Below are 341,088 nucleotides of genomic sequence, written 5' to 3' on the forward strand. Positions count from 1 at the left end.
GCTGAGCGAAACCACCGCACAAGGCACCCTTAGCCATCAGTACGACCAACTGGGCAACCGCATCGCCACCACCTTGCCCGATGGTCGTACCCTCAACAACCTCTATTACGGTTCCGGCCATCTGCACCAAATCAACCTAGACGGCACCACCATCACCGACATCGAACGCGACCGCCTACATCGCGAAGTCCTGCGTAGCCAGGGACAACTGAACACCGAATTCAGATACGACCGCAACAGCCGCCTGCAACACAAACAGACCCGACGTGGCCACAACACCATCCTGCCCGACATCCTCACCGACCGCCGCTACCAGTACGACAACCTCGACCGGCTGGTGAGTAAAAAACATACTCAGCAAGGACAGACCGATTACCACTATGACCGCACCGGCCGCATCGAAAGCTGCCGCAACCAGGCCTACTGGGAAACCCTGCAATACGATGCCGCTGCCAACCTACTGGATAAAAGACGCAACCAAGACAGCAGTACCGACAACCAAAACCTGGTCCGCTTTAACCAACTACTCCACTTCCGCGGCCTGCAATACACCTACGACGCACATGGGCGTACCCACAGCAAACAGACCGCCAGCGGTACCCAGTATTACCACTACGATGCCGAACACCGCCTGACCGAAGTTCGTATCGAAAAATTAAACTGTACCGAACGCTACGGCTATGTCTACGATGCCTTAGGCCGACGTATCGAAAAGCACCAGATAGACCGGGCGGGCAAAGCCTGCAACCGTACCCACTTTCTGTGGGACGGACTAAGAATGATTCAGGAAACCCGTACTGACAGAAGCAAAAGCGTCTATATCTACACTGATGAAAGCGGCTATGAACCCTTAGCCAGAGTAGAGACCACCACCGGTACAGAACAAAAGGTGCTGTACTACCACACCGATGTTAACGGTGCCCCGGAAGAACTTACTGATGAAGACGGTCACATTGTATGGGCGTGCAGCTATCAGCTGTGGGGCAAACCGATACAGGAAATCGAACACAGCCAGATACAACAGAACCTGAGGTATCAGGGACAGTATTTAGACAGAGAAACGGGCTTACATTACAATACTTTCAGGTACTATGATCCGGATATAGGCAGATTCACGCAGCCGGACCCGATTGGGCTGTTGGGTGGGTTTAATTTGTATCAGTATGCGCCTAATGGGTTGATGTGGATCGATCCGTGGGGGTTATGGACATATAATTCGATGCCGACAATTGATGGGTTCCAAAAGCATCATATTATTCCACAGAAATTAAAAAATCATGATGTACTTAAAAAGGCTGGCATGAATATTCATTCGGTTAAAAATATAATGTATCTGCCCACTTCAGCTGATGCGCATGCTACTAGAACGATTCACAACGGTTCACATAGAGCATACACACGGGATATAGAAGAGCAACTGAATGAAATTGATAAAAGGGGTCAAAAGGAAAATTGGACACAAAAGCAATACAAAACAGCTTTAAATGAACTAATAAAAACAGAAAGAACTGATTTACGTAGTGGGAAAACTATTTTAAATAAAAATTCAATTAGGCCTTCCAAAGGATGTTGATATGATTTATAGATTTATGATAGGTAATTATCCTGATAGTTATTGGTTTCAATATGACTCAACTGTAGTTGCCAATTACGAATTTTTACAATGCAAGGAGATTCAAACAAATAAACCCTTAGTTTTTAAATTAGAAAATAAAGTAAGTGAAAAACGTTTATTATCTTATGATTTTTTTTTCAGTGATGGTCCTGAATTTATCTCGCCTAGACTTGCCAATTTACTTTCAAACAATCAAGATTTTTTACATGATGTCCAGCTAATAGAGGCAACTATAATTGTTAATGGTCACAGCTATTCTGGTTATAAGGCATTAAATTTTCTTCGTTTAATATCATGTATTGATATGAATAAATCTGAATATATACCATTATTAGAAAGTTTGCCTGATGGACCCAAAAAATTTTATAAAATGGTCTTTAAAGAAAATATAAATGAGCAATTTTGTATGGCACGGTGTGAAGAATCTGAAGGGCGAATTGTGATTTCAGAGTCGTTACGACAGTTTTTTATTAAAAATAAAGTAAAAGGAATAGATTTATACACATAATCCAATTTAGTAAACCTGGCTATTAACAATAGTCAGGCAAGACATCTGATAAACGAAATGCCATCTGTGGGACGGACTAAGAATGATTCAGGAAACCCGTACCGACAGAAGCAAAAGCGTCTATATCTACACTGATGAAAGCGGCTATGAACCCTTAGCCAGAGTGGAGACCACCACCGGTACAGAACAAAAGGTGCTGTACTACCACACCGATGTTAACGGTGCCCCGGAAGAACTTACTGATGAAGCCGGTCACATTGTATGGGCGTGCAGCTATCAGCTGTGGGGCAAACCAATACAGGAAATCGAACACAGCCAGATACAACAGAACCTGAGGTATCAGGGGCAGTATTTAGACAGAGAAACGGGCTTACATTACAATACTTTCAGATACTACGACCCGGATATAGGCAGATTCACGCAGCCGGACCCGATTGGGTTGCTGGGTGGATTTAATTTGTATCAGTATGCGCCTAATGGGTTGACTTGGATTGATCCTTGGGGTTGGGCTCCTTGGAAGAGAGGAGGCTTTGATGACTGGTTTAATAATGCCTCACTCGATGAAATCAGGGCTAATAAAAAAGCAGTTGAAACAGCTTTACGCAATGGTGGAGGCAAACATGAAATGTTCCCTGTTAGCCTAGCAGCAAAAGCTAAATCATTGGGGTTTACTGCTCAAGAATTAAAGGCAATGACGGTTCCCACTAAAGATATTTATTTTGTTGATGTTAAAAATAAAAAAACAGGAGCACTAATTCAAGGAGATCATCATGGTACTAAGGCTGGTTCATATTTTCATAAAGAGTTAATAAGAAGATTAAATAGAGCTAAATCGAAAAAACAAGCAATGGATATAATTGAACAAACCCATAAGAAGCATATGAGATATAAATCAGGATGTTAACTAAGGAATAGTTAAATATGAATAAAATTGATATAAATAAAGTTACCATTCAATTATGGATAGGTAATAATTTTTTAGAAGAAGAAGAATATCAACAATATTTTCATAAATTTGAAGGAATGCAAAAGGATGTATTAAACCCAAAACCAAGATGTTTATTTTGTGCAGATATTGGAGAGATAACTTATATTACAGAAAAATTAGTTGTATTAGAAAGGTTTCCGTCACCTGAAGATATTAATATAGTTATTAATAAAATACAAGTAAATAGAAATGAGAAAAAAAGAATTTATGAAAAATGCATTGAATTAGGCATATCAAAAGCCAATGCCGTTTTTTGGCATATAAATAATGACTTTTCGCTCAATATTGAAGTACAAAAACCTTATAAAGACAATTACAATGGGCTGAAATATATAGGTGAATTTAATGCTGATGAAGTATATCCTTCCGAAATCGAAGATCTTTCATCAGATCAATATTTATGGATCGGCACCAATTTCATGCCAATAGAAAAATACAATAAATATTTTGAGCTGGATTATAGTACTGAAGATTTGGATGACCCTGACTATAAAGTTTGTGATTTTTGTAAGGATATAGGTGATAATTGGTATGATGAAGATTTTATTGGATACCCTGAACCCTTGAAAAAAGAGGTTGATATAGGAAAACTGATTGATAAGTTAATATCGCCTGGATTAGATTGCAGACAAGCAATTATAGATAAATGTCACAGCTTAGGTATCACAAAAGCTAATGCTTTATTTTGGTATGAAGCAAGTGAATTAACACTAAAAAAACCATACAAAGAAAACTATAACGGACTTAAATATATTGGGATATTTAATATTTAATATTGATATACAAATTATTGGTAATAATTAAGACTATATATAGAAGCCTAAGCTATTTTGCTTAGGCTTTCGATTAAAAAATATTTATTATCTGTTTGAATTTATATATAACTATAGTTATTAACCTTCCTCTACTTCAGGCGAAGGACGCTACCAGTACGACAACCTCGACCGGCTGGTAAGTAAAAAACATACTCAGCAAGGACAGACCGATTACCACTATGACCGTACCGGCCGCATCGAAAGCTGCCGCAACCAGGCCTACTGGGAAACCCTGCAATACGATGCCGCCGCCAACCTGCTGGATAAAAGACGCAACCAAGACAGCAGTACCGACAACCAGAACCTAGTCCGCTTTAACCAGCTACTCCACTTCCGTGGCCTGCAATACACCTACGACGCACATGGGCGTACCCACAGCAAACAGACCGCCAGCGGTACCCAGTATTACCACTACGATGCCGAACACCGCCTGACCGAAGTTCGTATCGAAAAATTAAACTGTACCGAACGCTACGGCTATGTCTACGATGCCTTAGGCCGACGTATCGAAAAGCACCAGATAGACCGGGCGGGCAAAGCCTGCAACCGTACCCACTTTCTGTGGGACGGACTAAGAATGATTCAGGAAACCCGTACTGACAGAAGCAAAAGCGTCTATATCTACACTGATGAAAGCGGCTATGAACCCTTAGCCAGAGTAGAGACCACCACCGGTACAGAACAAAAGGTGCTGTACTACCACACCGATGTCAACGGTGCCCCGGAAGAACTTACTGATGAAGACGGTCACATTGTATGGGCATGCAGCTATCAGCTGTGGGGCAAACCGATACAGGAAATCGAACACAGCCAGATACAACAGAACCTAAGGTATCAGGGACAGTATTTAGACAGAGAAACGGGCTTACATTACAATACTTTCAGATATTATGACCCAGATATAGGCAGATTCACGCAGCCGGACCGGATTGGGCTCTTGGGTGGGTTTAATTTGTATCTGTATAAACCAAAAAGAGCTTCTTTTATTTCTGGAACGTCTATAAATGATGTTTTGAGAAACCTTAATAATCAAAAAATAAATCATAGAAATTTATAATATTGAATTGAAAAGTATATGCTAAGATTTACAAACTTTATATAAAACAATTTTTACCTAATCCAAAAAGGGAATTAATAGTGATTGAAATAAATACTTTTATAAAAATAGGTCATGATCAATTTATGAATTTTTTAGCATATAATTATGATATTAAAGATGTAAACAATATTGAGGGCAGCATACATCTGAATATAAACCGTGTTATTTTATTAAAATATAATATGTGTGATTATATTGATAAACTATGGGCTAATTTAGTTCAAGGATTGGAGCAGATAAAAAACAATAACGAATTTAAAACAAATTTCGAGAGCAAACCAATTGAAATAAAACTAAAACCGATGGGAAATGATGTACTAGTTAGTGTTAATAGTAATATGAAAGTTGAAGCTTTAATAAATAAAAAATATTTTATAAAAGCCATGTCTGAACATGCATTATATTTTTTTAATAAACTTTCTGGTTTCAATAAAATTCAAGAAAATCGGTATCAATCGGAAATTGAACAATTAGAACGAATTTGCCTGTAAATTAATTAATCGAAATAATTTATATAAAGATTAGAAAAAATAAACTTATTGTTGATATTAACACTTCACAAAAATAGATATGAAATTCAAATTCATAACTATTCTATTAACTGAAAATTCGACAATAAATTAATCTAACGAATCTCAGTTTCTTTTTATATTTTATTATTTTTGATGAAAGATTTTTATCGAAATTCATTTACCAGCTTCCAAGCTAGCAGCAATATTATTCTTCGTATTTAAATAGTCATCAAATTTTCGGTTGTCACTGATACAAATTTTTCATTAACATCATTTCATCAGATTTAATAATCAACACATTATCGATTGCTCAGCAAAGCCACAAAAACTAAGTCAGAAAAATCTAGGTAGCTAAAACATGCCCATCACAGATAAAAACATTATTCAGAAATACTATCAGGCTTTACTTGCAAAAGATCCTGCATATGTTGGTATTTTCTTTGTAGGAGTGAAAACAACTTCAATATTTTGTATTTCTACTTGCAGAGCGAGAAAACCGAAATTTGAAAATACTGTATTTTATCAAAGCGTAAAAGAAGCCCTGAATGCGGGTTATAGGCCATGTAAAATCTGCCGGCCTACCGAAAATGCAGATGAAGCGCCTGAGCAAATAATCAAAGCAATCAAAATGATTAGCCAAAATCCCAAGATAAAGATATCCGACTCGGTACTAAGAGAGCATCATATCAGTCCGGAAATCGTTCGGCGTTGGTTCAAAAAAAATTACGGCATTACTTATCAGACCTATCAACGTATGTACCGAATCAATCTAGCTTATCAAGAATTGAAAAGCGGCAAAAAAATAACGGATACAGCATTCGACCATGGTTATGAATCACTTAGTGGTTTTGGCTATACATATAAAAAATTTGTCAAAAATGCCCCCTCCAACCAAGCTGAAAACAATATTATCCTGATTAACCGTTTATCCACACCCATAGGCCCAATGTTTATATGCGCCACGCAGCAAGGTATTTGTCTGCTGGAATTTGTAGACCGGCGAATGTTAGAGACGGAGTTTCAGCAATTACAAAAATTACTAAATGGAACAATCATATTTGGCGTAAATAATCATATCCAACAAGCCAGAGCAGAAATTGAGCAATACTTTCAAGGAAAAAGAAAAAATTTTACCGTCGCCCTGCATACCCCGGGGACACCATTTCAGCAATCCGTTTGGGCATGTTTACAAACCATCCCCTTTGGCGAACTATATACGTACAAACAGCAAGCCGAAAAACTAAACCATCCTAATGCAGTCAGAGCAGTAGCCAATGCAAATGGCTTGAATCGGATTGCCATCATCATTCCTTGCCACAGAGTAATTGGTTCCAACGGCCAGTTAACCGGATATAGCGGTGGATTAGAACGCAAACAATGGCTGATTAATCACGAAAAAAGCCATCAGCATTTATAACAACTAAAAACCTTATTTTATAAAACACCCTTCAATCGGACTAATCCTTTTAAGTTCTGGTAAAGACTAATTGAAGATTGTTACCAAAATTATAAGTATTATCAAAATTTTATTATCAAATATGTATCTAATCCGGTAATAAAAAATACTGAATCAAAACAAGTACCACAATATTTCAAGTTTATTGCTTAGGAAAATGGATAGAAGGCATGCTTATAAATGTATCAACCATTAATGTATTGATTCATTCAATCAATCAGAAAACGAAATTTTAATTTATTATTCGAATAATTTTATATTTAAATATCATATTATTTGGATTTCGTAATAAATTTTAATTACTTTAGGTACACTATCCATATACTTGTGAAAATTCACACAGCTCAACCAGCCTAAAATCAGCACGATCGTGATTTGTATTACAGCTAACCAATTGGCTTTATCCACTATACAGTTTCACACTTAATCACTCAAATTTGCGCATCAACCTGTTTAAACCATAGTCAATACATGACTTCAATATTACAATCACACCATTCAGACATGCTTGATCATAACAAGCATAATCATTTTTTCTTTATAAAGTATTGCATGAATTCTTATTCTTTATTTGTAAGCTGCCCGCGCGGACTGGAAACCATATTAAATCAGGAACTGGTAAAGCTGGGCTGCGAACAGATTCACCCTCGCGATGGCGGTGTAGCCGTTAACGGCGATTTAGCTACAGTCTACCGGATTAATCTGCATAGTCGCGTAGCCAGCCGTGTACTCATTCGCCTTAGTAGCGGCCATTTTCGCAATGAAAACGATATTTACCTACAAGCAAAAAAAGTAAACTGGGCCAAATGGTTTGACGTTAAAAAAACTTTCAAAATTCATATCGAAGGCAAACAGGCGCAAATCAACAGCCTGAACTTTGCTGCCCTCAAAGTAAAAGACGCCCTTTGCGACGTTTTTCGCGAACAAAACGGCAGTCGACCCAGCGTGGAAAAATTTCAGCCCGATATTCGCATTCATGTTTTTATCGAAAAAAACGAACTTTCCATTTATCTGGATACTAGTGGTGAAGCCTTATTCAAACGCGGCTACCGCAGCGACACTGGCGAAGCACCATTACGCGAAAATCTGGCTGCTGGACTGCTGTTATTGGCAGGCTACAACGGCAGTCAGCCTTTTATGGATCCATTCTGTGGCAGCGGCACCCTCGCCATAGAAGCAGCATTGATAGCCAGCAACAGCGCCCCCGGCCTAGAGCGTACTTTCGGATTTGAACACCTACTCAATTACGATGCCACCTTATGGCAGCAGCTACGCCGTAACGCATTGTCCGCAAAAAGCCAGCCCCAAGCACCAATTTTTGGTGCAGATATTGAGGGGAAACTAATTGTACTAGCTCAAAATAATGCTCGCTATGCCGATGTAGACCAGTATATCCAGTGGCAGACTGCCGACGCACTGGATACCCGCCCCAATGGCACCAACGGCATTATGCTCAGCAATCCCCCTTATGGTGTGCGCTTGTCTGAAATCCAGTTACTACACGCTTTATACCCTCAAATGGGAAGCTGGTTGAAACAATATTTTGCCGGCTGGCTAATTGGCATGTTCAGTGCCGATCGAGATATGCCCAAACTAATGCGCCTGTCTCCCAAACGCAAGATTCCGCTTTTCAATGGCAATCTGGATTGCCGCCTATTCCTGCTGGACATGGTAGCCGGTTCTAATCGTAATAAAGAGCACAAAGCATGACAACCGAACAGAACGAAGTACAACGTCTGTCCAAACGCATGGCACAATTGGGCTTATGCTCACGCCGTGAAGCTGACAGCTATATCGAACAAGGCTGGGTAAAAGTCAATGGCGTTACAGCCGTACTCGGACAAAAAGTACTAGACTCAGACCGCATCGACCTCGACCGGCAGGCACACCGCCAACAAGCCGAACGTGTCACCATCCTCTTAAATAAGCCTGTTGGCTATGTTAGTGCGCAACCGGAAAAAGGCTATCGAGCAGCCGTCGAACTGATTACCGAAACCAATCATTGGCTGGAAGACAAAAGCCCCATTCACTTTCAGGCTACCCATACACGCCATTTGGCACCGGCCGGCCGGCTGGACATTGACTCTGTTGGATTACTCGTTCTCACTCAGGATGGGCGAATTGCCAAACAGCTAATAGGTGAAAACAGTGGCATAGAAAAAGAATATTTAGTACGCGTCAGCGGACGTTTAGATGATAAAGGCTTGGCACTACTTAACCACGGTCTTAGTTTGGATGGTGAAAAATTGCGGCCGGCCAAAGTAAACTGGCAGAATCAGGATCAATTGAAATTTATCTTGAAACAAGGTAAAAAACGCCAGATACGGCGCATGTGTGAACTTGTCGGCCTGAAGGTAATTGGACTAAAACGAGTCCGCATGGGCAGAATCAAACTTGGTGCCCTTCCCCCCGGCCAATGGCGCTACCTGAGCCCACAGGAAAAATTCTGATACTAAAATTAATAGAGAAATCTAGAAATACAAATTACTTCAGATTTCAACTAATATAATTTTGACATAAAAAAACAGTCTCTATATACTTTGCCCAAATTAATTTAACATAAATAACCATGAATAAATTTTATTTAACCGTATTAAGCGCATTTTTATTATCAGCCTGTGCCACCGAAAGCTCACAGGTTTTAAATGTACCTAAAGTAGAAACCTATCAGCAGACATACAATGGTATAAAAGCTCCATTGGCAGTGGGTAAATTTGATAGCCGTGGCAATATGGGCGGGGGCATTTTCAGTAACAGTACAGACCAATTGACCAGCCAGGCTAAAACCATCTTAATGGCAGATTTGCAGCAAACCGGACGTTTTTCAGTTCTTGACCGTGGCAACATGGATGAAATCAAAAACGAAGCAAATTTCAAAGGAATGAATCAGAAAATTAAGGGTGCGCGCTACGTAGTAACTGGAGCCATAACTGAATTCGGTCGCAGAAATATTGGTGATCAACAACTATTTGGCATACTAGGACAGGGTAAAACACAAGTCGCCTATGCCAAAGTTACACTGAGCATCGTAGACGTACAATCCTCCGAAATTGTCTTTTCAAGCCAAGGGGCTGGTGAATTCAAACTTTCTTCACGAGAAATACTTGGTACCGGTGGCCATGCAGGCTACGACGCCACATTAAATGGAAAAGTTTTGGATCTGGCTATACGCGAAGCAGTTAATAATCTAGTACGCGGTATAGATAAAGGACAATGGAATCCTCAACCTTAAAAATAAATAATTAGGTAAAACCAAAATGAAACATATCTTAACAACGGCCATAGCTGCCTTGTTATTGGCTGCGTGTGCTCAGAACAATCAGCCAGCTCGCACACTTTATTACTGGGGAGATTTTAACAAACAGCAATATCAGACCCTTAATAATGCCCTGACCCCTCAGGAACAAATAGCCAACATGGAAAAATACTTCCTTGATGCACAAAGCAATCAGGCTAAAGCTGCCCCCGGTACCCATGCACATTTGGGCATGCTTTATGCCAAAGTAGGTAATTTAGCCGGAGCCAAGACTCAGTTTGAAATGGAAAAACAAGCGTTTCCTGAATCAACCGCCTACATGAACTTTCTGCTCAAAAATGTAGCCGGAGTAAAATCATAATGCGACTAATCAAACTATTATTACCCTTATCTGTGGCTGCCATACTTTCAGCATGTGGCACCACTGTACAGAAACAGCCCTACGATTACAGCAAATTTCAGCGCACTGACCCCCGTTCAATATTGGTAGTACAGCCAACTAGCTCATCAGTAGAAGTAAAAGCACCCAATGCTGTCTTAGCTCAATCAACCAGACCACTGGCAGAATCTGGCTACTATGTATTTCCAGTCGTTTTGGTCAATGAGACATTTAAAGAAAACGGATTAAATGACGGTGCAGAAATACAGGCTGTTGATTTGAAGAAAATTCGTCAAGTCTATAATCCAGATGCTATCCTGTATATGGATATAGATGATTACGGTACCAAATATCAAGTGATCAACAGCACTACTACAGTAAGCGTTTCAGCTAAATTAGTAGATGCCAAAACTGGTGATATCATTTGGACAGGTGCAAAAAAAATTACCGTTAACTCCAATGATAACGGTAATCAGGGTTTTCTAAGCGCAGTCACATCTGCTTTAATATCTCAGATTAAAGACAAAGTAAAAGACACGGCTTTTGACCTAGCCGGAAATGTTGAAGCAAACCTGCTTTCTGCAGGCAGGACAGATGGTATTCTTTATGGCCCCTATCACCCAGCCTATCAAAAACCGGCCACACAGCTACCGCCTGTGCAAAACCAATAAATGCCAAAGCCCTTTAATTCAAATTAAAGGGCTTTTTTAATGAAATGACAAAATATCAGAAATTTCAAAAAAATAATAAAATCAAAATACAACAAATAAACAACAATAATATTGTTTATAAGCTGAAAATATCTAAAAACAATACCATAGCAAACCAGACTGACAACTTATACATGAAACAAAATCCCATTACATCGTCAGATTTTTCCATTGCCACACATTTCGTTTTCACCTAAATTGTTAGCAGACAAAAATGCGAAATACAGCGTAAATCAGTTAAAATAACCCGTTTACAGATTCATTAATTTAACGCCAGCAGAGCGGAACGGAACACGTTTAATGAGCACACAGACCAATCAGCGCATACGCGAAATTCCCTATAACTACACCTCCTTTTCAGACCGTGAAATAGTTATCCGGCTTTTAGGTAGCCAATCGTGGGAATTATTGCAACAACTGCGCGAACATCGACGTACAGGCCGCTCCGCACGCATGCTGTTTGAAATATTGGGTGACATCTGGGCAGTGATTCGCAACCCCTACCTTATCGACGACCTGCTCGAACATCAGCACCGTCAACAGGCACTGGTCAAAGAAATGCATCACCGCCTAAACGAAATTCAAAAACGGCGCGATAACAACCAGCAGGTTGCCCAGCTCATAGAAAGCACCGAACAGGCCATCAACGATTTTGACAGCAGCTTCGGCAAAACCCGCAGCAAACGCGAGCAAGTATTCAACCGTCTGCGCAAAATCACTCATAAAGACAACATCATGTTTGATGGTCTGGCACGCGTGACACACGTCACCGATGCCACCGACTGGCGCATCGAATACCCTTTTGTTGTCATCAACCCAGACCACGAAAAAGAAGTTGCCCCGCTGGTTCGCGCCCTGATAGAACTTGAACTGACCATCATCCCGCGCGGCGGCGGTACCGGCTACACTGGCGGTGCCATCCCCATGGACGCCATGAGCGCCGTTATCAACACCGAAAAACTCGACCAGTACAGCCCAGTAGCCTTACAAGCATTACCCGGACTTGAAGGCACCCACCCCGTTATCACCTGTGGTGCTGGCGTCGTTACCCGCCGCGTAGAAGAAGCAGCCACAGCAGCCGGTTGGGTATTTGCCGTCGACCCCACCTCAGCCGATGCCTGCTGTATCGGCGGCAACGTAGCCATGAACGCCGGCGGAAAAAAAGCCGTATTATGGGGTACCACCCTCGACAACCTCGCTTGGTGGAAAATGGTTAACCCTCAAGGCCAGTGGCTGAAAATCGAACGTGTGCGCCACAACTTCGGCAAAATCCACGACGAAACCACCGCCATCTTCGATATCCACACCCTAGATAACGATGGCTATTCCATCATCAAAACCGAGCGCCTCGAAGTGCCCGGCCAGCGATTCCGCAAAGTCGGACTTGGTAAAGATGTTACCGACAAATTTCTTGCAGGCGTACCCGGCGTACAAAAAGAAGGCACCGACGGCATCATCACCTCAGCCGCCTTCGTTCTGCATCGCATGCCCAAATACACCCGCACCGTGTGCATGGAATTCTTTGGCACCGTAGCCAACGCCACCCCCTCCATCGTCGAGGTGCGCAACTACATGCTCAACCACAAAACCGTCAAACTGGCGGGGCTGGAGCATCTCGACTGGCGCTACGTCCGCGCCGTCGGCTACGCCACCAAGGCAGCCGGCAAAGGCCGCCCGAAAATGGTATTACTGGCCGACATCGTTTCTGACGATGAAAACGAAGTACAAGCCGCCGCCGCCCACATCGTGCGGCTGGCCAATGCCCGCTGTGGCGAAGGCTTTATCGCCGTCACCCCCGAAGCACGTAAAACTTTCTGGCTCGACCGCTCCCGTACTGCCGCCATTGCCCGCCATACCAACGCCTTCAAAATCAACGAAGACGTCGTTATTCCATTAGAACAGCTCGGTAGCTACTCCGATGGCATCGAACGCATCAACATCGAACTGTCCATCCAGAACAAACTGGCCTTGTGCGCCGCCATCATCGACTACCTGCAAACCAAACTGCCCGTAGACAAACTCGACACCGATTTGTCTAGCGCCGAACTGCTCGGCTCACGCAAACAACATGCACTAGACTACGTCACCAGCATCCAGAGTCGCTGGACATGGCTGCTAAACCATCTCGATGCCCCACTGACAGACTACCTGCAACAATTTCCGCAGAAACTCGAAGACGACGAACCTGTCTCAGACCAAAGCTGCTTTATCGCCATGCGCGACTTTCACCTGCGTGTTTCCGTTAAACGCGATATTATGCAGCCACTGGCAGAAATCTTCAGCGGCAAAACCGACACCCTCATACTGGAAAAACTTGACGAAATCCACCGCCACATCATTCGCGGCCGCGTATTCGTTGCCCTGCACATGCATGCCGGAGACGGCAACGTTCACACCAACATACCAGTAAACTCCGACGACTACGACATGCTGCAAACCGCGCATCAGGCCGTAGACCGTATCATGGCACTGGCACGCAGCCTCAACGGCGTAATTTCCGGAGAACACGGCATCGGCATCACCAAAATCGACTACCTCACCACAGCCGAAATGCAGCCTTACTGGGACTATAAAAAACAAGTAGACCCACATGGCCACTTTAACCGTGGCAAACTGATGCCCGGTGCCAACCTCGACAAAGCCTATACTCCATCATTCGAACTGCTCGGCGTAGAATCCCTAATCATGGAGCAGTCCGAACTCGGCCAAATTGCCCATTCCATCAAAGACTGCCTGCGCTGCGGCAAATGCAAACCCGTGTGCAGCACCCACGTACCGCGCGCCAACCTGCTTTACTCCCCGCGCAACAAAATCCTTGGCGTCGGACTCCTTACCGAGGCATTCCTGTACGAAGAACAGACCCGCCGCGGCGTTTCTCTAAAACACTTTGATGAACTCAACAGCGTAGCCGACCATTGCACCGTCTGCCACCGCTGCATCAAACCCTGCCCCGTAAAAATCGACTTTGGCGACGTAACCGTTGCCATGCGCAACTACCTGCGCAAAGCTGGCAAAAAGAAATTCAACCCCACTGTCTACATGGGCATGGCCTTTCTCAACGCCACAGACCCCAGAACCATCAAAGCCCTGCGCGCAGGCGTAATCAAAACCGGTTTTAGACTGCAAAACTGGGGCTACGAAATGGGCAAACACTTCAGCCTAGGCTGGCTCAAACGCCAGAAAACCGCCCCGCGTGCCACCACCGCCAAACCTGAAATCCGCGAACAGGTTGTCCATTTTATAAATCGGCCACTACCCCGCCACGTACCGATTAAAACCGCGCGTGCCCTGCTTAATATCGAAGACAGCACCACCGTACCGATTATCCGCAATCCGCAGGTAAGCGAAGAAACCGAAGCCGTTTTCTACTTCCCCGGCTGCGGCTCCGAACGCCTGTTCAGCCAGATAGGATTAGCCACACAAGCCATGTTATGGCATGTAGGCGTACAAACCGTACTGCCACCTGGTTACCTTTGTTGCGGCTATCCCCAAACCGCCGGCGGCAACAAAGACAAAGGTGACAAAATCACCATGGACAACCGCGTCCTCTTCCACCGCGTGGCCAACACCCTCAACTATCTCGATATCAAAACCGTAGTTGTAAGCTGCGGTACCTGCTACGACCAGCTCAGCGATTACCATTTCGACAAAATTTTCCCCGGCTGCCGCGTACTAGATATCCACGAATACTTGTTGGAAAAAGGGCTGAAACTTGATGGCATCAAAGGTCAGCAATACCTGTATCACGACCCTTGCCATACTCCCATCAAAACCACCCAGCCAATCAAAGTAGTTAACGAACTGATGGGACAAAACATACCCCTGTCCGACCGCTGCTGCGGTGAATCCGGCATGTTTGCTGTCAACCGCCCCGATATCGCCACACAAGTACGTTTTCGCAAACTGGAAGAAATCGAAAAAGGCAAAGCCAAATTGCCGCAAGGCGAACCAGTAAAAATACTCACCAGTTGCCCCGCCTGCCTGCAAGGGCTTAGCAGATATACCGACGATGCCAATATCAAAGCCGATTATGTCGTGATAGAAATGGCCAAGCATATACTAGGCGAAAACTGGCAGGATGAATTTGTGCAAAAAGCCAGCAATGGGGGGATTGAACGAGTGTTGTTGTAACTAAACGCAAAAAACCTCAGGTCGCGCCAAATAAATGAACGCAACCTGAGAAATTAACACAGCCCATATTTTCAACGCTTATCCTTCTTTTCAATCAATACCCACTACAGATAATCATCAAAAATAAAAGCAAAACAGCTTAAAAAGCACACAAAATAAACAAAACGAATAATATCATTTACTTATTAGAATGCCCACTATTTCAATATTCAAACTATTTATGCATATATAATAGCATTAGAACTAAAACAATTTTTACTGAGTAAAGACAAACATACTCAATTAAAAATAAATTAGGTCAACTAAATAACAACAAAATATTATTAACGATTGAAAACATAAACAAAATACATAAGCTATAATTTAAAAGAAAGGCCAATTACTGTGAAAAACTTCATGAGAAAAAAATTAATTATTTCTCTAGCCGCCATATTAATCATTTTAGGATGCTATCGAATGTATAAAATAAGATTATTACATCAAAATTTGATACATGAAATGCAAACTAGAACCAATAAATACGGATTTATCAACGTTACATTCAACATTACAGGGCAAAATGGAGTTGTCGTCATTGCTCCAGTAAACTGTCTCCCAGAACGTGCCAAAAAAGCCGAAAATCTGGCTGAACAACTCCGAAGTAAAAACATACTAGTAAACCTAGCAAATGAGTTTAATTTCAGAGCGGAATTGCTACCGGACACAAAACCAAAAAAGATAGAGAAAATATTTCAAATGATTAAATATGTAATCAAAAAACCTGCACCAATAGTATCTGTAAACGGCAAATTGAAATCCAATCCTACAATAGAAGACATCCTGAACGAATTGGAAGGATAAAGAATAACCAATTGAAATATAAAATATTTAATCCTTTAAATCTAATTTCGTATCCTCGTCTGAAAAGCAGATAATCATATAATTTATCTGAATTAATTCACCACTCAATATACTATCAATCATTACTTAAAATTAAGTTCCTACCTGACTGAATTAAACATTTCGATTTACAGCTAATACTATACGTTCCATTAAAACATCTTTTATAAATTCATAAAGGAAAGTTGTATATAAAAAAATATTTACAAATAAATAAGAAGATTCATCAGACCAATAGGTAAAATATCTTTTGATTTGTAACCTAGTAGGACTAAATGAATCTACCTATAATCCCAAAAGCAAAGCAGAATACGAAATTATTGAAATAATTTATCATATACAGAAAATAACCATGTAAATCAAATTGTTGCAGCAAATCAGAAATTAAATTTTTTAGATATTTATCAAAATAATTATTTAAGATTTAAGATTTTACGCTAAAAACATATTCAATCATTTATTTATATTAAAATTTATATAAAAATATTTATTAATACATAAAAACCTTGTAATAAATTAACTTTTAAATATTAAAATATTTCAGCAAAAAAATATAAATAATAGTTTTCAAAAAAATTTTTTTAAATTAAGTATTGTTTATATCACAATCTCACTATATAATTTTAAAAATTATCATTATTTTGATACTATGGAACCTAACTATCATTCTATCTCATACCTTGCTAATGCTATTAATACAGCTTTAAAAGTTAAAAAATTAACTATTCGTAAATGTGTTAATTTATATAACAATCGATATTTAAAAGAAATTAAAAAAGGAGAAAAACAATTATTAAACAAAGATTTCATTCAAAGAGTTAGATACAAAAAGTATAAAGTTGTAAGTCAAAGAATTATAGATTTATGTATTTTTTTAGACATTGATCCCTATGAACATTCTAAACAATCAGCAATTTATCCTGAGCTAGAAAATATCAAAAATTTGATACATAAACATCCTGAATTTCGCGATCATTTAAGTAACCTGATTCAAAACATATACGATTTTGCTAATGATACTTTAAAAACAAAAAAGATTTAAAAGGAAAAAATATATGAGATTTATTGATTTGTTTGCAGGACTGGGCGGATTCCATGTTGGATTAGCAAATAATGGTCATAAATGTGTATTTGCTTGTGAAATAGATTCAGAGTTACGAGAACTATATAAATTTAATTATGGTATAGACCCATTTGATGATGTCACTAAAATAGATGTCACTAAAATACCAAACCACGAAATAATTTGTGCAGGTTTTCCTTGTCAGCCTTTTTCTTTAGCCGGTCGAAAAAAAGGAGCTGAATGTCCAAAATCTGGAAAATTGATTGAACATGTCATCAGAATAGCCGATTACCATTCTCCAAAATTTATTTTGTTAGAAAATGTACCGAATATTGTTACCATAGCAAATGGAACCTTTTGGAAATATTTAACAAATTCTTTTGAGAATATCGGGTATAAAATCTATCACAAAATTATTTCGCCAGTTGATATTGGTATTCCTCAGAATCGAAAAAGAATTTTTGTAATCGGTGTTAGAAAAGATATAGATAAAGGAATATTTAATTGGCCTAAAACAACCGGATTAAAAACAGTAAATTTATCAAAAATACTCAATAAAAATAACATTCATAAAAACCTGGAGAGCCCAAAAACAAACCTTTTGAAGCACTGGCAAAAACTATTGGATCAATTATCAATTTCTGAGCTACGTTCAACTTCTATAGTAGCTCCAGAGTTTGGTGCCACATACCCACATAATTTTTCCAAATTACCTTTTGCAGAAATGAAAAAATATAAAGGCGCTTATGGACAAAGCTTAACAAAATGCAAGTCTTGGAAAGAAATAATGCAAAGAATGCCAAATTATACAAAGAAAAAAAATAAAATTCCAGATTGGTTATTAAAATCTGCTTTATATACAAGAGAACTTTATACACAAAATTCTGACTTATGTATGGAATGGTCTAAAACCCTAGAGAAAAAAAATAATAGCTGGCAAATACTTGAATGGAGAGGGAAATTCAATGATTTAAATATCTATAATCATTTAGTGCAATTCCGTGCATCAGGGATCAGAATATTACAGGCTAATGTTGCTCCATCATTAATTTCAATGACTCCCACGCAAATTCCAATAATACCTACAGAAACTCGATATCTTTCCCCTTACGAGGCAGCAAAATTACAGAATCTACATAAGTTAAAGTTACTCCCTCATGGAACTGTAAAATCATTTAAAGCATTAGGTAATGCTGTCAATGCAAAGATTATTGAAGTTATTACCAGGAATCTAAATATAGATTATGGTATATTAAGATAAATTAAATTAAAGGAGTAAAATAAATGGGTTTAGAGCAAAAAAAAATTGATGTATCACCCGATATGCAATTTTATACTTTATTAGATAGCTATCCTTACACGGTTAAAAATGCTTTATCAGAATATATTGATAACGCATTAGAAGCATATCGAACAGCAAAAAAAAACTTAATTCAGAATCTTCCTAAAATTCTTACTATAACGATAAGTATTAAGAAAAATCGAATAATTATAAATGACAATGGTACTGGTATAGCTGAATCAGATATACAGAGGGCAATGAAACCTGCGCTTAAACCAAAAGAACAATCTTTAAGTGAGTTTGGGATAGGAATGAAAGCAGCTTCATTCTGGTTTGGCCAAAAATGGACACTAAACAGCTATCCTGTAGATGGCACTCAACCTTTTTCATTAAAATTTGATTTAAATGAACTTCTTAAAAAAGGGTTACATGAAATACCTCTTAATCCAATAACAAATAGAAGTTATAGTGGGGTTGAAATCATTCTAGAAAATTATAAACGCGAGATTGATGAAAATCATGCCAAAAGGATATGGAAAGAATTACAAGAAACATATCAGCTATTTTGCTCAAGAAAAGATCCTCAACCTATTCTTAATCTGATACTTCAATACAATGATAAAACCTTAGAAAAAGAAGATTTTTCCAAAATTACTGTAACAAATGAGTCTTTAATTTTTCCAGTTTGTAAATATCATAAAAAATGTTTATATGTTATCGGAGAAAATATTGAGTGGAAAAAAAATATAGAGTTTGAATTTAATAACAAAAAAGTTTACGGATTTATTTCATTGGGTAAAAAGTCAAGCCAAACGGAAAATCCTGGGTTGCGGCTATTCAGATTTGGTAGATTGATTAAAGGTACAAGCGAAGCTCATTACCGCCCTACAAATTTAGTTGGAACTTCAAATAAACATGCTCCCTCAAGATTTTACGCAGAACTACATTTAGATGGTCAAGAAATCAGCAATTCAAAGGGAGAATTCATTTTTGATGAATACCTCTTTTTAGATAAATTAAAAAACATACCTGAAGTAATGAAATTTATCGAACAAGCTGAAAATTATAGAAGTAAATTGGTATTAAACAACGATTATAAGAAATTTGAAACATATGAAAAATACGAAGAATTTTTAAAAAGGACAAATACAATTACAAAAAAAAATAATTCTCAATACAAAGACAAACTGCAATATAAACAAGATATTACATTTAGTACACGACAGGATGACACTAATATTCAATTAGATTTTACTCAGGAAACTAAAGATTCAAACAATAAATCTAACATTAATAATATAAATTCAGATAACTTATCCAATTCAGAGCCAAATAATGATTCTTTGAAGGAAATTCAGATTGCAGATCATATTGAATATTCTGAGGCGTTATATCAAAATTTAGAAAAGTTAGGAGTTAGCAAGCTCCCAAAATTTTATTTTTCTCTTTGTAAAATATCACTATCAAAAGATCCTTTAGTTGCTTATGTGTGCGCATGGTCAATACTAGAATCCTTAAAAAATTTATTAAGTGATAATACACAGCAATCTGATTTATCTGCTTTTTATAAAAATAAATTATCTAAAATGATTCCAAACAAAAGTGATAAGAATGATAAGAAAAAATATGAGGTTCCAATTACAGAGATTCATCACAAAGGAAATTTATGTAAACATGATGGTGAATATGAAATTATAAATGCATTACAATTAAATAATGACTTTAGAATACTTGAAAGATTACTTATATTTTGTATAAATGAGAAATTAAATCAAAGTAAGTAATAACTAAAAATTTAATTATAAAACTCAAATTTATATTTGAATAAATTTATTTCATATTATTATATTAAAACTAAAAAATAAAATTTTTTCTGTTAAAAAGCATAATACGTTTGCTGATTATGCTTTTTTATAAAATTTCAAAGAAAGCTCTTTATGATTAAATCTAATTGCTTTTAATATTGTTCATTCAATTTCAGCAAGTGAAGTGTAATGTTAATTAAATGAATAAATTTATGTATTTTTTCGTTATTCTACTATAAGGTTTTTACAGGTAATTTAATGAGGTTGAGATAAAATGACAAATATATAGTTGAACCCTATGCATTGCTTGAATATTGTGTTTTTAATTAAAGGGATTAAATTTTTGCCGGCATTATAAATATATTCTTTGTTTACAGCATTTTGATTGCATTAAGCATCGATATGGTGCATCTCATTTTAATAAAATAATTATCAAATAATTGAAACTTATATCTAATAAAATGTCAAATAAATGATATATACAATCAAGAATAACCACTTGCCTCAGCGTCTAATAATAATTGGAACGTTCCATCCGGTTTTTTTTATAATGCGCATAAATCTCCTCCATGTTTTTTGGGTTGATTTCTGATTTTCGTTATTTCCTTTTTCAGTTGAAATGAAACTAATAGTATAAAAAATATTATTTTGGAAATGATAATTAAAATATAGACATTATTGATTTTTTACATAATAAGGCTCTGAAGAATAGAAATAATTTTTTTTCCACAATTGACCAATCCCTGACTGGAAAACCTCTGTAGTCAAAATACTATATTTTTTGCTGTAGAAAAATTTTTATTTTCAGGGATACTAATACATAGTTGTCCATCTTTTTTTAGTGTAATATCAGGGGTATAAAATACATTGTTGTGCAATATGCAACCTGCTATCAAAGCTATTGTAAGGACTAATGGCAAAATACGAAAAAGATTTTTATTCATTCTCCTTGTGTCCTAATAAATATCATCCAGATAATGTGCTATATTGCTTCAATCAAAATTAAGAATAATCACGTGCTTCTTCGTCTAATAATAATTGCAAGGTTCCATCAGTTTTTTTTATGATTCTCATATCCCTAGTCCAATCTTTATTTGTCGACTTCTGAGATTCATCATTCCCTTTTTCAGTTGAAAAGAAGCTAATAGAATAAAGAATATTAGTTTTAAAACGATAATTAAAATATAAGCATTGTTGATTTTTGACATAATACGGCTTTTTATAATCTTGAAAATTCTTTTTCCAGAGGTATCCAACCCTTCTCTGGAATACATATAAGCTTAAAATATTAAATTCTTTTTTTCGTCGGAAAAAATCTTCATTTGCGGGTATACTGATGCAGGGCTGGCCATCTTTTGTTAATACTATATCTGGCGTATGAAATACATTACGATGCAATATGCAACCTGTTATCAAGACTGCTGGAAGAAATACTGGCAAAATTCGCAAAAGTTTTTTATTCATTCTCCTTGTGTCCCTATGAATTTCATACAGGTAATGTGCTATATTGCTTCAACCAAAATCAAGAATAATCACGTGCCTCAGCGTCTAATAATAATTGCAACGTTCCATCTGGTTTTTTTATGATTTGCATATATCTCATCCATTCTTTATCAGTAGATTTATTATTTTCTTCATTGCCTTTCTCATTTGAAAAAAAACCTATATGGTAGGGAATATTATTCTGAAAATGATAATTAAAAATCAGGCATTGATCATTTTGAACATAATAGGGTTTTGCAGAATGAAAATAATTTTTACTCCAAAGTTCTCCTACTCCTACTTGATAAACATATAAATATGAAATATCAAAGTCTTTTTTTCGTCGGAAAAAATCTTCATTTGCGGGTATACTGATACATGGTTGTCCATCCTTTTTTAATTCAATTTCGGGCGTATAAAATACATTGTTGTGCAATATGCAACCTGTTATCAAAGTTATTGTAAGGACTATTGGCAAAATGCGAAAAAGATTTTTATTCATTCTCCTTGTGTTCTAATAAATATCATCCAGATAATGTGCTGTATAGCTTCAATCAAAATCAAGAATAATCACGAGCCTCTTCGTCTAATAATAATTGCAACGTTCCATCTGATTTTTTTATTATTCGCATATACCTCATCCACACTTTCTTTGTAGATTTTCTATTTTCTTCATCCCCTTTTTCTGTAGAAAAAAAACCAATATCATATAAAATATTAGTCTGGAATTTATAATTGAAATATAAACATTGTTGGTTCTTTACATAATAATAATTTTTAGAATCTAAAAAATTTTTGCTCCAGAGTTCCCCTACTCCAGTTTGATAGACATCTAAGCCTAAAATATTAAATTCTTTTTGGCGACGGAAAAAATCTTCATTCGAGGGGATACTTATGCAAGGTTGGCCATCTTTTTTTAATACAATATCCGGGGTATAAGGCCTTATACAACCTGTAATCAGGATTACTAGAAACAAAATTAATCCCCTGCATGGATATTTTGTTATCAACCTCTTCATACTTTATTCCTTATTGATTTTCGAATAAAAATAGACTTGAAAGCCTTCTAGTTAACAGTTAATGATTGAAATATAGGTTAAAAATATCAAACTGCAAAGATAAACCTTATTCTGGTAGACAAATTCATTATTAATTGTATTTTATGATCATTTTCATTTTCTATTTGGTAAAAATTCTGATTCATCCAAATATTGCTTTTTTATCTTTAGGATTTTTTAGAAATAAGCATAAATTATCTTCATACATTTTAAGCCAGTATTTTTGTACAAGTTGTATACTTTTCGGATAACTATCTTTAAACTCTTCATTTGTAATTTCTTTCCATACATTAAAACCATAATTTTTCAAAGCATAATAATCTGCAATAATGGAAGCCTGCTGCTCCATACCGTAATTAGATAATAGTGTGCCTTCTTTCAACACATATTCGTAATTTGCGATTAAACTGAATGCGCCACGCAAGGCTACCTGCATGCCCATCTGATATTGCCAAACATGGGTCATTTCATGCATAAAAAAATGTTTTCTTCTAATCGGTTCTATGGAATAATCTCTTGAATAATATTCATGCGGCCAGTATATTCCACCAAATGGTGTGATCGCATATTTACCTTGATGCGGCAGCAAGATGCCATCCCGAACTCGTACTTGTGATAATACTATGGCGCTTTTAAAAACAGAGGTTACCATACTCATTTCGCCTGGAGTTAACAGACGAGATTGGGACTTGATATGATTACTTGCAGTTTCGTAAAGAAGATCTAATATTAACCCAGAAGCACCGCAACAACTTTGTGTCAGTAAGTTTGCCATCAGATTACCCCTCTATGGTTATGTAACATTCTAAATTCGAAAATCAGTATTTTTCTGATTTATTTTTCATCCTATTCTAATTCAATCCAAGATGTATTTGGCTTGAATTTATCTAGATGAAATTAAATTTAGTGATAAATATCAAAATGAAATTAATTCTAAAATGATATGCTTATTTGGTATAAAAAAAGCTATATTATTGTGTGATTAGCAGAATATTGAGTACTTTTGTTGATTCACTGTTCAATCATCTCAGTATTAATTTGGTAGAAACAAGGGATTATTTCTGCTAAAAAATATTTCGACAAAATGTTATTTTATGAATAGCAGCGCTACTGGAAAATTGTGCTAATTAGTTATATTTTAAAAAATTTTCACAAAAATCTTAGAAAAATAAGAAAGATTAAGCTGGAAACAGAATTGCGAATGTAAATTATATAGATAGAGTTAAGCGAGAAAATAACTTTACTCAATGAATAAAATATTTATTCCAGCCCGCTTTTTTTCAAGCGTAAAGCATTCAGCAATACCGAAATGGAACTCATGGCCATGGCCGCACCTGCAATCACGGGGCTAAGCAAGCCGATGGCGGCTAGCGGAATGCCAAGTATATTGTAGAAAAAGGCAAAAAACAGATTCTGTTTGACGACGCGCACGGTAGCATGAGCTAAAGCCAGCGCATCGGCTACCTGTGTAACAGAGTGGCGCATTAGCGTAGCTGAAGCAGTATTGGTGGCGACATCAGCACCGCCATACATGGCAAAGCTTACATCGGCGGCGGCTAATGCAGGCGCATCGTTTATACCATCGCCTATCATGGCTACTACTTTACCCTGTTGCATAAGTTGGCGAACTGCTTCGGCTTTCGCGCGGAGATTCATTTCTGCATGATAATGATTAATTCCCAGCTGCTTAGCAATGTATTCTACGACGCTGTGCTGGTCGCCGCTCATAATATAAATGTCAATATGTTGTTGTTTTAGGCGCTGAATAGCTTGAACGGTATCTTGTTTAAGTGCATCGGCTATAGCAAAAACACCCTCTACTTTATCATTGATAGCTACGACTACAATGCTGGCTATCCGCCAGATTTCTTGTTGTTTTAATTCTTCTGGGATGTTAAAGCTGCAATAAGCGGGATTGCCCACTTTGATTGTGCCATATCCCTCTATCTGTGCTTGTGTACCCTGCCCGATATCGCTATGGCTGTTGAAAGCCTTTAAAATGGGCAATTGCTGCTTTTGTGCTGCTTGAATAATAGCCAGTGCCAGCGGATGGGTGGTGAGCTCTTCTACGGATGCAGCCAGTTGTAGTATTTTTTGTTGGCTGTAGTTACTTTCTGGCGCCTGCCATTGCGCAACTATTTGCGGTTGGCCGCTGGTTAAGGTACCGGTTTTATCCAGTACAACAGTGCCTACCTGACTGGTACGTTCGAGTGCGGCGGCATCTTTAAACCAGACACCATAGCGGGCAGAACGCCCCATGCCCACCATCATAGCAGCAGGTGTAGCCAGCCCCAGCGCACATGGGCAAGCAATAACCAATACTGCCACGCCGCGGGTAACAGCTTCGTTAATACCATTTCCCAACCACCAATTTAATAGAAAGGTTAATACAGCTATGGCAACTACAGTAGGAACAAATACCATGGATACTTTGTCTGCCAGCCGTGCAATTGGTGCTTTGCTTCCTTGAGCTTGTGCCAGCGCCTGCATCATGTCGCCCAGCAGGGTCTGGCTGCCTAGGGTCTGTGCCTGATAGGTGATGCTGCCATTGCTGATAAGAGCACCAGCAAGGACTTTGTCTCCGGTTTGTTTTAATAAGGGTTTGGATTCGCCGGTAAGATAGCTTTCGTCACACCACGCTTCACCACTGTGCACGAGGCCATCGGCGGCAATGCGATTACCGGCATTGGTTTGTAGAATGTCACCCGTTTGTATCTGGCTTAAGGGAACTTCTTGCCAGCCGTTTTCTGTCTGCTTGCGTACCATTTTCGGCGTAAGCTGCAATAACAAGCTCATGCTGTTGAGACTCTGTTTTTTGGTACGTTGTTCGAGATATTTTCCCAGTGAGACAAAAGCTATCACCATCACGCTGGCTTCAAAATAGATATATTGATGGGCATGGCTTTGATGGTTAAAGAGCATAATAGTGGAATAAATCCAAATGGCGAGTGTGCCCAGAGACACGAGTACATCCATATTGGCCACGCCGCCTTGCAAGGATTTGATGGCACTGGTGTAAAAAGGCCAAGCAAAGCCAAGCTGGATAATGGTGGCAAGGATAAACTGCCACAGCGGCGGCAGCATCCAATGCTGACCTATTAACATGCCAAGCATGCCAATAATAAAGGGGATGGCAATGAGCCAGATTATGGCCAACCGCCACGATATACCGGTATGTTTACTGGAATTAGCCTCGGCCAGTGCATTGAGACTGCTTTCACTGGCAGGGGTTGCTTTGAAACCAGTTTTAGCTACCATTTGAACAATATCTTCTGTACTTAGCAGCTTGCTGTCAAAGCGGGTTTGTAATTCATCACTGGCAAAATTAACATCAGCAGTCAGTATACCCTGCTGCCGACGCAGTACTTTTTCTATGCGGTTGGCACAAGCTTGGCAATCCATACCCTCAATGGCAAAACGCGCTGAGGTTGTTTGAGAACTTTTTGTAAGCAAGTTTTCTTCCATGGTATTAACCTTTATTTGCCCAACCGCTGAATTGAAAAATTAAACAACATCAAAACCGGCCGCTTCTACCGCAGCTTTTAGGGTATCAATATTGGTAAGGCTTTCATTAAAGCCTACATCGGCAAGACCTGTAGCAAAGTTAACGGCTACAGTTTCTACGCCAGGGCTGCCTTGTAGTGCTGAAGTAACACTTCTGGCACAGCCTTCACACGTCATTCCGTCAATTTTAAACTGAACCATTTGCATGATTGTCTCCAATATAAAGTGGGTCCATAAAAAGTATTTTAGTAAAGCTTAAACCTTAACCCTGTGATAAAGTCAAGTTTTATTCCGGTTTCTCCATTTTATTAATTTGCAATGAATATCAGTACAGCAGAAAAATTATCCGGCTTGTCTAGCAAAACAATACGTGATTACGAAGCCGCTGGCTTAATTCGGCCACAGCGACAAAGTAATGGCTATCGCGATTACACTGATGCAGATATTGCTACATTGAGTTTTATCCGCCATGCACGTGAAGTGGATTTTTCACTGGCACAGATTGCTGAGCTGCTTGCCTTACGCAATGATCCACTGCGTGCCAGTGCGGATGTAAAATCTTTGGTAGGTGAACATATCCAGCGCTTGAATAAAAAAATATCAGATTTGAATAATATGAAAGATACATTGGAAAGCTGGTATAACCGTTGTAAAGGCAATGATTCACCTAATTGTGCCATTATTGATGGTTTGGATAAGCGTGGTTGTATGAAGTCGTAAAACTAATACGGTATCGCATTTTTGATTAAAATATTATAAACAGGTATTTGAAGTAACTAAAACTGTCTTTTTGTTTAAAACCAGCTAAAATAGCCAATTTTGTGGCTATTTGCCTGCTTTATTGTTGCTATGCGTCTAACCCATATCAAACTTTCCGGCTTTAAATCTTTTGTTGATCCCACTACGATTGCCGTACCAGGAAAGCTGGTGGCTGTAATCGGGCCAAATGGTTGTGGAAAAAGCAATGTGATTGATGCCGTGCGCTGGGTGCTGGGCGAAGCTTCGGCCAGACAGCTGCGCGGTGAAAGCATGCAAGACGTGATTTTTAATGGTGCCAACACCCGTCGCCCTGCCCCGCGCGCCAGCGTGGAACTGGTATTTAACAATAGTGACGGTCAGCTTCAGGGAGCATGGGGACAATATGGTGAAGTGGCAATAAAACGCCAGCTCACAAGGCAAGGTGAGTCTACTTATTATATTAATAATCAAGTAGTACGCCGGCGTGATATTACAGATTTATTTTTAGGTACAGGGGTTGGAGCTCGTGGCTATGCAGTGATAGAACAAGGGATGATTTCACGCATAATTGAAGCAAGGCCGGAAGAACTTAGAGCGCATATTGAAGAAGCGGCAGGTGTCTCCAAGTACAAGGAACGCCGCCGTGAAACGGAAAACAGACTGGCAGACACACGCGAACACCTGCAACGACTGGCCGATTTACAAAGTGAGCTAGACAGGCAGGTAGAAAAATTACAACGACAAGCAAATACAGCACAACGCTATCAGGAACTAAAAGAACAAATAGCGGGTAAACAGGATTTATTTGATTATAGCCAATGGCAACAGGCACTGGCTCAGGCTGATGATGCTACTGCAATGTATCAACAGCATGACAATGCTCAGGCAACACTTCAACAGCATCTAGAAACACTTGAAGAAAACCTTCAGCAATTGCGCGAACAGGAACAGCAGCAACAGCAACAGGTACGTGAAGCAGAAATGCAACGCGCCGGTCTGCGCGAACAGTGGGCGCGTCTGGAAGAGCAGATCCGTCACCGGCGTGACTGGCAACAGCGCATGGCGCGAGAACAAGCACAGGCTCATTCAGAACTGCAACGATTGCATGAAGAAGACCGGCAACAGCAAGAGATGCTCGAATCAGCCAATAGTGAATTGGAAGAACAGCAAATAGTGCGCGAAGAATGGGCTATGCAAGCTGCCGAGCATGAAGCACGTATGCCAGAGCTCGAAGAGCTGGCACATCTGGGTGAACGCACACGCCAGAATCAACAGAATGAGCTGGCGCGGCTGGAGCGTGAACAGGCAATTAAACAACAGCAACACCAGCATGCAAGCAGCAGTATTACGCAGTTACAACAACGTCAGCAGCGGCTGGAAACAGAGCTGGCGCAGTTAGCCTTACCCTCTGAAGAAGAGATGGAAAAAACGCGGGACAGTGCAGCTGAACTGGAACAGGTAGTAGCAACACTGGAGGAAAACCTGCTGCAGTTTGAGCAGCAGCGAGACAATGCCCAACAAGCACTGGCACTGGCTCAACAACAGTATCGCCAGTTGGACAAACAGCAACTTACACTGAATGCTCAGGTGGAAGCGCTTACCTTAATGTTGCCAAAAGCAGAGCACAGCAACACAACAGCGTCAGAACATACTGATATTCCCTTGCTGTGGCAGCATATGCAGGTCGAACCACACTGGCAGCATGCAACCAGTGTAGCGCTGGGGCATAAAATTCAGGCTCATTACTGTGAACAGCTACAGCTAGACAATATCCAGACTGAGCACACTTCGGTATGGGTCAATCTAAACACTCCATCCGAAACATTACCCGTTGCCAGCGATGCCTTGTTGCAGCATATTAAAGTAGAATCACCCTTTGAAGAAGTATTGAATTTCTGGCTTCGGCAGGTGATATGCGCTGAATCTTTGCAAGCAGCCTTACTACGGCAAAAGGAGTTAGAGGCACATCAACTGATTGTTACTCCAGAAGGCCATTGCATAGATGCTATAAGCATTACCTTATATGCTGAAGATAATGGCTCTAGTTTATTGCAACAGCAGCAGCAATTACGTGAACTGCAACAAGCCCTTGTGGATATCGAACAACCCTGCCAACAGTCACAAGAAGCCATGCAGCTGGCACAGCGAAATCTGGATAATACAGAAGCTCAACTATTACAGTGCCAGCATCAATTGAAACAACAACAACAAAGCTGGCAGGCTGCCTCAGCACAGGCCACAGAATTGATTGCACGTACCAGCCAAGGGCAGCTTCGCCGGCAACATATTCAGCAGGAATGTGCCCAAATAATCAATGAATTAACTCAATACGAACATATACAGCAACAGGCACAAACAGATGCCGATAATCTGACGCTAGCTATAGACCAATTGCGTCCCCTGCTAGAAAGCCATACGACCAACCAGCAGAACCAACAGCAAACCCTCAAACAAAGCCAGCTGGCACTACTAGAGGCACGAAGGCAACAAGGGCTGGTTGAAATGGTCATTGTGCGCCTACAGCAGCGAATTCAGAGTGCGTCGCAGGAACGCCAACGAATTGCACGTGAGACCGAACGTTGGCAAGAGCGCCAGAGCGAGCTGGCTCTTGGTATTGTTGACGAAGAAGTAGAAGACGAACAAACTTTGCAAACTGAAGAATTGAATGCACAGATTAATGTAGCCAATGAACGTTGTGCCGATGCACAGCAACAGTTGCAAGAGCTTCAGCAACTGTTACAACAGACACAGCAACAACAACACACACTAAACAGCCGCTTACCACAACTACAGGCGGACACACAAAAAGCCCTACTCCAGCAGCAGGAAGCCTTACTAAATGCCAAACATTTTTACGAAACACTTCAACAGAATAAAGCCGATATAGATACATTGACAGAACAATTTGCCCATACCCAAGCAGAATCTAAGGAACTAAGCGAGCAAATCGCTATTCTTGCACAGAAAATCAATGCTTTGGGCGCTGTAAATCTGGCTGCTTTACAGGAATTGGAAGAAGCCCATGAACGCGCTCAATACTATCAGCAGCAAACTGCTGATGTTCAGGCCGCCATAGCATTACTGGAAGAAGCCATCAGTACCATTGATGAAGAAACAAAATCCCGTTTTAAAACCACATTTGATGCAGTCAATCAAAAAGTACAAAGCTACTTCCCAACCTTGTTTGGTGGGGGCGAAGCACACTTGGATATGGTTGGCGATGACTTACTCAGCGCGGGCGTATCCATTATGGCGCGACCGCCTGGCAAGAAAAACAGCACTATTCATCTGCTTTCTGGTGGCGAAAAAGCTTTAACTGCTATGAGCCTTGTATTTGCTTTGTTCAGCCTGAATCCGGCACCATTCTGTTTGCTGGATGAAGTAGATGCGCCATTAGACGATGCCAATACCAGCCGTTTCTGTCAGCTGGTACAACAAATGTCCGCCCAAACCCAGTTTGTTTATATTTCCCATAATCGACTAACCATGGAAATGGCTGAGCAATTGGTAGGTGTTACCATGCAAGAAAAAGGAGTTTCACGGATCGTGGAAGTTAATATCCGGCAGGCTTTGGATATGGCTGAAGCCTAGGCCGAAGAACAAATATCGATATCAAGTACCTCATTCCTGTAAACAACTGCTTATAAACGGGGTTAAACCCGTGTGTTTTTTTATTATATTATGAAGACCTTGAAACAGGCCTTTCACATTGAGTGCATATGCTATTGAATCTTTTATATCAATTTTTATGGTTGCTCGCCCCACCTTTTTTACGCCGTTATTTGCGTCGACGTGCCAGACTGGCACCGGCCTATGCCCTAAATTGGTCCGAACGTTTTGGAAAACCTTATCCGAATGCGGTAAAAAACGCTATCTGGATTCATGTAGTATCAGTAGGAGAAACGCGTGCCTCAATACAGTTTATTCACGCGTTGCAAAAGTGGTTTCCAAATACTCCTCTTTTAATCACTCAGACTACGCCTACCGGCCGTGCAACTGTGCAACATTTTTTTCCTCAGGCACAGTGCCGTTACCTTCCCTATGATAAAAAATCGTGGGTAAAGCAGTTTATCCAAGACCACCAACCTTTATTTGGTGTACTGATGGAAACAGAAATATGGCCGAATTTAATTAATATCTGTGCTAAAAATCGCATTCCTCTGTTTATGGCTAATGCACGCTTATCAGAAAAATCATTGCAAGGCTATCTGAAAGTGCGATCGCTGGTTGCTCCTGCTCTCAGCACCTTGACAGGCTGTTTTGCTCAGACAAATGCAGATGCCGAACGCTTAAAACAAATTGGTGCAGCACATCTGAAAATATGTGGTAACACCAAATATGATATTTCTCCAACCGAAGACATGTATGCTCTAGCACAGACATTCAAACAACGTATCGGCAACCGGCCTGTGGTGATTTGTGCCAGTACCCGCTTTTACCATGGCAGCGACGAAGTACAATTATTGCTAGACGCATGGGCAAAACAAAAAACCAGCCATACATTACTGATCATCGTCCCGCGCCATACAGAACGTTTTCAACCAGCTTTTGATTACGCAGAAAAACTTAATTTCATTACACAGAAACGTAGCGATAATCTAAATATTGCTCCAGAAACTCAGGTTTGGATTGGCGACAGTATAGGTGAGTTGTTTGCTTATTATTTATGCGCCGATATCGCTTTTGTAGGCGGTAGTCTCGTTGACAGCGGCTGCCACAACATTATCGAACCCATCGCCTGCAACCTACCCACTTTATTTGGCCCATCTACGTATAATTTCGCTGATGCTGCACCAAAAGCGGTTGCTATCGGAGCCGCGCAACAAATCAGATCTGCTGAAGACTGGGCAACTACCTCATTAGCCTTACTTGCCAATCCACAGCAACGCCGATACATGTCGGAAAATGCAGAAGCTTTTATTACTCAACATCGCGGTGCCAGCGAAAGAATGGCACAGGCCATTTTGGACAATCTTGCGCTTACAGCCAAGAACTCTCAGCACGAAGACAAATATTGTATTTAAAGAGCTGCAAATTATAAAAAATATATTAAATAAACCCTATGGCATATTTTTATTTAATAAATCAAGTACATTAATACTGATTTTATATTTGGAATCAATAACAAGACTGATTCAGATTAAATACACTTTTATTTTAATTAATAAAATGAGCCAAACATATTTTCGTTTGCTTAGTAGGAACTTATGTATTTCAATTTCATATACCTAAATAAATGATACAGAGTCAAGCTCAAAACTTTCTTTGTATTCATCAAATATAATTAAATAAATATGATATAAGCATTCATAAATATACTTATTCTGACCTTATCAGCGAAGATTTGAAAAACTATTTTGAAATCCACTTCTGGCATACTTTTGTCTGCCGTCAAATAATGGCTAAAAGCCATTGTAAGTATTTTTACCAGCATATCGTGTTAAGAATACGGATAATAAGTATTCAATTTCAGCTACTAGATATTTAATTTACTCTGTCCTGCCTTATTCTTAGCATGATATATCACACAAGAGTATAACTTATGATTAAATCAATAGACTAATAGCATTGACAACCAGAAAAAACTTCTATTAAATATATAAAATTGTTATAAATACAGATAAAAAAATTTATAACAATTTAAAAGATAAGGTAGTTTCATTAAAAATTTAATATTATTTGCATTATTCGCTTTTTGTTCATATAAAAAAGCCACTCAAAGTGGCTTTGTATTAAATTCAATAAGGATTACAGGTAAGCTTTAGGAATGTATTTATCATTCATATTAGTTCCGGTAGCATTCTTTTTCAAAGAGCCATTTTTCAAAACTGACAATACCAAAACTTTACCAGAAATAGCTGAAGATACGCCGGTTTGATTGACAGTATACTTAATTGTACAACCTGTATCACCCATGGCTGAAGTAGCTGAAGTCATGGTAACGGAACCACCGATTTCTGCTGTGCCATATTTACCTTTTTGCTGATCTACAGCAGCATTAGCACCAGTTGTACATACACTGTTTTGCATGTTATCTACTACCTGTGATTTCAAACCAGCAGCAAGGCTAGAAGCTTCAGATGCCTGAGAACGAGCAATATAGTCAGAGTACGCAGGTACAGCAATAGCAGCCAGAATACCGATAATTGCAATTACAATCATCAATTCTATTAATGTAAAACCTTTTTGAAATGCTTTCATTTTAGTCTCCACGTCAATATGGTTAATAAACTAGTTGAACATAAAATCATGAGCAATTTATATGCCTAATTTTAGAATTATACTATTTTTATATATTAATTTCATTATTTAACATTTATATCATAGAATTCAAACCAGTAACATAACGAATATTTAGACTTAAGATTAAGCTTAAGAAATTTATTTATAATTTTCGATTATCAAACTGTTTTGTAAAACAATCTATTTTGTAATAGACAAGCACTACCATTTGATGCGTTTAATTATTGCGTGAGTATTGCTTATATAACTAACACAAAGGTATACAGCTACTGCCACAATATTACTAAAACAATCGTCCGCAACTTTCTCACCTTGTTTGGTTAGACTAATCGAGATGTCGATATTGCAAGCCCAAAGAATACCCTATTGGAGTGTAACAACAAATTCGCCGCTCGGAAAACAACACCTTTACCTCATATGCCTTATTTACCCATCCTCAGCAAGAGACCAATACATTTCAAAAATGCAAAAGCGTTTATTGCACATTATCGGAGCGCTAAGCCAAGCTTGGCACAGGTCATTTTTGTAATTTTGGTCTTACGACAAATCATTCACTGTATTGGGATAAATATGTAGTTTAAGAAGCTGCAAAATTACAACCAAGTAATTAAATGTGCTCTAAAGCATTCTTTATCAAGTTATTTAGATACATTCATACTGATTTTATTTTTAAAAAATCAAAAACCATATTGACACACATAAAAATTTCTCTTCAATTTAATCATATAATACTATTTTATAGTATAAAAATACCAAATCTATTTAGTAAGTTAGGCATGACATTAAGCCTATTAATTAACTCGTATGTGAATAAATGGCACTGAATCAGGCTTAAAACTGTCTTTAAATTCATCGAACACAATGGGCGGGCTATGGTCACCAACAACTACAATATCAGTATGCTTAAAACCACCTCTTTTTATTTCATCAGCAAGTACCTGAAAAAACTGATGTTGAAGATTCAAATTCCGGCATGCTTCTTGTCTTCCATTAAATAATGGCTGATGGCAATCGTAAGTATTTGCTCCCAACATATCCAGCTCAGAATAAGGATGATGGGTGTTCAGTGTTAGCCAATATATAAATGATTTATCCTGTGAAGCTTTATTTGCGGCTGATACATCATGCACAATAATATAATCACAAGCTCCAGGGAATGAATAACAAAGTTTTATATTACTAAAATGTGGATAAAAATGTGCATTTTGCAAACCCATATACGGATACCATTCTTTACGGTTATACATCTTAGAAGAAGATCCATGAAAAGCTTGTATATCATAACCTTGTTTTTGTAATCTTACCGGAACACATTTTTTGAACTTATCAAACGGGCCTAGTTTAAAATTGGAACTTTTAGCTTTCAAATCACATAACTCTCGCAGCTCCCCCATTATGGTACTGTGGAGTGCCGGATTTTCACCCTGAGCAATTAGTTTTACATTGGGCAAATTCAGCAAAGGTGCTTTTACCGATGAATTAATAGCGCCATGTTCAGGTACAAAAGTACCCCATGATTCATTTAAAATGAATAGTATTTTTTTTGGGGGATGCTGCAAATTAATTTGCTTTTGTAACACACCTCCATGTGGCCAATCATAAAACTCAGGGTTGACTTTTCTGAGCCAAAAAATTTGCATATTATATTTATAATTTTGAATAGTTTCGTAATAACTTCCCCACCAACCAGTAGTCTTATAGCGATCAGAAAGATTAGTACCACGATAATCGTAAAAGCAAAATACAAACAATAAATATAATATAGATAATGGTAGAATCATTTGCGTAGAAGCAAAACGAACCAAATATTTGAAAATTAGAAATAAACTTAATATCAGATAACCAAAAATTAATCCTAAAATTATCCAATATAATTTTGGCGCTTGGGGAAGAAAATGAAGCAACCCAATGAATTCTGATAAATTTTCATAACGATAAAATTGCTTAATCCAATACAAAATGTCAAAAATATAAATGCAAACGTAGGAGATGGTAAATAATAATATTGACCAATTTTTTCGCAGACACAATAATGGAATAATCCAAACATATTCCAATACAACCACATACCGCTGGGAGTGAATCAATGCTTGTGATAACCAGAAAAAAACATTATTTATAATTAGATAAAAAGCTATAAAAAGCCATAACCGAAAAGAAAAATACTTATTAAATATATGTATTACTTTTGAAAATAAAGGGAAATTTACTTCAATATTCATCAATATTTCTTATATAAAGTATAAGTATGATCACATATAAATGAAATTTTCATAAATGATATCATATGAAAATTAAGACTGAAAATATATTTTAAATATTTATATTAATTCGAATATTTACTGACATTATGTAAATATATTTCCCCCCAATAAAACAATAAAGTAAAATCTAAAATAATATTAGTAAATATTATTTTAGAAAAAGATTGTCTATCAAATTTTATAAGACTATAAATTTCAATTCATTAATTTAGAAAAGATCTGTAATTTCATTATCGTTTAAAGTAAATTGTAATGTACAAACCCACTAGCTCCCTGTACCCATTTCTATAGTCAAACTCTTTTAAAACATATAAATTTTTTATAACATTAAGGCATCAATAAAAATATTGGGCGAAGTTTTTTTTACCCATTCTTCCGCTTCAAATAATTTTTGCAACTATTATGGATTTGGAAATCTAAAAATTAAAGGCGATAAAAACTGTAAGGTACCCTTTATTACTAATTTAGAAGTAATTACACAGGCTACCTTACAAAATTTAGTTAAATATAAACTATTTCAATTTACTCGTACGTGAATATATGGCACAGAATCAGGCTTAAAACTGTCTTTATATTTATCTAACATAATAGGAGGGCTATGATCACCTACAACTACGATGTCAGTGTCCTTAAATCCTCCGGCTTTGATTTCATCAGCAAGTACTTGAAAAAACTGATGTTGAAGATTCAAATTCCGACATGCTTCTTGTCTTCCATTAAATAAAGGCTGATGGCAATCATAAGTATTCGCTCCCAACATATCCAGCTCAGAATAAGGATGATGGGTGTTCAGTGTTAGCCAGTATATAAATGATTTACCCTGTGCAGATTTATTGGCAGCTGATACATCATGCACAATATTGTAGTCACAAGCTCCAGGAAATGAATGACATTGCTTAATATTACTGAATTGAGGAAAAAAATGCGCATTTTGCAAATCCATATGCGGATACCAATCTTTTCGGTCATACATCTTGGCATAAGAACCATGGAAAGCTTGGACTGTGTACCCTTGTTTTTGTAATCTTACCGGAACACATTTTTTGAACTTATCAAATGGACCTAGCTTAAAATTTGAACTTTTGGCTTTCAAATCACATAACTCTCGCAGCTCCCCCATTATGGTACTGTGGAGTGCCGGATTTTCACCCTGAGCAATTAGTTTTACATTGGGCAAATTCAGCAAAGGTGCTTTTACTGATAAATTAATAGCGCCATGTTCAGGTACAAAAGTCCCCCATGACTCATTTAAAATAAATAGTATTTTTTTGGGAGGATGCTGTATATTGATCTGCTTTTGTAACACCCCACCATACGGCCAATCATAAAATTCAGGTTTAAGCGTTCCACGCCAGAAAAACTGTGTATTAAATTTAAGATTTTGAATCGTTTCGTAATAACTTCCCCACCAACCTACAGTCTGATAACGATCTGATAAATTAGCACCGCGATAATCGTAAAAAAATATGGCAAAAAGCAAATACAATACAGATAAAGGTACAATTATTTGCGTAGAAGCCAAACGAACCAAATATTTTAGGATTAAAAATAAGCTTAAAATGAGATTGCCTAAAATAATTCCTAAAAATAGCCAATATAATTTTGGTGCCTGTGGAATGAAGTAAAGTAAATCAACGAATTCAGACAAATTATCATAGTGATAAAATTGTTTAATCCAGTACAGAATATCAAAAATATAAATACAAATATATATTATAGTAAATAAGACCAACGACCACTTTTTACGCAAGCATAACAACGGTATTATCCATACGTATTCGAGTACAATATCATAACGTTGTGAATAAGTAATTAAGTGTGCAAGCCAGAAAAAAACATTATTTATGATCAAGTAAAATATAAGAAAACACCACAACCGTAGCGAAAAATAACGCTTAACCAAGAAAAAAATTTTGGAAAAAACGGGAAAATGTACAGCCAATTTCATATTTAGATCACATTGTATTAATTTATATAATATTTATAAGGAATTACTAATACATATTAATAATCTTTATAAAAAAATTTGCCCATAAATGAAGGCAAATTTAATATTTAGCAGAAAGAGTAATCATTTATTATTTAGAAATATAGAAAAGCCACCATCGGTGGCTTTATGTTGTATCTTAACAAAAATTATAAATAAGCTTTAGGTATATATTTTTCATCCATATCTGTACCGGCTGCTGATTTCTTTAATGAACCATTTTTCAACACAGACAATTCTAATTTTTTACCTTTAATAGCAGCAGAAACACCGGTACTATTTACAGTATACAGAATTGTACAACCTGTATCACCCATGGCTGAAGTAGCAGAGGTCATTGTTACGGATCCTGCAATTTTTGCAGTACCGTATTTACCTTTTTGCTCATCTATAGCTTGATTATTTGAATCACAAGTATTGTTTTGCATGTTATCTACTATCTGTGTTTTCAAACCGGCAGCCAGACTAGAAGCTTCAGATGCTTGAGAGCGAGCGATGTAGTCAGAATAAGCAGGTACAGCGATGGCTGCCAAAATACCAATAATCGCAATAACAATCATCAATTCGATTAATGTAAAACCTTTTTGGAATGCTTTCATTTGAGTCTCCAGTTAAAACAGTGAATAACCTAATTACACATTAAAAGGATATAGCAAATATCATGCCATAAACTATTATTTAACATTTTTTATCTTATATTAAGTAAAGATAATTATATGTAGATTAACTAAATATCCAAAATGTTTCACATTATTTGTCTCAAAACACAAACTACTGAATATAAAAATTTTTAGATATCAAAACATTTTAATTCACTAAAAGAATATATTTTCAAATACTACGAAATGGATAAAGCAATTCCAATTAAAAATTGTTAAATTGTAATTGCATTGACAATATAAACAGAGTTTATTTTTCCGTCTTTCAATAAGTATTTTATTGGCTAAAATATTAATTTCTTACAAGCTATCAATAATTTGATGCTATCCTAACAATTTATATTTTCAATTAATAATTAACTCAAAGATTTGGGCAGATACTTTTTATCAATTGTACCGTTATTAAATTTCAGAGTACCGTTGGCAAGTACATCGACTACCATATAACGGTTAATTAATACTGAGGAAGCTTTTTGTGAATATACAGTGTATTTAATTTGGCATCCTGTTTGAGCGCTTACTGAATTTTGAACATTACTCAATGGAAATTCAGTACTAATTTCTGCAATACCATATCTACCTGTATAACGATATTCAGATTGATTCTGAGCTCTACAGCGTTGGTGCTGCATATTATCTAAAACCTGAGCTTTTAAATTTCCAGCTAAATTAACACCTTCGGCTAATTGAGCACGAGCGCTATAGTCTGCATATAAAGGCACCGCAATAGCTGCCAAAATACCAATTACAGCGATCGCAATCATTATTTCAATTAGTGTAAAGCCTTTAGCTTGTAATTTATTCATAATATATTTGATTAGATGAATGAATTTTTCTAAATATTCATAATATTGAAAATATTTATTAAATGATATTATATTTTATAATAACTTTCATAAACTATTTATATTTAAACTTGTCTGTAATTTAGCTATTGATATTTTTAGTCATTGATTACCTTATAATTGATTTAATTTTATATCTTGGTAAATCATAAACTTATACGGCAGAAAATATAAGTTATGTTTTATTTTAAGCTAATCACACTGAAATTTTTACAGATAAAATTTTTTCATATACGCCCATACGGCTTCCAGCATGGCCAGCTGATCTGTTGTGTGCCCCATTTCTGCTTCAGCATTGATGTAATCAATCTGTCTCTGCGCGGCCCAGACTGATAATGAACCATCATCGCGCACTGTCTGATTATTCTGTAAAACCACATTGAAATTATGGCTGGCAAAAAAATTAAAGGCTTGTGCACTTGTTACATAAAAAAAATCGTGCGGATTTTTGTTCGGGCTAATGGCTATCTGACTCACGTCTTGAGCCATGGAGTTACCCGGCATATAGTTTCTTACGGACAGTCCGGCTGTGTGTGTGTTATGCACTGCAATAATCAGTTTTTTCTGGCTTAAATACTGTTGCAGGAAATTTTCAGCCGCCGCACTCAGCTGCTGCAAGATTAGTGCGCAGTTGCCTTTACTACATTTTAATGCTGTTTTTCGTCCGTTTGCAGTAAAAATTCTATTTGGGTCAAAGTGAAAGCTGAACTGCTGATTATGGATGATGATTTCGCGGCTGCCGCCATGGCGCAAATCCAATAAACATCCTTGCTGCATTTGATTTAAGATATTCAATGCAGTGCGTCGAGCAGTTTCTTCATTATCATGAACGTGTATCCATGCGATATCCGGCCAAGGCGTACCTGTACAAGTTTCGTAGGCAGGTATAGCAATAACTGTATTAGCAGGAGGAGAATTGTCTATAGCTGCAGTTTCCGCGTGTAGGGGTAGCGCTATGGATAATGTGATCCATAGCGCAGCGTATTGATAAAAATGGATAATTTTTTTCTTCATTTTGTTTACCATATGATTTTATTACATTTTATTTTTCGTATTAGCTGTTTATAGACTTCTATTTTTATTCTTTAAAAAGATGTGTACTAGCCTTATTAAAATTAAGTAGTGCATAGTTTGCTTTTAGAAATTTACTAAGTAATTTGATGTTAACTTCGAATCAGCTTACATTTTGAGTTTAAGGTGTCAATTTTTGTCACTTTCAACTGATTTATGTAACTAAAAGCAATTATTATTATGTATAGGTATGAATTTGTAGTTTTTAGTTAGTTAAAGATAGTTTTAATTGAAAGTAATAACAAGATTAATTATCATTCACACCTTTAACAAATTATAAACTCTTTCTGTATTGTATGTCTCAGTCTCCTTTCCCTTCTTTCAAACTGGCTTTATTACCTTTACTCTTTTCCGGCGGTATGGTGTATGCACAGGATGGCGCCAAACTTGATGATATTTATGTCACAGCCGAACAGCAAGTTAAACAATCACTTGGTGTATCAAAAATTGATAGTCTAGATATTGAACGCAGACCACCAGTGAATGACATTTCTGAGCTAGTACGGACAATGCCGGGAGTTAATCTTACTGGCAATACTGCATCTGGCCAGCATGGTAATAAACGGCAAATTGATATTCGTGGAATGGGGCCGGAAAACACCCTGATTATGATTGATGGCCGCCCAGTAACCTCACGCAACAGTGCACGCATGAGCTGGCGCGGTGAGCGCGACACCATCGGCGACAGTGACTGGGTGCCGACAGCTGAAATACAGTCTATAGAGGTAATCCGTGGTCCGGCTGCGGCTCGTTATGGTTCGGGTGCTGCCGGTGGGGTGGTGAATATTGTGACAAAAAAAGTCAGTAATAAATACCACGGTGCTATTAACGCATTTATGAATCTGCCAGCCGATAAAGAAGAAGGCGATACCCATCGGATAGGTTTTGATTTAACTGGACCTATAATTAAGGATGTGCTGGGGTTTCGCCTTTATGGCAATTTAAACAGTACTGATGCTGATTCTCCTTATATCAATCAACGTTCGGGAGACAAAGGCAGCAAATCTTTGGTAGCCGGTCAAGAGGGTCTACTGAATAAGGATGTGGGCGGCCGGCTGGCATGGCGTCTTTCTCCGGCACAAACTCTAACGCTCGATGCCACGTATAGTAGACAGGGTAACCGCTACAATGGCGATGGGCCAAATAATGTACAAACCGATTATACGCAAAGTTTATATGGTAAGGAAACGCGCCGTGTATATCGGCAAAGTTTTGCTCTCACCCATGAAGGCGCATGGGATTGGGGTGATAGCAAGCTGGTGGCGCAATATGATAAAACTACTAATAGCCATTGTTCTGAGGCGCTTGCGGGTGGACCGGAAGGTTTGTGTCAAGATTTAGGAACGAAAGATATTACCTATGCTGACAGTGTCCTGACTACCAAGCGGCTGGCTGGTGAAGTTCACATTCCTTTTACTCTGTGGGTACCGCATGTTTTAACTATGGGTGCAGAATATCAGCACGATAAGCTGAATGATCCTGACGGTCTGCGCCGCATTCCTATGCCCAATGCTGTGTACCCAGCTGCGGCTAATCACACGCCATCGCTTAGTAGCTGGGCCGGCTACGTGGAAGACAATATCAGTCTGACCGAACAGTTGAAAGTGGTACCTATGCTGCGCTATGACCATAATAATAAAACCGGCGGTAATGTTAGCCCTGGAATCAATATGTCGTGGCAGTTGCATCCAAACTGGCTGCTCAAAGGTGGTATCGCACGAGCGTACAAAGTACCTAATCTGTATCAAAGTACAGACAGCTATATGCTGTACAGTAAAGGTAACGGATGTGCTGTTTCTTCAGGCAGTGGCCGCGGTTGCTACTTGATTGGTAATAGTAGGCTAAAACCGGAAACCAGTGTAAATAAGGAAATTGGCTTTGAATTTAGCAAAAATGGCTATCTGGCTTCGCTGGCTTATTTCCGTAATGATTATAAAAATAAGATTGAAGCCGGACGGCAAATCATTTTCACCGGAAGTTCCGGAATCAGTGCCCGCCCCGGTGGCTATGATTACTTTGAATGGACCAATACACGTAAAGCGCTGGTAGAGGGACTGGAAGGCAACTTTACTTTGCCTTTTTTCAAACAGTGGAAATGGGTGAATAATTTTACTTATATGTTTAATTCCAAAAACAAGGAAACCGGTAATCCGTTGTCTATTATTCCCAAATATACAATTAACTCTTCTCTGGCTTGGGCACCTACTGAAAAATGGGATACATTGCTGACTTATACCTATTACGGCCGACAGAAACCACGTACCGTGCCGGTCAATCCGGTAGAGGCAGGGATTGGCAATGGTGGACAAGGTACAGTTGGCCTGAGTGGCGAAGAAATGGGCAGCTATGGTATCTGGGGAATTTCAGCCGGATATGCGGTGAATAAAAACATCAATGTTCGCGCAGGGATGTCAAATATATTCAATAAGCGCATCTATGCTTCTACTTTACGCGGTACGGCCTACACTTATAACGAACGGGGACGTGCAGTGTGGGGCAATATGAAAGTTTCTTTCTGATTATGCTGAAGCATCAGGTTGTCAATGTGGCAGCCTGATAAAAAATATTTGGTTTTCACGTGACTTCGATGTTCAAATAAGTTATATTTATAAATAGTAATGATTATTATTTAGAAATAATCAAGAATAGTCCCATCAGCAAAGGTAAACATAATTTATTGATTATCTGAAAGATTTAACCAAAATCCTGATCTGGTGTGTTAATTAAGTACTCTTTCATCTTTTTTTGCAATGCAGCAACCTAATCTTACTTCGCTACCGTCTTGTTGTCTCCATATGTTGAGTAAAACCAATCAACTGACGGAAAGATTAAATATGCGCCAGATTATCATTTTTTTATTAATGTTTTTTACGGCCTTAATCTTGCACAATACAGCTAAAGCCCAGCCTAATCTGAATGAAAGTGCTGATTTTGCTGTGCTGCAACAGCAAAATAGTGGTTATCATTTTACAACCCTGCCGCTTACATCTACAGACGGACAGCGCCAGTACCGCATTTACATCGGGATTCCTGCACAACAGCCTCCTGCTGGGGGTTACCCTGTTTTCTACGCGCTAGACGGAAATGCCGTACTGACTTTTCTAACACCTGAAAACATGCAGATACTGGCACGGCAGCCTCAGCCTCCAGTATTGGTACTGCTAGGTTATGCAACTGATAAACGTTTTGATGTGCGGGCACGCGCCTTTGACTACACCATTGCGCCGGAAGATAACAATACCGATCCACTAGATGCCAGCAGAATCAACGGCGGTGCCGATATATTTCTGGATATGATACAGAATGAAATTATGCCGGCTGTGCAGATGAGAGTAGCAGTCAACCTAGATAACCAGACACTGTGGGGTCATTCGTATGGCGGGCTGCTGGTACTGCATACTCTATTTACTCAGCCTAATCTGTTTCAACACTATATTGCAGCAGACCCGTCTGTGTGGCTGCATGGCGATTTACTTCAGCAGGAAGCAGCGGAAATGCTGAAGCGTAAGGTTGATTTTTCTGGCAGCAGCCTTTTGATACTCAACAGTAAGCTCAGGCCAAAAAAAATTCCTAAAAATCCGCATGTAGCCGCCCGAATTCGGATGCGTAACGAACAAACCGCCAGACAAGGTAATTTGGGCAGAAAGCTGGCGGATGAATTGAAGCAACATACTGATTTAAGCGTTAAATACAAAGTTTATCCGCAAGAAAACCATGGCAGCATGTTTGGCAAAAGCCTGCAACTAACTCTTTTTCACCCCTCAATCAGGCCACAATAATGAATAAACGGTCACCTCATCAAGCTTATCTGGTTCGGGTACAAGATATTATCGATCTAAGTCCCAATCTGCGCCGGCTGGTTTTGCACAGTGACGAATTGATTGATTATCCGCATCAGTTTAACGGTGCCCATATCAAGATTTTTCTGGCGTCCGCAGAGCAGACTACGCCGCAACTACCGCAATTTTCCGGCCATGGTTTTAAATGGGGCGATCCAGACAATAAGCCGATTGTACGCACTTATACCATCCGAGATTATGATGCTCAGGCATGCACGGTGAGTATTGATTTTGTGAAACATGGAGACAATGGTCCGGCTTCGGCATTTGCAGAACACGCTCGTGCGGGAGACATCATCGGGATTTCATCACCGGGAGGCCCGAATCCGATGCTGAAAGCGGCTACCCGTTATCTATTTGTTGGCGATATTACTGCTTTACCAGCGATTGCATCGTTGCTATCTGATATTGAGCAGGAGGCCTGTGGTGATGTAGTTTTACTGTTGCCAGATGCCAGTGATTTACCAACCACTCTAAACCTGCCCACCAATATGCAGTTGCATACGTTTTATGGCAGTTTAAGTCAGATTCCGGCACTGATAGAAAAAGTGTCCGGTTTTCCACCCCTGTGTACAGATGATTTTGCCTGGGTTGCTGGTGAAGCTGAGATGGTCAGACCACTGCGTGATTTATTGCGCAACCAATGGCAATTACCACCACAACGCCATTATGCAGTCCCTTACTGGCGCCATGGTGAAACAGAAGAAAGTTATCATGAGGCGCGGCACCGATTTATTGAAAAATAGCCATTTACACCGAAAATGACCTGCCTCTGATTCAGGCAGTATAATTAATGCAAACAATAATGATAGGAAATTCAGACAATGTTTAAATCCTGCTGGAAACCACTTGCTCTATCTATGCTGGCATTATCGCTTCTTTCCGCATGCGGCGATAAAAACACTCAGAACAGTTCTGCCAGTAATACAACTTCTTCAGGAGCTGCTGTAAGTGGCCCCACTGTCACTGTAAACACTGCACGCGGTGAAATGAACGTACCAGAAAATCCCTCCAAAGTTGTGGTATTTGACATGGCCACCCTGGATGATTTGCAGGCTTTGAAAGTGCCGGTAACCGGTGCGCCGAAGAAAGTATTGGTACCTTACTTGCAGCAAACATTGGAAACCGTAAACAACACCGGTACCTTGTTTGAGCCCGATATGGAAGCACTCAATGCGCTGAAACCTCAGCTGATTATCATTGCCGGACGTACAGCACCTAAATATGATGAATTAGCGGCTCTAGCGCCAACCATGGATATGACAGACAGCGGACAGGATCTGATTGGTGATGGCATGAAAATGCTTGATACCTACGGTAAACTGTTTAAAAAAGAAGCTGAAGCCAAGAAACTGCATGATGACATTCAGAATCTGCTGGCTGAAACGCAGCAGGCGGCCAAAGGAAAGGGTACTGGCCTGATTCTGATGGTGAATGCCGGTAAACTTTCTGCTTTCGGTCCTTCTTCACGCTTTGGCTGGATACACACACAAGTCGGAGTACCGGCTGCCGATACCAATATTCCGGCCTCCCCGCACGGCCAGTCTGTTTCGTTTGAATATGTACAGAAAACCAATCCGGACTGGATATTTGTGATTGACCGCACCGCAGCCATAGGTGAGGAAGGCAAAACCGCACAGGCTGTACTCAACAATGATCTGGTGCGACAGTCCAAAGCGTGGAAAGAAAATCATATTGTATACTTAAGCAGTGCCTCTTATCTTGCCGCCGGTGGTGTGCAGCAGATGAAAACCGACTTAACCAATATCAAGGCTGCTTTCACTCACTAAAACTAAGTATTATTCGTTCACAGTCTTCAGGTTTCGCTTTGCCGCATTTAATAGCGGCAATAGCGAATACTTGTTGTCTGTATCTTTGTTTGCCCTATGTTTCGTTCTTCCCAGATAAACGCCATCAATATACTGTTGCTGCCACTATTACTGATTATCAGCATCAGTATCGGTGCAGCCGCTTTTCACTGGAGTGATGTATTTAGTAGCAGCGATACCCGCTCTCTGCTGCTATACAGCCGCCTGCCTCGCTCGCTGGCGATTATCCTTACCGGTGCTACACTGGCTGTAGCCGGCATGGTGCTACAAATCGTTTTACGCAACCGTTTTCTTGAACCAAATATGGTTGGTGCCACCCAGAGTGCAGCACTGGGAATTTTATTGGTATCCATTTGGTTTCCTCAGGCCACTCAGCTGGCGAAAATGAGCTGTGCGAGCATCGTTGCCCTATTGGGCATGACTTTGTTTTTATTTTTGTTTCGCAGATTACCGCCACATCGGCAGATGATGATACCGTTAATCGGCATCATCTACGGCAGTATTATCGAAGCGCTGGTTAACTTTATCGGTGTGGAAACCAATACTTTGCAATTATTGGCCGTGTGGTTTGCCGGTGATTTTTCGGCGGTATTAGCTGGACGCTATGAGCTGCTGTGGCTTACTGGATTGATGGCATTGGTTATCTATTTTCTAGCTGACCGGCTCACCATCGCCGGATTGGGGCAGAATATCAGCACCAGTCTGGGCATAAACTATGCACAGATGATGTGGATTTCTCTAATCACAGTGGCCATGATTACAGCCATCGTTGTTGTTACAGTTGGCCAGATTCCGTTTATCGGGCTAGTAGTACCGAATATTGTTTCCCGTCTGGCGGGAGACCGCTTACGGCAGAATCTGCCGTCAGTAGCACTAATGGGCGCCAATGCGCTGCTGGTATGCGACATTATCGGCCGCATCATTGATCCGCCATATGAAATACCGGTATCACTGATTTTTGGTATCGTAGGTACCGTGATTTTTCTGTATCTGCTGTTTAGAAAGCCTACCGTACATGCAACCTGACCATACCATGCCGTCGCCCCGTTCTGGTGCACGTTTTCTCGGCGTGCTCGGGATATTGTTGATAATTGCCAGCATTTTGTTTATGACCTATGGTGTAAAAGGGAGCTGGGATTTTGTTTTACAACTGCGTGGCAAGAAATTGCTGATGCTGCTGACTGTATCTTATGCAGTCGGCGTTTCTACATTACTTTTCCAGACACTTACCCATAACCCCATTCTGACGCCGGGTCTGCTGGGGTATGATTCACTTTACCTGCTCCTACAGACACTGACACTCTTTATCTTTGGTGCAGTGGGATACGCCAGCATTGGTGCTTTCACTAAATTTACCATTGAAGCACCATTGATGATGGCTGCTTCCTTACTACTGTTTCGTACGCTAACTCGAAACAGCAATGGTGATCTGGCTCGGCTGATACTTACCGGCACAATATTCGGCGTGATGTTTCGCAGTTTCAACAGTCTGCTGCAACGATTGATAGACCCTACCCTATTTACCGTCGCTCAGACCAGCTATTTTGCCCAGTTTACTTCAGTAAATGTCAGTATGCTGATGATTGGCATCACAGTGATGCTAATCAGTACCATCTGGATCTGGCGCATGCGCTATCAGTTGGATGTCATGATGCTAGGACGCAACGCCTCTATTGCCCTTGGGATCAATTATCCGCGCCTAAGCCGCAACATTCTGTTGTGGATTGCGCTGCTGGTTTCCGTTTCCACAGCACTCGTGGGACCTGTGAGCTTTTTTGGGCTACTGATTTGTGCACTGGTCAATGCCTGTACTCCCAGCATGACACACAGGCTGCGGATTCCGGCTGCGTTTCTGATGGCGGCGCTGATACTGGTCTGCGGGCAGCTGATATTCGAACACGTACTAGGCATGCAGGGCGTATTGAGTGTGGTTATAGAATTCTGCGGCGGTCTGGTGTTTCTATGGTTGGCATTAAAACGCCAATCCTGAACTTGCCACCTCAACAGCGTATTGCTTTACTGACTTAACCGGACAGCAAGATGATTTCCATAAAAAATGTTAACTATTGTATCAACGGCGCTACCATCCTGCGTGATATTAATCTTGATATACCGGATAAAAGCATCACCGCATTAATTGGACCCAACGGTGCCGGTAAGTCTACTTTGTTTTCCCTGATAGCACGCTTGCAACCTTTACAGCAAGGCAGCATCCACATCGATGAGCTAGATGTAAGCAGTAGCAAATCCAATGCTATTGCGCAAAAGCTGGCAATATTGTCGCAAGAGAACAACATTCAAAGCCGAATTACCGTACGCGATTTACTGCTATTTGGCCGCTATCCGCACAATCAGGGGCGTATAACCAACACAGACCAGCAGATTGTCGATCAGGCATTACAACGCTTTGAGCTGCAAGAATTGCAACAGCGTTATCTCAGTGCATTGTCCGGCGGCCAGCGTCAGCGGGCATTGGTGGCAATGACCTTCTGCCAGCAAACCAAACATGTTATTCTAGATGAACCGCTCAACAATTTGGATATGTATCATGCTCGCGAACTGATGCGGCTGCTACGTGAGCTCACCAGCGAACAGGGATTATCTACTGTCATGGTGGTGCATGATATTAATATGGCCGCCGCCTATGCTGACCATATTGTCGCTTTGAAAGAAGGACAGATTGTTATGCAGGGTTCACCGGATAAAATAATTACCGCCGATAATATTCAAACCATATTTAATCTGGATACCGAAGTTTTAAGCCACAAAGGCAAACCTCTCGTCATCCATCATCTGTAGCAGGTCTAATTATGCAAAACACCAAAACACCTCAGTCTCGCAAACAAACTTCTCTAATTATTGGCATGGTAGTCTTGTTTGTCATACTGGCTTCATGGTTTATCTGGCTGTTTATGGGAGACGATGCAGCGGTACGCATGTCCATGGCGCGTATTATGCTGATTTTTCTGGGTTTGGTGTGCACATTCCTATTTGGCGTATCTATCATGATTGGCGTAAAAATCCTACGACAACAACACAGCAGGCACTGAAAATTGCCTGCAATACCTTAGCAGCTGCCCTCTTTTACAAAAGATGCGCAGCCTCAGCTCTGATTTTGTCTTTGCTTCTGGCCGTTCACACTGTATATTGCCGTCTAACTCAGCCTGTTTAATTTTTATAAAATCAAATTTTACAACTGTTAAACAGCAGCTATTTTTCTTTATCCTCCGCCCAGACCGCAATACAGCCATAAAATCCCTGCAAACAAGCTTAATAGACAGATTTGCTATAATACGCATATCTAATTATATTCCGGCAGTATCTGTGCCATGTCTGTATACGAACTAAACCAAATCCTGAGCAAAGACCGCCACTTCCTACAACGTGCTAGTAAAAACCCTGCCCGATTCGGCGGAGAAGAAAAAGTTAACCACCGTTATCAGCGTTCACACCAGATGTACCTACAACGACAGGCACATCTGCCTGTTCCGGAATACGATAACACCCTGCCGGTACATGAAAGACGAGTAGAAATCAAACAAGCCATCAGCCAACATCAGGTGGTCATCGTCTGCGGCGAAACCGGCTCTGGTAAAACCACCCAGCTGCCGAAAATCTGCCTCGAGCTTGGCCGTGGCGTAGCCGGTCTCATCGGCCATACTCAGCCACGGCGGCTTGCTGCACGCTCCGTTGCCGAAAGAATCGCTGAGGAACTGCACAGCCAGATTGGCCACAGTGTCGGCTATAAAGTGCGCTTTAACGACAAAACCGCTCCCGAAAGCTACATTAAACTGATGACAGACGGTATTCTGCTCGCTGAAAGCCAGACCGACCGTTTCCTCAGTGCTTACGATACAATTATCATCGACGAAGCACATGAACGTAGTCTCAATATTGATTTTCTGCTGGGCTACTTAAAACAGCTATTGCCTCGTCGTCCCGACCTAAAAGTAATCATCACATCCGCCACCATCGATGCCGAGCGCTTCAGCCAGCACTTTACCATTCACGGCAAGCCAGCACCGGTGATCGAAGTATCCGGCCGCACCTATCCGGTTGAAATCCGTTATCGCCCATTGCACAGCACTGATGCCGATGAAGCCGAAATGGAAATCAACGACGCCATCGTCGATGCAGCAGACGAACTGGCACGCGAAGGTCAGGGTGATATCTTGATATTTCTGCCCGGCGAACGCGAAATCCGCGAAGCTGCGCATGCATTACAACAATCACCACTGCGCCGCAATGATGAAATACTTCCCTTGTTTGCCCGCCTGTCTGCGGCCGAGCAACACAAAATTTTCCATCCCAGCAGCCGTCAGCGCCGCATCGTATTGGCTACCAACGTAGCCGAAACTTCTCTTACTGTGCCCGGCATCCGCTATGTTATTGATACCGGTCTGGCACGAATAAAACGCTACTCTGCCCGTGCCAAAGTAGAACAACTACATATCGAACCCATCAGCCAAGCTGCTGCACGCCAGCGTGCCGGCCGCTGCGGCCGCGTTGCGGCCGGTATCTGTATCAGACTGTACAGCGAAGAGGACTACAACCAGCGCCCCGCCTTTACCGATCCGGAAATTATCCGCAGCAATCTCGCCGCAGTTATTCTCCGTATGATTAGCCTTAAACTGGGTAATGTAAATGATTTTCCCTTTTTACAGGCACCGGACCAACGATATATCAATGATGGCTATCAGGTACTGCTCGAACTGGGCGCAGTAGATGAACACTATCGCTTAAGCAAATTAGGCGAACAGATGGCGCGTCTACCCATAGATCCGCGCATCAGCCGTATGCTGCTGGCCGCAAAACGTCTGCAATGTGTTGCCGAAATGCTGATTATAGTGGCCGCACTATCTATTCAGGATCCGCGCGAACGGCCGCTGGAAGCGCGTGATGCCGCCGCTAAAGCGCATGAACGCTTCACAGACAAACAATCCGACTTCCTTGCCTATCTAAATATCTGGGATTCCTATCAGCGCGAGCGTGACAAAGGTTTGTCCAACCGGCAGATGGTGCAATGGTGTCACCAATATTTCCTTTCGCATCTACGTATGCGCGAATGGCGCGAACTGCACCATCAGCTGGCTCAAATTGCCATCGATATGGGACTAACAGATAAAGCCACTGCCTACCGTCAGATACCTGAGCAAAATTCTACTCAGCCTGCCCACAACCAAACCAGTGACCAGGATTTAGCTGCCAAACTCAGGCAGCAGCAAATTGTCCGTCGCCAGCAGTGCCAGATTCGACAAAAAGCAAAAGAAGCCAGTTATGAGCAAATTCACCGGGCCTTGCTCACCGGCTTAATAGCTAATGTCGGCCTGAAAAGTCCCGAAGGACACAATTATACCGGTGCACGCGGCATTCATTTCCATCTGTTTCCGGCTTCTGCTTTATTTAAAAGCAAGCCCAAATGGGTTATTGCTGCCGAATTAACCGAAACCACTCGTCTTTATGCACGCGATGTCGCCAAAATTGAACCGGAATGGATTGAAACCGAAGTCCCGCATCTGCTGCGCCATCATTATTTCGAACCACACTGGGAACAGAAACGAGGCGAAGTCGTCGCCAGCGAACGCATTACTCTTTACGGTCTAACCGTCCTGCCGCGCCGACCGATATCCTATGGACGCATTAACCCTGCAGAAGCACGCGAAATCTTTATCCGCGGCGCGCTGGTGGCGCAAGAATGCGACCTCAAAGCCGACTTCTTCCTCCACAACAGGCAACTGATTGAAGAAGTCACCGAGTTGGAACACAAATCAAGGCGACAGGATGTACTGGTAGACGCAGAAGCGCTGTTTAGTTTTTACGACCAGCGCCTGCCTGCTACTGTCGAACAACAAGGGCGGCAATTGCCTTTGGCTGACATCCGTACATTTGAACACTGGCGCAAACAAGCAGAAGTCGAAAACTCACACCTGCTGTATCTAGGCCGTGACGACCTCATGCAGCATGCTGCCAGTAATATTACCGAAAGCCAGTTTCCAGAATATCTCAATACCAAAGACGGCCGCTGTGCTCTAAGCTACCGCTTCGAACCACATCATCCATTCGACGGCGTCACCGTATCCGTACCGCTGCCCCTTCTCAACCGCATCAGTGCGGCACGGTTGGAATGGTTAGTACCAGGCATGATTCGGGAAAAATTGCAATTACTCATTAAAGCCCTGCCCAAACAAATTCGCCGCATTTGCGTACCGGTGCCGGACTTCATTACCGCTTTTCTCTACAGCGAACCCGATACCAATGCCCCACTGTTGCCACAGCTGGCACATGCCATCGCTCGTCACGCCGGCGATATGCGCCTGCTCAACCAAATCGATATCGAACACTGGCGTAGCCAACAGCTACCCGCCCATTGCTATTTCAACATTCAGGTAATAGACGACAGCGGCACAGAACTGGCCAGCGGCCGTGACCTGAATGCATTACAGCAACAGCTTGGGCAGGCTGCTGCGGTCACTTTCCGCGATAACAGCAACGAATTCGAACGCGACAACATTACCAGCTGGGACATCGGCAAACTACCGGAAAGCATCAGATTTGCACGCGCTCAGCAGCAACTCACCGGCTATCTCGGTTTACAGCAGCAAAAAGACGGCAGCATCTCCCTGCGTCTGTTTGATACCGCTGCTGCCGCCCAACAGGCTCATCACAACGGCATACTTGCACTGATGAGCCTGCAATTAAAAGAACAAGTAAAGGACCTCAACAAAGGCTTGCCCGACTTTACTCAGATGGCTATGCTGCTCAAACACCTTGGTGCTGATACCCTGCGTGCAGACCTGACCCATGCCGTACTGGATCGCGCTTTGATTGGCGAAAATGAGCTGCCACGAGATGAAAAAGCCTTTAAAGAACAGTTGATACGAGCGCGCAGCCGCCTACCGGCCGTAAAAGAGGCACTTAATCAGTATGCGCTGCAAACAGCATTAGCCTATGGCGAAGTCAGTAGCCATCTGGGTAGACATCCTCTATCCTCACTGCTGCGTCAGCATCTGGACAGCCTGATTTATCCTGGTTTTGCCAGTGCCACACCATGGAAACAATGGCCACGATTGCCCATCTATCTGCAAGCCATGCTTAGACGTATGGATAAATATGGTAGTAACCCTGCCCGCGACAGCGCACGTGAGGCTGATATTCAGGCACTCACAGATATATGGCAGGAAAAGATTCGCCAGTATCAGCAACAAAATCAGCCAATCCCTTTAGCCATTGCTGATTTTCGTTGGATGCTGGAAGAACTGCGTGTTTCTCTCTTTGCACAGGAACTCAAAACCCCCTATCCAGTTTCAGCCAAACGGCTAAGCAAAGAATGGGAAAAACTTACAGCACTATAGCAGTACTCAGACACGGCAGCCCTGCTCTGGGCAAAGGCTGCCGCAAAACCAGAATCATGTAGCTATGGTCTCATTTCTCTGTTAGCTCCTGAAAATCCTTATCCACATGGTCAGACAATCGGAAGCGTACCTCTGCTGGCGGCAACGTTATACCGAGCTTTTGTGCCAGTACCAAACCATCAACATATTTATTCTCCTTCGCCGGAATGTCCAGCACCTTCAGGAAAGCCATTAACTGCTCCCGCGACTGAAAACAAACTGCACACCAATATTCACTATCCGTCACTCGCTGACGCAACTGCTGCGGCATCTTGCCAACACGTTCAAATTCCTGCCGTAAATTTTCAAGCTGCCTCAGTGCCTCTTTGTCAGCACGCTGGCCGGCTTGAAAGTTACGTGGTGGAAAAGTCGCCGTTTTATTTATATTTTCTCTGCCATCATCACCAGACAGCACAGATTGTTCTGCCTTGCCTGCATTCTTAATTTTTTCCAAAAGTACACTCCCATCGAAAAATCTCCAGCTCACATAATGGAAAAAATTCTAGAATTTTCTGATAATCTCGCGGATAGAATTTTTTTATTGGTAGCAGAAAGCGCAAATCTAAACTATCAAAAGAACAGCCGAAAATCTGATAATCGCTGCCTAGTCTTACATGATTGCGCTTGAAGCAGTGCAGCAAATCCTGCTTTTTCCAATCCCAAACTGGATAATACTGACATTGACTTTTTACTATCGACCCATGCCGCTGCATACTGAGCCGCTGCTTAGCTCTTTTTTCAACCCTGGTACCATTGGCAACTGGTGTATCCGGCGGTAAATCAAACATACCACACATCATCAGCCGAATATCGGCATAACCAAAATCTGCCAAGCCGGCTGCATCGATTACAGCAGTATGCTTTGGCGGCTGAAATACATGTGCCCGCAACATCTGATACAGCGCAGGATGTGGCAAACGGGTAATCTTAAATCCAAATTGCTGTTCATATAATTCCAGCTGTTCTTCTACAAATTCCAGCTCCGGCACCAGATAAAGATAATACGGATAAACAGCTGCGAAACGCTTCCTGATAGCCAGATACGCCGCTATTGAATCTTTCCCTGCACTGAAAGCCAGAATACTTTGCCTGTGTTCACTGGCAACTTTTTCAAGCGTCATTTTTCCGGACAAAATAGGCATATATTGACACTTTCAGCCTAGAAATCATTAATAATTTCAATCAGTATACCCACAATGAAAATAAATTGCCTAATTTGTCATATCCGCAGCCACTGCTTGACAAATTAACAAAATAGTTATCGATACTAAAAATTAACAACAAAATATCAATATAAATGCATATCCAAATAGTTTATTCTTAATAAATATAATTTTCAGGCAGAAAAAAGCAATTCACAGCCTAGGCTGAAAACTCTCATATACTTGGCTAGCCAACTGCATAAAAGCAACACTCTTACCTTAAATCAAAACAGATTAAGAATCTTCCAATAGCATCCCATTTGCACCAAACATTTATCTTACGGGCTCACAGCGAAATTAAGCTTATTCCATGCACCAGCCAACAAAACAAATTTATACTTTATTCCTAAAACATCAACTCTCACGTACCACTTATCATCACTACCCTAAGCTAAATTCATGTCTATATAAATTTATATAGATATCGGATATATAATTTATTTTGTTAAGATTAGAAAATTTTTGTAGACGAAAGATAGATATTTTGATAATATCAAATCCAATATCTAAGCTATTTATTTCCCTGTCCCAGCGATTTTATTTATAAGCTTTTCTCCTACATTCAGGCTTATACATTTAAATGCTGGGTTCTTTTTTTATTTATAATTACAATAAACAGATAAAATTATTTGTCATCTCAAGATTTAGTATTGACAGGAAATAGACCCCTTATTACGCCAAGGAAAGCGGCAAAAATATTTAAAGTTGTTGCAGAAGTAATAGCAATCAGAACATTATCTGAAAACAAATCTTTATTAAAGAAAAACCGACACAATGCATAAAGAGTCAATAAAATAGCCCAACCCCATAATGACTTTTTTACAACCTTATATGCCTTAAAACCGTACCGTTCTCTAAGATCTCTATCAGCTTTACTATTAGCTATTTCTTCATCATGTTTTTCTTGAACCAAACTTTTGGCATCGTTAGTGGGGTTTTTTTTAATTTCACTCTTAACACTATCCAATTTTTTTTCAGTTACATCTTCTAATTTTTCTTTTATTTTAGTAATTTCACTATCAAAGTTATCAAAAGACTTTAATGAACTATTATTATCATTCATGCAAAACCCACTAAACTAAAATTTATATTTTTTTATTTATATAATTTTTCATTTTCCATATCTTTTCTAGTAATAATACTTTCATTATCACCACCCCCTTCTGTCCACGCAGTACCTTCCTGATGAGTTAAATTAGATAACTGACTTGCAGTTTTGTTACCATAAACATTTAAGATTTCATTTAATAATGCATGTATTTTTTGGTCTTTAGGCAGATCAGAAATATAATCTTCTATAATATTTCCTTGTAAATCCATTCTTATCAATTTATTAGTTACCGGGTAAGAACCATAGCCTTTTAAATTATGATATAGTGAGGGCAATACCGGTCCATAAGTCCATCTATAAAAAGACTCATCAATTAACTCTTCTTTTGTTATTTTTATATACCAAACTTGTGCTAAATAGATTAGCTTTTGTATCTTCATAGGTGTCATGTCTGATATATGTTTATCTTTTGCCATATCTAATAAAGTATTTACTATAGCATTCACTGGATAAGCCATGGTTTGTTCCTTTTATTCAGTTAATTTTATCTAAAACTTGATGCCTTTTAGATAAAAAATACCGTAATAAACCCAAATTTATTACTGATATGGATAACAAGCTTCCACCAACATATATCCCATACAACCAAGCTTCAGAACAACTTATATGGGAAAAAGTTTTAAGGGATCCCATAATATATATCAAACCGATAGAGAGTATTAATACAACAACTGCTGAAAACAATAACAGAAATCCTCGTAAACAACAATTTTCACATAAAAAATTTTTTTTATTTTCTGTTTCTGACATGATTAAAGTTATCTTCATTCAAAGCCGAATGTAAATTATTAATATTTATAAAAAATATCGATTATGTTTTTCTAGTGGAAAAACATTTACCTTATAAAGATTCAATAATTTCTTATCCTTCTCATTATAGTATAGTTTTCACAAAATTTTAAATATTTTAAATTCATTTTAAATTAATATATGATTTATATAAATTTATTAAATAATTTATTTTTTTAATCATAAAATTATAAGATTTCTAATTTTAACTTAAGTTTTGTTTTTTAATTAAAAATATGTTATAAATAAAATAGGATTTCATAACGAATGAAACCCTATTCTCATTTGATAATCACTGTTTGACTTGTATCTAGAACCGTATTCTTAGATTTGCCCGCCCTGAATTACTATGCCAGTGACTGCCATTCTCGTACTGATACTGAATACCTGCACTCATATTACGGCTCACCTGTACATTGCTACCAATTGCTGCATTCCAGCGTGTTCTGGCTGATGACCATTTACCCGCTCTTGCATCACTATGAATTCCACTAAATCCTCCTCGTGTGGCATATTCTCGGTCTCTGAAATCATGCTCCACACCCACTGCTCCAAAGATATTCGCCACTATATCCCTTATATCAAACAGATATTCAGCTACTACGCCGGCACTGCCAGTTACTATGCCTTTGTTTAGCTTTCTGCCATATAAGCCATATCCTTCTGCTCCGGCTTCACTGAAACTGTTCTGTTGCAGATAGTCGTAGCGTAAACCTAGCTGCGGTGTCAGTGTCAGACCTTTCATAGCGAATGCTTTACCGCCGTTCAATGCCAGCTGCCACACATTACCTTTCGTTTTCGCTCCGCTATCCTCTCTGGTTGTACCCAGCCATATGCCGCGCGTAACATCATTGGAATAGCGGTTATAACCTAAGCTACCGGATAGGTACGCACCCCGCCAGTTGGCCGGCGCATAGAAGGTGCCTAGTGTTAAGCCGTTGCTCTTGATATCGGCACTACCATCTCTTTCACTCCAGTCTGTATTCTGGAAACTGTATGCCGCTGCTCCTGACCATCCATTACCAAAATTTCTGCTTACACCAATCAGACCGCTGTTGCTATTCTGCTTGCCGCGCACTTCGCTTGGATTCCACCGATTCTGTGAATGGTTAAATTCCATAATCAGTGCCGGTTCGGCGCTATCATTGCGGATAGACGACATAAAGTCTGTATTCAGCTTGCCCAGTGTCAGGGTATTCACTACATTGGCATTGCTGTATACCGCACCTGATAATGAATACAGTGAACGCCGCAATGTTTCTGCTGTCTTGACATTCTGAATCCGGTTGGCACCAGCAAACAATTCTGCTGTTGGACCATCTGTGCCTGTTACTGACGACAGTTTGTCTAGCTGGCTAAAGCTGGTATCAATCGCTGCAGCCGCAGCTTCAATTGCCGGATCCGCTATGCTGCGCGTTAACAGACCGTTATTTTGTACTGCCTGCCGTGCTGATATCCGCGTAACATCAAAATTCACATTGTCACCATCATAACTGGCTTTCCCGTCCAGTAATATTCCTGAGGCTAATGCAGTTTGGCTGAATTCTCCTATGCGCTTCTGCGCATTGATAACGGCTACTTGAAGACCAGTCTGTGGCACAAAGCCAGATTTCAGGCCGTCGAAATACAACCGACCAGCCAGATTGGCTGTACCATTTATAGCTGTTTTACTGCCCAGACTGGTTTGAAAGGTTGCCTCTCCACTCTGGCTGTAGTCTCCATTAATTGTGGCATCGCGGCTGACAAACGTACCCTGATTATTCACCGCTCCAGTACTACCGTGCACCTGATAGGTACCGTCTTTGGAAATTTTCGCCGCAGACTGACTGCTGCCATCCAGCGACAGCATTCCAGAATTAATAATGGTATTACCTTGATAGCTGTGACTGCCCGTCAAAATCAGTGTACCGCTACCATTCTTGATTAATCCGCCAGTTCCACTGATATCATTGCTGAAAATATACTGGCCACTGCTGACATTGGCATTAAAATCGCCAAAGGCAAACTGTGCCGGCCCGTTTACAGCTTTACCGATATTCAGCAATCCCCAGCCATAAACTGAATCCACACCTTTAGCGCCTAAATCTGTAGCTGTGGTCAGTAAAGTGGTGCGCAGATTATCATTGCTCATCCACGGGTATTTCTGTTTCACCAGTACGGCTGCTGCTGTAACCTGTGGTGCCGAGAAAGAAGTACCTGAAGTAGTAGTAAGCGGTAATCCATTGATATCTTCACCAGGTTTAGCATTTAAATTGGCAGTTTGTGGCTGATAGTAAGCCACCATACACCAATTTTTAGCGTCTCCGCACCGATTAGAGTAATCTTCAATTTTGTTATCAGCAGATACTCCGGCCACTGCAATCCAGCCCTTTTGTAGCTCTGGTTCTACTAAAGGCAATAACGATTGAACACTAGGCTGATTTAAGCCGCCATTACCCGCTGCCCAGATAAACAGCATGTCATCTTCTACCAACGTAAACAATTGGCCGATATAACTATTTTGTTTAATTTTTGGGTTATCAGCGTTCAGATAGTTTTTTGCATCATAGATATACCACGCTTTATTGGTCACATAATTAGTGCCATAACTATTATTGACGATTTTTACACCAGCTTTATCCAGTGCATAAAATCCCTTGATGGTAGCTTGTATATTGATTTGGCCTGCTCCGCGACTGTCTGAAGCACTGGCTGAATATATCTGCGCAGCGGGGGCAATGCCCAGTTTTTTTCCACGTACATCCTTGCCAGCTATATTTAGGGCAACTGCATCGCCATGAGGATAGGCCTCACCATTGTATACCGTACCAAATTGGCCTAAATCAACAATATTGTCTGGCAAAGCAGGATGATTCAGACTGACTGGCAAATCCACAATTCCTACTTTAACACCTCTTCCGTCTAACTCCTGATCACGAGCATCCTTAAGATTCAGACGATTGGCCTGTGTATTGTCTTCACCATTGTTGCTTCTGGTATATTGATTCTTACTTAAAGGAATGGCAATAGCCTGTTCACTGCTGTCTAGCCGGGACGGATTCACAGAAGGCATAGGAATATTATCAGGAACATCCGGCTGATCTGTTGGCGGAATTACCGGTGGTTTTTCTGGTGGTTTTACCGGTGATATTGGCTTTTCAGATGGCGGATCATTCACTGGTGGTTTATCTGATGGTGGTTTCGGCGTGATTTCATCGCCGCCGGAATGGCCGTTACCAGTATCCTCACCGCCAGAGCCACCACCTGTTTCTGTTGAATTAGAATGCACTCCACCACTGCCACCACCGCAAGCCGTTAAGGCAAGAGAAACAGCTATGACTAGGGATTTAAGCATTAGTTTAGAATGTTTCATAACCGTCTCACTTCCTGTATTAAATGCATTAATAATCAAAACGCTCATGCAATTTTTTATTCTTATTTTTTAAAAATTTAATAAAATAAATGCAGTTAACCGTTATGAGATTTTTTCATTTTTGCATCATACATTGCCTAAAATATCGATTTACCTTATTAAGTATTAATTAACCAAATAAGATATAATTTTATTTATTTAATATTCTGCATATTTTTGTTGTTATTTTATTTCATAAAAATGAGCAACTTATCTATCATAAAAGTACAATAATTTATATTCTGTACTGATCAAGCTATTCTGCTGTAATTAAATTACAGTAAGCTTTTGCTATTTTTTTCTACATAAAAAATGCATAACAATATGTTAATACAATAAATTCATTTTTTTATTAGATATTGATTAAGAATATTATTATGCAGAATGATTTATACAATTTTCACTTTATTTATTAGTTATTTAAAATAAATCCAAATAAATATACGTTATGCAATCAGATTCATCTAACTATTACGTATATTAAAAATAGTTGCATAGACAACCACTTATGTAATCAGCTACCTTACAAAAGGAACACTAAGTACCAGAAACAAATTAATTAATATCAGCAAGGAGATAAAAATGAATAAACGCAAACCACTCAAACGCGATGTAAAATTCAGTACTACTGAAGAATTACGAACCAATGCTCGTAAAAATTATCAGGATGGAGCCGTAACCTCCACCTATGAGCTGGATGTAGATAGAGTAATTGAACTACTAAATATAGCGCTGGCTTCTGAATGGGTGTGTGTACTGCGCTATTTACGCCATTACTATATGGCCAGCGGCCTGTTTATGGATGCAGTAAAAGAAGAATTCATGGAACACGCTGAACAAGAACAAAAACATGCTGCCATGCTGGCTGAACGCATTACCCAGCTGGGTGGAGAGCCAGATTTGAATCCAGATGTTTTTATCCAGCGCTCACCCACCGAATATGTTGAAGGCGAAACCCTGCGCGAAATGGTCGAATCAGACTTGATTGCAGAACGTATTGTAATCGATTTATACCGCCAAACCATCATGTATGTTGGCGACTATGACACCACCACCAAACGTCTGCTCGAACACATTCTGGCTGAAGAAGAAGACCATGCCGATGAATTGTCCGACATGATGGAAGGTCTGGATGGTAAACCACTTTCAGCCAAAATTATTTAAATGTTTGCATAAAACATCCGTGCTCGGGCACGGATGTTTTGTGTCTATATGGCAACTACTTCACTTGTATGCTGCCCTACAAATATTCAAAGCAGAAACTATATATCTTTTCATAAAATATAAATCACCCAAACCTCTATAGCCGTTATTTGAGGCAGATTAATAATATGCCATACATAAACTTTTAGATGGCTAATAAATTGTGGTATAGAAATCATAGGAATACAATTTGCTATTACATGATTCATCCATACTAAAGGATGATTTTTTCAATGGTTTTATGGAGGATGCAGCATGAAAGCAATGGTCTACTACGGTGCCGGCGATATCCGCTTTGAAGAACGAGATAAACCGAAAATTATCGACCCCACCGATGCCGTTATCCGCTTAGCCAAAACCACTATTTGCGGTACGGATTTGGGTATCTGGAAAGGTAAAAATCCTGAAATCGAACAAAATGCAACTCAAAAAGAAGGTGCATTTAATGGCCGGATTTTGGGACATGAGGGTATTGGCATTGTTGAAGAAATCGGTAGCGCCGTGAAGCATTTCAAAAAAGGGGATAAAGTAATTATTTCCTGTGTTAGCCGCTGTGGAATGTGTGAAAACTGTCAGAAACAATTGTATGCACATTGTCAGAGCGGTGGCGGCTGGATTATGGGTTATATGATTGACGGTACACAGGCTGAATATGTACGCACTCCTTTTGCTGATAATTCACTATATCGATTACCACCGGATTTGAACGAAGATGTCGCCGTACTGCTGTCAGACGCTCTCCCCACTGCCCATGAAATCGGGGTACAGTACGGCGATGTCAAACCCGGCGATACAGTGGCCATTGTTGGTGCCGGTCCAGTCGGTATGAGCTGTCTGTTAACGGCACAGCTATATTCGCCGAGTCAGATTATCATGATTGATATGGACGATAACCGTTTACACATGGCTAAAGAATTGGGTGCTACACAGATTATCAATTCTGCCCATGAAGATGCCGTTGCACGTGTACTCGAATATACTGGCGACCGTGGCGTAGATTGTGCCATGGAAGCAGTAGGACTAGGAGCCACATGGGATATTTGCCAGCGCATCGTAAAAGAAGGCGGCCATCTAGCCAATGTTGGAGTTCACGGACAGTCCGTTAATTTTGAGCTGGAAAAACTATGGATTAAAAACCTCACCATCACCACCGGTCTGGTTAACGCCAATACCACCGGCATGCTGCTGAAAACCTGCTGTTCAGGCAAACTACCGATGCAAAAACTGGCCACCCATCATTTCCAATTCAATGAACTGGAAAAAGCTTATGAAGTATTCAAGCATGCCGCAGATGAGAAAGCCATGAAAGTCATCATTAACTACTGATCAGCCAGCTAAACAACCACTCTAGTGAAATTTTATCGAAAAAGCAGCCATATGGCTGCTTTTCACTCACATACATCACAGACAAATAACATAAATATTATTTTACGTATCGTGTCACTTAATAGCAGCTATCACCACATTTTGCTGAGTGCTACCGGCAAATACTTAAACGAGTTTAAATAGCAACACAAATACATACTGAGGAAAAGTACGCTAATGCTGAGCTATTCTTCGTCATCCTCATCTTCCTGTACACTAACACTGTGTTCAATCACACCAGGCACCACAAAAGAAGTGGCCAGAGTATTTTTACGCGTAGATAGCTGCTGCAGATAAGATTCATCCACATCTCCAGTAATATATCGGCCATCAAAACACGAGCTGTCAAAACCCTCAATGTGCGGATTCAATTTCAAAACCACCGCTTGCAAATCAGCCAGATCCTGAAATACCACGCCATCGGCGCCAATCTCAGCCGCCACCTGCTCAGCATTGCGCCGGTAAGAAATTAGCTCTTCTCTCGTCGGCATATCGATACCATAGACATTGGGATACAGCACCGCTGGTGCAGCAGAAGCAAAGTACACACGAGTAGCGCCAGCTTCCCGCACCATATCTACAATTTCGCGGCTTGTGGTACCGCGTACAATCGAATCATCAACCAGCAAAACTCGTTTACCACTGAATTCATAATTCATCGGATTGAGTTTCTGCCGTACCGATTTTTTACGTACCGACTGTCCGGGCATAATAAATGTCCGCCCAATATAACGGTTTTTAAATAAGCCTTCGCGATAAGGTTTATTTAGATGTTGAGCCAGCTCCATCGCACTAGGGCGGCTAGTGTCCGGTACCGGCATCACCACATCGATATCTTGTAAGTTCAGCGTACGTTTTACTTTTTCTGCTAGGGTGACACCCATATTTAATCGGGCCTGATATACCGATACTCCGTCAATCACCGAATCAGGACGGGCAAAATACACATATTCAAACAGGCACGGCATCAGATGAGGTGTCAGCGCACACTGCTGCGAAAACAGTTGCCCTTCATTACTGATAAAAATCGCTTCCCCGGGTGCCACATCCCGCAGCAGCTCAAAATCCAGACTAGGAAACACCACCGATTCCGAAGCCACCACATAATCAGTTTTTCCATCCTGCTCCCGCTGCCCCAAACACAACGGACGGATGCCGAAAGGATCACGAAAAGCCAGCAAACCATAGCCTGCAATCAAAGCTACCACCCCATAGGCACCATGCACACGTTTGTGCAGTGCAGCCACTGCAGCAAATATGTCTGAAAGAGCCAAAGTAGTGCGATTACCCACCTGATTTTCCAGCTCCCGCGCCAATACATTCAGCAATACTTCCGAATCTGAGCGCGTATTTACATGGCGCAGATCAGTAAAGCAGACATTCTTAAACAGCTCTTCTGTGTTGGTCAGATTACCATTGTGTGCTAGCACAATACCAAACGGCGAATTGACATAAAACGGCTGCGCTTCGGCACTACAATTGGCATTACCGGCCGTCGGATAGCGTACATGAGCAATGCCAACATTACCTACCAATTCACGCATGTTGCGGGTGCGGAATACATCACGCACCATACCGCGGCCTTTGTGCATATGAAACATCGTACCTTCCGCTGTCACAATCCCAGCCGCATCCTGACCACGATGCTGCAACATCTGCAAACCATCGTATAAAAGCTGATTCACCGGCTCATGCGCAACAATACCCAAAACACCACACATTATTCTCTCCATTTAAGACAAATAAATACGCGCGTTTTTGTATTTAAAAACGCGCGTTGTATTTGGTCAGATAACTCATACGTTTATACCGATGGCGAATTCAGCTTCTCAGCCACAAAAGACGGCAGGTACGGCACCGCAAGCATAGCCAACTGCTCAAACATACTTGCTGTTGCCGAATCACGCCATGCCGGTGTTTTGGGTAAATCAGTAAAAGCACACAGCAGCACCACCACCGTAACAATAATCACACCTTTCACAGCCCCAAAACAGGCACCAAAAATCCGGTTCACACCACCAAGTCCAATTGATTGCAAAGCGGAAGTAATCAACGCACGAAACATCCGCTGCACTATCCACATCACCCCAAACACCAGTACAAAAGACAAAGCAACCGCCAGCGCTCGAGGCTGCATCGTAGGAAAAGCCATATCCGCTACCGGCGCGGCCAACATCTTGGCACCGAGAAAGGCTACCAGCCAGCATAATAAAGCGGCTATCTCCCCCACCAGACCGCGCATCATCGCTACCAGTGTAGTCAGCAAAATCACGCCCAGAGCCAGAAAATCAAACAGCGTCATGCCCGTATAAATATCCTATAAACCGATTACCAAACCATCCAGCCCAACAGCATGTACTTTATCCAGATTCTGCATTGCCTGACTGCGGCTATTGTAAACACGGCTGCGTACCCGATACAGCGTACCCTTACTGGTCTGGCTAGTCGTAATACTTACTGGCACGCCGGCCACTGCCAAACGCTGCTGAACCAGATTGGCCTGCGCTTCCGTGGTATAAGCACCAATTTGAATCACTGTACGCTCCACCGCATCCTTGCTGCTGTTCGTGGCGGCGACAGGCGCTTTATTATTACGGCTCTGCTCTGTTGTACTCTTTCTGCTCACAGCTGCAGCAGCTTTATTTTCCAATATCTGTTGCGGCGTCAGTCTGCCCGTAGTGTTGCTGTTCTTGCCACTAGCTGCATTACTATTTTGTTTAGGCGTAGCAGCCGGTTTGACCGGAGCAGGATTTTTCACTGGTGTTTTGGCCACTGTCGAGGTTTTCTTTTCGCTTTCAACAACCGTTTTTGTTGAAGACACAGTGGTATTAACTACAGTTTGTTGTTTTCTGTTTTCCGCAGCAGCTGGCGCTTTACTGGCTGGTTTCACAACAGTTTCCGTTGGAGTACGAGGTTTGGTTACAGTTGTCACCCTCACTGGCGGATTTTTCTCGGCAGCTTCTACAGGTCTAGTAGCTGCCGGTTTTGTTTTAGGCGTAACAACAGCTTCTTCATGATGCAACCGTTTTTGTTCCACAGGCTGTGATTTATGTTCAGTAGTGTTTTTGGCTGGTTGCACAACCGGCTTAACTGTAGCTTTCTCTGCCTCTACTTTCTGAGGCGCCGGACGTACGGGTTTCACTTGCGGCACAACTGGCACTATCGTTGCAGCCGTTTTAGATACATGGTTTTCAGCTGGCGCTACAGACGCTGCCGATGGAGCTGGTATGCTTGCTACCTCAGTGGCAGGCACCGTTACCACAGAAGCAGGTGCACTGGCTACTGGTTCCAGCACCACTGCTGAAGCTGATTGTGTATCCATAGCCGCACTAGCCGGTTTGGCTGCAGAAGCTGCTTTGATATCCAGCTGTGGAGCTGGTACTGGCTGAGGAGTACGACGGCTCAGCATAACAAGCAGCAGAATAGCAGCAATCACCACCATAATCAGTGCACCGACCAAACGGCGCCGATTTCGCCGTTTCAGCTGTTCGTAATTTTCCTGCGCATTCATGCGTTACCCACTCCTCTGTCGTGCTCGTTTCGATTTTAAAATTTACAACGATGGCAAATCCATTATTTCTGCTACGGTATGAAACGAACCAAATACCACAATTCTATCATTCTCACCCGCTTGTGATAAAGCTGCACGATAAGCCTCTGCTACTGAAGCATAAGTTGTTATCGCCGAAATATGCTGGCGAGCAAATTTCTCTTCCAGCGCTGCTATTGTCAGACCTCGCGGTAAATGCAGCGGCGCAATATACCAGCTATCAAACTGGTCTTTCACAATTTCCAGTACCCCTTCAATATCCTTATCAGCGAGCATACTAAAAACAGCCAGACGTTTCTCTGCATACGGTAAAGTAATCAGGCTGTTGCGCAACGCCCGTGCCGCATGAGGATTATGCCCCACATCCAATATCGTCAGTGGCCGACCGGGTAATACCTGAAACCTGCCCTGATGATGTACTCGCAGCAAACCACGTTTAATCGCACCGATATCCAGCGGCAGACGATCTGACAAGCATTCCAATACTGTCAACGCACAGGCCGCATTACTCAGCTGAAAGTTCCCTCGCAAAGCCGGTATTGGCAGAGCATGGCGGGCATGTTCTCCAACAAACAATTGACTGTTTTGGGGATGAAAACGGTATGACCATTGCTGCATTTCCAACTTATGATAATCAAAATCCCGTCCAAGCAGCAGTAAATCTGCACCCACTGCCTCAGCATGTGCCGCTAAACTTTCCGGTACCGGCAGCTGAGCACAAATCACTGGCCGGCCACCACGCATAATACCGGCTTTTTCAAACGCCACTTTTTCTATCGTATTGCCAAGATAGGCTTCATGATCCAGATCGACACTGGTAATCACCGCCACATCCGCATCAAATACATTTACCGCATCCAGCCGGCCACCCAGTCCCACTTCCAGCACCATAATATCTACCTTCTGCTGGTCAAAGACTTCCACTGCAGCCAGTGTATTGAATTCAAAGTAAGTTAGTACAGTATTACCACGTTCAGCCTCTATACGTTCAAATGCCTGAACTATCAGCTCATCCGCAACCGGCTGCCCATTGATAGCGATTCGCTCATTAAAACGCAGCAAGTGTGGGCTGGTAAGTGTACCCACACGATAGCCAGCTTCGCGATAAATCTGCGTTAGATAGGCACAGACAGAACCTTTGCCATTTGTCCCACCTACAATAACCACTGGACAATGCGGCTGTAGTCCCATGCGTTCCCGCACCGTACCTACACGAGTCAGTCCCATATCAATCTGCCCGCCCGTCACACCCTGTTCCAGGTGCTGTAGCCAGCGTTTTAATTCAGTTGCATGAAATTTTTCTGTCATTATTCTAATTATTCATCCTTAGCCGCAGCCAATGGATGACCTTATACAAAATTGATTGCGGCTCAGCAACCTGAGCCGTATGCGGCTGACACCAACGAGCCCATACCTGCAACCGCCGCCATGACGGCGCATCTGTCATATCTGGCAACAATAATTGATACACGCTCCCTTTGGCGGTCTGCCATCGCAAAGCCATCAGTCTGGCTCTGATAACACTGTCAGCAGACAAGACAGCAGGAACTGCCCCTTTTCTGGATGTCAGTATCAGACTGGCCTGCTCCTGACCATTGATTTCAATTCGTTTTATTCTGTTATGAAGCAAACCATAAACCGCCCACAAAACGGATACTACCCAGACCAGCAAAAACAACGCCCGCTGCCAGCCTGTGCTATACAGCACAACAGCAGCCAGTGCTAGCCCATGCATAATCAGAGCCAAGAACTGAGCTATCAAAGACGGGCGCACACGCACAACACAGGCTTGCATCAGTCAGCGCCCCTATTCGTCACCATATACGGGCGATATCTCCAACTGTGCATCTACCAGATCCAGAACCATATCATGCACTTCAACAGTAAAAAAATTCCAGAACTGGTCAATATCCAGCGCCGGCCACAATTTGCGGTCTACTTCCCAAGCAGAAAGCTCAGCCTCAAAAATTAACTTAAATCGTTCACCTAAATAACCGATTATTTGCTCAGGCGTTTCAAATTCCGGTACCAGCAGCGTCGTACAATTACTTTGCAATTGCGCCAACGTCAATTCCGGCAAATCCTCACTGGTCTGGTGCAGCCAATCAAGAAACGCCTGAGCTGGTTTCAGCACCACCGCACTGCGATCAACAAAATACATACCTTTTCCTCACTCATATTACCAATTCACAATATTGTAACATTGTCTAACAGCGTAGATTTCACCAAACAACCTCAGTATTTGCCGTACAATCTTCTTATTCTTCTCTTAAGGTGAACTGCCATGCCAACCACCAGCCATCTAGCGCATCTGTCTCAGCTACTCAGTGCCAGAGAAATCATTACCGATTCCAGCCTTATTGAGCCTTACTGTACAGACCAGCGCGGGCGTTATCATGGACAGGCATTTGCCGTATTACAACCGCATTCAGTATCCGCTGTACAGAGCATTCTGCGTTACTGCCAGCAGCAACAAATACCGATTACGCCTCAAGGAGGCAATACCGGATTGTGCGGAGCAGCCACCCCTCATAGCTGCACTGCCGGTAAAGGTATCATTCTTTCACTCAGCAAACTCAACCGCGTCCGCAAGCTGAGTCTGGCCGATAACACCATTACCGTAGAAGCCGGCATGATACTGGCAGATGTACAGGCCGCAGCCAAACAGGCCAACCGTTATTTTCCCCTCAGCCTTGCCAGCGAAGGCTCCTGCCAGATAGGTGGTAATATCGCCTGCAATGCTGGTGGACTAAATGTTGTGCGTTACGGCACCATGCGCGATCTGGTACTTGGATTAGAATACGTACTGTCCGATGGACAACTAGTGAGCCACCTCAATCCACTGCATAAAAATACCAGCGGCTACGAAATGAGCCAGCAAATCATCGGCAGTGAGGGCACACTGGCCATCATTACCGCCGCCACACTTAAACTCTTTGCACCACCGCAAAGCATACTCACCGCATGGGTCGGATTAGAAAACATACAGGCAGCCACCGACCTACTCTCGGCCCTTAAAAACCATTTCGCCGAACGCTTGTCCAGCTTTGAATTAATCAGTCAGGCTGCCCTGAGTCTGTCAGCCAGATACAGTCAGCTGCAAGAACCAGCCAATGCTAAATGGCATATTCTGTTTGAGCTTACCGATAGCTTGCCCACACAGGATCTAACCGAGCCATTAATCAACGTACTCGAACAAGGCAACTGGCTCAATACCATCATTGCCGATTCAGAAACCAAACGTCAGCACCTTTGGACATTGCGCGAAAACATATCTGCAGCTCAGCGCAGTCTGGGCGCCAGTATCAAACACGATATCGTCGTACCGATAGAAAAAGTAGCCGATTTTATCGAAAGCTGTCAGCAGCGTCTTCTCACAGCCTTTCCACAAACCAAAACCATTCTCTTCGGCCATCTGGGCGACGGCAGCCTGCATTACAACGTTTTCATTGCCGACATCCGCAGCAACGACGTATACCACTATGAAAAAGAAATTAACCAAGTGGTCTACGAACAAGTTTTACAACATCAAGGTAGCATCGCCGCCGAGCACGGCATCGGCCAACTGAAAAACCAATGGCTATCACAGGTACGAACACCAGCAGAAATCAACTGGATGTGGGCGCAGAAACACTATTTTGACCCAAAAAACATTCTCAATCCCGGCAAGGTTCTGCCACCTCAGCCATGATATAGTAAGCCTTTTACCAGACAGTCTATGAACATGAGCGAAGTAACCCTGTATACAGATGGCGCCTGCAAAGGCAATCCCGGCAAAGGTGGCTGGGGTGCATACCTGCAATCCGGTAGCCATAGCAAAGAACTTTTTGGCGGCGAAGCCAACACCACCAACAACCGCATGGAACTAACCGCTGTCATACAAGGACTGGCCGCTCTAAAGCGTCCCTGCATTGTTCATATCTATACTGATTCCCAGTACGTTAAAAAAGGCATGCAGGAATGGATACACAATTGGAAAGCACGCGGCTGGAAAACCGCCTCAAAACAGCCAGTAAAAAACGCCGAGTTATGGCAGCTACTTGATACCGAAGTAAACAAACATCAGGTGCACTGGCACTGGGTCAAAGGCCATAATGGACATCCAGGAAACGAAAAAGCCGATGAATTAGCTAATCGCGGCGTGGAGCTGGCAAAATAATCGTTATCTTCCCATCAAATTTTTCGAAACACCGTTTTAAATTTCATTTTTAAAATGAAAATAATCATAAAATCTAACTAATCTACTCAGAAAACAATTTTTTTAATAGGCAACCAATGATTTAGGCAATTACTTTCTTCATCAGCTAAATGTCACAGCGAAATAAAAATAGCCCATATCATAATTTTTTCTGAAGCTAATCATTAAGATTTCTTCTTATACCGCAATTTTTAATTTATCGTTAAATCCACATAACTTATCAATTAGAATCTATAATTCCACATATTCTCTTGAATAAAAATAAAACCAGATATCCAAGATATCTGGTTTAAATTTCACTCAATGAGTTTTAAAAAAAGTAATTTTATATCAGTTTTTCATGACTATATGCTCAAATACGTAAATACAGATTTTAATGTATATAGCATTTTTCAGCATGTCAAATTACTATTTAGCCTTACATTCATCGCACTGTTCTCTATTGGATGGCTTTTCTTTTACCTTTTCCCAATTATCTTGATCTTCAAAATAATGGTTCTTAGAACAGCTTGATTCCCAATGATACGTATCGCTAGTTTTTTTAAAATAGTATGGTGATTTAGGGTCAGACATAAAATCAACTCTCTTTCTATAAAATAACAATTTTTGTAAACCATATCAACCGAATTCAAATTTTTATTTTCAGTTAATATGAATACACCTCTAATATATAGACATTACAATTATTTTCAATGTTTATATTGATATATTTTTAGTTTAAATTAAATAATAATAATTAATAGAATATAAAATATTAATTATAATAATTTTGGTTGTATAGTTATATATTTCAGATTTATATTTTGAATTACTATTAATGGCATACAAATTATCAATTTACCTAGCCCTCTTTAATGGTTTTCCTATGTAGACGACAATCAAAGATATTAATTCCAATTTTTTAAAAATCTTAAAATATAGATCTCTTTTCAATTTGAATCGACATAAAAAAATGAGCACTAAAGTAATTAGTGCTCATTTTTAATAGTTAAAATAACAAGCTTAGCGTGTTTACTTACGCGCGGCCTAGGCTACATTACATCATGCCGCCCATGCCACCCATACCGCCCATGCCACCCATATCTGGAGCAGCAGGTTTGTCTTCCGGCAATTCGGTAATCATGCAATCAGTAGTCAGCATCAGGCCAGCAATAGAAGCAGCATGCTGCAAGGCAGTGCGGGTTACTTTAGCAGGATCCAACACACCCATTTCCAGCATATCGCCGTATTCACCGGTACCAGCGTTGTAACCATAGTTACCAGAACCATTCAATACATTGTTCACCACAACGCTTGGTTCATCACCAGCATTGGCCACAATCTGACGCAACGGCGCTTCAACTGCTTTCAGCACGATTTTCACACCAGCTTCCTGATCAGCATTGGCACCTTTCAGATCTTTAATGGCTGCACGGGCGCGTAGTAGAGCTACACCACCACCGGCTACCACACCTTCTTCCACAGCAGCACGAGTAGCATGCAGTGCATCATCTACACGGTCTTTTTTCTCTTTCATTTCTACTTCTGTGGCAGCACCTACTTTAATCACAGCTACACCGCCGGCTAGTTTAGCCACACGCTCTTGCAATTTTTCTTTGTCGTAGTCGCTGGTAGCGGTTTCAATCTGTTTGCGGATTTCAGCAACACGGGCTTCAACAGCAGCCTTGTCACCCAATCCATCAATCACAGTGGTGTTTTCTTTACCCACTTCTACACGTTTAGCCTGACCCAAATCTTCCAGAGTGGCTTTTTCCAAAGACAGACCCACTTCTTCAGCAATCACGGTACCACCGGTCAGGATAGCAATATCCTGCAACATGGCTTTACGACGGTCACCGAAGCCCGGCGCTTTAACAGCAACGGTTTTCAGAATACCACGAATGTTGTTCACCACCAGTGTAGCCAGAGCTTCACCTTCAACATCTTCAGCAATAATCAGCAACGGACGGCTGGTTTTAGCAACCTGTTCCAGCACTGGCAACAAATCACGGATATTGGAGATTTTTTTATCAAACAACAAAATGTATGGGCTATCCAGACCGGCAATCTGTTTTTCTACATCAGTTACGAAGTAAGGAGACAAGTAGCCACGGTCAAACTGCATACCTTTAACCACTTCAACTTCATTTTCCAGAGATTTACCGTCTTCAACAGTAATCACGCCTTCTTTGCCTACTTCATTCATGGCTTTAGCAATGATTTCACCAATGGATTCATCAGCATTAGCAGAAATAGAAGCTACCTGAGAAATCTCTTTAGATTTTTCCGGTACAGGTTTGGAAATAGTTTTCAGCTCAGCAATTACTGCTTCAACCGCTTTATCAATACCGCGTTTCAGATCCATCGGATTCATGCCGGCAGTCACGTATTTCATACCTTCAGTGACGATTGCCTGAGCCAGCACAGTAGCAGTAGTGGTACCATCACCGGCTACATCGTTGGTTTTGGAAGCTACTTCCTTAACCAGCTGTGCACCCATGTTTTCGAATTTGTCTTTCAGTTCCACTTCTTTTGCAACAGACACACCATCTTTGGTGATGTGCGGGCCGCCAAAAGCACGATCCAGCAATACATTGCGGCCTTTAGGGCCAAGAGTTACTTTTACTGCTTCAGCCAGAACATTGACACCAGCAACCATTTTCTGACGAGCTTCGTCAGAGAATTTCACATCTTTTGCTGCCATTTGAAACTCCTAATCTTTAATAATCAATTACGCAAATACAAATAAAATAGAATTTCTGGATAAACAATTATTCAACAATACCGAAAATATCTTCTTCGCGCATTACCAGCAATTCTTCACCGTCAACTTTAACAGTTTGACCGCTGTATTTACCGAAAATCACTTTATCGCCAACTTTCACATCCACTTTCAGACGGTCGCCGTTTTTCAGCAGTTTACCGTTACCAACTGCAATTACTTCACCCATATCAGGTTTTTCAGCAGCAGAACCTGGTAATACAATACCAGAAGCTGTTTTTTCTTCAGCTTCCAAACGTTTTACCACAACACGGTCATTCAAAGGACGAATAGTCATATTATCTTCTCCACATCTTTGGTGCGCAAAGCACCTCAAAGTTGGTTAATACAAACCCGCATATATAGCGGGACGTAAAATTCATTTCGATAAATAAAGTAAGGCTAGGAGGCCACAATTCAAGAGTGAATGGAGTAATTATTTTCCTAATTCTTACAAATACTTAGTAAAATTGACAGAATATTCCTGCACTTACCAGAGTCAGGCACCCCACTGCAGACAAAATATTACCGGTCGGAATATCATAAGATATTCAGAAAATAATTCTGACGTCACAAGATTAAAATTGATTTAGCAGACCCATACCATACGCGCATGCAAGAATTAAGAATGCATTTCTCCATCCAACAACAACCGTATTTTCTGGTAAATAATCTGCTTGTTGTTTCTATACATTATTAACTCGAGTATCCCCAGCAGAATTTTACCAACCAGTTGATGGATACAGGATACTGCAAACAGATTACCTTACACATTGCCACAAATATTCTGTGTCCCTGTCAATCATGTTCAAATCTGCTTTCAACTTCAGCAGATAATAGTTCCCGAGCCCTTGCAATTCGTGAGCGCACAGTACCAATCGGACAGCCCATTATCTGAGCAATTTCTTCATATGACAAATCATTGATTTCGAAAAGAATAATCGGTTGACGCAAATTAGGTGGCAACTGATCAATTGCTTCGCCCAGCACATCAATCAACTCACGGTTTAATAATTGTTTTTCAGGTGTCTGATAGTCGGACAAATGTTCGAGAACATCAACTTCTTCCCCATTCTCATCCACTATTTCAGTAATCATTTGCGGTTCGCGTCCATATACAGCAATCATAGACTTAGCCGTATTCATCCCAATACAGCATAACCAAGTATAAAACTGACTACTAGCCCGAAACTGAGGTAACGCTTTGTAGGCTTTGAGAAAGGTTTCCTGTACCACATCCAACGTAATCTGATCGTCATGAGTAAAACGACGCAGAAAATGCTTTAATCGACGCTGATATTTGCTCACCAGCAAACTGAAAATCTGCGCATCACCCTGCTGAGCCTTACGCACCAACACCTGTTCTTCCACCTGTGGGGTACGGTTTTCATGCATATAGTTATCCTCTAATTTTATTGTTATTGCATCAATCGACAGCTGAGTCTGCGTAGCTGAATTATTATTTTTCCAACTTAAAGCCTAATAGGCAAATCCTGCATCAAAGGCATCCAGCCATTAGCAACACCTACGTTAGCGGCAACAGCCACATTAATCACAGCAATACAATGATTATCGGCATCACACAATACTGGCCAGACAGCACGCATAAAAGGAGGAATTTTCCGTTCCTGTAATAATTTTTTAACCTTTTTTCTACCTCCTTTTAAAACAATTGTATCCTGAACATCGACCTGACGAACTGTCCATTCGTCAGCAATTTCCACCAAACCAAAATTATGACATCTCCATTCTAAATAACCAGCCTTCATCAGTTGCATGCTGCTTACCGGCAGCAAATCAAACCAAGGCCATTGAGCTGATGCATGCTTTTTATCTATCCACAACTTGAAATCATAATAGATTACACAAGCGTATGGTAAAGACCATTGTGCACCATTTTTGCTTTCCATCAACTGTCTTGCAAATTCTGTCAGTGAAGCTGAAGTAGACATGCCCAGACCATTTTTCTGAGCAAAAAGACGCAATTGCTGCCGGCGCCGTGCTGCGCTGAGTGTTTGCCACAACGAAATATCAAAACCCTGTTGCTGTGCATGCAACAGTACCCAATCAGCTTCAGCCACCTCATCCAGCAACGCCAGCTCATCCTGCAAACGACTAACAGCAGCTTCAACTTGATTATCCATATATGGCAAATGGGCACGCCAGTATGGCAAACCATCCAGACGTAGCCAGTTGCGCAGATAGATGCAGTTGCGGTTACTGTCGTCTTCTATATGCTCAAGCTGCATCGCTTCAGCATAATTCTTCAGCTGCTCGCGCGAAAAAGGCAACAGTGGCCGCCATAGAATAGTGTGCTCTGTTAATGCCCGCACGTCCGGCATCGCAGCCAGAGAGCGCAGACCGCCGCCACGCAGTGCACCTAGAAAAAAAGTTTCAATCTGGTCATCACGATGATGTGCCAGCACCACCACTTCCGCTCCACTTTCTGCATAAGCCTGATAACGCGCCTTACGAGCCGCAGCTTCCACACCCTCTCCGCTGGCACTGACCGTTACCTTAACCAGCGTTAGTGGAACAGACCAAGTTGCGCAGACCTTCTGACAAAAAGCAGCCCACTCATCAGCATGGCTACTCAAGCCATGATGCACATGAATGGCAGACAACTGCAATGGCAGCACATTACGCAACTGAGTCAGCGCATGCAGCAATACCACAGAATCCAGACCGCCACTAAGGCCAACAGTCAAAATACAACGGTCAGCCACAGAGGCTGACCATTGTTGTGCAATATTGTCACATAAGCGGACACATAAATTATTTAGCGTTGAACTGACCATAATGCATCAGGCGGTCAAAGCGACGGGTAAGTAAACTCGACAACTGCTTGCCTTTGGTCTCTTCTAACTGGCTAGTCAGTACCGCTTTCACCCGTTGCATAATTTCCGGATAATTGCGATGCGCCCCACCCAAAGGCTCTTCAATCACCTTATCAATCAATTTCAGCTCAAGCAGGCGTTTGGCAGTAATGCCAAGTGCCTGTGCTGCTTCCGGTGCTTTTTCCGCAGTTTTCCACAGAATTGAAGCACAGCCCTCCGGTGAGATCACAGAATAGGTAGAAAATTGAAGCATATTTACATAATCGCCTACAGCTATAGCCAGCGCACCACCAGAGCCACCCTCGCCAATAATCGTACAAATTACCGGCACCTTTAGTCGTGCCAGCTCATATAGATTGCGTCCGATTGCTTCAGATTGGCCACGTTCTTCCGCACCTATACCCGGATAAGCACCAGGGGTATCGATAAATGTCAGCAAGGGGATCTTGAATTTTTCCGCCAGCTTCATTAACCGCAATGCCTTACGATAACCTTCCGGTTTAGGCATGCCGAAATTGCGGCGAATTTTTTCCTTAGTATCACGGCCTTTCTGATGGCCGATTACCATAACACTTTCTCCATTGAAGCGCGCCAGACCGCCCACTATTGCAGCATCATCAGCAAAAGCACGGTCACCGTGCAGCTCTTCAAAGTCAGTACACAGCGCCTCAATATAATCTAAAGTATAAGGACGCTGCGCATGGCGTGATACCTGCGAAATCTGTACCGGCGACAGCTTGGCAAAAAGATTCTTGGTTAAATCATCGCTTTTCTTTTTTAGGCGCGCGATTTCTTCGGAAATATCCACAGCCGATTCATCCTGCACAAAGCGAAGCTCATCAATTTTCTGTACCAATTCGGCTATAGGTTGTTCAAAATCCAAAAAAATCTGTTTCATTGTTAAGATATCCGCAAAAACACGTGGCAGCTATGATACGCGAAGAAATGAAGCAATGCAGCCCTAAAAATTAAAAAGCTGTAAACACAGCCACAAAAATCACACATAAATATATGATTTTATAAATTATTATCAAAAATACAAAACCATATCTCAAGCTTTACCATAGACCACAAACATCGCATTTAGAAAAAATTTAACCATAAACAGCAATAGCTTAATCAAATAATACCAATCAGAATGCCAAAAAAATAAATCTCCTGCAATACACAAATCCACAACGGTATATCTACAACAAATATACATTAACAGCTTGCCAAGACTGGGTTTTACCTACTAAAATTAGCGATTTTCTGTTGTATTGGCAGAATAAAATTACTTCGATTTTTTCACTAAGGAATACACTATGGTAGTTATCCGTTTGGCCCGCGGTGGTTCTAAACACCGTCCTTTCTATAACATCGTCGTAGCTGACTCTCACAACCGTCGTGATGGCCGCTTTATCGAGCGCGTTGGTTTTTACAACCCTGTTGCCAATGAAAAACAGGAACGTGTACGTCTAAGTACAGACCGTCTGAACCACTGGATTGGTCAAGGCGCGCAGCTGAGCGAAGCTGTAGCCAAACTGGTTAAAGAACAGAAGGCTGCGGCCTAATTCAGCAGTAAAGCAAATGAACAGTACACAGCCACAATGGGTAGCAATGGGCTATATTAAAGGTGTATTTGGCGTAAAGGGCTGGGTAAAAGTCCATTCCGATACCGAATATACCGACAGCCTGCTTGACTATCCGCAATGGCAGCTGAGCAAAGATGGCCAAACCAAAACCGTAAGCATTGCCGAAAGCAAAATCAGCAGTGATGAATTACAAGTACGGTTTGACGGTATCAACGATCGTGACAGCGCAGCCTTACTGCGCGGCTTCACCATTGAAATAGACCGTGCCAGCTTTGCAGAAACCGAAGAAGATGAGTATTACTGGACAGACCTAATAGGCCTAACCGTATTTAACCGTACACAGGAAAACCTTGGTACTGTCAGTTCATTAATGCAAACCGGTGCACATGACGTACTGGTAGTAGACGGCGATTTCGGCCGCAAACTGATTCCTTTTGTCGCACAATACATCGATGAAGTAAACCTGCCACAACAGCAGATTTGCGTAGACTGGGGCAGCGACTACTGATGTACATTCAGGCCATTACCCTGTTTCCGGAAATGTTTACTGCTCTTACAGACAGCGGCGTTACCGGACGTGCATTACAGCAAGGTATCTGGCAGTTTGCTACAATCAATCCGCGGCAGTTTGCAGATAATCCACTGGGCTATATTGATGACCGCCCTTACGGCGGTGGCCCGGGCATGATTATGATGGCGCCGCCTTTACAGGCCGCCATTGATATGGCTCGAAAGACCAGCCCTGAAGGACGGCTGATTTATATGAGCCCACAGGGCAAACCTCTGAGTCACACACAAGCAGCCAGTCTGGCCGATGAATCGGCACTGATTGTGCTGTGTGGCCGATACGAAGGCATTGATGAACGTATTCTCACCAGCAACGATGTGACCGAAATCAGCATTGGCGACTTTGTGGTATCCGGTGGAGAATTACCAGCCATGATGTTAATGGACGCTGTTATCCGACTACTACCGGGCACATTAGGTGATGCACGCTCAGCAGCAGAAGATTCATTTGCCACTGGTTTACTTGATTGTCCGCACTACACGCGTCCGGTTGAATTTCGTCAACAGACCGTTCCCGACGTATTACGCAGTGGCAATCATGCATTAATCGCCCAATGGCGATTAACACAGGCGCTTAGGCGCACTTGGACACGTCGACCAGATTTACTGGCCGGCCGTGTATTAACCCCAGAGGAATCCAGACTCTTGCAAAATATCAGACAAGAGGAACGGGACATCCCATTATAATTAGGAAGCTTAATATGAACTTGATTCAACAATTAGAGCAGGAAGAAATCGCTCGTTTGAATAAAGAAATCCCGGCCTTCGCGCCAGGTGATACCGTGGTTGTTTCTGTACGCGTTACCGAAGGTAGCCGTACCCGTCTGCAAGCCTATGAAGGCATTGTGATTGCTCGTCGCAACCGTGGCCTGAACAGCAACTTCATCGTACGTAAAATCTCCAGCGGTGAAGGTGTGGAACGTACATTCCAGTTATACTCTCCAGCCGTTGAAAAAATCGAAGTTAAACGCCGTGGTGATGTACGCCGTGCCAAACTGTATTACCTGCGTGGCTTAACCGGTAAAGCTGCCCGCATTCGTGAAAAACTGCCGGCTCGCAAAGCCTAAGCAGTATACACAACACATTAACTGCTTGAAGCAGTTTAATACTAAGGCCGAATCTGTTGATTCGGCCTTTTTCTTAGCTCATTCAGTACTTCTTCACATTTATCATTCCGACCATGGCAAATACATTAAAATCATATACATTTGCCATCAAAAAAACATACTCAGATTTAGCCTATTGCCATCCACCCTACGTCGAATTAACACTCAGTAAAAATAAAAAATACCAAACCTTATTGCAGATTCAGTCCATTATTCAGTCGGCTAATTTAAACAGCGGCAAAAGTTGAAAAATGTTAAAATTACACGATTTTTGTCTGTTTTCTCTTAATCAGCTTTGTACTTTGCCCTAAGGAAGCGCACTAATGAGCCAGTCCCTGAGTTATCGCGATGCCGGTGTTGATATTGATGCTGGCGATTCGCTGGTCGAAAAAATTAAACCTTTTGCCAAACGCACCATGCGTCCTGAAGTATTGGGTGATTTGGGCGGCTTTGGCGCTTTGGTGGAAATCAGCAAGAAATACCGTCAGCCAGTACTGGTTTCTGGAACTGATGGCGTCGGTACCAAGCTAAAACTGGCTTTCGAATGGGATCAGCACGACACTGTTGGCATCGATCTGGTTGCAATGAGCGTGAACGATATTTTGGTACAGGGTGCAGAACCTCTGTTTTTTCTGGATTATTTCGCCTGCGGCAAACTGGATGTAGAACGAGCAGCCGCAGTAATTAAAGGTATTGCTTCTGGTTGTGAACAATCTGGCTGTGCCTTGATTGGTGGAGAAACTGCCGAAATGCCGGGTATGTATCCCGATGGTGAGTATGATCTAGCAGGATTTGCTGTAGGAGTGGTGGAAAAAGAACAGGTTATCAATGGACGCAGTATTGCTGCTGGTGATATTGTGCTGGGGCTGGCCTCCAATGGCATCCATTCTAATGGTTACTCGCTGGTACGCAAAATCATTGAACGCGCTCGTCCAGAGCTGGACGCCCCGTTTGCAGACGGCCAAACCCTGAGGCAAGCGATCATTGCACCTACCCGCTTATACGTCAAACCTATTCTTGCAGCGTTGAAACAGTTTACCATCAAAGGTATGGCACACATCACCGGCGGTGGCATCAGTGAAAATGTACCGCGCATACTGCCAGATAATACCGTTGCCGCCATCGATGCCCAGTCGTGGCCACTGCCTAAACTATTTCTATGGTTGCAACAGGCCGGACAAGTAAACAGCCAGGAAATGTACCGTACATTCAACTGCGGCATCGGCATGGTATTGGTAGTGAATGCTGCTGATGCTGCTGCGGTACAACAATTTTTACAGCAGCAAGGCGAAACGGTTTACGAGATAGGTGTGATACGTAGTCGTCAGAATGATGAACATCAGACACAGATAAGCTAAAAGTTTATATCAAACATATCCTTAAAAAATTAAATTATTTTTAATTGAGCTAAAGCTATTTACTACATAAATGTAGTTGATGGCTTTTATTTTAAGTCTATTAAACAGATTCACTATTATGTTTAGAGTAATAGCATTAATCATATTATTGTTACTATCATCTCTGAGCAATGCCAATAATCTAGGATTTAAAACTTTAACTTTATCAGATATCGATAAAAGAAGAGAAATAAACATCTTTGTAATCTATCCTACTAATTCTGATTCAAAGCCAATTTTATTTGCTGATAGTTCGGTATTTTCAGGTTTTTATGCAATAGAAAATGCCAAACCTATAAACAATACATATCCTTTATTAGTGATATCCCATGGATATGGTGGTAATTGGCGCAACTTAAGCTGGATAGCTTCAAATCTTGCCAAACTAGGATATATTGTTGCTTTGATTGATCATCCAGACATGTCTAAATATAGTAAAACCCCGAAACAAGCTGCACAATTATGGCAAAGACCAATCGATTTACAACGTACTATTACCTTTTTGCAAGAAAATCCTGATTTTGCCGGAAAAGTAGACAACAATAATATCTCATTACTGGGACACTCTTTAGGTGGTTGGACAGTGATGGTCGCTGGCGGTGCTAATTTTAACGTTGCACAGTTTCTTGAGGACTGTCGTATAACTAAGGCTCAGCACGAATGTGAACTAAGTGAAGCGTTAGGGATAAGATCAGATAAGCAATCAGCGTTCAACCATCTGTATGACCTAAGAGTGAAAAAGATTATTACACTAGATACGGGATTTGCTCGAGGGCTGACTAAATCAAGTCTGAAGAGTTTAACCATCCCTACATTAATTATCGGTGCTGAAATCAATATTGGTGACCTACCCGTTGAAATGGAATCAGGTTATCTGGCTGAAAATTTGCCTGTAACCAGATATATTCTGCTTAAAGATGCCATGCATTTCAGTTTCATACAAGAATGTAAAAAAGATGCTTTCAGTATTTTGCCTGAAAAGAATAAAATTATTTGCAAAGATGGATATGGCGTTAGCAGAAAAAATATTCACACCATTATTCTAAAATATATAAAAGAATTTTTAGATGTTAACTAAAATGGTTTCTTATTTAATAACATATTTTCATCAATCTGATTCAGAAATTTGCTGATTGGTTTAATCTTTTTTGTACATTTCTCAATACTCTAAATAATTAAAGCCAGATATATCCAACATTGAGGCATAAAATACTTTCTATACTATACTATGTGACATTGATTTTATCGTTCTATCCGATAACCAAACCACATCATACTAAGCAAAATTAATATTAAAAAGTTTAGATAAATGTTTTATATTATTCTTCAAGTTTGAATATCTCAAATTTCTCAAACTGAACCCTCTCAATTCTATTTGGCAAATTAACAATTGGCCGTGCAAATTTGCTGAATCTTTTTAATGGTATGTTTAAACAATCATTTATTTATTTTAGATAATTATCATTGATGACAAACACTGCTTTATTTATTCTCTTCTACTTTAAGCATGGTTACTTGTACTTCTCTGCTTGAAAGCGGTCAACATATAAAATCTGTGTCGTATATACTACTAAAAATTAAATATTTATATCGTTTACTATAAAAATATTGTGTATAGATATTATTTATACATATAATAAATTTACATTTTTACTAATAATGTAAGGAGAAATAATGAAAAAATGGCTAGCTATACTTTCGATTTCTGCATTTATGATAGGTACGTTCAGTAGTGCAGAAGCGGCACGAGGTCGCCAACCCTGCTCTGGGAAAAAGGGCGGCATCTCGCATTGTTCAAAAGGCAAATTTGTTTGCAAAGATGGCAGTTTAAGTGCTTCTAAAAAGATTTGCAGATAAAAGTATAAAAGGCATAAATTTGATTATGCCTTTTTTATGCGTACTATCAAAACTGATTAGTTTATATTTTAATTTATTTTAAAAGAAAGCATTATCCGCCTGAGCTGAATTTATAATTATAAAAAAATTTTATTTCCTATTAACATTGCATAAATTAGGATGTAATAGTATACATTACACTTTTAATAGCAATTAGAAATAATTATTCAGCTAAAACGGCTGGAAACAACCGCTCAATCCATTGGCGCAATACAATCAGTTTACCGTGGAAAAAGTGGCCGGAACCGGGTATGACCACTACCGGTAAATTCTGTGCTTCAGCCCAGTTCATACTATTCTGCAACGGCACCACTTCGTCTTTCTCACCATGAATCAGCAAGGTTGTGGCCGAATTATAGGCATCTGGTACATCAACTGTATACATCCCGATTGCAGGACCCATCAGCAGTAAGGCATCTGGGCGGGCAGTCAGGGCACTGAATAAGGCCACATAGCCGCCAAAAGAGAAACCTGATAATACCAGTTTAGTCGCCTCGGGATGCTGTGTACGTGCAAAATCCACTACAGCTAAACAGTCTGCTACTTCGCCACGACCATAATCGTGCTCGCCATCGCTATTGCCTACGCCGCGCAGATTGGGCAGATAACAATGAAAACCCAGTGTGGTTAGTGCTTTGGCAGCAGTTTGCACAACTTTGTTGGTATTTAATCCGCCCTGCAACGGATTGGGATGATTAATTACCGCTACACCCCGTGCTGTACCTTGTGCCGGCAAATAAATGGTTTCCAGTCTGCCAACCGGCCCATTAATCCAGATATTGGGTTGTTGCTTCAGCATCTGCTTTACTCACTACTTTCGGGTTTATCTAATAATAAACGGGTAACAACACGGTCGTTGGCCAGTTCTTCATCCAGAATTTCCTGCAAATCAGTTTCATCCACATAGGTATACCACCGCCCTTGTGGATACAATACCATGACTGGCCCTTCATCACAGCGGCCAAGACATCCAGCACTACTGATGCGCAGTTTGCCCACACCCATCAGTCCCATGGCTTTGGCGTGGCCTTTCAGGTAATCTACTGCATCGGCACCAACGTTATCATCGCCACAGCTTTGGCGACAAGGATTGTCGCGCCGGTTGGTGCAGACAAACAAATGTTTGGCATAAAAACTCACATCTTTTCCTTTAATCTGCCTGTTCACGCTGGCTATTTGTATAAGTGTGCCAGTGTGGGTTATTCATCATTAAATGTTAGTGGCTGGCTGGGGTTTTCCTGTTGTGCTTTAATCGCTGCCAGCATGGCGGGTAAGGCAAGATTAAAACGGTCTGCCCGCTGTTGAGCACGTTTTTTTAATTTGCTCCACTCACGCATGGAAGGTGGCTGCTGAAAAGCAAGTACAGCAATATTGCCATGGGTTTCTGCCGGTACCATTAGCACTCGGTTTTCGAACACTTCACGTAAGCGACGCACGAAAGTATGAAAACGCTTGTCCCCCTGCCACCAGTTGGTGACAAATATACCGTTTTCACTCAGTGCCTGCCGACAATCTGCGAAAAATGGTTCGGCAACCAAACTATCGATAATCTGCTCACCATCGAAGCCATCTACTAGGATAATATCAGTATTGCCGCGCAATACTTTGACGTATTCCGCACCATCATCCTCAATAATCTCAAAATGATTGCCTTCATACGGCAGCTCAAACATACTGCGTGCAATGCTGATCACTTGTGGATTAATGTCTACTGCTGTCTGTCGAGTTTCAGGCAGATACGCATCTATCCAACGTGCAAACGAACCCCCACCAAGACCAATCTGAGTAATATGCTGTGGCAATTCATCTACAAACAATAGCCACGCCATCATGGCACGGCTATAAGACAATACGAGCTCAGCAGGATAATCCACATTCATTGAACTTTGTATGGTGGGTGTACCTAAATGCAGAGAGCGTATATTACCTGATTCGGATATACCCACTTCCGGTAATTCATGGCGTGCGGGACGTAAACGGCGATAAGGATGTTGTGGCATAGCGTTTTCCATCATCAGATAACAAATAGGAGGCTTGTTGATACAAGATCAGTAATGGTTTGCTGAAACATAAAAAGATTAAATAGAATAGAACATTATGCTACCCGCTTCATTCTGTGGACGCTGAACTAGCATCAAGCTGACAGCAAAGCTGAATAAATCCATAATCACAGCCTCATTAACCAGACTGGAATGCGCAGTGTTATGGTGAGTCCGTTCTAGCAGGTATTATATAGGGATGGCGGATTTTGTGTTTTATAATATGGTATTTATTTCATGTCGTTGCTTGAGCATTGAATAAGATTTGTTAAAACCCTAATTTATCAATCCTATGCTAGCATATTCAGCGTATCACCCTGGGTTCAAGGTTAAAGTTTTTTCCGTTGCTACTGTAGTGACTCAAGCAAGAAACGCGTGCATTAGCTTATCAGGGTTTTATCACTTTATTATTTTAAACAGAAATGCTAATGAATTTTCTGTTGATTTCACCTGCATTTGCTAAATATCAGAGATAATAAACTTCTTCAAACGCTTTCAGCTATTCTCAATCCAAATTAAAACTATAGAAAAAACCTGCTACATCTAAATTGCAACAGGTTTTTTAATGTTGTTATCGGTTTTAGTACTGGCAAAAACCCTGTTCATGTATCACAGCCAGAATATCATCACGTTTAAAGCGTTTACGTGATATTTTATCGGCTATCTGCTTAGTAAATGAATCAATGCGCTGGTTACTATCGCGTTGGCCATAATAGGTTTCGACAATGGCATCATATTCTGCAAAATTCTGAAGATTGAATTCATCCTGATATTGATTTTCAAAAGAACGCAGTGGCAGTGGCATCCGCGGTTTGACCTGTGTCCGTTTCTCAGGCACACCAACTTGCAGCCCAACTAGAGGAAAAGTCAGCTTCGGCAGCTTCAACATCTGAATAATGGGACGGATATCGTTTTGAATGCTACCCAAATAGACGCTGCCCAGCCCCATACTTTCAGCAGCAATAACCACGTTCTGAGCCGCAATCAGCGTATCTTCCATGCCCTGAATAAATAGATCAGTACTACTTAAGCCATCGTCAGCTAGGCCAAGCTGAGCTCGAATGCGATGATTACGATACATATCCACTACGAAAACCAGTAAGTCCCCGTTTGCACCCACATAATCCAGATGGCAAATAGTACGAATCTGTTCACGCAAATGGCTATCGGTAACCCGGATAATGGAGCATTGCTGTAAAAATTCCGATGTAGGCGCAAAGCGTGCTGCCTCCATCAGACGGGTATATTGTTCATCAGTCAGTGTTTGATTTTTGAAACTGCGTACAGTATGCCGTTGTAACAATAATTCTTCTGTGGCAGAAATATTCATTAGTTCCCCTTAGCATGATTGGTAGTTAAGTACAGAATGAAGGACAATCTGTCTGGACTCTGAAAAGAGAAAACCGATACTAAAGTATTACTGGCACACTGTTAATATCAATCCTGTTAAAATATTATTTCCTATTAAGAAACTCAGAACGGTTTTTTACACTTAAAAAGAGAATTTAGTTAACAAAGAGAAGCACTTTCTGCTTTCTACCAACTTTGTAGTCATATAAGCTGCAATGAAAAATAGGTTTCAGCCAATGTGACAAAAACTAACCTTTACATCCAAACTGGATATTATTGCAAAAGGGCAGCTTTTAGCTGCCCTTTAATTTGTTTATTGTCCGGCAAGTAAATGCAGTGCTTCCTGATATTTAGCCAATGTTTTAGCGATAATCTCTGGCGGTATGTGCGGAGCAGGAGGCTGCTTGTTCCACCCAGATGCGACCAGCCAATCACGAATAAACTGTTTATCAAAAGAAGGCGGATTGGTGCCTACCTGATAATTTTCCACCGACCAGAAACGGCTTGAATCTGGTGTGAGCACTTCATCCATCAAAGTTAAAGTACCATTTTCATCTACACCAAACTCAAATTTAGTATCTGCAATGATAATGCCTTTGCTTCTGGCATAAGCTGCAGCTTCAGTATACAGCTCAATCGCTTTAGTGCTGACCTGCTTAGTGAGCTCTTCGCCCAGTAGTGAAATACATTCTGCCAGAGTGATGTTCTCATCATGGTCTCCAACAGCCGCCTTGCTGGACGGAGTAAAAATCACTTGCGGCAACGCTTCAGCCTCAAGCAGACCAGCAGGTAGTTTAATACCACATACGGCACCCGTTCGCTGGTAATCACGCCAACCGCTACCAGAGAGATAGCCTCTGACAATCGCTTCAATTTTCAATGGTGTTAGTTTTTTTACCACCACTGCCCTTTTGGCCAATTTTTCTGCTTCTTGGTGTGGCAATACATCATAAACCGTCTCACCGGTGAAGTGATTGGGCATGATATGCTTCAGTTTATTAAACCAAAAATTTGAAATCTGAGTAAGAATTTCACCCTTTCCTGTTATAGGTTCAGGTAAAATTACATCAAAAGCAGATAAGCGATCTGTCGCCACCATCAGCATACGCTGCGCGTCAATCTCATATAAATCGCGTACTTTACCCGAATATATTTTTTTCAGTCCCAGCTCAGTCATCTTTCATTCCCATGCAGCAGTTTATTGCTAATATATTAATATCTGTGCAAATGCATATCCTTGTGCTAAGGTAGACATTGTGAAACAGATGTTAGCAGCCAAATTTATTTTAACCGATATTGCCCCCAAGCAGGCACTCTGTATGCAGTAATCGGTCTTTAAAAATTGGCTGCAAATTTTAAACTACCTGATATTTTTTCATGCCCACTGGAAGGAGAATGACCATGGCTGATTTTGATGCACAGAAAAAAGATTTAATGAGAGAAGTACGTTCAGTACTGGATGAAGTAGAAGATTTATATGAAAAAGCTGGCGACAACGGTTCAGATCAGGCCAAAGCACTGAAAGACCAGTTGCGCAAAAAACTGGGTAATACAAAATCCAAACTAAGTGAGCTGGAAAGCACCATTGCCGACAAAGCCCGTGCCACAGCTGAACGCACAGATGAGCTGGTACGTGAACAGCCGTATTATGCAATGGGTATCGCTGCTGCTGCAGGCTTTATTGCCGGCATTTTGCTCGGACGCTGTCGCGGCTAATCATTACCAGCATAGTCTCCATTCAGGCAATCCGGTAATTTCACCGCTTGCCTGAATATTATTCACTTTTTAACGGATACCATTGCATGAGTATTGGCAATATTGGCCGCGATTTGAGTCAGCTAAAAATCTGGCTTGCTTATGGCAGTGAACTGCTGTGGATTCGTCTGCGCATGCTGCGTCTGGATGCCATTGCCCAACTACAAAGCATCATTGTACTGCTGATACTGGCAGTATTGGTTGGGGCAATGTTTTTTCTCGGCTTTATCAGCCTGTTATTTGGTCTGAATGCAGTATTGGAGCCGGAAACTAAGGTTTGGGTGTTTTTTGGTCTGGCCATATTGTTTTTATTGTTAATCTTATTGCTGACTATCGTTATAGTAAAACTTATACGCAAACAAAGTCAGTTTATGACGCAGACCCTGTCAGCTATTACAGAAGACATCAGTTACCTGAGAGGTGGCAGCCATAGCAGAATTGACGGAGAACAATAAATGAGTAAATCCGACAAACTGAATCTTGCCCAGCAGCGTGAACTGCTGAATCTTCAGGCACAGAGTGCACGGTTGAAATTAATGGCAGAACAATTGAAAAACGGCCACTCCACTAGCAAATCAAACTTGTGGCAGCGCTCACTGAATATAGTAGACAAAATTCCAGCTGGCAGTCTGGCATTGAAATTGGCCAATAAACCCAGACGCTGGCGAAACAAAATTCTGGTCGGTGCCTTATTAACTACTGCTACCCTTATCGCTAGTAAAATCAGTCAGTCTCTTCGTCAGCAATAAATACACAGATTCTCTACGACTGAATTTTGATGGTATGCTCGCTGCCACCATCCAAAACAAATCCTCTTACGGTGCGTAAGAGGATTTGTTATTGCAAAAGAAAAAATTAAATTCCGCGTAAAAGTTCATTCACACTGGTTTTAGCACGAGTTTTTGCATCTACTTTTTTCACAATCACAGCACAATACAGACTATGGCTGCCATCTTTTGCCGGCAGACTGCCGGACACCACCACCGAACCAGCAGGTACACGGCCATAGGTAATTTCACCGCTTTCACGGTCGTAGATTTTAGTAGATTGTCCAATGAATACACCCATGGAAATTACACTGCCTTCTTCGACAATCACGCCTTCAACAATCTCACTACGCGCACCGATAAAGCAATTATCTTCAATAATAGTAGGTGCCGCTTGCAATGGTTCAAGCACCCCACCGATACCAACACCACCACTTAAATGAACATGCTTACCAATCTGAGCACAAGAGCCTACCGTAGCCCAAGTGTCTACCATCGTACCTTCATCAACAAACGCACCGATGTTCACAAATGAAGGCATCAGTACCACATTTTTACCGATATGGCTGCCGGCACGCACTACCGCACCCGGTACCGCACGAAAACCTGCCTGCTGAAAGTCAGCCTTACCCCACAGAGCAAATTTGGTTGGCACTTTATCAAAATAGCGACCCACCCCATCATCGGTAACCACATTGTCACTGATACGGAAAGACAGCAACACAGCCTTTTTAGCCCATTCATTTACCTGCCACTGATTCCCCTGCTTCTCAGCCACACGCAGGCGGCCACTATCCAATTGCTGCAAGGTTTCATTTACTGCTTCTTTCACTTCGGCTGATACCGATGCCGGCGTGATTTCAGCACGATTATCAAACGCTGTTTCTATCACTTGTTGTAAAGACATAAAACAATTCCTATCATCAATGATTCAGTTCAGGTAATGGGCAACGGAACAACACCATTGCCGGCCAGCAAACGCGGTTCAGGCGGCTGTGGCAAAGATTGGGGATTATATTGAAGCAGACAAGCCGAAAAATCGGCAAACGGAATTTCGCGTCCGCCAAAGCTGGCCAGATAGCTGGTATACACCTGACAATCAATCATGGGTACACCTTGCTGCTGAAGATAGCGCACTGCATGCACAAAGGCAATTTTGGAAGCATCAGCTGCATGGGCAAACATGGATTCGCCATAAAAAACACGCCCAATCAAAACACCGTACAATCCACCGGCTAGATAAGGCTGCTCGTCGGCATGCTGATACCAGCATTCAAATGAACATGCATGTTGCATCTGATACAACGCACGATAAGCATATTGCATTTCGGGTACCAGCCATGTACCGTTCTGTCCGGGACGCGGTGTCTGTGCACAGTTGCTCAGCACCTGCCGGAAAGCATAATTCATGGTTACAGCATAAGACTTATTGCGCAGATTTTTAGCCAGTGAGCGGCTAATTTTCAGCTCATCCGGAAACAGTACCATTCGCTGCGCGAAGGACCACCACATGATAGGCTCATCCGAGCCATACCACGGAAAAATACCTTGCCGGTATGCAGCCAGTATTCTTGCCGGCTGTAAATCGCCGCCAATCGCTACCAGACCATCACGCTCGCGCTGAGCGGTTTCTAAATCGGGAAAATCCAGATTGGTGCTACTCAGTTGCGGAATAATCGGCCGATAAGCAGTCTGACTCATACTAGACAGTCCTGCCAGAATTATTTACAGATATTTAGTGTCAAATTGCTGACACTCACTGCATACCCCATACATATATAGGGCATGGTCAACAATACGATAGCCATTATCGTCGGCAATTTTCTTTTGTAGCTTTTCAATTTCTTCACTACAAAATTCAGTAACTTTGCCACATTTAATACACACCAGATGATCATGGTGGCCGCCACGATTTAGTTCATAAACTGCCTTGCCGGTTTCAAAATGATGGCGCAGCAGGATATTGGCCTGTTCAAACTGTGTCAGAACACGATAGATAGTAGCCACACCAATTTCCACACCCTCATCCAGCAGACGACGATAGACATCTTCCGCACTTAGGTGTTGTTCGGGCTGCGATTCAAATAGCTCCAGAATCTTCAGTCTGGGGCCTGTCACCTTTAAACCGTTATCTTTCAGTTGAGCTACATTGTTATTCATGATGCTTATTTCACCACTAGCTGATAATACTCGCTATAATACGCACTTTTAAGGCAATTGCCCACTCGGTGTCATACAATGTTGCCACCGCCATTGCTAACTGTTTCGACCCAGCTCCGAGGTATCAGCATGAAAAAAATCTACTGCCTGCTGGCCGTGGCCATACTGGGCCTAAGTGCCTGCACCACAGCCAAACTGGCACAAATTCCTTCCTACAAACTGAAAATTGTACAAGGAAATGAGCTTGACCAAAACGTAGTGAATTCATTACAACCCGGCATGAGCCGCGAACAGGTACAGATGCTGCTGGGCACACCGTTGCTGCGTGACCCCTTTCATGCCAATCGCTGGGATTACGTGTTTGTAGTTACCCGTGCCAGCCACGTGGAAGAAGAAAAGAAACTCACCCTTTATTTTGATGCCAATGGCAACTTGATTCATGCTGAAGGAGACGCGCTGACCGCACAACCACAGCCAGTGCCCACAACACTCTTCACCCCATCGGAGTAAATGTATGTCTACATCCCGCCTGAGAATTGCCGTAGCCGGCGCCAACGGCCGTATGGGTCGAGCCCTTATTCAGAGTATCAGCCAGCGTCACGATTGCGTATTGAGTGGAGCACTTGAACACAATGGCTCACCAGCCATCGGGCTGGATGCCGGATTTGCCATTGGGCTGGAACTGGGTGTCAGCATTTGTCACGACCCTGAAAAAGTGCTGGACAATACCGATGTACTGATAGATTTCAGCAAACCCGAATCCACGCTTAGTAATCTCGCCATCTGCGAACGGCTTGGCGTAAAAGATGTTATCGGCACAACCGGATTCGACGAAGCCGGCAAACAGCGCATCAGTGACGCAGCGCAAACAATTGGCATTGTCTTTGCACCCAATTTCAGCGTTGGCGTCAACCTTACCTTTGCTTTATTAAATACAGCCGCTCGAGTTTTAAACGAAGGCTATGATATTGAAATCATTGAAGCGCATCATCGTCATAAAGTAGATGCACCGTCTGGCACAGCATTGCGTATGGGCGAGGTCATAGCCGATGCACTGGGTCGAGACCTAAAAACTTGTGCTATCTATGGCCGCGAAGGCCATACCGGCCCACGTGACCCGCAGACCATTGGTTTTTCCACCATCCGTGCCGGCGACATTGTTGGCGACCACACTGCCTTATTTGCTACAGATGGTGAACGCGTAGAAATTAGCCACAAAGCTTCCAGCCGTGCTACTTTTGCCAACGGAGCCGTACGCGCTGCCGTCTGGCTGCGCCAGCATGAGCAAGGACTTTTTGATATGCAAGATGTGCTTAATTTAAAATAATCTTTAAATCATAAAGGTTAGTAAGCTTTTGTTACTAACCTTTTTATCTTGAATTTAAATGTAAATCAGTTGTATATTTATACACTACTTACTTAATTAGTTTTAGATGATACATAGAATGTGGCTTATTGGAGACCAAGCCAAATGTAAGATCTGCAATATCCTTAAAATCTATATTCAACTCATTTGCTATATCATCGATAGAAATCTTATCTTCTTCCAAATAATTAAATAATTGTTGCCATACATTGGATTCATCTCTACGCATAGGCTGAGGCTCTGTTTTTCTAAATCCAGATATAGCTATTTTTGGACATAATACTCTTGTATATATCCAATCAGAAATTATTTCTAATTTATATAATCTATAAGCAATCGCCGCAACTGAAACTCCAAAGACTTTTTTTAATTCAATTAGTTGCTCTATATTAGTAATTGATTGTTTTCGGATAGGTAATAATGCATCTTTGGGCATAAGAAATGCTGAAGCAAAATCATTTGCTTCTTTTTCAATAGGTCTTTTGTCACTCAACCCTTCCTCTGAAAGAAAATCAGAAACTGTTTCATCGGTTAAATTTGAATTATGTTTCATATTGTACACATCTCGAACTAAATGCCCTAGTTCATGTGCGCAATCAAACCTACTACGTTCAGCAGATTTCATCGTATTTAAAAAAACAAAAGGAGTATGTTCGTTCCAAGTACAGAAAGCATCTACTTCTAATGCATCAATAGCTAATGAAAAAACTCTGACCCCTTTTGATTCAAGCAATTCGACCATATTAGCTATAGGATGAATACCTAATCCCCATTTTGATCTTAATATTTGAGCTGCATCTTCAGGATTAAATTGAGATAAATCTGGTAAATCAGCTTTATTAAGCTCAAATCGCTTTTCAACCCAATCATTGAGCATGAAGGCAATAACGCCAAACGATTTTGCTTGATTTTTCAATCTATTAGATATTCTAGATTGAGCACGAAAGCTTACTTGGAAATCATTTAATAAAGGTAATTCACCCATGTCTTCAAAAAAAGCTGGAGAGAATTTGAGAATTCTACCTAACTTTTGTAGTACATCCGGGCTAATTGGCTTTTTTATATAATTATTAATTGTTCTTGGAGTAACCTCTAAAGCTTTTGCTAGCTCGGTACGAGTGAACCCGCGCCGGTCTAAAGCGAATTTAAGCCGACGGCGATTAATCATAATTGCACCTATTTAAAATATTATAATTATAAAGATTTTCGCTTTATTAGACCATTGTCTATTTGAGCAGGTTTTGGCAACTGAGCAATGGTGTTACTACTAAACGTATTATAATTAAATGTAGGTAAAATAATTCGTTTTTCCCATTCTTCTACATGGCCTTTTGAAAAATTTCGGGGTATAGAAAGCTCTATATTTAATTTATCCGAATCGAAATGAAGCAATAGAATATAAATCTTGGTATGTTGATCAAAATAAAACTGGGGGTCAGAATGTGCTTTACTTAATTCAGAACCTTTTTTTGCAGAATTTGTAGGATGGCCCTTTTTTTTACCTACATCTTCGTTTCCTAAAGTTACATATATTGCATTAGTTTTATTCGGAGTGATGGTAAATGATATATCACCACGACCTTCATACGATGTCCAGCCATATGGAACTAATTTATTTCTTAAAAAAGTAACGACAGAAGAAGAAATAATATTTTTAAAAGCAGATTTTGGTGCAGTAGGAGCTCTAAGATTTTGCGTATCTATTAATGCTTCTTGTAAAACATTTTTAAATAAATCAGGTGTTAACACTGTATTGATAGCTTTTAATTCTTCGCGAACCAGTTGTTCATCATTGATAAAAGTACAATTGGATAACGGATTAAAATTTTCAAGTTTAAAGAGATTATCAGTAGCCATACTATTTCTCATTTATTGACATCAATTTGATGCATGATAATAGGAAAAATTAACTAAGTCAATATTAATTAAACAAAAAATATAAAAAATTGGTGTTCTTTTAAGCTATTTACCAAACAAAAACCATTGTCGGCGACAATGGTAGAATGAATTTTTATATATTCAGGCAGCCATAGCCATACATTTGTCGGCACAATTTTTGCAGGCTTCAGCGCAGCGCTGGCAGTGATCCATTTTAAAACGACCACATTCCTGCGCACAGGCGCGGCAAACCTCAGCACATAACTGGCATACCTGCACTACGAACGGGCTATTCATACACATGAAATTTACTGCCAATGAACACATGGCCGCACACTGCATATCCAGATGAATACATTTAGCCATCATTTTTACATCATCTTCTTGCAGACAAGCAGTGGAACAATACTGACACAGAGCAATACAACGGTTGCATGCTTCTACGCATTCTTTAAACTGGCGGGCATCCATAATTATTATCCTTTTTAACAATTGATTGATTTAACAAGGGAAATCAAAACCAGTCTATAAAATCATCACGCATATTGCAATGCGGTTCGATGTAAATAAAATCATGAATTAGCTAGAATAAATTAAGTTTTAACAGCAATTAATCAATCTCTGCCAAATTTTCTTCTCCGCTTCCGTCTCGCTTAAATAAATATTAAATAAAATTATCGTCTATCTATAAGCCAAGCAAACAATGTTGATTAGCAATTTTTACTGGTTACCATTTCCCTGGCTTTTCATGGCAGACCCAAACGCCATGAGCATCGAATCCAGAGCGTACTTACCAGAAAAAATTATTATCATGCTGAAAATTTAACGCATTAGAATGTATATTTTTTACACTGCTCATCTGGTTTCGCAATTACGTTGCATTTTTAGGTTTGGTGCAGATCATGTATCTAGTTTAAATGAACATTTAATTTAAATACGTTTTCTTATAACAAAACCATTTGCAATTAATATTTACTATTGCTTAAAAAATCTGATGGAAACAAGCATTCACATAATTGAGAATGACTGCCAATTTCAACTATGCAACCTGAAAATGATATTTATCATTATCTTTAAAAAATATCTATATTAATCAGCATTATATTGAAAAACAGATGCATAACCCTATATTTATATCCTGTAATTTATAGGAGTTTATTATGGCAAGTGGCTGGGCTTCAGATGATGCAGTCAATCAGCAAATTGAAAATACGATTGCAGACGCTATCAATCATGTTCGGCAGCAAATGGATCAGGCCGCAGAAAGTGCAGAATTTTGTGAAGAATGCGGTGAAGCTATTCCGCTAGCTCGCCGTCAGGTTTTAAAAGGTGTGCGTTTTTGTGTGGAATGTCAGACAGAACGAGATAAGGAAAAGCAGAAAACGTTTAGTTTGTATAACCGACGTGGTAGTAAAGATAGTCAGTTGCGCTGAGGTGCGACGAAGTTAAATACAGCAAATAGATTGTCTTCAATTTGCTTAATTACTCTGAAAGTTAGCAGCGTTTGTTTTGGTAAGCTGAAGCGCTAATAAAAATGTGGAGTAAAAGCTGTTTTTGTCTCATTTTACAAATGCATTTAGCGTGTTGTAAGTGGTTCAGTAGGTTCCAAGATGGGATTATGGATAACATTTTGCTTCACACAATCAGCAATGTGAATGTGCTCATAGCACTTATGCTGACTGTGTGGCTAATTGTCTATGCTTCGAAATATTTGTTTACACGAACAGGATGAATAATGATTTATTTTTCATTTTACCTGTCTGAAGAGGTCCATAAACAAAGATGACCGATATTGTTTACCGTCTCTACTACGCTAATTTTTTTATCTATAGCTATCTGTTTCTCTGGCAGTACAGTATGCAGTAACGACAGCCAGATAATTTCTTGTAGAAAAGAAATACAAAACAAACCTAGCACATTCGCAACGGTTTTCTATCGTATCACCATATTTACTGTCGGTACCTGATTGCAGGCAGATATCAGATTGAAGTTACGGCATGGTTTAAATTTTGCGGCCAAACCATTCTACTTTACCAATAATTTCAAAATCCTGTTCACTATCTGTTAAATCAATATTGAAAGGCTCATAAGCACTGTTTGCTGAGGTAACCAATAATTGGTTGTTTGGTTTGAGCTGGGTACGTTTCACCAAAATATTTTTGCCTATGCGCAAGACATACAAACCATCGCCACCGGCTTTTTTACTGTGATTAATTAATACATGATCGCCATCATTAAGCACACCAGCCATGCTGTCATCTTTAACAATCATCGTGCTAAGCTTTTGAGGATCGATATTCAGGGTGTTTTCCAACCAGCTACGGTTAAAAGCAATAGTACATGCTATTCTGCTCTCTTTGCTTTCAGCATCATCTGCAGTTTGAATGGAGCAGACAGGTATAAAAGCAAAATCACGAGCATGTACTTCATTAACCGGTAAAACATACTCACATCCAGCTTCGCTGATGGTGGCATTCATAGCCAGCGGATTGGACAGTTTGGCGCAAAAATCAGCTTGTTCACTATAACCATCCAGTTCGATTTTGCTGCCCTTGCCGGTTGCCAGCCACTCCAGCTTTACTTGTGCAACGCGTGCTATTTTTATCAGATTGGTTGTACTAGGCTCAGCACCTTCTTTCACCCATTTAGAGGCAGTGGGATAGGCTACCTCTACCCGTCTGGATAACTCTGAAACGCTCCCAAGAATATCCACTACTTCTTGCATTCTTGAGGCAAAGCCGACGTTAAAATTTTCCATATTGGAATTACCTTCAAATAAAAATCGTGCAAAGTTAAATTTAAAATATATTGTTAAACAATCGTTTACAATTCAAAGCTTAATCAAATACAACAATTATCTACACTAATTTAAATTAAACCTTGCTAAAAATAACTTTTGCTATATAATTTAGCATGCCAGTATATTAGGAGTTGCACCTCAACACATTAAATATATTTCAAGCTAACATTAAAAATAAGCTAAAGTTGCTATTTAAGCTTACAGATATAGCATTTAATACTATAAATAGTACGAGTACTGCACAATATTAGTGTCTTTATCGGGTATGGGCTGATGATACCATGTTGTCATGTGTAAGGAAATGCTCTGACATAAGTAAATTTGCGCCTAACCACAGGTTAAACTGGTAACGTATTTATTGCCTAAGTGGTGTTTTCACTATTACAGGGCAATATTCCTAAATTCAAGTGTCTTTTGGCATGTCTCTGCATGTGAATCTATGTTAAATTTAAAACTAATTTTCTAATTTAATAATATAGCTGCTTTTAATACTCTTTTGGTAATAAACATTGTTTTTTTCCATTTTAATTGAAATTTATATATCTAAAACTGCTCTTTAGAATATTTTTCTGCCAATCATTTCTGACAAAGTTTACGGTAATTAAAATATAACTTCAATTCTTTAATTAAAAACTTGAAATTATTTTTTATTTTTAATTTGTAAATAAAACTATTTTTATCATTAATAATATTATCAATTTTTCATGTTAAATGAATTTATATAGCATATTTCCATCTTCCTCATTAATTTTAATATTATAAATTTAAGCTTCATTATTTTATGTAAAAATATAAAATATTAAGTTTTATTTAAATATCCAAAAGAATCATGATAGACATATTTTTGCGATTGAATTCTAAATTGAATCGGCTATCAGGTGATTAAACTCGTAACTGCACTCAAAATACGGGCTTAGTCCACCTTAGTGTGAATGATAAAGGTAATTAATTTAAAGTTAAAAACAACTAAAGCTTTAGCAAATGAAAATTGTTAACTTTTCTTACTAGTGAATTCTGCACCTATTTCTTTATATCAGGAGCTCTATACAAAGTTGTTTTGTGCTAGGCAAATGGTTAACGCAGGGTTTTCTCTGTGACAAAATGAAACAGATTAAGTCGTATTTTTGAGAATACAGCACTGGCTCTGGCATATCGAGCCTAAAAATTTAGAGAATAAATAGATACACGCTTTAAGATTGGCGCTGCCAAAGTCCGGACTGCCCGCCTTCTTTGTGTTGTAGGCAAATCTGACTAAGTACCATACTACGGTCGACAGCCTTAAGCATGTCGTAAATAGTTAACAAACCAACGCTGGCAGCGGTTAAAGCTTCCATTTCCACGCCTGTTTGCCCTGTATTTTCGGTTTGCACACAGATGGTGATGCTTCGCTCGATGTTATTGAGGGAAAAATCCACGTTAACTTTAGTTAGTGCAATAGGATGGCATAGCGGAATCAGGCTACTGGTCTGCTTGGCACCCTGTATGGCGGCAATTCGGGCAATACCCAATACATCGCCTTTTTTGCTGTCACCAGCCAATATTTTATTATATGCAGTTTCATTCACCGTGATTTTACCGCTGGCAATGGCCATGCGTTTGGTATGAGGTTTGCCACCAACATCGACCATATGCGCTTCACCACGATTATTGAAATGAGTTAATTCGTCCGAAATCATCTTGCTTCACTGACATGCTAAAAGGTCTATATTACAATATTTGCCTTTTGGATGCTGTGGATCTAACTATGGATGCGTTGCCTTTATTGAAAATTGGATTGGTCTCGATTAGTGACCGTGCTTCCCGTGGTGTGTATGTGGATCAAGGTTTGCCGGAGCTAAAAAAATGGTTGCAACGAGCTGTACTGAATCCATTGGAGCTAGTAGAGCATCTGATACCAGATGAGCAGCCTTTGATTGAAGCAAAATTAATTGAGCTAGCCGATAAGGAAGTCTGCCCACTAATACTTACTACCGGCGGTACCGGCCCGTATTTGCGTGATGTTACGCCGGAAGCTACTCTGGCTGTAGCTGATCGTGTGATCCCGGGTTTTGGAGAGCTGATGCGGCAGATTAGCCTGCACTTCACACCCACTGCTATTTTATCGCGTCAGGTAGGGGTATTACGTGGTAGCAGTCTTATACTGAATCTTCCGGGTAAACCTTCTGCCATTGCGGAAACGCTGGGCGGTGTTAAGGATGAAAGTGGTAAAACGCTGATTCCGGGTATTTTTGCTTCAGTACCGATTGCAGTGGATGCCGTTGGTGGTCCACTGATTCACACCGATGCAGATTTTTGTCCCGTAGTGATGCCTAAGCGCTGATGAGCATACGACGTTCCGTCTGTTTGCATTCAAGAGAACTAGCTTTATTTAATCCTAAATAAAAAAACAGATATGCACAATAATTTTGGATAGCAATTAATCCGCTACTCCAATTAGTTTAGGCCGTTTTTACCTTGTAAAAAAAGTCCGGAAACATCCGGACTTTTTTCTGCTACTCAAATGTTTTTATCAACTTCATCCAGTGTCGCCTTGGCGTCACCAAAGCACATGCGAACATTTTCTTCATAAAACAGTGGATTATCTACGCCCGCATAGCCTGACTGCATCGAACGCTTAAACACAATTACGTTTTTCGCTTCCCATACGTGCAACACCGGCATACCAGCAATCGGGCTGTTAGGGTCGGTGACCGCGGCCGGATTAACAGTATCATTGGCACCAATAACCAATACCACATCGGTATCGCTGAAATCATCATTGATTTCATCCATTTCCAGTACGATATCATACGGTACTTTGGCTTCAGCCAGCAGCACATTCATGTGTCCTGGCAGACGACCAGCTACGGGATGGATGCCAAAACGAACATTTACCCCCTGCTGGCGCAGTTTAGCTGTAATACTTGCCACAGCATTTTGAGCATGAGCCACCGCCATGCCATAGCCCGGTGTGATGATAACACTATGAGCGTTTTTAAGAGTTTCAGCTACTTGTTCCGGCCTGACTTCCTGAACTTCACCAGCAGGTGTGTTGTCGGTACCAGCAGCCACTGGAGCCGAGCCAAAACCTCCGCCTATTACTGCCAGAAACTTACGGTTCATCGCCTGACACATAATATACGACAGGATGGCACCGGAAGAACCTACCAGAGCACCGGTTACAATCAGTAAATCATTGTTGAGCATAAAACCAGCTGCAGCTGCAGCCCAACCGGAGTAAGAATTGAGCATGGAAATCACTACCGGCATATCGGCACCGCCGATTGAAGCCACGAGATGATAACCAAAAGCAAGCGCAATCAGGGTCATGACAATCAATGCAAACCCAGAACCTCCGGCACCGACAAACCACAGCAACAACAGAAACGACAACACCAGTGCCCCCAGATTGAGCAAATGGCGGTGTGGCAGTTGCAAAGGTTTACTTGCCATTTTGCCATTAAGCTTAGCCCATGCCACTAATGAACCGCTGAAAGTGACAGCACCGATGAATACACCAAGAAACACTTCTACCAAATGGATGGTGAACATATCCGTATCAACATCGTGCGGGTCGATATAGCTGTTAAAACCAACCAGTACAGCAGCCAAACCCACAAAGCTGTGCAGCATGGCTATCAGCTCCGGCATTTGGGTCATTTCTACTTTTCTGGCCTGTTGCAGGCCAACTGCTGCGCCAATTACCATGGCAATGATAACCCAAGCCAGTCCGTGCGCATCCTGACTGAATGCAGTAGCCAGCAGGGCAATAGCCATGCCCGCAATACCCATATAGCAGCCACGTTTAGCACTTTCCTGCTGCGATAATCCAGCCAGACTTAAAATAAACAATACGGCGGCAACGATGTAGGCAGCAGTTACAATACCTTGAGACATCCTGTTTCTCCCTTACTTACGAAACATATTAAGCATACGACGGGTAACAGCAAAGCCGCCGAAAATATTTACGCTGACTATTGCCACAGCAATAAAGGCAAGCAGAGATACAAAACCGTGCCCCTGACCGATTTGCAGCAATGCCCCGACCACAATAATGCCGGAGATCGCATTGGTTACCGACATTAATGGCGTGTGCAAGGCATGATTCACATTCCACACCACGAAGTAGCCCACTACACAGGAAAGGACAAACACCATAAAGTGGTTAAGAAACGCTACCGGTGCAACTGCACCAATCCATAACATCAATATCACGGCAATAGCCGCCCAGATAATTTTTTTCTTGCTCTTATCAGGGGCAACACTTGGTGCAGCCGCAGAAACCGGTGCAGCGTTTTTAGCCGCCGCTTTGGGCGCAGCAGATACCTGTATCGGTGGTGGCGGATACATGCTGTTGCCAGCGTGGGTAACCGTCATGTTGCGAATAATGACATCTTCAAAGTTAAGTGCCAGCTCACCGTCTTTATTAGGGGTGAGCAAACGCGCCAGATTCACTAGATTAGTGCCATACAGCTGAGAAGACTGGCCGGCCAATCGGTTGGCCATATCGGTATATCCGATTATTTTTACGCCGTTGGCAGTGGTAACAATTTTACCGGGCTCAGTATATTCACAGTTGCCACCTGTAGCAGCTGCCAAATCCACGATTACCGAGCCTTCACGCATACTGTCCACCATTTCACGGGTAATCAGCTTAGGCGCTGGCTTGCCCGGAATGGCTGCTGTAGTAATAATAATATCAACTTGTTTTGCCTGAGCGGCAAACAATTCCATTTCAGCTGCAATGTAGGCAGCACTCATGGTTTTTGCGTAGCCGTCTCCACTGCTGCTTTCTTCTTCCTGATAATCTAGGCGCAAGAAATTTCCGCCCATAGATTCAATTTGGTCGGCCACTTCGGGGCGGGTATCAAATGCATTAACTACAGCTCCAAGCTGGCGAGCAGTACCAATCGCCGCTAGACCAGCCACTCCAGCACCAATCACCAGCACTTCGGCAGGGGGTACTTTACCGGCTGCTGTAATCTGACCAGTAAAAAAGCGGCCGAAGTTTTCTGCAGCTTCAATAACAGCACGGTAGCCGCTAATATTAGCCATTGAAGACAAAGCATCCATAGCCTGTGCACGTGAAATACGCGGCACCATATCCATCGCCAGCACGGTAATTTTTTTCGCCTGTAGCTTTTCTAGCAGCTCAGGCTGCTGAGCCGGCATAATAAAGCTAACCAAAATCGTGCCTTCATTCATGGCTGTAATTTCGTCAGCATTAGGCGCATTTACTTTAAATATAAGCGGACACTGCCATACCGTAGCCGTATCAGTAATGATGGCACCGGCTTCGCTATACAATCCGTCTGACAGACTGGCGGCTTTGCCGGCATCATGCTCAACTACAACTTCATGCCCCAGTTTAATCAGTTGGGTAACGGTTTTCGGCGTGGCCGCCACTCTGGTTTCACCGGCAAGTGATTCGCGTGGAATACCTATCTTCATTATTATTCCTTTCCGAGGAAGGTGCCGTTAAATAAACTATTTGTTAACACAGCGTAACAGGCTCATGAATGTTTCAAAGTGGTCTCCAGCTGCTATCTGAAACCCCCACTGGCTATCGACCAGCTTTGCCTGGTTCGCTACAACAATACAGTCGCTATATTATCGAAAAATACACTGCCACAACTGTAACCTTGTCGTTATTTCCGCTGATTTAAAAAACTTAACAAAACATTTACTTAGCATATATGTTTAACATAAATCTTCCAGCAGACATGAATACATAAAAAAACCAGCCGCGTGTGTAAAGGCTGATTTTTATGTACCACAGACTGAATTCTAGTTAATATCATTCAAAGGTTTAACCACTTCGTCAATCTGTTGATTCAAACTTTCCAGCCCATTACCTGACAGATACCATAAATCTGCACTCAGATAGACCACTCTGGTACCGGCACGTTGCAACACGCTGCTGTCAAAATAATCATTACGCATAGGTGTATTTCCAATGGCTTTGCTGCGGTCAACAACGTACACAATATCTGGATGATATTGGGTAATAAAGCTGTTATCGACCATTAAACGTATTGGTTTGCCATCTTTACTGCTTTGCTGTACCGGCAATTCATCTACCTTCAGTGCACGTTTAATCTTCAGCTCATCAAAAATTAATGCTGGATAACTACCCTGATTCATCAGCATTACCTTGCCATCATTATGCAGCACTATAATGGCTTTCTGCGTGCTGTGCTCAGCCAACTCACGTGCTGCATTCATTTTTAGGGCTAACGCTTGTAATTGCTGCTGCGCCAAAGCTTCCTTACCTGCCAACTTACCTAGCAGAAGAATTTGTTTTTGTACATTAGCAAAATAATTGCTATCAGTCTTTACCGAGTAATTCAACGTTGGTGCAATGGATTCTAACTCTTTTGCAAAAGCATTTTGCCGCCCACTCATAATAATCAAGTCTGGTTTGGCTGCCCGAATAGCAGCAATGTCCGGTTCTTTCATTTTGCCAGAATCATGTAACTGTCGATTCTGATACTGGTGCAAATAGGTAGGCAAATTACTAATTGGTGCAGCGATTATTCGCCTACCAGCACCCAGTGCATCCAGCGTATCCATTGCGCCAAAATCCATTACCACAATTTTTTGTGGCGAAGCCGGCAGTTTTGCCTCATTCATAGCCTGAGTAACAGATACTGAAGCACTAGTCTGACAGGCACTCAGCCCCAAAGCCAACGCCGACAATACCACCACAGCCAAGAATTTTTTCATCATTACATCCCCTTAAATACAAAATAATGATAATTATTATCATTTATATACAAACAAAAGTCTAGTCTGCAATGGTTACAAATACGAAATCTTAACTATAGGAGTCCGACAAAGATGGCGAAGCTTGTTCAAGTATCCAAATGTACGCAGTTTAAAGCCAATAAAGCCGCAATAATCAGACCAAGGAAAACACTCACAATCTGCCAGTCTGTTCTTTCATTCAAAGATGCAAACAATATTGGCACTACACCCTCCGCAACCGGCACAAACAACGTAAACTAATCAGCAAAATACACATCAACTCTTACCAGCAGCAGAAAACTACCTGCTAAGACCAGCAGTATCAAAATACACGAACTATTTTATTGAAATTAAGCGAATATTTCAGAACAATGGCTCACATTCCTTCTAGTAGTGCCAGCCAATATCAGAGACAGCCACACCTTCACTATTCCTATAAAAACTTTGCAGGCTGCGGTGTTTAAGAATGTATTTCAGTGTAGATGCCTAAGCAGATGAATTAAAAACTAAAGTAAACCGGCAAACACAGCATTCAACACCCGTTTAATCTATAAGAATGTACGCTATCCATTTGCCAGAGAAAAAGTATCAGTATAAAAAAGCTTAAAACCAGCTTTTACCAGAAAGAAAGTTAGTTCTTTTTCTGAATAAATTCTATTTTATATCCATCCGGATCTTCTACAAACGCGATCACTGTGGTGCCGTGCTGCATCGGGCCGGCCTCACGAGTCACCTTACAGCCTTTAGCACGTACGGCATCACAGGCAGCATAGGCATCGTCTACTTCAATAGCAATATGGCCGTAACCAGTTCCTAAATCATATGCGTGCGTATCCCAGTTATAGGTCAGTTCCAACACCGTGGTGTCAGATTCCTCGCCATAACCTACAAATGCCAGCGTAAAACGGCCACCAGGAAAATCTTCACGGCGCAACAGCTTCATACCCAGCACATCCTGATAAAACGCTAATGATTTATCTAAATCACCCACACGCAGCATAGTATGTAACATTCTCATAATTGTTCCTTTTCTATTTTAATTATTCTGTCCGATTCGGCTTAGATTACCGAGCAGCATAGCATCGCCATAACTGAAAAAACGATATTGTTCAGCAATCGCATGCTGGTATACAGCACGGATTTCATCATAACCGCTAAACGCGCTAACTAACATTAACAGCGTGGATTTAGGCAGGTGAAAATTAGTAATCATACGGTCAATCACCTTAAACTGGTATCCGGGCGTAATAAAAATATTGGTATCACCCTGACCAGCCTGCAACTTGCCACTGCGTGCGGCAGATTCCAATGCCCGCACCGCTGTGGTACCCACTGCCCAAACTTTATTGCCCCGTGCATGGGCTGCCTCAATTTCAGCTACCACAGTTTCACTTACGTCATACCATTCACTGTGCATGTGATGCTCTGCAATATTTTCCACCCGTACTGGCTGGAAAGTACCGGCACCAACATGCAAGGTGACTTCCGTCAGATGCACCCCTTTATCCCGCAGCTGTTGCAAAATAGTATCGGTGAAATGTAGACCAGCAGTGGGCGCAGCCACTGCCCCCTCATATTTGGCATACACAGTCTGATAACGCTCATCATCGTCATCATCCGCTGAGCGGGTAATGTAAGGTGGCAATGGCAAATGGCCGTGAGCAGCCAGCAATTCCCATACTGTCTGCGTACCGGCAAAATGCAGTACAAACAGTTCACCTTGCCGTGCCTGCATCTGTGCATGCAAGCCACCTTCGAAAATCAGCTCTGTACCGGGCTTTGGCGATTTAGAGGAACGCACATGCGCCAGCGCCGTATGTGCGTCCAGCACTCGTTCAATCAGCGCCTCAATCTGGCCGCCGCTGGCCTTATGGCCAAACAGACGCGCCTTCATCACCCGCGTATTATTAAACACCAGCACATCACCGGCAGCCACATAATCAGCCAAACAGGTAAACTTACTGTCAACAGGTGACTGCCCCGGCAAAGCCACCAATAAACGGCTACTGCCACGTACAGCCGGCGGATGCTGTGCAATCAGGTGAGGCGGTAAATCAAAATCAAAATCATTTATATGCATGTATACGTGCTAGAACAAGGCAAAAGTCGTATTATATGCCTACCGGCTCATACTGAAAAACAGCCAACCGTATAACAAGACCGCTACAGAGTCCGCACCAGCGGGTGCCGGCAGGAGCAAGCAAAATAAGGCTGCCAGCACACCACGGTAGACAAAACCATGGTTTAAATAATCAAAAAAATACAAAAATACTGGACATTTGCGCTCATTTTCGGCAAAAATGGCGCAATTTTGCAAAAACCAAACATTTTATGAGTGCCTCAATTCTGGTTTTAAACGGCCCCAATCTCAATCTATTGGGAGTGCGCGAACCGCATATATATGGTCAGACCACACTGGCAGACATTAATCAGAAGCTGCAACAACAGGCACAGGCAGCCGGTATGACATTGGAAACATTACAAAGCAATGCCGAACACATCCTGATTGAGCGGATTCAGGCGGCTTTATCCGACGATACCCGCTTCATAATCATCAATCCGGGCGCGTTCACACATACCAGTGTAGCCATCCGCGACGCTTTTGCCGCTGCCGGCAAACCATTTATCGAAGTACATATATCCAATGTACATGCACGCGAAGCATTTCGACGCCATTCTTATCTCTCTGATATTGCCCTAGGGGTAATTTGCGGTCTGGGCGTGTACGGCTATGAAGCAGCATTACATCGGGCAATTGAATACATTCAAGAGACCGGCCGCCAACACTAATACCTATTGCGGCCAGCTCCAATCACACAAGGGTTCATCATTATGGATTTACGTAAACTTAAAAAACTCATTGATTTGGTAGAAGAGTCCGGCATTGCCGAAATCGAAGTAACCGAAGGTGAGGAAAAAGTACGCATTACCCGTACCACTGCCGCCAACCAGCAGCAGATGTATGCTGCACCAATGCAGCAGCCTGCCATCATGGCCGCACCAGCAGCTGCACCCACAGACAATGCAGCCGCTGCTGCGCCTGAAACAACCGGCCCCGACTTAAGCAAGGCCGTTAAATCTCCTATGGTCGGCACTTTTTACCGTGCCGCCAGTCCCACCTCTGCCCCGTTTGTAGAGGTAGGTCAGACCGTTAATGCTGGCGATACCCTATGTATCATCGAAGCAATGAAACTAATGAATGAAATCGAAGCTGACCACAGCGGCGTAGTAAAAGAAATTCTTGTATCTAATGCGCAGCCTGTAGAGTTCGGTGAACCACTGTTTATTATTGAGTAATCCTCAATTCAGTAATCTTTCCCGTTTCTTACAAGGTACTGCCTTATGTTAAAAAAAGTTCTTATTGCCAATCGTGGCGAAATTGCGCTGCGCATTCTGCGCGCCTGCCATGAAATGGGCATTGCAACAGTGGCTGTACATTCAGAAGCCGACCGTGATGCCCTGCATGTAAAATTGGCCGATGAATCCGTATGTATCGGCCCTGCCAGCTCTGCCCAAAGTTATCTAAACATTCCTGCCCTGATTTCTGCAGCTGAGGTAACCGATGCCGATGCCATCCATCCGGGCTATGGATTTCTGGCGGAAAACGACGGTTTTGCCGAACAGGTAGAACAATCCGGGTTTGTATTTATTGGCCCGCGGCCGGAAACCATTCGCCAGATGGGTGACAAAGTTTCCGCAAAAAAAGCCATGCAGGCTGCTGGCGTGCCATGCGTACCCGGTTCCGATGGTGCCCTACCGGAAGACCCGCATGAAATTGAAAAAATTGGTGCCGAAGTCGGCTATCCGGTAATAATCAAAGCTTCTGGCGGCGGCGGTGGCCGTGGCATGCGCGTAGTAGAAAAAGCCGAAGACCTTCTTTCTTCGGTAGAAATGACACGTACCGAAGCCGGTGCTGCCTTCGGCAATCCGGCCGTGTATATGGAGCGCTATTTACAAAAACCGCGCCATATTGAAATTCAGGTATTATGCGACGAACATGGCCATGCCATTTATCTAGGCGAGCGAGACTGCTCCATGCAACGGCGCCACCAAAAAGTTATTGAAGAAGCGCCAGCACCATTTATTACCCCTGAAGAACGGGAGCGTATCGGCAATGCCTGTGTAGCAGCCTGCCAGCGCATCGGTTATCGTGGTGCCGGTACATTTGAATTTCTGTATGAAGATGGCGAATTTTTCTTCATTGAAATGAATACACGTGTACAAGTTGAGCATGCTATTACTGAGCTGATTACTGGCGTGGATATTGTACAGGAGCAAATCCGCGTAGCTTCCGGCCTGCCGTTATCCTATACACAGGATGATATTTGTTTGCGGGGACATGCGTTCGAATGCCGCATCAACGCCGAAGATCCCTACACCTTTGTACCCAGTCCCGGCCTAATTACCAGTTGTCACCAACCTGGTGGCAATGGTGTACGCATCGATAGCCACATTTATCAGGGCTATACTGTACCACCCTACTATGACAGTATGATCGGGAAGGTATGTACCCATGGTCGTGACCGCGACGAAGCTATTGCCAAAATGAGCGTTGCATTACAGGAACTAGCAATTACCGGTATCAAAACCAATACCAACCTGCACCGCGACATTTTTGCCGATCCCGGCTTCATTCAAGGTGGTGAAAGTATCCACTATCTTGAACAATGGTTACAAAAACACAAAGAAGCACAAAAATAATTTACAATACGCATACATTGCGCTTTTGTTTGCAGGCAGCCGCAGTGGCTGCCTGAAGTTTTATAAAACATCCAATTACGGTAATAAAAAGCCATGCACTACCAACAAGTTGTCATCACAGTTTCTCAGGAGCAGGTAGACAGACTCTCCGACGCGCTGATAGAAAACGGTGCCCTAAGTACAGCCATTGAAGACGCCAATGCCGGCAACGAGAATGAGCAGCCAATTTTTGGCGAGCCGAATATGCCTGCCGAACAAGTGTGGCAACAAAGCAATATCGTGGCACTGTTTGATGAAAATGCCGATATCGAAGCGATTGTTTCTGCTGCTGCACGCGATTGTGCCTTTCCAATGCCCCAGTATTATCTAGAAACTATTCCGGAGCAGGACTGGGTAAGGCTGACACAGTCGCAGTTTGACCCTATTCAGATTTCATCTCGCCTGTGGATTACGCCATCGTGGCACCAGCAGCCGGCCGATACAGACATAATTAATCTGCAACTCGACCCCGGTTTGGCCTTTGGTACCGGTAGCCACCCGACAACTCATTTGTGTCTGCAATGGCTGGATAAAAATATACGTGGGGGCGAAACCCTGCTTGATTATGGCTGCGGCTCCGGCATTCTCACCATAGCGGCTCTAAAACTGGGTTGTGGCCGTGCTTGTGGCGTTGACATTGACTCGCAGGCGCTTCGTGCCAGCGAAGACAATGCTCTCCAGAACCATGTCCATGCCGAGTTTTACCTGCCGGACGACCTTCCGCCCGAACAGCAGTTTGATATTGTCGTTGCCAATATTCTGGCCAATCCGTTGCGGTTATTGGCGCAGATGCTGGCTGAACGCACCCGTACGGGCGGCCAGATCGTACTTTCGGGTATTCTGGCTGAACAGACAGAAGAGCTCAGTGAAATCTATCAGCAATGGTTTGATCTGAATTCGCCCAGAACACTAGAAGGTTGGGTATGCATTACTGGCCGCAAAAGAGCATAATAAAACTGCTTAGTCATTTGCCTTATGGCACTGGTATGGCATACTGACACAGAATAATGGCTCCATACGTTTGACAGAACAGAATTACTCCTTTTAATTATATTGGTTTGCTGAAATAATCATGTCTAAAACAATTACTGTTATTTGTCCCAAATGCCATACAGAAAATACCGTTGCAACACCACCGCGCGACGGGGGACGTGTTGTGTGTCAGCAGTGTCAGCATCAATTTACGGTGGTCTCAAAAATCCGCGCCAATAAAAACGTCACCCCGTCAGCGGCTGCAGGTAAAAAACAGAACCCAGCTGCCGAGAAACAAGTACCGAATGCTGATGAGGTCATGGATATGCTTTCCAGCGCACTGAATCTCAATCAGCCCAGTAGCAGACGGGCACAGATATTTACCAGTGCACCTACCCCTAAAAACACGGCTGTCATCGACAAACGGCCGAATCTGAATACCCTGCTGAATCAGGTATCCAACAAAATAGAAATCCGTTTGCCTACTGTAACCGAACCGGAACCAGAGCAGCTGCATAAGCCTCAGCCACAGCTAGCCAGCAGCGAACTGCTGCTCAATCCGGCACCGCAGCCACAACCGGAAAAAGAAACACCGGCTACCAGCAACACTCCGATACCGGTTGCCGAAGAAAACACTACTAACATTTCCATGAACAGCAATGTGAATAACCTGAATAATCTTGTTTTTACCTTATTGCCTAATGACAATCCAAATCAGGCGGATGTACCATTGTTGCTCAATGATGCCATCGAAAAAACCGATGCCATCCACGCCAAAACCGAATTCTTGCATCACCAGCAGGACAAATTATCCAAAGAATTTAACTGGACACTGGCCACCATTGTTGCACTTACTGTGCTAATGATGCAGTTATTTTATTTAATGGCAGTAAAATGAGCACCTCAACAGGTAATCAGGACAATTTTCACAATCACCGTTTTGTTCACGATTTTCGTCAAGCCTCACCGTATATTCATCATTTAAACGGTAAAACAGTGGTACTGGCCATCAGCAGCCACGTACTGGTCAGCAACAAACTACCTGCACTAGCCGCCGATATCCTGCTACTGACCAGTTTGGGTATGCGCTTGGTTATCATTCACGGGTGCAGCCAGTTTATACAGGCTATAGCCGGTCAGAACACAGCCAACAGCATCGACGAAAATCCCATTACCGATGAACGCGCTCTGGAATTAGTCAAACAAGCCAGCGGCATTGCCCGTTTTAATCTGGAAGCTGCCTTGTCGATGATACCGACACAAGTTATGGAGCACAGTGCACCCAATGTACGTCTTGCTGGCGGAAATTTTCTGCGCGCCAAACCATTAGGTGTGATTAACGGTGTCGATATGAGTTACAGCGGCTGTGTGCGTAAAGTTGATGCAGCCGCCATTGAAGAACGGCTGGCTCATAATCAGCTAGTATTAATCAGCCCGATAGGCCACTCACTTAGTGGCCAGTGCTACCGTTTGCAGGTCAATGAAGTTGCTCAGGCAGTGGCAGAAGCCATTCATGCAGAAAAACTAATTTTTTTGGGTACACAGCCGGGTTTGATCGATGAACATCAGCAAACCATTAGTGAACTCAATTGCATTGAAATCAGCCAATTGCTGGCCAAGAGCGTAATGAATAAACGCCAGACTGAGCTCTTGCAGACAGCAGCACACGTACTGGAGCATGGCGTACAACGAGTCCATGTAGTATCCGGTCTACAGGACGGCAGCTTGCTACAGGAGCTTTTCACGCGTGAAGGTAGCGGTACAGCAATGGCTAAAGCGCCGTTTATGCGTGTGCGGCCGGCTGAAAACAAAGACATCGGTGATATCCTGCAACTCATTGCCCCGCTGGAGGCCAGCGGTATACTGTTGCCGCGCGACAGTGAATATATGGAAAACCACATTCAAGAGTTTTTCGTGCTCGAGCAAGATTGCTACGTATACGGTTGTGTGGCACTGCATGTTTACCCTGAGGCACAAGCCGGCGAGCTGGCATGCCTGATTGTTTCTCCGTCTGCTCGTGCACGCGGATACGGTGAACTGTTACTGGCACATGTTATTAAACAGGCACGGCAATTGCAGCTTCAGACATTGTTTGCGTTAAGTACCCACACCGGTGACTGGTTCGTTGAGCGAGGCTTTACCTCAGCCACATTGACGCAATTACCTCTGGAGCGGCAGCAGCAATACACCAGCAATAAACGCCAGTCTAAAATATTTAGCCGTCAGCTTTAAACGCAACCAGCCCAAAATCTTTTACAATCTACCTTTTTCCCCGATTGCCATAAAGGAAGACACATGAGTCATATGGTGCATTGCGTCAAACTGGGCAAAGAAGCACCCGGATTGAAATTTCCGCCCTTCCCCAATGAACTAGGTAAACGCATTTACGATAATGTATCGCAGGAAGCCTGGGACGGCTGGTTACGTTATCAAACCATGATTATTAACGAAAACCGGCTTAGTCTGGCGGATCCACGTGCGCGTCAATACATCACCCAGCAAATGGAAAATTACTTCTTCGGAGACGGCGCCGACCACATCAGTGGTTACACTCCACCAGAAGAATAATCGGAAAAGGCTGTAACCCTGCTTAGCAGGAACACAGCCTTTTCCTTTGCCAGAATAAGGTAAGACAGTTTTTATGGTGATACAGCTCATTAAAAGTGATTTATATCGTTACAGTGGCCGAACAGATTGGCGTGCTTTCCTACGTCATTATCTATGTAATCGTGGCTTTCGATTTACCTTCTGGCTGCGTCTGGCTTCAGCCACAAGCACATGGCGCAAATTGGCTTACCCGATGTATGTCTGGCAGAAGCACCGCAGCGGTATCATCATTAGCCCGCGTACGCCCATCGGCTATGGACTTTATATCGGCCATGGTGGCCCATTAATCATAAATAGCAGCGCACAGCTGGGTGAGAATGTCAACTTGTCCCCCTATACTGTTATCGGTGCCAACAACGGACCGGCAGCCAGAATCGGCAACAATGTCTATATTGGTCCCAACTGTAACCTAATTGAAAATGTTCACATCGGCGACAACGCCACTATTGGCGCTGGCAGTGTCGTTACCAAAAACATACCAGCCAACGCCACCGCTGCCGGAAATTATGCCAAAGTTCTGAATTATCATCAGCCTGCACAGTTTATCCACAACCGCTGGCCACCAATGGCAGCAGACAAAACTTGACCTGCAGCCAAAACAGTGCGAATGTTAACTAATTAACACCAAACTGACACTCTCTTACTCTAAATGACAGTAACAGGTATGCTCCATGTCCGAAACTAAGCCGCATCTACTCTGTCGTGAACTCAGCCTGCTCGCATTCAACCGTCGCGTTCTGGCACAGGCACAGGATACACAGGTTCCATTGCTCGAACGTTTACGTTTTTTGTGCATCGTTTCCTCCAATCTGGATGAATTTTTCGAAGTACGCATGGCTTGGCTGCGCCGTACCCGTGCTCTGTCACCACATACCCCTCTGGCCAACGGCGAACTGCCGGACACCGTTATTGCCCATGTCACCAAAGAAGCACATGCCATCATTGCTGAGCAATATCGCCTATTCAACGACGAGTTGATTCCAGCTTTACGTAATGAAGGCATATCTTTTTATCCACGCAGTGCATGGAGCGAAGCTCAGCGGCAGTGGGTAGCCGATTACTTCCGCCATGAGCTGTTGCCCATTCTGACACCTATTGGACTGGATCCGTCGCATCCATTTCCGCGCTTACTCAATAAATCACTGAATTTCGCCGTCGAGCTGGAAGGAAAAGATGCTTTCGGACGCACAGGCGGAATGGCCATCGTACAGGCACCGCGCATTCTGCCTCGGGTACTGAAAATGCCTAGAGAATTATGCAACGGCCACGATGGTTTCGTATTCCTGTCTTCTATTTTGCATGCTCATGTACATACACTCTTTACCGGCATGACCGTAAAAGGCTGCTACCAATTTCGCATCACCCGCGATAGCGACTTAAGCGTGGACGAAGAAGATTTGGAAAATTTGCGTACTGCGATAGCCGGTGAACTACAGGGACGCCAGTACGGTGAGGGCGTGCGGCTTGAAGTAGCCGACAACTGTCCGGCACATGTATACGATTTTTTACTCAGCCACTTTCATCTCGGACGAGATGAACTGTATCGAGTGAATGGACCGGTGAATCTGGTACGTCTGATGGCGGTACCCGATATGGTAGAACGTAACGATTTAAAATTTACTCCCTTTATCCCTGGCACACCAACCTTACTGAGTAAAAACCGCGATCTATTCAGCATCATTAGCCAGCGGGATGTTCTGCTGTATCACCCTTATCAGTCTTTTGAGCCAACGGTGCGTCTGATTCAAGAAGCAGCGGATGACCCACAGGTTGTCGCCATTAAAATGACCATCTACCGTACCGGCAGTAACTCCGATTTAGTCAAAGCACTGATGAAAGCAGCAGTAAGTGGCAAACAAGTTACTGTCGTTGTCGAACTGATGGCACGATTTGATGAAGAAACCAACCTAAACTGGGCTGGTCAGCTGGAAGCAGCCGGCGCCCACGTTGTCTATGGCGTCTTCGGCTACAAAGTGCATGCCAAAATGGCACTGATTGTACGCCGTGAAGAAGGTATCCTGAAACGTTATGCTCATGTCAGCACTGGCAATTACCATCAAGGAACCAGCCGCATTTATACAGATCTAGGACTGATGACCTGCAACCGCGATATCAGTGTCGATGTCAACACCGTATTCATGGAAATCACCGGACTGGGGCAGCCGAATCATCTGAATAAAATCGCCCAGAGCCCGTTTACGCTGCACAAAATGCTGCTTGACAGCATCAACGGCGAAATTGAACAAGCAAAAGCCGGCAAAACCGCACGCATCATAGCCAAAATGAATGCACTGGTCGAACCAACCATAGTCGAAGCATTATATGCAGCCAGTCAGGCTGGGGTGCAGATTGAATTGATTGTGCGTGGGATGTGTGTGCTGCGCCCCGGCGTAAAAGGGCTGTCGGAAAATATTCGCGTGCGGTCCATTGTCGGCCGGCTGCTCGAACATGCACGGGTATTCTATTTTGAAAATGGTGGTGATACCAAAGTCTGGATATCCAGCGCCGACTGGATGGGAAGAAATCTCTTTCGCCGCGTGGAAATCTGCACACCAATCGAAACACCAGAGCTGAAACAACGTATAATTAAGGAAACACTGATGCTCGCTCTGGCCGATAATCAGTGTGCGTGGCAAATGCAGCCGGATGGTCAGTATCAGCGTATTAAACCAGCCACCAACGAACAGCCAACCAATATGCAGAATTTGCTGATTGAACGCTATCGGCAGCAATAAAGCTGTTAAACAATCTAAGAGCCATAGAGCTGAAATAATATTGCAGCAAGCAGTTTAGCCAGTGCCATGGCAAAAAAGCAAGGTTATCCGTTTGGATACCTTGCTTTTCTTTTACTTAATCTTAATTATTGATGACCGGTACTGCCAAAACCGCCTTCGCCTCGATTGCTGCGAGCAAATTCATCAACCACAGTGAACGCGGCCTGCATCACCGGCACAATCATCATCTGTGCAATTCGTGCCAAAGGCTCAATTACGTAAGCCTCCTGACTGCGATTCCACAACGATACTTTCAGTTCACCCTGATAATCTGAATCTATCAGCCCCACCAAATTACCAAGCACAATACCATGCTTATGTCCCAAACCAGAGCGCGGTAGTATTAGGGCTGCGTAGCACGGATCAGCCAGATAAATTGCCAGACCAGTAGGCAACAGACAACTTTCTCCCGGTTGTAAAGTAAGCGGAGCATCAATACAGGCACGTAAATCCAGACCTGCTGAACCAATAGTAGCATATTGGGGTAACTGCTCCGCCATTAGCGGATTCAATATCTTAACTTGTACAGATAACTCAGAAGCACTCATAATTCGTCTTTAATTTAATCAAAATAAGCTTATGTAACTACTACCAAAATTCAATTAGCGCTGAACCAAAAGCTGAGCAAGCCGCTCAATAATAGCAATTGCCGTATCGTCTTTACTCATTTGCGGCAAAACGGTTTCCTGTTCATCATCCAATAATATCACCTGATTTGTGGCTTTACCCATGGCCTGACTAACCTCATTCGCAACCAACAGAGGCACACCTTTCTTCAATCGCTTAGCACGTGCATGTTCCAGCACATGCTCACTTTCAGCAGCAAATCCAACACAGAAAGGTGCATCCGGCCGGCCAGCTACCGTAGCGAGAATGTCAGGATTTTCCGTAAGTTCAATTACCGGCACCTTTTGTCCAGCCTGTTTTTTTAGTTTATGTTCACTACGGTTCCTAACCTTGTAATCGGCTACCGCTGCCACCGCAATAAATACATCCTGATGTGGCAATAATCGTTGTACTGCCGCCAGCATCTCGTCAGCACTGCTTACCTGTTCAGCAAAAGCCATCCCAGCTGCCAGCGGCGTCTGAATCTGTCCGTACACCAGAGAAACACTTGCACCAGCAGCGCGGCAAGCCCGCGCTAGAGCCATACCCATCTGTCCGCTAGATATATTGGTAATCCCGCGCACTGGATCAATAGCCTCAAATGTTGCTCCGACTGTAATCAAGACACGCTTTCCAGACAGCAGCGGCACTGTCCATACATCAGCAAGCAATTCAGCCAATTCGACTGCTTCCAGCATACGCCCGCTTCCCACCTCACCACAGGCCTGCTCTCCATCAGCCGGTCCTAGTATCTGTACCCTATCCTGTCGCAACAAAGCTAAATTGCGTTGATTGGCCGGATTATTCCACATTTGTACATTCATAGCTGGTGCCACAGCCAGCGGGCAACTACGTGCCGAAGCCAAGGTGGTAAGCAAATTATCCGCCATCCCATGGGCAATTTTAGCCAGAGTATTTGCAGAAGCCGGCGCAATCAGCATCACATCAGCCTGACGGCTCAGATTAATATGTGCCATACCATTACCGGATAAACCATCATGCGTATCCAGCAACACTGGTTCTCCGCTCAGAGCCTGAAAAGTAGTCGGGCTGACAAAATCAGTGGCTGCCTGTGTCATCACAACATTCACCTGATGCCCTGCCTTTTTCAGCAGCCGAACCAGCTCACAGCATTTGTATGCAGCAATCCCACCACAAATACCCAACAATACCTTCTTCTTCATTACCCATACCCTGAACCAGCCTGCAGCAAAAGCAACAGACAATTTAGCTGAATAGACAGAAAAATAAAACAAACTATTTGATTAATAGAAAAAATTTTTGCATAATCAATCGACACCGCCCACAAGCTTGACAGCAAACAACGACGTACGTTGACTATAGCCCCGCAACAAACTGACCACCCCAGCCTAAACGAAAATATAACAGACAATTATTACATGGTACACTAAGCAGCACAGCGGCTGCCAGCCACACCGCAGCCAATCATCACAGCTATACCAAATCCTAACAAAAATTAATTCAGGTTAGTAAATTACCACTAAATACCTGATTTCATGCTAAGTTATACCCTAAGTGGAGAATTTAATTGTATTAACACTTAAATTTCATTGCCCCACACAAAATGCTTGCATACAATGCCTCCCCTAAAGCAGGAGCAGAATCGTTTTTGCACCGTTCTTTACACTTTACTGTAAACATCCCTATGCCGAGCATTGGCTGGAACGATTTTTCTGGAGTAACACATATCATGAGCGAAAACGCAACCACCAAGCCAGGTGCCGATCCCGCACATTACTTACAGATTAAAGACATTGTCAAAACCTATGGCGACAACTACGCTGTAGACCATGTCAACCTTACCATCAAAAAAAATGAAATCTTCGCCTTGCTTGGCAGCTCCGGCAGTGGGAAATCAACGTTATTACGCATGCTGGCTGGCATGGAAACGCCCACACAGGGACAGATTATCCTAGATGGTGAAGACATCACCAAATTGCAGCCCTACGACCGCCCCATCAACATGATGTTTCAGAGCTATGCACTGTTTCCACACATGAGCGTTGAACAAAACATCGCATTCGGTTTGAAACAGGATAAGCTACCGAAAGATGAAATCAGTGCACGAGTAGAAGAAATGCTGCGCCTAGTGCAAATGACAAAATACGCCAAACGCAAACCGCATCAGCTTTCCGGCGGCCAGCAGCAGCGTGTTGCACTGGCGCGCAGTCTGGCCAAACGCCCTAAACTACTGCTTCTGGACGAACCGCTGGGTGCTCTCGATAAAAAACTACGTCAGCAAACCCAGCTCGAACTAGTAAACACTTTGGAAAAAGTGGGCGCCACCTGCATTATGGTTACCCATGATCAGGAAGAAGCCATGACTATGGCCTCACGCATTGCCATCATGTCCGACGGACAATTGCAGCAAGTCGGCACGCCTTCCGATATTTACGACTACCCCAACAGCCGTTTTACTGCTGAATTCATGGGTGAAACCAACATCCTCGCCGGCAAAGTGACTGAAGACGGTGCCGACCACACCATTATTCATTGCCCCGACCTGCAACAACTGGTTTACCTCGGACACGGCATTAGTGGTCCAGAAGATCAAAACATCTGGTTATCCATTCGCCCCGAAGATATCAACATTTATCGCGAACAACCGCAGCAGGAATACAACTGGACAGCCGGCATTGTGAAAGAAATTGCCTATCTCGGCAGCTTCGGTATTTTCCATATCCAACTACCATCCGGCAAAATTATCAAAAGCCAGGTTTTATCCTCCTACTGGGAACAATACAGCATTCCCATGCCCACATGGGAAGAAAAAGTTTACATTAGCTGGCCGGACAATCAGGCAAGCCCGCTGACCCACTAACAGCCGCAGGAGCTTAAACATGAACTGGTTTAACCGTCTCAAAGGCCTGCGTCCTTCACAGGGTCTCGTTATAGGCATTCCTTACATCTGGCTGCTGGTACTATTTCTGGTACCATTTTTCATCGTACTCAAAATCAGCTTTGCCGAACAGGATATTGCCATTCCACCGTATACCCCGCTGTATCACATCGACGGCGAACTGGGTCGGGTAAACATATTGGTCAGCTATCAGAATTACGCCGATATCTTCAACGATTTTTGGCATTCACTCGGACAAATGCTGCTCGGTAATCGCGGCGACAACATCTATCTGCTGACATACTGGTTATCCATTAAAACCGCCCTTACTACCACTGTAATCTGCCTGCTTGCCGGCTATCCGATTGCTTACGCCATCGCGCGCGCACCTGAAAAAATCCGCAACGGTCTGTTACTGACTATCATGCTGCCATTCTGGACTTCATTTCTGCTGCGAGTGTATGCGTGGATGAGTCTGCTCGGCCATAACGGCATCATCAATACCTATTTAATAAAATGGGGACTGATCAGCCATCCGATAGACATGTTTTACAACTCATTTTCCCTGAATCTCGTCATGGTATACGCTTACCTGCCATTTATGATTCTGCCTTTGTACACCCAGTTGGTAAAACTGGATAACCGCCTGCTCGAAGCAGCCGCAGACTTGGGTGCCGGCCCGATTAAAGCATTTGTATCCATCACCTTGCCCTTATCCAAAGCCGGCATCATTTCCGGTTCCATGCTGGTATTTATACCTGCCGTAGGCGAATTTGTGATTCCTGAGTTGGTAGGCGGTCCTGAAAACCTGATGATTGGTAAAGTTTTATGGCAGGCATTCTTCGACCAGAACAACTGGCCGCTGGCTTCTGCCGTAGCCGTCATCATGGTAATGCTGCTGGTTATCCCAATTGCTTTATTCCACCGTTACGAAAATCGTGAAATCGAAGAAGGAGCCAACCATGCATAAGCACACATCGTCTTGGTTTCTAAGAGGCATGCTGTTTTTGGGATTGGCTTTTCTGTATATGCCACTGGTTATTCTAATTATCTACTCCTTCAATAACTCAAGGCTAGTCACCGTATGGGGTGGCTTTTCTACCCAGTGGTACGGCAAACTATTACAAAATGAGCAGATACTGGATGCCGCATGGTTGTCAGTACGTATAGCCCTGTGTTCGGCCGCAGCAGCCGTTATTCTGGGCACACTCGCTGGCTACGCCCTCTCACGCATCAAGCGTTTCCGAGGCAATACCCTGTTTGCAGGCATGGTATCCGCGCCAATGGTGATGCCAGACATCATTACTGGCCTATCGATGCTATTGCTGATTATTCAGGTACAGATGATGTTACAAAACAGCGCTTTCAGCTTTCTGTATTTCGAACGCGGCTTTTTTACTATTTGGCTAGGTCACACCACCCTGTGCATGGCTTATGTAACAGTGATTATCCGCTCACGTCTGTCGGAACTGAACCAGTCACTGGAAGAAGCAGCTAAAGATCTCGGCGCAAGACCATTAAAAGTATTCTTCTTGATTACCTTGCCATCCATCGCACCAGCCATCGCTTCAGGTTTTCTGTTATCTATCACCCTGTCACTGGACGATTTGGTTATTACTTCCTTCCTTTCCGGCCCCGGCTCCTCCACCTTGCCCATGATAATTTTCTCCAAAATCAAACTGGGTCTGGATCCACAAATGAACGTACTGGCCACCATCATCATTGCATTGGTCGGCACACTGGTTATCGGCATCAACTACTTCATGATGAGGCAAAATACACGTCGCGAACGCGAAATGGCTGAGGCCTATCGCCAGAGTCAACTACTGGAAGCCAGTAAATCATAATATCCCAGCACAGCAGTTATCCAGACAAACGATAACTGCTTTTTTTATTTCTGCACTCAGAGTCCCACCATACTCATGTCTGACACATTCCTCTCAGCCGAACCAGTACACAGCTATTATCAGGCCAGCCAGCACCAACACACACAATATCCGAGCTTACAAGGTCTCTTAGAAGTAGAAACATGCATCATCGGTGGAGGCCTCAGCGGTATCGGCACTGCCTTACCACTGGCTCAGCAGCATCGCAGCGTTGCCCTTTTAGAAGCAGCACAGATAGGCTACGGAGCTTCCGGTCGCAATGGGGGTCAGGTAATTTATGGCTATGCAGCTGAAATGAGCAAGATAGCCAGTATGATTGGCCAGCAAAATGCACAGACCTTATGGAAGTGGAGCTGCGAAGCCGTCAATCTAGTAGAACAGCAAGTACAGGAATACAACATAGATTGCAACTGGCAGCGCGGCTATGCTCATGTTGCCATTCGCCCGCACCATATGCATGCTTTAACAGCATGGGTAAAGGAAGCAGCCACAAATTACCAGTTTCACGATTATCAAATCTGGAATCAAACTCAGTTGCAACAGCAATTGGCCAGTGAGCGCTACTGTGGGGCTATTTTTGACCAGCTGGCTGGGCATCTGCATCCGCTTAATTACACTCTTGGGCTGGCAAATGCTGCCGCCAGTGCAGGCGCATTATTATTCGAACATTCACCTATGCTCAATCTTGAGCCATGGCATCACGGCTACCGCATCACCACACCAAACGGCTATGTACTAGCCAAAAATGTAGTGTTGGCGGTTAATACCTTTACCCATAGCCTGCACCACCCTCTTACTCAAACACTGGAAAGCAAAATTCTACCGGTAGGCACCTACATGATTGCCACCGAACCACTAGGTGAACAAGCGCATCAGCTTATCCGCAACAACATGGCCGTATGCGATACCCGCTTTGTACTGGATTATTTCCGCCTCAGTGCAGACAACCGATTACTTTTCGGTGGCAAGGTCAATTATTCTGGCCGAGAACCTGCTCAAAAACAACTTACTCGTAGCATGCGCAGCGATATGCTGAAAGTGTTTCCACAGCTGAATGATGTACGAATAGAATATGCTTGGGGCGGACAGGTAGACATTAGCATGAATCGAGCTCCTCATTTCGGCCGTCTCAATCCACAACTTTATTTTTTACAAGGATTTTCCGGTCACGGCGTGGCTGCTGCCGGGCTAGGTGGGCAGATAATTGCCGAAGCCATCAGCGGAGATGACAGCCGCCTGCGCCTGTTTGAAACCATCCCGCATCGAAACTTTCCGGGTGGTACGCTGCTGCGCCTACCTTCACAATGGCTGGGCGTTGCTTATTACCGTCTAAAAGATTTATTACCTTAAATTAAAGAGTAACCAATCCAACTATAGTACAATCAATTCCCAGTTTTAAAATTCAGCAGTAAATTACATGTCCGTTTCCGATACTCATGCCTTTTATCAACACGCTCTAGAACAATGCCTGCGCATACAAACCGGTCTGATGCAAAGCCATACACTGGCAAACGGAGAAAAGGTTTGGGTTCGGCAGGCAGGAGCACGCAACAGCATATGGCGCTATCGCTTATTAAAAATTGTCCAGAAAATCAGTGGAATAGACATTCTACTACCCGTACCCAATCTGGGGGGTACAACCTCATTGCAAACCGAAGCAACCCGCCTGCAAACACTTAGCGCAGCTGGTGTACAGGTACCGGCTATTCTGGCTCAGCAGCCTGATGCTTTAATGATTAGCCACATGGGCGAACACAATCTGGAAAAAGAGTGGAAAAAGCAAAAATCCGAGCCTGAAATCCTGCTGCAACGCTGGCAACTTGGCCTTAACGCGATAGAAGATGTTCACAGGCGCAAACAATATCTAAGTGAAACCTTTGCCCGCAACATGATTTATATCAACCATAACAGCATTGGCTTTATAGATTTTGAAGATGATCCATTGTCTGTAATGACTTTGCCACACTGCCATGCACGCGATTGGTTATGCTATCTGCATTCCGGAGCTCGTTTAATGCAGGATTTTGGCGTTGCCGAACAGGCCAAAGCGTTGTGGGACAGCATTTTGCAACAACAACCGCAAGAGGTGTTTCAGATAGTAGCCAAAAGCCTGCGCAAGATTCGTTGGATGCGCCATTTCAACGCCAACATTTATGGTAAGGACACAATCAAACTGGCCGCCATGGCTACTTTTGCCTGAGCCTAGATTTTCACTTTCATCCTGCACAGATCAAGCATACAAAGCAAAAGGCTGTAGCCATCTACAAAGCTACAGCCTTGTTTTTTACTCAGCTTGAAATTTATCCAACTGCCTTCTGACAATGCATAACCATCTCCTGTAACATCCACGGCTGCAACAGCTGAATATGTTTATGCTCCACCTTGATCCAGCCTTCTTGCTGGAATTTCGACAAAGTACGACTTACCGTTTCCAGCTTTAGTCCCAGATAGCTGCCAATTTCTTCACGTGACATCCGCAAAATAAAATCATTGGCCGCAAATCCACGGAAACTCAAGCGATGCGACAAATTAACCAAAAAGCCGGCCAAACGTTCTTCTGCACGCATATTGCCCAGCATTAGCATCAGTTCCTGTGTGCGGAGAATTTCCTGACTCATCAAACGATAGAAATGTATCTGCAATGAAGGCAACAAACTACCGGCATCCTCCATATTATTAAACGGCAGCTCACACACCTCACTATCTTCCAGCGCCACCGCATCACAGCCATGATTGTTGTTACAAATACCATCCAGACCCAGCAGTTCACCAGACATAAAAAAACCAGTTACCTGATCCCGCCCATCCTGACTATTGACTATCGTTTTAAAAAAGCCGGTACGCACAGCAAAAATCGCTGTGAATGGTTCACCGGCACGAAACAGATATTCACCTTTTTTCAGGCGACGGCTCTGGCGGATAATTGCACCCAGATCAGTGAGTTCACGTTCCTTCAGCATCACCGGCATACAAAGAATATGCAAAGAACATTTCTCACACAGTTTTTGAACTATTTCGCCCTGTTTATGCAATCTGATCATAATTAATTTATTAAATACCGGTTATTTTCTGAGAAAGAACATCTATAACAAACACATTGACACAAATCAAAATTATTTAAAACAATCATTCACTATACTGACATAATCAATTGAAATTTGCATCAGACCCTGTTCTAATGCAGAATAGACCTGATATGTAGCCAATGCTTTACTTTACTCGCGCATGTGCTTATTCTACCACAAATAATTATCACTCTTATCTATTTCCACCGAGCTTGCACGCTAGAATAATCACTACCAACATATGAACACACGACGCTTCAACATCGAATTTGACCGCAACCTCATCGCATCCCTACCATCATCCGGCCCACGCTACACATCCTACCCCACAGCAGACCGCTTCAACACCAGCTTTACCGCAGACCAATTAAAGTCTACCTTACAACAAAACATCGGCATACAGCCTGTATCGCTGTACGTACACGTTCCGTTCTGCAATACCATATGCTATTACTGCGGCTGCAATAAAATCATTACCAAAGACACCAGCCGTGCTGATCTCTATATTCAGTATCTAGACAAAGAGCTGGCTTTACTGGCTCAGAATTGGCGGGGTAAGCCTTTACTGGCACAACTGCATTTCGGCGGAGGTACGCCCACCTTCCTCAATAACGAGCAGCTAAGCCACATCTTTGCCAGCATCAGCCGCTACTTCACACTCACAACAGACGGCGAATATTCAATCGAAATAGACCCACGTAAAGTTACCGCAGATACCGTTGCCCATCTGGGCAAACTTGGTTTTAACCGAATGAGCGTCGGTATTCAGGATTTCAATCCAGCCGTACAGCAAGCGGTTAACCGCATTCAGAGCGAAGCCGAAACTCGGGACGTCATCGAAGCCGCGCGCTGTAATGGCTTTCACTCAGTCAGTGTAGACTTAATCTACGGCCTACCGCATCAGACAGAAGCATCTATGCACTGCACACTCAAACACGTGCTGGAACTAAAGCCGGATCGTATCGCCATGTATCACTATGCCCACCTGCCACATCTGTTTAAACCACAACGGCGCATAGATACCAACGCAGTACCAGACAGCAGAGTCAAACTGGATATTCTGCAAAACACCGTTCAGTACCTGCTGGAACAAGGCTACATTTTTATCGGTATGGATCATTTTGCCAGACCAACCGACGAACTGGCCATCGCTCTGTCAGAGGGACGTCTGCAACGCAATTTTCAAGGGTATTCTACGCATGCTGATTGCGATTTAATTGCTATAGGGGTGTCCAGCATTAGCAAAATTGCCAACATTTATAGCCAGAATGAAAAAGAACTCACAGCCTACTATCAAGCACTAGATGAAGACCGCCTACCGGTAATGCGTGGATACCAGCTCAACGCTGATGATATTCTGCGCCGGCAAGTCATACAGGATTTAATGTGTCGCTTCCAGCTCAGTTTTCAAGATTACCGCGAAGCCATGCAGCAGCCTTTTCAAACCTATTTCGCAGCTGAACAGACTGATTTACAGCAACTTTCGCAATTAGGACTGCTCAACCTCTCGGATGAGCTACTTCAAGTTACCCCCAAAGGACGTCTGCTGATACGCAACATCGCCATGATATTTGACTACTACCTGCGACAAAAACGCACCGAAGCCCAATATTCGCGTACATTATAGCGAGTTGAAGACATCAGCAAGCACTCGTTTACCCGTTGCAAAGCTAATGTTGCCAGAATTAATAAAAGCAACTGCAGCTAGGGTTTGCTTTTACTGAATAATAAATAATTTTAACTGTTAAATTCATTCAGTTCCTAGGGCAAATCACGACGTTTGTAAACAGGTTTTAACTTTTTTTCATTGCGCAGTTCCTGAGCTGCCCAACGTACATCGTACTGCCACGTGTAAAGCAAACTTCCTGATGCTTTTAATTCATGCTCATATTTATCCCATATATATTTACTCACATCTTTAGGCCAACCGGTTCCACCAAAACTATTCAGAGCTTCGATCACCCATAATTTCATTTTTTCTCTTTTAACCATCTCGTACATTCATCGCTTCTGGCTATTTACACACAAAACATATATATATTATATAAATGCACATATTAGCCAATATCATGTTTCCCACAACAGACAGCCTCAAACGATTCTTGCATTACGCCAGTAATCATACAACTGCGCATACGCTACTAAACCAATCCCAGCAATCCTTGCGTCAGTTATCAATTACCTATCGACAAGCTGCAGTCCTAATGCCCTTCGACTGGAATCAAGGCACGCCACAAATCTGGCTCAGTCAGCGCAGTCAGCAGTTGCGGCTGCATAGCGGACAAATTGCTTTTCCTGGTGGACAACTGGAAGCTAATGAAACCCCAATCTGCGCCGCACTGCGCGAAAGTAAAGAAGAAATCGGATTGATTTCCAGCCAGTGGCATCTGGCGGGCACACTACCACCTTGTTATCTACCCAGCGGATTCAAAGTCGTGCCAGTACTGGCCTGGAGTAAAGCTCAATTACAGTGGCAAGCCAATCAGGCTGAAGTTAGTGACATATTTGCTGTGCCCCTTTCCATTGTTCTGGATAGTAGTCTGTATCAGCAAAGCACTTTTCAATACCACCAACTTTGGCTTCCAGTTTATCATTTACACCATCAGCAACGGCATATATGGGGAGCCACCGCAGCTATGTTACTGCACATGGCGCAATGTTATCAGGCATGGTGCAGCAGCAGGCCAGTGGCATCAGTCAGATAAGTCAATGCACTGTATCTCACCACATAAAGGCACTGCCTGTGCCAAACAGTGTGCCGGTTTTAATGCCTGAAAAGCATAAGTCAGCTGTGCCTGAAAACTGCCAGCAGCTACTTTATCCCCATCTCCGGCCACACCACTGGGTATATCCAGTGTCACTCTGAATACACTGGCTTGCGCTACTGTAGCAAAACACTGCCTTACCACCTCAGGCAGCTCACCTCTGAATCCAGTTCCATACACCGCATCCACTATCAGCTGCATTTCTGGCAACACTTTGTTTAACTGCATAGTCTCGGCATAAACCACCGCTGCAGGCAATCGAGCCCTATTTACCTCTGCCAGAGGTGACAATTGCTGCCCTTGCAACCACATAATTGTTACCGGCCAGTGGTGTTCGGACAATATACGAGCCAGCACCAGACCATCACCGGCATTATTACCTCTACCACAAAGTACCAGCGTATGCTGAGGATAAGAAAAACGGTTTATCAAATCAGCAGCGGCGCGACTGCCAGCATGTTCCATCATTCGGGCATAGCTCAGACCAGTTCGGTTTTGCTCATCTTCCCATGCCTTCATCTTTGCTACAGTCCATATCAGAGCAGACATATCTTTTCCTCTACAACATCTACCACTGGGTTCTGCCGGTTCAGACCGCCAGACGCGAGCGCTCAATCAATACACCAACCTCTTTAACACCAGCCAAAATACCCGGTTTTATCACTTTAACTCGTACCCACAAGGCACCAAAACGCGTCAGTATAAATTGCGCTACATATTCAGCCAGCGCTTCCAGCAATAGAAACTCCTCTTCAGCCAGTGCTTCGCGTAAATTTTCTACCACTTTGGCGTAATGAATTGTATCGTCAATATTATCGCTTTGTGCAGCCTGACGGAAATCAGTACCGATATCCAGATCCAGTAGCAACGTCTGTCGCTGCTGGCGCTCCCACTGATAAACCCCAATCAGCGTCTGCGCAGTCATGCCATGTAAAAAGATAGTATCCATGTACAACCCTCTGAGCTAAAATGCAAACCCTCAGATTGTAGACTAAAGAAACCATTTTATGGCCAATTACTTTGCGATTATCGGAGCTTATTTGCTCGGTTCCCTGTCTTTTGCCGTGATTGTGTCGCGTTGCATGGGCATGCCAGACCCGCACAGCTACGGTTCCGGTAACCCTGGAGCCACCAATGTCTTGCGTAGTGGCAGAAAAAGTGCCGCCGCCCTGACCTTGCTGGGAGATGCACTGAAAGGCTGGCTGGCTGTGTGGCTGGCTATCCATTTTCAGACAGCATGGCAAATAAGTAACGATACCATCGCTATCACAGCTATTGCAGTTCTACTCGGCCATATGTGGCCAGTATTTTTCAAATTCAAAGGTGGCAAAGGCGTGGCCACAGCATTGGGTATACTACTTGCTCTATCTTGGCCTACTGCCTTACTCTGTGCCGGTGTATGGCTAATTATGGCCTTTGGTTTCAAAGTTTCCTCATTAGCTGCGCTAATCGCTACCCTGATTAGCCCTTTTATCGCTTGGTGGCTGATGCCGCACACCAGCTGGGTATATGCAGTAGTAGTAATTGATTTACTTGTTCTTTATCGCCACAAAAGCAACATTAAAAACCTGTTTAGCGGCCGTGAAAGCAAAATCGGTCAAAACAAATAAATCATTCAGCCGCAACCAATAAAAAAGACAGTTCGCAAACTGTCTTTTTTATACTACCAAACTTATTTCAAGTCTTGACGCTGCTGTTTACGCGTACGCCTACGTTCACGAATTTCAGCAATCTTACGTTTAAAAAATTGTATACGCTGTCGTTTTTTCCACCAGTAATACACCAAAGCCAGCACACCTACAGCAATAAGCAAATATACCACAGCCTGAAACTGATGCACTTTATGCATCAACCAATCAATATTCTCCGCACCATATTCACCCAGGTAAACCCACACCGGTACTGAAATCATTGCAGCCAGACCATCCATCAGCAAGAATTTCAGAATCGACACCTTACCACTGACACCTGCCGTAATATAAATCGGCGTACGCAATCCGGGCAGAAAACGGGCAATGAACAACACTCGACTACCATATTTATCAAACTTATCCTGTACCTGAGCATAACGTTTAGGCGTCATCACCCGCTGTACGAAACGGAACTTCAGAATACGATGGCCAAACACCCGTCCGGCAGTAAACATCAAGCCGTCGCCCACCAGCACTCCAGCCATACCCACCAAAAACATTGTGTGGACATGTGCATGACCCAGTCCGGCGATTACCCCTCCGGCAACCAGAGTTAGATCTTCCGGTACCGGCACGCCGAAGCCACAAGCTACCAGCACCAGAAAGACCGCAGCATAGCCATACTCAGTAAAAAAAGCTTCCAGCAAAGCAAACATAAAATGTCCGTTCTTCCTTCTATCCGGCCGGACAGATTCTGTCAGCCGCACCTGCTTCAATCGCAGCAGCAATTTTTTCTGCAGCCTGCCGCGCAACTTCATTCTGGCGTGCTTCAACCATTACCCGCACCACCGGTTCTGTACCTGAAGGACGCAGAACTACCCGGCCATCTTCACCCAATTCTACTGATACCTCATCTGCCACGGGATTAGCCACACTTTGCCAGTCCTGCCCAGGCTCAATATGCACATTAATCATCGTTTGGGGAAAAGGCTGCCAATCCGTCAGTATACTGGCCAAATCCAGCTCCAATTCCTGCATGGCTGCAAAGACCTGTAAAGCTGCAATAATGCCATCACCAGTATTATGCTTATCCAGACAAACGATATGGCCTGAAGCTTCTCCACCTAGCGACCATTGATGCTGATGCAACTGTTCCAGAACATATCGGTCACCCACTTTAGCACGGACAAAATCTATTCCTTGCTTACTAAATGCCTGCTCCATCGCCAGATTCGTCATTGCGGTACCCACCACACCACCATGAAGACAGCCGGATGCTGCACGTGCCTTGGCAATAACATAGATTAGCGCATCACCATCGTAGACTTTGCCGGTTTTATCCACCATCATCAGACGGTCACCATCTCCATCCAGCGCAACACCATAATCTGCTTCGTTTTGCAATACAGCTGCCTGAAGTGATTTTGTATAAGTAGCGCCTATTTTCTGATTAATATTATAACCATCCGGTTTATCACCGATGCATACCACATCGGCACCCAATTCATGGAAAACCTTCGGCGCCACATCATAAGCAGCACCATTGGCAGTATCAATCACCAACTTCAGGCCGCGCAGATTAAGATGGCTCGGAAAAGTGGACTTACAAAATTCAATATACCGATCAACAGCGCCATTAATACGCCGCGCACGGCCAAGCTGGCTGGAGGGCACTGTCTGCATTGGTTTTTCCAACTCAGCTTCAATCTCCAGCTCCAGATGATCGCTCAGCTTTATTCCGCCCTCTGCAAAAAATTTAATTCCATTATCATGGTAAGGATTGTGCGAAGCCGAAATCATCACACCACAATCCAGACGTAAAGCACGAGTCAGATATGCGACACCTGGGGTAGGCAAAGGTCCGGTAAGCAGTACATTAACACCAGCTGCAGTAAAACCAGCCTCCATCGCAGCCTCGAGCATATAGCCAGAGATACGGGTATCCTTACCAATCAGTACAGTGGGTTGATGATCCGTTCCATGCTGCACCAGCACATGACCTGCCGCATAAGCCAATTTCAGTACAAATTCAGGCGTAATCGGAAACTTACCAACCTCACCTCGCACCCCGTCCGTACCGAAATATTTCTTTGCCATTACCTGCTCCGACCAAATAAAACAAAATTGTTATTGTAGAACAGGCACGCCTGTTCAGTCAGTAAATAAAATGGTATTTGAGACCTCAAAAACAAGCCATTTTATCTACAGCATACTATTTACCCAATCAATATTAGCCTAACAAATGTGCAGAATACTTATTCTGTAGATTGGCTCAGGAAATCTTGCGTACTAAATGCCAGCATTAAACCGTTTTCTGCCAAACCTACACTTATTCATTACTCAAATGTTTTATCAAAACATAAAAAGCGAAACCATATTGATTAAAGTAGCTAAACTAGAAACCAAAGCCCAAGGCAGACCATATCTGTAAACCCTGCCTTGTTTCGCGCACATCATGGACTCGCACAATAGCTGCTCCGCGTGCCACTGCGGCTACCGCAGCCACCACACTGCCTGCTACTCGCTGTTGCGGCTCACTTTCAGCCGTCAGCAGACCAATCATCGTTTTACGCGATACACCAATCAAAGCCGGACAGCCACTCATTTCCTGCCATGTAGCAAAATTCTGCATCAAAGCAATATTATGCTCCAGCGTTTTACCAAAACCAAAGCCAGGGTCTATTGTCAAACGCTCACGGCTAATTCCGGCCTGTTCACATACCTGTACTCGTCGGTGTAGATAACTTCCTACTTCAGCCACCACATCTTCATATACTGGATTATGCTGCATATTTTCCGGTTTTCCCTGCATATGCATCAAACACACACCCACATCCGGCTGCTGAGACAGCATAGTCACCGCATCAGCATCTTCCAGAGCCTGTATATCATTGATACCATCAGCCAGTTGTGCTTCGAGCAATCGGCGCATCACCCATGCCCGCCGTGTATCCACCGTTACCGGCACATTCCATTTTCTTAATTCACGCAATAGTGGTTCAATCCGAGCCCATTCTTCCTCCGGAGAAACATAATCAGAACCCGGACGCGAGCTTTCGCCGCCAATATCTAAAATATCTGCCCCGTCTTTCAGTAATTGTTCCGCATGATTCAGAGCCACGGTCAGTGAAGTATTGTAACGACCACCATCAGAAAAAGAGTCCGGCGTTAAATTAACAATCCCCATGATTTTTGGCTGCTTCAAATCTATTTGAAATCGGCCACACTGCCAGTGAGCATGCTTTAAATTATTCATAACTAATTACTATCTTTCTGCACTAATTAATAACACTACACCTTAATTACTTTCTTACTAATACAGCTAAGCATCATTGCCGGCACATCAAAACTTTTTGTACTTAGTGTCCATCTCAAACTGAAAAAAAGGCAACTCATTCATACCCATAGACCAGTAGCCTATCAACAGCCTGTGAATATAAAATAAATTAAATTACATATACTTATCATCTAGACGAATTTTTTCATTTCGCTCAATCAGCTTTTATTACCAGCTTATAACATCATCATTCACAAGACTAAATATCGTAACAATAACCAAATATCATAATATGAAAAGTAGTAAACAATACTACTTGCAGATGTAAAAAACGGCAGCTTTGGCTGCCGTTGAAAAACAAATATATTATTGCTCTGACTTCTGCTCTGGTTCAGGCGCTTTCGAGCCAGCATCAGCTGTGTCCGCCGGTACCTGCGCATTTTCACTAGCTGAAGCTTCTGCTACAGGTTGCTCGGTTTCAGCTTCTTTTACAACATTATCACTGTAGTCCTTTGGTGGACTGGGCTGCTTACCGGCCATAATTTCCAGTACCTGATCACGATCAATGGTTTCCCACTCAATCAGTGCTTTAGCCATGGTATGCATCTTGTCACGGTTTTCATCCAGAATCTTATAAGCAACTTCATATTGCTCATCAAGAATACGCCGCACTTCAGCATCCACTTCCTGCATGGTTTTTTCAGAAATATTTTTCGACTGCGTTACGGAACGTCCAAGGAATACTTCATTCTCATTTTCACCATAAACCACCGGACCCATCTTCTTCGACATCCCATAACGCGTCACCATTTCACGCGCAATCTGAGTCGCCCGTTCGAAGTCGTTAGAAGCACCGGTAGACACACGACCAATAAACAGCTGCTCCGCAATACGACCACCAAACAGAATGGAAATCTGATTCAACATCTGATCTTCATACATACTGATACGGTCACGTTCCGGCAACTGCCAAGTCAGACCTAATGCACGACCGCGCGGCATAATCGTTACTTTATGCACAGGGTCAGTATAGTCCAGCGTTTCCGCAACCACTGCATGGCCGGATTCATGGTAAGCAGTAGCTTTTTTCTCGTCCTCATGCATCACCATAGAGCGACGTTCCGGTCCCATATAAATTTTATCTTTAGCATCCTCAAAGTCGCTCATGTCTACTTTAGTTTTGTTGCGACGACCAGCAAACAGCGCAGCCTCATTCACCAAATTGGCCAGATCAGCACCGGAAAATCCAGGCGTACCACGTGCCAGCACCGGTAGATCCACTGATTGATCCAGCGGTACTTTATTAGCATGCACTTTTAGAATCTGTTCACGGCCACGAATATCAGGCAAAGGAACCACAACCTGACGGTCAAAGCGACCAGGACGCATCAGTGCCGGATCCAGCACATCCGGACGGTTAGTAGCAGCAATCACAATAACTGTTGTATTGCTTTCAAAACCATCCATTTCCACTAGCAGCTGATTTAATGTCTGCTCACGTTCATCATTACCACCACCTAAACCAGCACCGCGCTGGCGGCCTACTGCATCAATTTCATCGATGAAAATAATACACGGAGCATTTTTCTTTGCCTGCTCGAACATATCGCGCACACGTGAAGCACCCACACCGACAAACATTTCTACAAAATCAGAACCGGAAATACTGAAAAAAGGTACCTGAGCCTCTCCGGCAATTGCCTTAGCCAGCAAAGTTTTACCAGTACCAGGACTACCACACATCAGAATACCACGGGGCACACGGCCACCCAGCGTCTGATAGCGTTGCGGTGCACGCAGATAATCTACAATTTCCTGAACTTCTTCTTTTGCCTCATCACACCCAGCCACATCGGCAAAGGTAATTTTATTGGCCTCTTTATCCAGTAAACGGGCACGGCTTTTACCGAAAGAAAAGGCACCGCCTTTTCCGCCGCCGCCACCCTGCATAGAGCGCATAAAATAGAACCATACCCCGATCAGCAGCAATACTGGCAAAAGACTGAAAAATAGATTAGTCAGAAATCCCGGTTTTTCTTCCGGAATCACATTGACACGAATATTCTTCGCCATCAGATTACTAACAAAATTAGTTTCCAGCGGAGTCGGCGCATTAGTCGTAAAGGCTGATTTATCGTTGCGCAAGCCTTTAACTTGGAAGCCATTAATCACCGAACCTTCAATATTTACGCTAGCAATCTCACCCTTGTTAACCTGCTGAATAAACTGAGAGTATTCAATCTGCTGTTTACTCTCTTTTTTCTCAGTGATGGCATTGAATGCGGCCATAAGCACAAGCGCCAGCACCAGCCAGACCAAAAGATTCTTTACGGTATTCCGCACTGTCACAAACTCCTAAGGAGGTTAAATAATTGTTGTTTAGAATAGTGATCTGACCCAAACCTACACAGGCACAGGCCGTCACAACTGTTTTTTACCGCGACCAAGCAGATAAACCTCACTAGAGCGATCACGTGAAGCCTTAGGCTTACGAATCATAACCTGAGCAAAGCTATTTTTCATTAGCTGCTGAAACTCTTGCAAACCACTGCCCTGAAACACCTTCACCAGAAAATCTCCATTTTGTTTCAGATGTGCCTGCGCAAACTCCAGACCCAGCTCAGCAAGATACAAACTGCGTGCCTGATCAGTAATGTTATTGCCTGACATATTGGGTGCCATATCACAAATTACAAGATCTAACGCACAGCCGGCTAGCAAACTTTCAAACTGCTGCAGAACATCATTATTCCGGAAATCACCTTGAATAAAATCTACCCCAGCCACCGGTTCCATGGGCAGAATATCCAATGCAAAAACCTTGCCCTGCTTCCCAGCCAGCTTCACAGCAACCTGCGACCAGCTACCTGGCGCACTGCCAAGGTCAGCCACTACCGCACCGGGCTTTATCAGATGATCTTTTTCATTGATTTCCAGCAACTTATAGGCTGCACGAGCTCGATAGCCCTCTTTTTGTGCCAGATGAACATAATGATCATTTACATGCTCATTGAGCCATGCACTGGAAGATTTAGAACGAACACCCATGATACAAATTCTTGAAAAAACTTTATCATTGTATCGTGAAATCGCAACAGAATACAGAGCTTAGCCCGTGTAAAACCGCGAAATTAAGCACAATTAAAAACATGTAGGCCACATCAGCCAGCCTTAAATTATATAAATAACAAATTCTTTAATCTGCTAAAAAACCGATGTTTTACCAATTACCCATTGCAAATCAGGACAGACCTACATTATCCTTTTTTCATAGAAAGAGATAGATATTAACTATAAAAATTTGACCGCCTCAATTAAAATAGCTCAATCTGAACTTAACCTGTGTATCTGCTCAACCAATTAGTCGATACAGCTTTATGGAAACTTAAATGGCAACTGACAAACTAAACAGCAAAGATAAAATGGCATTGAAAGCGCGTGCACATCAGCTGCATGCAGTGGTACTGATTGGCCAGAACAGATTAACACAAGAAATCATCACAGAAACCAGCCGCAATCTGGATGCACACGAACTGATTAAAGTACAAGTGGCAGGGGACGACCGCACTGCACGCGTATCCATTGCCGAAGCTTTGTGCTCTGCAACAGGTGCTGAACTGATACAACATATAGGGAAACAGCTGGTGTTATATCGCCGCAAAACCGAATAAACAAAAAGCGATTCATTCTATGAATCGCTTAGTTATTTGAGCGGTGGCATTTAACCAGAAGAAAAATCAGCACTCAGCAGGCTGATTAAATATAGAAAACCTCTAGAATTTCGTATTCACGCACCCCACCCGGTGCCTGAACTTCAGCCACATCGCCTTCTTCCTTACCAATGAGTGCACGTGCTATCGGCGAACCAACAAAAATCTTAGCTTTTTTGATATCGGCTTCATCTTCTCCAACAATCTGGTAACTCACCACTTCCTCAGTTTCCAGATCCTGCATTTTCACAGTAGCGCCAAATACCACCTTACCATCGGCATTGGTTTCTTTCGGGTCGATAATGTGTGCTAGAGACAATTTGTGCTCAATTTCTGCAATGCGACCTTCAATAAAACCCTGTTTTTCCTTGGCCGCTTCATATTCTGCATTTTCGGACAAATCCCCATGCGAACGAGCTTCAGCAATCGCTTCAATTACCGCCGGACGAGCTACGCTCTTCAGTTCTTGTAGTTCCTGTTTCAGCAAATCAGCGCCCAATATGGTCAACGGAATTTTTTGCATCATATTTCTCCAAGATACCACAGCTAAATACACTTGCGGTATTTCGTATTAATAACAAAAAGCAAGCCGCCCGATTCCGGCGGCTTGCGCTGTTCCATGTATGCTATTTTAGCAGACCAGTATAAAAAATAGCAATGGTTATAACCAAGGCAGCCTGCACATCATAGTCAGTAAACTCACATTAGTATTTAAACTTAATTTAGTTATTCCTGACACATATTTAAGCAAAAATTCAACCCAGATAGGCAAAATTCAACTTAATTATCTTTGACTACTACTCTCTAATACTTTTACTCATTTTCTTGCTCTTTGAATTTGTTGGCTGAAGCGAATCAGTACAATATACAGCTAGTTAAACGAATTGACACATAGGGCAAAATTTACATTTACAGATATGTCCAAAAAGGTTGAGAAAATAAAAATTTTTATATAGAAATTTGCATTATTCAGTACAAAATCCCAAAAACTCACTACCAGTAATACTCGCTATATTTATTGAATAATTTATCGTCAATTTGGTTTGAGAGTAAAAAAATATTCATTTATTATAATATTTTATAATTGTTAGGATAATTTCTCTACTATTAACTAATATCGAATAGTACAAAATTTTTATTTACGATAAAAATATCAATAATTTATAGCTTAAATATACTATTTATCAACCATATTTAATTTATAAATATCATTTTCAGCTGTGGTTAAACGAAATGCCTTTTGGATAATTCATCCAAAAGGCAAAATCTTCATAGAATTTAAATTTCAAATTGCTGATTCAGATAAGAGACAACAAAAAAACCAATATTAAAATGGGATGTCATCATCAATATCATCTATTGGTGCCGGTGCAGGTGCTGGACGTGGAGCCTGACGACGTGGAGCAGCCGGTGGTGGGCTTGAGGCGGCAGGTGCAGCATCATAGCCACCCTGACTAAAATTACCACCCTGAGCATAATCAGCTCCGCCGCCCATCTGATCATAGCTGCCACCTGCTGCGCCTGTATCATTGCGGCTACCCAGCATTTTCATTTCACTTCCGATGATGTCATAAGCCGTTCGTTCGATTCCATCCTTACCACTATATTTACGGCTCTGGATACGGCCTTCGATAAATACCTGACTTCCCTTGCGCAGATACTGGCTGGCAATTTCGCCCAGTTTGCCAAACAGCGTGATATTGTGCCATTCAGTTCGGGTCTGGCGCTCGCCATTACGGTCACGCCACTGTTCATCAGTAGCAATGGAAAAGTTGGTTACGGCATCGCCACTAGGCATATAACGCGTTTCAGGGTCTCGACCCAAACGGCCAACCAGGATGACTTTATTAACAGACATGGTGGTTTCCTAAAATAAGTGCAGGCTGTCTTGCTAGACAACCCATGTTAAAAGTAAATCTTTGCTATTGCAGAATGGGTTCACGCCCATTGCCAGTGCCGCTGCCAAGCGCTGATAACCGCATTTGAATAAGTAGTCCGGCCTAAACTACCATTATACCGCGCAAGTGCGCGAGCCATATTACCATTCTCACGATTGCGATAATATCGCAGAATGGTACAACCATAGCGTAAGTTAGTGCGAATATCGAATAAGTTATGTTCCGGCCGCCCAATCTGTCTGACCCAGAATGGCATAACCTGCATTAAACCACGTGCGCCAACACCTGAAATTGCATATTGACGAAAACGGCTTTCTACTTCTATCAGACCGAGTATTACCTGCGTATCCAGACCGGCGCGCATGGCTTCGTATTGAATATTAGTCAGTAAACGTTTGCGCGCATAATCATCTGGAACATATGGCGTCAGTCGTGTTGACATCGCGTTTAACCAACGACTGGCCTCTGCCGCAGAAGCAAATATAAGCCGTGGCGGATTAGCATTGCTGACTGCATTCCGCATTACAGAAGCCACATCATCAGAAAGCGTTTCCTCGCGTTGTGCACCAGCCATAGCAAGGCGAGGCAGAGTTGCTCCAAATACCACTGCACTGCCTGCTAGAAGCAAATGTCGACGCGATATCGACTTACTACTGTGCTGCATATGGATAAATTCCGAATCTATACGGTGGACAAACCGTTTTGAAATTTTTGGTATACATTAGGTGTGATATTTTAAATCATGTTATTAGGATTAAAGTATTGGTAAGAGAATATAGTTTAACAGATAAGCAAAAGGATTTTTCAATACAACAGAATAAGGGCTGAGAACAGTCAGACAATGCAAAAAAGCCGATGCATAACATTGGCTTTTTTAATAAATGATTTCTCTAGTTTAATTCAAGGTAATTGGTACAAAAGCTTCTCGTGCCAGTTCTTCCTGTGCTAAATCAGTGACTACGGTGGAAATTTTTATTCCAAACCAGCTTTTGAATATCTCCAGATTTATGGCTGGCCAGAGATTTTCATCCTCACACCAGTCCGCTAGCTCTGCAGCAAAGATATCCTGATAACGCTCTTCTATTTCCACCCATAAGTCATCTATATTTTCACAGGCAGAAGTCAGATAAGCATTTGCGTCCTGCTGTAATACTTCAAGTGACAATTCATCCAGATCTATATTCGGCAGATTTTGAAGCCATATCCAAAAAGGATCAAGCGGTACAAGCAAAAATACACTGCGGTTAACTTCATACATATTTGTATTCCTGTTGTGCTACGAGCTGAATTTCAATTAATAACTGGCGTTTTAACAAGATAGTATACAGCTTTAGTGCATATCCCAGTAAGATGAAACAGATGGCACTGCACTTTCTGGTTGAGCTTTATCGGCTGATTCATCTGAAATAGTTTCAGCCTTATCAGCAGCAGTGTTGTCAGTAGAAACAGCTGCTTTATCGGCTTTCACAACCGGAGCTTTGTCAACCTGTTTTGCAGCTTGCGGCTGAGTATTAGCTGTATCACTGCCAGGAGCAACCAGAGTATCGATATCATCATCGTCGTCATCGTCATCATCTGGAAACAGTGTTCCGCCTACCTGCTTATTGCGTAGTTTCATATACACATCACGCATATAGGTGTAACGATCCAACGCAGCATCATTCAAACTGTCCGTTACATCCAGTAAGCTTTCACGAGTGGCAACACCATTCAATCCGGCCAGACTCCAACGTATTGCATCATCCTTAAAAATGGCATTTTCAACAGGAAAGGCGTCTGTAATAGTGCTGCCTATACTATCGCGCACAGTAGAAGGTCCAAATATCGGATAAACAAAATAATTACTGTTTTTCCAGCCCCAAGAAGCAAATGTGTCACCAAGAGTATTTTTGTTATTTGGAATTTGGCCTGCGTCAGCAATATCCAGTAATCCACCCAAACCAAAAGTAGTATTGATCCCTACTCGAACAAAATCTGTACTGGCTTTCTCAATATCCAGCCGCAGCAAATTACTACCGAAACTAACTACATCTCGCAGATTATTGAAAAAGTTGTTCACTCCGGTTCGTACCGGAGAAGGTGTAACTTTACGATATCCACGTGCAACAGGTGTCATGATGTATTGATCCAAGTGATCATTGATATTAAACATCACCCGGTTATAACCTTCATATGGATCTTTATAGGGCTGATCTTCAGCCCAGCCCGCCTGACACAGAAACAACAACAGTGTGGTAGCCAGTAATTTTTTTTTAATCATTGTAACGATTCCTCTACACCGTACAGTGCCATTAGGGTAATCAGCCCTGCCGGCACACCGGCGATGTGCAACATAAATTTCTGTCTGTGTGCCAATCTTTTAGCAGCCACAAGTAAAGCTACACAGGCTGAATCGGCTTCGGTCACCCCACTGACATCCACTTTTTCAATCTCACCATTGCGGATACAGTCACTGAACTGCTTATAATCGTTCTCTCCTACTGTACTCATGGTAACTTTGTCATGAATCATCAGGGTTTTTCCCTGCACAGTGGTTTGCATAATTATCTACCGTTTTTAGCACGTAACTCAGCTACCAGGCCATCGATACCTTTCTGGCTAATGGTCTGATTAAATTGGTTACGGTAAACAGTAACCAAACTGGCACCTTCTACAGCAACATTATAAATTCGGTACATATTGCCAGACTGATACATTGTGTAATCCATACGTACTGGCTTACTGTTAGGAGTGGTGACATCCACACGTACAATAATTTCACGCCCGTTTTTATTAACAACAGGATTGTTGTATACATTCGCTTTTGCGTTTCTGAATTTGAGCATGGTACCGGAATAGGTACGAATCAGTAGTGTTTTAAATTCTTTTGTCAGATCCTGTTGCTGGGCAGGTGTAGCAGTACGCCAAGGTGCTCCAACGGCCAGAGCAGTCATGCGTTCAAAATCAAAATAAGGAATGGCATAATTTTCCGCCTGACGCCGTACCTGCTCGTCATTTTTACCATTAGCGGCCCCCAGTATATCTAATACTTGAGTAGCATTCTCCTTTAGCTGGCTTACAGCCTGTTGTGGCGAAGCAATAGCCATGCTGATACTCATGATACAAATGCTTAATGCACCCAAAAATTTAGATTTGTTTAGTTTCATTATAAATAAGCCTTAAAATTAAATTTTATTAGATTTACAACTTCAATTGCTTTTATTCACTGGCAGCAGTGCTGTCAGCCGTTTTTTTGTGATCATCTTTAGCGTTGCCTTCAGCAAAATTGGTCATAAATTTTCCAATAAGCTGTTCCAGAACCAAAGCAGAGCTAGTAATGGTAATGGTATCTCCGTCGGCCAGATTATCTGGATCTCCACCCTGCTCCAGCCCCACATACTGATCACCGAGTAATCCGGAAGTCAGGATTTGCGCAGAAGTATCTGTACTAAATTGGTACTGTTTATCAATTTTTAAAGTTACTTTTGCCCAATAGGTTTTTGGATCAAGTACTATTTTGTCTACCCGTCCTACCACTACACCAGCAGCTTTAACTGGAGCCTGTGCTTTGAGCCCTCCAATATCACTGAATGATGCAGATAAAGTATAAGTAGGCTGTGAAGAACCGACACCATTTCCACCTGCTACACGAAAAGATAAAAACAATATTGCCACGATGCCTATTAAGACAAATAGACCAACCAGCATTTCTAGACTGTTTTTTTTCATATCATTATCCTGTTAATCCATATCTTATTTGGTAAACATCAGTGCGGTCAGCATAAAATCCACTGCCAGAATGGTCAGGGAGCTGGATACCACGGTTCGTGTATTGGCACGCAGAATACCCTCTGAAGTCGGTTGTGCATAAAAACCCTGATAAACTGCAATCAGTGTGACGATCACACCAAATACCAGAGATTTAATCAGGCCGTTTACCACATCATAATAGAAATCCAGATTATTCTGCATCTGCCCCCAAAATACACCGTCATCCATACCAAAATATTTTACGCCGATCAGATAAGCACCATAGACACCGGCCACATTAAAGATGGAAGCCAACAAAGGCATGGAGAGCACACCTGCCCAAAACCGTGGTGCCACAACTCTAGCCACTGGATCAATGGCCATAACATTCATGGCTTCCAGCTGCTCTGTTGTTTTCATTAGCCCGATTTCACTGGTCATGGCACCTCCTGCGCTGCTGGCAAATAGAATGGCTGCCAGTACAGGTCCCAGTTCGCGCAGCATAGCAGCAGCCACCATATATCCCAATATATCAGCCGATTTAAATTTCGCCAGCTGTGTATAAGCTTGCAATCCCAGCACCATACCGACAAATAGGCCAGATACGGCAATGATGATAATGGAAAGTACCCCAGAAAAATACATTTGCCTTATCATCAGTCCCGGCCGGCGTAACACTGTTCCGCTGCGCAACAACGCAGCAAACAGAAATAAAGTGGCGCGCCCAAGGTGCTGGACAAAACTGAGGGTTTTTGCACCCAGTTCTTCTATAGCTTTCATCACGCGATGTCTAAATCCTGTTGTAAGGTAGTGGTTGCCGGATAGCGAAATGCCACCGGCCCGTCAGCCTGACCATGTATAAACTGATTTACCCATGGTGAATCCAGTTCACGCATTTGGTGTGGTGAACCGGAAAAAATAATTTCCCCATGTGCCAGAAAAACCACATGGCTGGCTATATCCAGTGATTGCTGTATATCGTGTGTCACCATTACACTCGTGGTTTGCAAAGCTTTGTTTACTTTACTTACCAAGCCTGCTATCACACCCAGCGAAATTGGATCCAGACCGGTAAATGGTTCATCATATAGCAATAAGGCCGGATCAAGTGCAATAGTGCGTGCTAGTGCCACTCGGCGGGACATACCGCCGGAAAGTTCGGACGGCATTAATTTTTCTACGCCACGCAAACCTACCGCATTCAGCTTCATGATTACCAGATCATGAATCATGCTTTCTGGTAAATCAGTGTGTTCGCGCATCGGAAAAGCCACATTATCGAAAACCGACAAATCTGTAAACAGCGCACCAAACTGAAACAGAACACCCATATTGCGGCGATGATGATACAACTCTTCGCGGCTGAATTTAGCAATATCGCGGCCATTAATCAGCACCTGTCCCTGCTGCGCGGTAATCTGACCAGTAATCAAGCGTAGCAAGGTGGTCTTACCGCTACCAGAACTGCCCATGATTGCGGTAAAACTTCCTTGCTCCAGCTTAAAATTTATGTTTTTAAGAATGGGTCGATCGCCATAGGCAAAAACCACATCCTTCATTTCAATAAACGGCGTAGCCATATCAGTATTTTCCATGCCGTACGTTAATCTGATTTTATGATGTCTGCCCGTATTTATCAATTACGGGTAAGTGCATTATTTGAACTTACTTCTGTGACACATTTCAATCGCACTGCTGACCGCGGCAAATAAACTGCTGCTGCTGGCTTTCCCCGTCCCGGCAAGGTCCAGAGCAGTACCATGATCTACTGAAGTACGTATAAATGGTAATCCCAGAGTGATATTCACTCCTTCGCCAAAACTGGCATATTTTAATACAGGCAGTCCCTGATCATGATACATAGCCAAAACCGCGTCTGCTTCTTTAAGCATAAATGGCTGAAATAGTGTATCTGCTGGAAAAGGGCCGCTGACTTGCATATTTTGCTGTTGCAACTTCTTAATCACAGGAGTGATAATAGTATTTTCTTCATGTCCCAAATGTCCGTTTTCTCCGGCATGCGGATTGAGTCCGGCAACAAGAATGCGTGGTTGTGACAGACCAAATTTATGCTGTAAGTCACGATGCAGGATAATAAGAACTTCTGTCAATAATTCAGCCGTCAGCGCATCAGCTACTTTTCGCAATGGTAAATGAGTTGTAGCCAGAGCTACTTTCAAACCGCCTCCAGCCAGCATCATAACCACTAAGGGCGTATCACTTTTTGCTGCCAAATATTCGGTATGTCCACTGAAAGGTATACCGCTATCATTGATGATTCCTTTGTGTACTGGTGCAGTGACCATGGCCGCAAATTCACCCTGTTCAATACCTGTATATGCTCTATTTAGCAACTGCAATACATAATCTGCATTGTGAACATCCAACAAACCGGCCCGAACTGGTACTTGCACGGGAATATGACAAATTTCCAGCATCCCTTTTTTCGGTTGAGTATCTCGCTGATAAGACTGAATGAAAATATGTTTACCCAATAATGCAGCCCGCTGCTCCAACAGCTGTTTGTCACCCAGAACCACAATGCGTACCGGCAAATCAGCGCCAGCCAGATCCAAACAGATATCAGGACCAATTCCTGAAGGCTCGCCACTGGTAATGGCAATCACAGGCTGCTGATGAGAAAAATTCACCCCACTCACCATTTTCAGTCCTGAGGTCGAACATTGATATATGCCTGATCCTCCAATTGCTTCAGGAAATTCTGTAATAATAGTTCTCGTTTTTCCTGCACCAGCACTGCACGCATGCCATTACGCTGACGTTCTGCTGGAGTGTCATTGCTTCTGACATCAATCAATCGAATTACATGCCATCCGAATTGAGTACGAACTGGCATCGATATCTGTCCCGGCTGTAAAGATTTAACAGCCGCCTCAAACGGCGGGACAGTTTCACCATCTATAATCCAGCCCAAATCACCACCATTTTGAGCACTGCCATCTTGAGAATACTGGCGAGCTAACTGTTCAAACGATGCACCAGAACGTGCCTGCTGGGCAATCTGCTCAATCAGTTTGCGAGTAATATCATTATCATTTTTCAAGAGAATATGTTGCACATGATAGGAATATGCTGTGATAGGTGGAGGTAAAGGACGACCCTCCTGCTGAGCACGGGCAATGGCATCATCAATTTCAGCATCACTTACCTGACTTTTACCCATCACTTCACTCTGCTCTATTTTTTGAGCTAAAAGATTTTCAGTCATGGTGCGTCGCAGTTGATTTTCACTGATACCTTCTTTGGCAATACGCTGAATTAGCTCTTTAGCCGTCATATGGCGCTGAGCGGCAAATTGTTCAATTGCTTCATTTACATCGGCATTACTCAAACGAATATTGGCACGTTTGGCCGCTTGTACCAATAAATCTTTGCGTATCAATTGTGCCAGTGCCTGCTGCTCTAAATCAGCTGCACTAACTGATTTGCCTTTAGGCAGTTGTGAACGCATCTGATTAGTCACCAAATCCAGCTCTTGCTTAGTTATTACATCATCATTGACGACAGCAACAATGTTATCAACCGGTTTGATATCTAGTGCCAGTGCAGAAGGAATGGCCACGGCCATTATGCTTGTTGCCAACCATTTATGTATGCGCTTCATTAATGTTTTACCTCGTAAGTATTGCTGTAACCGGGAATTTGTGAACCAAGCTGGCTAAGAGGACCATTACCCACTCCGGTCAGGTCTCGCAACTGTAATTGAAATAATACGGCGGTTTTACGTTTTTTATAGTCATCTGTATAGCGTGCACCGACTAGGCCCGCACTCCAGCAGTGGCAAGGACTCTGATATTCCAGACCAATGGTCTGATTAAGGGTGACACTGTGAGCAAAATCATAATTTTGACGCGCAACAAGATAATAATTGCGGCTTACCGGCCACTGGACTCCTACATCAATAGAACGCATTTTGCCATAAACATCATCATAGAGATTTTCATCACGACCATATTTGTAACGAACACTAATGGTTTTACCAGGTTTTGGCGTGTAGCGGATGCCAAAATTATAACTTTCAGATGTTTTCAGATCCTGATTGTAATGCCATTTGGATTCAGCAGTAATGTGATTACTCAGAGCCGCACGACCAAAAGCCACCATGTCTGAGCGTTTGCGTTCTTTGTTTTTCGGAGTGTTTTCATTCAGTTTAACATTATCATCCTGAAAATAAAAACGCTGGCCAATACCGGCCGCAAATCGTTCAATGCCAGTAGTACTATCATATACACGTGATTGCAATGCAGTAGTCAGAAAATTAGCCGCATTGATTCTATCCTGACCGGAATACCGGTTTTCACGGAACAATTGATCATAAGTAAAACTGTTTTCAGCTGTATCAAATAAGGGCATATCTTCTTGATTGCGTCGTGGTATATATGTATAGAACAAGCGTGGTTCCAGTGTCTGAATAAACCCTTTATGCATGTTTCTAGTTTTCCACAACCGCTCAAACGTCATACCTGAATCTACGCTGAGCAAAGGAACTGCACGATCCATGCTGCGTTTATCCTGATTATTCTGTTTGCTCATATCGTAATGTGTGGCATGGAAACTCAGCTTAGGCCGTACATATCCCCATGTGGTAGAGTAATCAGCGGTCAAAGATGGAAATAATACCAGCCGCGTACCATTCGGATATTTATTCAGCCAATCTTTATGACCCGTTTCTTTACCTTCAAATCGGGTAGCTTCTGCATATACATTTACGGCGTAATGGTTGCCAAAGTAACGGTTCCATGTGGCAGATAGGCGTGGCAGGCGTGAATAAGGTTGATCTTTATAGCCACTGGTAGAAGCCAATGTCTGATATTTTTGCACCATCAGGTTACCGTCAAATGTACCACCCCATATATCTTGATGATAATTTAGCCAAGCCTGTTGGTTCAGATTTACACTACCACTATCACCGCTCCAGAAATCTCGGCGATAATCATCATCTGAAACCTGATGATAATCAATGCCGCCGCTTAAGCCTTTTGCTAGCTGTTGAGTATGGGTGAAATCTACTTCAGCACGATTTTTGTGGCTACTCTTCTGGTCACTGGGTACCCAGTCAGCACTAAGCTGTCCCTGATATTTCGGTTGTAGATAGCGAAAATCACCTCCGAGTTGGATACCACGGCTACTGATTAAATGGGGTCGGATGGTAGCATCATAATTTGGAGCCAGATTCAGATAATAGGGGGTCATCAGCTCAAAACCATCAGAACCGCCCTTAATGGTTGGAGCAAGAAAACCGCTCTTACGGCTGCCATTTAGTGGAAAATCAATCCATGGTGTATAGAATAGAGGAACCCCGCCAAACACCAGTGTTGCATTACGAGCCACACCAACGTTTTTATCGTAATCCAAATCAATACTACCGGAACGAATATACCAGCTGTCATCACCTGGATTACAGGTATTGAACTTGGCACTTTGCAAACGATAGCGATTTTTACCGCCCATCTGTATTTCGTCACCAACGCCTTGTAGACGACGGTTGTCCTTTTCCATTTCAAAGCGGCCGGCATCACCCACTCCGGTACTTTTAGCCATGTCATAAGTTACATGCTCGCCGCTGACGCGGCTTTCACCATTATCCAGTGTAAAGTGGTCTCCAGCTTTGATAATCTGGCTTTGCTGATCATAATCAGCCCAGTCTGAGTTCAGGGTGACATCATTACGTTCTATAATCACATTGCCTTTGGCATGCACTTGCACTTGTGATTGTCCATTGACGTCATCAGCTACAACCCGCGTTACGTCTGTACCCGGATTGGATTCACCACTGCTTTGCACAGGTTTGACAAAGTGTTTCGGACGCTGAGGTGCGGTACAGACATTACCCTCACCCATAGAAAGAGGAGAAGCAGCCAAAGCTAGTGCTGGAAAAGCACAAAACACAGTTGTTAAGGCCAAGGCCAATGGTTTGGGGGAAAATATGTAGGACAAAGTATCACCTAAACGGCTTTGCCAGTTAAAATAGCGTTTATTTTAACCTGAAAAATGCCATGCAACGAGAATCCGAACTAAAAAAATGGTTACATACATGTTATCCGCAACAGGATTTTGTTCTTAGCTTTGCTGCTGCTGATGCTGATTTCCGCCGTTATTTCCGAGCTGTTTTCAAGGATAACCACAGTGTAATCTGTATGGATGCGCCACCTGATAAAATGAGCATTCAGCCTTATATCAAGGTACAGCACCTTTTTCAGGCCATAAATGTACCCAAAATTTATCATGCAGACGTGCAAAAAGGATTCATGGCACTGGAGGACTTCGGCCATACCCCCTATCTGGCAGCACTATTGCAAGATAAACGTCCTGAAGTGCATAAGATATTATTACTTGAAGCAGTTGATGAGTTAATTACCCTGCAAAAGGCTAGTCTACCTGATCAACTACCAATATATGATGAAACAGTCATGACACGCGAAATGCAACTGTTTCCAGAATGGTATGTACAAAAAGAACTTGGCTTATCTCTGACTGAAAAACAGCAACATTTGTGGCAACAGGCTGTATCTGCCGTCTTACCGGCCATTCTGGCTCAACCAAAGGTTTATGTACATCGTGACTACATTGTACGTAATATTATGCTTACTCGCGGCCGCCCCGGTATTCTGGATTTTCAAGATGCATTATACGGTCCAATTACTTATGACTTAGTCTCGTTGCTTCGCGATGCTTTTATTGAATGGGATGAAGAATTTATACTGGACATAGTTATTCGATACTGGGAGAAAGCCCGCGCTGCCGGACTACCGGTTCATAATGATTTTGACCATTTCTACCGTGACTTTGAATTGATGGGCGTGCAGCGTCATCTGAAAGTAGCCGGTATTTTTGCCCGATTGTATTATCGTGATGGTAAAGACAAATACCGTAGTGAAATTCATCGCTTCCTAAAATATTTACGCAAGACTAGCCGACGTTATCATGAGTTGCGCCCATTGTTGCAATTAATCACTGAGTTGATCGGAGCTGAAGAAATTCAGACCGGCTATACTTTCTGAAAATATTTTTCAATAGTCAAGCAAGCTGCTAAATGATTAGCAGCTTGCTTGATTATTCAATGGGTATCTGCAACAAAAACTTTAGTCTCTGCCAAAAACCCATATTCAAATAATGATTTAAACGGGTATTCAAAATCCATTCTCTTTGCTGCATATCACTCATCATTTGATTCAGATTAGACATATTGGCTTGCAATTTTTTATATTCCTGATTCAGCTTTGCATACTGTTCATATAGTTGACTATTGCTGTGTTGTTTTAACTGTTGATTTTCAAGTTCAAGTAAAGTCTGCTGATATAAAATTTCAAGATTATTTATTTTATTTTGATGATATTTTTTTGATACAGGATCCGAACGGATTTTGCCATACACTTTTTTTGCAAATATTTTTTTCAGTGCATGGTAATATTTTTTAACTTCATCAACTGTAAAATTTATTTCTCCACAAAATTCTGTATCAAGCTTTAGTTTTTTTGAGATGCTCACTTCGATAATGGGAATATGATTTTTCTCAAATGAATTTATTTTTTTCTGATAACAGGGATTAGTAAAAACTACTTCTATCGCCAGACATCCATTCCATTTATCGTATAATTCACAGTCTTCACCAAAATAACCGATTAAATCCGGATAATATTTTTCTTCATTTTTATCAAAATGTTGAAATTTCAGGCATGGTTCAACCAAGAATTTTGAAAATCTGAAATTATATTTATCATTATCAATTGTGAAATTTATTTCAGACATTTCCTGCAAAACCAACATTGCTGTTGAATGATATATTGATTCTTGCCTGTTCTTATCAACTTCATCCGATTGATATCTGAAAAATCCATATTCAGTTGGTATTAATTCCTGCCGGTTGATTTCATCAAATTCGGTTGAATAAAACTTGAGTCCTGAATAAGCTTCAGGGTGTTGCTGTTTTAATTTCAGCACATCCCAGATATAGAAGATTTCAAGCTTTTCCAATTGCTTGTTGTAGATAAATTGCTCATGTACATCTTTGGCGTAGGCCCATATTTTTCTGGCCATTCAATATTCTCCCCTATGCTACACAGATTACTATATTATTGATTCTCTTCTAAAAAAATGCTGCCTAAATAAATTATAATGGAATATACCCATCAAAACGCGTGGTTTTGCCTAAATACTGAAAAGCCGGCTGCTTTTCTGCCAAAAATCTACCATTAGCTGGCCGTTTTACAACCACTCGTTTACAAGCAAGCTGTTGTGCTGCCAGTAATAAATCCGTGTCGTTATTCTCATCGGCGGTTCCAAGCAGCTCATGGAAATAAGCCATTTCCTTTTTTACCGCCGCTGATTTCTGCTTTTGGGGGTACATTGGATCCAGATATATCACATCTGGCAAGCAATCAGATTTTTGCATTGCCGCTTTACAAGTTATACTGCCATATTTCAGATTAATCCTCTGTGCTATCTGAGCTGTATTATGATCTGCGAGTGCTCTTTGCAAACCATCTGCCAACAAAGCATGGACATAAGGATTGCGTTCAAATACCAGCACCTCTAATCCCAGAGAAGCCATCACAAACGCATCTCGACCCAGCCCACCAGTAGCATCCCAGACCAGCGGCTGAGTTTTAGCCTGTACGGCACGAGCCAGCAGTTCACCACCGCCAAACAGGCGCCGGTGCCTAGCTGTTCCCTGCACGAAATCCACACGTACAACACCCTTATTTCCGGCTTTAGCCAGAGCAAGGCCGTAATCATCATAATACAAGTACAAACCATGCGCAGGTGGCTGCGGCTGAAAGTGCAGTTTTTCTGTCTCTAATAGATTTTGCAGAGGCATGCACAATTTACTGAGGTCTACAATCTGCCCAGTTAGAACCATTGCTTGTATCATTAGGCAATACCCAATCGTTCCATTCGATAACGCATTGATCTAAAGCTGATGCCCAGCAGTTTTGCCGCTTGTGTACGGTTATAACGGGTCTGTGCTAATGCCTGCTGCAGAATATGACGTTCTACATCGTCGAGATAGTCCTGAATCTGGGTATGACCAAACTGAAAATCTGTCCTTGCAGGATTTTCCTCGGCAGGATTATGGACACTATCTGTCGATAAATTACGCTGATTATCAAATGAGAAACTTTGAATCTGTAAATCATCAACTTCGATAATATGATTTTTTGATAACGCGATTGCTCGTTCTAATATATTTTCCAGCTCGCGAAAATTGCCGGGATAGCTATATTGCAATAAAGCTTGCTCAGCTGCTGGGCTCAGGGTCATGGTTTCATCACGTAGAATACGTCGCAACAAAACCTGAATCAGTTCTGGTAAATCATCACGTAATTCACGTAAAGGGGGCATGGTTATGGACACCACATTTAGACGGTAAAACAAATCCTGCCGAAATTGTCCCGTTTCTACCAAAGCATTCAGGTCTTTATGAGTAGCACAGATAATACGGACATCAACTTGCTTTTCTTCCATTTCACCAATCCGGCGAACAGCTCGTTCCTGAATGGCACGCAAAAGCTTTACTTGCATGGATAATGGCAAATCAGCCACTTCATCCAAAAATAATGTACCACCATCTGCATGCTGAAAAAATCCTGCTCTGTCATTGTCTGCGCCGGTAAAACTCCCTTTTTTATAACCAAAAAACTCACTTTCCATCAATGCTTCTGGAATCGCCCCGCAATTGACTGCAACAAATGCTTTATCTTTACGTGCTGATTGTTCATGAATACTGCGGGCTGCTTGCTCTTTTCCACTACCGGATTCCCCGGCAATATAGACGGGTACATTGGATTTAGCCAGTTTGCTTATTAATTGTCGCACTTCAGCAATTAAAGGGGAGTGACCAAGCAATCGCTCTTGAGCAGCACTTTGGTTTCCTCTACCTGGCTCAGAAACATTCTGGGATTTCACTTCAGATTGTTTAGTGCTTGTGGCTGCTTTAGTAATTGAGTCGGTATCAGAGCTATGGTTGATTGTCAGCACAGATTTAACTAATGTGCGTAGTTGTGCCAGAGTAATGGGTTTTTGCAGATAATCAAAAGCACCATTTTTTAATGCCTGCACTGCTTGCACTGCATTACCGTAAGCAGTAATCACAGCAATCGGAATATCCAGATTATGCTCGGTTATATAATCTACAATTTCCAGACCAGATCCGTCTGGCATACGCATATCAGTAAGTACCAGAGAGAAAGCATGATTACGTAATGCTTTTTTGGCTTCAGCCACGCCGGCAGCGGTCTGGACAGATAAACCCATTTTTATCAGGGTTAATTCCATTAAATCACGAATATCAGCTTCATCATCTATTACCAGCACTGGCTTTTTTAATTCTACCTGACTATTCATCAACCATCCTTGGCAAAGTCAATTCAAATCCATTTAATTGCGGACTGTAATTTAACTGTCCGTGATTGGCTAAAGCCAGTTCACGCGCCACATACAGCCCCAGCCCCGTACCACTGGGCTCAGTAGTAAAAAATGGCTCAAATAGATGTAACTGATTCTCTGCACTCACACCCGCACCATTATCTATCACTATAATTGAAATTTTCTGCTGCCATTCTTTGCGCATGACAACCCGAATAGCCTCTTTATTCTGCTGGCTGTGTCGCCAAGCATTATTCATTAGATTCCACATTATCTGTTGCAAATGTATTGAGTCACAACTGACTACCAATGGTTCGCTGTCGGCTTCAAGCTTAATACAATGCAAAGCCTGAGGTTTAATCAGTATGAATTCCTGTACAAACGCAGACCAGAAAACGCGCAAATCAATAACCTGCCTGTTTTTCTTATCACGTTTATTTAAGACGCCGATGTCTTCAAGCATTTTATCAATCCGACTGATATTATTGTCCACAATATGAAACAGTTTCAGCCGTGCCGGATCGTTTTCTTCCTCCTGCAATAGTTCATTGGCTTGACGTACAGCGGACATCGGATTGCGTATTTCATGTGCCAGATTAGCGGTTAATTGCCCTAAAGATGCCAGTTTGAGAGCCATAGCCTCCTGATCTATTTCAGTACGGGCACGCATAGACAACATCAATAAGGGCGTATTGGCCTCCTGTAGCAGTCGCGCATGTACTCGCATCGGCAAACCATTGAGGGTACAGTTGATTTCAAATATATTTTTCTGCTCTGTGTGCCAGTAATGCATAATCTGACGAAAAATAACTGTGCGAGTATCCACCACCAGCATAGGAAAATATTTCTGTGCTTTACGGTTAATTAACCATATCATGCCACTCTCATCTAATACCACTACCCCTTCCTGCACATAATTAAAAGCACGATCCAGCAGGTGGCGATAACTGTCGAGCATCTTTGATTGCTGATATTGCAGATTTTGCGAGCGAGCTAGTGAAGTGGCCACATAAGCGGTCAGCCCAGCCACAAGGTAAACAGCTGCAATCAGCATAAACGCGATGGTACAAATCCGCATACTGATATTTTCAAAACCATTACGGCTAATTTGCAACCAAGTAATGATTACAATCAGTAAGGTGACATATCCTGCATATATTAGCGGATAACGACCACGACTAAACAAGCAAGCGGCAGCCACAAATGGCAACAACAAAATACCAAAGCCGCTGTCCACACCACCAGCCATACTCATCAGCCATGCAATCATGGTGATGTCTACAGCCGCATTAACATTAGGTAGGGCATCTGGCTGATTTTGCCAACGCGGTACCAGCATCGAAAACAAAATCAGAAAACCGTAAAGTGCCGCCCAGCTGTAGAGCTCAGGTTTATTGAATATTGGTACGCTTAGTCCCGGTTCATCCATGTTTCGGGTCAGGACGTAAAAAGTCATGATGGAAAACAACAGGCTCATGCGGGCAATATTAAGTAAGGCAGAAAGCCTGTCCAGATATTGCGGCCAGCCATGAATACGGGTTTTCATACCGGCTTAATTTCCATCATTCAAAGTACCATAAATAGCCAGAATTGCGCCCGAAACGCTTAATTCTTTACCTTTGTGTCCTCTCCTGTTACTGATATCCTGTACACGCAGTGTTTCCTGATGACGGCCACCTCGTTTACCTTGAGTTTCCAACGTAAATTCTGGTGAGTCTGACAGCACAATGTAATTTAATGTCTCATCAGACGGCAAACTCATGATTTGCAGACCGCGCCCTTTAGCCATCACTTTGAGTTCAAGTAAAGGAAAAGCAAGCAGACGGTTAGCACTGGAAACAGCAATCAGCTCGGTTTGGCTACCGGCGGACAAGGATTTGGCCGGCACCGGCAGGGGTGGCAATAATGTTTCATTATCATTAACCGTCATCACCACTTTGCCGTTTTTAGTACGGCTAACCAAATCTTTGAAAGCAATCACAAAACCATAGCCACCACTGTTGGCCAAAAGGTAATGCTGCTGAGGTAAGGCAGTGAGCATTGCAACGATTGTCGCCCCTTGATCAAGCTCAACTAGAGAACCGGCCGGCACGCCATCACCGCGACCACCAGGAATGCTGGCTGCGTCAACGCTGTAGGCACGTCCGTGCGAGTCCAGCAGTATAACCGGCCATACCGTACGACCTTCCACGGCCTGCATTAGGCCATCGCCCTCTTTAAAGGTGGTCTGGCTCAAATCCAAATTATGCCCAACCCGCGTTTTCAGCCAGCCTTTCTTCGATAATACCAGCGTAACCGGCTCATCGGCTGTCATCTGAGTAAGTGTAGCGCGCTCTGCCGGCTGAATCAGAGTGCGGCGGTTATCGCCATAAAGTTTGGTATCTACATCAATTTCCTTAATTACCAAATTTTTCTTGGCAATTTCATTTTCCAGTAACGAAACTAATTGCTCACGCTCCTGCTGCAGTTTATTCAATTCTGTTTCTAGTTTAATCCATTCCAATCTGGCCAACTGACGCAAACGAATTTCCAGAATATCATCCGCCTGTATCTCACTTAAGCCGAATGCCGATATCAATTCTTGTTTAGGTTCATCTGATTCACGGATAACGCGAATAACTTCATCTATATGCAGGAATACAGTCTGCCTGCCTTGCAAAATATGAATACGTTTTTCTACCTGCTCTAACCGATACTGCAAACGTCGTGTAACAGTCAGAATACGAAAATCAAGCCACTCACGCAGAATCTGAACAAGGTTTTTTTGCGCAGGTTTATTATCCTGCCCCATCATTACCAGATTAATCGCTACATTTCCCTCAAGACTGGTTTGAGCCAGTAATGTATTCATGAATTCATCCGGCTGAATGCGACTGGATTTCGGTTCGAACACCAGCCGCACCGGAGCCTGTCCATCTGATTCATCTCGCACTCTCTCCAGCAGCGAAAGCATCAGTGTGCGCGTATTCATTTGCTCCTGAGTCAGATTTTTTTTACCGGTTTTAGGTTTAGGATTAGTCTGTTCTTCTATCTCTGCCAATATTTTTTGCGCAGAAGTACCCGGAGGTAGCTCGGTTACTATTGCCCGCCAGTGTCCACGTGCCAGTTTTTCTATTTCGTACCGTGCCCGTACTCGAATACTGCCTTTACCCTGAGCATAAATAACCTGAATATCCTCCGGTGAAGTAATAATCTGCCCGCCGCCAGCGAAATCAGGGCCAGGTAGATGCTGCATTAAAGCTGTAGTATCTAAAGTAGGTTGTTTCAATAATGCTATAGCCGCCGCGCTAACTTCACGTAGATTATGTGAAGGAATTTCTGTAGCCAGACCAACTGCAATACCAGAAGCGCCATTCAACAAAATCATCGGCAGTCGAGCTGGCAAAACCGTAGGTTCAACAAAGGCACCATCATAATTGGGAATGAAATCCACCGTACCCATGTCGATTTCGGACAGCAGCAATTCAGCAATCGGAGTTAAACGTGCTTCTGTATAACGCATGGCTGCAGCACTATCGCCATCGCGTGATCCGAAATTACCGATACCGTCAATCAATGGATAGCGTAAAGTAAAATCCTGAGCCATGCGTACCATCGCATCATAGGCAGATGCATCACCATGCGGATGATATTTACCCAGAATTTCACCCACCACGCGCGCCGATTTCACTGGCTTGGAGCCATGTACCAAGCCCATATCTTTCATGGCATACAGAATGCGCCGCTGTACCGGTTTTTGACCGTCTGCCACATCCGGCAATGCCCGACCTTTCACCACACTCATAGCATAGGCTAGATAAGCACGTTCAGCATACTGCCCTAAAAGGAGATAATCTTCACCGTGGTCTGATTGTTGGATTACGTCACTCATATTATTCTGACTTCACTAATTTTTATCTGAAACAGATTAATTTAGCTATCTATTGTAAGGGATTTCAGGTTTCCAGCCCAACCTACATATTTCTGACTGTATAATTTAAAACTCTTGAACTTCCCTACAAATAAATTATTGCTTAGTTTGGTAGTTTTAGATCAGACTCTACAAATTGTGTCTGCAATCTGAAACGCTTTTGCAATAAATTTTTTTGGTATATTTAGCTAGAATCAAAAATAGCGTTTCTTTGAATTTAAGAAAATAAAAAGCCGTCCAGAATTTCATTCTGGACAGCTTTAATATTTCTAAAAATATCAATCTGCCTGTCGACGAATCACAGCCGGAATTTCAAAATCATCCAGAACGGACTGATTAGAAAAATCAGCAGCAGCCAGATTCATACTACGTGCACTGCGGCCAGAGCGTACAACGCTGCCAATATCCGGATAGGCATCTTCGGTACCAGTAGCCTGTACCGTTTGCAAAACACGCAGATTGCTTTGCTGCTGATGATGCAAAGCTTTCTGTTCTTGTAACCCGGTAGCAATAATGGTAACGCGTATTTCGCCTTCTTCCATGCTGGCATCTTCAGAAGTGCCATATTTCAACGCAGCTTCGTCATGAGCATATTCATCAATCATGCTCATGATTTCTTTGTATTCTGACATTTTAAGACAACCTGGAGCAGTAGTAATGTTTACCAGAACACCCTGCGCACCATCCAGTGTCACGTCATCAAGCAGCGGGCTGGCAATAGCCTGCTCAGTAGCAATACGGGCACGATCAACGCCATGAGCACTGCCTGAACCCATCATTGCCATACCCATGATGCTCATCACGTTTTTCACATCAGCAAAGTCAAGATTGATGATACCCGGATTGGTAATAACCTCAGCAATACCAGCCACCGCATTGCGTAATACATTATCTGCAGCACGGAATGCTTCACGCATGCTGACATCTTCGCCCAATGCTGACATCAGTTTGTCATTTGGAATCACAATCAGAGAATCAACGGTATTTTTCAGAATTTCTATGCCGTTGTTCGCCACCTGAATACGCTTACCTTCATATTCAAACGGGCGTGTCACCACTGCAACGGTCAGAATACCCATTTCCTTGGCCAGCTCAGCCACAACAGGTGCTGCGCCTGTACCAGTACCGCCACCCATGCCAGTAGTGATAAACAGCATGTTGGCACCGCGGATAGCATCTGACAATGCTTCACGGTCTTCCATGGCTGCATTCCGACCAATTTCTGGATCAGCGCCAGCTCCGAGACCCCGGGTTAGATTGTTACCCAGTTGAATGCGTTTTGAGGCTTTACTGTTTTGTAAAGACTGTGCGTCAGTATTAGCACTGATAAACTCAATACCGGCAACCGCATTTTCAACCATATTGTTAATAGCATTACAGCCACCACCGCCAATACCAATGACTTTGATAACGGCAGCACCGACTACTGTCTCCACAACATCATATACCAGTTGCATTTATGTCTCCTGACAAAACATGCGCATAATCATTTTAAACCCTTGTATAACTATCATTATATCGACAGTTATACACAATGCGCAAAAGTTCTGTCATTTATTGTGTTAGATAAGTTAAAAATTGTTTTTAAACCAAGCTTGTAATTTGGAAAGCCATGACTCTTTCGGTTCGGCAGCAGTGGCAACAGGCAGGTCATTTTTACTGTCATCTTCACATGCTGCCTGCAATAGGCCAATTGCGGTGGCATAACGCGGGTTGCGAATCCTCTCCGATACACCGCCCATTTCCTGTGGAACGCCAATACGCGCCGGCAGATTGAATACATCTTCAGCTAGCTCTACCATGCCGGGTAATAATGACGCTCCACCAGTTAAAACCACACCGGACGTGAGCACATCCTCGGGAAAGCCGGAACGACGTAATTCGTTTAATGTCAGCTCCAGAATTTCTTCCACACGCGGACCAATAACACTGGCCAGTGTCCGGCGTGAAATCTGACGTGGATTGCGATCTCCAACACTAGGCACTTCAATCATGTCATCCAGTCCATCCATTGTAGCCAGCGCTACGCCATGGTTGATTTTGATGTATTCAGCAGCACTGTGCGGTGTGCGTAGTGCCTGAGCCAAATCCTTGGTAATCAAGTCTCCCGCAACTGGAATGACAGCTGTATGCCGGATAGCTCCGTTGGTGTAGACAGCAATATCAGTGGTACCTCCGCCGATATCAATTACACAGACGCCAAGATCCTTTTCATCTTCAGTCAACACCGCCTGTCCGCTCGCCAACGGCTGAAGAATCATTTTGCTGATTTGCAAACCGCAACGATTGACGCATTTCTGAATATTCTGCATGGCAGTAACTGCACCGGTGATAATGTGAATACGTGTATCCAGACGCACGCCGCTCATTCCGATTGGTTCGCGTACACCGGGCTGATTATCAATAATAAATTCCTGTACAACTGTATGCAGAATATCGTGGTCAGGCGGAATATTTACTGCTTTAGCGGTTTCAATCGCACGGTCGATATCGGCCTGACTAACTTCACCATCCTTGATTTTTACCACACCCTGCGAATTGAAACTACGGATATGATTGCCCGCAATACCAGTGGTAACGCTTTCTACCGGTACATCAGCCATCATCTGTGCTTCTTCCATGGCCTGCTTGATAGCCTGTGCTGTGGTTTCGATATTGGTTACCATCCCTGCCTTCAAACCGCGAGATGGCGCTTGTCCCAGACCAACAATGTGGATTTCGTTGTCTTCCTGTACTTCACCAATCAGGGCGATTACTTTTGACGTGCCGATATCCAACGCACTGATGTATTTTTTACCTTTAACCATGGTCATCACTTTAAATTCAAATTATCAATCGGTCTGTCCGGATCAATCCAACTGTGCATCCTGCTGATCCATTGTTGCAGCATCTTCTGAGAAATTATCGTCAGCAGAAGCTGATACAGCTTTGTTTTTATAACGTATTGCAAAACCATCTGGATAGCGCAAATCCACATAGTCAATAGCAGCGGCCTGATTGTGCAATACCTGAGGCCATGCCCAGACAAAATGCGACAGACGCTGCTCTACTTTTTCCCGACCCAGTCGCAGTGTCATACCATTAGTCAGTTTCAACTGCCAGGCAGAACGGTCACTCAGCTGTAATTGCTGAATATGCAAGCCGGTTGGTTGTAACAAACTTTCGAATGTTAGCAAATGTACAGTCATGTAGCGAGCGGAACTGTTGGTTCCAGTAAATAATGGCAACTGTTGCTGACTGGTTGCAGTAAAAATTTGTCCATCGTTGTCCACCAGTTGCTGAGCATTCCAGCGTGCCACAGGTACCCGCTCTTTAATCTCCAGCTGTACAGTATCAGGCCATATCCGCTTTACCTGAACTTTGGCGACCCATGGCAGTTTAGCTAAAGCCGCCTGTGCAGCACTAACATTCACGGTAAAAATATTACCACGCAAATACTGCTTACTGATTTCTTCAATTTCGGAAGACTGCAAATTTTTCAACGGCTGTAACACTTTTATTTGCCGTACCGGAAAGTAAGGTGAGTGAACCAGCCACGTTCCGCCTGCACCCAGCAGACAGAACAATACACAAACATATAACCAGCGATAAAGCCGTTTTAAGGCCTGCGCATTATCCCAAAGTCGCATGACTTAAAATTTCAACACACAAATCTTCAAAACTCAAGCCAATTTCACGTGCCGCTTTAGGCACCAGACTGTGACCTGTCATGCCTGGCACAGTATTGACTTCCAGAATATAAATCGTTCCGTCTGCATCACGGAGAAAATCTACTCTTCCCCAGCCGCGACCCCCCAGAGCTTTAAATGCCCGGGCTGTCAGATCCCGCATGTGCTGCTCATCTGGGGGTGTCAGATCTGCGGGACATAAATAAACGGTATCATCACGGTGGTATTTGGCCTCATAATCATAAAAGTCAGTTGCCGGAAGAATACGTATACTGGGCAACACCTCCTCACCCAAAATAGCACAGGTATATTCTCCACCCTCAATAGCACGTTCTGCCAGAATTTCACCGTGATATTGTTTCAGCTGCTGATAAGCCTTAGCCAGCTCACCCGTCTGTCTGATTTTCATCACACCTACACTACTGCCTTCTGCTGCCGGTTTAACAAACAGAGGCAAACCCAGTTTTGCTTCTACATCAGCAAAATCACTATCGTCATGTAATACAATAAAAGGGACACAGGGTAAACCAACGCCCTGCCAGATAAGACGGCTGCGAAATTTGTCCATACCTATAGCACTAGCAGCTACGCCGCAACCCGTATACGGTATACCCAAGGCTTCTAATGCGCCTTGCACCACACCATCTTCCCCAAAGGAACCATGCAAAATATTGAAAGCATGTTTAAACTTTTCACTGACCAAGTCAGACAAAGGTCGCTCAGCTGGGTCAAAAGCATGTGCATCCACACCTCGGCTTTTGAGCGCTGTTAAAATTGCCGCGCCACTGGCCAGTGACACCTCACGTTCACTGGAGAAGCCACCCATCAGTACGGCGACTTTACCAAAATTATTCATTACTTTATTTTTTCCTGTATTTCTTTCAATTACTACTATTCTTGCACACGATATAGATTGCCATACCTAAATAGCTGCGGCCATTTCGGTAATCATGGCTGGTACTTTATTGATACTACCAGCACCCATATTGAGCAAAACATCACCATCTTGCAACACATTTAATAAAGTGGGTGCCATTTCATCCACGTTTGCTACATAAATCGGTTCAACTTTGCCTAAAACCCGAATAGCTCGCATTAAAGCTTTACTGTCTGCGGCCACAATTGGATCCTCACCTGCTGCGTATACTTCCGTTAACACTACACCATCAGCTTTAGTCAGTACCTGTACAAAATCTTCAAAAAGGTCACGGGTTCGGGTATAGCGATGCGGCTGAAAAGCCACTACCAGTCGGCGGTCTGGATAGGCACCACGTGCTGCAGCAATAGTAGCAGACATTTCTACCGGATGATGCCCATAATCATCAATAAGTAATGCTTTACCGCCATCCGGCAAAGAAATATCACCGTATTGCTGAAAACGGCGACCAACACCGGCAAAGCTTTCTAGCCCAATCTGTATTGCAGAAACAGAAACACCGATTTCCAGTGCCACACCGATTACAGCAAGTGCATTTAAAACATTATGCTGTCCCGGCATATTGACCGTTACACTAAATGGATTAATACCTTTTTTGCGTGTATGAACATCAAAACGCATCTGCGCACCGCAGGCTACTATATTGCTAGCATATAAATCGGCACTGTCATCCAGTCCGTAAGTAACAAAGGGTTTCTGAATCAGCGGCAATATCTGACGCACATGTTCGCTGTCGATACATAAGAAGGCTTTGCCGTAAAATGGCATTCGATGCACAAAGTCAACAAAAGCCTGATGCAGTTTTTCAACATCATGGTCATAAGTATCCATGTGATCAGTATCAATATTGGTCACAACAGTGAATAGAGGAGTCAAATATAAAAAAGATGCATCGGATTCATCAGCTTCGGCAACAATATATTCCCCTTTACCCAGCTTGGCATTGCTGCCGGCAGCAGTTAAGCGTCCGCCGATAACAAAAGTCGGATCCAATCCGGCAGCGGCGAGCACAGAAGCAGTTAGACTGGTAGTTGTTGTTTTTCCATGTGTACCGGCAATCGCAATACCCCGTCCAAAACGCATGATTTCAGCTAGCATCATGGCGCGAGGAATAACTGGAATTTTTTGTTCCAGTGCAGCTACCACTTCAGGATTATCTTTCTTTACCGCGGTTGAGGTCACAACCACATCAGCACCACAAATATTATCTGCACTGTGGCCACAGCTAATCTGCACACCGATAGCCCGCAAATGTTGAGTGGCGGCATTATCAGCTAAATCAGAACCACTAATCTGATAGCCTTCATTATGTAATACTTCAGCAATACCGCACATACCCGTACCACCAATACCCACAAAATGTATGTGACGGATACGGTCTTTCATATTTTCTTTCATACTATATTTACTTTTCCGGCCGGCTCAGGCTATACAACATCTTCCGGCCATTCTTTAATCATTGTTCAAAGCACACTAGCCACTGCCGCTGCTGCAACTTTAGCCGCACTATCCGGCTGAGCCAATGCCCGAGCTTTCTCTGCCATCTGCAAACATTGTTCGCGTGACAAATCAGCCAGTACCGTTTGCAGGGACTGGGCATTTAGGCTAGTTTGAGGCATTAGCACGGCCGCGCCATCCTTAACCATATACTGTGCATTAGCAGTCTGATGGTCGTCAACGGCATGCGGATAAGGCACCAAAATCGCGCCCAAGCCAGCAGCGGTTAGTTCAGCTATAGTCAGTGCACCAGCACGGCATATCACTAGATCAGCTTCACGGTATGCAGAAACCATATCGGTGATAAATTCCACACATTCTGCTTTAACACCATATTCATCATATTGATGCTGTAACTGTGTTAATTTATTGCGTCCAGACTGATGCAGCAGATTCGGACGCTGCGATTCCGGCAATAAAGCCATAGCCTGTGGCACAACTTTATTTAATATATCGGCTCCCAGACTACCGCCCACCACCAAAATATTCAGCACGCCCTGCCTACCAGCAAAGCGTTGTGCTGGAGGGGTTAATGCTGCAATATCTGCTCGAACAGGATTACCTACCAGCCCGTTTTGGTTGGTAAAAACCTGCGGGAATGCATACATCACCTGACTGGCAAAATGAGACAGTACTTTATTAGATAAACCGGCAATAGCATTTTGCTCATGTACAATCAACGGCAAGCCGCATAATCTGGCTGCGATGCCGCCGGGAAAAGTGACAAATCCCCCAAAACCGATAACCGCATCAACATTGTACCGACGGATAATTCTCCGTGCGGCAGCAATGGTTTTTACTAAAGTAAACGGCAACAGTAATTTTCGTTTTATTCCGTTACCACGAATGCCTTTAATAGAGAGAGTTTCCAACGGAATGTTGTATTGTGGTACCAGACGCGTTTCCATTGCACCTTCACTACCTAGCCAGACAATACGATGTCCCTGAGCCTGCAACTCCTGAGCAACAGCAAGTGCAGGAAATATATGCCCGCCTGTACCGCCCGCCATGACCATAAAGGTTTTTGCATTCATTGAATATCCGCTTTACTCATTATGTTTGAGGATAAATTAAACTTTAAAACCACGCATGACCCGTCGGTTTTCATAATCAACTCGTAATAGCAAGCCCACGCAAATAAGAATAATCATCACCGCAGAACCGCCATAGGAAAGCAAAGGCAAAGTTAACCCTTTAGTTGGTAGAAGTCCAATATTGACACCAATATTAAAAAAGCTCTGGATACCCAACCAAATACCAATACCTTTGGCAACAAATGAACCATAAAACAGCTCTAGATCACGTGCCTGCTTGCCAATTGAAAAAGCTCTGATCACTAACCAAATATAACAAAACATTAGTACCAAAATACCGACAAAACCGAATTCTTCTCCAATTACCGCGAGAATAAAATCGGTATGAGCTTCAGGTAAATAAAAACGTTTTTCCAAACTGGCGCCAAGCCCGACACCAAACCAGCCACCACGACCGATGGCCATTAATGAATGGGTCAACTGATAGCCTTTACCAAGCGGATCAGCCCACGGGTCAAGAAAACCGGCCACGCGCGCCATACGGTAAGGTTCAAACAGCACCAGCAAAATCATGGCCAGCAAACCGAAACCAACAACCGCCATAAACCAACGAAAAGGTAAACCAGCCAGAAACAGCAGGCCGACAGCAATAACGGATACCACAACAAATGATCCAAAATCGGGCTCCAGCATAATCAGCCCAAGACCAAGACCGACCGGAATACCAGCAAACCAAACCTTTTTAAATTCTTTTAATATTTCTGCTCGGCGGGTAAAGAAACTAGACAGATACAGAATAATAGCCAGCTTGAACACTTCTGTAGGCTGAATATTGACCATACCTACATTAATCCAGCGGCGGGCACCGTTAATTTCACGCCCCATCACCAGTACCAATATCAACAACAGAATACTGAGCAGTAATACTAGTGGTGTAAGTTTTTTCCATGTACGTAGAGGAATACGCGCGGCAATACAACCAAGCAGCCCGCCGCACAGCAGAAAAACTGCCTGGCGAACTAAATAAAAATAAGTACTGCCGCCATCATGTCTTGCATAAGCAATAGAAGCCGAATACACCATAATCAGGCTAAAACTGGCCATCAGCACCACCATCCACAGCAGTGACTGGTCGAATGTATCGCCGCGGCGTAATAATTTACGGTCGAGCAAACGTGATTCGGTAATCATGCTTGGCTATCCTGCAACTGTCGCACACTGGCAATAAATACTTCACTACGGTGCGCATATCCTTTAAACATATCATAACTGGCACATGCTGGACTCAGTAGCACGATATCACCCGCTTTAGCCAGTGCAAAGGCACGCTGAGTAGCCTGAGGTAAATCATCACAATATTCTACCGGATAATTTTCTCCATCCAGAACAGATCCTAGCTGCTGTGCATCTACACCAATAAGCAGCACTGCCCGAGCCTTATCACGTAAAGCTGTTTGCAACGGCGAAAAATCCTGTCCCTTCCCTTGTCCGCCCGCTATCAACACGATTGGTTTATCCAGCCCAAACAGTGCTGCACAAGTTGCACCGACATTGGTTCCTTTTGAATCATCAATAAATGTGACACCATTGACTTCAGCCACTTTTTCAACCCGATGCGGCAACCCCTTGAAAGCACCAACATGGTTCAGCAGTTGCGCTCGCGATAAACCTATGGCTTCACATAAAGCAAACGCAGCCAGCACATTGGCAGCGTTATGTTTGCCTTGCAGAGGTAGTGCATCAAAGGATAGTAAAGCTTCATTACCAGCAGAGAGCACACCTTGATTCAGCCAGTAGTCGGTATTTTTTTGTAAAGAAAACCATTTCACATTATGTTCGTGGCGCAGCATGGCACAACAGAATGTGTCATCAGCATTCAATACCTGCATGGCGTGACCACGAAAAATCCGGTCTTTACTGTGTGCATAATCAAGTAAATCATCATAGCGATTCAAATGATCTTCAGACACATTCAGCACTGTAGCCACAGTGGCATTGAGACATGGAGTGGTTTCTAGCTGAAAACTGGAAAGTTCCAGCACCCACACATCGGCGGTTTTACCGTCGCGTGCTAGATAAGCTTCAAGAACCGGTGTGCCTATATTGCCTGCAACGACGGTATCCAGACCACACTTTTCACATAAAAATCCTACCAGACTGGTGGTGGTGGTTTTGCCATTTGATCCGGTAATTGCAATTACTTTGCTACCGCTACCAGCCAGTAGTTCAGCTAAAATAGCTACATCACCAACTACTTGCCCACCGGCACGTTTAAAAGCAACAATTGCTGTATCACGTTGGCTTATACCTGGGCTTAACGCCAGCACATCAAAATGATGCTGATTCAAAACTGCCGCCAATTCACCCGTATGAATGTCAACCTGATAATGATTGAGAACTGACTGACGCGTTGCTTCATCCGGCTGCATATCATATGCGGCCACTTTAGCGCCAGCTTGAGTCAAAAATGCCAGCATTGAAACACCGGTACGTCCCAACCCTGCAACCAAAACTTTTTTATTACGCCAGTCAGTCATGGCTTAGTCCTACATTTATTTTTCAGTTACACATTCAAGGCCTGAAACTAATATTTTAAGGCCATTATCGTATTTTCAGAGAAGAAAGTCCCACCAGCACCAAAATCATGGTGATAATCCAGAAACGTACTACTACCTGCGTCTCTTTCCAGCCTTTCTGCTCAAAATGATGGTGGATCGGTGCCATCAGAAAAATACGTTTACGCCGTAATTTATATGAACCTACCTGTAGCATCACTGACAAAGCTTCTACAACAAATAAGCCGCCCATAATCACCAGCACAATTTCCTGACGCACTATCACCGCTATCGTACCCAAGGCGGCACCCAGAGCCAATGCCCCGACATCACCCATAAATACCTGTGCTGGATAAGCATTAAACCATAGGAAACCCAGACACGAGCCACAAATGGCTGCACCAAATATCATGACTTCATTGGCGCCGGGCACATGGGGCAACTGCAAATAATGTGCAAATTCTGCATGTCCACTCACATAGGCAAAAATAGACAAGCCCGCAGCCACCAGCACTACTGGAAAAGCCGCCAACCCATCCAAACCATCCGTCAAATTAACTGCATTGGATGTGCCAACAATTACAAAGTAAGTCAGCACCACAAAGCCTATACCACCTAAAGGATAAGCAATTTCCTTGAAAAACGGCACAATAAAAGTAGTTGTTGAACTTAAATGCGCAGCATAAAACAACACCACTCCAGCAATTAGTGCTACGGTAGATTGCCATATCATCTTGAATTTGGCCGATACACCATGTGGGTCTTTGTAAACGACCTTTTTCCAGTCATCATAAAAGCCCAGCGCTCCGGTACTGAGCATCACTAGCAACAGCACCCAAATATAAGGATTAGCCAGATTGGCCCATAATAATGTTGTAACCGTAATTGCCAATAAAATCAGCGTTCCGCCCATTGTGGGAGTACCGCTTTTAATTAGATGGGTTTTAGGTCCATCATCGCGAACGGCCTGTCCGACCTTGAGTTGAGTTAATTTGCGGATCATCCATGGCCCAAACGCAAGGCTTAGTCCCATAGACGTAAGCGCGGCCATTACAGCACGAAAAGTAGTATATTGAAATAAATGAAAACCACTTATCCAATAATGAAAAAGTTCAGCTAACCACAAAAGCATGGTTGTTTTTCCTTGCCACAGCTCAGGCCATGACGGTTAATCAAATAATCACTGCTGACGGAAATAATTATTCCGACAACCTAAACCGGTAACGAAAGCACCAAACAATCAAACCGGCAATCAATGGTTACCGCATTTTATTCTTGCGTTAAAGCAGCAACCACATCTTCCATGTGCATAAAACGTGAACCTTTCACCAGAATAGTCGCCGTTTGCTGATCCCAGGCGCGTAAATCTTCAATCAGCCGGTTTCTGTCCTGATAAAACGCTTCTTTAGCCCCATAAGCTTCAGCAGCATATCGGCTGTTTTCACCGATAAAAAACGCAGCCTCAATACCTCGTTCACGCATATAGGCACCGACTTCAGCATGCAAAGCAGGAGCATTATTGCCAAGCTCACCGATAGCACCCATAACAATGACCCGTGGTGCCGGAAAAGCTGCCAGCACATCAATTGCAGCCTTGAATGCATCAGGATTGGCATTATAAGTGTCATCAATGACCAGCGCACCATTCATACTGTGCTTCTGCTGCAAGCGGCCTTTAGCGTTTTGAAATGCATTCAGTCCATGCAAAGCTGACAAAGGTAAACCTGCTGCCAGCGCCATCGCGCAGGCTGCTACCGCATTGTGTACCATATGCAATCCGGGCACCGGTATATTTATATGTGTCTCACCTTGCGGGCTATGCAGGTCAAAAGCAATGCCTAATGGCTGCAAAACAATATTTTCAGCATGCACATCACCCAGCTTTGTACCAAAGCGAACACATCTTTTACCATGCAAAGCTTTGATATAAAGCTCAGACTGTCCGTCATCAGTCGGAACAAAGCCAATCCCATTAGCATTTAAACCTTGGTAGATTTCACTTTTAGCACATGCAATATCGGCCACATCTGCAAAACCGCAGCCAATGTGAGCACGCAAAGCATTATTAACCAGAGCAAAATCTGGACGCGCCAAACCAGTTAAATAACTCAGTTCGCCGGCATGATTCATGCCCATCTCAATTACGGCGTAGCGATGCTGCGGTTTTAATTGCAGCAATGTTAATGGCAACCCTATGTGGTTATTAAAATTACCAGCAGTTGCCAAAATCGCATCTTTACCCGCGTGGCAACGCAGAATAGTAGCCAGCATTTCCTTTACAGTAGTTTTGCCAGCCGAACCAGTCACACCGAAAACCTGTAATTGCGGATTAACCACCATACGCCAAGCATGAGCCAGCTGGCCTAAAGCCTGTTGTGTATCAGCCACCACTAAACAACGTGCATTAGTTTTCCAGTCAGAGCAGCTGACAATGCACAACGCTGCTCCTTTTGCCAGCACTTCATCAATAAAATCATGGCCATCAAAGTGTTCTCCCTGAATGGCCACAAACACATCACCCTGCTGAATCAGGCGGCTATCGATAATTACCCTATTTACCGGCTGGTTATGGCTCGGTAATACCTGTCCAAAAGTTTGATAAATAAAATTTAGATCTAAATTCGACATGTTATTTCAATATATGCATTTCAGCAGCCACGCTGCTGTAAGGCTGCCTGCGCTACTTCAAAATCAGAAAAATGATGCTTGTGGCCACCGATATCCTGATAGGTTTCATGCCCCTTACCAGCAATTAGTACAATATCGCCTATGGCAGCATGCTTCACCGCATAATCAATTGCCTTGCTGCGGTCGGCTTCCACCAATGCCGGTTCAGCCACTGCCGGTAAAATATCATTGATAATCGCCTCTGGATTTTCTGTACGCGGATTATCACTGGTTACCACGACATAATCTGCTCCTGCTGCTGCAGCCGCGCCCATTAGTGGTCTTTTACCTGCGTCACGATCACCGCCACAGCCGAATACACACCATAAATGTGAACCTGCCGGTTTAATTTCTTGTAAGGTAGCCAATGCCTTTTCCAACGCATCTGGCGTATGTGCATAATCCACCACTACTAATGGCTGTTTATCGCCCATCAAGCAATCCATTCGTCCGGTAGCTGGCCGAATATGCGGCCAGACCGCCAGTACATCTGCGAAAGCAAAACCGTTGGCACACAATACCCCGACACAGGCTGCCAGATTCTGTGCATTGAAACGCCCGAGTAAATGGGTATGCACAAGACCTTCTCCCCAGGGGGTGCTTAATTGTATTTGCATACCATTAGCTGAGGCCTGAAAGTGAGCAATGTGAATATCTGCTTGTGCATGAAAACCATAAGCCAGTACAGTTAACTGCGAACAATCACGATGCAATTGCTGCCATAACTGAAAGCCGAATTCATCATCAATATTAATAATGGCGTGTTGTAGACCCTGCCAGTAGAAAAGTGAAGTTTTACAAGCACCGTAATTCTGCATGCTATGATGATAATCAAGATGATCACGGGTTAGATTAGTAAAGACAGCGCTGGTAAAAGGCACACCCACTACACGATCTTGATCCAAGCCATGACTGGATACTTCCATGGCCACTGCAGAGACATTTTCTTGTACAAAGCGGCGCAACCAAGTCTGATTGGTTACCGCATCCATGGTAGTATTGACAGTATCATGTAGCTGCTGCCAATACCCATTGCCTACCGTACCCATAATGGCACATTTCTTACCCAGAATATCTGATGCCTGCGCCAGCCATTGGGATACCGAGGTTTTACCATTGGTACCGGTCACACCCCAGATAGCTAGTTTGCTGCCCGGATTATCATAGCAGGCAGCTGCTACCAGACCGGCACGCTGGTGTAAATTTGCTACCGGCTCGTTTTTTACTTTCCAGCTTTCCTGCCACTGAAAATGGCCATCATCATCCCAGAAAACAAATTCGGCCCCATTATCGATAGCAGACTGAATAAAATCACGACCATCGGAATACTCTCCCTGACAGGCCACAAACACATCGCCTGGCTGAACCTGTCGACTGTCCGCACGCAAGTTTCTTCCTGCAACTATCGCGTGTGTTTCAGCCGATAAATGATACTCAGGCAAAGGCTTTTTCAGGGAAAACATAATACTGCCGTTTCAAATATTTTTATTTATAAATAGAAAACAATCTGTGATGACACAGATTGTCTGAAGATTAATGTTTTTCAGTGTGCACACTTGTCTTAACTGGTCTTGTGGGTGAAACACCAAGCACATTCAATGTGCCTACCATCACATCATGGAATACCGGACCGGAAACCGGGCCACCATAATAGCCATTGGCAGTAGGATTCTGGATATTCACCGCTACGATTACTCGTGGATTGTCTGCCGGAGCAAAACCAATGAATGTAGCCATGTGCTTGGAATCTGAGTAATGACCATCAACAAGCATACGTGCAGTACCAGTTTTAGCGGCAACATCATAGCCATCAATTGCACCTTGCAGGCCGGTACCACCTGGTTGGGTAACGGCAATCATCATATGCCGTACTTCCTGTGCTGTTTTCGGCTGGATGATGCGCTCACCCTGCGGTGCTTTGTCCAGTTTCAGAAAACTTACTGGCAATAGCACACCATCATTAGTAAATATAGTGTATGCACGTGCCAACTGGAGCAAACTCATCTGAATGCCGTATCCAAAAGACATGGTTGCCTGCTCAATCGGGCGCCAGCTATGCCAGTCGCGCACGACCCCTGGGGTTTCACCGGGAAAACCAGAATGCATGCGATGACCAAAACCGATAGAAGTATACATGTTGTACATTTCTTCCGGCGTAAACATAGCAGAAATTTTACTTGTACCTACATTAGACGACTTCTGAATAATGCCGCGGACATCTAGGTAAGGGTAATTATGTGTATCCCGCACTGTGGCCGGACCAATTTTATACGGTAGGGTATTGAAACCGCTACTAGGTCTGATTTTACCGCTGTCTAGCCCTTTAGCAATGGTAAACGGTTTCATCGCACTACCCGGCTCAATCATATCGGTTACTGCACGGTTACGGCGGGCATCACTCTCTGTGGCTCCAGGATTGTTAGGGTCATATCCCGGTGAATTGACCAGTGCAAGAATTTCCCCTGTTTTACCATCCAATACCACTACTGAACCAGCTGAAGCTTGATGGAATTGCATTGCTTTATTTAAAGACTCATAGGCAATAGACTGAATACGCTGATCAACGGACAGTACCATATTGGTACCGTTTCTGGGCGGCTGGTTACGTGGTGAATCCAGACTGTCAACTATGTTGCCTTTGTTATCACGTAATACCACTTTAGCACCGTCTACACCGTGCAGAACACTTTCGCGGGACAGCTCCAAGCCTTCCTGTCCTTTGCCGTCAATATTAGTGAAACCAATAATATGGGAAAAAATCGGCCCCATAGGATAATGACGCTTACTTTCATGTTGAAATGCTAGGCCTTTTATATTAAGTGCAGCAACTTTTTCGGCAACTTCTGGTGGCAGCTGACGTTTCAGATAGATAAAGTCTTTATTACGGCTGAGACGGCTTTTAATCGTTGCCAATGGCACATCTATCAAAGCTGACAATTGCTGTAGTTGCGCATCGGTCGGCATCTGCTCCATGGCTGAGGGCACTGCATATAAAGAATCAGCCGGCGCACTGATAGCTAGTGCCGCGCCATTACGATCAGTAATTGTACCGCGTGTGGCCACCAATGGCAGAGTACGCACAAATCTCTGGTCGCCTTGTTCTTTTAAAAATTCGTGTTTTTCAGTCTGTAAATACACACCGCGTCCGATCAGCATGGCGAAGGCCACAGCCAGAGCACCCAGCACCAATACTATCCTTCCGTTCGTAGTCACAGGTTTTACCTGCTTCACTTCGCGGGGCAGCATGCGTGGCTTATAATCGTTTTTAATTAACATAGTAGTTTGTTCCACTGCTGGATCATGCTGCCAGTTAGCAGCTTTTCCATTAATCTGTGACCTTTTATTTCATCATTTAACAGGCCGCGGAGCAGCCAGCATACGCGTTTCAGCCAGTGACGGCGAATGCAGGTTCTGTCGTGCTGAAGCGTCCTGTATCAGCTGATGATTGGATAACCGCGCCTGTGCCAATTTCAGCCGGCTGAAATCTTCATTTAAAAGACTCTCTCCTTTTTGAGCCTTATCCAACGCTATAAAAAACTGGCGCGAGCGGTCTTGTACTGTTACAACAGCAAAAGCTGAAGCCAGTACTAATACCAGCAAAATAATGTTGATTTTATTCATAGCCAATCAACCATAAATCTTTTCCATCAACTACGTTCTGCTACACGCAATACTGCCGAGCGGGCGCGGGGATTAGCAGCAATTTCAGCAGCAGCAGGCTTCTGCGCTTTACCAATCAATCGTAGCGGAGGCTGTTCACGCTCCGCTTCTTTAAGTACAGCCCAGCGTGGCAGAGGCGCCGGCCGACTATTTTGCTGCATAAAGTGTTTTACAATTCTATCTTCAAGTGAATGGAATGAAATCACTGCCAGCCGGCCGCCAGTATTCAGGCTTTCCATTGCCTGTGGCAGCACCCCGCTTATTTCTTCCAGTTCACGGTTAATAAAGATGCGAATGGCCTGGAAGGTACGTGTGGCCGGATCCTGTCCGCGCTCACGAGTACGGACGACTTGTGCAACGAGACGCGCCAGCTGGCCGGTTGTGGTAATTGGCTTCTCTTCTCTCTGTACCACAATTGCCCGTGCAATCTGGCGACTAAACCGTTCTTCACCATAATTTTTAATTACCTCGTGTATCGCCTGCTCCCCAGCCACCTCCAGCCATTCTGCAGCTGATTGCCCGCGTGTGGTATCCATGCGCATATCCAACGGTGCATCGAAGCGAAAACTAAAGCCTCTCTCTGCTTCATCAATTTGCGGGGATGAAATTCCCAAATCAAACAGCGCTCCGTTAATCTTGTCGATACCCAACTGCTTCAGTGAGCTGTTTAACGCTGAAAAGCCTTCATGTACTACCTGTACGCGATTATCCTGCTGTGCCAGCTGCCTCGCGACAGCTATTGCCTGTGGATCCTTATCAAACACCACCAGCCTGCCATCATTTCCCAGCTGTGACAGTATTTGACGCGAATGGCCGCCACGGCCAAAAGTTCCGTCAACATAGACACCGTTGGGTTTCACTTGTAAAGCAGCAACTGCTTCATTCAGCAGCACTGTTATGTGGCCACCATTACTCATTGATTTATTCATAATTGCAGCTGGGTCTTGCCCAGCTCTGCTGCCAGCATGTCTTCATCCATATCCAATGCGGCATTATTTTGTTCTTCCCAGAGTGCCCTACCCCATACTTCGATGCGATTAGCACGACCTACAACATATACTTCACGCTCAAAATTCACCAACCGACGCAGATGCGCCGGCAACAATACTCTGCCTGCACTATCCAGCTCCATAGTATCTGCATTATGCAAGAGCAAATTCTGATAAGCCTGCAATACTTTGTTACCCGCCACTGGTAGCTGCAACAGCTGCGCCTCTACACTTCGCCATGATGATTCAGGATAAAGTAATAAATGTGTGCGCTTTTCAAGCGTAGCCACCAGTACTGGAGTGAAATGACGCGCCAGCAAGTCGCGAAACTTAGCTGGTATTGCCAGTCGCCCTTTGCTGTCTATACTTAATTCATACGCGCCGCCAAACATTATTAGCTCCAGTTGACTGAATCGGGATTATCCCCCACTTTGCCACACCTTTACACACTTATTCACACTATAAGTCAATTTTGCTTGCAGGGTCAATGCAATCAAATCAAATTTTAGCCACTCAGAAAAACCACTGTTCATTGAAAAAATCATCTAATTCAATACATTAATTAACTATTCTTCTAAGCCATAACCATTGTGCCGTTTAGGCATATTGATGCAAGACAGCACAGGCTGAAGGGAGCGTTTATAATGCTCTTCTGTTTACATATTCACCATATAACCTATGGATAATTTACCTATCCCGGATAAACTTGCTGCGGCTAACTCAGCAACACTCACTTCGTTAATTCAGCAAAAAATCAACCAGCATGGTGGTTGGCTTTCTTTTGCTGATTACATGCAGATGGCACTGTACACACCGGCTTATGGTTATTACACCGGTGGTGCGCAGAAATTCGGACAAAATGGCGATTTTATTACTGCTCCTATACTGACTCCGCTTTTTGGTCATACACTAGCACAGCAATTAAATGCACTATTGCCACAAACGGCTGGCAATATTTACGAATTTGGAGCTGGTACTGGCCAGCTAGCTACAGCTGTACTGACTGCATTAGATAGTGGACAACTTAAGCATTACTACATCATAGAACTATCAGCCGAGCTGGCCGAGCGTCAGCGCACATATATCCAGACCCATATCCCTGATTTGGTCGATAAAGTTGTTCATTTAAGCTGTTTACCAGAACAGTTTGACGGCATTTTGCTTGGCAATGAGGTATTGGATGCCATGCCGGTACCGATATATCAGTGTGTGGGAAATCAAATAGAAGAAATGGGCGTGAGCTGGCAGGATAACCATTTGTGCTGGTCTCCTCAGCCCGTCAAAAATCAGCAGATAAAGCAACAGGTAATGGAAACTTTTCCTGTCACTAGTGAAATGTATCAGTCTGAACTGCATCCGCAACAACATGCTTTTGTGTCCACACTGGCACAGAAACTGCACCGCGGTGCCATGATTTGGATAGATTATGGTTTCGATGCGGCGCAGTATTACCATCCGCAGCGACGGCAAGGCACTTTAATCGGCCATTATCGCCATCACACCATCCATGATCCTTTTTATTACCCCGGTCTAACCGATCTAACCGCACATGTTAATTTCACCCGCATAGCCGATGCCGGGGTAGAAAATAAGCTCGATTTAATTGGCTATACCACTCAGGCAACTTTTCTGCTGAATCTAGGTATTACCGAACTTTTAGCACAAACAGGCCTGCCGGATGAAACAGCGTATATAAAGGCAGCAGCGGCCTGTCATACCCTACTTGATACACAGGAAATGGGCGAATTATTTAAAGTGATTGCTTTTGGAAAAAATATTGATGTTGACTGGCTGGGTTTTAGATATGGCGATCTGTGCCATAAATTATAATCTTATTAATTATATATTTACATGTAATTTTATAAACTACATTACAAAATTATTAAAGGAGTTTAGCGAAAGAATGCCGTATGATTTAACCAAAAGATTAGTAATAGGATTAGCTTCAAGTGCATTATTTGATTTAAAAAAATCAGATAAAATATTCAAATCTAAGGGTGAGCAACATTATAGAAAATACCAAAGAAAAAATGAAAATATACCTTTAGAAAAAGGTGTTGCATTCCCTTTCATCAAAAGGCTTTTATCTTTAAATTCATTAACATTAAAACCCGAAGATGAGCCACTTGTGGAGGTAATATTATTATCTAGAAACGATCCGGATACCGGCTTAAGAGTTATGAACTCAATAGAACATTACGGATTAAACATTACCAGAGCTGTATTTTTACAAGGAAAATCACCTCTATCCTATATTCCTGCTTTCGATATTGAGTTATTTTTAACAGCAAACAGTGATGATGTGAAACTAGCAGTAAGTGAGGGTTATCCAGCAGGAATAGTAATGAAAGGAAGCATCAAGGATGATAATCAGGACAGTGAGTTAAGAATAGCCTTTGATTTCGATGGCGTAATAATTGATGACGAAGCAGAATTAATTTATCAAAGAGAAGGAAATTTAAAAAGTTTCCATGAAAATGAAAAATCTAAACAAGATATTATCCATAATCCTGGCCCGCTAAATAAATTTATACAACGATTAGCTCAAATACAACAAATAGAACACAAGAAAATTTCTCAAGACCCTAAATTTCAACCTATTCTTAAAATAGCATTGGTCTCAGCAAGAAATGCACCATCACATAAAAGGGCTATTAAAACTTTAAGAAATTTAGGAATAGAAATTAACGAAGCTTTTTTCTTAGGTGGAATAGCAAAGAATAAAGTTTTAGAAATTATGAACCCACATATTTTTTTCGATGATCAACTTACTCATTTACAAAATGTGGCAAAATTCCTACCTTCAGTACATATCCCATTTGGTGTGACTAATCGTTAAAATATAGTAATAATTTAAGATATATTATTAATATAAAAGGAAGCATTCATGTCATTACTATTTTCCCCTATTACCATTGGACAATTGTCACTGAAAAACCGCGTTGTTATGGCACCAATGTGCATGTATGAAGTTAAAAAAGAAGATGGCATTGTCACGCCGTTTCATTTTGCTCATTATGGGGCACGAGCCATTTCTAATGTAGGCCTGATTATGATTGAAGCCACTGCTGTACAGCCTGAAGGACGTATCACCAAACGTGATTTAGGTTTGTGGGATGATAAGCAGACTGAAAAATTCACTCATTTGGTGGATTCGTTACATTATCTTGGCAGTAAAGTTGGTGTACAGCTGGCCCATGCCGGACGCAAAGCCGAAGACGCACTCCAGCCACTTGCACCCAGTGCCATTGCCTTTAATTCTAACTCCAAAATCCCAAAAGCGATTACTCAGGACGAAATCAAACAAATCCGTTCTGACTTTATTGCATCAGCTCGGCGAGCACAGCAAGCCGGCGTAGATGTGATTGAAATCCATGCCGCACATGGCTATCTAATCAGTGAATTTCTATCGCCATTGAGTAATCATCGCAGCGATGACTATGGTGGTTCTTTAGCCAATCGATATCGTTTATTGCATGAAATTGTTACCGATATCCGTGAGCATTTTTCTGGTTCACTATGGGTACGTCTGTCTTTATCAGACTACGACCAAAGTGGTCAGCAAAACACAATTGCCGACTGGCAGCAAATAGGCCAGTGGTTAGAACGTGACGGCATAGATGTAATTGATGTATCTACCGGTGGTGTAATGGATTACGCTCCTGATTTACCTTTACACGGCGGCTATCAAACACCGTTTGCTACCGCTATGAAACAAGTAGTTGGAATCCCAGTGGCAACAGTGGGCTTACTGGATAGTCCGGATTTAGCAGAATATATATTGCAAACCAAACAGGCCGACCTGATTATGGAGGGACGGGTATTGCTCCGCAACACAAACTGGTTAGCTGATGCTGCTCAGAAACTTCACGACCACAACTTCAAGCCTTTTAATGATTCTTATCAGCGTGGACAGCTGAAATAAATGTTCACTTGTAGTGGAACGCACAGGCCAGACCATTATTCGGTTTGGCCCGTATACTAATTAATATTTATTCTGTTTCTGTAGCCACGTGCACCGATTGTGGTTGCAGACAAGCCAAATACTGTGGCTGTATTTTTACAAGAAATCCGCGTTTGCCGCCATTTATATAAATCAGTGGCAAAGCATAGATACTCTCTTCAACATATATCGGTAAACCCGCCTTATTACCAAACGGACTGGTACCACCTACCAGATATCCAGTCCATTTACCGGCCTGCTGGGGACTGGCCGGTTCGATATGTTTCATGCCGAGCTCTCGTGCCAGCTGACGTGTAGAAATATGCCGGTCACCATGCATCAGTACAATCAGTCCCTGTTTCTGCTCATTTTGCAAAACAATGGTTTTAATTACTGCATGCTCGTCCACATTAAGCGCCAAAGCAGATTGTGCTGTCCCTCCATGCTCAACGTAAGCATACTCCATTGGTTCATATAGTATCTGATGGTCGCGCAGAAAACGAATTGCAGGCGTGACTGGAAATTTACTTTTACTCATCCGTACACCGCATCCTTTCAGACCAAAATAACTGTGCTAACATCATTTATTTACCTTCATCAGGAACCTGTATATGAGTATCAAATTTTACCAGAGCGGTGACCGCCTTGCTGAAGCCACCATTGCCAATGGTCTGATATTTCTGGCCGGACAAGTACCCACGAATGAAGAAGCAGAAATCACCGCCCAGACTGCCAACGTACTGGCACAGATTGACAGTATCCTTGCCGCCTGTGGCAGCGACAAACAACATATATGTGAAGCCGTAATCTACTTGAGTGATTTACAGGATTATGCAGGTATGAATCAAGCGTGGGATAAATGGGTGACTCCTGGCCACACGCCGGCAAGAGCCTGTGTGCAGGCTGCACTGGCCAATCCGCAATGGAAAGTAGAAATCAAAATCACTGCTGTACAAAAATAAATAAACAGCCATCAAGCTGATGTTATATCGGCTTGATGGCTAGAATATTACATACACTATATTTAACTGCGGTAATCCGCATTAATGGCCACATACTCTTTAGATAAATCACAAGTATAAATCTTAGCTTGAGCTTCACCACGAGCCAAATCAATTGTTACCGTTATTTCGTCCTGTGCCATAACTTGTTGTCCGGCTTCTTCAGTGTAGCTTGAGGCGCGCCCGCCTTTTTCGGCTACCAATACATCACCTAAGTACACTTTAATAGCGCTAACATCAAGGTCAGTAATACCGGCATAACCAATGGCACACAGGATTCGACCAAGATTAGGATCACTGGCGTAAAAGGCTGTTTTTACCAGCGGTGAACGGGCTACTGCATAACCCACCTGACGCGCTTCTGCCTCCGTCAACGCATGACGCACATCAATAGTGATAAATTTGGATGCACCCTCACCATCACGTACGATAGCTTGCGCCAGCTCCAGTGCCACATCAGCCAGTACCGTTTTTATTGCAGCATAATCCTTGCTGGCTTCAGAGTCGATCCGACCAAGTTCAGTTTTTCCGGTAGCTACCACCACAAAACTATCATTGGTAGAAGTATCTCCATCTACCGTTATGGCATTAAAAGAAGTATTTGCCACTTCAGCCACCATCTGCTGCAACAATGGCTGAGCGATATCGGCATCGGTAAACACAAATCCCAGCATTGTAGCCATGTTTGGATGAATCATGCCCGAACCTTTGGCAATGCCGGTGAAATGTACTTTATGCCCATCTATAGACACTGTACGGCTGGCCATTTTGGGAACGGTATCGGTGGTCATAATCGCCGCTGCTGCCTGCGGCCAGTGTACTACTTTCACTTTAGGTAGTGCCGCCACGATCCTGTCTACCGGCAATGGTTCTAAAATCACGCCAGTTGAAAACGGCAGCACTTGTGCTGCTGCACAGCCAATTTGTTGAGCCACTTTTTCACAGATAAATTCAGCATCGGCCAAACCCTGCCGGCCAGTGCCTGCATTGGCATTACCTGTATTAATCACCAGCGCACGCACACCTGTATCCGTAGCCAGATGCTGCTTAGCAATTTGTACCGGTGCGGCACAGAAACGGTTTTGAGTGAAAACAGCGCCGATGCTGTTGACGCCATTCAGTACTATCAGGGTTAAATCATCATGCTCGGGCTTTTTAACACCCGCTTGTCCCACAAAGACCTGTACACCATCAATGGCTAGAACCTGCCTATCATTTGGCACGGTCAGATTAACAGCCATAGCTATCCTCCTTTATTTCGAATGCACCAGCTTATTGTTGTTCCCTTAGTATATTATTTTTTATCACGATTCAGGCTGAATCTTGCGTTTCGTCAGTAAGCGCCAGATAAACATCACATAACCAGACAAACTATAAAGCAAGAAAAAGGCAAACAGCACCACTGATGGTTCCCACGTCACTACCAGCAATGCAATCACCGCCAGAATCATTACAAAAAAGGGTACCTTACGATAAGCATTAATTTCTTTAAATGACCAGAAAGGTATCTGCACCACCATGGATAAACCGCCAAACAAAGTAATAATCAGACATAACCAGTCCAAATGAGGCAGTCCTTGAAAAGTATGACTTACCCAAATCAGGCCAATTACTAGTGCAGCAGCCGTCGGACTGGGGATTCCGATAAACCACTTTTTGCTGACTTTACCTATCAATGTATTAAATAAAGCCAACCGCAAAGCAGCGCAGGCACAATAGATAAATGCTACCGAATAGCCAATTTTACCAAAATGGAATAATTGCCATTTATAAGCAATCAGTGCTGGAGCCACACCAAAACTCACCATATCGGCCAGACTGTCTAGTTGTTCTCCAAATGCACTCTGGCTATTGGTGAGACGCGCTACCCGTCCATCCATACCGTCCAGCAGCATGGAAATAAAAACAGCAATCGCCGCAATTTCATAATGCCCATGCATGGACTGAGTAATCGCGTAAAAAGCGGCAAACAGTGCGGCCAAAGTAAACGCATTAGGCAATAGATAAATACTATTATCACGCAGGCGGCGTCGGTACGGCCGATTTGGACGGTTAGATTTCATTACATCAACTTGTTGTGTCATATTTAGTTTTATCCTCGACAGGCTTCACCAACCCGTCCTGTTCATGATGTGGTGTATGCTTCAGACTGGCCAGTTCTATCATAGCCATACGTAAATCAGTTAGTCCGCTACCATCCTGTACCGAAATATATACAGCCTGAGGGCGCCCGCGAATGTCACGTACTATTCCCTTCGGCCGCTGTTCTGCAGCCAGTCTGTCAATTTTATTATAAATAATCAATTGTGGTATGTTTGCTGCATCAATTTCCGTCAATACAGTATTTACATCATCGATTTGGCGTTCGAACTCAGGATGCGTCACATCCACCACATGCAGCAGCACATCAGCCAGAGCTGTTTCCTCAAGCGTTGCCGCAAATGCAGCCACCAGACCATGCGGCAAATCGCGAACAAAACCAACAGTATCAGATAAAAGCACACTGATCTGCTCATTCAGATACAAGCGACGCACCGTATTATCCAGCGTCGCAAACAACTGATCCTCAGCCACCACTTGCGCTTTAGTTAAACGGTTAAATAAGCTGGACTTGCCCACATTTGTATAACCGACCAACGCAAAAAGCGGTAATTTTCCTTGATTCCGACTTTTACGCTGCGTAGCCCGCTGCTGTCGAACTCGCTGCAACTCATGGCGCAAGCGCGTGATTTTCTGTCTAATCAGGCGTCGGTCTGTTTCCAGACGAGTTTCCCCCGGCCCGCGCAGTCCTATACCACCACGCTGACTCTGCAAATGTCCGTAACCGCGTACCAGCCTGCTGGATAAATGCACCAGCTGCGCCAGCTCAACCTGCAGACGCCCTTCTTGACTTTGTGCCCGTCGAGCAAAAATAGCCAGAATCAGACCAACGCGATCTAACACCCGACATTGCAGCAATCTTTCCAGATTACGTTCCTGTGTCGGTGTCAGAGCGTGATTAAAGACAACCAGATTAGCTTCCGTCTCAACTACCTGCTGAGCCAGTTCTTCTGCCTTGCCTTTACCTACAAACAATGCAGCATTTGCCTGCTGGCGTTTGCATGGCACCAAACCCACCACTTCTGCTCCGGTAGCCCGTACCAACTCCTGCGCCTCATCTAGCGCTGCTTCAAAGAGACTGGTTCGGCGCTCAGCCGTAACCAGAAAATCTTTGTCCAGCAACACACCCACCAGCAGCACTCGTTCGGGTTCTAGTCGAGCAGATAAACTGGCTTTAGATAATTCTTTCATAGACTAGCGTTTGTACAACAACAGGCTGCCTGAACTCATAAAGAACAGACAGCCTGTATAACCATTAATAACATCATTCCTGAGACAAAACATGCTGTGCTGCCGCAGCAGCCTTAGTGGTCGCATCTTTCACCATATCAGCCTGCTCTCCCGTATTTTGTTCAGCACCCTGTCTTTCTGCTACATCCGAACCTTCCTCAGGTGCCGCTAACGGCAACTTAGCCAATACTGTACTGCTGGCACGAACCTTATCCCCGATGGCCACCAGAGGTGTAGCATCTTCGGGCAGATACACATCCACACGCGAACCAAAGCGGATAAAACCATAACGGTCGCCACGGTGCAATAAATCATGGGAATGCACATAACACAGAATACGCCGTGCTACCAGCCCAGCCACCTGCACAAAAGTTACCGGCCGGCCTGTTTTTGTGACCGCCAGTACCGCATTACGCTCATTCTGCACACTGGCTTTATCCACTGCCGCATTCAGAAAACTACCTTTGAAATAATCAACCCGTTCTACCTTGCCATCAATCGGACTGCGATTGGAGTGAACATTAAATACATTCATAAACACACTGATTTTCAGCGCATTCACCCCTCGATAAGGATCAGAGGTTTTTTCTACCACAACAATACGTCCATCCGCCGGACTCAGCACATCCTCAGGGTCTGCAGGAATATCACGTGCAGGATCTCGAAAAAACTGCACCACAAATACTGTGATTACCCATAATGGCAGCGACCACCAGCCGCACCAGACAACAGTTAATATGCTCAGCACGAGACTGCCGATAATAAACGGCCAGCCTTCCTTTGCAATCAAAGGATAAGGATACATACGCGACACAAGGCTACTCCTTTACAGATAATCTACTGCGGACAGGTCGCAGCGAAAAACAAACAGAATAATTTGCTGAAATCCACACCATCAAGTCCTATAACTATAAGCAGATTTCACAATCTCAACAATATAAAAACTGAACCCACAATTAATTGAGGCGCACACAAATCACTTAAACACAAACACAGCCAACAGAACCAACGCAATCACTGCAAGCCAGAAGTTCTGCTGCCGCTGCGTGCGCAGCAGATGAACATAAGCATCACGCCATTCCAACTGGCGCTTCTCATCCACCAACGCATTCAGCTTGCGCGGTAGCGCCGGCAGCATCTGTGCCCAATCCGGGGCTTCCTGTCGCAGCGTTTTCCACAAAGCCTTTATACCAATCTGATTATGCATCCAACGTGTCAGAAAAGGTTTAGCAGTTGCCCATAAATCTAACTCTGGATCAAGCTGCCGTCCCAAGCCCTCAATATTCAGTAATGTCTTTTGTAGCAACACCAGTTGCGGCTGAATCTCCACATTAAAACGGCGGCTGGTCTCAAATAAGCGCATCAGCACCATGCCAAAAGAAATCTCCGCAAGCGGCTTATTAAAAATCGGTTCACATACCGCACGTACCGCTGCTTCCAGCTCTTCCACTCTGGTGTCAGGCGGTACCCAACCGGATTCCACATGCGCTGTTGCCACACGATGATAATCCCGATTAAAAAAAGCAAGAAAATTAATCGCCAGATAGCGTTTATCGTAATCAGTCAGCGTGCCGACAATACCAAAGTCCAAAGCGATGTAACGACCATCATCCGCCACCATAATATTACCCGGATGCATATCTGCATGAAAAAAGCCGTTATCAAAAACTTGAGTAAAGAAAATTTCCACACCATAACGGGCAAGCTGATGTAAATCAATATTTTTTTCACGCAACCTGTCTAAACAAGCTACCGGAATACCATCCATCCACTCAATAGTTAGCACACGACGGGCACAATAATCATAATAAACTGCAGGGATAATCAGCATCGAACTGTCAGTAAACTGGCGCCCGAGCAGACTGGCATTAGCAGCCTCGCGCATCAGATCCAACTCATCATGCAGATAATTTTGAAATTCTGCCACCACCTCTCGAGGTTTCAATCGCTTGCCATCAGCAAACAGCCACTCTACCCAGCGTGCGCCCACTGCCATTAGCGCCAAATCCTGATCAATTACTGGCGCTATGTTCGGACGTAATACTTTAACTGCCACTTTCTGGCCTACCCCGCCATCAGCAGCAAACAAATTAGCCTCATGCACCTGCGCAATAGAAGCACTGGCAACTGGCTGCGGATTGAAGCGGGCATAAATGGCATCCAGTGGCTTACCCAGTTCTGCCTCAATCACCTTAATGGCTACATCACTATCAAAAGGCGGCACTCGATCCTGCAATAATGACAGCTCACGCGCGTAATCAGCAGGTAGCAAATCCGGACGAGTTGATAAAACTTGCCCAAACTTTACAAATATTGGCCCCAGACTCTCCAGTGCCAAACGCAATCGTACCGCAGGCAACTCTTGCCGGTACTGGCGGCCGCGCGGAAACAAGCGTGCCAGTTTTTGCAACCATAACGGTCGAATATGTGGCTGCACCAAATCCAGCAAACCAAATACGTATACCGTATGAATAATCACCCATATTCGTTTAGGCCAACACCACATGCACGCAGCTCCGGTATATCCGCAGAAAACGGCTATTGTACGGGATTTTATCTTTCTTTACCGGCCAATAGCCACGTACAAAAGTATCACACTGTTTTCGCATTCTTTTCCGTTAACTGCACGGCACCAGCCACATCACCTGGCGTAAACACAAAAGCACGTCCAAAACCAGTTACCAGCCGTGCCTTTTCCAGCTGCAACCGGAACAGCATAAAATCTGGCAGTCCACTGAGCACATCAACAGTATTGCCCAGCTTGGTCTTCATTGCCTCCAAAGCGGCAATACCCTCAGTAGTATCTTTTTCAACAGTCGTCACAGCGGCAGCATAATTCAAACGTGCACGTGCAAAAATATTGCGCGCAGAAGCTTCATCTTCTATTAGCAGAACATTTGCCTGCTGTTGCTGTTGCAAATTCTGTGTATGCAAAGCCAGACCGGACAACAAAACATACAGATAACCATCATGTTCAGCAAAAGGTGCATAACTTGCATGCGGTTCACCATCCTGCCCTACCGTAGCCAGCACCAGAGAATCCAGTTGCTGTAACCGCGTGACTGCTGCCTGAAGTTCAGCTACATCGTATTGTTCACTCATATATTGCCCTAAAAAAATTATCTAAAATTAATGATAATAATTTTCATGTTAAAACTCAAATACCATTTATACTCATTACTACAAAAGCAGCAAGCTACCATTACCCCAAAAAGTACCGTACCATAAAAAAAATAAATTCAATTCGAGCATAAAAAACACAAAAACCTACAGTCAATACTGTCCGCTCCAGACTATAGGTTTTCCCCAAACCACAAATAAAATTGAGCTTCAGCACAGTCAGAAATTAGGTAAAATCACCACCCGGATCACAGTCAAGCTTACGGCCAGCTCCAAATAAACCACAGTGGTACAGCACATCATGAATAATCAGCCTCATTCCGCAACCCATTCTTCCACAACCCAGAAACGTCCGCGCCAGTTGAAACAGCGCATACTTAAATTAATATTATTCTGTGGTTTCTGTATTCTGTATATCTTTATCCTAGCCACAATAGATAGTCGCACTGCCAGCAACCACAAACCGTGGCATTCTGATTTAACCATTGCTGCATTTAATCCAGATGGTTCATTTCTAGCCTTACCCTATTCCTATATTCAGCAGCACCCATTGGCCGACACATCTTTTTTGGCCAAAAACACAGAAGGTAGCAAACAAAAAAATGACAACGATACCTTCAAATACACAATCATCGAGCAAACGGCACAACATCAGCAGATACGTACTAGCCTGCGTACTAACCGCAGCATAACCATTGCAATTTATCAAGCAACGGCACATACCGTTACACCCATCAAATCCACCAGCTACAACATAGAACAGATATCCATGGCAGCCGTAATGGCTCTCATCAGCGTTTTAATTCTTCAATTTGCATACCGCTTGCTAGGCCGCCGTACTACTAAAAAGCAAACAAGATAAACATACATTTTCTTCATACAAAACAATTCCATAAAAAAGCCACCTGCAACAGGTGGCTTTTTGCAATTATGGCGGAATCATTCCGGTTGGATTAAACTATTAGATGGCATAATCTCAGTAACAGCCTCATCTGAATCCTGCAGCTCTGCTTGTAATTTATGCCGCGTATCCAGATACCGCTGAATAGTCTGCACTAACTCCTGAGTTCCCTGATGTGCCAAAGCACTGATTTCGAATACCCGCGGCACAGACAGGTCAAATTCATACTCATCATCCGGCTGCGGATAATCCCAGCCAATATCAGCAAGAAATTGCGCCACCCGTGCTGCCCGTTCATCTTCAGCCAGCATATCGATTTTATTCAACACTAGCCAGCGCGGCTTATCATGCAATGCTTCATCAAAACGGCGCAGCTCTTCTACAATCGCCAGCGCCTCGGCTGCTGGATTCACTCCATCATCAAATGGAGCCAAATCCACCACGTGCAGCAACAAACCAGTTCGCGACAGATGTTTCAAAAAACGGTGTCCCAGACCAGCCCCGTCAGCCGCACCTTCAATCAAACCTGGAATATCGGCCATCACAAAACTATGATTATCATCACTACGCACCACGCCCAGATTCGGATGTAATGTAGTAAATGGATAATCCGCCACCTTTGGTCGCGCTGCTGAAACCGCACTGATTAAAGTGGATTTACCCGCATTGGGCATACCCAGCAAGCCCACATCAGCCAGCACTTTCAATTCCAGCAGCAAACTGCGTGCCTCACCCTCTTCCCCCGGCGTCGCCTGCTTTGGCGCACGGTTAACTGAAGATTTGAAATGAATATTTCCTAAGCCACCCTTACCACCTTTAGCCAGGCATACCCTTTGGCCATGATGAGTTAAATCAGCCACCACCTGCTCCGTATCCGCATCACGAATCAGCGTTCCCACCGGCATTTTTAGCTCAATATCATCGGCACCACGCCCATAACGGTCAGAACCATGGCCTTTTTCACCATTTTTAGCCTGATAGCGTTTAACAAAACGATATTCAACCAGCGTATTGATATTCTCATCTGCCACTGCCCAGACGCTACCGCCTTTGCCACCGTCACCACCATCCGGTCCACCCTTAGGCACAAATTTTTCGCGCCGGAAGCTGGCTGCACCATTGCCGCCACGGCCGGCAACTACCTCAATTTTTGCTTCATCAATAAACTTCATAACGTTCTCAGTCTGCAATATTTATGCTCAGGCCAAAACCACATGTCTCAGGGCTAGCGTCGTCATACGATTATAACCAAACTCCAGCAGAATAGCGCTAGCTGTAAATTCCCCGCTGCGTCCCAACAAAAAAGCCCTGCCAGACAGGCAGGGCTTGATAGCTGTAAAAACTTACTCGTCTGCGCCAGTATACGGACGCACACTTACGGTTTTACGGTTCAACGCGCCTTTCACAGCAAATTCCACATAACCATCCACTTTCGCAAATAGAGTGTGATCTTTGCCCATACCTACGTTTTCACCGGCGTGGAAACGAGTACCACGCTGACGAACAATAATAGAACCAGCCGGAATCAGCTCATTACCAAAGGCTTTAACGCCCAAGCGTTTGGCTTCTGAATCACGACCGTTGCGGGAGCTACCGCCTGCTTTTTTGTGTGCCATTCTGTTATTCCTTCACTCAATTAGGCAATCGCCACGATTTCAATCTGGGTAAAATTCTGGCGGTGGCCCTGACGTTTCTGATAGTGTTTACGACGACGCATCTTGAAAATGCGTACTTTATCGTGACGGCCATGTGCAACCACTTTAGCGGTTACTTTAGCGCCTTCAATAAAAGGCGTACCCACCTTCACCGCTTCACCGTCAGCAATCATCAAAACTTCATTCAGTTCGATCTGGCTGTCGAGTTCTGCTGGTATCTGTTCTACTTTTAATTTTTCGCCAACGGCAACTTTATACTGTTTACCGCCGGTTTTTACGACCGCGTACATACTCAACTCCAATAGGAATTCAATTAAAAAACAAAAACTAAATTTCCGCACAAAACGGAATTGGCGATTATAACAACCACGGAATTAACTGTCAAAACAATAGCAACGTTGTATAAGCGCAGAAGATGGCTACCGCAGCAGGTTTCAGTAAACCATAATACATAGTATTACCAATCATAAAGCAGTGACAAAAACCAGCAACCGTTATTAACTAAAATTTTAAAAGAAATAAACACAAACTGAATAAACAAGCACCTAAAGCAACCGCAAAAAGATTGCTTTTAAAATGAATTATAAGCAATTGAGTAAAACTAAATTCTTTTATTCTTAAAGCCTTGATTAATCACCGCACAGCAAACTATGTTAGCTCAGAATTTCATAGCAAAATGGTCAAAAGAAACGTCAGTTGGCCCTCGTTAAACCTATCGATACCTACAGAAAAACTGCTGTAAGCACAGAAGAAACAAAAAATACATCTTTCCAATCAAAAAGAAAGATGTATTTAAGATTTCAATTTCTAAAAATTTATGCCACCGACAAAATTAATAGGCCACAGGCGGCTGAGGTTCCAGAGGGTCGATAACTTTTGTCGGACCATTTTTGAAAGCACACCAATTAACTCTCAATAAATCACATGGCAGCCACTTTGAAGGCGGTAATTTAACAATCGGATTAGCGATAGAAGGTGATTTAAACAAACTGATATGCACGCCACCCTTGTCAGGTGGATTACCTGCATAACAAGAAAAAGAAGCAACACTCAAACTTAAAATACCCAAAACAGTTAACACAGATTTTTTCACAATGATACTCCTTTGGCTAAAATAAAGAGTTTAAATAAACTCTTTGATTACAATACATTTTTTAATATATGTTGTAAACTTTTTATTTAAAGAAACAAAAAAATTGTCTGATTAACACAACCATAAAAAATTCAACCAGCCAACCCGTAATTTAAAAAAAATTATATATTCCACGTAGCCAACCAATACCAAAAACATAAAATCAATAAAAAGCTTCCTTTATTTCACACCAGCATAAAATCAAAAACCTAATACAAATACGTTCAAACTACATATACAAACAATGTTCAATCCTATAGCAAAATTGATTTATGTAATCTCACTCACACCCACAGCCAACAAAAAATATTCAGCGTTGAAAGCAGTTATTTTGAAATCACAACTCACAAATCCAATTACTATCCTTATAAAAAACAAATATATAAATAAAAACTTTTCTCAGAAAATAATGAATATACAAACCCTAATTGATCTAGACAACATTAGCTGGCTTCAGTTTAAACCCAATTTATCCGAATTTCCCCAAAGCAAGAAATCATCAGAATTTACCCAATCTAACTTTTCTATCCCCTAAATTAATTTCAAGTATAATATTAAGCAATAGTGCTCAGTAGCAAACAGCACATTTTGATTAAAACACACCACCAAAATCCGTTGCAGAAACACATACACATGCTTGAAAACCTGCCCTATTTCCAAAAACACCTGCCCGAAGACCTAAGCCGCGTTAATGCTGTCATCAACCGTGCTGTCGAATCCGAAGTCGTTCTTATCTCCCAAATTGGCCAGTATATAATTAGCGCCGGCGGCAAACGCTTGCGGCCGATTATCACCATTCTGGCCGGCAAGGCACTGGGCTATGATAAAGACCCACTATTTTCCCTTGCTGCCATGGTGGAATTTATTCACACTTCTACCCTGCTGCACGACGATGTAGTAGATGAAAGCGATCTGCGCCGCGGCCGTGAAACTGCCAACAATCTTTTTGGCAATGCCGCCGCCGTACTGGTAGGCGACTTTCTCTATACCCGCGCCTTTCAGCTGATGGTAGGTTCCGGTAGCCTGCGTATACTGGAAGTCATGGCTGAAGCCACCAACATCATCGCCGAAGGTGAAGTGATGCAGCTGATGAATATCGGCAATATTGACGTCACCGAAGAGCAGTATATTCAAGTAATTGAATACAAAACCGCCAAATTGTTTCAGGCGGCAGCACAAGTGGGCGCCATATTAGCCGGCGCCAGCGACAAACAGGAATTGGCACTAAAAAATTACGGTACCTATCTGGGTACTGCCTTCCAGATTATTGATGATGTACTGGATTACACCGGTGATGTAGACACAATCGGCAAAAATGTCGGCGATGATCTGGCCGAAGGTAAACCTACCCTACCCCTGATTTACCTGCTCAACCAAGGCAGCCCTGTTGCCGCGGCCGATGTGCGCCACGCACTGGAACATGCCGACCGCAGCTACTTCGACAAAATCCACGACCACGTGATGAACTCTGATGCGCTGGTTTATTGCACCGCGCAGGCTAAAAAAGCAATTGATGCCGCAGTCAACTGCCTGAATGATTTACCAGCTAACGAAACCACGCAAGCCATGCGCGATTTAGCATTGGCATCTTTAGCCCGAATCTCATAAAATAGCGGGCTATAGCCGCTTTTGACTATAGCCCTTTATTGTACAAGTCTCGCCGTAGTTCAACGGATAGAACACATGCCTCCTAAGCGTGCGATACAGGTTCGATTCCTGTCGGCGGGACCATTATGTTAATTTTATATAAATAAAACAATAATATTTATCAATAATTTTAATAAATTATTTAAAATAATGTTTACTATAGCTTATATTTTGACTACTTCTTATTTATTTTAAAAAACTTTCTATAAGTGAAGGAAATCCGTATTCTTTCGGATTTTTTTCTAGATAATCTATTATATCTTGATATTCAGACTTTTCACTTTTCATCTTTTCTGGATCAATCATGCTTTCAAGATCAATAAAAACTTTTCTTCTTAATCCAGCAAGACTTGTGTCATTTAAATTTAAAAGAGCAATAGTTTTTTCTGCTTTAATTTTTTGTTTTTCTGTTAAATCTGACTTACATTCAATGTAACCATTGTTTATATAAGTAAAATATTTATTAGGATTGTCTTCCTCTAAATCCGGCTTTAAGATAAGGTTAATATCATACTCTTTATTTTTTTTAGCGCTATCTTTATATATTCCACAATGTTGTTTATTTTGACAAGAAAGAAAAAGATTATTCCAGTCTAAGTCAATTTGTGGAAATTTAGCACGACATCTAAAATGCTCTACATGATATTCTTGTCCGAGTTTACTTTCGCAGTATACACATAATCCATCCTGTATTTTAGTTAATTCATCTACAATTAATTTATATCCTTCTGGATTACGTTTTTTGAAATTCGTCCAAGTATAATATTTTTTTTTAGCGTTATTTAAACAAGATAAAGTTTCAGTACGGTGAATGTATCGCATAATAAATATATGTTTTAATGATTATTCTTTTTGACAATAAATTTTTTAAATTCAATTAAATTTTTACACTTTAAGATTTCAGGGTGGTCTGAACCAAAATGTTTTGTTAGTTCACTGAATAAATTTTCTGCCTCAGACGTATTAAATTTGTTTTCTTGTATATATTGATAAAATTCATGTAATTTTTTCACCTCTGCTATATCTGGAACCGATTTAGTATTCATAATTTGCTCCAATACATCAGAACTCATTACCCCTCTTGTCTGAAACTCTGGCCTTCGGGTAATGAAAACATTCTCATCAGTTTCCAAGATTTGCCTGATTTGTCTCTTATAAACAGTACTCAGTACTTGTGGACTATGTGTTGTCACAACAAACTGAATATTTGGAAAAGTTTTAGTTAAATTTATGAGAATGTCTTGTTGCCATTTCGGATGTAAATGTAGTTCTATTTCATCTATCAGTACAATTCCTTGTCCATTTAATGGATTTTCCAGCTTAGGATTCAGAATTAATAGGCGATAAGTTAAATCTGCTACTATACCCAAAAATATTTTTTGGCCATCAGATAATTGATTAATATTTAGCTTTTCATTTCCTAATTGAATAAATATTTCATCTCTGCCCGATGATATATCAACATAGATATCATTTATTTCTGGCATGCACTGTTTGATAGCTTGTTTTAATATTTCAATTTTTTTGTAATTTTCATCATCATCAGACTTTAAATTATTGATTTGACTACTCTGTTCCAATATCAGATTTAATAATATAGATTCATCTATTTCAATATTTTCTTGTGGCAATAATTGCTTAATTCTTTGTTTTAATTCTTTTTGATAATATGAGTTTAAATTAATTTTTTTCCCTTTTTTATTTAAGCGTATAAACCATTCTCCAAAATGTCCCAGCGCTTTTTCATCTTTTAAACAATCATCATATACATCAAATCGATTTTCTAAATCTAATAAAGTGGAAGAAGCAGGTTTTAATTTCTGACAAAAACGGTTCACTGAATAATTAATAAACAATGGTAAATTAATTTGATTTTGACTGTTAACTACTCGCCAGATACTGGCTATAGATTTTAAATTCATTACTGAGCTGTCTTTTTTCTTAGCAACACCCTTAACCGACCGTGCTAATGAAGCATTAACATATTGATTGCCATATTTAAACTTTGTAAGTATTTCTCCATTGTCTTTGGCATCGTTTTTAATATCGTTATAGTTTAATAAACTACCATTGCCATTTTCTTTAATTAAATTACTGGTAATCCAGCTCAAGGTTTTGGCAATACATTGCAAAATAGTTGTTTTACCTAAACCATTTTCTCCTATGATTACAGTTAAATCATCTTCAAATTCAATATTAAGAGAATGAAATTTTTTTATATCGATTAACTTTAATGTGTCGAGTACAAACCGATTTTTTGGACTTAATCCTGCAATCAAAGGCTTCTCAATTAAAGCTTCAATAAACGCCTTACATTTCTGAAAGTATTTTTCTTTTTTTTCTGAAGAAGATAATATATTTTTGTCATTGCTATAAAACTCAAATAACTGATATGTAGAAAATAAATTTCCATTTTTGGAATTTTGTTTTAAATGTCGCATGAAGCTTTTATCTTTGTTATTACTCACATCTATTCCTTCATAATATTTTCAATTATTTCTTCACCATATTTCCGCATCAACGATTTTATAAAAGCAATTTCAACGCTTTTACAAAAGTTTAATAATCCTTTCAAATATTGTATATCGTTTTTATCCAATTGAGCACATTGATATTGATGTACCAAAGCACGTATATATCTTTTACGGTTTCTGCCTAAAGATAGTTTGTTATTATTGGTAATAGTGATACCAGTGATATGTCTATTATGTGCTTTGGAAGAAAAAACTGTTTTTCCATTATTGACTCTTAAATTGTGACCAAACAGTAGTTTTAGGGTTTTATCAACCTCGGCAGGGATTGGATACAGAATATTTTTTGAATTCGTTGAAAAGGTTAAATCATCTGCATATCGGGTATACTTTATTTCTCTAGCATTACAGTATTGTGTTATTAAATCATCGAAGCCGTACATTACAAAATTGGAAACTGATGGTGAGCTGGGCGCGCCAATACTCAAAATCAATTTTTCCTGCTTCTTCCTTTTAATATTTGGATTCCAGAATAAAAGCCTACTAAAAAAATCTTTTTCGATTATGTTCAATACACCCGGATTGATCTTCTCCCATTCGTTCCACAATATAGCTGGTGTGATGGAATTAAAAAAATTTTCAAAATCCATTTTCAGTAAATATGAATTATCCTTATGAAAAATAGCATTTTGTTGGATATTCTTATTTTTCTGATAGGCCATTGCATATTCATGTACTGGCATCTGAGTGGAAAAAATTTCAATAAATTTTCTCTGATATTCTTTTAGTTGCTTAGTCGGTTGAGCAATTACTCTATAACCATGTGTTCGTTTAGGTATTTTATATACTTTATACATTTTAGGCGCATTATGCAGAAATATAGCTAACTCTCTTGCAGATATTTTCAGGCTTTCGGCAAATTTCAAAAATGCTTGCATCTAGCGCACCCAAAATTTATATTAAATATAATACAAAAGCCCACAGCTCTAATGACTCTGGGCTTTTCAATCTTTACTAAAGAACGCGAAAGAAGCAGTTTCTGAGACCGAGAATCGGGATTAGAAACTGATTCTTTCGCAACCAATTCCACTCAATAAATTAGAGTCCGGCTAAGCACCAGACTAGACAATTACGTCCGTATCGCTAAAGATTGAATTGATAATATCTAGTGTTTGATAATTAATCAACTATTTTCATTTATTAGTTGCTTATTACATGACGTTTAAATAAATTTTTATTATATTCAATGATTAAATTGATAAGCCGTTATATGTAGTTTTATAAATATTTAGACAACTTCTATCTATCTAACATTAAAGTTAAATTTATACTGTTTCATAAGAATAATTCAATTTACAATTATCCTGTTTTAACGACAACATTTCAGATTCCATTATAAGGAAATACTCTATGACATCCGGCCCTACACTTCTCCCTATCACCGAAGTTGCCCGCAACTGCGGCATCCCCGAACAATACCTGATTCCTTACGGCCGTGAAGTGGCCAAGGTAGATTTGAGGGTAATCCAGTCGGAAGCCAAGCAGGGCAAGCTGGTACTGGTGTCGGCAATTACACCAACGCCTTTGGGAGAAGGTAAAACGGTGACCACCATTGGGCTTAGTCAGGGGCTGAATTTTATTGGGCAGAAAGCTATAGCCTGTATCCGTCAACCTAGTTTGGGACCGGTATTCGGGGTAAAAGGCGGTGCGGCTGGCGGTGGCAAGGCACAGGTGTTGCCGATGGAAAAGCTGAATCTGCATTTAACCGGTGATATTCACGCGATTACAGCTGCACATGATCTGGCTTCAGCAGCTTTGGACGCGCGCTTATATCATGAAGAACATCTGGGCGAAGATTTTACGGCACAAACTAAGCTGCCACGGTTGAATATTGATAAAAACCGTATTGTCTGGAAACGGGTGATTGACCATAACGACCGTGCTTTGAGGCGGATTAAGGTTGGTGTGGGTGGCGGTGCCAATGGGGTAGAACGCGAAGATGGGTTTGAGATTTCAGCCGCTTCAGAGCTGATGGCGATTCTGGCACTGGCGACAGATTTACAGGATATGCGCCAGCGTATTGGACGCATTATTCTGGCTTATGATACGCAGGGCAAACCAATTACGGCGGAGCAATTAGAAGTAGCCGGTGCAATGACGGTGCTACTGAAAGATGCTATTAATCCGAATCTGATGCAGACGGCAGAGCAGACACCAGTGCTGATTCATGCTGGCCCTTTTGCCAATATTGCCCATGGTAATTCTTCGGTACTGGCAGATAAGGTGGGATTGCAACTTGCTGATTATGTGGTTACTGAGGCAGGGTTTGGTTCGGATATGGGTATGGAGAAATTCTTTAATATTAAATATCGTCAGACCGGCGTAGCCCCATCCTGTGTGGTGCTGGTAGCCACAGTGCGCAGCCTGAAATCCAATAGTGGGCGCTTTAATATCAAACCGGGTCAGCCTTTGCCAAATGAAGTTACCCAATGCAATGTGTCGCTTTTGGCAGAAGGCAGTGCCAATCTGGGCTGGCATATTCGCAATGCGAAAAGCTATGGTCTGCCGGTGATTGTGGCGATTAATCGTTTCCCTTATGACCATGAAGAAGAGCTGGAATATGTGCGCCAGTATGCACTGGAACAAGGTGCCAGTGCCTGTGAAATCAGTGAAGCGTTTACTCAGGGTGGAGCGGGTACGCAAGCTTTAGCCCGCCACGTGGTGGCGGCATGCGCAAAGAATAATACAGTTACCCTGCCCTACGCGGACAGTATGCCGCTAGAAGAAAAAATTCAAACTATGGCGAAGAAATATGGAGCACGGCAAGCAAATCTGTCGGAGTGGGCCCAACAGAATATGGCGGAAATCCGCCAACTAGGACTGGATCATTTGCCTTTGTGCATGGTGAAAACGCCGTTGTCTATCAGTGCTGACCCAAATCTAAAAAATGTGCCTACTGATTTTGATATCGATATTGCGCGCTTGCAGGTATCAGCCGGTGCAGGTTTTATTCGGGTGTATGCGGGTAATGTGATGACGATGCCGGGTCTGGGTACTTTACCGGCTTACCGTCAGATTGATATTGATGCTGAGGGTAATATAGTTGGTTTGCATTAATGTTGTCTTAGTCGAATAATATTCAGTTGTTTGATTAGTGTTATCAAAGCCACAATGGTTACTATGCTGTTGTGGCTTTTTTAATTTGCGAATAATGAACAACAGGATGGTATTGTTCAGATAAATCTGAGTGAGGATTTCATCTTTTGTATCAAATAAGTATAAATTTTCAGATGTATTTATTTCTATTGATGGAATAAACATAACAGGTACAGTTTGACCAATGATAAAACTGTCCTGTTATGTTTTCAATTTACTGCTTAAGCCAGTGGTTGTAATAAAGCGTCAAAGGCATCGACAAATTGCTGCAAGCCTTCCTGTTGCAGTCTGCTGGCAAGTGATTCGAGGTTGATACCTAGTTGTTCGATTTCAATCAGTACGCTTTTGGCCTGTTGTACTTCCTGAGTAAGGGTAGCTGCTGCGCGGCCGTGGTCAATAAATGCTTTCAGGGTATTGGCTGGTACTGTATTGATGGTATCTGATCCGATAATGTTCTCTATATAGCAGACATCTGAATAAGCCGGATTTTTGGTGCCAGTAGAGGCCCAGAGCAATCTCAATGGCGCAGCCTGCTGTGCCGCCAGATCGGTAAATTCACGGCTTTGAATAAATTCCTGCCATTCGGCATAAGCGGTTTTAGCCAGTGCAATAGCGGTTTTTCCCTGTAAGGAAGCTGGCAAAGTGATATCCAGTGCACTATCAATGCGTGATAAGAAGAAACTGGCCACTACTTGAATACGGTTAACAGGCAGATTCTGTGCCAGTCGCTGGCGCAGGCCAGCTGCATGCGCCTGCCATGCTTTCTGTAGCTGGGCTTTAGAGAAAAGCAGGGTCAGGTTGACATTGATACCTTGTGCCACAAGTGTGGGTAAGGCTTGTATGCCGCTATCAGTAGCAGGTACTTTTATCATGACATTGGGACGATCAAGCTGCTGCCAGAGACGTACGGCTTCAGTAATGGTGGCCTGTGCATCATCGGCCAAATCAGGCGCCACTTCCAGACTGACCAATCCAGCTTTGCTATCACTACGCTCATACAGTGGCAGGCAAACATCACAGGCAGCCTGCACATCTGCCACGGCCAGTTGCTCGTAGCGCTGTTTTGGGGTGAGCGCTTGTTGTTTGAGGTGGTCGATGTCGTTTTGATACAAGCGGTCACCCGCGAAAGCTTTCTGAAAAATGGCCGGATTGGAAGTCACGCCACTGATACCGCTTTCCAGCATTTGTGCTAGCTCTCCCGACTGAATCAGACTCCTGGAAAGATTGTCCAGCCAAATCTGCTGTCCCAGTGTGTTGACTTGTGCTAATACGGCCATATTTATTCCTTGTGGTAAATATCTGTTAGATATGTTTTGTTAAGGTTAATCAATTGATTGAACCAGTTACGTTTACGTTGAGGTTTACTCTAACGAGGCTTGGCTATTTTGACAAGTTCCTGATGCAAACAAAATGACCGTTATCAGGTTATAATCAGGTTAAATTTGTTGTGTCTTTGTTTGCGTTTTTCTGCTGCAGATGGTGTTATGAACATTCAGGATAAATATTTGGACTGGGGCAAAGAAGTATTTGCTATTGAAGAACAGGCTGTACGCGAAGTTGCAGCCAGTCTGGATGAGCATTTTACTGCGGCTGTGGCCACGATTCTTGATTGTCGTGGCCGTGTGATTGTCACCGGTATGGGTAAAAGTGGCCATATTGGGCGCAAAATTGCTGCTTCGATGGCATCTACGGGTACGCCTGCTTATTTTGTTCATCCGGCCGAGGCGGGACATGGCGATCTGGGTATGATTGTAGATGGAGATGTGTTGATTGCACTGTCCAACTCTGGTGAAAGTGAAGAAATCCTTGCTTTGATACCGGCAATCAAACGCAAACATGTACAGCTCATTTGCATCACCGGCAGAAATGATTCGAGTATGGCCAGACATGCTGATATACATGTGTGCGCTCATGTCTCACAGGAGGCTTGTCCATTGGGGCTGGCTCCAACGTCTAGCACAACAGCGGTAATGGTATTAGGAGACGCGTTGACGGTAGCACTGCTACGGGCGCGCCAGTTTACTCCGGAAGATTTTGCACTGAGTCATCCGGCCGGTAGTCTGGGTAAACGGCTTTTGTTGACAGTGGCAGACGTGATGCATGCTGGTTCGGAAATGCCGCTCGTTCAGGAAAATACTCTGTTGCGACAGGCAATCGTAACCATGAGCGAAAAAGGCTTGGGTATGCTGATTGTGGTAGATGGTAACGGGCAACTTAATGGTTTGTTTACAGATGGCGATTTACGCCGTCTGTTTCAAAGCAATCAGCAATTGCAAGACTGGGTGATGGCCGATGTGATGGGCCACGCACCAAAAACCATTACGGCGGATCGGCTAGCGACGGAAGCTTTAAAAACAATGCAGACAAATAAAGTTAATGGTCTGGTGGTGATAGATGAATTGAATCATCCTGTTGGCGCGCTGAATATGCATGATTTATTGCAGGCACGTATTGTTTAGGCGCGTTGAGGAGTGATATTAAGGGTATGTTGATGAATGCAATGATGTCGGCTACTGCACGATTACAGGCTGCAAAGCAGATCAGGCTGTTTATTATGGATGTAGACGGTGTATTGACTGATGGCCGTATCTTTATCAGAGATAACGGAGAAGAAATCAAAGCATTCCATACTCTAGACGGGCATGGGCTGAAAATGCTGCACCGACACGGAATTCAGACTGCCATTATAACCGGACGCGATGCCCCCTCGGTGGGCATTCGTGTTCAGCAACTGGGTATTAAGCATTACTTTAAAGGAATTTCTGATAAACGCAGTTGTTATCAGCAACTGCTTGAACAGCTGCAACTTTCAGAACAGCAATGCGCCTACATTGGAGATGATGTGGTGGATTTACCGGTGATGAAGCACTGTGGTTTGGCCGTGGCTGTGCCAAATGCACATGCACTGGTATTACAGCATGCTGACTATGTCACTGAGGCTGCCGGCGGTGCTGGGGCAGTGCGTGAAGTATGTGATTTACTGCTGGATGCACAAGGATTTATGGCAGCGGAAATGGCGGAGTATCTGGCATGAGTGTGCTTCGTAGCCGCGGTAACTGGGCGTTTCCACTGATTCTGGCAGTGGCGCTTGGCGGTGTAAGTTTCTGGCTTGACCGCATTACTGAAGTTAAGACAGTGGAAATCCCGCTCAATCCGAAAGAACCGAAATACGTTATCAATACTATTCACGGTGAAAGATTTGATGATAACGGCCAGCTGAGTGAATCCATCCAAGCCTCTGCTGCACGGCAGTTTCCTCAGCAGACGGTGATTTATATCGATAATCCCGATATGAGTCTGTACAAAAATGGTACTGAGTTGTACCGGATTCAAGCCAAGAGCGGCCAATATTACACCGACAGCCGTAAAGTAGATTTGCTTGGTCAAGTAAACTGGCTCAAACACCAAGTGGGTGATGAACCGGAAGGACAACTGCAAACGAGTATTTTACATGTAGATACTCAGACTCAGGTAATTAAAACTGATGCGCCGGTTGCGTACAGATATGGTATGTCGAGTGGGACATCACAAGGTTTTGAATATGACAAACAGCGTGGTTTTTTAAATCTTCCCGCGCGTGTAAGGGCTATTATTTATGATCCGCATTCACATTAGTGGTAAAGTTCTAGCAGCCATGCTGCTGCTGACTGGCAGTATGCCCCTCTGGGCTCTGGACAGTGACCGGCAACAACCAATACAGATTGAGGCTGATCAGGGCTCTCTGGACAAACAGAATCAGACAACGGTATTCACTGGTAATGTTAAGATGCGTCAGGGCACGATGTATATGAATGCTGCCCGTGTTACCGCCCACAAAGATAATGCCGGCAACCAAACCATCATTGCAGACGGCAAACCGGCAACTTTTGGTCAGCAGCTGGAAAAGGATGGCATGGTATTTGGTCACGGTGATAATGTCCATTATGAAAGCCAGAGCGGCATAGTTACTATTACAGGCAACGCTCAGGTAAACCGCGGGGGAGATATGGCTCGTGGTGCTGTGATTGTTTATAACACCAATACCGAGGTTTATACGGTGAAAAGCGCGCCTAAAGGGCGTGTACACGTGATTATCCAACCGCAACAGAAAAAGAAATAAGCCAATCCCATGAATGAAACTCCTACTGCGCCGCAAAGCCAGCTCTATGTCAGCGGCCTGAAAAAAAGTTTTAAACAGCGACAAGTAGTCAACGATGTTGCTTTGGAAGTAAATAGTGGTGAGGTAATCGGCTTACTGGGACCAAATGGTGCCGGTAAAACCACTAGCTTCTATATGATTGTGGGACTGATTGCAGCTGATGGTGGCTGCATCACGCTGGATGGTCAGGATATAACACATCGGCCGATTTACGAACGCGCCCGTTTGGGTCTGGGTTATCTGCCGCAGGAAGCTTCGATTTTCCGTAAAATGACGGTAGCACAGAATATCAATGCAATTCTGGAAATCAGCTATCCGCCGGAAAAACGTGCAGAACAGCTGGAATTACTGCTGGCAGACCTGCACATAGAACATTTACGTAATAATACTGCTCTTTCGCTATCTGGCGGTGAACGCCGCCGTGCAGAGATTGCACGGGTACTGGCGATGAATCCGCGTTTTATTCTGCTGGATGAACCATTCGCCGGAGTGGACCCAATTGCACTGATAGATATTCAGAATCTGATTTCTTTCCTGAAACAACGCGGTATCGGCACCCTGATTACCGACCACAATGTACGTGAAACACTACGTATCTGTGACCGAGCTTATATTATCAATCAGGGTAGCGTTCTGGCTTCCGGCGTACCGGAGGAACTGGTTAATAATGAACAGGTACGCGCTGTTTATTTAGGTGAGCACTTCGAGTATTAGGTGCGTATGCAAAAGCCTGCCGCTCAACTCAAACTCAATCTTACCAATCGTCTTAGCCCCAGACTGCAACAGTCGTTACAGGTGTTGCAATTATCTGCACTGGAATTACAGGAACTGGTATCAGGCTGGTTGGCTGATAACCCTTTTCTGGAAGAAATTGAAAATCCAGCTGAAGATATTAGCCCTCAGACTCAATATGTACAGCCACCTCAACATGGCTTTATACAAAATGAAAGCGATATCTGGGAAACACTGGCGGATGAACCCGATATGTATACGCTGCTGCGCCGGCAGGTATGCGAGTTTGATTTAGATGTAGACACAGCAGCACAAGTTTATTTTTTGATTGATAATTTAAATGAACAGGGATATCTGGATTGCAGTCTAACTGACCTTGTAGAAAATTCACCACTGGAATGGCGGCTGGATGAAACCGAGCTTGCTCATGCTCTTTCTATTCTGCAACAGTTTGAACCAGCCGGTGTGGGCGCACGTAATTTGCAGGAATCACTACTATTGCAGGTGGATAACCTGCCAGACTCCCACGATGCAAATAAAAAAAACATTCAAAACTGTGCACGGTTACTAATCAGCGACTATTTCGGACAATGGCTAAGTACCCATCAATTCAAACAGCTATGCCGTCAACTACCACAGTTTTCCACCGCCACACTCGAAGCAGCCTGCAAACTGATTGGCTGCCTCAACCCTTTCCCCTGTTATGGTTTACCAGACGGCCACGGTATTCTGGCAATACGCCCAGATATGGAAGTATTTGCTGATAACAATGGCTGCTGGCAGATTCGTACTCTGAGTAATGCGTTTCCTCAATTGCGGATAGAGCCAGCTGCGGAAGATTTGTTACAACAGCCGCATCCGGAAATAGATACCATGTGTAAAAACAAGTGGCAGGAAGCTCAAACTTGTCTACATAGTCTGCAGATGCGCAAAAACACCCTGCAACGTCTGGGTGAATGGATTGTGCAGCAACAGCAGGATTTTTTCAGTTTCGGTTCGCTGGCTTTGGTTCCGTTAACCATTAAGGAAACGGCACAGACACTTGAGCTTGCAGAAAGTACCATTTCCCGCGCCATTAATCAGAAATACCTTACTTGCTCTCAAGGTGTTTTTCCTCTGCGGTATTTTTTCAGCCAATCTGTAGCCGCAACGGATGATGGTGCAGGCAACAGCCAAACAGCAATTAAATCTTTGCTGCAAAGCATGATAAACGAAGAAGATGCAAAGCATCCCTATTCTGACGCCTATCTGGTCAGCCAGCTAGCCAAGCAAGGAATTAAACTGGCGCGGCGTACAGTGGCAAAATATCGTGAGGCCTTGAAAATTCCTCCGGCGCACCAACGTAAAGTAAAGTTTAAGAATTACTAATTAACTGTTTACATTCTTTAAAATTTGTTTGGTCTTCACTAAAACCCTTTTATTAAAAGGAGTCAGGCTATGAATCTTAAATTTGTTGGACAGAATCTGGATGTCACCCCTGCTTTAAAGGATTACACACTAAACAAGCTAGAACGCATTAGCCGCCATGCGGATCAGGTAATCAGTGCCACCGTTACATTTTCAGTACTAAAAGTTCAGAAAAAAGCAGAAATCAATTTACATCTTTCGGGCAAGGACATTCATATTGATTGTGTAGACAATGATATGTATGCAGCTATTGACTGTCTTATGGATAAACTAGATCGCGCCGTGATTAAATATAAGGAGAAAAAGCAGCCTTCCCGTGAGACACCAGAAATCGTGGCTGACACTATTAAAGAAACAGACTAGCTGGCCGCCCCTCTTTCTATATCAGAAAACTGCATTATTGTTAATAATGCAGTTTTTCCACCAGTCTGTCTTCTCACTGATATAATTAATACAGTAATAATATATTGTTGACTTTCTATACATTCGCCAGCAATATAGCAATATAATGAAGAGTTAATACACACGATAAATCTATTTTCTTACAAAGAGGCATATATATGAAATCCAAAATGAAGACATTAGCTGTAATAGCCGCAGTAGCAGCATCTCTTTCTGCATGTGCAGATATGACTCCGGCTCAGCGCCACACTGCCGAAGGTGCAGTAGTGGGTGGTATAGCTGGTAACCTGATGGGTAAAGACACAGGTGCCACCTTAGGTGGTGCTGCATTGGGCGGCGTAATTGGCAGCCAGATTAAATAAGCAAGTACGAAATGAATAAAGCCTGCTGTTCTAGCAGGCTTTTTTATATTCTGACAAATTAAGATTATTCCGGTTCAGGAAGCTCAATTTTGCTGATGCGCACTCTTTCCAGCCGATGTCCGTCCTTGCTTAAAACTTCAAAACGATAACCAGCATAATCAATGGTATCCCCTACATCCGGAATATCCTGCATCTCTTCCATTATCAGTCCGGCTACTGTGTGATATTCGGCATCTTCAGGCAAAGTTGGCAAATGTAGATGCTGAGCCAATATTGCATATTCAAGGCTGCCATCTACCGTAACACTTTGGTCAGCATTTTGCTGAATACTTGGCGCATCAGCACGTTCATACTCTTCTGGAAAATCACCGGCAATGGTTTCCATCAAATCCTTCATGCTCACAAGTCCGAGTACAGCACCAAACTCATCCACTACCAGTGCAATATCGGCACTGCGTGAGCGGAACAATTCCATGGCATCCAGCACAGTACTGCTGTCTGGTAAAACCAGTGGTTGACGCAGTGCGGCCTGTATATTCAGTGCTTCACCTTTGAGGAGCTGATTCAGAAGATCTTTTTTATTAACAAAGCCCAACGGTTCATCAATACCAGCTTTGCCAACCACCACCAATCTTGAAAAAGGTGTGTCTTGTAACTGCTGATGCTGCTGCTCACGCGTTTGCGATAAATCCAGCCGCTCGATATCACTGCGCGGCGTCATTACACCCATGATGGGGCGCTCGGCCAGCGTCAGCACACTCCGAATCATGGATTTCTCATTTTCTTCGAAGTGCTCGTCATCTTCGGTTGGGGTACCATTCTTGGCCAGTTCCTTCTCACGCAGCCCCATCATACCCAGCACACTGTCTGCGGTACGGTAGCGCCACGAACGGCCAATCATATCGTTACGACGGGTATTTCGCGTAGAAATCTGATTGAAAATCTCAATTAGTATGGAGAAAGCAATGGCCGCATACAAATAGCCTTTGGGAATTTCAAAATGTAGACCTTCAGCAATTAGACTGAAACCAATCATCAGCAAAAAACCAAGACATAACATCACCACAGTAGGATGGCGGTTTACAAACTCGGTAAGTGGACCACTCGCCCATATCATCATCCCCATCGCGATTATCACAGCCATCATGGCAACAGTGATATGTTGCACCATCGCGACAGCTGTAATCACAGAATCAAGTGAAAAGACCGCGTCCAGTACCACTATTTGTAAAACCACACTCCAGAAACTGGCATAGACAGCCACATTGGTAATCGAAGCCATAGCGGTATGGCCTTCGAGGCGTTCATGTAATTCAGTGGTGGCCTTATACAGCAAAAACAATCCACCGCCGAACATAATCAAGTCTTTAACCGATATGGCAAAACCTCCAATATGCACAAACGGCTTCGTCAGGGTGATAATAAATGACATCAGTGCCAGCATCACAATCCGTATCAGTACGGCTAGAGTTAAGCCGGCGATACGAGCATGGTCGCGCTGTTTCGGACTGGCTTTATTCGCCAAAATAGCCACAAATACCAGATTGTCGACACCTAGAACAATTTCTAGAATTACCAGGGTAATCAGTCCCACCCACGTGGCCGGTTCTCCCAACCAGCTAAAATCCATTTTCTTTTCCTATACGTTAAACGGAAACAGGCAGCCTGCTGCATGAGCAAAGCTGCCTGAAAATCAGAGAAAAACAGTCTACACGCACATTCCTGCGGCCCGAGACGCCGTCTTTCATCTGAACATTTCCTAAAAATAAACTTCTTATCAGTTTAGCAGTATGCAACAAAAAATCAAGTACCACACCATTAATCCGGCGTTAACATCTGTTTTCGAAGCCGAATCAGACTTAAAAACATGGTATGCTACAGCCTTATTTTCATATTTTGTTACTCATGAATCTGTTTCGTCACGCCCGTTTCTATACTACCGTTAATCATTTAAAAGACCTGCCAGATACACCTGCAGAAATCGCTTTTGTTGGCCGAAGCAATGCAGGCAAATCCAGCGCCATTAATACTCTCACTAACCACACGCGTCTGGCCTACGTTTCCAAAACGCCAGGACGTACCCAACATATAAACTTTTTCGAACTGACAAACGGCGGGTATATGGTGGATTTACCCGGCTACGGATATGCTCAGGTACCAGAAGCAGTACGCAGACACTGGGTCAGTTTACTGGGAGATTATCTACAGACACGGACTCAGCTTATTGGGCTAATTCTAATTATGGATGCACGCCATCCGCTGAAAGAGCTAGACAAACAGATGCTGGATTTTTTCGCAGTAACCAATCGTCCCGTGCATATTCTTTTATCCAAGGCTGATAAATTATCCAAAAATGAGCAAATTAAAACTTTAGCCAGTGTCAGAAAAGCGTTACAACCATACATTGCTCGCCAGCAAGTTTCGGTACAACTTTTTTCCAGCCTAAAAAAGCAAGGTATGGAGGAAGTTAATCAGATTGCTGCAAGCTGGTTTGCTCAGAATGCTACCCTGCCAGCGATTGAAACCGAAACACCTGCCTCTAAGGCAGGCGAGTAATTGATGTGCTTCAAGACAAACTTACACTAAAGCTAGAGAATTCTTCAGCTCAACCAGAAATACTAAGCAATTAAACACAAAGCCGGATAAAGACTATTACTTTATCCGGCTTAATTCTTCAGTAATATATTAATCAACTCTTATTCTTCTGCCGATTCCGGTTTCTACTTGGTGTAAATTTAGGCAGCAAAAAATGCATACTCAGGCCTTTCGGCTGTTGATTATCTGCGTATATCTTGCCATGATGGCGATCAATAATATGTTTGGTTAGAGCCAGACCAAGCCCCGTTCCTGGCTTATTGGCACTGCTGTCCGCACGATAAAAAGCAGTAAAAATATGCGGCAGCTGGTTTTCAGCAACCCCCGGACCATTATCACTGATATCCACCTGCCATTGCTGCTTACCGCCCTCATGCAGATGAATTTTGATTTCACTACCATCTGGGCTGTAATTAATTGCATTACGAACCACATTATCAAAGGCGCGGTACAAATAGCTTTCATTCGCCTTCACCATTGCCGTATCCGGAATATCACACTGCCAAGATAAAGTCTGCTGATGCTGCATGGCTACCGCCTGATTGTCTTCAACAATCTGCTTGATAACTGGCACCAAGGCTAGCGGTTCCAGCGTTATAGGTAAATCAGACGTTTCCAGTCGAGACAGTGTGAGTAGTTCACCAACCAGCAAATCCATACGTCCAAGTTCACTTTCCAGCCGCTGTAAATGCTGTTCCTGCTTCTGTGGTTGTACCTGTATCAAGCCAATAATTGCCTGCATGCGAGCCAGTGGCGAACGCATTTCATGCGAAACGTGATGCAGCAAATGACGTTCTTTTTCCACCAGTTTTTGCAATTTATCCGCCATATTGTCAAATTGCACTGCCAATGAATAAAGTTCATCACGTCGTTCTGATAGCTGATGAGACACACGTGTCTGTAGGTTGCCATGAGCCAGCCGATCCATACCCCGCCACAACACACGAATTGGCTGGGTAATATTATTGGCCAAAATATATGCTGTAAGCAGACCAACAATAATAATAAAGCTGAGAATTATAAATTCGTGCCAGACCGGTGCAATCGGCAAACCGGGAATAAAAAACGGGCTAGGAGGACGTGGTGTACGCTCATGATTCCAGCCGCGAATCATAAACAGATATTCCTCGCCAAGAGAATTATAGGATATCTGCACCAGTTTTGAATTAGGATGCGACAAGGCAAACTCATGAGCCTTATCAATGTCCTCAGGGTCTATAGGACGGCCAAGAATATCATTTTTGTTATCACCGGTAATAACATAAAGATTTTCACCGCCCGGACTGTTTCCCCATTCCAACAATTGCTCACGAATACCGGCATCACCACGTGCTTGAAAGGCATTCATGGTACTGCTGAGCAAATTTTCTTCAAAATTTCGCTGTTGCTTGAAGCGGGTCTCAGCAAGCGTATTCTGCACCAGCCAAAAAGAAGAGCTGGCCACAAAAATCGCACAAACAATCACTGCGCAGAATGTAGCAAATATACGGGGAAACAGTTTCATAATTTAAAACAGGCTGTTTAACAACAGCCTGTATTCTGGTTCAGTTTTTAACAAACAGATAACCCAGACCACGTACAGTCTGAATCAGACTAGCATTGCCCAGCTTATGCCGGATACTAGAAATATGTACATCAATGCTGCGGTCAAATTTAGCCAGTTTGCGATCCAGAGCTTCCAAAGACAAAGTTTCCTTACTTACCACTTGTCCTGCATGGCGCATTAGTACTTCAAGCAGATTGAATTCTGTGCTGGTCAGCTCTAATGGTTCTTCATCAATGGTAACCTGACGTTTGGCTGGATAGAGCACTACCCCACTGGCTGAAATACTGTTAGGAATACCATTTTGGTCGTTGTCTTGACTCTGGTGTGTACGACGTAAAATGGCATTGATTCGAGCCAACAATTCGCGAGGCTGGCACAGTTTTGGTACATAATCGTCTGCACCCATTTCCAGACCTATAATTCGATCAATATCGTCGCCTTTGGCAGTCAACATAATAATTGGAATCTTACTTTGTACACGTACCGTTTTCAGCACATCCAAACCGTTCATTTTCGGCATCATGGAATCCAATACCACCACATCGTACTGACCGGTTAAAATTTCTTTCACACCTGCTTCGCCATCGGCAACACGACTCACTTCCAGCCCTTCAGCTGTCAAATATTCAGTGAGTAACTCTGTCAACAAATTATCGTCATCTATTAATAACACACGATTCATATCATCCTCCTAAATGGAAGTGCACATTCTGTATTGACTACAGACGTATTTACTATATTTACACTTGATATCTTAACATGTAGGTTGGAATTATCTTTACAATAGCAAGGCTTTTGCTCACTTTTTCATTAAAAACCACAATGTTAAATATCTGTCTGAACACTACATACAATTCATTTTCAGCGCACTTTGCTGCTGATATTTCAGGCAATCCTGCTGCATTTGTTGTATTGCTGCGACGGAATATGGTTGATTTCTAATTCTGCTTATAAAACTAGGAATCATTCCGGGATAGTAATGACTTACCTCTGTAAACCAGTCATGAGCAGCAGTTTTTTGCTGTGCCTGCTCAAGGTAAAGTCCACGTATAAATGTGTTGCTGTAAGGTCGATATCTTCCCGCCAACAATGCCGCTTGTTTACCCCATAATGGTAAAAAAGAATCAGTAACATTCAGTTTTTCGATAATAGCCATGTCAACATAATAACGCATAAAGTACATATGCTTACGCAAATTATGCAATTTGTTCATTTGTTCAACCTGCGCTATCTGACCATTAGCACGAACTTTTAAAAATTGTTGATACAGCAGCATCTGCCAGATCATCATCAGCATCGCGATTAAAGCCAGAATTGCTCCAGCCTGATTGGAGCTCTTTGAAACAGGCCGACAGGATTTGGCCAATTGAGCCCGCGTAATCGGTGTCAATGCCATAAATAGTACAAATATAGCAAGAAAATAGCTGTACCAAAGTGGATATTCCAACATACTGTGGCACAAAGAAACCAATATCATACTTATTAAAACAATTGACGCCGGATTAAATCCCTTGCTTAGATGTGGCCAGATCACCCAAACAAAACAAGCAAATATAATTAACAGACCAGTAATACCTGTTTCTGCCAATAGCTGTAATACCAGATTGTGGCAGTGTGTAAATAGCACCGTGTTTTCATATTGGCGGAAACCATTCGGATACACATCTGCAATTGCAAATCCCTGATAGGCATAGCTACCCCAGCCATAACCAAACCATGGCGCACTTTTAAAAATTAACCATGCCTTATGCCACTCCATATGGCGCCCTGACTGAGCAAACCCACCCTGCTCCAGCCGAGCAGTACCAGACTGAAAACTAATATGCAGAAAAAAATCAAACAGTGGACTCAATACCAGTTGAAACAGCAATACCAAACCAATGGCAATAGCCAGTTTCATTAAAAAACGATTAGCAGCAGAACCCGCACGCCAACGCCAGAAAAACAGTGATAACCCGATAACCAGCACATACAGAATAATCGTACGCGAACCAATCAGCCCCATTACACCAGTAAACCAAAATAGCAATGGCCAAACTACCCAGTTCGGCAGGCGCCGCTGCTGCCACAAAAAACACAAAGCCAGCACACCCCACATCAGGTAATGTCCTAGATGATTGCGCTGAGCTAGCTGACCATAAATATAATGATTTCCTGGTCCACGCAATATTCCCGGAATCCAGCTATTTACACCCACAAACTGCATTAAACATACTAGAGACTGTAATAGCACCCCCAGTACCAACGCCATAGCCAAAATCGTAACAGCCTGAGTCTGGCCAATGCGAATAACCCATCCACGCGCCGCCCAAGCAAGTATAGCCATTACCACAAAAACTAATGCGGTCAGGTCGGACTGACTAGTATATGTAAGATTCATTACTCGTGCTTGTATCACAAGCAATAGTGCCAACACCAATAGTACAATACTACTGTTGGGCAATGAAAATTTGGTTTTGCGAGTCAATACCGTCAGCCCAGCAAGACAAAGCACAAAAAATAATGTTCCTGTTTCCAGATAAAAACTAGACAGGGTACCTACGCGCCAGCTAGACATAAACGGCACAATGCACAGCGACAACATTCCCAACCACCAGACCCATGTAGCTGAGCGGTAAATATTCGAACACGAATCAATTGGCGACTGATCCATACAATTCTCCATCGAACAACGTCGTTAACTGTCTTGAATTTATTTATAAACAGGCTGCCTGAAAATGTTCAGGCAGCCTGTTTATTTCAGTATAAAAAATTAATTTATCGTTTCTGTACCGGATATGATAAAGAGCTCTTTTTCCTATCACCGCCAACACAACGACACACCAAAACCCCGATCTCATAAAGAAGAATCAATGGGATCGCAAGTAGCGTTTGTGACAGAATATCTGGCGGTGTAACTACTGCCGCCACGACAAATGCGCCAACCACAACATAAGGGCGAGCTTTTTTTAACTGAAGTACAGATACTACCCCTATTCTGTTTAACAGAATTACCAGTACCGGAACTTCAAATGTTACTCCAAATGCCACAAACATACCTAATATAAAAGACAGATATTTGTCGATATCGGTAGCCATGCTTACCCCGACAGGTGTAATACCAGTCAGAAAACGGAAAATAACAGGAAAAACCAGATAATAGGCAAATGCCATTCCAAGAGCAAACAAAAAGACACTGGCAATTAATAGAGGCAGTATCAAACGTTTTTCATGACGATAAAGGCCAGGAGCTATAAAGGCCCAGACTTGATATAACGTATGTGGCAATGTTAATAAAAAAGCGGCCGTCATTGTCACCTTCAAAGGTACAAAAAACGGCGCAATTACCTCGGTTGCTATCATATGCTGTCCAGCTGGCAGATTCACCATCAAGGGCTCAGCAACAAAAGTATATATTTTCTGTGCAAAAGGCACCATAATTGCAAAGCATAACAATAGAATAGCCAGAATCCACATCACACGGCGACGTAATTCCAACAGGTGATCTATCAGTGTCAATTCAGTATTTTCATCTACCGGCATTACTATTACTCTGCTCATTTATCCGTGCCGGCGTATACGCAATTTAGGCGTAATACGATGTCGGGGACGCATATCGCGCCTGCGTTGTATCGCCTGCCGATGCAGCGAAACCCGATGCACCAGCGGAGCATCAGACAAATTGGTACCACTGTAGTGCAGTGGCTCGGAAAGGTTTATCTTGGTTTCGGTCTCTGCTGCTTCATCAGTAGCAATCTGACGTTTTAATGCATCTACCTCGCCACGTATACTACGTACATTATTATTAACATCAAGCTCAAATGACCGCGCAGCGGCCTCAATACTATCACGTGCTTGTCTAAATTCTGCTACCCCAGTCTGCTCGCTTAGTTCGGTTTTAACATTATTGATGAAATTCTGAATACGTCCCACCCAGAGACCAGCACTGCGTGCCACCTTAGGTAGACGTTCCGGTCCCAGAACCACCAGAGCAACTACTGCAATCAGCAGAATCTCTCCAAAACCCAAACCAAACATAAATACCTTCTAAACTTTACTATCGTCTTTATTATGTTCGATTACATCATCTTTTTTCTGTCCTTCACGATCACTTTCATTCAGACCCTGTTTAAAATCATGTACAGCACCGCCCAGATCTTTACCAATATTACGTAACTTTTTGGTACCGAAAATCAGTACTACAATCAGCAATACCACTGCCCAGTGCCAAATTGAAAAACTACCCATGATGCTTTTCCTTTACCTCAACTACTTAAAAAAACATGCGCCCGCAGTATGAAGACAGCAGCGCATATTCAGAAATTTGGTTGTAATTACTGCGGCTGACGACTGGCTTTTTCAGCCAATCCAGACACATGCTGTCGCTGTTGTAGCTCCTGTAAAACTTCTTCTACGCGAATCTGATGATATGTCAGCAATACCATCGTATGAAACCAGACATCAGCCACTTCTTTAATCAAATGATGCTTGTTACCGTCCTTGGAAGCCATCAACACCTCGCCTGCTTCCTCGATAACTTTCTTCAAAATTTTATCTTCACCACTTTGTAATAACTGAGCTACATAAGAAGTCTGTGGCGAAGACTCGCGTCTGGAATCCAGCACATCAGCTAATTCAGTTAAAATCATGGCTACATCTGCTGCATCCGGCTTAGTTATCATCATGTTCTCTTTATTTTATTTATGCTTCTGCACACACTCAGACTGGGTATATATTTCATTTTCTGATTTAATAACAGGATCGGTACTTATCCAGTCATTATTCCGATAAATGCGGTAAAAACAGCTAGCATGTCCGGTGTGGCAGGCAATACCACCCTGCTGTTCAACCAGCAAAACTAGCGCGTCACCGTCACAATCCAAACGCAGCTCATATACCTTTTGCGTATGCCCAGACTCTTCACCTTTCATCCACTGCCTCTGTCTTGAGCGGCTGTAATAATGTGCAAAACCAGTAGCTACAGTCTGTCTCAACGCTTCGGCATTCATCCATGCCACCATCAGCACGCGCAAAGTGCGTCTGTCCTGAACCACAGCGCAGACCAATCCTTTATCATTCCACTTTACCGCATCCAAAAGCGTATTGATCACAACTATTGTCCTTATTTTCTAACAGACATTCAACCTATATATAGGCAAAATTAAATACGCATTTCAATACCAGCCTGCTGCATGGCTAATTTAGCGTCATGAATCCGTACTTCACCAAAATGAAAAATGCTTGCTGCAAGTACCGCATCAGCATACCCCATCTGCACACCTTCAATCAGATGCTCAATATTGCCAACACCGCCCGAAGCGATTACTGGCACACTGACAGCATTACTTACCGCTCGGGTAAGTGGTATATTGAAACCAGCCTTAGTCCCATCTCTATCCATGCTGGTTAGCAAAATTTCCCCTGCTCCACGCAAGGCCATATTTTTCGCCCATTCCACAGCATCAAGTCCCGTTTGACGCCTGCCACCATGGGTAAAAACTTCCCAGCGTGAATTTTCAGCATCCACTGCTTTAGCATCCACGGCCACAACAATTGCCTGATTGCCAAAAAAAGCACTGGCCTCATTAACAAGGTCTGGATTGCTGACAGCGGCTGTGTTAATCGAAACCTTATCTGCACCGGCATTCAGAAGGCGGCGGATGTCTTCAACACTGCGCACACCACCTCCTACAGTCAGCGGAATAAATACCTTACTAGCTACCGCTTCGATAACATGCAAAATCGTATCGCGATTATCTGAGCTAGCAGTGATATCAAGAAAAGTAAGTTCATCCGCACCCTCATCATTATAGCGCTGGGCAATTTCCACTGGATTACCGGCATCGCGCAGAGAGATAAAATTAATCCCTTTCACTACACGCCCATTGTCTACATCCAGACACGGAATAATGCGTTTGGCTAAAGCCATAATGCCATCTTTCTCAGCTAAACTATATGGTAATTATTTTATCCAGTGCTCAACCAAAGCAGGAATATTTAATTGTAAATAGTAATAGATAACGCCGACTACAATCGAATAAATAAGCGCACTGATGGTACCCAGTGCAACAATATCAAACAGCCAAATTGCGATAAAGACAAAAAACCATTGCACAATCCAGCCTAGAAGCCATGCACTATTCACATCCGGCCATGCATGCTGCATAATACAATTAATCCCTATCATCGCAATGATATAAATGCTGGTTTCAAAAAAAATCTGCCTTGACCGATTCATGCTAAGAACCAACCACAATGCCAAAATCAGGGAACTTAATATATTAATCATTACTCGGTCTCCATAAGTACTGTAAGGTTATTGTTAAATAAAATATTCAGCTTATCTATCACCTAGCAACTCTGATCAAAATATACAGATACTTTACAGCTACAGCATAAAACTGAATGCAGATATTTTGATGCACATAAAATGAGAACTAGTGTTCGTACTGATCCGCTATTTTCTGTGCTGTTGCCAAATCGAGCGTACCTTCATAAATAGCACGCCCAACAATGGCTCCGGCAATGCCATCCTTTGCGACAGCACACAGGGCTTCCACATCCGCCAAATCAGTTACCCCACCAGAAGCAATAATGGGTATAGATGTCTGTTGAGCCAATTTGACTGTGGCATCAATGTTGACCCCGCTCATCATGCCATCACGGCCGATATCCGTATAAATAATACTATTTACGCCATCATCAGCAAAACGTTTGGCCAGCTCTGTTACCTGAAAATCTGTTATCTTCGCCCAGCCGTCTGTTGCCACCATCCCATTTTTTGCATCAATTCCAACAATAATTTGCCCAGGAAAGGCAGCACAAGCCTGACGCACAAATTGCGGGTTGTTTACCGCAGCAGTACCAATAATGACGTAGCTCAAACCCAGCTGCAAATAGCGTTCTATTGTATGCAAATCACGAATTCCACCGCCAAGCTGCACCGGCACATTATCTGCCACCTGTTTCAGTATATCTTTGATTGCGGTCATGTTTTCAGGTTTTCCGGCAAACGCCCCATCCAAATCCACCAGATGCAAGCGGCGAGCGCCCTGTGCACACCAGTGCAAAGCCATCTGTGCAGGATCATCAGAAAATACGGTGGCCCGCTCCATCAGGCCTTGTTGTAAGCGCACACACTGTCCGCCCTTTAAATCAATTGCAGGAATCAATAACATATTAAATTCACATAATCTAGACGAGTTGAAAACAGATACTTTAAGGACACTACTGCGTACCATCCCACTTTAAAAAATTACCTAGCAACTGCAAACCCGCCACATGGCTTTTCTCTGTATGAAACTGTGTGGCAAATACATTATCTCTGCCCACAATACAGGCAAAATCTTCACCATAATCTGATATACCCAATACCAGAGATGATTCCTGCGGCGCTAAATAATAACTATGTACAAAATAAAACCATTCATTCTGCAATATACTGGCAAATAGAGGGTGCTGCTGAGTCTGATGAACACGGTTCCAGCCCATATGTGGTATTTTCAGCGGACGATTATTCACAGCTACAGTGGATTGAAACCGCTTAACACAACCAGGAAACCAGCCCAAGCCGGATGTATTACCTTCTTCGCTGTGTTCAAACAGTAGCTGCGCACCCACACAGATGCCGAAAAACGGTTTACGCTGCAATCCATCCATTAATGCTTCTGCCAAACCGCTTTTCAGCAAAGCCGCCATACAATCTGGCATGGCACCCTGTCCGGGAAAAATTATTTTGTCTGCTGCATAAACCTCATCCGGTTCAGACGTCAGCATAATTTCAGCCTTAATCTGCTGTAACTGACCAGCCGCCTGAACTGATTTCAGCACCGAATGCAGATTACCCATACCATAATTGACAATAGCTACTTTCATTTTCACATCTTTATCAAAATTTACTTTATTAACTTTAAGCAAGGTAATCCGGAATTTGGTTAAAAATAACGGGCTGTATGCAAATAAACAGCCCGTTATCATACCTTAAACCAAGTTAACTGAAAATCTGAAACCAAACCATTCTCATTATACGTAGCTAAAATTCCAAAGTGGAAAGAAACCACTTTCTTCCTTTAGCATCTCCATAGGTTCGGCTTCCACATTAATTTCTACATTATTATCTTGTCGACAAGCCAATTCTTTCACATCCAGCTCACTGGCTAAAACCAGTCCATCCATCAGCAATGCTTTCATTACTGTCTGCAAATCAACATCCCTGTCTGCTTCAGCATGCTGCTGCATCGCTTTATTCAACAAAATGACTTGTGGCCGCACACATAAACTGCGCGCCACCGCTACTAGAAACTGTTCACCAGCGGATAAATCTGCCGGAAATTTCAATGCCTGACGATATAAACTCACCTGAGACAGATAATTTAATGCTTTACTATGCGCTTCTAAACGATCCAGATGCAATACCTTCATTTGCATCAATGTCAGATTATCGACCACATTCAAATGCGGAAACAGATCAGCATGTTGCCACACTCTCACTATCTTAGTTGTAGCATCTTGAGACTGTTCAGTTTGCAAATCGAACTGCATTAATTTGTCTAAATAATATTCAGATTCAAAATCAGGCAGAAAACTAGCCTGAGTTTCATACTTCATATTCTCAGCATCGTTGTGCTGCCAATATTGGATAGGCCTTACATCAATTACCATTACATCATCATTCATTTGTCTACCTTGCTCTAAATCAAGGTCGTTACATATTCCAATCAGCTTATCCATATCCGAACCTGTCAGACTGGCAATAAAAAATTACTCAAACGGCCATCAAACCCGACAGATACACACTATCACAAAAAAACAAAAAAATACACAAATAAAAGAATATTCATAAATGTTAATTATAAAAAATTTTATTTGCACAACAAATTGAATAAACACATTATTATACTTATAACGATGTTTACATTAACACCTTATCTGTTCTTTCAAAGCAGTAAATCACATAAGCAAGATTAAAAAATAATCCGCTAATGTACACTCATTAACGGATTATTGAAATCAACCTAATATTTATGCAGTCAAAGTACCCTTAGTAGAAGGCATTACTCCAGCCATACGCTCATCCGCAGCTACAGCCATACGCAGAGCACGACCAAATGCCTTGAAAATTGTTTCAGCCTGATGATGCGCATTCACACCACGCAAATTATCAATATGCAGCGTCATCATTGCATGATTGACCAGCCCGTGAAAAAACTCACTAAACAAATCAACATCAAAGCGTCCGATTAACGCACGGGTAAATTCAACGTTATACACCAGTCCCGGTCGTCCCGATAAATCAATCACGACACGGCTTAGCGATTCATCCAGCGGCACATAACTGTATCCATAGCGGGCAATCCCACATTTATCGCCTAACGCCTGCTTCAGCGCCTGCCCCAGAGCAATCCCAATATCTTCAACAGTATGATGGTCATCAATATGTACATCGCCACGACAGCGGATATCCAAATCAATTAAACCATGACGGGCAATCTGATCAAGCATATGCTCCAGAAAGGGCACTCCCGTATCAAACCTGCCTACACCAGTACCATCAAGATTTAAACTTATCTGAATTTTCGTTTCACTGGTATTTCGTGTAATCTTCGCAGTTCGCATGCAATTTTCCATCCGCAGAATCATTGATAAGCTTGCGGGCGTATATTGCCAGCAGCATCCCTCTATTTACCGCCACAATCTATACCAAGTACTGTCCGCAGGCAAGGCCAATCAGCCATTTTTAAATAGCCAATTAACAATTCAGCCCCTGTAACAGCAATTATTATAATCATCAAGCCACCCTTGCTTTCGACCTGCTTGACTACATATTAAAAATTGTTCAATTGTATTAAGTCTAACCATGAGTCAAACCAGCCATTACCAGCTCGAATCCATAGATAACACCGCCTTGCAACGCCTGTGTGGCGTTCTGGATCAACATATTGCCAGTCTGGGCAAAGCACTGAATCTGGAAATTACCCGCCGCTTTGACCATTTCACTTTAACCGGCACTCAAATCACACAAGGAATCAACGCATTGGAGAGTCTAGCCACGATTGCACGCCAACGCGACCTAAATGACAGCGATATCCAGCTGGCTGCTGTAGAGGCCAAAACCACCACCCAGCCTGAAACCAATCACCAAGAACCCAAAACTTGGACCCTGCGTACTCGCCGCGGTAACATTGGCGGCCGTACCCCGCGGCAGAACGGCTACATACAGGCCTTATTAAAACACGATGTAGTATTCGGATTAGGTCCTGCAGGTACCGGTAAAACCTATCTGGCAGTAGCAGCAGCTGTCGATGCCATCGAAAAACATCAAGTAGAACGAATTGTACTGGTACGGCCTGCCGTAGAAGCAGGTGAAAAGCTCGGTTTTCTGCCCGGTGATCTGACACAGAAAGTCGATCCCTATCTGCGCCCCTTATATGATGCTCTTTACGACCTAATGGGCTTTGACCGCGTCACTAAACTACTTGAAAAAGGCTTGATTGAAATTGCTCCTCTCGCTTATATGCGCGGGCGTACACTAAACGGAGCTTACATCATTCTGGACGAAGCACAAAACACCACACCGGAACAGATGAAAATGTTTCTTACCCGTATTGGATTTGGTGCCAAGGCTGCTATAACCGGTGATACCAGCCAAATTGATTTACCTAAAAATATCAAAAGCGGCCTGAAAGATGCCCGTGAAAAGCTCAGCAACATTGACGGTATTTATTTTCATGTATTCACCAGTGAAGATGTCGTACGCCATCCATTGGTACAGAAAATTGTCGATGCCTACGAAGCCGCTGCGGAAAACGAACTCCGATAAGGTCATCACATGCAAAAAAACATTTTGATTACCGGCTGCTCCAGTGGCATTGGCTACGCCACCGCCAAATTATTACGCCAAGACAACTGGCGAGTTTATACCAGTTGCCGTAGCGCTGAAGATGTTGCACGTTTACGTGCAGAAGGTTTTCACTGCCTCCAGCTGGATATTACCAGCGATGAACAAATACAAACCGCTTTTGATACAGTACTGAGTGAATTCGGCCATCTGGATGCGCTATTTTGCAATGCTGGCTACGGACAAACTGGTGCCGCTGAGGACATCAGCCGCACAGCTTTGCATGAACAGTTTAATACCAATGTATTCGGTACATGGCAATGCATCAATGCTGCCATGAAAATATTTCGGCGTCAGCAATACGGCCGTATACTGGTTAATTCCAGCATACTTGGATATGCCGCTATGCCGTGGCGTAGTGCCTACAACAGCTCTAAATTTGCCTTGGAAGGACTATGCGATACTCTACGCTTGGAAACCCATGCGAGCGGTATTTATATCAGCCTTCTCGAACCCGGACCTATAGCCACACGTTTTCGACCCAATGCGCTGGTTAAATTCAAACAGTACATTGATGTAGAGAATAGCGTTCATCGTTCTGCCTATCAGGCTCAACTTAACCGCTTGCAAGCTACAAGCAGCGTCGCTCCCTTTACATTAACGGCTGAGCAATGTGCCAGCGTTTGTGCGCGCGCCCTGAATGCCCACAAACCTAAAGCTCGCTATCCGGTTACCGTACCGTCACATCTTTTCTGGTATTTAAAAAAATTTTTTCCTATCACGTGGCTGGACTGGCTTTGTCGTAAAGCCGTCAGTAAACAGGGAAAGTAACAGCTCTTCAATCTGCCTGAAACAGGCCATACCAAAAATTCAGAACAACACAATAGTACGATGACAGAACCAGCTACAACGCCAACGTTATCCCGTAAAGGCCGTAATACCAAAATTGCGCTTATCCGCAGCGGCGTGGAAGCCATGACCACATACGGCTACAACAGTGCAAATATTGAAAGCATACTTAAAAAAGTAGGCGTCCCCAAAGGCTCTTTTTATTATTATTTTAAAAGCAAAGAAGAATTTGGCTATGCCATACTTGATTACTACAACAGTTTTTTTACCAAAAAACTACAACAGCATTTACTCAACGAAAACATTTCTTCTGCATTAGTCAGAATCAAAGCATTCTGTACAGATGCCAGAAACAGCATGTCTGAATACCATTTCAACCGCGGCTGCCTAGTTGGCGAACTAATGCAGGACGAATGCTTGCTTCCGCCGGATTACCCCGCTTTACTCAGCAATATTTTACACAACTGGCAGCACCTCATCGCCAGCTGCTTACGGTTGGCCCAGCAGCAACATGAAATAAACCAGCAAACAGATTGCAACCAACTGGCGTGTTTCTTTTGGCTAGGTTGGGAAGGAGCAGTCAGCCGAGCCAAACTGCTGAAAAGTGCCACACCACTAGACACATTTACCCAACAGTTTTTCAATTTAATCAAATCCGCCTAACTCACCCCAGCTGCCAGCCACATTAGCTACTTCAACACGTCTTTTTCGCTTTAACCAAACCAACCGCATTGACCAATTGCTCATTACTGACAACCAGCCTATAATCAAAATTAGACCATCCGTCTAGTTACCCCCTAAAAGGCATAATGTCATGTTATCCAAGGCCATATTCTTAGAAAAAACTGAAAACGATTTTTCCTGTAGCATCCAACAAATCAGAGAAGAAAATCTGCTACAACAAACAGGCGATACCCTGATACAAATTCAGTTTTCTAGTCTGAACTATAAAGATGCTCTGGCCATCACTAATAGCGGCCCCATAGTAAGGCAATGGCCGATGGTACCCGGCATAGACGGTGCCGGTACCATTATTCGCAGCAGCAGCGAGCACTTTAAAGCTGGAGATCGCGTCATCTTAAACGGCTGGGGCTGTGGCGAAACCCATTGGGGCTGTCTGAGTCAGTATGCCTATCTTAAATCAGACTGGCTTATCCCCTTACCAGCCGGCTTAAGCACCCAGCAAGCCATGATGATCGGTACGGCCGGATATACAGCCGCCCTTTGTGTTCAACGCATCATCAAACATGGCATTACTCCAGAACATGGCAACATTCTTATTACTGGTGCCACAGGAGGTGTCGGTTCCGTTGCCATTATGTTACTGGCTCAATTAGGCTATACCCTCACCGCTGCTACCAGCAAAATCAGTAACACCGATTATTTGCAACAACTAGGCGTACACCACTTCATTGACAGTAAAACACTAGCCAATGCAGAAAAACCATTACAAAAACAACAATGGGCAGCTGCTATAGATGTACTCGGTTCACACAGCTTGGCTAACATCTGTTCCCAGACCCAATATGGCGGTATCGTCACCGCATGCGGTCTGGCTCAGGGCATGGATTTACCGGCCACAGTAGCCCCTTTCATACTTAGAGGCATTACTCTAGCCGGTATCGACAGCGTTATGGCACCTTACTCTCAACGCATAGCAGCATGGGATTTTCTGGCCAAACATCTGAATACACAGCAACTACAGCACATTGCCCACACTATCAGCCTGAATGAGTGCCCTGAAACCGCTCAAGACATCATTAAAGGCAAAATCAGAGGTCGGTTTATCGTTGATGTAAACCTCTAACCAGACAAAACCAGCCCGCTGCTCGTAACTGGATCTAGACCAAAATCCAGCCGCACCGATATCCAGAGAAAAAACCATTTTGCGTAAGGCAATGCTAAAATAACCACAATCAACCGATAACATACACACCCAACACACCATTCCTTATCAATGAACCCGCCTACCGTCTACCTTGCTTCCGGCAGCCCCCGTCGGTATGAAATCCTCACCAATCTTGGCTACCATGTATTGCGGTTGCCCGCAGAGATTGATGAAACGCCCTACCCAGACGAAAACGCCACTAAATATGTGCAGCGCATGGCACGTATGAAAAACAGCGCAGCACTCAGTACATGGCACCAGACACAGCAACAGCCACCGGAATTTCCGCTGATCAGCGCCGACACCACCGTTAGCCTGAATAACCTCATTCTGGGCAAACCAGTCAACACCGACGATGCGGCACGCATGCTCAAACTACTTTCAGGCTGCCAGCATCAGGTACATACCGCCGTTTCCATCTACTGGCACAACCAAACCCTACACAGCCTGCAAACCAGCACTGTACACTTTGCACCCTTACAGGATGAACAGATTACTGCTTACATTGCCAGCGGTGAACCACTGGACAAAGCCGGAGCCTATGGCATCCAAGGGCTGGGCGGAATGCTGGTTCAGCACATTAGCGGCAGCTTTACCGGCATCATGGGCTTACCCGTTTATGAAACCACCCAGCTACTCAACCAATGCGGCTGCACTCCACTTACCAATCCAGATTAATCCACACAATATCTATATCCATCATGAAAATACTGCCTTTACTACCTATTTTCGCCATTACCAGCCTAGCTGCCTGCTCACACCATGAAAATTATCGCAGCGCCAGTGAAGCTGCAGCCATCACTGCCTCCGATGTCCAAAACGCTCATCTTGAAGCTACCACTACCCTCGACCGGATTGCTGATGAAACTGCCTCAGATAGCATTATCCCATCAACCTCTGTCAATTCTTCCCGACCAGCCTCTATACCTCAGCAACCAAACTAGACAACTCCCAGCTATACTTACCCACCTAAAATTATCCAAACGCATATTGACTGCGCAACGATCTCACCCATTCACCTGCAATTAATAACAATGATTCAGAATAATCAAAAAATCACAAAACCGGTTAGCTTACATCAACAGAAGTAATATCCAACCGCATAACCCACATAAAAACAAATCATTATCAGCAAGCTACAGCTAGATACAATTGACGCAGAAAAATCACAATCCTACCATTCTTGATTAAATAACTTAATCAAGATGAGCATATTAGTGGTTGATACAACAGCAAAATCCAACACACACGGTGGTAGCAGAACCGGCGCTGGGCGCAAAGCCAGAATTGCCGGACCAAAAATAGTTAAACGCATCCCCGTCAGCCTAATACCAACAGTAGAGCACCTGATTGATCAGCTGGCTGACAGTCCATTACAACCAGCACAACATCTACCACTCGACTGCTGGAAAATAGCCAGCGACCTCAGCCAGCTCAACATCCCGCTGGCCACAGAAACCATTCCTGCCGGCTTCCCCAGCCCGGCAGAACCATACATCAGCGACTATCTGGATTTCAACCAGTACCTAATCAAAAATCAGGCCGCTACCATTGCCGTACGCTGCGGCGGAGACTCCATGCACGATGCCGGCATCAGTCGTGACGACCTACTAATCATCGACCGCTCCCTCACCCCTAAACACCGCGACATTGTCATGGCCGATTTAGGTAACGAATTCACCATCAAACGCCTATACAGACTCGACAACGGCAACGTCGAACTGCATTCCGAAAACAGCAGTCAATCCTATCCTAACTTCAGCTTTAGCGAAGGAGACACCCTCGCCATCGTCGGCGTCGTCACCTATGTCATCAAACACGTCCGCTAACCCATAAACCATGTACTCAGACCAGCAACTAGCCTTTGTCGACATCGAAACCACCGGTGGTCGCACCACCAGCGACCGCATAACCGAAATCGCTGTCGTCTATACTGAAGCCGGCCAACAGCAGCTCTTCCATACCCTGCTTAATCCCGGCACCAGCATTCCGCCTTTTATTCAAGCACTCACCGGCATCAGCAACCAAATGGTAGAACAGGCACCATACTTCAATAACGAAATTGCCAGCCAGCTTGCCGCCATCTTCAAAGATCGCATCTTCGTTGCCCACAACGTACGCTTTGATTACGGCTTCATCAAAGCCGCTTTCAAGCGACTCGGCCAGACCTTTAATCCGCAGCAACTGTGTACCGTCAAACTGTCACGCCTGCTCTATCCCGAACACAAACATCACGGCCTAGACAAAATCATTGCCCGCCACAAAATCGACATGCACAACCGTCACCGTGCCTTTGCCGATGCCCGAGCCATCTACGACTTCTGGCAGCAACTCAAACACAACTTTTCCGCCGACACCCTGCAACAGGCCTGCAAAACCATCATGCAGCGTCCCAGTCTGCCCGCCCACCTCAACAGCGACGTCCTGAAAAACATCAGCGACGACTACGGCGTCTATCTCATATACGGCGACAACGACCTGCCCCTGTATATAGGCAAGAGCAAACAAGTTAAAACTCGTCTGCTGAGCCACTTCAACCAGGATGTGCACAACAGCAAAGAAATGAGCCTGTCACAACAGGCCAGAAAAATAGACATCATCCCCTGTAGCGGCGAACTGGATGCCTTGCTAACCGAATCAGCACAAATCAAACAGCGCCAACCCATCCTTAACCGCCGCCTGCGCCGCCAAAAAGACCTGTTTAGCTTCAGGGTCGACACCAATGCGCACGGCTACAATACCCTGAGTATCGTCCCCATGCGCCATGTTCTACTTAACCAGCAACAGCGCTACTACGGCCTGTTTCACAGTAAAAGCGATGCCCAGAAAACCATCAACAGCACCATCAGCAGCACCGACCTGTGCCTACAAACCCTCGGTATCGAAAAAGGCAGCAGCAACCGCCCCTGTTTCCGCCACCAGCTACACCAGTGCAGCGGCGCCTGTGTCCACAAAATCAGCGCCGACATGCACAACCTCAAACTGGCATTGGCCTTACAAAAAATCAAACTGGCCGCTTGGCCATTTAATCACTACGCCTACGTCAAAGAAAAACAGAAATACCACATCTTTCACCACTGGATTTATCTGGGTAGCGCCAGCAATAGCGACGAACTGCATACCATCCTCAATCAACCACAAGGCCAGCTGGATCGCGACGTCTACCAGATCATCCAGCAACACAAACACCGCCTGCAAACCCTGAATCCCGCCCATGTTTGCCCTGATTGACGGCAATAACTTCTATTGCTCCTGCGAAAGAGCTTACCGCCCTGAGCTCAGACAACAGCCCATCATCGTACTCAGTAACAACGACGGCTGCGTCATCTCACGTTCCAACGAAGCCAAAGACATGGGCATCAAAATGGGCGTACCCTACTTCCAGATTCAGCACCTCGTACAGCAAGGCAAACTAACTGTTTTTTCCTCCAACTACGAACTGTATGCCGACCTGTCACGGCGCATGATGAGCACCATCGCTTCCCTTGTGCCCGCCATCGAAATCTACTCCATCGACGAATGCTTTGCCGACCTGCAAGGACTAAGCAACCTGCACCAGATTGGACACAACATCCGCAACCGCATCCAGCAATGGGTTGGCATACCCACCTGCGTCGGCATTGCCCCCACCCGAACACTGGCCAAATTCTGCAATCATCTGGCCAAACGCCACCGCAACCATTTCAACGGCGTTGTCGTCTGGACAGACTGGCACCACACCATCCAGCAACGCGCCCTCGCCAGCGAGCCCGTTACCGAAATCTGGGGTATCGGCCGCCGAATCGGCCAGAAACTGGCAGCACAAGGCATCCACACCGCCCTCGACTTCATCAACGCCCACACCCCCACCCTGCGCAAACAATTTGGCGTCGTACTCGAACGCACCCAGCGCGAAATGCAGGGTATCCCCTGTAGCGAACTCATTATTGAAGAAGCCAACCGCCAGAATATCGTACGCAGCCGCAGCTTCGGCAGAATGGTCACCAGCCTCGAAGGCCTGCAAGCAGCCATCAGCCACCACATCACCGCTGGCGCCGCCAAACTGCGCGAACAGCATAGTCAGGCACATATCATCGGCGTATTTATCTACACCAACCGCTTTCGCCACGACCTGCCACAATACAACGGCTACCAGTTCATCAAACTGCCACAGGCCAGCGCCGACACCATCACCCTGAATCGCATCGCCCAGAATTTACTGCGCCGCATCTACCGCCCCGGCTATGAATACAAAAAATGCGGCATCGAACTAGGCGGCATCGAACCAACACATAACTTCCAACAACTGGATTTACTCTGCCCCAGCCAACACAACCACCGCCCCGAACTGATGGCCGCATGGGACAACATCACCAACCACTACGGCCGCAGCAGCATCCAACTGGGCAGCGAACTGCAATCCAACCACTGGCTCATGACCCGTGCCCAGCTCAGCCCTTGCTACACCACTCAGATAACTGACTTAGCTGTAATCACCAGTTAAAAATACACATGAATTAAACCATAGTAAGTTTTTTATATAAAAATAATTAAATATCAGCTTATCTAGCAATACAGCAATAATTTATCTAAACAAATTCTATAACTGGGAAATCTGTGCAATAAATGCCTTTTAAATTTAGCTAATCTGGAACCTTCTATTTTTTGTTTCACACTCCCTGAGCATCAGAATCCACCATCCCGCATTCTAAAAAATTTCCAGATTTTTTTATTCCGTTAAATATTCATCTCAATTTTCTAGTCCAGAAATCTTGATTCATTAAGAAAAAGAAGAATAAGTACAACATACTAATACCAAAAACATTCAGGTACGAAAAATCACAGTTTTTCCGGATCAGAAAACAATATCCGGTTTACTTGACAAGACAAACGCATAACACATGAGTCAAGAAGCATTTTCTACAACTATTTATTTACACACCAAAATTTCCAGTTCGGTATTATGCCCTGATGTGTGACAAATAAAAGGAGTGCTTAACGAGAGAGTGAACAGCCATAGCTAAACAGTATTAATAAAATTTAAATACCCCCACTTAATAACAGAAGCCAACAAACCGTCTTAATTCCTACATTAAAAGATATTGAAACAGTCACAACAGCTTATAAAATGAGTCTATTTTCTACAGACTTCTTCTAAGCAGAAAAGTATTTAATATTATTGCTTGTAAAAAATCAGAAGAGTTATTATTTGATCTTATGAGACATCATCAACAACCACAATCTAAACATCATATATGAAAGCCCTGATTTCAATCGATTACACCAATGACTTTATCGCAACAGACGGCGCGCTTACAACTGGAAAAGCCGGACAATCAATTGAAAACGCGATGGTAAATTTAACCAAAACCTTTATTGAACAGGGGGAATTCGTAGTATTTGCCATAGATGCGCATCAGGCAGATGATAATTATCACCCTGAAAACAGACTTTTTCCGCCACATAATATCATCGGTACTCAGGGGCAAGAATTGTATGGCTTACTTAAACAACTATACATACAAAATCAAACTAACCCACAAGTATACTGGCTAAATAAACGTCATTATTCTGCATTCAGCGGCACTGATCTGGATATACGCTTGCGTGAAAGAAATATTACCGAAATACATTTAACCGGTGTATGCACCGATATATGTGTCCTACATACCGCCGTCGATGCCTATAATCTGAACTATAAAATAGTCATACATCAGAGTGCCGTTGCCAGCTTCGATTCTATCGGTCATGAGTGGGCAATAAAACATTTTCAAAACACTTTAGGTGCAACTATTGTATGATGATTTAATTTTGATAACTGAAATTAAAAGGAATAAACTAATATATTTCTAAAATAAGAGAAAATTATAACAATACTATTAAGTATAAGTGATGAAACTAATAAATCTGTATAATTATATAATGTATTGTTTTATACATATGGACATATATTAATTTTTAACTTAATCTATTATTTATTGGCAATTAGTATTTAATTATTTTAGTAACACTAAGATAATAAGGAAAACAGGATTTGAACAAATATAATTTACATCTATTAATTATATCCATATTTTTAATACCATTATCTATCTATTTAGTTTATCCAGGCATAATATATGGCGACACATATAATCAATATTATCAAGCGTTGACCAATAACTATGAAGATTGGCACCCTCCAATATTAAGCCATATATGGCGCATTCTGTTAATTACAACAGGTACTAAGTATTCTTTATATGCTATATTAATTATTATCAATAGTCTTTCACTGGTATTATTATTATCAAACTTAAAAAAAAGGTACGTTGTACTACTTTATTTAATTTTATATTTTTCACCTTTATTTTTTAGTTATTTTGGCTGGGTTTATAAAGACTTTTTTCTTGCAACATTAATATTATTGATTAGTGGACTATTACCAATATATCTAAAGCATAAAAATATAATATTTAGAATTATATTAATCCTTTTGTTAATCTTCACCTCTCTTTTTAGAGCAAATGCAGCTTTCATAACTGCTCCAATAATAATGTATTTAGCTTTTTCCAATTGGAATAAAAAAATCATATGTTATTCTGTTTTATTATCTATTTTATTAGTTTTAGTTCAAAGTCCAATAAACCATACAATACTTAAAGCACATAAAAATTATCCAATAATATCCCTAAAAGTATTTGATATTTCAGGAATATCTCATTTTAGCAAAATAAATTACTTTCCTATTGGTCTTTCAGATCATGAGAAAGATATGGTACTGGGAAAATGTTATTCGTCAGAATTATGGGATAACTATGCAGGATGGGGAAAATGTAGTTTTCTTCTCAACAAATTAAATAGTGGTAATAATATAAAATCTGTCAATGAGTTACTGACAAAACAATGGATAGCTTCTATTAAGAAACATCCATATTATTATATTAAGCATCGTATCAGTCATTTTATAATATTTCTCACAAACCATAATTCATATGGATATGGTTTAGATTTGGGCTTTTACGATGCTAGCAAAGATAACGAAAAAACTTATGAACCTAAATCCCAAAAATTTGAATCCATTTATAAAAAAATATTTTTGAATAAAAATAGCTTATTCTCCTATACGCTTAGTGGTCTTCCATGGCTATTAGTCTTAATCATATTATTTATAAAAACATTTAAGAAAAATTTTGATTTTAATTCACAACACTATAAATTGATTAATTGTCTTTGCTTTTCCGGTATTTTTTATATAGGAATGTATTTGTTTATTGGTGTTGCCAGTGATTTAAGATATTTATTACCATCTCAGTATTTAGGCATAGCAGCAATAATATATTTTTATACTTATAAAATAAAGGATACTAAGAAATGAATGTGGCAGTCTTAATACCATGTTATAACGAAGCCATTACTATTGAAAAAGTTATAAATGATTTTCGTAAGGCCGTCCCCAACTCAACTATTTATGTTTATGATAACAATTCATCTGATGGGACAAAAGAAATTGCAAAAAATACTGGAGCCTTGGTTAAAGAAGAATATATTCAAGGAAAAGGAGCTGTAATCAGAAAAATGTTCGTAGATATTGATGCGGACTACTATATCATGGTTGACGGTGATGATACATATGATGCCCAAATAGCGCCAAAAATGTTGGAATTAGCTATACAAAACAACTATGATTTAGTTAATGCTATTAGAATAGAAACTGAAAATAATGCTTATAGGTCAGGTCATAAACTTGGTAATAAAGTAATCACGGGAGCAGTAAAAATATTATTTGGCAATCGAGTTCATGATATGCTATCAGGATATAAAATTTTTTCTAAGCGATTTGTAAAGTCATTTCCTGCAAATGAAAAAGGCTTTGCAATTGAAACTGAAATAGCCATACATGCTCTCCAATTGAATGTAGCTATTGGACATATTGAAGCTCCTTATAAAGGAAGACCAGAAGGCTCTACGAGTAAATTAAATACCTACAAAGACGGTATGCGCATCTTAATGTTGATCATCAAATTATGTAAACATGAAAGGCCATTATTATTATTCGGTTTTATTTCAATTATATTCATAATAATATCGCTTATATTATTCACTCCAATTTTAATTAATTACTATAATACTGGTTTAGTTCCAAGATTTCCTACATTAATAACATCTATAGGAATTGGAATTGTAGGTATTATTACTTTCTTTTCTGGACTTATTTTAAATACAGTCACCAAAGGTATAAAAGAACTTAAATACTTGTGTTTTTTAAATGTTAAATAAATTATAAAATTTATAAATGCAATTAAAATTTAGGTAGCTTCTTAGCTACCTGAATAATAAGAATACACTTAATATAATTAAAAATTAAATATTATTCTTTAAATAAACTTAAACATTTATTAGAACAAACCTATCTATTTGCTTATTTTGTAAACATAGATCTAAATAATTATGATGAATGATAAAGTTAATACATAAAAAAAATTTATTTCTCTCAGTAGTAATACGATAAATTTCAATTAAATGCTTTTATCAAAAAATCAAACCAATATTTTTATTATTCCGATGTATATAGTACATTCAAACATTACTTATTCCAATATATTTTAAGAATAGCCTAACAATCAAATAATAGTATTTAATGTGAAATTTATATTATAAAACAATAATTTTTACGTGTTAGGTCAACTAAACACCCATATTTAAAATCAATCTAAATTAAATATATAATTATTTAAATCAATCAATGCAATCTAAAATATCTTCCGAAGACAATGACAAGAAATCAAAGTAAATTTTTTGTCCTAACAAAATTAGATAACTTTATACAATATTCATAAGTAATCTTCTTTAAAAAATATGAATATTTGCCGAATTACTGGCAACTGATCACAGTATAATTATTGATATACATAAGACATAATAAATAGAATTTTAAGAAGTAGAATTTGAAAACAAAAAAGCCAACATTAAATATGTTGGCAGTAATTTGGTGGGTCGTGAGCGATTCGAACGCTCGACCAACGGATTAAAAGTCCGCTGCTCTACCGACTGAGCTAACGACCCTTTGGCTCCCCGACCAGGGCTCGAACCTGGGACCTGCGGATTAACAGTCCGTCGCTCTACCGACTGAGCTATCAGGGAAAGGAAGAGCGAATTATAGGTGGCGTTGTGCACTTCGTCAACCCTTTCGTTCTAAATAGACATTATCTTTAATGCAAACCACTGGAAATAATATACATTTAATTTTTGAATTTCATAAAACGTGGGAAGTATTCATGTGTAAAAGCTGATGGATTAACTGAATGATTATTAAGTATGGTTTTAAAAATGTTCAGAAAGAAATTCAGCCAGTTTATGATGGCAGATTCCATATTTATACAGTACTGTTGTTTTAATATATTGAATTGATTTTGTTCAGAATAAAAGATTTTTGCCAAGCTGAAATTTTGGACAAATATAAAACCGGCTGTAACAATACGTTCTCAAAATCAGCAAAAATTAACTGTGGAATTCTGATACTCTATTGTGTGATAATTTTGCTATTTTTTTTGAAATTAATATGAATAGTCAGCAAAGCCGGTTCAGTAAAGGCAGAATACAATTTCTATATATGAGTTAATGTTCCAATTATTGGGACGTTAGATAACGATGCACTGAGACTAAACCAATTTTTCCTTTTTCAAGCCACACACATTTTACTCTCATAAATAACTAAACTTCTCGTATTCTATTATGCTAATACTATGGATAGGCGTAATCCACAATCAAAGGAGCATGGTCGGAATACTTAACATCTTTGTAGATGCTTGCTTGCTGCGCACAGGCTGCCAGATTTGGCGTGGCCAAATGATAGTCTATACGCCAGCCTACATCTTTTGCATAAGCCTGCCCTCTATTGCTCCACCATGTGTAGCCGGGTATTTCCGGATACAAGGTGCGCCAGATGTCGACCCAGCCCAGTTCATTAATTACTTGACTTAGCCACTGGCGCTCTTCCGGCAAGAAACCAGAATTCTTCAGATTACCCCGCCAGTTTTTTATATCAATATTTTGATGAGCTATATTCCAGTCACCGCAAATCAGAATATCTCGTTGTGATGTCTGCAAGTCTCGCATTATTGGCAGAAATTTATCCATAAAACAAAACTTAGCCTGCTGCCGCTCTTCTGAACTACTGCCAGAAGGCATATATAATGAAATAACTGTCAATTGACCAAAATCTGCACGCACGTATCGGCCTTCTTGGTCAAAATCCTCCCAACCTAATCCAATTTGAATAGCATCCGGCTGCTGTTTACTATATATAGCCACACCACTGTAACCTCGTTTAAGGGCGGTATGCCACGCCCCATGCATGCCCAGTGGATGCTTCATCTCTTCTGTCATATCAGCTTCCTGCGCCTTTAGTTCCTGTACACACACGATATCTGCCTGAGCCAGAACAAGATAGTCAATAAAACCTTTACTGGTGGCAGAACGTATTCCATTAACGTTGGCAGAAATGATGCGCATCCGCATGTCCTTTCGTTTGATGATAAAATTTAAGGCTTAAGTTTTTGTATTCCATTTTATCATTAAGGATAGTCATGTCTGATTTTCGTCAGGATTTTCTGCATTTTGCCTTGCAACAGAAGGTTTTAAAATTTGGCCAGTTTACTACTAAAGCGGGCAGACAAACGCCCTATTTTTTCAATGCCGGTCTCTTTAATGATGGCTATAGTATTTTGCATCTGGCACGGTTTTATGCTCGTTCTATTCTGGAAAGCAAAATTGAATTTGATATGCTGTTCGGACCAGCTTATAAAGGCATTATTCTGGCTGCGGCAACGGCGATGATGCTGGCTGAACAAGGACGTAATGTACCTTACGCATATAACCGTAAAGAAGCCAAAGATCATGGTGAAGGTGGTGTATTAGTCGGTGCACCTTTGCAGGGGCGCGTACTGATTATTGATGATGTCATTTCAGCTGGTACTTCGGTTCGTGAGTCGGTAACAATTATTCAGCGTGAAGGGGCAACTGCTGCCGGAGTAGCCATTGCACTGGACCGAATGGAAAAAGGCCAAGGTATGCAATCTGCTGTTCAGGAAGTACAGCAGCAATATCAGATTCCAGTGTTGGCTATCGCTACTCTGGATGATTTGCTGCGTCTACTGGAAAATGATTCAGCTTTGGCTAGTTTTCATCAACCGGTGACTGAATACAGACAGCAATATGGTGTGTAAAATTTGTCTGGTTCTAGCAAAAAGGATTGCATGAATGACTTATACAATCTTATGTTTACAATTTGATTATCTTTAGCTGGTATTGACCAGATGAATGTTGAACAATTACTTAGTCATTATGGCTATATGGCCATTTTTATTGGCAGTATTCTTGAAGGTGAAACCATTTTGACCTTGGCTGGCTTTTTTGTGCATAAGGGTTATCTGCTATTTTTACCTTCTATATTATGTGCTGCCGGTGGTGGTATGCTGGGAGACCAGTTATGTTTTTTTCTTGGTCGCTATTATGGTACGCGTCTAATACAACATTTTCCTAAATTGGATCCAATGGTACGGAAAACTGACCGACTTCTTTGTAAACATAGTTCATTGATTATTGTTGGGGTACGTTTTATGTATGGACTGCGGATCGCGGGTCCTATAGCCATTGGTATGAGCAAAGTACCTTTCCGCCGCTTTATTCTGCTTAATTTAATGGGCGCATTGATCTGGGCAACTATAATTGTGAGTTTCGGCTACGTATTCGGACAATCTGCACAGTGGTTGTTTACACAGTTTGAGCAATATACTGAAATTGCTTTAGTTGTTGCTCTGTTGATAGCTGCAGTCGTTTTGGCTGTTTATCTTTATATTAAACATCGGCACAGTAAACAAGACTGATTTATTTTTCGTTAAGCAGGTGTATGCAACCTATATAAAATGTTTAACTTAAATAATTGATTGATTCAAATTTTGTTTTTTTCAATATAAGTAAGTAAGAAAAAACCCGCTGATGCGGGTTTTTTCTTCTAAATTCAGATTCTAAACCTGGATTAGAATGTGTGTTTTAAGCCAACACCAAAGGCGGTAGTTTTGTCTTTACCATTGCTTTCGCCGTTACCTTCGCGCAACCAGCCTGCTTGTACGTTAGCGGTTGTACTTTTAGAGAATGCATAGTCAGCACCAAGTACAACCTGATCGTATTTAGTATTTTTCTCTTTGGTACCGTTAATTTTTACATCCCAGCCATGAACATAGGACAATTTCGGGAAAATATTACCAAAGTAGTAACCTACTGTCAGAGCAGCTTCCTGACCCTGATTGTCCATAGTCAAGTGATGGTCACCAACATCAACTTTTTCTTTTGTAGCCGGATCTACGATACTCAGATTGTTCAGGCCACGGAAGTAAGAGCTGGTATTTTTGGTGTATTGATAGCCCACACCAACAAACAAGTTGTTAGCATCGTAACCGCCTTCAATACGGTGTACCTGTCCATCTTTCATATCTTTTTTTAGACCATCTACTTTAACAGCAGAGTTTTTCAGGTAATCAAAACCATATTTGGCAAAATAACCAGCATTCTGATAATTCACTCCAACGCTATATTTATCGCCGGAGCCAATACCATGATCGTATTCAGCATTGCGATCGCCGCCATTAACGTTATCACGTGGAGAATATAAAGCGCTTAATTTGAAGCCAGCAAACTCTGGAGAATTGTAAGCAATACCTACATAACGTGCTCCAGTACGGGTAAATTTACCCAAACCTAAAACCTGGTTGTTGTATTCCCAAGGATCCACTGCATCCATATTGGCCTTCATGGCATTACTGATGCGACCAGCTCTGACCGTACCGAAATCCCCTTGCAATCCGATGAAAGAGTCACGGTTAGCCCAACCATCAGCTTTACCATCATTGTTACCCAAATGAATAGCAGATTCTACCTGCCAAATAGCTTTCAGACCGTTACCTAAATCATCAGAGCCTTTAAAGCCAATTCTTGAACCATAGTCAGCAATACCATTCTGGTATGGACCACGGCTTTCTCCACTGGTTTTAGTAGAAGAAGTTTCATAGCCTGCTTTCATTTGGCCGTACAAAATAACCTCTGCCATAGCAGCAACCGGTAATGTAGTTAAAGCTAAAGCAATCAGGGTTTTTTTCATTACTGTATTCCTAGTTTCAACGTCAATAATACAAACTTCAAAAACCAAATGAAGCGCTTTTGAAGTTTTAGATCAATCGTCAAAATGACGAGTGTGCGGAATATAAAGGTCGGATATTAAAAAAGCAAACCACCAGATTTGTTTTCCAGCATGAGAAAATTCTACTGGTAACTGATTAAGTAAAATACGTATAAATAAATATCAGAAATGTTTTTAAATAGTCGTAATAACCTTTGAATTGATATTTAGATGCACTGATTCATGCATTATGTTCACACTAATCACCATCTAAAGTATATTTTTAGATATTTGAAAATTTTTATTTAGAAAAGTCAGTTACAACACTTTTATTACGGTTTTTGATAAGCAACATTGAATCTTTAGCTGATACTTAGGCATATATTAAAACTACAAAGTGCTTGTCAGAAAATTCTTATATATAAATCGTTGCTGATGATTAACTACTATTCAATATAAATTTGTAGATTGCAATTTTTATTACATATTAGTAAGTAAAATTGATTGAGGAAGAAATATATTCTCTTTAATTGACAATATAAAAATTAAATATCCCAGTACAGAAAATAATGACCATTCAGATGAAAGATTTACATGAAAAATCATTAAATATACATAGACACTTTCTTATTGTACTAATGATTTTATATTGAAGTTACAGTACAGCCTTTAAGTGTGGATAAGCTTTTCTATTTTCAAAATTCTAATCAATATTTATTCTTATATTACTTGATGAATATAACAACTACTAATGAATAAAGAAACTATTCGATCTACTATGCTCTACAATAGATATTCTGACTGATAGATTTAATAAATAAATTTTATATAAATTAATCCCCGACTAAGAACAGTTTTTAAGTGTTCTACTGTCGGGGATTAATTTTAAATACTAATCAGTATGTATTAACAACCAATTAGAAAGTGTGTTTCAAGCCAACACCAAAGGCAGTAGTTTTGTCTTTACCTAAGCCTTCGCCGTTACCTTCACGCAACCAACCAGCCTGTACATTAGCGGTAGTGCGTTTAGAGAAGTCATAGTCAGCACCTAACACAACCTGATCGTATTTAGTGTTTTTCTCTTTAGTACCATTAACTTTTACATCCCAGCCATGAGCATAAGAGATTTTCGGGAAAATGTTACCAAAGTGGTAGCCAACAGTCAGAGCGGCTTCCTGACCCTGATTGTCTTCAGTCAGTTTGTGATCACCAACATCAAGTTTTTCTTTAGTAGTTGGGTTAACGATACTTAGATCATTCAAACCACGGAAATAAGAGCTGGTATTTTTGGTGTATTGATAGCCAACACCAACAAACAAGTTGTTAGCATCGTAACCACCTTCAACACGGTGAACCTGACCATCTTTCAGGTCTGATTTCAAACCATCTAATTTAACAGCAGAGTTTTTCAGGTAGTCAAAACCGTATTTAGCATAGAAACCAGAGTTGTGGTAGTTCAAACCAGCACTGTATTTGTCACCAGAACCGATACCACGCTCGTATTCTGCGTTACGATCGCCACCATTCACGTTGTCACGTGGAGAGTACAAAACGTTGAAGCTGAAACCAGCCCATTCTGGAGAATCATAGGCGATACCAACATAACGAGCATCGGTACGGGTGAATTTACCCAGACCTAACGCTTCATTGTTGTATTCCCATGCATCTACAACATCCATATTAGCATTGATAGCATTACTGATACGACCAGCACGGATAGTACCGAAATCAGTTTGCAGACCTATGAAAGAGTCACGGTTAGCCCAGCCATCAGAACCGCCATCACTATTACCCAAATGAATACGGGATTCTACCTGCCAGATAGCTTTCAAGCCATGGCCAAGGTCTTCAGAACCTTTGAAGCCGATACGTGAACCATAGTCACCAATACCATTCTGGTACGGGCCACGTGATTCACCGCTAGATTTAGTAGAAGAAACTTCATAGCCTGCTTTCATTTGGCCATACAAAACAACCTCAGCCATAGCGGCAACCGGCAAAGTGGTCAAAGCCAAAGCAATCAGGGTTTTTTTCATTGCTGTATTCCTTTTCTATGTCGAAAAAACAAACTTCAAAAACCTAATGAAGAGCTTTTAAAGTTTTGCATTAATCGCCGCGTTAGCGATTTCATGGCTGTCAATATAATGCTTTAGTTGCAAAAAAACAAATTCATTTGCAAACACACAACACTTTTAGCAACCTGTACCGCGACAAATAACAGTTAATCCACTATATAATTCAATAAAATCATATATTTATTTTGATAATAATACATTAAAATAATTTATTATTCTTTTTTAAAGTGTTGTAGTTTTTCAACACATTAATTGAAATAAATAATTATATTGGGCAGTTGGCATGTTATGAATCAGACAAGTCTTATGTATTTTGCTACTGATTTTATCACTAGGTAGTTTTCACCATACTTTTAACTACCAAAATCGTCAACCCATAAAGACACGCCGAAATTCTGCCCGTTTCGCTAAGTCTTATTAAACGAGCAGAATTAAGATTATCAAGTTCAAGATAAACAAATCTATATTCTAGTTTCAATCTGTTCCAGTTTGACAGGTGTGCCTTGCACTGCGTCTGGTTGACTCTGTAATCTATCTTTGCGTCGTAATTTAGATTGAGTGGAACTTTCACTATTATCGGAGACAATAATATTTGTACTGGTTTCAACCAGTATCAGCCCACCCAAATCGGCAATTTGAGATAATTCTATATTTGCTGTTTCAGAGCTGCTTACAGTAAGCTGATCGGCCTCTGGTTGTTTAGTTTGTACGGCAGATGCCGTGCCTAATTTTACCGGTTTATCATTGGTCGTAGAATACTGAACTGATTCCATCTGAGCCAGAACATGGGTAATCACATTCTTAGCTTGTGCTACTGCCTGCTGTACCAAGATATTGTCATCTATATCCGGATGAGTTGGCTGTACTGTGCAATCAGCGGCTTGATTTCCGATATTTTCAGGATGAAGTACGTGCTCAGTAGTCTGCTGCACTTGCGCTGCTATGGCATGGATATCAATATTGCGGCAGATTTTACGTGCTGAAATGATGTAACTGCGTTTTTTCTTACCATTCTGTCGCCGGCTGTTTTTATCTTGCCGTGATTTATGGCGTTCATTTTTTGCCTCTCCGCCCGACAAGGTAATAATCAAGGGATCAGTTATCTGAGTTTTGTCAATTAATTCAACATTATTTACTTCCTGAGCTGGAAGTTCATTTTTGCCAGAAGTACGCTGACGACGACGGCGAGAATTATTTTGCTCCTGTCTGATACTATTGCTTTCCTGACTGATTTCGGGTGCTGTTTCCGTCTGAGATGCGTCATATTTGTCAGAACGTTTTTCTTCACGACGATTACGCTGATCATTTGCAGTACGAACTGCTGCTATGTGAGTTGCTTGTGTTTTATTTTCAGAATGATGCTCGCCTTTTTTAGCTATTTCGGCATTTTTAGAGAGACGGCTAGTGCGCGACTGTCGACGATCATGTGGCTGATTTTTCTGCTGTCTGGATTTAATAGTTCTTTCAGCATGAGAAGCGCTTGGCGAAACTGGAACGGCTGGTTTTGCACTGAAAAGATTACCCAGCCATCCTGAAAGTTTTTTCCACATACCCGGTGCAGTATCTTTTTCTACAACTACCTTCTCAATAACCGGAGCCGGCTGGGTATGATGTATCCCTTTCACTGCTGCTTCAGGTCTAACAGGTTTGTTCTGTCCAATTGAAAATGGTAGTTCACCAATGTTTTCAGGTTCCTGCACTTGATGGTAACTAGGAACTGTATTTTCTTCTATGTTATCAGTACGAACACGGGTAACACTGTAATGCGGGTTTTCGAGATGAATATTCGGAATCAGTAACACGCATACATCCAGCCGCTCTTCCAATCCGAATAACTCAGCACGCTTTTCATTTAAGAGAAAAGTAGCCACATCTACCGGTACCTGTACGCGTACTTCGGCAGTGTTATCTTTCATTGATTCTTCCTGAATGATGCGGAGAATGTGTAATGCTGTTGATTCAATACTACGAATGGAACCAGTACCGGCACAGCGCGGGCAGATGGTATGGCTACTTTCACCAAGAGAAGGCTTCAGACGTTGTCGCGATAATTCCATTAAACCAAAACGCGACAATTTAGCCATCTGTACCCGTGCACGATCTTTTTTTAAGGCTTCGCGCAAGGTGGTTTCGACATCACGCTGGTTTTTACTATTCTCCATGTCTATGAAATCAATGACAACCAGTCCGCCAAGATCACGTACACGCATCTGACGGGCAACTTCTTCGGCTGCCTCCATATTAGTTTTGAATGCTGTATCTTCTATATCCGCTCCACGGGTGGCTCGAGCAGAGTTTACATCAATGGATACTAACGCTTCAGTATGATCAATGACGATGGCACCACCGGACGGGAGGGCAACTTCACGGGAAAAAGCAGACTCAATCTGCTGTTCAATCTGAAAACGAGAAAAAAGCGGAGTATGGTCAGTATAATGACGTAAGCGACTGATATATGCCGGCATCACATAGGACATGAACTCACGGATCTGATCATATACTTCCTGCGAATCAATCAGTATCTCTCCAATATCAGGCTGGAAGTAATCGCGTATGGCACGAATAAGTAGTGAGCTTTCCATAAACAGCAGATAAGGTTTGTTGTGCTGTTGTGCGGCCTGCTCAATGGCTCGCCATAGCTGTACCAGATAATTTAAATCCCATTGCAGTTCTTCTGTACTGCGACCAATACCGGCAGTACGTGCAATCAGACTCATACCACGCGGGGTATCCAGCTCACTCATAGCCTGCTTGAGTTCCTGCCGATCTTCACCTTCAATACGGCGTGACACACCGCCACCACGAGGATTATTGGGCATCAATACCAGATAGCGTCCGGCCAGACTAATAAAAGTGGTTAGCGCTGCACCTTTGTTCCCTCGCTCATCCTTTTCAACCTGTACGATGACTTCTACGCCTTCAGACAATACATCCTGTATACGCGCCCGTCCACCTTCATAATTCTGAAAATAGCTGCGCGATATTTCCTTGAAAGGTAAAAAACCATGGCGATCTGTGCCATAGTCAACGAAACAAGCTTCCAGTGAAGGTTCAATGCGAGTAATGATACCTTTGTAGATATTGCCTTTGCGCTGTTCCTTACCCAGTGTTTCGATGTCAAGATCAAGTAGACTTTGTCCATCTACAATGGCCACGCGCAATTCTTCTGCCTGCGTGGCATTGAATAACATTCGTTTCATGAATACCTCGTTATGTGCACTGACGAGGCGTTGTAATTAGTATTTGACACCCGTAGCCTTGCCGATTGTTTTATATACGGCAAATTAAGCAGGCTTTCATCATAAAGAAGGTATAAAGAGCGTTTTGACTATTCAGTATCATTATGCTTTCTGAACAGCATGTACCGGATAATTTTACAAACAATCCAAGCACTTAATCGGGGTAGCCAGTCTTCTGTTATTCAGTCAGGTGCTTGGGCTCAGTAGCGGCTGCGTTATCCGGTTTTGTCATGCCCGATGACGTCTGAAGCCGTGGCTTGCCACCTGATGGAGTCAAACTTAATCACTAACCCTTGCTGCCGAGGGCTGGTCAGCAACATGGGGAAATACGCCTGCAACAGTGCGTTTTTCCAGTAAATACGTTAACATTTCATTGTTTGCAGCCAAAAAACGATTACATGCATTTTTCAGCTCCGGGCCAAATGCGCCTTTTTTTATGGTTCAGTTTTGTTTGCCGTCAATACTTACGGCGAAAACAACTGATGACTTTTATTTATTTATAAAAGCTTACGGATTATAAGCAATATGACGGTTTTAAGCAAAGATTCAGTGCAGTTTTTATCTGTCGGTGCCGAAAGTGCTGGACAGCGACTGGATAATTATTTGATACGGGAATTAAAAGGTGTGCCAAAAAGTCATATCCAGCGCATCATCCGCAGTGGTGAGGTTCGTTTGAACAAAAAACGCTGCAAAGGAACTGACCGAATTGCTGTTAACGATGAAATCCGTTTACCACCCATTCGTGTTGCCGACAGAATGGCTTGTCTTGATTATTTAGCAATTCCTGCATATGAGTTTGAAATCATTTATGAAGACGATGTTTTACTGGTTATAAACAAACCATCCGGCGTAGCGGTTCATGGCGGTAGCGGCGTTAGTTTTGGTGTTATTGAGCAGCTGCGCCGTGCCCGTCCTGAAGCACGTTATCTGGAACTGGTACACCGGCTGGATAAAGACACTAGCGGATTGCTTATGATTGCGAAAAAACGCAGTGCTTTGGTTAAGTTGCACGAATCAATCAGACAAAACCATCCACACAAGGTCTATCAGGCACTTGCGGTTGGATTTTGGCCAGAAAAAGTACAGCATGTAAAACTCCCTCTTATAAAATACACTGGGGCTCAGGGTGAAAAAATGGTACGTGTTACCGGCAATAATCAGGAAGGTCAGCGTGCACATACTCTGTTTCGTGTATTGCAAAGATTTGCAGGACAGCAGCTATACACTACAGGAATTAAATCTCTTACCTTGATGGAAGCTACGTTGAAAACAGGCCGCACTCATCAAATACGTGTACATATGCAATCGCAACAGTGTCCGATTGCTGGTGATGAGCGCTATGGAGATTATCAAATAAATAAACGCCTGCAAAAAGCAGGGTTGAAGAGAATGTTTTTACATGCATCTGAATTAACACTGCCTCATCCGGTCAGTGGCGATATATTACACCTTATCGCCCCTTTACCAGATGAGTTACAACAGTTTTTGCTTAGCTTACCATCTGTTCCAGATTAGGATTATCCGCCCACATTTAAACGACTTCGGTTTTTAAAATGTTTGCTGTTGTAACCAATTTTTGAGCTGAGCACCACATTTGTCATGTCGCAGGCTGTATTCTATAAATGTTTTCATATAACCAAGCTTATCGCCGCAGTCATGTGAATAGCCCTGTATAACATATGCATCTACTGCTTCCTGCTGCATTAATGCAGCTATAGCATCCGTCAGCTGAATTTCACCACCTGCCCCAGGCAATGTTTTTTCCAGTAGCGGCCAGATACTGGCAGAAAGCACGTAGCGACCAACGACAGCCATATCAGATGGAGCCTCATCCAGCGCAGGTTTTTCAATAATGGCTGTCATAGCTATACTACATCCCTCCTCGGCCTGTTGCTGTTGACAATCCACTATACCGTACTTATTTACTTCACTCATCGGCACGCGCTCAACCATAATCTGGCTACGTTCTGTTTCTCTGAAATGCTTTACCATCGCTGCCAGATTATCTGTTGCCAGATTGCAGGCACTTTCATCTATAAGTACATCAGGCAGTAAGACGGCAAATGGTTCGTTACCAATCACAGAACGCGCGCACAACATAGCATGACCCAGTCCTTTTGCTTCACTTTGTCGTACCTGAATAATTTGAACATCAGGAGGCAACACAGCACGAGTTTCTGCTAATAACGCAGTTTTACCCTTGTTCTGTAACTGCGTTTCCAACTCAAACGCGGTATCGAAATGATTTTCAATTGCGGTTTTAGAAGCATGGTTAACCAGCACAATTTGCTTAATTCCTGCTTGTGCACACTCCTTTACGATATACTGAATTAACGGTTTGTCTGCCACCGTTAGCATTTCTTTAGGGGTGGCTTTTGTAGCCGGCAACATTCGAGTTCCTAAACCAGCAACTGGGATAACTGCTTTCATTTCTTTTTCCATTCTTGCAAATCAATCACATATATGACGTTCACGAGGATAACGATTCGTGGTTAACTTATAATATAAATATTGTTATATATTATTTGAATAATAAGTAATTTTTATTGGTTGAAAATTTTTCGCGGTTAAATATATATAGTTCGACTATTTATTATCCAATTCAGTCAATACAGTAAACACCTCAGCCACAGCCACTGCACCCGGATCAGGTACACTGACTAAATTCTGTTTATTAACATAAGATGAACGTCCAGCTCCGGCTTTATGCATATCTGCGGTTTTATCTGCACCCTCTCTAGCAGCTTGTACCGAAGCCTGAATACCATGTTGTTGCCAGCTTTGCAAAGCCGGCTGTAAAGCATCAATCAAAGTACGGTCACCCAAATCGGCACCGCCATAATGTTTCATCTGTGTCAGCCCGTTCAACAATGCTTCTATCAGCGTACTTCCCTTTTGTAAATGCTGTCCGGCAGCAGTGAAGAAAATAGACATCAGCACCCCGCTTGACCCCCCCATGACTACTGCAAGTCGCTCACCGATACACAGTAATAACTGGGGCAAATCGTTAAGTGGCAACTTCTGCTGTGTCAGCTGCTGTGCTATAGCATGAGCACCATGCGCAAAAGTGGTACCTGTATCACCATCACCCACTTTAGCATCCAAAGCATTAAGTCGACTTTCCAGTCCAATCAGTTTATCTGTTATAGCTGTAATACAAGCAGCAGCCAGAGCATTTTCAGATGGCTTGTATTCAGACTGCTCTAACACAGGCTGGCAAACAATCGTTTTTAAAGGTTTTAAAGCAACCGGCTTCTGCCATCCTTGTGTTTCTACCGGAGCATTCAGTGCCTGAACAAAATAATCACTCAATCTAAGTACAGAAAGGGAGAAACCTTTCATATCCAGCGATGTAACCAGAGGAGCAGGACCAATCAGCCAATCAGTCTGCTCACTGATGGGGGAATGTGCTACTTCACGCGTTAGCAAAGCCATTTCCAGAGATGACACTCCACCGAGATTATTGATCAAAACGGCAAAACGGCCCTTACCAGCCGAATGCTGTAAAGACTTCACCAAATTATCGATAAGAATTTTGCTGTTTTGAGTATTAACCACCGACGCACCAGGTTCACCGTGTATACCTAATCCAAGCTCAACCTGCCCGTCTTTGATCCGTGTTTCTTCCATACAGTCTGGTAGATGACATGTTTGCATGGCCAGACCAAGACTCCAAAGATTATCACAAGCCTGTTGAGCCAATGCGCGAACCTGTGCTAGTGACTTTCCTTCCTCAGCAGCATAACCTGCAATTTTGTGAACGAGCACCGTGCCTGCCACACCGCGTGGCTGGCGATTTTCCGGCAGGGAAATATCATCAGCCACAATGACCATTTCCACTTTCAAGCCATGGCTTTTGGCTTTTTCTGCTGCCAGTCCAAAATTTAATCTGTCCCCAGTATAATTTTTCACAATCAGCAAACAACCCTGTTCACCAGTGACCGCTACAATTGCGTTAAACACAGCATCAACACTCGGGGAAGCAAACAAATCACCGCATACAGCCGCCGTTAACATACCTTTGCCCACAAACCCAGCATGAGCCGGTTCATGTCCCGAACCACCGCCGGAAATTACAGCTACACGGCTTTTATCCCAGTCATTGCGAGCCACTATTCTGATAGCCGGATCAGTATCCAGCTTGACAAGATTGCCATGTGGTGCAGAAATCACCAAACCTTCAATGGCTTCATCAATTAATTGTTTACGATTGTTAAAAAAGAATCTGGACATGATTTTCCAAAATGATTATGAGTATAGACAACAGGCAATATTCGAATCAAAAATTCATAAGATCAAAAAAATATTTACTGCTTTCCTTATATCGAACTTCATTGGCATTTAAAGCAAGATTCTTATCAAAGTCTAGATATACAAATTTAATATACTGAATCCATTATTTTCTGCCACAGTAGTATCTTGCTTTAATTTATATTGCCTTTTTTAAGCGGCGGTTCTAAATCTAACTGTGCAGACACGCTGTTTGCAAGACTATTATAATGTACGGCGATGGTAGGATAAAGTTTAGCCTGCAATCCAAACACGACAAAAGCATACTAAAAAAATAAATTTCGGCTATAATTTTACTTAATAACTGATTTAAATGATTGGATAATAGTGACTGAACCGGCTTAGCCTAATCATTTAAGCACACATATATCAGCATCAAAACCTGAGAATAAGCAGATGAAAATCAATATTAAAGGATCAGAACCAGCTGGCTCAACGCCCGAGGGCAGCAGCTGGGAACGCAATTTGTTAGAAAAACTATTGCTTGAAGTATATCGTGAGCAGCGGCGTAACCGAATCTGGCGCTGGTTCTGGCGTCTTCTATGGCTTCTGATTTTTATCTTGGTTATTGCTTCTTCAGGCAGCAGTAAGCCAACCGGTGCGCATACAGCGGTTATTAATTTGGAAGGCACCATCAGCAGTGACAATAATCAGGCCGATTTATTACGTAAAAGCCTGAAAGAAGTGTATAAGAACAAAAATGTCAAAGGAATTATTATTCGTGCTAATAGCCCCGGCGGCTCGCCGGTTATTTCCAGCATCGCATATGAAGAAATTCGATACTTTAAAGCCAAGCACGCCAGCATACCCCTATATGTTGTAACTGAAGATATGTGTGCTTCCGGTTGTTATTACATTGCCAGTGCCGCAGATAAAATTTATGCAGACCCGTCTAGTTTGGTCGGCAGTATTGGAGTAATTGGCAGCAGTTTTGATTTTACGGGATTGATTGATAAACTGGGCATTAAACGCCGGGTTAAAATTGCCGGCAGTAATAAAGATATGGGTGACCCTTTTGTTCCCGAAACACCGGAACAGGCACAAATCTGGCAACAGATGTTGAGCAGCATTCATGAACAGTTTATTCAGGCTGTACAACAAGGAAGAGGCAAACGTTTGAAAATTGCTGAAAATCCAGATATCTTCAGTGGCCGTGCATATACTGGAGAAGAAGCTAAAAAAGTGGGCCTGATAGACGATTTTGGCAATGTATATACTGTCGCACGTGATGTAATCGGTGCACCTGATTTAGTAGATTACACTGCTGAAACCAGCTGGGAAAAACGTTTTAGCAAAAGTATTGGCAGCACTATGCTGCAAAACATCCGCGGCATGACTGATCAGCCTTGGTAAATGCCATTAGATATAATTGCAAATCTTTTGTAAAACAAATTATGCCCGTTTATGTTCGCTACAACTATTGAGAAACATAAACGGGCAATTTTTTAGGCGTATCCTAATTAATACAATAGGCAATTTCCTTTTCAAACACGCGCTTTGTATCACCAGCCAGCTAACTTGAAATATACCTAATTAAATGATTTATTTCACCAACACATACTGAATTTAATTGTTTTCCACTCGAATTGATAGAGTTGTTGGTTATAATATTTCTCCACCTTATCCAGCATCAATATCATGTATTCACTTATAAAATCGTTGTTATTCCGACTGGATCCAGAAAAGACCCATTATCTGTCATTGAAATGTTTACAGCTGCTACATCGTTATCACTGTGGTTTTTTGCTAAGAGACGGACAAATTTCAGTTAATAACAATAAAAGCACCGGAACAGACAGCAATTTAATAGACTTAATGGGTTTGACTTTACCCAATCCAGTGGGATTAGCGGCTGGTCTGGATAAAAATGGTGAGTATATTGATGCACTGTCAATGTTGGGTTTTGGCTTTATCGAAGTTGGCACCGTTACACCGCTACCACAGGCAGGCAACCCCAAACCGCGTTTATTCCGGTTACCAGAACATCAGGCTATCATTAATCGCATGGGCTTTAATAACTATGGTATCGATACCCTGATTGATAACATTGTAAACAGCCAATATCGTGGCATACTAGGAATTAACATTGGAAAAAATGCCGCCACGCCCATAGACAAAGCCACTGATGATTATCTAATCTGTCTTGAAAAAGCCTATCCTTATGCTAGTTATATTACTGTAAATATTTCTTCTCCCAATACACGCAATTTACGTAGTCTGCAAAGTGCCAGCGAATTGGACAGACTCCTGAATCATTTAAAAAACCGGCAGGCGCAGTTAGCAACGCGTCACAGTCGCTATGTCCCCATTGCTGTTAAAATTGCACCAGACCTGATTGAAGACCAAATTACTGCATTAGCAGATGTAGCATTAGCCACCCAGATTGACGGCATTATTGCCACCAATACCACTATAGATAAAACGATGCTGGGTAAGCATCGATATGCACAAGAAACTGGAGGATTATCCGGCCGTCCAGTGCAACCACAAAGTAATCAGGTACTACGCCACCTATCTGCGCTGCTTGAAGGGAAGATTCCTCTTGTCGGTGTAGGCGGAATTAACACTGGCGCCGATGCGGCTGAGAAAATCAGCCTTGGCGCCACTGCAATACAGCTGTATTCCGGCCTGGTTTTTCGTGGCCCCAAGCTAATCAATGAATGTATTCGTGCGTGCAGTAAGCCAAATTAAAAACCTAACAAATTAATATTAATTATTTCGCTCCAATATGTATTCTTGTTTTACCTGTTGGTAAAGCATGATCACGTAAACTTGTTCTGCCCCATTACAGAATTATGTCGTTTTCCTGCATTGGATTTGCTGATAGCTATCTTTATGCAGCTGCGTTTGGCATGACGCTTGCGCTGCGCTATGATAATAGTCGTAAGCAAGTATTCGCCCAGATTACTTTGTACAGTCCTGTAGACAATTACCAGGACTGTACAAAGTGATTTGATTAAATTGAAAGCCCTATCATGCATAACAGCGACATATCGCTGCCGAAGGATATCCAGCGGCCGGCTGAAGCGGTATTGGTAAATATTACTCCGAAAGAAACCCGTGTAGCCGTTATGGAAGAGAGCAGCTTGTGTGAAATTCACATTGAGCGCAACTGTGGTCATGGCCTTGTTGGTAATATTTATAAAGGTATTGTGCGCCGCGTATTACCGGGCATGCAAAGTGCTTTCATTGACATTGGCCTTGAGCGAGCAGCTTTTCTGCATATTGTTGATGTACTGGAACAGCGCCAGAAACCTGAACAACCTTTACGCATCGAACATATGTTGCATGAAGGTCAGAATATAGTGGTACAGGTTATCAAAGACCCTATCAACACCAAAGGAGCACGCCTGTCCACCCAGATATCACTAGCTGGACGCTTTCTTGTACACCTACCTCAGGATCAGCATATAGGTATTTCACAGCGCATTGAAGATGAAGAAGAACGTAATCAATTAAGAGAACGTTTGGAAAATTTGTTACCAGATGGTGCCGGTCATGGCTATATTATCCGTACTAGTGCAGAAAACGCTACTGATGCAGAATTACAGTCTGATATCAATTATTTAACCAAACGCTGGCAAAATATTCAGCAACTGGCTAAAACCAGTGCGCCCGAAACATTGTTATATCAGGATCTGCCCTTGTCACTGCGTGTACTACGTGACATGTACAGCGACAATATTGATAAAATAATTGTTGACTCGAGAGTCAATTATGATTTGATGTGTGAATTTGCTACCAATTATTCTCAAGGTGCACTGGATAAACTGCAATTATTCCAGAATGATAGCCCCTTGTTTGAAGCTTACAATATTGAAGCAAGAATCACACAGGCTTTGCAGCCACGCGTTAACCTTAACTTTGGTGGTTATATCATTATTGAGCCTACCGAAGCCATGACCACTATTGACGTAAATACCGGCGGATTTGTCGGTGCGCGCAATTTTGAAGAAACTATCTTCAAAACCAATCTAGAAGCCTGCCATGTTATCGCACGCGAACTGCGATTGCGCAATCTAGGTGGCATCATTATCATAGACTTCATTGACATGGCTGATGAAGCACATCAGCAGGAAATTCTCACTGAGCTGGCACAGGCACTGGCGTACGACCGCACCCGTGTCACTCTAAATGGTTTTACCAGTCTAGGACTGGTGGAACTTACACGTAAGCGCACGCGTGAAAATCTGGCACAAATCTTGTGTGAACCTTGTCCTACCTGTCAAGGGCGCGGCCGCCTGAAAACCGCACAAACTATTTGCTATGAAATTCAGAGGGAAATTATACGGGAATCACGACGTGTGAATGCACAGGAGATACGCATACTGGCCGCTCCGAGTGTAATTGATTTGTTTCTAGATGAAGAAGCACAGTCATTGCAATGCTTAAGTAAATTCATCGGCCAACCGATTACACTAGCTGTAGAGACCACATACAATCAGGAACAATATGATATTGTTCTGCAATAGAATCAATCTGCAAACGAGAAATGAGAAGTATGAACTTACCTGACGCTGCACAGGCAGAAATCCTGTGGCAAACCATTCGTCGAGAAACTGAACATGCAGTGCGCAACGAACCCATTTTGGCCAGCTTTCTGCATTTGAGCGTATTGCGACATAAAAACTTTGCCCGCATGCTCGCTTTTCATCTGTCCACCAAAATGTCCAGTGCGGTGATGGATGCGCGTGCATTGTTCGAAATATATTTGGAAGCCTTAGAACAGGATTCGGCCATTATTCATGCAGCATTGGCGGATATCGTTGCCTATTATGAGCGCGATCCAGCCTGCGACACCTATTCCTTACCCTTACTATATTACAAAGGTTTTCATGCCATTCAAACACATCGGATAAATCATTGGCTATGGCAGCAAAACCGCCACACCCTTGCCTATTTCCTGCAAAACCGAGCTTCAGAAGTACTAGGAGTGGATATCCATCCCGCAGCATCAATGGGCTATGGCATTATGATTGACCATGGAACCGGAGTGGTAATTGGTGAAACGGCTGTGCTCGGGAATAATATTTCCCTGCTACATGGCGTCACACTAGGTGGTTCCGGTAAAGAAAGCGGTGACCGGCATCCGAAAATCAGTGATGGGGTTATGATAGGTGCCAATGCATCAGTATTAGGCAATATTCGCGTACATACCTGTGCCAAAGTCGGTGCTGGCAGCGTGGTAGTCAACGATGTACCTGAATACTCTACCGTTGTTGGCGTACCTGCACGGGTTATTAGCAAAACCGATAATCATGAGAGTCCAGCACAGGAAATGGATCAGCGGATTTAATATTAATTTAACCAGATCTTGTTCTGCTTAGACGATAATAATTATCCGAAAAATATAGGTTTAATTTAGTTTTTGCCTTGATGATACTTAAATTTCACATAAAAAATTTAATAGAATCTTCATTAAACAACTTTAGTAAATTTGAATAATCAATATGAATATATTGAGACGAAATGTCAGTTAGTCCAAATCAAATCAGCTTTTTTCATTTTATTAATGAATATGATAAAAGCTGATTTATTTAGATAAATTTAAGCCTTAAATATTTATTATAATAAAAGCAAGGCATAAAAAAACGCAAACACTGTATAGAGTTTGCGATTAATATGGTGGCGAATCAGGGATTCGAACCCCGGACACAAGGATTATGATTCCTCTGCTCTAACCGACTGAGCTAATTCGCCGTATCTCGTTTAAGAGAGACGCAATTATACGATATTTTTTTGCGCACGCAAGCATCATTTAAGCAAAAACTATCAAATTATTGTTTTAAAAAATAATTTTATTAAGCTTAAAGGCTTAAATTTTCTTATACCTGAAAAATTCTTGCATTGTTTGTTTTAGCAGACTTTGCCATTCTGGTCAGTGCCGCATAGGTACAGCAAAGCTTTATGTTACAATTCAGCCATTTTTATATTCTGCTATTTCAAGGAATATCATGAGTTTGAAATGTGGCATTGTGGGTCTGCCCAATGTAGGCAAATCCACCCTGTTTAACGCCCTTACCCAGTCTGGCATTGAAGCTGCTAACTATCCTTTCTGTACCATCGAACCGAATGTCGGCATCGTTGAAGTTCCGGACGATCGTATGGCTGAACTGTCCAAAATTGTGAATCCAAAACGGACTCAGCCGGCTATTGTGGAATTTGTTGATATTGCCGGATTGGTAGCTGGAGCCAGCAAAGGTGAAGGGCTGGGTAATCAGTTTCTGGCCAATATTCGCGAAACCGACGCCATTGTGAACGTAGTGCGCTGCTTTGACGACGACAATATTGTGCATGTTGCCGGTAAGGTTGACCCGATTTCTGACATAGAAGTGATTGGTACGGAACTGGCACTGGCAGACCTGGCCAGTGTGGAAAAAACTATTGTTCGCGAAAGCAAACGTGCTAAATCCGGTGATAAAGAAGCACAGAAACTGGTAGCCGTCCTTGAACGTTTGCAGCAACACTTGCTAGAAGGCAAACCAGTACGCGCAGCCGGTCTGGATCAAGATGAATTAGCTCTGATTAAACCTCTGTGCCTGCTCACGGTTAAGCCAGCCATGTATGTGGCCAATGTGGCCGAAGATGGTTTTGAAAACAATCCCCATCTACAGCGCCTGCAACAACTAGCCACTGAAGAAAATGCACCAGTCGTAGTTTTATGTGCGGCCATGGAAAGCGAAATAGCAGATTTGGATGAGGCAGACAAAGTAGAATTTTTAGCCGAAATGGGCTTAAAAGAACCAGGATTAAACCGCCTGATCCGCGCCGGCTATGAATTACTTGGCCTGCAAACTTATTTCACCGCCGGCGTTCAGGAAGTTAGAGCGTGGACAATCCATAAAGGCGATACAGCACCGCAGGCAGCCGGTGTAATCCATACAGATTTTGAACGTGGATTTATTCGTGCACAGGTCATTGCCTATGATGATTTTATTGCCTGTGGCGGCGAAGCCAAAGCCAAAGAAGCCGGTAAAATGCGTGCCGAAGGTAAAGAATATATCGTCAATGACGGCGATGTTATCCATTTCTTGTTCAACGTCTGACCTGAATTCATAACCATTCACGAACAGCCCGTCAGGGCTGTTTTTTCGACCAGCTAAAACGCGGTCCATCAGATAGACATTAGCTGTTTTATCATGTCTTGTTAGCAACAATAATGAAATATGCTTTTATCAATCATACTCGACTGAAGAATAATCAATTTATAGTAGGCACAAATGCACTGGCAAACAAATCGTGTAAAATAATGCATCATTATTAATCAGCTAATCAGAAAACAGGCTGTCTGGCCAAATTGGGCATATTCGATTAAAGATATTTGCCATTTCGAAATTCAGATAACCAACATTTTTCTGTTTCGGACAACTTTTATTTGAAAGTATAAATTTTTACCATGACCAGTGTTGTATACGATTTACAGCAACGTGGCCTGATTGCTCAGACCACTGACGCAGAAGCGCTTGATAACTTATTAAACCAGCAAAAAATCACCTTATATTGCGGTTTCGATCCCACTGCAGACAGTCTGCATATCGGCCATCTATTACCTATCTTGGTTCTGCGCCGTTTTCAACTTGCCGGACATACCCCTATCGCCCTTGTAGGCGGCGCTACAGGCATGATTGGCGACCCCAGCTTCAAAGCACAAGAACGTTCACTTAATACACTGGAAACGGTACAGGAATGGGTAGCCAAAATCCGTGCCCAGTTAGAACCATTTCTTAGTTTCGATGGCAATAATGCGGCAATCATGGCCAATAATTTTGACTGGTTTGGCAGCATGAACTGTCTGGATTTTCTGCGCGACATCGGTAAGCACTTTTCTGTGAATGCTATGCTGAATAAAGAATCAGTGAAACAGCGTTTAAGCCGTGATGATGTCGGTATTTCATTTACGGAATTTGCCTACGCCCTGCTTCAAGGCTATGATTTTGCTGAATTGCATCGCCGTCATGGTGCCGTATTACAAATTGGCGGTTCAGACCAGTGGGGTAATATAACAGGCGGTATCGATCTGTCACGTCGTCTGCATCAAGCTACCGTTTACGGATTAACCCTACCTCTCGTAACCAAAGCCGACGGTACCAAATTCGGTAAAACCGAAGGTGGCGCAGTATGGCTCAGCGCAGAAAAAACCTCTCCTTATCAGTTCTACCAGTTTTGGCTGAAAGTTGCGGATGCCGATGTCTACAAATTCCTCAAATACTTTACTTTCCTCAGTGTGGCCGAAATAGAATCCATTGAAGCTCAAGATAAGGCCAGCGGTACCAAACCGGAAGCTCAGCGTATTCTGGCTGAAGAAATGACAAGACTGATCCACGGGGAAGAAGCGCTGGCAGCAGCGGAGCGAATTTCTACAAGCTTATTTGCCGAAGACCAAAGTGCGCTTACAGAAAGCGATTTTCAGCAATTATCTCTGGACGGTTTACCCACTTATACAATCAGTGAATCCATCAATATCGTACAGGCATTAACTACAACAGCACTGGCCAAATCCAACAATGAAGCACGCGGCTTCATCAGCCAAGGAGCGGTCATGGTAAACGGACAAAAAATCAACACTGCTGACTATATTTTCAGTGACAGCGACAAACGTTTCGGCCGCTACACCATTGTACGCCGCGGCAAACGCAACCACGCCTTGCTGATATGGCAATAATTCTACAGCTTCAGTAAGCACATCACTCAAGGGAGTCAATATGAGTAATCACAGCACCATTTTGCAACACCTGCCCGTTGGCGAGAAAGTCGGTATCGCTTTTTCCGGCGGGCTGGATACTTCTACAGCTTTGCTGTGGATGAAACTGAAAGGCGCATTACCTTACGCCTATACAGCCAATCTAGGACAGCCGGACGAAGATGATTATGATGCCATTCCTAAAAAGGCACTAGAATATGGTGCAGAAAAGGCTCGCCTGATTGATTGCCGCACACAGCTGGCACATGAAGGAATCGCCGCTATTCAAAGCGGTGCCTTTCATGTTCACACCGGCGGTATGCCGTATTTCAACACCACACCATTAGGGCGTGCAGTGACCGGTACCATGCTGGTAGCGGCCATGAAAGAAGATGAAGTGCATATCTGGGGAGACGGTTCAACCTACAAAGGCAATGATATAGAACGTTTCTATCGCTACGGACTGTTAACCAATCCCGCTTTACGCATTTATAAACCGTGGCTAGATCAACAGTTTATAGACGAGCTGGGCGGACGACATGAAATGTCTGAATTTCTCATAGCTCAGGGCTTCAACTACAAAATGTCTGTAGAAAAAGCCTACTCCACTGATTCCAACATGCTGGGCGCAACCCATGAAGCCAAAGATCTGGAAATGCTCAACAGCAGCATGAAAATTGTGCAGCCCATTATGGGCGTAGCATTCTGGGATGAACAGATAACAATTAAACCTGAAGAAGTAAGTGTTCGTTTCGCAGAAGGTGTACCAGTGGCATTGAATGGAATTGAGTTCAATGATCCTGTAGCACTGATTATGGAGGCCAATCGTATTGGTGGGCGCCATGGTCTCGGTATGACCGACCAGATTGAAAACCGCATAATAGAAGCCAAATCGCGCGGCATCTACGAGGCACCGGCAATGGCTTTGCTGCACATTGCCTATGAACGCCTGCTGACGGGTATTCACAACGAAGACACCATCGAACAATATCGTATTAATGGTCTGCGTTTAGGCAGATTACTGTATCAAGGGCGCTGGTTTGATTCACAAGCACTTATGCTGCGCGAAACAGCTCAGCGTTGGGTAGCCAAAGCCATTACTGGTGAAGTGACATTGGAACTACGTCGCGGCAACGATTATTCCATACTCAATACCGAATCTCCGAACCTTACCTACCAACCGGAACGGCTTAGCATGGAAAAAGTTGATAGTGCCGCTTTTTCTCCTGCCGACCGTATCGGCCAGCTCACTATGCGCAATCTGGATATTATCGATACACGCAATAAACTCGGTATTTATACACAAAGTGGGCTGTTATCAGTTAATCAAGATGCATTGCTGCCGCAATTAACCGATAAAAAAGATACGTTGTAATATTTAGTAAGTTTTAAACCGGATAGTGTTGGTTCACTATCCGGTTTTTATTTTTACCTGCAATCATTTGCACCAAAATAGAACCTAGCATCTTAACCAACATAATTTGAAGATATAAAAATTTTGTTTTTAATACATTAAGACAATCAATTACTGTGAGTCATTGTCCAAAATCAAGCTTGCAGCATTTCATAAGCTTATAGACTTACATTAGAGAAATAAATAGAAAATTACGCTTCAGAACGAACCATTATCAATAATGATAGATATGTATCATTATCGTATGAATCGTTATATTATTTGTATAAATACATAATGATGAATTGATTAATGAATAAAACAGATAATTTTAGTCGCCATGGCTTTACCATCATCGAAGGGCTGATAACAGAAGACCAGCTATCTCAAATCGAACAGCAACTAATACAATTTAAATTAACTAATGCTGGAAGCTGTGAATTACTCACCCAGCCGTGGTGCCAGCAGCTAGCTGAAACATTAAAAATGAATGCTCAGCTTGCGCCTTTGCTGCCAATAAATACTGTAGCCATACAATGTACATATTTTAAAAAAACGGCTGAAAAAAACTGGTTGGTGGCTTTACATCAGGATTTAAGCATTCCTGTCAGACACCACTTATCCGCAGAAGGGTTTAGCGGCTGGTCTCACAAACAGAATATGCTGTTTGTACAACCGCCCATACAATATATGGAACAATTGGTCGCAGTGAGGGTACATATTGACGATTGCTTACATGAGCATGGGCCACTGAAAGTGGTTGCAGGTACACACCGTGATGGAAAAATAGCAGAAGCAGATTTGCCTCGGATTCGCGACCAAATAGGTGAGCAGGAATGTACAGTAGTGAAAGGAGATGCGGTAATCATGCGTCCACTTATCGTACATTCATCTTCTAAAGCAATCCAGACCAATGGAAGAAGGGTGTTACATTTTTTATTTGCGCCCGCCACACTGGCTGAAACCATTCCGTTTCAATTCTGTGTCTGAGCATTGATTAATCACAAAATAAAGCAACCAAATTAATGCAATAAAATTTGATTTTTGTGCAGTAAATACCAGACCCATTCTTTTATTTATTTTCTACTCTTCATAATCAGCCTTGATTAAGCAAAAATATTGTATTTATTTCAAAAATACAATTTGAGTATGCTAATCAACAAAGATACACCATTGCTGATAAATTATTTACAGCCGCAGTATCTTTCATCTGTAGGTGGGTTCAGAACAGCCCATAGTTTTCTGGATTAACCATAACAGCATAAATTTTCAGATATCCGCTAGGGTACAAGTGCGTTGCCATAAAGATGTTTTACAGCGTAAATGGCCAACATAATGCAAAGGATAAATTGGTACGACAGAAGGTATATCACCACTACGCATATGAAGTAAATCTGCAGGCGCTACCCATTCAGCAGGCGTATTGGTTAGCGGCAGCCCAGCATAACGATACGCTGCTACCACAAGTTGGGAGCAGAAATAGCGGTCAGAAGAAAAAGGGGTGACCTGCACCACTGCCATGGTATTCAAGCATAAATGGCGAAAGGCACGAGGTATAACGGGCAGCTCACATACTTTGCGAGTAATAGTATATGGGGTCTGTTTGGCAATACCTAGATAATTGTATTTACTACCCGCTTCAGCCTGAGCAAAAGCACGAATTTTTTCTGCCTGCAACTCGGTTAATTGCGGATGGCGATAAACCACCAGTAAGGGGCTTTCATCCACACTTTCTGCAAGTGACATAATATGCACACCACTGCCAACAGCTTCGGCAATTTCACCCTCTCCCAAGTATAGAAAGGCATGACTAATCGATGTATTACCAAATAGACGTAATACACGCGAATTAAAACTGGAATCGGCGGAAAATAAAATATCACCCACTTGCAAATCCATTGGCTGCACTAGCACTACGCCTGTTTGTGGAGCCGTATTCTGGCGCTGAAACTTTACTGCTACATGCTTTTTATCTCCTTTGGCATCAGGAACTCGCTGAAACTGTGCCGCACACGCCGCCAGCACACAACAGCAAATACATAAAAACAGCAATTTTGATTGTTTGAGTCCAGAACAGATTACATATAGTTTTTGTTTTAAATTTGCCATTATGATGCGCAGAATTGTTACTGAAGCATTACTTATCAATGCTACTTCCCCAATATTTATGCTTGATCAAAACCAATCTAAATAGGTACTTTTAAACAATAAAATTAAAATCTATCAATTCTTAGTAAATACTGATTATTTTACTTTCCATAATAACATATATTTACATAAATAGTTTGGTCCACTTCAAGCATTACTTCCAATAAGATTTTTCTTAAAGGATGGTTGCACGGATTATTTTTTTATCGTTAAAACTTCATTGCTTAATTCAAACTCAAACAAAAAAACCCTGCTCATAGCAGGGTTTTTAATTACCAAAGAAGCTAAAATTATTTAACTTTTTTAGCTACCATGGTGCGGATTTTAACGTCTACACGACGGTCAGGTGCGATACATTCGATCAAAGCAGCACGTTTCTTAGCAGCTGAAACTTTTTTACCCAGTTTAGCTACTTCAGCCTGACAAGATTCGGTCATACGAGCTTCGGATTTACCCAAGCCAACAGCAGAGATTTTCTCAGCAGGAACACCCTTAGAAACCAGATATTCAGCAACAGCATGAGCACGACGATCAGACAGGGTTTTGTTGTAAGCTTCAGAACCTTTAAAGTCTGTGTGACCTTCAACACGTACAACCTGTACGCTGCTGTCAGCCAGACGGGTAGCCAATTGATTCAGAGTATCAATAGCTTCTGGACGTAGAGTAAATTTATCAAAGCCAAACAAGAAGTTAGCTGATAAAGAAACAGTTTCATCAACAAATTTCGGTGCTTCTGGAGCAGCCTGAACTACAGGGTGACCACAGTTGTTACCCAGAGTAGGATCTTTATCGTCGTTGAAACGGTTTTTCACGCACTCAGGGGTGCCATCAGCACCATTTTCACGAGTGACAAGAATTTCGCCAGTACCTTTTTCAGGAGCAGAACTGGTAGTATAGCCATTGTAAGCACCAGCAGGTTCACCGGTCCAGTCGGCACCCGGTACAACACCATTGGCAAAAGCGGCAGTTGAAGCAGCCATAGCAACAATCAATGCGCTCAATTTTAGCTGTTTGGTCATGTTATTCCCTCATCAAAAAATTTGTTATGTGTTGATTCAGCCAGAAATAAGCCTGATCAATACACAAATACCATTTACAGGCCGCTCAAACCGGGCGGGTAGCTTGGTAAATCAGGTCTATACTATAAAAAACCGCAGCATAAACTGTCAATATGCAAACTACCAAGGCTAAGCTGCTAGACGACCCGCTTCCTAACTGTGCATCATGCCTAAAAAACAACTTTGTGTCACTTATTTACAACTAAATTCACACCATTACGCTAATTAAGTTGCATTAAAACAACAAGGAAGCCATAGCCTGCATGATAGGCCGCAGCAAACGGATTAAGCAGAGAAATTGTTAAGACAACAATAAAAGTGTCTCATGTCAGAATGGGTAAATTGAGTTATGATGCAGATAAAGAAGCTTTTTTGTTGTATTTGAGCGACAGTAAATAATGCCAAACTTAAAGGGGCAGAAACAATATGAAGCTGCAACAGTTGCGCTATGCGGTAGAAGTATATCGTCAGAATCTGAATGTATCGGAAGCAGCAGAAGTACTGTTTACTTCCCAGCCAGGGATTTCAAAACAGATTCGCATGCTGGAAGAAGAACTGGGCGTGCCACTGTTTATCCGCCATGGTAAACGCATGGTAGCGGTAACAGCTCCGGGCAAAATTGTACTGGAAACAGCCGAGCGGGTATTGCGTGAAGTACAAAATATCAAACGTATCGGTACTGAATTTGCTGACCAAAATATTGGTTTTCTTACGATTGCCACCACTCATACCTTGGCACGTTATGCATTACCAAAAGTTGTAGCGGCGTTTGTTGAACGCTATCCTCAGGTACAGCTGAGTATTCATACTGCTAGTCCGAAAGCCATTAGCCATATGGTATTGGATGGCGAAGTGGATTTTGCCATCGGTATGGAAATGGAAGTTGAGCACCCTGAACTTCGTAAACTAAGTTGTGAAGCATGGAATCGCAGTGTAATTGTTCCAGACAATCATGCGCTGCTGAGTCTCAACCGACCATTACGGCTAGAAGACATTGCTGAATATCCTTTGATTACCTATGATATTGCGTTTAGTGAACAATCCAAAATTGCCCGCGCTTTTACTCAGGAAGGCTGTAATATACCTAAAGTAGCATTGGCTTCGGCTGATACCGATGTAATCAAAACCTATGTTAAACAAGGATTGGGGATTGGACTGATCGCCAGTATGGCTTTTGACAGCTTACAGGACCAAGGACTACAGATACTGAGTGCCGAACATCTATTTGAGCCTTCATTTTCACAGATTATTCTCAGACATGATGTTTATCTTCGAGGCTTTGGCTACGAGTTTCTGACTCTGTATGCACCGCGGCTTACTCGCTCACTGATTGAGTCTGCGCTTTATTCACCTTTTGAAGAAGATTTTTCAATTTAATCAATTATTTAAAATAAAAGCCATTTTATACAGAATGTACAAAATGGCTTTTCAATCACTATAATCAGCGATTATGACATCAGCATGCCTCCGTTGACATGTATAGTTTGTCCAGTGATATAGCGTGCTTCTTCACTAGCGAGAAACAATACCGCTGCAGCAACATCTTCAACAGTACCGAAATGATGTAATGCAGTTTGTGCGACAAAGAAATCTCGTTGTTCCTGTGGCAGTGCCTGTGTCATATCGGTTTCAATAAAGCCCGGAGCCACACAGTTTACAGTAATACCACGCGAACCGACTTCCCGTGCCAATGATTTGCTAAATCCGACCAAACCAGCTTTAGCCGCCGCATAGTTTGTCTGACCGGCATTGCCGGTGAAACCGATTACTGAAGTCACATTGATAATACGTCCCCAGCGGGCTTTCATCATGCTGCGAGTGACAGCTTTACTGGCACGGAAAGCAGATTTGAGATTGACCTGCATGATTTCATCCCATTCGGTTTCTTTCATGCGCATCATAAGGTTGTCACGAGTTATACCGGCATTATTTACCAGTATGGCGATATTGCCGATATTACTTTCGATATCTGCTATCAGATTTTCAATACTGTTTTCTTCAGCGATGCGTAATTCACGCCCTTCTCCACCGAATTTAGACAGTGCTTGATTAATACTGGCTACCCCTGAAGAAGATGTGGCAGTACCAATGACTTTTGCACCTTTTTCTGCCAAAAAGCGGGCAATTGCCGCTCCAATGCCCCGAGTAGCTCCAGTTACCAGTGCAACTTTTCCTGTTAAATCCTGATTCATTATTTTTTCTTTCAGCTAGCTGCATGTGCAGCAATAAAATTTTCAATGGTCTCAACAGTCGTAAATGCAGTACAGCTGGCACTTTTATCTATACGTTTAGCCAGACCGGCCAGTACTTTACCCGGACCACATTCTGCAAATTCGGTAATACCCTCTGTGACCATTTTGCTGACGGTTTCTGTCCAGCGTACCGGTGAATACAACTGCTGCACCAATGCCTGCCTGATTGCTTCTGGCTCACTATGCACAGCCACATCCAAGTTATGTAATACTGGAATTTGTGGTGTTTTGATTTCTGTTTGTGCCAACGCGGTAGCAAGTTTAGCCGCAGCAGGTTTCATAAGACTGCAATGTGATGGTACAGAAACCGGTAATGGCAAAGCACGTTTAGCGCCAGCTGCTTTAGCCAGCTCACAAGCGCGGTTAATTGCTTCAGTGCTACCTGCAATCACTACCTGTCCGGGCGAGTTGAAGTTCACTGCTTCGACAACAGATCCGGACAGTTCGCTGTGTGCCTGCTGACATACTTGCCGTACTCCATCATCATCAAGTCCTAGTATAGCGGCCATTGCACCTTCACCGGTCGGTACAGCTTCCTGCATCAGCACGGCACGCAAACGCACCAGTTTCACAGCATCTTCAAAGGCCAGACTACTGGCTGCAACCAAAGCTGTATACTCACCCAGACTATGGCCAGCTAGCATAACAGGATTTTGGCCATGCAGCTGCTGATAAACACGCCATGTAGCGATACCTGCTGTCAGCATCAGTGGCTGGGTATTGATGGTTTCATTCAAAGCAGCAGTATCTTCGCCATTCATCAGCGTCCATAAATCCTGCTCAAGCACTGCTGAGGCTTGGTCAAATGTTTCTTTAACCACAGGCATGTCATTGAAACCGGCCATCATATTGAGACTTTGAGACCCCTGACCGGGAAAGAAAAAAGCAATACTCATTGTTTTCCTTGATATGAATAAAACTGACTTCTGATTAATTATAAATGTGGCGGTAGGTTGGCTTGCAGAGGCTGATTATGATGCAGATACATTTTAGCTCCAGCCGGTGCACCTATTGCATAAGCCAGATTGGCTTCTAGAGTCTGGGTAAACGGTCCTTTATAGATCTTATTGCCCATATGAGTGAGATTAGATTGCGCATCTATGTAGACTTTGCCGCCTAGCTGATTCCATAAACGGCAAAAACTGAAATCCTCAGACAAGTAACGTTTGGTCTGCGGATCAACCAAACAATCGTAAAAACGGTAGTGATAGCCCTGATTGGCAACTCCAAGCGAATCAGGCTGATATTGCAGCTCGGGATAAGCTTTCATCAGACGGGTAAAAACCTGACGTTTTATCACCATAAAACCTGTCGGTGCTTCTGGTAATTCAATAAACCCTTCGTCATCAACCTCTACATGCACTTCACGATTCTCATCTTCGCGAGTAATATTAATGGTATAGCGTGTATAAGCAGCATTAAACTGCTGCTGGGTCATATGCGCATCAATACCATCAGGCGGCCAAGATTCCCGCTTAAGCGGATACACACCGGCCACAATATCGCGATCAGCCAGCAGCAGGCGCTGAAACGCTTCGGTTGAAAATCCGATGTCCGTATCTATCCAGCACAGATGCGTCCATTCGGAATGAGCCATAAACTCAGCAACACAGTTATTACGGGCTCGTGTAATCAGGCTTTCACCCTGATGCATGAATACCTGAAGGGGGAAACCGGCACGACTATGTGTATCCACTAAAGCCAGTAACGACTGTACATAATTGCCGAAGTAACGGCCATCATGGCTGGGAGACATGACAACAGGATACATACTTGCTAATGCAGTTTGAGGTAGCATAATCTGACTCTGAAAAACAAGGTTAGTATTTCAGGGTAATGGCTCCCCAGGCGAATCCGCCTCCTATTCCTTCAAGCAGCAATGTCTGGCCATGGCGGATTCGTCCGCTTCTAATACCTTCATCAAGAGCCAGTGGGATAGATGCTGCTGAAGTATTACCCTGCTCTGACAGCGTAACAATTACTTTATCCATAGGCACTCCTAGATGGCGTGCTGTGGATTCGATAATACGCAGATTAGCCTGATGCGGAATAATCCAGTCTATATCAGCTGGTTGCAGATTGGATTCTTCGATCACTTCTCTAGCCACATTGGCCAGTGCCTTAACTGCGAATTTATAAACTGCCTGTCCATCCATGTAGAGATATGGCGAACCTTCTATAGAACCGGCAGCAATCTTTCCCGGTGTTTGCAGGATTTGGCTATAACTGCCGTCTGCCTGTAATTTAGTATTAATGATACCACCTTCCTGTTCGGAAGCACCAAGAATCACTGCTCCGGCACCGTCACCAAACAGAACACAAGTGCGACGGTCATTCCAGTCCAGCAGCCGGCTGAATGTTTCGGCTCCGATTACCAGTGCGCGCTTCGCCATTCCACTTCTGATATAAGCGTTGGCTGTAGCCATGGCATACATGAATCCGGCACAAACTGCCTGAACATCAAATGCCGGACAGCCAGCAATACCAAGTTTGTTTTGTACGATACAAGCTGTAGCCGGAAATGTCATATCCGGTGTGGAGGTGGCCACGATGATCAGATCAATGTCTTTTGCACTTATGGCTGCATCGGCCAACGCTGCTTTGGCTGCAGCAACGGCCAAATCACTGGTCTGTTCATTTTCTGCAGCAATATGGCGCGCTTTAATTCCTGTTCGGGTAGCAATCCATTCATCAGAAGTATCGACGATTTTGCTCAGGTCATCATTAGTCAGCCGGCGTGCAGGCAGATAACTGCCTGTACCCAGAATATGAGCATTTAGCATGGCATAGTCTTTATTTACAACAAAGGCCACATTTTAAACAAAGTCATTTAACTTGTCTGCCTTTGTCACAGAGTGATTATTCTTCCAGTGCAGCCAGCTGCTGCGCCACACCAGCCTGAATTTTGGTGATTGAATCTGCTTTAATGGCTTTGTAAGCTTCCTGCAAGGCAAAACAGAAACCAGTAGCATCGGTACCACCATGGCTTTTGATCACCACGCCACGCAGGCCCAGAAAAATAGCACCGTTAAAGCGGCGCGGGTCGAGGCGGCGCTTAAATCCTTTGAGGGTAGGTAAAGCAATCAACGCAGCCAGTTTGTTGTATATGCTCCGAGTGAATTCTTCCTTCACGACTGTACCAACAAATTTAACCGCACCTTCAATGCTTTTAAGCATGGCATTGCCGGTAAAGCCATCGACTACCAGCACATCCACCTCAGATGTAAAAATAGCGTTGCCTTCTACATTGCCAACAAAATTCAAATCGCTGCGCTGTATTAGCTGGTGCGTTTCCTTTACCGTGGCATTACCCTTGATATCTTCTGTGCCCACATTGAGCAACCCTACCCGCGGTCGAGTGTTTTCAGGCGAAAGAGCGGCTACTTGCTGGCTACCTACAATGGCAAACTGTAAAAGCTGAGCACTGCTACAATCAACGTTAGCGCCCAAATCCAGTACCAGTGTCATGTGGTTGTTGCGGCCAGGTAAAAACTTAGCTATTGCCGGCCGGTCAATACCGGCAATGGTTTTCAGTACAAAGCGCGCAGTTGCCATCAGAGCGCCAGTATTACCGGCTGACACAGCAGCCTGTGCCTGCCCTTCTTTAATCTGGTTGATGGCCACACGCATGGAAGAATCTTTTTTATTCTTAAGTGCTGAAGTTGGCTCTTCATCCATACCGACGACTTCACTGGCCGGACAGATTGTAATCCGCTCCAGTGAAGCATTGGCTTTGATCAAAGCACTTCTGATTTTGGTTTCATCTCCGACCAGAATCAGGGCTGCATCAGTCTGCTGCTGTAAAAATGTCAGCGCTCCGGGAATGGTCACATCCAATCCGAAGTCACCACCCATTGCATCTACTGCGATGGTTTTTAAGGTCATAACCTATGCCTCAGGAGTTGTCTGCGCAGCTACATTTTCATAATGCTCATCAATATCAAGGGCATCCCATGGATAGTTAATCCACCAATCATCAACCTGAATGGCACTATAAAAAGGTAAATCTGCTGGCAACACCCCTTTTTTGGGTTTGCGTTTTTCATGCAGCACGGCTACACCAAGCTGCTGAAATCCTTCATGCTGTAATTCACGAACACAGTATTCGAGCGTGGCTCGACTGTCGTCCACTTCGTCAACAATCAGCAATTTCTTGTCTTTCATTTTCTCGTCAAAGCCATTTGTCCATTGAATTTTCTGCGGACAGTCAGTTGGACGGTCATTGATATCGTAATAAGACAAGGTAACGGTATAAACAGGAATATTCAGAAAACTACGTAAGATACGTGCCGGAATGAATCCGCCGCCGCCAATAGCAATCATTGCATCGAATGATTGTCCTGATTTCTGAATTTTTTCGGCCAATTGCTTGATGGCACGATGTATGTCTTCGTAGTTATACCAGATTTTTTTCATGGGAAACTCGAGTCAATATACAGCAGGTCGCTGATGGCTGCTGGTAAAGTGGAAGTATTATTTTAGCTGGAAAATATATCCTGCTAATTATGGATACAAAAAAGCCAGTGATTGCACAAGCAATGTCTGGCTTTCATAAGCTATGAATAATCACAGATGTGAGTTATTCACCTTTGGCTTTAATTACCTTGCGTCCACGGTACATACCGTTTGGGGAAATGTGGTGACGCAGATGTACTTCGCCGGTAGCGGTGTCAGTAGACACCTGTACAGCGGTCAGTCCGTCATGGGAACGGTGCATACCACGTTTTGAAGGTGATTTTTTGTTCTGTTGTACTGCCATGTTAAAGCTCCTGGAAAATTAGGTAAATTCGTTAGTGGCCGCTTTTCAGTCCTGCCAGTTTGGCAAATGGATTGCCAGCGTCTTGATTGGTTTTGGTTGCCAGAGTGTGATCACAGTCTTCATGTCGCGGAGCTACCGGAATGGCCATTAAAATCTGGTCTTCCAGAAGCGCAGTCAGATTATATTCTGCACTCCATACCATGCCTTCGAGTGTTTCATCAGCGGCCATGGCCTCGTCCAATAGCTGTTCGCTGGCAAAGAGCACCACACGCGACTGGTCATTCAGCGTCCAGGAAACAGCCTGTAAACAGCGCTGACACACCAGTTTTAGTTCACCTTCTATACTGATATCGATAAAAGGACGCTGCCAACGGTCAATACCTCCGTTGACTTTATACTGGATAACGCCATCGCGTTGTGCTAAAAGTTCATGTGACCAGACCCGCCGATCCAGTGCTTGAAGCTGCAATTGACCGCTGAGTTGTTGCTGTTCACGAGTGAACGTCGCCGTATCAATCAAAATAGGGTCTAACATAAACGGCGGATGATATAATTTAAGCTTTATCATGTCAATGAGTTCGCACTTATGCCGAATGAGAAAAAGCTGATTCTGGCTTCTAGTTCACGTTTTCGTCAGCAGCAGCTTAGGCAGTTGCATATCCCTTTTGAAGCGGTTAAACCTGATTTTGAAGAAACACCACTTGCGGCAGAAACCGCACCACAGACTGCATTGCGTTTGGCCGGAGGTAAAGCACAGTCACTGGCTGAGCTTTATCCGGAAGCACTGATTATCGGCTGCGATCAGGTAGCTTGGTGCCGTGAACAGCAATTAGGCAAACCTCTGACCGTGGCAAAAGCACAACAGATGCTGAAATATTTAAGTGGTCAGGAAGTGATATTTTATAGTGCGCTAACTCTACTGAATGTAGCTGAAAAGCGTCAGCATCAGCATATTGATGAAACTCGCGTGCAAATGCGCGCTCTGACTGATACACAAATTAATCATTATTTAACACTTGAAGCAGATGCAGTGTACTGTGCAGGAGCTGCCAAAAGCGAAGGACTGGGAGCACTGTTGATTAAACAGATTGACACCACTGACCCAAATGCATTGATTGGTTTACCAATTTTTCGTCTGGTGGATTTTTTGCTGGCAGAAGGAATTAATGTTCTATGAGTAATCCGGTGCTTTATCTGATTCCTACACCATTGGGTACAGCAGATACGCCTTGCCTGCTGGCACATGAACGGGAATATATTGTTGATTTGACTGATTTTGTGGTTGAAGCAGAAAAAACTGCACGGGCGCATTTAAAAGCGTTTGGTGTACATACGCCGATTCGGGAGCTGAATCTGCGTACTTTAAATGAACATACTCTGGAACGCGATATTGCTGTTTTATTAGAGCCTTTACAGGCCGGGCGTAGTATGGGCTTACTTAGTGAAGCCGGCTGTCCAGCTGTGGCCGATCCGGGCGCACAATTGGTTGCACTGGCTCATCAGGCTGGTTTTACGGTCATACCGCTAGTAGGCCCTTCCAGTATTATGCTGGCACTAATGGCTTCAGGAGCAAATGGTCAGTGTTTTGCATTTAAAGGTTATCTGCCGGCTGAAAAAAATGCGCGGATTGAACGGTTGCGCGTTTTGGAAAACCGTTCACGGCAGGAAAATGAAACTCAGCTTTTTATTGAAACGCCTTACCGTAACGATGCTTTGCTTGCTGATGCTATTGCCAGCCTGCATCCTCAAACTCGTCTGTGTATTGCCGCGGATTTAACGCTGCCTACTCAAACTATTATTAGTCAGAATATTGCTAAGTGGCGCAGCATGAAAACCTTGCCAGTACTGAAAAAAAGACCCTGTTTGTTTGTGTTGTATGCGGGCTGATAGCTGATAGACATTTTTTATCAAATTATTTCTTCACTACCCTTGTCAAGGTACATATGGCTGCCTATAATGCACAACTTATTTCGGAGTGTAGCGCAGCCCGGTAGCGCACCTCGTTCGGGACGAGGGGGTCGAAGGTTCGAATCCTTTCACTCCGACCAGATTTCTAAAACCGTCTGTACCAGTGTACAGACGGTTTTTTATATACACTGCAATATATGTCATTGTACTTTTATTGTGAATAATTAATCCTTCTATCTATACTAAAGTAAATTTTATTATGCTGTATGGTAATAAATTTTTTCAAATTATTGTTTTTAAATTACTATTTATCACCCATTCTACTTGAGTAGCATATAACTGTCATTTAGTAATTAATAATGCTTTTCTGTTAAGTTATGTTGGCTTTATAATCAACAAATTATGTCTCTTATGGCTCATAATAAATTCTATACTCTGTAGTTTTTAAACACAAACCATCGAAAGATCAGTATGTTACCACTCGAAATTGAGGAAATGAATCCGCCACCGAAAAAACAGCGGTGGTATCAGGTTCTTTATGTACAGGTAATAATTGCCATTATTATTGGTATTTTACTTGGCAATTTTTTCCCCAGTGTTGGCGAAAGCATGAAGCCGTTGGGAGATGCTTTTATCAAATTAGTTAAAATGATCATCTCACCGGTTATTTTCCTTACTGTGGTAACCGGCATCGCTGAGATGACCAATATGAAAACCATGGGACGAGTGGCCGGCAAGGCCATGGTTTATTTTCTGACCTTTTCTACGCTGGCGCTGGCTATCGGTTTGATTGTGGCCAATATTGCTCAGCCAGGTCATGGTCTGAATATTGACCCGAGTTCTTTACAAAGTGCAAAAGTACATGAATATGTACAGAAATCACATGAATCCAGCCTAACTGGTTTTCTGATGGACATCATTCCAACTACGGCGATGAGTCCGCTTACTAATGGCAATATTTTGCAAACTCTGTTTATTGCCATTCTGTTTGGTATTTCACTGGCATTGATTGGTGAAAAAGCCCGTCCGCTGATTAATATCTTTCAGGATTTATCGGCTCCGGTTTTCAAAATGGTGTCTATTCTGATGCGTGCGGCTCCAATAGGTGCGTTTGGTGCCATGGCGTTTACTATCGGTAAATACGGTATTAGTTCGATTGGTAATCTGCTCTATTTGATTCTGACTTTCTATATTTCTTCGGTATTGTTTATTCTGATTGTGTTGGGTGCAGTAGCACGTTACAACGGTTTTTCGATTATCAAACTCGTGAAATACATTAAAGAAGAACTGCTGCTGGTACTGGGTACTAGCTCTTCCGAAGCAGCTTTACCTACACTGATGCAGAAAATGGAAAAAGCCGGCTGTCAGAAATCAATTGTGGGGCTGGTGGTACCAACGGGCTATTCCTTTAATCTAGATGGTACTAATATTTACATGACAATGGCTGCGCTGTTTATTGCACAGGCATGTAATATTGATCTTACTCTGGAACAGCAGGTTCTGCTGCTGCTTGTAGCCATGCTCAGCTCTAAGGGCGCAGCGGGTGTGACTGGCGCTGGCTTTATTACACTAGCTGCTACATTATCTGTTGTACCATCTGTACCGGTAGAAGGCATGGCGCTTATTCTAGGTATTGACCGCTTTATGTCTGAATGCCGCGCCCTAACTAATCTAGTAGGAAACGCCTGTGCCACGATTGTGGTGGCTCGCTGGGAAAAAAGTTTGGATTCAGAACGCCTACATGAGGTATTGAACAAATAGCTCTTTCAAAGCATCACAGCTCTTGTCAGACAATAGTAGGTAATAAGTGATGGAATAAGTATTTCGTCACTTATACTAATTCATCCAATAAAAAAAGACCCGTTAAATTAAACGGGTCTTTTTTTATAGCTTAAATCAACCGACTTTCATACCGGGTTTGGCACCACTATCCACATCCAGTAAAAACAATTTGCCATTTCCGGCGGCAGAAGTAATCATGCCTTCTGACATACCGAATTTGGCCATTTTACGAGCTGCGAAATTGGCCACCACAATAACCATGCGGCCGACCAGTTTTTCCGGCTCTGGATAGCTGGCCGCGATACCAGAAAAGATAGTGCGTTGTTCAAAACCAAGGTCTACCTGAAATTTCAGTAATTTGCTGCTACCTTCCACTTTTTCACAACTCATTACTTTGGCGACGCGCATATCAATTTTCATGAAGTCGTCAAATGAAGCGGTGGCAGCCACGGGTTCATACGAGGCTGCCGGAACTTCTGCTGTCGGCTGGATATTCTGACGATTAGCGGCAATTAGGTCATCTATCTGTTTTTGTTCAACACGCTGCATGAGATGCTGATAGGTATTAATGCTGTGGCCGGCAGGTAATACAGAAGTACTATCAGACCAGTTTAACGGAGCCACATTAAGAAAGGCTGCCGCTTCAGTGGCCAGTTGCGGTAATACAGGTGACAGATACACTGTAAGGATACGGAAAGCATTAATCAGCTCGCTACATACCTGATGTAACCGTGCTTCCTGCCCTTCTTGCCGTGCCAACTCCCATGGTTTGTTGGCATCGACATATTCATTCACCACATCAGCCAGTGCCATGATTTCACGCAGAGCGCGTGCATATTCGCGTGCTTCATAGCTGGCGGCAATGGTTTCACTCTGTGCCTGCAACTGCGGCAGTAATGAGCTGGAGCTGACGTCTGTTAATTTACCTTGAAAACGCTTGCTGATGAAACCAGCTGCGCGGGCGGCAATATTGACATATTTGCCGACTAAATCGCTGTTAACGCGGGCAATAAAATCATTCAGATTTAAATCCAGATCTTCAATTTTGCTGTTGAGTTTGGCAGCAAAATAATAACGCAGCCATTCTGGATTCAAGCGTTGTTCTAGATAAGAACGTGCAGTGATGAATGTACCACGGGATTTAGACATTTTCTGCCCGTCAACGGTAAGAAAACCATGAGCAAACACACCGGTTGGTGCGCGCAGGTTGGCATATTTCAATGTAGCCGGCCAAAATAGTGCATGGAAATAGAGAATGTCTTTGCCAATGAAATGATACATTTCGGTATCGGTATTAGGTTGGAACCATTGCTCAAAATCAACGCCAATACGATTACACAGATTTTTAAAGGAAGCCATATAGCCAATTGGGGCATCCAGCCATACATAAAAATATTTGCCCGGTGCATCCGGAATTTCAAAACCGAAATAAGGAGCATCCCGACTGATGTCCCAATCACTCAGATTGTCATCATCCAACCACTCTTTCATTTTATTCAGGGCTTCTGCCTGTAGGTGCGGTTGCATGCGGCCATCTGCCAGCTGAGTACTGCCGGCAGTCCATTGCTTCAGATAATCAGCACACTCGCCAAGTTTGAAGAAGAAGTGTTCTGACTCTTTCAGTACCGGTGTCGCACCGGAAATTGCTGAATACGGCTTAATTAGCTCAGTTGGGCTATAGGTCGTGCCGCAGACTTCGCAATTATCACCATATTGATCTTTTGCATGGCATTTTGGACATTCGCCCTTTACAAAGCGGTCTGGCAGAAAAAGATTTTTTTCTGGATCGAATAGTTGCTCAATCGTACGGCTTTCAATTTTGCCATTGGCTTTTAAGGCCAGATAGATGCTGCGTGATAAAGCTTCGTTTTCTGGAGAATGGGTGCTGTAATAGTTATCGTAGCCAATGCCGAAACCACTAAAGTCGGCCAGATGGTCTTCCCGTACTCTGGTAATCATTTCTTCTGGCGAGATGCCTTGCTTTTGTGCCGCCAACATTACCGGAGTGCCGTGAGTATCATCAGCGCAGACGTAATAACATTCGTGGCCACGTGCTTTTTGAAAACGTACCCAGATATCAGTCTGGATGTGTTCTACCATATGTCCCAGATGTATGTTGCCATTGGCGTACGGCAAAGCTGAGGTAACCAGTATTTTGCGTTGTTGTGTCATGATTTGCTGTATCGTTGAAATTCACTAAAAACTGCTGAAATTATACCAGAGCCTTTTTGCTGCAACAGTAATGACCGCTGGCGGTTAAATGGATATTATTTCGCCTGTTGTTGCAAAAGGCTGATGCGGGCTGCAAGGCGAGCAGTATCGTCGCGCAGCATTTCAACCTGTGCGGCAAACTGCTGCAACTGAACTTTGCTCACAACCACTGCATCGCTTTCCTGCGCATAGTCAGCAATCTGTGCTGCAATACTCTGACTGATGCCACGCCCCTGCTGATATAGATTTTCCAGCTCCAGCGCTGCTTTCCCGCCGATAGCATCGCCAAAGAGCCGCGCCAAATCATCACGCCAGTCATACTGTAATGCCTGTATCAACGGCAGAATGGCCATGCCCAATACACGGTCGCCAGTAATGGCAACATCACCAACTCCCGGTTGTTGGCCAATGAGCATTTTAGTCAAAGCAGTGGAAGCGATGGTAATGGTAGTTTCAGCTTCAGCGCTGTCTTCTTGCCAGAAACCCTGAGCATCGATGCGACCTTTGAGTGTCAGCATTGGTAGCACTAGTGCTACTACCCGTTGCTGGTATTGCTGCCAGCTGGCTTTCAGTTCAACATTTTGCTGAATAAGGTGATTCAGCACTGCCAAAGTCAGCATAATGTATCTCTTGTCTGCTGCGCCCATTGCGGAGTCACCCATTTCACCGCATCACGCGGCTGCCAGTGGCGTAACTGATCTAATAACGCTGCAGGTGTTGTGGCTTTACACAGTAAATCCATGTTTTCTGGCGGCATGAAACCGGCGGTAACTGTGTTTTGCAACATTTGAATCAATGGATCAAAAAAACCGGCTACATTCAGAATCCCTACTGGATGCGGATGCAGCTTGAGCTGTGCCTGTGATAAGACTTCAAATAATTCTTCATAGGTACCCAGACCACCGGGCATGGCAATGAAGGCATCAGCCAGTTCTATCATTTTGTTTTTGCGCTCTGTCATATTAGAAGTTTCATATAGTTCGCTTAGCCCTTGATGTGCGCCTTCAAGATTTTTCAAAAAGCTAGGAATTACGCCTATGGCTTCTCCGCCATGGTCGAGCACAGATGAAGCGATGGTACCCATCAGACCGATATTGCCACCTCCGTAAACGAGACGGTAGCCCTGTTGTGCCATTTCTTTGCCCAGTTGCTGGGCTGCATCGAAATAGGCTTTATTCTGTCCCAGATTGGAACCACAATAGACAACGATATTTTTCATGCTTGTTTTGTCTCCAAGTTCAGAGGCGAATATTATCTGTTAGTACCAATTATTAGCTTTACATTCATATTACTGCCTGCGGATAAGAACCGATTATTTTTAGAAATGCTGAACGCTGCTGTAAGGCTGTCAATGCGGCGGCTACATCAGCATCTTGCTGGTGACCCTCAATATCAATAAAGAACACATATTCCCATAATCCACCACGACTGGGGCGGCTTTCAAGTTTGGTCATGGATACATGATGGTCAGCAAAAGGCTGGAGCAAATCATGTACGGCACCTGCTTTGTTGGGGGCAGCTACAATCAATGAGGTTTTATCGCGCCCACTGCTGGTAGTGACATTGCGCCCAAGTACGAGAAAACGGGTTGTATTGTTGGGTTCGTCTTCGATATTCTGAGCCAGTATCCGCAACTGGTAATGGTCTGCTGCCATTAGAGAAGCAATGGCGGCAGCACTACTGTCAGCAGCAGCCAGTCGTGCTGCTTCGGCATTACTGGCAACCGCAATGCGAGCTGTTTGCTCGGGCAGATTTTTATCCAACCAGCTTCGGCACTGTGCCAGTGCCTGCGCATGCGCATAAACTTTAGTAATGTTTTCTGTGGAATCAATGATACGCAATAATTGATGATGAATGCGTAGATTAACTTCACCACAAGCTTTTAATGGTGTGGTTACCAACAAATCTAGGCTGCGCCCGACGGAACCTTCGGTCGAATTTTCAATTGGCGTGACAACATAATCGGCTTGTTGCGCCTCTACCAGACGAAATCCTTCGTCTATTGAAGTGCATGGCTGTGTCTGCGCGGCCTGACCAAAGTGTTTGATCGCTGCTTGCTGGGTAAAGGTACCCTGCGGACCAAGATAAGCAATGGTCAAAGGTCGTTCCAGCGCCAAACATTCACTCATAATGGCTCGCTGTAAACGAGCAACCGCCTGACTGGATAGTGGCCCAGGATTCTGCTCCTGTATACGGCGCAAAACAATTGCTTCGCGTTCAGGACGATAGACGATTCCTTCTCCTTTTAAAGTACCGATAGCCTGAGCGTGGCTGGCACGCTGGTTCAGTAAGCGCAAAATTTCGCTGTCTATCTGGTCTATGGCATCGCGATGTGGTTTGAGTTTATCGTTATCAGACATAATTAGTAGTGTTTTAATTGTTGTTCAGAAAAACATGAAAAAGGCAGCCTGCTGCGGCTGCCCGAAATCAACGGTGCTTTTTCTGCCACGCTGTGCGCGACAGAGCCCATAGTAAAATGGCACCGCAACTAGTAGAAATCAGCATCATGGTGGGCATCACATGAGTCGAACCATTATGCAGCAAGGTAGTCAGCCAGCCAACAGTAGCGGCGATCAAAAATTGCATGGTTCCGAGTACGGCATTGGCACTGCCACCGATTTTACGGAAATAGCTCATAAAACAAGCCTGAGTATTGGAACCAATTAAACCCTGTGAACCGATGGAAAACATAATCAGACCCAATAGCAGAAAAAAAGGTGGCCGGTTCATGCTCCACACCACGATGGTCAGCAGTAAATTACAGCCTAGTTGTAGCAGCACACCACTGAGCAGAATATTGCGTGCCGGTGTCGTACGCAGACGGTAAGCTGTGATCCGATTAAACAACATCATGGTAATCACATTGGCACCGAATGCCCATGAATACTCATGCGGACTCAGACCGTAGATATTCATGTATAAGAAAGACGATTCGGTGAGAAAAACAAACATCGCAGCAAACGCAGCAGTCTGAAAAAACATGAATCCCAATGCTTCGCGCTCATGAAAAACCATTGAAAAATTCTGTTTTATCTTATGAAATACCTGACTATCAAGCGGCTGAATATCCATTTTTACCTGCGGCATAAAGCGCCACACGCATACCAGTACAATTAGAGCATAAAGCAGCAGAAAGATAAAAATAACACGCCACCCGCCTAATGCTGCCAGCGCCGTACCCAGCATCGGTGCAGCCAGCGGAGCAGCAAGGGTAATGATGCCAATGGTGGCGAACATTTTTGCTGCTTCATTACCATGAAAAAAATCACGCACGGTTGCGCCAACAGTAACCGTGGCCATACCGCCACCAATGGCCTGAATCCAGCGCCAAAACAGCAGCTCATCTGCTGAATCAATGAATACAATGGCAATGGCTGAAAGCAGGTAAACGCTCAGGCCAATCATGGCAATGACCTTACGTCCTTTAATATCGGATATTGCTCCCCCAAATAGTTGTCCCAGTGCCACGCCAAACATAAAGCTGGCCAAACTGCGTTCAATCTGATCGATAGGCGCATGCAGAGAAGAAGCCATTTCCGGAACAGAAGACAAATAAATATCTGTAGAAAATGGCATAATGGCCACCATCACTGACAACAAAAAAGCCAAATGATGCGGATTGATTAATAACTGATTGGAGGTTGCTTTCATAACCATTCTCTCCGTTAACAGCAGGCTAAATCTTTCAGGTACTCAATAATGCCACCAGTACAGCTTTGATGGTGTGCATACGATTTTCTGCCTGCTCAAATACGATAGATGCATTACTTTCAAACACATCCTCACTCACTTCAGCACCATCCAGAGCAAACTCTTCAAAGAGCCACTGGCCTATGCCGGTATCACGATTGTGAATAGCGGGCAAACAGTGCATGAATCTAACATTGGAATTGTGACTAGCAGCCAGTAACTGTGAATCTACGCGATAAGGCTTTAGCTGCTCTATCCGTTCCCGCCACACTTCTTTGGCCTCACCCATCGATACCCAGACATCAGTGTGGATAAAATCGGTTTGATTGACTGCGGCGGCTGCGTCTTCGGTTAAAGTTATCCTCGCTCCAGTCTGCTCTGCTATGCTACGACACTGCCTGACTAAATCATCGTTTGGCCAGAAAGCACGTGGTGCGCCGATGCGTACATCCATTCCCATTTTGGCACCGGCTACCAGCAAAGAATTACCCATGTTGTAACGCGCATCACCCACATAGGTATAAGCAATCTGATTTAAAGATTTTTTACAGTTTTCCTTCATAGTCAGCAAATCAGCCAACATCTGTGTCGGATGGAATTCATTGGTTAATCCGTTAATCACTGGCACACCGGCAAATTCTGCCAGCTGCTCGACAATCTCCTGACCATAACCACGGTATTCAATCGCATCATACATGCGACCAAGAACACGTGCTGTATCACGAATGCTTTCTTTGTGACCAATCTGACTGCCGCTACTGTCCAGATAAGTTACATGTGCTCCCTGATCGTGTGCTGCCACTTCAAAGGCACAACGGGTACGGGTAGAAGTTTTCTCAAAAATCAGAGCAATGTTTTTACCGCTTAGACGGGGTTGTTCCACACCGATTTTCTTTTCGGTTTTCAGTCTCGCCGCTAGGTCGAGCAGATTCTGAATTTCAGCTGGCGTATAGTCCAGCAGTTTTAAAAAATGTTTCTGGGTCACCGTACTCATTATTTTCTCCTTATTTATGTAGGCTGGCATCAGGCCAAGCCAGCTGCTGAAGCATGTTTTCATATATTGCCGACAACTGCGCCAGCGCAGTAATATCCACGCACTCATCAATCTGATGAATGGTCGCATTAACCGGCCCTAGCTCAATGAGTTCCCGAGCTATGTCTTTAATGAAGCGGCCATCAGAAGTACCGCCCGTGGTAGACAGCTCGGCATCCACACCGCAAACAGACTTGATGGCTTTCTGCGCTACGTCGGTTAAACGACCGGCAGTCGTTAGAAAAGGCTGTCCGGACAATGTCCAGTCTAGATCATAGTGTAAATTATGCTTATCTAAGATAGTGTGTACACGCTGACGTAGATTTTCGGCACTGGATTCAGTAGAAAAACGGAAATTAAACTGCACAGTAAGCTCGCCTGGAATTACATTAGTGGCACCGGTACCGGCATTTATATTGGAAATCTGAAAACCGGTAGGAGGAAAATAGGTATTACCATTATCCCAGTGCATGGCAGTAAGTTCAGCCAGTGCTGCCGCAGCTAAATGGACAGGGTTGGCGGCCAGATGCGGATAAGCTACATGGCCCTGCCGGCCGTGCACCCGTAATGTGCCGGATAAGGAGCCGCGCCGGCCGTTTTTTATCATGTCCCCCAGTGTATATACAGCAGTAGGCTCACCAACAATGCAATAATCAATCAGTTCACCACGCTGTTTCAGGGTTTCGACCACACGTTTGGTGCCATCGTGTCCGTCACCCTCTTCATCTGAAGTAATCAGTATAGCCAAACGCAGTGGCAAATCCGGCTGTTGCAGTAGTAAGCGTTCGCAGGCAGTAACAAAAGCCGCGACACTGCCTTTCATATCAGCAGCTCCGCGGCCAAATAATTTGCCTTCACGCTCTGTCGGCGTAAATGGAGGCGAGTTCCAGCGGCTTTCATCACCGGCCGGTACCACATCGGTATGTCCGGCAAAGCATATCAGCGGCCCTTGATTGCCCCATCGCGCATAAAAATTATCGGTCTCTCCAAAACGCATGGTTTCAATGTTAAAACCAAGTGCGCTGAGCCTGCTCATCAGCAGAGGCTGGCAGCCATGATCATCTGGTGTGACAGACGGCTGTGCAATCAATGCCTTGGCCAGTTTCAGTGTTTCTATTTCCATTATCATAAACTCAATAAAAAATAACTTCAGGCAGCTTGCGCAGCTGCCTGAAAACATATTACATCTTTATAAACCAAATTTTCTGTCTTGCCAAACATTTACTTAAAAATTGACAAACCATGGCATCTTATTCATATACCATTTCCGCCCGTTTAACATTACACAGCAGCTCATAGGAAATAGTTCCGGCAGCAGCAGCCACCTCATTGACATTCACAACATCGCCCCATAATTCAACTTCGCTGCCAAGAGACTGGCGGTGGTCATCCAGCTGTACTGTCATCATATCCATAGAAACTCGCCCCAAAACACAGCTACGTGCTCCATCTATGGCCACAGGTGTACCCGTTGCCGCACGACGCGGATAACCGTCAGCATAGCCGCAAGCCACCAACCCGACGCGAGTTGAAAGTGAAGTCACAAAGCTGGCGCCATAGCCGATAGGCTCTCCCATCTGCAAAACACGCTCACCAAATACTTTACTTACCAGCCGCATCACCGGCTTAAAGCGGCTGTCAGTGCCACCCATCGGCGAAATTCCGTACAGCGCCAAACCAGCACGTCCCCAGCCGCACTGGGTTTGCGGATACGCCATAATCGCAGCAGAATTGGCCAAACTGACATCTCCAGGCAAATCGGCACACACCATCTCGAACGTGTGAATTTGTTCTGCAGTCATGGTTTTCATAGGTTCATCAGCACAGGCAAAATGAGTCATTTTCACCACTTCAGCTACCTTATCACTTTGAACCAATGCCTGATAGGCCGGTGCATAATCATGCGGAAAAAAACCAGTACGATGCATGCCCGAATCCATTTTCAGCCATACCGTTACCGGTTTTTGCCAGTTGTGCGCCAACAACGATTCCAGCTGCCATAAATTACCCACTACCGGCCACAATCGATATTGGTCAACCAGTGCATATTCTTCCTGCGCAAAAACACCTTCCAACATAACAATAGGTATTTCTATACCCGCTTTACGCAACTCTACCGCCTCGTTGATGCAAGCCACTGCAAAACCATCGGCCACATCAGCCAGCGCCTGTGCACAACGTACTGCCCCATGGCCATAGGCATTGGCCTTCACCACAGCCAGCATTCTGCCGCCGCCATGCATCTGTTTCAGAGCCAGAAAATTTTCACGCAAATGATTTAAACGAATATGCGCAACTAACGGACGCATTATTGATTCCCTGTATTGATGTCTGTCATATTATTGTTTCAGTAAAGCAATGCCGGTAAGCGGACCAAACTTTGCCAGTTTACACAAAGGCCCGCGCTGCTGTATATCATAACGCCACAGATTACCACCCAAATCCGTAATATAAATTAGCGAATGGACAAAATCCGCAGCCAGCCCGATTCCTTCCTGTAAACCGGTAGCCAGTACCTGATGGTCTCTCAGCCCGTCTGCACAGATGGCTGCACAATTCAGGCTATTTCCTCCAGCAGCATCGAGACCTCTGTCCGTCCAGTAAAGCATCTGGTTGACATGGTCTATTTCCAGATCAATAGGTTCGGGCAGATTATCCAGTACCGTCTCAATATCGCAGCGGGTCGCAGCATCAAATTCAGCTTCCGGCTGCAAACGGGCTCGCAGAATACGACCTTCTCCGCCTTTCGGCCGCCCTTTCTGTGTCCAGTAAAAATAATTATGCTGCTTATCCAATGCAATACCCACACAATGACGCGCATAATCATGCGCATCTCGCGGATACAACCCAGTTTGTACCAGTACATCCGTTTTTCCGCTTCGCAAATCATAGCGGCAGACACGCATTCCCTCACGGTCACACCAGTAAAGCTGACGCTCTTCTTCATCAAACACCAGTTGCTTGCCGGTAACAAACAAACCATGTCCAACCAGCTCATGCCGCTGCTGTCCGTCGAGCGAAACTTCAGCAATCATTCCATCGGCCTGAAAAAATTCCAAAGAATCCGGTTCTTTTATTCGACCCATACTAGAATAAAACAATCTTTGATGGTGGATATCAACAGCAATTCCATCTGGAAAATCATGCAGCTCATCAGCCAGAATCTGGTGTGCTCCCGTCTGAGGATTGAATTCGATAATCCTGCCAACAGGCGCAACTTCCAGCAACAAAATTTTATCGTCAGCCATATACAAACCTTTTCAACAGGAAAACCTACATTTCTCGGCAGAAAAATTGGCGCCTGTCAGATTAATAATATATTAACCGTAATGATAAAACTTTTTACATCCTGTGTATGCCACGGACTGTAACACCAGACCGAACTATCTGACATATCTACACATATCGAGCTAACGACAAATCACCAGTTTCAATTTCCGGCTTCACTCCGCTAATGATATCTGCCAAAACTTTTCCCGAACCCAGTCCCATCGTCCAACCCAGCGTACCGTGGCCGGTATTCAGCGTCAGATTCACAAACCGGCTGGCACCGATAATCGGCGTACTATCCGGCGTCATCGGCCGCAGGCCGCTCCAGAAAAAAGCTTCCGATGTATGGCAACTGCCAGGAAACAGATCATTCACCACTAAATCTAACACCACCTTGCGAGCCGGATTTAAATGAATACGATAACCCGATAATTCAGCCGTTCCACCAGCACGGATGCGTTCATCAAAACGTGTCACAGCCACCTTATAGGTTTCATCAATCACCGTAGAAACGGGAGCTTTATCCTTATCAATGATGGGAATTGTCAGTGAATAACCTTTTACGGGATAGACAGGCAAATTTATTCCCAGTTTACGCATCATACTGCGGCTGAAACTTCCCAAAGCACAAACATAATGATCCGCATTAAACCACTGACCATTTGCCTCTACCCCTTTAATCGAACACTTATCCTGCCGGATATCAGTAATCGCATGCCGATACAGAAATTTTACCCCCAGCGCCTCACATTTCTCAGCCAGACGGGTGGTGAATAAATGGCAGTCTCCAGTACCATCTTGAGGCAAATACAGAGCACCAGCTAACCTGCCGGCCATATGAGCCAATGCCGGTTCATACTGCGTACATTCCGTCACGCTGTTTAGTATCTGCAACGGCACACCAAAATCCTGTAAAACAGCAATATCCGAGCGCGAGTCAATCACTTCTTTTTCTGTACGGAAAATCTGCAACGTACCCTGCCGGCGTCCTTCGTACTGAATATTCTCCTCAGCTTCAAGCTGCCGCAACATTTCTCGGCTATATTCTGAAATACGAACCATACGTTCTTTATTGGTCGCATAGCTTTGCGCATTGCAATTGCGATACATCTGCCACAGCCAGCGTAGCTGAAACAGACTGCCATCAGGCCTGATTAGCAGCGGGGAATGTTCTTTAAACAACCACTTACTTATTTTGGCTGGTATACTTGGTGCAGCCCACGGCGTGGTATAGCCATAGGATAACTGGCCGGCATTAGCAAAACTGGTTTCCATTGCTGCTTGATCAGCTCGCTCCAGCACTGTTACCTCATGACCGGCCTTGGCTAAATACCAGGCAGTGCTTACCCCAACAATACCTGCCCCCATAATCAGAACTTTCATTACATTAGCTCCCTGAAAATCAAACCGGAATATCGCGGCTGTTTAATGGCAGAATCCTGAAAATAAACTGTTTAGTAACTTCTCCTAGTGTAAACAAAGAATGATAGTGAATTTCACTTTATTTTTACCAAAAAAAGGTGTATTTTAATAATTTATCACATTCAAACTACAAATTAATCATGCACCAGATTGATAAAGTGGACATGAAAATTTTGTCCTTACTGCAAAAAAATGCCCGCACCACCATGACCGAACTGGCCGATAAAGTAGGGTTGTCTACCACACCGGTTACCGAACGAGTACGGCGGCTGGAACGTGAAAACATCATTACCGGCTATCACGCCCGTCTGAATCCACGTGCCCTGAATCAAAGCCTGCTGGTATTTGTCGAAATCAAACTGCGTTCTAAATCCGGCAACATCTTCGAGGATTTCCGACGAGAAGTTTTGACCATTCCGCAAGTACTGGAATGCCATCTCATATCTGGCGAATACGATTACCTAATTAAAGTGAGATTGCCCAATATGCACGCCTACCGCAATATGCTGGGCAATATATTGCTCCAGCTACCTGCGGCAGCCGAAAGCCGCAGTTATGTGGTAATGGAAGAAGTAAAAGAAGAACAACTACTACACCTAGAATAAAATCATAGCACTAGCTATTCTAAGACTGAATAATCAGCCTTCTTTCATACTTTATCCTGAATCAGCCTGACCAATAACGCTGTTTCATTGTCCAGCTGAGCCTCATCCTGATTTAAAAACAAATATACCGGCGTAGCACGCCGCACACCATATTTTAATGGTAAAACCTGTAATTCCCCACTGGCCAACTGCGCCTGAATCCGCTCTTCCGGCAGCCAGCCATAGCCTACACCCTGAGTCACAGCCTCAATAGCCGTTTCAATTGTGGTGAATGTCCAGTTTTCTGCTGCACTTACTTGCCGGTAGGGTAGCTGCTGCTGTTCGCGGCTAACAATCTCAATCAACGGATAGCGAACCAGTACATCCTGACCCAGTGGTGCCGGCAAAGCCAGCAGCGGATGCTTACGCTGCGCCACAGCTACAAAGTTCACCTCTAGCAATAACTTACCCTGACGTATCATTTCTGCGCTAGGCGTGATGATGTAGACATCTGCCTGTTGCTGCTGGAGCACAGCACAGCTTTCACTTCGTAGCACTTCTGTCAGATGAATTTGAGTAGAGGGATAAACCTGTTGAAAACGGCGTAAAACTGTAAACAGACGCGTTTTAGGAAAAATACTGTCCACCACCAAATCTAGCCGTGCCCGCTCACCGCGTTGCAGCGCACGGGAACGGTTTTCCAGCTTCTCGAACCCCTGCAACAGAGGCAAGGCCTGTGCCAGTAGCTGCTGACCAGACGCTGTCAGCTCTGCCTTGCGGCCAACAATAGTCAGTAACGTTACACCCAGCCGTTCCTGCATTAACGTCAACTGGTAGCTCAGGGAAGACTGGCTGCGGTTAAAGGCTTCCGCAGCACGGGCAAAACTGCCATAGCTCACCACAGCCTGTAAAAGCTGCCATTGTTCCAGTGTTGTTTTCATCGCTAATCAATCGAAATTTTGGAACATTTTATCTCAAAAATAACGTTATTCATCTGGTCCATACCTGTTTAAACTTCACTTATCCATTTAATCAAAATATCTTTTAATTTAAAGGAAAAAAATGTCTGTATTTGATAAAAACGATCTGAGCAACATTCTAGGCAAACATTTGGTTTACACCTATGATAATGGTTGGAACTACGAAATATACGTGAAAAATGCCACCACAATCGATTACCGCATTCACAGTGGCATAGTGGGCAATCGTTGGGTAAAAAGTCAAAAAGTCTATCTAGTACGGCTGGCTGAAAATGTATACAAAATCTCATGGACCGAACCAACCGGTACCGACGTCAGCCTGAGCGTCAACTTGGCCGACAAAATCTTCCACGGTACCATCTTTTTCCCACGTTGGGTAATCAACAATCCGGAAAAAACCGTTTGCTTCCAGAATGAGCATATTCCACAAATGGAAGCTTACCGAGAAGCTGGTCCGGCCTATCCCACAGAAGTAATTGATGAATTTGCCACCATTACCTTCATCCGTGATTGTGGTGAAAATGATGAAAGCATTATTAACTGTCCTGCCAGCGAATTGCCAGCCGATTTTCCGAATAATCTTTAATTAATTTCTTCAGAAAACAGGGCGGAAATTAAATTTTCCGCCCTGTTTTTTCATCCTCAAGCCAGTAACAACCATCCGCAGCAATACTTTTTTAAATATTCAGAACTTCTCCATCATATTGCACTACTTTATTTTTGCTGCTAAAACATGCTTTCAAATATCAAACATACTGATTTAGAAGCTTCAGCACATAGCAGACCTAATTTTTATCAAATAGTATGTAAATCAGAATGAAATTGTACCAAAGCCGGGGCAATACCCTGAATTGAGGATGAAATTAACCAATCCATATAACCATTTTCCAGCAACTAAAAATATTGATAATCCCGACCTATGTTGGCAAATTAGCAAAAGAGAAATATAGTCAAATCATGATTTCTACCAACGCAAAATCATGATTTAAACCGGTCATATATTATTATGCTTTGTCCAAATGATTGAGAATATCCAAAGCCGGTGCTACATCAGTTTCTGCAACAAAGATATGATCATGATAATAGCCGGCCACTACATTACAGCTAATATTCTGCTGTGCCAGAGCGCGAGAAAAAGCGGCGGTAAGTCCTACAGCAGACAGAGAAGAATGCACCTTCAAGGTAATCCAGCCGGCAACATAGTCATAGCTTAGCTGATGCTCATCAGCCACAGCCTGAGGCAGGATCAGCGTAGTTCCCTCACTTTCCTGCACAGTAGCCACAGCAGCAGACAGCAATTCAGCCACCGGCTGCTTTACGGTACAGAACACATATCTGCCCGCATTATGCTGCGGCGCTGCCGATCGCAGCAAAACATGCAAATTACTTTCACCAGACATAATCTTCCCCTGAGTCTGAATATAAAACAACTATCCTAACAGCATTCATATACCAACAAAAGCTTAGGCTTATATTTTTCCAGCTTTCCGACATTACTTCGCTATTTAAAACCAAATATCCGGAATGCACCTCTTAAGTAACAAACAAAATACAACTAAGAGGTGAATCGAATATGACTTATAAAAATTCCTTTAGCATACTAAAAAACAGATAAAAAAATGCGCACACGATTAAGTGTGCGCCAAGTCTACAAAGGAGAAATAGAGGAGAAACTGTTAAACCAACTAGGAGCTGATTTAACGAAGCGAATTATGCCTCAACTACGCCTGCATAGCAAGTCATATTTTGTATTAATTCGACAAAATAAGGTTATTTTAATTAAAAATACCGCAAAATTCATTAACTGCATCTAACTTGTGCTGAAAAAATATCAAAAAAGACTTTATCTTACTATCACTTAGCCATACCAAGGTATTATCTGCCTGCCGGCACACCTGCTGTAGCCTGAATCTGCTCATTTTGCCAGCTTTCGCGGATTTTTTGTGCCTTTGCAAAAAAAGCCGTGAGCTTCTGCGCATCACCATCTTGCAGGCATTGCTTCAAATACGCCAGCTCCTGCTGTTGTTTCTCAAGCAGACCAGCAAGCACCTGTCGGTTCGCCAAACAAATATCCGTCCAGATCTGCGGATGACTGGCGGCAATTCGGGTGAAATCCCGAAAACCGCTACCAGCAAATTGTAACAGCTCATCCGCATTAGCTGCTTCCGCCAGCTGATGCACATAGGCATAAGCCAGCATATGCGGCAAATGGCTTACAGCAGCAAAAATCGCATCATGTCTGGCTGCATCCAGATAATAAATTTGCGCCTGCACCGCTTGCCACATTGCTTCCACAGCCTGCAAAGCCGTTTTATCCTGCTGCTCATGAGCACAGATAATACATTTTTTTGCAGCAAACAAGCCAAACTGTGCTGCCAGCGCCCCATGACGGTCGGAACCAGCAATCGGATGTGCCGCCACACAGCGCTCATAATGCTGTGGCAACTCAGCAGCAAAAGCCTGCAAAGCCAGCTGCTTAGTACTGCCCACATCAGTGACAATACATCTATCTGGCAAAAATGGCGCAAGCTGGCGGCAGATAATCGGCAAAGTATTAACTGGCGTAGCGATGAGCACCATATCGGCATCAGCCATACTTTCTGCATTAATGCATTCGTAGGCACAATCAATTACACGTCGCTCTAGAGCCCGCGTCAGATTGTCAGCATCAATATCAATACCAACCACCTCTTCCACCCGAGCCGCCCGTTTTAAATCCAGTGCCAGCGAACCACCTATCAGCCCTACCCCAATCAGCACCAGCCTATGCATACTTATCTCAGCAATCATTCTATCCACAACATCATTACCGTGTCCGGCTTATCAACTTTCATCATCAGAGTGGCCGTCCCCATGCATCCAGAAATTCCTGCCAGTGCGGCGCCTGCAATCCTTTCAGGTAAACCTTCAGACCACGGATTTCCTGTTCGTATTCATCGGCATTCAGAAAACCACGCAACAGATTAAAACGCAGATACATCAAATAAGTATTAGCAGCATCTGTCTCGCAATACTGCCGAATCTGGGTTAATTCTCCCTGCTGATATGCAGCCCAGACCTTACTGCCATCCATCCCCAGCTTACCCGGAAAACCACACAGCTTAGCCATATCATCCAACGGAACACAGGCTCGCGCTTGATAGAGAGAAAGCAAATCCATCAAATCACAATGACGTGCATGATAGCGGCTGATATAGTTGTTCCATTTGAAATCTCGGCTGTCACCAAAATCCCCTTCCCCCATATCCCAGTAACGAGCGGCACTGATACCATAAATTAGCGCACGATAATGCAACACCGGTAAATCAAATCCACCACCATTCCAACTCACCAATTGCGGCGTATGTGTTTCAATCAACTCAAAAAAACGTGCAATAAGCGTTTCTTCACTATCTTCTGGCGTGCCAATACTACCAACATGAATCTTTTCTGCCCCCCAGCGCATACAGCATGAAATGGCTACCACCTGCTGCAAATGCAGCTGCATAAAATCATTACCGCCAGTTTTTGCCCTTCGCTGCTGCAAAGCAAACTCCACCACATCGGCATCACTTACTTCCGCCGGCAAATGATGAAGTACCCGGATACCGGCCACATCAGGCACGGTTTCAATATCGAAAGCCAAAATCGGATTCATGGCAATGGTTCACATTGATTAACGAAAGAGTATTGTGGCATGAAGCAAGAAGCCGCGCCATACGTTTTAGCCTCAAAACAGTATTACAACACGGTCAGGATTGTTTTATACTCACAATCAGTCAGAACCAGTGAAAAATGCAGAAAACCCTAAACTCAGAATCATTTTTCTAGCAGCCAGATAGATTTACTTGCCGTATGATTTAAGCCTGTTTTAGCAACAAAATAGCAGCATTTTTCACGCTCATACTGACACATACTTCACAGGCTGGGCATAATGGCCACAGATTATCAATAACCCCTTATTAACTCATTCTCAGACATTTATGATAAACAAAATCCGCTTATGGCAATGGCTTGTTCCTTTACTGGCCATACCTGTCCTCGCCTCTTGCGACGGTACTCCCGTTCATAATATAGACAAAACCGCCAGTGCCACATCCGGTATCAGTGCCCCAGCATCAGCCAATAAAGCTGCTGCAGTTGGTGCGGCAGTAGATGACGCAACCAATAAAAAAATTAGCGATAATCTGTCCAAAAACATGCAAAAAGCATTTAAAAGCTCAGAGTTAAACGTTCAGAGTATCTATACCACTCCATTTAAAGGTATATATGAAGTGGTAATCACCGGTAATCAGATTATCTATACTGATGAAAATGCCGATTACATCATGCTGGGTAATCTGATTGATCTCAAACACCATCAGAATCTGACGGAGCAACGTATGAGTGATTTATCAAAAATAGATTTTGACCAGTTACCACTGGATAAAGCAATCAAAGAAGTACGTGGCAACGGCACGCGGGTAATGGCAGTATTCTCCGACCCAGATTGCCCTTTCTGTAAAAAACTGGAAGAAGAATTCGCCCAGATTGATAACCTCACAGTTTATACTTTCCTCATGCCGGTACCCGATCTACATCCAGGCGCACAGAAAAAAGCAGTACAAATATGGTGTCAGAAAGAACGCACCACCGCCTGGACAGAATGGATGCGTCATGGCAAGGAACCAGCCAGCGTAGCCAATTGCAGCAACCCCGTAGAAGACACCATGAAGCTAGGCAATAAATTTGGTTTTGATGGTACCCCCACCATGGTATTTCCGAACGGCAAAACCATTTCCGGCCTAATGCGTAAAAATGAACTGGAGCAGGAATTAATCAAAAATCAGAAATAAAAACTGGTCACGCGCAAAAGCAGCCGTAAGCGGCTGCTTTTTTTATTCTGTTTTGAAAAAGTAGCATCCAACTATTTAGCGAATCAGTTTGAAAAGAGCAGTGAGCACACTTATATCTTACTTTAATCAACGCTAGCATATCATCTTGTCAAAACAAGCTATTGTACCTATTATTAATTAAATTCAGATTCTCCCCCAGCAACCATGTATAACATTGAGCGTGTCTACACCTATCAGCAACAACAGCCAGCTGTATTGATTGACCGCCTGTGGCCGCGTGGTATCAGCAAAACCAGAATGAACAACGTTTTATGGCTAAAAACCGTTGCACCTTCCAGCGAGCTGCGACAGTGGCTACATCAGCAGCCCAATACCCGCTATGGTGAACTTTGCTTACGCTACCAGCAGGAACTGAAGCAGCCACCACAGCAACAAGCCTTGCAGAAGCTACAACAACTGCATCAGCAGCACCAGCAATTATGGCTGCTAACCGCAGTTAAAGATATTACCCACAGCCATGTACCAATATTACTGGCACAATTACAAAATAGAGCCAGTTAGAAAACAGTAAAAAGCTGTCTGATATGTGGACACCGCCATCGAGCCAAGGTTGTCATAAGATTTCAAAGGAAATTCACTGGGCGGGAACAGTAATTCCGCGCTAAAGGCTTTGGGATTCCAGATTGCTTTCAGGTCGTCGTGCTGAAAAGATTCAAACATTAGTAAACAGACTCAAAAATCTGAAAGAAAACCATCAAAAAATATTGTGTTAGTAAATGAAGATCAATAATTTAGAATAAATCCCATTAAGAAAATATTTATGGGATTTTATAAGAAAAAATAAAATTTTTTACATCAATAAAATATTGAACAAATTGAATAAAGAAATAAGAAAAAGAATTTTGTTAATACCCCATAAGATAGGGGTTGATTTCAAATAGTGTCTTGGATTTGAAATATGTTTATAAAAAAATTCTTGTAAAAAACTAATCTTAAAATGCGAAATTTATTACGGCGTATTTGCTATAGAATATGTCAATGCTTTAATATGAATATTACTTTTATATTTTATTATTATAATTCATTGATTTATTGATTATATATCAATAGATATAATCATGGTATAAATTCTTAAGATGCAGCCAATTCTTTTTTGATTTGATTAAAGAAAAGTCAGACAAAAACCTAATTTTTTAATATCTATCAAAGATTAAGTTTTAATGTCAATTAATTTCTAATGGATAATCAATCTTCATTTTATATAGATGTATAAAATGACAAGGCGAATTGCGTCAAAATACAGTTATATCCATGAAAAACTGGAGAAAATGCAATCTGAACTGCTTAACTGTGGTACCTTTTCCCAGTGACAGATCAGATATTATTATTGAGCTGTTATAAGCGCATATTCGGGAAGTCAGTTCATCTGAAACATAAATAACCTATGTCTGAAACAAATACCCGGCCGAAAATTACTTTCTGACCAGGTATTAAATTATATTCTTGTATTAAGTTCCGTCGCTCAGGCTGCATCAGCACCAGACTGCGAACGTAATAGTTGAATCAAGCGCACAATACGTTCTTTCATTTCTCGCCGGTCGACAATCTGGTCAATGGCACCCTTATCCAGCAGAAACTCTGCCCGCTGGAATCCCTCCGGTAAAGTCTCACGCACTGTCTGTTCAATCACACGCGGACCGGCAAAGCCAATCAGTGCATTCGGCTCCGCCAGTACCACATCGCCGATAAAGGCAAAGCTCGCAGAAACACCACCCATAGTAGGATTGGTCAATACCGAAATAAAGGGCAGCGATTTATCCGTCAGCAGATGCAGAGAAGCACAGGTTTTGGCCATCTGCATTAGCGAATTCAAGCCTTCTTGCATCCGTGCCCCACCAGAAGCAGCCACACAGATAAAAGTACAGTTATGTTTTACCGCTTCACGCACACCACGCACAAAACGTTCACCCACAACGGAGCCCATAGACCCGCCGATGAAATTGAATTCAAAAGCAGCTATTACAACCGGTACGCCATTCATGGTACCACGCTTCACCACCAGCGCATCATCCTCTTGCGTCAGTTTGCGAGCAGTACTCAGACGGTCTGTATATTTTTTGCTGTCTCGGAACTTAAGAATATCAATCGGTTTAATATCAGCACCAATTTCATACTGTTTACCTTCATCCAGCATCAAGTGAATACGCTCACGCGCCGAAACCGGATTATGGTAGCCGCACTTTGGGCACACTTCCATGTTTTTCTTCAAATCCGTGGCATACAAAGTCGCCGCACAAGACGGACATTTTTGCCATAAACCTTCAGGAATACCGCCGGATTTGGCCACAGGATCTTTTTTAATCTTGGGTGGCAGGATTTTATCTAACCAACTCATACTTTCATTCCTGGTTATTACCGTCCGCATACTTCTCACGGGCGGCAGAATTAGGATTGCACGCAGATTATTTCAGCGCCTGTCTCAGCTCGGCCACTACTGGTGCGAGCGCCTCAGCTTCATGGCCTGCATGCTCAGCAATCGTCTGTACAAAGCGGCTGCCCACAATCACTGCATCTGCTACTGCACCGATGCGGCGGGCACTGTCAGCATCGCGGATACCGAAACCCACACCAACAGGCACCTTAATAAACTGGCGTAAATGATCAATTTTACGCGAAACTTCAGTTGTATCCAACTGTGATGAACCAGTCACACCTTTCAGTGACACATAATAAACAAAACCACTGGCCTTACTGCCAATCAGTTTAATCCGTTCATCAGTTGTAGTCGGGGCAATCAGAAAAATACAATCCAGCCCGTGTAATTTCAGCTGTTCATGCAAATCATCAATTGCCTCTGCCGGACAATCTACAGTCAACACACCATCTACACCAGCCTGAGCAGCCTCACGGGCAAACGATGCATAGCCCATATGAAAAACTGGATTCAGGTAGCCCATTAATACCACCGGTGTAGTCTGATTATCCTGTCTGAACTGTGCCACCACGGACAGCACATCTGTCAGTGACACTTGTTGACGCAAAGCCCGTTCTGATGCAGCTTGAATAACTGGCCCATCTGCCATCGGGTCGGAGAAAGGTACGCCTAGCTCAATAATATCCGTACCATTGGCAACCAGCGTCTGCATTAGCTTTACGGTAGCAACCGTATTAGGATCGCCACAGGTAATATACGATACCAGAGCAGTACGACCATGCAACTGCTCAAACGTCTGTTGAATTCTACTCATTTTCCTTATCTACCCTTTTCGAAGTGTGCCAATGCTGCTGCGACACCAGACGGACATCTATTCTAGCTGCCTCTAGCAACAGCGAAATTCCTGCTAGACTGCAATACTCGCTGTACAGATAATCTCAACTTAATCATAGCATGCACCACAGCACATCCTTTAATTTTTCATCGACTGCACTGGTGCCGGCACGCGACCGCCGCGATTGATAAACACCTCGCAGGAACCGGATTTTACCGGCATCACCGGCGCCCGTCCCAGCAGGCCTCCAAACTCTACGTAATCACCAACATCTTTACCGCTAACAGGAATCACTCGCACTGCCGTGGTTTTACTATTAATTAATCCGATTGCCGCTTCATCAGCAATAATACCGGCAAGCGTACTCGCCGGTGTATCGCCCGGTACCGCAATCATATCCAGACCTACCGAACACACTGCGGTCATCGCTTCCAGCTTATCCAGTGTCAATACACCTGCTTCTACAGCGGCTATCATACCTTCATCTTCCGATACCGGTATAAATGCACCACTCAGACCGCCTACAGCACTAGACGCCATCATACCGCCTTTTTTCACGGCATCATTAAGTAAGGCCAGTGCGGCTGTGGTACCGTGGGTACCGCATACACTCAACCCCATTGCTTCCAAAATGCGTGCCACACTATCACCCACTGCTGGAGTAGGTGCCAGTGATAAATCCAGAATACCAAATGGAATACCGAGCATTTTGCTGGCTTCATGCCCAATTAACTCACCTACGCGAGTAATTTTAAACGCAGTTTTCTTCACCAGCTCGGCCACTTCGGTCAGAGAAAGTCCCTGCGTATTCTGTAATGCCGCACAAACCACACCCGGTCCGGAAACGCCTACATTAATCACGCAATCCGCCTCGCCGGCACCATGAAAAGCACCAGCCATAAATGGGTTATCCTCCACGGCATTACAAAACACAACGAGTTTGGCACAGCCAAAGCCCTCTGGCGTGATTTCAGCAGTCTGACGGATGGTTTCGCCCATTAATCTAACGGCATCCATATTAATACCGGCACGTGTAGAGCCGATATTCACCGAGCTACACACCACATCAGTACAGGCCATTGCCTTAGGAATGGAACGAATCAACACCTCATCGGCCGGACTCATACCCTTATGTACCAGAGCGGAAAAACCACCAATAAACGAAATACCAATGGCTTTGGCAGCCTTATCCAGCGTCTGCGCAATTGATACATAGGAATCCGCCCCAGTGGCAGCACCAATCTGTGCAATCGGTGTGACCGCAATGCGTTGATTTACAATAGGCACACCATATTTGGCAGAAAGTTCTGTTGCCGTCTGCACCAAATTTTTTCCCACCCGCGTAATCTTGTTAAAAATCTTTTCATTGAGGCGGTTAATATCTGTATCAATACAATCATGCAGATCAATACCAATGGTAATGGTACGCACATCAAAATGCTGGTCAGAGACCATACGCACCGTTTCCAGAATTTCATTATTCTGAATAGAAAACGACATAGACAACTCCTAAATCCGATGCATAGCATTAAACAGAGCTTCGTCCTGCACACGGATATGCAAACCCCGCTTTTCACCTTCACTGTCCAGAAATTCACTGAACTGCAAACGCGGCATTGTGCATCGCTCCGTATCCAGCAGAATAATCATAGTGAAATAATCATCCATAAGCTGCTGGCTAATATTCATAATGCTTACCTGATGCTCTGCCAGCAAAGTGGCAACTTCAGCAACAATACCAATACGGTCCTTACCAATTACTGTCATCACAGCATGACTAGACATACTCAATCCTATTCACAATAACGATTTCAAATCAGAAGAGCGCAAACAGTCTTAAGACATTTGCTCACATTTAAACAAAAGCGCACACAGCAGAATTAAAAAAGCAATTCCGCCTCCAAGCATTGCCACTCCATTCCAGCCGACATGTGCATAAGCCATAGCGGAAGCCAGCGAACCAAGTACACCGCCGATAAAATACATACTCATATAGCCCGATGCAATACGACCTTTTAGCGCCGGATCAGAACGATAAATTAACGACTGATTGCAGATATGCAAAGCCTGAATAGCAAAATCCAGCAGTATTACCCCGCCAATCAGCGCCCACAGATACTGGCCACCGGCATACAGCAGTGCCCAGCTGAAGAGAAACAGCAGCGCACACACCACAGTCATTGCATAACTGCGGCCTTTATCAGCTGCCCAGCCTCCGACATTGGAACCGAATATACCCAGCGCACCAAACAGTCCGAACAAACCAATCGTACTTAAACTGAAATGATAAGGAGCGTTACTGAGCAACAGCGTCAGCGGCGTCCACAACACAGAAAATAGACAAAAATCCAGAGCCCCCAGCACACCGCGCTGACGCAATAACGGCGTACGCCACAACAAAGACCACACCGATACCAGTGTCTGCCAATAGCCAAAAGATCGGCTGCGCTCACGTTGTACATGCGGTAACTTCCATTGCAAAGTCAGCGTCATCAGCATCAGCATGGCCGCGCCTAATACATACACCATGCGCCAGCCCCACCAATGAGCCACCAAACCGGAAAAAGTACGCGACAGCAGAATCCCCAGCAACAAACCGCTCATCAACGTACCAATTACCCGCCCGCGCTGCTCAGGATCGGTTAGGCTGGCTGCTAGTGGCATCAGTATCTGCGCAACCGTACAAAAAGCACCCACCAGCAACAGTCCGGCTACAAATAAATATATATTCGGCGCCAGTGCAATGAGTAGTGCACTAATACTGACTATACCGTACAGCGAAACGATTAGTTTTTTGTTATCCAGCAAATCACCCAAAGGCACCAGAAACATCAGTCCCAGCGCATAGGCCAACTGTGTGAGTGTAATCAGCATTCCGCTACTGTCCACATTAAGCCCAAAATAGCGAGCCATGACCTCAATCAGCGGAAAAACAAAATAATTACTAGCTACCGCCAGACCGATGGCCAACGCCATCACAAAAATCTGTACAGAAGACAGCCTGATGCGATTATTCATACACTACAAACAATATTCAAACAATTACAGCACAGTGGCCTGCATAATCACAGGCTGATACCATCCAAACGGGCAACCGTATTGATATCCTTATCACCGCGGCCGGAAAGATTCACCAGAATCACTTCATCTGGACTCATTTTCGGCGCATTGGCCACAGCCCATGCCAGAGCGTGGCTAGATTCCAGCGCTGGTATGATTCCCTCTTGATGACAGAGCAGATGGAACGCTTCCATCGCTGCCTCGTCACCCATAGCTTCATACTGAACACGACCAATATCATGCAGCAAGCTGTGTTCGGGACCGATTCCTGGATAATCCAGACCGGCAGAAACTGAATGCGTGGAAACCACCTGCCCGTTTTCATCCTGCATCAAATAACTGCGGAAGCCGTGTAAAACCCCTACCGGACTATGTGAGCTGATGGGCGCAGCATGCTGATGTCCAGTCAGACCCAGACCACCGGCCTCTACTCCCACCAGACGCGTTTCAGGAACATTAATGTAAGGATAAAATAGCCCGATCGCATTAGAACCACCACCAACACAGGCTACAGCTACATCCGGCTGACGCCCGATTGCTTCTTGCATCTGCTGCTTGGCCTCATTGCCAATCACGCACTGAAAATCGCGTACCATTTCTGGGTAGGGCATCGGACCGGCAGAAGTACCAATAATATAATAAGTATCATCTACCCGTGCCACCCACTCACGCAAAGCCTCATTCATGGCATCTTTCAGCGTGCATGAGCCTGAATCCACACCCACCACCTTTGCACCCAAAAGTTTCATCCGGTACACATTCGGTGCCTGACGCTGAATATCCTCTGTGCCCATAAACACTGTGCATTCCATGCCGAATCGTGCTGCCACTGTCGCTGATGCCACACCATGCTGACCAGCACCGGTTTCGGCAATCACTCGCTTCTTACCCATGCGCTGTGCCAGTAAAGCCTGACCAATCGTATTGTTGATTTTGTGCGCACCGGTATGATTCAGGTCTTCCCGCTTCAAATAAATCTGTGCCCCGCCCAGATGGGCAGTTAGGCGGCGGGCATAGTACACCGGACTAGGACGTCCCACATAATATTTCAAATCTTCATGGTATTGTGCCCAGAACGCCGGATCAGCCTTCGCTGCATAATAAGCCTGTTTTAACTCAGTTAGAGCCGTAATCAGTGTCTCTGATACAAACAGCCCGCCATGCTCACCATAAAATCCCTGTTCATCCGGATAATGATAATTTTCCATATTTTTTTCCATTGAGCGACTAAATACCTAGAGAATAAAACTATTCGGCCATATTAACATTTTTTAAATACATTATCCTGTAAACCGTCTAACCTACAGAATAATTGCACTCACAACTTTGCTTTCATCTGTCTATGTCGCAATTTCCGATATCAAAAAAAACAAACATAAATAATTACCAAAATGACGCCGATGCAGACTTGTGTTCTGAATAACCTGTTTCGCAGTATCAGAAACAAACGTCATATAAGAAAGTTCGTTTATTCAATTATGATGAATAATGAAAAAACCATCGTTAAATAAATTGATTGTAGCGACACGATAAATCATATTTTTAGTACATTACTTTTCGTATCTAGACATCAGAACCACTTTGAAAATCTTGTACCATACCATTCACACATAACAACGAACCTATTACATTGAAATTTCCCATCAAAATCTGAAATAAAACACAATACTCAGACAGACAGGTAAATATCGTTTTATTAAACCAAAACATTCGTTTTATTTTAGTCCGATAAAAAAATTCAGCTTTAAAGCATCATCTATCTAAGCTAATATAACCAAAACTCCTTAATACTTTTCCGCGTAAAAGTCAAAATCAGCACAGATTTGGAAATCTTTAAAGCCCAAAAATAAAAATTCCACTATCGCAAAAATATATTTTAAATAACTAATTTTTTTATAAAAGTAATATTATCATTCTGTACAAACAAAGGTATTAGTAGTACCTAGATTCAACACTTTAAGCAGAAAAAGTACTAATTGCAGACATCAGATCCTGCATCTTGTGCTTATCCTTGACACCGGGTGCCTGCTCCACACCACTGCACACATCAATGGCCAGCGCATTACTTTGTCTGATTGCAGAGACAATATTTTCAGGTTTCAAACCACCGGAAAGCACCCATGGCCGTGCCAGCGTGGACGGCAAAATTTGCCAATCAAAACTCTGCCCAGTACCGCCATATTGTCCACTGACCGCAGCATCAAACAATAAAGCACGTGCATCCGTATACACAGCAGCAGCCGTTTCAATATCAGCCCTGTTTTGTACCCGCACAGCCTTAATATATGGACGCTGGAATTGGCGACAGAATTCCGCATTTTCATCACCATGAAACTGGAGCACATCCAGCGGCACCTTCGCCAGTACATCCTCTATTTCAGCAGCCCGTGCATTTACAAACAGCCCGACCACCGTAACAAAAGGTGCTATTGCACGCACAATCGTTTGAGCCTGCCCAATCGTGACACAGCGCTTACTGCCAGCAAAAAATATCAACCCAATGGCATCTACCCCTAATTGTGCAGCAAACTGTGCATCTTCAACCCTCGTCATGCCACAAATCTTTGTACGAATATTCATATTTCACCTTTTTTAACTGCCAGCTAGTGCTCACCTAAATTAATCAAGATCCGGCCACAGCCATAGCGGCAATGGCTGCGTATCCACATCCCATTGAGCGGGATAATCAACACCGGTAAGGTACAGCCCGTCCGGCATAAATGTTGGCGGAGCCAGTTGCCGGCTTTTTGCCGCCAGCAATTGTGCAAATCCAGACACACTTAGCTTACCCGCTCCCACATACACCAGCGCACCTACAATATTACGCACCATATTGTGGACAAATGCACTGCCATGGAAATCTATCGCCATCAATTCAGGACTACCACTGAGTCTCAGTGCATACAAAGTTTTTACTGGTGATTTAGCCTGACAGTCACTGGAGCGAAAGCTGGAAAAATCGTGTTCACCAACCAGCAATGCAGCTGCTTCACGCATCAATTCCATATTGAGAGGATAATGAGTCCAGCCGACTCGTCCACGCAGTTGCGGCATACGGATACGACTGGATTCAAGCATATAACGGTAACGCCGTCCGCAAGCATCAAACCGTGCATGAAATTCAGCAGCAACCATCTGAGCTTTAAGAATCCGGATATTTTTATCCATTGCCGTATTGCTTCCACGCAGCCATGCCTCCGCACTTCGTCTGGCATGCGTGTCGAAGTGCACAATCTGACCGGTAGCATGAACACCAGCATCAGTGCGCCCTGCCACCACCACCTCTATTTCTTCCGCCGCTACAGAGCTTATTGCTTTTTCCAACACCGACTGAATGGTATATAGTCCGTCTGGCTGTTTCTGCCAGCCATGGAAAGCCGTACCATAATAAGCAATTGTTAATGCCCAGCGCTGCTTATAGCCAATATCATCCTGCATATTTTCTGGACGCTTTACCACAATACCTACCATTACTTTTCCAAATCCACACTAATACACACTGTTATATGGCATTATTATCGCATAGCCATCATTTGCGTTCATATTTATAACGAGTTGCTAACCAAATAAACAGGTAAGATAAACAATTTAGCGGCCGGCACACTCATCCAAATCATTAGACAGATGCTGATTGATGATAGTTTCCGTTTTTGCTACCAGACTTAGTAAAAAGCTGTTTAAAGACAATAGCAGTTGGATAACATACCAAAGATTTTGCAAATACATTTTTCAACACCAGCCGCATATAATCTATCCAAATACAGCATTTTTACTGCTTCCAAAATATCGTCATATAAATCAAATCTAGATACATACTCGAAATAAAAAAGACTGAATCCTGATACAGGATTCAGTCTTTACCAAATATGAACTGCATTTAGGATGCTCTGTACAGATTAGCCACCTAGCTGTTGTAACAGATTCTGAGCTTCCGCCAGCACTGCGCCATTAGCTTCATCGACCAATTCTCGTAAAGTCTGGCGTGCAGTCACCGCATCATCCATCTCCAGATACATCTTAGCCAGCTCCAGCTTGGCCTGTAACGGAATCGCCTGCTGTTCAGGTGTCAATGGCTTATCAGTTTCTTCTTCCTCTTCGGCCGACTGCTCTAGCCAATCCTGTGCACCGTTGCCAGTTGCAAAAGAAGAAATTGGGGCAGAAGAAGGAGCAGCGCTACTTTCAGTAGCTGTGGATTCTGCCTGATTATCATCCAGCGTAAAGTCCATAGACGAAACATCCACCACATCAGCATCAGTCGGTTGTGCTGAAGTAGATGGAGTAGCTTGTGAATCCTCATGCTCATCACTAATACTTAATGCATCCCAATCAATATCATTTGAAATCGCTTCATCTTCAGCAACAAACTCATGTTGATCCTGAGATGACAAAGCCTGATCAATTGTAGAGGATGTATCCTCTGCCACAGCAGCAGATTCGTTTTTGGACTCTTCATCAAACTTAAAGTCCTCGTCCCATTGCAAATCAGCCAAAGCATTAAGTGTATCCACTTCAGCTGCCGCCGGTTTAGATTCCGGCTCAACAACAGCAGGCTCCTCCTCTGGGCTGAAATTCATATCTAATGATGGCAAATCATCAGTATCTGTGGCTGTTTGCTCAGCCATCACTACATCAGAATGCACAGCTGATTCATGCTCATCTTTACTAGCATCATCAGCCACCACCCATTCAAAATCCGCGCTGTCTGCTTCTTCTTTTTCCGGCTCAATTACAGGAGATTCTTTAGAAGTCAGCACTTCCGGCTGTTCAGTTTCATCAATTTGATCCAGCCAAGATAAATCGTCGCCATTATCCATCTCTGCTACTGATGGGGCTGTTGTATCTGCAGGAGCAGCTGGCGTATCATCGGTGAAATTAAAATTCAGCCAGTCAATATCATCTTCTTCAGGCTTGTTTGCAGCAGCCTCCGGTTTTGATTCGGGAAGCTGACTAGTAACGTCAGATTCGGAAACATTGCCAGCCGGCGCGTCAGCTTTCGCGGAGCCGTCAGAAGACTCATCATTCAGCCACGACCAATCATCTGCATCGGCTGACGCTGATGAGGCTGCCACTGCAACAGATGCCTGATTAGTTGCAGCTGGCGATGCCGGTTCTGACTGTTGAAGTTTCGGTGGTTCATCATTGAATACCACATCATCATCGTCTTCATCATCTGATGAATAATATTCCTCAGCTTCCTCAGCATCGCGTTTTTTACGTCTCTGCCATATAAATGCGGCAATCAGCAGCACACCAGCGAGACCAACCAAAGCATAAGGCCACCAAGATGGCAACAACGATTCTTCTGGTGTAGGTTCTACAGGCTGTACAGGTGCTGGAGTTGGATTGACCTTAGGCTGCACTGGTTTCGCTTTCACTACAGAAGCAGCAGAAGCGGCTGGCGCAGATGCGGAGGCAGCAACGGCTTCAGTTTTACCTACATCTTGCGTTTTAGCTACTTCTGGCTTAGTTGGAGCTATAGGTTCTGAAGCGGCAGCTTTCTGAATTTTGTTTGCAGATACATCAGATTTGGTTGGAGTAGCGGCTGCAGCATTTTCAGCAGCCTTGGCGTCTGGCGCAACAGATACAGGTGATTTACTCTGTGCAGTCACCGGCTGTTGAACCGTTTTAATTTTTACTTTAGATAATTTATACAGCTGGGTAGTAGAAGGAATATTCAGACTGATATTCCGATACATCAAATCCGGATTACCATTACGGAATGCCTGTGGATTGGCTACAAGCAGAGCATGCATTGTCTGCTCTACTGTCATATTCTGCGGCCGTACCTTACGTGCAACATCCATCAGTGTTTCATTATTGTCTACATTATATTTCACCACCGCATTGTCTGAAGCAAGCCTATTTTGCAAAGCTGCAGTAGCTCGTGCAGCGGATTTGTTTCTGACAGAGTGTGCCTGCTTATGATGTTTACTGCCATTTCGAGCAGAAACAGAGGAGCCATGCCCATTTTCCGGCGGATCAAGTAATGCTGTATATTGCCTACCCTGACTACCTGAGACGAGGCTAAAAGACATCATCGGATCACTAATTGGCTTACTGGATCGCAAATGAATCACTGCATTCTGCCCTTGCGGTGTCACCCGCACCTGTAGCGGTGCGCCTGAAATTGTCGGCCGACCCTTTAAAGCGGCTCTGGCTTCATCACCAGTTACAACCACGCTACCTGAAAATGGCTCTCCCAAAGCAGAGTTAACCTGCAGGCTGCCAAGTCCTGCCCATGCAGGTGCACTGGCCGAAAAACATAAAGACAGTGCGATGATTTTTAAATTATATGCGTTCTTCAATCCCGTACCCTCACCGGTAATGCACCATTGCCATCAGGCTCGTGCCTATTCATTTGAAAATTTCTGCAAGTACTTAAAATGCAACTGGTGTTTAACGTTCACTAAACCTGTTTTTATATTATCTCACGCTATAATAGCTTTTGCGACCATTTAATGCCAAATCACCTTGACCTATTTTGCTCTTATAACATGCATAACTGTGGATATTTTCAGACGAAACATCATCCAAAAAACACTAAACCAATATACAACAATGGTTAAATTTTGTTTAATACCTTGCTTTAACAGGTGCCAAGTGTAAAAACTCAGGGTATCATGGAGATTATTTCACACCCTACAACAACAAACCTGAAAAAAGATATACAGTCCTGAATAATGAAAGCAGTATTCGAATTTCTGGTAGTTATTCTCTTCTTTGCTACCTATGCCTTAACCAAAAATATTATTCTGGCCACCGAAGTGGCTATCGCAGCCGGCTTGATTCAGGCCGCATGGTGTTTAATTAAATACCGGCGTCTGCAAACCATGCAGTGGGTAAGCCTGCTTTTGGTTGTAATACTGGGTGGCGCAACCATAATATTAAAAAACCCGCACTTCATAATGTGGAAGCCAACAATCCTTTTTTGGGTAATGGCTATAGGCCTGCTGATTTCACATCTATGCGGAAAAAACGTGCTAAAAAGCACAATTGGCAAAGAAATTAGCCTGCCAGCTCCGGCATGGCGTAAACTTACTTATGCTTGGGTAATATTTCTACTGGCACTGGGTACACTTAATTTGTGGGTTGCTTATTGCTTTACCGAAGCACAATGGGTTAATTTCAAACTTTTTGGCAGTACCACCATTTTAGTTCTGTTTACCATCGGACAGACGGTATATATTAGCCGATACATTAAAAAGGATGAGTTGTAATGCTGTTTATGCTGATGGCCACTGATGCCGACAATAGTCATGAAGCACGTATCAAGGCCAGACCCAGACATCTGGCTCGATTGCAAGAGCTACAAGCACAAAACCGTTTGGTTTTGGCCGGTCCTAATCCTCTGCCAGATGATGACAGCCGTTTTTCTGGTAGTCTGGTCATTGCCGATTTTGAATCTTTAGATGAAGCACAGGCATGGGCGGAACAAGATCCTTATGTGGATGCAGGCGTCTATGAAGAAATACTGATTCGGCCTTTTAAAAAAGTTTTGCCTGATGACTGACATCCAAACAGCCATCCGTATGCGCCTGCAATCACTGAATCCGGTACAACTCGAACTGATTGACGACAGCCATCTGCATGCAGGGCATAAAGGTCATCATGGCGGGGGACATTATCGTTTGCTGGTGGTCAGCGATGCATTCAACGGTTTATCGCGTCTGGCTCGTCAGCGGAAGGTTCATCAGCTACTGAAAGATTTATTCAAAGCTAATACCATCCATGCCCTCAGCATCATGGCATGTACAAACAGCGAATATTTAACCAAGCAATAATCTATTTCTATCCACTTAAATGAGAGAGTTAACCATGAAAAAACAATTAATTGCTGCTGCCATCTTACTGGGACTAACCGGTATTGCTACTGCCCAGACGGTTGCGACCGTAAACGGAACCAAAATCGACAGTAAAGAAGTCGATAATCAGGTAGCCGTATTGGTTCAGGAAAGCCAGAACCAGATTCAGGATACACCCGAATTACGCAAGAGCATCACTGGCCGTCTGGTGACTCGTACCTTACTGATTCAGGCCGCCAAAAAGCAGAATCTTGATAAAGATCCAGAATACTTGAATGCATTGAATCAGGCAGAAGCGGAAGCTAAACGTCTGGGCGATGATAAAAAACCTGGTTTCAAAGAAGAATGGGCTTTCTTTAAAGATAATCTGCTGACTCAGGCTTATCTGGCCAGCGTTGCCAAAAATAACCCTGTAAAACCTGAAGATGTGCGCAATGCCTATAACGACATGGTGAAATATTACAGCGGCACTCAGGAAGTTCAGTTAGGTGAAATTCTCACACGTGATGCAGACACGGCCAATAAAGCCATAGCTAAACTAAAAGAGAAAAAAAGCTTTGCGACCGTAGCCAAAGAGTTCACAATTGATCCGGCCGGCCGTGAAAACGGAGGTATTCCAAAAGGCTATGTTGCCATGAAAGACCTTCAAGAGAGTGCCACACCCGTTTATAACGCCATTAAAGATTTGAAAAAAGGTCAGTACACTCCTGCTCCGGTACAGGGTAACGGCAACATTTACGCTGTATTCTACGTAAACGACAAACGCAACCTAAAACTGCCAACCCAGAAAGAAATGGAACCAATCCTGTCACGCCGTCTGCAAAGTGCCACTCTGGCTCAGGCTATTGACCAGCTGTACAAGAATGCAAATATCAAATAATTATTTTTTCCGACTTTAATAAACGGATCAGATAACAAGGAATTTACGATATGAAAAAAAGCATTACCTGGCTGGCCGGCTTCAGTATCATGGCCGCTGGGCTCGCTTTTGCCGATGCACCCAAAATTGATTCACAGCGCATTAATGTCATGCTAAAACAGTATGAGCGTCAGATGCAGGCACAGCCGGGTGCACCAGCGCCGAATAAAGCAGAGATTCAGAAAGAAATCACGTTGCGCCTGCAAACGGCCGATATATTGAAAGCAGAAGCCTTTAAGGCCGGTTTGGATAAACAACCAGACACACAGGCCGCATGGCAAAACATGCAGGCTCAATTCTATGCAGCCCAGTATGTAGACCATCTGGCTGCCAGCATTGAAGTAAGCGACAGTGATTTGCGCCGGCAATATCAACAGGTGAGTCAGGAAATCAACTTACTGCCCATTGTTTTTCCAAGCGAACAAGCAGCTGAAGAAGGTTTAAGCAAACTGAAAAAAGGACTGGCTTACGAAACTTTGCTTAAACAGGTAAACCCAGAAGCACCACAAAGCAATTGGATGAACCCACAGCAACTGCCTCCTGAATTTGCCCAACTGGCCTCACAACTGAAAAGTGGTCAGATTTCACCTAATGTGATCACGATTGACGGGCATTACATCCTGTTGAAACTAGCTGGTACGCGTCAGGCGCCTGATGCTCCCGCATTTGACCAGATTAAAGAGCAGCTTCGCAATCAGGCCAAACAGGAAAAAGTATCCCAACAAATCAATCAAATTCTGAAAAACAATGGCATTAGCCTAAACAATTAATAGCCTGAATATAAAAAACCGGTACTAAAGTACCGGTTTTTTATATTCAGCTCACCTAAAACACGAGAAAAACTCGCTAGGAAATCATTCCGGCTGATATAGCATATCTACAAAAGGGATACCATCCGTAATATACGGTGCTCCTTGTATTTTAAAACCATGCTGTTGATAAAATTTAAGAACCTGACGGCTCGACTCAATTTTAATCGGATACTCTGAATAGTGACTTTGCGCATAATGCAGGATTAATTTAATCAGCTGGTCTCCTAAGCCGGTACCACGAAAATCAGAGCGGGTGACAAAGCGACTGAATGTAAAATGCACACCAGCTAAATACATTCTGGCATAAGCCAGAATTTGCCCGTCTCGTTTATAGTAAACATGTTTGGCCAACACATCCCAGTCATCCAATTCTTGATATATCCGCTGCTGCTCTACCACAAAAGTGTCAATACGCAATCGTGCAATGCGATAAAAATCTTGTGACGAAAGTTCATCTAATTTTTTGATACACCACATAAAACTTTCACACTCCTCTTAACCACAAGACTGATTGCATTTGTTACTGGTTATTACTAAAATCAAATAGGCATAAATTTAAAACACTGTTTTCTCAAAATATTTTGAAATTACATTATGCCGGCATGTTATGTTTACACTTAAAACAAACTCAGTATAAAAACAATAAGACAAATAATCAAATAACAATCTTAATTCTGGCAAAAATAAAATACTGCTATAACCTAACCAATATATACAGAAACGGATTACCCAAACTCAAATAAGGTAATCCGTAGCTAAGATATTGGAAGATTATTGTTTTGCCGCTTCTACCTGAATATTCAGCTTAACATAGCGACTTGCCGGCATAACCGGCACATACTCATTAATTCCCCATTGAGTACGATCAATTACAGCTTCAAAATCACCACCACAAACTTGTGATTGTGTCATCGGGCTTTTATAACAATTGAATTTAGTAGCACGCAAAACTACAGGGTGTGTTTGCCCTACCATTGTTAATTGGCCGCGCAAAGCCCTAACTTTTCCATTTTTATCGAAAATCCAGTTCTGCGAAACAAATCGCAGTGACGGATATTGTGCCGCATTAAAAAAAGCTTTACTTTGCAGATGTTGAGTAAATTCACTGCGGCCCGTATCCAGCTTAGCCAGTGGAAGAGTAATATCTACTGCACCGGTTTTAGCTTTCGCATCATATTGCAACTCACCCTCAAGATTATAAAATCCCCCTACATTGCTGGAAGTGGCAAAATGATCTAAAGTGAATCGTGCGTTGGTATGCAAGGGATCAAGTTTATAAGTTGCAGCCATTGCTGGGACACTTATACCCAACAATGTGGCCATCAAAATACAGGTAAATCGGCTCATCATTTATTTCCTTTGTCAATTTGTCTAACAGATTAATAGTAGCCTGAATAAACCTACGGACAAATCCCGCAGAGTAAATATATTTTTTCTTTTAAAGAAACAATTAAACATATTCAGGCATTTTCTTATCCAATATCCCCTCCCTAATGCCTATCCAAAGCTTAAGCTGCACTCATCTGTCAAACACTGCCATAGATTCAAGATGTGCTGTTTGTGCAAATAGATTCATAATGCCGCCGGCACGGTACTGGTAACCACATTTAACCAGTAAACCAGCATCACGTGCCAGCGTAGCCGGATCACAGGACACATACACAATCCGCTTAGGCAGAAACCGTTCTTCAAGCTCATTTAAAGCCAATATCAAAGCTTGAGCGCCTGCCCGCGGCGGGTCGAGCAGCCATTTATGCGCATATCCAAACTTACGTAAACGTTGCCCATTCATTTCAAAAAGATCAGCCTGCTGAAAATGGGCTAAATGTTTCAGGCCATTATATTGGGCATTGGCAGTGGCACGTCGGCACATGGCAGCCATCCCTTCCACACCCACTACTTCAGCCTGCATCCGCGCAATCGGTAAACTGAAATTACCCAATCCGCAGAACCAATCTATAATTCTTTCCCCGGCTTGCGGTTGTAGCCATTGTATGGCACGCTGTACCATTAAAGCATTAGTCAGCTGATTAACCTGAGTAAAATCTTCAGGCTGATAAGGAATCACTACCTGAAATTCAGGGAGATGATAGCTTAGTTTGTACATGTGCTTAGCAGTCTGCAACGCAGTGGTTCGGCCTGTTTGTAACCACCATTGCCATAGCTTTCCGGTTTGTTGCTGCAATTGCAGCAACAAAGAATCAATCTGTTTGCGCTGATTTTGGTTAATAGCAGAAGCCTGCAAAGTAAGAGCAATTACTTCATTGCCCTGATGCAGCATCACACCGGCCACACTATGCTCCGGCCAGCTTTGCAATAATGTTTTAATCGGCTTTAATGCTTCTGACAAAGCTTCCGACAACACCATACATTTATCAATATCTACAATATGATGGCTGTGTCTGGCCTGAAAGCCCAGTTTCAGACGTCCTTCCTCATACACAGCGCGCAAACGTACCCGTTCACGATAATGCCATGGCAGTCCATATATTGGTGCCATCAGCTCGTCTGGTTGCACCTTTCCTAAACGCCGCATCTGATTCATCCACGCACGTTGTTTCAGAGCTACCTGAGTTGTAAACTCAATATGCTGGCTGTTACAGCCACCGCACCGTCCATAGTACACACAAGGTGGCTGTATACGTGCATTAGCAGCGCGCAGCAGTTTGCCAATTTTGCCCTCAGTGTAGGACTTTTTTTCCCGTACCGACTGCCACTGCACCACCTCACCCGGTAAAGCATATTCAATAAATACAGCCTTACCGTTTACACGGGCAACACCGCGCCCTTCCTGATTCCAGTCAATAATATGTGCTGTCAACTGTTGTTCCAAACTGAACCCTCAAGCCAGAAAAAGACCGCAAATAATCTTAATTGTGTATATTTTCTCACATCACAGACAAATTACGTTATGATTATATTCATATTGCCATACCGGATTTTCAGAATAATGTTGAAACCTATACTTTATGCACTCACCACTTCCATCATATCTGCTAGTGCATATGCTGCCATCCCCATGCCAGATTATGCCGTACCTAGTAAGGGGCAGCAGGTCATACTGAATATTCCGCAGCTACGGCTGTTTTTGTTTCAAGATGGCAAGTTAATCAAAACCTATCCCATAACTGTCGGTAAAGCGAGTACACAAACACCGCTAGGTGAATACAAAATTGGTGCTAAAGTGGCCAATCCCACTTGGAGCGTACCGCGTAGTATTCAAAAAGAAATGGCGGCCAGTGGAAAAGTGGTACAGAAATCAGTACCGCCCGGCCCCAAAAATCCGCTTGGTCCGGTATTTGTCCGTCTTGGTGAACCCAGGCTCGGTCTAGGCATTCATGGTACAAATGTACCCAGCAGTGTACCCGGCGTACGAAGTCATGGCTGTGTTCGGCTGCAAAGCCCCAACGCATTGGATTTTGCTGCAACTGTTCAAAGCGGTGCAGATGCAGCGGTAATCTATCAGCAAGTTTCAGTAAATATCGACGAACAGAACGATATTTGGATTGCGGTTTACCGAGACCCCTATAACAAACGTAATCTAAACAAAAAACTACTTAATCAGAGTATTAGTTCGTGGGCAAATCAGCATCAGCAACAGGTAGACCAAAAGCGTCTAGCTGCTGCCTTGATTAAACCGGCCAACACATTAATCTGTCTTACATGTAGTGCCGGCAAAACTAAAGTCAGCGGTGCACTTAGCTCGTTACAGTGGACTAGTGGTAAAGGTGAGCTGGTTGAACTAAAACACATCAACACTATCAACTCACAACCTAAACAGGAAATTGCTCCAGAAAGCAGCAATGTAGAAGTGGATGAGGATATGGATGATACATCCAAACAAGACATAACCCCGTTAAATCCCGCCCCCACAGTACCAGAAAAAGTACATCCAGCTCCGGAAAAAAATATTCCAGTTAACAAAATTCCGGCCTCATCCGATCCGGGATTTGACGCATTGCTATAAGATATCAGCAACGAATTAATTGCACAGAAATTAAATTCGTGTCTGAAAATCGGGCAACAACTGCCACAATGCACTTTTTTCTGCCACCTTTAGCCGCTTAAGCCGAAATTCACATCTGGCTGCCGCGGCTTTATTTATACCCACGCACACCAGCCGCATCTGCACTGGAGTATGCATACGCGTATACTTTGCCCCTTTCCCCGAACAATGCGCCCGCCAGCGCAGCAACGGCCGGTATGAGATTCCACAGTAATAAGCACCATTATCACAAAGCAGCATATACACCGACCAATCAGCGTGAAACTGTGGCAACGGAGGTAAAGCGGCCAGAATAGAAGCAGATAAATACAATCTCAATGCTCAATACATTTAGATACAATAGAGAGTTAAAGATATCTTCAATAAATCTCAGTAGTATTGTGAGTAAAATTAGTTAAATCCATCACATTTAAAGCTTAAACATAAGATTTGATCATTATCGTACGAATTAAATATTTCTAACTTACGTGAATTACAGGAAAAAGCAATAAAATCCCATTTTAAAAGCTTACTTGTACCGCTTCATCCCCTAGTAAAGAATACAAGCTATCAAACAAAACAGCTTCTGGCCTAATCAGCCAACTTTTATCTGCGCGTAGCTCGCCATAAGCTTGTTGGTGGCGGCAGCAAAATTTTAGCGGTACATGCGCCTGTTCTCCGCAATAAGTCTTTAGCAAATCAGCTAGCTTTTGAATTGGCGCATCAGCAGCAATATATAATTGCAGACTGCGCGCATAACGCGCACTGGCCTGAGCCAAAGTAAATGCATCATCTGCAGTGATACGCAAACCATCACCGCCATTGTATTCATCTACCGCTACCTTACATTCCATTATCAGCACCTGATCCGCTTTGAGACTGGCGCCGTATTCTTCCAAGGCCTGCCCTGCTACCACCACCTCCTGCTTATCAGTGCCGTCTTCCAGCTGCACCACAGCAAACTTACCACGTTTTCCCATAATATAGCGTACACCGGTAACAAATCCGGCTACCTTCTGTTTATTATTGGATGGTTTTAACGCAGAAAGTTTAGTACCCACCAGTGCACGCACCTTATCAGCATAAGGCTCGAAAGGGTGACCAGAAAAATAAAAGCCCATGGCCTGTTTTTCTTCTGCCAGCTTCACAGCCAGGGACCATGGCGCCACTTCTTCCATTTGCAAGGGTTCTATCGCATCCTCAACCAGATCAAACAGCCCACCCTGATTGGCATTGGCTGCCACCTGTTCAGCATTTTCCATAGCCAATCCAATATTGGCCAGCAACTGTGCCCGATTCGGATTCAGTTCATCAAAGGCACCGGCACGCACCAGCGCTTCAATAGTGCGACGGTTGATATGCTGGCGGTCAACCCGCTGACAAAAATCAAACAGGTCTGTAAATGGCCCACCTGTTTCACGTGCTCGGACAATCGCTTCCACTGCACCCTCACCGGTGCCCTTAATCGCACCCAATGCATAGCGTATCTGTTTTTGATTGTTCGGAGTAAACCGATAAAAAGACTGATTAATACTGGGCGGCAAAAAGGTAATACCATTTTCAATGCCATCATCGACAAAGATTTTTAGCTGGTCAGTATTGGTCAACTCACTGGACATCGTACCAGCCAGATATTCCGCCAGATAATGGCATTTCAGCCATGCCGTCTGATACGACACCAGCGCATAAGCGGCCGCATGAGATTTATTGAAACCATAACCAGCGAATTTTTCCATATAATTGAAAATTTCGTTGGCTGTATCCTTATCAATACCCTTTTCCGCGGCTCCGGCTTCAAAAATGGCGCGATGCTTCACCATTTCCTCAACCTTTTTCTTACCCATAGCTCGCCGCAATAAATCGGCGCCACCTAGTGTATACCCCCCGCAGACTTGCGCCGCCTGCATCACCTGCTCCTGATACACCATTACACCGTAGGTAGAATTAAGCACCGGTTCCAGATTTGGATGCAAATATTCCACTTTTTCTTCACCGTGCATACGCCGGATAAAGTCCGGAATCAGATCCATCGGGCCCGGCCGATACAAGGCCACAAAAGCAATAATTTCCTCAAATTTAGTCGGACGCGCGGTTATCAGCATTTTTTTCATGCCCACCGACTCAAACTGGAAAACAGCGGTGGTATTACCCTTAGCAAAAATGCTGGCGTAAGTAGCCGCATCATCTAATGGAATATGATTAACATCAACTTTCTGGCCGGTCGTCTCCAGAATAAATTTTTGCGTCATTTCAATAATGGTTAAATTCCGCAACCCAAGAAAGTCGAATTTCACCAGCCCTATCTGCTCTACATCATCCTTATCAAACATGGAAACCGGTGATGCATCTTCACCGCTGGCCTGATAAATCGGGCAGAAGTCAGCAATTTTACCCGGTGCCATTAACACCCCACCGGCATGCATACCCAACCCACGCGTCAAATCCTCCAGTTTTAGCGCCAGCGTCATCAGCTCTTCAGCCTCTTCTTCACGCAATAACTGCTGTATCTGTGGTTCTGCTTCCATCGCCTTAGTTAAACTTAACGGCTTATTGGCCTCCACAGGTATTAGCTTGGATAAACGGTCGCACAGGCCAAACGGCAAATCCAACACCCTTCCCACATCACGTACCACCGACTTGGACGACATCGTGCCAAAAGTCACAATCTGACTAACCGCAGGCACACCATATTTATGCCGGACATACTGAATCACACGTCCACGGTTTTCCTGACAAAAGTCGATATCGAAGTCAGGCATCGATACGCGCTCAGGATTCAGAAAGCGTTCAAAGAGCAAGTTATAGCGCAGCGGATCCAAATCAGTAATCTTCAGCGAATACGCCACCAGTGAGCCCGCACCAGAACCACGCCCCGGCCCTACCGGACAACCATTCTGTTTAGCCCAATTAATGAAGTCCTGCACAATCAGAAAATAGCCTGGAAACTGCATCTGAATAATAATACCCAGCTCATAATCCAGCCGCTGCTGATATTCCGGCATTTTCTGAGTCCGCTCAGCCTCATCCGGATACAGAAACGCCATACGCTCACTCAACCCTTTATTACTAAGCTGCACCAGCAAATCATCCAGTGTCATTCCTTGTGGTGTCGGAAACAACGGCAGATAGTGCTCGCCCAGCGTCAGCGTCAAATTACAACTTTGTGCAATTGCTACGGTATTAGTCAGCGCTTCCGGAATATCGGCAAACCGCTCAGCCATTTCCTCAGGCGTCACAAAATACTGACTCGGAACAAAATCATGCGGGCGCCGTTTATCTGCCAGAACATAGCCACTGGCAATACATACACGGGCTTCATGTGCCTGAAAGTCTGCTGAATCCATAAACTGCACCGGATGCGTCGCCACCACCGGTATCTGATGTGTAGCAGCCAGCGCAACGCTACCGGCCACCACTGCTTCCCATTCCGGCCGTTCAGGCAAACGCTGTACTTCCAGATAAAAACGTTCACCAAACCATTGCTGATATTTAGCACACACCTGCGCAGCCAGCTCCGGCTTCTGCGCCAGCAAAGCCTGTCCGATTTCACCATACTGCGCCCCAGACAGACAGATCAGACCACTATTATCCCCATCTGCCAGCCATTGCTGGCGGATAACAGGCTGATTCGGATTGCGGTCTTCCCCCACATAAGCGTCAGTCAATAACTGATTCAAACGCAGATAACCATCATGATTCTTTACCACCAGCATCAGACGAAAAGGTTTATCCGGCTGCTCTGGATTTTCCACCCGCACATCCACTGCCATAATGGGCTTAATACCCGCATTGCGGCAGGCCTTGTAAAATTTCACCATGCCGAACACATTCATCAGATCACTGATACCGAGTGCCGGCAAACCGAGCTCACTGGCACGTTTTACCGCTTCTTTAATCCGAACAATGCCATCTTCAATAGAAAATTCGGTATGTAGCCGCAACGGAATATAAGGAGAATTGTCAGACATAGCACTTTTCACGCCAAAACATTAATTGCCTGGCTTAAGAGAATTGAATTAAACACTCACCGTTCACAGAGAAAGCGACAACAAATGTGAAACAAGGTGATAGAGCTTTAGCTAAAACAGCCGGTTTCAGGACAAAACACAGCCACCATAATTCTACCTGATTTGCCACATCTTATCGCCGGTATGAAGACAATGATAATAGCGCAATCTCAAAAAAGATTGAAAAACGTACTTCTGAAACAGCGAAACATCTTAGCGCAGATTGACCTACTCATACTTAACCCAGTCAGACCAATATATTTTCAAAAAAAATGAAAATAGCAGTAAATAATGAATTTTATTATAAAAAAGCAGATTTTTATCGCAAATAACATCTTTTCATATGCAGCTATGACCGGTATTTCGCCCGATCAAACGCGAAAGATCTATTCTGAAACAATGTGATTTAGCGATACACATTTGGCAACAACTGAAAACAGGCTGCCTGAAATATCAGACAGCCTGTTCAAATGGGTTTCCCCCACATGTGCCGTTTTGGACGCTATCCGCTTGAACCTTGAGGACAAGGCTGGCAGTATCGAATGGCTTCGGGTTCATTCACACAGAATGCTCACGCCCACCATTACCCAACCGCCAAAAAAGCGAATTATTGGTTCAAAGGAATATATGTCCTTGCGAACACAGCAGGGGAAGAAAAAGTTATTTTACCACAAGAGTGAGGGTACTTTCACACAGCTGAATCATATCCTGCATTTTACGCTCAAAATCACCGATTTCCAAATTACCATGTACCGTAAGCTTGAGTAAATCATGAGCTAAATTCAGCGCAGCCATAATCACGATTTTATCTGTTTCAACAATTCGTCCGGAACTTTGAATCGCAGCAATCTTTTCATTGAGCATTTTTACCGCCTGCATCAATGTTTCATGCTCACTTTTGGGCGTACCGATATTAAAAGGACGGCCAAGAATTTCCACACGAACCTGTTGAATTTCATCCATTAGGATTCCTCCTGCGCCTTAGGCAAGCGTTTCAGCAATTGCTGTAATTCATCACTGGATGCCTTAATTACCGAAGTATAACGGTTTTTTTCAGCAATTAATCCATCAATCGTTGTCTGCATGCTTTCCTGCAAGTGTAATTTTTCCTGCTCGTGCTGGTTTCGTATCCGTTCACGTTCAGTCTGAAATTTTTCATTCTGCTGCTGCATTTCTTCTTTTACCGATGACAGTTGCTGTGTCAGCTGCTGCTTTTCAGCCAGAAGAGAATTAAAATGTATTACCAGCCGCTTAATGCAATCTTCCAGTTGTTCTAATTGATTTTCCATTCCCTACCCGCTTCCATCCTCAGAATACACAGCATGAATGCCTGAATTTCCATGCTGCCACTTTAAATTGTTATTCATTATTGAATTTGATTATTATTCCGTCTTAGGTGCACGTTCCATTAATATTTCAGCCATTTCCTGAACTTCTATACAGCCATCAAACAATTGCTTGAGAATACAGGCTACTGGCATATCCACACCGAGCGAAGCAGCCTGTCGGCAAACTTCCTCGACAGTATATACACCTTCCGCCACATGTCCAAGTTCAGTAAGCGCTTCCGGCAGTGATTTGCCCTCTGCCAGCAGCAACCCTACTCTGCGATTGCGCGACAGCGAGCCGGTACAGGTCAGAATCAAATCTCCCATACCCGATAGCCCCATCAACGTCGCAGCCTGACCACCCAGTGCCTGATTCAGACGAGATATCTCCGCCATACCGCGCGTCATTAACGCAACACGCGCATTAATACCATAGTTCAATCCGTCAGCAATACCTGTTGCAATCGCCATGACATTCTTTACCGCACCACCAACAGCCGCACCAATCACATCTGCATTGGCATATAACCGCAAAACGGTATTATTCAACCTAGCCGCCAGAGCCTGAATCCAAACAAAATTTTCTGATGCCAGTGTTACCGCACAGGGCAGCTGCTGTGCCAGCTCCTGAGCAAAACTCGGGCCGGATAAAACACCGATACATGGATTCTTAGGCATCACTTCTGCCAGCACTTGCTGCGGCAGTAAACCAGTTTGCTGCTCGAATCCTTTGCAAGCTGCAATAATGGGCACATCACTCAAGCCAGCATCCACCAGTCTCTGTGCACTTTGCCGTAAAGCTGCCACCGGCGTAGCAATAATAATTAATTCGGCTGAGGCCAGCTCTGCCACAGCAGCTAAATTTTTAGGTAAATCAAAACCCGGTAGATAACGCTGATTCTGCCGCTGCTGCTGTAATTGCTGCACATGCTGTATATTATGGGTCCATAGCCATACTTTATGCGAATGTAGGGCAAAATGAATGGCCAGCGCAGTACCCCACGCTCCCGCACCCAGTACACCAATATTCATGACAAATATTCCCTATAACAAACTTCCACCAAACCTTGCCCGGCTTAGAGCACTGCTGCACATCAATAATCACTGAAACATCTGGATTAAGGCTGCAACAGGCAGCACATTGTATCCAAAAAACCAAGCTCAAGCTGCAACATCTTTAGCAAAAACTGGTAATCCACATTGAATATCAGCAAATTTAGCTGATTGTCACGCAAATTTTTTATCGTAGCGGACATCATTCTGCAGCTACCCAGATTACTTTCGGTCGGCTAATATAAAAACACAGGCTGCCTGTTAATCAGACAACCTGTGTGTACATTGCGGACTTCAAAAGCGCTTAATCTTCAAAACGCTTAAACGCCAGCGACCCATTGGTACCGCCAAAACCGAATGAATTGGAAATAGCTGCACGAATTGGCAAATCCCGTGCTTCATTGGCACAATAATCCAAATCACAGCCTGCCTCAATATCCTGCTCAAAGATATTAATCGTAGGCGGAGATTTCTGCGTGTGAATAGCCATTACAGTGTAAACGGCTTCCACACCACCAGCACCGCCCAACAGATGGCCGGTCATCGATTTAGTAGAATTCACCACTAGCTTTCTGGCCTGTTCGCCTAAAGCCAATTTTAATGCGTTGGTTTCATTCACATCACCCAGCGGAGTGGAGGTACCATGCGCATTTACATAATCAATATCTTCTGGATTCAGGCCACCATCTTTCAGAGCACGCGTCACCCCTAGAGCCGGACCCTCAGTATTCGGAGCAGTAATATGATATGCATCGGAGCTCATACCAAATCCAACCAGCTCAGCATAAATCGTGGCGCCGCGCTTACGGGCATGTTCATACTCTTCCAGCACCATTACACCAGCACCTTCACCCATCACAAAACCATCACGATCCTTGTCCCATGGTCTGGAGGCTGTGGCCGGATCATCATTGCGAGTAGATAGTGCCTTCATGGCAGCAAAACCACCCACACCCAACTCACAGATGGCACCTTCGGCACCGCCAGCAATCATAATATCCGCATCGCCATACTTAATCAGGCGTGCAGAATCACCGATACTGTGCGCACCAGTAGTGCAGGCAGAAACCATACCGTAGCTTGGTCCCTGATAACCTTTTAAAATCGTAACATGGCCAGATATCAGATTAATCAGTGAGCTGGGAATGAAAAATGGATTGATTTTACGGGCACCCTGCTCCACTACGGTACGTGCAGTGGCCTCAATTGCCGGCAAACCACCTATACCCGCACCAATATTTACCCCTACTCTGGTTTTATCTAAACCCGGAATATCATCCAGCCCTGCATCAGCTATCGCCTGAAGAGCAGCAGCCACACCATAATGTATGAAAGAATCCATCCGGCGTGCCTCTTTAGCACTGATGTACTGCGTTACATCAAAATTCTTAACTTCACCAGCAATCTGGCAAACTAAAGACGAAGCATCAAAATGGGTAATCGTGCCAATGCCGCTTTTACCTGCAAGTAAATTCTGCCATGCTGTGGTGATATCATTACCCACAGGAGATACTTGACCCAGGCCGGTAATGACTACTCGTTTTTTACTCATAATTTGCTCGTAAGAAAAAAACCTCTACCGAATCAGGCGATACTTGACACCTTAGTTCGACAGAGGAATTTGAATTTGACCAACACTACACGGAATTAATTCAGGTGTGCGCCAACAAAGTCGATAGCTTGTTGCACAGTAGTGATTTTTTCAGCTTCTTCATCAGGAATTTCGCAACCGAATGCTTCTTCCAGAGCCATTACCAATTCAACGGTGTCCAGTGAGTCAGCACCCAAATCTTCCTGAAATGAAGATTCGTTTTTTACTTCAGCTTCGCTCACGCCTAATTGTTCTGCAACAATTTTTTTCACGCGTTGTTCGATATTGTTATCCATTGACTGATCTTTCTTTTCTTTGCCCGCTGCGATACGGACAGGGTTAATTGAATTAATCAACTTTTTAGTTGTTGATATTATTGTACCTAATAAAAATAGAGTTTACCATTCAAATTGTTTTTTGCCGTATTTTCTATGGTTTTCAGCGATTTTCAGCGCATTTTTACTTATCACCCTGCGCAGATTACACGACAAGCGGCAGCCATATTAGCACAGCCTGTTTTTTTGCCACAAGTTATTAGATTTAGATTGAATCATCGTCAGCAATCGTTTTATATAAAAAATTCATAATCAGCGCCAATTCTGCTGCAGTATTTTCCTGAGTCGCACCCCCTGCATGCCCACCTGTGTCGGGCACAGCCAGCCATACCGGCTGTCTGAGCGAACGCAAACGTGCAAAAAACTTCAGTGCATGGGCCGGATGTACACGGTCATCATGAAGATTAGTCGTAATTAAAACAGGTGGGTAGTGTTGCAATTTGCCCAAATTATGATAGGGCGAGAGTTGAAGCAATGCATTTTTTTCAACTGAATCAACAGGATCACCATACTCATCTACCCATGAAGAACCGGCTGAAAGATAAGGATAGCGCAACATATCCGTAAGCGGCACCTCGCACACCATCGCCCCCATACACTGCGGTTGGCGGCAAAATGCAGCGGCCACCACAAGCCCCCCATTACTACCGCCCTGAATTGCTGTATGCATCGCACTGGCTCGCCCATGAGAATACAAATCATCTAGCACTGCCAATAAATCATCTACACTAACATGCTTATGAATACCGCGGGCTGCCTCATGCCATTGAGGTCCAAATTCACCACCGCCACGAATATTTGCCAGTACAAAAGCATAACCTTTTGCCAACCAGTACCGACCAATACTACCTAGATAATAGGGTAGCTGAGGCATACCAAAGCCACCATAAACATAAACAATAGTGGGCATTTCCTTATTCATATGTTTACCAACATGAAAATAAGGAATAAACGTCCCATCAGATGCAGCAGCACTGAACTGCTTCACCTGCATCCCTGCCGCATCAAACTGCTGCGGCTGTCGCCGCATCACACACAATTCTCCCAAATGTACATCAAGCGTATACAGTGTCAAAGGATCCAAAAAACTACTGATTGCAAGATAGACCACATCGCCGCCCCAAGGCTGGTCTGTAATTTCAAGCGCGCCATCCGGCAAATTGGGCAATGAAACTTCCTGCCAGCCATTGCTACCAAATTGCCACGCCAGTAAACGACTGCTTACATTATCTAGTATCGACACCAATACAAACCGCCGTGTGGTTTCAATGCTTTCAATTGCTTGAGTATTCTTAGGCTGAAAAATCACTTCAGCAGCACCCAGCTCACCTTTATGTAATTTCACTGCAACCAGACTACCGGCGGGATAACTTCGGTTCGCACGCTGCCAGCCACTGCGCAACTGCACCAGCAACTGCCCGTATAGATAGCCCATCAGTTCGCAATCATCAGGCAATCCCAGCGGTTTGGCACTTAAATCCGCCATAACTTGATAATATTGCTTGTGATAAAAGCCGCTTGCCGCCTCAATTAAATCAATCGGCGCGCCCTGACTATCTAAATAACGCCATGCATTCACCATCATGCCATCAGCTGGCATTTCTAGCACTGGCTGCGCCTGCGCAAAGGTTTGCCCGCGGTGCATCAGCCATACCTGCCGTGGATAGCCAGCCTGAGTCAGCTGCCGCTCATCCCATGCTGGACATATCCATACACTTTCTGTATCACGCCAGCTAATGATGCTTTTACTCAGAGGAAAATGAAAACCTCCCTCAACCACTTTACCTTCGTTTAGATTAAACTCAATGGTATAGGCTGCATCAGCACCGCCGGCACTCAGACTGATAAGCACATGCTCGGGCGCCTGCACATAATGTGCCACACCCTGCAAATACACATCATCTCCAAGCAGTTCATCAAAATCGGCCACAGAAAACAAAATTTTCCATTCAGGCAAACCAGCACGATAACTGGCAGCAGAACATACCCGATACACACCTTTCGGAAATTCAGCCGATTGATAAAAATGATACATGCGTGCACGATGTTCCTGACAAAACGGTATTTGCTGCTCATCACGCAGTATTGTCACCATATCATCACGTACTGCTTCATACTCAGCACCTGTTGCAAACTCAGCCTGAGTCGCTGCATCCGCCTGCTGAATCAATGCCAGAGTGCGCTCATCGTTTAAGCCTTCTAAATAGGCAAAAGGATCAGTATTGGTCATCAGGATTTTTCCATAAACTAAGGTTCATTCCAAACAGGCGGACAGACAGACAATCTTTACAGTCTGATACCTCTGTATAAACATAATTAATCAACTCATCCTACCCAATCACGTTCGGATATATTCGCCATAAATAAAAAGGGCAGCCCCTATAGGCTGCCCTATCATCCAATTGAAATCAACAATACATATCAGCAATATTATTTTGCTAACTTGCATACCTAAATATGCTTGTTGTGAATTGTATGTTTCTAATATGGTGCCGACAACGAGAATCGAACTCGTACGACCTGAGGTCACCACCCCCTCAAGATGGCGTGTCTACCAATTTCACCATGTCGGCATGTAACTGTAAAAAATTCCTATTCCGGTATCAGCGGCTTCTGTGCCGGTTTCACCGGTACCGCCGGTGCACTGGCAGCTGCTGGCTTAGCCGGTACCACTACTTGCTGTTGCTTCACATTACTAAAATCCAAGCCGCTGTGGCGGTGCGTGGAAATATAGCCTAAAGCCAAGCAAGTAATAAAAAATATAGTGGCCGCAATCGCTGTGCTGCGGCTGAGAAAATTTGCATTGCCCGCAGCACCAAATACACCCTGAGCACTACCGGAACCAAATGCTGCGCCCGCATCCGCACCTTTGCCCTGCTGCATTAACACCAGCACAATAACACTCAGCGCCGCGAAAATATTCACGATTAAAATAAGGGTTTTGAATGCTTCCATGATATCAACTTTTATCAAGCAGGCGCATATGCAGCCTGAATAATAGCGGCAAAACTGTCAGCCTGCAACGAGGCTCCGCCAACCAGCGCACCATCAACATGTGGCACAGCCAGAATTTCAGCCGCGTTGCCAGCGTTGACACTACCGCCATAAAGGACGCGGATTTTAACATCTTCACCACACAAAGACAAGATTTGCTGATAAATCAGCTGATGCATCGCAGTGATCTGCGTTACAGACGGCACTTTGCCGGTACCAATCGCCCATACTGGTTCATAAGCCACCACCACTTCTCTCATCCCCAGACTGGCCAGCACATCCAGCTGTGCACTTACTACTACCTGCTCCTGTCCTTGTTCACGTTCAGCCAGTGTTTCCCCCACACACAGCACCGGCAGCAGGCCTGCTGCCATGCTGTTTTGCAGCTTAATCAGCAATTCTTGATTATCTTCGTGAAAATACTGCCGCCGCTCAGAGTGTCCGATCAGCACAAACTGCGCACCCACATCTGCCAGCATTTGCGCACTAACTTCTCCAGTAAAAGCACCGTTTGCAGCAAAACGGCTCACATCTTCCGCCCCTACCGCCAGCGATGTATCACGCGTGAATTCATTCACTCCGGCAAGATAAACATTCGGCACCGCCACACCACAGTAAACATGAGCCGCAGCTACATCTACTGGTTTCAGCAATGCTTGTAGCAGTTGCCGGTTTGCCGACTGACTGCCATTCATCTTCCAATTGCCGATTATCCATTTCTGCTGCCACATATTTTTTCCTTACTGACTATAGATTGGCTAACACTGAACAAAACAGTATATAGAGTATTTATCACACATACTGCAAACTGAAAGAGCTTGCAAACGGCGGCATTGTAACGGAAAATCACTACTTGCGTCCTATTAATATAATAAGTCAGAACCTACCGATTACCCCCTGTGCAGAGCCGCACTGCAGAAGATAAACAATAGATCTCTTCCGACTCCAAAGCTAAGCATTGCAGCATCACGCATCATTTATCTGACAAAACACTACAAACTGTGCTTTTTCGACATGTCGACATAACCTTACCCAATCACAATGAGCCTGCTCGTAGATATTCGTCTACACCGCAACTGTCTTTGCCCTATTGTCACAACGTAAATAGTTTTATAATCTTTCCGGGTCAAATTCATGTGGTGTACCCAATCCAACATCACATAACAATGTTTTTATAATACAAACCTACTTAATTACCCACCCGCCGCGCGGGTAATCAGCCTTTCGGAGCAGACATGGATTTCAATACCGCCCGCTATAACATGGTTGAGCAGCAAATCCGTCCATGGGACGTATTAAATTTCGACTTACTAGATGTATTATCCGATATTCCGCGTGAACGCTTTGTTCTGCCACAGCAACAGGAAGTAGCCTATACAGATCAGGCACTCGGACTGGCCAACGGTGGCAAAATGCTTGAGCCAAAAGTAGTCGCACGCATGATTCAGGCATTACAACTCAACCTCACCGATACCGTAGTAGAAATAGGTACCGGTTCTGGCTACGCCACGGCCATACTGGCAAAAATGGCCGGAAAAGTCATCTCTGTAGATATAGATGCCGAACAACAGCAGCGTGCTCAGTTCGTTCTCAGTGACCTTGACTACACCAATATCAGCTACAAAACCTGCGATGGATTAGCAGACAAGCTACCTGGCGCTCCATTTAGTGCCATTTACGTAGGCGGCTCCCTGCCTACCCTGCCTACCACCCTACTTGAGCAACTGGCTGAAGATGGCCGCATGGTAGCCATTATTGGTGAAGCGCCAGTAATGCGTGCCATTCTGTTTGAGCGCCAGAATAATCAGCTTAAAGAAACCGTACTGTTCGAAACCGTAGCACCTGCATTACACAGTCTGGAAACACCGACACCCAATCAATTCAGATTCTGATTCTATCGTTTCTTAAAAAGCAGCACTTGTAGCCATTACGGCAACGGTGCTGCCTGTGCATTCTCAAATTCAAATATCGCAGTATACTAACTTCTACGCCATATCTAGCACTTAGCTTTCAGCCAGCAAATCAACAGTCCAATCAGTATGCATACATACACCAAACAATATGTTTAACTTCTCTTGCATATTAATATCGGCTGCATCCGATCCATCCATCTGTCTGTCATCTTCCCTCTTTAGGTAATAAAAAATCAAAACCTAGTTAAAACAAAAACATAATTAGAAAAACTGATTGCATTAAGCCACTTATTGCGATTTACTAGGCTATAGAACCAAAATCGGGAGCAATATCATGCCTTATCAGCACCGCAGTGATCTACCTGCATCAGTACGGCACGCTTTACCGGAACATGCGCAAGACATATTCAAAGAAGCATTTAATCACGCCATAGCAGAATATCAGGATCCGAAAAAACGCCGCGATAATAGCGATGCAGAAACCATTGCCTTTCGAGTAGCATGGGCTGCTGTCGAAAAGGTTTATCATAAAGACAATGAAGGCAAATGGCAGCCTAAGTAAGCGCTCAATAGGCATACAACGAGACAGAATTCACGCAAAAATCCAGCCTTTTCGATACTGCCACTATAACCAAGCTAGCCAATAGTCTGAGCTACTGCCAGTTGTGCTGCATTGGCATATTCAGATAAACACAGGTATCATTTGATCCGGCTAACAAAGCAAATGCCTGCAGGCATACAGTCACATTATCAAATTAGATTAATATCCATACACATCACACAGAATCAATTTATTAATATGACCATTCAGACAATAAATGCAGCACAATTGCAGCAATGGCAGCAGCAAAAAAAAGATTTTGTCCTCCTTGACGTACGTGAAGACAACGAAGTCCAGTATGCAGCTATTCCTGGGTATTTCCATATTCCGATGAATATGATTCCCTTGCGCCAAAACGAATTACCGGACGATAAACCAATCGTAATTTACTGCCATCATGGCATGCGCAGCATGCAAGTAGCATTGTATTTACAGGATACCGGCTTCGAAAATCTTTATAATCTCAAGGGCGGCATCGATGCATGGTCAAGAGAAGTAGACTGCAACATACCCACCTACTAATTCCAGATTCGTAGTCTCGAAATCATTGGCTTTCAAAAAAAGGCACGCTTTAATTGAGCAACAATTATCTATATGGCATAATAATTATTGTTGCCTTAATTTTAGCTTGCTATCTATTAACAACACGCCAGCCAGCGTAAGTATCGTATCGATAGCAGAAATTGCCTTGAAAGATTTATGTAAAATAACCACCGCTGTAATAATCGTAATAGGTGGTACCAGTTGTGCACTCAATTTAGCAAAAAATATCAAGATCAAATTTTGCTTACAGATAGTAAAAATTTCAGAACTGATTAGAAAAAATCTAGCAACAGTACAAATAGCCACGTCCTGCATCAGCTTTAATCATAATATTACGAATAATTCAAACTAGACGCTATGTAGCCGCTCCCAACTGATACACAGCCACAATCAAACCTGAATCCGTACAACCCCTTATCGGTGCATTAATTACAATACAGTACATTTTTTCTGTAGCACTGTCTAAACCCTGCGTGTTAAAACTTATATTTTGTTTGAAATTTTGTTTTAAACAAATGTACAGGTAGCAAAATTTAAGGGTTTCAGCCATCCTGAAACCCTTAAATACTAACTTGGTGCACCCAACAGGGATCGAACCTGTGACCTCCGGCTTCGGAAACCGACACTCTTCCAACTGAGCTATAGGTGCAAATATACTAAAGAGGCCAGATTTTAGCTGAAATCAAGCAGCTTGGCAAAATCATTTACCAGCAAAAGCAATCAATCATACTAACAACCAATACTACTCAAAATAAGCAATTGAAATTAATATTTTAATTTCAGCAATAATCACGTCAATCCGAACACATCCCGGACAATAGTTAAATATAGAGGCATTAAATGCCAACGCAAATAACCGTTACCTTGTCCACATGCTAAAAGCGGCCGACACACTATCCGACAATTGCTATTAAGCATGCCCATATCTTCATCGACTCATTTCCAGAAAACACAAATAAATATATGCATATTGCAAAATACGTTATTACCAGATGTCAGGGCACGATATACCTTGATATTCAATTAACTATAAATATTATATTTCCTACTTGTTTGAGTTATTCAGAATGTTTCTAAACATCAAAGAGGGACCAACAAACGGAAAATAGCAGACTGGTAATAGCAATGAGTATGCGAAAGGCCTCCCAGCCAATGTTTAATAAAAGGTACTCACGGCATTGGAAACAAATATAAACGTTTAATGGAGTGGTCTAGAACACCTAAGTAGCTATTATGGAAAATAAAGCATTGAATTTATTTTTTCAGTGCAAAACAAACAGCCGATACGAGCGGATAAGTTTTCGTTTCTGTATATCTGCTTAGTAAATAATCTAACGGTAAATATCTAATTTTTAGTCAGCTTTGTCATTATTGATTATTTATACCTAAATCATTTCCATACACTTTTACTGACATTAATCATACATAAAAGGACATTTATAGCGGGAAATTGGCATACTTAAATATTTTGTGCTATGTTAATTGAATTTAGTTGATTAAATATTGTTTTAAAATAATAAATATTTGCACAGACAGCAGTCAGGTCTGTTAACACAGGCCATTAAAATGAAGTATTCTGATTTGAGTACCTTTATCCGCCCCTTACCGTCCAACACCGCGCTGGACGTGATTGGTGATGTTCATGGCGAGTGGGAAGCTTTACAGCAGTTATTACACTTTCTTGGCTACGATGATTACGGTCGCCATCAACACGGACGTAAGCTCGTGTTTGTTGGCGATTTATGCGACCGTGGGCCAAATAGCCCTGCTGTTCTTGACTGGGTGATACAGGCCGCCGCCTCTGAAAACGCATTTACCATTATCGGTAATCATGAACTCAACTTATTAATCAACGACCCCAAAGACGGAGCTGGCTGGTATTTTGATAACCGGCCACAGGATGAAGCACGGTTCGCGCCATGGCAGCACTATCCCGCTGCCCAACGCAGGCAATTACAGGAAACCATCGCACAATGGCCATTAATTCTGCAACGGGACGATTTGCGCATCGTTCACGCTGCGTGGTTGCCAGAAAGTATTAATAAATTACTAGAATGCGGTGAAACTTCTCTGGTAAAACAATATCATTACTGGGAAAACCGCTTCTTAGATGATTTCCGAAATACACAATGGTACGAGCCATATCAGCAGGAGCAGCAGCAATTAAATAAAGATTTGGAAAATGAGCACTATCCGATGACGTTTCAAGCAGGTACAGCCCATTATGACCTGCTACGCAGCTGCCACAATCCAATACGTGCGCTCACCAGCGGCATTCAGGCCATCACACAACAGCCTTTTTACATCAACGGCCGCTGGCGCTTCACGGTACGTAAACCGTGGTGGCAGCAGTATACCGACCCTGTGGCGGTAATAATTGGCCATTATTGGCGCAGCTGGTATGGCACCGGCGTAGCCGAACACCGCAAAGAACTATTTCAGGAGCCTCCTACACATTGGCTGGGGCAGCAACGTCAGGTATTTTGCGTGGATTTTTCCATTGGTGCACGCTGGCGGGAACGCAAAAAGGCCATTGCTGTAGCAGACAGCCAGATGCATCTGGCTGCACTGCGCTGGCCCGAAAATATAATTATGCTGAATAATGGTAAATATTATCATGGAGAGCGTTACCTCTGAATTCTCATGCCAGTAACGCACACAATTTGTTATAATAAAGACTTTTGCAACAAAACCCAGTATGCAAAAAGGATAAAAATATCCGGCATACGCTATTAAACCCTAAAATAGACAATCCATTCCGGTATGTCACACCGTACCTCCGGTGCGCGCCTGAAGTTGGCCGCAAGGTAGTACAGTTCTGCTCAATTACAACATACCGGCGCATATAATTACACATTATCAGAATGACAGACGCCAATTCCTCTTCCAACCAAGTTAAACGCCATCTGAAAACCCGCCATCTGTCAATGATTGCCATTGGCGGCAGTATTGGTACAGGCTTGTTTATGGCCAGTGGCAGCGCGATTCACGATGCCGGCCCTGGTGGCGCCTTACTGGCGTATATGGCCATCGGAATTATGGTGTATTTTCTCATGACCTCACTAGGCGAAATGGCCACTTACCTGCCTACTTCCGGTTCATTCTCAACTTATGCAGCCCGCTTTGTTGATCCGTCGCTGGGTTTTGCACTGGGCTGGAATTACTGGTTTAACTGGGTGATTACCGTTGCTGCAGACATCTCCATTGCCTCATTGGTGATTACCTACTGGGAACCATTGCGCTTTATGCCGGCATGGAGCTGGAGTTTGCTGTTCTTTGCTCTGGTGTTTCTGCTCAATATACTGTCTGTACGCGCCTATGGTGAATCAGAATACTGGTTTGCTCTCATTAAAGTAGTCACAGTAATTGTGTTTCTCGGCGTTGGCGTGCTGACCATATTCGGCATTCTTGGCGGTCAATATGTCGGCCTGAGCAACTTCACCATTGGCGATGCACCGATACTCGGACATGGCTGGTCGGGTGGTTTCTTTACCGTACTCGGTGTATTCTTGATTGCCGGATTTTCATTTCAGGGCACCGAGCTCATCGGCATTACCGCCGGCGAATCAGAAAACCCGCAGGAAAGCATTCCCAAAGCCATCAAACAAGTGTTTTGGCGTATTTTGATTTTCTATATTCTAGCCATGTTAGTAATTGGCCTACTGATTCCTTATAACAGTGATGCCTTACTCGGTGCTGACGTGGATCAGGTTGCCAAATCACCGTTTACACTTGTGTTTGAGCGCGCTGGGCTGGCTTTTGCCGCTGCCGTGATGAATACCGTTATTCTCACTTCCATCCTGTCTGCCGGTAATTCTGGCCTGTATGCTTCTACTCGTATGTTGTACGCCATGGGTAAAGATGGCATGGCACACCGGCGCTTTTCAGCAGTCAACCAGCGCGGCGTGCCCGTATTGGCTTTGCTGGCTACAGCCATTGTCGTATTGGCAATTTTTTTGCTAGAAAGTGTGGACGAAGGTGCATACGAGTACATCGTAGCCGCTTCTGGTCTGACTGGTTTTATTGCTTGGCTAGGCATAGCCATCAGTCACTACCGTTTTCGCCGCGCCTTTGTGCAGCAAGGTAACGACATCAATTCACTGGTTTATCGCGCTAAATGGTTTCCATTTGGCCCCATTCTGGCGCTATTACTGTGTATTCTGGTGATTATCGGACAAGACAGCCAATTATTACTACATGGTGACTTCAAATGGCAGCGTTTTGCTATTACCTATATGGGTCTACCAGTATTTGCTGCCTTTTACCTGTATCACAAACTTCGCTACCGTACTCGCAAAGTACCACTGACACAGGTGAATCTAAGCAAACACCTTGATTAGGATTAATTTTCGCCCTAATCATCGTAGCCACAGGCAGCCTCATCTGGCTGCCTACTGCATTTTCCGCTAACATAAAGCCTTATATCACCCCTAAACAGCTGTTAATCACCTATGCTCACCTATACACCCAGCAAACCCAGCTCACAAAGCATGAATAAAAAGCGTTCATGGCTTTGGTTGTTACTGGTATTCGTGTGGCTCTGGCCGGGGGTATTGCATCATGATTTATGGACACCAGGTGAACCTTATCTGTTCACCACCGCCAGCCAGTGGCACAAAGCGCACTGGGCAGTTCCCACTATTTTTGGCGAAATAAACTGGGAAGCCTCCCCACTCTATATTTGGTTGTCTGCCCTATGCCAACATTTATTTAGCCCCAACCAAATGGACGCCTTTGAAGCCACGCGTCTAACCAATGTCATTTTGATTGTGTGTACGTTTGCCTGCATCGGCGGCTCCGGACGCCAGTTTCTTGGTCGTGGCTACGGACGCATCACCATTCTCATATTACTCGGCTGTACTGGGATTCTAATACCGGCTCATTTTATCAACGACAGCATTATCCTATTTCTTGGTTCCGCCATGTGCTGGTATGGTTTTTCCCTGTCCGATCGTCGCATCATGATGGCCTGCATGATGCTGGGCGGTGGCTGGGCCGTACTGTCTCTGACCGGCAGCCTATTGTGGCCATTACTGCTGATGCTGGTAGCATTCAGCTTACTTTTATACCCTCAGTGGCGTCGCCGGCGCTATTATCTAGTTTTACTGATATCCCTGCTCTGTGCCTTACCTCTAATGATAGTTTGGCCACTTGCTCTGCATCAGACCGCTACCAATATTTTTAATCTGTGGTGGCAGTATCATGCTTTGGCACCTTTAGGTGGTTTTCAACATCAAGAAGTACACTTCTCGCTCGGATACTATTTAAAAAATTTGCTTTGGTTTGCCTTTCCTGCATGGCCTCTGGCCATCTGGACTGCTACGCGCGGCAAGCTAAAAAAACAACGCTGGGGCGTGCTTGCTATCGTATGGCTAAGTCTATGCCTACCAGTTTTTGCCTTGCTGCCGCTGCAATATCAGGATTTATTGGTAATCGTGCTGCCACCTCTGGCCTTACTCGGAGCCGCCCAGCTGGATGCATTGCGTCGCGGAGCCATCGCCTTCCTCAACTGGTTTGGCATCATGGCTTTTGGCTTTCTGGCACTTTTCCTCTGGCTTGGCTTCATCGCCATGAATTATGGCTGGCCGGCCAAACTAGCTGCCCGTGCCGTTTATTTCAGCCCCTATTACCGCTACGATGTCAATTACTTTCCCTTGATTGTCGCTTGCGTGTTGACACCACTATGGCTATGGGCCATTACCCGCCAGCATATTCGAGGCCGACAAGCAGTAACCAACTGGGCAGCCGGAGTTTTATTAGTATGGTCACTGCTATTGACCCTGTTTTTGCCTTGGCTGGATGCGGCCAAATCGGCACGGCCAGTGGTTCAGCAGATGGAAAACAGCCTGAGCAAGCAGCAGTTACAGGCATTCAGCGACCGGCATGCCTGCATCAGCATCAATCACGACAATTTCAGTACCCGCATTGCCTGGCAGCAATATAGCTGGATACCTTTGCAGGCAGATAATCCTGAGTGTGAATACCGTTTAGTGACCCGCGACCCCAAAGCCGAACCTCCGCAACCATGGCATGAAATATGGTCAGGAGCACGCCCGCGTGAAAAAAACAATATCATTGCCTTGTGGGCTAAAACCACCGCAACCAAGGAAAAATAATCATGAATACCCCAACTCAGGAACATACTCATCTTCCGGCCGCGCCAGCCAACGTTGATGCTAGCGAAATCGACAAATTCAGCCAGCTCGCGCACAAATGGTGGGATAAAAACAGTGAATTCAAACCATTACACGACATTAATCCCTTACGTCTCGAATTTATCGACCGCTATGCTCGACTGGCAGGCAAAAAAATTCTGGATGTAGGCTGTGGAGGCGGTATTCTAAGTGAAGCCATGGCCAAAGCAGGCGCCAGCAGCGTGACTGGCATCGATTTAGCCGGTAAATCGCTCAAAATAGCCCAGTTGCACGCCATGCAGGAGCAAATCAGCAATGTAAGCTATCGTAAAGTCAGTGTAGAAGATTTAGCCGCAGAAATGCCTGCCAGCTTTGGTGCCGTTACATGTATGGAAATGCTGGAACACGTTCCTGATCCTGGCAGCGTAGTCAGAGCTTGTGCCGAACTGACGGAACCCGGCGGAGTTGTTTGTTTCTCCACCATCAATCGCAACACAAAATCCTATTTGCAAGCCATCATTGCCGCCGAACACATTTTACAACTGATGCCCCGTGGCACCCATGATCACCACAAATTCATCACACCGGCCGAGCTGGCGCGTCTGTGCCGGCAGGCTGGTCTTGAATGGCTGGGCAGCAGCGGTTTCACATATAATCCGCTAACCAAACACTATCATCTTACCGAAAACCTAGACGTCAACTACATGATAGCCTGCCGTCGTCCGGTGAACTAATCATCTACTTTAAACTATAAAGCCGGTATCGACATGATACCGGCCACAGAATTATCTTCATTACATCAAGAAAACAGACTCATTGCTTTACCAACGATTTCATCATCGGAATAGTCGACCAATCTATACTATCAAGCAAATTCTTTACAATCAGCCCAAGCTCCGTGTCACCCTCAATTTTTAACCGACGATTAAAAAACAGCGTATCCGGGTCTTCCTGCCGTAACAACATCTTCATAAAATCAGCAGTATTTGCGCTCAGACACAAATCCACGTCAGCACTAACATCTGAGACCATAAACCGCTGCTCAGAAGCAGTGAAAAATAGATTTAATCCCAAGTCAGCCACCTCAACCCGAAATAAACATCCGGCTAGCAACGACATATCAGCCAGCAAAATTTCTCTTTTTAGCAGCTGATTCAACGTCTGTACCAGCAACCATGCCGGCGGTTTAGCCGGCAACCTTTCCACCACATTTTTCAGCAATCCCGGCATTACCCTGTCAGGTATTTGCATACATCACCTCTTTACATTGATTCATTCCAGCCTTGCCCTGCCAATAGCCATTTACCAGTGCACCACTGGCATACCCTTTGAGCTCAGACAAAGCCGTTTCTGTTTCCAGTACACCAGCCATCACCTGCTGATGTAGCCGTATCGTATCCACCATATGTTGTGCTTGTGGAGAAAGCCTAAAACGGTTTACCCCAATTGCCTGCAATTGCTGATATTGTGCCAGTAAAGAATGACAACCAGCAGACATTGTCTGTATACCATTAATCGTCAAAAAAGCCTGCTGCTCACGCGTCAGCATTGGTAAACCGTCTGCATGCTCCAAGCATTTAAATTCACAACTGTCCTTTTTCAGATTGTAATGGCGCGCCGTAAAACAGCGAGAAGAATAAGCCAGCGGCATTCTCCCCCAGCCAAACACCTCACAGTTTACATCCGGTACCGCCGCAATCATCTGCTCCAGCCGACTGGCTGACAGCTCAATTGAAGCCACCCAGCGTTTAGCGCCAAGCGACTGCATTAACGCCAGCGTTTGCTCGTTATAAATATTCAATGCCTGTCCGGCGACAAAAGAAATTCCTTTAGCATGCAACAACCGTACAGCAGCAAGGTCATTAGCCTCTACACAGAAATCTTCCTGCTCCACCAACTTACGCAAACGTTTTAAATCAGACTCACTTTCCAATAGCACCTGTGAAGACAGCACCACTTCACAGCCACCAGCCGCCACATCGCGCGCCAAATCAATCCAGTCTGCTACTTTCAACTCCTGCCGGCGCGAGCATACCGTTTCACCCATATAAACTGTGGCTAGCGGTTCACCAATCAGCTGCTGATAAAATTCCACAATCTGCTGCTTGTGCCAAAAAAACAAAATCGGCCCTAGAGACAAAGCCAGCTTATCTCGTTGCATCACTCACACCCCTTCATCACTTCCACGGCCGGTTATACGCTCCAAGCGTCACCTGCTGTCCTTCAGAAACCTTAGCCAACGCCTGCTGCCACTGCGGCTGCACCGTAAACGATTCAGGACACTGTACCGCCAAATCAAGCGCCTGCCGCAATACCTTCGTTACCTGCGCCGTATATGCCGGACTGCGCTGCCGTCCCTCCACCTTAATTGCCGCCACACCCATGGCTAACAACTGCGGTAAAATCTCCAGCACATTCAGGCTTGTCGGCTCTTCCAATGCATAATAGGTTTCATCATTTACCAGAAAACGCCCTTTGCACAAAGTCGGATAACCAGCTGGCTCGTCTGCTGCATACTGATCGATTAGAATATTATTTAAGCGTGCGTTCATCCTTGCTGCCTGCTGCTCCCAGCGCACGTATTTTGCCGGTGAGCACACCCCAAACGTATTTGGAGATTCACCCGTCACATAGCTAGACAGTAAGCAGCGCCCCTCCACCATCACACACAGGCTGCCAAAGCCAAATACCTCAATTTCTACTGAAGTATGCTTAATCACCTGCTCCACCTGCGGCAGTGTCAGCACTCGCGGCAACACTACCCGCCGGATACCAAACAGCTCTTGGGCCAGATTAATTGCTTCATAATTAGTTGCCGAACCCTGCACAGACATATGCAGCGCCAGTTGTGGATGCGTCTTGTGTGCATATTTAAGCAATCCAAAGTCCGCCAGAATCACCGCATCCACGCCAATTTCGGCAGCCGTATCTACCGCCTGCTGCCATTTTCTTACTTCTCCTGCCTGTGCATAGGTATTTATCGCCATCAACACCTTACGCCCATGCCGGTGCGCATATGTAATTCCCTCTACCGCAGACTTAGAGTCAAAATTCAGACCAGCAAAATTTCGCGCATTGGTTGCATCCTTCAGCCCCATATAGACCGTATCCGCACCATGATCTATCGCCATCTTCAACGCCGGCAGATTACCAGCCGGACACACCAATTCGGGAATCTTCCTATTCATTCGCCCCCACCAACATCAAAAAACATCGATTAATCGCCTGCAAAAGCAGCATATACCGCTACCTACCACTTACAGACCCTAGAATTTGTACAAACACAAGATTAGAACAGTTAACCCAAAATGATTTATTGACACGAAACAAGCAAAAATAGAATAAAAAAAGTAATTAATATTAATTTAAAATACAAAACACAATTAAATATTAATTTTAATAATCCTAACCAGCCAAACCCAGCACTTGCCTAGCAACCTAATAAACCATCACTTCATCGCAAATCAACACTTCAGCTTTTATCTTCAAATAAAATGATGAAAAACCCATAATTCATAAAAATTATAAAAAACAAATAATTAAACAAATTGCGAGAACAACAAGACCATACCAGAATCCAAAAGTCAGTTGATTAAAGCAATCAATCAAAACTACACCCTATTAACCAAGAAACTGGCCGCTGTCCCTGAAGAAATCGCCTATCAACCACTCATGGAAGCACATGCCAAAGGGCGACGATGAATGCAGCCAATTAGTTTCTTATTTAATTGGCTGGGGGCAAATTGGTACTGATTTGTCATAAATAAGAACAACAGGGACAGGAAATTATTTTTTCCGAAGCGTGCTATAAATGGAATCAACTCAGTTTATTAGCACAGAAATTTTATCAGGACTATCAGCATATAACCGATTTCAAACAGCTATTGTGTCTACTTGAAAAAACAAACAAGAAATGATTACTTATAGAAAGCTTTATTAACGAAGCACTTTATGGGAGACCTCGATATGAAAAACATACCCATGGTCGCATGATACAGTTTAACACCGCTTCACTTTATAAAATGCTGCCGAACGTCTAAACAAATTAATCAAACAAATCGGACACAAATAATCGCTGTCATTATGAAAAATATCATTTTTATACAATTACTTTTGTAGCTGATTACACCTTATACAAGCACAGTACAAGAATACCTGTGAAAAACTTATTATGATTACGCTACCGACCTGCTTATACAGCCAGCTCTATAACTTGCAGATTGAAATCGTTTACCATCAAACTACTTCTTCACAACTTGCTCGAAATAGCTTGCACAAATAAATCGCGTATTTCTTTACCTTAATCTTTTAACATCTGTGATCCTTGATTTATCCTGCACAGTAAAGTAATCAAATTAGAATAATGTTAAATATTCAGCCTTAAATCAGCATAAACAAACCGGCACAACTCAACATTTAATTAACAGATACAAAAAACAGTACTAAAATTTGTAGCTATTATTTTTAACTAAAAATAAGTGCTTCAGAAATCGCAAAAAAATGGCCTAAAGATTAATTGATTTAAACACGCAGGTTTCAGGTTAAAAATTTTCTAAAGGTAATGAAACAATTATTTTATTTATAACCATATAATTAGCCAGACAATAATCAATTTATCTATCAGTTAATTATTACATTCAGCAACGTGATAGATCACAAAATAAACTTAGCCTTCAGCCGCACGCCAATTAATATAAAATATCAACATTTTTTAGCGTAAAACCAGCTACAATAAAAAACTTCAAACACTAAAACTGACCAAAATTTATAAACATAAGAATTAACAAATCTATTATTAATCATCAGATTATCTAATCACAGAAAGCCATTGAAAGCATAAAATTATGTCTACCGGCACATACACTTTATTCAAGCTTCAATTACAATTTTATAAAATAGTCTTAAATAACATGATAAGCACAAGGTTTATTACTTCTTCAATCGATAAAACAGTATAAATACTCAAACAATGATAATCAAAATAATACTTTGCTAAATAAAATCTTTTTTACAAAATCGTAAATTAAACCAATTCAATCTAAATAACTTAGTATTCACCAAGTGCTGGCCGATTATCAGATAATCAAACGTATATCGACAATATTTTTACACCAAATTAATATGATAATCGTTATGTTCAATAACATAACCAGTTTTGGAAGGCTGATTAGTATGACGGAATAAAATCGCTTAAAAATTTGAAACGTTTTTTCTGTACCCAAATCATTATTCAATTACAGAAAAGAATAGTGTGACAAAGGTTAAAACCTTCAATTTCTTACTATCTTTCGCTGAATTAAAAGAGGCCGTAAATGAGCACTAATATTATCTTCCAAATTGGTCTATATAACGGCGTCAGCATGCTGCTGAACAATGCCAGCCAAATCGCCATTCTGCAAAATTCTCATTTAACTAACAATAGCAAAGCCCAGCAACTAAACCAGCTACAACTCACCGAAATCCTCGACTGCTGCCTTGCCAGAGCCGTACCAGCTTTGCTATTCTCACCGAAACGCTGGGCAAAATTCTGCACGAATATAACCACCAACCCAACCATAACTGGTTGGTCACTACAGAAGAATTGCTGGAATTTAGCACCCTTCTTAATACCTTGATCGGAAGTCTCACTACCAGTATCAGCAACATCGAAACTCAGGCCAACTTCTTCATAAATCCTAAAACCGGCCTGATAAGCCGAAACTGCCTATAGCTACAGCTACAGGCAGTTTTGCAATTTCGCTATTTTTAATAAACTCAAACTAGGCCAATGATTAACAAAAAACTAAATTTAACTTATTAAAGTCATTCTTGCATAGAAAGGGATTAATTAAAATATTAATCGAACCAGCTATCAGGCCAGAACACCTATATCTAGACTCTGCGTTAATTTTAACGCCGTAAAAGGTTTCAATTTAAATAATTTATCATAAATATCCAGACATTTTGTTAAGGTATTTATATCTTCATCTTCCATGGCTTCATCATATATTCTTTGCACCACTGTTATCAAATTTGATTCATGATACCAAGGTTCTAGAATATCTTTATCCTGATATCGGCGAGAAATATTTTCTACCAAATTTAGTAATAAAGGACACAAATCAGCTAGTTTTCCAGGGTAATTTTTAATCGCCCAACTTAGCTCAAAGATACAATGTATTGCCACGCGTGATTTAACAAAAATAAAGAATAATTTGTTTAAATTGTTTTTTTTCCAATAATTTTCTTTTAATATACACACACCCACTTCTTTAGCTATCTCCAGATTATCATCATTCAACAACAACTCATAGGCATATTCAATTTTATTTATGTAATCATGATATTGATCTTTTTCCAGTACTTCAATAATAAAATCTGCATATCCTTTTCTTAAAATACTGTCTCCTTTCAGCACTTGCTCTAACTCTTTGGTAAATAAATTTTTTAAAAACCAACGTTTATATATTTGTTTAGCAGCTTCCTTTCTAACATCCTCAATATCTGAACCCAGCATGACTAACACTAATTCGGTATATTGAGGTTGATAGTTTCCGTCAAAACCTACATCGAAAAAATAATGCGCTCTACAAATTAAACTTAACCAGATATCCCGATAACAAGCTGAGATAAATTGTTCATGAGCATAATTTGCATCGTAATTAAGCATCGGCAGTAAGAGCTCAATAACCGTAACTCTCACCGCAGGATGATTATCATTTCTGGCCAAAGTAATCATTTCAATATGATTCAGAGCAAATTCTTTATTTATATAGAATCTGGATGCTATACCATGAAAAGCCACACTTCGAACATAATTTTGGGAATCCTGCCAAATTCTATTGGAATATACCAAATCATTTTCATGGATATTATTATCATTAAAGGATGATTTTTCAGGGTTATCTGAAAATTTAGCTAAATAAGTCAGCTTATCAATGTACAGTTTTGAGAAACACTCTACCCGCCTAGCAATTAGCTTAACCAAACTCAATACAGGCTTTTTATGGTAAAAATGCAAAATAACCTGCTCTAATAAATCATCTGGACACGGCTGCCATTCAGATTGGAATTTTTCGTCTACATTATTTCTGGCAGAATTTATCAAACCATTAAATAAAGCATCAATAAATTCTTCATCGATAGTTTTTGGCAAGGTTAAAGCCAAGCGAGCAAACCTTGATGGCTGATTGCGTACATTAGTTTCAAAATCATGAGCGTAATTTTTGATATTGGACTCAGTCAATTGATTTTCACTTTTCTGATTCCATTTATTAGAATTTAATCTGGCAATAGGTGTTAAAATCAATTTGCGCCAGCTATTATCTGATAAAATTTTTTCTTTTGGTAAAGGGGAACTTACCCAGCCTCCAAACTCTTTCACTATATAACCATGATTTATATTTTTGTAATTGCCGAATTTTCTTTGCAAGACAGCAATTAATTCTTTCGTTTTAATACTTTTTCTGTGCTCGTCAAGTTGTGACAACAAAATAAATTGTGCCTTACCCCAATAATGTTCATATTTGCCATGTTTTCTACTAGCCAGAATTGATTTTATATCATTAATATTCCTAGATGGCGGAAGGTAATAAATTGTTTGCTCTAACAGCTTAATTAATTCATCAGAACAATCAGGAGAAAATTTTTCAATTAGTTTTCCAGCGAGATTCCATTCAGATTCATACCAAAAATTCCCACAGCATAACCTCTTTGGTTTTATTAACAACCAATTCAACACCATATCAGCATATTCACTTGAAAGATTAAGTAGCATATTAGCCATTATATGTATCAAGATAGGATTTGAAGTATTCAAGTATGGGTTAGTCAGTACAAAAAGCTGGTAAGGCTTGCTTTGTAACTCTTTGCCAGCCACTTCAAGCAACTCAAATATCGTTCGTTGTATACTGGTTTTATGCCCAATTGGCTTCTGTAACTGATAAAACCATTTATCAACAACTTTTTTTTCAGAGTTGTCTGCAAAAATAGGATTTATATATTCCAGAAGAAATTTGGTTACAGCTTGAGGTTCAAGCTTGGCCAGTTCCATCACAAATTTTGTAGTCTGTTCAGGCCAGTTACAGTTGTTTGAGTCCAATGTATTTCTATCATAATTATCAGAATCCGTTATTGCACATAAATCAGCCCAATATATATCCAGTATCATACGGATTAACAGCAAAGCCCGTTGTGGATTTTTTTTTGCCAGTATTTTCCAGTTGACATTTTCTGGCGTATAACCTTTTTTAATCAGTTTTTTTCTAAATTCAAACAGCACATCAGCATCATTTTCTAAATCCTTTGGCAATGTTCTGCGGATTATATTGTCTAACTGCTCGGACTGACCGATTAAAGGAGTAATTTCATTAACTACTGAATTCGGTATATCCCGAACCACTGAAAACAACAGATTAATACTTAAAATAGATAGATTGTCTTCACTACTATGTAACCATTTAGCAATATATTTTTTTTCAATTAGATATTTAATAATATAACTATTACTAATGCAACCATTCAGCAAAAATTGCTCACAAAATTGTGGTTCAGCAATGATTGTGTCAACCAATTGGCGCGCTGGATATTTCAATTCTTGAATTTCCTTTATACAGCATAAAATCAGATGTTTTAAATGAAACCTGACATTTTCAGCAAATAAAATAGTTTCTACACATTTACAAAAACTCTGCTGATTGGTTTGCAGCAACAAATTCATGGCATATTTCAACTGTTCTCTTCTGGTCAGCATCTGCTCTTCCTTAGCCCCAAGGGCAACCAGTAACTTTGCAGGAGAATTCAAAGCCGTCTGAAATAAAGCATTACCTACACGATAATCCAGCAATGCCTGATGGCGAAAGCTGATCTGGTTATTCTGGCTACTGAGCAATCCAACTGATATCAATGCACTAAGCTCTCCATTGCCGGCTACAACGATATTTTCTGCTATAGATAAACAATTATTGCTTATCAGTATGTCGATGATTCTGTCTACTTGTGCTAAGGCTGCGGACACATCTACACCGCATTGTTTCACTTCCTGCATGCGGTTATCCCAGAATTTTTTCACCAGTTCCAGTTTATTATCAAATTTTGGTGCAGATTGAATGCGCTTTGCAATAGCCAGATAGAAACCAAGCCATAAAGGGATACTTAAAATTCGTTTCTTTTCTATTGTTAGCACGGAATAATTCTCATAACCTGCTATTTTTTCACTTACTGTAGCTGCACTTAATTCTGATACTTTGATTTTGGCACATTCTTTATCAATACTTTCTATCCATCCCGATAAAGCAATATCTTCATACATATCAAATGTTCTTGCGGCCAAAACCACACTGATATTGATACCTTTTTTTCTTAGTTCGATTATAGATTGAACAAACTGACGGCAAATTTCCAGAGCCTGACAAGAGTGTACGGTTGTCCAGCGTATGGCATCAAGCTGATCAAGGATAAACACAATTTGCTTACCCGCGGCAAATTTTTTCACACACACTGCCGGCGATGAGATGAAACCGAGTGCTTTGCCAAATTCAGTCAAATTATTTTCCGGCCGCCTTCTGTCTAGCCGTACGGGAATTGACACAATATTTTGTTGCTGTAAATAGTCATGCAGTTGCAATAACAACACACTTTTTCCCATTCCGGCCTCAGCAGTAAGCAAGGTGACAGCATGATGATTGACTGAAGCAATAAGCTGCTTTACTTCATCTTTCTGAATAATGGCTCCATCAATTAAAAACGGGCGTAAAGAGTTTTCAAATTCAGAGGATAGTTTAATAACTACCGTGCTGACTCGTTTATCGTCATTAAAAGTAGTTCTTTCAAACCCTGCTTTCTGTAAATCCTGATGTAAACTAAAAGAAGTTATTTGCTGGCGCAGCTTATTATTATCAGTTGTATAGTGTTTAAGAAATTCGAATAACGATTTCAAATTAAATGAATCAGCTGAGTATAAAAGAGAAATTTTTCCTAGCAGACTGTCCAGAACGTTCTCATTAAAAATGAACTGTTCAATTTTAAATTTTTTCAAGAAAACAATTGCTGTGTTGATATCTGATGGATTATTAATATCCAGATTCAAATAATCGCATAACTGTTGAAAAAATTTTTCTCGCCGTTTATTAGTATTAATCTGATAGCGCAAAAAATCATTTGCATACCCGTTACTATTAAGTGCACTGTCTCTTAGATCACTTAAGTGTTTACAGCTTAAAGGAGAAACCAGATGATATTCAGTGTTTGTTCTCTTTATCTGATATAATGCATTGGATAAAATTTCTGCATTATGCAAATGGCTTAGCGTCCAATATTCACTTTCTCCTTTACTGGATTTACACTGATGATGTTCAGTTGTTCCATCATGATTTCCAATAACTAAATCCACCCCTGGCTCATCCTGACCAATTGGTTCTACAATAACCCAAGCAATTTTTTCTTCTAGCAGCCGCACCAGCTGATAGGCAACCCAATTCGTTTCATATCGATTGCCCAATTTCTCCGCATATCCACCTCGTTCCAAAGCCATATTCTTTATCCCAAATAACAATATGGATTAATAATGCTGGTGTTGATTTAAATTTACAAGTAATACATCTAACTATATAAAAAATTTGGGAAATGGAATAACGGAAAAAATTTTTAAATTATTTCAGCTCATGAAAATTTAACAATGTAAAAATTACTTTTCATGAAACAGGAAAATTTTACCACATACAATAGCTGTAATTATCTCGATTAATTGTGGAGATTCTCCTTAGTAATTCATTTAAGTTATTTTCAAACATCTGTACTCACTAATATCTAACTAATTATGTATTAATTTATAAAATCTTTTCCTTAGATTTTTTAATATATTTATCTATTTTTTTCTATTCATTTACATAAAAAATTAATATTCAGATATCCACCATTATCATTAAGATATCCAATATTGAATATAGCTCAAACTACACATACTCGTTCTCTTACATTTTGTTTGTTATTTGCTTGCTTTTCAAGGTTTTCATTGGTAATGACTACTCTAATAGTATTAATTCTTCTATGAGTAAAACAGGTTTGGTAATATTTATCCTTACTTAAGTTTTTAGCTTAATTGTTAATATATTTATAAATATATGCCTTGATTTTGTACATTTCGTTTTCATTTTTTAGTAACATTGATTTAATAATCAACCAAATTGAAGACACTTTCTTGGCTTATCCAATAAGTGGCAAGATAATCATTTAGTAGTTAAACCCTTTTCTCTTAATCTATACAGATGATTAAAAAACTGTTGGGTAAAAGCGTTTAAAACTAATTTTTGTATTCTAAAACAATTAAACAATAATAAATTTGTTAAAACACATATTATGCTGATAAAACGCATAACTTTTCTCTACGTATTCATTATGCGTTTTATCATTTTTCTCTATTTTTCAACTAAAGTAGGTTTTACTAATATAGGTTTTGAAGGATTTATTTTATTCAAATTATGGTTTGGACCATCAATCCACTTATCATTGAAATCTTTAAAATATGGATTTTCATTTTTTCTTTCTCCTGTAAGATTACCATTTGCGTCAATATTTCTCCCTTTTTCATCTATTAGTTTTTGATTAGGTATTTCACCAAAATAACTACTATGAGAATACATAAACCACTTATCCTCTACTCCACCAGTGGGTGAATTACCTCCCATCGTAAACCAAGTGCGTAAAAATGCCAAAGGACTTCTACCAACAAAATCGCTGTAATGCACAGCTGAAGAGGCTTGACTTCCTTCAAAACCATTCAATACTAACTGATTCGCATAATCAGGAACATAGGTTGCTGTTCCAAAAAATCTTGCTTCCCTTATTGGTATTCCCGTTAAGCCGTTGCGATTAGCATTTTGTAAAGCATTACTAGCTGTTAATCCGCCTCTGCTATGACTACTTATGTCTAATAAATACCCCTTGTCTTTTACATGTTTATAGATTTCGATATTAGCTTTTTCAGAATTAGTCAACGGCAGGCGCCCGCCAAGCAAATCATTAACCTTATCATAGAAAACATATAAACCTTCTGATAAATAATTCCCAGTCATTGGATTGGAAACTACATAAATACCGTCTGCACTTGTTTTCCACTCATTTTGCTTTACAGCATTTTTTAAAGAATCATTTAATGAATTAAGTATACCCGGATTAGATATAGTAATTACATTAGAATTTTCACCAGGCTTGATATCTTTAATATCAAAGATTTGACGTTTGTCTCCTATTTCTGCGTATAAGCTATCAGCATCTATTGGCCTCTTTTTGTCATCAAAACCATTATTGGAACAATATAAACTATCTTGAATACATTTTACCTCCCATATTTGTATAGGTCTGGTTGCAGCTCTAATAGCAGGATTAGCTATTGATTCCCCATGTGTTAATACGAGAGTTGTGCTGTCACCATAGCCGTATAATGTACCTAATGCCATATCCGTATAAAAAGCGGCCTTATCCCAACTATCGGCACTATCTTCAAGTGCAAGTGATTCGTTTGTATTGTAGCCATTTTTGCCGTCTATGTAGTTTTTCTTGCGGATATCTTCTGCATTCTGGCGTTTATTATCAGCAACTGCATGCAAAATATCACGTAAGTCGTGACGGTTTTGGTCAAATTCTTGCGTCACTTCACGTTGTAAATCCAGTTCTTTCTGAACTTTGATTTTGTCAAAGTTATTGACCAGATAACCAGCATTTTTGGCATAATTTTCACTGTTGACATCAGTATGAATAGCAGCAATGGTGGCTGCTGCAGTTTTACCGGTTCTTTGTTGCTGTTCAGTGGCATTGGTAATAAGGATGTTTGCGGTATTAATGCCGCTGTATGTATCGCCGCTAGTGTGGCCGCTATCTTGACCGAAACCAAATGATTTATTTACTTCAGTAGAACCTTGGTTAGACAAATTAATTTTGTCGTTATTACTAGGTGGATTTTGTTTCAATTTTGACCCACTTAAGCCGCCATTGACGCTGATACCGAAACTACTGCCTTTGTAATCACTGTGATTGTGGATATCGCTGCTAGTGAGGCTGCCAGTAATCAAGCGGTTTTTACCTGAGGCTTCGGCCGCTCTGCTAGAAGTAATGATGGCACCCTTAAGATCAGTGTTGCCTTTGATGTTAAGCTGATATCCATCATCACCGGCGATAATGCCGCTTTGTTCGGTAACAGAGGCATAGTTTGCTTTGATTTTGCTCTGACTGTAATCAGCTGTACCGGATACCCCATAGCCGACAGTAATTTTTCCGTTGACGTTTTGCTGTTTGCTTTTGTATTTGGACTTATCCTGCAAACTTGCAATATTTAGCTCCGCCGCATCCATGCTGACACCTTTACCGGTTACCTGTGCACCTTTGATGTTGGTTGTGCCTCCGCTGCTGATGCTGGTTTGGCCGCTATTGCTGCCTATGTGGCTGTTGCGATAACTGGTTTCGTCACCCCTGCTATTTCCCTTGCCGGCGTTTGCACCGGCAGTAACGCCGAATGAGAAACCATTAGAACCATAGTTGATTGCCACGCCTGCATTCCAGCCACTAGATTTGTTACTGCTCCTTTCATTATGACTTTGTTCGGCCCCTAGCAGGTTTACGTCGTTGTCTGCTTGAAGATGGGTGCCTTTGCTGCCGCTTATATCTGAACCGAGAATGTTGATATTGGAATTTTTTCCAGCTCCGGTTGCTAACAGATTTACTGCGCCACCTGCAAATATCTGACTGGGCGAGGCTATACTGTCTCGACTGTGATTTTCACTACGGTTCTTTTGCTGGCCGACAGTAATGCTTACGCCAACATCGGCGGATTTTTGTGGATTAGTGGCAATATCAGAAATTACTTGGCCTGCCTTGTAAGTATCCATTCCGGCGTTTAATGCAGACATAGCATTAACACGTATATTTTTACTTTTGCCTACTTTCTCTATAGCATTACTGGCACTTTGTATTGAATTTATTACAGGTACATTAACAGCCAATGTTAGACCACTTTGTTTATAAGTATGAAGATTATCACTGCTATAAATATCATTTGTTGCGTTGATATCTATCTGTTTAGCTGCAATGGTGACATCGCCATTTGGTGAAGACACGCTGCTTCCAGCCTGAATATAGTGGTTGCCTGCTATAATAGTGGTGTTACCATTGAGGCTACCGATACTTGTGCCACTGTGTATAATATTACGATTAATTGTATTATCTGTTTCTTTTAAACTACCTATCGTAAAACCTAGTCCACCACTACTCATTAATCCAGACTTTTTACGTGCATGATATTCATTTTTCTGATATTGATTTACAGCTGCCTCGACATTGATATCATGTCCGGCCTGTAATAAAGTCTGATTATCCGAAATAATGTTGCTGCCACGAATATTCAAATCTTTTTCTGTACCTATATTCACGTTCTTGGCTGTAATATTACTGGCTACAGCCTCATCTTGATGCAATTGATATTTATCAATACTTTTTTTGGTTGACAGAAATTTTTTGGATTTGCTGTAATAAGACTCGTCCATATCTACTAGTTTCCTGCCTTCAGTAATATTCACGCCTTCTTTGCCATAAATGCTTATATTCCCATTATTACTGTTTATATCTGCTTGACGGACATTAACTTGGTTCCCAGCAATTATTTGAGCATCATTAGTAACCATAAACTGCGTACCTATTTCATCTGCATGATCCAGAGCAAGATGGTTTTTAGCGTTTAGAGCACCATATCCTATATGACTGGCTGTTTGTACCGTCCCAAGATTTACGTTCCCTTTACTGCTTGCTAACTGAGATAATCCATTCGTTGAAGTATTTACAATATTGGCTCCATTAACATTTAATCCTTCAATTCCGTTGACTGCCATAATGCCATTATTATTGCCTGTCACGTATAGACCAGCTACCCTATTTATCACTGTTCCCCCATTTCTCTCATCACCATGGGTAACTGTTGTAGTGTTGATATCGATGTGTTTAGCCTGTAAGCTAAGTAAATCCTGAGCCTGAACCGTTCCGCCAATAATATTAATATTATTATTAGCTTCTAAACCAACTTTCTGACCACTAATCAGACCACTATTGTCGAAATTGTTAGCACCTAAATCTACTATTTTACGTCCTGCAATTGTTCCCTGATTATTAATATCTTTATTAGTATGCAAGCGGATATTAGCTGCACTAATCAGGGCACCACTAGTATTAAGGTCGCCGTCACGAACCATCAAATATACTTGCGGTACCAAAACCGTCTGCTGGGTGCCATCAGGTAAGGTTATAGTCTGATCAACAAGCCAGACAATATCACTGGTCAGACGCGCTATCTGATCTGCAGTTAATGCTACCCCAGGCACCAATCCCAATTTTTTTGCCACACTGATACCTGAATCCATCAGTGCCTTGAATTCATCTTCGTCATCGTAATAACCATTCAAACGTCGAAATCCGGTTAATTTAGCTATTTGCTCATTAATCAGGCGCTGTTCATAATAACCATCACCCAGTCGCTTTTGCATTTTCTCTGGATCCTGACCTAATGAATTGAGCATATAATCGCTTCCCAGCCATTTTCTCATATTGGTAAAGGCTGGATCTGTTTCGACCAAATAGCCTTTATTATTCGGATCGACATGATACAAAGAGTTATTGGGCAACTGATTATTGAAACTATTTATAGTCTTAAATTTAGGTAGATCAGCTTGCTCATTACTATTATTTACCTGTTGTTGATTATTTCCCTGAATATTGTTAATACTACCAGTACTCTTATTTTCACTTAAAAGACCGTTGTCACTAGCTGTTTTCTGTTGATTATAGTTAAGTTGATTTTTACTTTCCTCTTCTGAATTTTTACTACCAGAATTATCTATTTGTCGTTTATTAAAATCAGCTGAATCAGCCTTATTTTGGTTAATACTGATATTTACATGCTGCTGAATAATACTTACCGGTTGTTCAAGATCTGTGTCGGTAATCGAATGGTTATTTATTTTACCTGTATTTTTTCTTTTATATTTTTTATGAGAATTTTTAAATCCACCTATCCAACCATCATCGATAATTGTCTGTTTACCTTTACTTTCAATATTATTTAGCTGTATATTTTCACTACCAAGTAGGTTTTCTCCTACAAGAATTTTGCTATTATTATTTTCCCAGTATTGGCCACTGATATTCAGATCACCTCCAACAATTATTTCTCCTGGTTTACTTTCTTTAACTCGTTGTTTGTATGTACTTCGCGTAAAATCTCTCCAAGTTATACTTTGTTTATTGTCTCTTATATAGTTGCCATTTTTATATATGAATATAGCATGTTTATTATGTCTTTTTCGCTCGTCGAAATGGCCGTCAATACCCTCAGTCAAAAAATCAGTCAATTTGGGAAATTTATATTGTTGAATATGCTGTTTACTGGCTAAATATTCTTCCAACGCAAAATGATTATTAAAATTGCGCAGGTCATTCACTGCAATACTGCCGTTTCCTTTTGCTTCAATGCGGGCACTGCTATTTATTAAGCTGTTTGCCATTCCTGTAGCCTGAAGCCGTGCATCCAGTTTTCCACCTATTCCAATATCACCTTCACTGGTTATTAATCCTTCTTCTTTATTAACGATATTTATTGCACCAATATCCAGCCGCTCACGAGCAGCAATAACTGCTGCTTTGGTTTCATTTCCTTTTGTCTCTTCCCTATTGAACAAATTGCTCGTACCGATGGCAACATGATTTCCATAAATGCGTCCGGTCCCAACATTATCAACAGTATTTCCAGCCTGAATCAGAGTCAGGCCATTGCTGTTTATCAGACCACGATTAACTATATTGTCTACTGCACTTAATTCAGTCTGCCGATTACTCTGAATAGAACCACCTGTTTGATTTTCTATTTGGCTCGCTTCAACAATAACACTATCACCGCCAGTAAGGCTGTGGCTATTGGTGATTTTGCCATCACTATGGAGTTTCAGGTTGGCATTGGCACTGATATCTGCATTAACATCAGAATTTTCGCTTAAATAAATAACAGCGTCATGACCTGAAGCCATTACGCCTGAATGACTCAGATTTTTTGCCTGTAAACTTAAATCATTTCCAGCGAGTATTTGTCCATTATTGGTATTATCCACACCGAGGGTATTTTTATGATTATCGTGTATATCGATATTTTCGGCACTCCTAATTTGACCATTCTGATTCAATAAGAGTTGATTAATTTGCGCACGTAGTAATTTATTGGTTCGAATGGCACCAGCCGTGTTGTTAACGCTATCAGCAATTAAATCTAGACTGTCAGTATCTATGCTGCCACTGTTATTGTCAACAGTGGCTGTGTGAATTACCGCTTGTTTACCTGCAATGATTTTGCCTTGTTCGCTGTTATTTAAGGCCAGTTTGCTTTCACCTTCCGCATTCAACAATAATTCTTCACTGCTGCCAATCAAACCGTTGCGGTTTTTCAATTCTTCTTTAATCTGTGCTTTCAGCTGTTTGTTGGTGCGTATCGCCCCTTCGCTGTTGTTTATGCGTACGGCTTTTAAATCCAAACTGTCGCTGTCTATGCTACCTTTGCTGTTGTTTAGGCTGGCCGTATTTAGCTTTGCCTGTTTACCCGCAATAATTTTACCGCCCGCACTGTTATCAACTGCCAGTAGACTTTCACCTTCACTGTTCAACAGTAGGTCTGCTCCACTTCCAAAAATTCCGTTCTGATTATTCAGATTACGGTTAATCTGAGCTTTTAATTGCTGATTTACCCGTATTGCTCCGCCTGCATTGTTAACGCTATCCGCACTCAATTCCAGACTGTCTGCATCTATGCTGCCACTGTTATTGTCAAAAGCGGCTGTGTGAATTACCGCTTGTTTACCTGCAATGATTTTGCCTTGTTCGCTGTTATCCAAGGCCAGTTTGCTTTCACCTTCCGCATTCAACAATAA

The 341,088-nt window shown here is 42.9% G+C and carries 304 protein-coding genes, 7 tRNA genes, 1 other RNA gene and 5 pseudogenes; 131 read left to right on the forward strand and 186 right to left on the reverse strand.

The features are described from left to right. From BHC43_RS08960 to BHC43_RS09050, 17 genes are all read left to right on the forward strand, one after another. The coding region (locus BHC43_RS08960) for an RHS repeat-associated core domain-containing protein (protein WP_180297471.1) at positions 1-1,573 on the forward strand (1,573 nt) is incomplete at its 5' end. Position 1,574: 1 nt separating this feature from the next. Further along, a complete protein-coding gene (locus tag BHC43_RS08965; protein ID WP_100157175.1) occupies positions 1,575-2,123 on the forward strand; it encodes an imm11 family protein in 549 nt (182 codons plus the stop codon). An 82-nt stretch (positions 2,124-2,205) separates the two neighbouring features. Beyond that, entirely contained in the window at positions 2,206-3,027 is an 822-nt protein-coding gene (locus BHC43_RS08970) for an RHS repeat domain-containing protein (protein WP_100157176.1), read from the forward strand. A gap of 17 nt (positions 3,028-3,044) precedes the next feature. Further along, positions 3,045-3,884, forward strand: a complete 840-nt coding sequence (locus tag BHC43_RS08975) for an immunity 22 family protein (protein WP_100157177.1) — start codon at positions 3,045-3,047, stop codon at positions 3,882-3,884. Positions 3,885-4,503: 619 nt separating this feature from the next. Then, the gene (locus BHC43_RS08985; protein WP_100157178.1) at positions 4,504-4,983 is read left to right on the forward strand and encodes an RHS repeat-associated core domain-containing protein; all 480 of its coding nucleotides are present in this window, start codon (positions 4,504-4,506) and stop codon (positions 4,981-4,983) included. Positions 4,984-5,063: 80 nt separating this feature from the next. After that, entirely contained in the window at positions 5,064-5,516 is a 453-nt protein-coding gene (locus BHC43_RS08990; protein WP_100157179.1) for a hypothetical protein, read from the forward strand. 379 nt (positions 5,517-5,895) lie between these two features. Beyond that, the gene (locus BHC43_RS08995; protein WP_100157180.1) at positions 5,896-6,954 is read left to right on the forward strand and encodes a bifunctional transcriptional activator/DNA repair enzyme AdaA; all 1,059 of its coding nucleotides are present in this window, start codon (positions 5,896-5,898) and stop codon (positions 6,952-6,954) included. A gap of 591 nt (positions 6,955-7,545) precedes the next feature. Then, positions 7,546-8,703, forward strand: a complete 1,158-nt coding sequence (locus BHC43_RS09000; RefSeq protein WP_100157181.1) for a THUMP domain-containing class I SAM-dependent RNA methyltransferase — start codon at positions 7,546-7,548, stop codon at positions 8,701-8,703. Continuing rightward, positions 8,700-9,443, forward strand: coding sequence for a pseudouridine synthase (locus BHC43_RS09005; RefSeq protein WP_100157182.1), 744 nt, complete (start codon positions 8,700-8,702; stop codon positions 9,441-9,443). Before BHC43_RS09000 ends, BHC43_RS09005 begins: the two co-directional genes overlap by 4 nt. Positions 9,444-9,562: 119 nt before the next feature. Further along, complete coding sequence (locus BHC43_RS09010; protein ID WP_100157183.1) at positions 9,563-10,225, forward strand: CsgG/HfaB family protein; 663 nt, start codon at positions 9,563-9,565, stop codon at positions 10,223-10,225. A 25-nt stretch (positions 10,226-10,250) separates the two neighbouring features. Further along, complete coding sequence (locus BHC43_RS09015; protein WP_100151644.1) at positions 10,251-10,610, forward strand: DUF4810 domain-containing protein; 360 nt, start codon at positions 10,251-10,253, stop codon at positions 10,608-10,610. Continuing rightward, positions 10,610-11,299, forward strand: coding sequence for a DUF799 domain-containing protein (locus BHC43_RS09020; protein WP_100151645.1), 690 nt, complete (start codon positions 10,610-10,612; stop codon positions 11,297-11,299). Before BHC43_RS09015 ends, BHC43_RS09020 begins: the two co-directional genes overlap by 1 nt. 339 nt (positions 11,300-11,638) lie before the next feature. Beyond that, positions 11,639-15,469 (forward strand): DUF3683 domain-containing protein, encoded by a 3,831-nt coding sequence (locus tag BHC43_RS09030; protein ID WP_100157184.1) that lies wholly within the window; start codon positions 11,639-11,641, stop codon positions 15,467-15,469. Positions 15,470-15,865: 396 nt separating this feature from the next. Then, on the forward strand, positions 15,866-16,309 hold the full coding sequence (locus BHC43_RS09035) for a hypothetical protein (protein ID WP_144078755.1): 444 nt from the start codon (positions 15,866-15,868) through the stop codon (positions 16,307-16,309). Positions 16,310-16,997: 688 nt separating this feature from the next. Next, entirely contained in the window at positions 16,998-17,390 is a 393-nt protein-coding gene (locus BHC43_RS09040; RefSeq protein ID WP_100157186.1) for a hypothetical protein, read from the forward strand. 13 nt (positions 17,391-17,403) lie between these two features. After that, positions 17,404-18,672, forward strand: coding sequence for a DNA cytosine methyltransferase (locus BHC43_RS09045; protein ID WP_100157187.1), 1,269 nt, complete (start codon positions 17,404-17,406; stop codon positions 18,670-18,672). A gap of 23 nt (positions 18,673-18,695) precedes the next feature. Beyond that, positions 18,696-20,477: an ATP-binding protein gene (locus tag BHC43_RS09050; protein ID WP_100157188.1), complete on the forward strand. Its 1,782-nt coding sequence runs from the start codon at positions 18,696-18,698 to the stop codon at positions 20,475-20,477. A 525-nt stretch (positions 20,478-21,002) separates the two neighbouring features. Here the strand turns inward: BHC43_RS09050 and BHC43_RS11055 are convergent. The 8 genes and pseudogenes from BHC43_RS11055 to BHC43_RS09085 all read right to left on the reverse strand — a co-directional run. Then, positions 21,003-21,161: pseudogene (locus BHC43_RS11055) on the reverse strand (putative T6SS immunity periplasmic lipoprotein); the annotation flags it as partial. Between the two features lie 101 nt (positions 21,162-21,262). Further along, positions 21,263-21,442 carry a hypothetical protein gene (locus tag BHC43_RS09055; RefSeq protein ID WP_100157189.1) on the reverse strand — a complete coding sequence of 60 codons (180 nt, stop codon included), beginning with the start codon at positions 21,440-21,442 and terminating at the stop codon, positions 21,263-21,265. Positions 21,443-21,500: 58 nt separating this feature from the next. Beyond that, positions 21,501-21,962 (reverse strand): putative T6SS immunity periplasmic lipoprotein, encoded by a 462-nt coding sequence (locus BHC43_RS09060; protein ID WP_100157190.1) that lies wholly within the window; start codon positions 21,960-21,962, stop codon positions 21,501-21,503. Between the two features lie 58 nt (positions 21,963-22,020). Continuing rightward, positions 22,021-22,482, reverse strand: a complete 462-nt coding sequence (locus BHC43_RS09065) for a putative T6SS immunity periplasmic lipoprotein (RefSeq protein ID WP_100157191.1) — start codon at positions 22,480-22,482, stop codon at positions 22,021-22,023. A 58-nt stretch (positions 22,483-22,540) separates the two neighbouring features. Further along, a complete protein-coding gene (locus BHC43_RS09070; protein ID WP_100157192.1) occupies positions 22,541-22,999 on the reverse strand; it encodes a putative T6SS immunity periplasmic lipoprotein in 459 nt (152 codons plus the stop codon). A gap of 181 nt (positions 23,000-23,180) precedes the next feature. Next, entirely contained in the window at positions 23,181-23,813 is a 633-nt protein-coding gene (locus BHC43_RS09075) for a hypothetical protein (protein WP_144078756.1), read from the reverse strand. A gap of 485 nt (positions 23,814-24,298) precedes the next feature. Continuing rightward, complete coding sequence (locus BHC43_RS09080; RefSeq protein WP_100157194.1) at positions 24,299-26,503, reverse strand: heavy metal translocating P-type ATPase; 2,205 nt, start codon at positions 26,501-26,503, stop codon at positions 24,299-24,301. A gap of 39 nt (positions 26,504-26,542) precedes the next feature. Further along, complete coding sequence (locus BHC43_RS09085) at positions 26,543-26,749, reverse strand: heavy-metal-associated domain-containing protein (protein WP_100151661.1); 207 nt, start codon at positions 26,747-26,749, stop codon at positions 26,543-26,545. A gap of 111 nt (positions 26,750-26,860) precedes the next feature. Here BHC43_RS09085 and BHC43_RS09090 point away from each other — a divergent pair, with 111 nt between their 5' ends. The 3 genes and pseudogenes from BHC43_RS09090 to waaA all read left to right on the forward strand — a co-directional run bounded on the left by BHC43_RS09090 (position 26,861) and on the right by waaA (position 32,304). Then, positions 26,861-27,262 carry a MerR family transcriptional regulator gene (locus BHC43_RS09090; protein WP_100157195.1) on the forward strand — a complete coding sequence of 134 codons (402 nt, stop codon included), beginning with the start codon at positions 26,861-26,863 and terminating at the stop codon, positions 27,260-27,262. A 129-nt stretch (positions 27,263-27,391) separates the two neighbouring features. Next, positions 27,392-30,802 (forward strand): annotated as a pseudogene (gene smc, locus BHC43_RS09095) (chromosome segregation protein SMC); the annotation flags it as partial. 197 nt (positions 30,803-30,999) lie between these two features. Beyond that, on the forward strand, positions 31,000-32,304 hold the full coding sequence (gene waaA, locus BHC43_RS09100) for a lipid IV(A) 3-deoxy-D-manno-octulosonic acid transferase (RefSeq protein WP_100157196.1): 1,305 nt from the start codon (positions 31,000-31,002) through the stop codon (positions 32,302-32,304). Positions 32,305-33,028: 724 nt separating this feature from the next. Here waaA and BHC43_RS09105 read toward each other — a convergent pair. The 6 genes from BHC43_RS09105 to BHC43_RS09130 form a co-directional block, all read right to left on the reverse strand. Continuing rightward, entirely contained in the window at positions 33,029-33,481 is a 453-nt protein-coding gene (locus BHC43_RS09105; protein ID WP_100157197.1) for a pilin, read from the reverse strand. An 833-nt stretch (positions 33,482-34,314) separates the two neighbouring features. Next, positions 34,315-35,745, reverse strand: a complete 1,431-nt coding sequence (locus tag BHC43_RS09110) for a sulfatase-like hydrolase/transferase (RefSeq protein ID WP_100157198.1) — start codon at positions 35,743-35,745, stop codon at positions 34,315-34,317. Between the two features lie 559 nt (positions 35,746-36,304). Continuing rightward, complete coding sequence (locus BHC43_RS09115) at positions 36,305-37,435, reverse strand: sulfatase-like hydrolase/transferase (protein ID WP_144078757.1); 1,131 nt, start codon at positions 37,433-37,435, stop codon at positions 36,305-36,307. A gap of 488 nt (positions 37,436-37,923) precedes the next feature. After that, entirely contained in the window at positions 37,924-38,373 is a 450-nt protein-coding gene (locus tag BHC43_RS09120; RefSeq protein ID WP_100157200.1) for a pilin, read from the reverse strand. 416 nt (positions 38,374-38,789) lie between these two features. After that, positions 38,790-39,239: a pilin gene (locus tag BHC43_RS09125; RefSeq protein WP_100157201.1), complete on the reverse strand. Its 450-nt coding sequence runs from the start codon at positions 39,237-39,239 to the stop codon at positions 38,790-38,792. 249 nt (positions 39,240-39,488) lie between these two features. Beyond that, the gene (locus BHC43_RS09130) at positions 39,489-40,292 is read right to left on the reverse strand and encodes a hypothetical protein (RefSeq protein WP_100157202.1); all 804 of its coding nucleotides are present in this window, start codon (positions 40,290-40,292) and stop codon (positions 39,489-39,491) included. Between the two features lie 353 nt (positions 40,293-40,645). Here BHC43_RS09130 and BHC43_RS09135 point away from each other — a divergent pair, with 353 nt between their 5' ends. The 9 genes from BHC43_RS09135 to hrpA all read left to right on the forward strand — a co-directional run bounded on the left by BHC43_RS09135 (position 40,646) and on the right by hrpA (position 53,369). Continuing rightward, on the forward strand, positions 40,646-42,868 hold the full coding sequence (locus BHC43_RS09135) for a FepA family TonB-dependent siderophore receptor (protein WP_100157203.1): 2,223 nt from the start codon (positions 40,646-40,648) through the stop codon (positions 42,866-42,868). Between the two features lie 315 nt (positions 42,869-43,183). After that, complete coding sequence (locus BHC43_RS09140) at positions 43,184-44,128, forward strand: alpha/beta hydrolase (RefSeq protein WP_180297473.1); 945 nt, start codon at positions 43,184-43,186, stop codon at positions 44,126-44,128. Next, positions 44,128-44,934: a siderophore-interacting protein gene (locus tag BHC43_RS09145; RefSeq protein ID WP_100157205.1), complete on the forward strand. Its 807-nt coding sequence runs from the start codon at positions 44,128-44,130 to the stop codon at positions 44,932-44,934. The genes BHC43_RS09140 and BHC43_RS09145 overlap by 1 nt, the downstream gene beginning before the upstream one ends. Positions 44,935-45,012: 78 nt before the next feature. Beyond that, complete coding sequence (locus BHC43_RS09150; RefSeq protein WP_257378015.1) at positions 45,013-45,978, forward strand: siderophore ABC transporter substrate-binding protein; 966 nt, start codon at positions 45,013-45,015, stop codon at positions 45,976-45,978. 96 nt (positions 45,979-46,074) lie between these two features. Next, positions 46,075-47,043, forward strand: a complete 969-nt coding sequence (locus BHC43_RS09155; protein ID WP_100157206.1) for an ABC transporter permease — start codon at positions 46,075-46,077, stop codon at positions 47,041-47,043. 7 nt (positions 47,044-47,050) lie between these two features. Further along, positions 47,051-48,007, forward strand: coding sequence for an iron chelate uptake ABC transporter family permease subunit (locus BHC43_RS09160; RefSeq protein WP_100157352.1), 957 nt, complete (start codon positions 47,051-47,053; stop codon positions 48,005-48,007). Positions 48,008-48,057: 50 nt separating this feature from the next. Beyond that, positions 48,058-48,816, forward strand: a complete 759-nt coding sequence (locus BHC43_RS09165; RefSeq protein ID WP_100157207.1) for an iron ABC transporter ATP-binding protein — start codon at positions 48,058-48,060, stop codon at positions 48,814-48,816. A gap of 11 nt (positions 48,817-48,827) precedes the next feature. Further along, entirely contained in the window at positions 48,828-49,067 is a 240-nt protein-coding gene (locus BHC43_RS09170) for a hypothetical protein (RefSeq protein WP_100151674.1), read from the forward strand. A gap of 279 nt (positions 49,068-49,346) precedes the next feature. Next, entirely contained in the window at positions 49,347-53,369 is a 4,023-nt protein-coding gene (gene hrpA, locus BHC43_RS09175) for an ATP-dependent RNA helicase HrpA (RefSeq protein WP_100157208.1), read from the forward strand. 70 nt (positions 53,370-53,439) lie between these two features. On the opposite strand, the gene BHC43_RS09180 is transcribed toward hrpA, so the two are convergent. The 5 genes from BHC43_RS09180 to BHC43_RS09200 all read right to left on the reverse strand — a co-directional run bounded on the left by BHC43_RS09180 (position 53,440) and on the right by BHC43_RS09200 (position 59,862). Next, positions 53,440-53,862 (reverse strand): hypothetical protein, encoded by a 423-nt coding sequence (locus BHC43_RS09180; protein WP_100151676.1) that lies wholly within the window; start codon positions 53,860-53,862, stop codon positions 53,440-53,442. After that, positions 53,849-54,550, reverse strand: a complete 702-nt coding sequence (locus BHC43_RS09185; RefSeq protein WP_100151677.1) for a phosphoadenosine phosphosulfate reductase — start codon at positions 54,548-54,550, stop codon at positions 53,849-53,851. Before BHC43_RS09185 ends, BHC43_RS09180 begins: the two co-directional genes overlap by 14 nt. 697 nt (positions 54,551-55,247) lie before the next feature. Beyond that, positions 55,248-55,673: a hypothetical protein gene (locus BHC43_RS09190; RefSeq protein WP_100157209.1), complete on the reverse strand. Its 426-nt coding sequence runs from the start codon at positions 55,671-55,673 to the stop codon at positions 55,248-55,250. Positions 55,674-55,705: 32 nt separating this feature from the next. Continuing rightward, a complete protein-coding gene (locus BHC43_RS09195) occupies positions 55,706-56,179 on the reverse strand; it encodes a Panacea domain-containing protein (protein ID WP_100157210.1) in 474 nt (157 codons plus the stop codon). Between the two features lie 641 nt (positions 56,180-56,820). Further along, positions 56,821-59,862 (reverse strand): S8 family serine peptidase, encoded by a 3,042-nt coding sequence (locus tag BHC43_RS09200; RefSeq protein WP_100157211.1) that lies wholly within the window; start codon positions 59,860-59,862, stop codon positions 56,821-56,823. A gap of 621 nt (positions 59,863-60,483) precedes the next feature. Here BHC43_RS09200 and BHC43_RS09205 point away from each other — a divergent pair. Then, positions 60,484-61,065 carry a ferritin-like domain-containing protein gene (locus BHC43_RS09205; protein WP_100140297.1) on the forward strand — a complete coding sequence of 194 codons (582 nt, stop codon included), beginning with the start codon at positions 60,484-60,486 and terminating at the stop codon, positions 61,063-61,065. A gap of 294 nt (positions 61,066-61,359) precedes the next feature. Beyond that, entirely contained in the window at positions 61,360-62,430 is a 1,071-nt protein-coding gene (locus BHC43_RS09210; protein ID WP_100157212.1) for a zinc-dependent alcohol dehydrogenase family protein, read from the forward strand. A gap of 224 nt (positions 62,431-62,654) precedes the next feature. Here the strand turns inward: BHC43_RS09210 and purF are convergent, their stop codons facing one another. The 6 genes from purF to BHC43_RS09240 form a co-directional block, all read right to left on the reverse strand. After that, positions 62,655-64,190 carry an amidophosphoribosyltransferase gene (purF, locus tag BHC43_RS09215; protein ID WP_100157213.1) on the reverse strand — a complete coding sequence of 512 codons (1,536 nt, stop codon included), beginning with the start codon at positions 64,188-64,190 and terminating at the stop codon, positions 62,655-62,657. Between the two features lie 83 nt (positions 64,191-64,273). Then, positions 64,274-64,771: a CvpA family protein gene (locus tag BHC43_RS09220; RefSeq protein WP_100157214.1), complete on the reverse strand. Its 498-nt coding sequence runs from the start codon at positions 64,769-64,771 to the stop codon at positions 64,274-64,276. 15 nt (positions 64,772-64,786) lie between these two features. Next, positions 64,787-65,980: an SPOR domain-containing protein gene (locus BHC43_RS09225; protein WP_100157215.1), complete on the reverse strand. Its 1,194-nt coding sequence runs from the start codon at positions 65,978-65,980 to the stop codon at positions 64,787-64,789. 42 nt (positions 65,981-66,022) lie between these two features. Then, positions 66,023-67,327: a bifunctional tetrahydrofolate synthase/dihydrofolate synthase gene (gene folC, locus BHC43_RS09230; protein ID WP_100157216.1), complete on the reverse strand. Its 1,305-nt coding sequence runs from the start codon at positions 67,325-67,327 to the stop codon at positions 66,023-66,025. A gap of 4 nt (positions 67,328-67,331) precedes the next feature. After that, positions 67,332-67,814 carry a protein YgfX gene (locus BHC43_RS09235; protein ID WP_100157217.1) on the reverse strand — a complete coding sequence of 161 codons (483 nt, stop codon included), beginning with the start codon at positions 67,812-67,814 and terminating at the stop codon, positions 67,332-67,334. A 12-nt stretch (positions 67,815-67,826) separates the two neighbouring features. Next, positions 67,827-68,180 (reverse strand): hypothetical protein, encoded by a 354-nt coding sequence (locus tag BHC43_RS09240; protein ID WP_100140304.1) that lies wholly within the window; start codon positions 68,178-68,180, stop codon positions 67,827-67,829. Positions 68,181-68,303: 123 nt separating this feature from the next. Here BHC43_RS09240 and BHC43_RS09245 point away from each other — a divergent pair, with 123 nt between their 5' ends. Together BHC43_RS09245 and rnhA are read left to right on the forward strand one after the other, a co-directional pair. Further along, positions 68,304-69,710 (forward strand): FAD-binding oxidoreductase, encoded by a 1,407-nt coding sequence (locus BHC43_RS09245; RefSeq protein ID WP_100157218.1) that lies wholly within the window; start codon positions 68,304-68,306, stop codon positions 69,708-69,710. A gap of 33 nt (positions 69,711-69,743) precedes the next feature. Continuing rightward, complete coding sequence (rnhA, locus tag BHC43_RS09250) at positions 69,744-70,178, forward strand: ribonuclease HI (protein ID WP_100151839.1); 435 nt, start codon at positions 69,744-69,746, stop codon at positions 70,176-70,178. Positions 70,179-71,253: 1,075 nt separating this feature from the next. Here the strand turns inward: rnhA and groL are convergent. The 5 genes from groL to BHC43_RS09275 all read right to left on the reverse strand — a co-directional run bounded on the left by groL (position 71,254) and on the right by BHC43_RS09275 (position 76,692). Then, positions 71,254-72,900, reverse strand: coding sequence for a chaperonin GroEL (groL, locus tag BHC43_RS09255; RefSeq protein WP_100140308.1), 1,647 nt, complete (start codon positions 72,898-72,900; stop codon positions 71,254-71,256). Positions 72,901-72,967: 67 nt separating this feature from the next. Continuing rightward, positions 72,968-73,255, reverse strand: a complete 288-nt coding sequence (groES, locus tag BHC43_RS09260; protein WP_100140309.1) for a co-chaperone GroES — start codon at positions 73,253-73,255, stop codon at positions 72,968-72,970. 500 nt (positions 73,256-73,755) lie between these two features. Further along, positions 73,756-74,352, reverse strand: coding sequence for a sigma-70 family RNA polymerase sigma factor (locus BHC43_RS09265; RefSeq protein WP_100140310.1), 597 nt, complete (start codon positions 74,350-74,352; stop codon positions 73,756-73,758). A 77-nt stretch (positions 74,353-74,429) separates the two neighbouring features. Beyond that, positions 74,430-75,755, reverse strand: a complete 1,326-nt coding sequence (gene tilS, locus BHC43_RS09270) for a tRNA lysidine(34) synthetase TilS (RefSeq protein ID WP_100157219.1) — start codon at positions 75,753-75,755, stop codon at positions 74,430-74,432. Then, positions 75,733-76,692 (reverse strand): acetyl-CoA carboxylase carboxyltransferase subunit alpha, encoded by a 960-nt coding sequence (locus BHC43_RS09275; RefSeq protein ID WP_100157220.1) that lies wholly within the window; start codon positions 76,690-76,692, stop codon positions 75,733-75,735. Before BHC43_RS09275 ends, tilS begins: the two co-directional genes overlap by 23 nt. A 406-nt stretch (positions 76,693-77,098) precedes the next feature. Here BHC43_RS09275 and rpsP point away from each other — a divergent pair, with 406 nt between their 5' ends. The 7 genes from rpsP (at position 77,099) to BHC43_RS09310 (ending at position 82,295) form a co-directional block, all read left to right on the forward strand. Continuing rightward, a complete protein-coding gene (gene rpsP, locus BHC43_RS09280) occupies positions 77,099-77,347 on the forward strand; it encodes a 30S ribosomal protein S16 (protein ID WP_100140313.1) in 249 nt (82 codons plus the stop codon). A 16-nt stretch (positions 77,348-77,363) separates the two neighbouring features. Next, positions 77,364-77,876: a ribosome maturation factor RimM gene (rimM, locus tag BHC43_RS09285; RefSeq protein ID WP_100157221.1), complete on the forward strand. Its 513-nt coding sequence runs from the start codon at positions 77,364-77,366 to the stop codon at positions 77,874-77,876. Further along, entirely contained in the window at positions 77,876-78,622 is a 747-nt protein-coding gene (gene trmD / locus BHC43_RS09290) for a tRNA (guanosine(37)-N1)-methyltransferase TrmD (RefSeq protein WP_100151686.1), read from the forward strand. Before rimM ends, trmD begins: the two co-directional genes overlap by 1 nt. A gap of 14 nt (positions 78,623-78,636) precedes the next feature. Further along, positions 78,637-79,002, forward strand: a complete 366-nt coding sequence (gene rplS / locus BHC43_RS09295) for a 50S ribosomal protein L19 (protein ID WP_025331156.1) — start codon at positions 78,637-78,639, stop codon at positions 79,000-79,002. A 362-nt stretch (positions 79,003-79,364) separates the two neighbouring features. Continuing rightward, positions 79,365-80,399, forward strand: coding sequence for a phosphoribosylformylglycinamidine cyclo-ligase (gene purM, locus BHC43_RS09300; RefSeq protein ID WP_100157222.1), 1,035 nt, complete (start codon positions 79,365-79,367; stop codon positions 80,397-80,399). Between the two features lie 118 nt (positions 80,400-80,517). Then, positions 80,518-81,516 (forward strand): alpha/beta hydrolase family protein, encoded by a 999-nt coding sequence (locus BHC43_RS09305; protein ID WP_100157223.1) that lies wholly within the window; start codon positions 80,518-80,520, stop codon positions 81,514-81,516. A gap of 596 nt (positions 81,517-82,112) precedes the next feature. Beyond that, the gene (locus BHC43_RS09310; RefSeq protein WP_100151689.1) at positions 82,113-82,295 is read left to right on the forward strand and encodes a hypothetical protein; all 183 of its coding nucleotides are present in this window, start codon (positions 82,113-82,115) and stop codon (positions 82,293-82,295) included. A 202-nt stretch (positions 82,296-82,497) separates the two neighbouring features. On the opposite strand, the gene BHC43_RS09315 is transcribed toward BHC43_RS09310, so the two are convergent. The 5 genes from BHC43_RS09315 to BHC43_RS09335 all read right to left on the reverse strand — a co-directional run bounded on the left by BHC43_RS09315 (position 82,498) and on the right by BHC43_RS09335 (position 86,900). Next, positions 82,498-83,133: an alpha/beta hydrolase gene (locus BHC43_RS09315; RefSeq protein WP_100151690.1), complete on the reverse strand. Its 636-nt coding sequence runs from the start codon at positions 83,131-83,133 to the stop codon at positions 82,498-82,500. Positions 83,134-83,138: 5 nt separating this feature from the next. Then, positions 83,139-83,474, reverse strand: coding sequence for a (2Fe-2S) ferredoxin domain-containing protein (locus tag BHC43_RS09320; protein WP_100157224.1), 336 nt, complete (start codon positions 83,472-83,474; stop codon positions 83,139-83,141). A gap of 59 nt (positions 83,475-83,533) precedes the next feature. Beyond that, the gene (locus BHC43_RS09325) at positions 83,534-84,334 is read right to left on the reverse strand and encodes a polyamine aminopropyltransferase (RefSeq protein WP_100157225.1); all 801 of its coding nucleotides are present in this window, start codon (positions 84,332-84,334) and stop codon (positions 83,534-83,536) included. A 619-nt stretch (positions 84,335-84,953) separates the two neighbouring features. Then, positions 84,954-85,703, reverse strand: a complete 750-nt coding sequence (locus BHC43_RS09330; protein WP_100157226.1) for an NADPH-dependent oxidoreductase — start codon at positions 85,701-85,703, stop codon at positions 84,954-84,956. A 333-nt stretch (positions 85,704-86,036) separates the two neighbouring features. Then, complete coding sequence (locus tag BHC43_RS09335; RefSeq protein WP_100140322.1) at positions 86,037-86,900, reverse strand: phosphoribosylaminoimidazolesuccinocarboxamide synthase; 864 nt, start codon at positions 86,898-86,900, stop codon at positions 86,037-86,039. A gap of 224 nt (positions 86,901-87,124) precedes the next feature. Here BHC43_RS09335 and BHC43_RS09340 point away from each other — a divergent pair, with 224 nt between their 5' ends. The 3 genes from BHC43_RS09340 (at position 87,125) to BHC43_RS09350 (ending at position 88,227) form a co-directional block, all read left to right on the forward strand. Further along, the gene (locus BHC43_RS09340; RefSeq protein ID WP_100140529.1) at positions 87,125-87,439 is read left to right on the forward strand and encodes a DUF883 family protein; all 315 of its coding nucleotides are present in this window, start codon (positions 87,125-87,127) and stop codon (positions 87,437-87,439) included. Between the two features lie 86 nt (positions 87,440-87,525). Beyond that, on the forward strand, positions 87,526-87,933 hold the full coding sequence (locus BHC43_RS09345) for a phage holin family protein (RefSeq protein ID WP_100157227.1): 408 nt from the start codon (positions 87,526-87,528) through the stop codon (positions 87,931-87,933). Continuing rightward, positions 87,934-88,227: a hypothetical protein gene (locus BHC43_RS09350; RefSeq protein ID WP_100140324.1), complete on the forward strand. Its 294-nt coding sequence runs from the start codon at positions 87,934-87,936 to the stop codon at positions 88,225-88,227. 106 nt (positions 88,228-88,333) lie between these two features. Here BHC43_RS09350 and dapD read toward each other — a convergent pair whose 3' ends face one another. The 3 genes from dapD to fur are packed head-to-tail and all read right to left on the reverse strand — an operon-like array spanning position 88,334 to position 90,405. Next, entirely contained in the window at positions 88,334-89,152 is an 819-nt protein-coding gene (dapD, locus tag BHC43_RS09355) for a 2,3,4,5-tetrahydropyridine-2,6-dicarboxylate N-succinyltransferase (protein WP_100157228.1), read from the reverse strand. Between the two features lie 29 nt (positions 89,153-89,181). Continuing rightward, complete coding sequence (gene aat, locus BHC43_RS09360; RefSeq protein WP_100157229.1) at positions 89,182-89,946, reverse strand: leucyl/phenylalanyl-tRNA--protein transferase; 765 nt, start codon at positions 89,944-89,946, stop codon at positions 89,182-89,184. A gap of 24 nt (positions 89,947-89,970) precedes the next feature. Further along, positions 89,971-90,405 carry a ferric iron uptake transcriptional regulator gene (gene fur / locus BHC43_RS09365; protein ID WP_100140327.1) on the reverse strand — a complete coding sequence of 145 codons (435 nt, stop codon included), beginning with the start codon at positions 90,403-90,405 and terminating at the stop codon, positions 89,971-89,973. Positions 90,406-90,534: 129 nt separating this feature from the next. Between fur and BHC43_RS09370 the strand changes: the two genes are divergently transcribed. Together BHC43_RS09370 and dapB are read left to right on the forward strand one after the other, a co-directional pair. Continuing rightward, positions 90,535-90,915, forward strand: a complete 381-nt coding sequence (locus BHC43_RS09370) for an outer membrane protein assembly factor BamE (protein WP_100140530.1) — start codon at positions 90,535-90,537, stop codon at positions 90,913-90,915. Positions 90,916-90,919: 4 nt separating this feature from the next. Further along, positions 90,920-91,732, forward strand: a complete 813-nt coding sequence (dapB, locus tag BHC43_RS09375; RefSeq protein WP_100157230.1) for a 4-hydroxy-tetrahydrodipicolinate reductase — start codon at positions 90,920-90,922, stop codon at positions 91,730-91,732. A gap of 88 nt (positions 91,733-91,820) precedes the next feature. Here the strand turns inward: dapB and BHC43_RS09380 are convergent, their stop codons facing one another. The 3 genes from BHC43_RS09380 to BHC43_RS09390 form a co-directional block, all read right to left on the reverse strand. Next, the gene (locus tag BHC43_RS09380) at positions 91,821-92,939 is read right to left on the reverse strand and encodes an XRE family transcriptional regulator (protein ID WP_100157231.1); all 1,119 of its coding nucleotides are present in this window, start codon (positions 92,937-92,939) and stop codon (positions 91,821-91,823) included. Between the two features lie 26 nt (positions 92,940-92,965). Beyond that, on the reverse strand, positions 92,966-93,628 hold the full coding sequence (locus tag BHC43_RS09385) for a hypothetical protein (RefSeq protein WP_100157232.1): 663 nt from the start codon (positions 93,626-93,628) through the stop codon (positions 92,966-92,968). A gap of 162 nt (positions 93,629-93,790) precedes the next feature. Then, a complete protein-coding gene (locus BHC43_RS09390) occupies positions 93,791-94,120 on the reverse strand; it encodes a four-helix bundle copper-binding protein (protein WP_100140329.1) in 330 nt (109 codons plus the stop codon). Between the two features lie 689 nt (positions 94,121-94,809). Between BHC43_RS09390 and BHC43_RS09395 the strand changes: the two genes are divergently transcribed. Beyond that, entirely contained in the window at positions 94,810-95,082 is a 273-nt protein-coding gene (locus tag BHC43_RS09395; protein WP_100140330.1) for a DksA/TraR family C4-type zinc finger protein, read from the forward strand. A 569-nt stretch (positions 95,083-95,651) separates the two neighbouring features. On the opposite strand, the gene BHC43_RS09400 is transcribed toward BHC43_RS09395, so the two are convergent. Both BHC43_RS09400 and moaC read right to left on the reverse strand, forming a co-directional pair. Further along, entirely contained in the window at positions 95,652-96,407 is a 756-nt protein-coding gene (locus BHC43_RS09400; protein WP_100157233.1) for an XRE family transcriptional regulator, read from the reverse strand. A gap of 1,232 nt (positions 96,408-97,639) precedes the next feature. Beyond that, entirely contained in the window at positions 97,640-98,125 is a 486-nt protein-coding gene (gene moaC / locus BHC43_RS09405) for a cyclic pyranopterin monophosphate synthase MoaC (RefSeq protein ID WP_100151700.1), read from the reverse strand. A 68-nt stretch (positions 98,126-98,193) separates the two neighbouring features. Here moaC and mog point away from each other — a divergent pair, with 68 nt between their 5' ends. Further along, positions 98,194-98,769 (forward strand): molybdopterin adenylyltransferase, encoded by a 576-nt coding sequence (mog, locus tag BHC43_RS09410; protein ID WP_100151701.1) that lies wholly within the window; start codon positions 98,194-98,196, stop codon positions 98,767-98,769. A 176-nt stretch (positions 98,770-98,945) separates the two neighbouring features. On the opposite strand, the gene pntB is transcribed toward mog, so the two are convergent. Together pntB and BHC43_RS09420 are read right to left on the reverse strand one after the other, a co-directional pair. Next, entirely contained in the window at positions 98,946-100,325 is a 1,380-nt protein-coding gene (gene pntB, locus BHC43_RS09415) for a Re/Si-specific NAD(P)(+) transhydrogenase subunit beta (RefSeq protein ID WP_100140334.1), read from the reverse strand. 12 nt (positions 100,326-100,337) lie between these two features. Continuing rightward, complete coding sequence (locus BHC43_RS09420) at positions 100,338-101,879, reverse strand: Re/Si-specific NAD(P)(+) transhydrogenase subunit alpha (protein WP_100140335.1); 1,542 nt, start codon at positions 101,877-101,879, stop codon at positions 100,338-100,340. A gap of 68 nt (positions 101,880-101,947) precedes the next feature. Here BHC43_RS09420 and BHC43_RS10790 point away from each other — a divergent pair, with 68 nt between their 5' ends. Next, a complete protein-coding gene (locus BHC43_RS10790) occupies positions 101,948-102,094 on the forward strand; it encodes a hypothetical protein (RefSeq protein WP_180297474.1) in 147 nt (48 codons plus the stop codon). A 121-nt stretch (positions 102,095-102,215) separates the two neighbouring features. On the opposite strand, the gene BHC43_RS09425 is transcribed toward BHC43_RS10790, so the two are convergent. The 3 genes from BHC43_RS09425 to queA all read right to left on the reverse strand — a co-directional run bounded on the left by BHC43_RS09425 (position 102,216) and on the right by queA (position 105,255). Further along, on the reverse strand, positions 102,216-103,157 hold the full coding sequence (locus tag BHC43_RS09425; RefSeq protein WP_100157234.1) for an ABC transporter substrate-binding protein: 942 nt from the start codon (positions 103,155-103,157) through the stop codon (positions 102,216-102,218). A 649-nt stretch (positions 103,158-103,806) separates the two neighbouring features. Beyond that, positions 103,807-104,193: a lactoylglutathione lyase gene (gloA, locus tag BHC43_RS09430; protein ID WP_100157235.1), complete on the reverse strand. Its 387-nt coding sequence runs from the start codon at positions 104,191-104,193 to the stop codon at positions 103,807-103,809. 18 nt (positions 104,194-104,211) lie between these two features. Further along, positions 104,212-105,255 (reverse strand): tRNA preQ1(34) S-adenosylmethionine ribosyltransferase-isomerase QueA, encoded by a 1,044-nt coding sequence (gene queA / locus BHC43_RS09435; protein WP_100151705.1) that lies wholly within the window; start codon positions 105,253-105,255, stop codon positions 104,212-104,214. A gap of 251 nt (positions 105,256-105,506) precedes the next feature. Between queA and aroQ the strand changes: the two genes are divergently transcribed. The 9 genes from aroQ (at position 105,507) to ppk1 (ending at position 114,229) form a co-directional block, all read left to right on the forward strand. Further along, the gene (aroQ, locus tag BHC43_RS09445; protein WP_100157237.1) at positions 105,507-105,965 is read left to right on the forward strand and encodes a type II 3-dehydroquinate dehydratase; all 459 of its coding nucleotides are present in this window, start codon (positions 105,507-105,509) and stop codon (positions 105,963-105,965) included. A gap of 42 nt (positions 105,966-106,007) precedes the next feature. Next, positions 106,008-106,472: an acetyl-CoA carboxylase biotin carboxyl carrier protein gene (gene accB, locus BHC43_RS09450; protein WP_100140339.1), complete on the forward strand. Its 465-nt coding sequence runs from the start codon at positions 106,008-106,010 to the stop codon at positions 106,470-106,472. 45 nt (positions 106,473-106,517) lie between these two features. Next, positions 106,518-107,876, forward strand: a complete 1,359-nt coding sequence (gene accC / locus BHC43_RS09455; protein WP_100140340.1) for an acetyl-CoA carboxylase biotin carboxylase subunit — start codon at positions 106,518-106,520, stop codon at positions 107,874-107,876. A 93-nt stretch (positions 107,877-107,969) separates the two neighbouring features. Further along, positions 107,970-108,866, forward strand: a complete 897-nt coding sequence (gene prmA, locus BHC43_RS09460; RefSeq protein ID WP_100151707.1) for a 50S ribosomal protein L11 methyltransferase — start codon at positions 107,970-107,972, stop codon at positions 108,864-108,866. Positions 108,867-108,987: 121 nt separating this feature from the next. Beyond that, the gene (locus BHC43_RS09465; RefSeq protein WP_100140342.1) at positions 108,988-109,785 is read left to right on the forward strand and encodes a hypothetical protein; all 798 of its coding nucleotides are present in this window, start codon (positions 108,988-108,990) and stop codon (positions 109,783-109,785) included. After that, on the forward strand, positions 109,782-111,119 hold the full coding sequence (argA, locus tag BHC43_RS09470; protein ID WP_100157238.1) for an amino-acid N-acetyltransferase: 1,338 nt from the start codon (positions 109,782-109,784) through the stop codon (positions 111,117-111,119). The genes BHC43_RS09465 and argA overlap by 4 nt, the downstream gene beginning before the upstream one ends. Before the next feature lie 63 nt (positions 111,120-111,182). Then, positions 111,183-111,455 carry an oxidative damage protection protein gene (locus tag BHC43_RS09475; protein ID WP_100140344.1) on the forward strand — a complete coding sequence of 91 codons (273 nt, stop codon included), beginning with the start codon at positions 111,183-111,185 and terminating at the stop codon, positions 111,453-111,455. A 73-nt stretch (positions 111,456-111,528) separates the two neighbouring features. Beyond that, a complete protein-coding gene (locus BHC43_RS09480; protein ID WP_100157239.1) occupies positions 111,529-112,080 on the forward strand; it encodes a serine acetyltransferase in 552 nt (183 codons plus the stop codon). A gap of 85 nt (positions 112,081-112,165) precedes the next feature. Continuing rightward, positions 112,166-114,229, forward strand: a complete 2,064-nt coding sequence (ppk1, locus tag BHC43_RS09485; RefSeq protein WP_100157240.1) for a polyphosphate kinase 1 — start codon at positions 112,166-112,168, stop codon at positions 114,227-114,229. Between the two features lie 125 nt (positions 114,230-114,354). On the opposite strand, the gene dut is transcribed toward ppk1, so the two are convergent. Next, positions 114,355-114,816: a dUTP diphosphatase gene (gene dut / locus BHC43_RS09490; RefSeq protein ID WP_100157241.1), complete on the reverse strand. Its 462-nt coding sequence runs from the start codon at positions 114,814-114,816 to the stop codon at positions 114,355-114,357. A gap of 54 nt (positions 114,817-114,870) precedes the next feature. Continuing rightward, on the reverse strand, positions 114,871-116,058 hold the full coding sequence (gene coaBC / locus BHC43_RS09495) for a bifunctional phosphopantothenoylcysteine decarboxylase/phosphopantothenate--cysteine ligase CoaBC (protein WP_100157242.1): 1,188 nt from the start codon (positions 116,056-116,058) through the stop codon (positions 114,871-114,873). 527 nt (positions 116,059-116,585) lie between these two features. On the opposite strand from coaBC, the gene BHC43_RS09500 reads away from it, so the two are divergent. From BHC43_RS09500 to BHC43_RS09520, 5 genes are all read left to right on the forward strand, one after another. Continuing rightward, positions 116,586-117,716, forward strand: a complete 1,131-nt coding sequence (locus BHC43_RS09500; protein ID WP_100140349.1) for an ABC transporter ATP-binding protein — start codon at positions 116,586-116,588, stop codon at positions 117,714-117,716. Positions 117,717-117,735: 19 nt separating this feature from the next. Continuing rightward, the gene (locus BHC43_RS09505; RefSeq protein WP_100140350.1) at positions 117,736-118,704 is read left to right on the forward strand and encodes an ABC transporter permease subunit; all 969 of its coding nucleotides are present in this window, start codon (positions 117,736-117,738) and stop codon (positions 118,702-118,704) included. Continuing rightward, a complete protein-coding gene (locus tag BHC43_RS09510) occupies positions 118,697-119,581 on the forward strand; it encodes an ABC transporter permease subunit (RefSeq protein ID WP_100151712.1) in 885 nt (294 codons plus the stop codon). The genes BHC43_RS09505 and BHC43_RS09510 overlap by 8 nt, the downstream gene beginning before the upstream one ends. A 75-nt stretch (positions 119,582-119,656) precedes the next feature. Beyond that, entirely contained in the window at positions 119,657-120,970 is a 1,314-nt protein-coding gene (locus BHC43_RS09515) for an NAD(P)/FAD-dependent oxidoreductase (protein ID WP_100157243.1), read from the forward strand. Positions 120,971-121,037: 67 nt separating this feature from the next. Next, positions 121,038-121,820: a hypothetical protein gene (locus BHC43_RS09520; RefSeq protein ID WP_100157244.1), complete on the forward strand. Its 783-nt coding sequence runs from the start codon at positions 121,038-121,040 to the stop codon at positions 121,818-121,820. A gap of 100 nt (positions 121,821-121,920) precedes the next feature. Here BHC43_RS09520 and fnr read toward each other — a convergent pair whose 3' ends face one another. Next, complete coding sequence (fnr, locus tag BHC43_RS09525) at positions 121,921-122,661, reverse strand: fumarate/nitrate reduction transcriptional regulator Fnr (protein ID WP_100140354.1); 741 nt, start codon at positions 122,659-122,661, stop codon at positions 121,921-121,923. A 265-nt stretch (positions 122,662-122,926) separates the two neighbouring features. Between fnr and hemN the strand changes: the two genes are divergently transcribed. Continuing rightward, on the forward strand, positions 122,927-124,312 hold the full coding sequence (gene hemN, locus BHC43_RS09530; protein WP_100157245.1) for an oxygen-independent coproporphyrinogen III oxidase: 1,386 nt from the start codon (positions 122,927-122,929) through the stop codon (positions 124,310-124,312). 134 nt (positions 124,313-124,446) lie between these two features. Here hemN and BHC43_RS09535 read toward each other — a convergent pair whose 3' ends face one another. Next, positions 124,447-124,659 carry a hypothetical protein gene (locus BHC43_RS09535; protein WP_218966489.1) on the reverse strand — a complete coding sequence of 71 codons (213 nt, stop codon included), beginning with the start codon at positions 124,657-124,659 and terminating at the stop codon, positions 124,447-124,449. A gap of 95 nt (positions 124,660-124,754) precedes the next feature. On the opposite strand from BHC43_RS09535, the gene BHC43_RS09540 reads away from it, so the two are divergent. Further along, positions 124,755-125,390, forward strand: coding sequence for an NUDIX hydrolase (locus BHC43_RS09540; protein WP_180297476.1), 636 nt, complete (start codon positions 124,755-124,757; stop codon positions 125,388-125,390). On the opposite strand, the gene BHC43_RS09545 is transcribed toward BHC43_RS09540, so the two are convergent. After that, positions 125,379-125,999 (reverse strand): NAD(P)H-hydrate epimerase, encoded by a 621-nt coding sequence (locus BHC43_RS09545; RefSeq protein WP_100157247.1) that lies wholly within the window; start codon positions 125,997-125,999, stop codon positions 125,379-125,381. The two genes, BHC43_RS09540 and BHC43_RS09545, sit on opposite strands and share 12 nt — an antisense overlap. Before the next feature lie 40 nt (positions 126,000-126,039). After that, positions 126,040-126,399, reverse strand: coding sequence for a dihydroneopterin aldolase (gene folB, locus BHC43_RS09550; protein WP_100151718.1), 360 nt, complete (start codon positions 126,397-126,399; stop codon positions 126,040-126,042). 58 nt (positions 126,400-126,457) lie between these two features. Between folB and plsY the strand changes: the two genes are divergently transcribed. Next, positions 126,458-127,060, forward strand: a complete 603-nt coding sequence (plsY, locus tag BHC43_RS09555) for a glycerol-3-phosphate 1-O-acyltransferase PlsY (RefSeq protein WP_100157248.1) — start codon at positions 126,458-126,460, stop codon at positions 127,058-127,060. A gap of 62 nt (positions 127,061-127,122) precedes the next feature. On the opposite strand, the gene BHC43_RS09560 is transcribed toward plsY, so the two are convergent. The 5 genes from BHC43_RS09560 to BHC43_RS09580 form a co-directional block, all read right to left on the reverse strand. Next, positions 127,123-127,797: a DedA family protein gene (locus BHC43_RS09560; protein WP_100140361.1), complete on the reverse strand. Its 675-nt coding sequence runs from the start codon at positions 127,795-127,797 to the stop codon at positions 127,123-127,125. A 19-nt stretch (positions 127,798-127,816) separates the two neighbouring features. Next, the gene (gene glmM, locus BHC43_RS09565) at positions 127,817-129,178 is read right to left on the reverse strand and encodes a phosphoglucosamine mutase (protein ID WP_100157249.1); all 1,362 of its coding nucleotides are present in this window, start codon (positions 129,176-129,178) and stop codon (positions 127,817-127,819) included. Positions 129,179-129,476: 298 nt separating this feature from the next. Further along, positions 129,477-130,337: a dihydropteroate synthase gene (folP, locus tag BHC43_RS09570; protein WP_100157250.1), complete on the reverse strand. Its 861-nt coding sequence runs from the start codon at positions 130,335-130,337 to the stop codon at positions 129,477-129,479. 387 nt (positions 130,338-130,724) lie between these two features. Then, entirely contained in the window at positions 130,725-132,701 is a 1,977-nt protein-coding gene (gene ftsH / locus BHC43_RS09575; protein WP_100140364.1) for an ATP-dependent zinc metalloprotease FtsH, read from the reverse strand. A 78-nt stretch (positions 132,702-132,779) separates the two neighbouring features. Further along, positions 132,780-133,406, reverse strand: a complete 627-nt coding sequence (locus BHC43_RS09580) for an RlmE family RNA methyltransferase (RefSeq protein WP_100151722.1) — start codon at positions 133,404-133,406, stop codon at positions 132,780-132,782. A 341-nt stretch (positions 133,407-133,747) separates the two neighbouring features. Here BHC43_RS09580 and yhbY point away from each other — a divergent pair, with 341 nt between their 5' ends. After that, a complete protein-coding gene (gene yhbY, locus BHC43_RS09585; protein WP_100157251.1) occupies positions 133,748-134,029 on the forward strand; it encodes a ribosome assembly RNA-binding protein YhbY in 282 nt (93 codons plus the stop codon). 85 nt (positions 134,030-134,114) lie between these two features. Here the strand turns inward: yhbY and greA are convergent, their stop codons facing one another. From greA to BHC43_RS09650, 13 genes are all read right to left on the reverse strand, one after another. After that, positions 134,115-134,591 (reverse strand): transcription elongation factor GreA, encoded by a 477-nt coding sequence (gene greA / locus BHC43_RS09590; protein WP_100140532.1) that lies wholly within the window; start codon positions 134,589-134,591, stop codon positions 134,115-134,117. 804 nt (positions 134,592-135,395) lie between these two features. Continuing rightward, complete coding sequence (locus BHC43_RS09595; protein ID WP_100151724.1) at positions 135,396-135,926, reverse strand: single-stranded DNA-binding protein; 531 nt, start codon at positions 135,924-135,926, stop codon at positions 135,396-135,398. 80 nt (positions 135,927-136,006) lie between these two features. Next, entirely contained in the window at positions 136,007-136,630 is a 624-nt protein-coding gene (locus BHC43_RS09600) for a lytic transglycosylase domain-containing protein (RefSeq protein WP_100151725.1), read from the reverse strand. 231 nt (positions 136,631-136,861) lie between these two features. Next, positions 136,862-137,224 (reverse strand): VacJ, encoded by a 363-nt coding sequence (locus tag BHC43_RS09605; protein ID WP_100140369.1) that lies wholly within the window; start codon positions 137,222-137,224, stop codon positions 136,862-136,864. A 72-nt stretch (positions 137,225-137,296) separates the two neighbouring features. Next, positions 137,297-138,223, reverse strand: coding sequence for an MlaA family lipoprotein (locus tag BHC43_RS09610; RefSeq protein ID WP_373880593.1), 927 nt, complete (start codon positions 138,221-138,223; stop codon positions 137,297-137,299). Then, on the reverse strand, positions 138,223-138,507 hold the full coding sequence (locus BHC43_RS09615) for an STAS domain-containing protein (protein WP_100157252.1): 285 nt from the start codon (positions 138,505-138,507) through the stop codon (positions 138,223-138,225). Before BHC43_RS09615 ends, BHC43_RS09610 begins: the two co-directional genes overlap by 1 nt. Positions 138,508-138,509: 2 nt before the next feature. Beyond that, complete coding sequence (locus tag BHC43_RS09620) at positions 138,510-139,112, reverse strand: MlaC/ttg2D family ABC transporter substrate-binding protein (protein WP_100140372.1); 603 nt, start codon at positions 139,110-139,112, stop codon at positions 138,510-138,512. 52 nt (positions 139,113-139,164) lie between these two features. Next, positions 139,165-139,674, reverse strand: a complete 510-nt coding sequence (gene mlaD / locus BHC43_RS09625; protein ID WP_100157253.1) for an outer membrane lipid asymmetry maintenance protein MlaD — start codon at positions 139,672-139,674, stop codon at positions 139,165-139,167. 24 nt (positions 139,675-139,698) lie between these two features. Further along, positions 139,699-140,475 carry a lipid asymmetry maintenance ABC transporter permease subunit MlaE gene (mlaE, locus tag BHC43_RS09630; RefSeq protein WP_100157254.1) on the reverse strand — a complete coding sequence of 259 codons (777 nt, stop codon included), beginning with the start codon at positions 140,473-140,475 and terminating at the stop codon, positions 139,699-139,701. Beyond that, the gene (locus BHC43_RS09635; protein ID WP_100157255.1) at positions 140,475-141,275 is read right to left on the reverse strand and encodes an ABC transporter ATP-binding protein; all 801 of its coding nucleotides are present in this window, start codon (positions 141,273-141,275) and stop codon (positions 140,475-140,477) included. Before BHC43_RS09635 ends, mlaE begins: the two co-directional genes overlap by 1 nt. A gap of 75 nt (positions 141,276-141,350) precedes the next feature. After that, positions 141,351-142,358, reverse strand: a complete 1,008-nt coding sequence (gene pdxA / locus BHC43_RS09640) for a 4-hydroxythreonine-4-phosphate dehydrogenase PdxA (protein ID WP_100157256.1) — start codon at positions 142,356-142,358, stop codon at positions 141,351-141,353. A 2-nt stretch (positions 142,359-142,360) separates the two neighbouring features. Beyond that, positions 142,361-143,320: a peptidylprolyl isomerase gene (locus tag BHC43_RS09645; RefSeq protein ID WP_100140376.1), complete on the reverse strand. Its 960-nt coding sequence runs from the start codon at positions 143,318-143,320 to the stop codon at positions 142,361-142,363. After that, on the reverse strand, positions 143,320-145,653 hold the full coding sequence (locus tag BHC43_RS09650; protein ID WP_100157257.1) for an LPS-assembly protein LptD: 2,334 nt from the start codon (positions 145,651-145,653) through the stop codon (positions 143,320-143,322). Before BHC43_RS09650 ends, BHC43_RS09645 begins: the two co-directional genes overlap by 1 nt. A 59-nt stretch (positions 145,654-145,712) precedes the next feature. On the opposite strand from BHC43_RS09650, the gene amgK reads away from it, so the two are divergent. Then, positions 145,713-146,717: an N-acetylmuramate/N-acetylglucosamine kinase AmgK gene (gene amgK, locus BHC43_RS09655; RefSeq protein WP_100140378.1), complete on the forward strand. Its 1,005-nt coding sequence runs from the start codon at positions 145,713-145,715 to the stop codon at positions 146,715-146,717. A 52-nt stretch (positions 146,718-146,769) separates the two neighbouring features. Here amgK and BHC43_RS09660 read toward each other — a convergent pair whose 3' ends face one another. The 20 genes from BHC43_RS09660 to mraZ all read right to left on the reverse strand — a co-directional run bounded on the left by BHC43_RS09660 (position 146,770) and on the right by mraZ (position 171,390). Then, entirely contained in the window at positions 146,770-147,753 is a 984-nt protein-coding gene (locus BHC43_RS09660; RefSeq protein ID WP_100157258.1) for a hypothetical protein, read from the reverse strand. 73 nt (positions 147,754-147,826) lie between these two features. Then, the gene (locus BHC43_RS09665) at positions 147,827-148,588 is read right to left on the reverse strand and encodes a class I SAM-dependent methyltransferase (RefSeq protein WP_257378017.1); all 762 of its coding nucleotides are present in this window, start codon (positions 148,586-148,588) and stop codon (positions 147,827-147,829) included. Next, entirely contained in the window at positions 148,588-150,060 is a 1,473-nt protein-coding gene (locus BHC43_RS09670) for a sigma-54-dependent transcriptional regulator (protein WP_100157259.1), read from the reverse strand. The genes BHC43_RS09665 and BHC43_RS09670 overlap by 1 nt, the downstream gene beginning before the upstream one ends. Then, positions 150,053-151,627, reverse strand: a complete 1,575-nt coding sequence (locus BHC43_RS09675; protein WP_100151731.1) for an ATP-binding protein — start codon at positions 151,625-151,627, stop codon at positions 150,053-150,055. Before BHC43_RS09675 ends, BHC43_RS09670 begins: the two co-directional genes overlap by 8 nt. 6 nt (positions 151,628-151,633) lie before the next feature. Next, positions 151,634-153,952 (reverse strand): DNA topoisomerase IV subunit A, encoded by a 2,319-nt coding sequence (gene parC, locus BHC43_RS09680; protein WP_100157260.1) that lies wholly within the window; start codon positions 153,950-153,952, stop codon positions 151,634-151,636. A gap of 317 nt (positions 153,953-154,269) precedes the next feature. Next, on the reverse strand, positions 154,270-155,448 hold the full coding sequence (gene ftsZ, locus BHC43_RS09685) for a cell division protein FtsZ (protein WP_100140383.1): 1,179 nt from the start codon (positions 155,446-155,448) through the stop codon (positions 154,270-154,272). A 114-nt stretch (positions 155,449-155,562) separates the two neighbouring features. After that, complete coding sequence (gene ftsA / locus BHC43_RS09690) at positions 155,563-156,798, reverse strand: cell division protein FtsA (protein ID WP_100140535.1); 1,236 nt, start codon at positions 156,796-156,798, stop codon at positions 155,563-155,565. A 42-nt stretch (positions 156,799-156,840) separates the two neighbouring features. After that, positions 156,841-157,620: a cell division protein FtsQ/DivIB gene (locus tag BHC43_RS09695; RefSeq protein ID WP_100140384.1), complete on the reverse strand. Its 780-nt coding sequence runs from the start codon at positions 157,618-157,620 to the stop codon at positions 156,841-156,843. Next, positions 157,604-158,515 (reverse strand): D-alanine--D-alanine ligase, encoded by a 912-nt coding sequence (locus tag BHC43_RS09700; protein ID WP_100140385.1) that lies wholly within the window; start codon positions 158,513-158,515, stop codon positions 157,604-157,606. The genes BHC43_RS09695 and BHC43_RS09700 overlap by 17 nt, the downstream gene beginning before the upstream one ends. A 66-nt stretch (positions 158,516-158,581) precedes the next feature. Continuing rightward, on the reverse strand, positions 158,582-159,982 hold the full coding sequence (murC, locus tag BHC43_RS09705; protein ID WP_100157355.1) for a UDP-N-acetylmuramate--L-alanine ligase: 1,401 nt from the start codon (positions 159,980-159,982) through the stop codon (positions 158,582-158,584). Positions 159,983-160,059: 77 nt separating this feature from the next. Next, entirely contained in the window at positions 160,060-161,127 is a 1,068-nt protein-coding gene (gene murG / locus BHC43_RS09710; RefSeq protein WP_100157261.1) for an undecaprenyldiphospho-muramoylpentapeptide beta-N-acetylglucosaminyltransferase, read from the reverse strand. A 36-nt stretch (positions 161,128-161,163) separates the two neighbouring features. Next, positions 161,164-162,318, reverse strand: a complete 1,155-nt coding sequence (gene ftsW / locus BHC43_RS09715; RefSeq protein ID WP_100140387.1) for a putative lipid II flippase FtsW — start codon at positions 162,316-162,318, stop codon at positions 161,164-161,166. Beyond that, on the reverse strand, positions 162,315-163,664 hold the full coding sequence (gene murD / locus BHC43_RS09720; RefSeq protein ID WP_100157262.1) for a UDP-N-acetylmuramoyl-L-alanine--D-glutamate ligase: 1,350 nt from the start codon (positions 163,662-163,664) through the stop codon (positions 162,315-162,317). Before murD ends, ftsW begins: the two co-directional genes overlap by 4 nt. 64 nt (positions 163,665-163,728) lie before the next feature. Further along, a complete protein-coding gene (mraY, locus tag BHC43_RS09725; protein WP_100140389.1) occupies positions 163,729-164,814 on the reverse strand; it encodes a phospho-N-acetylmuramoyl-pentapeptide-transferase in 1,086 nt (361 codons plus the stop codon). A 137-nt stretch (positions 164,815-164,951) separates the two neighbouring features. After that, on the reverse strand, positions 164,952-166,310 hold the full coding sequence (locus BHC43_RS09730) for a UDP-N-acetylmuramoyl-tripeptide--D-alanyl-D-alanine ligase (protein WP_100140390.1): 1,359 nt from the start codon (positions 166,308-166,310) through the stop codon (positions 164,952-164,954). Positions 166,311-166,330: 20 nt separating this feature from the next. Continuing rightward, entirely contained in the window at positions 166,331-167,812 is a 1,482-nt protein-coding gene (locus BHC43_RS09735; RefSeq protein WP_100157263.1) for a UDP-N-acetylmuramoyl-L-alanyl-D-glutamate--2,6-diaminopimelate ligase, read from the reverse strand. Positions 167,813-167,882: 70 nt separating this feature from the next. Then, on the reverse strand, positions 167,883-169,625 hold the full coding sequence (locus BHC43_RS09740; protein ID WP_100140392.1) for a peptidoglycan D,D-transpeptidase FtsI family protein: 1,743 nt from the start codon (positions 169,623-169,625) through the stop codon (positions 167,883-167,885). Between the two features lie 72 nt (positions 169,626-169,697). Continuing rightward, positions 169,698-169,970, reverse strand: coding sequence for a cell division protein FtsL (gene ftsL / locus BHC43_RS09745; protein WP_100140393.1), 273 nt, complete (start codon positions 169,968-169,970; stop codon positions 169,698-169,700). Between the two features lie 26 nt (positions 169,971-169,996). After that, positions 169,997-170,938: a 16S rRNA (cytosine(1402)-N(4))-methyltransferase RsmH gene (gene rsmH / locus BHC43_RS09750; protein WP_100157264.1), complete on the reverse strand. Its 942-nt coding sequence runs from the start codon at positions 170,936-170,938 to the stop codon at positions 169,997-169,999. Beyond that, positions 170,935-171,390 (reverse strand): division/cell wall cluster transcriptional repressor MraZ, encoded by a 456-nt coding sequence (mraZ, locus tag BHC43_RS09755; RefSeq protein ID WP_100140395.1) that lies wholly within the window; start codon positions 171,388-171,390, stop codon positions 170,935-170,937. The genes rsmH and mraZ overlap by 4 nt, the downstream gene beginning before the upstream one ends. Positions 171,391-171,676: 286 nt before the next feature. Here mraZ and BHC43_RS09760 point away from each other — a divergent pair, with 286 nt between their 5' ends. From BHC43_RS09760 to BHC43_RS09770, 3 genes are read left to right on the forward strand one after another with little or no spacing between them, the layout of a single operon-like run. Then, entirely contained in the window at positions 171,677-172,828 is a 1,152-nt protein-coding gene (locus BHC43_RS09760; RefSeq protein ID WP_100157265.1) for a class I SAM-dependent methyltransferase, read from the forward strand. Continuing rightward, positions 172,779-173,837, forward strand: coding sequence for a 5'-nucleotidase (locus BHC43_RS09765; protein ID WP_257378018.1), 1,059 nt, complete (start codon positions 172,779-172,781; stop codon positions 173,835-173,837). The genes BHC43_RS09760 and BHC43_RS09765 overlap by 50 nt, the downstream gene beginning before the upstream one ends. A 48-nt stretch (positions 173,838-173,885) precedes the next feature. Further along, entirely contained in the window at positions 173,886-174,923 is a 1,038-nt protein-coding gene (locus BHC43_RS09770) for an NADH:flavin oxidoreductase/NADH oxidase (RefSeq protein WP_100157266.1), read from the forward strand. A 67-nt stretch (positions 174,924-174,990) separates the two neighbouring features. Here BHC43_RS09770 and BHC43_RS09775 read toward each other — a convergent pair whose 3' ends face one another. After that, positions 174,991-175,479, reverse strand: coding sequence for an aminoacyl-tRNA deacylase (locus tag BHC43_RS09775; RefSeq protein ID WP_100157267.1), 489 nt, complete (start codon positions 175,477-175,479; stop codon positions 174,991-174,993). Between the two features lie 73 nt (positions 175,480-175,552). Between BHC43_RS09775 and BHC43_RS09780 the strand changes: the two genes are divergently transcribed. After that, the gene (locus BHC43_RS09780) at positions 175,553-175,903 is read left to right on the forward strand and encodes a RidA family protein (RefSeq protein ID WP_100157268.1); all 351 of its coding nucleotides are present in this window, start codon (positions 175,553-175,555) and stop codon (positions 175,901-175,903) included. A gap of 62 nt (positions 175,904-175,965) precedes the next feature. On the opposite strand, the gene argJ is transcribed toward BHC43_RS09780, so the two are convergent. From argJ to BHC43_RS09810, 6 genes are all read right to left on the reverse strand, one after another. Beyond that, positions 175,966-177,183, reverse strand: coding sequence for a bifunctional glutamate N-acetyltransferase/amino-acid acetyltransferase ArgJ (gene argJ, locus BHC43_RS09785; protein ID WP_100157269.1), 1,218 nt, complete (start codon positions 177,181-177,183; stop codon positions 175,966-175,968). Between the two features lie 63 nt (positions 177,184-177,246). Continuing rightward, positions 177,247-178,005 (reverse strand): CDP-diacylglycerol--serine O-phosphatidyltransferase, encoded by a 759-nt coding sequence (gene pssA / locus BHC43_RS09790; protein WP_100140537.1) that lies wholly within the window; start codon positions 178,003-178,005, stop codon positions 177,247-177,249. Between the two features lie 4 nt (positions 178,006-178,009). Then, positions 178,010-179,233, reverse strand: coding sequence for a GTPase HflX (gene hflX / locus BHC43_RS09795; RefSeq protein WP_100157270.1), 1,224 nt, complete (start codon positions 179,231-179,233; stop codon positions 178,010-178,012). A gap of 73 nt (positions 179,234-179,306) precedes the next feature. After that, complete coding sequence (locus tag BHC43_RS09800) at positions 179,307-180,086, reverse strand: phosphatidylserine decarboxylase (RefSeq protein ID WP_100157271.1); 780 nt, start codon at positions 180,084-180,086, stop codon at positions 179,307-179,309. 162 nt (positions 180,087-180,248) lie between these two features. Then, the gene (ubiB, locus tag BHC43_RS09805; RefSeq protein WP_100157272.1) at positions 180,249-181,778 is read right to left on the reverse strand and encodes a ubiquinone biosynthesis regulatory protein kinase UbiB; all 1,530 of its coding nucleotides are present in this window, start codon (positions 181,776-181,778) and stop codon (positions 180,249-180,251) included. Positions 181,779-181,864: 86 nt separating this feature from the next. Further along, positions 181,865-182,374 carry a HugZ family pyridoxamine 5'-phosphate oxidase gene (locus tag BHC43_RS09810; RefSeq protein WP_100151748.1) on the reverse strand — a complete coding sequence of 170 codons (510 nt, stop codon included), beginning with the start codon at positions 182,372-182,374 and terminating at the stop codon, positions 181,865-181,867. 319 nt (positions 182,375-182,693) lie between these two features. On the opposite strand from BHC43_RS09810, the gene BHC43_RS09815 reads away from it, so the two are divergent. Beyond that, positions 182,694-183,254: a hypothetical protein gene (locus BHC43_RS09815; RefSeq protein WP_100140405.1), complete on the forward strand. Its 561-nt coding sequence runs from the start codon at positions 182,694-182,696 to the stop codon at positions 183,252-183,254. Between the two features lie 77 nt (positions 183,255-183,331). Here BHC43_RS09815 and obgE read toward each other — a convergent pair whose 3' ends face one another. The 4 genes from obgE to BHC43_RS09835 form a co-directional block, all read right to left on the reverse strand. After that, positions 183,332-184,465 (reverse strand): GTPase ObgE, encoded by a 1,134-nt coding sequence (gene obgE, locus BHC43_RS09820; protein ID WP_100157273.1) that lies wholly within the window; start codon positions 184,463-184,465, stop codon positions 183,332-183,334. Between the two features lie 171 nt (positions 184,466-184,636). Continuing rightward, complete coding sequence (gene rpmA / locus BHC43_RS09825) at positions 184,637-184,909, reverse strand: 50S ribosomal protein L27 (RefSeq protein WP_025331257.1); 273 nt, start codon at positions 184,907-184,909, stop codon at positions 184,637-184,639. Between the two features lie 20 nt (positions 184,910-184,929). Beyond that, positions 184,930-185,238, reverse strand: a complete 309-nt coding sequence (rplU, locus tag BHC43_RS09830) for a 50S ribosomal protein L21 (protein ID WP_025331258.1) — start codon at positions 185,236-185,238, stop codon at positions 184,930-184,932. Positions 185,239-185,780: 542 nt separating this feature from the next. Further along, the gene (locus tag BHC43_RS09835) at positions 185,781-186,041 is read right to left on the reverse strand and encodes a hypothetical protein (RefSeq protein WP_100140407.1); all 261 of its coding nucleotides are present in this window, start codon (positions 186,039-186,041) and stop codon (positions 185,781-185,783) included. A gap of 672 nt (positions 186,042-186,713) precedes the next feature. Here BHC43_RS09835 and BHC43_RS09845 point away from each other — a divergent pair. Together BHC43_RS09845 and BHC43_RS09850 are read left to right on the forward strand one after the other, a co-directional pair. Next, entirely contained in the window at positions 186,714-187,688 is a 975-nt protein-coding gene (locus BHC43_RS09845; protein ID WP_100157357.1) for a polyprenyl synthetase family protein, read from the forward strand. A 48-nt stretch (positions 187,689-187,736) separates the two neighbouring features. Beyond that, a tRNA-Arg gene (locus tag BHC43_RS09850) sits at positions 187,737-187,811 on the forward strand. A 102-nt stretch (positions 187,812-187,913) separates the two neighbouring features. On the opposite strand, the gene ptuB is transcribed toward BHC43_RS09850, so the two are convergent. Genes ptuB through BHC43_RS09865 form a run of 3 tightly spaced genes read right to left on the reverse strand, consistent with a single transcriptional unit; the run spans position 187,914 to position 191,136 of the window. Then, positions 187,914-188,549, reverse strand: coding sequence for a retron Ec78 anti-phage system effector HNH endonuclease PtuB (gene ptuB, locus BHC43_RS09855; protein WP_100157275.1), 636 nt, complete (start codon positions 188,547-188,549; stop codon positions 187,914-187,916). A 14-nt stretch (positions 188,550-188,563) separates the two neighbouring features. Then, positions 188,564-190,195 carry a retron Ec78 anti-phage system effector ATPase PtuA gene (gene ptuA, locus BHC43_RS09860; protein WP_100157276.1) on the reverse strand — a complete coding sequence of 544 codons (1,632 nt, stop codon included), beginning with the start codon at positions 190,193-190,195 and terminating at the stop codon, positions 188,564-188,566. Between the two features lie 2 nt (positions 190,196-190,197). Beyond that, entirely contained in the window at positions 190,198-191,136 is a 939-nt protein-coding gene (locus BHC43_RS09865) for a retron St85 family RNA-directed DNA polymerase (RefSeq protein ID WP_100157277.1), read from the reverse strand. A 472-nt stretch (positions 191,137-191,608) separates the two neighbouring features. On the opposite strand from BHC43_RS09865, the gene BHC43_RS09870 reads away from it, so the two are divergent. After that, positions 191,609-193,315: a formate--tetrahydrofolate ligase gene (locus tag BHC43_RS09870; protein ID WP_100157278.1), complete on the forward strand. Its 1,707-nt coding sequence runs from the start codon at positions 191,609-191,611 to the stop codon at positions 193,313-193,315. A 260-nt stretch (positions 193,316-193,575) separates the two neighbouring features. Here BHC43_RS09870 and tal read toward each other — a convergent pair whose 3' ends face one another. Further along, positions 193,576-194,631 carry a transaldolase gene (tal, locus tag BHC43_RS09875; RefSeq protein ID WP_100157279.1) on the reverse strand — a complete coding sequence of 352 codons (1,056 nt, stop codon included), beginning with the start codon at positions 194,629-194,631 and terminating at the stop codon, positions 193,576-193,578. A 207-nt stretch (positions 194,632-194,838) separates the two neighbouring features. On the opposite strand from tal, the gene BHC43_RS09880 reads away from it, so the two are divergent. The 8 genes from BHC43_RS09880 (at position 194,839) to BHC43_RS09915 (ending at position 200,395) form a co-directional block, all read left to right on the forward strand. Beyond that, positions 194,839-195,813, forward strand: coding sequence for a KpsF/GutQ family sugar-phosphate isomerase (locus tag BHC43_RS09880; protein ID WP_100157280.1), 975 nt, complete (start codon positions 194,839-194,841; stop codon positions 195,811-195,813). Between the two features lie 41 nt (positions 195,814-195,854). Continuing rightward, the gene (kdsC, locus tag BHC43_RS09885) at positions 195,855-196,388 is read left to right on the forward strand and encodes a 3-deoxy-manno-octulosonate-8-phosphatase KdsC (RefSeq protein ID WP_100140540.1); all 534 of its coding nucleotides are present in this window, start codon (positions 195,855-195,857) and stop codon (positions 196,386-196,388) included. Continuing rightward, positions 196,385-196,969 carry an LPS export ABC transporter periplasmic protein LptC gene (gene lptC, locus BHC43_RS09890; RefSeq protein ID WP_100157281.1) on the forward strand — a complete coding sequence of 195 codons (585 nt, stop codon included), beginning with the start codon at positions 196,385-196,387 and terminating at the stop codon, positions 196,967-196,969. The genes kdsC and lptC overlap by 4 nt, the downstream gene beginning before the upstream one ends. Continuing rightward, complete coding sequence (gene lptA, locus BHC43_RS09895) at positions 196,950-197,453, forward strand: lipopolysaccharide transport periplasmic protein LptA (protein ID WP_100140415.1); 504 nt, start codon at positions 196,950-196,952, stop codon at positions 197,451-197,453. Before lptC ends, lptA begins: the two co-directional genes overlap by 20 nt. Positions 197,454-197,462: 9 nt before the next feature. Further along, positions 197,463-198,206 carry an LPS export ABC transporter ATP-binding protein gene (gene lptB / locus BHC43_RS09900; protein WP_100157282.1) on the forward strand — a complete coding sequence of 248 codons (744 nt, stop codon included), beginning with the start codon at positions 197,463-197,465 and terminating at the stop codon, positions 198,204-198,206. 6 nt (positions 198,207-198,212) lie between these two features. Then, the gene (gene rpoN / locus BHC43_RS09905) at positions 198,213-199,592 is read left to right on the forward strand and encodes an RNA polymerase factor sigma-54 (protein WP_100157283.1); all 1,380 of its coding nucleotides are present in this window, start codon (positions 198,213-198,215) and stop codon (positions 199,590-199,592) included. Positions 199,593-199,661: 69 nt separating this feature from the next. Continuing rightward, positions 199,662-199,994 (forward strand): ribosome hibernation-promoting factor, HPF/YfiA family, encoded by a 333-nt coding sequence (hpf, locus tag BHC43_RS09910; RefSeq protein WP_100140417.1) that lies wholly within the window; start codon positions 199,662-199,664, stop codon positions 199,992-199,994. Positions 199,995-200,191: 197 nt separating this feature from the next. Further along, positions 200,192-200,395 carry a glycine zipper 2TM domain-containing protein gene (locus BHC43_RS09915; protein ID WP_100140418.1) on the forward strand — a complete coding sequence of 68 codons (204 nt, stop codon included), beginning with the start codon at positions 200,192-200,194 and terminating at the stop codon, positions 200,393-200,395. A gap of 64 nt (positions 200,396-200,459) precedes the next feature. Here the strand turns inward: BHC43_RS09915 and BHC43_RS09920 are convergent, their stop codons facing one another. After that, positions 200,460-202,025 carry a TerC family protein gene (locus BHC43_RS09920; protein WP_100140419.1) on the reverse strand — a complete coding sequence of 522 codons (1,566 nt, stop codon included), beginning with the start codon at positions 202,023-202,025 and terminating at the stop codon, positions 200,460-200,462. A 275-nt stretch (positions 202,026-202,300) separates the two neighbouring features. On the opposite strand from BHC43_RS09920, the gene yihA reads away from it, so the two are divergent. Beyond that, positions 202,301-202,951 carry a ribosome biogenesis GTP-binding protein YihA/YsxC gene (gene yihA / locus BHC43_RS09925; RefSeq protein ID WP_100157358.1) on the forward strand — a complete coding sequence of 217 codons (651 nt, stop codon included), beginning with the start codon at positions 202,301-202,303 and terminating at the stop codon, positions 202,949-202,951. Positions 202,952-203,084: 133 nt separating this feature from the next. On the opposite strand, the gene BHC43_RS09930 is transcribed toward yihA, so the two are convergent. The 14 genes and pseudogenes from BHC43_RS09930 to hisB form a co-directional block, all read right to left on the reverse strand. Next, the gene (locus BHC43_RS09930; protein ID WP_100140420.1) at positions 203,085-204,494 is read right to left on the reverse strand and encodes a sensor histidine kinase; all 1,410 of its coding nucleotides are present in this window, start codon (positions 204,492-204,494) and stop codon (positions 203,085-203,087) included. Positions 204,495-204,534: 40 nt separating this feature from the next. Beyond that, entirely contained in the window at positions 204,535-205,218 is a 684-nt protein-coding gene (locus tag BHC43_RS09935) for a response regulator transcription factor (RefSeq protein ID WP_100157284.1), read from the reverse strand. 162 nt (positions 205,219-205,380) lie between these two features. Continuing rightward, a complete protein-coding gene (locus BHC43_RS09940; RefSeq protein WP_180297478.1) occupies positions 205,381-207,189 on the reverse strand; it encodes a PglL family O-oligosaccharyltransferase in 1,809 nt (602 codons plus the stop codon). Positions 207,190-207,293: 104 nt separating this feature from the next. After that, positions 207,294-208,058 carry a twin-arginine translocase subunit TatC gene (gene tatC / locus BHC43_RS09945; protein WP_100157359.1) on the reverse strand — a complete coding sequence of 255 codons (765 nt, stop codon included), beginning with the start codon at positions 208,056-208,058 and terminating at the stop codon, positions 207,294-207,296. A gap of 18 nt (positions 208,059-208,076) precedes the next feature. Next, positions 208,077-208,553 carry a Sec-independent protein translocase protein TatB gene (tatB, locus tag BHC43_RS09950; protein ID WP_100140423.1) on the reverse strand — a complete coding sequence of 159 codons (477 nt, stop codon included), beginning with the start codon at positions 208,551-208,553 and terminating at the stop codon, positions 208,077-208,079. A 9-nt stretch (positions 208,554-208,562) separates the two neighbouring features. Then, positions 208,563-208,763: a Sec-independent protein translocase subunit TatA gene (tatA, locus tag BHC43_RS09955; protein ID WP_100157286.1), complete on the reverse strand. Its 201-nt coding sequence runs from the start codon at positions 208,761-208,763 to the stop codon at positions 208,563-208,565. A gap of 86 nt (positions 208,764-208,849) precedes the next feature. Next, complete coding sequence (locus BHC43_RS09960) at positions 208,850-209,200, reverse strand: phosphoribosyl-ATP diphosphatase (protein ID WP_257378019.1); 351 nt, start codon at positions 209,198-209,200, stop codon at positions 208,850-208,852. Positions 209,201-209,212: 12 nt separating this feature from the next. Then, a complete protein-coding gene (gene hisI / locus BHC43_RS09965; RefSeq protein WP_100140425.1) occupies positions 209,213-209,626 on the reverse strand; it encodes a phosphoribosyl-AMP cyclohydrolase in 414 nt (137 codons plus the stop codon). 50 nt (positions 209,627-209,676) lie between these two features. After that, on the reverse strand, positions 209,677-210,444 hold the full coding sequence (hisF, locus tag BHC43_RS09970; RefSeq protein ID WP_100157287.1) for an imidazole glycerol phosphate synthase subunit HisF: 768 nt from the start codon (positions 210,442-210,444) through the stop codon (positions 209,677-209,679). Positions 210,445-210,477: 33 nt separating this feature from the next. After that, positions 210,478-210,804 carry a hypothetical protein gene (locus BHC43_RS09975; RefSeq protein ID WP_100140427.1) on the reverse strand — a complete coding sequence of 109 codons (327 nt, stop codon included), beginning with the start codon at positions 210,802-210,804 and terminating at the stop codon, positions 210,478-210,480. A gap of 148 nt (positions 210,805-210,952) precedes the next feature. Beyond that, the gene (gene hisA / locus BHC43_RS09980) at positions 210,953-211,693 is read right to left on the reverse strand and encodes a 1-(5-phosphoribosyl)-5-[(5-phosphoribosylamino)methylideneamino]imidazole-4-carboxamide isomerase (protein ID WP_100157288.1); all 741 of its coding nucleotides are present in this window, start codon (positions 211,691-211,693) and stop codon (positions 210,953-210,955) included. A 49-nt stretch (positions 211,694-211,742) separates the two neighbouring features. Beyond that, complete coding sequence (gene hisH, locus BHC43_RS09985; protein ID WP_100157361.1) at positions 211,743-212,390, reverse strand: imidazole glycerol phosphate synthase subunit HisH; 648 nt, start codon at positions 212,388-212,390, stop codon at positions 211,743-211,745. Positions 212,391-212,537: 147 nt separating this feature from the next. Beyond that, positions 212,538-213,245: an ATP-binding cassette domain-containing protein gene (locus BHC43_RS09990; protein ID WP_100157289.1), complete on the reverse strand. Its 708-nt coding sequence runs from the start codon at positions 213,243-213,245 to the stop codon at positions 212,538-212,540. Between the two features lie 291 nt (positions 213,246-213,536). Continuing rightward, positions 213,537-214,118: pseudogene (gene hisB / locus BHC43_RS09995) on the reverse strand (imidazoleglycerol-phosphate dehydratase HisB); the annotation flags it as partial. A 253-nt stretch (positions 214,119-214,371) separates the two neighbouring features. Between hisB and BHC43_RS10000 the strand changes: the two are divergent. The 12 genes from BHC43_RS10000 (at position 214,372) to BHC43_RS10055 (ending at position 226,327) form a co-directional block, all read left to right on the forward strand. Further along, positions 214,372-215,334, forward strand: a complete 963-nt coding sequence (locus BHC43_RS10000; protein ID WP_100151767.1) for a PhoH family protein — start codon at positions 214,372-214,374, stop codon at positions 215,332-215,334. Positions 215,335-215,343: 9 nt separating this feature from the next. Then, positions 215,344-216,183, forward strand: a complete 840-nt coding sequence (locus BHC43_RS10005) for an SDR family NAD(P)-dependent oxidoreductase (protein WP_100157290.1) — start codon at positions 215,344-215,346, stop codon at positions 216,181-216,183. 60 nt (positions 216,184-216,243) lie between these two features. Beyond that, complete coding sequence (gene acuR / locus BHC43_RS10010; RefSeq protein WP_100157291.1) at positions 216,244-216,864, forward strand: acrylate utilization transcriptional regulator AcuR; 621 nt, start codon at positions 216,244-216,246, stop codon at positions 216,862-216,864. A 151-nt stretch (positions 216,865-217,015) separates the two neighbouring features. Then, complete coding sequence (gene acuI, locus BHC43_RS10015) at positions 217,016-218,008, forward strand: acrylyl-CoA reductase (NADPH) (protein ID WP_100157292.1); 993 nt, start codon at positions 217,016-217,018, stop codon at positions 218,006-218,008. A 150-nt stretch (positions 218,009-218,158) separates the two neighbouring features. Next, a complete protein-coding gene (locus tag BHC43_RS10020; RefSeq protein WP_100157293.1) occupies positions 218,159-218,767 on the forward strand; it encodes a Maf family protein in 609 nt (202 codons plus the stop codon). Between the two features lie 23 nt (positions 218,768-218,790). After that, positions 218,791-219,033 carry a hypothetical protein gene (locus BHC43_RS10025; RefSeq protein ID WP_100140436.1) on the forward strand — a complete coding sequence of 81 codons (243 nt, stop codon included), beginning with the start codon at positions 218,791-218,793 and terminating at the stop codon, positions 219,031-219,033. Positions 219,034-219,294: 261 nt separating this feature from the next. Next, on the forward strand, positions 219,295-219,918 hold the full coding sequence (locus tag BHC43_RS10030) for a LexA family protein (RefSeq protein ID WP_100157294.1): 624 nt from the start codon (positions 219,295-219,297) through the stop codon (positions 219,916-219,918). A 10-nt stretch (positions 219,919-219,928) separates the two neighbouring features. After that, positions 219,929-221,320 (forward strand): 3'-5' exonuclease family protein, encoded by a 1,392-nt coding sequence (locus BHC43_RS10035; RefSeq protein ID WP_100157295.1) that lies wholly within the window; start codon positions 219,929-219,931, stop codon positions 221,318-221,320. Next, on the forward strand, positions 221,304-222,572 hold the full coding sequence (locus BHC43_RS10040; protein ID WP_100157296.1) for a Y-family DNA polymerase: 1,269 nt from the start codon (positions 221,304-221,306) through the stop codon (positions 222,570-222,572). Before BHC43_RS10035 ends, BHC43_RS10040 begins: the two co-directional genes overlap by 17 nt. Before the next feature lie 751 nt (positions 222,573-223,323). Continuing rightward, positions 223,324-223,869: a cysteine hydrolase family protein gene (locus BHC43_RS10045; protein WP_100157297.1), complete on the forward strand. Its 546-nt coding sequence runs from the start codon at positions 223,324-223,326 to the stop codon at positions 223,867-223,869. A 233-nt stretch (positions 223,870-224,102) separates the two neighbouring features. After that, positions 224,103-225,425 (forward strand): hypothetical protein, encoded by a 1,323-nt coding sequence (locus BHC43_RS10050; protein WP_100151776.1) that lies wholly within the window; start codon positions 224,103-224,105, stop codon positions 225,423-225,425. Further along, on the forward strand, positions 225,422-226,327 hold the full coding sequence (locus BHC43_RS10055; RefSeq protein WP_100151777.1) for a glycosyltransferase family 2 protein: 906 nt from the start codon (positions 225,422-225,424) through the stop codon (positions 226,325-226,327). Before BHC43_RS10050 ends, BHC43_RS10055 begins: the two co-directional genes overlap by 4 nt. Before the next feature lie 710 nt (positions 226,328-227,037). On the opposite strand, the gene BHC43_RS10060 is transcribed toward BHC43_RS10055, so the two are convergent. From BHC43_RS10060 to BHC43_RS10070, 3 genes are all read right to left on the reverse strand, one after another. After that, positions 227,038-227,113 (reverse strand) — tRNA-Lys (locus tag BHC43_RS10060). A gap of 2 nt (positions 227,114-227,115) precedes the next feature. Beyond that, positions 227,116-227,191, reverse strand: a tRNA-Asn gene (locus BHC43_RS10065). Between the two features lie 600 nt (positions 227,192-227,791). Continuing rightward, positions 227,792-228,562 (reverse strand): exodeoxyribonuclease III, encoded by a 771-nt coding sequence (locus BHC43_RS10070; RefSeq protein ID WP_100157298.1) that lies wholly within the window; start codon positions 228,560-228,562, stop codon positions 227,792-227,794. A gap of 74 nt (positions 228,563-228,636) precedes the next feature. Between BHC43_RS10070 and pyrE the strand changes: the two genes are divergently transcribed. Together pyrE and BHC43_RS10080 are read left to right on the forward strand one after the other, a co-directional pair. Next, a complete protein-coding gene (gene pyrE / locus BHC43_RS10075) occupies positions 228,637-229,275 on the forward strand; it encodes an orotate phosphoribosyltransferase (protein WP_100140445.1) in 639 nt (212 codons plus the stop codon). A 90-nt stretch (positions 229,276-229,365) separates the two neighbouring features. Beyond that, positions 229,366-229,935 (forward strand): DedA family protein, encoded by a 570-nt coding sequence (locus BHC43_RS10080; protein ID WP_100157299.1) that lies wholly within the window; start codon positions 229,366-229,368, stop codon positions 229,933-229,935. Positions 229,936-230,087: 152 nt separating this feature from the next. Here BHC43_RS10080 and BHC43_RS10085 read toward each other — a convergent pair whose 3' ends face one another. From BHC43_RS10085 to BHC43_RS10095, 3 genes are all read right to left on the reverse strand, one after another. Next, a complete protein-coding gene (locus BHC43_RS10085) occupies positions 230,088-231,206 on the reverse strand; it encodes a porin (RefSeq protein ID WP_100140447.1) in 1,119 nt (372 codons plus the stop codon). Positions 231,207-232,141: 935 nt separating this feature from the next. Next, the gene (locus tag BHC43_RS10090; protein WP_100151780.1) at positions 232,142-233,260 is read right to left on the reverse strand and encodes a porin; all 1,119 of its coding nucleotides are present in this window, start codon (positions 233,258-233,260) and stop codon (positions 232,142-232,144) included. Between the two features lie 500 nt (positions 233,261-233,760). Continuing rightward, positions 233,761-236,499 carry an Rne/Rng family ribonuclease gene (locus tag BHC43_RS10095; RefSeq protein WP_180297480.1) on the reverse strand — a complete coding sequence of 913 codons (2,739 nt, stop codon included), beginning with the start codon at positions 236,497-236,499 and terminating at the stop codon, positions 233,761-233,763. Positions 236,500-237,063: 564 nt separating this feature from the next. On the opposite strand from BHC43_RS10095, the gene BHC43_RS10100 reads away from it, so the two are divergent. Continuing rightward, positions 237,064-238,053: an RluA family pseudouridine synthase gene (locus tag BHC43_RS10100; protein WP_100157301.1), complete on the forward strand. Its 990-nt coding sequence runs from the start codon at positions 237,064-237,066 to the stop codon at positions 238,051-238,053. 33 nt (positions 238,054-238,086) lie between these two features. Here BHC43_RS10100 and galU read toward each other — a convergent pair whose 3' ends face one another. After that, positions 238,087-238,968 (reverse strand): UTP--glucose-1-phosphate uridylyltransferase GalU, encoded by an 882-nt coding sequence (gene galU, locus BHC43_RS10105; protein WP_257378020.1) that lies wholly within the window; start codon positions 238,966-238,968, stop codon positions 238,087-238,089. 156 nt (positions 238,969-239,124) lie between these two features. Then, on the reverse strand, positions 239,125-240,771 hold the full coding sequence (locus BHC43_RS10110; RefSeq protein WP_100157303.1) for a dihydroxyacetone kinase subunit DhaK: 1,647 nt from the start codon (positions 240,769-240,771) through the stop codon (positions 239,125-239,127). A gap of 453 nt (positions 240,772-241,224) precedes the next feature. Between BHC43_RS10110 and sppA the strand changes: the two genes are divergently transcribed. The 4 genes from sppA to cysE all read left to right on the forward strand — a co-directional run bounded on the left by sppA (position 241,225) and on the right by cysE (position 246,124). Then, positions 241,225-242,181, forward strand: a complete 957-nt coding sequence (gene sppA / locus BHC43_RS10115; RefSeq protein WP_100157304.1) for a signal peptide peptidase SppA — start codon at positions 241,225-241,227, stop codon at positions 242,179-242,181. A gap of 285 nt (positions 242,182-242,466) precedes the next feature. Continuing rightward, positions 242,467-243,519: a quinone-dependent dihydroorotate dehydrogenase gene (locus tag BHC43_RS10120; protein ID WP_100140454.1), complete on the forward strand. Its 1,053-nt coding sequence runs from the start codon at positions 242,467-242,469 to the stop codon at positions 243,517-243,519. Positions 243,520-243,803: 284 nt separating this feature from the next. Beyond that, positions 243,804-245,300: a ribonuclease G gene (gene rng, locus BHC43_RS10130; protein WP_100151788.1), complete on the forward strand. Its 1,497-nt coding sequence runs from the start codon at positions 243,804-243,806 to the stop codon at positions 245,298-245,300. Positions 245,301-245,329: 29 nt separating this feature from the next. Further along, entirely contained in the window at positions 245,330-246,124 is a 795-nt protein-coding gene (cysE, locus tag BHC43_RS10135; protein ID WP_180295827.1) for a serine O-acetyltransferase, read from the forward strand. 327 nt (positions 246,125-246,451) lie between these two features. Here cysE and BHC43_RS10140 read toward each other — a convergent pair. Then, positions 246,452-246,528, reverse strand: a tRNA-Met gene (locus BHC43_RS10140). A gap of 254 nt (positions 246,529-246,782) precedes the next feature. On the opposite strand from BHC43_RS10140, the gene ychF reads away from it, so the two are divergent. The 4 genes from ychF (at position 246,783) to BHC43_RS10160 (ending at position 251,891) form a co-directional block, all read left to right on the forward strand. Next, positions 246,783-247,874 carry a redox-regulated ATPase YchF gene (ychF, locus tag BHC43_RS10145; protein WP_100157306.1) on the forward strand — a complete coding sequence of 364 codons (1,092 nt, stop codon included), beginning with the start codon at positions 246,783-246,785 and terminating at the stop codon, positions 247,872-247,874. A gap of 350 nt (positions 247,875-248,224) precedes the next feature. Beyond that, positions 248,225-249,490, forward strand: a complete 1,266-nt coding sequence (gene tyrS, locus BHC43_RS10150) for a tyrosine--tRNA ligase (RefSeq protein ID WP_100151789.1) — start codon at positions 248,225-248,227, stop codon at positions 249,488-249,490. Between the two features lie 40 nt (positions 249,491-249,530). Then, positions 249,531-250,883: an argininosuccinate synthase gene (gene argG, locus BHC43_RS10155; protein WP_100157307.1), complete on the forward strand. Its 1,353-nt coding sequence runs from the start codon at positions 249,531-249,533 to the stop codon at positions 250,881-250,883. A 330-nt stretch (positions 250,884-251,213) separates the two neighbouring features. Further along, the gene (locus BHC43_RS10160) at positions 251,214-251,891 is read left to right on the forward strand and encodes a phytanoyl-CoA dioxygenase family protein (RefSeq protein WP_100157308.1); all 678 of its coding nucleotides are present in this window, start codon (positions 251,214-251,216) and stop codon (positions 251,889-251,891) included. Between the two features lie 279 nt (positions 251,892-252,170). Here the strand turns inward: BHC43_RS10160 and BHC43_RS10165 are convergent, their stop codons facing one another. Together BHC43_RS10165 and BHC43_RS10170 are read right to left on the reverse strand one after the other, a co-directional pair. Then, positions 252,171-253,010, reverse strand: coding sequence for a hypothetical protein (locus BHC43_RS10165; protein WP_100157309.1), 840 nt, complete (start codon positions 253,008-253,010; stop codon positions 252,171-252,173). Positions 253,011-253,339: 329 nt separating this feature from the next. Beyond that, positions 253,340-254,068, reverse strand: a complete 729-nt coding sequence (locus tag BHC43_RS10170) for an OmpA family protein (protein ID WP_100140463.1) — start codon at positions 254,066-254,068, stop codon at positions 253,340-253,342. A 465-nt stretch (positions 254,069-254,533) separates the two neighbouring features. Between BHC43_RS10170 and BHC43_RS10175 the strand changes: the two genes are divergently transcribed. Then, a complete protein-coding gene (locus tag BHC43_RS10175; RefSeq protein ID WP_100157310.1) occupies positions 254,534-255,484 on the forward strand; it encodes a LysR substrate-binding domain-containing protein in 951 nt (316 codons plus the stop codon). A gap of 71 nt (positions 255,485-255,555) precedes the next feature. On the opposite strand, the gene fabG is transcribed toward BHC43_RS10175, so the two are convergent. From fabG to BHC43_RS10215, 8 genes are all read right to left on the reverse strand, one after another. Further along, positions 255,556-256,302 (reverse strand): 3-oxoacyl-ACP reductase FabG, encoded by a 747-nt coding sequence (gene fabG, locus BHC43_RS10180; RefSeq protein ID WP_180297490.1) that lies wholly within the window; start codon positions 256,300-256,302, stop codon positions 255,556-255,558. A gap of 8 nt (positions 256,303-256,310) precedes the next feature. Then, positions 256,311-257,255: an ACP S-malonyltransferase gene (gene fabD / locus BHC43_RS10185; RefSeq protein ID WP_100157312.1), complete on the reverse strand. Its 945-nt coding sequence runs from the start codon at positions 257,253-257,255 to the stop codon at positions 256,311-256,313. Between the two features lie 38 nt (positions 257,256-257,293). Then, on the reverse strand, positions 257,294-258,157 hold the full coding sequence (locus BHC43_RS10190) for a hypothetical protein (protein WP_100157313.1): 864 nt from the start codon (positions 258,155-258,157) through the stop codon (positions 257,294-257,296). A 22-nt stretch (positions 258,158-258,179) separates the two neighbouring features. After that, complete coding sequence (locus BHC43_RS10195; RefSeq protein ID WP_100140546.1) at positions 258,180-259,142, reverse strand: beta-ketoacyl-ACP synthase III; 963 nt, start codon at positions 259,140-259,142, stop codon at positions 258,180-258,182. A 76-nt stretch (positions 259,143-259,218) separates the two neighbouring features. After that, positions 259,219-260,244, reverse strand: a complete 1,026-nt coding sequence (gene plsX / locus BHC43_RS10200; RefSeq protein WP_100140468.1) for a phosphate acyltransferase PlsX — start codon at positions 260,242-260,244, stop codon at positions 259,219-259,221. A 3-nt stretch (positions 260,245-260,247) separates the two neighbouring features. Continuing rightward, on the reverse strand, positions 260,248-260,775 hold the full coding sequence (locus BHC43_RS10205; protein WP_100140469.1) for a phosphoribosyltransferase: 528 nt from the start codon (positions 260,773-260,775) through the stop codon (positions 260,248-260,250). 163 nt (positions 260,776-260,938) lie between these two features. Beyond that, a complete protein-coding gene (gene rpmF, locus BHC43_RS10210; RefSeq protein ID WP_100140470.1) occupies positions 260,939-261,118 on the reverse strand; it encodes a 50S ribosomal protein L32 in 180 nt (59 codons plus the stop codon). A 31-nt stretch (positions 261,119-261,149) separates the two neighbouring features. After that, positions 261,150-261,653, reverse strand: a complete 504-nt coding sequence (locus tag BHC43_RS10215) for a YceD family protein (protein ID WP_100157362.1) — start codon at positions 261,651-261,653, stop codon at positions 261,150-261,152. 51 nt (positions 261,654-261,704) lie between these two features. Here BHC43_RS10215 and BHC43_RS10220 point away from each other — a divergent pair, with 51 nt between their 5' ends. The 4 genes from BHC43_RS10220 (at position 261,705) to BHC43_RS10235 (ending at position 264,787) form a co-directional block, all read left to right on the forward strand. Then, positions 261,705-262,295 (forward strand): Maf family protein, encoded by a 591-nt coding sequence (locus BHC43_RS10220; protein WP_100140471.1) that lies wholly within the window; start codon positions 261,705-261,707, stop codon positions 262,293-262,295. Then, positions 262,292-263,005: an SAM-dependent methyltransferase gene (locus BHC43_RS10225; protein WP_100140472.1), complete on the forward strand. Its 714-nt coding sequence runs from the start codon at positions 262,292-262,294 to the stop codon at positions 263,003-263,005. The genes BHC43_RS10220 and BHC43_RS10225 overlap by 4 nt, the downstream gene beginning before the upstream one ends. 84 nt (positions 263,006-263,089) lie before the next feature. Continuing rightward, positions 263,090-263,166 (forward strand) — tRNA-Pro (locus BHC43_RS10230). A gap of 331 nt (positions 263,167-263,497) precedes the next feature. Beyond that, entirely contained in the window at positions 263,498-264,787 is a 1,290-nt protein-coding gene (locus BHC43_RS10235) for a dicarboxylate/amino acid:cation symporter (RefSeq protein ID WP_100140473.1), read from the forward strand. A 135-nt stretch (positions 264,788-264,922) separates the two neighbouring features. On the opposite strand, the gene metG is transcribed toward BHC43_RS10235, so the two are convergent. The 10 genes from metG to BHC43_RS10285 form a co-directional block, all read right to left on the reverse strand. Further along, entirely contained in the window at positions 264,923-266,980 is a 2,058-nt protein-coding gene (metG, locus tag BHC43_RS10240) for a methionine--tRNA ligase (RefSeq protein WP_100157314.1), read from the reverse strand. A gap of 95 nt (positions 266,981-267,075) precedes the next feature. Continuing rightward, the gene (locus BHC43_RS10245) at positions 267,076-267,639 is read right to left on the reverse strand and encodes a ubiquinone biosynthesis accessory factor UbiJ (RefSeq protein ID WP_100157315.1); all 564 of its coding nucleotides are present in this window, start codon (positions 267,637-267,639) and stop codon (positions 267,076-267,078) included. Beyond that, positions 267,633-268,238, reverse strand: coding sequence for an LOG family protein (locus tag BHC43_RS10250; RefSeq protein ID WP_100151800.1), 606 nt, complete (start codon positions 268,236-268,238; stop codon positions 267,633-267,635). Before BHC43_RS10250 ends, BHC43_RS10245 begins: the two co-directional genes overlap by 7 nt. A 64-nt stretch (positions 268,239-268,302) precedes the next feature. Further along, positions 268,303-269,379, reverse strand: coding sequence for a prephenate dehydratase (gene pheA / locus BHC43_RS10255; protein WP_100151801.1), 1,077 nt, complete (start codon positions 269,377-269,379; stop codon positions 268,303-268,305). Positions 269,380-269,446: 67 nt separating this feature from the next. Beyond that, positions 269,447-270,670 carry a multidrug effflux MFS transporter gene (locus tag BHC43_RS10260; protein ID WP_180297482.1) on the reverse strand — a complete coding sequence of 408 codons (1,224 nt, stop codon included), beginning with the start codon at positions 270,668-270,670 and terminating at the stop codon, positions 269,447-269,449. Positions 270,671-270,704: 34 nt separating this feature from the next. Further along, positions 270,705-271,703 carry an ornithine carbamoyltransferase gene (argF, locus tag BHC43_RS10265; RefSeq protein WP_100157316.1) on the reverse strand — a complete coding sequence of 333 codons (999 nt, stop codon included), beginning with the start codon at positions 271,701-271,703 and terminating at the stop codon, positions 270,705-270,707. Between the two features lie 10 nt (positions 271,704-271,713). Then, complete coding sequence (dapE, locus tag BHC43_RS10270) at positions 271,714-272,871, reverse strand: succinyl-diaminopimelate desuccinylase (RefSeq protein ID WP_373885641.1); 1,158 nt, start codon at positions 272,869-272,871, stop codon at positions 271,714-271,716. A 121-nt stretch (positions 272,872-272,992) separates the two neighbouring features. Beyond that, positions 272,993-274,051, reverse strand: a complete 1,059-nt coding sequence (gene alr / locus BHC43_RS10275) for an alanine racemase (protein ID WP_100157317.1) — start codon at positions 274,049-274,051, stop codon at positions 272,993-272,995. A gap of 30 nt (positions 274,052-274,081) precedes the next feature. After that, positions 274,082-274,990: a hypothetical protein gene (locus BHC43_RS10280; RefSeq protein ID WP_100157318.1), complete on the reverse strand. Its 909-nt coding sequence runs from the start codon at positions 274,988-274,990 to the stop codon at positions 274,082-274,084. A 148-nt stretch (positions 274,991-275,138) separates the two neighbouring features. Continuing rightward, entirely contained in the window at positions 275,139-276,395 is a 1,257-nt protein-coding gene (locus tag BHC43_RS10285; RefSeq protein ID WP_100157319.1) for a D-amino acid dehydrogenase, read from the reverse strand. Between the two features lie 179 nt (positions 276,396-276,574). Here BHC43_RS10285 and BHC43_RS10290 point away from each other — a divergent pair, with 179 nt between their 5' ends. Further along, complete coding sequence (locus BHC43_RS10290; protein ID WP_100140483.1) at positions 276,575-277,039, forward strand: Lrp/AsnC ligand binding domain-containing protein; 465 nt, start codon at positions 276,575-276,577, stop codon at positions 277,037-277,039. 44 nt (positions 277,040-277,083) lie between these two features. Here BHC43_RS10290 and BHC43_RS10295 read toward each other — a convergent pair whose 3' ends face one another. Next, the gene (locus BHC43_RS10295; protein WP_100157320.1) at positions 277,084-277,959 is read right to left on the reverse strand and encodes a LysR family transcriptional regulator; all 876 of its coding nucleotides are present in this window, start codon (positions 277,957-277,959) and stop codon (positions 277,084-277,086) included. Positions 277,960-278,080: 121 nt separating this feature from the next. Between BHC43_RS10295 and BHC43_RS10300 the strand changes: the two genes are divergently transcribed. Further along, positions 278,081-278,584: a phenolic acid decarboxylase gene (locus BHC43_RS10300; protein ID WP_100151808.1), complete on the forward strand. Its 504-nt coding sequence runs from the start codon at positions 278,081-278,083 to the stop codon at positions 278,582-278,584. Positions 278,585-279,002: 418 nt separating this feature from the next. Here the strand turns inward: BHC43_RS10300 and BHC43_RS10305 are convergent, their stop codons facing one another. The 3 genes from BHC43_RS10305 to BHC43_RS10315 form a co-directional block, all read right to left on the reverse strand. Continuing rightward, complete coding sequence (locus BHC43_RS10305; protein WP_100157321.1) at positions 279,003-279,398, reverse strand: ACT domain-containing protein; 396 nt, start codon at positions 279,396-279,398, stop codon at positions 279,003-279,005. A 475-nt stretch (positions 279,399-279,873) separates the two neighbouring features. Continuing rightward, positions 279,874-280,788, reverse strand: a complete 915-nt coding sequence (locus BHC43_RS10310; RefSeq protein WP_180297484.1) for a prephenate dehydrogenase — start codon at positions 280,786-280,788, stop codon at positions 279,874-279,876. 46 nt (positions 280,789-280,834) lie between these two features. Then, positions 280,835-281,635, reverse strand: a complete 801-nt coding sequence (locus BHC43_RS10315) for a 3'-5' exonuclease (protein ID WP_100157322.1) — start codon at positions 281,633-281,635, stop codon at positions 280,835-280,837. A gap of 325 nt (positions 281,636-281,960) precedes the next feature. Between BHC43_RS10315 and BHC43_RS10320 the strand changes: the two genes are divergently transcribed. After that, complete coding sequence (locus tag BHC43_RS10320) at positions 281,961-282,812, forward strand: DsbC family protein (protein WP_100157323.1); 852 nt, start codon at positions 281,961-281,963, stop codon at positions 282,810-282,812. Positions 282,813-283,016: 204 nt separating this feature from the next. Then, positions 283,017-283,373, forward strand: coding sequence for a DUF488 domain-containing protein (locus BHC43_RS10325; protein ID WP_100157324.1), 357 nt, complete (start codon positions 283,017-283,019; stop codon positions 283,371-283,373). A gap of 961 nt (positions 283,374-284,334) precedes the next feature. Here the strand turns inward: BHC43_RS10325 and accD are convergent. From accD to BHC43_RS10370, 9 genes are all read right to left on the reverse strand, one after another. Then, the gene (gene accD / locus BHC43_RS10330; RefSeq protein WP_100157325.1) at positions 284,335-285,207 is read right to left on the reverse strand and encodes an acetyl-CoA carboxylase, carboxyltransferase subunit beta; all 873 of its coding nucleotides are present in this window, start codon (positions 285,205-285,207) and stop codon (positions 284,335-284,337) included. A gap of 67 nt (positions 285,208-285,274) precedes the next feature. Beyond that, complete coding sequence (trpA, locus tag BHC43_RS10335; RefSeq protein WP_100157326.1) at positions 285,275-286,060, reverse strand: tryptophan synthase subunit alpha; 786 nt, start codon at positions 286,058-286,060, stop codon at positions 285,275-285,277. Between the two features lie 159 nt (positions 286,061-286,219). Then, positions 286,220-287,581, reverse strand: a complete 1,362-nt coding sequence (locus BHC43_RS10340) for a PFL family protein (RefSeq protein ID WP_100140492.1) — start codon at positions 287,579-287,581, stop codon at positions 286,220-286,222. 9 nt (positions 287,582-287,590) lie between these two features. Further along, positions 287,591-287,866, reverse strand: coding sequence for an ACT domain-containing protein (locus BHC43_RS10345; RefSeq protein ID WP_100140493.1), 276 nt, complete (start codon positions 287,864-287,866; stop codon positions 287,591-287,593). 51 nt (positions 287,867-287,917) lie between these two features. Then, a complete protein-coding gene (locus BHC43_RS10350; protein WP_100157327.1) occupies positions 287,918-289,099 on the reverse strand; it encodes an MFS transporter in 1,182 nt (393 codons plus the stop codon). A gap of 47 nt (positions 289,100-289,146) precedes the next feature. Beyond that, a complete protein-coding gene (trpB, locus tag BHC43_RS10355) occupies positions 289,147-290,349 on the reverse strand; it encodes a tryptophan synthase subunit beta (protein ID WP_100157328.1) in 1,203 nt (400 codons plus the stop codon). Between the two features lie 748 nt (positions 290,350-291,097). Beyond that, the gene (locus BHC43_RS10360; RefSeq protein ID WP_100157329.1) at positions 291,098-291,721 is read right to left on the reverse strand and encodes a phosphoribosylanthranilate isomerase; all 624 of its coding nucleotides are present in this window, start codon (positions 291,719-291,721) and stop codon (positions 291,098-291,100) included. A 39-nt stretch (positions 291,722-291,760) separates the two neighbouring features. Beyond that, a complete protein-coding gene (gene truA / locus BHC43_RS10365; RefSeq protein WP_100157330.1) occupies positions 291,761-292,612 on the reverse strand; it encodes a tRNA pseudouridine(38-40) synthase TruA in 852 nt (283 codons plus the stop codon). A gap of 425 nt (positions 292,613-293,037) precedes the next feature. After that, on the reverse strand, positions 293,038-295,446 hold the full coding sequence (locus BHC43_RS10370) for a FimV/HubP family polar landmark protein (RefSeq protein WP_100157331.1): 2,409 nt from the start codon (positions 295,444-295,446) through the stop codon (positions 293,038-293,040). A 375-nt stretch (positions 295,447-295,821) separates the two neighbouring features. Between BHC43_RS10370 and BHC43_RS10375 the strand changes: the two genes are divergently transcribed. The 5 genes from BHC43_RS10375 to BHC43_RS10395 are packed head-to-tail and all read left to right on the forward strand — an operon-like array spanning position 295,822 to position 298,632. Beyond that, entirely contained in the window at positions 295,822-296,358 is a 537-nt protein-coding gene (locus BHC43_RS10375; protein ID WP_100140499.1) for a septation protein A, read from the forward strand. Next, a complete protein-coding gene (locus BHC43_RS10380; protein WP_100140500.1) occupies positions 296,358-296,651 on the forward strand; it encodes a YciI family protein in 294 nt (97 codons plus the stop codon). The genes BHC43_RS10375 and BHC43_RS10380 overlap by 1 nt, the downstream gene beginning before the upstream one ends. Next, a complete protein-coding gene (locus BHC43_RS10385; protein ID WP_100157332.1) occupies positions 296,644-296,922 on the forward strand; it encodes a BolA family protein in 279 nt (92 codons plus the stop codon). The genes BHC43_RS10380 and BHC43_RS10385 overlap by 8 nt, the downstream gene beginning before the upstream one ends. Before the next feature lie 34 nt (positions 296,923-296,956). Further along, a complete protein-coding gene (locus BHC43_RS10390; RefSeq protein ID WP_100140502.1) occupies positions 296,957-297,823 on the forward strand; it encodes a SurA N-terminal domain-containing protein in 867 nt (288 codons plus the stop codon). Positions 297,824-297,873: 50 nt separating this feature from the next. Then, positions 297,874-298,632, forward strand: coding sequence for a peptidylprolyl isomerase (locus BHC43_RS10395; RefSeq protein WP_100157333.1), 759 nt, complete (start codon positions 297,874-297,876; stop codon positions 298,630-298,632). 84 nt (positions 298,633-298,716) lie between these two features. Here BHC43_RS10395 and BHC43_RS10400 read toward each other — a convergent pair whose 3' ends face one another. The 3 genes from BHC43_RS10400 to rlmD all read right to left on the reverse strand — a co-directional run bounded on the left by BHC43_RS10400 (position 298,717) and on the right by rlmD (position 301,495). After that, positions 298,717-299,151, reverse strand: coding sequence for a GNAT family N-acetyltransferase (locus tag BHC43_RS10400; RefSeq protein ID WP_100140504.1), 435 nt, complete (start codon positions 299,149-299,151; stop codon positions 298,717-298,719). 294 nt (positions 299,152-299,445) lie between these two features. Further along, positions 299,446-300,024 (reverse strand): YceI family protein, encoded by a 579-nt coding sequence (locus BHC43_RS10405; protein ID WP_306807703.1) that lies wholly within the window; start codon positions 300,022-300,024, stop codon positions 299,446-299,448. Positions 300,025-300,193: 169 nt separating this feature from the next. After that, positions 300,194-301,495 (reverse strand): 23S rRNA (uracil(1939)-C(5))-methyltransferase RlmD, encoded by a 1,302-nt coding sequence (gene rlmD / locus BHC43_RS10410; protein WP_100157334.1) that lies wholly within the window; start codon positions 301,493-301,495, stop codon positions 300,194-300,196. A 129-nt stretch (positions 301,496-301,624) separates the two neighbouring features. Between rlmD and BHC43_RS10415 the strand changes: the two genes are divergently transcribed. Beyond that, the gene (locus BHC43_RS10415; protein WP_180297486.1) at positions 301,625-302,641 is read left to right on the forward strand and encodes a L,D-transpeptidase; all 1,017 of its coding nucleotides are present in this window, start codon (positions 301,625-301,627) and stop codon (positions 302,639-302,641) included. A gap of 30 nt (positions 302,642-302,671) precedes the next feature. Here BHC43_RS10415 and BHC43_RS10420 read toward each other — a convergent pair whose 3' ends face one another. From BHC43_RS10420 to tpiA, 12 genes are all read right to left on the reverse strand, one after another. Further along, the gene (locus tag BHC43_RS10420; protein WP_257378021.1) at positions 302,672-302,992 is read right to left on the reverse strand and encodes a GIY-YIG nuclease family protein; all 321 of its coding nucleotides are present in this window, start codon (positions 302,990-302,992) and stop codon (positions 302,672-302,674) included. A 188-nt stretch (positions 302,993-303,180) separates the two neighbouring features. Then, positions 303,181-306,627, reverse strand: coding sequence for a DNA polymerase III subunit alpha (gene dnaE, locus BHC43_RS10425; protein WP_100157336.1), 3,447 nt, complete (start codon positions 306,625-306,627; stop codon positions 303,181-303,183). 513 nt (positions 306,628-307,140) lie between these two features. Then, positions 307,141-307,320: non-coding RNA, 6S RNA (ssrS, locus tag BHC43_RS10430), on the reverse strand. 6 nt (positions 307,321-307,326) lie between these two features. Then, a complete protein-coding gene (locus BHC43_RS10435; RefSeq protein ID WP_100140509.1) occupies positions 307,327-307,629 on the reverse strand; it encodes a cell division protein ZapA in 303 nt (100 codons plus the stop codon). Continuing rightward, on the reverse strand, positions 307,629-307,955 hold the full coding sequence (locus BHC43_RS10440) for a hypothetical protein (RefSeq protein WP_100140510.1): 327 nt from the start codon (positions 307,953-307,955) through the stop codon (positions 307,629-307,631). The genes BHC43_RS10435 and BHC43_RS10440 overlap by 1 nt, the downstream gene beginning before the upstream one ends. Before the next feature lie 93 nt (positions 307,956-308,048). Further along, complete coding sequence (locus tag BHC43_RS10445) at positions 308,049-309,026, reverse strand: NAD(P)H-dependent glycerol-3-phosphate dehydrogenase (protein ID WP_100157337.1); 978 nt, start codon at positions 309,024-309,026, stop codon at positions 308,049-308,051. 325 nt (positions 309,027-309,351) lie between these two features. Then, a complete protein-coding gene (gene fabF / locus BHC43_RS10450; protein ID WP_100151825.1) occupies positions 309,352-310,599 on the reverse strand; it encodes a beta-ketoacyl-ACP synthase II in 1,248 nt (415 codons plus the stop codon). Between the two features lie 95 nt (positions 310,600-310,694). After that, positions 310,695-310,934, reverse strand: a complete 240-nt coding sequence (gene acpP, locus BHC43_RS10455) for an acyl carrier protein (RefSeq protein ID WP_025331393.1) — start codon at positions 310,932-310,934, stop codon at positions 310,695-310,697. A gap of 244 nt (positions 310,935-311,178) precedes the next feature. Beyond that, positions 311,179-313,206, reverse strand: coding sequence for a prolyl oligopeptidase family serine peptidase (locus BHC43_RS10460; protein WP_373885642.1), 2,028 nt, complete (start codon positions 313,204-313,206; stop codon positions 311,179-311,181). Positions 313,207-313,460: 254 nt separating this feature from the next. Further along, positions 313,461-313,546: transfer RNA gene (locus BHC43_RS10465), tRNA-Leu, on the reverse strand. A 19-nt stretch (positions 313,547-313,565) separates the two neighbouring features. Then, entirely contained in the window at positions 313,566-313,928 is a 363-nt protein-coding gene (gene secG, locus BHC43_RS10470) for a preprotein translocase subunit SecG (RefSeq protein ID WP_100151827.1), read from the reverse strand. Between the two features lie 14 nt (positions 313,929-313,942). After that, positions 313,943-314,698, reverse strand: coding sequence for a triose-phosphate isomerase (tpiA, locus tag BHC43_RS10475; RefSeq protein ID WP_180297488.1), 756 nt, complete (start codon positions 314,696-314,698; stop codon positions 313,943-313,945). A gap of 504 nt (positions 314,699-315,202) precedes the next feature. Between tpiA and BHC43_RS10480 the strand changes: the two genes are divergently transcribed. The 3 genes from BHC43_RS10480 to BHC43_RS10490 all read left to right on the forward strand — a co-directional run bounded on the left by BHC43_RS10480 (position 315,203) and on the right by BHC43_RS10490 (position 317,003). Continuing rightward, positions 315,203-315,859 (forward strand): protein-L-isoaspartate O-methyltransferase family protein, encoded by a 657-nt coding sequence (locus BHC43_RS10480; RefSeq protein ID WP_100140515.1) that lies wholly within the window; start codon positions 315,203-315,205, stop codon positions 315,857-315,859. A gap of 355 nt (positions 315,860-316,214) precedes the next feature. Then, positions 316,215-316,442, forward strand: coding sequence for a ChaB family protein (locus tag BHC43_RS10485; RefSeq protein WP_100157339.1), 228 nt, complete (start codon positions 316,215-316,217; stop codon positions 316,440-316,442). A gap of 237 nt (positions 316,443-316,679) precedes the next feature. Beyond that, the gene (locus tag BHC43_RS10490) at positions 316,680-317,003 is read left to right on the forward strand and encodes a rhodanese-like domain-containing protein (RefSeq protein WP_100157367.1); all 324 of its coding nucleotides are present in this window, start codon (positions 316,680-316,682) and stop codon (positions 317,001-317,003) included. Positions 317,004-317,087: 84 nt separating this feature from the next. Here BHC43_RS10490 and BHC43_RS10495 read toward each other — a convergent pair whose 3' ends face one another. Beyond that, entirely contained in the window at positions 317,088-317,339 is a 252-nt protein-coding gene (locus BHC43_RS10495) for a hypothetical protein (RefSeq protein ID WP_100151829.1), read from the reverse strand. 258 nt (positions 317,340-317,597) lie between these two features. Next, a tRNA-Arg gene (locus BHC43_RS10505) sits at positions 317,598-317,673 on the reverse strand. 917 nt (positions 317,674-318,590) lie between these two features. Between BHC43_RS10505 and BHC43_RS10510 the strand changes: the two genes are divergently transcribed. From BHC43_RS10510 to ubiG, 4 genes are all read left to right on the forward strand, one after another. Then, positions 318,591-319,661, forward strand: a complete 1,071-nt coding sequence (locus tag BHC43_RS10510) for a metallophosphoesterase (protein ID WP_100157341.1) — start codon at positions 318,591-318,593, stop codon at positions 319,659-319,661. 290 nt (positions 319,662-319,951) lie between these two features. Then, a complete protein-coding gene (locus BHC43_RS10515; protein ID WP_323811394.1) occupies positions 319,952-321,364 on the forward strand; it encodes an amino acid permease in 1,413 nt (470 codons plus the stop codon). A gap of 111 nt (positions 321,365-321,475) precedes the next feature. Continuing rightward, positions 321,476-323,140, forward strand: coding sequence for an ArnT family glycosyltransferase (locus BHC43_RS10520; protein WP_100157342.1), 1,665 nt, complete (start codon positions 321,476-321,478; stop codon positions 323,138-323,140). 2 nt (positions 323,141-323,142) lie between these two features. Continuing rightward, the gene (gene ubiG, locus BHC43_RS10525; protein WP_100157343.1) at positions 323,143-323,892 is read left to right on the forward strand and encodes a bifunctional 2-polyprenyl-6-hydroxyphenol methylase/3-demethylubiquinol 3-O-methyltransferase UbiG; all 750 of its coding nucleotides are present in this window, start codon (positions 323,143-323,145) and stop codon (positions 323,890-323,892) included. Between the two features lie 79 nt (positions 323,893-323,971). Here ubiG and ubiT read toward each other — a convergent pair whose 3' ends face one another. Genes ubiT through ubiU form a run of 3 tightly spaced genes read right to left on the reverse strand, consistent with a single transcriptional unit; the run spans position 323,972 to position 326,346 of the window. Further along, positions 323,972-324,409 carry a ubiquinone anaerobic biosynthesis accessory factor UbiT gene (gene ubiT / locus BHC43_RS10530; protein WP_100157344.1) on the reverse strand — a complete coding sequence of 146 codons (438 nt, stop codon included), beginning with the start codon at positions 324,407-324,409 and terminating at the stop codon, positions 323,972-323,974. Next, positions 324,396-325,319 (reverse strand): U32 family peptidase, encoded by a 924-nt coding sequence (locus tag BHC43_RS10535; protein ID WP_100157345.1) that lies wholly within the window; start codon positions 325,317-325,319, stop codon positions 324,396-324,398. The genes ubiT and BHC43_RS10535 overlap by 14 nt, the downstream gene beginning before the upstream one ends. Before the next feature lie 16 nt (positions 325,320-325,335). Then, on the reverse strand, positions 325,336-326,346 hold the full coding sequence (gene ubiU / locus BHC43_RS10540; protein WP_100157346.1) for a ubiquinone anaerobic biosynthesis protein UbiU: 1,011 nt from the start codon (positions 326,344-326,346) through the stop codon (positions 325,336-325,338). 591 nt (positions 326,347-326,937) lie between these two features. Between ubiU and BHC43_RS11035 the strand changes: the two are divergent. Together BHC43_RS11035 and BHC43_RS10550 are read left to right on the forward strand one after the other, a co-directional pair. Further along, positions 326,938-327,075, forward strand: a pseudogene (locus BHC43_RS11035) (ClbS/DfsB family four-helix bundle protein); the annotation flags it as partial. A 1,395-nt stretch (positions 327,076-328,470) separates the two neighbouring features. After that, positions 328,471-328,773: a hypothetical protein gene (locus BHC43_RS10550; RefSeq protein ID WP_100157347.1), complete on the forward strand. Its 303-nt coding sequence runs from the start codon at positions 328,471-328,473 to the stop codon at positions 328,771-328,773. A gap of 236 nt (positions 328,774-329,009) precedes the next feature. Here BHC43_RS10550 and BHC43_RS10555 read toward each other — a convergent pair whose 3' ends face one another. Then, positions 329,010-333,668: a hypothetical protein gene (locus BHC43_RS10555; protein WP_100157348.1), complete on the reverse strand. Its 4,659-nt coding sequence runs from the start codon at positions 333,666-333,668 to the stop codon at positions 329,010-329,012. Positions 333,669-336,423: 2,755 nt separating this feature from the next. Beyond that, positions 336,424-341,022: pseudogene (locus BHC43_RS10560) on the reverse strand (hemagglutinin repeat-containing protein); the annotation flags it as partial. Positions 341,023-341,088: the final 66 nt, after the last annotated feature.

Source organism: Snodgrassella alvi, assembly GCF_002777855.1.
Classification (GTDB): Bacteria; Pseudomonadota; Gammaproteobacteria; order Burkholderiales; family Neisseriaceae; genus Snodgrassella; species Snodgrassella alvi_E.

Bases quoted from the DNA above. Each gene is read 5' to 3' on its own strand.
- BHC43_RS10400 (WP_100140504.1), bottom strand. From the start codon at position 299,151: ATGTGGTGTATCAAAAAATTAGATGAACTTTCGTCACAAGATTTTTAT.
- rplS (WP_025331156.1), top strand. From the start codon at position 78,637: ATGAACTTGATTCAACAATTAGAGCAGGAAGAAATCGCTCGTTTGAAT.
- BHC43_RS09330 (WP_100157226.1), bottom strand. From the start codon at position 85,703: ATGAATATTTCTGCCACAGAAGAATTATTGTTACAACGGCATACTGTA.
- BHC43_RS10385 (WP_100157332.1), top strand. From the start codon at position 296,644: ATGACTGACATCCAAACAGCCATCCGTATGCGCCTGCAATCACTGAAT.
- pyrE (WP_100140445.1), top strand. From the start codon at position 228,637: ATGTCTGATTTTCGTCAGGATTTTCTGCATTTTGCCTTGCAACAGAAG.
- tatC (WP_100157359.1), bottom strand. From the start codon at position 208,058: ATGCCGGTAGATGAAAATACTGAATTGACACTGATAGATCACCTGTTG.
- BHC43_RS10165 (WP_100157309.1), bottom strand. From the start codon at position 253,010: ATGGCAAATTTAAAACAAAAACTATATGTAATCTGTTCTGGACTCAAA.
- cysE (WP_180295827.1), top strand. From the start codon at position 245,330: ATGAACTTACCTGACGCTGCACAGGCAGAAATCCTGTGGCAAACCATT.
- BHC43_RS09815 (WP_100140405.1), top strand. From the start codon at position 182,694: ATGAATAATCAGCCTCATTCCGCAACCCATTCTTCCACAACCCAGAAA.
- BHC43_RS09120 (WP_100157200.1), bottom strand. From the start codon at position 38,373: ATGAAAGCATTCCAAAAAGGTTTTACATTAATCGAATTGATGATTGTT.
- gloA (WP_100157235.1), bottom strand. From the start codon at position 104,193: ATGAGAATGTTACATACTATGCTGCGTGTGGGTGATTTAGATAAATCA.
- BHC43_RS09635 (WP_100157255.1), bottom strand. From the start codon at position 141,275: ATGGCTACGCCGTTTATTGAAATGAAGGATGTGGTTTTTGCCTATGGC.
- fnr (WP_100140354.1), bottom strand. From the start codon at position 122,661: ATGATCAGATTGCATAAACAGGGCGAAATAGTTCAAAAACTGTGTGAG.
- aat (WP_100157229.1), bottom strand. From the start codon at position 89,946: ATGAGTCAGACTGCTTATCGGCCGATTATTCCGCAACTGAGTAGCACC.
- alr (WP_100157317.1), bottom strand. From the start codon at position 274,051: ATGCGTCCGTTAGTTGCGCATATTCGTTTAAATCATTTGCGTGAAAAT.
- rpoN (WP_100157283.1), top strand. From the start codon at position 198,213: ATGCAAAAGCCTGCCGCTCAACTCAAACTCAATCTTACCAATCGTCTT.
- tal (WP_100157279.1), bottom strand. From the start codon at position 194,631: ATGGCCGTATTAGCACAAGTCAACACACTGGGACAGCAGATTTGGCTG.
- BHC43_RS09735 (WP_100157263.1), bottom strand. From the start codon at position 167,812: ATGTTTTCCCTGAAAAAGCCTTTGCCTGAGTATCATTTATCGGCTGAA.
- trpB (WP_100157328.1), bottom strand. From the start codon at position 290,349: ATGGAAAATTATCATTATCCGGATGAACAGGGATTTTATGGTGAGCAT.
- BHC43_RS10405 (WP_306807703.1), bottom strand. From the start codon at position 300,024: ATGATGAGCCGATTTACCTGTATTTTGATGGCCACATTGTTGGGTATA.
- folB (WP_100151718.1), bottom strand. From the start codon at position 126,399: ATGGATACTATCTTTTTACATGGCATGACTGCGCAGACGCTGATTGGG.
- BHC43_RS09395 (WP_100140330.1), top strand. From the start codon at position 94,810: ATGGCAAGTGGCTGGGCTTCAGATGATGCAGTCAATCAGCAAATTGAA.
- BHC43_RS10045 (WP_100157297.1), top strand. From the start codon at position 223,324: ATGAAAGCCCTGATTTCAATCGATTACACCAATGACTTTATCGCAACA.
- BHC43_RS10090 (WP_100151780.1), bottom strand. From the start codon at position 233,260: ATGAAAAAAACCCTGATTGCTTTGGCTTTGACCACTTTGCCGGTTGCC.
- hisH (WP_100157361.1), bottom strand. From the start codon at position 212,390: ATGAAAGTAGCTATTGTCAATTATGGTATGGGTAATCTGCATTCGGTG.
- BHC43_RS09545 (WP_100157247.1), bottom strand. From the start codon at position 125,999: ATGTCTGCTCTGATATGGACTGTAGCAAAGATGAAGGCATGGGAAGAT.
- BHC43_RS10490 (WP_100157367.1), top strand. From the start codon at position 316,680: ATGACCATTCAGACAATAAATGCAGCACAATTGCAGCAATGGCAGCAG.
- metG (WP_100157314.1), bottom strand. From the start codon at position 266,980: ATGACACAACAACGCAAAATACTGGTTACCTCAGCTTTGCCGTACGCC.
- BHC43_RS10495 (WP_100151829.1), bottom strand. From the start codon at position 317,339: ATGCAGGACGTGGCTATTTGTACTGTTGCTAGATTTTTTCTAATCAGT.
- BHC43_RS09660 (WP_100157258.1), bottom strand. From the start codon at position 147,753: ATGGCCAGAAAAATATGGGCCTACGCCAAAGATGTACATGAGCAATTT.
- prmA (WP_100151707.1), top strand. From the start codon at position 107,970: ATGCACTACCAACAAGTTGTCATCACAGTTTCTCAGGAGCAGGTAGAC.
- BHC43_RS09150 (WP_257378015.1), top strand. From the start codon at position 45,013: ATGTTTAAATCCTGCTGGAAACCACTTGCTCTATCTATGCTGGCATTA.
- BHC43_RS10790 (WP_180297474.1), top strand. From the start codon at position 101,948: ATGTTTCAAAGTGGTCTCCAGCTGCTATCTGAAACCCCCACTGGCTAT.
- BHC43_RS10350 (WP_100157327.1), bottom strand. From the start codon at position 289,099: ATGAATAATCGCATCAGGCTGTCTTCTGTACAGATTTTTGTGATGGCG.
- murD (WP_100157262.1), bottom strand. From the start codon at position 163,664: ATGACTGACTGGCGTAATAAAAAAGTTTTGGTTGCAGGGTTGGGACGT.
- BHC43_RS09760 (WP_100157265.1), top strand. From the start codon at position 171,677: ATGGATAATTTACCTATCCCGGATAAACTTGCTGCGGCTAACTCAGCA.
- BHC43_RS09245 (WP_100157218.1), top strand. From the start codon at position 68,304: ATGCCAACCACCAGCCATCTAGCGCATCTGTCTCAGCTACTCAGTGCC.
- rpsP (WP_100140313.1), top strand. From the start codon at position 77,099: ATGGTAGTTATCCGTTTGGCCCGCGGTGGTTCTAAACACCGTCCTTTC.
- BHC43_RS09520 (WP_100157244.1), top strand. From the start codon at position 121,038: ATGTCCGTTTCCGATACTCATGCCTTTTATCAACACGCTCTAGAACAA.
- BHC43_RS09845 (WP_100157357.1), top strand. From the start codon at position 186,714: ATGCTTGAAAACCTGCCCTATTTCCAAAAACACCTGCCCGAAGACCTA.
- BHC43_RS09275 (WP_100157220.1), bottom strand. From the start codon at position 76,692: ATGAAACAGATTTTTTTGGATTTTGAACAACCTATAGCCGAATTGGTA.
- dapD (WP_100157228.1), bottom strand. From the start codon at position 89,152: ATGTCTTTACAACAAGTGATAGAAACAGCGTTTGATAATCGTGCTGAA.
- ubiG (WP_100157343.1), top strand. From the start codon at position 323,143: ATGAATACCCCAACTCAGGAACATACTCATCTTCCGGCCGCGCCAGCC.
- BHC43_RS09425 (WP_100157234.1), bottom strand. From the start codon at position 103,157: ATGATGAAAAAATTCTTGGCTGTGGTGGTATTGTCGGCGTTGGCTTTG.
- glmM (WP_100157249.1), bottom strand. From the start codon at position 129,178: ATGGCAAAGAAATATTTCGGTACGGACGGGGTGCGAGGTGAGGTTGGT.
- moaC (WP_100151700.1), bottom strand. From the start codon at position 98,125: ATGATTTCGGACGAATTAACTCATTTCAATAATCGTGGTGAAGCGCAT.
- BHC43_RS10325 (WP_100157324.1), top strand. From the start codon at position 283,017: ATGTATAACATTGAGCGTGTCTACACCTATCAGCAACAACAGCCAGCT.
- BHC43_RS10550 (WP_100157347.1), top strand. From the start codon at position 328,471: ATGAGCACTAATATTATCTTCCAAATTGGTCTATATAACGGCGTCAGC.
- galU (WP_257378020.1), bottom strand. From the start codon at position 238,968: ATGAAAGCAGTTATCCCAGTTGCTGGTTTAGGAACTCGAATGTTGCCG.
- BHC43_RS09765 (WP_257378018.1), top strand. From the start codon at position 172,779: ATGTTGACTGGCTGGGTTTTAGATATGGCGATCTGTGCCATAAATTAT.
- BHC43_RS10070 (WP_100157298.1), bottom strand. From the start codon at position 228,562: ATGCGCATCATTTCTGCCAACGTTAATGGAATACGTTCTGCCACCAGT.
- yihA (WP_100157358.1), top strand. From the start codon at position 202,301: ATGAATCTGTTTCGTCACGCCCGTTTCTATACTACCGTTAATCATTTA.
- dapB (WP_100157230.1), top strand. From the start codon at position 90,920: ATGTCTACATCCCGCCTGAGAATTGCCGTAGCCGGCGCCAACGGCCGT.
- BHC43_RS09315 (WP_100151690.1), bottom strand. From the start codon at position 83,133: ATGCTGAAGCAACAACCCAATATCTGGATTAATGGGCCGGTTGGCAGA.
- BHC43_RS10225 (WP_100140472.1), top strand. From the start codon at position 262,292: ATGAGTAATCCGGTGCTTTATCTGATTCCTACACCATTGGGTACAGCA.
- BHC43_RS10280 (WP_100157318.1), bottom strand. From the start codon at position 274,990: ATGGCTGACGATAAAATTTTGTTGCTGGAAGTTGCGCCTGTTGGCAGG.
- BHC43_RS10360 (WP_100157329.1), bottom strand. From the start codon at position 291,721: ATGAATATTCGTACAAAGATTTGTGGCATGACGAGGGTTGAAGATGCA.
- purF (WP_100157213.1), bottom strand. From the start codon at position 64,190: ATGTGTGGTGTTTTGGGTATTGTTGCGCATGAGCCGGTGAATCAGCTT.
- BHC43_RS09340 (WP_100140529.1), top strand. From the start codon at position 87,125: ATGGCTGATTTTGATGCACAGAAAAAAGATTTAATGAGAGAAGTACGT.
- BHC43_RS09500 (WP_100140349.1), top strand. From the start codon at position 116,586: ATGAGCGAAAACGCAACCACCAAGCCAGGTGCCGATCCCGCACATTAC.
- truA (WP_100157330.1), bottom strand. From the start codon at position 292,612: ATGGTAGGTATTGTGGTAAAGCGTCCAGAAAATATGCAGGATGATATT.
- BHC43_RS10510 (WP_100157341.1), top strand. From the start codon at position 318,591: ATGAAGTATTCTGATTTGAGTACCTTTATCCGCCCCTTACCGTCCAAC.
- dut (WP_100157241.1), bottom strand. From the start codon at position 114,816: ATGAGTGCTTCTGAGTTATCTGTACAAGTTAAGATATTGAATCCGCTA.
- BHC43_RS09540 (WP_180297476.1), top strand. From the start codon at position 124,755: ATGTTTCCCACAACAGACAGCCTCAAACGATTCTTGCATTACGCCAGT.
- BHC43_RS09000 (WP_100157181.1), top strand. From the start codon at position 7,546: ATGAATTCTTATTCTTTATTTGTAAGCTGCCCGCGCGGACTGGAAACC.
- acuR (WP_100157291.1), top strand. From the start codon at position 216,244: ATGACAGAACCAGCTACAACGCCAACGTTATCCCGTAAAGGCCGTAAT.
- BHC43_RS09595 (WP_100151724.1), bottom strand. From the start codon at position 135,926: ATGTCTGTTAATAAAGTCATCCTGGTTGGCCGTTTGGGTCGAGACCCT.
- ychF (WP_100157306.1), top strand. From the start codon at position 246,783: ATGAGTTTGAAATGTGGCATTGTGGGTCTGCCCAATGTAGGCAAATCC.
- ptuB (WP_100157275.1), bottom strand. From the start codon at position 188,549: ATGCGATACATTCACCGTACTGAAACTTTATCTTGTTTAAATAACGCT.
- BHC43_RS09480 (WP_100157239.1), top strand. From the start codon at position 111,529: ATGGTGATACAGCTCATTAAAAGTGATTTATATCGTTACAGTGGCCGA.
- BHC43_RS10415 (WP_180297486.1), top strand. From the start codon at position 301,625: ATGTTGAAACCTATACTTTATGCACTCACCACTTCCATCATATCTGCT.
- BHC43_RS10035 (WP_100157295.1), top strand. From the start codon at position 219,929: ATGTACTCAGACCAGCAACTAGCCTTTGTCGACATCGAAACCACCGGT.
- BHC43_RS08975 (WP_100157177.1), top strand. From the start codon at position 3,045: ATGAATAAAATTGATATAAATAAAGTTACCATTCAATTATGGATAGGT.
- acuI (WP_100157292.1), top strand. From the start codon at position 217,016: ATGTTATCCAAGGCCATATTCTTAGAAAAAACTGAAAACGATTTTTCC.
- hrpA (WP_100157208.1), top strand. From the start codon at position 49,347: ATGTCTGTATACGAACTAAACCAAATCCTGAGCAAAGACCGCCACTTC.
- BHC43_RS09185 (WP_100151677.1), bottom strand. From the start codon at position 54,550: ATGCCTATTTTGTCCGGAAAAATGACGCTTGAAAAAGTTGCCAGTGAA.
- groES (WP_100140309.1), bottom strand. From the start codon at position 73,255: ATGACTATTCGTCCTTTGAATGACCGTGTTGTGGTAAAACGTTTGGAA.
- ubiU (WP_100157346.1), bottom strand. From the start codon at position 326,346: ATGAATAGGAAGATTCCCGAATTGGTGTGTCCGGCTGGTAATCTGCCG.
- tatB (WP_100140423.1), bottom strand. From the start codon at position 208,553: ATGTTTGGTTTGGGTTTTGGAGAGATTCTGCTGATTGCAGTAGTTGCT.
- mlaD (WP_100157253.1), bottom strand. From the start codon at position 139,674: ATGAAAAAAAACAGTCTAGAAATGCTGGTTGGTCTATTTGTCTTAATA.
- BHC43_RS09200 (WP_100157211.1), bottom strand. From the start codon at position 59,862: ATGAAACATTCTAAACTAATGCTTAAATCCCTAGTCATAGCTGTTTCT.
- BHC43_RS09310 (WP_100151689.1), top strand. From the start codon at position 82,113: ATGAAAAAATGGCTAGCTATACTTTCGATTTCTGCATTTATGATAGGT.
- BHC43_RS10555 (WP_100157348.1), bottom strand. From the start codon at position 333,668: ATGGCTTTGGAACGAGGTGGATATGCGGAGAAATTGGGCAATCGATAT.
- tpiA (WP_180297488.1), bottom strand. From the start codon at position 314,698: ATGTGGCAGCAGAAATGGATAATCGGCAATTGGAAGATGAATGGCAGT.
- BHC43_RS10000 (WP_100151767.1), top strand. From the start codon at position 214,372: ATGAGTCAAACCAGCCATTACCAGCTCGAATCCATAGATAACACCGCC.
- BHC43_RS09465 (WP_100140342.1), top strand. From the start codon at position 108,988: ATGTCTAAAACAATTACTGTTATTTGTCCCAAATGCCATACAGAAAAT.
- BHC43_RS09040 (WP_100157186.1), top strand. From the start codon at position 16,998: ATGGAACCTAACTATCATTCTATCTCATACCTTGCTAATGCTATTAAT.
- BHC43_RS09975 (WP_100140427.1), bottom strand. From the start codon at position 210,804: ATGATTAATATATTAAGTTCCCTGATTTTGGCATTGTGGTTGGTTCTT.
- rplU (WP_025331258.1), bottom strand. From the start codon at position 185,238: ATGTACGCGGTCGTAAAAACCGGCGGTAAACAGTATAAAGTTGCCGTT.
- groL (WP_100140308.1), bottom strand. From the start codon at position 72,900: ATGGCAGCAAAAGATGTGAAATTCTCTGACGAAGCTCGTCAGAAAATG.
- tilS (WP_100157219.1), bottom strand. From the start codon at position 75,755: ATGGTCAGTTCAACGCTAAATAATTTATGTGTCCGCTTATGTGACAAT.
- BHC43_RS10205 (WP_100140469.1), bottom strand. From the start codon at position 260,775: ATGAAAAAAATCTGGTATAACTACGAAGACATACATCGTGCCATCAAG.
- BHC43_RS09915 (WP_100140418.1), top strand. From the start codon at position 200,192: ATGAAATCCAAAATGAAGACATTAGCTGTAATAGCCGCAGTAGCAGCA.
- BHC43_RS10055 (WP_100151777.1), top strand. From the start codon at position 225,422: ATGAATGTGGCAGTCTTAATACCATGTTATAACGAAGCCATTACTATT.
- queA (WP_100151705.1), bottom strand. From the start codon at position 105,255: ATGCATATAAATGATTTTGATTTTGATTTACCGCCTCACCTGATTGCA.
- parC (WP_100157260.1), bottom strand. From the start codon at position 153,952: ATGAGTGACGTAATCCAACAATCAGACCACGGTGAAGATTATCTCCTT.
- BHC43_RS09515 (WP_100157243.1), top strand. From the start codon at position 119,657: ATGTCTGACACATTCCTCTCAGCCGAACCAGTACACAGCTATTATCAG.
- BHC43_RS09085 (WP_100151661.1), bottom strand. From the start codon at position 26,749: ATGCAAATGGTTCAGTTTAAAATTGACGGAATGACGTGTGAAGGCTGT.
- hflX (WP_100157270.1), bottom strand. From the start codon at position 179,233: ATGAAAGAATTATCTAAAGCCAGTTTATCTGCTCGACTAGAACCCGAA.
- lptA (WP_100140415.1), top strand. From the start codon at position 196,950: ATGATCCGCATTCACATTAGTGGTAAAGTTCTAGCAGCCATGCTGCTG.
- BHC43_RS10175 (WP_100157310.1), top strand. From the start codon at position 254,534: ATGAAGCTGCAACAGTTGCGCTATGCGGTAGAAGTATATCGTCAGAAT.
- BHC43_RS09030 (WP_100157184.1), top strand. From the start codon at position 11,639: ATGAGCACACAGACCAATCAGCGCATACGCGAAATTCCCTATAACTAC.
- BHC43_RS09155 (WP_100157206.1), top strand. From the start codon at position 46,075: ATGTTTCGTTCTTCCCAGATAAACGCCATCAATATACTGTTGCTGCCA.
- hemN (WP_100157245.1), top strand. From the start codon at position 122,927: ATGAACACACGACGCTTCAACATCGAATTTGACCGCAACCTCATCGCA.
- BHC43_RS09075 (WP_144078756.1), bottom strand. From the start codon at position 23,813: ATGGCAAACTTACTGACACAAAGTTGTTGCGGTGCTTCTGGGTTAATA.
- BHC43_RS10440 (WP_100140510.1), bottom strand. From the start codon at position 307,955: ATGGAAAATCAATTAGAACAACTGGAAGATTGCATTAAGCGGCTGGTA.
- fur (WP_100140327.1), bottom strand. From the start codon at position 90,405: ATGAATAACAATGTAGCTCAACTGAAAGATAACGGTTTAAAGGTGACA.
- BHC43_RS09620 (WP_100140372.1), bottom strand. From the start codon at position 139,112: ATGAAACTAAACAAATCTAAATTTTTGGGTGCATTAAGCATTTGTATC.
- acpP (WP_025331393.1), bottom strand. From the start codon at position 310,934: ATGGATAACAATATCGAACAACGCGTGAAAAAAATTGTTGCAGAACAA.
- trmD (WP_100151686.1), top strand. From the start codon at position 77,876: ATGTACATTCAGGCCATTACCCTGTTTCCGGAAATGTTTACTGCTCTT.
- BHC43_RS09780 (WP_100157268.1), top strand. From the start codon at position 175,553: ATGAGTATCAAATTTTACCAGAGCGGTGACCGCCTTGCTGAAGCCACC.
- BHC43_RS09145 (WP_100157205.1), top strand. From the start codon at position 44,128: ATGAATAAACGGTCACCTCATCAAGCTTATCTGGTTCGGGTACAAGAT.
- rng (WP_100151788.1), top strand. From the start codon at position 243,804: ATGCATAACAGCGACATATCGCTGCCGAAGGATATCCAGCGGCCGGCT.
- BHC43_RS09225 (WP_100157215.1), bottom strand. From the start codon at position 65,980: ATGAATGCGCAGGAAAATTACGAACAGCTGAAACGGCGAAATCGGCGC.
- plsX (WP_100140468.1), bottom strand. From the start codon at position 260,244: ATGACCTTAAAAACCATCGCAGTAGATGCAATGGGTGGTGACTTCGGA.
- rsmH (WP_100157264.1), bottom strand. From the start codon at position 170,938: ATGAATAAATCAATGAGTAATGGTGGCCACATAACAGTGCTGCTGAAT.
- BHC43_RS10195 (WP_100140546.1), bottom strand. From the start codon at position 259,142: ATGCTAAATGCTCATATTCTGGGTACAGGCAGTTATCTGCCTGCACGC.
- plsY (WP_100157248.1), top strand. From the start codon at position 126,458: ATGGCCAATTACTTTGCGATTATCGGAGCTTATTTGCTCGGTTCCCTG.
- BHC43_RS09370 (WP_100140530.1), top strand. From the start codon at position 90,535: ATGAAAAAAATCTACTGCCTGCTGGCCGTGGCCATACTGGGCCTAAGT.
- dnaE (WP_100157336.1), bottom strand. From the start codon at position 306,627: ATGTCTGACAATTCTCCTTATATTCCGTTGCGGCTACATACCGAATTT.
- ubiT (WP_100157344.1), bottom strand. From the start codon at position 324,409: ATGCAAATACCTGACAGGGTAATGCCGGGATTGCTGAAAAATGTGGTG.
- BHC43_RS10305 (WP_100157321.1), bottom strand. From the start codon at position 279,398: ATGTCTGGTGAAAGTAATTTGCATGTTTTGCTGCGATCGGCAGCGCCG.
- BHC43_RS09775 (WP_100157267.1), bottom strand. From the start codon at position 175,479: ATGAGTAAAAGTAAATTTCCAGTCACGCCTGCAATTCGTTTTCTGCGC.
- argJ (WP_100157269.1), bottom strand. From the start codon at position 177,183: ATGGCTGTTAATCTGACCGTGCCAAATGATAGGCAGGTTCTAGCCATT.
- purM (WP_100157222.1), top strand. From the start codon at position 79,365: ATGAGCCAGTCCCTGAGTTATCGCGATGCCGGTGTTGATATTGATGCT.
- BHC43_RS08965 (WP_100157175.1), top strand. From the start codon at position 1,575: ATGATTTATAGATTTATGATAGGTAATTATCCTGATAGTTATTGGTTT.
- amgK (WP_100140378.1), top strand. From the start codon at position 145,713: ATGCAACGAGAATCCGAACTAAAAAAATGGTTACATACATGTTATCCG.
- accB (WP_100140339.1), top strand. From the start codon at position 106,008: ATGGATTTACGTAAACTTAAAAAACTCATTGATTTGGTAGAAGAGTCC.
- BHC43_RS08970 (WP_100157176.1), top strand. From the start codon at position 2,206: ATGATTCAGGAAACCCGTACCGACAGAAGCAAAAGCGTCTATATCTAC.
- BHC43_RS10395 (WP_100157333.1), top strand. From the start codon at position 297,874: ATGAAAAAAAGCATTACCTGGCTGGCCGGCTTCAGTATCATGGCCGCT.
- BHC43_RS09940 (WP_180297478.1), bottom strand. From the start codon at position 207,189: ATGGATCAGTCGCCAATTGATTCGTGTTCGAATATTTACCGCTCAGCT.
- BHC43_RS09165 (WP_100157207.1), top strand. From the start codon at position 48,058: ATGATTTCCATAAAAAATGTTAACTATTGTATCAACGGCGCTACCATC.
- BHC43_RS09345 (WP_100157227.1), top strand. From the start codon at position 87,526: ATGAGTATTGGCAATATTGGCCGCGATTTGAGTCAGCTAAAAATCTGG.
- pntB (WP_100140334.1), bottom strand. From the start codon at position 100,325: ATGTCTCAAGGTATTGTAACTGCTGCCTACATCGTTGCCGCCGTATTG.
- pssA (WP_100140537.1), bottom strand. From the start codon at position 178,005: ATGAAATCTAACCGTCCAAATCGGCCGTACCGACGCCGCCTGCGTGAT.
- tatA (WP_100157286.1), bottom strand. From the start codon at position 208,763: ATGGGTAGTTTTTCAATTTGGCACTGGGCAGTGGTATTGCTGATTGTA.
- accD (WP_100157325.1), bottom strand. From the start codon at position 285,207: ATGAGTTGGTTAGATAAAATCCTGCCACCCAAGATTAAAAAAGATCCT.
- BHC43_RS09675 (WP_100151731.1), bottom strand. From the start codon at position 151,627: ATGAAAACCCGTATTCATGGCTGGCCGCAATATCTGGACAGGCTTTCT.
- murG (WP_100157261.1), bottom strand. From the start codon at position 161,127: ATGAATGCAAAAACCTTTATGGTCATGGCGGGCGGTACAGGCGGGCAT.
- BHC43_RS10485 (WP_100157339.1), top strand. From the start codon at position 316,215: ATGCCTTATCAGCACCGCAGTGATCTACCTGCATCAGTACGGCACGCT.
- BHC43_RS09935 (WP_100157284.1), bottom strand. From the start codon at position 205,218: ATGAATCGTGTGTTATTAATAGATGACGATAATTTGTTGACAGAGTTA.
- fabD (WP_100157312.1), bottom strand. From the start codon at position 257,255: ATGAGTATTGCTTTTTTCTTTCCCGGTCAGGGGTCTCAAAGTCTCAAT.
- BHC43_RS09990 (WP_100157289.1), bottom strand. From the start codon at position 213,245: ATGGATAAGCTGATTGGAATATGTAACGACCTTGATTTAGAGCAAGGT.
- BHC43_RS10250 (WP_100151800.1), bottom strand. From the start codon at position 268,238: ATGAAAAATATCGTTGTCTATTGTGGTTCCAATCTGGGACAGAATAAA.
- ftsA (WP_100140535.1), bottom strand. From the start codon at position 156,798: ATGGTTAAAGGTAAAAAATACATCAGTGCGTTGGATATCGGCACGTCA.
- BHC43_RS10345 (WP_100140493.1), bottom strand. From the start codon at position 287,866: ATGTCTAGTCATGCTGTGATGACAGTAATTGGTAAGGACCGTATTGGT.
- BHC43_RS09205 (WP_100140297.1), top strand. From the start codon at position 60,484: ATGAATAAACGCAAACCACTCAAACGCGATGTAAAATTCAGTACTACT.
- BHC43_RS10285 (WP_100157319.1), bottom strand. From the start codon at position 276,395: ATGAAAGTTCTGATTATGGGGGCAGGTATTGTTGGGGTAAGCACTGCC.
- BHC43_RS09005 (WP_100157182.1), top strand. From the start codon at position 8,700: ATGACAACCGAACAGAACGAAGTACAACGTCTGTCCAAACGCATGGCA.
- accC (WP_100140340.1), top strand. From the start codon at position 106,518: ATGTTAAAAAAAGTTCTTATTGCCAATCGTGGCGAAATTGCGCTGCGC.
- BHC43_RS10120 (WP_100140454.1), top strand. From the start codon at position 242,467: ATGTATTCACTTATAAAATCGTTGTTATTCCGACTGGATCCAGAAAAG.
- ppk1 (WP_100157240.1), top strand. From the start codon at position 112,166: ATGTCCGAAACTAAGCCGCATCTACTCTGTCGTGAACTCAGCCTGCTC.
- BHC43_RS09670 (WP_100157259.1), bottom strand. From the start codon at position 150,060: ATGAATAGTCAGGTAGAATTAAAAAAGCCAGTGCTGGTAATAGATGAT.
- BHC43_RS09160 (WP_100157352.1), top strand. From the start codon at position 47,051: ATGCCGTCGCCCCGTTCTGGTGCACGTTTTCTCGGCGTGCTCGGGATA.
- waaA (WP_100157196.1), top strand. From the start codon at position 31,000: ATGCTATTGAATCTTTTATATCAATTTTTATGGTTGCTCGCCCCACCT.
- BHC43_RS09695 (WP_100140384.1), bottom strand. From the start codon at position 157,620: ATGCGACTTTGGGATAATGCGCAGGCCTTAAAACGGCTTTATCGCTGG.
- BHC43_RS09930 (WP_100140420.1), bottom strand. From the start codon at position 204,494: ATGAAACTGTTTCCCCGTATATTTGCTACATTCTGCGCAGTGATTGTT.
- BHC43_RS10110 (WP_100157303.1), bottom strand. From the start codon at position 240,771: ATGTCCAGATTCTTTTTTAACAATCGTAAACAATTAATTGATGAAGCC.
- ftsZ (WP_100140383.1), bottom strand. From the start codon at position 155,448: ATGCAACTGGTATATGATGTTGTGGAGACAGTAGTCGGTGCTGCCGTT.
- BHC43_RS09105 (WP_100157197.1), bottom strand. From the start codon at position 33,481: ATGAAAGCATTTCAAAAAGGTTTTACATTAATAGAATTGATGATTGTA.
- BHC43_RS09235 (WP_100157217.1), bottom strand. From the start codon at position 67,814: ATGCAAGCCTGTGTTGTGCGTGTGCGCCCGTCTTTGATAGCTCAGTTC.
- BHC43_RS10220 (WP_100140471.1), top strand. From the start codon at position 261,705: ATGCCGAATGAGAAAAAGCTGATTCTGGCTTCTAGTTCACGTTTTCGT.
- BHC43_RS10100 (WP_100157301.1), top strand. From the start codon at position 237,064: ATGACGGTTTTAAGCAAAGATTCAGTGCAGTTTTTATCTGTCGGTGCC.
- BHC43_RS09045 (WP_100157187.1), top strand. From the start codon at position 17,404: ATGAGATTTATTGATTTGTTTGCAGGACTGGGCGGATTCCATGTTGGA.
- BHC43_RS09730 (WP_100140390.1), bottom strand. From the start codon at position 166,310: ATGTCGAATTTAGATCTAAATTTTATTTATCAAACTTTTGGACAGGTA.
- BHC43_RS09420 (WP_100140335.1), bottom strand. From the start codon at position 101,879: ATGAAGATAGGTATTCCACGCGAATCACTTGCCGGTGAAACCAGAGTG.
- BHC43_RS09810 (WP_100151748.1), bottom strand. From the start codon at position 182,374: ATGAGTGAACAATACGATGTAGCTGAACTTCAGGCAGCAGTCACGCGG.
- BHC43_RS10435 (WP_100140509.1), bottom strand. From the start codon at position 307,629: ATGGATGAAATTCAACAGGTTCGTGTGGAAATTCTTGGCCGTCCTTTT.
- BHC43_RS09135 (WP_100157203.1), top strand. From the start codon at position 40,646: ATGTCTCAGTCTCCTTTCCCTTCTTTCAAACTGGCTTTATTACCTTTA.
- BHC43_RS09390 (WP_100140329.1), bottom strand. From the start codon at position 94,120: ATGGATGCCCGCCAGTTTAAAGAATGCGTAGAAGCATGCAACCGTTGT.
- ftsW (WP_100140387.1), bottom strand. From the start codon at position 162,318: ATGATTACCGAATCACGTTTGCTCGACCGTAAATTATTACGCCGCGGC.
- murC (WP_100157355.1), bottom strand. From the start codon at position 159,982: ATGAAAGACCGTATCCGTCACATACATTTTGTGGGTATTGGTGGTACG.
- BHC43_RS09475 (WP_100140344.1), top strand. From the start codon at position 111,183: ATGAGTCATATGGTGCATTGCGTCAAACTGGGCAAAGAAGCACCCGGA.
- BHC43_RS09020 (WP_100151645.1), top strand. From the start codon at position 10,610: ATGCGACTAATCAAACTATTATTACCCTTATCTGTGGCTGCCATACTT.
- BHC43_RS09305 (WP_100157223.1), top strand. From the start codon at position 80,518: ATGTTTAGAGTAATAGCATTAATCATATTATTGTTACTATCATCTCTG.
- BHC43_RS09865 (WP_100157277.1), bottom strand. From the start codon at position 191,136: ATGCAAGCATTTTTGAAATTTGCCGAAAGCCTGAAAATATCTGCAAGA.
- BHC43_RS10375 (WP_100140499.1), top strand. From the start codon at position 295,822: ATGAAAGCAGTATTCGAATTTCTGGTAGTTATTCTCTTCTTTGCTACC.
- BHC43_RS10515 (WP_323811394.1), top strand. From the start codon at position 319,952: ATGATTGCCATTGGCGGCAGTATTGGTACAGGCTTGTTTATGGCCAGT.
- sppA (WP_100157304.1), top strand. From the start codon at position 241,225: ATGAAAATCAATATTAAAGGATCAGAACCAGCTGGCTCAACGCCCGAG.
- BHC43_RS09505 (WP_100140350.1), top strand. From the start codon at position 117,736: ATGAACTGGTTTAACCGTCTCAAAGGCCTGCGTCCTTCACAGGGTCTC.
- BHC43_RS10300 (WP_100151808.1), top strand. From the start codon at position 278,081: ATGTCTGTATTTGATAAAAACGATCTGAGCAACATTCTAGGCAAACAT.
- folP (WP_100157250.1), bottom strand. From the start codon at position 130,337: ATGAATAATTTAAAGCATGCTCACTGGCAGTGTGGCCGATTTCAAATA.
- BHC43_RS09645 (WP_100140376.1), bottom strand. From the start codon at position 143,320: ATGAAGCGCATACATAAATGGTTGGCAACAAGCATAATGGCCGTGGCC.
- argA (WP_100157238.1), top strand. From the start codon at position 109,782: ATGAGCACCTCAACAGGTAATCAGGACAATTTTCACAATCACCGTTTT.
- BHC43_RS10295 (WP_100157320.1), bottom strand. From the start codon at position 277,959: ATGAAAACAACACTGGAACAATGGCAGCTTTTACAGGCTGTGGTGAGC.
- BHC43_RS10340 (WP_100140492.1), bottom strand. From the start codon at position 287,581: ATGTCGTTTTCTATTCAGAATAATGAAATTCTGGAAACGGTGCGTATG.
- kdsC (WP_100140540.1), top strand. From the start codon at position 195,855: ATGATGTCGGCTACTGCACGATTACAGGCTGCAAAGCAGATCAGGCTG.
- BHC43_RS09335 (WP_100140322.1), bottom strand. From the start codon at position 86,900: ATGACTGAGCTGGGACTGAAAAAAATATATTCGGGTAAAGTACGCGAT.
- hpf (WP_100140417.1), top strand. From the start codon at position 199,662: ATGAATCTTAAATTTGTTGGACAGAATCTGGATGTCACCCCTGCTTTA.
- BHC43_RS09065 (WP_100157191.1), bottom strand. From the start codon at position 22,482: ATGAATAAAAATCTTTTTCGCATTTTGCCAATAGTCCTTACAATAACT.
- BHC43_RS09010 (WP_100157183.1), top strand. From the start codon at position 9,563: ATGAATAAATTTTATTTAACCGTATTAAGCGCATTTTTATTATCAGCC.
- pdxA (WP_100157256.1), bottom strand. From the start codon at position 142,358: ATGGTGAGTGGGGTGAATTTTTCTCATCAGCAGCCTGTGATTGCCATT.
- BHC43_RS09535 (WP_218966489.1), bottom strand. From the start codon at position 124,659: ATGAAATTATGGGTGATCGAAGCTCTGAATAGTTTTGGTGGAACCGGT.
- mraY (WP_100140389.1), bottom strand. From the start codon at position 164,814: ATGCTTTTGTGGTTAGCTGAACTTTTTCATTATTGGATAAGTGGTTTT.
- secG (WP_100151827.1), bottom strand. From the start codon at position 313,928: ATGGAAGCATTCAAAACCCTTATTTTAATCGTGAATATTTTCGCGGCG.
- BHC43_RS09510 (WP_100151712.1), top strand. From the start codon at position 118,697: ATGCATAAGCACACATCGTCTTGGTTTCTAAGAGGCATGCTGTTTTTG.
- ftsL (WP_100140393.1), bottom strand. From the start codon at position 169,970: ATGAATAAAATCAACATTATTTTGCTGGTATTAGTACTGGCTTCAGCT.
- yhbY (WP_100157251.1), top strand. From the start codon at position 133,748: ATGGCAACTGACAAACTAAACAGCAAAGATAAAATGGCATTGAAAGCG.
- BHC43_RS09770 (WP_100157266.1), top strand. From the start codon at position 173,886: ATGTCATTACTATTTTCCCCTATTACCATTGGACAATTGTCACTGAAA.
- BHC43_RS10235 (WP_100140473.1), top strand. From the start codon at position 263,498: ATGTTACCACTCGAAATTGAGGAAATGAATCCGCCACCGAAAAAACAG.
- BHC43_RS09700 (WP_100140385.1), bottom strand. From the start codon at position 158,515: ATGAATAATTTTGGTAAAGTCGCCGTACTGATGGGTGGCTTCTCCAGT.
- BHC43_RS09015 (WP_100151644.1), top strand. From the start codon at position 10,251: ATGAAACATATCTTAACAACGGCCATAGCTGCCTTGTTATTGGCTGCG.
- BHC43_RS10190 (WP_100157313.1), bottom strand. From the start codon at position 258,157: ATGCTACCTCAAACTGCATTAGCAAGTATGTATCCTGTTGTCATGTCT.
- BHC43_RS10095 (WP_180297480.1), bottom strand. From the start codon at position 236,499: ATGAAACGAATGTTATTCAATGCCACGCAGGCAGAAGAATTGCGCGTG.
- BHC43_RS09035 (WP_144078755.1), top strand. From the start codon at position 15,866: ATGAGAAAAAAATTAATTATTTCTCTAGCCGCCATATTAATCATTTTA.
- BHC43_RS10320 (WP_100157323.1), top strand. From the start codon at position 281,961: ATGATAAACAAAATCCGCTTATGGCAATGGCTTGTTCCTTTACTGGCC.
- obgE (WP_100157273.1), bottom strand. From the start codon at position 184,465: ATGAAGTTTATTGATGAAGCAAAAATTGAGGTAGTTGCCGGCCGTGGC.
- coaBC (WP_100157242.1), bottom strand. From the start codon at position 116,058: ATGAAGAAGAAGGTATTGTTGGGTATTTGTGGTGGGATTGCTGCATAC.
- BHC43_RS09055 (WP_100157189.1), bottom strand. From the start codon at position 21,442: ATGAATAAAAATCTTTTTCGTATTTTGCCATTAGTCCTTACAATAGCT.
- BHC43_RS09240 (WP_100140304.1), bottom strand. From the start codon at position 68,180: ATGTATTTTGTTGATCGCAGTGCGGTGGTGCTGAAACCAGCTCAGGCG.
- BHC43_RS09665 (WP_257378017.1), bottom strand. From the start codon at position 148,588: ATGATACAAGCAATGGTTCTAACTGGGCAGATTGTAGACCTCAGTAAA.
- pheA (WP_100151801.1), bottom strand. From the start codon at position 269,379: ATGTCTGATAACGATAAACTCAAACCACATCGCGATGCCATAGACCAG.
- BHC43_RS09350 (WP_100140324.1), top strand. From the start codon at position 87,934: ATGAGTAAATCCGACAAACTGAATCTTGCCCAGCAGCGTGAACTGCTG.
- hisA (WP_100157288.1), bottom strand. From the start codon at position 211,693: ATGTTATTGATTCCTGCAATTGATTTAAAGGGCGGACAGTGTGTGCGC.
- rnhA (WP_100151839.1), top strand. From the start codon at position 69,744: ATGAGCGAAGTAACCCTGTATACAGATGGCGCCTGCAAAGGCAATCCC.
- BHC43_RS10215 (WP_100157362.1), bottom strand. From the start codon at position 261,653: ATGTTAGACCCTATTTTGATTGATACGGCGACGTTCACTCGTGAACAG.
- BHC43_RS09190 (WP_100157209.1), bottom strand. From the start codon at position 55,673: ATGAATGATAATAATAGTTCATTAAAGTCTTTTGATAACTTTGATAGT.
- BHC43_RS09605 (WP_100140369.1), bottom strand. From the start codon at position 137,224: ATGTATGAAGTTAACCGCAGTGTATTTTTGCTTGTACCGCTTGATCCT.
- BHC43_RS09380 (WP_100157231.1), bottom strand. From the start codon at position 92,939: ATGATTAATCGCCGTCGGCTTAAATTCGCTTTAGACCGGCGCGGGTTC.
- BHC43_RS09210 (WP_100157212.1), top strand. From the start codon at position 61,360: ATGAAAGCAATGGTCTACTACGGTGCCGGCGATATCCGCTTTGAAGAA.
- aroQ (WP_100157237.1), top strand. From the start codon at position 105,507: ATGAGTGCCTCAATTCTGGTTTTAAACGGCCCCAATCTCAATCTATTG.
- BHC43_RS09580 (WP_100151722.1), bottom strand. From the start codon at position 133,406: ATGGGTGTTCGTTCTAAATCTTCCAGTGCATGGCTCAATGAGCATGTA.
- BHC43_RS10535 (WP_100157345.1), bottom strand. From the start codon at position 325,319: ATGCAACGAGATAAGCTGGCTTTGTCTCTAGGGCCGATTTTGTTTTTT.
- BHC43_RS09125 (WP_100157201.1), bottom strand. From the start codon at position 39,239: ATGAATAAATTACAAGCTAAAGGCTTTACACTAATTGAAATAATGATT.
- BHC43_RS10315 (WP_100157322.1), bottom strand. From the start codon at position 281,635: ATGAATCCGATTTTGGCTTTCGATATTGAAACCGTGCCTGATGTGGCC.
- BHC43_RS09195 (WP_100157210.1), bottom strand. From the start codon at position 56,179: ATGGCTTATCCAGTGAATGCTATAGTAAATACTTTATTAGATATGGCA.
- BHC43_RS10030 (WP_100157294.1), top strand. From the start codon at position 219,295: ATGAGCATATTAGTGGTTGATACAACAGCAAAATCCAACACACACGGT.
- folC (WP_100157216.1), bottom strand. From the start codon at position 67,327: ATGACAGAAAAATTTCATGCAACTGAATTAAAACGCTGGCTACAGCAC.
- BHC43_RS09070 (WP_100157192.1), bottom strand. From the start codon at position 22,999: ATGAAGAGGTTGATAACAAAATATCCATGCAGGGGATTAATTTTGTTT.
- BHC43_RS09130 (WP_100157202.1), bottom strand. From the start codon at position 40,292: ATGAAGAAAAAAATTATCCATTTTTATCAATACGCTGCGCTATGGATC.
- BHC43_RS09400 (WP_100157233.1), bottom strand. From the start codon at position 96,407: ATGGAAAATTTTAACGTCGGCTTTGCCTCAAGAATGCAAGAAGTAGTG.
- lptB (WP_100157282.1), top strand. From the start codon at position 197,463: ATGAATGAAACTCCTACTGCGCCGCAAAGCCAGCTCTATGTCAGCGGC.
- BHC43_RS10005 (WP_100157290.1), top strand. From the start codon at position 215,344: ATGCAAAAAAACATTTTGATTACCGGCTGCTCCAGTGGCATTGGCTAC.
- BHC43_RS10160 (WP_100157308.1), top strand. From the start codon at position 251,214: ATGAATAAAACAGATAATTTTAGTCGCCATGGCTTTACCATCATCGAA.
- trpA (WP_100157326.1), bottom strand. From the start codon at position 286,060: ATGAGTAGAATTCAACAGACGTTTGAGCAGTTGCATGGTCGTACTGCT.
- BHC43_RS10020 (WP_100157293.1), top strand. From the start codon at position 218,159: ATGAACCCGCCTACCGTCTACCTTGCTTCCGGCAGCCCCCGTCGGTAT.
- fabF (WP_100151825.1), bottom strand. From the start codon at position 310,599: ATGAGTAAAAAACGAGTAGTCATTACCGGCCTGGGTCAAGTATCTCCT.
- BHC43_RS10390 (WP_100140502.1), top strand. From the start codon at position 296,957: ATGAAAAAACAATTAATTGCTGCTGCCATCTTACTGGGACTAACCGGT.
- ubiB (WP_100157272.1), bottom strand. From the start codon at position 181,778: ATGTGGTGTTGGCCTAAACGAATATGGGTGATTATTCATACGGTATAC.
- BHC43_RS08985 (WP_100157178.1), top strand. From the start codon at position 4,504: ATGATTCAGGAAACCCGTACTGACAGAAGCAAAAGCGTCTATATCTAC.
- rpmA (WP_025331257.1), bottom strand. From the start codon at position 184,909: ATGGCACACAAAAAAGCAGGCGGTAGCTCCCGCAACGGTCGTGATTCA.
- BHC43_RS09060 (WP_100157190.1), bottom strand. From the start codon at position 21,962: ATGAATAAAAAACTTTTGCGAATTTTGCCAGTATTTCTTCCAGCAGTC.
- BHC43_RS09560 (WP_100140361.1), bottom strand. From the start codon at position 127,797: ATGTTTGCTTTGCTGGAAGCTTTTTTTACTGAGTATGGCTATGCTGCG.
- BHC43_RS09265 (WP_100140310.1), bottom strand. From the start codon at position 74,352: ATGCATGAAAACCGTACCCCACAGGTGGAAGAACAGGTGTTGGTGCGT.
- BHC43_RS08995 (WP_100157180.1), top strand. From the start codon at position 5,896: ATGCCCATCACAGATAAAAACATTATTCAGAAATACTATCAGGCTTTA.
- mlaE (WP_100157254.1), bottom strand. From the start codon at position 140,475: ATGAAAGCTATAGAAGAACTGGGTGCAAAAACCCTCAGTTTTGTCCAG.
- argF (WP_100157316.1), bottom strand. From the start codon at position 271,703: ATGAGTACGGTGACCCAGAAACATTTTTTAAAACTGCTGGACTATACG.
- rimM (WP_100157221.1), top strand. From the start codon at position 77,364: ATGAACAGTACACAGCCACAATGGGTAGCAATGGGCTATATTAAAGGT.
- BHC43_RS10480 (WP_100140515.1), top strand. From the start codon at position 315,203: ATGGATTTCAATACCGCCCGCTATAACATGGTTGAGCAGCAAATCCGT.
- BHC43_RS09600 (WP_100151725.1), bottom strand. From the start codon at position 136,630: ATGCAGCACAGTAGTAAGTCGATATCGCGTCGACATTTGCTTCTAGCA.
- BHC43_RS10310 (WP_180297484.1), bottom strand. From the start codon at position 280,788: ATGATTGCTGAGATAAGTATGCATAGGCTGGTGCTGATTGGGGTAGGG.
- BHC43_RS10260 (WP_180297482.1), bottom strand. From the start codon at position 270,670: ATGAAAGCAACCTCCAATCAGTTATTAATCAATCCGCATCATTTGGCT.
- BHC43_RS10025 (WP_100140436.1), top strand. From the start codon at position 218,791: ATGAAAATACTGCCTTTACTACCTATTTTCGCCATTACCAGCCTAGCT.
- BHC43_RS10040 (WP_100157296.1), top strand. From the start codon at position 221,304: ATGTTTGCCCTGATTGACGGCAATAACTTCTATTGCTCCTGCGAAAGA.
- BHC43_RS09170 (WP_100151674.1), top strand. From the start codon at position 48,828: ATGCAAAACACCAAAACACCTCAGTCTCGCAAACAAACTTCTCTAATT.
- BHC43_RS09220 (WP_100157214.1), bottom strand. From the start codon at position 64,771: ATGACGCTGTTTGATTTTCTGGCTCTGGGCGTGATTTTGCTGACTACA.
- BHC43_RS09880 (WP_100157280.1), top strand. From the start codon at position 194,839: ATGAACATTCAGGATAAATATTTGGACTGGGGCAAAGAAGTATTTGCT.
- greA (WP_100140532.1), bottom strand. From the start codon at position 134,591: ATGCAAAAAATTCCGTTGACCATATTGGGCGCTGATTTGCTGAAACAG.
- lptC (WP_100157281.1), top strand. From the start codon at position 196,385: ATGAGTGTGCTTCGTAGCCGCGGTAACTGGGCGTTTCCACTGATTCTG.
- BHC43_RS10445 (WP_100157337.1), bottom strand. From the start codon at position 309,026: ATGAATATTGGTGTACTGGGTGCGGGAGCGTGGGGTACTGCGCTGGCC.
- dapE (WP_373885641.1), bottom strand. From the start codon at position 272,871: ATGATAATGGAAATAGAAACACTGAAACTGGCCAAGGCATTGATTGCA.
- BHC43_RS09385 (WP_100157232.1), bottom strand. From the start codon at position 93,628: ATGGCTACTGATAATCTCTTTAAACTTGAAAATTTTAATCCGTTATCC.
- rpmF (WP_100140470.1), bottom strand. From the start codon at position 261,118: ATGGCAGTACAACAGAACAAAAAATCACCTTCAAAACGTGGTATGCAC.
- BHC43_RS09090 (WP_100157195.1), top strand. From the start codon at position 26,861: ATGAATATCAGTACAGCAGAAAAATTATCCGGCTTGTCTAGCAAAACA.
- BHC43_RS09080 (WP_100157194.1), bottom strand. From the start codon at position 26,503: ATGGAAGAAAACTTGCTTACAAAAAGTTCTCAAACAACCTCAGCGCGT.
- BHC43_RS10245 (WP_100157315.1), bottom strand. From the start codon at position 267,639: ATGCTGACTTTGGCAGTGCTGAATCACCTTATTCAGCAAAATGTTGAA.
- BHC43_RS10170 (WP_100140463.1), bottom strand. From the start codon at position 254,068: ATGACCAAACAGCTAAAATTGAGCGCATTGATTGTTGCTATGGCTGCT.
- mraZ (WP_100140395.1), bottom strand. From the start codon at position 171,390: ATGTTTGGCGGCGCGTATGAATTAAGTATAGACAGCAAAGGGCGACTG.
- BHC43_RS09920 (WP_100140419.1), bottom strand. From the start codon at position 202,025: ATGGATTTTAGCTGGTTGGGAGAACCGGCCACGTGGGTGGGACTGATT.
- BHC43_RS10085 (WP_100140447.1), bottom strand. From the start codon at position 231,206: ATGAAAAAAACCCTGATTGCTTTAGCTTTAACTACATTACCGGTTGCT.
- BHC43_RS09870 (WP_100157278.1), top strand. From the start codon at position 191,609: ATGACATCCGGCCCTACACTTCTCCCTATCACCGAAGTTGCCCGCAAC.
- BHC43_RS09110 (WP_100157198.1), bottom strand. From the start codon at position 35,745: ATGAATATTGAAGTAAATTTCCCTTTATTTTCAAAAGTAATACATATA.
- hisF (WP_100157287.1), bottom strand. From the start codon at position 210,444: ATGGCTTTAGCCAAACGCATTATTCCGTGTCTGGATGTAGACAATGGG.
- BHC43_RS09140 (WP_180297473.1), top strand. From the start codon at position 43,184: ATGCGCCAGATTATCATTTTTTTATTAATGTTTTTTACGGCCTTAATC.
- BHC43_RS10380 (WP_100140500.1), top strand. From the start codon at position 296,358: ATGCTGTTTATGCTGATGGCCACTGATGCCGACAATAGTCATGAAGCA.
- argG (WP_100157307.1), top strand. From the start codon at position 249,531: ATGAGTAATCACAGCACCATTTTGCAACACCTGCCCGTTGGCGAGAAA.
- BHC43_RS09325 (WP_100157225.1), bottom strand. From the start codon at position 84,334: ATGCCACAACATCCTTATCGCCGTTTACGTCCCGCACGCCATGAATTA.
- BHC43_RS10290 (WP_100140483.1), top strand. From the start codon at position 276,575: ATGCACCAGATTGATAAAGTGGACATGAAAATTTTGTCCTTACTGCAA.
- tyrS (WP_100151789.1), top strand. From the start codon at position 248,225: ATGACCAGTGTTGTATACGATTTACAGCAACGTGGCCTGATTGCTCAG.
- BHC43_RS10520 (WP_100157342.1), top strand. From the start codon at position 321,476: ATGCTCACCTATACACCCAGCAAACCCAGCTCACAAAGCATGAATAAA.
- BHC43_RS09050 (WP_100157188.1), top strand. From the start codon at position 18,696: ATGGGTTTAGAGCAAAAAAAAATTGATGTATCACCCGATATGCAATTT.
- mog (WP_100151701.1), top strand. From the start codon at position 98,194: ATGGATGCGTTGCCTTTATTGAAAATTGGATTGGTCTCGATTAGTGAC.
- BHC43_RS09615 (WP_100157252.1), bottom strand. From the start codon at position 138,507: ATGCAAACCACTGTGCAGGGAAAAACCCTGATGATTCATGACAAAGTT.
- BHC43_RS09740 (WP_100140392.1), bottom strand. From the start codon at position 169,625: ATGTTAATTAAAAACGATTATAAGCCACGCATGCTGCCCCGCGAAGTG.
- BHC43_RS10080 (WP_100157299.1), top strand. From the start codon at position 229,366: ATGAATGTTGAACAATTACTTAGTCATTATGGCTATATGGCCATTTTT.
- BHC43_RS09960 (WP_257378019.1), bottom strand. From the start codon at position 209,200: ATGATGATAACTAAGCCGGATGCAGCAGATGTAGCCATGATTTTAACT.